Annotated in this window: 416 protein-coding genes, 3 tRNA genes, 2 rRNA genes, 1 other RNA gene, 14 pseudogenes and 2 riboswitches (2 of these 438 only partly in view); of the genes and pseudogenes, 182 read left to right on the top strand and 254 right to left on the bottom strand. The window is 73.8% G+C overall.

Features of this window, described 5'->3' with window-relative positions:
• The 10 genes from H1D33_RS02790 to H1D33_RS02745 form a co-directional block, all read left to right on the top strand.
• Nucleotides 1–440 carry the 3' portion of a ferredoxin reductase family protein gene (locus H1D33_RS02790; RefSeq protein WP_181569547.1) on the top strand. 958 nt of this gene lie to the left of the window's left edge, so the window shows 440 of its 1,398 coding nt (coding positions 959–1,398); the start codon falls outside the window, past its left edge; the stop codon is at nt 438–440.
• A gap of 20 nt (nt 441–460) precedes the next feature.
• Nucleotides 461–1,009 (top strand): FMN-binding protein, encoded by a 549-nt coding sequence (locus H1D33_RS02785; RefSeq protein WP_181569548.1) that lies wholly within the window; start codon nt 461–463, stop codon nt 1,007–1,009.
• Entirely contained in the window at nt 1,006–1,818 is an 813-nt protein-coding gene (locus tag H1D33_RS02780) for an FAD:protein FMN transferase (RefSeq protein WP_181569549.1), read from the top strand. The genes H1D33_RS02785 and H1D33_RS02780 overlap by 4 nt, the downstream gene beginning before the upstream one ends.
• 39 nt (nt 1,819–1,857) lie before the next feature.
• Entirely contained in the window at nt 1,858–2,700 is an 843-nt protein-coding gene (locus tag H1D33_RS02775; RefSeq protein WP_307755339.1) for a TetR/AcrR family transcriptional regulator, read from the top strand.
• A gap of 114 nt (nt 2,701–2,814) precedes the next feature.
• A complete protein-coding gene (locus H1D33_RS02770) occupies nt 2,815–3,309 on the top strand; it encodes a YbaK/EbsC family protein (RefSeq protein WP_181569550.1) in 495 nt (164 codons plus the stop codon).
• A complete protein-coding gene (locus tag H1D33_RS02765; protein WP_181569551.1) occupies nt 3,306–4,037 on the top strand; it encodes a monooxygenase in 732 nt (243 codons plus the stop codon). Before H1D33_RS02770 ends, H1D33_RS02765 begins: the two co-directional genes overlap by 4 nt.
• Nucleotides 4,034–4,594, top strand: a complete 561-nt coding sequence (locus H1D33_RS02760) for a GNAT family N-acetyltransferase (RefSeq protein WP_181569552.1) — start codon at nt 4,034–4,036, stop codon at nt 4,592–4,594. Before H1D33_RS02765 ends, H1D33_RS02760 begins: the two co-directional genes overlap by 4 nt.
• Nucleotides 4,591–5,442 (top strand): carotenoid biosynthesis protein, encoded by an 852-nt coding sequence (locus H1D33_RS02755; RefSeq protein ID WP_181569553.1) that lies wholly within the window; start codon nt 4,591–4,593, stop codon nt 5,440–5,442. The genes H1D33_RS02760 and H1D33_RS02755 overlap by 4 nt, the downstream gene beginning before the upstream one ends.
• Complete coding sequence (locus H1D33_RS02750; protein WP_181569554.1) at nt 5,439–6,566, top strand: glycosyltransferase family 2 protein; 1,128 nt, start codon at nt 5,439–5,441, stop codon at nt 6,564–6,566. Before H1D33_RS02755 ends, H1D33_RS02750 begins: the two co-directional genes overlap by 4 nt.
• A gap of 12 nt (nt 6,567–6,578) precedes the next feature.
• Nucleotides 6,579–8,066 (top strand): phytoene desaturase family protein, encoded by a 1,488-nt coding sequence (locus H1D33_RS02745; RefSeq protein ID WP_181569555.1) that lies wholly within the window; start codon nt 6,579–6,581, stop codon nt 8,064–8,066.
• Between the two features lie 65 nt (nt 8,067–8,131).
• Here the strand turns inward: H1D33_RS02745 and H1D33_RS02740 are convergent, their stop codons facing one another.
• Together H1D33_RS02740 and metF are read right to left on the bottom strand one after the other, a co-directional pair.
• Nucleotides 8,132–8,821, bottom strand: coding sequence for a CDP-alcohol phosphatidyltransferase family protein (locus H1D33_RS02740; protein WP_181569556.1), 690 nt, complete (start codon nt 8,819–8,821; stop codon nt 8,132–8,134).
• Between the two features lie 45 nt (nt 8,822–8,866).
• Entirely contained in the window at nt 8,867–9,784 is a 918-nt protein-coding gene (gene metF, locus H1D33_RS02735) for a methylenetetrahydrofolate reductase [NAD(P)H] (protein ID WP_181569557.1), read from the bottom strand.
• 224 nt (nt 9,785–10,008) lie between these two features.
• On the opposite strand from metF, the gene H1D33_RS02730 reads away from it, so the two are divergent.
• Nucleotides 10,009–11,427, top strand: a complete 1,419-nt coding sequence (locus H1D33_RS02730) for a helix-turn-helix domain-containing protein (protein ID WP_181569558.1) — start codon at nt 10,009–10,011, stop codon at nt 11,425–11,427.
• Complete coding sequence (locus H1D33_RS02725; RefSeq protein WP_181569559.1) at nt 11,424–12,506, top strand: polyprenyl synthetase family protein; 1,083 nt, start codon at nt 11,424–11,426, stop codon at nt 12,504–12,506. The genes H1D33_RS02730 and H1D33_RS02725 overlap by 4 nt, the downstream gene beginning before the upstream one ends.
• A 134-nt stretch (nt 12,507–12,640) precedes the next feature.
• On the opposite strand, the gene H1D33_RS02720 is transcribed toward H1D33_RS02725, so the two are convergent.
• Nucleotides 12,641–13,021, bottom strand: a complete 381-nt coding sequence (locus H1D33_RS02720) for an Rv2175c family DNA-binding protein (RefSeq protein WP_181569560.1) — start codon at nt 13,019–13,021, stop codon at nt 12,641–12,643.
• A gap of 143 nt (nt 13,022–13,164) precedes the next feature.
• Between H1D33_RS02720 and pknB the strand changes: the two genes are divergently transcribed.
• Nucleotides 13,165–15,150: a Stk1 family PASTA domain-containing Ser/Thr kinase gene (gene pknB / locus H1D33_RS02715; RefSeq protein ID WP_181569561.1), complete on the top strand. Its 1,986-nt coding sequence runs from the start codon at nt 13,165–13,167 to the stop codon at nt 15,148–15,150.
• A 118-nt stretch (nt 15,151–15,268) separates the two neighbouring features.
• Entirely contained in the window at nt 15,269–16,132 is an 864-nt protein-coding gene (locus tag H1D33_RS02710; RefSeq protein WP_181572937.1) for a deoxyribonuclease IV, read from the top strand.
• A 17-nt stretch (nt 16,133–16,149) separates the two neighbouring features.
• Here H1D33_RS02710 and H1D33_RS02705 read toward each other — a convergent pair whose 3' ends face one another.
• The 3 genes from H1D33_RS02705 to H1D33_RS02695 all read right to left on the bottom strand — a co-directional run bounded on the left by H1D33_RS02705 (nt 16,150) and on the right by H1D33_RS02695 (nt 19,154).
• Entirely contained in the window at nt 16,150–17,169 is a 1,020-nt protein-coding gene (locus H1D33_RS02705; protein WP_181572938.1) for a threonine aldolase family protein, read from the bottom strand.
• Nucleotide 17,170: 1 nt separating this feature from the next.
• Nucleotides 17,171–18,577, bottom strand: a complete 1,407-nt coding sequence (locus H1D33_RS02700) for a class II 3-deoxy-7-phosphoheptulonate synthase (RefSeq protein ID WP_181569562.1) — start codon at nt 18,575–18,577, stop codon at nt 17,171–17,173.
• A gap of 91 nt (nt 18,578–18,668) precedes the next feature.
• Nucleotides 18,669–19,154 (bottom strand): hypothetical protein, encoded by a 486-nt coding sequence (locus tag H1D33_RS02695; protein WP_181569563.1) that lies wholly within the window; start codon nt 19,152–19,154, stop codon nt 18,669–18,671.
• Between the two features lie 217 nt (nt 19,155–19,371).
• Here H1D33_RS02695 and H1D33_RS02690 point away from each other — a divergent pair, with 217 nt between their 5' ends.
• Nucleotides 19,372–20,346 carry an AraC-like ligand-binding domain-containing protein gene (locus tag H1D33_RS02690; protein WP_181569564.1) on the top strand — a complete coding sequence of 325 codons (975 nt, stop codon included), beginning with the start codon at nt 19,372–19,374 and terminating at the stop codon, nt 20,344–20,346.
• Between the two features lie 96 nt (nt 20,347–20,442).
• Here the strand turns inward: H1D33_RS02690 and H1D33_RS02685 are convergent, their stop codons facing one another.
• Nucleotides 20,443–22,083: a glycosyl hydrolase family 18 protein gene (locus H1D33_RS02685; protein WP_181569565.1), complete on the bottom strand. Its 1,641-nt coding sequence runs from the start codon at nt 22,081–22,083 to the stop codon at nt 20,443–20,445.
• Nucleotides 22,084–22,226: 143 nt separating this feature from the next.
• Here H1D33_RS02685 and H1D33_RS02680 point away from each other — a divergent pair, with 143 nt between their 5' ends.
• On the top strand, nt 22,227–22,715 hold the full coding sequence (locus H1D33_RS02680) for a glutathione peroxidase (RefSeq protein ID WP_181569566.1): 489 nt from the start codon (nt 22,227–22,229) through the stop codon (nt 22,713–22,715).
• 60 nt (nt 22,716–22,775) lie between these two features.
• Here the strand turns inward: H1D33_RS02680 and H1D33_RS02675 are convergent, their stop codons facing one another.
• Nucleotides 22,776–23,579 carry an SGNH/GDSL hydrolase family protein gene (locus H1D33_RS02675; RefSeq protein ID WP_181569567.1) on the bottom strand — a complete coding sequence of 268 codons (804 nt, stop codon included), beginning with the start codon at nt 23,577–23,579 and terminating at the stop codon, nt 22,776–22,778.
• 215 nt (nt 23,580–23,794) lie between these two features.
• Between H1D33_RS02675 and H1D33_RS02670 the strand changes: the two genes are divergently transcribed.
• Nucleotides 23,795–24,478, top strand: coding sequence for an NADPH-dependent F420 reductase (locus tag H1D33_RS02670; protein WP_181569568.1), 684 nt, complete (start codon nt 23,795–23,797; stop codon nt 24,476–24,478).
• Between the two features lie 40 nt (nt 24,479–24,518).
• Here the strand turns inward: H1D33_RS02670 and H1D33_RS02665 are convergent, their stop codons facing one another.
• The 5 genes from H1D33_RS02665 to H1D33_RS02645 form a co-directional block, all read right to left on the bottom strand.
• Entirely contained in the window at nt 24,519–24,869 is a 351-nt protein-coding gene (locus H1D33_RS02665; protein ID WP_181569569.1) for a DUF2203 domain-containing protein, read from the bottom strand.
• A gap of 34 nt (nt 24,870–24,903) precedes the next feature.
• A complete protein-coding gene (proC, locus tag H1D33_RS02660; protein ID WP_181569570.1) occupies nt 24,904–25,713 on the bottom strand; it encodes a pyrroline-5-carboxylate reductase in 810 nt (269 codons plus the stop codon).
• Nucleotides 25,714–25,799: 86 nt separating this feature from the next.
• Entirely contained in the window at nt 25,800–26,828 is a 1,029-nt protein-coding gene (locus H1D33_RS02655; protein WP_181572939.1) for a 6-phosphofructokinase, read from the bottom strand.
• 179 nt (nt 26,829–27,007) lie between these two features.
• A complete protein-coding gene (locus tag H1D33_RS02650; protein WP_181569571.1) occupies nt 27,008–27,511 on the bottom strand; it encodes a pyridoxamine 5'-phosphate oxidase family protein in 504 nt (167 codons plus the stop codon).
• 67 nt (nt 27,512–27,578) lie between these two features.
• Nucleotides 27,579–28,076: a polyadenylate-specific 3'-exoribonuclease AS gene (locus H1D33_RS02645; RefSeq protein WP_181569572.1), complete on the bottom strand. Its 498-nt coding sequence runs from the start codon at nt 28,074–28,076 to the stop codon at nt 27,579–27,581.
• Nucleotides 28,077–28,322: 246 nt separating this feature from the next.
• Here H1D33_RS02645 and H1D33_RS02640 point away from each other — a divergent pair, with 246 nt between their 5' ends.
• Nucleotides 28,323–29,015 (top strand): Crp/Fnr family transcriptional regulator, encoded by a 693-nt coding sequence (locus H1D33_RS02640; RefSeq protein ID WP_091059444.1) that lies wholly within the window; start codon nt 28,323–28,325, stop codon nt 29,013–29,015.
• 65 nt (nt 29,016–29,080) lie between these two features.
• Here the strand turns inward: H1D33_RS02640 and H1D33_RS02635 are convergent, their stop codons facing one another.
• Nucleotides 29,081–29,281, bottom strand: a complete 201-nt coding sequence (locus tag H1D33_RS02635) for a hypothetical protein (protein WP_246411728.1) — start codon at nt 29,279–29,281, stop codon at nt 29,081–29,083.
• Between the two features lie 184 nt (nt 29,282–29,465).
• On the opposite strand from H1D33_RS02635, the gene H1D33_RS02630 reads away from it, so the two are divergent.
• Nucleotides 29,466–32,930: an ATP-binding protein gene (locus tag H1D33_RS02630; protein WP_181572940.1), complete on the top strand. Its 3,465-nt coding sequence runs from the start codon at nt 29,466–29,468 to the stop codon at nt 32,928–32,930.
• A gap of 2 nt (nt 32,931–32,932) precedes the next feature.
• On the opposite strand, the gene H1D33_RS02625 is transcribed toward H1D33_RS02630, so the two are convergent.
• The gene (locus tag H1D33_RS02625; protein WP_181569574.1) at nt 32,933–33,628 is read right to left on the bottom strand and encodes a lysophospholipid acyltransferase family protein; all 696 of its coding nucleotides are present in this window, start codon (nt 33,626–33,628) and stop codon (nt 32,933–32,935) included.
• 151 nt (nt 33,629–33,779) lie between these two features.
• Here H1D33_RS02625 and H1D33_RS02620 point away from each other — a divergent pair, with 151 nt between their 5' ends.
• Nucleotides 33,780–34,616: a DUF308 domain-containing protein gene (locus H1D33_RS02620; RefSeq protein WP_181569575.1), complete on the top strand. Its 837-nt coding sequence runs from the start codon at nt 33,780–33,782 to the stop codon at nt 34,614–34,616.
• Nucleotides 34,617–34,786: 170 nt separating this feature from the next.
• Nucleotides 34,787–36,205: an alpha,alpha-trehalose-phosphate synthase (UDP-forming) gene (locus H1D33_RS02615; protein WP_181569576.1), complete on the top strand. Its 1,419-nt coding sequence runs from the start codon at nt 34,787–34,789 to the stop codon at nt 36,203–36,205.
• Nucleotides 36,206–36,220: 15 nt separating this feature from the next.
• On the opposite strand, the gene H1D33_RS02610 is transcribed toward H1D33_RS02615, so the two are convergent.
• The 6 genes from H1D33_RS02610 to H1D33_RS02585 form a co-directional block, all read right to left on the bottom strand.
• Nucleotides 36,221–37,048, bottom strand: coding sequence for an alpha/beta hydrolase (locus tag H1D33_RS02610; protein ID WP_181569577.1), 828 nt, complete (start codon nt 37,046–37,048; stop codon nt 36,221–36,223).
• Nucleotides 37,045–38,451: a flavin-containing monooxygenase gene (locus H1D33_RS02605; protein ID WP_181569578.1), complete on the bottom strand. Its 1,407-nt coding sequence runs from the start codon at nt 38,449–38,451 to the stop codon at nt 37,045–37,047. Before H1D33_RS02605 ends, H1D33_RS02610 begins: the two co-directional genes overlap by 4 nt.
• 573 nt (nt 38,452–39,024) lie before the next feature.
• Nucleotides 39,025–39,726: an endonuclease/exonuclease/phosphatase family protein gene (locus tag H1D33_RS02600; RefSeq protein ID WP_181569579.1), complete on the bottom strand. Its 702-nt coding sequence runs from the start codon at nt 39,724–39,726 to the stop codon at nt 39,025–39,027.
• Nucleotide 39,727: 1 nt separating this feature from the next.
• Nucleotides 39,728–40,675, bottom strand: coding sequence for an ROK family glucokinase (locus tag H1D33_RS02595; protein ID WP_181569580.1), 948 nt, complete (start codon nt 40,673–40,675; stop codon nt 39,728–39,730).
• Nucleotides 40,676–40,748: 73 nt separating this feature from the next.
• Nucleotides 40,749–41,396 carry a hypothetical protein gene (locus H1D33_RS02590; protein ID WP_181569581.1) on the bottom strand — a complete coding sequence of 216 codons (648 nt, stop codon included), beginning with the start codon at nt 41,394–41,396 and terminating at the stop codon, nt 40,749–40,751.
• A gap of 42 nt (nt 41,397–41,438) precedes the next feature.
• Nucleotides 41,439–41,894 carry an SRPBCC family protein gene (locus H1D33_RS02585; protein ID WP_181569582.1) on the bottom strand — a complete coding sequence of 152 codons (456 nt, stop codon included), beginning with the start codon at nt 41,892–41,894 and terminating at the stop codon, nt 41,439–41,441.
• A gap of 97 nt (nt 41,895–41,991) precedes the next feature.
• On the opposite strand from H1D33_RS02585, the gene H1D33_RS02580 reads away from it, so the two are divergent.
• The 5 genes from H1D33_RS02580 (at nt 41,992) to H1D33_RS02560 (ending at nt 48,956) form a co-directional block, all read left to right on the top strand.
• The gene (locus H1D33_RS02580) at nt 41,992–43,800 is read left to right on the top strand and encodes an AMP-dependent synthetase/ligase (RefSeq protein ID WP_181569583.1); all 1,809 of its coding nucleotides are present in this window, start codon (nt 41,992–41,994) and stop codon (nt 43,798–43,800) included.
• 14 nt (nt 43,801–43,814) lie between these two features.
• Nucleotides 43,815–45,509, top strand: coding sequence for a sensor histidine kinase (locus H1D33_RS02575; RefSeq protein ID WP_181569584.1), 1,695 nt, complete (start codon nt 43,815–43,817; stop codon nt 45,507–45,509).
• Between the two features lie 7 nt (nt 45,510–45,516).
• The gene (locus H1D33_RS02570) at nt 45,517–46,185 is read left to right on the top strand and encodes a response regulator transcription factor (RefSeq protein ID WP_007072219.1); all 669 of its coding nucleotides are present in this window, start codon (nt 45,517–45,519) and stop codon (nt 46,183–46,185) included.
• Between the two features lie 199 nt (nt 46,186–46,384).
• Entirely contained in the window at nt 46,385–47,197 is an 813-nt protein-coding gene (locus H1D33_RS02565; RefSeq protein ID WP_181569585.1) for an SAM-dependent methyltransferase, read from the top strand.
• Nucleotides 47,198–47,282: 85 nt separating this feature from the next.
• On the top strand, nt 47,283–48,956 hold the full coding sequence (locus tag H1D33_RS02560; RefSeq protein ID WP_246412281.1) for a putative bifunctional diguanylate cyclase/phosphodiesterase: 1,674 nt from the start codon (nt 47,283–47,285) through the stop codon (nt 48,954–48,956).
• A gap of 102 nt (nt 48,957–49,058) precedes the next feature.
• On the opposite strand, the gene H1D33_RS02555 is transcribed toward H1D33_RS02560, so the two are convergent.
• The 6 genes from H1D33_RS02555 to H1D33_RS02530 all read right to left on the bottom strand — a co-directional run bounded on the left by H1D33_RS02555 (nt 49,059) and on the right by H1D33_RS02530 (nt 55,368).
• Nucleotides 49,059–49,727 (bottom strand): response regulator, encoded by a 669-nt coding sequence (locus tag H1D33_RS02555; RefSeq protein WP_181569587.1) that lies wholly within the window; start codon nt 49,725–49,727, stop codon nt 49,059–49,061.
• Nucleotides 49,679–50,971 (bottom strand): sensor histidine kinase, encoded by a 1,293-nt coding sequence (locus tag H1D33_RS02550; protein WP_281370392.1) that lies wholly within the window; start codon nt 50,969–50,971, stop codon nt 49,679–49,681. The genes H1D33_RS02555 and H1D33_RS02550 overlap by 49 nt, the downstream gene beginning before the upstream one ends.
• A gap of 79 nt (nt 50,972–51,050) precedes the next feature.
• Nucleotides 51,051–52,175 carry a glycosyltransferase family 4 protein gene (locus H1D33_RS02545; protein WP_181569589.1) on the bottom strand — a complete coding sequence of 375 codons (1,125 nt, stop codon included), beginning with the start codon at nt 52,173–52,175 and terminating at the stop codon, nt 51,051–51,053.
• Complete coding sequence (locus H1D33_RS02540) at nt 52,172–53,431, bottom strand: M48 family metallopeptidase (RefSeq protein ID WP_181569590.1); 1,260 nt, start codon at nt 53,429–53,431, stop codon at nt 52,172–52,174. The genes H1D33_RS02545 and H1D33_RS02540 overlap by 4 nt, the downstream gene beginning before the upstream one ends.
• 166 nt (nt 53,432–53,597) lie before the next feature.
• Nucleotides 53,598–53,828 (bottom strand): hypothetical protein, encoded by a 231-nt coding sequence (locus H1D33_RS02535; RefSeq protein WP_181569591.1) that lies wholly within the window; start codon nt 53,826–53,828, stop codon nt 53,598–53,600.
• A 142-nt stretch (nt 53,829–53,970) separates the two neighbouring features.
• Entirely contained in the window at nt 53,971–55,368 is a 1,398-nt protein-coding gene (locus H1D33_RS02530) for an NYN domain-containing protein (protein WP_181569592.1), read from the bottom strand.
• A gap of 126 nt (nt 55,369–55,494) precedes the next feature.
• Between H1D33_RS02530 and H1D33_RS02525 the strand changes: the two genes are divergently transcribed.
• From H1D33_RS02525 to H1D33_RS02505, 5 genes are all read left to right on the top strand, one after another.
• Entirely contained in the window at nt 55,495–57,252 is a 1,758-nt protein-coding gene (locus H1D33_RS02525) for a DEDD exonuclease domain-containing protein (protein ID WP_181569593.1), read from the top strand.
• Nucleotides 57,253–57,380: 128 nt separating this feature from the next.
• Entirely contained in the window at nt 57,381–59,168 is a 1,788-nt protein-coding gene (locus tag H1D33_RS02520; protein WP_181569594.1) for a RelA/SpoT family protein, read from the top strand.
• Nucleotides 59,169–59,217: 49 nt separating this feature from the next.
• The gene (locus tag H1D33_RS02515; protein ID WP_181569595.1) at nt 59,218–59,754 is read left to right on the top strand and encodes an NUDIX hydrolase; all 537 of its coding nucleotides are present in this window, start codon (nt 59,218–59,220) and stop codon (nt 59,752–59,754) included.
• The gene (locus H1D33_RS02510; protein ID WP_246411730.1) at nt 59,751–60,641 is read left to right on the top strand and encodes a nucleotidyltransferase family protein; all 891 of its coding nucleotides are present in this window, start codon (nt 59,751–59,753) and stop codon (nt 60,639–60,641) included. Before H1D33_RS02515 ends, H1D33_RS02510 begins: the two co-directional genes overlap by 4 nt.
• A 52-nt stretch (nt 60,642–60,693) precedes the next feature.
• The gene (locus H1D33_RS02505; protein ID WP_088999172.1) at nt 60,694–60,981 is read left to right on the top strand and encodes an Lrp/AsnC family transcriptional regulator; all 288 of its coding nucleotides are present in this window, start codon (nt 60,694–60,696) and stop codon (nt 60,979–60,981) included.
• A gap of 63 nt (nt 60,982–61,044) precedes the next feature.
• Here H1D33_RS02505 and H1D33_RS02500 read toward each other — a convergent pair whose 3' ends face one another.
• The 5 genes from H1D33_RS02500 to ctaE form a co-directional block, all read right to left on the bottom strand.
• Nucleotides 61,045–61,719, bottom strand: coding sequence for a DUF4142 domain-containing protein (locus H1D33_RS02500; RefSeq protein ID WP_181569596.1), 675 nt, complete (start codon nt 61,717–61,719; stop codon nt 61,045–61,047).
• Nucleotides 61,720–61,887: 168 nt separating this feature from the next.
• Entirely contained in the window at nt 61,888–63,519 is a 1,632-nt protein-coding gene (gene qcrB / locus H1D33_RS02495; RefSeq protein WP_181569597.1) for a cytochrome bc1 complex cytochrome b subunit, read from the bottom strand.
• A complete protein-coding gene (qcrA, locus tag H1D33_RS02490; protein ID WP_181569598.1) occupies nt 63,516–64,604 on the bottom strand; it encodes a cytochrome bc1 complex Rieske iron-sulfur subunit in 1,089 nt (362 codons plus the stop codon). Before qcrA ends, qcrB begins: the two co-directional genes overlap by 4 nt.
• Nucleotides 64,605–64,671: 67 nt before the next feature.
• Nucleotides 64,672–65,505 (bottom strand): cytochrome bc1 complex diheme cytochrome c subunit, encoded by an 834-nt coding sequence (gene qcrC / locus H1D33_RS02485; protein WP_181569599.1) that lies wholly within the window; start codon nt 65,503–65,505, stop codon nt 64,672–64,674.
• A gap of 72 nt (nt 65,506–65,577) precedes the next feature.
• A complete protein-coding gene (gene ctaE, locus H1D33_RS02480) occupies nt 65,578–66,177 on the bottom strand; it encodes an aa3-type cytochrome oxidase subunit III (protein ID WP_091059316.1) in 600 nt (199 codons plus the stop codon).
• A 108-nt stretch (nt 66,178–66,285) separates the two neighbouring features.
• On the opposite strand from ctaE, the gene H1D33_RS02475 reads away from it, so the two are divergent.
• The 4 genes from H1D33_RS02475 to H1D33_RS02460 all read left to right on the top strand — a co-directional run bounded on the left by H1D33_RS02475 (nt 66,286) and on the right by H1D33_RS02460 (nt 69,172).
• Nucleotides 66,286–67,272: a cytochrome c oxidase assembly protein gene (locus tag H1D33_RS02475; protein ID WP_181569600.1), complete on the top strand. Its 987-nt coding sequence runs from the start codon at nt 66,286–66,288 to the stop codon at nt 67,270–67,272.
• Between the two features lie 47 nt (nt 67,273–67,319).
• Nucleotides 67,320–67,718 carry a hypothetical protein gene (locus tag H1D33_RS02470; RefSeq protein ID WP_181569601.1) on the top strand — a complete coding sequence of 133 codons (399 nt, stop codon included), beginning with the start codon at nt 67,320–67,322 and terminating at the stop codon, nt 67,716–67,718.
• Between the two features lie 77 nt (nt 67,719–67,795).
• Nucleotides 67,796–68,842: an anthranilate phosphoribosyltransferase gene (gene trpD / locus H1D33_RS02465; protein ID WP_181569602.1), complete on the top strand. Its 1,047-nt coding sequence runs from the start codon at nt 67,796–67,798 to the stop codon at nt 68,840–68,842.
• Between the two features lie 123 nt (nt 68,843–68,965).
• The gene (locus H1D33_RS02460; protein WP_181569603.1) at nt 68,966–69,172 is read left to right on the top strand and encodes a hypothetical protein; all 207 of its coding nucleotides are present in this window, start codon (nt 68,966–68,968) and stop codon (nt 69,170–69,172) included.
• Nucleotides 69,173–69,771: 599 nt separating this feature from the next.
• On the opposite strand, the gene H1D33_RS02455 is transcribed toward H1D33_RS02460, so the two are convergent.
• Entirely contained in the window at nt 69,772–70,200 is a 429-nt protein-coding gene (locus H1D33_RS02455) for a cytochrome c oxidase subunit 4 (protein ID WP_181569604.1), read from the bottom strand.
• Between the two features lie 11 nt (nt 70,201–70,211).
• The gene (gene ctaC / locus H1D33_RS02450; RefSeq protein ID WP_181569605.1) at nt 70,212–71,171 is read right to left on the bottom strand and encodes an aa3-type cytochrome oxidase subunit II; all 960 of its coding nucleotides are present in this window, start codon (nt 71,169–71,171) and stop codon (nt 70,212–70,214) included.
• Nucleotides 71,172–71,341: 170 nt separating this feature from the next.
• On the opposite strand from ctaC, the gene H1D33_RS02445 reads away from it, so the two are divergent.
• Nucleotides 71,342–72,493 (top strand): cysteine desulfurase family protein, encoded by a 1,152-nt coding sequence (locus tag H1D33_RS02445; RefSeq protein ID WP_181569606.1) that lies wholly within the window; start codon nt 71,342–71,344, stop codon nt 72,491–72,493.
• On the top strand, nt 72,490–72,714 hold the full coding sequence (locus tag H1D33_RS02440; RefSeq protein WP_181569607.1) for a sulfurtransferase TusA family protein: 225 nt from the start codon (nt 72,490–72,492) through the stop codon (nt 72,712–72,714). The genes H1D33_RS02445 and H1D33_RS02440 overlap by 4 nt, the downstream gene beginning before the upstream one ends.
• Nucleotides 72,715–72,775: 61 nt before the next feature.
• Here H1D33_RS02440 and H1D33_RS02435 read toward each other — a convergent pair whose 3' ends face one another.
• From H1D33_RS02435 to H1D33_RS02420, 4 genes are all read right to left on the bottom strand, one after another.
• On the bottom strand, nt 72,776–73,309 hold the full coding sequence (locus tag H1D33_RS02435) for a P-loop nucleotide/nucleoside kinase family protein (protein ID WP_181569608.1): 534 nt from the start codon (nt 73,307–73,309) through the stop codon (nt 72,776–72,778).
• Nucleotides 73,306–74,280 carry a carbohydrate kinase family protein gene (locus H1D33_RS02430; protein ID WP_181569609.1) on the bottom strand — a complete coding sequence of 325 codons (975 nt, stop codon included), beginning with the start codon at nt 74,278–74,280 and terminating at the stop codon, nt 73,306–73,308. Before H1D33_RS02430 ends, H1D33_RS02435 begins: the two co-directional genes overlap by 4 nt.
• Nucleotides 74,281–74,465: 185 nt before the next feature.
• Nucleotides 74,466–74,837 carry an iron-sulfur cluster insertion protein ErpA gene (gene erpA / locus H1D33_RS02425; protein ID WP_181569610.1) on the bottom strand — a complete coding sequence of 124 codons (372 nt, stop codon included), beginning with the start codon at nt 74,835–74,837 and terminating at the stop codon, nt 74,466–74,468.
• 137 nt (nt 74,838–74,974) lie between these two features.
• Nucleotides 74,975–76,135 (bottom strand): glycerate kinase family protein, encoded by a 1,161-nt coding sequence (locus H1D33_RS02420; protein ID WP_181569611.1) that lies wholly within the window; start codon nt 76,133–76,135, stop codon nt 74,975–74,977.
• A 43-nt stretch (nt 76,136–76,178) separates the two neighbouring features.
• Here H1D33_RS02420 and nadA point away from each other — a divergent pair, with 43 nt between their 5' ends.
• The 3 genes from nadA (at nt 76,179) to H1D33_RS02405 (ending at nt 79,602) form a co-directional block, all read left to right on the top strand.
• Nucleotides 76,179–77,354, top strand: coding sequence for a quinolinate synthase NadA (gene nadA / locus H1D33_RS02415; RefSeq protein ID WP_181569612.1), 1,176 nt, complete (start codon nt 76,179–76,181; stop codon nt 77,352–77,354).
• 213 nt (nt 77,355–77,567) lie between these two features.
• Entirely contained in the window at nt 77,568–78,923 is a 1,356-nt protein-coding gene (gene murA, locus H1D33_RS02410; RefSeq protein ID WP_181569613.1) for a UDP-N-acetylglucosamine 1-carboxyvinyltransferase, read from the top strand.
• Between the two features lie 70 nt (nt 78,924–78,993).
• Nucleotides 78,994–79,602 carry a DUF3043 domain-containing protein gene (locus H1D33_RS02405; RefSeq protein WP_246411732.1) on the top strand — a complete coding sequence of 203 codons (609 nt, stop codon included), beginning with the start codon at nt 78,994–78,996 and terminating at the stop codon, nt 79,600–79,602.
• Between the two features lie 20 nt (nt 79,603–79,622).
• Here the strand turns inward: H1D33_RS02405 and H1D33_RS02400 are convergent, their stop codons facing one another.
• The 4 genes from H1D33_RS02400 to H1D33_RS02385 form a co-directional block, all read right to left on the bottom strand.
• The gene (locus H1D33_RS02400; protein WP_181569615.1) at nt 79,623–80,609 is read right to left on the bottom strand and encodes an ABC transporter ATP-binding protein; all 987 of its coding nucleotides are present in this window, start codon (nt 80,607–80,609) and stop codon (nt 79,623–79,625) included.
• Nucleotides 80,606–81,418 carry an ABC transporter permease gene (locus H1D33_RS02395; RefSeq protein WP_246411734.1) on the bottom strand — a complete coding sequence of 271 codons (813 nt, stop codon included), beginning with the start codon at nt 81,416–81,418 and terminating at the stop codon, nt 80,606–80,608. Before H1D33_RS02395 ends, H1D33_RS02400 begins: the two co-directional genes overlap by 4 nt.
• The gene (locus tag H1D33_RS02390; RefSeq protein WP_181569616.1) at nt 81,411–82,262 is read right to left on the bottom strand and encodes an ABC transporter permease; all 852 of its coding nucleotides are present in this window, start codon (nt 82,260–82,262) and stop codon (nt 81,411–81,413) included. The genes H1D33_RS02395 and H1D33_RS02390 overlap by 8 nt, the downstream gene beginning before the upstream one ends.
• A 359-nt stretch (nt 82,263–82,621) precedes the next feature.
• Nucleotides 82,622–82,753: a hypothetical protein gene (locus H1D33_RS02385; RefSeq protein WP_281370393.1), complete on the bottom strand. Its 132-nt coding sequence runs from the start codon at nt 82,751–82,753 to the stop codon at nt 82,622–82,624.
• Nucleotides 82,754–85,796: 3,043 nt separating this feature from the next.
• Here H1D33_RS02385 and H1D33_RS02380 point away from each other — a divergent pair.
• Together H1D33_RS02380 and H1D33_RS02375 are read left to right on the top strand one after the other, a co-directional pair.
• On the top strand, nt 85,797–87,776 hold the full coding sequence (locus H1D33_RS02380; protein ID WP_479686834.1) for a WG repeat-containing protein: 1,980 nt from the start codon (nt 85,797–85,799) through the stop codon (nt 87,774–87,776).
• Between the two features lie 52 nt (nt 87,777–87,828).
• The gene (locus tag H1D33_RS02375; RefSeq protein ID WP_181569617.1) at nt 87,829–88,827 is read left to right on the top strand and encodes an aldo/keto reductase family protein; all 999 of its coding nucleotides are present in this window, start codon (nt 87,829–87,831) and stop codon (nt 88,825–88,827) included.
• Nucleotides 88,828–88,876: 49 nt separating this feature from the next.
• Here the strand turns inward: H1D33_RS02375 and H1D33_RS02370 are convergent, their stop codons facing one another.
• Together H1D33_RS02370 and H1D33_RS02365 are read right to left on the bottom strand one after the other, a co-directional pair.
• The gene (locus tag H1D33_RS02370; protein WP_181569618.1) at nt 88,877–89,674 is read right to left on the bottom strand and encodes a site-2 protease family protein; all 798 of its coding nucleotides are present in this window, start codon (nt 89,672–89,674) and stop codon (nt 88,877–88,879) included.
• Nucleotides 89,671–89,871: a hypothetical protein gene (locus H1D33_RS02365; protein WP_181569619.1), complete on the bottom strand. Its 201-nt coding sequence runs from the start codon at nt 89,869–89,871 to the stop codon at nt 89,671–89,673. The genes H1D33_RS02370 and H1D33_RS02365 overlap by 4 nt, the downstream gene beginning before the upstream one ends.
• Nucleotides 89,872–89,994: 123 nt before the next feature.
• On the opposite strand from H1D33_RS02365, the gene H1D33_RS02360 reads away from it, so the two are divergent.
• The 4 genes from H1D33_RS02360 (at nt 89,995) to H1D33_RS02345 (ending at nt 96,090) form a co-directional block, all read left to right on the top strand.
• Nucleotides 89,995–91,785, top strand: coding sequence for a serine/threonine-protein kinase (locus tag H1D33_RS02360; protein WP_181569620.1), 1,791 nt, complete (start codon nt 89,995–89,997; stop codon nt 91,783–91,785).
• A 163-nt stretch (nt 91,786–91,948) separates the two neighbouring features.
• Nucleotides 91,949–93,973, top strand: a complete 2,025-nt coding sequence (locus H1D33_RS02355) for a bifunctional adenosylcobinamide kinase/adenosylcobinamide-phosphate guanylyltransferase (protein ID WP_181569621.1) — start codon at nt 91,949–91,951, stop codon at nt 93,971–93,973.
• Nucleotides 93,963–94,736: an adenosylcobinamide-GDP ribazoletransferase gene (locus tag H1D33_RS02350; protein WP_181569622.1), complete on the top strand. Its 774-nt coding sequence runs from the start codon at nt 93,963–93,965 to the stop codon at nt 94,734–94,736. Before H1D33_RS02355 ends, H1D33_RS02350 begins: the two co-directional genes overlap by 11 nt.
• Before the next feature lie 61 nt (nt 94,737–94,797).
• A complete protein-coding gene (locus tag H1D33_RS02345) occupies nt 94,798–96,090 on the top strand; it encodes a DUF2314 domain-containing protein (protein ID WP_181569623.1) in 1,293 nt (430 codons plus the stop codon).
• 32 nt (nt 96,091–96,122) lie between these two features.
• Here the strand turns inward: H1D33_RS02345 and gcvT are convergent, their stop codons facing one another.
• Nucleotides 96,123–97,247, bottom strand: a complete 1,125-nt coding sequence (gene gcvT / locus H1D33_RS02340; RefSeq protein WP_181569624.1) for a glycine cleavage system aminomethyltransferase GcvT — start codon at nt 97,245–97,247, stop codon at nt 96,123–96,125.
• A 165-nt stretch (nt 97,248–97,412) separates the two neighbouring features.
• Between gcvT and H1D33_RS02335 the strand changes: the two genes are divergently transcribed.
• Nucleotides 97,413–98,981: a leucyl aminopeptidase gene (locus H1D33_RS02335; RefSeq protein ID WP_181569625.1), complete on the top strand. Its 1,569-nt coding sequence runs from the start codon at nt 97,413–97,415 to the stop codon at nt 98,979–98,981.
• A gap of 66 nt (nt 98,982–99,047) precedes the next feature.
• On the opposite strand, the gene H1D33_RS02330 is transcribed toward H1D33_RS02335, so the two are convergent.
• Nucleotides 99,048–99,377: a hypothetical protein gene (locus H1D33_RS02330; RefSeq protein ID WP_181569626.1), complete on the bottom strand. Its 330-nt coding sequence runs from the start codon at nt 99,375–99,377 to the stop codon at nt 99,048–99,050.
• A 177-nt stretch (nt 99,378–99,554) separates the two neighbouring features.
• Between H1D33_RS02330 and lpdA the strand changes: the two genes are divergently transcribed.
• The gene (gene lpdA / locus H1D33_RS02325) at nt 99,555–100,946 is read left to right on the top strand and encodes a dihydrolipoyl dehydrogenase (RefSeq protein ID WP_181569627.1); all 1,392 of its coding nucleotides are present in this window, start codon (nt 99,555–99,557) and stop codon (nt 100,944–100,946) included.
• A gap of 64 nt (nt 100,947–101,010) precedes the next feature.
• Nucleotides 101,011–102,861, top strand: coding sequence for a 2-oxoglutarate dehydrogenase, E2 component, dihydrolipoamide succinyltransferase (gene sucB, locus H1D33_RS02320; protein ID WP_181569628.1), 1,851 nt, complete (start codon nt 101,011–101,013; stop codon nt 102,859–102,861).
• 60 nt (nt 102,862–102,921) lie between these two features.
• Here sucB and H1D33_RS02315 read toward each other — a convergent pair whose 3' ends face one another.
• The gene (locus H1D33_RS02315; RefSeq protein WP_181569629.1) at nt 102,922–103,866 is read right to left on the bottom strand and encodes an SDR family NAD(P)-dependent oxidoreductase; all 945 of its coding nucleotides are present in this window, start codon (nt 103,864–103,866) and stop codon (nt 102,922–102,924) included.
• Between the two features lie 148 nt (nt 103,867–104,014).
• Here H1D33_RS02315 and H1D33_RS02310 point away from each other — a divergent pair, with 148 nt between their 5' ends.
• The 6 genes from H1D33_RS02310 to H1D33_RS02285 all read left to right on the top strand — a co-directional run bounded on the left by H1D33_RS02310 (nt 104,015) and on the right by H1D33_RS02285 (nt 110,032).
• Nucleotides 104,015–104,581 (top strand): TetR/AcrR family transcriptional regulator, encoded by a 567-nt coding sequence (locus tag H1D33_RS02310; protein WP_181569630.1) that lies wholly within the window; start codon nt 104,015–104,017, stop codon nt 104,579–104,581.
• A gap of 62 nt (nt 104,582–104,643) precedes the next feature.
• Nucleotides 104,644–105,978 (top strand): low temperature requirement protein A, encoded by a 1,335-nt coding sequence (locus tag H1D33_RS02305; RefSeq protein WP_181569631.1) that lies wholly within the window; start codon nt 104,644–104,646, stop codon nt 105,976–105,978.
• Nucleotides 105,979–106,065: 87 nt separating this feature from the next.
• Nucleotides 106,066–106,944: an oxidoreductase gene (locus H1D33_RS02300; protein WP_181569632.1), complete on the top strand. Its 879-nt coding sequence runs from the start codon at nt 106,066–106,068 to the stop codon at nt 106,942–106,944.
• Between the two features lie 116 nt (nt 106,945–107,060).
• Nucleotides 107,061–108,014, top strand: coding sequence for an LLM class flavin-dependent oxidoreductase (locus tag H1D33_RS02295; RefSeq protein ID WP_181569633.1), 954 nt, complete (start codon nt 107,061–107,063; stop codon nt 108,012–108,014).
• 4 nt (nt 108,015–108,018) lie between these two features.
• Complete coding sequence (locus tag H1D33_RS02290) at nt 108,019–109,029, top strand: aldo/keto reductase (RefSeq protein ID WP_181569634.1); 1,011 nt, start codon at nt 108,019–108,021, stop codon at nt 109,027–109,029.
• 103 nt (nt 109,030–109,132) lie between these two features.
• On the top strand, nt 109,133–110,032 hold the full coding sequence (locus tag H1D33_RS02285; protein WP_181569635.1) for a TIGR01777 family oxidoreductase: 900 nt from the start codon (nt 109,133–109,135) through the stop codon (nt 110,030–110,032).
• A 74-nt stretch (nt 110,033–110,106) separates the two neighbouring features.
• Here H1D33_RS02285 and H1D33_RS02280 read toward each other — a convergent pair whose 3' ends face one another.
• A complete protein-coding gene (locus tag H1D33_RS02280) occupies nt 110,107–111,336 on the bottom strand; it encodes an extracellular catalytic domain type 1 short-chain-length polyhydroxyalkanoate depolymerase (protein ID WP_181569636.1) in 1,230 nt (409 codons plus the stop codon).
• An 80-nt stretch (nt 111,337–111,416) separates the two neighbouring features.
• Here H1D33_RS02280 and H1D33_RS02275 point away from each other — a divergent pair, with 80 nt between their 5' ends.
• Genes H1D33_RS02275 through H1D33_RS02265 form a run of 3 tightly spaced genes read left to right on the top strand, consistent with a single transcriptional unit; the run spans nt 111,417 to nt 114,367 of the window.
• A complete protein-coding gene (locus H1D33_RS02275; RefSeq protein WP_246411737.1) occupies nt 111,417–113,276 on the top strand; it encodes a DUF2079 domain-containing protein in 1,860 nt (619 codons plus the stop codon).
• A gap of 52 nt (nt 113,277–113,328) precedes the next feature.
• Nucleotides 113,329–113,970 (top strand): lipoyl(octanoyl) transferase LipB, encoded by a 642-nt coding sequence (gene lipB / locus H1D33_RS02270; RefSeq protein ID WP_181569638.1) that lies wholly within the window; start codon nt 113,329–113,331, stop codon nt 113,968–113,970.
• Nucleotides 113,971–113,974: 4 nt separating this feature from the next.
• On the top strand, nt 113,975–114,367 hold the full coding sequence (locus H1D33_RS02265) for a VOC family protein (protein WP_181569639.1): 393 nt from the start codon (nt 113,975–113,977) through the stop codon (nt 114,365–114,367).
• Between the two features lie 418 nt (nt 114,368–114,785).
• On the opposite strand, the gene aspS is transcribed toward H1D33_RS02265, so the two are convergent.
• The gene (aspS, locus tag H1D33_RS02260; RefSeq protein WP_181569640.1) at nt 114,786–116,072 is read right to left on the bottom strand and encodes an aspartate--tRNA(Asn) ligase; all 1,287 of its coding nucleotides are present in this window, start codon (nt 116,070–116,072) and stop codon (nt 114,786–114,788) included.
• Nucleotides 116,073–116,427: 355 nt separating this feature from the next.
• Between aspS and lipA the strand changes: the two genes are divergently transcribed.
• Nucleotides 116,428–117,474 (top strand): lipoyl synthase, encoded by a 1,047-nt coding sequence (gene lipA, locus H1D33_RS02255; RefSeq protein WP_181569641.1) that lies wholly within the window; start codon nt 116,428–116,430, stop codon nt 117,472–117,474.
• Between the two features lie 60 nt (nt 117,475–117,534).
• A complete protein-coding gene (locus tag H1D33_RS02250) occupies nt 117,535–119,166 on the top strand; it encodes a DUF423 domain-containing protein (protein WP_181569642.1) in 1,632 nt (543 codons plus the stop codon).
• Here the strand turns inward: H1D33_RS02250 and H1D33_RS02245 are convergent.
• Both H1D33_RS02245 and H1D33_RS02240 read right to left on the bottom strand, forming a co-directional pair.
• Nucleotides 119,148–122,108, bottom strand: a complete 2,961-nt coding sequence (locus H1D33_RS02245; RefSeq protein ID WP_246411738.1) for a helix-turn-helix transcriptional regulator — start codon at nt 122,106–122,108, stop codon at nt 119,148–119,150. The genes H1D33_RS02250 and H1D33_RS02245 overlap by 19 nt on opposite strands.
• A 158-nt stretch (nt 122,109–122,266) precedes the next feature.
• Nucleotides 122,267–122,437, bottom strand: a complete 171-nt coding sequence (locus tag H1D33_RS02240; protein WP_181569644.1) for a hypothetical protein — start codon at nt 122,435–122,437, stop codon at nt 122,267–122,269.
• A gap of 217 nt (nt 122,438–122,654) precedes the next feature.
• Here H1D33_RS02240 and H1D33_RS02235 point away from each other — a divergent pair, with 217 nt between their 5' ends.
• On the top strand, nt 122,655–123,344 hold the full coding sequence (locus H1D33_RS02235; RefSeq protein WP_181569645.1) for a DUF4191 domain-containing protein: 690 nt from the start codon (nt 122,655–122,657) through the stop codon (nt 123,342–123,344).
• A gap of 67 nt (nt 123,345–123,411) precedes the next feature.
• Here the strand turns inward: H1D33_RS02235 and H1D33_RS02230 are convergent, their stop codons facing one another.
• The gene (locus tag H1D33_RS02230; protein WP_414685478.1) at nt 123,412–123,876 is read right to left on the bottom strand and encodes an RDD family protein; all 465 of its coding nucleotides are present in this window, start codon (nt 123,874–123,876) and stop codon (nt 123,412–123,414) included.
• A 130-nt stretch (nt 123,877–124,006) separates the two neighbouring features.
• Here H1D33_RS02230 and glnA (H1D33_RS02225) point away from each other — a divergent pair, with 130 nt between their 5' ends.
• The gene (gene glnA, locus H1D33_RS02225; protein WP_181569646.1) at nt 124,007–125,431 is read left to right on the top strand and encodes a type I glutamate--ammonia ligase; all 1,425 of its coding nucleotides are present in this window, start codon (nt 124,007–124,009) and stop codon (nt 125,429–125,431) included.
• 9 nt (nt 125,432–125,440) lie between these two features.
• On the opposite strand, the gene mptB (H1D33_RS02220) is transcribed toward glnA (H1D33_RS02225), so the two are convergent.
• Nucleotides 125,441–126,946, bottom strand: coding sequence for a polyprenol phosphomannose-dependent alpha 1,6 mannosyltransferase MptB (mptB, locus tag H1D33_RS02220; RefSeq protein ID WP_181569647.1), 1,506 nt, complete (start codon nt 126,944–126,946; stop codon nt 125,441–125,443).
• 12 nt (nt 126,947–126,958) lie between these two features.
• On the bottom strand, nt 126,959–128,362 hold the full coding sequence (mptB, locus tag H1D33_RS02215) for a polyprenol phosphomannose-dependent alpha 1,6 mannosyltransferase MptB (protein ID WP_181572944.1): 1,404 nt from the start codon (nt 128,360–128,362) through the stop codon (nt 126,959–126,961).
• Nucleotides 128,363–128,407: 45 nt separating this feature from the next.
• On the opposite strand from mptB (H1D33_RS02215), the gene H1D33_RS02210 reads away from it, so the two are divergent.
• Nucleotides 128,408–130,168 carry a hypothetical protein gene (locus tag H1D33_RS02210; RefSeq protein WP_181569648.1) on the top strand — a complete coding sequence of 587 codons (1,761 nt, stop codon included), beginning with the start codon at nt 128,408–128,410 and terminating at the stop codon, nt 130,166–130,168.
• Between the two features lie 64 nt (nt 130,169–130,232).
• On the opposite strand, the gene H1D33_RS02205 is transcribed toward H1D33_RS02210, so the two are convergent.
• Together H1D33_RS02205 and H1D33_RS02200 are read right to left on the bottom strand one after the other, a co-directional pair.
• Nucleotides 130,233–133,256, bottom strand: coding sequence for a bifunctional [glutamine synthetase] adenylyltransferase/[glutamine synthetase]-adenylyl-L-tyrosine phosphorylase (locus tag H1D33_RS02205; RefSeq protein WP_181569649.1), 3,024 nt, complete (start codon nt 133,254–133,256; stop codon nt 130,233–130,235).
• 1 nt (nt 133,257) lies between these two features.
• On the bottom strand, nt 133,258–134,028 hold the full coding sequence (locus H1D33_RS02200) for a type 1 glutamine amidotransferase (RefSeq protein ID WP_181569650.1): 771 nt from the start codon (nt 134,026–134,028) through the stop codon (nt 133,258–133,260).
• Nucleotides 134,029–134,094: 66 nt separating this feature from the next.
• On the opposite strand from H1D33_RS02200, the pseudogene H1D33_RS02195 reads away from it, so the two are divergent.
• Nucleotides 134,095–135,012 (top strand): annotated as a pseudogene (locus tag H1D33_RS02195) (S66 peptidase family protein); the annotation flags it as partial.
• Between the two features lie 121 nt (nt 135,013–135,133).
• On the opposite strand, the gene H1D33_RS02190 reads toward H1D33_RS02195, so the two are convergent.
• Nucleotides 135,134–136,021: a Vgb family protein gene (locus tag H1D33_RS02190; protein WP_181569652.1), complete on the bottom strand. Its 888-nt coding sequence runs from the start codon at nt 136,019–136,021 to the stop codon at nt 135,134–135,136.
• 183 nt (nt 136,022–136,204) lie between these two features.
• Between H1D33_RS02190 and H1D33_RS02185 the strand changes: the two genes are divergently transcribed.
• Nucleotides 136,205–136,654: a hypothetical protein gene (locus H1D33_RS02185; protein WP_181569653.1), complete on the top strand. Its 450-nt coding sequence runs from the start codon at nt 136,205–136,207 to the stop codon at nt 136,652–136,654.
• Nucleotides 136,655–136,772: 118 nt separating this feature from the next.
• On the opposite strand, the gene H1D33_RS02180 is transcribed toward H1D33_RS02185, so the two are convergent.
• From H1D33_RS02180 to glnA (H1D33_RS02155), 6 genes are all read right to left on the bottom strand, one after another.
• Nucleotides 136,773–137,831, bottom strand: a complete 1,059-nt coding sequence (locus tag H1D33_RS02180) for an IS110 family RNA-guided transposase (RefSeq protein ID WP_307755338.1) — start codon at nt 137,829–137,831, stop codon at nt 136,773–136,775.
• Nucleotides 137,832–138,063: 232 nt separating this feature from the next.
• Nucleotides 138,064–141,093, bottom strand: coding sequence for a carbohydrate binding domain-containing protein (locus H1D33_RS02175; protein WP_181569655.1), 3,030 nt, complete (start codon nt 141,091–141,093; stop codon nt 138,064–138,066).
• A 203-nt stretch (nt 141,094–141,296) separates the two neighbouring features.
• Nucleotides 141,297–141,668, bottom strand: a complete 372-nt coding sequence (locus H1D33_RS02170; protein ID WP_181569656.1) for a VOC family protein — start codon at nt 141,666–141,668, stop codon at nt 141,297–141,299.
• 95 nt (nt 141,669–141,763) lie between these two features.
• The gene (locus H1D33_RS02165; RefSeq protein ID WP_181569657.1) at nt 141,764–142,456 is read right to left on the bottom strand and encodes a helix-turn-helix transcriptional regulator; all 693 of its coding nucleotides are present in this window, start codon (nt 142,454–142,456) and stop codon (nt 141,764–141,766) included.
• Between the two features lie 31 nt (nt 142,457–142,487).
• A complete protein-coding gene (locus H1D33_RS02160) occupies nt 142,488–142,913 on the bottom strand; it encodes a DUF350 domain-containing protein (RefSeq protein ID WP_181569658.1) in 426 nt (141 codons plus the stop codon).
• An 83-nt stretch (nt 142,914–142,996) separates the two neighbouring features.
• Entirely contained in the window at nt 142,997–144,346 is a 1,350-nt protein-coding gene (glnA, locus tag H1D33_RS02155) for a type I glutamate--ammonia ligase (RefSeq protein ID WP_181569659.1), read from the bottom strand.
• A 197-nt stretch (nt 144,347–144,543) separates the two neighbouring features.
• Here glnA (H1D33_RS02155) and H1D33_RS02150 point away from each other — a divergent pair, with 197 nt between their 5' ends.
• Both H1D33_RS02150 and panB read left to right on the top strand, forming a co-directional pair.
• Nucleotides 144,544–146,304, top strand: coding sequence for an NAD+ synthase (locus H1D33_RS02150; protein ID WP_181569660.1), 1,761 nt, complete (start codon nt 144,544–144,546; stop codon nt 146,302–146,304).
• A 118-nt stretch (nt 146,305–146,422) separates the two neighbouring features.
• Nucleotides 146,423–147,268, top strand: a complete 846-nt coding sequence (gene panB / locus H1D33_RS02145; RefSeq protein ID WP_181569661.1) for a 3-methyl-2-oxobutanoate hydroxymethyltransferase — start codon at nt 146,423–146,425, stop codon at nt 147,266–147,268.
• A gap of 105 nt (nt 147,269–147,373) precedes the next feature.
• Here panB and npdG read toward each other — a convergent pair whose 3' ends face one another.
• The 4 genes from npdG to H1D33_RS02125 all read right to left on the bottom strand — a co-directional run bounded on the left by npdG (nt 147,374) and on the right by H1D33_RS02125 (nt 150,709).
• Nucleotides 147,374–148,072 carry an NADPH-dependent F420 reductase gene (gene npdG, locus H1D33_RS02140; protein ID WP_181569662.1) on the bottom strand — a complete coding sequence of 233 codons (699 nt, stop codon included), beginning with the start codon at nt 148,070–148,072 and terminating at the stop codon, nt 147,374–147,376.
• 67 nt (nt 148,073–148,139) lie between these two features.
• Nucleotides 148,140–149,576 (bottom strand): RNB domain-containing ribonuclease, encoded by a 1,437-nt coding sequence (locus tag H1D33_RS02135; protein ID WP_181569663.1) that lies wholly within the window; start codon nt 149,574–149,576, stop codon nt 148,140–148,142.
• Nucleotides 149,577–149,691: 115 nt separating this feature from the next.
• The gene (locus H1D33_RS02130; RefSeq protein WP_246411740.1) at nt 149,692–150,429 is read right to left on the bottom strand and encodes a histone; all 738 of its coding nucleotides are present in this window, start codon (nt 150,427–150,429) and stop codon (nt 149,692–149,694) included.
• Between the two features lie 76 nt (nt 150,430–150,505).
• Nucleotides 150,506–150,709, bottom strand: coding sequence for a hypothetical protein (locus H1D33_RS02125; RefSeq protein WP_181569665.1), 204 nt, complete (start codon nt 150,707–150,709; stop codon nt 150,506–150,508).
• Between the two features lie 172 nt (nt 150,710–150,881).
• On the opposite strand from H1D33_RS02125, the gene H1D33_RS02120 reads away from it, so the two are divergent.
• Nucleotides 150,882–152,156, top strand: coding sequence for a M48 family metalloprotease (locus H1D33_RS02120; protein WP_246411741.1), 1,275 nt, complete (start codon nt 150,882–150,884; stop codon nt 152,154–152,156).
• Nucleotides 152,157–152,163: 7 nt separating this feature from the next.
• Here the strand turns inward: H1D33_RS02120 and H1D33_RS02115 are convergent, their stop codons facing one another.
• Together H1D33_RS02115 and H1D33_RS02110 are read right to left on the bottom strand one after the other, a co-directional pair.
• The gene (locus H1D33_RS02115) at nt 152,164–153,126 is read right to left on the bottom strand and encodes a hypothetical protein (protein ID WP_181569667.1); all 963 of its coding nucleotides are present in this window, start codon (nt 153,124–153,126) and stop codon (nt 152,164–152,166) included.
• Nucleotides 153,120–153,452, bottom strand: a complete 333-nt coding sequence (locus tag H1D33_RS02110) for a PadR family transcriptional regulator (RefSeq protein WP_181569668.1) — start codon at nt 153,450–153,452, stop codon at nt 153,120–153,122. The genes H1D33_RS02115 and H1D33_RS02110 overlap by 7 nt, the downstream gene beginning before the upstream one ends.
• A gap of 263 nt (nt 153,453–153,715) precedes the next feature.
• Between H1D33_RS02110 and H1D33_RS02105 the strand changes: the two genes are divergently transcribed.
• Complete coding sequence (locus H1D33_RS02105; protein ID WP_091059111.1) at nt 153,716–154,087, top strand: hypothetical protein; 372 nt, start codon at nt 153,716–153,718, stop codon at nt 154,085–154,087.
• 5 nt (nt 154,088–154,092) lie between these two features.
• Complete coding sequence (locus H1D33_RS02100) at nt 154,093–154,569, top strand: roadblock/LC7 domain-containing protein (protein WP_307755337.1); 477 nt, start codon at nt 154,093–154,095, stop codon at nt 154,567–154,569.
• Between the two features lie 52 nt (nt 154,570–154,621).
• On the opposite strand, the gene H1D33_RS02095 is transcribed toward H1D33_RS02100, so the two are convergent.
• The 5 genes from H1D33_RS02095 to H1D33_RS02075 form a co-directional block, all read right to left on the bottom strand.
• Nucleotides 154,622–155,248 (bottom strand): hypothetical protein, encoded by a 627-nt coding sequence (locus H1D33_RS02095; protein WP_220138722.1) that lies wholly within the window; start codon nt 155,246–155,248, stop codon nt 154,622–154,624.
• 89 nt (nt 155,249–155,337) lie between these two features.
• Nucleotides 155,338–155,898, bottom strand: a complete 561-nt coding sequence (locus H1D33_RS02090; RefSeq protein ID WP_181569670.1) for a GNAT family N-acetyltransferase — start codon at nt 155,896–155,898, stop codon at nt 155,338–155,340.
• A gap of 90 nt (nt 155,899–155,988) precedes the next feature.
• On the bottom strand, nt 155,989–156,345 hold the full coding sequence (locus tag H1D33_RS02085) for a nuclear transport factor 2 family protein (protein WP_181569671.1): 357 nt from the start codon (nt 156,343–156,345) through the stop codon (nt 155,989–155,991).
• Nucleotides 156,346–156,438: 93 nt separating this feature from the next.
• Nucleotides 156,439–156,847, bottom strand: an RNA gene (rnpB, locus tag H1D33_RS02080) — RNase P RNA component class A.
• A gap of 57 nt (nt 156,848–156,904) precedes the next feature.
• Nucleotides 156,905–157,879 (bottom strand): serine hydrolase domain-containing protein, encoded by a 975-nt coding sequence (locus tag H1D33_RS02075; RefSeq protein ID WP_181569672.1) that lies wholly within the window; start codon nt 157,877–157,879, stop codon nt 156,905–156,907.
• 94 nt (nt 157,880–157,973) lie between these two features.
• Between H1D33_RS02075 and H1D33_RS02070 the strand changes: the two genes are divergently transcribed.
• Entirely contained in the window at nt 157,974–158,735 is a 762-nt protein-coding gene (locus tag H1D33_RS02070; protein WP_181569673.1) for a sulfite exporter TauE/SafE family protein, read from the top strand.
• Nucleotides 158,736–158,739: 4 nt separating this feature from the next.
• Here the strand turns inward: H1D33_RS02070 and H1D33_RS02065 are convergent, their stop codons facing one another.
• Nucleotides 158,740–159,912, bottom strand: a complete 1,173-nt coding sequence (locus tag H1D33_RS02065; RefSeq protein ID WP_246411742.1) for an MFS transporter — start codon at nt 159,910–159,912, stop codon at nt 158,740–158,742.
• Nucleotides 159,913–160,020: 108 nt separating this feature from the next.
• On the opposite strand from H1D33_RS02065, the gene H1D33_RS02060 reads away from it, so the two are divergent.
• The gene (locus tag H1D33_RS02060; protein ID WP_181569675.1) at nt 160,021–160,488 is read left to right on the top strand and encodes a MarR family winged helix-turn-helix transcriptional regulator; all 468 of its coding nucleotides are present in this window, start codon (nt 160,021–160,023) and stop codon (nt 160,486–160,488) included.
• Nucleotides 160,489–160,547: 59 nt separating this feature from the next.
• On the opposite strand, the gene mctP is transcribed toward H1D33_RS02060, so the two are convergent.
• The 7 genes from mctP to H1D33_RS02025 all read right to left on the bottom strand — a co-directional run bounded on the left by mctP (nt 160,548) and on the right by H1D33_RS02025 (nt 167,313).
• Nucleotides 160,548–162,200 carry a monocarboxylate uptake permease MctP gene (gene mctP / locus H1D33_RS02055; RefSeq protein WP_181569676.1) on the bottom strand — a complete coding sequence of 551 codons (1,653 nt, stop codon included), beginning with the start codon at nt 162,198–162,200 and terminating at the stop codon, nt 160,548–160,550.
• The gene (locus H1D33_RS02050; protein WP_181569677.1) at nt 162,200–162,442 is read right to left on the bottom strand and encodes a DUF3311 domain-containing protein; all 243 of its coding nucleotides are present in this window, start codon (nt 162,440–162,442) and stop codon (nt 162,200–162,202) included. Before H1D33_RS02050 ends, mctP begins: the two co-directional genes overlap by 1 nt.
• 140 nt (nt 162,443–162,582) lie before the next feature.
• Complete coding sequence (locus tag H1D33_RS02045) at nt 162,583–163,785, bottom strand: bifunctional RNase H/acid phosphatase (protein WP_181569678.1); 1,203 nt, start codon at nt 163,783–163,785, stop codon at nt 162,583–162,585.
• A gap of 5 nt (nt 163,786–163,790) precedes the next feature.
• Nucleotides 163,791–164,528, bottom strand: coding sequence for a zinc ribbon domain-containing protein (locus H1D33_RS02040; RefSeq protein WP_181569679.1), 738 nt, complete (start codon nt 164,526–164,528; stop codon nt 163,791–163,793).
• Nucleotides 164,525–165,355: a Nif3-like dinuclear metal center hexameric protein gene (locus tag H1D33_RS02035; protein WP_181572946.1), complete on the bottom strand. Its 831-nt coding sequence runs from the start codon at nt 165,353–165,355 to the stop codon at nt 164,525–164,527. Before H1D33_RS02035 ends, H1D33_RS02040 begins: the two co-directional genes overlap by 4 nt.
• Before the next feature lie 121 nt (nt 165,356–165,476).
• The gene (locus tag H1D33_RS02030; RefSeq protein WP_181569680.1) at nt 165,477–166,067 is read right to left on the bottom strand and encodes a flavoprotein; all 591 of its coding nucleotides are present in this window, start codon (nt 166,065–166,067) and stop codon (nt 165,477–165,479) included.
• A 16-nt stretch (nt 166,068–166,083) separates the two neighbouring features.
• On the bottom strand, nt 166,084–167,313 hold the full coding sequence (locus H1D33_RS02025) for a helix-turn-helix domain-containing protein (RefSeq protein WP_181569681.1): 1,230 nt from the start codon (nt 167,311–167,313) through the stop codon (nt 166,084–166,086).
• Nucleotides 167,314–167,527: 214 nt separating this feature from the next.
• Between H1D33_RS02025 and H1D33_RS02020 the strand changes: the two genes are divergently transcribed.
• Nucleotides 167,528–168,199, top strand: a complete 672-nt coding sequence (locus H1D33_RS02020; RefSeq protein WP_181569682.1) for a bifunctional DNA primase/polymerase — start codon at nt 167,528–167,530, stop codon at nt 168,197–168,199.
• Nucleotides 168,200–168,553: 354 nt separating this feature from the next.
• Here H1D33_RS02020 and H1D33_RS02015 read toward each other — a convergent pair.
• From H1D33_RS02015 to H1D33_RS01995, 5 genes and pseudogenes are all read right to left on the bottom strand, one after another.
• A pseudogene (locus H1D33_RS02015) lies at nt 168,554–169,276 on the bottom strand (FAD:protein FMN transferase); the annotation flags it as partial.
• A gap of 47 nt (nt 169,277–169,323) precedes the next feature.
• Nucleotides 169,324–169,923 carry an FMN-binding protein gene (locus tag H1D33_RS02010; RefSeq protein ID WP_181569683.1) on the bottom strand — a complete coding sequence of 200 codons (600 nt, stop codon included), beginning with the start codon at nt 169,921–169,923 and terminating at the stop codon, nt 169,324–169,326.
• Between the two features lie 13 nt (nt 169,924–169,936).
• Nucleotides 169,937–171,352, bottom strand: coding sequence for a ferredoxin reductase family protein (locus H1D33_RS02005; protein WP_181569684.1), 1,416 nt, complete (start codon nt 171,350–171,352; stop codon nt 169,937–169,939).
• Nucleotides 171,349–172,722 (bottom strand): DUF1501 domain-containing protein, encoded by a 1,374-nt coding sequence (locus tag H1D33_RS02000; RefSeq protein ID WP_246412287.1) that lies wholly within the window; start codon nt 172,720–172,722, stop codon nt 171,349–171,351. Before H1D33_RS02000 ends, H1D33_RS02005 begins: the two co-directional genes overlap by 4 nt.
• A 14-nt stretch (nt 172,723–172,736) precedes the next feature.
• Entirely contained in the window at nt 172,737–174,839 is a 2,103-nt protein-coding gene (locus H1D33_RS01995) for a DUF1800 domain-containing protein (RefSeq protein WP_181569686.1), read from the bottom strand.
• Between the two features lie 453 nt (nt 174,840–175,292).
• On the opposite strand from H1D33_RS01995, the gene H1D33_RS01990 reads away from it, so the two are divergent.
• A complete protein-coding gene (locus H1D33_RS01990; RefSeq protein WP_181569687.1) occupies nt 175,293–175,550 on the top strand; it encodes a DUF3040 domain-containing protein in 258 nt (85 codons plus the stop codon).
• Between the two features lie 51 nt (nt 175,551–175,601).
• On the opposite strand, the pseudogene H1D33_RS30395 reads toward H1D33_RS01990, so the two are convergent.
• The 3 genes and pseudogenes from H1D33_RS30395 to H1D33_RS01980 all read right to left on the bottom strand — a co-directional run.
• Nucleotides 175,602–175,910 (bottom strand): annotated as a pseudogene (locus tag H1D33_RS30395) (SWIM zinc finger family protein); the annotation flags it as partial.
• A 231-nt stretch (nt 175,911–176,141) separates the two neighbouring features.
• Nucleotides 176,142–176,753: pseudogene (locus H1D33_RS30390) on the bottom strand (SWIM zinc finger family protein); the annotation flags it as partial.
• Nucleotides 176,750–179,902, bottom strand: a complete 3,153-nt coding sequence (locus H1D33_RS01980; RefSeq protein WP_181569689.1) for a DEAD/DEAH box helicase — start codon at nt 179,900–179,902, stop codon at nt 176,750–176,752. The pseudogene H1D33_RS30390 and the gene H1D33_RS01980, both read right to left, overlap by 4 nt.
• A 64-nt stretch (nt 179,903–179,966) precedes the next feature.
• Here H1D33_RS01980 and H1D33_RS01975 point away from each other — a divergent pair, with 64 nt between their 5' ends.
• A complete protein-coding gene (locus H1D33_RS01975; RefSeq protein WP_181569690.1) occupies nt 179,967–180,827 on the top strand; it encodes a carbohydrate kinase family protein in 861 nt (286 codons plus the stop codon).
• A gap of 3 nt (nt 180,828–180,830) precedes the next feature.
• Here H1D33_RS01975 and H1D33_RS01970 read toward each other — a convergent pair whose 3' ends face one another.
• Nucleotides 180,831–181,352, bottom strand: coding sequence for a DinB family protein (locus H1D33_RS01970; RefSeq protein WP_181569691.1), 522 nt, complete (start codon nt 181,350–181,352; stop codon nt 180,831–180,833).
• Nucleotides 181,353–181,435: 83 nt separating this feature from the next.
• On the opposite strand from H1D33_RS01970, the gene H1D33_RS01965 reads away from it, so the two are divergent.
• Nucleotides 181,436–181,642 carry a hypothetical protein gene (locus tag H1D33_RS01965; RefSeq protein WP_181569692.1) on the top strand — a complete coding sequence of 69 codons (207 nt, stop codon included), beginning with the start codon at nt 181,436–181,438 and terminating at the stop codon, nt 181,640–181,642.
• Nucleotides 181,643–181,652: 10 nt separating this feature from the next.
• On the opposite strand, the gene H1D33_RS01960 is transcribed toward H1D33_RS01965, so the two are convergent.
• Complete coding sequence (locus H1D33_RS01960; protein WP_181569693.1) at nt 181,653–182,798, bottom strand: polysaccharide pyruvyl transferase family protein; 1,146 nt, start codon at nt 182,796–182,798, stop codon at nt 181,653–181,655.
• 141 nt (nt 182,799–182,939) lie between these two features.
• Here H1D33_RS01960 and H1D33_RS01955 point away from each other — a divergent pair, with 141 nt between their 5' ends.
• Nucleotides 182,940–184,223 carry a hypothetical protein gene (locus H1D33_RS01955; protein ID WP_181569694.1) on the top strand — a complete coding sequence of 428 codons (1,284 nt, stop codon included), beginning with the start codon at nt 182,940–182,942 and terminating at the stop codon, nt 184,221–184,223.
• Here H1D33_RS01955 and H1D33_RS01950 read toward each other — a convergent pair.
• Nucleotides 184,220–184,804: a TetR/AcrR family transcriptional regulator gene (locus H1D33_RS01950; RefSeq protein WP_181569695.1), complete on the bottom strand. Its 585-nt coding sequence runs from the start codon at nt 184,802–184,804 to the stop codon at nt 184,220–184,222. The genes H1D33_RS01955 and H1D33_RS01950 overlap by 4 nt on opposite strands.
• A gap of 89 nt (nt 184,805–184,893) precedes the next feature.
• Between H1D33_RS01950 and H1D33_RS01945 the strand changes: the two genes are divergently transcribed.
• Nucleotides 184,894–185,463, top strand: a complete 570-nt coding sequence (locus tag H1D33_RS01945; RefSeq protein ID WP_414685476.1) for a dihydrofolate reductase family protein — start codon at nt 184,894–184,896, stop codon at nt 185,461–185,463.
• Between the two features lie 107 nt (nt 185,464–185,570).
• Nucleotides 185,571–186,494 carry a phosphotransferase gene (locus tag H1D33_RS01940; protein WP_181569697.1) on the top strand — a complete coding sequence of 308 codons (924 nt, stop codon included), beginning with the start codon at nt 185,571–185,573 and terminating at the stop codon, nt 186,492–186,494.
• 218 nt (nt 186,495–186,712) lie between these two features.
• Here H1D33_RS01940 and H1D33_RS01935 read toward each other — a convergent pair.
• Nucleotides 186,713–187,903 (bottom strand): annotated as a pseudogene (locus tag H1D33_RS01935) (ROK family protein); the annotation flags it as partial.
• A gap of 91 nt (nt 187,904–187,994) precedes the next feature.
• On the opposite strand from H1D33_RS01935, the gene H1D33_RS01930 reads away from it, so the two are divergent.
• Together H1D33_RS01930 and H1D33_RS01925 are read left to right on the top strand one after the other, a co-directional pair.
• The gene (locus H1D33_RS01930; protein WP_181569698.1) at nt 187,995–188,498 is read left to right on the top strand and encodes a SigE family RNA polymerase sigma factor; all 504 of its coding nucleotides are present in this window, start codon (nt 187,995–187,997) and stop codon (nt 188,496–188,498) included.
• On the top strand, nt 188,495–189,853 hold the full coding sequence (locus H1D33_RS01925; protein ID WP_181569699.1) for a hypothetical protein: 1,359 nt from the start codon (nt 188,495–188,497) through the stop codon (nt 189,851–189,853). The genes H1D33_RS01930 and H1D33_RS01925 overlap by 4 nt, the downstream gene beginning before the upstream one ends.
• A gap of 49 nt (nt 189,854–189,902) precedes the next feature.
• Here the strand turns inward: H1D33_RS01925 and H1D33_RS01920 are convergent, their stop codons facing one another.
• Nucleotides 189,903–191,231, bottom strand: a complete 1,329-nt coding sequence (locus H1D33_RS01920) for a hypothetical protein (protein ID WP_181569700.1) — start codon at nt 191,229–191,231, stop codon at nt 189,903–189,905.
• A 92-nt stretch (nt 191,232–191,323) separates the two neighbouring features.
• Nucleotides 191,324–192,115 (bottom strand): alpha/beta fold hydrolase, encoded by a 792-nt coding sequence (locus tag H1D33_RS01915; RefSeq protein WP_181569701.1) that lies wholly within the window; start codon nt 192,113–192,115, stop codon nt 191,324–191,326.
• Nucleotides 192,116–192,268: 153 nt separating this feature from the next.
• Between H1D33_RS01915 and H1D33_RS01910 the strand changes: the two genes are divergently transcribed.
• Together H1D33_RS01910 and H1D33_RS01905 are read left to right on the top strand one after the other, a co-directional pair.
• Nucleotides 192,269–193,804, top strand: coding sequence for a helix-turn-helix domain-containing protein (locus H1D33_RS01910; protein WP_181569702.1), 1,536 nt, complete (start codon nt 192,269–192,271; stop codon nt 193,802–193,804).
• Nucleotides 193,794–194,162 (top strand): hypothetical protein, encoded by a 369-nt coding sequence (locus tag H1D33_RS01905; protein ID WP_181569703.1) that lies wholly within the window; start codon nt 193,794–193,796, stop codon nt 194,160–194,162. Before H1D33_RS01910 ends, H1D33_RS01905 begins: the two co-directional genes overlap by 11 nt.
• 14 nt (nt 194,163–194,176) lie before the next feature.
• On the opposite strand, the gene H1D33_RS01900 is transcribed toward H1D33_RS01905, so the two are convergent.
• Nucleotides 194,177–195,667, bottom strand: a complete 1,491-nt coding sequence (locus H1D33_RS01900) for an NCS2 family permease (protein ID WP_181569704.1) — start codon at nt 195,665–195,667, stop codon at nt 194,177–194,179.
• A 242-nt stretch (nt 195,668–195,909) separates the two neighbouring features.
• On the bottom strand, nt 195,910–196,491 hold the full coding sequence (locus H1D33_RS01895) for a helix-turn-helix domain-containing protein (RefSeq protein WP_181569705.1): 582 nt from the start codon (nt 196,489–196,491) through the stop codon (nt 195,910–195,912).
• Between the two features lie 79 nt (nt 196,492–196,570).
• Here H1D33_RS01895 and H1D33_RS01890 point away from each other — a divergent pair, with 79 nt between their 5' ends.
• From H1D33_RS01890 to H1D33_RS01880, 3 genes are read left to right on the top strand one after another with little or no spacing between them, the layout of a single operon-like run.
• The gene (locus H1D33_RS01890; protein ID WP_181569706.1) at nt 196,571–197,548 is read left to right on the top strand and encodes an NAD(P)/FAD-dependent oxidoreductase; all 978 of its coding nucleotides are present in this window, start codon (nt 196,571–196,573) and stop codon (nt 197,546–197,548) included.
• A 58-nt stretch (nt 197,549–197,606) separates the two neighbouring features.
• Nucleotides 197,607–199,454 carry a glycoside hydrolase family 15 protein gene (locus H1D33_RS01885; RefSeq protein WP_181569707.1) on the top strand — a complete coding sequence of 616 codons (1,848 nt, stop codon included), beginning with the start codon at nt 197,607–197,609 and terminating at the stop codon, nt 199,452–199,454.
• A 52-nt stretch (nt 199,455–199,506) separates the two neighbouring features.
• On the top strand, nt 199,507–200,457 hold the full coding sequence (locus H1D33_RS01880; RefSeq protein WP_181569708.1) for a phosphotransferase enzyme family protein: 951 nt from the start codon (nt 199,507–199,509) through the stop codon (nt 200,455–200,457).
• A gap of 12 nt (nt 200,458–200,469) precedes the next feature.
• On the opposite strand, the gene H1D33_RS01875 is transcribed toward H1D33_RS01880, so the two are convergent.
• Nucleotides 200,470–200,805 carry a glyoxalase superfamily protein gene (locus tag H1D33_RS01875; RefSeq protein WP_181569709.1) on the bottom strand — a complete coding sequence of 112 codons (336 nt, stop codon included), beginning with the start codon at nt 200,803–200,805 and terminating at the stop codon, nt 200,470–200,472.
• A 57-nt stretch (nt 200,806–200,862) separates the two neighbouring features.
• Between H1D33_RS01875 and H1D33_RS01870 the strand changes: the two genes are divergently transcribed.
• From H1D33_RS01870 to H1D33_RS01860, 3 genes are all read left to right on the top strand, one after another.
• Nucleotides 200,863–201,348 (top strand): hypothetical protein, encoded by a 486-nt coding sequence (locus H1D33_RS01870; RefSeq protein ID WP_181569710.1) that lies wholly within the window; start codon nt 200,863–200,865, stop codon nt 201,346–201,348.
• A 93-nt stretch (nt 201,349–201,441) separates the two neighbouring features.
• The gene (locus H1D33_RS01865; RefSeq protein WP_181569711.1) at nt 201,442–202,995 is read left to right on the top strand and encodes a hypothetical protein; all 1,554 of its coding nucleotides are present in this window, start codon (nt 201,442–201,444) and stop codon (nt 202,993–202,995) included.
• Between the two features lie 44 nt (nt 202,996–203,039).
• Nucleotides 203,040–203,528, top strand: a complete 489-nt coding sequence (locus H1D33_RS01860; protein WP_181569712.1) for an Imm10 family immunity protein — start codon at nt 203,040–203,042, stop codon at nt 203,526–203,528.
• Between the two features lies 1 nt (nt 203,529).
• Here H1D33_RS01860 and H1D33_RS01855 read toward each other — a convergent pair whose 3' ends face one another.
• Nucleotides 203,530–204,087 carry a dihydrofolate reductase family protein gene (locus tag H1D33_RS01855; protein WP_181569713.1) on the bottom strand — a complete coding sequence of 186 codons (558 nt, stop codon included), beginning with the start codon at nt 204,085–204,087 and terminating at the stop codon, nt 203,530–203,532.
• Nucleotides 204,088–204,218: 131 nt separating this feature from the next.
• Between H1D33_RS01855 and H1D33_RS01850 the strand changes: the two genes are divergently transcribed.
• Nucleotides 204,219–205,211 carry a phosphotransferase family protein gene (locus H1D33_RS01850; RefSeq protein WP_181569714.1) on the top strand — a complete coding sequence of 331 codons (993 nt, stop codon included), beginning with the start codon at nt 204,219–204,221 and terminating at the stop codon, nt 205,209–205,211.
• An 89-nt stretch (nt 205,212–205,300) separates the two neighbouring features.
• Complete coding sequence (locus tag H1D33_RS01845) at nt 205,301–206,584, top strand: MATE family efflux transporter (protein ID WP_220138723.1); 1,284 nt, start codon at nt 205,301–205,303, stop codon at nt 206,582–206,584.
• Nucleotides 206,585–206,623: 39 nt separating this feature from the next.
• On the opposite strand, the gene H1D33_RS01840 is transcribed toward H1D33_RS01845, so the two are convergent.
• The 8 genes and pseudogenes from H1D33_RS01840 to H1D33_RS01810 form a co-directional block, all read right to left on the bottom strand.
• Nucleotides 206,624–206,698: transfer RNA gene (locus H1D33_RS01840), tRNA-Val, on the bottom strand.
• Nucleotides 206,699–206,777: 79 nt separating this feature from the next.
• Nucleotides 206,778–207,245: a peroxiredoxin gene (locus tag H1D33_RS01835; RefSeq protein WP_181569715.1), complete on the bottom strand. Its 468-nt coding sequence runs from the start codon at nt 207,243–207,245 to the stop codon at nt 206,778–206,780.
• Between the two features lie 10 nt (nt 207,246–207,255).
• Nucleotides 207,256–207,693 carry a DUF3052 domain-containing protein gene (locus H1D33_RS01830; protein WP_091572628.1) on the bottom strand — a complete coding sequence of 146 codons (438 nt, stop codon included), beginning with the start codon at nt 207,691–207,693 and terminating at the stop codon, nt 207,256–207,258.
• A gap of 110 nt (nt 207,694–207,803) precedes the next feature.
• Nucleotides 207,804–209,747 (bottom strand): annotated as a pseudogene (locus H1D33_RS01825) (transketolase C-terminal domain-containing protein); the annotation flags it as partial.
• Nucleotides 209,748–210,262: 515 nt separating this feature from the next.
• Nucleotides 210,263–210,611: pseudogene (locus tag H1D33_RS30240) on the bottom strand (transketolase); the annotation flags it as partial.
• Between the two features lie 51 nt (nt 210,612–210,662).
• Nucleotides 210,663–211,130 carry a MarR family winged helix-turn-helix transcriptional regulator gene (locus H1D33_RS01820; protein WP_246411744.1) on the bottom strand — a complete coding sequence of 156 codons (468 nt, stop codon included), beginning with the start codon at nt 211,128–211,130 and terminating at the stop codon, nt 210,663–210,665.
• 65 nt (nt 211,131–211,195) lie between these two features.
• A complete protein-coding gene (locus H1D33_RS01815) occupies nt 211,196–211,600 on the bottom strand; it encodes a secondary thiamine-phosphate synthase enzyme YjbQ (RefSeq protein ID WP_181569717.1) in 405 nt (134 codons plus the stop codon).
• 23 nt (nt 211,601–211,623) lie between these two features.
• The gene (locus tag H1D33_RS01810; protein ID WP_181569718.1) at nt 211,624–211,968 is read right to left on the bottom strand and encodes a hypothetical protein; all 345 of its coding nucleotides are present in this window, start codon (nt 211,966–211,968) and stop codon (nt 211,624–211,626) included.
• A gap of 181 nt (nt 211,969–212,149) precedes the next feature.
• Here H1D33_RS01810 and aceE point away from each other — a divergent pair, with 181 nt between their 5' ends.
• The gene (aceE, locus tag H1D33_RS01805; RefSeq protein ID WP_181569719.1) at nt 212,150–214,894 is read left to right on the top strand and encodes a pyruvate dehydrogenase (acetyl-transferring), homodimeric type; all 2,745 of its coding nucleotides are present in this window, start codon (nt 212,150–212,152) and stop codon (nt 214,892–214,894) included.
• A gap of 144 nt (nt 214,895–215,038) precedes the next feature.
• On the opposite strand, the gene H1D33_RS01800 is transcribed toward aceE, so the two are convergent.
• Nucleotides 215,039–215,485: an SRPBCC family protein gene (locus tag H1D33_RS01800; RefSeq protein WP_181569720.1), complete on the bottom strand. Its 447-nt coding sequence runs from the start codon at nt 215,483–215,485 to the stop codon at nt 215,039–215,041.
• A 168-nt stretch (nt 215,486–215,653) separates the two neighbouring features.
• Here H1D33_RS01800 and H1D33_RS01795 point away from each other — a divergent pair, with 168 nt between their 5' ends.
• From H1D33_RS01795 to gltX, 3 genes are read left to right on the top strand one after another with little or no spacing between them, the layout of a single operon-like run.
• The gene (locus H1D33_RS01795; RefSeq protein WP_181569721.1) at nt 215,654–217,000 is read left to right on the top strand and encodes a GH1 family beta-glucosidase; all 1,347 of its coding nucleotides are present in this window, start codon (nt 215,654–215,656) and stop codon (nt 216,998–217,000) included.
• Nucleotides 216,997–218,274, top strand: coding sequence for an MFS transporter (locus tag H1D33_RS01790; RefSeq protein ID WP_181569722.1), 1,278 nt, complete (start codon nt 216,997–216,999; stop codon nt 218,272–218,274). Before H1D33_RS01795 ends, H1D33_RS01790 begins: the two co-directional genes overlap by 4 nt.
• 48 nt (nt 218,275–218,322) lie before the next feature.
• The gene (gene gltX, locus H1D33_RS01785) at nt 218,323–219,732 is read left to right on the top strand and encodes a glutamate--tRNA ligase (RefSeq protein WP_181569723.1); all 1,410 of its coding nucleotides are present in this window, start codon (nt 218,323–218,325) and stop codon (nt 219,730–219,732) included.
• 462 nt (nt 219,733–220,194) lie between these two features.
• On the opposite strand, the gene H1D33_RS01780 is transcribed toward gltX, so the two are convergent.
• The gene (locus H1D33_RS01780) at nt 220,195–220,803 is read right to left on the bottom strand and encodes a copper resistance CopC family protein (protein ID WP_181569724.1); all 609 of its coding nucleotides are present in this window, start codon (nt 220,801–220,803) and stop codon (nt 220,195–220,197) included.
• A gap of 191 nt (nt 220,804–220,994) precedes the next feature.
• Between H1D33_RS01780 and H1D33_RS01775 the strand changes: the two genes are divergently transcribed.
• The gene (locus H1D33_RS01775) at nt 220,995–221,651 is read left to right on the top strand and encodes a hypothetical protein (RefSeq protein ID WP_181569725.1); all 657 of its coding nucleotides are present in this window, start codon (nt 220,995–220,997) and stop codon (nt 221,649–221,651) included.
• 9 nt (nt 221,652–221,660) lie between these two features.
• Here the strand turns inward: H1D33_RS01775 and H1D33_RS01770 are convergent, their stop codons facing one another.
• Nucleotides 221,661–222,578 (bottom strand): NADP-dependent oxidoreductase, encoded by a 918-nt coding sequence (locus tag H1D33_RS01770; RefSeq protein ID WP_220138810.1) that lies wholly within the window; start codon nt 222,576–222,578, stop codon nt 221,661–221,663.
• A 45-nt stretch (nt 222,579–222,623) separates the two neighbouring features.
• Nucleotides 222,624–222,929: a hypothetical protein gene (locus tag H1D33_RS01765; RefSeq protein ID WP_181569727.1), complete on the bottom strand. Its 306-nt coding sequence runs from the start codon at nt 222,927–222,929 to the stop codon at nt 222,624–222,626.
• Between the two features lie 93 nt (nt 222,930–223,022).
• Here H1D33_RS01765 and H1D33_RS01760 point away from each other — a divergent pair, with 93 nt between their 5' ends.
• The 5 genes from H1D33_RS01760 to fabF all read left to right on the top strand — a co-directional run bounded on the left by H1D33_RS01760 (nt 223,023) and on the right by fabF (nt 228,118).
• Nucleotides 223,023–224,369, top strand: coding sequence for a PucR family transcriptional regulator (locus H1D33_RS01760; protein ID WP_414685474.1), 1,347 nt, complete (start codon nt 223,023–223,025; stop codon nt 224,367–224,369).
• A gap of 78 nt (nt 224,370–224,447) precedes the next feature.
• Nucleotides 224,448–225,617: an acyltransferase domain-containing protein gene (locus H1D33_RS01755; RefSeq protein ID WP_181569729.1), complete on the top strand. Its 1,170-nt coding sequence runs from the start codon at nt 224,448–224,450 to the stop codon at nt 225,615–225,617.
• A complete protein-coding gene (locus tag H1D33_RS01750) occupies nt 225,618–226,562 on the top strand; it encodes a beta-ketoacyl-ACP synthase III (RefSeq protein WP_181569730.1) in 945 nt (314 codons plus the stop codon).
• 87 nt (nt 226,563–226,649) lie between these two features.
• Nucleotides 226,650–226,889 (top strand): acyl carrier protein, encoded by a 240-nt coding sequence (locus tag H1D33_RS01745; RefSeq protein WP_007072348.1) that lies wholly within the window; start codon nt 226,650–226,652, stop codon nt 226,887–226,889.
• Between the two features lie 2 nt (nt 226,890–226,891).
• Nucleotides 226,892–228,118: a beta-ketoacyl-ACP synthase II gene (fabF, locus tag H1D33_RS01740; protein ID WP_181569731.1), complete on the top strand. Its 1,227-nt coding sequence runs from the start codon at nt 226,892–226,894 to the stop codon at nt 228,116–228,118.
• Nucleotides 228,119–228,173: 55 nt separating this feature from the next.
• Here fabF and H1D33_RS01735 read toward each other — a convergent pair whose 3' ends face one another.
• The 3 genes from H1D33_RS01735 to H1D33_RS01725 all read right to left on the bottom strand — a co-directional run bounded on the left by H1D33_RS01735 (nt 228,174) and on the right by H1D33_RS01725 (nt 230,749).
• Nucleotides 228,174–228,395 carry a hypothetical protein gene (locus tag H1D33_RS01735; protein WP_181569732.1) on the bottom strand — a complete coding sequence of 74 codons (222 nt, stop codon included), beginning with the start codon at nt 228,393–228,395 and terminating at the stop codon, nt 228,174–228,176.
• Nucleotides 228,396–228,504: 109 nt separating this feature from the next.
• Nucleotides 228,505–230,232, bottom strand: a complete 1,728-nt coding sequence (locus H1D33_RS01730; RefSeq protein WP_181569733.1) for a glycoside hydrolase family 3 protein — start codon at nt 230,230–230,232, stop codon at nt 228,505–228,507.
• A gap of 25 nt (nt 230,233–230,257) precedes the next feature.
• Nucleotides 230,258–230,749 (bottom strand): DUF3145 domain-containing protein, encoded by a 492-nt coding sequence (locus H1D33_RS01725; RefSeq protein WP_091058888.1) that lies wholly within the window; start codon nt 230,747–230,749, stop codon nt 230,258–230,260.
• Nucleotides 230,750–231,077: 328 nt separating this feature from the next.
• Between H1D33_RS01725 and H1D33_RS01720 the strand changes: the two genes are divergently transcribed.
• Nucleotides 231,078–231,407 carry a hypothetical protein gene (locus H1D33_RS01720; protein WP_181569734.1) on the top strand — a complete coding sequence of 110 codons (330 nt, stop codon included), beginning with the start codon at nt 231,078–231,080 and terminating at the stop codon, nt 231,405–231,407.
• Nucleotides 231,408–231,445: 38 nt separating this feature from the next.
• On the opposite strand, the gene H1D33_RS01715 is transcribed toward H1D33_RS01720, so the two are convergent.
• On the bottom strand, nt 231,446–232,081 hold the full coding sequence (locus H1D33_RS01715) for a carbonic anhydrase (protein WP_181569735.1): 636 nt from the start codon (nt 232,079–232,081) through the stop codon (nt 231,446–231,448).
• Between the two features lie 146 nt (nt 232,082–232,227).
• Between H1D33_RS01715 and H1D33_RS01710 the strand changes: the two genes are divergently transcribed.
• From H1D33_RS01710 to H1D33_RS01690, 5 genes are all read left to right on the top strand, one after another.
• Nucleotides 232,228–233,151 (top strand): alpha/beta fold hydrolase, encoded by a 924-nt coding sequence (locus H1D33_RS01710; protein WP_181569736.1) that lies wholly within the window; start codon nt 232,228–232,230, stop codon nt 233,149–233,151.
• Nucleotides 233,152–233,265: 114 nt separating this feature from the next.
• On the top strand, nt 233,266–235,383 hold the full coding sequence (locus H1D33_RS01705) for a HelD family protein (protein ID WP_181569737.1): 2,118 nt from the start codon (nt 233,266–233,268) through the stop codon (nt 235,381–235,383).
• Nucleotides 235,384–235,459: 76 nt separating this feature from the next.
• Nucleotides 235,460–236,374 carry a cation diffusion facilitator family transporter gene (locus H1D33_RS01700; protein ID WP_181569738.1) on the top strand — a complete coding sequence of 305 codons (915 nt, stop codon included), beginning with the start codon at nt 235,460–235,462 and terminating at the stop codon, nt 236,372–236,374.
• Between the two features lie 144 nt (nt 236,375–236,518).
• Nucleotides 236,519–236,648: riboswitch (cyclic di-AMP (ydaO/yuaA leader) on the top strand.
• A gap of 5 nt (nt 236,649–236,653) precedes the next feature.
• Entirely contained in the window at nt 236,654–237,742 is a 1,089-nt protein-coding gene (locus H1D33_RS01695) for a coiled-coil domain-containing protein (RefSeq protein ID WP_181569739.1), read from the top strand.
• 82 nt (nt 237,743–237,824) lie between these two features.
• Nucleotides 237,825–238,400 carry a hypothetical protein gene (locus H1D33_RS01690; RefSeq protein ID WP_181569740.1) on the top strand — a complete coding sequence of 192 codons (576 nt, stop codon included), beginning with the start codon at nt 237,825–237,827 and terminating at the stop codon, nt 238,398–238,400.
• Here H1D33_RS01690 and H1D33_RS01685 read toward each other — a convergent pair.
• Both H1D33_RS01685 and H1D33_RS01680 read right to left on the bottom strand, forming a co-directional pair.
• Nucleotides 238,294–238,806 (bottom strand): SRPBCC family protein, encoded by a 513-nt coding sequence (locus tag H1D33_RS01685; protein ID WP_246411748.1) that lies wholly within the window; start codon nt 238,804–238,806, stop codon nt 238,294–238,296. The genes H1D33_RS01690 and H1D33_RS01685 overlap by 107 nt on opposite strands.
• 43 nt (nt 238,807–238,849) lie before the next feature.
• Nucleotides 238,850–239,209: an STAS domain-containing protein gene (locus H1D33_RS01680; RefSeq protein ID WP_181569741.1), complete on the bottom strand. Its 360-nt coding sequence runs from the start codon at nt 239,207–239,209 to the stop codon at nt 238,850–238,852.
• 430 nt (nt 239,210–239,639) lie between these two features.
• On the opposite strand from H1D33_RS01680, the gene H1D33_RS01675 reads away from it, so the two are divergent.
• Complete coding sequence (locus H1D33_RS01675) at nt 239,640–240,044, top strand: hypothetical protein (protein ID WP_181569742.1); 405 nt, start codon at nt 239,640–239,642, stop codon at nt 240,042–240,044.
• A 78-nt stretch (nt 240,045–240,122) separates the two neighbouring features.
• On the opposite strand, the gene H1D33_RS01670 is transcribed toward H1D33_RS01675, so the two are convergent.
• On the bottom strand, nt 240,123–242,882 hold the full coding sequence (locus H1D33_RS01670) for a cellulose binding domain-containing protein (protein ID WP_307755336.1): 2,760 nt from the start codon (nt 242,880–242,882) through the stop codon (nt 240,123–240,125).
• Between the two features lie 250 nt (nt 242,883–243,132).
• Here H1D33_RS01670 and H1D33_RS01665 point away from each other — a divergent pair.
• The 3 genes and pseudogenes from H1D33_RS01665 to H1D33_RS01655 form a co-directional block, all read left to right on the top strand.
• Nucleotides 243,133–243,576, top strand: a pseudogene (locus H1D33_RS01665) (BON domain-containing protein); the annotation flags it as partial.
• 71 nt (nt 243,577–243,647) lie between these two features.
• Nucleotides 243,648–244,145, top strand: coding sequence for a redoxin domain-containing protein (locus H1D33_RS01660; protein WP_181569744.1), 498 nt, complete (start codon nt 243,648–243,650; stop codon nt 244,143–244,145).
• On the top strand, nt 244,142–244,693 hold the full coding sequence (locus H1D33_RS01655) for a DsbA family protein (protein WP_181569745.1): 552 nt from the start codon (nt 244,142–244,144) through the stop codon (nt 244,691–244,693). Before H1D33_RS01660 ends, H1D33_RS01655 begins: the two co-directional genes overlap by 4 nt.
• Nucleotides 244,694–244,703: 10 nt before the next feature.
• Here H1D33_RS01655 and H1D33_RS01650 read toward each other — a convergent pair whose 3' ends face one another.
• Complete coding sequence (locus tag H1D33_RS01650; protein ID WP_181569746.1) at nt 244,704–247,538, bottom strand: helix-turn-helix transcriptional regulator; 2,835 nt, start codon at nt 247,536–247,538, stop codon at nt 244,704–244,706.
• Nucleotides 247,539–247,703: 165 nt separating this feature from the next.
• On the opposite strand from H1D33_RS01650, the gene H1D33_RS01645 reads away from it, so the two are divergent.
• From H1D33_RS01645 to serS, 5 genes are all read left to right on the top strand, one after another.
• Nucleotides 247,704–248,117, top strand: a complete 414-nt coding sequence (locus H1D33_RS01645) for a hypothetical protein (protein WP_181569747.1) — start codon at nt 247,704–247,706, stop codon at nt 248,115–248,117.
• Nucleotides 248,114–249,250 (top strand): alcohol dehydrogenase catalytic domain-containing protein, encoded by a 1,137-nt coding sequence (locus H1D33_RS01640; protein WP_181569748.1) that lies wholly within the window; start codon nt 248,114–248,116, stop codon nt 249,248–249,250. Before H1D33_RS01645 ends, H1D33_RS01640 begins: the two co-directional genes overlap by 4 nt.
• An 88-nt stretch (nt 249,251–249,338) precedes the next feature.
• Nucleotides 249,339–250,514, top strand: a complete 1,176-nt coding sequence (locus H1D33_RS01635; protein WP_181569749.1) for a saccharopine dehydrogenase family protein — start codon at nt 249,339–249,341, stop codon at nt 250,512–250,514.
• 90 nt (nt 250,515–250,604) lie between these two features.
• Nucleotides 250,605–251,735 carry a DNA polymerase III subunit beta family protein gene (locus tag H1D33_RS01630; RefSeq protein ID WP_181569750.1) on the top strand — a complete coding sequence of 377 codons (1,131 nt, stop codon included), beginning with the start codon at nt 250,605–250,607 and terminating at the stop codon, nt 251,733–251,735.
• A 47-nt stretch (nt 251,736–251,782) separates the two neighbouring features.
• A complete protein-coding gene (serS, locus tag H1D33_RS01625) occupies nt 251,783–253,069 on the top strand; it encodes a serine--tRNA ligase (protein ID WP_181569751.1) in 1,287 nt (428 codons plus the stop codon).
• Here serS and H1D33_RS01620 read toward each other — a convergent pair.
• From H1D33_RS01620 to H1D33_RS01605, 4 genes are read right to left on the bottom strand one after another with little or no spacing between them, the layout of a single operon-like run.
• Nucleotides 253,053–253,976: a cytochrome c biogenesis CcdA family protein gene (locus tag H1D33_RS01620; protein ID WP_181569752.1), complete on the bottom strand. Its 924-nt coding sequence runs from the start codon at nt 253,974–253,976 to the stop codon at nt 253,053–253,055. The genes serS and H1D33_RS01620 overlap by 17 nt on opposite strands.
• Complete coding sequence (locus H1D33_RS01615; RefSeq protein ID WP_181569753.1) at nt 253,973–254,572, bottom strand: TlpA family protein disulfide reductase; 600 nt, start codon at nt 254,570–254,572, stop codon at nt 253,973–253,975. The genes H1D33_RS01620 and H1D33_RS01615 overlap by 4 nt, the downstream gene beginning before the upstream one ends.
• A gap of 26 nt (nt 254,573–254,598) precedes the next feature.
• Entirely contained in the window at nt 254,599–256,065 is a 1,467-nt protein-coding gene (locus H1D33_RS01610) for an NADH-quinone oxidoreductase subunit NuoF family protein (RefSeq protein ID WP_181569754.1), read from the bottom strand.
• On the bottom strand, nt 256,062–257,768 hold the full coding sequence (locus H1D33_RS01605; protein WP_181569755.1) for a ferric reductase-like transmembrane domain-containing protein: 1,707 nt from the start codon (nt 257,766–257,768) through the stop codon (nt 256,062–256,064). The genes H1D33_RS01610 and H1D33_RS01605 overlap by 4 nt, the downstream gene beginning before the upstream one ends.
• Nucleotides 257,769–258,065: 297 nt before the next feature.
• On the opposite strand from H1D33_RS01605, the gene H1D33_RS01600 reads away from it, so the two are divergent.
• Together H1D33_RS01600 and H1D33_RS01595 are read left to right on the top strand one after the other, a co-directional pair.
• Nucleotides 258,066–259,511, top strand: a complete 1,446-nt coding sequence (locus tag H1D33_RS01600; protein ID WP_181569756.1) for an alpha-amylase — start codon at nt 258,066–258,068, stop codon at nt 259,509–259,511.
• Between the two features lie 66 nt (nt 259,512–259,577).
• Nucleotides 259,578–260,465 (top strand): L,D-transpeptidase, encoded by an 888-nt coding sequence (locus tag H1D33_RS01595; RefSeq protein ID WP_307755335.1) that lies wholly within the window; start codon nt 259,578–259,580, stop codon nt 260,463–260,465.
• A 150-nt stretch (nt 260,466–260,615) separates the two neighbouring features.
• On the opposite strand, the gene H1D33_RS01590 is transcribed toward H1D33_RS01595, so the two are convergent.
• Genes H1D33_RS01590 through H1D33_RS01575 form a run of 4 tightly spaced genes read right to left on the bottom strand, consistent with a single transcriptional unit; the run spans nt 260,616 to nt 264,123 of the window.
• Nucleotides 260,616–261,236 carry a response regulator transcription factor gene (locus tag H1D33_RS01590; RefSeq protein ID WP_181569757.1) on the bottom strand — a complete coding sequence of 207 codons (621 nt, stop codon included), beginning with the start codon at nt 261,234–261,236 and terminating at the stop codon, nt 260,616–260,618.
• Nucleotides 261,233–262,381, bottom strand: a complete 1,149-nt coding sequence (locus tag H1D33_RS01585; protein WP_181569758.1) for a sensor histidine kinase — start codon at nt 262,379–262,381, stop codon at nt 261,233–261,235. The genes H1D33_RS01590 and H1D33_RS01585 overlap by 4 nt, the downstream gene beginning before the upstream one ends.
• A 29-nt stretch (nt 262,382–262,410) precedes the next feature.
• Nucleotides 262,411–263,217 (bottom strand): ABC transporter permease, encoded by an 807-nt coding sequence (locus H1D33_RS01580; protein ID WP_181569759.1) that lies wholly within the window; start codon nt 263,215–263,217, stop codon nt 262,411–262,413.
• An 18-nt stretch (nt 263,218–263,235) separates the two neighbouring features.
• Nucleotides 263,236–264,123, bottom strand: coding sequence for an ABC transporter ATP-binding protein (locus H1D33_RS01575; RefSeq protein WP_181569760.1), 888 nt, complete (start codon nt 264,121–264,123; stop codon nt 263,236–263,238).
• A gap of 172 nt (nt 264,124–264,295) precedes the next feature.
• Between H1D33_RS01575 and H1D33_RS01570 the strand changes: the two genes are divergently transcribed.
• Nucleotides 264,296–265,144 carry an alpha/beta hydrolase gene (locus H1D33_RS01570; RefSeq protein ID WP_181569761.1) on the top strand — a complete coding sequence of 283 codons (849 nt, stop codon included), beginning with the start codon at nt 264,296–264,298 and terminating at the stop codon, nt 265,142–265,144.
• Between the two features lie 7 nt (nt 265,145–265,151).
• On the opposite strand, the gene H1D33_RS01565 is transcribed toward H1D33_RS01570, so the two are convergent.
• Both H1D33_RS01565 and H1D33_RS01560 read right to left on the bottom strand, forming a co-directional pair.
• Nucleotides 265,152–265,562: a PIN domain-containing protein gene (locus tag H1D33_RS01565; RefSeq protein WP_181569762.1), complete on the bottom strand. Its 411-nt coding sequence runs from the start codon at nt 265,560–265,562 to the stop codon at nt 265,152–265,154.
• Entirely contained in the window at nt 265,559–265,843 is a 285-nt protein-coding gene (locus H1D33_RS01560; RefSeq protein WP_181569763.1) for a hypothetical protein, read from the bottom strand. Before H1D33_RS01560 ends, H1D33_RS01565 begins: the two co-directional genes overlap by 4 nt.
• 61 nt (nt 265,844–265,904) lie before the next feature.
• On the opposite strand from H1D33_RS01560, the gene H1D33_RS01555 reads away from it, so the two are divergent.
• Nucleotides 265,905–267,053, top strand: coding sequence for a site-2 protease family protein (locus tag H1D33_RS01555; RefSeq protein ID WP_181569764.1), 1,149 nt, complete (start codon nt 265,905–265,907; stop codon nt 267,051–267,053).
• Here H1D33_RS01555 and H1D33_RS01550 read toward each other — a convergent pair.
• Nucleotides 267,035–268,261 carry an FAD-binding protein gene (locus tag H1D33_RS01550; protein ID WP_281370397.1) on the bottom strand — a complete coding sequence of 409 codons (1,227 nt, stop codon included), beginning with the start codon at nt 268,259–268,261 and terminating at the stop codon, nt 267,035–267,037. The two genes, H1D33_RS01555 and H1D33_RS01550, sit on opposite strands and share 19 nt — an antisense overlap.
• A gap of 67 nt (nt 268,262–268,328) precedes the next feature.
• Between H1D33_RS01550 and H1D33_RS01545 the strand changes: the two genes are divergently transcribed.
• Complete coding sequence (locus tag H1D33_RS01545; protein ID WP_181569766.1) at nt 268,329–268,664, top strand: hypothetical protein; 336 nt, start codon at nt 268,329–268,331, stop codon at nt 268,662–268,664.
• Nucleotides 268,665–268,670: 6 nt separating this feature from the next.
• On the opposite strand, the gene H1D33_RS01540 is transcribed toward H1D33_RS01545, so the two are convergent.
• Nucleotides 268,671–269,600 (bottom strand): LLM class F420-dependent oxidoreductase, encoded by a 930-nt coding sequence (locus H1D33_RS01540; protein WP_181569767.1) that lies wholly within the window; start codon nt 269,598–269,600, stop codon nt 268,671–268,673.
• 65 nt (nt 269,601–269,665) lie between these two features.
• Between H1D33_RS01540 and H1D33_RS01535 the strand changes: the two genes are divergently transcribed.
• On the top strand, nt 269,666–269,974 hold the full coding sequence (locus H1D33_RS01535; RefSeq protein ID WP_181569768.1) for an ArsR/SmtB family transcription factor: 309 nt from the start codon (nt 269,666–269,668) through the stop codon (nt 269,972–269,974).
• A gap of 2 nt (nt 269,975–269,976) precedes the next feature.
• Nucleotides 269,977–270,507: an SRPBCC family protein gene (locus tag H1D33_RS01530; RefSeq protein WP_181569769.1), complete on the top strand. Its 531-nt coding sequence runs from the start codon at nt 269,977–269,979 to the stop codon at nt 270,505–270,507.
• 3 nt (nt 270,508–270,510) lie between these two features.
• On the opposite strand, the gene H1D33_RS01525 is transcribed toward H1D33_RS01530, so the two are convergent.
• Nucleotides 270,511–271,698 carry an FAD-dependent monooxygenase gene (locus tag H1D33_RS01525; RefSeq protein WP_181569770.1) on the bottom strand — a complete coding sequence of 396 codons (1,188 nt, stop codon included), beginning with the start codon at nt 271,696–271,698 and terminating at the stop codon, nt 270,511–270,513.
• A gap of 71 nt (nt 271,699–271,769) precedes the next feature.
• Between H1D33_RS01525 and H1D33_RS01520 the strand changes: the two genes are divergently transcribed.
• Nucleotides 271,770–272,360 (top strand): TetR/AcrR family transcriptional regulator, encoded by a 591-nt coding sequence (locus tag H1D33_RS01520; RefSeq protein ID WP_181569771.1) that lies wholly within the window; start codon nt 271,770–271,772, stop codon nt 272,358–272,360.
• 4 nt (nt 272,361–272,364) lie between these two features.
• On the opposite strand, the gene H1D33_RS01515 is transcribed toward H1D33_RS01520, so the two are convergent.
• Nucleotides 272,365–272,967, bottom strand: coding sequence for a biliverdin-producing heme oxygenase (locus H1D33_RS01515; RefSeq protein WP_181569772.1), 603 nt, complete (start codon nt 272,965–272,967; stop codon nt 272,365–272,367).
• Nucleotides 272,968–273,406: 439 nt separating this feature from the next.
• Here H1D33_RS01515 and H1D33_RS01510 point away from each other — a divergent pair, with 439 nt between their 5' ends.
• The 3 genes from H1D33_RS01510 to H1D33_RS01500 all read left to right on the top strand — a co-directional run bounded on the left by H1D33_RS01510 (nt 273,407) and on the right by H1D33_RS01500 (nt 276,516).
• Nucleotides 273,407–274,663: a quaternary amine ABC transporter ATP-binding protein gene (locus H1D33_RS01510; RefSeq protein WP_246411755.1), complete on the top strand. Its 1,257-nt coding sequence runs from the start codon at nt 273,407–273,409 to the stop codon at nt 274,661–274,663.
• Nucleotides 274,660–275,553, top strand: coding sequence for an ABC transporter permease (locus H1D33_RS01505; RefSeq protein WP_181569774.1), 894 nt, complete (start codon nt 274,660–274,662; stop codon nt 275,551–275,553). The genes H1D33_RS01510 and H1D33_RS01505 overlap by 4 nt, the downstream gene beginning before the upstream one ends.
• An 87-nt stretch (nt 275,554–275,640) precedes the next feature.
• Entirely contained in the window at nt 275,641–276,516 is an 876-nt protein-coding gene (locus H1D33_RS01500) for a glycine betaine ABC transporter substrate-binding protein (protein WP_181569775.1), read from the top strand.
• A 55-nt stretch (nt 276,517–276,571) separates the two neighbouring features.
• On the opposite strand, the gene H1D33_RS01495 is transcribed toward H1D33_RS01500, so the two are convergent.
• Nucleotides 276,572–277,129: a Uma2 family endonuclease gene (locus H1D33_RS01495; RefSeq protein ID WP_181569776.1), complete on the bottom strand. Its 558-nt coding sequence runs from the start codon at nt 277,127–277,129 to the stop codon at nt 276,572–276,574.
• Between the two features lie 40 nt (nt 277,130–277,169).
• On the opposite strand from H1D33_RS01495, the gene H1D33_RS01490 reads away from it, so the two are divergent.
• On the top strand, nt 277,170–277,550 hold the full coding sequence (locus H1D33_RS01490; RefSeq protein ID WP_181572966.1) for a hypothetical protein: 381 nt from the start codon (nt 277,170–277,172) through the stop codon (nt 277,548–277,550).
• Here the strand turns inward: H1D33_RS01490 and H1D33_RS01485 are convergent.
• Genes H1D33_RS01485 through H1D33_RS01475 form a run of 3 tightly spaced genes read right to left on the bottom strand, consistent with a single transcriptional unit; the run spans nt 277,534 to nt 278,794 of the window.
• On the bottom strand, nt 277,534–277,977 hold the full coding sequence (locus H1D33_RS01485; RefSeq protein WP_181569777.1) for an SRPBCC family protein: 444 nt from the start codon (nt 277,975–277,977) through the stop codon (nt 277,534–277,536). The genes H1D33_RS01490 and H1D33_RS01485 overlap by 17 nt on opposite strands.
• 23 nt (nt 277,978–278,000) lie before the next feature.
• Complete coding sequence (locus H1D33_RS01480) at nt 278,001–278,351, bottom strand: ArsR/SmtB family transcription factor (RefSeq protein ID WP_181569778.1); 351 nt, start codon at nt 278,349–278,351, stop codon at nt 278,001–278,003.
• The gene (locus tag H1D33_RS01475; protein WP_181569779.1) at nt 278,348–278,794 is read right to left on the bottom strand and encodes an SRPBCC family protein; all 447 of its coding nucleotides are present in this window, start codon (nt 278,792–278,794) and stop codon (nt 278,348–278,350) included. The genes H1D33_RS01480 and H1D33_RS01475 overlap by 4 nt, the downstream gene beginning before the upstream one ends.
• Nucleotides 278,795–278,929: 135 nt before the next feature.
• On the opposite strand from H1D33_RS01475, the gene H1D33_RS01470 reads away from it, so the two are divergent.
• Together H1D33_RS01470 and H1D33_RS01465 are read left to right on the top strand one after the other, a co-directional pair.
• Nucleotides 278,930–279,886 (top strand): ATP-binding cassette domain-containing protein, encoded by a 957-nt coding sequence (locus H1D33_RS01470; RefSeq protein WP_181569780.1) that lies wholly within the window; start codon nt 278,930–278,932, stop codon nt 279,884–279,886.
• A complete protein-coding gene (locus H1D33_RS01465) occupies nt 279,883–280,707 on the top strand; it encodes an ABC transporter permease (RefSeq protein ID WP_181569781.1) in 825 nt (274 codons plus the stop codon). Before H1D33_RS01470 ends, H1D33_RS01465 begins: the two co-directional genes overlap by 4 nt.
• A gap of 6 nt (nt 280,708–280,713) precedes the next feature.
• Here H1D33_RS01465 and H1D33_RS01460 read toward each other — a convergent pair whose 3' ends face one another.
• The 5 genes from H1D33_RS01460 to H1D33_RS01440 all read right to left on the bottom strand — a co-directional run bounded on the left by H1D33_RS01460 (nt 280,714) and on the right by H1D33_RS01440 (nt 286,219).
• A complete protein-coding gene (locus H1D33_RS01460) occupies nt 280,714–283,866 on the bottom strand; it encodes an AfsR/SARP family transcriptional regulator (RefSeq protein ID WP_181569782.1) in 3,153 nt (1,050 codons plus the stop codon).
• Between the two features lie 71 nt (nt 283,867–283,937).
• Entirely contained in the window at nt 283,938–284,468 is a 531-nt protein-coding gene (locus H1D33_RS01455) for a DUF6036 family nucleotidyltransferase (protein WP_181569783.1), read from the bottom strand.
• Nucleotides 284,465–284,857: a hypothetical protein gene (locus H1D33_RS01450; RefSeq protein WP_181569784.1), complete on the bottom strand. Its 393-nt coding sequence runs from the start codon at nt 284,855–284,857 to the stop codon at nt 284,465–284,467. The genes H1D33_RS01455 and H1D33_RS01450 overlap by 4 nt, the downstream gene beginning before the upstream one ends.
• A gap of 80 nt (nt 284,858–284,937) precedes the next feature.
• Nucleotides 284,938–285,534 (bottom strand): hypothetical protein, encoded by a 597-nt coding sequence (locus H1D33_RS01445; RefSeq protein ID WP_181569785.1) that lies wholly within the window; start codon nt 285,532–285,534, stop codon nt 284,938–284,940.
• A gap of 97 nt (nt 285,535–285,631) precedes the next feature.
• Nucleotides 285,632–286,219 carry a GNAT family N-acetyltransferase gene (locus H1D33_RS01440; protein WP_181569786.1) on the bottom strand — a complete coding sequence of 196 codons (588 nt, stop codon included), beginning with the start codon at nt 286,217–286,219 and terminating at the stop codon, nt 285,632–285,634.
• Nucleotides 286,220–286,258: 39 nt separating this feature from the next.
• On the opposite strand from H1D33_RS01440, the gene H1D33_RS01435 reads away from it, so the two are divergent.
• A complete protein-coding gene (locus H1D33_RS01435; protein ID WP_181569787.1) occupies nt 286,259–286,726 on the top strand; it encodes an SRPBCC family protein in 468 nt (155 codons plus the stop codon).
• Nucleotides 286,727–286,736: 10 nt separating this feature from the next.
• Here the strand turns inward: H1D33_RS01435 and H1D33_RS01430 are convergent, their stop codons facing one another.
• From H1D33_RS01430 to H1D33_RS01415, 4 genes are all read right to left on the bottom strand, one after another.
• On the bottom strand, nt 286,737–287,381 hold the full coding sequence (locus tag H1D33_RS01430; RefSeq protein WP_181569788.1) for a tetratricopeptide repeat protein: 645 nt from the start codon (nt 287,379–287,381) through the stop codon (nt 286,737–286,739).
• A gap of 95 nt (nt 287,382–287,476) precedes the next feature.
• The gene (locus H1D33_RS01425; protein WP_181569789.1) at nt 287,477–287,647 is read right to left on the bottom strand and encodes a hypothetical protein; all 171 of its coding nucleotides are present in this window, start codon (nt 287,645–287,647) and stop codon (nt 287,477–287,479) included.
• Nucleotides 287,644–288,312, bottom strand: a complete 669-nt coding sequence (locus tag H1D33_RS01420) for a nucleoside/nucleotide kinase family protein (RefSeq protein ID WP_181569790.1) — start codon at nt 288,310–288,312, stop codon at nt 287,644–287,646. The genes H1D33_RS01425 and H1D33_RS01420 overlap by 4 nt, the downstream gene beginning before the upstream one ends.
• Before the next feature lie 8 nt (nt 288,313–288,320).
• Entirely contained in the window at nt 288,321–288,902 is a 582-nt protein-coding gene (locus H1D33_RS01415; RefSeq protein ID WP_181569791.1) for a DinB family protein, read from the bottom strand.
• A gap of 70 nt (nt 288,903–288,972) precedes the next feature.
• Here H1D33_RS01415 and H1D33_RS01410 point away from each other — a divergent pair, with 70 nt between their 5' ends.
• Together H1D33_RS01410 and H1D33_RS01405 are read left to right on the top strand one after the other, a co-directional pair.
• On the top strand, nt 288,973–289,818 hold the full coding sequence (locus H1D33_RS01410; RefSeq protein WP_181569792.1) for an aminopeptidase: 846 nt from the start codon (nt 288,973–288,975) through the stop codon (nt 289,816–289,818).
• A gap of 95 nt (nt 289,819–289,913) precedes the next feature.
• Entirely contained in the window at nt 289,914–290,645 is a 732-nt protein-coding gene (locus H1D33_RS01405) for an LPXTG cell wall anchor domain-containing protein (protein WP_181569793.1), read from the top strand.
• A gap of 88 nt (nt 290,646–290,733) precedes the next feature.
• On the opposite strand, the gene H1D33_RS01400 is transcribed toward H1D33_RS01405, so the two are convergent.
• A complete protein-coding gene (locus H1D33_RS01400) occupies nt 290,734–291,171 on the bottom strand; it encodes a hypothetical protein (protein WP_246411757.1) in 438 nt (145 codons plus the stop codon).
• A 167-nt stretch (nt 291,172–291,338) separates the two neighbouring features.
• On the opposite strand from H1D33_RS01400, the gene H1D33_RS01395 reads away from it, so the two are divergent.
• The 3 genes from H1D33_RS01395 (at nt 291,339) to H1D33_RS01385 (ending at nt 293,100) form a co-directional block, all read left to right on the top strand.
• A complete protein-coding gene (locus tag H1D33_RS01395) occupies nt 291,339–291,740 on the top strand; it encodes a hypothetical protein (RefSeq protein ID WP_181569795.1) in 402 nt (133 codons plus the stop codon).
• Nucleotides 291,741–291,772: 32 nt separating this feature from the next.
• Nucleotides 291,773–292,444 carry a VOC family protein gene (locus H1D33_RS01390; RefSeq protein ID WP_181569796.1) on the top strand — a complete coding sequence of 224 codons (672 nt, stop codon included), beginning with the start codon at nt 291,773–291,775 and terminating at the stop codon, nt 292,442–292,444.
• Between the two features lie 62 nt (nt 292,445–292,506).
• A complete protein-coding gene (locus tag H1D33_RS01385; protein ID WP_181569797.1) occupies nt 292,507–293,100 on the top strand; it encodes a hypothetical protein in 594 nt (197 codons plus the stop codon).
• 25 nt (nt 293,101–293,125) lie between these two features.
• On the opposite strand, the gene H1D33_RS30235 is transcribed toward H1D33_RS01385, so the two are convergent.
• The gene (locus H1D33_RS30235) at nt 293,126–293,296 is read right to left on the bottom strand and encodes an HAD hydrolase-like protein (RefSeq protein ID WP_414685528.1); all 171 of its coding nucleotides are present in this window, start codon (nt 293,294–293,296) and stop codon (nt 293,126–293,128) included.
• A 266-nt stretch (nt 293,297–293,562) separates the two neighbouring features.
• Between H1D33_RS30235 and H1D33_RS01380 the strand changes: the two genes are divergently transcribed.
• Nucleotides 293,563–294,315, top strand: coding sequence for a tyrosine-type recombinase/integrase (locus H1D33_RS01380; RefSeq protein WP_181569798.1), 753 nt, complete (start codon nt 293,563–293,565; stop codon nt 294,313–294,315).
• Nucleotides 294,316–294,329: 14 nt separating this feature from the next.
• Here the strand turns inward: H1D33_RS01380 and H1D33_RS01375 are convergent.
• The 4 genes from H1D33_RS01375 to H1D33_RS01360 all read right to left on the bottom strand — a co-directional run bounded on the left by H1D33_RS01375 (nt 294,330) and on the right by H1D33_RS01360 (nt 298,141).
• A tRNA-Ile gene (locus H1D33_RS01375) sits at nt 294,330–294,406 on the bottom strand.
• 133 nt (nt 294,407–294,539) lie between these two features.
• Nucleotides 294,540–295,772, bottom strand: coding sequence for an FAD-dependent oxidoreductase (locus H1D33_RS01370; protein WP_181569799.1), 1,233 nt, complete (start codon nt 295,770–295,772; stop codon nt 294,540–294,542).
• On the bottom strand, nt 295,765–297,900 hold the full coding sequence (locus H1D33_RS01365) for an MMPL family transporter (protein WP_181569800.1): 2,136 nt from the start codon (nt 297,898–297,900) through the stop codon (nt 295,765–295,767). Before H1D33_RS01365 ends, H1D33_RS01370 begins: the two co-directional genes overlap by 8 nt.
• A 168-nt stretch (nt 297,901–298,068) precedes the next feature.
• Nucleotides 298,069–298,141: transfer RNA gene (locus H1D33_RS01360), tRNA-Asn, on the bottom strand.
• Nucleotides 298,142–298,335: 194 nt separating this feature from the next.
• Here H1D33_RS01360 and H1D33_RS01355 point away from each other — a divergent pair.
• Together H1D33_RS01355 and H1D33_RS01350 are read left to right on the top strand one after the other, a co-directional pair.
• Nucleotides 298,336–298,719: a hypothetical protein gene (locus H1D33_RS01355; RefSeq protein WP_181569801.1), complete on the top strand. Its 384-nt coding sequence runs from the start codon at nt 298,336–298,338 to the stop codon at nt 298,717–298,719.
• Nucleotides 298,720–298,840: 121 nt separating this feature from the next.
• Nucleotides 298,841–300,025, top strand: a complete 1,185-nt coding sequence (locus tag H1D33_RS01350) for an ROK family transcriptional regulator (RefSeq protein ID WP_181569802.1) — start codon at nt 298,841–298,843, stop codon at nt 300,023–300,025.
• 115 nt (nt 300,026–300,140) lie between these two features.
• Here H1D33_RS01350 and H1D33_RS01345 read toward each other — a convergent pair whose 3' ends face one another.
• From H1D33_RS01345 to H1D33_RS01250, 20 genes are all read right to left on the bottom strand, one after another.
• Entirely contained in the window at nt 300,141–301,148 is a 1,008-nt protein-coding gene (locus tag H1D33_RS01345; protein ID WP_181569803.1) for a sugar phosphate isomerase/epimerase family protein, read from the bottom strand.
• Between the two features lie 173 nt (nt 301,149–301,321).
• Complete coding sequence (locus H1D33_RS01340) at nt 301,322–303,421, bottom strand: ThuA domain-containing protein (protein WP_181569804.1); 2,100 nt, start codon at nt 303,419–303,421, stop codon at nt 301,322–301,324.
• Nucleotides 303,422–303,441: 20 nt separating this feature from the next.
• Nucleotides 303,442–306,279: a PQQ-dependent sugar dehydrogenase gene (locus H1D33_RS01335; RefSeq protein ID WP_181569805.1), complete on the bottom strand. Its 2,838-nt coding sequence runs from the start codon at nt 306,277–306,279 to the stop codon at nt 303,442–303,444.
• 136 nt (nt 306,280–306,415) lie between these two features.
• Nucleotides 306,416–307,819 carry an alkaline phosphatase family protein gene (locus tag H1D33_RS01330; protein ID WP_181569806.1) on the bottom strand — a complete coding sequence of 468 codons (1,404 nt, stop codon included), beginning with the start codon at nt 307,817–307,819 and terminating at the stop codon, nt 306,416–306,418.
• Entirely contained in the window at nt 307,816–309,003 is a 1,188-nt protein-coding gene (gene eboE / locus H1D33_RS01325) for a metabolite traffic protein EboE (protein ID WP_181569807.1), read from the bottom strand. Before eboE ends, H1D33_RS01330 begins: the two co-directional genes overlap by 4 nt.
• Nucleotides 309,003–309,854 (bottom strand): TatD family hydrolase, encoded by an 852-nt coding sequence (locus H1D33_RS01320; RefSeq protein ID WP_181569808.1) that lies wholly within the window; start codon nt 309,852–309,854, stop codon nt 309,003–309,005. The genes eboE and H1D33_RS01320 overlap by 1 nt, the downstream gene beginning before the upstream one ends.
• Nucleotide 309,855: 1 nt before the next feature.
• Nucleotides 309,856–310,461, bottom strand: a complete 606-nt coding sequence (locus tag H1D33_RS01315; RefSeq protein ID WP_181569809.1) for an EboA domain-containing protein — start codon at nt 310,459–310,461, stop codon at nt 309,856–309,858.
• A gap of 35 nt (nt 310,462–310,496) precedes the next feature.
• Nucleotides 310,497–311,387, bottom strand: a complete 891-nt coding sequence (locus H1D33_RS01310) for a sugar phosphate isomerase/epimerase family protein (protein ID WP_181569810.1) — start codon at nt 311,385–311,387, stop codon at nt 310,497–310,499.
• A complete protein-coding gene (locus tag H1D33_RS01305) occupies nt 311,384–312,283 on the bottom strand; it encodes an SCO3242 family prenyltransferase (RefSeq protein WP_181569811.1) in 900 nt (299 codons plus the stop codon). The genes H1D33_RS01310 and H1D33_RS01305 overlap by 4 nt, the downstream gene beginning before the upstream one ends.
• Nucleotides 312,280–313,428: an inositol-3-phosphate synthase gene (locus H1D33_RS01300; RefSeq protein WP_181569812.1), complete on the bottom strand. Its 1,149-nt coding sequence runs from the start codon at nt 313,426–313,428 to the stop codon at nt 312,280–312,282. Before H1D33_RS01300 ends, H1D33_RS01305 begins: the two co-directional genes overlap by 4 nt.
• Before the next feature lie 224 nt (nt 313,429–313,652).
• Nucleotides 313,653–314,849 carry a Gfo/Idh/MocA family protein gene (locus H1D33_RS01295; protein ID WP_414685527.1) on the bottom strand — a complete coding sequence of 399 codons (1,197 nt, stop codon included), beginning with the start codon at nt 314,847–314,849 and terminating at the stop codon, nt 313,653–313,655.
• A gap of 53 nt (nt 314,850–314,902) precedes the next feature.
• On the bottom strand, nt 314,903–315,946 hold the full coding sequence (locus H1D33_RS01290) for a substrate-binding domain-containing protein (protein WP_181569814.1): 1,044 nt from the start codon (nt 315,944–315,946) through the stop codon (nt 314,903–314,905).
• A 90-nt stretch (nt 315,947–316,036) separates the two neighbouring features.
• Nucleotides 316,037–317,125, bottom strand: coding sequence for an ABC transporter permease (locus H1D33_RS01285; protein ID WP_181569815.1), 1,089 nt, complete (start codon nt 317,123–317,125; stop codon nt 316,037–316,039).
• The gene (locus tag H1D33_RS01280) at nt 317,122–318,690 is read right to left on the bottom strand and encodes a sugar ABC transporter ATP-binding protein (RefSeq protein ID WP_181572952.1); all 1,569 of its coding nucleotides are present in this window, start codon (nt 318,688–318,690) and stop codon (nt 317,122–317,124) included. Before H1D33_RS01280 ends, H1D33_RS01285 begins: the two co-directional genes overlap by 4 nt.
• Before the next feature lie 110 nt (nt 318,691–318,800).
• Nucleotides 318,801–319,979, bottom strand: a complete 1,179-nt coding sequence (locus H1D33_RS01275; RefSeq protein WP_181569816.1) for an ROK family protein — start codon at nt 319,977–319,979, stop codon at nt 318,801–318,803.
• Between the two features lie 201 nt (nt 319,980–320,180).
• The gene (locus H1D33_RS01270; RefSeq protein WP_181569817.1) at nt 320,181–321,197 is read right to left on the bottom strand and encodes a YihY/virulence factor BrkB family protein; all 1,017 of its coding nucleotides are present in this window, start codon (nt 321,195–321,197) and stop codon (nt 320,181–320,183) included.
• A gap of 64 nt (nt 321,198–321,261) precedes the next feature.
• Nucleotides 321,262–322,068: an ABC transporter permease gene (locus tag H1D33_RS01265; RefSeq protein WP_181569818.1), complete on the bottom strand. Its 807-nt coding sequence runs from the start codon at nt 322,066–322,068 to the stop codon at nt 321,262–321,264.
• A 12-nt stretch (nt 322,069–322,080) separates the two neighbouring features.
• Nucleotides 322,081–322,878: an ABC transporter permease gene (locus tag H1D33_RS01260; protein WP_414685473.1), complete on the bottom strand. Its 798-nt coding sequence runs from the start codon at nt 322,876–322,878 to the stop codon at nt 322,081–322,083.
• A 115-nt stretch (nt 322,879–322,993) separates the two neighbouring features.
• The gene (locus tag H1D33_RS01255; RefSeq protein WP_181569819.1) at nt 322,994–323,182 is read right to left on the bottom strand and encodes a DUF397 domain-containing protein; all 189 of its coding nucleotides are present in this window, start codon (nt 323,180–323,182) and stop codon (nt 322,994–322,996) included.
• Complete coding sequence (locus H1D33_RS01250) at nt 323,173–323,976, bottom strand: helix-turn-helix domain-containing protein (protein WP_246411759.1); 804 nt, start codon at nt 323,974–323,976, stop codon at nt 323,173–323,175. The genes H1D33_RS01255 and H1D33_RS01250 overlap by 10 nt, the downstream gene beginning before the upstream one ends.
• Before the next feature lie 262 nt (nt 323,977–324,238).
• Here H1D33_RS01250 and H1D33_RS01245 point away from each other — a divergent pair, with 262 nt between their 5' ends.
• On the top strand, nt 324,239–324,484 hold the full coding sequence (locus tag H1D33_RS01245; protein WP_181569820.1) for a flavin reductase: 246 nt from the start codon (nt 324,239–324,241) through the stop codon (nt 324,482–324,484).
• Between the two features lie 16 nt (nt 324,485–324,500).
• Here H1D33_RS01245 and H1D33_RS01240 read toward each other — a convergent pair whose 3' ends face one another.
• Nucleotides 324,501–325,433: an ABC transporter ATP-binding protein gene (locus H1D33_RS01240; RefSeq protein ID WP_181569821.1), complete on the bottom strand. Its 933-nt coding sequence runs from the start codon at nt 325,431–325,433 to the stop codon at nt 324,501–324,503.
• A gap of 352 nt (nt 325,434–325,785) precedes the next feature.
• Between H1D33_RS01240 and H1D33_RS01235 the strand changes: the two genes are divergently transcribed.
• The 5 genes from H1D33_RS01235 to H1D33_RS01215 all read left to right on the top strand — a co-directional run bounded on the left by H1D33_RS01235 (nt 325,786) and on the right by H1D33_RS01215 (nt 332,745).
• On the top strand, nt 325,786–327,915 hold the full coding sequence (locus H1D33_RS01235; protein ID WP_181569822.1) for a TRAP transporter permease: 2,130 nt from the start codon (nt 325,786–325,788) through the stop codon (nt 327,913–327,915).
• Nucleotides 327,912–328,931 carry a TAXI family TRAP transporter solute-binding subunit gene (locus H1D33_RS01230; protein ID WP_307755334.1) on the top strand — a complete coding sequence of 340 codons (1,020 nt, stop codon included), beginning with the start codon at nt 327,912–327,914 and terminating at the stop codon, nt 328,929–328,931. The genes H1D33_RS01235 and H1D33_RS01230 overlap by 4 nt, the downstream gene beginning before the upstream one ends.
• Nucleotides 328,932–328,994: 63 nt before the next feature.
• Complete coding sequence (locus H1D33_RS01225; protein ID WP_307755333.1) at nt 328,995–331,373, top strand: sensor histidine kinase; 2,379 nt, start codon at nt 328,995–328,997, stop codon at nt 331,371–331,373.
• Nucleotides 331,370–331,762: a roadblock/LC7 domain-containing protein gene (locus H1D33_RS01220; protein WP_181569823.1), complete on the top strand. Its 393-nt coding sequence runs from the start codon at nt 331,370–331,372 to the stop codon at nt 331,760–331,762. Before H1D33_RS01225 ends, H1D33_RS01220 begins: the two co-directional genes overlap by 4 nt.
• Nucleotides 331,759–332,745, top strand: coding sequence for a TAXI family TRAP transporter solute-binding subunit (locus H1D33_RS01215; RefSeq protein WP_181569824.1), 987 nt, complete (start codon nt 331,759–331,761; stop codon nt 332,743–332,745). The genes H1D33_RS01220 and H1D33_RS01215 overlap by 4 nt, the downstream gene beginning before the upstream one ends.
• Nucleotides 332,746–332,906: 161 nt before the next feature.
• Here the strand turns inward: H1D33_RS01215 and rox are convergent.
• Nucleotides 332,907–334,331 (bottom strand): annotated as a pseudogene (gene rox, locus H1D33_RS01210) (rifampin monooxygenase); the annotation flags it as partial.
• 429 nt (nt 334,332–334,760) lie between these two features.
• On the opposite strand from rox, the gene H1D33_RS01205 reads away from it, so the two are divergent.
• Genes H1D33_RS01205 through H1D33_RS01195 form a run of 3 tightly spaced genes read left to right on the top strand, consistent with a single transcriptional unit; the run spans nt 334,761 to nt 338,498 of the window.
• A complete protein-coding gene (locus H1D33_RS01205) occupies nt 334,761–335,990 on the top strand; it encodes a helix-turn-helix domain-containing protein (protein WP_181569826.1) in 1,230 nt (409 codons plus the stop codon).
• Nucleotides 335,991–336,025: 35 nt separating this feature from the next.
• A complete protein-coding gene (locus H1D33_RS01200; RefSeq protein WP_181569827.1) occupies nt 336,026–337,096 on the top strand; it encodes a toll/interleukin-1 receptor domain-containing protein in 1,071 nt (356 codons plus the stop codon).
• 34 nt (nt 337,097–337,130) lie between these two features.
• Complete coding sequence (locus H1D33_RS01195; protein ID WP_181569828.1) at nt 337,131–338,498, top strand: hypothetical protein; 1,368 nt, start codon at nt 337,131–337,133, stop codon at nt 338,496–338,498.
• Between the two features lie 45 nt (nt 338,499–338,543).
• On the opposite strand, the gene H1D33_RS01190 is transcribed toward H1D33_RS01195, so the two are convergent.
• From H1D33_RS01190 to ppdK, 10 genes are all read right to left on the bottom strand, one after another.
• Nucleotides 338,544–339,080 (bottom strand): hypothetical protein, encoded by a 537-nt coding sequence (locus H1D33_RS01190; protein ID WP_181569829.1) that lies wholly within the window; start codon nt 339,078–339,080, stop codon nt 338,544–338,546.
• Nucleotides 339,080–340,972, bottom strand: coding sequence for a DNA primase (gene dnaG / locus H1D33_RS01185; RefSeq protein WP_181569830.1), 1,893 nt, complete (start codon nt 340,970–340,972; stop codon nt 339,080–339,082). The genes H1D33_RS01190 and dnaG overlap by 1 nt, the downstream gene beginning before the upstream one ends.
• 72 nt (nt 340,973–341,044) lie before the next feature.
• On the bottom strand, nt 341,045–341,296 hold the full coding sequence (locus H1D33_RS01180) for a helix-turn-helix transcriptional regulator (RefSeq protein ID WP_181569831.1): 252 nt from the start codon (nt 341,294–341,296) through the stop codon (nt 341,045–341,047).
• A gap of 10 nt (nt 341,297–341,306) precedes the next feature.
• The gene (locus tag H1D33_RS01175; protein ID WP_181569832.1) at nt 341,307–342,158 is read right to left on the bottom strand and encodes an ABC transporter permease; all 852 of its coding nucleotides are present in this window, start codon (nt 342,156–342,158) and stop codon (nt 341,307–341,309) included.
• Complete coding sequence (locus H1D33_RS01170; RefSeq protein WP_181572956.1) at nt 342,155–343,045, bottom strand: ABC transporter ATP-binding protein; 891 nt, start codon at nt 343,043–343,045, stop codon at nt 342,155–342,157. Before H1D33_RS01170 ends, H1D33_RS01175 begins: the two co-directional genes overlap by 4 nt.
• Nucleotides 343,046–343,173: 128 nt before the next feature.
• The gene (locus tag H1D33_RS01165; protein ID WP_181569833.1) at nt 343,174–344,808 is read right to left on the bottom strand and encodes a BCCT family transporter; all 1,635 of its coding nucleotides are present in this window, start codon (nt 344,806–344,808) and stop codon (nt 343,174–343,176) included.
• 146 nt (nt 344,809–344,954) lie between these two features.
• Nucleotides 344,955–345,791 (bottom strand): siderophore-interacting protein, encoded by an 837-nt coding sequence (locus H1D33_RS01160; RefSeq protein ID WP_181569834.1) that lies wholly within the window; start codon nt 345,789–345,791, stop codon nt 344,955–344,957.
• 44 nt (nt 345,792–345,835) lie between these two features.
• Nucleotides 345,836–347,068 (bottom strand): deoxyguanosinetriphosphate triphosphohydrolase, encoded by a 1,233-nt coding sequence (locus H1D33_RS01155; RefSeq protein ID WP_181569835.1) that lies wholly within the window; start codon nt 347,066–347,068, stop codon nt 345,836–345,838.
• Nucleotides 347,058–347,405 carry a VOC family protein gene (locus tag H1D33_RS01150; protein WP_181569836.1) on the bottom strand — a complete coding sequence of 116 codons (348 nt, stop codon included), beginning with the start codon at nt 347,403–347,405 and terminating at the stop codon, nt 347,058–347,060. Before H1D33_RS01150 ends, H1D33_RS01155 begins: the two co-directional genes overlap by 11 nt.
• Nucleotides 347,406–347,518: 113 nt before the next feature.
• Nucleotides 347,519–350,230: a pyruvate, phosphate dikinase gene (ppdK, locus tag H1D33_RS01145; RefSeq protein WP_181569837.1), complete on the bottom strand. Its 2,712-nt coding sequence runs from the start codon at nt 350,228–350,230 to the stop codon at nt 347,519–347,521.
• Nucleotides 350,231–350,650: 420 nt separating this feature from the next.
• Between ppdK and H1D33_RS01140 the strand changes: the two genes are divergently transcribed.
• On the top strand, nt 350,651–352,375 hold the full coding sequence (locus H1D33_RS01140) for a beta-N-acetylhexosaminidase (RefSeq protein ID WP_414685526.1): 1,725 nt from the start codon (nt 350,651–350,653) through the stop codon (nt 352,373–352,375).
• Between the two features lie 4 nt (nt 352,376–352,379).
• On the opposite strand, the gene H1D33_RS01135 is transcribed toward H1D33_RS01140, so the two are convergent.
• Nucleotides 352,380–353,141 carry a helix-turn-helix domain-containing protein gene (locus H1D33_RS01135; protein WP_307755419.1) on the bottom strand — a complete coding sequence of 254 codons (762 nt, stop codon included), beginning with the start codon at nt 353,139–353,141 and terminating at the stop codon, nt 352,380–352,382.
• Nucleotides 353,142–353,374: 233 nt separating this feature from the next.
• On the opposite strand from H1D33_RS01135, the gene H1D33_RS01130 reads away from it, so the two are divergent.
• On the top strand, nt 353,375–353,746 hold the full coding sequence (locus H1D33_RS01130; protein ID WP_181569840.1) for a nuclear transport factor 2 family protein: 372 nt from the start codon (nt 353,375–353,377) through the stop codon (nt 353,744–353,746).
• A 260-nt stretch (nt 353,747–354,006) separates the two neighbouring features.
• A complete protein-coding gene (locus H1D33_RS01125; protein ID WP_307755332.1) occupies nt 354,007–354,654 on the top strand; it encodes a C39 family peptidase in 648 nt (215 codons plus the stop codon).
• A gap of 54 nt (nt 354,655–354,708) precedes the next feature.
• Here H1D33_RS01125 and dusB read toward each other — a convergent pair whose 3' ends face one another.
• Nucleotides 354,709–355,857, bottom strand: coding sequence for a tRNA dihydrouridine synthase DusB (gene dusB, locus H1D33_RS01120; protein ID WP_307755331.1), 1,149 nt, complete (start codon nt 355,855–355,857; stop codon nt 354,709–354,711).
• A gap of 177 nt (nt 355,858–356,034) precedes the next feature.
• Here dusB and H1D33_RS01115 point away from each other — a divergent pair, with 177 nt between their 5' ends.
• Nucleotides 356,035–356,997 (top strand): type IV toxin-antitoxin system AbiEi family antitoxin domain-containing protein, encoded by a 963-nt coding sequence (locus H1D33_RS01115; protein WP_307755330.1) that lies wholly within the window; start codon nt 356,035–356,037, stop codon nt 356,995–356,997.
• A gap of 53 nt (nt 356,998–357,050) precedes the next feature.
• Here the strand turns inward: H1D33_RS01115 and H1D33_RS01110 are convergent, their stop codons facing one another.
• From H1D33_RS01110 to H1D33_RS01100, 3 genes are all read right to left on the bottom strand, one after another.
• The gene (locus H1D33_RS01110) at nt 357,051–358,430 is read right to left on the bottom strand and encodes a glycine--tRNA ligase (RefSeq protein ID WP_281593588.1); all 1,380 of its coding nucleotides are present in this window, start codon (nt 358,428–358,430) and stop codon (nt 357,051–357,053) included.
• A gap of 112 nt (nt 358,431–358,542) precedes the next feature.
• On the bottom strand, nt 358,543–359,088 hold the full coding sequence (locus H1D33_RS01105) for an Rv0361 family membrane protein (RefSeq protein ID WP_307755329.1): 546 nt from the start codon (nt 359,086–359,088) through the stop codon (nt 358,543–358,545).
• 25 nt (nt 359,089–359,113) lie between these two features.
• Entirely contained in the window at nt 359,114–359,455 is a 342-nt protein-coding gene (locus H1D33_RS01100; RefSeq protein ID WP_307755328.1) for an antibiotic biosynthesis monooxygenase family protein, read from the bottom strand.
• 27 nt (nt 359,456–359,482) lie between these two features.
• On the opposite strand from H1D33_RS01100, the gene H1D33_RS01095 reads away from it, so the two are divergent.
• From H1D33_RS01095 to H1D33_RS01060, 8 genes are all read left to right on the top strand, one after another.
• Entirely contained in the window at nt 359,483–359,746 is a 264-nt protein-coding gene (locus tag H1D33_RS01095) for a DUF6703 family protein (RefSeq protein WP_091572141.1), read from the top strand.
• Between the two features lie 94 nt (nt 359,747–359,840).
• Nucleotides 359,841–360,782, top strand: coding sequence for a metal ABC transporter substrate-binding protein (locus H1D33_RS01090; protein ID WP_307755327.1), 942 nt, complete (start codon nt 359,841–359,843; stop codon nt 360,780–360,782).
• Nucleotides 360,779–361,543 (top strand): metal ABC transporter ATP-binding protein, encoded by a 765-nt coding sequence (locus H1D33_RS01085; protein WP_307755326.1) that lies wholly within the window; start codon nt 360,779–360,781, stop codon nt 361,541–361,543. Before H1D33_RS01090 ends, H1D33_RS01085 begins: the two co-directional genes overlap by 4 nt.
• Before the next feature lies 1 nt (nt 361,544).
• Nucleotides 361,545–362,414 carry a metal ABC transporter permease gene (locus tag H1D33_RS01080; RefSeq protein ID WP_307755325.1) on the top strand — a complete coding sequence of 290 codons (870 nt, stop codon included), beginning with the start codon at nt 361,545–361,547 and terminating at the stop codon, nt 362,412–362,414.
• A gap of 34 nt (nt 362,415–362,448) precedes the next feature.
• Complete coding sequence (locus H1D33_RS01075) at nt 362,449–362,751, top strand: ArsR/SmtB family transcription factor (RefSeq protein ID WP_307755324.1); 303 nt, start codon at nt 362,449–362,451, stop codon at nt 362,749–362,751.
• Nucleotides 362,748–363,143: a Fur family transcriptional regulator gene (locus tag H1D33_RS01070; RefSeq protein ID WP_307755323.1), complete on the top strand. Its 396-nt coding sequence runs from the start codon at nt 362,748–362,750 to the stop codon at nt 363,141–363,143. The genes H1D33_RS01075 and H1D33_RS01070 overlap by 4 nt, the downstream gene beginning before the upstream one ends.
• 45 nt (nt 363,144–363,188) lie before the next feature.
• Nucleotides 363,189–363,794: a hypothetical protein gene (locus tag H1D33_RS01065; protein WP_307755322.1), complete on the top strand. Its 606-nt coding sequence runs from the start codon at nt 363,189–363,191 to the stop codon at nt 363,792–363,794.
• A gap of 9 nt (nt 363,795–363,803) precedes the next feature.
• Nucleotides 363,804–363,974: a hypothetical protein gene (locus tag H1D33_RS01060; RefSeq protein ID WP_307755321.1), complete on the top strand. Its 171-nt coding sequence runs from the start codon at nt 363,804–363,806 to the stop codon at nt 363,972–363,974.
• A gap of 58 nt (nt 363,975–364,032) precedes the next feature.
• On the opposite strand, the gene H1D33_RS01055 is transcribed toward H1D33_RS01060, so the two are convergent.
• The 4 genes from H1D33_RS01055 to H1D33_RS01040 form a co-directional block, all read right to left on the bottom strand.
• Complete coding sequence (locus H1D33_RS01055) at nt 364,033–365,982, bottom strand: acyl-CoA dehydrogenase family protein (RefSeq protein WP_307755320.1); 1,950 nt, start codon at nt 365,980–365,982, stop codon at nt 364,033–364,035.
• A gap of 100 nt (nt 365,983–366,082) precedes the next feature.
• The gene (locus H1D33_RS01050) at nt 366,083–366,586 is read right to left on the bottom strand and encodes a DUF6328 family protein (protein ID WP_307755319.1); all 504 of its coding nucleotides are present in this window, start codon (nt 366,584–366,586) and stop codon (nt 366,083–366,085) included.
• Nucleotides 366,587–366,677: 91 nt separating this feature from the next.
• Entirely contained in the window at nt 366,678–367,427 is a 750-nt protein-coding gene (locus H1D33_RS01045; protein WP_307755318.1) for a sugar isomerase domain-containing protein, read from the bottom strand.
• Entirely contained in the window at nt 367,424–368,260 is an 837-nt protein-coding gene (locus H1D33_RS01040) for an alpha/beta fold hydrolase (RefSeq protein ID WP_307755317.1), read from the bottom strand. The genes H1D33_RS01045 and H1D33_RS01040 overlap by 4 nt, the downstream gene beginning before the upstream one ends.
• Nucleotides 368,261–368,337: 77 nt before the next feature.
• A riboswitch (TPP riboswitch) is annotated at nt 368,338–368,444 on the top strand.
• A gap of 75 nt (nt 368,445–368,519) precedes the next feature.
• Between H1D33_RS01040 and H1D33_RS01035 the strand changes: the two genes are divergently transcribed.
• The 3 genes from H1D33_RS01035 to H1D33_RS01025 all read left to right on the top strand — a co-directional run bounded on the left by H1D33_RS01035 (nt 368,520) and on the right by H1D33_RS01025 (nt 371,491).
• Nucleotides 368,520–369,110 (top strand): ECF transporter S component, encoded by a 591-nt coding sequence (locus H1D33_RS01035; protein WP_307755316.1) that lies wholly within the window; start codon nt 368,520–368,522, stop codon nt 369,108–369,110.
• A 153-nt stretch (nt 369,111–369,263) separates the two neighbouring features.
• A complete protein-coding gene (locus tag H1D33_RS01030; protein ID WP_414685471.1) occupies nt 369,264–370,694 on the top strand; it encodes an ABC transporter ATP-binding protein in 1,431 nt (476 codons plus the stop codon).
• Nucleotides 370,691–371,491, top strand: a complete 801-nt coding sequence (locus H1D33_RS01025; RefSeq protein WP_307755315.1) for an energy-coupling factor transporter transmembrane component T family protein — start codon at nt 370,691–370,693, stop codon at nt 371,489–371,491. Before H1D33_RS01030 ends, H1D33_RS01025 begins: the two co-directional genes overlap by 4 nt.
• 422 nt (nt 371,492–371,913) lie before the next feature.
• On the opposite strand, the gene H1D33_RS01020 is transcribed toward H1D33_RS01025, so the two are convergent.
• Nucleotides 371,914–372,309 carry a hypothetical protein gene (locus H1D33_RS01020; RefSeq protein ID WP_307755314.1) on the bottom strand — a complete coding sequence of 132 codons (396 nt, stop codon included), beginning with the start codon at nt 372,307–372,309 and terminating at the stop codon, nt 371,914–371,916.
• 247 nt (nt 372,310–372,556) lie between these two features.
• Between H1D33_RS01020 and H1D33_RS01015 the strand changes: the two genes are divergently transcribed.
• Together H1D33_RS01015 and gndA are read left to right on the top strand one after the other, a co-directional pair.
• Entirely contained in the window at nt 372,557–372,853 is a 297-nt protein-coding gene (locus H1D33_RS01015) for an MTH1187 family thiamine-binding protein (RefSeq protein WP_307755313.1), read from the top strand.
• Between the two features lie 128 nt (nt 372,854–372,981).
• Nucleotides 372,982–374,424, top strand: coding sequence for an NADP-dependent phosphogluconate dehydrogenase (gene gndA / locus H1D33_RS01010; protein WP_307755312.1), 1,443 nt, complete (start codon nt 372,982–372,984; stop codon nt 374,422–374,424).
• Between the two features lie 3 nt (nt 374,425–374,427).
• Here gndA and H1D33_RS01005 read toward each other — a convergent pair whose 3' ends face one another.
• From H1D33_RS01005 to recO, 4 genes are all read right to left on the bottom strand, one after another.
• Nucleotides 374,428–374,649, bottom strand: coding sequence for a thioredoxin reductase (locus tag H1D33_RS01005; protein ID WP_307755311.1), 222 nt, complete (start codon nt 374,647–374,649; stop codon nt 374,428–374,430).
• A gap of 113 nt (nt 374,650–374,762) precedes the next feature.
• A complete protein-coding gene (locus H1D33_RS01000) occupies nt 374,763–374,948 on the bottom strand; it encodes a hypothetical protein (RefSeq protein ID WP_278104130.1) in 186 nt (61 codons plus the stop codon).
• 67 nt (nt 374,949–375,015) lie between these two features.
• On the bottom strand, nt 375,016–375,828 hold the full coding sequence (locus tag H1D33_RS00995) for an isoprenyl transferase (RefSeq protein ID WP_307755310.1): 813 nt from the start codon (nt 375,826–375,828) through the stop codon (nt 375,016–375,018).
• Nucleotides 375,825–376,700, bottom strand: a complete 876-nt coding sequence (gene recO, locus H1D33_RS00990; RefSeq protein ID WP_307755309.1) for a DNA repair protein RecO — start codon at nt 376,698–376,700, stop codon at nt 375,825–375,827. Before recO ends, H1D33_RS00995 begins: the two co-directional genes overlap by 4 nt.
• A gap of 102 nt (nt 376,701–376,802) precedes the next feature.
• On the opposite strand from recO, the gene H1D33_RS00985 reads away from it, so the two are divergent.
• Entirely contained in the window at nt 376,803–377,618 is an 816-nt protein-coding gene (locus H1D33_RS00985; RefSeq protein WP_307755308.1) for a DUF4097 family beta strand repeat-containing protein, read from the top strand.
• On the opposite strand, the gene H1D33_RS00980 is transcribed toward H1D33_RS00985, so the two are convergent.
• From H1D33_RS00980 to H1D33_RS00935, 10 genes and pseudogenes are all read right to left on the bottom strand, one after another.
• Nucleotides 377,599–378,750 carry an acyltransferase family protein gene (locus H1D33_RS00980; protein WP_307755307.1) on the bottom strand — a complete coding sequence of 384 codons (1,152 nt, stop codon included), beginning with the start codon at nt 378,748–378,750 and terminating at the stop codon, nt 377,599–377,601. The two genes, H1D33_RS00985 and H1D33_RS00980, sit on opposite strands and share 20 nt — an antisense overlap.
• 120 nt (nt 378,751–378,870) lie before the next feature.
• A complete protein-coding gene (gene era / locus H1D33_RS00975) occupies nt 378,871–379,767 on the bottom strand; it encodes a GTPase Era (protein WP_307755306.1) in 897 nt (298 codons plus the stop codon).
• Nucleotides 379,764–380,150, bottom strand: coding sequence for a cytidine deaminase (locus H1D33_RS00970; RefSeq protein WP_307755305.1), 387 nt, complete (start codon nt 380,148–380,150; stop codon nt 379,764–379,766). Before H1D33_RS00970 ends, era begins: the two co-directional genes overlap by 4 nt.
• The gene (locus H1D33_RS00965; RefSeq protein ID WP_307755418.1) at nt 380,143–381,543 is read right to left on the bottom strand and encodes a hemolysin family protein; all 1,401 of its coding nucleotides are present in this window, start codon (nt 381,541–381,543) and stop codon (nt 380,143–380,145) included. The genes H1D33_RS00970 and H1D33_RS00965 overlap by 8 nt, the downstream gene beginning before the upstream one ends.
• Nucleotides 381,519–381,992: an rRNA maturation RNase YbeY gene (gene ybeY / locus H1D33_RS00960; protein ID WP_307755304.1), complete on the bottom strand. Its 474-nt coding sequence runs from the start codon at nt 381,990–381,992 to the stop codon at nt 381,519–381,521. Before ybeY ends, H1D33_RS00965 begins: the two co-directional genes overlap by 25 nt.
• 21 nt (nt 381,993–382,013) lie before the next feature.
• Nucleotides 382,014–382,376, bottom strand: a pseudogene (locus H1D33_RS00955) (PhoH family protein); the annotation flags it as partial.
• A 264-nt stretch (nt 382,377–382,640) separates the two neighbouring features.
• Nucleotides 382,641–383,123 (bottom strand): annotated as a pseudogene (locus H1D33_RS00950) (LAGLIDADG family homing endonuclease); the annotation flags it as partial.
• Between the two features lie 324 nt (nt 383,124–383,447).
• Nucleotides 383,448–384,143 (bottom strand): annotated as a pseudogene (locus H1D33_RS00945) (PhoH family protein); the annotation flags it as partial.
• Nucleotides 384,144–384,275: 132 nt separating this feature from the next.
• Nucleotides 384,276–385,652, bottom strand: coding sequence for a serine hydrolase domain-containing protein (locus H1D33_RS00940; protein WP_307755303.1), 1,377 nt, complete (start codon nt 385,650–385,652; stop codon nt 384,276–384,278).
• A 3-nt stretch (nt 385,653–385,655) separates the two neighbouring features.
• On the bottom strand, nt 385,656–386,006 hold the full coding sequence (locus H1D33_RS00935; RefSeq protein WP_307755302.1) for a histidine triad nucleotide-binding protein: 351 nt from the start codon (nt 386,004–386,006) through the stop codon (nt 385,656–385,658).
• Nucleotides 386,007–386,043: 37 nt separating this feature from the next.
• On the opposite strand from H1D33_RS00935, the gene H1D33_RS00930 reads away from it, so the two are divergent.
• Complete coding sequence (locus tag H1D33_RS00930; RefSeq protein WP_307755301.1) at nt 386,044–386,805, top strand: SDR family NAD(P)-dependent oxidoreductase; 762 nt, start codon at nt 386,044–386,046, stop codon at nt 386,803–386,805.
• A 37-nt stretch (nt 386,806–386,842) separates the two neighbouring features.
• Complete coding sequence (ppk2, locus tag H1D33_RS00925; protein ID WP_307755300.1) at nt 386,843–387,754, top strand: polyphosphate kinase 2; 912 nt, start codon at nt 386,843–386,845, stop codon at nt 387,752–387,754.
• 1 nt (nt 387,755) lies between these two features.
• On the opposite strand, the gene H1D33_RS00920 is transcribed toward ppk2, so the two are convergent.
• The 3 genes from H1D33_RS00920 to hrcA form a co-directional block, all read right to left on the bottom strand.
• Nucleotides 387,756–388,490 (bottom strand): 16S rRNA (uracil(1498)-N(3))-methyltransferase, encoded by a 735-nt coding sequence (locus H1D33_RS00920; RefSeq protein WP_307755299.1) that lies wholly within the window; start codon nt 388,488–388,490, stop codon nt 387,756–387,758.
• A 1-nt stretch (nt 388,491) separates the two neighbouring features.
• Nucleotides 388,492–389,634: a molecular chaperone DnaJ gene (dnaJ, locus tag H1D33_RS00915; protein WP_307755298.1), complete on the bottom strand. Its 1,143-nt coding sequence runs from the start codon at nt 389,632–389,634 to the stop codon at nt 388,492–388,494.
• A 74-nt stretch (nt 389,635–389,708) separates the two neighbouring features.
• On the bottom strand, nt 389,709–390,731 hold the full coding sequence (hrcA, locus tag H1D33_RS00910) for a heat-inducible transcriptional repressor HrcA (RefSeq protein WP_307755297.1): 1,023 nt from the start codon (nt 390,729–390,731) through the stop codon (nt 389,709–389,711).
• A gap of 209 nt (nt 390,732–390,940) precedes the next feature.
• On the opposite strand from hrcA, the gene H1D33_RS00905 reads away from it, so the two are divergent.
• Nucleotides 390,941–391,579 (top strand): DUF4870 domain-containing protein, encoded by a 639-nt coding sequence (locus H1D33_RS00905; protein WP_307755296.1) that lies wholly within the window; start codon nt 390,941–390,943, stop codon nt 391,577–391,579.
• Between the two features lie 42 nt (nt 391,580–391,621).
• On the opposite strand, the gene hemW is transcribed toward H1D33_RS00905, so the two are convergent.
• Complete coding sequence (gene hemW, locus H1D33_RS00900; protein WP_307755295.1) at nt 391,622–392,845, bottom strand: radical SAM family heme chaperone HemW; 1,224 nt, start codon at nt 392,843–392,845, stop codon at nt 391,622–391,624.
• Between the two features lie 19 nt (nt 392,846–392,864).
• Between hemW and H1D33_RS00895 the strand changes: the two genes are divergently transcribed.
• Together H1D33_RS00895 and H1D33_RS00890 are read left to right on the top strand one after the other, a co-directional pair.
• A complete protein-coding gene (locus tag H1D33_RS00895) occupies nt 392,865–393,650 on the top strand; it encodes an enoyl-CoA hydratase-related protein (protein WP_307755294.1) in 786 nt (261 codons plus the stop codon).
• Between the two features lie 154 nt (nt 393,651–393,804).
• Nucleotides 393,805–394,665, top strand: a complete 861-nt coding sequence (locus H1D33_RS00890) for a hypothetical protein (protein WP_307755293.1) — start codon at nt 393,805–393,807, stop codon at nt 394,663–394,665.
• Between the two features lie 10 nt (nt 394,666–394,675).
• On the opposite strand, the gene H1D33_RS00885 is transcribed toward H1D33_RS00890, so the two are convergent.
• The 7 genes from H1D33_RS00885 to H1D33_RS00855 all read right to left on the bottom strand — a co-directional run bounded on the left by H1D33_RS00885 (nt 394,676) and on the right by H1D33_RS00855 (nt 401,562).
• Nucleotides 394,676–395,506, bottom strand: a complete 831-nt coding sequence (locus H1D33_RS00885) for a carbohydrate ABC transporter permease (RefSeq protein ID WP_307755292.1) — start codon at nt 395,504–395,506, stop codon at nt 394,676–394,678.
• The gene (locus H1D33_RS00880) at nt 395,503–396,492 is read right to left on the bottom strand and encodes a carbohydrate ABC transporter permease (RefSeq protein ID WP_307755291.1); all 990 of its coding nucleotides are present in this window, start codon (nt 396,490–396,492) and stop codon (nt 395,503–395,505) included. Before H1D33_RS00880 ends, H1D33_RS00885 begins: the two co-directional genes overlap by 4 nt.
• Entirely contained in the window at nt 396,489–397,781 is a 1,293-nt protein-coding gene (locus H1D33_RS00875) for a sugar ABC transporter substrate-binding protein (protein WP_307755290.1), read from the bottom strand. Before H1D33_RS00875 ends, H1D33_RS00880 begins: the two co-directional genes overlap by 4 nt.
• Before the next feature lie 220 nt (nt 397,782–398,001).
• Nucleotides 398,002–398,286, bottom strand: coding sequence for a GlsB/YeaQ/YmgE family stress response membrane protein (locus H1D33_RS00870; RefSeq protein ID WP_098746948.1), 285 nt, complete (start codon nt 398,284–398,286; stop codon nt 398,002–398,004).
• A gap of 248 nt (nt 398,287–398,534) precedes the next feature.
• Nucleotides 398,535–398,819, bottom strand: coding sequence for a GlsB/YeaQ/YmgE family stress response membrane protein (locus H1D33_RS00865; RefSeq protein WP_307755289.1), 285 nt, complete (start codon nt 398,817–398,819; stop codon nt 398,535–398,537).
• 233 nt (nt 398,820–399,052) lie between these two features.
• Nucleotides 399,053–400,930, bottom strand: a complete 1,878-nt coding sequence (gene lepA / locus H1D33_RS00860) for a translation elongation factor 4 (protein ID WP_307755288.1) — start codon at nt 400,928–400,930, stop codon at nt 399,053–399,055.
• Nucleotides 400,931–401,025: 95 nt separating this feature from the next.
• The gene (locus H1D33_RS00855) at nt 401,026–401,562 is read right to left on the bottom strand and encodes a DUF4240 domain-containing protein (RefSeq protein ID WP_307755287.1); all 537 of its coding nucleotides are present in this window, start codon (nt 401,560–401,562) and stop codon (nt 401,026–401,028) included.
• Here H1D33_RS00855 and H1D33_RS00850 point away from each other — a divergent pair.
• Both H1D33_RS00850 and rpsT read left to right on the top strand, forming a co-directional pair.
• Nucleotides 401,561–402,616: a phosphotransferase family protein gene (locus H1D33_RS00850; RefSeq protein ID WP_307755286.1), complete on the top strand. Its 1,056-nt coding sequence runs from the start codon at nt 401,561–401,563 to the stop codon at nt 402,614–402,616. The two genes, H1D33_RS00855 and H1D33_RS00850, sit on opposite strands and share 2 nt — an antisense overlap.
• Nucleotides 402,617–402,875: 259 nt before the next feature.
• Nucleotides 402,876–403,142, top strand: a complete 267-nt coding sequence (rpsT, locus tag H1D33_RS00845) for a 30S ribosomal protein S20 (protein WP_091071372.1) — start codon at nt 402,876–402,878, stop codon at nt 403,140–403,142.
• A gap of 101 nt (nt 403,143–403,243) precedes the next feature.
• Here the strand turns inward: rpsT and H1D33_RS00840 are convergent, their stop codons facing one another.
• The 11 genes and pseudogenes from H1D33_RS00840 to pepN all read right to left on the bottom strand — a co-directional run bounded on the left by H1D33_RS00840 (nt 403,244) and on the right by pepN (nt 415,797).
• Entirely contained in the window at nt 403,244–404,494 is a 1,251-nt protein-coding gene (locus H1D33_RS00840) for a cellulose-binding domain-containing protein (RefSeq protein WP_307755285.1), read from the bottom strand.
• A 224-nt stretch (nt 404,495–404,718) separates the two neighbouring features.
• A complete protein-coding gene (locus H1D33_RS00835; protein WP_181569841.1) occupies nt 404,719–405,072 on the bottom strand; it encodes a hypothetical protein in 354 nt (117 codons plus the stop codon).
• Nucleotides 405,069–406,049 carry a DNA polymerase III subunit delta gene (holA, locus tag H1D33_RS00830; protein ID WP_181569842.1) on the bottom strand — a complete coding sequence of 327 codons (981 nt, stop codon included), beginning with the start codon at nt 406,047–406,049 and terminating at the stop codon, nt 405,069–405,071. Before holA ends, H1D33_RS00835 begins: the two co-directional genes overlap by 4 nt.
• 135 nt (nt 406,050–406,184) lie before the next feature.
• Nucleotides 406,185–408,550, bottom strand: a pseudogene (locus tag H1D33_RS00825) (ComEC/Rec2 family competence protein).
• Entirely contained in the window at nt 408,547–409,506 is a 960-nt protein-coding gene (locus H1D33_RS00820; RefSeq protein ID WP_181569844.1) for a ComEA family DNA-binding protein, read from the bottom strand. Before H1D33_RS00820 ends, H1D33_RS00825 begins: the two are co-directional and overlap by 4 nt.
• 268 nt (nt 409,507–409,774) lie before the next feature.
• Nucleotides 409,775–410,551, bottom strand: a complete 777-nt coding sequence (locus tag H1D33_RS00815) for an SDR family NAD(P)-dependent oxidoreductase (protein WP_181569845.1) — start codon at nt 410,549–410,551, stop codon at nt 409,775–409,777.
• Complete coding sequence (locus tag H1D33_RS00810) at nt 410,548–411,399, bottom strand: DegV family protein (RefSeq protein WP_181569846.1); 852 nt, start codon at nt 411,397–411,399, stop codon at nt 410,548–410,550. The genes H1D33_RS00815 and H1D33_RS00810 overlap by 4 nt, the downstream gene beginning before the upstream one ends.
• Before the next feature lie 48 nt (nt 411,400–411,447).
• Nucleotides 411,448–412,077 (bottom strand): histidine phosphatase family protein, encoded by a 630-nt coding sequence (locus tag H1D33_RS00805; protein WP_181569847.1) that lies wholly within the window; start codon nt 412,075–412,077, stop codon nt 411,448–411,450.
• The gene (rsfS, locus tag H1D33_RS00800; protein ID WP_181572514.1) at nt 412,074–412,445 is read right to left on the bottom strand and encodes a ribosome silencing factor; all 372 of its coding nucleotides are present in this window, start codon (nt 412,443–412,445) and stop codon (nt 412,074–412,076) included. Before rsfS ends, H1D33_RS00805 begins: the two co-directional genes overlap by 4 nt.
• A gap of 146 nt (nt 412,446–412,591) precedes the next feature.
• Nucleotides 412,592–413,188 (bottom strand): nicotinate-nucleotide adenylyltransferase, encoded by a 597-nt coding sequence (gene nadD / locus H1D33_RS00795; RefSeq protein WP_181569848.1) that lies wholly within the window; start codon nt 413,186–413,188, stop codon nt 412,592–412,594.
• Between the two features lie 92 nt (nt 413,189–413,280).
• Nucleotides 413,281–415,797, bottom strand: a complete 2,517-nt coding sequence (gene pepN / locus H1D33_RS00790) for an aminopeptidase N (RefSeq protein ID WP_181569849.1) — start codon at nt 415,795–415,797, stop codon at nt 413,281–413,283.
• Nucleotides 415,798–415,863: 66 nt separating this feature from the next.
• On the opposite strand from pepN, the gene H1D33_RS00785 reads away from it, so the two are divergent.
• Complete coding sequence (locus H1D33_RS00785; RefSeq protein WP_013287999.1) at nt 415,864–416,082, top strand: DUF397 domain-containing protein; 219 nt, start codon at nt 415,864–415,866, stop codon at nt 416,080–416,082.
• Nucleotides 416,083–416,092: 10 nt separating this feature from the next.
• Here H1D33_RS00785 and H1D33_RS00780 read toward each other — a convergent pair whose 3' ends face one another.
• On the bottom strand, nt 416,093–416,482 hold the full coding sequence (locus tag H1D33_RS00780) for a hypothetical protein (RefSeq protein WP_181569850.1): 390 nt from the start codon (nt 416,480–416,482) through the stop codon (nt 416,093–416,095).
• A gap of 250 nt (nt 416,483–416,732) precedes the next feature.
• Here H1D33_RS00780 and H1D33_RS00775 point away from each other — a divergent pair, with 250 nt between their 5' ends.
• Nucleotides 416,733–417,980, top strand: a complete 1,248-nt coding sequence (locus H1D33_RS00775; RefSeq protein WP_181569851.1) for a cytochrome P450 — start codon at nt 416,733–416,735, stop codon at nt 417,978–417,980.
• Between the two features lie 82 nt (nt 417,981–418,062).
• Nucleotides 418,063–419,139 (top strand): glycosyltransferase family 2 protein, encoded by a 1,077-nt coding sequence (locus H1D33_RS00770; RefSeq protein ID WP_181569852.1) that lies wholly within the window; start codon nt 418,063–418,065, stop codon nt 419,137–419,139.
• A gap of 46 nt (nt 419,140–419,185) precedes the next feature.
• On the opposite strand, the gene H1D33_RS00765 is transcribed toward H1D33_RS00770, so the two are convergent.
• From H1D33_RS00765 to H1D33_RS00755, 3 genes are read right to left on the bottom strand one after another with little or no spacing between them, the layout of a single operon-like run.
• Nucleotides 419,186–419,824 (bottom strand): DUF3618 domain-containing protein, encoded by a 639-nt coding sequence (locus tag H1D33_RS00765; protein WP_181569853.1) that lies wholly within the window; start codon nt 419,822–419,824, stop codon nt 419,186–419,188.
• Nucleotides 419,821–420,273 carry a phage holin family protein gene (locus tag H1D33_RS00760; protein ID WP_181569854.1) on the bottom strand — a complete coding sequence of 151 codons (453 nt, stop codon included), beginning with the start codon at nt 420,271–420,273 and terminating at the stop codon, nt 419,821–419,823. Before H1D33_RS00760 ends, H1D33_RS00765 begins: the two co-directional genes overlap by 4 nt.
• A 31-nt stretch (nt 420,274–420,304) precedes the next feature.
• Nucleotides 420,305–421,084: a hypothetical protein gene (locus tag H1D33_RS00755; protein WP_181569855.1), complete on the bottom strand. Its 780-nt coding sequence runs from the start codon at nt 421,082–421,084 to the stop codon at nt 420,305–420,307.
• A 197-nt stretch (nt 421,085–421,281) separates the two neighbouring features.
• On the opposite strand from H1D33_RS00755, the gene H1D33_RS00750 reads away from it, so the two are divergent.
• A complete protein-coding gene (locus H1D33_RS00750) occupies nt 421,282–421,752 on the top strand; it encodes a DUF4383 domain-containing protein (RefSeq protein ID WP_181569856.1) in 471 nt (156 codons plus the stop codon).
• Nucleotides 421,753–421,814: 62 nt separating this feature from the next.
• On the opposite strand, the gene H1D33_RS00745 is transcribed toward H1D33_RS00750, so the two are convergent.
• The 11 genes from H1D33_RS00745 to H1D33_RS00695 all read right to left on the bottom strand — a co-directional run bounded on the left by H1D33_RS00745 (nt 421,815) and on the right by H1D33_RS00695 (nt 434,912).
• Complete coding sequence (locus tag H1D33_RS00745) at nt 421,815–422,282, bottom strand: GNAT family N-acetyltransferase (RefSeq protein ID WP_181569857.1); 468 nt, start codon at nt 422,280–422,282, stop codon at nt 421,815–421,817.
• 70 nt (nt 422,283–422,352) lie between these two features.
• On the bottom strand, nt 422,353–423,822 hold the full coding sequence (obgE, locus tag H1D33_RS00740; protein WP_181569858.1) for a GTPase ObgE: 1,470 nt from the start codon (nt 423,820–423,822) through the stop codon (nt 422,353–422,355).
• A gap of 90 nt (nt 423,823–423,912) precedes the next feature.
• A complete protein-coding gene (rpmA, locus tag H1D33_RS00735; RefSeq protein ID WP_088960747.1) occupies nt 423,913–424,167 on the bottom strand; it encodes a 50S ribosomal protein L27 in 255 nt (84 codons plus the stop codon).
• An 11-nt stretch (nt 424,168–424,178) separates the two neighbouring features.
• Entirely contained in the window at nt 424,179–424,496 is a 318-nt protein-coding gene (gene rplU / locus H1D33_RS00730; protein WP_091072401.1) for a 50S ribosomal protein L21, read from the bottom strand.
• A 188-nt stretch (nt 424,497–424,684) separates the two neighbouring features.
• Nucleotides 424,685–425,155, bottom strand: a complete 471-nt coding sequence (locus H1D33_RS00725) for a hypothetical protein (protein WP_181569859.1) — start codon at nt 425,153–425,155, stop codon at nt 424,685–424,687.
• Between the two features lie 118 nt (nt 425,156–425,273).
• Nucleotides 425,274–428,444 carry an Rne/Rng family ribonuclease gene (locus H1D33_RS00720; RefSeq protein ID WP_181569860.1) on the bottom strand — a complete coding sequence of 1,057 codons (3,171 nt, stop codon included), beginning with the start codon at nt 428,442–428,444 and terminating at the stop codon, nt 425,274–425,276.
• A gap of 131 nt (nt 428,445–428,575) precedes the next feature.
• Nucleotides 428,576–429,295 carry a TIGR03936 family radical SAM-associated protein gene (locus tag H1D33_RS00715; protein ID WP_181572515.1) on the bottom strand — a complete coding sequence of 240 codons (720 nt, stop codon included), beginning with the start codon at nt 429,293–429,295 and terminating at the stop codon, nt 428,576–428,578.
• 225 nt (nt 429,296–429,520) lie between these two features.
• On the bottom strand, nt 429,521–430,819 hold the full coding sequence (gene mycP, locus H1D33_RS00710) for a type VII secretion-associated serine protease mycosin (RefSeq protein ID WP_246411763.1): 1,299 nt from the start codon (nt 430,817–430,819) through the stop codon (nt 429,521–429,523).
• A gap of 10 nt (nt 430,820–430,829) precedes the next feature.
• Nucleotides 430,830–432,311, bottom strand: a complete 1,482-nt coding sequence (locus H1D33_RS00705; RefSeq protein ID WP_181569861.1) for a hypothetical protein — start codon at nt 432,309–432,311, stop codon at nt 430,830–430,832.
• A gap of 13 nt (nt 432,312–432,324) precedes the next feature.
• The gene (locus H1D33_RS00700; protein ID WP_181569862.1) at nt 432,325–432,762 is read right to left on the bottom strand and encodes a hypothetical protein; all 438 of its coding nucleotides are present in this window, start codon (nt 432,760–432,762) and stop codon (nt 432,325–432,327) included.
• Between the two features lie 164 nt (nt 432,763–432,926).
• A complete protein-coding gene (locus H1D33_RS00695; RefSeq protein WP_181569863.1) occupies nt 432,927–434,912 on the bottom strand; it encodes a TIGR03960 family B12-binding radical SAM protein in 1,986 nt (661 codons plus the stop codon).
• 210 nt (nt 434,913–435,122) lie between these two features.
• Between H1D33_RS00695 and H1D33_RS00690 the strand changes: the two genes are divergently transcribed.
• Nucleotides 435,123–437,051, top strand: a complete 1,929-nt coding sequence (locus tag H1D33_RS00690; protein ID WP_246411765.1) for a hypothetical protein — start codon at nt 435,123–435,125, stop codon at nt 437,049–437,051.
• A gap of 9 nt (nt 437,052–437,060) precedes the next feature.
• Here H1D33_RS00690 and H1D33_RS00685 read toward each other — a convergent pair whose 3' ends face one another.
• Nucleotides 437,061–437,741 (bottom strand): lysophospholipid acyltransferase family protein, encoded by a 681-nt coding sequence (locus tag H1D33_RS00685; protein WP_181569864.1) that lies wholly within the window; start codon nt 437,739–437,741, stop codon nt 437,061–437,063.
• Between the two features lie 153 nt (nt 437,742–437,894).
• The gene (gene ileS / locus H1D33_RS00680; RefSeq protein ID WP_181569865.1) at nt 437,895–441,041 is read right to left on the bottom strand and encodes an isoleucine--tRNA ligase; all 3,147 of its coding nucleotides are present in this window, start codon (nt 441,039–441,041) and stop codon (nt 437,895–437,897) included.
• A gap of 420 nt (nt 441,042–441,461) precedes the next feature.
• Here ileS and H1D33_RS00675 point away from each other — a divergent pair, with 420 nt between their 5' ends.
• Nucleotides 441,462–441,905, top strand: a complete 444-nt coding sequence (locus tag H1D33_RS00675) for a carboxymuconolactone decarboxylase family protein (RefSeq protein WP_181569866.1) — start codon at nt 441,462–441,464, stop codon at nt 441,903–441,905.
• On the top strand, nt 441,902–442,786 hold the full coding sequence (locus tag H1D33_RS00670) for an RNA polymerase sigma-70 factor (protein ID WP_246411767.1): 885 nt from the start codon (nt 441,902–441,904) through the stop codon (nt 442,784–442,786). The genes H1D33_RS00675 and H1D33_RS00670 overlap by 4 nt, the downstream gene beginning before the upstream one ends.
• Before the next feature lie 52 nt (nt 442,787–442,838).
• On the opposite strand, the gene ndk is transcribed toward H1D33_RS00670, so the two are convergent.
• Nucleotides 442,839–443,264, bottom strand: coding sequence for a nucleoside-diphosphate kinase (ndk, locus tag H1D33_RS00665; protein ID WP_181569867.1), 426 nt, complete (start codon nt 443,262–443,264; stop codon nt 442,839–442,841).
• 144 nt (nt 443,265–443,408) lie between these two features.
• Between ndk and H1D33_RS00660 the strand changes: the two are divergent.
• Nucleotides 443,409–444,664: pseudogene (locus H1D33_RS00660) on the top strand (VOC family protein).
• A 69-nt stretch (nt 444,665–444,733) separates the two neighbouring features.
• Here H1D33_RS00660 and H1D33_RS00655 read toward each other — a convergent pair.
• Genes H1D33_RS00655 through H1D33_RS00645 form a run of 3 tightly spaced genes read right to left on the bottom strand, consistent with a single transcriptional unit; the run spans nt 444,734 to nt 449,123 of the window.
• On the bottom strand, nt 444,734–445,171 hold the full coding sequence (locus tag H1D33_RS00655) for a DUF4233 domain-containing protein (RefSeq protein ID WP_181569869.1): 438 nt from the start codon (nt 445,169–445,171) through the stop codon (nt 444,734–444,736).
• Complete coding sequence (locus tag H1D33_RS00650; RefSeq protein WP_181569870.1) at nt 445,168–446,508, bottom strand: bifunctional folylpolyglutamate synthase/dihydrofolate synthase; 1,341 nt, start codon at nt 446,506–446,508, stop codon at nt 445,168–445,170. Before H1D33_RS00650 ends, H1D33_RS00655 begins: the two co-directional genes overlap by 4 nt.
• Entirely contained in the window at nt 446,505–449,123 is a 2,619-nt protein-coding gene (locus tag H1D33_RS00645) for a valine--tRNA ligase (RefSeq protein WP_181569871.1), read from the bottom strand. Before H1D33_RS00645 ends, H1D33_RS00650 begins: the two co-directional genes overlap by 4 nt.
• Nucleotides 449,124–449,193: 70 nt before the next feature.
• On the opposite strand from H1D33_RS00645, the gene H1D33_RS00640 reads away from it, so the two are divergent.
• Nucleotides 449,194–449,871 carry a hypothetical protein gene (locus H1D33_RS00640; RefSeq protein ID WP_181569872.1) on the top strand — a complete coding sequence of 226 codons (678 nt, stop codon included), beginning with the start codon at nt 449,194–449,196 and terminating at the stop codon, nt 449,869–449,871.
• 70 nt (nt 449,872–449,941) lie between these two features.
• Here H1D33_RS00640 and rrf read toward each other — a convergent pair.
• Both rrf and H1D33_RS00630 read right to left on the bottom strand, forming a co-directional pair.
• Nucleotides 449,942–450,058: ribosomal RNA gene (gene rrf / locus H1D33_RS00635) — 5S ribosomal RNA — on the bottom strand.
• 74 nt (nt 450,059–450,132) lie between these two features.
• A 23S ribosomal RNA gene (locus H1D33_RS00630) occupies nt 450,133–452,408 on the bottom strand (it continues 834 nt past the right edge of the window).

The following is a 452,408-nucleotide window of genomic DNA, read 5'->3' as shown; positions in this document are numbered from 1 at the left end:
TGATCGAGGGGCCGTACGGGCGGCTCACCGGGCAGCACTGGCGCGGCGGCGGGATCACCATGCTGGCCTGCGGCGTCGGTATCACCCCGCTGCTCGCGCTGCTCTGGGAGCTGCCGTACGCGCCCGGCCGGACGGTGCTCGCCTACCGCGCGCGTACCCCGGAGGACCTGGCCTTCGCCGACGAGCTGGACCGGCTCGCCGCCGAACGCGGGTTGATCGTGCACCACCTGGTCGGCCCCCGGGCGGCGCAGCCGTCCTGGCTGCCCGCGTACGCCGAGGGGCTCGCCGACGCCGAGGCGCTGCGCCGGCTCTCCCCCGGGGTGGCCGGGCACGACGTCTTCCTCTGCGGGCCGGACGGCTGGGTCGACGCCGTCCGCGCCGCGACCCGCGCGGCCGGGGTGCCCGACGCGCACGTCCATCACGAACTGTTCGCCTGGTGACGGGCGCGAAGGGAGGATCCGTGCGACGGATCACCATCTGGCTGCTGTCCACCGTGACCGTGCTGGTGCTGCTGTTCAGCTACCGGACCAGCACCATGGGCGCGGAGACCGGCGCGGTCGCCTCCGGGAGCGACCCGGGCGGCGGCTCGTGGAACGGCACGGGCGGCGGCTCGGGACCGTCGGGCGGCGCCACCGGCGACGGCTCCTCGACCGGCGGCTCCTCGACCGGCGGCGGCAGCGACGGCGGTTCCTCGACCGGCAGCGGCAGCGACGGCGGCTCGTCGACCGGCAGCGGCACGGCCACCGGGTCGGTGGCGCAGACCCGGTGGGGGCCGGTGCAGGTGCGGATCACCGTCGCCGCCGGGAAGATCACCGACGTGACCGCTGTGCAGGTGCCCGACGGCAACCGGCGGGACCAGGAGATCAACGACTACGCGGTGCCGATCCTGCGGCAGGAGGCCCTCGCGGCGCAGAGCGCGCGGATCGACAGCGTCTCCGGGGCCACCGTCACCAGCGACGGCTACCGCGAGTCGCTCCAGTCCGCCATCGACGCGGCGCACCTGCGGTGAACGGGCCGGACCGCCGCGCCTGGGTGGAGCAGGTGATGGGGCTGCCGGTCAGCGTGCACCTGCGCGGCCCGGGGGTGCGTACCCCGGCGGTCGAGGAGCGGGTGGCGCGCGTCTTCGCCGACCTGCGCGCCGCCGACGACGTGTTCAGCACCTGGCGGCCGGAGAGCGTGCTCGGCCGGCTCCGGGGCGCGCCACCCGGCCCGGCGGCCACCGCCGACCCGCTGGTGCGCGAGGTGGCCGCGCTCTGCGAGACGGCCCGCGCGCGTACCGGCGGCTGGTTCGACGCCCGCCGCCTGCCGCTGCCGCTGCCGCTGGGCGGCACCGGCTACGACCCGTCCGGCCTGGTCAAGGGCTGGGCGGTGGAGCGGGCCGCCCGGCACCTGACCGACCTGGCCGCGCACGACCTGTGCCTCAACGCGGGCGGCGACGTGCTGCTGCGGACCGCGCCGGGCCGGCCGTCCTGGCGGATCGGCGTCGAGGACCCGGACCGGCCCGAGCGGATGCTCGACGTCGTCGCGCGGGCCGGCGGCGCGGTCGCCACCTCCGGCACCGCGCGGCGCGGCACGCACATCACCGACCCGCGCGCCGGGCGGCCGGCCGCGGCCCTCCGGTCGGTCACCGTGGTCGGCCCGGACCTGCTCTGGGCCGACGTGTACGCGACCGCGGCGGTCGCCGGCGGCGCGGACGCGCCGGACTGGCTGGCCTCCCTGGACGGGTACGCGGCCCTGCTGGTGGACGCCGCGGGCCGGGTCCGGGCCACCCCGGGCTGGCCCGGGGAGCGGGGCCGGGTGACCGTATCGTCTGCCTGACGGCGGACCCGGGCCGTCGCCGAGGCGGGAGGGTGATCCGTGCGCGCCGGTGAGGTCGACAAGAAGCGGCTGTTCGAGCTGCTCTGGGGCGCGCCCGCCGGGCCCCGGCGCGGGCCCCGTCCCACACTCTCCCCGGCCGCCGTGGCCCGCGCCGGCATCGCGGTCGCCGACGCGGACGGGCTCGACGGGCTCGACGGGCTGACCATGCAGCGGGTCGCCGAGTCGCTGGGCGTCACCAAGATGGCGCTCTACCGCTATGTGCCGGGCCGGGCCGAACTGGTCGCCCTGATGCTGGACGAGGCACTGGGCGACCCGCCCCCGCCGCCGGCCGGTCCCGCCACGGCCGACGTGCCGGCCACGGCCGACCCGGACGCCGGTCCCGGCGCAGCCGACATCCCGGCGCCGGCCGGCGGGGGCTGGCGGGCGCAGCTCGACGACTGGACCCGGCGGCTGGTCGAGCGGTTCCGCCGCCACCCCTGGGCGCAGGCGGCGGCCGTGGGCGCCCGGCTGCCCGGACCGAACGAGCTGTCCTGGGTGGAGCGCGTGGTGGCCGCGCTCGCCGGCACCGGGCTCACCGCGACCGAGCGGCTCGACGTGGCCACGCTGCTGGTCGGGCACGCCCGCAACCTGGCCGCCCTGCCACCGGACTCCGGCCGGGACGCGGCGTTCGCCGCCCTGGTGCGCGGCCGCGAGACCCGCTTCCCCGCCCTGGCCACCGCCCTGGCCACCCCCGCCGTCCCGTCCCCCATCCCACCCGGTCGCCCGACCCCACCCTGGACTTCGGCCTCACCCGCATCCTCGACGGCATCCAGACCCTGCTCCACTCCCGCACCCCCGCCTCCCCGCCTCCCCGCCGCCCCCGCCGCCCCCGGTCGATCATGAGGTTGGCGGTCCGACACGCCGGGAGTCGACACCGCCAACTTCATGATCGACGCACCCGGTGGGGGCGGTGCGCCCGGTGCGGGGTGGTCGGGGTGGTGGGGGAGAATGCGGGGCATGCAGTCTGAGTCACATCCGAACGTGCGGGCGGTGCAGCGGGCGCTCGACGCGGCGGGGGCGCGGGACTTCTCCGGGCACGCCAGCGCCGTCCGCCTGCTGCCGGCGGCGGTGCACACCGCCGCCGCGGCGGCCGAGGCGCTCGGCGTCGACGTCGGCGCCATCGCCAACTCGCTGGTCTTCGACGCCGACGACGCGCCGCTGCTGGTGCTCACCTCCGGCGCGCACCGGGTGGACACCGCCGGGCTGGCCGCCACGCTGGGCGTGACCCACCTGCGCCGGGCCACCCCGGACTTCGTCCGGCGGCACACCGGCCAGGTGATCGGCGGGGTCGCGCCACTCGGCCACCCCGGGCCGCTGCGCACCCTGGTCGACACCGCGCTCGAGGGGTACGACGAGGTGTGGGCGGCCGGCGGCGTCCCGCAGGCGGTGTTCCCCACCACGTACGCGGAACTGCTGCGGATCACCGGCGGCGACCCGACCGAGGTGGCGTGAACCCCGACCTCGTCACGCTGCACGTGTGGCGTGTCCCCCGGCGGGCGGTGCCCGGCGCGCTGGCCCGGATGGCGACCCACCCGGCACGGCTGCGCCGGCTGCCGGGCGTGCGCTTCGCCAAACTGCTCGGCACCGGGACCGGCACCGGCTTCGGTCCCGGCGACGCCGACCTGACCCGGTGGGCGGCGCTGGTGGTGTGGGACTCCCCCGCCGCCGCGGCCGGCTTCGACGCCTCCCCGGTCGCCCGCTCCTGGGCCCGCGTCGCCGACGCCGCCGTCCGGGTGGACCTGCGCCCGCTGACCAGCCGGGGCATGTGGTCCGGCCGGGAGCCGTTCGGCGCCCCGTCCGGCGGGCGGGTCACCGGCCCGGTGCTGGCGCTGACCCGGGCCCGGTTGCGGGCCCGCCGGGCGGCCACGTTCTGGCGGGCCATCCCGCCGGTCGCCGCCGAGCTGCACGCCGCGCCGGGGCTGCTCGCCCGCTTCGGCGTCGGCGAGGCGCCGCTGGGCTGGCAGGGCACGGTGAGCGTGTGGCGTGACCCGACGGACCTGGTCGCGTTCGCGTACCGTTCCCCCGAGCACCGCGCCGCGATCACCCGCACCCCCACCGAGGGCTGGTACGCGGAGGAGCTGTTCGCGCGGTTCGCGGTGGGCGACGTGGTCGGCGACCGTACGGTGCTCGGCTGGGTCGCCGCGGACGGCGACCCCCACTCGGCGAGAGGGAACGCATGAGGCTGGTCCGCTGGACGCCGGACGACCTGGTCCGCCGGCTGGACGACGTGGTCGCCGTCTACGGCGAGGCGATGGGCTACCGCGCCGACCTGCTGGAGGCCCGGCGCGGCTACATCGCCACCCACGTCCGGCGGCCCGGGTTCCGCGCCGTCGCCAGCCTGACCTCCGAGGGGCACCTGGCCGGTTTCGGGTACGGCTACCTCGGCGCCACCGGCCAGTGGTGGCACGACCAGGTGCACCGGGCGCTGGACGCGAAGGCCCGGCAGCGCTGGCTGGCCCGCCCGTTCGAGGTGGTGGAGCTGCACGTGCGCCCGCCCGCGCAGGGGCACGGCGTCGGCGCCCGTCAGCTCCGCGCGCTGCTCACCGTGGCCGAGGGGGACACCACGCTGCTGTCCACCCCGGAGGCGGACGAACGGACGTCGCGGGCCTGGCGGCTCTACCGCCGGTTCGGCTTCGTCGACGTGCTGCGCCACTTCCACTTCCCCGGCGACGAGCGGCCGTTCGGCGTGCTCGGCCGAGACCTGCCCCTGCCCGCCGCGGGGCCGGAGCAGGCATGAGCCGAGTCCGGCTGCCCTGGGCGCTGCTGGCGGTGCTGGTGCTGGCCCAGATCTGCTACCCGCTGACCGGCGGCGCGACCCGGGCCGGGCTGACCGTGGCGACCGTGGTGCTCGGCTGGCTGCTCTCCGTCGCCCACGCGCTGCTCACCCGGGGCGCCCGGGTCGCGGCCGCGCTGGTCGCGGTGGTGACCGGCGGCGGGTTCGCCGTCGAGGCGATCGGCGTGGCCACCGGGTTCCCGTTCGGCAGCTACGACTACTCCGGCGAGCTGGGCCCGAAGCTGGCCGGCGTACCGCTGATCATCCCGCTGGCCTGGACCTGGATGGCCTGGCCGGCGTGGCTCACCGCGGTCCGGCTCACCCGGGCGTTAAAAGGGGGCCCCTCCTCTACCGGAGGCGTTAACCGGGGGCCCCGCCTTACCCGGATCGCGCTGGCGGGGGTGGGGTTGGCCGCGTGGGATCTGTTCCTTGATCCGCAGATGGTGGCCGAAGGCTACTGGGGCTGGCGGGACGCCAGCCCGGCGCTGCCCGGGCTGCCAGGCATCCCGGTCAGCAACTACCTGGGCTGGCTGGGCTTCGCCGTGCTGCTGGCCGTCGTGCTGCGCCCGCTCGCCGGGCCGGCCGTCGACCGGGTCGACCGCCGCGACGCCCCGATGTTCGCGCTCTACCTCTGGACGTACGCCTCCAGCGTGCTGGCGCACGCGGTCTTCCTCCGGCTGCCCGCGTCCGCGGTGTGGGGCGCGGTCGGCATGGCGGTGGCCGCGGTGCCGCTGGCGGTGGTGCTGTGGCGGGGTCGCCGGGACCGGACCGTCGCGCCGGATCCCGCGCCCCGGGTCGACGCGCCGGCATGACCGCCGCGCTCGCGCTGGTGGTGGCGGTCGCCGCGCTCACCGGGCACACGCTCGTCAACGCCGTGGCCTGGCTGCGCCGCCCCACCGCCGGGCCGGTCGAGGCCGCCGAGGCGGTGGCGGTGCTGCTGCCGCTGCGCGACGAGGCCGACCGGGTCACCCCGTGCCTGCGCGCGCTGCTCGCCCAGCGCGGCGTGCCGGACCTGCGGATCGTGGTGCTCGACGACGGGTCCACCGACGGCACCGCCGACGTGGTCCGCGCGGTGGCCGGCGCCGACCCCCGGGTCACGCTGCTCGACGGCGTCGCCCCGCCGCCCGGCTGGCTGGGCAAGCCGCACGCCTGCTGGCAGCTCGCCACCCGCGTCGACCCGGCGCCGAGCGTGCTGGCGTTCGTCGACGCCGACGTGGTGCTCACCCCGTACGCGGTGGCGGCGGCGGTGGCCGAGCTGCGCGCGGCGGACGCGACGCTGCTGTCGCCGTACCCCCGGATCGTGGTGCGGACGGCGGCCGACCGGCTGGTGCAGCCGCTGTTGCAGTGGTTGTGGCTGACGTTCCTGCCGCTGCGCGCGATGGAACGCTCGCGGCGGCCCTCGCTGGCCGCGGCCGGCGGGCAGTTCCTGGTCGTGGACCGGGCCGGCTACCTGCGGGCCGGCGGGCACGCGGCGGTGGCCGACAAGGTGCTGGAGGACATCGAGCTGGCCCGGGCGGTGAAGCGGGCCGGCGGCCGGATCGCGCTGGCCGACGGCTCCCGGCTGGCGTCCTGCCGGATGTACGACGACTGGCCGCAACTGCGCGACGGCTACGCCAAGTCGCTGTGGGCCTCGTTCGGGCACCCGGCCGGCGCGGCGGCCGTGCTGGCGCTGCTGTTCGCGCTCTACGTGGCGCCGCCGCTGCTGGCGGTCGCCGCGCTGGCGGCCGGCACGCCGGCGGTGGCCGGGGTCGCCGCGTTGGCCTACCTGGCCGGCGTCGCGGGCCGCGTGGTGAGCGCCCGGGCCACCGGCGGGCGGGCCTGGCCCGACGCGCTGGCACACCCCGTGTCGGTCGTGGTCCTCGGTTGGCTGACCGTCCGGTCGTACCATCTGCGGAAGCGACGCCGGCTCACCTGGCGGGGTCGCCCGGTCACCTAGGAGGGGCACCCCATGGCGCGCATCGTGGTCATCGGCGCCGGCGTGGGCGGCCTTGCCGTCGCCGCCCGGCTGGCGGTCACCGGGCACGAGGTCACCGTCCTGGAACGGGCCGGCACGGTCGGCGGCAAGCTGGGCCGGTGGGCGCACCACACCCCGGAGGGGACGTGGCGCTTCGACACCGGGCCGAGCCTGGTCACCCTGCCGCAGGTCTTCGCCGACCTGTTCGAGGCCACCGGAGCGAAGCTCGACGAATACCTCGACCTGGTCCCGCTGGACCCGATCGTGCGGCACGTCTTCCCCGGCGGCGGCCCCGCGCTGGACTCCTGCGCCGACCCGGACGAGTTCGCCGCCCGGATCGGCGCCGCGTTCGGCGACCGGTCCGCCGCAGACTGGCGGAAGCTGTGGCGGCGCGCCGAGCGGGTGTGGACGGCATCGCACCGGGACATCCTGCGCCGCACCGTGGACTCGCCGCGCGACCTGGCCGCGCTGGCCTGGCGGCTGGGCGACCTGGCCGCCATCGGCCCCGGCCGCACGCTGCGCGGGCTGGGCCGCACGCACCTGTCCGACGACCGGCTGCGGATGCTGCTCGACCGGTACGCCACCTACACCGGCGCCGACCCGCGCCGCGCGCCGGCCGCGCTGGTCGCCGTGCCCTACGCCGAGCTGGCGTACGGCGGCTGGTACCTGCGCGGCGGGCTGGGCACGCTCGCCGACGCGCTGCTGTCGCGCTGCCTGGACCTCGGCGTGGTGGTCCGCACCGACGCGGCGGTCACCCGGATCGACGCCGCGGGTGGCCGGGTGCACGGGGTCCGCGTCGCCGGGTCGGCCGTCCCCGTCCCGGCCGACGTGGTGGTGGCCAACACCGACGCGCTCACCGTCTACCGGGACCTGCTGCCGCACCCGCGCCGGCTGGCCGCGCTGACCGACCGCAGCCTGGCCGGATTCGTGATGCTGCTCGGCGTGCGCGGCGACACCGGGGTGGCCCACCACACCGTGTTCTTCCCCCGCGACTACGACGCCGAGTTCGACGCCGTCTTCGGCGACCCCGGTCGCGGCGTGCGGGCCCGCCCGGCCCCCGACCCGACCGTGTTCGTCACCGCCGCCGACGATCCGGCGGTCCGCCCGGACGGCCACGAGGCGTGGTTCGTGCTGGTCAACGCGCCCCGCCACGGCACCGCCGCGGACGCGGTGGACTGGCGGCGGCCGGGGCTGGCGGAGACGTACGCGGGCCGGATCCTGGACGTGCTGGCCGAGCGGGGGGTGGACGTGCGGGACCGGCTGGTCTTCTCCGAGATCCGCACGCCGGCCGACCTGGACGCGGCCACCGGCGCGCCGGGCGGGGCGATCTACGGCACCGCGGGCGGGCTGCTGCGCCCGGCCAACCGGGGCCCGGTCGCCGGGCTGTGGCTGGTCGGCGGCTCCACGCATCCGGGCGGCGGGCTGCCGATGGTGACCCTCTCCGCGGAGATAGTCGCCCACGCCATCGGCCCCGCCTGGTGAAAGGAGGGGCCCCCGCTTAACGTTTTCGGTAGAGGCGGGGCCCCCGCCTAACACCCGCTGGGCGGTCAGCCGGCGTCGACGAGCGCGCGGCGCACCGCGGAGAGCAACTGACCGAGGCCGAAGCCGGCGAGCAGCACCCACACCGTGGTGGCCATGGTGATGGTGCCGGCGGTCAGGTCGGCGTCGATCAGCCCGGTGAGCCCGGCCACCACCAGCCCGACCAGCGCCACGCAGACCCGGGTCGGCCGCTCCCCCACGGTCACCGCGCCGATCTCCCGCATCCCGGCCGAGACCGACCGGGCCCGCACGTACTCGTGCAGCCAGGACAGGCCGCCGGCCGCGGCGACCAGCGCGCCGGGCGCGCCGAGCAGCCAGAACGCGAGCAGCCAGGCCACCTCCCCGAGCCGGTCGGCGACCGAGTCGTAGACGTAGCCCAGCCGGGTGGTGCGGCCGGTGGCCACCGCGACCGCGCCGTCGACGCTGTCCGCCACGGCGGCCAGCAGCACGAACAACGCGCCCAGGAACGGCCCGTCGCCGGCCCGGCCCGCCAGCAGGGGTACGCAGAAGCAGAGCAGCACCCCGAACACGGTCACCGCGGTCGGGCCGACCCGCAGCCGGCCCAGCACGAAGCCCACGTGGTAGGCGAAGCGTAGCCAGGCGCGCACCACCGGCGCGGCGCTGCGGGGATCGAACCCACCGTGCAGCCGCGCCCACGCGGTCGCGTACTGGTCCCAGTTCAGCTGTGTGCCCACCACGGGATCAACCGTAGAAGGGCGCTCCGGGTGTCGTGTGGCCGGTGGTCACACCCGCGCGTCGGCCCGCAGCCGCTGCCAGACCTCGCGGGTCGCGGTGGAGCGGTTGAGCGTGATGAAGTGGATCCCCGGCACGCCCTCGTCCAGCAGCTTGGCGCACATCTCACCGGCCTGCTCGATGCCGAGGCGGTGGACCGCCTCCGGGTCGTCGGCCACCCGGTCGAACCGTTCGGCCAGCGCGGGCGGGAATGGCGCGCCGGAGAGCTGCACCGAGCGCGTGATGGTGCCGATCTGGGTCACCGGCATCACCCCGGCCAGGATCGGGGTGTCGCAGCCGGCGGCGGCGACCCGGTCACGCAGCCGCAGGTAGTCGTCGGCGTCGAAGAACATCTGGGTGATGGCGAACGCGGCCCCGGCCCGGCACTTGCGGACGAAGTGCGCGGTGTCGCTGGCCACGTCGGGCGAGCGCGGATGCTTGTACGGGAAGGCGGCCACCCCGACGCTGAAGTCACCGCTGTCGCGGACCAGCCGGACCAGGTCCTCGGCGTAGCTGACGCCCTGCGGGTGGGTGACCCACTCGCCGCCCGGGTCGCCCGGCGGGTCGCCGCGCACGGCCAGCACGTTACGGACCCCGACCGAGGCCAGCCGACCGATCACGTGCCGCAGCTCGGCGACCGAGTGGTTGACCGCGGTGAGGTGCGCCATCGGCAGCAGGGTGGTCTCGGTGGCGATCCGCTCGGTCACCGCGACCGTGGTGTCGCGGGTCGAGCCGCCCGCGCCGTAGGTGATCGAGACGAACGACGGGAGCAGCGGCTCCAGCTCGCGGATCGCCTGCCAGAGCAGTTTCTCGCCGGCGGGGGTCTTCGGCGGGAAGAACTCGAACGAGAAGGTGGGGCCGCCGTCACGGACCAGCTCCCCGATCGCCGGCTGCGGATTGGGAAGGACCGAGGGAAGACCGAGCGCCACCCGACGACTGTAACCGGATCGGCCCGCTGTGCCGAGGAGCTTCCCAGCCCGCGAGCGGGCCGGCCGCGACGTCGTACCCCGGGGGTAGAAACGACGCCAGCGCGGTGGGCGGCCGACGGCCGGCCCGGGGGCCCGCGCGGGGGTCGCCACGACGGCGACGCGCCGGTGCGGCACGCACCGGGTGTCCGCGTCGCCACCCCGCGCCGTCGCCCCGGAGGTCCCCGATGATCCCGTCCTCGCCGTCCGGTCCCCGCCTGCTGGGGCCGCTCCTGGCCGAGCTGCGGGCCGCCCGCGGCTGGAGCCAGCAGCGGCTCGCGGCCGAGCTCTGCGCCGCGTCCGGCGTGCCCACGCTCACCCGGCACGAGGTCTCCCGCTGGGAGCGCCAGCTCCGGCTCCCCGGCGACTTCTGGTCCGCCTGGCTCGCCACCGTGCTCGGGGTGCCGGGTGAGCTGCTCGCCGAGGCCGGCGCGCGCAGCCGCCGCCTCGGCGCGACGCCCGCGCGGGTCGACGCCGCCGGATCCCGCGCCCGCCTGGCCCTGCTGACCCTCGCGCACCGCTGGGCGGCCGACCCGACCGGGGGCGCGCTGGCCGGGCCGCTGGCCGACGGCCTGCCACCGCCGGCTGCGCGGTCCGGCCGCGCCGGCCAGCCCGCTCCCGCCGGGCCGGCCGACCCGCCCGGCGAGGGCGGGCTGGCCGTGCTGCGGCGGTGGGACGACCTGCTCGGCGGGGGCGATCTCACCGGGTACGGCGCGCGGCGGCTGCGGCGCGTGGTCCGCGGTCACCGTCTCGCCGGGCCCGCCGGCCGCCGCCGGCTGCTGCCGGAGCTGGCCGAGTCGGCCCAGTTGGCCGGGTGGTTGGCCGCCGACGCGGGCGATCTCACCGGCGGCCTGGTCGCCTACCGGCTGGCGCTGCGGGCCGCGCTGGCCGCCGGGGACCGGCCGTTGGCCGGGCACGTGCTCGGGTCGGCGAGCCACCTGCTGGCCGGCGCCGGCGACCCGGCCGGCGCGCTCACGCTGGCCCGGATCGGGTACGCCGCCGGCCGTGCCGGCGCCTCCGCCGGGCTGCGGGCGCTGCTGCTGCACCGGGTCGCGCTCGCCGCGGCGCTGGCCGGGCGGCGCCGCGCCGCCGGGCAGGCGCTCGCCGGAGCGGACCGGGCCGGCACGCCTGATCCGGGCCGGGAGCCGCCCTGGCTCTACTGGCTCGACGAGGCCGAACTGGCGGCGATGACCGGGCGCACGCTGGTCGCGGTGGGCCGCCCGGCGGCCGCGGTCGCGCTGCTGGCGCCGGTGGTGGCCGGCAGCCGGGGCCGGCCCCGCCGGGCGGCCGTCTACGGGGCCTGGCTCGCCCGCGCGCACCTGCGGCTCGACGCGGTGCCCGAGGCGTGCACGGTGGCCGGCGCGGCGCTGCTCGACGCGGTCCGGTCCGGTTCGCCGCGGGCGGTCGGCCAGCTCACCGGGTTCCGCCGCGGGCTGGCCGACCGGCCGGACGGCAGGCGCTTTCCGGAGCTGCTCGCGGCCGCCCGCCCCTACCTGCCGGTCCCCGCCCGGGACGGGCCCGACCCGACGGGGCGCGGCGCGTCCGGGCGGCGCGCCGGGGCGGCGACGGGGCGTGTCCGGCGGGGACCGACTAGCGTCGGGGCGTGACCCACGCTGCTCCCGTCTCCCCCGTCGACCGCGCCGGCCTGCGCCAGCGGATCGACAAGGCGCTCACCGAGTTCCTCGCCGGCCAGCGCGCCTGGTTGGCCGCCGTCGACGACGGCCTGCTGCCGGTCGCCGAGGCGATCGAGGCGTTCGTGCTGGGCGGCGGGAAGCGGTTGCGCCCGGCCTTCGGCTACTGGGGTTACCGAGGCGCCGGCGGGATCGACTCCGACCAGGTCGTCGCCACCCTGGCCGCGTTGGAGTTCGTGCAGGCCAGCGCCCTGATCCACGACGACCTGATGGACCGTTCGGACACCCGGCGGGGTGAGCCGGCGGTGCACCGGCGGTTCGCCGCCCGGCACCGCGCGGCCGGCTGGGGCGGTGACGCCGACGCGTTCGGTGACGCGTCGGCGATCCTGCTGGGCGACCTGTGCCTGGTCTGGTCCGACGAGCTGCTGCACTCCGCCGGGTTGGCGCCGGCGACGGTGGCGCGGGCCCGGCCGGTCTTCGACGAGATGCGCACCGAGGTGACCGTCGGGCAGTACCTGGACGTGCTGACCCAGGCCACCGGCGACACCTCGCTGGACCGGGCCGGCAAGGTGGCCCGTTACAAGTCGGCGAAGTACACCGTCGAGCGTCCGTTGCTGCTGGGCGCCGCGCTGGCCGGTGCGCCGGCCGAGGTGCACGCGGCCTACTCGGCGTACGGGCTGCCGCTGGGCGAGGCGTTCCAACTGCGGGACGACGTGCTCGGGGTGTTCGGCGATCCGGAGCGCACCGGCAAGCCGGCCGGCGACGACCTGCGCGAGGGCAAGCGGACCTATCTGGTGGCGGCGGCCCTGGAGACGCTCGACCCGGCCGGCCGGGAGCTGCTGCTGGGCGGGCTCGGCGCACCGGACCTGGACGCCGCCGGGGTGACCCGGCTGCGCGAGCTGATCACCACCAGCGGCGCGCTGGCGCGCACCGAGCGCCGGATCACCGCGCTCACCGAGGGCGCGCTGGCCGCGCTGACCGCCGTCGACCTGGACACCGAGGCGCGGCAGGCCCTGGTCGACCTGGCCATCGCCGCCACCCGCCGCGCCGACTGACCCCTCCCCACCCCACCCCACCCCGCCCCCACCCCAGGCTCCGACCCGGTCGATCATGAAGTTGACGGCCGGATCGGAGATCGAATCCACCGCCAACCTCATGATCGACCGCGTGGGTGCCCGGGGCGCCGGGGTCAGAAGGCTACGGCCTGGGCTCGGCGCTTGACCTCGCGGGCCAGGTCACCGGAGAGCGCGGCGGCCGGGGTGCCGGGGAGGCTCGGGTCCTCCCGGTAGAGCCAGCGCAGCGCCTCCTCGTCGTCGTAGCCGGCGTCGGCGAGCAGGTTGAGCACGCCGGGTAGGTGCTTGAGCACGGTGTGGTTGGCCACCAGCTCGGCCGGGATCCGGCGGACGCCGTCGCGGCGCACCGCGAGCAGCTCCCGGTCCCGGATCATCTGGTGCACCTTGCTGATCGACAGCTCGAGGCGCTCGGCCACGTCCGGCAGGGTCAGCCAACCGGCCGGGTCGGTCGGTCCGGGCAGGTCGGCACCGGTCTCGGCGGGTACGGAATCGGTCACCCGACCACCCTGCCACGTGGCCCCGGATCGGGGTGCACGGCACCCCTGGAACCGTTCGGCGCGCGTGCCGGTCCCCCCTCGTCGGACCTCGGCGGTAGCATCCTGTTCATCCTTCACCGTCCCGACACATAGACTGCCTGCCGATGGACACACAGGTCGCCGACACGTTGCTGGGCTCGCTGCTCGACGGGCGCTACCGCATTCGCGGTCGCGTGGCCCGTGGCGGCATGGCGACCGTGTACACCGCCACCGACGAGCGCCTGGAGCGCACCGTGGCGGTCAAGATCATTCACCCGACCCAGGCGCCGCAGGCTCGGGCCCGGATGGCCGGCTTCGTCGAGCGCTTCACCGACGAGGCGAAGACCATCGCCCGGCTCACCCACCCGAACGTGGTCGCGGTCTACGACCAGGGCATCCACGCCGGCCTGCCCTACCTCGTGATGGAGTACGTGCGCGGCCGCACGCTGCGCGACGTGCTCGCCGAGCGGCGCCGGCTCGACCCGGACGAGGCGCTGGCGATCACCGAGCAGATGCTCGCCGCGATCGCCGCCGCGCACCGGGCCGGGCTCGTGCACCGCGACGTCAAGCCGGAGAACGTGCTGGTCGCCGAGGCGCCCGCCGGCGGCAGCGGCAACCTGGTCGACAGCGTGGTCAAGGTGGCCGACTTCGGCCTGGCCCGGGCCGTCGAGGCCAGCGCCGAGGAGGAGAACGGCAACCAGCTCATGGCGACCGTGGCCTACGTCGCGCCGGAGCTGGTCACCCAGGGGCACGCGGACCCGCGCACCGACGTCTACTCCGCCGGCATCGTGCTGTTCGAGATGCTCACCGGCCGGGTGCCCTACGACGGCGACCGCCCGGTCGAGGTCGCCTGGCAGCACGTCGACCGCGACGTGCCGGCGCCGTCGACCCTGGTCCCGGCGTTGCCGCCGGTCCTCGACGCGCTCGTCGCGCGCGCCACCCGCCGCGATCCGGCCGCCCGACCGGCCGACGCCGGCGCGATGCTGACCCAGGTCCAGGCGGTCCGCGATGAGTTGGGCGACCCGCACGCGCACACCGCCGTGCTGCGCCAGATCAGCGACGACACGGCGGTGCTGAGCCAGCCGACCCAGGTGGTGGCCGCGGTCCGTCCGGCCGAGCGGCCGGCGTGGGCCCGGCTGCCCGAGGGCGGCGGCGGGCAGCGCCCGCACCGGCGCCGGGCCGAGGAGCCGGAGGGGCTGGGCGCCCGGCTGGCCGCCCTGCGTACCCGGGTGATGGGCTCGCCGCGCGGCCGGCTGGCCGTCGCCGCGGCGGTCGTGGTGCTCGGCCTGGTCGCGGCGATCGGCGGCTGGTGGTTCGGGGTGGGCCGCTACACGGTCGCGCCGCAACTGGTCAGCATGACCAAGGCCGAGGCGGAGGCGCAGGCCCAGCGCGGCGGCTTCACGCTGCGCTACGCCGACCCCCGCTACGACGAGAAGGTCCCGAAGGACACGGTCCTCGGGCAGGCGCCCGGGTCGGCCGCCCGGATCGTCAAGGGCGGCACCATCACCCTGACGCTGTCGCTCGGGCCGGAGCGGCTGCCGGTGCCCGACGTGGTCGGCAAGGACTACGACCTCGCGCAGACCGAGTTGAGCGGCGCCAAGCTGGTGCCCGCCAAGGGCGCCTCGCGCTACGACGACGCGCTGCCGGCCGGCGTGGTGCTGGCCACCGACCCGAAGGTGGGCACGGTGGTCAAGCCCGGGTCGAAGGTGACCCTGATCCTCAGCAAGGGCCGGGCCCCGGTCACCGTGCCCAACCTGGTCGGCAAGAACATCAACGAGGCGCGCGGCATCCTCGCGAAGCTCGGGCTGACGCCGGAGGAGACCCCGAAGGACTCCGACAAGCCGAAGGACGAGATCCTCGGCCAGAGCCCGGCCGACGGCACCGGCGTGGAGAAGGGCGCCAAGGTCAAGCTGGAGATCAGCAAGGGCCCGCCCCAGGTGGCCGTCCCCCGGGTGATCGACATGCCCTGTCAGCAGGCCAAGCAGACGCTGGAGAGCCAGGGTTTCCCGGTCAACGTCCAGCTCAACCCGAACGGCATCGCCCGGCTGCAGAACCCGGCCGAGAACACCCCGGTCCCGCCGGGCACCACGGTCACGGTGACCTGCCTGTGAGCGCGAGGAGTGAGCCGGTCCTGCGAGCCCCGCAGTCGCGAACGAAGACGGCCCTGTGAGCGAGCCGGCGGCGAGCCCGGCACTCGCGAACAGCGGTGACCCCGTGAGGCGGGCGCCGGTGGCCGGCGACCGCCGGCGGGTCGGCTCGCACACCCCCACCTCCGGTGGGCTGGCCCGGGCGGCGCTGCCGTACGCCGAGGCGGCCGCGTCCGAGGTGGTGCAGGTCTACGTCTCCAACTCCCGCGGCTGGGCGCTGCCGGCCGGTGACCCGGCGCAGGACGCGCTGTTCCGCGACGGCTGCGCCGAGCGGGGCCTGCCCGTCTTCGTCCACGCCTCGCTGCTGGTCAACCTCGGCTCCCCCACCCCGGCCACGGTCACCCGGTCGGCGGAGACGATCGCCCACGCGCTGCGCCGGGGTCGGGCCATCGGCGCCGAGGGCGTGGTGTTCCACGCCGGCAGCTCGGTCGACGCCGGACACGCGGAGGCGGCGCTGCGGCAGGTACGGGAGTCCCTGCTGCCGCTGCTGGACGAGACGGCGGCGGCCGGCGGGCCGATGCTGCTGGTCGAGCCGAGCGCCGGGGGTGGCCGGTCGCTGGCCTCCCGCGTCGAGCACCTCGGCCCCTACCTGGACGCGGTCGACCGGCACCCGATGCTGGGCGTCTGCTTCGACACCTGCCACGCCTGGGCCGCCGGGCACGACCTGGCCGTCGAGGGTGGCATGACCGCCACGCTGGACACGCTGGTCGCCACCGTGGGCGTCGACCGGCTGCGGCTGGTGCACGCCAACGACTCGAAGGACCTGTGCGGCTCCACCCGGGACCGGCACGAGAACATCGGCAAGGGCAGCATCGGTGAGCCGGCGTTCGCCGAGCTGATGCGCCACCCGGCGACCGCCGGGGTGCCGGTGCTGGTGGAGACGCCGAGCGAGAAGCACGTCGGCCACGCCGCCGACATCGCCACCCTCAGGCGCCTCCACCCCTGACCCGCCGCCGGGGCGGGTCAGGCGCGCAGCGCGGTGCCCAGGATCTCCGCGGCACGGTCCACCTGGGCGTCGGTGACGTCCAGGTGGGTGACCAGCCGGGCGGTACGCGGGCCGAGCACCGAGATCAGCAGGCCCTCCGCCCGGGCGGCGGCGGCGACCGCGTGCGCGTCGCGCGGGTGCTTGGTCAGGTCCAGCGGCACGATGTTGGTCCGCACCTCGCTCGCGAGCACCCCGTGCGGGGCGACCGCCTCGGCCAACCGGGCCGCCTTGGCGTGGTCGTCGGCGAGCCGCTCGACGTGGTGCGCCAGCGCGTACCGGCCGGCGGCGGCGAGGATGCCGACCTGCCGCATGCCGCCGCCCATCCGCTTACGCAGGAACCGGGCCCGGGCGATCTTCTCGGCGCTGCCCACCACCAGCGAGCCGACCGGCGCGCCGAGCCCCTTGGAGAGGCAGACGGAGAGCGTGTCGAACAGCGCGCCGTACTCCGCCAGCGGCACCCCGTCGGCGACGTGCGCGTGCCAGATCCGGGCGCCGTCGCAGTGCAGCGCGAGCCCGTGCTCGTCGGCGACCGCACGCAGCCGGCGCAGCGTCGACAGCGGGACCACCCCACCACCGCCCCGGTTGTGGGTCTGCTCCACGGCGATGGCCCGGGTGGGCACCGCGAAGTAGCCGTCCGGCCGGATCATCCCGACGACCACGTCGGGGTCGAGCGCCGCGCCCACCGCCGGCCAGGTCCGCGACGAGATCCCGGAGTACGCGGCCGCGGCGCCCACCTCGTAGGTGACCACGTGCGCGTCGGCGTCGCAGAGCAGTTCGTCGCCGGGCGGGACGAGCAGTTGCAGGGCGAGCTGGTTGGCCATCGAGCCACTCGGGGCGAACAGCGCCGCCTCGTGCCCGAACCGGGCCGCCACCTCGGCCTCGAGCGCCGCCACGGTCGGGTCCTCGCCGTAGACGTCGTCGCCCACCTCGGCGGCGGCCATGGCCTCCCGCATCGCCGGCGTCGGCCGGGTCACGGTGTCGGTCCGAAGGTCGATCACACTATCCACGCAGCATCTCCGCAACCAGAAAGGCCAGCTCCAGCGACTGCTGGGTGTTCAGTCGCGGGTCGCAGGCGGTCTCGTACCGGTCGGGCAGGTCGAGGTCCTCGATGCCCTGGGCGCCGCCGAGGCACTCGGTGACGTCCTCGCCGGTCAGCTCGACGTGCAGGCCGCCCGGATGGGTCTCCAGGCCACGGTGCACCTCGAAGTAGCCGAGCACCTCGTCGACGATCCGGTCGAAGTGCCGGGTCTTGTAGCCGTTGGAGGACTCGTGGGTGTTGCCGTGCATCGGGTCGCACTGCCAGACCACCTTGGCGCCGGCGGCGGTGACCTTGGCGACGATCGGCGGGAGCGCGTCCCGCACCCGGTGGTTGCCCATCCGGCTGATCAGCGTGAGCCGGCCGGGGACGTTCTCCGGGTTGAGCTTCTCGCACAGCTCGATCGCCTCGTCCGGCGTGGTGGTGGGGCCGAGCTTGACACCGATCGGGTTGGCGATCCGGGAGATGAAGTCGATGTGCGCGCCGTCGATCTGCCGGGTCCGCTCGCCGATCCAGAGGAAGTGGCCGGACAGCCCGTAGGCCCGGCTGTCCGAGATGCGGGTGAGCGCCCGGTCGTACTCCAGCGCCAGCGCCTCGTGCGAGCAGTAGAGGGTGACCGTGCGCAGCGCCTCCTCCTCGGTCATCCCGCAGGCCCGGATGAAGGCGATGGCCCGGTCGATCTCCCGGGCGATCGCCTCGTAGCGCTCCCCGGCCGGGGACTGCCGGACGAAGTCCTTGTTCCAGTCGTGCACCGCGTGCAGGTCGGCCAGCCCGCCGGCCAGGTAGGCCCGGAGCATGTTCATCGCGGCGGCCGAGTTGGCGTACGCCCGGATCATGCGCTGCGGGTCGGCGACCCGCGCCTCCGGCGTGGCCTCCAACGAGTTGATCATGTCGCCGCGGTAGGCCGGCAGGCCGCGGGCGTCGGTGGGCAGGGACCGGGGCTTGGTGTACTGGCCGGCGACCCGGGCCACCTTGACCACCGGCAGCGACGCGCCGTAGGTGAGCACGATCGCCATCTGGAGCAGGGTGCGGGCGTTGGCCAGCAGGTGGCTCTCGGTGTTGTCGACGAAGGTCTCCGCGCAGTCACCGCCCTGGAGCAGGAACGCCTTGCCCTCGCAGACCAGGGCCAGCCGCCGCCGCAACTGGTCGACCTCGTAGGGTGCGACCACCGACGGGACCGTGTCCAGCACCCGGCAGACCTCGGTGACCTGCGTCGGATCGTTCCAGGGCGGGGTCTGCGCACGTGGCAGCTCCCGCCAGTGGTCGAGGCCGAGGGCCGCGTCCTCGGCGGAGTCGGCGGTCGGGCGACTGGTCTGCAGACCCGGGCTGCCCACGGCGGGGTAACTCAGCTGATGCCACTCATGGCGCATGCAGGAAAGCGTACGGCGACCGCCCGGTCCGCTCGACCCCGAGGGGCAGGGTTCCGGTGCGTGGGAGACCGGCGCCACAGCCGGGCCGGGGTCAGGGCGTGACGGCCGGCTGGGCGGAGTTGCCGGCCGGCGCCTCACCGGCGATGCACCAGTCCGCGCCGGTGCGGGTGACCGTGAACAGCAGCGACCGGGTGGCCTTGCGGGACCCGGCGGCCACCGTGATCGAGGCGCTGACCTCCTGGCCGCGCGGTCCGGTGCGGACGTCGGTGATGGTGGCCTGCGGCACCGTGAAGTGGTCGGCGAAGTCGCCGTTCGGGCCGGTGGCGGCGGCGTCGAAGGTCGCCTGCATGGGCGCGCAGAGCTGGCTGCGGCCGGCGGCGGCGTCGCGGGCGGCCAGCGCGTCCAGGTACGCCTGCACCCGCTCCCGGCTCTTGGCGGCGGCCTCCTCGGCGGGTGCCCGACCGGTGGGCGCGGCGGCGCTCCCCCCGTCGCCGCCCGAGCCGCAGCCGGCCAGGCCGGCCGGCAGGAGCGCGAGCAGGACGGCGGCGGTGGCCACCCTCCGGTGCTGCTGACCCATCGGTCCCTCCCATCGGCTCGGGGCGTCGTGACGTGCTCGACCGGCGAGTCTGTCACACCGCACCGCGCGCCGGTCGCCGGCCTCCATCCTCGCCCCGATCGCCGCGCCCGGCCAGGCGGCACGCCCGCCGACCCCGACCGGGCTCGACGATCACTAGTCTCGGACGGCGCGGCGGCACCGGACCGCGCCCGCACCGGAGGTGACGACCATCCTCACCGTGACGTCCGTCGACACCGCCGGGTTGCCACCGGCCGAGCGGTTCGACTTCTGGCAGGACCTCGTCGCGCGGCAGTCGTCGACCGCCACGATCCGCAGCGCGTACGCGGGCGACTTCACCGCCTCGGCCCGCGTGGTCGATCTCGGCACGCTCCGCCTCGGCGTCTGGCGCTACCCGTCCCTGGAGTTCACCCGACCGGCCCACCTGATCGACAGTGCCGACCCGGAGTTGTACCAGCTCGCCCTGCCGCTGTCCGGGCGCGGGGTGATGACCCAGCAGCGCCGGGAGGGACCGCTGGACCCGTCCGCGTTCGCCCTCGTCGACACCGTCCGACCGCACGGCTCCCGGCTGCGGCCGGACGACGCGACGCCGGGCGTGGTGGAGACGTTGACCGTCCTGCTGCCGCACCGGGCGTTGCCGCTGGCCCCGCACCGGCTGGCGGAGCTGTGCGCCACCGACATCCCGGCCCGCACCGGGATGGGCGCGCTGCTCGCCGCGTTCCTGCGGCGGGTCGCGGCGCACCCGGAGCAGTACGCGGCGGCCGACGCCCCGCACCTCGACCGGATCGCCGTGGACCTGATCGCCGGCACCCTGGCCGGGCGGCTGGACGTCGCGCGGGACCTGCCGGTCGACACCCGGATCACCGTGCTCCGGGCCCGGGTGACCGCGTTCGTCCGGCAGCACCTGACCGACCCGGCGCTCTCCCCGGCCGCCGTCGCGGTGGCGCACCACCTGTCGTTGCGGTCGCTGCACCGGCTCTTCGAGGGCACCGGTACGACGGTCGGCGGCCTGATCCGCGCCGGCCGGCTGGAGCGGGCGGCCCGGGACCTGGCCGACCCGCGGCTGCGCCGGCTGGGCGTGGCGCAGATCGGCCGGCGGTGCGGGTTCGCGCACCCGGCGCACTTCAGCCGCGCGTTCCGGGCCGCCTACGGGCTGTCCCCGGGCGAGCACCGGGACCGGGCCGCCCGGGGATGAGCACGCGGGCGGGGAGGGGCCGGTGCGGCCCCTCCCCGCCGGGTGGGTGGTGCGTCGGCCCTCAGCCAGGCCGAGGGGTGGTGCGTCGGTCTCGGCTCAGCCGAGACCGCCCTTGATGGCGCCGATCAGCTCACCGTTGCTGGTGTCTCCGGAGAGCTCCCAGAAGAACGCGCCACCGAGGCCCTGGGTGTTGGCGTAGCTCATCTTCCCGCCGATGGTGGCCGGGGTGTCGTAGCTCCACCAGTTGCTGCCGCACTTGGCGTACGCCGTGCCGCCGACCGTGGCCGTGGCCGGGCAGGTGTTCTTGAGGACCTTGTAGTCCTCGATGCCGGCCTCGTAGGTGCCGGGCGCCGCGCCGGTGGCGGTGCCGCCGGGAGCGGTCTGGGTGACGCCGGTCCAGCCTCGGCCGTAGAAGCCGACGCCGAGCAGCAGCTTGTTGGCCGGCACGCCCTTGGACTTCAGTTTCTGGATCGCCGCGTCGGACCAGAAGCCCTGCTGCGGGATGCCGGTGTAGGAGTAGAGCGGCGAGTGCGGGGCGGTCGGCCCCTGTGCGTTGAACGCGCCGAAGTAGTCGTAGGTCATCGGCATCAGCCAGTTGAGGTTCGTCGCCGCGCCGGCGTAGTCGGTCGCGTCGATCTTGCCGCCGTTGCTGCCGTCGGCGGTGATCGCCGCGGTGACCAGGAAGCTGGAGCCGAACTTGGTCCGCAGCGCGCCGACCACGTTCTTGAACGCGTTCGGGCCGCTGGCGTCGCACTGGAGACCACAGGCGTTCGGGTACTCCCAGTCGATGTCGATGCCGTCGAAGACGTCCGCCCACCGCGGGTCCTTGACCAGCGAGTAGCAGGAGTCGGCGAACGCGGCCGGGTTCTGCGCGGCCTGGGTGAAGCCGGCCGACCAGGTCCAGCCGCCGAAGGACCAGAGCACCTTGAGGTTCGGGTACATCTTCTTCAGCTTGCGGAGCTGGTTGAAGCTGCCGCGCAGCGGCTGGTCCCAGGTGTCGGCGACGCCGTCGACGCTGTCCGCTGCGGTGTACGCCTTGTCGTAGTCGGCGTAGCTGTCACCGATGCTGCACCGCCCGCCGGTGGTGTTGCCGAAGGCGTACAGGATGTGGGTCAGCTTCGCGGCCGAGCCGCTGGTGTGGATGTTCTTGACGTGGTAGTTCCGGCCGTAGACGCCCCACTCGGCGAAGTAGCCGACCACCTTCTTGCCGCCGGTCGGCGGCGTGGTGGTGGGAGGCGGCGTGGTCGGCGGCGCCGTGGTGGGCGGCGCCGTCGTCGGCGGGGTGGTGGTCGGCGGCGTCGTGGTCGGCGGCGCGGTGGTCGGCGGGGTGCCGCCGCCGGCGCAGGAGCCACCGTTGACGGTGCAGTTCAGCGGGCCCCGGTAGGCCCCGGTGCCGTTGTAGCCCCAGTTGAAGCTGGCCCCCGGGGCGAGCGACCCGGCCCAGCTCTTGTTGACCGCCACGTAGTGGTCGCCGCTGCGGGTCACGTCGGCGTCCCAGGAGCTGCTGATCGAGGTGCCGGAGGGCAGGTCGAACTCGATGCGCCAGCCGTTCACGCTCGCGCCGGTGCCGTTGGTGACGGTGACCCGTCCCTCGTGACCGGTCCCCCAGTCCTGCACCTTGGTGAACGTGGCGGTGACGTTGCCGGCGGCCGACGCGGTGGTCATGGGCACCGCGGCGACCGCGAGCGCGACCACGGCGCCGGTGGCCCAGAGGGCCCGGCGGAGCGATCTCTTCATACGGCGTCTCCCCAATAGTTAGGAAACTTTCCAAATTGATTGCTGAGACGCTACTCACGCCGTCATCAGTTCGTCAAGATGTAGATGCGTCGATTTCACGGGTGGCGCGGGGCGAGCCACTGGGCGGCCCGTAGCCTCGTCGCATGACCGTTTTCGACGTACCCATCGACGCCCTCACCGGCGGCCCGGCCGACCTCGACCGCTACCGCGGCCGTGCCCTGCTGGTGGTCAACGTGGCCTCCCGCTGCGGCCTCACCCCGCAGTACGCGGGCCTGCAGGCGCTCGCCGACAGCTACGCCGAGCGCGGGCTGACCGTGCTCGGGGTGCCGTGCAACCAGTTCGCCGGCCAGGAGCCGGGCGAGGCCGCGGAGATCGAGGAGTTCTGCCAGGTCAACTACGGCGTCACCTTCCCGCTCACCGAGAAGGTCGACGTCAACGGCCCGGACCGGCACCCGCTCTACGCCGAGTTGGTGTCCACGCCGGACGCCGAGGGGCACACCGGCGACGTGCGCTGGAACTTCGAGAAGTTCCTGGTCGCGCCGGACGGCTCGGTGGCCGCCCGGTTCGCCCCGCAGGTGACGCCGGACGATCCCGCGCTGCGCGCCGCGGTCGAGAAGGTCCTGCCAGCCTGAGCGCACGGCGGAGCGGCATGCCTCGAACGAGGCATGCCGCTCGCGGGTCGAGCGCGCCGGTCAGCCGGCGGCCGACCGGAAGACCGGGTAGTAGCCGCCGGACTGCCCCGCGGCGGTCGGGTGGTAGGAGATGGTCAGGTTCAGCACGTTCAACGCGTGCAGCCACTTGGTGCCGTAGCTGCAGAGCTGGTGACCGACGAAGATGGACCGGACGTCGGCGAACGTGAAGCCGGCGGAGGTGGCGGCCGTCCGGGTGATGTCGTCGAGCAGGTTGATGCCTTCGTTGATCTTCGCCCGCGAGGTCGCGGTGAGCCCGACGCAGACGGTGCCGAGCTGGTAGAAGACCGGGTAGCCGACCACCACGACGCGAGCCGAGGGGGCGCGGCTGCGGATGCCGTTGTAGACGTTGGCGAGCCGACTCGGCATCTGGGTACGGGCCACGTTCATGGCCGAGTTCACCGCCGCCACGCACTGCGTCTCACCCTGGAGCACGCAGGTGCTCATGATGTTGGCGAAGCCGACGTCGTTGCCGCCGATCGTGACGCTGACCAGCGTGGTGGTCGAGGAGAGCGCGGAGAGCTGGCCGTTGATGACGTCCGCCGTGGTGGCGCCGGAGCAGGCGACCGAGCGGTACGAGGCCGGCCGGATGTTGGCGTTGTAGAGCGCCGGGTAGGCGTTCGTGCTGCGCAGGCAGTTGCCACTCTCGGAGGTGTAGCTGTCGGCGCCGACGCCGGAGGCGTACGAGTCGCCGAGCGCGACGTAACGGTCGGACGGGGACGCCTGGGCGGGGGCGGCCAGGGACAGCGTGAACCCGACCGAGGCGGCCAGGGTCAGGGCGAGGGTGGCAAGACGGGATCTCCGCACGTCGCACTCCTGGGGGTGGGAAGTGGTGGTGAGAGATTGATATCAATAAGATCGCCAAACACGGAAGATCACCGATTCGCGGTCCACGTCCATTGAGACTTGTCCATACAAATCGATGCCACGATCCGGCGTCCGGATGAAGGTTTTCGCCAAGGCGGCCAACCTACCGCCGCGGTCGGGAATGCCGCGACACGCCACCGTGGTTGGCACCGGACATGACGACTGTGGGACTGATCGGCAGCGGCAACATCGGCGGCACGGTGGCCCGGCTCGCGGTGGACGCCGGCCACGACGTGGTGCTCAGCAACTCACGCGGCCCGGAGACGCTCCAGGACCTGGTGACCGAGCTGGGCCCCCACGCCCGGGCGGCCACCCCGGCGGAGGCGGCGACCGCCGGCGACCTGGTGGTCGTCACGATCCCGCTGCGGGCCTACCGCGAGGTGCCGGCCGCGCCGCTCGCCGGGAAGATCGTGATCGACACCGACAACTACTACCCGGACCGGGACGGGCGCTTCGCCGAGCTGGACGACGAGTCGACCACCACCAGCGAACTGCTCCAGCGGCACCTGCCGGAGTCACGCGTGGTCAAGGCCCTCAACAACATCTACTTCGCGCACCTGCGGGTGCTGGGCCGCCCGGCCGGCGCGGCCGACCGGACCGCCCTGCCGATCGCCGGCGACGACGAGTCGGCCAAGGCCACCGTCACCGCGTTCCTCGACTCGCTGGGATACGACACGCTCGACGTCGGGCCGCTCGCCGAGGGCTGGCGGTTCCAGCGCGACACCACCGCGTACGCCGGTCTCTACGCCGCCGACGGCGACTGGGAGCGGCCCGCGCCGGTCGACGCGCAGCGGTTGCGTGCCGCCCTCGCCGCCGCCCGCCGCTACGCCGACGGCTGACCCACGCCCGCCCGGCGGCCGGCCCGACCGGCCGCCGGGCTCACACCGGGCGGCGGCCGGCGAAGCCGCACTCCACCCGGTGGTACCAGCGGACGTCGGTGTCGCCCTCCAGCCAGCACCAGAGCACCGCCCGGCCGTCGCGCTCGCCCGGGAAGTCGAGCAGCACCGGGGCGATGCCCTTGACCTCGATGTCGTGCTGGTGGAACTCCTCCACCACGGCGTGCAGCCGGGCCTCCAGCGCCTTCACCTCGGCGAGCCCGCCGAGCGCGCTGACGCCGTGGTCGGCCAGGTCGACCCGCAGCTCGGCGAGGTCGGCCCGCAGTTTGATCAGCTCGTCGACGCGGGGCCGCAGGGTGGCCACCAGGTGTCGCGCCTGGGCGAGAGTGAACACCGGGCCAGTATGGGGCACGCGTGAGGGCGCGGCCTCACACCTGGGCGGCGAGTTCGCGGGCGCGGTCGCGCGCCGCCTCCAGCGCCGCCAGCATGGCCGCGCGTACGCCGTGGTTCTCCAGCTCGCGGATCGCGGAGATGGTGGTGCCGGCCGGCGAGGTGACCGCCTCGCGCAGCTTCACCGGGTGCTCGCCGGAGTCGCGCAGCATCACCGCCGAGCCGATCGCGGTCTGCACGATCAGCTCGTGCGCCACCTGGCGCGGCAGGCCGAGCAGGATGCCGGCGTCGATCATGGCCTCGACCAGCAGGTAGAAGTAGGCCGGGCCGGAGCCGGAGAGCGCGGTGACCGCGTCCTGCTGCGACTCGGGCACCCGGACGGTCGAGCCGAGCGGGGAGAACATCTCCTCGGCCAGCGCCAGGTGCGCGCCGGTGGCGTGCGCGCCCGGCGAGATGGCGGTCATCGCCTCGTCGACCAGGGCCGGGGTGTTGGTCATCACCCGCACCACCGGCGTGCCCTCGGGCAGCCGGCGGTTGAAGAAGGCGGTCGGCAGGCCGGCGCAGAGCGAGATGACCAGCTTGCCGGCGGGGATCTTCGGGCCGATCTCGTCGAGCAGCGCGGCGGCGTCCTGCGGCTTGACCGAGACGGCCAGCACGTCGGCCTCGGTGACCGCGGTGGGGTTGTCCACCACCCGGACGCCGTAGCGCTCGGTCAGCTCCTGTGCGCGGGCCGGCCGGCGCGCGGTGGCGAGCAGTCGCTCCACCGGCCAGCCGGAGCGCAGCAGCCCGGAGAGCATCAGCTCGCCGATCTTGCCCGCGCCGATCACCGCGACCGTGTGCCCGCCCACCGCGCCTCCTCGTCCCCACTCCGACGACTGTTAAGCGGGGGCCCCTGCTATGCACGAAGCGTTAAGCGGGGGCCCCTCCTTACACCTCAGCTGCCGAAGAAGACCTCGGCCTCGGCGTACCGCTCCAGCGGCACGGTCTTCAGCTCGGCGGTGGCGTCGGCCAGCGGGACGCGGACGATGTCCGTGCTCTGCATCGCGACCATCTTGCCCCAGTCGCCCTCGTGCACCGCGTCGATGGCCTGCAGGCCGAGGCGGGTGGCGAGGACCCGGTCGAACGCGGTCGGGGTGCCGCCGCGCTGGATGTGCCCGAGCACCACGGTGCGGGCCTCCTTGCCGGTCTTCGCCTCCAACTGCTCGGCGAGCCACTGGCCGATGCCGCCGAGTCGGACGTGACCGAACGAGTCCAGCTCCTGGTTGTGCAGCACCATCTGGCCGTCCAGCGGCTGGGCGCCCTCGGCGACCACGACGATCGGGGCGTACTGGTGCTGGAAGCGCTTCTCGACGTAGCCGGCGACCTGGTCGACGTCGAACTGCCGCTCGGGCAGCAGGATCACGTTGGCGCCGCCGGCGAGACCGGCGTGCAGGGCGATCCAGCCGGCGTGCCGGCCCATCACCTCGACCACCAGCGTGCGGTGGTGGCTCTCGGCGGTGGTGTGCAGCCGGTCGATCGCCTCCATCGCGATGTTGACCGCGGTGTCGAAGCCGAACGTGTAGTCGGTGGCGCCCAGGTCGTTGTCGATCGTCTTCGGCACGCCGACCACGTTGACGCCCAGCTCGTGGAGCTTGGTGGCGACGCCGAGGGTGTCCTCGCCGCCGATCGCGACCAGGGCGTCCACGCCCTGCGCGGCCAGGTTCTCCTTGATCCGCTGCACGCCGTTCTCGATCTTGAACGGGTTGGTCCGGGACGAGCCGAGGATGGTGCCGCCGCGCGGCAGGATGCCCCGCACCTCCGCGATGCCCAGCGGCTTGGTCAGGCCCTCGAGCGGGCCCTTCCAGCCGTCCCGGAAGCCCACGAACTCGTGACCGTAGGTGGCGACGCCCTTGCGGACCACCGCCCGAATCACCGCGTTGAGACCAGGGCAGTCGCCGCCGCCGGTGAGCACGCCGATACGCATGATCTGCTCATCCTCCTGAAGCATCAGGTGAAGCCCGGATTAAGCCCCAGGATATGTGTCGGATCAGACCATCGGCGCCGTTGCCGGCCCGGGGCGGGCCGTCACTGCGCACTGTAGTCGGCGCGGGAGTGCGCCGGCATCGCGCCCCGGGCCGTCCCGTCCCCCGGGCCGGCTACCGGTCAGTAGCCGACCTCCTGGTTCTCCCCCGCCTTGGGCGGCTTCCCGGTCACCGCCGCCTTGGCGAAGCCGAGCAGGTTGACCACCGTGCTGCCCGGCGAGTCCCAGTACTCGGCCGAGCCGGCGTGCACCTTGATCAGGGTGATCCCCGGCGTGTCGAGGCCGTCCGGGAACCACGCCTTGAGCAGTGGGTTCCACAGCTCCTTCGCGCGCTCGGCGTCCCACTCCTCGGTGGCGGTGCCGGCCACCGACACCCAGGCGTTGTGCTTCTGGTCGGAGAAACCGACGTTGACCTGTGGGTTGACCCGGATCTGCCGGATCTTGGCGGAGTCGGCGTACGCGAAGAACCACATGTCGCCGTCGAAGTCCGCCTCCTGCAGGCCCATCGGCCGGCTGACCAGACGCCCGTCGACGGCGGTGGTGGTGAGCAGGCAGATCCGGGCGTCCCGGATCAGCTCGGTGACCTTGCGGCGGGCGTCGGCTGCGCTGGTCGGCTCGTTGCTCATGGGCCCTCCTCGGATCGGCGTGATGCCGCTCCGGTGCCCCGGGCAGAACGGGTCAAACCTGCCGCGCTCAGCGCGTGGTCATGGTCCGCCAGCGGGCCAGGTTGTGCCGGGCGTCGACGAGCGCGTCGTGCCGGCCGGACTCGGCCTCCGGCAGCCGGGGCCGGCCCCGGTCGTCCCAGAGCTGGCGCAGCTCCTTGGTGAACCGGGGGATCTCCCGGGGCAGCGCCGGCATGGCGCCCCAGAGCTGGGCCAGCACCACGTGGTCGTAGGCCGCGTACCAGGCCCAGAGTTCGAGCTGCTCCCCCGGCCGGTCGCGCACCGGGGCGAGCAGGAACTCGTGCAGGTCGTCGCGGATCCGCTCCCGCGACCGCCAGGCCCGGTCGGCCGGCGAGGGGAGCTTGTCCAGCACGTTGCGCCGCACCCAGGGCACCGCCCGGGAGTCGTCGAACTCGGTGGAGACCGCGTAGAACTCGCGGCCGTACTCGTCGACGACGCCGATCGACACCAGGTCGACGGTGCGGCCGTCCTCGATGAATTCGCAGTCGTAGAAATAGCGGTAGACCATCGCCCCCATCCTCGCCCATCGGCCCCGCGGGGCCGCCGCCGGGGCGTCGGCCGAGGTCGGCACGGCGCCGGCCGCCGGTCGGCCATGGTCACGGAAGTGTCTCCGGGGGTGTACAGCACGCTACCGGGACGTCATGATCTGATGTGTACCGCCGTCGGGCGCCGAACCGGTTGAGCTGCCTCTTGCCGGGACTGACAGCTTCACCCGGTGTGCGAGTGGTGACTTCTGACCGGGGAGGGGTTGGCCGTGGAGTCTCGCCTGCCGGAGCCAGGTGACGCGCTCACCGGCGTGGAGATGTTCGCCGGGCTGGAGCCGGAGGTGCGACAGCGGGTCATCGCCGCGGCCGTGCCCCGCACCTACCGCAAGGGGCAGCTCCTCTTCGTCGAGAACGACCCCGGCGAGTCCCTGATCGTGCTGCGCCGCGGCGCCGTTGCGGTGTTCCGCACCGCCCCCACCGGCGAGCGGGCCGTGCTGTCGGTGATCCGACCTCCGGACGTGCTGGGCGAGGTCTCCCTGCTGGACGCCTCGACCCGGTCGGCCTCCGCCGAGGCGATCGAGGACTGCGCCGCGCTGGCGCTGTCCCGGCCCGCCTTCATGGAGCTGGTGCACTCCAACCCGCGCATCCTGGACGCGGTGATGCGCTCGCTCGGCCAGTTGATCCGCCGGCTCACCGAGCAGAACGCCGACCACGTCTTCCTCGACCTGCCCGGCCGGGTGGCCAAGACGCTGGTCCGGCTGGCCGGCGAGAGCCAGGCCCCGATGATCACCATCGAGCTCAACCAGAGCCAGCTCGCCGAGATGGCCGGCGGCTCGCGGCAGAGCGTCAACCAGGCCATCGGCTCGTTCGCCAGCCGCGGCTGGCTGCGTACCGAAGGTCGCCGGATCGTGGTCACCGACGTGGCCGCGCTGCGCCGCCGCGCCGGGATGAGCGACCGCTGACGCGACGACGGCGGGGCCCGGCGATCGTTCCGCCGGGCCCCGCCGTCGCGTACGACGTCGTCGGGTCAGTTGTCCTTGGTGTCGGCCGGCGGCGCGCTCGGTCCGGGGCCGATCTTCGACGGGTCGGTCTTCTTCGGCGGCGTGGTCGTCGTGGTGGTCGTGGTCTCCGACGACCCGCTGCTCGTGGGCTGCTCCACCATGCCTTGTTCCTCCAGTTCGGCGAGTGTGACGGCGTCCACGTCGACCGTGTCGCCCGAGGCCCACACCGTCCCTCGTGGATCGGTCCATGGGGCGGAAAGCCGGACGTGCACGGCACTCTCCCTGTCGACGGGACTTCCTGCTAGGGGAGACTAGACCCGGCCGAACAGCCGCGACGTCCCACCGACCCGTCGGTTACCCGACTGCCCGGGCGCGCGGGACACTGGGCACCTCACGCGTACGGAGCCGGACATCGACCTCACCTGTGGACACTGCTCCCGGACCGCCGGACCGGACGACCGCTTCTGCGGCGGGTGCGGCCGGCCGCTCGCGGCGGCCTGCCCGGGTTGCGGTCACGCCAACGACGCCGAGGCCAACTTCTGCACCAACTGCGGGCAGCCGTTGCGCGACCACGCGGTCGCGGTGCAGGAGGACCGACGCCAGGTCAGCGTGCTCTTCATCGACATCGTCGACTTCACCACGTACGCCGAGCGGGCCGACCCGGAGCAGGCCCGCAGCCTGCAACAGGTCTACTTCGCCACGGTCCGCCGGCTGGTGCACCAGTACGGCGGCGTGGTGGAGAAGTACATCGGCGACGCGGTGATGGCGTTGTTCGGCGCGCCGGTGGCCACGGACAACGACGCGCTGCGGTGCGTACGCGCCGGTTTGGAGCTGCAGCGGAGCCTGGCCCGGCAGCCGGCCGGGCCGCACCCGCCGCTCGGTTTCCGGGTCGGCGTCGCCACCGGCGAGGCGCTGGTCGACCTGGCCGCGGCGCGCGACGGCGGCCAGGCCTTCGTCACCGGCGACGTGGTCAACACCGCGAGCCGGTTGCAGGGGCTGGCCCCGGTCGGCGGCGTGGTCGTCGACGAGAGCACCTGGGCGGCCACCCGGCGCGAGATGGAGTACGCCGACCAGCCGCCGGTGACGTTGCGCGGCCGGTCGGCGGTGAGCCGGATCTGGCTGGCCGTGCGGGCCCGGCCGCGGCGCGACGAGCAGGGCGCCGAGCTGACCCCGATGGTCGACCGGGACCACGAGCGGGGTCTGCTGGTCAGCGCGCTGCACCGCACCGTCAACGAGCGCACCTCCCAGTTGCTGACCGTCTTCGGCCCGGCCGGGGTGGGCAAGAGCCGGCTGCTGCGCGAGCTGGCCCGGCACGCGGCGAGCCTGCCCGGCCCACGGGTCACCTGGCTGACCGGTCAGTGCCCGCCGTTCGGCGAGAACGTCACCTACGCCGCGCTGGCCGACATCGTCCGGGGGTGGGCCGGCCTGACCGCCGCCGACGACCCGGCCGTCACCCGTGAGCGCCTGCGCGAGCGGCTGGGCCGCCTGGCCGATCCGCACGCGGTCCGGCTGGCCGAGTCGCTGGGCCCGCTGGTCGGCGTCTCCGGCGAACGTCTCACCTCGGCCGAGACCGAGGCGGCGTGGCGGCGGTTCCTGCTCGCGCTGGCCGCGACCGGCCCGACCGTGCTCGTCTTCGAGGACATGCACTGGGCGGACGAGGCGATGCTCTCCTTCGTCGAGCAGCTCGGCGCGGCGGCCCGCAACGTGCCGCTGCTGGTGGTCGCCACCGCCCGGCCGGAGCTGCGCGAGCGGCACCCGGCCTGGACCGGCACGATCAGCGGCGCGATGTCGATCTCGGTGCCGCCGATGCACGACGGCGACATCGACACGCTCTACTCGCTGCTGCTCGGCCAGTCCACGCTGCCCACCGACGCCCGCGCGCCGCTGATCGAGTTCGCCGACGGCAACCCGCTCTACGCCCAGGAGTACGCGCGGATGCTGCTCGACGGCGGCCTGGTCGAGCGTTCCGCCGGCCCGGTGCGCCTCGACCCGGCCGGCGGCGCCGGGATGCCGCGCACCGTGCAGGCGGTCATCGCGAACCGGCTGGACCTGCTGGACCCGGCCGACCGGGCGGTGCTCCAGGCCGCCTCGGTGGTCGGCGTGCAGTTCTGGGCGGCGCCGGTGGCGCTGGCCCTGGGCCGCCCGGCGGAGTGGGTGGAGCGGGCGCTGCACCGGCTCCAGCGACGCGACATGGTCTTCGAGCTGCCCACCTCGACCATGCCCGGCCAGCCGGAATACCGGTTCCGGCACGTGCTGGTCCGGGACGTCTGCTACCAGCGGCTGCCCCGCGCCGAGCGGGTCGCCCGGCACCAGCGCGCCGCCGACTGGCTGGCGCAGCTCACCGACGGCCGGCAGCACGACCTGGCCGAGGTGGTGGCCAACCACCGGTGGGCGGCGCACGAGATCGCCCGCACGGTGGGGCTGGACCAGGCCCCGCACGCCGCCGCCACCCGGGCCGCGCTGCACCTGGCCGCCCGCCGGGCGTACGAGCTGCACGCGCTGGACACCGCGACGACCCTCGTCGAGCGCGCGCTCAGCGTGGAGTGCGGTCCCGATCCGGCGCTGGAGCTGTTCCAGGCCGAGCTGGCGTTCTACCGCGACCAGGACGGGTTCCTGGTCGGCGACGGCGCGGCCCTGCTCACCGGCCTCGCCGGGCGGCTGGCCGACGCCGGCGACCTGCCCGGCGCGGCGAAGGCGTGGCGGTTGCTGGCCACCGCGGCCTGGGCCCGGGCCGACCGGTCGGAGACGCTGCGCTGCCTGGACCGGGCGATCCGGCTGCACGCCGCGCTGCCGGACAGCGAGGACAAGGTCGGCGCGCTGCTGGAGCTGGCCCGGGCGCACATGCTCGACGCGGAGACCGAGCCGGCCTGCGCCGCCGCCGGCACCGCCGCCGAGCTGGCCGAGCGGCTGGAGCTGCGCGAGGCGCGCGCCAACGCCCGGATCACCCTGGCGGTGGCCCGCTACCAGGCGGGCGTGGAGGAGGCGTACGCCGAGCTGGCCGAGGTCACCGAGGAGTGCCGGGTGGAGCGGCTCACCAGCCGTCGCCGGGCGGTGCACAACCTGGCCTGGGCGTTGCAGGAGGAGGGCGACCTGGCCGGCTCGGCCCGGCTGGTCGACGAGCAGCGGTCCCTGGACCTGGCCGGCGAGCACGGCCTCACGGTGAGCTTCAGCGACCAGTGGACCCGGTCCTACTACAGCGGGGACTGGACGGCGGCGCTGCGGCTGGCCGAGGGGACGACCCGACGCCCGACCGACGAGTGGGACCAGCACATCGTCGCGATCTCCGGCTGGATCCGCGCCCTGGGCGACGACCCGGCCGGCGGCGGCGACCCCGACCTGGTGGACCAGGCGCTCGTCGCGGCCCGGCGCAGCGGCTTCCACCGGGTGTTGCGGTCCACCGTGGCGCACGCCGCGCTCTGCCGCGCGGTGCAGGGCCGCCGGGAGGAGGCGCTCGCGCTGCTCACCGAGCTGGACGAGGACTGGCGGCGGACCCGCATGATCCCGTTCGCCGAGTGGGTGCCGGCGGTCGGTCACGTCGCCGGCCTGCTCGGCGGCGACGCCGCGGTGCTGGTGCGCGACCTGCTGGGTCGCGCCCCGCGGGTGACCCGCTGGGCGCGGTCGGCCGGCCGGTCCGCGGACGCGGCGCTGGCCCGGAGCGACGGGGACGTGGCCCGGGCCGGCCGGCTGTTCACGGCCGCCGCCGAGGGCTACGCCGGGATGACCGACGTCACCGACCAGATCATCGCCTCCGCCCTGGCGGTGGGTCCGCTGGTCGAGGCGGACCCGCCGGCCGCGGCGGTGACGCTGGCCCGGGTGCGCGCGTTCGCGGACCGGCACGCCGCGACCGGCCTGCTCCGGATCGCCGGGGCCGGCTGACCTCAGGCGGGGACGGGCTGGCGCGGCGGCGGGTTCTTGGCCTTCTGGGCGTACGTGTCGACGTACTCCCGGCCGGAGAGGTCCATCAGCTCGTACATGATCTCGTCGGTCACGGCCCGCTCGACGAACCGGTCGCCGGCCAGGCCGGCGTAGCGGGAGAAGTCGAGCGGGGGGCCGAAGCGGATCCGGACCCGGCCCAGGTTGGGGATGATCTGCCCGGTGGGTTGGATGGCGTCGGAGTTGAGCATGGCCATCGGGACCACCGGGGCGCCGCTCTCCAGGGCGAGCCGGGCCACCCCGGTCTTACCCCGGTAGAGCCGGCCGTCCGGTGAGCGGGTGCCCTCCGGGTAGATGCCGGCGATCCCGCCGGCGCGCAGCACCTGAAGCTGGGTGTCGAGCGCGGCCCGGGCGGCGCGCCCGCCGGAGCGGTCGACGGGGATGGTGCCGGAGCCGACGAAGAACAGCTTGGTCAGCCATCCCTTCAGGCCCCGACCGGTGAAGTATTCGGCTTTCGCGATGAAGGTGACTTTTCGCTTGACGATCAGCGGGGTGAAGATCGAGTCCGAGAAGGAGAGGTGATTGCTGGCCAGGATCACCGGGCCGGTGGCCGGCACGTGCGCCAACCCCTCGACCTGCGGGCGGAAGACCAGCCGCAGCAACGGGCCGAGGATGATGTACTTCAGCAGCCAGTACAGCACCGGGGTCCTTCCGGATCGGGTGGTGACGCGGGGGATCGTCCGGGATGAGGGTACGAACCACGTACGCCGCGCCACAACGCACTCCCGGAACCGGGCCTCGACGTGTCAGGATTCAGGGCACGACGTCAGGCCGCGGTGAAGGGGGTGTCCGGTGTCAGGGGGCGGGCCCCGCCGAGGGCGGCGGGACAACGGGCTCGACGCGGCCGAGTACGCGGTCGCGGGCGACGTCGATCCGCGCGTCGGCGAGCACCTGCTCGACGTGCTGGCCGCCGGCGGCATCGCCGCCTACCTCCAGCCCTCCGCCGACCTGAATCCGGTGACCCGCACCACCACGGTGCCGGCCCGCCCGGTCGACCGGCTCTACGTCGACCGGTTCCACCTGACCACCGCCCGCGACTACCTCACCCAGCTCGCCGACGAGGGCGGCGAGCCGCCGCGCGCCGACGAGCCGGACATCGAGGCCGAGTGGGCCAAGATCGTGGCGGGGTTCCACACCGCGCCGACCGCCGGCAGCCGCCCCTGGCCCGCCGCCGAGGACGTCGACGACCCGGCCGGGCCGGGCGGCAGCGCCACCGGTCGCGCCGAGGAGCCGGCCGGACCGACCGCCACCGACGTCCGCCGGCTGCCCTACGCCGCGGACATCTCCGGCATCTCGGTCAGCCGCGACCGGCACGACGAGCCGTCCCTGCTGGACGGCCTGGACACGTTCGGCGCCGGCCTGCCGGACGACGCGGCGGAGGAGGAGCACTACACCCCTCCCCCACCGCCCCCGCTGCCGCGCTTCTCGAAGTACGCCGTGCTCGGCGTGCTCAGCATCGTGCTCGGCTTCCTGCTGTTCCTCTCCCCCACGGTGATGTCGCTGGTCGACCCGTCGGTGGTGACGCTGCTCGGCTTCACCGGCATCCTGGCCGGGTTCGTGATGCTCATCTGGCGGCTGCGGCCGGGCGATCGGGACGACCACGACCCGGACGACGGCGCGGTCGTCTGAGCGGCGACCGGGCCCTGCCCGGATCGCGGGACGACGCCCGCCCCGGGTCGAAGGTGTAACAGGGGTGTAACTTACGGTCAGTAGGAATACCGCTGAACGTCACGTCCCGCACCGGCTGTCCGGTTTGCGCTTGATCCGGGCGCCGGTACCCCTGCTGAGCGGATTGCCCGATGCGACAGAGCCCCCTCGTGGTGGTGGCCAACCGCCTCCCCATCGACGACAGTGTGGCGCCGGACGGCGCCTTCGAGTGGCGCCGCAGCCCCGGCGGCCTGGTGAGCGCCCTGCACCCTCTGCTCCGGCACACCCCGGCGACCTGGGTGGGCTGGGCCGGCGGCACCGGCCCGGCGCCCGAGCTGCCCGACGTGGACGGGGTCCGGATGCGCACCGTCGCGCTGAACGCCGAGGACTTCCGCGACCACTACGAGGGCTTCGCCAACGCCACCCTCTGGCCGCTCTACCACGACGCCGTGGAGCAGCCGGAATACCACCGCCGCTGGTGGGAGGCGTACCAGCGGGTCAACCAGCGGTTCGCCGAGGCCGCCGCCGAGGTGGCCGAGCCGGGCGGCCTGGTCTGGGTGCAGGACTACCACCTGCAACTGGTGCCCGGCCTGCTCCGCGCGCTCCGCCCGGACCTGCGGATCGGCTTCTTCCTGCACGTGCCGTTCCCGCCGCCGGAGCTGTTCATGCAGCTCCCCCGCCGCTCCGAGCTGCTGCGCGGGATGCTCGGCGCCGACCTGATCGGCTTCCAGCGGGCCCAGGCGGCGCACAACTTCGCCCAGCTCGCCGCGAAGGTGCTCGGCCTGTCCGCGACCGACCGGCGGATCGGGGTGGACGACCGGGTGGTCCGCATCGGCGCCTTCCCGGTCGCCATCGACACCGCCGAGATGGCCGCGCTCGCCGCCCGGCCCGAGGTGGCCGACCGGGCCCGCCGGCTCCGGCAGGACCTCGGCCAGCCGGAGAAGGTGATTCTCAGCGTCGACCGGATGGACTACACCAAGGGCATCGAGCAGCGGCTCAAGGCCTACCGCGAGCTGCTGGCCAGCGGCGACGTCAAGGTCCGGGACACCGTGCTGGTGCAGGTGGCGGTGCCCAGCCGGGACCGGGTCGGGCAGTACCAGATCCTGCGCGACCGGGTGGAGCACCAGGTGGGCCGGATCAACGGCGAGTTCGGCCGGGTCGGCGAGCCGGCCATCCACTACCTCAGCCAGCCGTTCGACCGGGCCGAGCTGGTCGCGCTCTACCGGGTCGCCGACGTGATGGCGGTGACCCCGCTGCGCGACGGGATGAACCTGGTCGCCAAGGAGTACGTGGCGGCCCGGGTCGACGGCACCGGCGCGCTGCTGCTCAGCGAGTTCGCCGGCGCGGCCGCCGAGCTGGAGCAGGCGTACCTGGTCAACCCGCACGACCTGGACGGCCTGAAGCAGGGGCTGCTCGCCGCGCTGCGGGCCGGCCCGGAGGACGTGGCGGCCCGGATGCGCGCGATGCGGGAGCACCTGGCGCACAACGACATCCACGCCTGGGCGGCGTCCTACCTGAGCGCGTTGGAGGAGAGCGGATCGCTGGTCGGCCGCCGGCCCGCCCCCCGCTGAGCCGGCGCCCGGCGCTCACCCCGCGGTGGGCGCCGGGTCCTTGTCCAGCCAGTCCAGCATCGCGTCGATCGGCTCCCGCCACCGGGCGTCGAGCATCAGGTCGTGACCCATGCCGGGGAAGAGCAGCGGGGCCGAGGCGTACCGGCGGGCCGCCCGGGTCAGCGCGGTCGCCGGCAGGACCCGGTCGTCCGGGCTGCCCAGCACCAGCACCGGCGGCCGGCCCACCGCCGGCTCCGGCTGCCGGCCGGTGAGCAACTGCCACTGCGCGCGGCGGCCGGCCCGGCCCAACCGGGCCACGTGCCGGCGGGCGTCCGCGTCCGGCAGCTCCCGGCTGAACAGCTGCCGCCGGTTCAGTCGCAGGCCGGCGCCGAAGACCGCCGGCAGCGTGCCGGCCGGGTTGCGGCGCAACGCCGTGCCGAACGTCGCCCAGCCGCCGAGCACCGGCGCCACCAGCACCGCGGCCCGCGCCGGGTAGCGGGCCATCGCGTGCGCCACGACCCGGGCACCGGCGCCGTGCCCCACCAGCACCGCCTGCCGCGGCAGGCTCGCCGCCACCTGCACCACGTCATGGGTGTACGCGCGCAGCGTCGCCTCCGGCGCCGGTTCGCTGCCGCCGTGCCCGCGCAGGCTCACCGCGTACGCCGGGAAGCCGCGACCGGCGGCGTGGCCCAGCCAGTGCTCGGCGAACGCCCATGCGCCGTGGCCGAAGCCGGGCACGAACAGCAGCGGCGGCTTGGCCTCCTCCTGCTCCGGCACGGCGGCCAGCACCTCGCGGCGCACCGGCCGCTCCGGCCGGGCCCACTCCCAGGCCCGGACCACCCGCACCCGCCCGGTGGTGGTCATTTGGATCCCTCCAGCTCGTGCATCGCCTTCTGCAGCGCGCGCAGGTAGTCGGCGTGGCCGACCTCGAACCAGTGCCGGGTGCTGTCCTTGACCTTCGCCGAGTACCGCTCGCCGAGGCCGGCGCGGACCCGGCGGTCGAACGCGGCGACCCGCTCCGGCCGGGTGCCGCGCAGGGTGAGCAGTCGGGCGAAGAGCACGCTCTGCCAGTGCGAGATGGTGAAGATGCCGGAGTCCGGCTGCACCAGGCCCACCACGGCCAGCGTGGGGTGCCCGGCGCTGAACGCGTTCAGCCACAGCCGGGGCTTGCCGGAGCCGTCCTCGTCGCCGAGCACCCGGCCCTGCATGAACTCGAAGCGCGGCAGGTATCCGGTGGCGAAGACGACCAGCTCCGGGTCGATCCGGCGGCCGTCGGTCAGCTCGACCGAGCGGTCGTGGAACCGGGCCACGTCCGGCACCGGGGTGATCTCGCCGTGGCCGACGTAGTAGACGAGCTGGCTGTTGGCGATCGGGTGCGTCTCGTAGACCCGGTGGTCGGGCTTGGGCAGGCCGAACCGGGTCAGGTCGCCGACGGTCAGCCGCAGCGTCCAGTGGTAGAGCCACTGCCGCACCCGCAGCGGCACCCGCAGCGCCAGCAACGTGTCGTTGACCTGGTCGGCCGGGCGGCCGAGCACGTACTTCGGGGCGTACCAGTAGCCGCGCCGGGTGGAGTGCCAGCAGTGCGACGCCTGCTGGGCCGCCTCCACCGCGATGTCGCAGCCGGTGTTGCCGGCGCCGACCACCAGCACCCGCTTGCCCCGCAACTGTGCCGGGTCCTTGTAGGACGAGGCGTGCATGACCTCACCCCGGAACTGCTCCAGCCCTTCGTACCGGGGCAGCTTGGGCGACCAGTTGTGGCCGTTGGCCAGCACGACGGCGGCGTACCGGGAGGTGCGCTCCGGGCCGTAGCCGCCGGTGCTGCGGGTGGTCACGTCCCACCGGTCTCCCTCGACCGGCTCGACCCGGACCACCTCGGTGCCGAACCAGACGTGCTGGCGCAGGTCGAAGTGGTCGGCGTAACGCTCGAAGTAGGACAGCAACTGGCCGTGGTGCGGGTAGTCCGGCCAGTCGTCCGGCATCGGGAAGTCCGGGAACTGGGTGAACGGGCGGGACGAGATGAGGTGGGTGCTGGCGTACACCGGGCTGCGGTCGTGCCGCCAGTTCCACGCCCCGCCGACGCCGGTCTCCCGCTCGTAGCAGTCCACGCCGAAGCCGGCCTCGCGGAGGTTCTTCACGGCGGCCAGCCCGCTGGCGCCGGCGCCGATGACGCAGACCGTGTCGCCCCGGTCGGAGACCGGCCGGTCGTCCCGGCGGGGGACGGCCGTGGGGTCCGGATCGGGGCGGTCGAGGTCGGTGGAGGAGGGCACCGGAACATCTCCTTTTGTGCGGCACGCACGCCGGTCGGTGCGAAATCCTGCCGAGAATGCCCGCCGTTGTCCAGCCGCCCCGGGCACCGCGCGGGTACCGGTACGGCCCGGCCCGGCAATCGGTCTGACGCACGGTCACCACGCAGGTCTCACCCAGCGTGAGGGTGAGGCAGCGGGCCGGTCGTTTCCCCTCCGCGCCTTTGCTCTGCAACCACGGACGCAGCACCGCCCTGAGCTGGGCCAGCCCGCGCGGCCCGACGGAGTGCGGGTCGCCGCCACGATCACGGAGGGTGACTGCTGCGGATATGGCTGCAGAGCAAAGGCTCCGGCGGGCGACGCCTCCCGCCCGCCGATACGTCACGCTCCGTCGCGGCCCTCGGCGTTGCCTCCGACTTCGCACGCGCACCACCCGCGACGCACCACCCGCATCGCACCGCCCGCGCCGCACGTCCGCAGGGCCCCGCCCGTGTCGCGCCCTCGCGTCGCACGCCCGCAAGGCACCGCCCGCGTCGCGCCGTCGCCGGCGGCCGGCACCGCCGCCCGCCCGGCCCCTGCGGGCCGTGGCGGGTGCGGTCAGCCGGCGGTCGGCAGCAGCAGGTCGACCAGGACCGGGAAGTGGTCGCTGGCGCGGCGGGTCCGCGGCGTGTCGACCACGTCGTAGTCGACCACGGTGATCCGCGGGTCGACGAAGAGCGCGTCGATGCGCCGCCGCGGGTCGGCGCAGGAGAACGTGTGGCGGTCGGCCCGGTCGGCGGCGACCGCGGTGTCGGTCAACCCGTCGGCCACGGTCCGCCAGGCCGGCCCGTCCGGCCCCTCGTTGAGGTCCGCGCCGGCCACCACCGGCAGCGGGGACGCGGCCAGGTCCCGCTTGAACGCCGCCGCCTGGGCGGGCCGCTCCGCCGGGTCGGTGGACAGGTGCGAGCCGGCCAGCAGGAAGTCCACGCCGCCCACCCGGCACCGCGCGTACGCGGCGCCGCGCAGGTGCCGACCCGGGGTCAGCGGGTAGCGCGCGCACCGGGTCTCGGTGACCCGCACCCGCAGGCTGGTCAGCAGCAGGTTGCCCAGCGAGGGCAGGCCGCCGGCGGCGACCACCAGCCCGAACGAGTCGGCCAGCGTGGCGCACTTCTGCCGCCACCGGAACCGGCGCGGCCCCTCCTGGACGATCACCACGTCCGGCGCGGCCTCCCGCACCACCTCGGCCAGCGCGGCCGTGTCGTCGCGCTGCGAGTGGACGTTGTAGGACAGCACCCGCAGCGGCACACCCGGGCCCACCACGTCAGATCCGCCGGGCCAGGTCGGCGGCGCCGATCACGCCGGCGGTGTTGCCCAGCTCGGCCGGGCGCACCTCGGCCACCGGCAGGCGGCTGCGCTGGGCGAGCGCGTCGGCGAACGACCGCCGGGTCGGGCCGAGCAGCAGGTCGCCGGCGTCGATCACGCCGCCGCCGACCACCAGCACCTGCGGGTCGAGGATCTGCGCCATGTCGGCGAGGCTGGTGCCGAGCCAGCGGCCGACCTGGGCGAACGCCTCGGTGGAGACCGGGTCGCCGCCCTTGGCCGCGGCGGTCACCATCGGGCCGGTGATCGCCTCGGCCTCGCCGTCGGCCAGCTCCAGCAACGCGGTCGCGCGGTGCGGCTCCTGCCGGGCCGCGGCCCGGGCGAAGCGGACCAGCGCGCTGCCGCTGGCGTACTGCTCGATGCAGCCGAGCCGGCCGCAGCCGCACTGGTGGCCGTCCGGCACGGTGAGCATGTGCCCCAGCTCGGCCGCGATGCCGTGGGCGCCGCGCACGAGTTCGCCGCCGAGCACGATGCCGCCGCCCACGCCGGTGCCGATGGTGAACATGACCATCGAGTCGTCGGCCTCACGGGCCGCGCCGTAGCGGAACTCCGCCCAGGCGGCCACGTTCCCGTCGTTCTCCACGATCACCGGCAGGCCGGTCGCGTTGCCGACGTACTCGCGCAGCGGTTCGTCCCGCCAGGCCAGGTTGGGGGCGAACAGCACGGTCGAGCGGGAGGCGTCGATCCAGCCGGCCGCGCCGATGCCGACCGCCTCGACGGTACGGCCGGCGGCCAGCTCGGTGACCACCTCGATGATGACGTCGCGGGTCTTGGCCACGTCGTCGGCGGGGGTGTCCCGTCGCGTCTGCACGAGTACCGCGCCGGTGTCGTCCACGACACCGCCGGCCACCTTCGTGCCACCGACGTCGACTCCGATGGTCAGCGTCACCGCTGCCACTCCCCTCTGCTGTGCTGCCCCGGGACCGGCCGAGAAGGCCGTGCGCTCCCGGGATGTCCGGTGGTCAGGCCCCGTCGCCTGGTGCGTCCGCGCCCGCCTCGCCGGGCGCCCGCGAGGCGGGCACCACCCGAGGACCGGCCGGCGGCCGGCTCGCCGCCGGCTCGTCCGGCCCGGCGGCTTCGGCGGGCGGCTGCGACGAGGCACCCGGATCGGATTCGTCCGCCCCCCGGGTGGCGGCGGACCAGACGTCCTGCTCGGGTGCCGGCTGAGAATCATGCCCGGTACGGGTCGCCTCGCGCCACACGTGGTCGGCGGACCCGGCGGGCGCGGCACCACCCGGGCCGGGCGACGCCGACGGGCCGGTCGGCTCGGCCGGCTCGCCCGGGGCCGGGGGCGCGAACGCCCGCAACATGCTGGCCACGCCGGCCGCGAGGTCACCGGCGCCGGTGGCGAGCCGCTCGGCGAATTCCGGACTCGGGTCGCGCAACGCGGCGATCCCCCGGCAGAGCGGACAGACGCAGCATTCCGGCGACCCGGTGGCGAAACCGGTACCGGCGTCGCCGGGGCTGTGACCGAGGACACCCGAGAGCATCCCACCGAGCGGGCCCCGGCCCGATCCGGCCGAGGCGGCGGCGAGCCGCGCGGTGGCCAGCAACGAGACGACGAGGCGCTCGGCCTCTTCCCGGGCCGAACCCGGATCGGTGGTGCCCATGGTTCGGCTCCTCAAGCGTGACGACCGGGACGGCGATCGGGATCAGTCTGCCGCACCGGGTGTTTCTACCCGGCGCTTGAGCTGCTTCAACGCCGCATCCATGATCATTTTCTCGGCCTTGCGGCGGAACATGCCGAGCATCGCCACCGACAGCTCCACCTCGAGCGTGTAGGTCACCATGGTCGTCCCGTCCGGGTTGCCGACCAGGTCGTACGACCCGCGCTGGGACCGCTGCATCCGCGACGGCGCGACCAGGTGCCACTCGATCCGGGAGATGTCCTCGGCGTACTCGTAGGCCAGCACGTAGTCGTCGGCCATCACGCCCGCGTCGAGCGTGAACCGGACCTGGCTGGCGTAGCCGTCCTCGTATTCCTCGACCACCTCGGCCGCGCGCACCGCCTCGGTCCACTCCGGGTAGCGGGGGAAGTCGCAGATGACCGCCGCCACCCGGTCCGGTGACGCGCCGATGATGATCGACTGGGTGGAGGAGTCCGCCATGGGGGGAGGCTACCCGGCCGCCCGGCCAGGCGGGCGGGTAGGTTTCGACTCAGCCGACCAGGCCGGCCCCCGCCGGTGCGAGCACGAGGGAGTTCAGGTGCGCGAGTTCTCCGTTCCGCCGATCGTCACCGTCGGCGACGCGGCCAACCTGACCGACCCGGTCTGGGAAAACGCCGAGGTCGCCCCGGACACGGTGCAGTTCGTCCGGGCCACCGGCGCCGCCGGGGCGACGTCCCGGGTCGAGGTGACCTGCCGGCAGTTCCGCGACGAGGTGGTCGCGGTGGCCCGGGGCCTGGTCGCGGCCGGGGTCTCCCCCGGTGACCGGGTGGCCCTGATGAGCCGCACCCGCTACGAGTGGACCCTCTTCGACTACGCGATCTGGGCGGCCGGCGCGGTCACCGTGCCGATCTACGAGACCTCCAGCGCCGAGCAGGCCGCCTGGATCCTGGGCGACTCCGGCGCGGTGGCCGTGGTGGTGGAGAGCACCGCCCACGCGACCCTGGTCGCCGGCGTCCGGGACCGGCTGCCCGAGCTGCGCGAGGTGTGGCAGATCGAACTGGACGCGGTGGCCGACCTGGTCGCCGCCGGCGCGTCGGTGGACCCGGCCGAGGTCGAGGTCCGCCGCTCCACGCTCAAGGCCGACGACGTCGCCACGATCATCTACACCAGCGGCACCACCGGCCGGCCCAAGGGCTGCGTGCTGACCCACCGCAACATCTACGCCGACATCGCCAACGCGGTGCCGGTGCTGCCGAACCTGTTCCGCGAGGGCGCCTCCACCCTGCTCTTCCTCCCGCTGGCGCACGCGTTCGCCCGGCTCATCCAGGTCGGCGTGGTGCAGGCCCGGGCCACCATGGCGCACTGCGCGGACACCAGCAACCTGGTCGGCGAGCTGCAGGACGTCAAGCCGACGTTCGTGCTCTCCGTACCCCGGGTCTTCGAGAAGGTCTACAACGGCGCCCGGCAGAAGGCCGAGGCCGACGGCAAGGGCAAGATCTTCGACCGGGCGGAGAAGGTCGCCATCGCCTGGAGCGAGGCCCAGGAGACCCCGGGCGGCCCGGGCCTGGCGCTGCGCGCCCAGCACGCCCTCTTCGACAAGCTGGTCTACGGCAAGCTGCGCGCGGCGATGGGCGGCCGGTGCCGCGACGCCATCTCCGGCGGCGCGCCGCTCGGCGCCCGGCTCGGGCACTTCTTCCGCGGTGTCGGGGTGACCATCTGCGAGGGGTACGGCCTCACCGAGACCGCGCCGGCCGCCGCCGCCAACCTGCCCACCGGCACCCGGATCGGCACGGTCGGCCGCCCGCTGCCCGGCGTGACCGTCCGGATCGACGACGACGGCGAGATCCTGATCTCCGGGCAGATCGTCTTCCAGGGCTACTGGCACAACGAGGCGGCCACCGCCGAGGCGCTCACCAGCGACGGCTGGTTCCGCACCGGCGACCTGGGCCAGCTCGACGAGGACGGCTACCTCAGCATCACCGGCCGGAAGAAGGAGATCATCGTGACCGCCGGCGGCAAGAACGTCGCCCCGGCGGTGCTGGAGGACCAGGTCCGGGCGCACCCGCTGGTCAGCCAGTGCGTCGTCGTCGGTGACCGGCAGCCGTTCATCGCGGCGCTGGTCACCCTGGACGAGGAGGCGCTCCCGAAGTGGCTGGCCGGGCAGGGCCGCCCGGAGACCACGAGCGTGGCCGAGCTGCGCGACGACGAGGCGCTGCGGGCCGAGGTGCAGGCCGCGGTCGACCAGGCCAACCAGTCCGTGTCCAAGGCCGAGGCGATCAAGGTGTTCCGGATCCTGCCGCAGGACTTCACCGAGGCGACCGGCGAGCTGACCCCGTCGCTGAAGGTCAAGCGACAGGTCGTGCACAAGTCGTACGCCACGGAGATCGCGGAGATCTACCGGCGCTGACTACCATCCGTCAGGTGCCCGCCTCCACATCCGGACCGCCGCCGACGCAGCTCCTCGCGGTCGGCGCCCGCGCGGTCGTCCTCGCGCTGGTCGCCGCCCTGACCCTGTTCGCCACCCGCGATCCCGCCCAGCTCTGGTGGATCCTGCTGCTCGGCCTCGCCGGGCTGCCCGCCGTGCTCGCCCCGCAGCACCGGCTGCTCGCCCCGATCAGCCGGTTCGCCGAGGTGGTGGTGCTCGGGCTGGCGGCCAGTCAGGTCGCCGCCGACACCCAGCTCACCGGCGTCACCGACGGGCTGGGCGCCTCCGCGGTGCTGCCGTACCTCGCCGTGCCGGTCACCGTGACCGCGCTGCGCCGCCGGTTCCGCGAGGGCGCCGCGCTGCTCGCGGTGGCGGCGGCGACGCTGGTGGCCAGCGCCGCGTTCACCGAGGTCGGCGGCGAGCCGCAGCTCGGCCAGGTCGGCTACCTGGCGGTCTGCGCCCAGTGGCTGATCCTGGCCGGCCTCGGCCTCTACACCGCCGGCACGCTCCAGCGGGTGATGCGGGTCCGCGGCGAGGGCAAACCCCAGCCGTACGCCGAGGCCACCCGGCTGCTGACCCAGCTCCGGACGGTCGCCCGCCAGCTTCCCGGCGCCACCCTGGACCCGGGCGGCATCTCCGAGCACCTGCTGGAGGAGCTGCGGGTGGTCGCGAAGACCGACCGGGGCGCGGTGCTCTCCGCCAGCGGCGGGGGCCGGCTGGTGGTGCTCGCCCAGATCGGCGCGGACCGGGTCGACTGGGAGACCACGCTCGACGCCGACTCGGCCATCGCCGACGCCTGGGCCAGCCAGCAGCCGACCGTCTCGGCCCGCTCGCAGGCCCGGTCCCGGCACTCCGGCGACGTGTCCGCGCTGATCGTGCCGCTGGTCGCCGGCGTACGCACGGTCGGCCTGGTGGTGATCGAGGCGGACACCGGCGCCGCGTACCCGCCGCCGGTGGTGTCCCGGGTGACCGCGCTGACCGGCCCGGCGGCGCTGCGGCTGGAGGCGGCGCTGCTCTTCGACGAGGTGCGCTCGCTGGCCACCAACGAGGAGCGGCAGCGGCTGGCCCGGGAGATCCACGACGGGGTGGCCCAGGAGCTGGTCATGGTCGGCTACGGCATCGACAACGCGCTGGCGTACGTCGACGAGGACCCGAAGGAGACCGCCGAGGCGCTGCGTACGCTGCGCCAGGAGGTCACCCGGGTGATCACCGAGCTGCGGCTCAGCCTGTTCGAGCTGCGCAGCGAGGTGGACCGGCACGGCGGCCTGGCCGCCGCCATCGCCGAGTACGCCCGCACCGTCGGCGCCTCCGGCGGGCTGCGGGTGAACCTGTCGCTTGACGAGTCCACCGCCCGGCTGCCGGCCGCCACCGAGGCCGAGTTGCTGCGCATCGCCCAGGAGGCGGTGACCAACGCGCGCAAGCACGCCGGCGCGTCGAACCTCTGGGTCACGTGCGAGGTGGATCCCCCGTACGCCCGGATCGAAGTGTCGGATGACGGTCACGGCATCGGTGACCAGCGCCCCGAGGGGCACTATGGTCTTGCGATCATGGCGGAGAGGGCGGAACGTATCCGAGGCCGGTTGGAGATCAGGCCGCGGCAACCCAGCGGCACAACCGTGGCGGTGGTACTCGGCTCGTCGCCCCGGCGCGATAAGGTGCGCGGCAGCGCCGCAGCAGCAGAAGGGGAGTAACCCGAGGATGACCACCAGCCCGACACCGGCCACCCGGACCAAGGTTCTCCTTGTGGACGACCACGACCTGATCCGCAAGGGTCTGCGACACGCCTTCGAGCGGGACCGCCAGTTCGAGGTGGTGGGCGAGGCCGCCACCGCCGCGGAGGGTGTGCGCCAGGCCGGTGCGCTCCAGCCCGACGTGGTGATCATGGACCTGCGACTGCCCGACGGCAGCGGCCTCGAGGCCACCCGCGCGCTGCGCAAGTCCAGCGCCTCGATGGGCATCGTCGTGCTGACCATGTACGCCGGCGACGACCAGCTCTTCGGCGCGCTGGAGGCGGGCGCGAGCGCGTTCGTGCCGAAGACCGCCCCGGCCGACGAGGTGGTGGCCGCCGCCCGGCACGCCGCCTCCTCCCCCAGCGCGTTCACCGCGGCCGACCTGGCCGAGGCGATGAAGCGCCGGCTGGCGCCGTCCGGCCCGCAGCTCAGCCCCCGTGAGGGTCAGGTGCTGCGGCTGCTCGCCGACGGGATGAGCGTGGCCGGCATCGCCAAGCAGCTCTTCGTCAGCGAGTCCACCGCCAAGACCCACATCTCCAAGCTCTACGAGAAGCTGGGCGCGGCCAACCGGGCCCAGGCGCTGATGACCGCGCTGCGGCTGGGGCTGCTGGAGGCCCCCGACGCGCCGAAGTTCTGACGTCCACCGCCGGAGAGGCCCGAGTCCGTACGCCGGACACGGGCCTCTCCGGCATTTCGGGCCGACGGTGACCGCGCACGGTGAGCGACCGGACGCGCAGCGACGGCGGTCTTTGCACCGCGACGACGGGCGGGCAGAATACCCGGGTGATCCGCGCGGCGGTGAGGCCGCGAGTCGCCGACACCCAAGGGGCAGGGACATGCAGCGGCCGGACTGGGCACCCGAGACGATCGACATCGAGCGCCCGAGCGTCGCCCGCATGTACGACTACTACCTGGGCGGGTCGCACAACTTCGCGGCCGACCGGGCCGCCGCCCGGGCGATGGTGGAGGCGGTGCCGGAGGCCCCGCTGATGGCGCAGGCCAACCGCGCCTTCCTCCGCCGGGCGGTGCACTACCTGGCCGAGGCCGGGGTGCGTCAGTTCCTGGACATCGGCTCCGGCATCCCCACCGTGGGCAACGTGCACGAGATCGCCCAGCGGATCGACCCGGAGTCGCGGGTGGTCTACGTCGACGTGGACCCGGTGGCCGTGGCGCACAGCCAGGAGATCCTGGCCGGCAACGAGCGGGCCGTGGTGCTCCAGGAGGACCTGCGCCACCCGGAGGCGATCCTCGGCCATCCGGACGTCACCCGGCTGCTCGACTTCTCCCAGCCGGTCGCGGTGATGATCGTGGCGGTGCTGCACTTCGTCCCGGACTCCGACCACCCGGAGGAGATCCTGCGGCGGCTGCGCGCCGCGCTGGCCCCCGGCAGCCACCTGGTGCTCTCCCAGGCCAGCGACGACGGCCGGGACGGCACCGGCGAGCGGGCCGAGGCGGAACGGGTCTACCGGCGCACCGACAGCCAACTGTTCATCCGCGGCCGGGCCGAGCTGACCGCGCTCTTCGCCGGCTTCGAGCTGGTCGACCCGGGCGTGGTGTGGGTGCCGCAGTGGCGACCGGACGCACCGGACCAGGCGGAGCACGCCGAACGGGCGGTGTTCATGGGCGGGGTCGGGCGGCTCGGTGCCTGACGACGTGGCCGCGCCGGCAGGCCGCCGTCCCGGTGTCTTCGCCCGGGCGTGGGCCAAGGCGGTGTCCGGGACCAGCTACCTGCCGATGACCCAGACGCAGCTCGAGGAGATGCTGCAACGGCTCACCGACCGGCTGGCGCAGGCGATGCGGGCCGACCCGTTCGACCTGCGGATCGGGCAGCAGGTGGGCGCGGAGCTGGTGCAGTCGCACATCGCCTCGGCCGAGGGGCTGGGCCGTACCGTCGAGGTGATCCAGCTCCGGCTGGTCCGCGACCTCGACCTGGTCGTCGACGACATCGACGACCGGATGGCCCGGCTGCTGGCCACCGTCGCCACCGGCTACGCGCGGGCGCTGCGCGACCGCACGCTGGACGAGCAGGAGTCCATCCGCCGGGCCGCCATGATGGCCCGGGCGCAGGCGGAACGGGCGCTGCGCGACAGCGAGGCCCGGTTCCGGCACCAGGCCACCCACGACCCGCTGACCGACCTGCCGAACCGCACCCTGTTCACCGAGCGGCTGACCGCCGCGATCGCCACGCCCGGCCGGGGCGCCGACCGGGTCGGGGTCTGCTTCCTCGACCTGGACCGGTTCAAGGTGGTCAACGACTCCCTCGGCCACCAGGTCGGCGACTCGCTGCTGGTGACGGTGGCGCAGCGGCTGCGCGGGGCGCTCGGCGAGCACCTGGTGGCCCGCCTCGGCGGCGACGAGTTCGTGATCCTGGTCGAGCGCACCGGCGGCACCGACGACGCGGTCAAGGTCGCCGAGGCGGCGCTGGACGCGGTGCGCGAGCCGGCGCTGGTGGACGGGCACGAGCTGACCGTCTCGGCGAGCATCGGCATCGTGGAGCGGCCGGTGTCGGGCACCTCGCCGATGGAGCTGATGCGCGCGGCGGACAGCACGCTGCACTGGGCCAAGGCCGCCGGCGGGGCCCGCTGGTCGCTGTTCGACGCCGACCGCAACCGCCGGGAGCTGACCCGGTACGCGCTCTCCGCGGCGATCCCGGCGGCGCTGGACCGGGGCGAGTTCTACCTCGACTACCAGCCGCTGACGTCGTTGCGCGACGGCCGGGTGCTCGGCATGGAGGCGCTGGTGCGCTGGCGGCACCCGGAGCTGGGGGTGCTCCGGCCGGACAGCTTCATCCCGCTGGCGGAGGAGACCGGCCTGATCGTCCGGCTCGGCAGTTGGGTGCTGGCCGAGGCGTGCCGCGAGGCGGGCACCTGGTCGGCTGCGGGCGAGGCGCCCCCGTTCGTCAGCGTCAACCTGGCCGTGCGCCAACTGCACCGCGCTGACCTGGTGACCGAGGTGCGCGGCGTGCTCGGGCGCACCGGCCTGCCCCCGGAGCGGCTGCAACTGGAGATCACCGAAAGCACCATGATGAGCACCGTGGTGGAGCCGGTCCGCGCCCTGCGGGTGCTGGGCGACCTCGGCGTGCGGGTGGCCATCGACGACTTCGGCACCGGCTACTGCAACCTGGCCTACCTGCGGGACCTGCCGGTCAACGAGATGAAGGTGGCCGGCGAGTTCGTGACCGGGCTGCGCGCGCCGGCCGGGGACCCGGGCGGTCGCACCGACGAGCGGATCCTCGCCTCGCTGGTGTCGCTGGCGCACGCGCTCGACCTGACGGTCACCGCCGAGGGGGTGGAGACGGCCCACCAGGCGGAGCGGCTGCGCGCCATCGGGTGCGACGCCGGGCAGGGCTGGCACTTCGGCCGTCCCGGCCCGGCCCGGCAGCACCTCACCCACGCGCCTGCGGCGTAAGGCGGGGCCCCTTCTTAACGCCTTCGGTAGAGGCGGGGCCCCTTCTTAACGCCTGCGGGCGCGCGCGAGGGCACGGCGCCGCCGCACCGGGCGCGGGTGGGGTCAGCTCGGGAAGCGGCGGGTGTCCGCCCCGTCCAGGTAGGCCAGCACGGCCAGCACCCGCCGGTTGTCGTCGCCGGACGGCGGCATCCGCAGCTTGCTGAAGATGTTGTTGATGTGCTTGTCGACGGCCTTCTCGGTGACGAACAGCCGGGCCGCCACCGCCGCGTTCGACCGGCCCTCGGCCATCAGGCCGAGCACCTCGCGCTCCCGCGCGGTCAGCTCGGCCAGCGGCCCGGCCCCGTCGCGGCGGGCCAGCAACTGGGCCACCACCTCCGGGTCCATCACGGTGCCGCCGGCGGCGACCCGGCGGACCGCGTCGACGAACTGGTCCACGTGGGACACCCGGTCCTTGAGCAGGTAGCCGACGCCGCCGCGCCGGTCGGCGAGCAACTCCCGGGCGTAGAGCTGCTCGACGTGCTGGGAGAGCACGAGCACCGGCAACCCGGGCAGCTCGGCGCGGGCCCGCACGGCCGCCTGCAACCCCTCGTCGGTGAACGTGGGCGGCAGCCGTACGTCGATCACCGCGACGTCCGGCCGGTGCGCGGTCAGCGCGGGCAGCACGGACGGTCCGTTGTCGACGGCCGCCACCACCTGGCAGCCGAACGCCTCGAGGATCCGGGTCAGCCCGTCCCGGAGGAGGGCGAGATCCTCGGCGATGACAACGCGCACGGCAGCTCCATGCTGATCACGGTGGGCCCACCGGTCGGACTGGTCACCGTCATCGTCCCATCGAACGCGGCCAGCCGACGTCCCGTCCCGGCCAGCCCGCCGCCGGCCGGCGACGACGCCCCGCCCCGGCCGTCGTCGCCGACCACGGCGGTGAGCCGCCCGGCGGCGTGCCCCAGCTCCACCCACGCCCGGGTGGCCCCGCTGTGCTTGCCGACGTTGGCCAGCGCCTCGGCGACCGCGAAGTAGACGGCCGACTCGACCGGGGCCGCCGGCCGGCCCGGCAGGTCGACGGTGACGTCCACCGGCAGCGGCACGGCCAGCGCCAGCGCCCGTACCGCGCCGGGCAGGCCGCGCTCGGCGAGCACCGGCGGGTGGATGCCGCGGACCAGCCCGCGCAGCTCGGCCAGGGCCTGACCGCTGGTCTCCCGGGCCTCGGCGAGCAGCCGGCGGACCGCCTCCGGGTCGTCGCGGACCAGTTGCTCGGCCAGCCCGATGCTCATGCTCAACGCGACCAGCCGGGCCTGCGCGCCGTCGTGCAGGTCCCGCTCGATCCGGCGCAGCTCGGCGGCCTGCGCGTCCACCGCCTCGGCCCGGGTGACGGTGAGCTGACGGACCCGCAGCGCCAGCTCGGTCCCGCGGGTCGGGCGCAGGAAGAACCCGGCGAACCTCACGTGCAGCCGGACCGGCCAGCGCCCGGCCGCCACCCCGACGGCCAGCAGCAGCGCGCCGAGCGGGAAACAGAGCACGGCCTGGAACGTGTCGTGGATCGGCCAGAACGGACCGTAGCCGTAGTCGACGCCGGCGGTGTGCAGCACCAGCGGCAGCCCGATCAGCCCCTCCAGCCCGTACATCGGGAGGGCGAGCGGGGCCAGGCACACCGCGCCGGTGACCGCGCCGGGCAGCAGCCAGGCCAGGTCCCGCCAGGTCGCCGGGTCGCCCACCACCCAGCGGAACCGCCGCCAGGTGCCGAACGGGGCACCGGCCGGCGCGGGCAGGTACGGCGTGGCCATCTCCACGCCGCTCCACCGGGCCAGCCGGCGGTGCAGCCCGGCGCACCCCCGCACCGCGGCGGTGACCACCGGGAAGAGGGCGATCCCGATGCCGAACGCCGGGATCAGCAGCAACGCGACCACCGACAGCACGACCAGCGCCACGTGGGTGGTCAGCGACAGCAACGCGGTCAGCAGCCCCTGGGCGGCGGTCACCGCGGCGGGCCGCAGCCAGGTCCGAAGCAGTACGCGCACCGATGCGTCCACGTACCTCATTCTCCGGCACGGCCGCCCACGCCTCGATGGTGCTGGCACCACCCGCGGCGGCGGCCGGTCAGCCGGCGAGCAGCGCGGCCATCCGCTCGGCCTGGGTCTCCCAGCGCCACTCCCGCTCGACCCAGGCGCGGCCGGCGGCGCCGAGCCGGCGGGCCAGGTCCCGGTCGGCGAGCAGGGTGGCCACCCGGTCGGCGAGCTGGGCGACGTCCCGGCCGCGGACCACGTATCCGGTCTCGCCCTCGCGGACCGCGTCCGGTGCGCCGCCGGAGTCGCCGGCCACCACCGGCAGGCCGGTCGCGCTCGCCTCCAGGTAGACGATGCCGAGCCCCTCCACGTCCAGGCCACGGTTGCGGGTGCGGCAGGGCATCGCGTAGACGTCGCCGGCCGCGTAGTGCGCGGGCAGCTCGGCCGAGGGCACCGAGCCGGTGAAGACCACGTCCCGCTCCACCCCGACCTGCCGGGCCAGCTTCTCCAGCGTGGCCCGGTAGGGCCCGCCGCCGACCACCAGCAGCGCCGCGTCCGGCACCCGGCGGCGGATCTCCGGCAGCGCCCGGATCAACGTGTCCTGCCCCTTGCGGGGCACCAGCCGCGACACGCACACCACCACCGGCCGGTCGGCGAGCCCGAGCCGCAGCCGGACCCGCTCGCCGTCGACGTCGGGGTGGTAGGTGTCCACGTCCACGCCGGGGGCGAGCCGGCGCAGCTCGGTCAGCCCGTCCAGCGCCCGGGCCAGCCGGACCCGGGTGTATTCGCCGAGGTAGGTGGTGACGTCCACGCCCCGGCCGATCCGGCGCAGCGCGGCGCGGGCGCCGGGCAGCGCCGCCCAGCCGACCTCGTGCCCGTGGGTCAGCGCCACCGCGCGGCGGATCCCGGTCCGCCGGCGCAGCCCGGACGCGAGCAGCCCGAGCGGGGCCGCCGCGCCGAACCACACCGTGTCGCAGTCGTACGCGCGGGCCAGCCGGACCGCCCGGCGGGCCACCAGCGGGGTGGGCAGCAGCACCCGGGTGCGTTCCCGGACCACCTCGAACGGCTGGTCGGCGTCGAACTTCTCCGCTCCCCGCCAGCTCGACGCGTAGACCACCACCGAGCCGGGTGGCTGGCGGACCGCGAGGTTGTGCACGAAGGACTGGATGCCACCGGGGCGGGGCGGGAAGTCGTTGGTGATCAGCAAGGTGCGGCTCATCGGCCGGACTCCCTGGCGTAGGCGCGGGCGGCGGCCATCCGCTCCACGGTGGACGGGTGGGACGCCGACCACAGGTATTCCCAGCGCGGCGGGTCGGGATCGGCCAGGTTCACCCCGGCCAGCCGGCGCTGCATCGCCTCGAAGGTCGCCGGGTCTCCGGTGAGCGCCAGCGCGTGCGCGTCGGCCCGGGCCTCCACCCGGCGGGAGACCAGCGCCTGCACCGGGGTGGCGACCAGGCCGGCGACCGTGACTAGCGCGATCAGCAGCGGGAACGCCCGCGGTTGGGCGATCGAGTCGACGCCGGCCAGCCGCAGCAGCGGCGCCCAGGAGCCGACCAGGTAGAGGGCCACCACCGCGAGGGCGGCGCCGAGCGCGCCGATCAGCGTGCCGGTCCACACGTCGCGGTCCTTGGCGTGGCCCAGCTCGTGCGCGACCACGCTGGTCACCTCGGCCGGCTCGGCCTCGCGCAGCAGGGTGTCGTAGACCACCACCCGCCGGGTCGGCCCGAGCCCGGAGACGTAGGCGTTCACCGCCCGGGTCCGCCGGGACGCGTCGGCGACCAGCACGTCGCGGACCGGGACGCCGTCGCGGGCGGCCATGGTGGTCAGCTCGGTGCGCAGCGGGCCGGGCTCCATCGGGGTGAACCTGTTGAACACCGGCTCGACCAGCACCGGCAGCACGAACGACAGCACCACCACGAGCACCGCGGCGCCGGCCGCGCCGAACGCCCACCACCAGCGGGGGGCGAGCCGGACCACCGCGTAGAAGCCGAGCAGGACCAGCGCGCCGATGACCGCGCTCACCGCGTACGACTTGAGCAGGTCGACCACCCAGCCGCCCCAGCTCTGGGTGCTCAGTCCGTAGCGCACGAGCACGGTGCGCCGCCAGGCCGAGAAGGGCAGCGTGAGCAGGTCGGCGAGGAACATGACACCCAGCCCGCCGAGCACGGCCTGGGCGATCCAGTGCCCGCCGAACGGCCGGCCGGCCAGCTCGACCAGGCGCCCGCCCAGCGGGGTGAGCCCGAGCAGCAGCGCCACCACCAGCCCGAGCGCGAGCGCCGACCAGCCGGCCGGGCGCAACGCGTCGTGGAAGGCCCGGCCGCGGGCCACCTGATCGACCGGGAGCGCCCGCAGCGCGGCGAGCTGGTCGGCGCGGGGCGCCGGCGGGCGGCCCCACGGCACCAGCAACGCCACGGCCACGACCAGCGCCACCGCCAGCGCGGCCAGGGTCAGCAGCGCCCAGGCGCGCGGGCTCACCGCCGCACCCCGCCGTCGCGACCCGTCCGCGTCATGCCACTCTCCTCCGCCGTGACCGCCCATCCTATGGCCCGGCGCGGGCGGACGGCCCCGCTGCCCGGACGGAGTCACCGGCCGCCGGTCCGGCCCCGGCGGCGGTCGGGGTGGGCCGGCCGTCCGGCTCGGGTCAGGCGACCCGGCGGCGGCCGCCGGCGCGGCGGGGTGCCGGCGCGGACGCGGGCGCGGACGCCGGTGGCAGCACCTCCACGTCGAAGCCGGCCCGGGCGAACACCTCGATCGCCCGGTGCTCGGCCGGGCCCAGGTCGGCCGCCGGCGAGTCGGGGTCGAGCAGCGCGGTCACCAGGCACCCGGAGCAGCCGGCGCCGCGGATGCCGCAGCCGTCGCAGTCGATGAGCATGAACGCCTCCTGACGCGGTCGCCGGTGGCGGTCGGGGAAGGGACCACCACCGTCGGTCACCACGAGGTTATGCGTCGGGTACGACAGAACCGGACAACGAGGCAGCACCCACCCCGAAAACGATCATCACGCCACAGGCGGGTCAGGAACGGGCGAGGCGGCGCAGCAGCGAGTCGGCCCCGAGCGGGTACGCGCCGTGCCGGCGCACCCCGTCCGCGACCTCGCGGTCCGAGGAGACCACCACCACCGGCCGACCGGCCGGCTCGGCGCGGACCAGCCGCCGGATCAGCTCGTCGGCGGTCTCGCCCTTGCGGGAGAAGAGGACCCGCACGCCGCGCGGCGCGGGCGGCAGCCCGTGGATCCGCTCGGCGCCGTCGAAGACCACGGTGACCTCGTCGCCGGTCTGCGCGGCGATCCCGCCCAACCCGGTGATCAACCGCTTGCGCTGCTGCTCCAGCGACATCTCGCCGAAGCCGCGCTTGGTGACGTTGTAGCCGTCCACCACCAGGTGCGCCCGGGGCAGGGCGAGGAGCTGGTCGAGCCGGGCCGGGTCGTCGGTGTCGCGGGCGCGCGTCGCCGCGCCGGCCGGGGCCGCGCCCGGCTGGTCGGCGAACGCGTCGGCGACGAAGTCCGCCGGCAGCGCGTCCACCGGGTCGAGGGCCAGCTCCCGGCGCAGCCCGACGGCCGCCTGGCCGATCGTCTCCAGCAGCAGCCACAGCCGGGCGTCGTCGACCGAGCGGGCCTCCTTGGCGCTGGCCCGGGCCACCCCGGCGGCGGCCTCCGCCTCGGCCAGCCGGGCCCGGGCGCGGCGCAGCTCGGCGTCCGCGTCGGCCGCCGCGCGGGCCGCCCGGCCCCGTTCGGTGGCCAGCAGTTCGGTGGCCTTGCGCTCGCGGGCCTGGGTCTCCCGCAGGGTACGGGCCAACTGGCGGGCCTCCTCGCGAAGCTGCCCCAGCTCCTCCCGGACCCGGGCCAGCTCGTCGCGGAGCTTCTCGGCCTCGACCCGGGCCACCGCCCGGTCGTGCTCGGCGCGGGTGGCCCGCTGCTCGGCCTCGCGGACCAGCTCGGCGACGACCGCACTGTCCGCCTCGGCGCGCACCGCCTCGCCGCTGGCCTCGATCAGCTCCCGCCAGCCCCGGGGCCGGGCCAGGTAGGCCAGGGCGGCCACCTCGACCGGGTCGGCGGCGGCCGGCGCGGTGCCCTCCACCACCGCCGCGCCGAGGTCGCCGGCGTCGGCCAGCACCCGGGCGGTGACCCGCTGCCGGAACAGCGGGTCGGCGGTGAGCTGGGCGGCGATCACCGGAGCGCCGAGCCGGGCCCGGCGGTTGGGGGCGAACTTGGCGACCCGGCGCAGCGGCACCGGCACCTCGTCGCCGGGCAGTCCGGGCAGCACCGCGGCGGTCAGCGCGACGATCCGCTGCCGGACCGGCTCGGGCAGCGTGGGCTCGGGCTCGACGGTCGAGGCGTCCTCGCCGGACTCCGGCGCGCCGACCACCGGCTCCTCCGCGGAGGAGTGGTCGTCGTGCGGCTCGGCGAGGGGCATGTGGCCAGTCTCCCACCCCGAACGGGCCCACCACCCGGTGAGTGAGCCGATCTCTCATCGTACCCCCGTGGTAACGGCGGGACCGGAGTGACGGGAGTGGCGGACCGTGCCGTTACCGTCCCGCGGGTGACGGGAACGGAGTACGTCCAGGAGGCCCTGGCCGGTCTGGACCGGCCGGCGGGCGGCGGCGTCGACCCCGCGCTGCCGCTCTACGCGACCACGTTCGTGGTGGTCGACCTGGAGACCACCGGCGGCGCGCCGGACGGCGGCGGGATCACCGAGATCGGCGCGGTCAAGGTCCGGGGCGGCGAGGAGCTGGGCGTGCTCGCCACGCTGGTCAACCCGGGCGTGCCGATCCCGCCGTTCATCACCGTGCTGACCGGCATCACCCAGGCCATGCTGCTGCCCGCCCCGCCGATCGAGCAGGTGCTGCCGAGCTTCCTGGAGTTCCTCACCGACGCCGTGCTGGTCGCCCACAACGCCCCCTACGACGTGGGCTTCCTCAAGGCCGCCTGCGCCCGGCACGGCTACCCCTGGCCCAACCCCCGGGTGCTGGACACCGCCGCGCTGGCCCGGCGGGTGCTCACCCGCGACGAGGTGCCCAACCGGAAGCTGGGCACGCTGGCGGCCTACTTCCGCACCGCCACCCAACCCAACCACCGGGCGCTGGACGACGCCAAGGCCACGGTTGACGTGCTGCACGGGCTGATCGGCCGCCTCGGCGGGCACCGGGTCGACACCGTGGGCGAGGCGATCGAGTTCGCCCGCGCGGTCACCCCGACCCAGCGCCGCAAGCGGCACCTCGCCGACGGGCTGCCGAAGGTCCCGGGCGTCTACATCTTCCGGGCCGCCGACGACCGGCCGCTCTACGTCGGCACCTCCGGCGACATCGCCACCCGGGTGCGCAGCTACTTCACCGCGGCGGAGAAGCGGGCCCGGATCTCCGAGATGCTGGCCGCCGCCGAGCGGGTGGAGGCGGTCGAGTGCGCCCACTCGCTGGAGGCCGAGGTCCGCGAGCTGCGGCTGATCGCGGCGCACGCCCCGCCGTACAACCGGCGGTCGAAATACCCGGAGCGCCAGGTCTGGCTCAAGCTCACCGACGAGGCGTACCCCCGGTTGTCGGTCGTGCGCGGCCTCGGGCCCGCCGACACCGCCTACCTCGGCCCGTTCCGGTCCAAGCAGGCCGCCGAGCTGGCCGCCGCCGGCTTCCACGACGCGGTGCCGCTGCGGCAGTGCACCCACCGGCTCTCCCGGCGCACCACCACGCCGGCCTGCGCGCTGGCCGAGCTGGGTCGCTGCCCGGCGCCCTGCGAGCACCTGATCACCCCGGAGGAGTACGAACGTCGCGCCGCCACGCCGTTCCGCACCGCCACCCGCGACGATCCGGCGGTGGTGGTCGACGCCCTGCTCGCCCGGATCGAGGTGCTCTCCGCGGCCCACCGCTACGAGGAGGCGGCGGTGGTCCGGGGGCGGCTGGCGGCGGTGCTGCGCGCGGCGGTCCGGATGCAGCGGCTGACCGCGCTCACCGGCATCGCCGAGCTGGCGGCCGCCCGGCCGGCCGCCCGGGGCGGCTGGGAGTTGGCCCTGGTCCGGCACGGCCGGCTGGCCGGGGCCGGGGTGTCCCCGCCGGGCGTCCACCCTCGACCGACCATCGCGGCGATCCGGGCCACCGCCGAGACGGTGCTGCCCGGGCACGGTCCGGTGCCGGCCGCCACCGCCGAGGAGACCGAGCGGATCCTGTCCTGGTTGGAGCGCGACGAGACCCGGTTGGTCGAGACGACCGCCGGTTGGGCGTCCCCGGTGGGCGGCGCGGGGCGCTTCCGTGACCTGCTGGCCAAGGCCGAGAACGGCGGATCCCACCATTTCTCGACCGAACGCTCATGACCAAGTGTCCGATCGGACTACGTCGACTCCCTTAGGCTGTTGAAGGAGTGCAGTCCTGCCCGATTCGCGGGCCTGCTCCCGGTCGCCGGTCCCCGGCGGCCGAGGGCCGGGGTGAGGAGGTGTCCCAGGTGGACGTCGACGCCGGACACGGCGCCGCCCTGGGCGGCTCCCTTCCGACCCAGGGGGAGCTGCCGCTCACCCGCCGGCTGCGCTCGCTGCTCGCCTGGCCCACCGCCGACGGCGACCCGGTCACCGCGCTGGTCCGCGCGCACCGTGGCATCCATCCCAGCGCCGACGCGTCGGTGCTGCGCCGGGCCTACACGATCGCCGAGAACATGCACCGGGGTCAGTTCCGCAAGAGCGGCGAGCCCTACATCACCCACCCGTTCGCGGTCGCGCAGATCTGCGCCGACCTCGGCATGGACACCATCACGCTGGTGGCCGCGCTGCTGCACGACACGGTGGAGGACACCCGCTACACGCTCCAGGCGCTCCAGGAGGACTTCGGCCGCGAGGTGGCCCACCTGGTCGACGGGGTGACCAAGTTCGACAAGGCGTTCTACGGCAAGGCCGCCGAGGCGGAGACCGTCCGGAAGATGATCGTGGCCGCCGGCAAGGACGTCCGGGTGCTGGTCATCAAGCTGGCCGACCGGCTGCACAACATGCGCACGCTCGGCGTCCGCTCCGCCGCCTCGCGGGAACGGATCGCCCGCAAGACGCTTGAGGTGCTGGTCCCGCTCTGCGACCGGCTCGGCATCCAGACCCTCAAACGCGAGCTGGACGACGTGGTGCTGCTGCACCTGCAACCCGACGAGCACGCGCGCATCGCCCGGTTCGTCCACGACCGGCCGGGGTGGGACGCCTACCTGACCGACGTCGTCGCCCGCACCCGCGCGGCGCTGCGCCGCAGCCGGGTGGACGCCGAGGTCTCCCCCCGCCCGCGGCACCTCTACTCGATCTGGAAGGACACGGTCGCCGGCGACCACGCCGCCCCGCTCGACCTGCCCCGCATCGCCATCGTGGTGGACGGCCCGCCGACCGACTGCTATGCCGCGCTGGGCGCCGTGCACGGGCTGTGGCGGCCGATGCCGGGCCGCTTCAAGGACTTCATCGCCTCACCGAAGAACAACCTCTACCGGTCGCTGCACACCAGCGTCTGCGGCCCGCAGGACCGCACCGTGGAGGTGCTGATCCGCACCACCGAGATGCACCGCGCCGCGGAATACGGCGTGGCCGCCCACTACCGCTTCCCCCGCGCCGCCGGCCGGGCCGCCGACCGCGCGGAGGAGCTGGCCTGGCTGCGCCGGGTGCTCGACTGGGAGCAGGAGACGGTCGACCCGGGCCAGTTCATGGCGTCGCTGCGCTGCGACCTGGCCGAGGCGCAGATCCAGGTGGTCGCCGACGGCCGGCAGGTGGTGCTGCCGGCCGGCGCCACCCCGGTCGACCTCGCCTACGAGCTGGGCAGCGAGCGCGGCGACCACTGCCTCGCCACCCGGATCAACGGCCGGCTGGCCCCGCTCTCCTCCGAGCTGGAGGAGGGCGACGTGGTGGAGATCTTCACCGAGAGCGACGCGGAGAGCGGCTTCGAGGTCGACGTGGCCCCGCGCGGCCCGCGCCGGGAGTGGCTGGGGTTCGTCAAGTCCCCGCACGCCCAGATGCAGATCAACAGGTGGTTCGCCGAGCACACCGAACCGGGCATCTCGATCGCCGACAAGGTCCGCCTCGGCCGGGCGTCGATCGGCCTGGCGCTGCGCAAGCACGACCGGGGCCTCGCGAGCGACCTGCCGCTGCTGCGGCTCTCCGAGGAGCTGGGCTACCCCGACCTGGAGACGATGCTGGTGGCGGTCTTCGACCGCTCGGTCGAGCCCGACACGGTGGTCCGGCAACTGATCGACCTGGTCGACCACCGGCAGTAGCCGAAGGGCGTTCGCCCGCGGCCCCCGGCCGGCCACTAGCCTGGACGGCATGATCCCCCGCGCGCGTGCCACCGGACGGGCCCTCGGCTACCGGCTGTTCTACCGGCTCCCGGTCCCGCTGCGACGGCGGCTGGTCCGGCTCGCCGTGCCGAAGTACATCGTGGGCGCGGTGACGCTGGTCCGGGACTCGGAGGCCGACGGCGCGGGCCGCATCCTGCTGCTGCGCCAGCCCCCCGGCCACAGTTGGAGCCTCCCGGCCGGCCTGCTGGAACGCGGCGAGGCGCCGGTGGTCGGCGCGGCCCGGGAGCTGCACGAGGAATCCGGCGTCCGGCTCTCCCCCGACCGGCTCCGCCCGGCCGTGCCGAACGCGGTCGTGCACGCCAAGGGCTGGGTGGACGTGGTCTTCGAGGCGGACGTGCCGGCGTCGCGCACCGCGCTGAAGGTGGACGGGGCCGAGGTGCTGGAGGCCGCCTGGCACCCGCTGGACGACCTGCCCCGGCTCAGCCGCGCTACGGCCAACCTGCTGGGCTACTACGGCATCGGCCCGCGCGCCGGCGAGGTCCCGCCGACGCCACCCGCCCCGTGAGCACCTACGGTCCGGGTACCCCGGCGCCGCACGGCCCGGCGGCGGGCGTCGACGTGTGCGCGGTGGTGCTGGCGGCGGGCGAGGGCACCCGGCTGCGCCCGTTGACCGGGCGGGTGCCGAAGGCGCTCTGCCCGGTCGGCAACGTGCCGCTGCTCGACCGGGCGCTGGCGCGGCTGGCCGGGCTCGGGCTGACCGGGCCGGACCGGGTCGCGGTGAACGCCTGCTACCTGGGCGACCAGGTGGTCGCGCGGGTGGGCGACCGGGCGCACCTGTCGGTCGAGCCGGGCGACCCGCTGGGCACCGCCGGCGGCGTCGGACGGCTGCGGGACTGGATCGGCGGGCGCGGCGTGCTGGTCGGCAACGCCGACGCGTACCTCGCCGACCCGGCCGCCCCGCCCGGCCCGGACGTGGCCGCGCTGCTCGACGGCTGGGACGGGCGGAGCGTACGCCTGCTCGGCCAGCCGGCGGACGACCCGGCCGCCCCCGGCACCTTCGCCGGCCACCGCTTCGTCGGGTTCTCGCTGCTGCCCTGGCGGCTGGTCCGCGAGCTGCCGGCCACGTTCGGCGACCTGGTCCGGGCGGTGTGGCGGCCGGCGGAGGCGGCCGGCGCGCTGACCGTGGTCCCCTACCCGGGCACCTTCTACGACACCGGCACGCCCGCCGACTACCTGGCCGCGAACCTGCACGCCGCCGGCCCGGACGGCCTGGTCGACCCGGCCGCCGAGGTGGACGGGCCGGTCACCCGGTCGGTGGTCGGCGCGGGCGCGCGGGTGCACGGCGCGGTCGACCGGTCGGTGATCTGGCCGGGCGCGACGGTCGCCGCCGGGGAACGCCTCGTCGGGGTGATCCGGGCCGGCGCCGACCTGACCGTCCCGGCCGCGCGGTGACCGGGCCGGGCAATAGCATGGGCCTCGTCGCCGACGAACGGAGAAACGTCCCGTGATCACCGCGATCGTGCTGATCGACTGCGCCACCGACTCCATCCCCGAGGTGGCCGAGAACCTGGCCAACCTGCCCGGCGTCAGCGAGGTCTACTCGGTGGCCGGGCACGTCGACCTGATCGCCATGGTCCGGGTCCGCGAGTTCGAGCAGATCGCCCAGGTCATCGCCGGCAGCATCTCCAAGGTGCCGGGCGTGCTCAACACCGAGTCGCACATCGCGTTCCGCGCCTACTCCCAGCACGACCTGGAGGAGGCGTTCGCGATCGGGCTGGCCAACGCCGACTGAGATGCGGGTGGCCGGCCCGCCCCGGTGCGGGACGGGCCGGCCACCGTCGGCCGTACGGGTGCGTCAGCTCTGCGCCGGCGCCGGGGTCTCCGTGGTGCCCGGAGCGGGCTCCTCGGTCCCGCCGCCGCCCGGAGCCGGCGACTCGGTGCCACCCGTCCCCGGCGACGTGGTGCCGCCCGGGCTGGGCGTGCCGCTGGCGCTGGTCTGCGGCACCGGGACGCCCAGGGTCTGCGCCAGGGCCACCAGCGCGTCGTAGTGCGCCTGGAGGACCGGCAGGGCGTCCTGGGCGAGCTGGACCACCGACTGCTCGGAGCCCTGCGAGATCTCCGTCTGGGTGGCCTGGATGGCCTGCACGTGGCCGGCGAGCTGCGCGGTCACCCACGCCTTGTCGAACTGGGCCCCGTTGAGGCCGTTCAACTTGTCGAGGACCTTCTGCTGGTCGGCGGTCGGGTCCGCCGGCAGCTGCACGTTGAGCTGCTGGGCGGTCGACTTCACCGTCTGGTCCAGCTGGGTGTGGTCCGTGACGAACATCTTGCCCAGGTCCTTGACCTGCTGGTTCTGGCCCTTCTGCTGGGCCAGGTTACCGGCGGTGATCTCGAACAGGTTGACCTGGTGCACCGCCTGCAGATACTGGGTGTCCTGCGTCGACGGCTGCGCCGCGGCCTGCGCCGCGGCGGCGGGCGCCAGCCCCACGACCACCAGCGCGGCCAGCAGGCCCAGGCGTTTGATTCCCCACATACGTTCCTCCCCCATGAGACGTCGGACCGCACGGATACCCGGCTGACCGGGGTTATTCCTGCGATTCCACTCGTCCGGGGCGCGTTCGAGGGGAGTAACGGGCCAAAACGGCCGTGGCGCCCGCCGGAGGATTCCGGCGGGCGCCACGGTCAGTCGTACCCGGAAGGGTCAGCGCCGGCTGCCGCCGCTGCTGATCTCCTCCCGCTCGTCCCGGGGTTCGACCGGCGGGTGGCCCGGCGAGACCGGCGCCTCGGCCGGCTTCTCGATCGGGTAGAAGAAGCCCCGGATCGCGGGCCCGAGGGCACCGAGCCGGTTCATCTTCTTGGGCACCACCCAGCCGACGTAGTCCAGCGCCGGCGCGTGGCCGTCGTGCCCGTCGGCCGACGTCAGCGGCTGGTGGACCTCGACGAACCGGCCGTCGGGCAGCCGCTTGATGATGCCGGTCTCCACGCCGTGGGCCAGCACCTCCCGGTCGTGCTGCTGGAGACCCAGGCAGAGCCGGTAGGTGACGTAGTAGGCCAGCGGCGGGATCACCAGCAGGCCGACCCGGCCGGCCCAGGTCATCGCGTTCAAACTGATGTGGAACTTGTCGGCGATCACGTCGTTGCCGCCGGAGAGCGTCAGCACGACGTAGAAGGCGACCGCCATCGCGCCCACCGCGGTCCGGGCCGGCACGTCCCGGGGCCGCTGGAGCAGGTTGTGGTGCTTGTAGTCCTTGAGGCGACGCGCCTCCAGGAACGGGTACATCGTCGACAGGCCCACCAGGATGCCGGGGAGCACGACCGTCGGCCAGAACAGCGGCGGGATGACGTATCCGTTGCCGATCGGGATGTGGATCTCCCAGCCCGGCATGAGTCGGGTCGAGCCGTCGAGGAACATGACGTACCAGTCGGGCTGGCTGGCCGCGGAGACCACCCACGCCTCGTACGGGCCGAAGTACCAGATCGGGTTGATCTGGAAGAGGCCGCCCATCAGCGCGATCACGCCGAAGACGACCATGAAGAAGCCGCCCTGCTTGAGCGCGTAGCGCGGGAACATCCGCTCGCCGACCACGTTGGAGTTGGTCCGGCCGGGGCCGGGCCACTGGGTGTGCTTCTGCTTGAACACCAGGCCCAGGTGCACGCTGATCAGCGCCACCAGCAGGCCCGGGATGAGCAGCACGTGGGCGATGAAGAAGCGGCTGATGATGATGGTGCCGGGGAACTCCCCGCCGAAGATCGACGAGCTGACCCAGGAACCGACCACCGGGATCGACAGGATGATGCCGGAGGCGATCCGCAGACCGGTGCCGGACAGGCCGTCGTCCGGCAGCGAGTAGCCGGTGAAGCCGGCCAGGAAGCCCACCCAGAACAGCAGCGAGCCGATGATCCAGTTGGTCTCACGCGGCTTGCGGAACGCGCCGGTGAAGAAGACCCGGAGCATGTGCACCACGATCGCGGCCATGAACAGCAGGGCCGCCCAGTGGTGCATCTGCCGCATGATCAGACCGCCGCGGACGTCGAACGAGATGTCCAGGCTGGAGGCGTACGCGGCGGACATCGGGGTGCCCCGCAGCGGCGCGTAGCTGCCGTCGTAGGTCACCTCCGTCATCGCCGGCTCGTAGAAGAAGGTCAGGAACACGCCGGTCAGCAGCAGGACCACGAACGAGAACAGCGCGATCTCGCCGAGGAGGAAGGACCAGTGGTCGGGGAAGACCTTGTTCAGCAGCTTGCGCAGCGGCGTGGCGACCTGGAAGCGGTCGTCCACCGCCCCGGCGGTCTTGGCCGGCAGCGCGGCCGCATCAAACTTTCGGCGCTTCATGGCCGCTCCCAGAAGTCGGGACCGATGGTCTCGGTGTAGTCGGACCTCGCCACGAAGAAGCCCTCCTCGTCCACCTCGATCGGCAGCTGGGGCAGCGGCCGGTTCGCCGGGCCGAAGATCGGCTTGGCGTTGTCGGTGATGAGGAACTGGGACTGGTGGCAGGGGCAGAGCAGCCGGTTGGTCTGCTGCTCGTAGAGGCTGGCCGGGCAACCGGCGTGCGTGCAGATCTTGGAGAACGCGACGTAGTTGCCCCACATGTAGTCGCCGTGGCCCTTGCGCTCGTTGGCGGCGCGCGACTTCTGCGCGTCGTCCTCACGCAGGTGGATCAGCAGGGTCGGCGAGTCGGCGTGCTTGTTGCTGACCCCGCCCTCGATCCCCGGGAACACGGTGAGCTGGCCACCGACGCTGACGTCCGCCGGGCGGATCGGCCGGCCGTCCTCGCGGATCAGCCGGATCTTCTCGCCGCCCTCGGCCGGCGCGAAGCCGGTGGTGAACATCTGGTTGTTCTTGTGCGGCTGCTCGATCAGGCCACCGATCAGCGGCGCCGCGGCGACCGCGCCGACCGGCGCCAAGCCGGCGAGCAGCGAGATGCCGAGCAGCGGGCGACGCTTCACACCCAGCTCGTCGGCCAGGTAGAGCATGGTCTCACCGGTGATCTTGCGATCCTCCGGGTTGTCGACCTGGTCGTGCCGGTCCTGGATCGAGACCTCCTTGGGCAGCAGCTTCTTGCCCCAGGTCAGGATGCCGAAGCCGATGCCGAGGAGGGCCAGGCCGAGGGTCAGCCCGAGCAGCGGGGTGTAGAGCTTGTCGCCACCGCGACCGGCCTCCCACTGCCACGGCCACCAGATGTAGATCGCCAGGAACGCGGTGGCGAAGAGGCCGGTCAGCAGGAACATCATGGCGACCGTACGGGTCAGCCGGCGCTCGGCCTTGCTGCCCCGGACCACCTGCTCCTCGTAGTGGACGATCTCGATGTCGTCCCGCCGGGCGCCCTCCTGCACGATGTCGAACCGGGAGAGCCGGGGGTCGTTCACGTCGACCGGCTCCCGACCCTGCGGGGCCTGGTGCTCGGTGTGGGTGCTCATGCCGTCACCTCGCTACGCGTGGCGCCGGTGGCCGGCACCAGGGCAATGATACAGACGTTCGGCCGGGTCACGACTTGCCCGCGATCCACAGGCTCGCGAAGACCAGCGCGACGATGCCGACCAGGAAGATCGCCAGACCCTCGGTCGACGGGCCGTACCGGCCCAGGTTGAAACCGCCCTGGTCCTGGTCGCTCTTCAGGGTCTCCTGGATGTAGGCGATGATGTCCGCCTTCTCCTGGGGAGTGATCTGGTTGTCGCCGAACACCGGCATGTTCTGCGGGCCGCTCAGCATCGCGGCGTAGATCTGCCGGTCGCTGGCCGGCTTGAGGCTCGGCGCGTACTTGCCGGAGGAGAGGGCCCCGCCGCCGCCGCCGAACGCGTGGCACTGCGAGCAGTTGATCCGGAACAGCTCGCCACCGGTGGACATGTTGGCGCCCTCGCGCAGGTTGCCCGACGGCACCTGCGGGCCGCCACCGAGCTCCTGGACGTACTGCCCGAGCTGGCGCACCTGCTCGTCGGTGAAGACCGGCGGCTTGCGCATGGCCTGGGCCTCCTGCCGGGCCATCGGCATGCGACCGCTGCTGACCTGGAACTCGACCGAGGCCGACCCGACGCCGATCAGGCTCGGGCCCCGACCCTCGACGCCCTGGGCGTTGCGACCGTGACAGGTCACACAGCTCACGTCGAACAGCGCCTTGCCCTCGTTGGCGGCGGCGGTCAGCGGCGGGTTGTCCTGCGCCTGCACGCCCGGGGCGAAGACGGTGTAGGCGCCACCGGCCAGCATCAGCGCGGCGGCCAGCCGGACCGCGGCACCCAGCCGGCGGCGGCCCCTGCTGCGCGCTACGGGCCGCCCGCGCAGCCGCGCGAGCAGACCGCGTCGGCGGTCGTTGTCAGAAGTCATGACCTGTGTCCTTAACCGGTTGGACCTTGTCTCAGGGGACGGAGCAGCGGCGCGGTTCGTGACGCGCCAAGATCACTGAAGCCAGTAGATCATGGCGTACAGCCCGATCCACACGACGTCGACGAAGTGCCAGTAGTAGGACACGACGATCGCCGAGGTCGCCTGGGCCGGGGTGAACCGGCCCATGGTGGTACGGACCATGAAGATGATGAAGGCGATCAGCCCGCCGGTCACGTGCAGACCGTGGAAGCCGGTGGTCAGGTAGAACATCGACCCGTAACCGTCTTCATTGATCTTGACGCCCTCGTGCACCAGGGTCCGGTACTCGTTCGCCTGGCCGAGCACGAAGATCAGACCCATCACGAAGGTGATCGTGAACCACCGGCGCAGGGCGTGGACGTCGCCCTTCTCGGCCGCGAAGACACCGAGCTGGCAGGTCACCGAGGAGAGCACGAGGATCACCGTGAAGGTGGTCGCGTACGGGATGTTCAGGACCTCGGTGTGCTTCTCCCACTGCTCCGGCGCCGCCGCGCGGATCGAGAAGTACATCGCGAACAGCGCCGCGAAGAACATGAGTTCGCTGGAGAGCCACACGATCGTCCCGACGCTCACCATGTTGGGACGCGTCAGGGAGTGGATCCGGCTCTTGTCAATGGCTGGGGCCGCAGTCACGCGGTCATTATTGCCCTTGACCGGGACCGACGATCAGCGGGGTGGCAAACCCGGGCCCGCAGTGGCCCGATCGTGGTCGTCCGCTTCGCCTGACCTACCCTGAAAAGCGTGCTGCACGTCGATCAGATCCTCGCCGCCACCTCGGTCGTCGGCCCGACGACGCTGGCGGCGGGCGGCGAGGCCGCTCCGCCGCCGTTCACCGTGGCCCGGGTGCTCACCGAGACCCGGCTGGAGAGCTGGCTCACGCTCGGCCTGGTGCTCGCCGCCGGGCTCTACCTCTACGGGGTGCACCGGCTGCGGCTGCGCGGCGACCGGTGGCCGGTGCTGCGCACCGTGGCGTTCCTCGGCCCCGGCCTCGGCGGCATCGCGCTGGTCACGGTCAGCGGGCTCGGCGCGTACGACACCGCGCTGGTGTCGGTGCACATGGTGCAGCACATGGTGCTGTCGATGGTCGCGCCGATCTTCCTGGCGCTCGGCGCGCCGGTGACGCTGGCCCTGCGCACGCTGCCGGTGCGGCCCCGCAAGCGGCTGCTCGCGGTGGTGCACAGCCGGGTGGCCCGGGTCTACAGCTTCCCGCTGGTGGCGTTCGCCATCTTCGTGGCGAACCCGTTCGTGCTCTACTTCACCAACCTCTACGAGTTCACGCTGCGCCACGAGTGGGCGCACGAGCTGGTGCACGCGCACTTCATCATGACCGGCTGCGTCTTCTTCTGGCCGCTGCTCGGCCTGGACCCGCTGCCCGGCCGCTGGCCGTACCCGGCCCGCGCGCTGCTCATGCTGCTGTCGGTGCCGTTCCACACGGTGCTCGGGCTGACCATCATGCAGAGCACCACGCTGCTCGGCGGCGACTGGTACCCGTCGCTGCACCTGGCCTGGTCCGACCCCCGCAACGACCAGGTGGTCGCCGGCGGCATCCTCTGGGCCGGCGGCGAGTTCGTCAGCGTCACCATGCTGGCCGTGCTGGTGGTGCAGTGGATCAAGCAGTCCGAGCGGGAGGCCCGCCGGCTGGACCGCGAGCTCGACCGCCAGGAGGCCCGCGAACGCGCCGCCCAGGCGGGCGCCGGGGCCGGGGCCGGTCCCACCGGCGGAATGTGACGCCCGCTACGATCAGCGGGCAGCTACGAGGTGGGAGCCACGTCACGATGAGCGATCGTCTTTGCACCGTCCTGCTCTACAGCGACGACCCGAAGGTCCGGGACCGGATGCGGCTCGCCGTCGGCACCCGTCCGGCGCCCGGCATCGAGATCGAGTTCGTCGAGGCCGACGACTACGCCGGCTGCGTCCGGCTGGTCGACGACTACGAGATCGACCTGCTCGTGCTCGACGGCGAGGCGAGCCCCGGCGGCGGCATCGGCATCGCCCGGCAGATCAAGGACGACCGGGACGACGCGCCGCCGACCTGCGTGGTGCTGGCCCGCGCCGCCGACCGCTGGCTGGCCGCGTACGCCGAGGTCGACGCCACCCTCACCCACCCGCTGGACCCGGTGACCGCCGGCAGCACCGTCGCCGAACTGCTGCGCCGCACGCACGCCGCGGCCTGATCCACCCCGCGGCGCCACGGCGACGCGGCCGTGGCGCGCCCCAACCGCTTCACTTCACGCCGCTCGGGAGGCCCGCCATGGGCGAACGGACCTGGCCGCTTCTGCTCAACGCGCTGCTGCGCGGCGAGGAGCTCTCCACCGCCGACACCGCCTGGGCGATGGGCGAGATCATGGCCGGCTCGGCCACCCCGGCGCAGATCGCCGGCTTCGCCGTGGCGCTGCGCACCAAGGGCGAGACGCCGGCCGAGCTGGGCGGCCTCGTCGAGGCGATGCTCACCCGCGCCGTCCCGGTGGAGCTGCCCGAGGACGTACGCGCCACCGCGCTCGACGTGGTCGGCACCGGCGGCGACCTCGCCCACACCGTCAACATCTCCACCATGGCGGCGCTGGTGGTCGCCGGGGCGGGCGTCCGGGTGGTCAAGCACGGCAACCGGGCCGCGTCCTCGTCCTGCGGCACGGCGGACGTGCTGGAGCAGCTCGGCGTGCCGCTCGACCTGGCGCCGGAGCAGGTGGCCCGCTGCGTCACCGAGGCCGGCATCGGCTTCTGCTTCGCCGCCCGGTTCCACCCCGGCATGCGGCACACCGGCCCGGTCCGGCGCGAGATCGGCGTACCCACGGCGTTCAACTTCCTCGGCCCGCTGACCAACCCGGCCCGCCCCCGCGCGGGCGCGGTCGGCTGCTTCGACCAGCGGATGGCGCCGGTGATGGCGGCCGTGTTCGCCGCCCGCGGCGACTCGGCGATCGTGGTCCGGGGCGAGGACGGGCTGGACGAGTTCAGCACCGGCGCGCCGACCCGGGTCTGGGTGGCCCAGCAGGGCACCGTCAGGGAGGCGCTGCTGGACGCGACGGAGCTCGGGGTGCCCCGGGCCACCCTCGCCGACCTGCGGGGCGGAGACGCGGTCTACAACGCCGACGTGGTCCGGCGGCTGCTGGCCGGCGAGACCGGCCCGGTACGCGACGCCGTGCTGGTGAACGCCGCGGTGGCGCTGGCCACCCAGGGCCCGCTCGACGGCGACCTGCACGAGGCGCTGCGCGCCAACCTCGGCCGGGCCGCCGAGTCGGTCGACTCGGGCTCGGCGGCGGCCACGTTGGACCGCTGGCTGGCGGTCGCCCGCGCCGCCTGACCGGGTGCGTGTCGTACCCGCGTGCCAAACTACAGGGGAGTAATTTTCCGCTTTAGGGCGATGGTTCGGTGGGGCCGACGGCTCCCCGCCACCGCCGGGCACCCGGAGCGAGAGGAGACGCCCGTGTCGGATCGCGAGCTCCACTGCGACACCTGCGAGGGCGTCGTGCTGTTCGAGACGCCGCCCTGCGGCGACGGGCACGGCGCCGACTGCCCCGAGCTGGCCTGCACCGGCTGCGGCGCGGCCGTGCTGATCGCCACCGTCACGTTCCGCCCGTCGGCGCGGTCCCGCCGGCGCACCCCGCGCCCCACCCACCGCCACGCCGCCTGACCCACCCGCACCACCGACGGCCAACCCCTGGGCCCGCGGCCCGCGTCTCCGTCGACGCCGCCCAGGCACCCGCTCCGGCCCACCGGACGCCCGCCGAGCGGGCAGGCTGAGCAGCCCGGCAACGGACCCGGCGCGCCGGACCAGGCACCACAGCAGCGCCGGCACCGCTCGTGCAGCCTCCACCCAGAGCCCACGGTCCACCCACCGAGAACTGACTCCCACTTCCCGAGCACTCCACAGACCTTGGTATCAACCCGCCCCCGGAGGGGCCGCTTCCTACCAAGATCGCCGGCAGCACCCGCCCCCGCACCAGGCAAACCCCACGCCCACCGTGGACGCCCCCAACCCCCAACGATGTCGACCAAGGAGTTCGCGTCGACACGGAGAGCCCCGTGGACACAATCTCCTTGATCACCAAAGGGTTGAACGCGCCCGACGAGACCCGCCCCGTCGATCATGAAGTTGGCGGGGACAATTCGGACGGTCGATGCCGTCAACTTCATGATCGACTGAGGGAGGAGGGAGGGAGGGAGGCGGGCGGGGAAAAGCGGCAGGCCCGCGGCCCCGGAGGGGGCGCGGGCCTGCGGCGGAGGTACGGGTCAGTGCTCGGCGGTGCGGCGGGTGCCCGAGTAGTACTCGAAGAGCAGGCCGCAGGCGGCGAAGATCACTGCCAGCAGGCCCAGGCCCAGCAGCCAGAACTGCCAGAACACGAGCCCCAGGCCGGCGATCGCGGCGGCCAGGGCCAGGCCGAACGGCCAGTAGCTGCCCGGGCTGAAGAAGCCGATCTCGCCGGCGCCGTCGGCGATCTCACCGTCCGCCCGGTCCTCCGGGCGCAGGTCGATCCGGCGGGAGACGAACCAGAAGAAGCCGCCGCACATCGTGCAGAGCAGGAACGACAGCAGCAGCGCCACGGTGCCGATCCACTCGACGTGGCCGCCGCTGTCGGCGTACGTCCAGGCGCCGTAGAGGATCGTCGCGCCGAGCAGGAACGCGGCGATGGTCAGGAAGATCTTCCATTCGGTCTTCATGCCGGACCCCCTCAGCTGCCCGCGTCGGACGGGTTGAAGTTGGCGGTGTTACGCCGCGTGTCGAACGGCTTGGTGGTGGTGGCGTACTCGGCCACGCCGATCGCCTTGAGCGCGTCCTGGGTCGAGCTGCCGCCCTTCTTGGCGGCCAGGAACTGCTCGTACTTCTCCGGCGAGACCACCCGCAGCTCGAAGTTCATGAAGGCGTGGTAGCTGCCGCACAGCTCGGCGCAGCGGCCGACGAACGCGCCCTCCGTGTCGATGCTGGAGACCTCGAAGGTGTTACGGATGCTGCCCGGCATGACGTCGCGCTTGAACAGCAGCTCCGGCACCCAGAACGAGTGGATGACGTCGCGGCTCTGCTCCTCGAACCGGATCGACCGGCCGCTCGGCAGTACCAGCACCGGGATGACCTCGCTGGTGCCCAGCACCGAGGCGACGGTGTTGGCGTCGCGGCCCTGCCCGTCGCGGTAGTTGAACTGCCAGTTCCACTTGAACGCGACGACCTCGACGGTGACGTCCGGGTTCTTCGACTCCTTGTTCACGTCGGTCTGCACGACCGCGGTGTAGTAGAAGAGCACGGAGACGACGAGGATCGGCGCGATGGTGTAGAGGAACTCCATCGGCAGGTTGTAGCGGGTCTGCACCGGCAGCTCGTTGCCGCGCTTGCGGTAGCGGATCACGCACCAGAAGATCAGGCCCCAGACGAACACGCCGACCGCGAGCGCCGCGATGCAGGACGCGATCCACAGGTCGTACATCCGGTGCGACTCGGGCGTGATGCCACCCTGCGGCCAGCCGAACCCGCCGAACGTCTTGCCGACGTCACAGCCGGTGAGCACAACCAGCAGCGCCGCTCCGCCGAGACCGAGCCCGGCGAGTCGACCAGCACCACGCCGCCGGCGTCCACCGGCCCCCGGGGAAGCGCTGTGCCGTACGGCCGACGGCCGTACCTCCGAACTCCTTGCGACCACCTGGTCCTGCCTCCCTAGCGCGCCGCGGCGGTTGTTTCCCTGACACCGACGGCAAAGGCGTCACCGACGGTCGCAGATTACTCGACCATGGCGGGCCTGACCGTCTTGGGGTCACTGTCCGCCCCCATCGGGGGGATCTTGGGCATACCGGAGCGATAGCGTGGAACCTCATGAGCGCCTCCCCGGTCTACCTGGACGCGGCCAGCGCCGCGCCGCTGCATCCGGTCGCGCGGCAGGCGTTGCTGGCCGCCCTGGACGACGGCTGGGCCGACCCGGCCCGGCTCTACGCGCCGGCCCGCCGGGCCCGCCAGCTCCTGGACGCCGCCCGGGAGGCCGCCGCGCACACGCTCGGCGTCCGCGCCGACGAGCTGTCCTTCACCCCCAGCGGTACGACCGCGGCGCACGCCGCCGTGCTGGGTGGCCTGGTCGGGCGGCGGCGGGCCGGCGCGACGCTCGTGCACTCGGCGATCGAGCACTCGGCGGTGCTGCACGCCGCGCAGCGGCACGCCGCGGCCGGGGGCGACGCGGTCTCCGTACCCGTGGACCGGCTCGGCCGGCTGGACCTGGACGCCTGGGCGGCGGCGGTGGCCGCCCCCGGCGTGGCGCTGGCCGCGCTGATCGGGGCCAGTCACGAGGTGGGCACGGTGCAGCCGGTGCCGGCCGCGGCCGAGCGGTGCGCCGAGGCGGGGGTCCCGCTGTACGTGGACGCGGCGCAGCTCGTCGGCCGGGCGCCGCTGCCGGCGGGCTGGTCGGTGCTCACCGCCAGCGCGCACAAGTGGGGCGGGCCGCCCGGCGTCGGCCTGCTGGTGGTGCGCAAGGGCACCCGGTGGGAGTCGCCCTACCCGGCCGACGAGCGGGAGTCGGGGCGTACCCCGGGGGTGGTGAACCTGCCGGCGGTGGTGGCCGCGGCGGCGAGCCTGCGCGCGGCGGCGGCCGACGCGGCGGCGGAGGCGGCCCGGCTGGCGCCGCTGGTGGACCGGATCCGGGCCCGGGTGGCGGCGGAGGTGCCGGACGTCGAGGTGGTCGGCGACCCGGTGGACCGGCTCCCCCACCTGGTGACGTTCTCCTGCCTGTACGTCGACGGCGAGGCGCTGCTGCACGCGCTGGACCGGCGGGGCTTCGCGGTCTCCTCCGGCTCGTCGTGCACGTCGTCGACGCTGCGCCCGTCGCACGTGCTGGAGGCGATGGGGGTGCTGTCGCACGGCAACGTGCGGGTGTCGCTGCACCGGGAGACCACCGAGGCGGACGTGGAGCGGTTCCTCGCCGAGCTGCCCGGGATCGTGGCTGCCCTCCGCGAGGAGGCGGGGGTGACGGACCTGTGAGCGAGCCGGACGAGGTGCTCGACTGCCGGGGGCAGCGCTGCCCGCTGCCGGTGATCAATCTCGCCCGCCGGGTGCCCGGTCTGCCGGCCGGCGCGGTGGTGCGGGTGCTCGCCGACGACCCGGCGGCGGCGGTGGACATCCCGGCCTGGTGCCGGATGCGCGGCCACGAGTTCCTGGCGGCCCACCCCGACGCCGGCCCCGCCTACGACGTCCGGGTGTAAGGCGGGGCCCCCGCTTAACGTTTCCGGTAGAGGAAGGGGCCCTTCTTAACACCTGCGGCGCTCAGCCCAGGTAGGCGAGGATGCCGGGGAGCGGGTCGACCGCCACGGCGGTGTCCACCACCAGGCGTGGGCCGATCAGCGGCTCGTACTCGGCGCGGCGCACCAGCGTCTGCTCCCAGGTCACGTGCTCGTCGGCCGGTCGGGCCTCGACCCGGCGGCGGTGTTCCGCCTCGTCGCCGCAGTGCACCTCGACCACCCGCAGCGGGACGCCGGCCCGCTCGGCCAGGTCGTGCCAGAGGCCGCGGGCGCTGGCGACCGGGTTCACCGCGTCGACCACCACGCTCAGCCCCAGGCCGAGCTGCACCTCGGCCAGCCCGGCGACCGCGCCGTAGGCGGCCATGCCGGGCACGTCGCCGGTGAGGCCGTAGCGGCCCAGGGCCCGCTCGACCGGGTCGACCGGCAGGACCGGGGCGCGCAGCGCGGCGCCGACCCGGACGGCCAGCGTGCTCTTGCCGACCCCGGGCAGCCCGGCGAAGGCGACGAGCACCTGACCGCCCAGGGCGGGACGGTCCACCCCGCCGGCCGGGCCGGTCACAGCAGGTACGGCCGGACGTCCTCGGCGGCCGCGTCCCCGTACGACTCGGCGAGCCGCTTCACGAACAGGTCCCGGCGGACCTCGTACTCCTGGCCGCCGAAGTTCTCCAGCACCAGGGTGGCCAGCAGGCAGCCGACCTGCGCGGCGCGCTCGACGCCGACGCCCCAGTCGAGCGCGGCGAAGAAACCGGCCCGGAAGCCGTCGCCGACGCCGGTCGGGTCGACCGCCTGGATCTCGCGCGCGATCGGCACCCGGATCGTGCCGAGCTCCCGGCCGGCGATCTCCACGCCCTGCTTGCCCAGCGTGGTGACCCGCACCTTCACCCGGTCGAGGAGCTGCTCGTCGGTGAGGCCGGCCTTGCTCTGCAGCAGCGACCGCTCGTACTCGTTGGTCATCAGGTAGTCGGCGCCGTCGACCAGGCCGAGCACGTCGGCGCCGTCCATCCGGGCGAGCTGCTGCGACGGGTCGGCGACGAACGGGTAGCCCCGGTCCCGGCACTCGGCGGAGTGCCGGATCATCGCGGCCGGGTCGTTGGCGCTGACCAGCACCAGGTCGAGGCCGCCGAGGCGCTGCGCCACCGGCGACAGCTCGATGTTGCGGGCCTCGCTCATCGCGCCGGCGTAGAACGAGGCGATCTGGCACATGTCGGTGTCGGTGGTGCAGACGAAGCGTGCCGTGTGCGCGACGTCGCTGACGTGCACCGAGTCGCAGTCGACGCCGTGGCGCTCCAGCCAGGAGCGGTAGTCGGCGAAGTCGGCGCCCACCGCGCCGAGCAGCACCGGCCGCAGCCCGAGCTGGGCCATGCCGAACGCGATGTTGGCGGCCGTGCCGCCGCGCCGGAGCACCAGCTCGTCGACGAGGAAGGACAGCGACACCTTGTCGAGCTGGTCGGCGATGAGCTGGTCGGCGAAGCGGCCGGGGAAGCTCATCAGGTGGTCGGTCGCGATCGAGCCGGTCACGGCGATCTTCATGTCAACCCTCGTGGTCGGGAGCACGGCGCGGTCAGCCTACCGGTCGGGCCGGGGGCCCGGTCGACGGTCGGTCGCGAACCGGTCGTCCCGCGTCCATCCGGGCGTCACCGGGCAGACAGCACGAAACGGCGGGACCACCCCGAGGGGTGGTCCCGCCGTCGTTCGTCAGGCGTCGGTACGCCGACTCAGCTGAACGAGTCGCCGCAGGCGCAGGAGTTGCCGGCGTTCGGGTTGTCGATGGTGAAGCCCTGAGCGTCGATCCGGTCGGCGAAGTCGATCGTGGCGCCGGTCAGGTAGGGGGCGCTCATCCGGTCGACGACCACCTCGACGCCGTCGAAGTCGGTGACGACGTCACCGTCGAGCGACCGCTCGTCGAAGAAGAGCTGGTACCGCAGGCCGGAGCAGCCACCCGGCTGCACGGCGATCCGGAGCCGCAGGTCGTCGCGGCCCTCCTGCTCGATCAGGGCCTTGACCTTCTGCGCCGCGACGTCGGTGAGGACGACGGTGCTGGGGGCCTGCGTGGCCTCGGTCGACTCGGTCTGCGCTGGCGTGGTCACGTGGAAGTCTCCCTGCGCGGTATGAGGTCCGGACGTACTGGCCAACGCCGCACGTCCGCCAGTATTCCCGGTGGTCCGTCTCCGATCGTACGCCGCTGCCGGCGCGGCCACCCGGCGGCGTGACCAGCGGAACCCGGTCAGCGGCTCCACTGGCCGGCCAGGCGGGCGCCGAGCGCCCGCAACCCCTCGGCGGGACGCTCCATCGCCGCTTCCACTCCCCCGCGCTCCTCGCCGCCGAAGTGCTCCACCAGGCTGTACGCCTCGGTGACGCCCGCCGCGGCGGCCTCCCGCCGCCCGGTGCTCACCCGCCCGGCCAGCACCACGCAGGGCACGCCGCGGTCCCGGGCCGCCCCGGCCACCCCGGCGACCACCTTGCCGCGCAGCGACTGGTGGTCGAAGGAGCCCTCGCCGGTGACCACCAGGTCGGCGGCGTCCAGCGCGGCGTCCAGGCCGACGGCGCGGGTGACCAGGCCGATGCCCGACTCGCACCGCCCGCCCAGCGCCAGCACCGCCGCGCCGAGCCCGCCGGCCGCACCGCCGCCGGGCAGCGCGCCGAGCCCGGGCGGGCAGCCCCGCAGCCGCTCGGCCAGCACGTCCACCCAGCGTTCCAGCGCGGCGTCGAGCAGCAGCACGTCCGCCCGGTCGGCGCCCTTCTGCGGGCCGAACACGCTGCTCGCGCCGTGCAGCCCGAGCAGCGGGTTGTCCACGTCGGTGGCGGCGACGAGGGTCACCCCGCGCAGCCGGGGAACGCCGTCGAGCGCGGCCACGCCGGCCAGCGCCGCCCCGCCGTACGGCAGGGCCCGGTCGCCGGCGTCGAGCGGGGTGACGCCGAGCGGGACCAGCATGCCGGCGCCGCCGTCGTTGGTGGCCGAGCCGCCCAGCCCGATCACCACGGTCCGGGCGCCCGCCTCGACCGCGGCGGCGACCAGCAGCCCCAGCCCGTACGAGGTGGTGGCCTTCGGGTCGCGTTCGGCGGCGGACAGCAGGTGCAGGCCGCACGCCTGGGCGCTCTCCAGGTAGGCCACGCCGTCGTCGGTGAGCAGGATCTCACCGGCGGCCGGGCGGCCGAGCGGGTCGACGGTGGGCACCGGCAGCCGCCGCCCGCCGAGCGCCTCGGCGAGCACCGCGACGAAGCCCGGCCCGCCGTCGGCGAGCGGCTTCAGCAGCAGGTCGTCGCCGGGGGCGACGGTCCGCCAGCCGTCGGCGACCGCGGCGGCCACCTCGGGGGCCGGCAGCGTGCCGGCGAACTTGTCCGGGCAGAGCAGCACGCGCATGCCGAGCAGTGTGGCAGGCCACATCGTGGGCGGCTGCGCGGCGGCCGGGCTGTGGGACCATGGGGGCGTGACTTCGACCTGGGTTGAGCCCTCCAACACCGCCACCGCGCTGCTGCTCCTCGGCCGTGGCAGCGACCCCGCCACCGAGCGTGGCGTGGAGTGTCCGGGTGACCTCCCCGCGCCCAGCGACCCCGACCTGGTGGCCCGCGCGGCGGCGGCGAAGGCCGCGCTCGGCACGAAGGTCTTCGTGCTGGGCCACCACTACCAGCGCGACGAGGTGATCCAGTTCGCCGACGTGACCGGCGACTCGTTCAAGCTGGCCCGGGAGGCGGCGGCCCGCCCGGACGCGGAGTACATCGTCTTCTGCGGCGTGCACTTCATGGCCGAGAGCGCGGACATCCTCACCACGGACGCGCAGAAGGTGATCCTGCCGGACCTGGCGGCCGGCTGCTCGATGGCCGACATGGCGGTGCTGTCGCAGGTCGAGGCCGCCTGGGACGCGTTGACCGACTCGGGGGTGGCGGCGGACACGGTCCCGGTGACCTACATGAACTCGTCCGCCGACATCAAGGGGTTCGTCGGCCGGCACGGCGGCGTGGTCTGCACCTCGTCCAACGCCAAGCGCGCCCTGGACTGGGCGTACGAGCAGGGCCGCAAGGTGCTGTTCCTGCCGGACCAGCACCTGGGTCGCAACACCGCGGTGCTGGAGATGGGCTTCTCGCTGGACGACTGCGTGCTCTGGGATCCGCACAAGCCGAACGGCGGGCTCACCGCCGAGCAGCTCCGCGACGCGAAGATGATCCTGTGGCGCGGGCACTGCTCGGTGCACGGCCGTTTCACGCTCGAGAGCGTGAACGACGTGCGCGCCCGGGTGCCCGGCGTCAACGTGCTGGTGCACCCGGAGTGCCGCCACGAGGTGGTCACCGCCGCCGACCTGGTGGGCTCCACCGAGTTCATCATCAAGACCATCGAGGCGGCGCCGGCCGGCTCGGCGTGGGCGGTGGGCACCGAGCTGAATCTGGTACGCCGGCTCGCGCTGGCCCACCCGGACAAGCAGATCATGTTCCTCGACCGGGCGGTCTGCTACTGCTCGACGATGAACCGGATCGACCTGCCGCACCTGGTCTGGGCGCTGGAGGAGCTGGTCGCCGGCCGGGTGGTCAACCAGATCACGGTGGATCCGGACACCGCCGGACACGCCCGGGCGGCGCTGGACCAGATGCTCGCCCTGCCCGGGGCTTGATCACGGTCGGTCACCTGCCTGGCACGGAAACGCACCGAATCCCCGGTTCGTGCCCTGGCTGGCGATGTGACCGATTCCATTCTCGTCACGGAGGGCTATGCTGCCGGGGCGACGACACACGCGGGCCGGTTTTCCCATGGCCGCGATCCGGGTAGCGATGACGAATCGCGAACCCACACCTACACGGCAACACCCAACGCGCTGGAGGTTGCGTTGACCGACGACGTCCTGGTCGTACACGGAGGCACTCCGCTCGAAGGGCGGATCCGCGTGCGCGGCGCGAAGAACCTCGTGTCCAAGGCGATGGTCGCCGCCCTGCTCGGCGACACACCCAGCCGGCTGTTCGACGTGCCGCGCATCCGTGACGTCGAGGTGGTCCGCGGGCTGCTCGGCCTGCACGGGGTGAAGGTGACCGACGGCGGGGAGGACGGCGAGCTGGTCTTCGACCCATCCAACGTCGAGAGCGCCAGCACCGACCAGATCAACGTGCACGCCGGGTCCAGCCGGATCCCGATCCTGTTCTGCGGTCCGCTGCTGCACCGGCTCGGCCACGCGTTCATCCCCGACCTGGGCGGCTGCCACATCGGGCCCCGCCCGATCGACTTCCACCTGCAGGCGCTGCGCGAGTTCGGCGCGACGGTCGACAAGACCCCCGAGGGCCTGCACCTGTCGGCCCCGAACGGGCTGCACGGCACCAAGTTCGCGCTGCCCTACCCGAGCGTCGGCGCCACCGAGCAGGTGCTGCTCACCGCCGTGATGGCCGAGGGCGTCACCGAGCTGCGCAACGCGGCCGTCGAGCCGGAGATCATCGACCTGATCTGCATCCTGCAGAAGATGGGCGCGATCATCAAGGTCCACACCGACCGGGTGATCGAGATCCAGGGCGTCAAGAAGCTGCACGGCTACACCCACCGGCCGATCCCGGACCGGATCGAGGCGGCGAGCTGGGCGGCGGCCGCGCTGGCCACCCGCGGCCACGTCGAGGTGCTCGGCGCGCAGCAGGCCGACATGATGACCTTCCTGAACATCTTCCGGTCCGTCGGCGGCGAGTACGAGGTCACCGACGCCCGTCCGCCGAAGCTCGGCGACCCGGGCCAGGAGGGTGGCATCCGGTTCTGGCACCCGGGCGGCGAGCTGAACGCGGTGGCGCTGGAGACCGACGTACACCCCGGTTTCATGACCGACTGGCAGCAGCCGCTGGTGGTCGCGCTCACCCAGGCCCGGGGCCTGTCGATCGTCCACGAGACGGTCTACGAGCAGCGGCTCGGCTACACCGAGGCGCTGAACACGATGGGCGCCAACATCCAGGTCTACCGGGACTGCCTCGGCGGCACCCCGTGCCGCTTCGGCCGGCGTAACTTCAAGCACTCGGCGGTGATCGCCGGCCCGAGCAAGCTGCACGCGGCCGACCTGGTCATCCCGGACCTGCGGGCCGGGTTCAGCCACCTCATCGCGGCGCTCGCCGCCGAGGGCACCTCCCGGGTGTACGGCGTGGACCTGATCAACCGCGGCTACGAGGACTTCGAGGCCAAGCTGGCGGACCTCGGCGCGCACGTCGAGCGCCCCTGATCCCGGCGTACTCCGAGCCCGGCGCACCGCGATGTGCGCCGGGCTCGACCGTTTGGCTACCCTTGCCGACGTGCCGTCGCTGTTTCGCCGCAAGCCCGCCGACCTCGTCGAGGATTCCGTCACCACGGTGACGACCGACGAGGAGTCCGCCGCCGCCCGCCCCCGGGGCTACACGCCGAGCAAGAAGGAGCTCGGGGTGACCACCCCGAAGCGTCCGGCCGCCGGTCGCCGGCCGGCCGCGCCGGCCCGCCCGCTGACCAAGGAGGAGGCCCGGGAGCAGCGCCGCACGGCGCGCGCCGAGGCCAGTGCCGAGTTCCGCCGCGAGGGCGGCCCGCGGGACCGGGGCCCGGAGCGGCTGCTGGCCCGCAACGTGGTCGACTCCCGCCGGACGATCGGCACCTGGTTCTTCGGCGGCGCGCTGATCGTGCTGGTCGGCTCCAACCAGGCCATGCCGGCGATCGTGCGGCTGCTGTCGAACGTGCTCTGGGGCGCGCTGGCCCTCGGTGTGCTGGTCGACTCGGTGCTGATCAGCCGGAAGATCAAGAAGCTGGTCCGGGAGCGCTTCCCGAAGAGCACCGAGAAGCTCGGCTCGCTCTACTTCTACGCGATCATGCGGTCGATCACGTTCCGCAAGATGCGCGCCCCCGCTCCCCGGGTCGCCATCGGCGAAAAGTTCTGAGTGTTAAGCGGGGCCCCTTCCTATACGCCAGGCGTTAGGAGGGGGCCCTTCCTTTCGCTCTGGTAGAGGCGGGCGACGACCTCCTCGATGTCCGGCTCCACGATCGAGACGTCCCGCAACGTGGCCAGCCCGGCCAACCCGGCCACCACCTCGGCGACGCTCGCCGACTCCAGCGCGAACACCAGCCGCCGCCCGTCCGCCTCCACCCGGTGCAGCGGCGCGCCGGGCAGCACCGGCGGCTCGGCCAGCGCGGCGTCCAGCTCGGCGACCACCATCCGGCGCGACCCGTACCGCTGGTGCAGCTCGGCGATCGAACCGTCGTGCACCACCCGCCCGTGGTCGATGACCACCAGCCGGTGGCAGAGCCGTTCGATGTCGGCCAGGTCGTGCGTGGTGAGCACCAGCGTGGTGTCGCCGGCCCGGCCCAGCTCGGCCAGGAAGCCGCGGACCGCCTGCTTGCTGACCACGTCCAGCCCGATGGTCGGCTCGTCCAGGAACAGCACCTCCGGCCCGTGCAGCAGCGCGGCGGTCAGCTCGCCCCGCATCCGCTGCCCGAGGGAGAGCTGCCGGACCGGGGTGTCCAGGAACTCGTCCAGGTCGAGCAGGCCCCGGCAGCGGCCCAACCGGGCGGCGTGCTCGCCGGCCGGCACCCGGTAGATGTGCCGCAGCAGGTCGAACGAGTCGCGCAGCGGCAGGTCCCACCAGAGCTGGGACCGCTGCCCGAAGACCACCCCGACGCGCAGCGCCAGCCGGGTCCGGTCGGCCACCGGCCGCAGCCCGCACACCTGCGCCCGCCCGGCGGTCGGGGTCAGCACACCGGTGAGCATCTTCAGCGTGGTCGACTTCCCGGCGCCGTTCGGGCCGATGTAGCCGAGCATCTCGCCGCGTTCCACCCGCAGGTCGACGCCGTCGACCGCGGTCACCGTGCGCTTCTCCCGGCGCAGCCGCCCGGCCCGGACCCGGACCGTGAACTCCTTGCGCAGGCCGTCCATCTCGATGACGCTCATGACCCCGTACTCCGGTAGTGACGGATCCCGACCCGCCAGGCCAGGGCGGCGACCGCCGCCGCGACCGCCGCGACGCCCGGCGCGGCCCAGCCCACCCAGGCCGGCAGGCCGAGCGGGTCGGCGCGGCCCAGCAGCGCCAGCGCCGGGTGGTAACTGACAAAGGCGAAGCCCATCCCGTACGCGAACAGCGCGCGGAACCAGCCGCCGTAGACGGTGATCGGGTACGCGGTGAAGTCGCGCCCGCCGTAGGTCACCGAGTTGGCGAGTTCGCCGGAGTCGACCCAGTAGAACGACACCGTGGCGGTGGTGACGAAGACCGAGGCGAAGAAGACCACCGCGGCCGGCGGGGCGACGACTGCCAGCGCGACCCGCCCCGGGGTCCAGTCGATCCCGGCCGAGGCGAGCGCGAAGACCAGCACGGCCAGCCCGAACACCGCCCGGGACACCTTGCGCAGCGGCAGGTCCATCAGCAGCAGTTGGGGCAGCGCCGCGAGCGGGCGGACCAGCACGGCGTCGAAGAGGCCGGTGCGGACGTACCGGGGCAGCCGCTCGATGTTGCCGACCAGCAGGTCGGCGGCGGCGAACCCGCAGGTCGACAGCCCGACCACGACGAGCGTCTCGCGCAACGTGAAGCCGCCCAGCTCACGGGTCACCCCGAAGATCACCAGCACGGTGACCACGTCGAACACGGTCGCGCCCAGGTTGCCGACCAGGTCGACCACGAACGACGTGCGGTAGGCGGTCTGGGACCGCGCCTGCGCCCCGAGCAACGACCGGTACGCCCGCAGCGTTCCCCCCTGCTCAACCACCCTGCACCACCAGCCGGCGCTCGGCCCGTCGCTGGACCAGCCGGCAGAGCGCCAGCAGCAGCACCGCCCAGCCGAGCTGCAACCCGACCAGACCCACGCCGGTCGCCGTCGACTCCCGCTCCACCAACACGTCCAGCGGGACCTGCAGCAGGCTGGGGAACGGGGTGGCGTAGCGCAGGGTCGCCTCCACCGGAGCGGGCAGGAACCCGAGCGGGAAGTAGAGCCCGGCCAGCACGCCCGAGCCCAACGTCCAGAGGATCATCGGACCCCGGACGTCCTGCAACCAGTAGGTGGTCGCGTTGACCAGGTAGCGGCAGCCGAAGCAGACCACCACCGCGAGCACGACGGAGAGCAGGAACAGCCCGACGGTGGCCCAGTGCCGAGGCACGTGCACCGGGAAGAAGAGCGGGCCGACCACCAGCGGCGGCACCAGCCGGGCGAGCGCGGCGAACCCGGCCCGGCCCAGGTCGACGGCGAGATAGCTGGTCACCGGGTGCACCGGCCGCAGCAGGTCGGCGGCCACCTCGCCGGAGCGGATCCGGTCGGCCAGGTCGGTCCAGCCCCAGATCGCGATGACCGCCAGCAGCCCCTGCCCGGCCCAGACGAACGTGCCGAGCTGCGCCCGGTCGTAGCCGGCCACGGTGCCGGCCGCGCCGGTGGCGGCGAGGAAGATGTAGCAGCGCAGGAAGCCGAACACGGTGTTGGTCACGACGCCGGCGACGGCCGCCTGGCGGTAGGTCGCCTGCCGGCGAAAGCCCGCCGCCACTATCGCGCCGAATGTCCGAAACCATGGGGTAACGTGTGCGTCCGTGGGTGATGCCACAGTGGCGGTGACCGAGCCCACGCCGTTACCCTCCTTCCGCAGGCAAGACGTGCTGGACCGGGCGACTCTACCGGCACGTCCGGCGCTCCGGCGCGACAATTTCCAGCGAGGTGACACCGCCGTGAGCGAGCGACGCGAGCCGGTTCCCGGGCCGCGCCGCGTGACCGGCGGGAAGGGCTGTCGATGAGTGGCTGGGGCAGCTGGCGCGAGCCGGCCGAACCGGCCTGGGCCCTGGCACCCACCCACGAGTGGGAGCCGCAGTTCCCCGGCCAGCGCTACCCGGGCGACATCGGCCTGGAACACCTGACTCCCCCACCACGCCGCCGGTCCGTGGTCGGACGCGCCGAGGTGCGCCCGGTCAGCCCCGCGCCGGACGACGCCTACCCGGTCAGCCCGGCGCCGGAGACGTACCCGATCAGCCCGGCGAGCCCGCGCGGCGCGTACCCGGTGAGTCCCGCCGCGCCGCGCGGGGCCCGTCCGGTCAGTCCCGCCGGACCGGAGACGTACCCCATCAGCCCGGCCGGCCCGGACGGGCCGCGCGGGCCGCGCGGCTCCTACCCGGTCAGCCCGGCCGGACCGGAGACGTACCCGATCAGCCCGGCCGGCCCGGACGGGCCGCGCGGGCCGCGTCCGGTGGGCGAGCGACGCCGGCACCCGGACGGACCCGGCACGGACGGCCGGCATCCCCGCGACCAGGAGGCCCCGCCGGAGCGGTTCGACCAGCGCTGGACGCGCCCCCGGGCGGCGTCCCACCGGCCGGCCCCGATCGAGCCGGGCTGGGCGCCGGAGCCGAACGAGACCCCGCGCCCCGCCCCGGGCTGGTCCGAGCGCCATCGGCCGGCGGACGACCGCCCCGCCGCGTCGAACGGGCGCGGGGGCGCCTCCCGCGTCCAGTGGAGCCCGCCGCCCGACGATCGGCGTGCGCCCCGACGCGAGCCCACCCCGCCCGACGACCGTCACCGGCTCGTCCCGGACGAGATGCACGGGCCGTACGTCGACAGTTGGCAGGACCCGGAGCCCGACAGCCACCCGGAGCGACGGGACCCCGGCCGGCCGGCCGACCGGCGCGACCACGACGGGACCCCGGCGGAACGCGGTTGGGCCGGCCACGGCGAGCCGCGCCGCGACGGCTGGCGCGACCCGGGCCCGCGTCCGCACACCGACCGGCGCGAGCCGTCCGCCGGCCGATGGGACGACGGCGCGCCGCGCCGGGAGGCCGCCGCGCCCGCCGACGTCCAGCGTCCGACCCCCGGGCACGGCCGCGCCCCGCAGCGCGCCGAAGCCGACCGGTACGGCCCCCCACGCCCCGCCGACCAGCGGTGGGACGGTCCGCGCGACCGCACGTACCCGCCACAGGGCGAGTGGCCGGTGATCGAGCGGCGGCCCCGCACCGAGCCGGCCGCGTACCGGCCCGACGAGCGCCGCCGTCCGGTCGCGGACGGCCACCCGGCTCAGCCGACCGACGCCGTGCGCCCCGACGGTCACCGCCCCGACCGGGACGGCATCGGCCGGGCCCGCCCGGAGTCGCGGGACGCCCGACCGCCCGTCACCCGCCCCGAGCACGCCGCCCCACGCCCCGAGAGCACCGGCGCACGCCCCGAGTCGACGGACGTCCGGCCGCCCTCGACCGGCGTTCGTCCCGAGGCCGGCCGGCGGCAGCCCGAGCCGGACCCGCGCCGGGCGGACTCCGCGGCGCCCCCCGAGTACCGGCCCCGTCCGGAGCAGTGGTCGGCCCGACCCGACGAGCACCAGCGCGGCCGGCGCGACGACGTGCCGACCCCGTCCGTGCCGCCGACCCGACCGGACGAACCGCGACGGCCGACCGCCCCGGGGTCGGACCGGTACGACGAGGCCCGCCGTCCGGCACCGCCCGCCTACCCCGGCCCCGCCCCGGTCCGGGCACCCGAACGAGGCCCGGTGCCGCCCGCCCGCACCGGCCCTCCCGAGGCCCGGCCGCCGCACGGCACACCGCCCCCGCCGGCCACCGCCACGCCGTCGGCCCCGCCGGTCCCGTCCGCTCCGCCGGCCACCCCGGCTCCACCGGTCACGCCGGCTCAGGCCGCCCAGTCGGCACCGCCCGCTGCTCCGGCTCCGCCCGCTGCTCCGGCTCCGCGGGCCACCCCGGCTCCACCGGTCACGCCGGCTCAGGCCGCCCAGTCGGCACCGCCCGCTGCTCCGGCCCCGCGGGCCACCCCGGCTCCACCGGTCACGCCGGTTCAGGACGCCCGCCCGGCCACTCCGCCCACGCCCGTCGGTCCGGCTCAGTCGGCCCACTCGGCCCCGCCGGTCGCTCCGGCTCAGTCCGGCCGGCCGGTTCCACCGGTCACGCCGGCCCCACCTGCGCAGTCGGGTACGCCGGCTCAGCCGGGCACGCCTACTCCGCCGGCTCAGCCGGGCACGCCGGCACAGTCGAGCACGCCGGCTCAGCCGGGCACGCCTACTCCGCCGGCTCGGCCGGGCACACCGCCGGTCGGGACCGACGCACGGCAGGTGGAGGAGCCGCGCCCGGTACCTCAGGCGGCGGACTCCGGCATGGAGGCATGGTTCCGGCCGAGCCGACCGGCGACACCCGGCGCCCACGACACCGTCGCGACGGCGCGGGCCGACGACGCGTCCGACGTCAAATCCCGGCCGGCGCCCGCCGAGGGTCCGGACCGCCACCACGCCACCGTGCCGGGCGACCAGCGGAACGAGACCCGCCGACCGGGCGACCGGCCCGAGCCGGCACGGCCGGACGACGACGGCCCGTCGGTCGCGTCGACCCGTGCGGTCACCTCGGCCGATCGCCCCACGGCGGTCGACCCGGGCGCGGTCGACTTGGGCGCCTCCGGCGAGCCGGAGCAGTCCGTCGATCGTCGCGACGAACGTGATGACGTGGATGACTCGGCCGGCACCGCCGTCGACCACGCCACCGCGACGGATCCCGCCGACCGCGTGGCACCCGCGGCCCGCCTCGCACCCACGGCCCGCCCGGCAGCCACGGACCGCCCCGCAACCACGGACCGCCCCGCACCCGCGGACCCGTCCGGACCCGCCGGACGGCCGGACACCGCAGCCGCGTCGGGCGTCGACGGCCAGGGCTCCACGACGACCGCCACCGCGACCACGGGGCAGCCCGGGGACAGCGCGGAGACTCCGGTAACCGGCGGTGACGTCAGCCCGCCGGCACCCGTCATCGCAGCGGCAGCGGCAGCGGCAGCGGCAGCGGCAGCGGCAGCGGCCGAGCTGACGGTGCCGAGCGTCCGCCCGCCGGTCGAGTCCCGCGCATCCGCGCCGTCCACCCCCTCGGACGGCACATCGCCGCAACCGCCGTCCACCCTTGACGCACGCCGGGACGCGGCAACACACCCGGATCCGGAGACGTCCTCCACCACGCGTGCGGACGCGGCCCCGCACGCCGACGCGACGCCTACCAACCAGGCGGCAGCAGCACCCGCCGCCCGCCCCGACCTCGACGGGTCGGAGCCGGCGCCCACGACCGACGGTCCGGCACGGGTGGTTCGCCCGGAACCGGGCCACGACGAGTTCCGGGCCGAGGCGGGTTCGGTCGGCCCGATGCCGACCGCGACGAGGTCGGGCAGTTCGGCGCTCGACGAGAACGCCGCCGGTGCGGCGGACCCGACCGGTACGTCGCGGGTCGGAACCGATGCGACGGCCGCCACGTCGACCGAGCCGGATCCGCGCGACCCGCAACGCGCCACCACCGGTCCGACCGACACACCGCGCGGCGGTACGGACCTGGGCGGCACGACTCCCACCCCGACCGACACGATGGCCACCGCGCCGTCCGCCGAACCGGACCGAGCCGGCCCGGCGCGGACGGAAGCCGACCCGACAGCGACGGACACCAGCCCAGCACGGACGGAAGCCGACCCGACAGCGACGGACGCCAGCCCGGCACGGACGGAAGCCGGGCCGGACGACGTCGCCCTCGCCGACGCGAGCAGGGCCGAAGAGACGACGGCCCACACCAGCCCCGTCGAAGATGATTCGGCCGATCGCGGGCCGACCGAATCCCCTTCGGACCGCCCGATCACCTCGGCGGCGGGTGCGGTCCCGGGCGAGCAGACCGGCACCGAGAGCGGGGCATCGGCCGCGCCGACGGGCGCGGGTCCGACCGGTGGCGCCGGGGCGGACGGGCCGGCGGGGCCGCGTACCCCGGAGCCGGGCGCGGAGGACGACGACCGGGCGGACGTGGCGGACGACGAGCCGGCGCCGGCGCCTCCGGTGGACCCGGAACAGGCGCTGGCCGCGATCGAGTGGCGGCTGGATCCGGGGACGCTACGCGAGGAGGCGCCCGACCCGACGCTGCTGCGCCCGATCCGCGACGGCCTCACCGGCAAGTTGGGCAGCGCGCTGGACAACCGCAGCCGGGCCCGGCTGCTCAGCCTCCGCTCGGTGGCGTCCCGGATCCTCGGCGACCTGGACGACGCGGTCGCCGACGGTCGGCTGGCCGTCACGTACGCGGAGGCCACCGGCGAGTTGCGGCGGACCTCGCTGGCCCGCGCGCGCCTCGCCGAGGTGCTGCGCTGGCGGGGTGAGCACGCGGAGGCCGACCGGCTCTTCGCCGAGGCCAACTCGCCGGAGCTGCCCGACCGGCTGCGCGCGTTGCTGCACGAGCACGCCGGGCGCTCCTGCTACGACCAGGGCCGGCTGACCGAGGCGTGTGCGCACTTCGAGCGGGCGCTGGACCTGCGTCAGGGCGGGGACGCGGCGTTGACCGCGCGGACCGAGGTGGCGCTGGACGCGGTCGCCGGCCGGGCGGCCGAGGCCGGCTTCGGTCCGGCGCCCCGGGGACGGGAGGAGGTGCTCGGCACGCCGCGCCACCCGGCGGCGACGTTCGACGACGAGCACCAGCTCTGGGGGTACGCGGACGCCGACGGCGAGATGGTCGTCGCGCACCGGTACGCCGAGGCCCAGCCCTTCCACGAGGGACTGGCCTGGGTCCGCATGCCCGAGGCGTCCCGCTGGGCGCTGATCGACACCACCGGCGCGGCGCTGATCGAGGCGAACAACGGCTACCGCGCGGTGGGCGCCTTCGCCGAGGGCCTGTCCTGGGTGTCCATGGACGGCAAGGGCCGGTGGATGGCCGTCGACAAGATGAACATCGTGAAGATCCCGCCCGGGTACGAGGAGGTCCGGCCGTTCCGCAACGGCCTGGCCGCGGTGCGGCAGAACGGCGGCTGGGGTGCGGTGGACCGCACCGGCGAGGTGGTGGTGCCGACCCGCTACCACCGGCTCGGCGCGCCGCTGGCCGACGGCCGGCACCTGGACGGTTTCACCGCCGACGGGCTGGCCGTGGTGGAGCTGGCCGGCCGCCGCGGCGTGGTCAACCGGAGCGGACGGGTGGTGGTCACCCCGGCGTACCCGACGCTGGTGATCCACCCGGTGGCGTTCCTGGTCACCACCGAGACGGGCCGCTGGGGTGCCCTCGACCGTCGCGGCGAGCCGCTGATCGACCCGGTGCACCCCCACCGCGCCGCGGTGGCCGCGGAAATCGACCGGCTGCTCGCCGACACCAACCCGGTGCTCTGAGGCCGGGGAGTCACGACGGGTGCCCCGCGGCGTGCGGGGCTAGGGTCGAGGGATGGAATTCCGACACCTGGGCCGCTCCGGCCTGATGGTCAGCGAGATCTCGTACGGCAACTGGATCACCCACGGCTCGCAGGTCGAGGAGGAGGCCGCGGTCGCCTGCGTCCGGGCCGCCCTCGACAGCGGCATCACCACCTTCGACACCGCCGACGTCTACGCCGGCACCCGGGCCGAGTCGGTGCTCGGCCGGGCGCTGAAGGGCGAGCGCCGCGAAGGGCTGGAGATCTTCACCAAGGTGTACTGGCCGACCGGCCCGGGCCGCAACGACCGCGGCCTGTCCCGCAAGCACATCATGGAGTCGATCGACGGCTCGCTGCGCCGCCTGCAGACCGACCACGTCGACCTCTACCAGGCGCACCGCTACGACGTCAGCACGCCGCTGGAGGAGACGATGGAGGCGTTCGCCGACGTCGTCCACTCCGGCAAGGCGCACTACATCGGCGTGTCCGAGTGGACCGCCTCGCAGTTGCGCGAGGCGCACGCGCTCGCCCGTGAGCTGCGCATCCCGCTGATCTCCAACCAGCCACAATATTCGATGCTGTGGCGGGTCATCGAGACCGAGGTGATCCCGGCCAGCGAGGAGCTGGGCGTCGGCCAGATCGTCTGGTCGCCGATGGCGCAGGGCGTGCTCTCCGGGAAGTACCTGCCGGGCCAGCCGCCGCCGGCCGGCTCCCGCGCCACCGACGAGAAGTCCGGCGCGGACTTCATCGCCCGCTGGCTCACCGACGACGTGCTCACCCGGGTGCAGCAGCTCAAGCCGATCGCCGAGCAGGCCGGGCTGACCATGCCGCAGCTCGCCGTCGCCTGGGTGCTGCAGAACCCGAACGTCGCCTCGGCGATCGTCGGCGCCTCCCGGCCCGAGCAGGTGCACGACAACGTGAAGGCGGCGGGTGTGAAGCTCGACGCCGGCCTGCTCAAGGCGATCGACGAGATCGTCGAGCCGGTCACCGAGCGGGACCCGGCGAAGACCGAGAGCCCGGCGCAGCGTCCGTGACGCCAGTCGTCCCCGGGCCGGCGTTCCGCGCCGGCCCGGGGACGGCCGGTCAGCCCTGCCAGAAGCGGATCAGGGAGAACCCGATCTGGTACAGCGCCCGCGGCAGGCCGAGCGCGTCGCCGACCGCGAAGACGCCGCCGAAGAACACCCGGTTGATCTGGGGACTCCACAGCAGTGCGAAGAGCAGGATGAATCCGTACGGGGCGAACAGGTCGTACATCCGCCGGTAGGCGGGGCTGAGCCAGGGCTGGATCATGTTGCCGCCGTCCAGCCCGGGCACCGGCATCAGGTTGAGCACGCTCGCCATGAGCTGGAGGAACGCGAGCAGGCCGACGCCGGCCCAGAACTCCAGCGGCCCGCCCAGCTCCGGCCCCCAGGTCACGGCCGCCACCAGCACCAGCGTGAACAGCACGTTGGTGGCCGGCCCGGCGAGGCTGACCAGGGTGTGCCGCAGCCGGCCCGGGATGGCGTGCCGGTCGACCCAGACCGCGCCGCCGGGCAGGCCGATGCCGCCGAGCAGCACCACGACCACCGGCAGCACGATCGACAGCAGCGGGCTGGTGTACTTCAGCGGGTTGAGCGTCAGGTAGCCGCGGTGGGCGATGTCGCGGTCGCCGGCCCGGTAGGCGACCACCGCGTGCGCGTACTCGTGCAGGCACAGCGAGACGAGCCAGCCGGAGACGACGAACAGGAACACGTCGAACCGCACGTTGCCGAACCCGTTCCAGGTCATCACGCCGCCGGCCACGAAGAGCGCGACCAGCGCCAGGAAGATCGGGCTCGGCCGGAACGCCGCCCGGGGCACGCCGAGGACCAGCGGGTCACCCGGGCGGTCGTAGCCGGTCATTCGGCCGGGGGCAGCAGGCTCATCCGGTATTCCACCCGGTCGTCCTCGACCAGCGCGACGGAGGTGACGCCGGACGTCGCGAGCTCCCGCCAGGTCTGGCCGATCCACGACTCGGCGTCCGCCTGACTCGTGAACGACTCGCCCGGCCCGTCGACCGTGTCGCCGTTCGTGCCCTCGTACCGCCAGCTCCACGCCATGCCGCGTCTCCCCTCGCCGCCGTCGCCCGATAGGGCCGGAAACCCTCGCAAGCCTAGTCGGCCCGCCGGACGACGGCCCGCCGCCACATGGATCATGCCGATCACGGCCGGTACGGTGGCGCGGTGCTGACTTCGAACGTGGTGCTCAGCGACCGCTACCGGCTGACCGAACGCATCGCGACCGGCGGCATGGGCGCGGTGTGGAAGTGCACGGACATGCTGCTCGGCCGCGACGTCGCGGTGAAGGTGCTGCTGCCGTCGCTGGTCGCCGACCCGGAGTTCACCACCCGCTTCCAGGCCGAGGCCCGGATGCTGGCCGCGCTGCGGCACCCCGGCATCGTGCAGGTGCACGACGTCGGCGCCGCGACGCTCGCCGACGGCAGCCGGGTCAGCTACCTGGTCATGGAGTACGTCGACGGCCGGCCACTGACCGGCTGGGTCCGGCACGCCGGCCGGCTCGACCCGGCGTCCACCATGTCGGTGGTGGGGCAGGCCGCGCAGGCGTTGCACGCCGCCCACCTCGCCGGCATCGTGCACCGCGACGTGAAACCGGCGAACCTGCTGGTCAAGCGGGACGGCACGGTCGTGCTGGTGGACTTCGGCATCGCCCGGGCCACCACCATGGCCGGCATCACCGCCGCCCACATGGTGCTCGGCACCGCCTCGTACATGTCCCCGGAGCAGGCGGCCGGACAACCGGTCTCGCCGGTCACCGACGTCTACGCGCTCGGCGCGGTCGCGTACTTCTGCCTGGCCGGCCGGCCGCCCTTCGACGGCGACAGCCCGCTGCAGGTGGCGATGCGGCACGTGCAGGACGAGCCGCCGCCGCTGCCGCCGGACACGCCCCCGGCGGTGGTCGAGGTGGTCCGGCGCGCGCTGGCGAAGAGCCCGCGCGACCGCTTCCCCACCGCGGCGGCCCTGGCCGACGGCGCGCAGGACGCCCGGGACGCCACGCTGGCCAGCGTGCCGGTCCCGCCGCGCCCGCCGTGGGCGGTGGGCGGCCCGGCCGTCCCCGGCCCGCCCACGCCCGCCCCGGCCATGTCCGGGCCGGCCATGCCCGCGCCGGTCGACCTCCCGGCCGGGGGTACGGATCCGGTGGCGCCCGGTGCGCGGCAGACGTCCGGCCCGGATGTCGGACCGGTGGCCGGGGTGCCGCCCTGGGCGGCCGACTCGACGTTCGGCGCGCCCGACCGGCCCGCCTCGGGGGTGGACGGCACGCCGCCGACGCGGGAGGAACCGACCCGACGCGGGCGGCGAACCGGAGTGCTCGCCGGGGCGGCCGGCGTGGTGCTGGTGGCGGTGCTGACCGCGGTGGCGGTGGCGGCGCTCCGCTCCCCCGACGAGCCGGGACCGGCGCCGACGGCGGTGGCCGGTGAGTCCGCGGTGGCCGGTCCGGTGGCGACGGTGAGGCCGAGCGGCGCCGGCCCGGCGACGCCGGGCGCGAGCCGCAGCGCGCGGCCGAGCCGGTCGTCGGCCACCCCGAGCCGTCCCGCGCCGCAGCCGACCGGGTCGGCCGGAGGCGGGCCGGGCACCGGCACGCCCGCGCCGACCGGGACGCCGACGACCGCGCCGAAGCCGCAGCCGTACACCGCCGCCCAGGTGTGCGGCGGTGGTTACCAGGTGATCGACTCGGCCACGCTGACCGCGGGCGGCGTCCGCCAGGGACGGGTCTACCTGCTCTACAGCACCGCGGCCGGGGCAAACTGCGTGGTCACGCTCAAGGACGCCGACGTCGGCCGGGTCACCACGGTCACCACCTACCTGGAGGTGAAGGGCAGGGCCCGGCAGACGCAGAGCGGCGGCTACCGGTACTACGCCGGCCCGGTACGCGCCACCGCCGCCGCCGTCTGCGTGAGGTGGGGCGGCGCGACCGGCGGCGCCACCTACACCAGCCCCTTCGAACACTGCGACTGACCTGCGCCGGCCCCTGCGCCGATCTTGGAGTTGTGGCACCTGACAAATCGGCTGTCTCCGACATCCTGGGCGCCACAACTCCAAGGTCGACGACGAAAGGTCGGGCGGGGCGGGGGCGGGTGGGTGGGAGGGCGGGGTGGGAGGGGCGAACTAAGGTACGGGCATGTCCGTTGACGGGTGGCACACCCTCCTGGTGCTCGGCGGTATCCGCTCCGGCAAGTCCGGGTTCGCCGAGTCGCTGGTCGCCGACGCGCCCATGGTCCGCTACGTGGCCACCGCCCCCGCCGGTGATCCGGACGACACCGAGTGGGCAGCCCGCCTCGCCACGCACCGGGCCCGGCGGCCGGGAAGCTGGACCACCGAGGAGACGGCGACGGACCCGGGCCGGCTGGCCGAGGTGATCGCCGCCGCCGGCCCGCACGACACGCTGCTCGTGGACGACCTGGGCGGCTGGGTGACGGTGCTGCTCGACCCGGTCCACCAGCCGGCCGACGACACCGCCACCATCGCCGAGCTGGCCGCGGCAGTGCGGGCCAGCGAGGCGCGCCTGGTGCTGGTCAGCCCCGAGGTCGGGCTGTCGCTGGTGCCCACCACGCCGCTGGGCCGGGCGTTCACCGACGCGCTGGGCGCCACCAACCGCGCGGTGGCCGACGCCTGCGACGCGGTCGCGCTCGTGGTCGCCGGGCAGACCGCCTGGCTCAAGCCCACCGCAGCGCCGGCACCGCCGGTCCACGCCGCGCCGCCGGTCCACGCCGCAACGCCCGCCCATGCCGCGCCGCCCGCCCACACCGCGTCGCCCGCCCACGCCGCGTCGCAGCCGGACCACGGCATGCCGGCCGACCTCGACCGGGCCGGCACGCCGGCGTGGGCCGGGGCGGACCGGTCGACCACGTCCACCGGGCGTCGACCGGAGAGCGTCGCGCCGGACGCGCCGCTGCCCGAGGTGCTCACCCCCGCCGCGACGCCGCCGCCGGCCACGCCGGCCGCCGGCACGGGCGGCGCCGGGGACTGGGCGGCGCCCACCATGGCCCTGCCCATGATCGCCACCGGCCTGGTCATCCAGCCCGGCATGGAACTGCCGATGCCGGACGACTACACCGGCCCGCAGGCGGTCGACCGGCTCGCCACGCTCGACCTCCCGGGCGCCGGCCTCGGCGTGCTGGAGCAGGTGATCGGCTTCGCCGCGGCCACCCAGGGCACCGCGACGCCCCGCCCGTGGGAGTCGGTCCGGGTGCTGCTGCTGCACGGCGACCACGACGGTGGGGCGTCCGCCGGCGCGGTGCCCGGCGAGTCGGCCCGCCGCGCCCGGCAGGCCCGCGCCGGCCGGGGCGCGCTGGCCCGGCTGGCCGCCGAGAATGGCGCGAGCCTCCAGGTCGTCGAGGCGCCCGCCTCGGCCCCGTTCGAGGACGGCCCGGCGCTGGACGCCGACCAGGTCGAGTCGGCGCTGCGCTACGGCTGGCGGCTGGCCGAGCAGGCCGCCGAGGCGGGCGTACAGCTTCTGGTGCTGGCGTCCTGCGGGGCGGGCGCCGAGGCGGCCGCCGCGGCGGTGCTGGCGGCCACCGCCGGCGCGGAGCCCCCGACGGTGCTCGGCCGGGTGGTGACCGAGCAGGGCGAGATCGACGACAACGCCTGGATGGTCCGCTGCGCGGCCGTGCGGGACGCGCTGCACCGCACCCGGCGGTCCCCCCGCGAGGCCAAGGACATCCTGGCCGAGCTGGGCGGCGGTGACATCGCGATGGCCACCGGCGTGCTGCTCGGCGCCACCGCCCGGCGGGTCCCGGTGCTGCTGGACGGCCCGGTCGGCACCGCCGCCGGCATGGTCAGCCGGGACCTGGCCGGGCAGGCCCGGCACTGGTGCCTGCTGCCCGACCACGGCGGCCGTCCCGGGGTGCGGCTCGCCGCCGACGTGCTCGGCCTGACGCCGCTGCTCGACCTCCGCCTCGACCTGGGCGAGGGGGCGACCGCGCTGGCCGCCCTCCCGCTGCTGCGCTCGGCGCTCACGCTCGCCGCCACGCTGCCGACGCACCCGTCGCTGGGCGGCGCCGACGACGAGCGCGTCGCCGAGCCGGAGCCGGCCGACGAGCCGGACTTCACCGAGCCGGACTTCACCGAGCCGGAGCCGGCCGGGCCGGGCCCGACCACCACCGGGTCCGACGAGCCGGTGTCGCCCGGCCGCCGTGCCGACTGAGCCCCGGCTCGCCGACGGCGTCCGGCTGGCGCTGACCACGTTCACCACCGCGCCGGTACGCGCCGGCCGGGTCGACCGGGACACCGCCGGCGTCGCGATGGCGCTGGCCCCGGCGGTCGGCGCGCTGCTGGGCGCGGTGCTCGCCGGGGCACTGCTGCTGGCCGGCGCGCTCGCCCCGCCGCTGGTCGCCGCCGGGGCGACGGTCGCGCTGGGCGCGCTGCTCACCCGGGGCCTGCACCTGGACGGGCTGGCCGACACCGTGGACGCGCTCGGCTCGTACCGGCGCGGGCCGGCCGCGCTGGAGATCATGAAGCAGCCGGACGTCGGCCCGTTCGGGGTGGTCGCGCTGGTGGTCGTACTCCTGCTCCAGACCGCCGTGCTGGCGGAGCTGGCCGGGCGGGACGCGCCGGCGGCGCTCGCCGCGGTGGTCGCGGCCACCGCGGCCGGGCGGCTGGCCGCCGGCCTGGCCTGCCGCCGCGGCGTGCCGGCGGCCCGGCCGGACGGGCTGGGCGCGCTGGTCGCCGGCACGGTGGGGTGGGCCGTCCTGGCGCTCGGCGCGCTCGCCGTGGCGCTGCTGGCCGTGCCGGCGGTGCCGGGCCGCCCGTGGCAGGGGCCGCTCGCCGTGCTCGCCTCGCTCGCCGTCGCGGCCGGGCTGCTGCGGCACCTGGTACGCCGCTTCGGCGGCATCACCGGCGACGTCCTCGGCGCCCTGGTGGAGGTCGTCACCACGCTGTCCTACCTGGGACTGGTGCTGACCGGCTGATCGCCACCCGGTCGGGCGGGTAGCGTTCGGGTGAGTGCGCCGGCGCGGTCGAGGGGGACGGATGCTGATCACGGACGACTTCCTGCCCGTACCGGTGCCGGAGTCGCTCGACGCGACCTATCTGGTGCCGATCGAAGGGCTGCCCAGGGTCAGCCCGAAGACGGCGGTGGCGGGGCTGGCCGGCCGGCTGGCCGCGCCCGTGCACGGCCTGGCCACGCAGATGCTGGACAGCCCGCTGATGAGCGTGGACACCCGCACCGTGGACGAGTTCCCCGAGCTGCCACCGGACCTGCTCGCCGCGTTCGGGGCGACCGAGGAGCAACTGGCCCGGCTGGCCGCCGCCACCCACCTGGTGGTGGTGCAGGCCGAATACCGGCCGGGCTGGCCGCCGGCGCACGAGTGGGCGGCCCGGGCGGTCGCCGCGGCGGTCGCCGAGACGGTCGGCGGGGACGTGGTCGACGTGTTCGGGCTCCAGTTCCTCGACCCGGCCGCCGCGCTGCGCTCGCTGCCGGACGAGCACGGCCGGATCCGGCTGGTCGACTGGGTGCTGGTGCCCTACTCCTCGGACGCCGACGGGCTCTGGTTCACCACGAAGGGGCTGCGCCGGTTCGGGCTGCTGGAGTTGCAGGCCCAGGGCGTGCCGGACCACCTCACCCGGGCCTGGGGCGCGGTGATGACCGGGGCGGCCCGGCGGCTGCTGCGGGACTGGACCGACGGGCTGGCCGGCGAGGAGGTGCCGGCGTTCGTGCAGCTCCCGGTGCTGGCCACGGTGACCGGGCACGACATCGCGGTCGCGTACGGCAATCCGGAGCAGCACGGCGCGACGGCGCCGGTGCTGCTGCGCCTGGAGCTGGACCCGGCCACCGACCCGGACGCCGACTCGTTCCTCAGCCTGAACCCGCCGCCGGGGCATCCCGGCCCGCCCGGCCGCTACTTCGCCGCCGCCTGCGCGACGCTGTTCAACGGCATCCAGCCCGACGTCCGCTACACCCGCACGGGTGACGCGATGAGCCGGGCGGTGGCGACCGCCCGGGAGTCGCTCGGCGACATCCGGGCCCGGTTCCTGGCCGGCGGGCTGCCGGACGAGAGCCAGCTCGTGGTCAAGTACGGCCTGCCCGGCGACGAGGGCCCGGAGTACGTCTGGGCCGGGGTGACCTCGTGGGACGCCCCGGAGCGGATCGTCGGGGCGAGCGCCACCGACGCCACCAGCGACCCGAGTGTGCGGATCGGCTCGCCGGTCGTGGTGGAGGCGTCCGACGTGGTCGACTGGGCGATCCTGGACGGCACCGGCGTGCTGGAGGGCGGCTGGACCCAGGCCGTCCTCGACGCCGGCGAACGCCTGCGCGAGGACTGACCCGAGCGCCTGCGCGAGGACTGACCTGCGGCTCAGCGCACGGAGGGCTGGACGAAGGGTGGCCTGGTCAGGCGCATCCGGGCGCGACGACCCCGGATGTCGACCTCCAGCTCCTCCCCGTCGGGCAGCTTCGGATCGGTGTCGACCAGGGCGAGGGCGACGCCGTGCTTGAGCGTCGGGCTGAACGTGCCGCTGGTGACCACGCCGACCTGCCGGTCGCCGGCGTACACGGTCATGCCGGGGCGCGGGATGGCCCGGTCGACCGCGGCGAGACCGCGCAGCGTACGGGCCGGACCGGCGGCCTTCTCGGCGCGCAGCGCGTCGCGGCCCCAGAAGGCCGGCTTGTCCCAGCCCACCGCCCAGCCGGAGCGGCCCTGCACCGGGGTGATGTCGAGGGAGAGGTCCTGCCCGTGCAGCGGGTAGCCCATCTCGGTGCGCAGCGTGTCCCGGGCGGCCAGGCCGCAGGCGCGCACCTCCGGGCCGGCGGCGAAGATCGCGTCCCAGACGGCGACCGCGTGCGCGGCCGGCACCACCAGCTCGTAGCCCAGCTCGCCGGTGTAGCCGGTGCGGCAGACGGTCAGCTCGACGCCGGCGAGTGCGGCGGTGGAGAAGCTCATGTAGTCGTGCCCGGTGGGCAGCCCGAGCGCGGTGAGCAGCTCCGCCGAGCCCGGTCCCTGCACGGCGAGCACCGCGTACGCCTCGTGCTCGTCGGCGACGGTCACGCCGGCCGGCGCGGCGGCGCGCAACCGGCGGGCCACCTCGGCGGTGTTCGCCGCGTTGGGCACCAGGAACACGTGGTCGTCGGCGTGCAGGTAGGCGATGATGTCGTCCACCACGCCGCCGGTGGCGTCGTCGCAGCAGAGCGTGTACTGCGCCTGGCCGGGCGCGATCCGGCCGAGGTCGTTGGTGAGACAGGCGTTGACGAAGTCCGCCGCGCCGGCGCCGGTGACCCGGATCTTGCCCAGGTGCGAGACGTCGAAGACGCCCACCCCGGTCCGCACGGCGGTGTGCTCCTTGAGCACGCCGCCGCCGGCGTACTCGAGCGGCATCTGCCAGCCGCCGAAGGGGGCGAACTTCGCGCCGAGCGCGGTGTGTCGCTCGTGCAGCGGGGAGCGGCGCAGCCGGGTCTCGGCGGCGTCGGGGGTCACCTCGGTCATGGGTGGCAACTTACCGGCCGGCGCCTCGGTGGTTAGCATCGGCGGGATCCCGTCGACACGCGACGGCGGGACAGCCACGCTTCCGGCGGGTAGGTTGCCGCCGGAGAGACCTTCATCGCCGGTACGCGACGACGCGGCCGGCCCGGCCCGCCCGGAGTAGCTTTCGTGACATCGCCCCGCACCACCCTCAGCCTGGTCGACACCGACCCCGCCGAACTCGCCGTCGACGCGATCGTGATCGGCGTGCACAGCCAGACCACCGAGCCGGGCAGCGGCGCACCCGCCGATGCCCTGCTGCTGGCCAGCGGCGCGGAGAGCATCGCCGCCGCGTTCGACGGAAAGCTGACCGAGACGCTCGCCCTGCTCGGCGCGACCGGCGGCCCCGGCGAGGTGATCAAGTTGGCCACGCTGGGCACGGTGACCGCCCCGGTGGTCGTCGCCGTCGGGCTCGGCGCGGAGCCCTCGGGCGCCGCTCCCGCCCCCGAGTCGCTGCGCCGGGCCGCCGGCGCGGCGGTGCGGGCGCTGGCCGGCGCGCCGCGGGTCGCCCTGGCCCTGCCGCTGCCGGACGACGCCGACGCCCCGGCCGCGCTGCGCGCGGTCGCGGAGGGCGCGCTGCTCGGCGGCTACCGGTTCGCCGGCTACAAGACCAAGCCGCAGCCGGCCCGGCGCGAGCCGGTTGCCGAGGTGCTGGTCGCGGTGCCGGATGCGGCGGACGCGACCGCCCAGGCCGAGGTCACCCGGGCGCAGGCGGTGGCCGGCGCGGTGCGGACCAGCCGGGACTGGGTCAACACCGCCCCGAACGAGCTGCGCCCGCCGGCGTTCGCCGACGCGGTGGCGTCCGCCGCCCGGGAGGCCGGGCTGGAGGTCGAGGTGCTCGACGAGGCGGCGCTGGCCGCCGGCGGCTACGGCGGCATCCTCGCCGTCGGCCAGGGCTCGGAGGCCCCGCCGCGGCTGGTGAAGCTCACCTGGACGCCGGCCGATGGCGGCAACGGCAAGCGGGTGGCGCTGGTCGGCAAGGGCATCACGTTCGACACCGGCGGCATCTCGATCAAGCCGGCGCAGGGCATGTGGGAGATGAAGTCGGACATGGCCGGCGCGGCGGCGGTCGGCGCGGCCATGCTGGCGGTGGCGGCGCTCAAGCCGTCGGTGACGGTCACCGGCTACCTGCCGATGGCGGAGAACATGCCGTCGGGCACCAGCTACCGGCCGGGCGACGTGATCAGCATGTTCAACGGCAAGAAGGTGGAGGTGCTCAACACCGACGCCGAGGGCCGGATGATCCTGGCCGACGCGATGGCGCGGGCCTGCTCCGACGGCGCCGACTACCTGTTCGAGACCTCGACGCTGACCGGCGGCCAGGTGATCGCGCTGGGCAAGCGGATCGCCGGCGTGATGGGCACCCCGGAGCTGTGCGAGCGGGTGCGGGTGGCCGGCGACGCGACCGGCGAGCCGGCCTGGCCGATGCCGCTGCCCGACGACGTGCGCAAGGGCATGGAGTCGGACGTCGCGGACATCTCCCAGGTCAACGCCGGCATGGACCGGGCCGGGCACATGCTTCAGGGCGGGGTCTTCCTGCGCGAGTTCGTCACCGACGAGGTGGCGTGGGCGCACATCGACATCGCCGGCCCGGGCTACCACTCGGGCGAGGCCACCGGCTACTGGACCAAGGGCGGCACCGGCGTGCCGGTCCGCACGCTGCTGGCGCTCGTCGACGACGTCGCCGCCAACGGCTGAGATGTAAGGAGGGGCCCCCGCTTAACGCATTCTGCATAGGCGGGGGCCCCTTTTAACACCTGAGGCTTAGAACAGCTCGGGGCGGCGCTTGCGGCGCTCGTTGTAGTCGCGCATCCGCTGCGGGTAGCCCATCAGGCGCACGTCGTAGATCGGGATGGCGGTCTTGTGGGCCCAGCGCCGGGCGTCCTCCGGGCTGCCGACCCGCCGCCGGGTCCACTCGCCGTCGCCGGCGATCAGCATGACGGTGGTCTCGGTGACCGTGGTCCGCGGTTCCAGGTACGCCTCGACGCCCTGCCGGGTGCGGACGAAGTTCTCAAGATGGTCCAGATCGGCGCGATCCGCGGCTCGGTCGCGGCTCACCGCGGCCACCCGCTTGCGTCGTCGGAACAGCGCCACCGGATCCACTCCTCCCCCGGACGTCATCGAAGACGATGCCAAGGGTACGTGTCGCCGACGTGTCGTTGGGCACCTCGGTACGCGCCCGGCCGCCGGTGGTGACAAGATGACCGAGGTGGGGTGTACCTGTTACCCCGCCGTAACCCCCGATGCAGTGACGCGACCTGGGAGTTGGATGTGAGCGAGCCGAACGACACGACCTTCGACATCGTCATCCTCGGAGGTGGTAGCGGCGGCTACGCGGCGGCGCTGCGTGCCGCCCAGCTCGACCTCTCCGTCGCGCTCATCGAGAAGGGCAAGCTCGGCGGGACCTGCCTGCACAACGGCTGCATCCCGACCAAGGCGCTGCTGCACGCCGCCGAGATCGCCGACCAGACCCGCGAGTCCGAGCAGTTCGGCGTGAAGGCCGAGCTGGTGGGCATCGACATGGCGGCGGTCAACTCGTACAAGGACGGCGTGATCTCCCGCCTCTACAAGGGCCTCCAGGGCCTGGTGGGCAGCGCCAAGAAGATCACCTTCGTGGCCGGCGCCGGCAAGCTGGTCGGCAAGAACGTGGTCGAGGTCGACGGCAAGCGCTACACCGGCCGCAACGTCGTGCTGGCCTCCGGCTCGTACGCGAAGAGCCTGCCCGGCCTGGAGGTCGACGGCGAGCGGATCATCACCAGCGACCACGCGCTGACCATGGACCGGATCCCGGCGTCGGCGATCGTGCTCGGCGGCGGCGTCATCGGCGTCGAGTTCGCCAGCGTCTGGAAGTCCTTCGGCGTGGACGTGACCATCGTCGAGGCACTGCCCCGCCTGGTCGCCGCCGAGGACGAGGAGTCGTCGAAGGCGCTGGAGCGGGCGTTCCGCAAGCGGAAGATCAACTTCAAGGTCGGCAAGCCGTTCGAGAAGGTCGAGAAGACCGACAAGGGCGTCAAGCTGACCATCTCCGGCGGCGACACGGTCGAGGCCGAGCTGCTGCTGGTCGCCGTCGGCCGCGGCCCGAACACCGCCAACCTCGGCTACGAGGAGCAGGGCGTCAAGATGGACCGCGGCTACGTGCTGACCGACGAGCGGCTGCGCACCAGCGTGCCGAACGTCTACGCGGTCGGCGACATCGTGCCCGGCCTCCAGCTCGCGCACCGCGGCTTCCAGCAGGGCATCTTCGTCGCCGAGGAGATCGCCGGGAAGACCCCGGCCGTGATCGACGAGGTCGGCATCCCGCGCGTCACCTACTGCGACCCCGAGCTGGCGTCGGTCGGCCTGACCGAGGCGAAGGCCAAGGAGCAGTACGGCGCCGACAAGGTCAAGACCTACAACTACCCGCTGGGCGGCAACGGCAAGAGCCAGATCCTCAAGACCACCGGCCACGTGAAGCTGGTCCGGGTGGACGACGGCCCGGTGGTCGGCGTGCACATGGTCGGCGCCCGGGTGGGTGAGCTGATCGGCGAGGCCCAGCTCATCTACAACTGGGAGGCCTACCCGGCCGAGGTGGCGCAGCTCGTGCACGCCCACCCGACCCAGAACGAGGCCCTGGGCGAGGCGCACCTGGCCCTGGCCGGCAAGCCGCTGCACGCGCACAACTGACCACAACCGCGGCGTCCGGCGACGGGCGATGATCCCACCAGGGGAACAAAGGAGTCTGGAGAACATGCCGGTATCGGTCACCATGCCCCGGCTCGGCGAGAGCGTCACCGAGGGCACCGTCACGCGCTGGCTCAAGCAGGAGGGTGACACCGTCGAGGTCGACGAGCCCCTGCTGGAGGTGTCGACCGACAAGGTCGACACCGAGATCCCGTCGCCCGCGGCGGGCGTGCTGAGCCGGATCGTGGTCGGCGAGGACGAGACCGCCGAGGTCGGCAGCGAGCTGGCGGTCATCGCCGGCGAGGGCGAGGACGCGGGCGCGGCTCCCACGGAGCAGGCCGAGCCGGCCACCGAGCCGACCGCCGCCGCCGAGGGCACCGGCCCCGAGCCGGAGCAGGCCGAGGAGGCCGCCGCCGAGCCCGACGCCGAGGCCGAGCAGCCGGCCGTCGAGGAGCCGGCCCAGCCCGCCGCGTCGTCGGGCGAGGGCACCCCGGTGACCATGCCGGCGCTGGGCGAGAGCGTCACCGAGGGTACGGTCACCCGCTGGCTCAAGCAGGTCGGCGAGACCGTCGAGGTGGACGAGCCGCTGCTGGAGGTCTCCACCGACAAGGTGGACACCGAGATCCCGTCGCCGGTCGCCGGCACGGTGCTGGAGATCAAGGTCGCCGAGGACGAGACCGCCGAGGTCGGTGGCGTGCTGGCGATCGTCGGCGCGGCCGGCGGCACGCCGGCGAAGGCGGAGGCGAAGCCCGAGCCCAAGGCGGAGGCGAAGCCCGAGCCGAAGCCCGAGCCCAAGGCGGAGCCGAAGCCGGAGCCCAAGGTCGAGGAGCCGACCCCGGGCATGTCCTACAACGAGCCGGCCGCCGAGGCGGAGCAGGCCGCGCAGCCGGCCCAGGCCGAGCAGAAGGCCCAGCCGTCCGCGCCGGCCGCCGCGCCGCAGCGTCCGACCGCCCCCGCCCAGGGTGGCGGCGAGGAGGCCGCCGGTTACGTGACGCCGCTGGTCCGCAAGCTCGCCGCCGAGCACGGCGTCGAGCTGGGCTCGGTCAACGGCACCGGCGTGGGTGGCCGGATCCGCAAGCAGGACGTGCTGGAGGCGGCCGAGAAGGCGAAGGCCGCCAAGGCTCAGCCGGCCGCCGCCGAGCCCGCCGCCGCGAAGGCGCCGGCGCAGCCGGCCGCCAAGCCGGAGCCGAGCGCCAAGCGGGGCACCACGGAGAAGCTGCCGCGGATCCGGGCGACCATCGCCAAGCGGATGCAGCAGTCGCTGCACGAGACGGCGCAGCTGACCACGGTCGTCGAGGTCGACGTCACCAAGGTCGCCAAGCTGCGGGTCCGGGCCAAGGACTCGTTCCAGGCCAAGCACGGCGTGAAGCTGTCCTTCCTGCCGTTCTTCGCACTGGCCGCGATCGAGGCGCTGCAGACCCACCCGATCATCCAGGCCAGCATGGACCTGGACGGTGGGACGATCACCTACCCGGCCGCCGAGCACCTGGGCATCGCGGTGGACACCGAGCGCGGGCTGCTCGTGCCGGTCATCCACAACGCCGGCGACCTCAACATGGGCGGCATCGCCAAGCGGATCGCCGACCTGGCCGAGCGCACCCGGGCCAACAAGATCACGCCGGACGAGATGGCCGGCGCGACCTTCACGCTGACCAACACCGGCAGCCGGGGCGCGCTGTTCGACACCCCGATCGTGCCGTCGCCGCAGTCGGCGATGCTCGGCACGGGCGCCGTGGTGAAGCGCCCGGTCGTGGTCAACGACCCGGAGCTGGGCGAGGTCATCGCGGTCCGGTCGATGGTCTACCTGGCCATGTCGTACGACCACCGGCTGATCGACGGCGCCGACGCCGCCCGCTTCCTGACCTCGGTCAAGGAGCGGCTGGAGGCCGGCAACTTCGAGGCCGAGCTGGGTCTCTGACGTCCGACACCACGGAGGGGCGCACGGCGACTGCCGTGCGCCCCTCCGGCGGTTCGCGGGTCAGCCGCGCAGGTGCTCCTCGGAGACCGTCCACAGCCGCCGCGCGGCCTCCGGGTCCCGGGCGTACGGGGCGTAGCCGGTGCGGGTGCCCGGCTGGTTCACGCCGGCCTCCTGGCAGTCCTCGAAGTACCGGCCGCCGGCGCCGGCCACCAGTGGCGAGGCCGCGACCAGCACCGAGGTGGCCGCGCCCTGCTCGGGGGTCTTCCAGTAGGCCGCGCCGCCGCCGCTCTGCGCCCGCATCCGGTCCAGTTCCTCGTCGCTGATGTAGCGCTGGAGGTTGGTGCGGATCGCGCCGGGCATCAGCGCGTCGACGGTGATCCCGTCGTCGGCCCAGCGCCGGGTGGCCTCGACCGCGAAGAGCACGTTCGCGGTCTTGGACTGCCCGTACGCCTCCCACGGGTCGTACGGCCGCTGCCGGAAGTGGATGTCGTCGAAGACCACCGGCGAGCGCAGGTGCGCCGCCGAGCTGACCGAGACGACACGTGCGTCCCCGGCCGCGGCGAGGGCCGGGCGCAACGCGGTGGCCAGGGCGAAGTGGCCGAGGTGGTTGGTCGCGAACTGCATCTCCCAGCCCTGCTCGGTGCGCATTTCCGGGGACGCCATGATGCCGGCGTTGTCGACCAGCATGTGCAGCGGCCCGTCCCAGGTGCGGGCGAAGGCCGCCACCGAGTCGAGGTCGGCCAGGTCGAGCGGTGCGACCAGGATGCGGTCGTTGCCGGTGGTGCCGGTGATGTCCGCGGCGGCGCGCTGCCCGGCGTCGAGGTTGCGGACCGCGAGGGTCACGTCCGCCCCGGCGGCCGCGAGCGCGCGGGCGGTCTCCACGCCGATCCCGGAGGCGGCGCCGGTGACGACGGCCCGGCGGCCGGTCAGGTCGAGGTCGCGAACCACCTCCAGGGCGGTGGTGTCGCGGGAGAACGGGGTGGTGACGGGAGTGCTGGTGGTCATGATCCATCCTTGTCGGCGGCGGGGCGGACCGGTGCCCGCCCGCTACGATGAGAAGCGGAGGATCCTCCGTTAACCCCGAGACTAACCGGAGGATCCTCCGGTTGCCAGTCCGGCCGGGTCACGTTCCCGGCCGAACCGAGGAGGAGCCGTGCCCGACCGCCCCCTGCGCGCCGACGCGCAGCGCAACCGGCAACGCCTGCTGGACGCCGCGGTCCAGGCGTTTTCCCAGGCCGGCGCGGAGGTAACGCTGGACCGGGTGGCCAAGGAGGCCGGGGTCGGAATCGGCACCCTCTACCGCCACTTCCCCACCCGCGAGGCGCTGGTCGAGGCCGCCTACCGCAACGAGCTGGCCAAGCTCTGCGACGCCGTGCCGGACCTGCTCGCCACCCGGCCCGCCGAGACGGCGGTACGGGACTGGATGGACCGGTTCGTCGACTACCTCGCCACCAAACGGGGCATGGCCGACGCGCTGCGCCTGGCCATCGCCTCCGGCGCCAACCCGTACGCGCACAGCCGGGACCGGCTGCTCGCCGCGCTGGGCGAGCTGCTCGCCGCCGGCGTCGCCGCGGGCACCGTACGGTCCGACGTGGCCGCCGCCGACGTGCTCGCCGGCCTGAGCGGCGTGACCCTGGTGGCCGGCGAGCCGGACCAGCGGGACCAGGCCGGCCGCCTGCTCGACCTGCTGATGGACGGGCTGCGTCACCGGCAGGGCTGACCCGGGACGCCGGAGGGGCCCGTTTCGGCCCGCCGCCGCCGGCGCGCTGACAGACTCGGCCGGTGGGCGGGTACGGGTGGCGGGGGCGCCTCGGTCCGGCGGTGCCGGTGGCCCCGGGCGCCCGGGTGGACCGGTTCGAGATCTTCTTCGACCTGGTCTTCGTCTTCTCGTTCTTCATCATCACCCGAGCCACCGCGCTCCAGGTGACCGGCGGCGCCCTGCTGCACGCCCTGCTGGTCCTCGCCGTGCTCTGGTGGTCGTGGGTGGTGCACAGCGTGGTGGCGACCCGGGTCCGGCTCGGCGAGGGCTTCGTCCCGGTGCTGATGACCGTCGGCATGGCCGCGCTGTTCACGTTCGCGCTGTCGCTGCCGAACGCGTTCCGCGACCCGCGCGGCAACGCGGCCGGGCCGATCGTCGCGGCGATCAGCTACACCGTGCTGCGGCTGGTGCACCTGCTGCTCTACCGGCACGTGGTGCGGGACAGCCCGAACGAGCGCCGGCAGTTGATCCGCTTCACCCCGGAGGTGATCGGCAGCACCGCGCTGCTGACGGTCGCCGCGCTGGTGCCGCCGAAGATCGACGGCCTGTTCACCGCGTCGGTGGTCCGCGACGGGCTGTGGGCCCTCGTCGTCCTGCTCCAGTACGGCACCGGCATCATCGCCGGCACCTGGGGCTGGGGCGTCGCGTCGGCCGAGCACTGGACCGAGCGGTACGACCTCATCCTGATCATCGCGCTCGGCGAGTCGGTGATCTCGGTCGGCGTCGGCAGCAACCTGCTCGGGCAGCCGCCTACCTGGCCCGCGGTGGCCGCCGCGGTGCTCGGCATCTTCTTCACCGCCGCGCTCTGGTGGGCGCACTACGACCTGGTCGGCCCGGCCGCCCGGATCGCCCTGCACGCCGCCCGGGACGGTCCCCGGGTGGCGATGGCCCGGGACGCGTACGCGTACCTGTTCCTGCCGATGATCGCGGGCATCATCCTGTTCGCGCTCGGCGCCGAGATGATCGTGCACGACATCGCCGACCCGAACGTGTCCCCGGCCACGCCCGCGCACGGGCCGGCCGTACCGCTGCTCTTCGGCGGCGTGGCCTGCTATCTCTGCGGCAACATGCTGTTCCAGGCGCGGACGCTGCGCACGCTGAGCTGGACCCGGGTCGCCGCGGTGCTGCTGCTCGGCGCCGCGATCCCGCTCGCCGAGCGGGTGCCGGGGCTGGTCGCGATGACCATGCTGACCGTCGTCACGGTCGGTATGGTGGCCGCCGAGGTGATCGTCTTCGACGAGGGCCGGCGGGCGCTCCGCAAGCTGGTCTTCGAGGAACGGGTCAGTCACGAGGCGCACGAGGCGGCCTGGCGGGCCCGGTGGCACGAGCGGCCCGACGACCGCGACGAGGGCGAGTGAACGCGGTGCGGTGAACCGTCCGGCGACCACCTCCGTGGAACTACTTCGGCCCCACGGTGGGGCCGTCGTAGAGGGACGGGGACCCGCATGACCACCGACACCGTTTCCGCCGGCGCGGCCGGCACCTGGCAGCTCGGCGACCGGACCGTCAACCGGATCGGCCTCGGCGCGATGCGGTTGACCGCGAACGCCGACGGCGGACCGAGCGACCGGGACCGGGCCGTCGCCGTGCTGCGCCGCGCGGTCGAGCTGGGCGTCAACCACATCGACACGGCGGCGTTCTACTTCTCGCCGTTGCGCTCGGCCAACGAGCTGATCAACCGGGCGCTGTCGCCGTACCCGGAGGATCTGGTGATCGTCACCAAGGTCGGGCCCGGCAAGGACCCGTCCGGCGGGTGGCTGCCGATGGCCCGGCCGGAGCAGTTGCGCGGCCAGGTCGAGGAGAACCTGCGCCAGCTCGGCCGCGACCACCTCGACGTGGTCAACCTCCGGGTGTACGGGCCGGAGCCGCTGGGCGAGCACTTCGGCGCGCTCGCCGAGCTGGTCGACGCCGGGCTGATCCGGCACCTCGGCGTCTCCGCGGTCCGCCCGCACCAGGTCGCCGAGGCGCGGGCGATCGCCCCGGTGGTCTGCGTGCAGAACTCGTACGGCCTCGGCTACCGCCGGAGCAACGACGAGCTGATCCGGGACTGCGCCGCGCACGGCACCGCGTTCGTGCCGTTCTTCTCGATCGTGACCAGCGGGCGGGAGGCCGGCGCCATCGGCGAGGAGCACCCGGAGGTGCTCGCGGTGGCGCGCGAGCACGGGGTCACCCCGGCGCAGGTCCGGCTGGCCTGGACGCTGAGCCGGGGTCCGAACGTGCTCGCCATCCCCGGCACCGGCGACCCGGCGCACCTGGAGCAGAACGTCGCCGCCGGCGCGCTGCGCCTCTCCCCCGCCGCCCTGGCGCGCCTCGACGCGGTCTGAGTTGTTAGGCGGGGCCCCCGCCTCTACCGAATGCGTTAAGCGGGGGCCCCGCCTTACCCTTCGGCCCACGGCAGAAGGGGTGGGTGGAAAGCGGAGCGCGGCCAGACACTGGGCCGATGGCGATCTTCTCCGTACAGGCCCGGCCGACCGACGCGGTGGGCTGGGCCGAGCTGGCCCGCACCGTCGAGGCCGCCGGCTTCGACGCGCTCCTCGCCGCCGACCATCCGGGTTTCGGGCCGTCCCCGTTCGTGTCGCTGGCCGCCGCCGCGGCGGTGACCGACACGCTGGGCCTCGGTTCCTACGTGTCGAACGCCGGCGTCCGGGAGCCGCTCCTGCTCGCCGCCGACGTGGCCACGCTGGACGTGGTCTCCGGCGGGCGGGCACGGCTCGGGCTGGGCGCCGGCCACACGCCGGGCGAGTGGCGGGCCGTCGGGCGCGAGCGCCCGAACGTCGCCGGCCGGGTCCGCCGCTGCGTCGCGGTCGCCGAGGCGGTACGCGCGCTGCTGGCCGGCGACGAGGTCACCGTGGACACCCCGGACCTGGCCGCGTACGCCGCCCGCCTCGACGGGCCGCGACCGGTCCAGGAGCGGATCCCGCTCACCGTGGGCACCGCCAACTCGACGCTGCTGCGCTGGGCCGGCGCGCACGCCGACGTGGTCGGCCTGACCGGCTTCGGGCGCACCCTGGCCGACGGCCACCAGCACGAGGCGCGGTGGCGGGCCGACCAGATCGAGGCGCAGCTCGCCCACGTGGCCGCCGGCGCGGCCGGCCGCGACGAGCCGCCCGCCCTGGAGGCGCTGGTCCAGCGCGTCGCGGTGACCGACGACGCCGAGGCGGTCGCCGCCGAGACGGCCGCGGAGACCGGCCTCACCCCGGCCGAGGTGCTGGCCACCCCGTTCGTGCTGATCGGCACCGCGGACGAGATCGTCGCGGCGGTGGCCGCGCACGAGCGCCGCTGGGGCGTCACCCGCTTCGTGGTACGCGCCGACGCCGTCGACGGGATCGCACCGCTCCTGTCCCGACTGGTCGGAAACGGCTCGACTTCGAGTGCACTCGAGACCGGACACTGAGGACATGACGACGACACGACGACTGGGCCGCAGCGGCATCGAGGTCAGCGCGATCGGTGTGGGCTGCTGGGCGATCGGCGGCCCGCTCTGGGACGGCGCGCAGCCGCTCGGCTGGGGCGAGGTGGACGACGACGAGTCGGTCCGCACCGTGCACCGGGCGTTGGAGCTGGGCGCGACCCTCTTCGACACCTCCAGCAACTACGGCGCGGGGCACAGCGAGCGGGTGCTGGGCCGCGCGCTCGCCGGCCGCCGGGACCGGGCGGTGCTCGCCACCAAGTTCGGCTATCCCACCGACGAGGCGACCCGGCAGGCGGCCGGCGAGGACGCCAGCCCGGCGTACGCGCGGCGCAGCCTGGAGGACTCGCTGCGCCGGCTCGGCACCGACCACGTCGACCTCTACCAACTGCACCTGGGCGGGCTGCCGGTGCCGCGGGCGCTGGACCTGGTCGAGACGCTGGAGGACCTGGTGAAGTCCGGCAAGATCCGGGCGTACGGCTGGAGCACCGACGACCCGGCCTCGGCGCGCGCGTTCGCCGAGGCGGGTCCGCACTGCGCGGCGATCCAGCACGACCAGTCGGTGCTGCGGGACAACGCGGCGATGCTGGCGGTGTGCGACGAGTTCGACCTGGCCAGCCTCAACCGGGGCCCGTTGGCGATGGGCCTGCTCACCGCGAAGTACCAGGACGCGCCGGCCGCCCGGGGCGGCGACGACGTCCGCGGCTCGGCGCCGGAGTGGCTGGACTGGTTCCACGACGGCGTTCCGCGCGCCGAGTGGGCCGACCGGGTGGCCCGGGTCCGCGAGGCGCTCACCGCCGACGGTCGCACGCTCGCCCAGGGCGCGCTGGGCTGGCTGCTCGCCCGCAGCCCGCACACGCTGCCGATCCCCGGCTGCCGGACGGTCGGCCAGGCCGAGGAGAACGTGGGCGCGTTGGCGTACGGGCCGCTGCCGGAGGCCGCGTTCGCGGAGGTGGAGCGCCTCCTCGCCGACCTGCGCGCCACCCCGGCGAGCGCCTGAGCCCCGCCGGGCCCGGACTTTGGGCGTCCGAACCGGCGGGCGTGACGAGTGAGTGATTTCGCTCCACGCATCCGAATCCGGCCCCGTACTCGAAGATGGGAGCATGCGGATCCTCATGGCCGGCGTGTCCGGCTTCCTCGGCACCCGACTGGTCGACCGGCTCACCGCCGATGGGCACCAGGTCACCCGCCTGGTCCGCCGCCCACCGCGTACCCCGGACGAGCGGCAGTGGAATCCGGCCGCCGCGCAGCTCGACCCGCAGGTGGTCGCGGACGCCGACGCGGTGGTGAACCTGGCCGGCGCCGGGGTGGGTGACAAGCGCTGGGACGACGACTACCGGAAGCTGATCCGGACCAGCCGGGTGGACAGCACGACCACGCTCGCCATCACGATCGCGGGCCTGCCCGCCGCGGACCGGCCGGCGGTGCTGTTGAACTCGTCCGCGGTCGGCTGGTACGGCAACACCGGGGACCGGACCGTGGAGGAGGACGCGCCGGCCGGTGAGGGGTTCCTCGCCGACGTCTGCCGGGTCTGGGAGGCGGCGACCCGGCCGGCCGAGGACGCCGGCGTCCGGGTGGCGCGGCTGCGCACCGGGTTGCCGCTGCACCGCGACGGCGGCCTGCTCAAGCCGCAGTTGCTGCCGTTCCGGCTGGGGGTCGGCGGCAAGTTGGGCAACGGCCGGCAGTGGCTGCCCTGGATCTCGATGCGGGACTGGCTGGACGCGGTGGTGTTCCTACTGGCCCGCGAGGACGTGGCCGGCCCGGTCAACGTGGTCGGTCCGGCGCCGGTCACGAACGCCGAGTTCACCCGGGAGCTGGCCCGCCAACTGCACCGGCCGGCGATCATGCCGATCCCGGCGCTGGCGTTGAAGGTGGCGCTCGGCGGGTTCGCGCAGGAGGCGCTGACCAGCACCCGGGTGCTGCCCGGGGTGCTCGGCCGGGCCGGCTTCACCTGGACCCACCCGGACCTGCCCGGCGCGCTGCACGCCGCCCTCACCGGCTGAGGCTGCTGGTGGGTGTTAGGCGGGGCCCCCGCCTCTACCGGAGGCGTTAAGCGGGGGCCCCGCCTTACCTCGGGTCAGCAGCCGATGACCCAGTAGCCGGGGCCGGTCTGCTTGAGCGACGTCGTGTAGAACGTGTTGTAGAGGCCCATCCGCTGGCCGCTGCCGAGCGCGTAGGCGTACCCGCCGGACTGGTAGGCCCGGCCGGCCGCGACGTGCGCGTAGTTGCTGGCGGTGACGCAGACCGGCGCGACGGTCGGCGACGCGGTCGGGGTGGGCGAGGCGGTCGGCGACGCGGTCGCCGTCGGGGTCGGGCTGGGCGTGGCGCCGCCGCCTCCGAGGCCGAAGAAGAGCGCGTCACGGTACGTCGAGCAGATGGTGTCCAGGAAGTACGCCCCGGCGGTGCCGCACTGGTCGGCGGCCGAACCCGGGTCGACGGGCGTGCCGTGGCCCATCCCGGAGACCCGGTAGACGCGCACCTGGTCGTTGCCGTAGACCTCCAGGCTGGTGCCGCCCGGCAGCGACGAGGTGCTGGTCGGGGTCTGCGAGACGCCGAGCACGTTGGTCCACTGGTCCCGCGACTCGGCCGCGTTCGCCACGTTGACCGTGTAGTCGCTGGTGCCGTGCCACACGGCCACCCGGGGGCGCGGGCCGGACCAGCCGGCGTACGCGTTGCGGACCAGGTCGCCCCACTGTGCCGGGGTCTTGTCCACGCCCGGGTTCATGCAGCTGAACGCCGTGGTGGTGCTGGTGGCGCAGCGGTACGGGATGCCGGCGATCACCGAGCCGGCGGCGAACACGTCGGGGTAGGTGGCGAGCATGACGGAACTCATCGCGCCGCCGGCGGAGAGACCGCTGACGTAGACCCGGCCGGCGGCGGTGCCGTAGTTCGTCTTCGCGTAGTCGACCATCTGCTTGATCGACAGCGCCTCGCCCTGGCCGCGTGCGGTGTCGCCGGTCTCGAACCAGTTGAAGCAGGAGTTGGCGTTGTTGCCGGACGGCTGCTGCGGCACGATCAGCGCGAACTTCCACTGGTCGGCGTACTTCTGCCAGCCGGAGTTGGTGAAGTAGGTGGAGGCGTTCTGGGTGCAGCCGTGCAGCAGCACCACGGCGGGCGCGTTGCCGGGCAGGCCGTCCGGGCGGTAGGCGTACATGGTCAGGTTGCCGGGGTTGGAGCCGAAGCCGGTGACCTGGGTCAGCGAGGCGGCCTGCGCGGGCAGGGCGGCGACCAGGACGCCGGCCGCGGCCAGTACGACCCCGGCCGCCGCCCCGGCGAGGCGGGTGATGAGGGATGAGGAGCGGGACACGGGGACCTCCCGATCATGGAATGTGAACTGGGTCACTCTCCGAGTTGCCGGAACGTTACGTCCGTGTTTCATCGACAGGAATGGCTGTCAGTCACACATTCACCGTCCGGGCGGTGTGCCCAGGTCCGGTTGGTAACGTCCGCTGCGTGCCGTCCTCCCCGTCCCCGGTCACCCGCGACCGGCGCGCCGACCTGCTGGTGACACTCGCGGCGGTGGCGCTGGCGCTCTGGGTCACCAGCGGGATGTGGCGGGACCCGAACACCCGCGCGATCACCGTCAACTCCAGCGACCAGGCGCTCTTCGAGTGGCTGCTGGCCTTCGGCGGGCACGCGCTCACCCACGGCGAGAACCCGCTCTTCACCCACCTGATCAACGTCCCGGACGGGGTCAACCTCGCGGTCAACACCTCGATCACCGTGTACGCGGCGGTCTTCGCGCCGCTGACGTACCTGATCGGGCCACCCGCGACGTTCCTGGTGATCCTGACGCTCAACCTGGCCGCCACCGCGGTGGCCTGGTACTGGCTGCTCAGCCGGCACCTGGTCGCCAGCCGGCTGGCCGCCGGGGTGGGCGCGCTGTTCATCGCCTTCTGCCCGGCCATGGTGTCGCACGCCAACGCGCACCTGAACTGGACCGCGGGCTGGCTGGTGCCGCTGCTGATCTGGGGCGTGTTCCGGCTGCGCCGCCCCGGCCGCGCGGTCACCGGCGGGATCGTGCTCGGCCTGCTGGTGGCGGTCGCGTTCTCGATCGCCGCCGAGGGCCTCTTCTTCACCGCGCTGGCGCTCGCGGCGTTCCTGCTGGTCTGGGCGCTGCACCCGGCCCGGCGGGCGGAGGTGCGCGAGGTGCTGCCGCGCGTGCTGGCCGGGCTCGCGGTGACCGCGCTGGTCGCGGGCGTGCTGCTGGCGTACCCGCTCTGGCTGCACTTCGCCGGGCCGCAACGGTTCCACGGCACCGGCTTCGACCCGCTGATCCACTCCGAGGACATCGCCGCGTTCGGGTCGTATCCGCGCCGGTCGCTCGCCGGCTGGGCCGGGTTCGGCACGTCGCTGGCGCCCAACCCGACCGAGGAGAACTCGTTCTTCGGCATCCCGCTGCTGCTGCTCGCGGTCGCCTGCTTCGCCCTGCTGTGGCGACGCGCCGACCGGGCGTTCCGGGCCACACTGCTCGCGCTCGGCGTGACCGCGGTGGTCTTCGCGGTGCTCTCCTGGGGGCCGACCGCCAAGTGGAACGGGCGGCGCACCGACCAGTTGCTGCCGTTCGGCGTGCTGGACAACCTGCCGGTGGTCAACGCGGCCCTGCCGTCGCGGCTGGCGCTCGTCGTCGCGCCGGTGATCGGCCTGCTGCTGGCGTACGCGATCGACGCGCTGCGCGCCCGGCCGCCCCGGCGGCGGGTGGCCGGGGCGGCCTGGCTGGTCGGCTTCGCCGCCGCGCTGCTGCCGCTGCTGCCCACCCCGCTGCTCACCAGCGTCCGCGAGCCGATCCCGGCGTTCGTCACCGGCGGGGCCTGGAAGCGCTACGTCCCGCCCGACGGGGTGCTCACCCCGCTGCCGCTGACCGTCGACGTCTACCCGGACGGGCAGCGCTGGCAGGCGTACGCGCTGGCCCACCGGCAGGGTGAGTTCCGCATCCCGGCCGGCTTCTTCCTCGGTCCGGGCGGGCCGGACGGCCGGGGCCGGATCGGCCCGGTGCCGCGCACCTTTGACAGCCTGATGGACCAGGCCGGCAGCACCGGGCTGGTGCCGATCGTCACCGAGGGCAGCATCCGGGAGTCCCGGGCCGACCTGCGCTACTGGGGGGTGCGGGTGGTGGTGCTGGCCGACCGGGTGCACGGCGCCAAGTACGACGTCGACGAGGAGGCGTTGCGCCGGACCGCCACCGCCCTGCTCGGCCCGCCCGAGCGGGTCGAGGACGTCTGGCTGTGGCGGGTGCCCCCGGCGTGACGCGACGAGCGTCACCGGTCGCTGGCCCGGCCGGCGGGACTACGCTGGGCGGGTGAGCGTGACGACTTCCGGACCGACCGCCGTCCGCGCCGGCCGGCTCGACTACCAGGCCGCCTGGGACGAGCAGCGCCGGCTGCACGAGGCCGTGGTGGCCGGCGAGCAGGCCGACACGGTGCTGCTCCTGGAGCACCCCAGCGTCTACACCGCCGGCAAGCGGACCGAGCCGTGGGACCGGCCGGTGGACGGCACGCCGGTGGTGGACGTGGACCGCGGCGGCAAGATCACCTGGCACGGTCCGGGGCAGTTGGTCGGCTACCCGATCCTCCGCCTGCCCGACCCGGTCGACGTGGTGGCGTACGTCCGGCGCACCGAGCAGTTGCTGATCGACGTCTGCGCCGAGTTCGGGCTGGCCGCCGGCCGGGTCGAGGGCCGCAGCGGCGTCTGGGTGCCGGCGGACGACCGGGGCCCGGCGCGGAAGGTGGCCGCCATCGGCATCCGGGTGGCCCAGGGTGTCACGCTGCACGGCTTCTCCGTCAACTGCGACTGCGACCTGGGCTTCTTCGACCGGATCGTGCCGTGCGGCATCCGCGACGCCGGGGTCACCTCGCTCACCGCCGAGCTGGGCCGGCCGGTCACGGTCGCCGACGTGCTGCCGGTGGTCGAGCGGCACCTGCCCACCCTGACCCGGGTCTGACGGGGTGCGGCTCGACCTCGTCACCGTCGTCGTCACCGAGTACGACCCGGCCGTCGCGTTCTTCACCGAGGTGCTCGGCTTCGAGTTGACCGAGGACTCGCCGTCGCTGACGAACGACGGCCGGCCGAAGCGCTGGGTGGTGGTGCGCCCGCCGGGCGGGGGCACCGGACTGCTGCTGGCCCGGGCGGACGGGGAGCACCAGGCCGGGGCGGTCGGTGACCAGACGCGCGGCCGGGTCGGCTTCTTCCTCCGGGTCGACGACTTCGAGGCCACGCACCGCCGGATGGTCGCCGCGGGTGTGGAGTTCGTCCGCCCGGCCCGCACCGAGCCGTACGGGCGGGTCGCGGTCTTCCGGGACATCGCCGGCAACCTGTGGGACCTGCTCGGTCCGGCCTGACCGCCCGCTCCCCGGCACCCCGACGCGCGCCCCCGCCGTCCGGCAGAGGCCACCCCCGTGCTCACGGAGGGTGAGGCTCCCGTCGCCCGCCCCACGTACCCCGCCGCCGCCTTTGCTCTGCAGCCTCATACGCAGCGCTCACCCGGAGTCGACCGGTGCGCCCGTGGCTGCAGAGCAAAGGCGGCCGGCACCTCTTACCCGCCGAGACGAGCCTCCCGCGAACCGGCTGGTCAGCGCGTCGCGCCGGAGGCGGCACGCTCCGGACGACCACCGAGACCGCTACCCACCGTCACGACCGGCGAACAAGCGCCTCCCGTCACCCTCGGTAAGGATTCCGGTCACCCGGGCCCGCCCGGCGGAGCGCCGTGCTCGCACGGCGGCGGCGGCGCCCGCCGGGCAGCCGGGCGGGCGGCCGGGTTCACGGCGTGAGGCGGTGCAGGTCGCGCGGGAAGGCGGTCACCTCCCGGACGTTCGCCGCACCGGTCAACCGGGCCACGAACCGCTCCAGGCCGATCGCGAAACCGCCGTGCGGCGGCATGCCGTGCCGGAACGCGTCCACATACCCGGCGTACGGCTCCACCGGCTCGCCGCGCGCCGCCAGCGCGGCCAGGTAGTCGGCGTGCCGGTGCAGCCGCTGCCCGCCGGTGACCAGCTCCATCCCCCGGAACAGCAGGTCGAAGCCGTTCGAGTGGGTCGGGCGGGCCGGGTCCGGGTGGGTGTAGAAGGGTCGCTTCGCCATCGGGTACCCGGTGACGAACAGGAAGTCGCTGCCGTGCTCGGCCCGGGCCCACTCCCCCAGCGCCCGCTCGTGCGCCGGCGCCAGGTCCGGTTCGTCGGCCGGCGCCCCGGCGATCTTCAGCGCCTCGGTGAAGTGCACCGCCGGGATCTCGGCGGGCACCGCGGGCAGCGTCACGCCCAGCGTGTCGAGCGCGCCACCGGCCCGCTCGGCCACGCCGGCGAACATCCCGGCCAGGGTCTCCCGGAGCACCGCCATCACGTCCCGGTGGTCGGTCACGAATCCCAGCTCCACGTCGAGCGAGGTGTACTGGGCCAGGTGCCGGACGGTGTCGTGCGGCTCGGCGCGGAACACCGGCCCCACCTCGTACACCCGCTCGAAGACGCCGACCATGAGCTGCTTGTAGAACTGCGGCGACTGCGCCAGGTAGGCGGGCCGGCCGAACCAGTCCAGCGCGAACACGTTCGCCCCGCTCTCGGTCGACGAGCCGACCACCTTCGGGGTGTGCACCTCGACGAACCGCTGCCGGTCGAGCGTGGCCCGGAAGCCGGCCACCGCCGCCGCCGAGATCCGCAGCGCGGCGGAACGGGTCGGGTGGCGCAGCGCGGTCGACGCGTGGTCGAGCTGGGTGGGCAGGCTCGCGGTGAGCGCCGGCCGGTACAGGTCGAACGGGGGCGGCACGGCGGGCGGGCCGAGCGGTCGTACCGTCGGCTCGACGACCTCGACCCCGGCGGGCGCGGTGGGGTTCGCGACCACGGTGCCGACGACCTCGACGACGGTCTCCTCGGTGAGCGCCTCGACCTGCGCGCGCACGTCGGGCGCGGCGACCACCACCTGGGCGAGCCCGGCGGCGTCCCGAAGGACCAGGAAGGCCACCGACTTGAGCAGCCGGCGGCGGTGGACCCAGCCGGCGAGCCGGACGGTCGCGCCGACATGGGCGGTGAGCTGGGAGGACAGGATGCGTTGCACGGCGGTTACCTCCTCGATCAATCGCAACGCGATCCCCGGGAGGTGTGGGCGAGCGGGATCCTCGCGGTGCCACCACACCTTCGCCCCCGCCGAAGCGGAGGCCTCGTTCGTCGCCTTTTCACCGGGGCCAGCCGGGCGGGTTCTACTGGGCGCGCACGCCGTTCTTCCCGCAGCTCGGGAGGGTCTTCGCGGGCCCGGCGCCAGACCGCCTCGCAGCACTTCGGCGGCTCTCTGGGCTGGCGGGTCGGTCCGCTACTCGGCTCCGTCGCAGCTCTGCCGGCACGCTAGCACCCCGACCGGGAGATTGTGACGAGGATTTTTGGCGGCTCGTGTCCGGTGTCACAAGGTTTCCGGGGTGACGGCCGTCGCCCGACGTTCATCGACCGCCGCCGACCGGCGTAGGCTCGATTTCGTGACGATCGAGCAAACCGCGCCGACGACTGAGCAGCCCGCGCGCACCGCGACGGTCGCCCCGGAGGGGCGGCGCATGCTGCGGATCGAAGCGCGCAACGCCGAGACACCGATCGAGCGCAAGCCACCGTGGATCAAGGTCAAGGCCAAGATGGGCCCGGAGTACACCGAGCTGCGCGGGCTCGTCTCGCGCGAAGGTCTGCACACGGTGTGCCAGGAGGCCGGCTGCCCCAACATCTACGAGTGCTGGGAGGACCGCGAGGCCACCTTCCTCATCGGCGGCGACCAGTGCACCCGGCGCTGCGACTTCTGCCAGATCGACACCGGCAAGCCGGCCGAGTTCGACGCCGACGAGCCGCGCCGGGTCGCCGAGTCGGTCGCCGCGATGGGCCTGCGCTACGCCACCATCACCGGGGTGGCCCGCGACGACCTGCCCGACGGCGGCGCCTGGCTCTACGCCGAGACGGTCCGGCAGATCCACGCCCTGCAGTCCGGCTGCGGCGTCGAGCTGCTGATCCCCGACTTCAACGCGGTGCCCGAGCAGCTCGCCGAGGTCTTCGGGTCGCGTCCCGAGGTGCTGGCGCACAACGTGGAGACCGTGCCGCGCATCTTCAAGCGGATCCGCCCGGCCTTCCGCTACGAGCGGTCGCTCGACGTGATCCGCCAGGCCCGCGCCGACGGCCTGGTCACCAAGAGCAACCTCATCCTCGGCATGGGCGAGGAGCGCGCCGAGGTCTCCCAGGCGCTGCGCGACCTGCACGAGGCCGGCTGCGAGCTGATCACCATCACGCAGTACCTGCGCCCCACCCCCCGGCACCACCCGGTCACCCGCTGGGTCAAGCCCGAGGAGTTCGTCGAGCTGCGCGAGGAGGCCGAGGAGATCGGCTTCGCCGGCGTGATGAGCGGTCCGCTGGTCCGCTCGTCCTACCGCGCCGGCCGCCTCTACCAGCAGGCGCTCGCCGCCCGCGAGCAGGTCGCCGTCACCGGCTGAGGCCGGCGTCCGACCGCGCCGCCCACCGCCGGCCCCCGGCCGGATGCCATGATCCCAGGCATGACCGCCGGGGTACGCCAGGAGCCGCGCGAGGCCGACCGCCCGCGCACCACCCGGCGTCCCCGGCTGCCCACGCTGCTCGCCCTGCTGGTCGGTTTCGCCGGGGTCGGCTACCGGTTGGCGCTGTTGCTCGCCGACGCGCCGCCCAGCAACAGCGACGAGGCGACCATGGGGCTGGCCGCCCTGCACATCGCCCGGGGCGACGACTTCCCGGTCTGGTTCTACGGCCAGGCCTACATGGGGACGCTGGAGGCGTACCTGGCCGCGCCGCTGGTCGCGCTCTCCGGCCCGTCCGTGCTCGTGCTGCGGCTGCCGACCCTGCTCCTGTACGCGCTGTTCCTGCTGCTGTCCTGGCGGCTCACCCGCCGGCTCGGCGGTGACCGCTGGTACGCCCTGCTGGTCGTCGCCGTGCTCGCGCTCGGCTCGGACCGGGTGGTGAAGAACCAGCTCATCGCCGGCGGCGGCTATCCCGAGCTGAACCCGGCCGGGGCGGCGCTGGCACTGCTCACGGTCGCGCTGTGCGGCAGCGGGCCGGGCGCGCGGCTGCCCCGCTGGGCGGCCTGGGGGCTGGTCGCCGGGGTGCTGCTCTGGGTCGACCCGCTGATCCTGCCGTACGTGCTGACGCTCGGCGCGCTGCTGGTGGCGTGGCGACGCCGGGAACTCGCCGGCCGGGCCGGGGCGGTGCTCGGCGGCGCGCTGCTGCTCGGCGTGGCCCCGATGGTGCTGGACACCTTGCGGCACGGGCGCGACCCGCTCAGCGCGGTGCTGGCCGCCGGCGGCTCCGGCACGGGGGCGGGCTGGGTCGAGCGGTGGCACGGCGGGCTGGTCGTGGGCCCGCCGCTGGCGATGGGCTTCTGCTCGCCGGGCCGCTGCGCCCCCTGGCAGCTCTGGTGGGCGCCGGTCCTCCTCGTCCTGCTGGTGCTCGCCGCGCTCACCGCGTGGCGTGCCCTGCGCCGCCCCGTCCCGCCGTCGTCGGCCGGGCGGCGGGTGTCGGCGGGGGTGCGGTTGGCGCTGCTCGGCGGCGCGGCGGCGGTGCTGGCGGCGTACGCGTCGAGCAGCGCGGCCGGCCGCACCCCGCTGGAGAGCGGCCGTTACCTGTCCTGCCTGGCGGTGGCCGTCCCGGCCCTGCTCTGGCCGCTGTGGCGGGCCGCCCGCCCGCTGCTCGCCCGGCTCGGTGGGCGGGGCGTGCCCGGCCCGTCCCGGAGCGTGGTGGCCGGGGTCGGGGCGGTCGCGGTGCTCGCCGGGATGCTCGGCACCCAGGCGAGCGCCACGGTGGAGGTGATCCGGGCGGCGCCGGCCGCGCACGCCGAGGCCGACCGGCACCGGATGCTCGTCGACACGCTCGGCGACCTCGGTGTCTGGCACGCCCGGGGCGGTTACTGGACGTGCAACCGGATCGCGTTCGCCAGCGCCGAGGAGACCGTGTGCGCGGTGGTCGACGACGACCTGCGCCCCGGCTTCGACCGGCTGCCGGCGTATCGGCGGGCGGTGGCCGCGGACCCGGACGCGGCCTGGGTGGCCCCGGACGGCTCACCGCTCGCCGCGCGGCTGGACCGGCAGCTCGGCCCCGGCCCGGGTGCCCTGCGCGTCATCATGATCCCCGGCTGGCGGATCTACCTGACCCGCCGCTGAGCCGGTGCGGGCGGCGCGTCGAGCAGGCCCAGGCGGTGGGCCAGCGCGGCGGCCTCCACCCGGTTGGTCACGTCCAGCTTGGCGATGATCCGGGAGACGTGCACGCTCGCCGTCTTCGGGGAGATGAAGAGCCGTTCGGCGATCCGGCTGTTGCTGTGCCCCTCGGCGACCAGTCGCAGCACCTCCCGTTCCCGACCGGTCAGCAGGTCCGGCCCGGGTCGCCCGGTGCCGCGCAGGCCGACCCGCCGGGCGAGGGTGGCGGCCTGCTCGCCCAGCGGGGCGGCGCCCAGCCGGGCGGCCAGCTCGACCGTCTCCCGGACCGCGGCGGCCACCTCGTCCCGCTCGCCGGCGGCGGCGGCCACCTCGGCCAGCCCGAGCAGCGCCCGCCCCAGCGGGTGCGGCGGCCCGGCCGCGCGCCACGCCGCCACCGCGGCCCGCCACGCGTCCACCGCCCCGCCCGGCGCCGGCCGCCCCTCGACCGCCGGACCGCGGCCGAGGGCCGGGTCGGCGGGACCGAGGTCGTGCAGGAGCGCGGCGACCTGGGCGGCGTGCGCCCGCTCGGCCGGGTGGCGGGTCGGCAGCACGGCGGCCACCGTGGACACCTCGGCGGCCAGCGCCGGGTCGTCGGCCAGCACCGCGGCCCGGGCCGCCGCGCCGAGCACCGGCCAGCCCTCGCGGGGCAGATCGGCCAGGTGCGGGTCGGCCAGGGCGGCGCGGGCCGCGCGTACCGCCTCCAGCTTGTCGTCGGCGGCCAGCGCGGCCTCGACGCGCAGCTCGTGCAGCGGAAGCCGGTGGTTCGGCCAGAGGTAGGGCCGGGCCAGGAACGCCAGCGCCCGCCCGACGAGTTCGTCGGCGTGGGGATGCCCGCGGGCCAGCCGCAGCCCGGCGCGTAGCTGGAGCCAGTGCAGCCCGGAGACGCCCGGCGGGTCGATCCGGGCCGCCTCGGCGCAGGTCGCGTCGGCCTCGTCCCACCGGCCCAGCGCGATCAGCGCCTCGGCCCGGTTGGACAGCAGGTAGGCGCCGATCGAGCGGCTGATCCCGGCCTGGCGCGCCTCGCTCACCCCGGCCGCGGCGGCCTCCTCCGACTCGGCGTAGCGGCCCAGCTCGTAGAGCACGTCGGAGAGGAAGACCAGCGCGCTGACCAGGGCCCACGAGTCGCCGGCGGCCCGGGCCCGCGCCTGCACCCGGCGCAGCTCGGCCAGCCCGAGGTCGGGGGTGTCGTCGATGCGGTGCAGCAGGGCGATCCGGGTGGGCAGCAGCACCAGGTCGGTGCCGATCTCGGACGCGCCGGCCATCGCCTGGGCGGCCACCGAGGCGGCCTCGGCGGGGTCGACCTTCATCAGGTGCGCCGCGATGTCGGCCAGCACGCCGAACCGTTGCGCGCCTGCGGGCGCGCCGGCCGCCAGCCGGTGCGCCTCGCGCAGCTCGACCGCGCCGTCGCTCTTGCCGAGCAGGGCGAGCAGCCGGCCCCGGTGGTCGAGCAGAGCGGCGGCGCGCAGCGGTTCGGCGGCCGGGTCGACCTCGGCCAGCGCGGCCCGGGTGAGGGTGAGCGCCCGGCCCAGGTCGCCGGCGGTGACCGCCGCGGTGAGCGTCTCCTCCAGCACCCGCAGGTGGTCCATGCCGAGGCGGTCGGCGGCGTCGGGCACCAGCTCCCACAGTTCGAGGACGCGCTCCAGCAGCCGGCTCTGCTCGGCGTACGCGCAGCCGTCCGCCGCCGCGGCGGCCGCCGACCGGGCGGCGGTGAGGGCGCGGGGGTGGTCGTGCGCCGCGTACCAGTGGTGGGCGATCTCGGCCGGGGCGCGGCCGGCGGCGACCAGGTGCGGCTGCGCCTCGATCGCCGCGGCGTAGCGGGCGTGCAGCCGGGCGTGCTCGCCGGGGAGCAGGTCGTCGTGCACCGCCTCGCGGACCAGCGCGTGCCGGAACTCGTAGTCGCCGTCGGGGTCGGCGACGACGAGTTGCCCGGCGACGGCGGCGCGCAGCGCGTCCTCCAGCTCGACCTCGGGGAGCCCGGCCACCTCGGCGACGAGCTGGTGGGAGAAGCGGGTGCCGCCGGCGGCGGCGATCCGCAGCACCCGCTGGGCCGGCTCGGGCAGCCGGTCCACCCGGGCGAGCAGCAGGTCGCGCAGCGTCTCCGGGAGCACCGCGCAGCCGACCGGGTCGCCGGCGGCGGCCAGCTCCTCGATGAAGAACGGGTTGCCCTGGGTGCGCTCGTGCACGTCGTCGACGGCCCGGGCGGGCGGCTCGGCGCCGAGCAGGTCGGCGAGGACGGCGGCCGTGCCGTCGCGGTCGAGCCGGGACAGCTCGACCCGGTCGACGCCGCGCACCCGGTCCAGCTCGGCGAGGAAGGGCCGCAGCGGATGGCCGCGGTGCAGCTCGTCGGTGCGGTAGGTGCAGACGACCAGCAGGCGGGTGGCGCGGGCGGCCCGCACCAGGAAGCCGATCAGGTCCCGGGTGGAACGGTCGGCCCAGTGCAGGTCCTCGATCACCAGCACCAGCGGGCGTTCCTCGGCGATCCGCCGGAACAGCTCGGCGACCAGGTCGAACAGGTAGCCGCGCGGGGTGTCGGCGAGGGCCGGGCCGGTCGGCGCGGCGACGGCGGGCATCCGGGCCAGCTCGGGCAGCAGCCGGGCGAACTCGGCCTCATAGCCGGCGAAGGCGGCCGGGCCGTCGTGCCGCAGCACGTCGCGCAGCGCGGCCGCGAACGGGGCGAACGGCAGGCCGGCCTCGCCCAGTTCGAGGCACTGGCCGACCAGCACCCGCGCCCCGGCCGCGGCGACGTGCCCGCCGAACTCCTCCAGCAGGCGGGTCTTGCCGACGCCGGCCTCACCGCCGACCAGCACCGTGGTGGGGTCGCCGCCCCGGGCCCGGGTCAGCGCCTCGCCCAGCGCGGCCAGCTCGGGCTGCCGCCCGACGAGGACGGTGCTGGCGGCGCGTGCGGTCACGCCGTCGAGCATGCCACGACGCCCTGACGGCCCGACCGGTCCGGCCGCCCCCGTGACGGCCGGACCGGTACCGATCGCCGCGACCGGCTCCGGGTCGGCGACTGCCGTGCCGGCACCGACCGGTCCGGCGAGCGCCGGGCCGGTGACCGGTGGGGCGGTCACCGGCGGGCGTCGGTGGTGCGGGCGGTGTGCTTGCGGCGGCCCAGCCAGCCGTGCGCGTGCCGGCGGGACAGCGACCGGGCGAGCCGGTCGTGGGCCGCGTCGGCCTGCAGCTCGGAGGCGTGGCTGCGGTGGATGCTGAGCAGGAACTCTGCGTCGTTGCCGAACATCTCGGATCTCCCTGTCGTGCGGTGTGGTGTTCGCTGTCGAGGTCGACTCTCCGCGCGAAGGGGGGCCCGGCGCATGGGTACGCCGCCTGATCTTCACCCCGCGCCACCTCCTTACCCGGCGGTCGGGCGGGCCGGCGCGGCCGTAAGGTACTCAGCCCTCGGCGGAACGGGTGGCCACGGATCAACGGGGCGAGCGCCGACCACTAGACTCTGCGACATGGCAAAGCCCCAGGAGAAGGTCTCGTTCGGCCAGCGGCTGAAGCAGATCGGGATGGTGTTCAAGTTCACCGCCAAGCAGGACAAGTGGTTCGCGCCGCTGGCCGCGGCGGCGGTGCTGATCCCGCTCGCGCTCACCGTGGTCGCGGTGCTCGCCTGGGGCTGGATCTGGCTGCCGATCGGCATCCTGCTCGCGCTGCTGGCCCTGCTGATCGTGCTCAACCTGCGGTCCAACAAGGCGATGATGAACGCCGCCGAGGGGCAGCCCGGCGCGGCGGCGCAGATCATGGAGAGCATGCGCGGCGACTGGCGGGTCACCCCGGCGGTCAGCTCGACCACCCAGATGGACATGATCCACCTGGTGCTGGGCCGCCCCGGCGTGATCCTGCTGGCGGAGGGGAACCCGCAGCGCGTGCGGGGCCTGCTCGGCCAGGAGAAGCGCCGGCTGGCCAAGGTGATCGGCTCGGCCCCGCTGCACGACTACGTGATCGGTTCCGGCGAGGGCGAGCTGCCGGTCCGCAAGCTGCGGATGACCGTGATGCGGCTGCCGCGCACCCTGTCCCCGAAGGACGTCAACGCCCTCGACAAGCGGCTCAAGGCGCTCACCGCCCGGCCGCAGATGCCCAAGGGCGCGGTGCCGAAGAACATGCGGCCGGCGCGGGGCGCGTTCCGCCAGACCCGGGGTCGCTGAGTCCCGACGTACGCGGAGAGAGGAGCCGGTCCCCCACGGGGGCCGGCTCCTTCGTCGTCGGGGTGGTTCAGCGACGGGGGGCGTCGGTGACGACCGCGCCGGTGAGCCGGTCGTGCAGGCCGCGCCGGTGCTCGTCCATGATCAGGGCCGGGACGACGAGCGCCAGCAGGAGCCCGCGCAGCAGCCCCCGGGCCAGCCCGATCCGGCCGCCGTCGGCCCAGGCCACGCAGCGCAGCCTGGTCAGGTACATGCCGGGGGTCTGGGCGAAGAGGCCGAGGAAGAAGCCGTATTCGAGGATCAGCACCAGGACCGGGGGCCAGCCGTCGCGGACCGGGTCGGCGAAGGACCGGGCGACCATCAGGCAGAGCACCCAGTCGATGACCAGCGCGCCGAAGCGGCGGCCGAGGCCGGGGGGTGTGAAGGCGGGGTCGGCGGCGGGTGGCACCGGTGCGGCGGCGGTATCGGTCACAGCGGCCAGGGTAGCGCCGCCTCGGCACCCACCGGAAAATCCGACAATGACGGCGATCGCCATCAGAAGGTACGGGCGATGACGCTCCGCTAGCGACGTAACACGGCGGAAACAGAGGAGACACGGCCGGGCAACCGCCCGGCCATAGCGTCGCCACCAGCCAGCGACCGGAGTGGACCTGCCAGGAGGACGTGTGTTCGCCAATCCCGAGGAACTCCTGCGTTACCTCAAGAACGAGGACGTGAAGTTCGTCGACGTACGTTTCTGTGACCTGCCCGGCGTGATGCAGCACTTCAACCTGCCGGTCGAGTCCTTCGACGACAGCGTCTTCACCGACGGCCTCGCGTTCGACGGCTCGTCGATCCGCGGTTTCCAGGCCATCCACGAGTCGGACATGCTGCTGCTGCCGGACGTGGCCACCGCCTTCGTCGACCCGTTCCGCAAGCAGAAGACCGTCGCCATCAACTTCTTCATCCACGACCCGTTCACCCGCGAGGCCTACTCCCGGGACCCGCGCAACGTGGCCAAGAAGGCGGAGGCCTACCTCGCCGCCAGCGGCATCGCCGACACCGCCTACTTCGGCGCCGAGGCGGAGTTCTACATCTTCGACTCGATCCGCCACGAGACGTCGGCGCACCAGTCGTTCTACTACATCGACTCGATCGAGGGCGCCTGGAACACCGGCCGCGAGGAGGAGGGCGGCAACCGGGGCTACAAGACCGCCTACAAGGGCGGCTACTTCCCGGTGCCCCCGGTCGACCACTACGCCGACCTGCGCGACTCGATCGTGCGGCGGCTGGTCGACACCGGCTTCACCGTGGAGCGCTCGCACCACGAGGTGGGCACCGCCGGCCAGTCGGAGATCAACTACAAGTTCTCCACCCTGCTGCACGCCGGTGACCAGCTCCAGCTCTTCAAGTACATCGTGAAGAACGAGGCGTGGGCCAACGGCAAGACCGCCACGTTCATGCCCAAGCCGCTGTTCGGCGACAACGGCTCCGGCATGCACACCCACCAGAGCCTGTGGCTGAACGGCGAGCCGCTGTTCTACGACGAGACCGGCTACGCCGGCCTGTCCGACACCGCCCGCTGGTACATCGGCGGCCTGCTGCACCACGCGCCGTCGCTGCTCGCCTTCACCAACCCCACCGTCAACTCGTACCGGCGGCTCGTGCCGGGCTTCGAGGCGCCGGTCAACCTGGTCTACTCCCAGCGCAACCGCTCCGCGTGCACCCGCATCCCGGTCACCGGCAGCAACCCCAAGGCCAAGCGCGTCGAGTTCCGGGTCCCGGACCCGTCGGCAAACGTCTACCTCGCCTTCTCGGCGATGATGATGGCCGGCCTGGACGGCATCAAGAGCAAGATCGAGCCGCCGGCGCCGATCGACAAGGACCTCTACGACCTCCCGCCGGAGGAGTGGGGCGACGTCAAGCAGGTCCCCGGCTCGCTGCCGGCCGTGCTCGACTCGCTCGAGGCCGACCACGACTACCTGCTCGACGGCGGCGTGTTCACGCCGGATCTCATCTCCACCTGGGTCGACTGGAAGCGGTCCAACGAGGTCGACCCGGTGCGCCTGCGCCCGACCCCGCACGAGTTCGCGATGTACTTCGACTGCTGAGCACGCTCGTCAGCACCGGCCGGGCCGGCTCCGCCACCGCGGGGCCGGCCCGGCCCGTACCGCGCGCACCACGACCACGACCACCAGCACGGTCATCAGCACCGCGCCGGGTGCCTTGGTGAACCGGGCCAGGTTCGTGCCGTCCGGCACCGTCAGCACCGACGCGACCGCGCAGGGCGCCACGAACCAGACCGCCCGGGCCGGCGACACCACCGCCACCGCGAGCAGGGCCAGCGGCCAGATCGCGTACCAGGGGTGGAAGACCGGGGCGAGCAGCACGGTCGCGGCCAGCGCCAGCCCGGCGCCGAGCAGCGCCACCCGGGGGCGGGCCACGGTCAGCCGGGCCACCCGCTGCCGGGCGTCGTTCAACGAGCGCAGCGTCGACCACGCCCACCACCAGAGCGCCACCAGCAGCCCGGCCAGCAGCACCAGCCCGACCACCCGGGTCACCGGCACCGCGTGCGGGTGCCGGCCGACCAGCTCGCCGCCGTAGTCGACGACGAAACCGACAGCGGTCGGCGGCGAGGTCCACTGCTGCGAGTCGCCGCTGCGGCCGAGCCCGTCCACCCAACCCAGCCCGAGGCCGGTGGCGAGCGAGAGGACCAGCAGCGTGCCGAGCACCACGCCGGCCAGCCGGCCCCCGTCGCGCAGCAGCGCCCGCCAGGTGTAGCGGCCGAGCACGGCGGCGAGCGCCGCGAACGGCAGCACCACCACGGCGATCGCCTTCACCGCGACCGCCAGTCCCAGCAGCATGCCGGCCACCACCAGCGCGCGCGGTTTGCCCGGCCGGCGGACCAGCACCAGCAGCCCGAACAGGACCAGCCCGAGCGCGAGCGCGTCGTTGTGCGCGCCGGCCACCAGGTGCACCCCGACCAGCGGGCACGCCAGCACCAGCCAGGCCGCCCGGCGGGTGGGCACCCCGGCGGCCCGGGCCAGGCCGGGCAGGCAGAGCGCGGCCAGCAGCACCCCGGCCACCGCGACCAGCCGGAGCAGCACGACCGCCCCGACCAGGCCACCGCCGGCGAGCACCGCCAGCCCGGCCAGCAGGACGAAGAACGGCCCGTACGGCGCCGGGGTGTCCCGCCAGATCGGCGACACCGACCCGGCCCACGGGCAGCCGGCCGCCGCGACCCCCACCCGGTACGGGCTGACCCCCTGCGTCCAGGTCCAGCCCTGGCAGACGTACGAGTAGACGTCCCGGCTGCCCAGCGGCGGCGCGGCCAGCAGCGGCAGCGACCAGAGCCCGGCGGTCAGACAGGCCCACCGGCCGGACGGGGCGCCCCAGCGCAGCGACCACCAGGCGCCGACCAGCAGCACGGTCCCGACCAGCCAGCAGCCGAGCGTCACCGGCCCGTGCGGGGCCTGCCACAGCGCGGTGAGCGTGGCGCGCGGCGGGGCATCGGGCAGTGCCCCGCCCAGCCAGCCGGCAGCGGTGAGCAGGAGCGCCCCGGCGAGACCGGCGTACCGGGCGGGCGCGGCGGCGACCGGCTGGACCGGCGCGTCGGACTCGCTCACCGACGCCCTCCCTCACTCCACCGGAACCGGCTGCCGCTCCTTCCGAGCCGACCGTACCAACCACACCACCAGCACGATCACGAACAGCGTCATCAACGGCGCGCCGGGCATCTTGGTGAAGCGCGGCAGGCCGGTCCCGTCCGCCAGCACCAGGAACGCCGACACCAGGGTGACCACCGAGAACCAGCCGGTCCGGCGCGCGACGGCGGCCAGCACGGCCAGCGGCCACAGCCAGTACCAGGGGTGGAACAGCGGCGAGAGCCCGACGGTGGCGACCAGCGCCAGCGCCGCGTGCCAGAACGGCTCGCCCCGCCGCCACGCCCGGAACCAGAGCCAGACCAGCAGCGCGACCAGCACCACCATGCCGATCGCCCGGGTCGCCGGCAACGCGTCGACGTGCACCCCGAACGGCGCCAGCAGGTAGCCCACGGTCTGCCCGACCGCGGTCGGCGGCGAGGTCCAGGCCACCACCAGGCCGCCCTGCTCCAGCCCGCTGATGAAGCCGAGGCCGAGGCCGGCGACGAGCGTCACGCCGGTCAGCGCCGCCAGCGCGCCGCCGATCACCCACCCGCCGTCGCGGACCAGCGTCCGGATCCGGTACGGCCCGACGACCGCGGCCAGCGCCGCGAACGGCACCACCACCAGCGCGGTGACCTTGACGCCGGCGGCCAGGCCGAGCAGCAGCCCGCCGGCGAGCAGCGGACCACGCCGGCCAGGTCGGGCCGCCACCACCGCCAGCCCGGCGACGAGCAGGCCGACCATCATCGCGTCGTTGTGCGCGCCGGAGGCCAGGTGCACCGGGACCAGCGGGCTGGCCAGCGCCAGCCAGAGCGCCCGTCGCGGCGGGACGCCGCAGCGGCGGGCCAGCACCGGCAGCGCCCACGCGGTCAGCGCCACCCCGGCCAGGGCGAGCACCCGGAACAGCGCGACCGCGCCCCACAGCGACCCGGTGGCCTTCACCACCGCGCCGGCGAGCAGCACGAACAGCGGCCCGTACGGCGCCGGGGTGTCCCGCCAGATGTACGAGATGGTGTCCAGCCACGGGCACGGCAGCGCCGACACGCCCTGCTCGTACGGGTTGATCCCGGCCGAGAAGCTGGCACCCTGGCACGCGTACGCGTACACGTCCCGGCTGCCCAGCGGCGGGGCGACGAGCATCGGCAGCAGCCAGAGCCCGATCGTGACGAGCGCCCAGCGGGTCGACGGCACCCGGTCGCGGAGCGACCACCACGCCCAGGCCAGCAGCCCGGTGCCGGCCAGCCACAGGGCGATGGTCAGCGGCCCGTTCCGGCCCTGCCAGATACTGACCGGGGTGGGGCGCAGGTCACCGTCGGGCAGCGCGCCACCGAGGTACGCGGCCACGGCGAGCAGCGCCGAGCCGGCCAGGCCGACCCAGCGCGAGAGGTGGTGAGACACGTTCACCATGCTGCCAGTACGGTGGTTCGCGATCAGGAGGTGGGCATGCGCGGTCCTCGGGTGGTCGCGGTGTCCGCCGTGTCCGCGCTCGTCCTCGCCACGCTCTACCTGATCCTGCCGGCCACCGGCTCGGACCTCTCCGCCCAGGTCGCCCGCGCCGGGTTCTTCGCCGCGCACGGTTCCGCCCCGGTCGACCTGCGCTGGTACGGCGGGGTGCACCCGTGGGGCTACAGCCTGGTCTCCCCGCCGCTGATGGCGCTGCTCGGGGTCCGCCCCACCGGCGCGCTCGCGCTGCTCGCCTCGGCCACCGCGTTCGCGGCCCTGCTGGTGCGGACGCGGGTGCCGCGCCCACTGCTGGGCAGCCTGGTCGGGGTGGCCACGATCGCCGGCAACCTGGTCTCCGGCCGGGTCACCTACGCCCTCGGCGTCGCGTTCGGCCTGGCCGCGCTGCTCGCCCTCACCCTGCCCACCGCCTCGACGCGGTCCCGGACCGCCCATCCGACCGGTCCGTCGCCCGGCTCGCGCCCCGCCGAAGCGGCCGACTCGACCGGTCCGTCGCCCGGCTCGCGGCCCGCCGAAGCGGCCGACTCGACCGGTCCGACACCCGCCGAAGCGGCCCGCTGGGCCGGTCCGGCACCCGCCGAAGCGGCCCGCTGGCTTGGCCTGCTGCGCGCCGGGGCCGTCGGCGTGGCCGCGCTGTTCGCCTCGGCGACCAGTCCGGTGGCCGGGCTGTTCGTCGGGCTCGCCGGCGTCGCGCTGCTGCTCACCCGCCGGTGGTCCGACGGCCTGCTGCTCGCCGTGCCGGCCGCCGCGCCGCTCGCGGTGACCGGGCTGCTGTTCGGCGAGGGCGGCTGGATGAACATCAGCCGGGCCGACACGGTGCACGCCGTGGTGACCAGCCTGCTGGTGGCGGCGCTGGTGACGTACCGGCCGGTGCGGGTGGGCGCGCTGCTCTCCGCGGCCGGGGTGCTGGCGGCGGCGCTGCTGCCCACCCCGGTCGGGTTGAACGCCACCCGCCTGGTGGTGATGTTCGCGCTGCCGGTGCTGGCCGCCGCCGCGACGCTCCCCCGCGCGCTCGCCGGCCGTACACCTCTCGGGCGCGGCCTGCCACGCGGCGCCGGGGCGGTCGGGTTGGCCGCGCTGCTGGCGGTGGTCTGCTGGTGGCAGCCGCCGGTGGTCGGCGCCGACCTGCGCAGCGCCGGGGATCCGACGGCCGACCCGGCGTACTTCGCGCCGCTGCGCGCGGAGCTGGCCCGGCGCGGGCTCACCGGGCGGGTGGAGGTGCCGCCGACCCGCAACTACTGGGAGGCCGCCCGCCTCGGCGAGGTGCCGCTGGCCCGGGGCTGGCTGCGGCAGGCCGACATCGACCGCAATCCGCTGTTCTTCACCACCGTGCCGGGCGCCTCCGGCACCGGCGTCCCGCTGACCGCCGACAGCTACCGGGCCTGGCTGGCCGACAACGCGGTGCAGTACGTCGCCGTACCGGACGTCGAGCTGTCCTGGGTCGGGCGGCCGGAGGCGGAGCTGGTGACCGCCGGCCAGCCGTACCTGACCGAGGTCTGGTCGGACCGGCACTGGCGGCTGTACGCGGTCACCGACCCCACCCCGCTGGTCGGCGCGCCCGCCGAGCTGGTCCGGCAGGACGGCGCCTCGGTCACGTTCCGCGCCCCCGCCGCCGGTCCGGTCCCGGTCCGGGTCCGCCACGACCGCTGGCTCACCGTCACCGGCGGGGCGACGCTCGCTCCCGACGGCGACTGGCTCACCGTGACGGTCCCCCGCCCCGGCACCTACACCCTCACCAGTTGACCGCCGGCGGCGGTGTTAAGCGGGGGCCCCTGCTATACCGGATGCGTTAACCGGGGGCCCCGCCTTACAGGGGGGCTTCGAGGATGTGCTGGACCACGGTGCGGGAGTGACGGCCGGTGCGCAGGTACTCGTCGAGGAACTCGCCCGGGTCCTCGCGGCCGAGCAGGCGCACCACCCCGGCCAGCTCCACCCCGTGCCGGGGCAACTGGTCGCCGGCCCGGCCCCGCACCAGCATCAACGCGTCGCGGACCTGGGCGGCGAGCGTCCAGCCGGCGGCCAGCTCGGCCGCCTCCGCGCCGTCGAGCAGGCCGGCGTCGCGGGCCGCCGCCAGCGCGTCGAGGGTACGGGTGCCGCGCAGCGCGGGCAGCTCGCCGGCGTGCCGGAGCTGGAGCAACTGCACCGCCCACTCGACGTCGGCCAGGCCGCCCCGGCCCAGCTTGGTGTGGGTGGCCGGGTCGGCGCCCCGGGGCAGCCGCTCGGTCTCCACCCGCGCCTTGATCCGCCGGATCTCCACCACCTGCTCGCGGGTCAGCCCGCCGGCCGGGTAGCGCACCGGCTCGATCATCGCCTCGAACTCGGCGCCCAGCTCGGCGTCACCGCAGACGAACCGGGCGCGCAGCAGCGCCTGCGCCTCCCACACCCGCGACCAGCGCGCGTAGTACTGCGCGTACGCGGCGAGGCTGCGCACCAGCGGGCCCTGCCGGCCCTCCGGGCGCAGGTCGGCGTCGACGCCGAGCGGCGGGTCGGGGGCGGGCGCGGAGAGCAGCCGGCGCAGTTCCTCGGCGATCGCGTGCGCGGCGGCGCTGGCCGTGCTCTCCTCCACCCCGGCCGGCGGGTCGTAGACGAACAGCACGTCGGCGTCGGAGAGGTAGTTGGACTCGTACCCGCCGAGGCGGCCCATGCCGATCACCGCGAAGCGCAGCCCCGGCGGGCCGGGCTGGGCGGCCCGGGCGGCGCGCAGCGCGGCGGCCAGGGTGGCGTCGGTGACGTGGGACAGCGCGGCGCCGACCGCGGTCACGTCCACCACGGTGGGCCGGCGTTCCCCGCCGCCGACCGGGCGCGCGGTGAGCGGGGCGAGCGACCCGGCCCGGCTGAGCACGTCGGCGGCGGCGATCCGGACCAGCTCGCGGCGGCGCAGCGCGCGGACCGCCCGGGTCGCCTCGACCGGGTCGTCGTGCCGGGCCGCGGCGGCGGCGAAGCCCTCGACGAGCGTCTCCCGGGGGCGGGGGGTCAGTTCGCTGTCCTCGGCCAGCAGCCGCAGCGCCTCCGGCTCGCGGGCGAGCAGGTCGGCGGCGTACCGGGAGGAGGAGAGCACCCGGGCCAGCCGGCGGGCCACCGGGCCGGAGTCGCGCAGCAGGCGCAGGTACCACGGGGTGCTGCCGAGCTTGTCGGAGACCTGCCGGTAGTTGAGCAGCCCCCGGTCCGGCTCGGGCGCGTCGGCGAACTCGTCCAGCAGCACCGGCAGCAACGTGCGCTGGATCGCGGCGGTGCGGCTGACGCCGCCGGTGAGCGCCTGCAGGTGCCGCAGCGCCCCGGCCGGGTCGGCGAAGCCGAGCACCTCCAGCCGGTGCCGGGCCGCCTCGGGCGTGAGCCGCAGCCCTTCGGCCGGCACCCGGGCGACCGACTCCAGCAGCGGCCGGTAGAGCAGTTTGGCGTGCAGCCGGCGTACCTCGGCGGCGTGGATGACCCACTCGGCGCGGAACTCCTCGACGGCGCTGCGGCCGGGGGTGGCCGCGTAGCCGAGCGCGGCGGCGAGCCAGCGCAGCGCGGCCGGCTCGGTCGGCACGGTGTGGGTGCGGCGCAGGCCCTGGAGCTGGAGCCGGTGCTCGACGGCGCGCAGGAAGCGGTAGCCGCGCAGCAGCGCCTCGCCGTCGGCGCGCCCGACGTAGCCGCCGGCGACCAGGGCGCGCAGGGCCGGGATGGTGCCGGGTACGCGCAGCGACTCGTCGCCGCGGCCGTGCACGAGCTGGAGGAGTTGGACGGCGAACTCGATGTCGCGCAGCCCGCCCGGGCCGCGCTTGATCTCGCGTTCCAGCTCCTTCGGCGGCACATTGTCGAGGATCTTGCGGCGCATGGACCGGACGTCGGAGACCGCCTCCGGCCGCTCGGCGGCGGTCCACACCAGCGGGGCGAGCGCCTCGACCCACTCCCGGGCCAGCTCCAGGTCGCCGGCCGCCGGCCGGGCCTTGAGCAGCGCCTGGAACTCCCAGGTGCGGGCCCAGCGCTTGTAGTAGGCCAGGTGGCTGGCGAGCGTGCGGACCAGCGGACCCCGGTTGCCCTCCGGGCGCAGCGCGGCGTCGACCGGCCAGGCGACCAGCCCGCAGATCCCGATCAGCCGGGCGGCGACCTGGGTGGCGGCGGTCAGGTCGTCGTCGCCGGCGGCGACGAAGATGACGTCGACGTCGGAGACGTAGTTGAGTTCGCCGCCCCCGCACTTGCCCATCGCCACCACCGCCAGCCGGGGCGCGGCGGTGCCCTCGGGCAGCTCGTCGACGGCGATGTCGTAGGCGGCGGCCAGCGTCGCGTCGGCCAGCCCGGAGAGCGCGGCCATGGTCTGCTCCAGGCCGCGCCCGCCGGTCAGGTCGGCCGCCGCGATCCGCAGCAGCGCCAAGCGGTACGCCTGCCGCAGCAGCGGGACCGCGCCGGTGACGGCGGTCAGCTTGGCGGCGGCGGCCAGGTCAAGCCGGCCGTCGGCGGTCGGGGCGAGCCCGTCCGGCTCGGTGGCCAGCACCGCCCACTGCCCGGCGTTGGCGACCAGGTGGTCGCCGAGCGCCGAGGAGGCGCCGAGCACCGCGACCAGCCGGCGACGCAGCCCCGGATCGGTGGCCAGCGCGTCGCGGATCGCCACCTCGTCCCCGGTGCGGCGCTCCGACTCGACCAGCCGGTGCAGTTGGCGCAGCGCCAGGTCCGGGTCGGCGGCCCGGGACAGCGCGGTGAGCAGCTCCGCGGCCCGGTCGTCGGCCGGTTCCTGCGTCTCCGGGCGCCACAGGCCGAGCCCGTCCGGGCCGAGCAGGTCGGCGGCGCGGGTGGCGCCGTCGCCCTCGGCGAAGCCGTAGCGGGCGAGGCGCCCGCGAGCCGGCCGGGTCACCTCACGCCCCGAGCAGCGGCAGGGTGCGGCGCGGGCTGTCGTCGTCGCCGAGTTCGCCGAGCGCGAGCGCGGCGAACCGGATCGCGAACGGTTGCCACGCCTCCTCGACGTCCGCCATCGCCCGGTCGCAGGCGGCCACCACCAGCTCCGGGTCGTAGCCCAGGTCGGCCAGCGTGGCCGAGTCGCGGGACCACTCGGCGATCATCGCGGTGTCGCACTCGATGTGGAACTGCAGCCCCCAGGCCCGGTCGCCGAGGCGGAACGCCTGGTGCGGGTAGCGGGTGGACGCGGCGAGCAGCGTCGCGCCGTGCGGCAGTTCGGTGATCTCGTCGGCGTGCCACTGGAGCACGTCGGGCATCAGCGGCACATAGCGGAACAGCGGGTCGGTCTCGGCGGCGTCGCGCCGGCCCACCACGGTGGGCCCGACCTCCGGCCCGGACGGGCTGCGCTCGACCCGACCGGCGTGCGCGGTGGCGAGCAGTTGCGCGCCCAGGCAGATCGCCAGCGTGGGCACCCGGTGCCGGACCGCCTTGCGCAGCAGCCCCTCCAGCGCCGGGAACCAGGGCGCGCCGGGGCTGTCGTCGGCCAGCGGGTAGGCCTGCTGGTCGCCGCCGAGCACCACCAGTGCGGCGTACCCGGTCAGGTCGGCGGGGAGCGCGTCGCCCGCGTGCGGGCGCAGGACGCGCAGTTCCAGGCCCCCTTCGGTGAGCCACTCCCCCAGGCGGCGGAGGTCGTCGGTCGGGTCGTTCTCGATCACCAGCGCGGTCGCCACGACGTCGAGGCTAGCCGGTACGCCCGCGCGGGGGCGGTCCGGCTCGGCCGCACTAGGCTCGCGGTCGTGCCCACCGACGACTGCCTGCGCCCACCGGCCCTGCGTCCCGACGACGCGGTCATGCTGGTGTCGCCGTCCGGCCCGACCCGTCCCGAGCGGGTGGCCCGCGGCATCGAGCTGCTCACCGGCTGGGGCCTGCGGCCGGTGCCCGCGCCGAACGCGTACGCCCGGCGGGGTTACCTGGCCGGCGACGACGCGCTGCGGGCCGCGGACCTGAACGCGGCGTTCGCCGACCCGGAGATCCGGGGCGTGATCTGCACCCGGGGTGGCTACGGCGCGCAGCGGGTGGTCGACCTGATCGACATGGCGGCGGTACGCCGCGACCCGAAGGTGGTGGCCGGCTTCTCCGACATCACCGCGTTGCAGTTCGCGCTCTGGCGGGGCACCCGGCTGGCCGGGGTGCACGGCCCCGGCGCCGCCTGGCGGGACGAGCGCACCCCGATCCGCTCGGCGGAGTCGCTGCACGCCGCGCTGATGACCACCGAACCGGTGACGGTGGCGGCGGTCGAGACGGAGGAGACGTACCCGGTGCGGGTGCCCGGGCGGGCCGAGGGCCGGTTGATCGGCGGCAACCTGTGCCTGATCACCGCGTCGGTCGGCACCCCGGACATGCCTGATCTCACCGGCGCGATCCTGCTGGTGGAGGAGGTGCAGGAGCCGCCGTACAAGGTCGACCGGATGCTGACCCACCTGCGCCGGTGCGGCGCGCTGGCCGGGCTCGCCGGGGTGGCGGTGGGCCAGTTCACCGAGTGCGCCGACGGCTGGGACACCACGATCGTCGACGTGCTCACCGACCGCCTGGGCGACCTGGGTGTCCCGGTCCTCGGCGGCCTGCCCATCGGCCACGGCCCCCACCAGCTCACCGTCCCGGTGAACACCCAAGCGGTCCTGAACACCACCACCGCCACCCTCACGGTCTCCCCGCCGTCCGCTGACCCCGCCCCGCGCCCCGCGCCCCGCCCCCGCGCCCCGCGCCCCGCGCGGTCGATCATGAAGTTGGCGGCAGTTCAGAGATCGACAACTGCCGCCAACCTCATGATCGACCTCAGCGCGGGGTGAGGTGGGCGACCGTGCCGGTTTCCAGGGCGGCCCAGACCGCTCCGTCGGGGGTGACGGTGAGGCCGTGCGGTTCGGAGGATGGGGTCGGCAGGGTGTGGTGGGTGAAATGGCCGTCGGGGGTGACGTGGCCTAGGCGGTTCGCGCCCCACTCGGTGAACCAGCAGCCGCCGGCCGGGTCGGCGACGATCGCGTGCGGCCGGGCCGCCCGGTCCGGCAGCGGGAACTCGTCGATCCGCCCGTCCGGGGTGATCCGGCCGAGCTGACCGGCGACGATCTCCACGAACCACAGCGCACCGTCGCCGCCCCGGGTGATGCCGACCGGCCCGGCCCCCTCGGTCGGCAGCGGGTGCACCGTCACCGAACCGTCCAGGTCGACCCGGGCGATCGCGTTCGCCTGGTTGAGCGTGAGCCAGAGCGCGTCGTCCGGCCCGGCGGCCAGCATCGACGGGAAGCCCTTGGCGACCGGCAGGCCGAACGTGCTGACCTGCCCGTCGACGGTGACCCGACCGATTGTGTCGTCGCCCATGCCGGCGTACCAGAGCGCACCGTCCGGGCCCACCGCCAGGCCGCACGGGGCGCAGCCGGGCGGCAGCGCGACCGAGCTGCTCTCGCCGTCGACGGTGATCCGGCCGAGGCGGTGGTCGCCGGAGCGGGTGTACCAGAGCGCGCCGTCCGGGCCGGCGGTGATGATCAGCGGCCGGCTCTCCGGCGGGTCGGTGCGGTGGACCCGCACGTCGCCGTCGAGGCCCAGCCGGGCGACGCCGCCGGAGCCGGCCAGCGTCAGCCAGAGCGCGTCGTCGGGCCCGAGCGTGATCGCGTACGGGCCGGCGTCCGGCCCGGTGAGCGCGAGCTCACGAATGACGGGCTGTGTCATGAGGGATGGCCTTTCGTCGGGATTCCGCCCCAGCGTCGCGGCCCGCCGACGGAGAGGCAACCGCATTTGTCCCGATCCGTGGCGCGGATTGCCAGCTCGCTGACAGGTTCGCCACGGGTTGCCCCCAGCTCCGTTAGTCACTGTCAGTGACGTCATCGCACCACCACCGAACAGGAGAACCGCATGATCCGCATGACGAGGAAGCGCCTGCTGGTCGGCCTGGCCGCCGCCGGGGTGCTCGGCGTCGGGATCGCCGCCCCGACGGTGGCGCTCGCCGACGACAACAGCCCGAGCGCCGGCGCGAGCACCGAGCAGGGCGGCGACCGCCACCAGCAGCAGCACGCCGACCGGCAGGCCGAGTTCGCCGACGCGCTCGCCAAGGAGCTGGGCGTACCGGCCGACAAGGTGACCGCGGCCCTGGAGAAGCTGCGCGAGCAGCGGCAGGCCGACCGCCCGGAGCGGCCCACCCCGCCGTCCGCGCAGGACCGGCAGGCCGCGCTGAAGGACCGGCTGGACCAGGCCGTCAAGGACGGCAAGCTGACCCAGGACCAGGCCGACGCCGTGCTCAAGGCCGCCGAGTCCGGCGTCTTCCCCGGCCCCGGCGGTATGGGCGCCCGCGGCTGGCACAAGTGAAAGGCGGGGCCCCCTCTTAACGCATTCGGTAGAGGAGGGGGCCCCGCTTAACACCTGTCGGGGACAGCGGCGTCGGGCGGGAGCCGCCCGACGCCGCCGGCGGATGCTCCTATGGAAGTCAAGCTGTGTTGAGTGCGGCGAAGTCGGCCATTAGTGCGGCGTGGACTTCGCGGACGATGTAGCGCTTGAGGCAGCGCATGATTTCGATCTTGGCGAGACCTTGTTTGGTGCGTCGTTGCACGTAGTCACGGGTGCGCGGGTCGTAACGCATGCGGGTTAACGCGATCGTGTAGAGAGCGTTGTTGGCTGCTCGGTCGCCGCCGCGGTTGAGGCGGTGGCGGTCGGTGCGTCCCGAGCTGGCGGGAATCGGCGCGGCGCCGCACAGGTGAGCGAGGGCGGCTTCGGAGCGCAGCCGGTCGGGGTTGTCGCCGGCGGTGGCTAGGAGTTGCCCTGCGACCTCAGGTCCGACGCCGTAGAGCGCGCTCAGGCGTGGGGCAGTCTTTGCCACTGCCGGGCGCAGCCGCCGGTCGGCCAGGGCAATCTCGGTGTAGAGGGCCTGCACTCGGGTGGCGACCGCGCGTAGCGCGGCTCTGGTCGCGTGGACAGGGTCGGTCAGGGCGGTGTCGTCGATCGTCAGGCTCGCGCAGGTGGTGATCAGCGCGGGTCTGGGCAGCCCTGCCAGGCTGCTGCGCACGGCATCGGGCGCTGACGTGATCAGGCCGTGGAGCTGGTTGAGGGCAGCGGTGCGGGCCTTGACCGCGCCCCGGCGGGCCACGCGCAGCGCTCGGATGGCCTCGACCGGTCCAGTGCGGGTCTTGGGTGTGCCGGCGGCCTGCCCGGACAGGGCCGCGCGGGCGGCGGCGACCGCGTCGATCGGGTCGGACTTACCTTTGCTGCGGCGGGTCTTGCGATCGGGCCGGTCGACCTCGACCAGGCAAACACCTTCGCCGGCCAGATATCGGGCCAGTCCTGCGCCGTAGGTGCCGGTGCCTTCCACTCCCACCTTGATCAGCCGGCCGAACGACCGCAGCCAGGCCAGCAGCGCCCGATAGCCGGCCGGCGTCGCGGTGAACTGCTGATCTCCCAGTACGCGGCCGGCCTGATCGACGACAGCGGCGTGATGAGTCTTGCCGTGGGTGTCTATCCCACCCGTGACCGGGCGCTTCTTGGCTGCCATGCTGAACTCGTCGTCCCTCTCGCTCGCACCGAACAGGGTCGGCACGCACCCGCCGGGCAGGCGGACAAGACAGTGACGGGGCCTCTCGCACAGGCTCCTATGAAGTCACGAACGCCCAGCCAGTGACGTGCAGGAGCGGTCACCCGGACAGTCGACAGATCCAGCGAAGGACAGCAACCGTCGGTCAGCGCAAGGGTCAGACAGCCGGGTGACCGCTCCTACATCCTCACTGTCAGCGCAGGTACGGGCCGTCGACGCCGATCCGGCCCGGGGCCGGGTTGCCGGGCAGGTCGAGCACGTAGACCCGCAGGTTGCCCTTGCCGCTGACCGACGCGGTGAGCGTGCCGTCGGTGACCGTCCGCACGTCCCCGGTGACCACGTCGGTGTACCGGCCGTTGGGCACGCCCCGGAACGTGGCCGAGCCCGAGACGGTGACCAGCGCGAAGCTGTCCACCGCGCCCTCGGTGAAGCGCCGCTTGTACGCCATCGCGCCGCTCACGCCCTCGGTCGAGTACTGCCCCTTCTGCAACGCCGGCACGGCCCGCCGGATCAGGTTGAGCCGCTGCACGTGCTTGACCAGCGGCTGGGCGAGCGTGGTCGCCACCGTGCCGCTGGCGGAGCCGACCACCCCGAAGTCGGCGGCGGTGACGCTGCCGGCCAGGTGGTCGCCGTAGTAGGCGCGGCCGGTGGTGGCGAGCGGGCAGGTCGGTCCGCAGTCGATCCGCGCCCCCTTCTGGAACTCGATCTCGGAGCCGTAGTAGAGCGTCGGGATGCCGCGGAACGTCCACATCAGGCTCATGTTCTCGGCCCACGCGTCGGTGCCGCCGGTGTAGCGGGTCGAGGACTTGTTCGGCCCGTAGTCGTGGCTGTCGACGTAGACGGCGTTGTAGGTGGCGTCGTTGTAGCTGTCGTCGGAGTCCTTGCCGTTGCCGAACGCGTTGCCGGCGTCGGAGAAGTTCATGTGCATCCGCATGTCGATCACGTTCATGCCGGAGAACTTCGAGTGGTCCGGCGCGTGGTACGCGTTGCCGCGCAGGAACGCGTTGTCCGTGGTGGGCTGCCCGGCCGGGCCGAGGAGTTGCTCGTAGTCGTACTGCTCGATGGCGGCGCGCACGTCGTCCGGGCTGTACTCCTTACGCTCCTTCCAGGTGAAGAACTGGGCGGAGTGGTTGACCGAGCCACGGTTCCACTTGTCGTTGACGAACGCGGCGACCTCGCCGAAGACGTAGAAGTCCTTGCCCTTCGCGCCGAACCGGGACACGGCGTGCTGCTGGATGGCGGGCAGGAAGCGCCGGTTCCAGGTGACCCGGGGGATGTGCACGGCGGTGTCGATCCGGAAGCCGTCCACGCCCATGTCGATGAACCGGTTGTACGCGTTGATCAGGTATTCCTGCACGGCCGCGTTCTCGGTGTTGAAGTCGGCCAGGTCCTCGTGCAGCCAGCAACTGCGCGCGTCCTCGCCCTCCCAGTTGCCGATCCAGCACTGGTGGTACCTGTCGGCGGGGAACAGCTTGCTGGTCGGGGTGGGCCACTGGCACTGGTAGAGCGTGTAGCCCTCGGCGCTGCGCCCGCCGGTCGGCGTACCCCAGTTCAGGCACTGGTTGCCGGTGGGCGCGGCGGACGACCAGACGTCGCCGTTGTACGGCCGCCCCTTGGCCTTGGCGTTCTGCGCCGGGGTGAGCGCCGGGTCGTTGCCGGTGGCCTCGACCATCGGGTCGTACTCCCGGCCGGCCTGCGGCTGGTCGTAGTACCACTTCCACTGGTCGTCACGGGTGCCGTAGACGGTGGGTGTGAAGAGGCCCTTGGCGCCCCAGCGGGAGCTGTGGTTGTAGACCACGTCCTGGAAGATCTTGATGCCCTTGGCGTGTGCCGCGTCGATCAGGTCCTGGTAGGACGCTCCGGCGCTCTCCAGCCGCGGATCCACGCGGTAGAAGTCCCAGCCGTGGTAGCCGTGGTAGTCGTAGTCGGAGCGGTTGAGCACCACCGGCGTGATCCAGATCGCGGAGAACCCGAGCGCCTTGATGTAGTCGAGCTTGTCGACCAGCCCCTTGAAGTCGCCCCGGAACATCGGGTCGTTGTTCGCCGCGTTGCCGGAGGCCACGTGCTGGCTGCCGCCCCGGTCGTTGGCCGGGTCGCCGTCGGCGAACCGGGCGGTCATCACGAAGTAGATGCTGTCCTCGCGCGGGTCGCCGCCGAGCGGGGCGCCGCCGGCCGGCGCGCTTCCGGTGGTCGCGGACGCCGGCGCGCTCGCCGCCGACCGGTTGCCGGCCGCGTCGAGCGCCCGCACACTCCAGGTGTACGCCGTGGCGGGCCGCAGGTCGTACGCGACGTACCGGGTGGTGGTGCTGGTGACCGTGGTGCTCCCGGCGCCGCCGGTGCGGGTCAGCTCGTACTCGGTCACACCCCGGTCGTCGGTGGCGGCGGTCCAGCTCAGGGTGACCGCCAGCCCGTCGGCGACGGCGGTGAGGCCGCCCGGCGTGGACGGCGGCGTGGTGTCCGGGACGGTCGGCGCGCACGGGTCGGTGGCGGAGGGGGTGACCCGGCCGTTGTCCACGACGCTGCGCCCGACGCCCAGGGTGTAGTCGGCGCCGCCGTTGTTGTCCCAGGCGCCGGCGGTGTCGTTGAACGCCGCGGTGAGCCCGGTGGCCGTGCCGAGGTCGACGACCCGGCGGGCCCAGCCGGCGCAGCGCGTCTCCATGGCGACGCCCGGCGCGGTGGTCCAGGCGCCACCGGCGGGCCGGTAGTGCAGGTTGGCGGCGGCCCAGCCGCGCGGGGTGAGGTGGTACCAGACCTCGGCGGTGTTCCCGGCGGTGCCGGACGGCGACGGCGAGGGGCTGGTGGTGGCGGACGGGGTCGGCGACGGGGTGGCGGTCGCGCACGGGTCGCCGGTGCCGATCCGGCCGGCGGCGACGGTCACCGTGCCGGTGCCGAGGCGGTAGTTGGCGCCGTTGTTGTTGTCCCAGACGCCGCTGCCGTTGGTGAAGACGACCTGGAGACCGGTGGCGGCGCCGAGGTCGACGGTCCTGCGCCGCCAGCCGGTGCAGGCGGCGTCCATCGGCACGCCGGGCACCGGCGTCCATGCCTGCCCGTCCACGCCATAGTGGATGTTCACCGAGGCGCCCCAGGCGGCCGGCGGCTGGTAGTAGACGGTGACGGTGTTGGCCGCCGCGGCGGCGGTGAACGGCAGCAGCGCGGCGAGCACACCGGTGGCGAGCGCGAGCGCGCCCCACCGGCGACGGGTGGTGATGGTCCTGCCCCTCATGGCGGCTCTCCTGACACCCACGCCCGCTCCGGCGGACGCAAGGGGATGAAGGCGTTGCAAGAACTTGCGACGCGTGGTGCCAGGAAGTTACCAGCTTCGATTCCCGGAAACCAGGGGTTCACAATCAACGATATGCGCAACCCCTTGCATCCCCCGCAACTCCTTGCTCCCGACTCCGCCACCGAGCCGGGAGCAAGGAGCGCTCAGCCCCCGGCCGGCGGGGTGAAGAGGCCGAGCAGGTTGCCGGACGGGTCACGCAGGCGCGCGTGCACCAGGCCGCTCGGCGCGGTCACCGGCTTCGCCAACACCGTGCCGCCGGCCGCCTCAGCCCGCCGGCAGGCCTCCGCCACGTCCGGCACCTGGGCGTAGAAGATCGCGTAGTTGTCGGCGGCGGAGTCGGTGCCCCGGATCGCGCCGCCGATCCCCGACTCGCCACCGGCCGCCGTCTGCCGGTAGGAGTTGGCCGGGCCGCCCTGCTCCTCGAAGCTCCAGCCGAACAGCTCGGCGTAGAAGCGCTGCGCCTCGTCCGGGCGGTCGGCGCCGATCTCGAACCAGGTCACGGGCGTGCTGGACATGCTGCCTCCTCACCGCGCCGGCCGGTCGGCCGGCGTCGTCAGCATCCAGCGTCGACCCGACCCGCGACAGCGTCCTGTCGGTGTTTCCACCCGGATCAGACCAGGCTGAGCGGGCGCACCCGGTCGACCGGGAGGTCGAGGTCGCCGGGGCGCAGCTCCCGGGTCACCGGCTCGGCCAGCGGGTGCACCGAGCGGATCCGGTCGGTGCGGAAGCAGCGCAGCCCGTCCCGCAGCCGGCACCAGGCGACCAGGTACCAGTGCGTCGCGTTGCCCAGGTAGCCCAGCGGCTCCACGTCACGGGCCGAATCCGCGCCGCCCCGGTCGGCGTACCGCAGGCGCAGCACCCGCCCGGCGGCGACCGCGTCGGCGACGGCGGCCGGGACGGGCGTGCCCGGCCCGTCGCCGACCAGGTGCACCCGGCCGGCGAGCCGGTGCGCCTCGGCCACCGCGGCCGGCGGCATCACCGCGACCAGCTTGCGCAGCGCGGCGCCGGCCGCCGGGGCGAACGGCGAGCCACCGAGGCGGTGCAGCGCCACCGCCATCGCCACCGCCTCGGCCGGGGTCAGGTTGACCGGCGGCAGGGTGCGGGCCCGGTCGACCACGTAGCCGCCGGTGCGGCCCGGCTTGGCCCAGATCGGCACGCCGGCGCCCTGCAGCGCGGTGATGTCGCGCTCGACGGTGCGGGTGCTGACCTCGAAGCGCCCGGCCAGCCAGCGTGCGCTGCGCGGGCGCGGCGACACCGCGCGCAGCTCCTCGACCAGGGCGTAGAGCCGATCCGTCCGGTTCACCCCACGAACCCTAGGCCGGGGGTACGACGCCTCAGGCGATGCAGGCGCAGACGATCAGCGCGGCGCCGAAGTGGGTGGCGGCGCTGACCCGGGCCGCCGGGTGCGGCTCGTCGGCGGCGATGACGTCGCCCAGCCGACCCGGGGTGAGCAGGTCCAGCACGAAGAAGGCCAGCGCCATCACCAGCAGGCCGACCAGCCCGAAGATCACCGTGGAGACCAGCCCCTTAGTGAACGAGCTGTAGCTGGTCAGCACCGCGGTGAAGACGATGCCGGCGATGCCGAGCTGGTTGGCGGCGAGCAGCAGCGCGGCGTTGCCGTTGCGGCGCACCCAGATCAACTCCCGCAGCTTGCCCGGGGTGAGCAGGTCGACCAGCACGAAGCCGGCGGCCATCAGCGCCACCCCGACCACGCCGAACACGATGCTCTGCCACGCCCCGTTGAGCAGATCTCCCAGCACCCGAACGCCTCCCCGGCTCCGCCCGCCCGGGCGCGGGTGCGCGGGCGGTGCCGCAGACGATAGCGGCACCGCGCCAACTCGATCTAGAGCGAGAGGTAGTGCTGCCGCTCGTAGGGGGTGACCTCGCGGCGGTACTGCTCCCACTCGGCCCGCTTGTTGCGCAGGAAGAAGTCGAAGACGTGCTCGCCGAGCACGTCGGCGACCAGCTCCGAGCCGGCCATCACGTCGATCGCCTCGGACAGGTTCTCCGGCAGCGCCTCGTAGCCCATCGCGCGGCGCTCGGCGCTGCTCAGCGACCAGACGTCGTCCTCGGCGCCCGGGGGCAGCTCGTAGCCCTCCTCGATGCCCTTCAGGCCGGCGCCGAGCATCACCGCGAACGCCAGGTAGGGGTTGGTCGCCGAGTCCAACGACCGGACCTCGACCCGGGCCGAGTTCGGCTTGCCGTAGGCCGGCACGCGGACCAGCGCGGACCGGTTCAGGTGACCCCAGCAGACGTACGCCGGGCTCTCGGTGATCCGGTCCGGCAGCGCCAGCGGGAAGAGCCGCTTGTAGGAGTTGACCCACTGGTTGGTGACCGCGGTGTATTCCCGGGCGTGGGTGAGCAGCCCGGCGATGAACGACTTGGCGACCTTGGACAGCTTCATCGGGTCACCGGCGTCGTGGAACGCGTTGCGCTCCCCCTCGAACAGCGACAGGTGGGTGTGCATGCCGCTGCCCGGCTGGTCGGTGAACGGCTTCGGCATGAAGCTGGCCTGCACCCCGGTGGAGAGCGCCACCTCCTTGACCACGTGCCGGAACGTCATGATGTTGTCGGCGGTGGTGAGCGCGTCGGCGTAGCGCAGGTCGATCTCCTGCTGGCCGGGGGCGACCTCGTGGTGGCTGAACTCCACCGAGATGCCGATCCGCTCCAGCGCCAGCACCGCCTGGCGGCGGAAGTCGCGCGCCACCGCGTGCGTGGTGTGCTCGAAGTAGCCCCCGGTGTCCACCGGGACCGGCACCGAGCCGTCCTGCGGGCCGTTCTCCAGCAGGAAGAACTCGATCTCCGGGTGGGTGTAGAAGGTGAAGCCCTTGTCGGCCGCGCGGGACAGCATCCGGCGCAGCACGTGCCGCGGGTCGGCCCAGGAGGGGCTGCCGTCGGGCAGCAGGATGTCGCAGAACATCCGGGCGCTCTCGCCGCTCACCCCGCCCTCGAACGGGAACACCTGGAACGTGGTCGGGTCGGGCATGGCCACCATGTCCGACTCGAAGACCCGGGCGAAGCCCTCGATCGCGGAGCCGTCGAAGCCGATGCCCTCCTCGAAGGCCGCCTCCAGCTCCGCCGGGGCCACCGAGACGCTCTTGAGCGTGCCGAGCACGTCGGTGAACCACAGCCGGACGAAACGGATGTCCCGCTCCTCCAGCGTACGGAGGACGAACTCCTGCTGACGGTCCACATCCACCCCTCGTGACACGTACGTCCTGCACCGGCCGGGCCGGCCCGGCTGACCGCTCAGTCTCCACCGGCCTCGTTACGCCGACGTTACGCCCTTCCCCGGCGGGTCGTCCTGTCGTGTCCCGCCCTCGGAGACGGTGGCCCTCCTCTCCCCCCTCCGGCCTGATTCGGCCGGGACGGCTGGGGAAAGATGGGGGCATGCCCACCCTGCGTCTCGCCCTGTGCCAGGTCAACCCGACGGTCGGCGACCTCACCGGCAACGCCGACCGGGTCCGCGCGTGGACCCGCAAGGCCGCCGACTCCGGCGCCCAGCTCGCCCTCTTCCCCGAGCTGATGGTGACCGGCTACCCGGTCGAGGACCTGGTCTTCCGCCGGTCGTTCGTCGCCGCGTCCCGGGCCGCGCTGCACCGCCTCGCCGCCGACCTGGCCGGCGACGGCCTCGGCGACCTGCCGGTGCTGGTCGGCTACCTGGACGCGGACGGGCCGCCGCAGGTCAGCGCCGACGCCGAGCCGGGCCGGGGGGCCCGCAACGCGGCCGCGCTGCTGCACCGCGGCGAGGTGGTGGCCACCTACTTCAAGCACCACCTGCCCAACTACGGGGTGTTCGACGAGGACCGCTACTTCGTCCCCGGCGACACGTTGACCGTGGTGCGGCTCGGCGGGGTCGACGTGGCGCTGACCATCTGCGAGGACCTGTGGCAGGCCGGCGGCCCGTTCGCGGTCGCCCGGCAGGCCGGCGTGGGGCTGGTGCTCAGCATCAACGGCTCGCCGTACGAGCTGAACAAGGACGACGCGCGGCTGCCGCTGGTCCGCCGGCGGGCCGCCGAGGCGGGCGCCGCCATCGCGTACGTGAACATGGTCGGCGGCCAGGACGAGCTGGTCTACGACGGCGACTCGCTGATCGTCGACGCGGACGGCACGCTGCTGGCCCGGGCGCCGCAGTTCGTCGAGCACCTGCTGGTGCACGACGTGGAGCTGCCGGCGGCGCCGGAGACGACCGGCGGCGCCACCGACCTGGCCGACGGGATGCGGCTGGTCCGCCACGAGGTGCCGGCGATCCCGCCGGCGTCCGGCGGGCCCGCGGCGACCGGCGGGATCATCGAGCCGGTCGCCGACGAGGCCGAGGTGTGGCAGGCGCTGGTGCTGGGCCTGCGCGACTACGCCGACAAGAACCGGTTCCCGTCGGTGGTGCTCGGCCTCTCCGGCGGCATCGACTCGGCGGTGGCGGCGGCGCTCGCGGTGGACGCGCTCGGCCCGCAGCGGGTGGTCGGCGTCTCGATGCCCAGCCAGCACTCCTCCGAGCACTCCCGCACCGACGCCGAGGACCTGGCCAAGCGCACCGGCCTGGACTACCGGATCGAGCCGATCCAGCCGATGGTCGACACGTTCCTGGCCAACATGTCGCTGTCCGGCGTGGCGGTGGAGAACCTCCAGGCCCGGGTCCGCGGCGTGATCCTCATGGCGCTGTCGAACCAGGAGGGCCACCTGGTGCTCACCACCGGCAACAAGAGCGAGCTGGCGGTGGGCTACTCGACTCTCTACGGCGACTCGGTGGGCGGCTACAACCCGGTCAAGGACGTCTGGAAGACGCTGGTGTGGCGGCTGGCGAAGTGGCGCAACGCGGACGCGGCCCGGCGCGGCGAGACGCCGCCGATCCCGGAGAACTCGATCGGCAAGCCGCCGTCGGCCGAGCTGAGCCCCGGCCAACTCGACAGCGATACGCTGCCCGACTACGACGTGCTCGACCCGATCCTGATCGGCTACGTCGACGGCGACCTGGGCCGCGACGGCCTGGTCGAGTCCGGCCACGACCCGGCGGTGGTCGACAAGGTGCTGCGGATGGTGGATACCGCCGAGTACAAGCGGCGGCAGTCCGCGCCCGGCACCAAGATCTCCATGAAGGCGTTCGGCCGGGACCGGCGGCTGCCGATCACCAACCGCTGGCGCGAGGACGGCTGAGCGAGCTTCGGCCGGGAGTGAATTCCTCCACTCCGACCTGCCGGCGGCCGGCCACCCGGTGCGACGATCGCGGGGAACCCGGGGACCGCGTGCGCGGCCTCGAGGAAGGGAGATTGTCATGGTGGAGTCCACCCCGACCGAGGTGACCGCCCTGTACGGCGGGCCGGCCACCCGGCGGATCCGCACCCGCGACCTGCTCGTCGCCAAGGAGCGTGGCGAGCGGTGGGCGATGCTCACCTCGTACGACCAGTACACCGCCTCGATCTTCGACCAGGCGGGCATCCCGGTGCTGCTGGTCGGCGACTCGGCCGCGAACAACGTCTTCGGCTACGAGACCACGTTGCCGGTGACCGCCGAGGAGCTGCTGCCGCTGGTCCGTGCCGTGGTGCGGGCCACGAAGCACGCGCTGGTCGTCGGCGACCTGCCGTTCGGCTCGTACGAGGAGGGGCCGGCGCAGGCGCTGCGCACCGCGGTGCGGTTCATGAAGGAGGGCGGCTGCCACGCCGTCAAGCTGGAGGGCGGCCGGCGCTGCGCCGCCCAGATCGAGGCGATCGTCGGCGCCGGCATCCCGGTGATGGCGCACATCGGCTTCACCCCGCAGAGCGAGCACACGCTCGGCGGCTACCGCGTGCAGGGCCGGGGCGACACCGCCGAGGAGGTGCTCGCCGACGCCCGGGCGGTGGCCGAGGCGGGCGCGTTCGCGGTGGTGCTGGAGATGGTGCCGGGCGAGGTGGCCAAGCGGGTCACCGGCGAGCTGTCCATCCCCACGGTCGGCATCGGGGCCGGCCCGGACACGGACGGGCAGGTGCTGGTCTGGCAGGACATGGCCGGGCTTCGCGCCGGCCGGGCGCCGCGTTTCGTGAAGCGCTACGCCGACCTGGCCGGCGCGTTGACCGACGCCACCCGGCAGTTCGCCGACGAGGTGCGCGGCGGCGAGTTCCCCGCCCCCGAGCACACCTTCTGAGGATGTAAGGCGGGGGCCCCGCTTAACGCATTCGGTAGAGGCGGGGGCCCCGCTTAACAGCCGACTGTTAAGCGGGGCCCCCGCCTAACCGCGAGGCCGCGCCGCTCAGAGATCCGTCACCCGGATGCCGGCGTGCGCCTTGTAGCGCTTGTTGATCGCGATCAGGTTCGCGGTGAACGCCTCGATCTGGTGGGCGTTGCGCAGCCGGCCGGCGTAGATGCCGCGCATGCCCGGAATCCGGGCGGCCAGCGCGGCGACCACGCCGACGAGGTCCCGGTCCTCGGTGCAGATCAGCACGTCGAGGTCGATCCGGTCGACCTCCGGGTCGGCCAGCAGCGGCGCGCTGACGTGGTTGAACGCGGCGCAGACCCGGGAGTCGGGCAGCAGCGCGGCGGCCTGCTGCACGGCGCTGCCCTCGGCCACGGTCAGCGCGTACGGGCCCTGCTTGTCGAAACCGAGCGGGTTGACGCAGTCCACCACGATCTTGCCGGCCAGCGGCCCGGCGAGCGCGGCGACGGTGGCCTCGTGCCCGTCCCACGGCACCGCGACGACCACCACGTCGCTGCGACGGGCGACCTCCTCGTTGGCCGCGCCGGAGACGGCGGCGCCGGCCGGCACACCCGGCAGGGCGGCGATCTCGGCGGCGGCCTCGGCGGCCCGGTCGGCGGCGCGGGAGCCGATGAGCACGGTCTGCCCGGCCCGGGCGAACCGGTAGGCGAGACCCCGCCCCTGGTCGCCGGTGCCGCCGATGATGCCGACGGTGAGCCCGGAGACGTCGGGCAGGGTGGTCGCGTCGTAAGCCATGCGGTCATCCTCGCAAAGCCCGCGACCGCTCGGCGCGTCGAGGCGCTGTGACAATCCCCGCGCCGGGTCAGGCGCGCTCGAAGGCGACCTTGCGTTCCACCGGGTCGGCGGCCGTCAGCCGGACCTGGACGCGCTCGCCGAGCGGCAGCTCGCCGGTGCAGCGGGCCCGCACCGGCGGCTCGTCCAGCGCGACCGTGCCGCCGGGCGGCCGGCCGGCCCGGCCGTTGCCCGCCGGACGGGGTTCGTCCACGTCCAGCACCGCCGCCTCGAACGTCTCGCCCACCCGGTGCGCCAGCAGCACCGCCTCGGCCAGTTCGATCGCGCCGCGGGCGGCCGCGCCGGCGGTCCGGTCGGTCGTCGCCATCACCTCGGGCAGCTTCGGCAGCGCCTCCCGGACGTGCGCGGGCACCTCGCGCCCCTCGTGCAGGGCCAGGCAGGCCTCGGTGGCGTAGCGGTCGGCCAGGCGGCGCAGCGGCGCCGTGACGTGGGCGTACGCGGCGGCCACCCCGCCGTGCTCCGGCTGCTCGGGCACCGCGCCGTCGAAGGCGGTGTACGCGGCCCCACGCATCAGCTCGGCGGCCTGGTCGACGAAGGCGGCCGCGCGGGGCTGCGACGCGTCCAGCCCGGCGAGCACCTGGCCGACCGAGACGCCGTCCGGCCAGGGCACGCCGAGCGGGCCGGCGGCCAGCCGCAGCTTCTCGACCGCCTCCGGGCGGGGGCGGGGCATGGTCCGGAGCAGGCCGATCCGGCCGGCGAGCATGATGTCGGCCGCGGCCATGCCGGTGAGCAGCGAGATCTGCGCGTTGTGCTCCTCCATCGGGCCGGGGCCGCGCAGCACCAGCCGCCACCCGTCGCCGTCGGGCTCGACGTCCTGCTCGGGCAGCGGCAGGTTGATCGCGCCCCGGCGCAGCCCGCGCGCGGTGAGCAGCGCGCCGATCTCGGGCAGCAGGGCGATCGGCTCGGGCAGGCGGCCGGCGTCGGCGTCGCGCTGCACCCCGCCGTAGTCGAGCTTGGCCCGGCTGCGCACCCGGGCGCGTTCCAGGCCGACCGCGACCGTGCCGCCGTCGGCGTCCAGGTCGATGGTCCAGAGCACGGCGGCCCGGTCGGCGTCGGGCAGCAGGCTGGCGGCGCCCTCGCTGAGCGTGTGCGGGTGCAGGGGCACGTTGCCGTCGGGCAGGTAGACCGTCTGACCCCGCCGCCACGTCTCGGCCTCCAGCTCACCCCCCGGGTGTACGTGGGTGAGCACGTCCGCGATCGCGTACCGCACGCGGTAGCCGCCACCGGGCCGGCGGGCGAGGTGCATCGCCTGGTCGAGGTCGCGCGAGGTCGCCGGGTCGACGGTGACGAACGGGATGTCGGTCCGGTCGGCGACGGCCGGCAGCGGCGCGGCGGCCGCGGTGTCGGCCTCGCGCTGCGCCGCGGCCGGGAAGCTCTCGGGCAGGCCCAGCTCGCGGCGCAGCGCGCCGAAGTCGATGCGGGGCGCCAGTACGCGTCGGATCACCACGCGGTCAATCCTGACAGTGCTCCGCACGTTCCGCTCACCGGCGCGGCGCCGCCGCGCAGGTTAGGAAGGGGCCCCGGTTAACGCATTCGGTATTGGAAGGGCCCCTTCCTAACCCTCAGGCTCGGCGGGCCGGCGCCTTGCGGGCGGTGGTCTTGCGCGCGGTGGTGGTCTTGCGGGCCGGCGCCTTCTTGGCCGCGGTGGTCTTCTTCGCGGCGGTGGTCGTCTTGCGCGCGGTGGTGGTCTTGCGCGCGGGCGCCTTCTTGGCCGCCGTCTTGCGGGCGGCGGGCCGCGTCGACGCGGTCGTCTTCTTCGCCGGCGCCTTCTTCGCGGCCGTGGTCTTCCGGGCGGTGGTCTTCTTCGCCGCCGAGGTGACCTTCCGGGCGCCGGTGGCCTTCTTCGCCGGCGCCTTCTTGGCCGCGGTGGTCTTCTTCGCCGCCGTCGTCTTCTTCGCCGCCGTGGTCTTCTTGGCCGCGGCGGTCGTCCGGGCGGTCGTGGTCTTCCGCGCGGCGGTGGTCTTCCTGGCCGCCGTCGTCTTCTTGGCCGCCGTGGTCTTCTTGGCCGCCGTCGTCTTCTTCGCGGTGGTGGCCTTCTTCGCCGCCGTCTTCTTCGCGGTGGCCTTCTTGGCGGGCGCGCTCTTGGCGGTGCTCCTGGACGCCGGTGCCTTACGCGCCGCCGACACGACCTTCTTGGCGGCTGCCTTCTTCGCGGCCGCCTTCCGGGCCGGCGTCCGTCCGGCGCCGGCGCCCGAGGCGTTCGGCGACGCCTTGGTGACCGTCGTCGTCCTGCCCGCGCTGGTCTTCTTCGCGGTCGTCCGTTTCGCGGCCGGGCGGGTGGCCTGCTGTGCTACGGCCATCTCGGTTCCCTTTCCTGGGGACGTGCTGCCGCCCTCGCGGAGCACGGATCACCTCGACGCGGTCCTCCCGCGCCGTCTATCGGCCCTCCCCGGCCCAACGGGCGTCCTCGGCATCCCACGCTTCGTTACGCTCCTGCACCTTCTGCAGGGCGTTCTCCGCGTCGGCGGCTGAGGCGTACGGTCCGAGAACGTGCTTCGCGGGACACACGTCGGCATCGGTCTCGACCCGGTGGTGTCGCGTGCACCAGTAGTAGTGCCCACCACTTCCGTCGTCGCTCATGCGATCACTGTGCACCGGGAATCGCCCGGCCGCCACCGGAACGCCACAAATAGTCGCCGCCTTCTCCACATTAGACCTGATCGGGGCGGCTTCGGCGGGGAATGGGAGAAGAACCGCCGTCGGCCGAACGGCCGGTACCGGGGACGGCCGGCACCGGTCAGGATCACCGCTCGTGATCACCACGACGACGGGCACGGGGACCTGCCCGCGATGCGGCGCGACGCCGGTGTCGCTGGACGGGGCGTTGCCCTGGTGCGCCGGATGCGACTGGAACCTCGACGCCTACGACGCCGACCGCCGACCGCCCGAGTTCGGCTGGTCGTGGGTCGACCGGCGGACCCACCGCCTGGCCGCGCGACTCACCCGCCAGCAGTACGCCGACCTCGTCGGCCGGCCGCTGGAGTCGCCGGGGCGCTCGCTCGCCGGGGCGTTGACCGTCGGCGTCTCCGTGCTGCTCCTGCTGGGCGTGGCGGGACTTGCCGTGGCCGGGGTGTGGCTGCTGTTCGCGTACCCGTTCCCGAACGCCGCGGTGCTGCTCGGGGTGGCGCTGATCGCGCTGGCGGTGGCGCTGCGGCCCCGGTTCGGCCGGCTGGACGCGGACCTGGAGGTGCTCACCCCGGCCGAGGCGCCGGAGTTGCACGCCCTGATCGGGGAGGTGGCGGCCGCCGTCGGCGCGCCGGCGCCGCACGTGGTCGGCGTCGACGGGCACATCAACGCGTACGCGACGTCGGTGGGCCCGCGCCGGCGGCGGGTGCTCGCCCTCGGGCTGCCGTTGTGGGGCGCGCTGGACGGGCCGGCGCGGGTCGCGTTGCTCGGGCACGAGCTGGGTCACTTCGTCAACGGCGACCTGCGGCGCGGCCCGGTGACCCAACCGGCGCTGACCATGCTCGGCAACGCCGCCGACCTGTTCCGGCCGCGCGGCGACACCCGGGCCGACGGGTTGCTGGTGATGGTCGGCGAGTGGCTGGGCCGGCTGGTGTCCTGGACGCTGTCGCGCCTGCTGTTCGCCGGTCACGTGGTGCTGGTCGCGACCGCGTTGCGGGAGAGCCAGCGGGCCGAGTACCTGGCCGACGAGCTGGCCGCCCGGGCCGGCGGCACGGCCGGCGCAACCCGCCTGCTCGACGTCCTGCTGCGGGCCGAGTCGGTGGCGACCGTGGTCCGCAACGCGGTGCGCGGCGGGCACGGGCCGGCTGCCTGGCGGGCGGGGACGACCCGCTCGCTAGCCGGCGCGGCCGACCGGCTGCCGCTGGAGCGCCAGCTCACCATCCGGGAGGACACGTCGCTGTTCGCCTCGCACCCGCCGGCCGGGCTGCGGCACCGGATGCTGGTGGCGCGCGTCCCGAGGGAGCCGGCGGTGGAGCTGACCGAGGAGCGTGCCGCGCGGATCGACGCGGAGCTGGCCCGGCACTACGAGCGGGCCGGTCGGGCGTTGAGCTGGTCGGCCTGAGCGTGCCCTAGGCGGACACCGGCGCGGGCTGCCCCGCCGACGCGGTGGCCCGCGCCGGACGGGCCACCGCGATGGCGTACGCCACCGCGTAGGGCGTGGCGGCCAGGTAGAACATCGGCTCGACGAGCACCTGGTCGGTGATCAGGAACCGTTCCCACTCGGTCGGGCGGGGCAGCCCGAACGACCAGTCGGTCCAGCAGGTGAAGAGCCACAGCGGCGCGGAGATCCGGTCCACCGAGTCCGGCGGCAGCTCGGTGAAGGTCGCGGTCGCCGGGATCGTGGAGACCACCGTGAGCACCACCGCCGCGTCGGCCGCGACCAGCGCGCCCAGCAGCCCGACCAGCCAGGCCGTCCGGGTCCGCTCGCGGCGCGCCAGCGCCCCGGCGGCCCAGAGCGCCGGCACCAGCAGCGCCAGCCAGAGCAGCAGGCCGGGCGCCATCTCCGCCACACCGCTCTCCGCTCGACTGGCGAACCAGCCGAGCACCACGGCGAGCGTCGCGGCGATCGGCAACGCCACACCGAGCGCGGTGGGCAACGCCCCGACGCGTACGGTCCGGCGGGCGGCCCGGGTGACGACGAGCGCGAGCAGCACCCCGAGCCCGGCCGCGACCATGGACCAGATGGGCAGTTGCGCCGCCGTGGCCCACAGCACGCCGTAGGACAGCCACCCGTAGGCCAGGTTCATCACCACCGCGGCGACCACGATGACCGCGATGCAGGCCGGCGGCGCGAGCAGCAACACCCCGGCGGTACGCCACAGCCGCCCGGACACCGCGCTCCGGTCGACGAGTGGCGTGGCGGCACGGCTGGTCGCCAGGCTGGCGGCGAAGCGGAGCATCGTCCACCGCCGCCCGGTCCGGGCCAGCTCGTGCAGTTCGGCGGCCCACTCCCGGGCCAGCTCGGCCCGCAGCTCCGCCGGCCAGCGGCGCACCGCGGCGCGCACCAGGAGGTCGACGAGCCGGGTCACCATGCGGGTGCTCCCGCCGGGCCGGCGCCGCCCTCGCGCGGCCGTTCCGCGGGCGCGAGGGCGCGCAGCTCGGCCAGGGCCAGGCGGGCGGCGCGGATCCCCTCGCCGGTGAGGCGGTAGTAGCGGCGGGCCGGCCGGCCGGCGGCGACCGGGTCGATCTCCTCCCAGTCGGCGGCGAGCCAGCCCGCCGCCTGGAGGCGGTGCAGCACCGGGTAGAGCGTCCCACTGGGCAGGCCGGTGAGGCGCATGAGGTCGAGGCCGTAACGCGGCGCGTCGGGCTCGGCGAGCAGTGCCGAGAGCACCTTCACCACGGGGATGGTCAGTCGCACCGCCGCACTATATCGCTTCTCTACATAGGGGTCACGCGCTTAGCAGGCGACTCCACGATCGACCATCGGCTGCGGAGTCCCATTTACGGGACCGGTGGACGGCGGGGAGGGACCGCACAGGTGGATCACCGGCCGCTCGGGTGCGGGCCGGACATCGATGTGCAAGCCTCGACGGAGCATATTCGCGGGAGGCGCCGGCTGTCAGCCCGCACGACACCCCGAGCGGCGACCGGCCCCCCGGCCGACTCCTGGGGAGAAACATCGTGGGCAACCTCGACGTCGCGTTGAAGAGCGCGATGAGCATCGACGGCGCGATCGGCGCCGCGCTCGTCGACTACACCAGTGGCATGACGCTCGGTGTGGCCGGCGGCACCGGCGAGATCGACCTGACCGTCGCCGCCGCCGGCAACACCGACGTGGTCCGGGCCAAGCTGCGCACCATCGAGATGCTGAAGCTCGACGACGAGATCGAGGACATCCTCATCACGCTCGGCAGCCAGTACCACCTGATCCGGCCGCTGAGCAACCGCACCGGCAAGGGCCTGTTCCTCTACCTGATGGTGAGCAAGAGCCGGGCCAACCTGGCGATGGCCCGGCACCAACTGCGCGCGATCGAGGAGAGCCTGGAGCTGTGAGCCGGGTGGACAATCTCCCCCGCCGTACGCCGGGCGGGGCCGGCACGCTGCCCCCACCGCGCGCCCTGCCGCCCTCGCTGGCCGGCAATCCGGCACTGCCGTACCCGGCGATCGGGCAGGAGCTGTCCGCGCTGCGGCTGCAGATCCCCGGCGTGCACGGCTGCGTGCTCGGCGGCGTCGACGGCCTGCTCATCACGCACAACCTGCAGAACGACGCCAGCCCGGACGACCTCGCGGCGCTGGCGGCGACCATGTTCGGGCTGGGCCGGCAGGTCGGGTTCCGGCTGGGCCAGGGTGACTTCCAGCAGTCCACGGTCCGCAACGAGAACGGCTACCTCAGCGTCTACGCGGTCAGCCCACAGGCGCTGCTCGCCGTGGTCGGCACCGACAGCATCAACGTGGCCCGGCTGCACCTGCACGCCCCGACCACCGCGGCCCGCCTCGCCGACCTGCTCGACGGCGTCACCCCGACCACGCCCTGAACCGAGCCGGTCGCGGCGGCCCGTCGCACAGGACGCCGCGACCGGTCGCGGTTCAGGACCCGACCTGGCTCAGCGGGCCGGCCAGGGCGGGGAAGTTGCGGGTGCTCATCGCCTGGACGCCCGCGGTGTGCTCGCCGTTGAACGGGGTGGTGGCCCCCGGGCAGCCGGCCGCCACCGCCTCCTGCGGCGAGTTGAACCAGAAGCCCAGGTGGTATGTGTGGACCGGCGCGAACGCCGGGTTCACCGTCGCGTCGAGGCCGGGGTGGGTGTTCGGCGCCGGCTGGCTGCCGGGCGCGACGGCGAAGGTCTCGATGGTGAAGCGGCCGACGACCGTCGCCCGGGCGAGGCCGTGCTGGTTGGACCGCATGTCGCTCTGGTACCACGACACTCCGAACGGCGCGTCCGGCAGTTGCAGCACGAACAGGTCGAAGTTGGTACGCGGTGGCAGGCCGACGGCGCGGATGGTCAGGATCTCGTTGGGCCCCTGTGGATGGACCCGCACGACGGCACGGGCGTTCGACAGGCAACCGGCCGCCTCGGCGCCCTGCGAGCGGACCATCGTGAACGAGAAGCTGTGCCCGTCCGCGCTGGCGGGATTCCTCACCGCGCCCGACGCGACGAGCGTGCTCACCGCGGCCACGGCGAGGAACGCGCCGACCGTCCTGATCCGGAATCTCATGATGCCCTCCATTCGCCGGGTCGATCAGCCCGGCCAGGGACACGTTATGACCGCCGATAGCCATCGGCGTCCATAAAGACCGAGATCCGTCAATATGACTGATTCTCGACATCCGCCTCCCGCAGGCCGACACAGTCGTGCCGCCAGAACGTGTCCGAGTAGACGAACGTCCCGGCCATCCACGGCTCGTACGCCGACAGCGTCACCACCTGGAACGCGGCGTCGGGGATGCGCAGGGACGGCTTGCGGAAACCCTGCCCCGCCGCGGGAACGAAGCCGAGCCGGGAGTAGTACCGGGGATCACCTTCGAGGAAGACCAGCGGCACACCGCGTACGTCGAGTTCCTGGAGGGCGCGCCGGACGAGCGCCGCGCCGATGCCGCGGCGCTGCCGGGCCGGGGCGACGGCGAGCGGGCTCAGCGACCCGACGTCGACGAGCCGCCGGGGCGCGTCCACCCGACATCGGCTGACCATGACGTGCCCGACCACCTGACCCGACTCCTCGGCCACCAGCGACAGGGCGGCGGGGTCGTCGCGGCGCAGATCGTCGACCAGGCGCGCCACGACGTCGCCGTGCTCGTCACCGAACGCCTCGCGGTGCAGCGCGCCGACGCTGTTCCGGTCGTGGGCCTGTTCCTCCCGGAGAATCATGGGCGGACGGTAGGAGGCACGCCGCCAGGCCGACAAACGAATTACGCGCTCGCGCCCTTGGCTCGCCGGGTCACAAGCCGGTGGAACCGCTCACTGGACCGGGACGAGGGTGGCGGCCAACACCCGCCAGTTGCCGTCCTCGCGCACCCACAGCCGGGTGTAGCGCAGCCGTGCGGACACCACCGCACCACCCTGAACGGCATCCACCGCCGCGACCGTGCGGGTCACCCCGGTCTCACCGTCGTCCTGGACGTCCAGCGACTCCTCCACGAGCTTGGTGATTCGCAGCGCGCCCGAGCGGTGGCTCTCCAGGTCGTCGTCCTTCGTGAAGACCGTGCCATCCGGTCCGGCGGCCACGAGTCGGGGGTGCAGAAGCGCGTCGAGGGCCGCGACGTCGGCGGCGCGCTGAGCGGCCTGGAGCTGCCGTTCCGCAGTGTGGAGATCCATCCACCGATCCTCTCCAGCACCCCGTGACAGGACAAGCGGGTTAGCTCGCGGCAGAACGTGAGCCCGGCGGGAAAGCTCTGAGCTGGTGGGCGACGGACGAGTCGACCTGTACGCCGGATTTTGTGCCCGGCACGCCCGAAGGCGCGCCGGCGGCGGCCATCCATCTCGGCCTGCCGTCGCCGGCAGGCTCCAGCGGCCTACCCGCAGACATCGGGCGGGCAGCCCTCGAGCGTCTGCGCGGGTCGTCATCTTGCGGTGACGGCCCTTTCTTGGCCTTGCTCCGGGTGGGGTTTACCGAGCCACCCCGGTCACCCGGGGTGCTGGTGGGCTCTTACCCCACCGTTTCACCCTTACCGTCCCGTGTCGGGCCGGCGGTCTGTTTTCTGTGGCACTGTCCCGCGGGTCACCCCGGGTTGCCGTTAGCAACCACCCTGCCCTGTGGAGTCCGGACGTTCCTCGGCGGCGGGCCGGAGCCCGCCGACGCGACCGCCCGGTCGACTCGTCCGTCGCGCCCCCATCCTAACGACGCGCCCGCCGCCGCCATTTCCGCCCCGACGCCTCATCCCACCTCGGGGAGGATCACCTGCTCCAGCAGCGCGAGCGGGGTCCGCCACTGCTCGGGGTGGTCGTAGTTGCCGGCGGTGACGGCCACGGTGAGGTCCAGGTCGGGCAGGACGTAGAGGCGCTGGCCGCCGTTGCCCATCCCGGCCGCGAGGTCGTGGCCGGCGACGGATTCGAGGTACCAGTGGTAGCCGTACCGCGCGCCCCACTCGGTCCGCAGGCGCGGTTCGAGCATCGTGCGGAGCCAGTCGGCGGGGACGAGCTGCCCGCCGTCCCATGCCCCGCCGCGCCGCACCAGCTCACCGATCCGGAGCAGATCACGGGGTACGAGTCGCAGTCCGGACGCGGCCGACGCCACGCCGTCGTCGCCGGCCATCCACTCGTGCGGGGTGATGCCCAGCGGGTCGAGGAGGGTGGCCCGCGCGTAGTCCGGCAGCGACCGGCCGGTGCCGACGGCGATCAGGTGGCCGAGCAGGGCGGTGGCGCCGCCGCAGTAGGACCAGCGGGCGCCGGGCTCCTCGACGACCGGCCGCTCCAGGATGTAGCGGTAGCGGTCCGGGGCCAGCTCCATCGCGATCTCGGCGTTGGCCGGGCTGTCGTACGGCAGGTCCTCGCGCCACTCCAACCCCAGCGACATGGTCAGCGCGTGTTCGACGGTGAGCCGGGCGCGCCGCGGGTCGGCCGCCAGGTCGGGGTGGTGCGGGAAGTGTGGTAGCAGCGGTTCCGCCGGGGCGGGGACCAGCCCGTCGCCGAGGGCGATGCCGTACAGCAGCGCGGTCACGCTCTTGGTGACTGAGCGGATGTCGTGGAGTGTCTCGGGACCGAATTCCACGACACCGAGCGGGGTGCCCCAGGCGTGGTCCTCGCCGGCGCCGTAGTGCTCCAGCAGGAGCTGGCCGTCGCGGGCCACCACGACGCCGTGCAGGCCGTCGAGCCGGCCGGCCCGCAGCGCCTCGTCCAGCCGATCACGCATCTGCGCCCTCCCCCGCGTACGCCAGCCTGTTATACCGAATCCGCGGCCCCGGCGGGCGGCGGCGTTCCGGCCGGGGGTACTAGCCTCGGGGATCGTGGATCTCTCCGACGTCGCGTTGCTGGTGGTCGCCGGCCTGGCCGCGGGCACGGTGAACGCGGTCGCCGGCGGCGGCTCGCTGATCACGTTCCCGGCGCTGATCGCGACCGGGCTGCCGCCGGTGGCAGCGAACGTGTCGAACTCGGTGGCGGTCTTTCCCGGGTACGCGGCGAGCGTGGCGGGCAGCCGGGCGGACCTGCCGCGCGGTCGGGCCCTGTGGTCGCTGCTGCCCACCGCGGCGGTGGGCACGGTGCTCGGGTGTGTGCTGCTGCTGGCCACGCCGGCCCGCGCGTTCGAGCTGGTCGTGCCGTTCCTGGTGCTGGGCGCGACGGCCGTGCTCGCGTTCCAGGACCCGCTGCGCCGGCTGGTCGGCCATCCGGCGCGGATGAGCCCGCGCCGCCGTACCGTCACCGTGCAGGCCATGGTCGGGCTCGGCACGGTGTACGGCGGCTATTTCGGCGCGGCGCTCGGGGTGATGCTGGTGGCCGGGCTGGCCCTGGTGCTGGACGCGACGCTGGCCCGGGTCACGGCGGTGAAGAACCTGCTGTCGGCCGTGGTGGGGCTGACCACACTTGTGGTGTTCGCGCTGTTCGGGCCGGTGCAGTGGGTGGCCGTCGCGGTGGTCGCGCCGGCCACCCTCGTCGGGGGGTACGCGGGCGCCAGGCTGGCCCGCCGGCTCCCGGCGGTGGTGTTGAAGACGGTCATCGTGTTGTTCGGTACGACGATCGGCCTCTACCTGCTGTGGCGCGCGCTGACCTGACCGGTCAGTACGCCTCCCCCACCGGCTCCTCCGGGGCGTGCTCGACGGTGCGGGCGGCCCGGTTCCAGACCACCCGCTCGCCGTAGCCGGCGGCCATCAGGTGACCGAAGGCGAGGTAGACCAGCACGCCGACGGCGAGCACCCCGAAGCCGACCCAGAACGGCAGCGCCAGGCCGTGTTCGGCGAGCTTGCCGGAGATGATCGGCGCGGGCGCGGCGGCACCCCAGCGGACCAGGTTGAACGCGCCGGTGGCGACGCGCCGGTCGGCGGAGCCGAGGCCGAGCGCGAGGTCGGTCAGGTTGGCGTTGGCCAGGCCCATGAACAGGCCGGCGACGACCAGCACGACGAGCGACATGGCGGTGCCGGTGGAGGTGGCGAACAGGACCATGCAGACGAGCAGGCCGACGACGGCCACGCCGACGGTCTGCACGGCGCCGATCCGGTGGGCGAGGCGGTGCCCGATCAGCAGGATGCCGGCGGCCAGGCCGAGGCCCCAGCCGGTGAACGCCAGGCCCAGCGGGATGACGTCGAGGCGCAGGAACAGCGGCGTGTAGCCGAGCACCACGAAGAAGACGAAGTTGTAGGCGGCGGTGACCACGCAGAGCGTGATGAACGCGGGCTTGCGGTAGGTGGCGAAGATCTGGCCGACGCGTACCGGTGCCTGCCTGGTCGTGGGTTCGCGGAGCTTGCGGGCGGCGACGCCGAGCGCGAGCACCATGAAGATGCCGCAGACGAAGAACGGCAGCCGCCAGCTCACCTCGCCGAGCAGGCCGCCGATCAGCGGGCCGACGGCGAAGCCGAGGCCGAGCGCGGTCTCGAAGAGGCCGACCACCCACTCCCGGTCGTTGGCCAGGTTGACCAGCACCACCATGGCGGTGGCGAAGAACATCGCGTTGCCCAGGCCCCAGACGCCGCGCAGCACGGAGAGCTGGACGATGTCGTTGCTGAACGAGGCGAGAATGGCGGCCAGGCCGACCACCGAGACGCCGGTGACGAGCACCGGTTTGAAGCCGAACCGCCCGCTGGCCAGGGTGGCCGGGATCATGCCGACGGCCATCACCGCGATGTACGCGGTGAAGAGCAGTTCGACCTGCCAGGCGGTGACGCCGATGGCCTCGCCGATGGCGGGCAGGATGGGGTCCACCACCGCGATGCCGGCGATGGCGAGGAACGCCACGAGCGTGGTGGCGTAGATGGCACTGCGGTTGGGCTCGGATCGCCGATCCGCTCCGCAACCTCCCGAGATAGCTGTATCGTACAGGTAGTTTCCTTGTATCATACAGCTATGAGCGACGACGACCAGGCGAAGGAAGTCACACTCGGCCGCATCGAGACCGAGGTCGCCCTGCTGATGCGGCTGGGCGAGGCCACCCGACGCGGCACCGGCACCATGGAGCACCGGCTGCTCGACCGCGCCGCGTACGTGATCCTGCGGCACCTCGACGTGGCCGGCCCGCAGAACGTCTCGGCGCTCGCCGCCCGGCTCAACCTGGACGGCTCCACGGTCACCCGGCAAGTCTCCGCGCTCCAGCGCGACGGGCTGATCGCGCGCACCCCCGACCCGGCCGACGGGCGCGGCACGGTGATCTCCGCGACGCCGGCCGGGCTCCAGCGGATGGCGGCCGTGCGGGCCGCCCGCACCCGGCTCTACGGCGAGATGCTGTCCGCCTGGTCCGACGACGACCGCGACACGCTCGCCGAGCTGCTGCACCGCCTCAACGAGGCGCTCGACGCACGCAACCGTCGCCGCTGACGCCCTTGTTAAAAGGGGCCCCCGCCTATGCAGAATGCGTTAAGCGGGGGCCCCTCCTTCTACGCCACCGGTTCGGGCGCGGACGGCGCGCGGTCGGCGGGGGCGGCGGCCCGCGGCGTCCCCTCGTCGGCGAAGTAGTCGTCAGGCGTGGTGCCGTCCGGCCCGTCGGCCACCTTCGCCGCCCGCAGCACCAGCGTGACCAGCGCGGCCACCACCAGGTTCACCAGCACCGCCACGATCCCCACGTAGATCGTCTTCTTGGTGTCGAAGCCGAACTCGGAGAGCGGGAACGCCGAACCGGCGAAGTGCTTCTTCCCGGTCGCCGGGTTGCCGATCTGGTAGAGCATCCACATGCCCAGGCCCATGCCGGCCACCCAGCCGGCGATCAGCGCGTCCCGGTGGAACCAGCGGGTGTAGAGGCCCAGCGCGACCGCCGGCAGCGTCTGCAGGATGATCACGCCGCCGATGAGCTGGAGGTCGATGGAGAACTGCGGGTCGAGGAAGACGATGCAGGCCACCGCGCCGACCTTCACCACCAGCGAGGTGATCTTCGAGACGTTCGCCTCCTGCGCCGGGGTGGCGTCCCGCTTCAGGTACTCCTTGTAGATGTTGCGGGTGAACAGGTTCGCCGCCGCGATCGACATGATCGCCGCCGGCACCAGCGCCCCGATGCCGATCGCCGCGTACGCCACGCCCGCGAACCAGTCCGGGAACTGCTGGTCGAACAGCAACGGCACCACCGTGTTGCCGTCGACGCTGCCAGCCTTGGCACCGGGCAGCGGCTTCACGTTCGCCGCGATCGCCATGTAGCCGAGCAGCGCGATCAACCCGAGCAGCAGGCTGTACGCCGGCAGCGCGGACATGTTCCGCTTGATCACGTCACGGTTCCGGCTGGCCAGCACGCCGGTGATGCTGTGCGGGTAGAGGAACAGCGCCAGCGCCGAGCCGAACGCCAGCGTCACGTACTGGAGCTGGTTGTTGGCGTTGAGCAGGATGCCGTCGCCGGGTGCCGGGCTCGCCTGGAACTTCGCGTCGGCGGCGTCGAAGATGCTGCCCCAGCCACCGAGCTTGTAGGGCAAGTAGATCACCGCCACCAGGATCACGATGTAGATCAGCGAGTCCTTGACGAACGCGATCAGCGCCGGCGCGCGCAGCCCCGACTGGTAGGTGTAGGCCGCCAGGATCGCGAACGCGATGATGATCGGCAGGTGCCGGGCCAGCGCGCTGTCCCCGGTCACGCCCATCGTCTTCAGCACCGCCTCGATGCCGACGAGCTGCAACGCGATGTACGGCATGGTGGCGACGATGCCGGTGATCGCCACCAGCAGCGCCAGGACCGGCGAGCCGAACCGGTTGCGGACGAAGTCGGCCGGGGTGACGAAGCCGTGCCGGTGCGACACAGACCAGAGCCGGCACAGCACCAGGAACACCAGCGGGTAGATGACGATCGTGTAGGGCACGGCGAAGAAGCCCGCCGCGCCGGCCCCGAAGATCAGCGCCGGCACCGCGACGAACGTGTACGCGGTGTAGAGGTCACCGCCGACCAGGAACCAGGTGATCCAGCCGCCGAAGCTGCGCCCGCCCAGCCCCCACTCGTCGAGGTGGGCCATGTCCTGCGGCCGGCGCCACCGGGCCGCCACGAAGCCCATGGCGCTGACCAGGAGGAACAGCACGGAGAAGACGATGATCTCGGTGAGGTGGTCGCGCCACATCAGTGCTCACCCCGCTTCTTCGTCATCTGGTAGACGAGCGTGGTGGTGCCGACCCCCAGCAGGATCCAGGCCAGTTGCAGCCAGTAGAAGCGCGGGAACCCGAACAGCCGGGGTGAGTCGGCGTTGAAGAACGCCGGGATCAGCGGCACCACGATCGGGATGAGGAGCAGCCAGTTCCAGGGACTCTTGTCCTTCGCCCGGGATCGCGCCGAGTCCGGCGCCTCCGGTTCCGGTGCGTCCATGTGACACCCTCCGGGAAGTCGTAGCGGCCATGTGACGGCCGGAGGCTACGACCCGGTGAGCGCGGTCACGTTCGACAGGCGGACGTCGATGCGCCGAACGGCCGCCCGGCTGCGCCGAACGGCCGGCTGTCAGCCGGTCGTCACAGGTCGGAGAGGTGGGCGGTGTCGTTGACCGAGCGGACCGCGACGCCGCCGTCCGGGTACAGGTCGAGCACCGAGACGCCCGCGGTGTCCAGGTAGAGCCGGTGCAGGAACGCGTCGCCGGCGGCGAGCGCGTCGCGCAGCACCAGCTTGATCGGCGAGACGTGCGAGACGACCACCACGGTCTCCCCCGGGTACGCCGACCGCAGCCGGTCCACCGCCCGGCCGGTGCGCGCCGCGACCGCCGTGAACGACTCCCCCTGCGGCGGGGCGACCGAGGTGGAGGCGAGCCAGGCGTCCAACTCGCCCGCCCAGCCGTCGCGCACCTCGGCGAACGTGCGCCCCTCCCAGATGCCGAAGTCGCACTCGATCAGGTCGTCGTCGGGGCGTACCGGCGGGTTGCCGACCCGGGCGGCGATGGCCTCGGCGGTCGCCGTACACCTGGACAGCGGCGAGCTGACCACGGCCGCGACGGACGGCGCCAGCGCGGCCACCCGGGCGGCGGTGGCCCGGGCCTGGGCCCGGCCCCGCGCGGTCAGCGGCACGTCGCCGCGACCCGAGTAGCGCTTCTGCACGGTGCGCTCGGTCTCCCCGTGCCGCACCAGGATCAGCCGGGTGCCCTCCTCGGTCGGGCGGGGCTCCCAGGAGGCGGGGGTGGTGGCCGGGTCGGTGCCGGTGGCCTTCGCGGTGGCGGCGCGGGCGGCCTCGCGGGCCGCGGCCCGGGCCGGCGAGTCGGGGCCGGCGACCTCGCGCGGCGGTTCCGCGACCCGCGCCGCCGTCGGCGGCCGGCCGGCGGCGGCGTCCATCGCGGCGTTGGCGAGGGCGTCGGCGTGCTTGTTGCGCTCCCGGGGGATCCAGGTGAACCGGACGGCGGTGAACCGGCCGACCAGCCCGGCGGCCTGCGCGGCGAGCGGGCGCAGCCCCGGGTGCTTGATCTGCCAACGGCCGCACATCTGCTCGACCACCAGCTTGGAGTCCATCCGCGCCTCGACCTCGGCCGCGCCGAGTTCGGCGGCGGCCTCCAGCCCGGCGATCAGGCCCCGGTACTCCGCCACGTTGTTGGTCGCCGTGCCGATACCCGCCGAGCGCTCGGCCAGCACCTCACCGGTCTCCGGGTCCCGGACCACCGCGCCGTAACCGGCGGGGCCCGGGTTGCCCCGGGAGCCGCCGTCGGCCTCGATCACGACCGCGCGCACCGCCACGGCGGCTACAGCCCCGACTCGTTGGTCCGGACCATGATCCGGCGGCACTCCTCGCAGCGGACCACGTCGTCCGGGTCCGACTTGCGGATCCGGGCCAGGTCGGCGCCGGACAGCTCCAGCCGGCAGCCGCCGCAGCGACCGCCGGTGAGCAGCGCCGCGCCCAGGCCGGTGTCCTCCCGGATCTTGTCGTACAGGGTGACCAGGTCAGCCGGCAGGTCGTCGGCGAGCGGCCGGCGGGAGGTGCGCTTGAACTCCTCCTCCTTGGTGATCTCGGCGAGCGCGTCGTCGCGGCGCTGCTCGGCCGCGCCCCGGCGCTCCCGGGCCTCGGCGATCCGGCCCTCGATGCCGTCCAGCACGCCCTGCGCGGTCTCCCGCTGCTCCATCAGCTCCAGCTCGGCGTCCTCCAGGTCGCTCTGCCGGCGGTTGAGCGAGACCAGCTCGTGCTGGAGCGCCTCCAGCTCCCGCGCCGGGCCGCTGCCCGAGGCCAGCCGGGCCTCGTCCTTGCTCTTGCGCGCCCGCACCTGGTCGACGTCCTTCTCCAGCCGGGCGATGTCCCGGTCCAGGTCGTCCACGGCCACCTGGGCGCGGACCCGCTCGTCCTCCAGCGCCGACAGCTCGCGCGCGAGCGCCTCCAGCTCGGCCCGTTCCGGCAGGCTCCGGCGGCGGTGCGCGAGCTGGGCCAGCGTGGTGTCGATCGCCTGCAGGTCGAGCAGGCGACGCTGCACCTTCGGGTCAGCCTTCACGGTCGGGGCTCCTTGTCGTCCGGTCGGGGCGCGGCGGCGTGCACGGTCCAGGGGTCGGTGTCCAGGTCGGACACCACGGTCTCGACGCCCAGCTCGGCGGCCAGGTGGGCGGCCAGGTCGTCCAGCCACGGTCGTTCGGTCGCCCAGTGGGCGGCGTCCAGCAGGGCCGGGCCGCCGGCGGCGAGGTGCTCCCCGGCCGGGTGGTGGCGCAGGTCCGCGGTGAGGAACGCGTCCACCCCGGCCGCGGTCGCCTCGGCGAGGAACCCGTCCCCCGAGCCGCCGCTGACGGCGAGGGTACGAACCATACGCCCGGGATCCCCGGCGGCGCGAACGCCCCAGGCGGTGACGGGGAGCACGCCGGCGGCCAGCCGGGTCAGCTCGGCCAGCGTCATCGGGGTGGGCAGCTCGCCGACCCGGCCGATGCCCCGGCCCGGCCCGTCCGCCGGTGAGCCGGGGCGCGGCGGGTGCAGCGGGCGCAACCCGGTCAGGCCGAACCGGGCGGCCAGCGCGTCGGAGACGCCCGGGGCGGCCACGTCGGCGTTGGTGTGCGCCACGTACAGCGCCACGTCGGCCTTGATCAGCCGGTGCACGATCCGGCCCTTGTACGTGGTGGCGGCCACCGAGGAGACGCCGCGCAGCAGCAGCGGGTGGTGCGCGACGATCATGTCGGCGCCGGCGGCGAGCGCCTCCTCAACCGTCTCCGGGACCACGTCGACCACGCAGGCGACCCGGCGCACCGGATGGTCGGGCTCGCCCAGCACCAGGCCGACCCGGTCCCACTCCTCGGCCCAGGCGGGCGGGTAACGGCGGTCCAGGGCGGCCACCACGTCGGCCACCGAGGGCGGCGATCCGGTTGTGCTCACGGCCGGCCAGCTTACCGGCGTCCGGCGGTCGGCACGTCCACGGCGGGCCGGCGGGGCCCCCGGACGCCGCCGGGAGCCCTCGCGCTCACCCCGCCCGGGTGACCGGCACGACCGGACGTGCCGCGCCGCGCAGGGCGGCCAGGCCGGCGTCCCAGGGGAAGGCGTCCAGGTGCCGCTCGCCGGTGCCGGGCGCGTGCAGGCGGACCACGTGGTCGCCGAAGACGACCCGGACACCCCACTCGGCGAGCCGGGCCAGGCTGGACCGGAACGCCGGGTGCCCGGCCATCGCCACGTTGGTGTACGGGACGGCGGCGATCGGCACCCCGAGCCCCTGCGCCTCGACCAGCAGGCCGAGCGCGAGCGTGTCGGTGATGCCGACCGCCCACTTGTTGACCGTGTTGACCGTGGCCGGGCAGACCAGCATGGCGTCCGCCGCGGGCAGCACGTCCGGGTCCCCCGGGTTCTTGTAGTGCGTCCGGACCGGGTGGCCGGTCTGCCGGGCCAACGCCGTCCGGTCGACGAACTTCGCGCCGTCCGGCGTGGTGACCACGCAGACCGCCCAGCCGTCGGACTGGGCGAGGTCGACCAGCCGGCCGACGTGACGGGCCAGCGGTGAACCGCAGGCGATGACGTAGAGCACCCCGCGGTGCCCGGTGCTGGTGTGCGGACCGCTCATCCGGTCGGGCCCGCGCTCATACTCCGACTCCCATGTGCTCAGCCAACTCCGCAATCGGCGAAGGCGGCGCACCCCGTGTGCGACGGAGGATCTCGGACATGAGTTCGTGCGCGATCGGCCGGCACCGGATCTCCGACGGCGCGAGCCGGTCGCCCTGCAGGAGCATCTCGCCGGCGTTGCCGACGTCGCCGATCTGAGAGTAGGCCCGGGACAGGTCGAGCAGGTGGTGCGCGCGCCGCTCGGGCAGCAGCGCGTTGAACGCGTGCCCGTTCAGGCGTTGGTGCGTCTCCACGGCCCGGCCGCCGTCGCCCAGCTCGACCGCCGCGGCGGCGCGGTGCAGCTCCAGGTTCGTCGGGCCGAACGACGTCCAGTAGTGGTTGTGGTCGCCGCCGATCAGGGCGGCCGCCTCGGCGGCGCCGCTGATCAGGTCGTTCACGGTCGCCGAGTCGCCGATCCGGGCGGCTGCCATCGCGCCCTGGAGCAGCAGCATGCCGTAGACGGAGAGGCGGCCGGGCTCGGCGGCCTGGTCGCCGCCGGGGGCGAGCCGGTCGGCGATCCGCACGTTGAGTTCGAGCGCGGGGCGGGGGCGGCCCATCGCGACCAGGGCGTTGCAGACCCGGGTGGTGGCGATGCCGGCGAGCAGCGGGTCGTCGGCCCGCTGGGCCACCGCCATCGAGCGGTCGGCGGCCAGCCAGGCCAGATTGCACTCGCCCAGCTTGCGCAGCACCGACGAGGCGATCTGGTAGACCTGCCCGAGCAGGTGCGCGGCCTCACGACCCTGGTCGTCCCCGCCGTACGTGGCGTCCGCCGCCTGGGCGTCGCGCAGCAGCTTGGGCAGCGCGCGGGTGAGCATGCCGTAGCGGCCGTACTGGTAGGTGAGCCAGGCGTGGTTGACCGCCTTGCGCATGTCGTCCAGCGCCGGCGGGTACGGCGCGGCGTCGAAGTAGGCGCTCATCGAGTCGTAGCGCTCCAGGGCGGTGCGGATCTCCTCCACCTCGACCTGGTCGATGCAGTTGAGCGCGTCGGTGCGCCGCTCCGGGTCCTTGCCGTGCAACAGCTGCACGTCGATCTGGAGGATGTCGGCGATCTCGTAGAGCACGGAGAACTTGTCCAGCCGGCGGACGCCGCGCTCCACCTTGTCCACCCAGCTCTTCGACTTGCCGAGCCGGTCGGCGAAGACCTGCTGGGACATCTTGCGGCGACTCCGCCAATAGGCCACCCGCCGGCCTATGGGTAGTTCGTCCACCCCTGCCCCCCCCCGGTCAGCGTCGGCCACCACCCCGCGTCCACCAGGTTTGCCCTGGTCGCACAGGTTGTACGTCAGCCGTCCAGCCAGTTCTCGTAGTTTTCGTGCAAGTTGCACCGGCCGTTCGTCAACTCAACGATCGCGGGTTACGGCAGTGACGGTTCTCGACGTGTGGCGATGGACGGATTCGGTGGGGCGAGAGGGGATGGCACACATGTGGGGGAACGTCCGACCGCGCGTCGCTCACCTGTCACCGCTGGAGCGGGTACGGCTGCGCCGGGTCGCCGTCCGCTACGCGCTGCACGGCTGGCCGGTCACGCCGGGCGCCTGCCTGGCCAACCATCGCTTCGTCTGCGGCCGGGCCGGCTGCCCCACGGTGGGCTGCCACCCGGCGCTGGAGAACTGGGAGCACGCGGCCAGCGCCGACCCGGCCCGGGTGGCCACCTGGTGGCGCAGCCGCCCGCACGGGGTGCTGCTGCCCACCGGGCACGCGTTCGACGTGCTGGAGGTCGCCGCGCACCTCGGCCGGCGGGTGCTGGACGCGGTCGCCACCCACCCGGCCGGCCTCGGCGTACGCGGGCCGGTGCTGGTCACCCCGACCGGCCGCTGGATGTTCCTGGTCCGCCCCGGCGACCCGCTGCGACCCGAACTGGAGCACTGCTTCCACGTGGTGCGGCACGGCCCCGGCTCGTGGATCCCCGCCCCGCCGACCCGGCTCCCCGAGGGGACGGTGCGCTGGGCGGTCGCCCCGGAGCAGGCCCGGTGGCAGGTGCCCGACTCCTACCTGGTGCAGAACGCGCTGATCGCGGCGTTACGCGCGGCCGGGGTCACGCTCACCCCGGACCTGTTCCCCGGCCACCTGCCGCTGCCCCGGCGCGGGCGCTGAGCGACGCCTGCCCGACAGCGACCTCCCCGCCTCCGCGCTCGTTGTGCCTGGCGAGGGCGCATCCGCGCCAGAGCGGGGGTTTGAGGATGTCCCAGGACGACGCGGCCCGCCACACCGGCGGCACCGAACCACCGCGGCACCGCCGCCGCCCGCACCCGTGGGCCTTCACCCGCCCCCGTGGCGCCCGCCCCGGCCCCTACGCCCCCGGGCTCCCGCCCCGCCATCCTCCACCGCCCCTCCGCTGACTGTGACGCCCCCGCCACTCCGTCGATCATGAAGTTGGCGGCACGACACGCCGCACGACGCGCCCGCCAACTTCATGATCGACGGGGTCAGGGGTCGGGGGTCGGGGGTCGGGGGTAGGGGGAGGGGTCGGGAGTGCAGGAGGCGGGCGTTGTCGGTCACCACGGCGTGCTGCCAGGGGGCCGGTAGGCGGTCCAGCCAGGCGATGCCGGGCTCGCCCATGGCGACGGCGGCCGTCGCGTACGCGTCCGCCTCGCCCAGGTCGGGGCCGACCACGGTGACCGAGCGCAGGCCCACCGCCGGGGCGCCCCGGCGCGGGTCGACGACGTGGTGCCCACGCTCGTAGACGCCCGAGGTGGCGACCGCCAGATCCGTGCCGGCCAGCACCAGGCAGGTGGCGGTCGCGTCCCACGGGTGCCGCACCCCGATCCGCCACGGCTCACCGGCCGCGGTACGACCGCGGACCCGCACGTCACCGCCGGCGTTCACGCAGTGGTTCGGGACGCCGGCCGCCACCAACCGGTCCGAGGCGACCTGCGCCGCCCAGCCCTTCACGTAGCCCGACGGGTCCAGCCGGCCGGTCGCGTACGCGTCGAAGAACCCGTCCGTGGCCGTCCACAGGTCGGCGCAGCGCTCCAGCACCGCCCGCAGGTCGCCGGACGCCTCGGCCAGCGGCAACTCGCCCCGGTCCAGCCGGCACACCTCGCTGTCGTCGCGGTAGGTGCTGAACCGCGCGTCCACCTCGCGCATCCACGCGAAGGTGCGCTCGGCGGCCTCGTGCAGCGTGGCGGCGGGCAGGTCGTCGGCCAGGTCGAGGCTGATCGCCGTACCCATGATCTGCTCGACCCGGCGCAGGCCCGGCCGGGCGGCGGCGGCCGAACTCACGCCTTGTCGATCGCGGCCTGCAGCGACTGCTTGTACGCGGTGCTGGTGTAGGTGGCGCCGGAGACGGTGCTCAGGTTGGCGCTCTGCTTGGCCACCACCTCGCCCGAGCTGCCGCTGTAGCGGGCCTGCACGTCGTCGCTGCGCTGCCCGGACTGGCCGCCCAGCGGCATGCCGGTCGCGGTGGCGTCGACGATCCGGGTGCCGCTGAGCGTGATCCGCACCTGGAGCGAGCCGTACTCGTAGCTGACCGACGGGCCGGTGACCGTGCGGGTGGTGGGCTTCGGCGGCGCCTTCGTCGTGGTCCTCGGCGCGGCCGGCGCGGTGGTGCTGGTCCGGGTGCTCCCCCGGCTGGCCGGCTTCCGGTCGGCCGACGGCTTGGCGCTGGGCCTGGCCGACGCGCCGGGCGTCGCCGAGACGCTGGGCGCGGGCGCCGATCCGGTGACGCCCGGCGCCGGCGAGCCCCCGGGGGCGACCGGGGCCTGCGCGGCCGGCACGTCACCGGCGGTGGCCTGACCGGCGCCCGGGCCGCCCTTGAGCACCACCAGGGCGGTGGTGCCGGCGGCCAGTCCGGTGATCGCCAGGAGCGCGCGACGCATGATGGGTGCCTTCCTACAACTCGAACGCGGTGAGGTGGATCTGGCGGCGGGGCACGCCCGCCGCCCGCAACACCTTGACGGACTCGTCGACCAGGCCACCCGGCCCGCACAGGTAGACGTCGCGGCGGGTCAGGTCCGGCACCAGCCGGCGCAGCCCCTCCGGGTTCATCACCTGGCGCGGCCCGGGGTCGTCGCGGCGGCCGATGACGTACCAGACGGAGGTCTGCCGGGCCTGGGCGAGCCAGTCCAGCTCCCGGTGCAGCAGCACGTCGGCGGGCTGCCGCGCGCGGTAGATCAGCGCCGCGCCCGGCGGCAGCTCCTCCAGCATCGCCCGCAGCGGCGCGATGCCGCTGCCCCCGGCGATCAGCAGGGCACGCTCGCGGGTGCGGTGCGCCGCGGTGAACGTGCCGAACGGGCCCTCCGCCCAGGCCCGGGTGCCCGGGGTGAGGTCCCGTAGCTCGGCGGTGTGCTTGCCGACCACCTTCACGGTGAGCCGCAGCCAGCGGCCGTTGGCCGCCGCGGAGACCGAGAACGGGTGCGACTCCCACCAGCAGCCGGGGTTGAGGAAACGCCAGCGGAAGTACTGACCGCCGAGCATGTCGATCTGGTTGAGCCGGTGCCCGGTCAGGTAGATCGAGATGGTGTCCGGGCTCTCCGCCACCACGTCGGCCACCCGCAGCCGGTGCCGCAGGTTGAACGCCAGCGGCGAGATCACCCGGCCCCACAGCAGCGCGGCCACCACCAGCAGGTACGCGGCGATCCAGCCGGTGCGCACCGGCCCGGGCTCGTAGAGCTGGGCGCCGTTGCTGAACTGGTGCGCGTAGCCGAGCAGCAGGGCCAGGTAGCTGGTCAGGTGCAGGACGTACCAGAGTTCGTAGGGCAACCGGCGGCGCACGCCGCGCACCGCGGTGAACCCGACCAGCACCATGACGCCGGCCGCCGCGAACGCGGACACCATGTCCTCGTAGTCGGACAGCAGCGCGCCGACCTCGCCGAACACCGAGTTGCGTTCCTGCCGGGCGTAGCCCACCACCAGCAGCGACATGTGGGTCAGCACCGCCACCAGCAGCGTCGCGCCGAGGTCGCGGTGCAGCCGGGAGATCCGCTCGCCGCCCAGCGAGCGTTCCAGCACGCCGAGCCGGCTCATCGCCAGCACCTGCACCAGCAGCAGGTAGCCGGCGATCAGGCCGGTGATCCGCCCACCGGCGGTGAGCAGGTCGGCGGTGTCGGCCAGCGAGCCCGCCGGGGTGTCCAGCCACCACGGCAGGACGGCGGCGACCAGGCCGAGCCAGAAGGCCGCCGTCAGGGCCCGCCGACCGCCGGGCCCGCGGCGCGGCCGGCCCGGTGGTACGGGAGCAGCCGGACGGCCGCCGTACGGGGCGGAGTGCCCGGTACGACGGCCGGCGGCGTGGGTGTCCTGATACGTCACGCGTACATCTTGATCGGGGTGAACTTCTGCCTCGGGAAGACCTTGTCCACCTGGGCGGCCGTCAGACCGAAGCGGCCCTGGGCCACCGACCCGTAGACGTTGAACATGTTGTTGTACTCCGGCACGTCGCCGCTGTCCAGCTTGCCCAGCCCGTTCCAGGTGCCGAGCAGCGAGCCGGCGAGCTTGCGCCCGGACAGCACGGTGACCACGCCGCCGTGCCCGTGGTCGGTGCCGCCGCTGTTCGAGGCGACCCGCCGCCCGAACTCGCTGGACACCATCACGGTCACGTCCGCGGCCTTGTCGCCCAGGTCGGTGAAGAACGCCGCCAGCGCGTTGGCCAGCTCGTTGAGCCGCCGCCAGAGCTGGCCGCCCTCGCTGGTGCCCTGGTTCTCGTGGGTGTCGTAGCCACCCATGCCGACGGTCGCCACCCGCACGTTCGCCCCGCCCTTGATGAGCTGGGCGAGCTGCTGGAACGAGTATCCGACGCCCTCGTACTTGACGCCGGCCGCGGCCGCGTACGGCTTGGCGGCGAGCTTCTGCGCGGTGGCCAGCGCACCCATGCCCTCGATGACCGCGTCCTCCACCGGGTGGTTGATCCCGGTGAACAGGCCGCGGATCGCCTTCTCGGTGGCCGCGCGGTACTTGTCGTCGCCGTTGAGCCGCAGCTCGCCGACGCTGTTGAGCGCGAGCGCGCCGTTCACGCCGACCAGCGAGCGGGGCAGCGTGCTGCCGATGCCCACGCTGCGGAACGCGGTGCCCTTGCCCAGCGTGTCGACCAGGCTGTCCAGCCAGCCCCGACCTCCGGTCTCACCGGGCAGGCCGCCCAGGTTGCAGGCGTCGGCGGCCTGGAAGTGGCTGCGGGACAGCCGCGGGTCGGACACCGCCGGCACGAAGCCGAGCTGCCCGGCCTTGAGGAACTTCTCCAGCGGCGCGAACGCGCTGGTCAGCCTGAAGCCGCGATCCAGGGCCAGCGAGTCGTTGCCGAGCAGCAGGTCCGGGCGCGCCTTGCTGAGCACCGCGTCGTTGGCCGGCGCGACCAGGCTCAGCCCGTCCAGCCCGCCGTAGAGGAAGACGTGGATCAGGGTGCCGGTCTTGGTCGCGGCGAACGACGCCGACGTGGTGACGAACTGCGCGGTGGCCAGCGCCGTCGCGGTGGCCGCGGCGCCGGCGACGAAGGTACGCCGGGTGACGCCCCGGCCGTCCTGCTGGGCCTCCTCGACCTCCTCCAGCCGGCGGTACCGGTCCGCCTCGGCCGCGTTCTCGGCCGCGACGATGTCCGCCTCCGCGCGCAGCAGCGCCTCGGCCGGGTTGTCGGCCAGCCGCCGCACGTCGGGGCATTCGGGGTGCAGGGGGTACGGGTTCACGGTCATCTCCATCGAATGCCTCACCGGAGGTGGTGCTGGGGGGACGCGAGGATCGTCCGCGCGACCGCGGCGATGGCCCCGTTGAAGGTGGCGTCGACCTTGGCGCCCTCGGACACCCCGGCCACGGCGAGCACGAGCTTCTTCTCCTTGGCGCTGAGCTTCTGGTGCACCAGCTTCACCGCCAGCGCGTCCACGTACGCCCCGGCGGTCGTCGGCGGCTTCGCCACCAGCTTCTCCGGCTTGACGTAGGTGAACTGCTTGCGCCAGCCGCCGAGCAGCTCGCCGGCCTCGTTCCAGCCGTCGACCATGGTGCCGGCCGAGGTCCACGCCAGGTAGACGTCGGCGTAGCCGTCCGGGGTGGGCTTGCCCATCGGGTACTGGCCCAGCTCGCGCATCTTGTCCTGGACCTGCCGCAGGCCCTGGGCGAACGGCGTGCGCCGCTTGTCGCCGTCGAACCCGGCGGTCGCGTCCGGCCCGACACCGAGCGACCGGTACGTGGCCACCAGGTACTCCATCGGGCGGCGCACCTTCTGACCGACCGAGGCCCAGAACTCCGAGGAGCTGAACAGCGTCGCCAGCACCGGGCGGATGTTGCCCTTGTTGGTGGTGTACGCCTTCGCCAGCCGGTCCACGATCGACTTCGGCGGGGTGTCGGAGACGAACCGGGTGGCCAGGTTCTGCGCCACGTACTTCGCGGTGGACGGGTGCAGCGCGATGTAGCGGATGTAGGAGTCGATCACCTTGTCGGCGACCTTGGGGTCGTTCGAGTTGTTGGCGTGGGTGAACCCGAGGATCTTCACCTTGCCGACGTAGTGCCGGTCGCCGAAGAACATGTACTTGCCGTCCGCGACGCCCCGGCCGGTCTGCAGCATGGCGGCCTGCCGCACGTCCTTCTCGGTGTAGCCGCCGTCGACGCCGACCGAGTAGAGCTCCAGGTTCTCCCGGGCCAGGTTCTCGTTGATCGCGTCCTTGCGCGAGTCGACCTGGTTCAGGTAGAGCAGCAGCGCCGGGTGCTTGTTCGCGGCGACCAGCATGTCCGGGTAGCTGCCCAGCGCGTGCTTGCGGACGACGTCCCGGTCGAACGCGTTGCGGTAGGTCTCGCCGCCGTCGAAGTCGGCCGCCACGTGCAGGAAGTCGTTCCAGAAGTCGACCATCACCTCGAAGAGCTGGCGGTCGGACCAGATCTGCCGGGCGATGGTGGCGTCCACCGTCTCCCGGGCCGGGTCGACGCCGCGCTCGTTGAGCTGGTCCCGCTGGTCGCGGAGCTGGGTCGGGCTGAGCTTGAGCGACGGCAGGTCGGCCAGCTTCAGCTCGCCCTTGGTCGGCGCGATCTTCTCCGGCTCGAGCTGCTGGCGCAGCCAGTCGTCGATGCCGAGCCGCTTGATGTCGGCGAGCAGCTTCGGCGTCGGGCCGAACGTGGCGCGGCGGGCCAGGTGGGTGATCGGGTCCTTGGACAGCACCGTCTTCACGGTCACCTCGGTCGCCGCCGCCGCGGCCGCCGGGCTGCCGAAGAGCCGGCCGCCGGCCGGGGCGTTGCGCTTGAGCGCCGCGCCGGCCCGCGAGCCCATGTAGCTCTCGTTCTGCTCGGTGTAGGTCCGCACCGTGCTGGGCTGCTGGCCACTCGGCCGGGCCTGGGTGCCGTCGGTGGTCACCGTGCCGGTGGCGTCACCGGCCTCCGGGCCGTCGGAGAACAGGCCACGAAGCTGCGGGGACAGGGCGAACGCCGCGCCGCCGGCGACCACCGCCGCGCCGCCGAGCGTGGCGAGCGCGCGGCGCCGGCCACGGTTCGGGGCGTCGTCGGAGTCGTCGTCCAGGGTGGGCAGTCCCGGCCCGGCCGGCGGCGGGTACCCGCCAGCGGGCTGGCCGTAGCCGCCCTGCGCGCCGTAACCGCCGCCCGGCTGGGCGTACCCGCCCTGGGCCGCAGGGCCGGCGGGGGCGAAACCGTTCGGGCCGACCCACTGCGGTCCCGGGGCGGGCTGGGACGTCGGCGCGGGGTACCCGCCGGCGTACGGTGCTGCGGCGGCGGAGTCCAGGTCGCGGTACCCGTCCGGGTGGGGGTGCTGGTATCCGTCCCAGCCGCGGTCGTCCCGGGGTCGACGCGGTGGCACGTTCAGGTCGGCCATGTACCTATCCCGTTTTCTTCGAGCGCCGGCACGCCTGCCACCCGGGGGTTGGGTTGCAGGGGCGGCGACGGTTGCCGGAGAGTTGCTACGGGAAAGTAGCCAGCCCTTCCCGGCAGCTCAAGGCGGGCCGGAAGCGCCACCACGGGCACTTAAGACGGTGCTCATGCCCAGCGCCGGGCACCGGTCGCCACGTGCCCGGCCCACCCCCGTCCGGAGCAGGGCCGACCCGGGCGTGGACGGCCCGTACGCGAGGTTTCGGCCCGCCGGGGCGCCCGCGGACCCGTTCACGACAACAGGGAAACTTAAGGTACGGATAAGCCTGAGCTGAGGTGCCCGACCGGTGCGTGCCGGCCTGCCCGACCCCGGCGAAACAAGCAGCAGCAGCGGCGCGTGACCCCCCTGAGATCCGGGTATGCCGCCGAACCGCTGAAGCCGTGAGGGGAAGGCATCGCCATGCTCAGCCAAGAGGATCAGCGCAGGTTCGAACAGATCACCCGCCAGCTACGGGAGAGCGACCCGCGGTTCGTGGCCCGGCTGAACAGCCGGATCAAGGGCCGCCGGGGCCGGTACATGATGCTGATGACCATCGTGCTCTGGGCCTCGCTGCCGGCGATGACCGTGCTGGCCGGGCGGTTGGCCGGGGCGATCTGCGCCATGGTGCTGGTCGCCAACGCCGCCGTGATGTGGCGCTTCCGCCGCCGCCTCCTGTGACCGTAAGGAGGGGCCCCTTCTTAACGCCTCCGGTAGAGGCGGGGCCCCCGCTTAACCGTCCGGTGCGTCGCCGCGGCCAAACGCGCGGTACGCGCGGCGCAGGCGTTCGGCCAGGCCGGGGCCACCGATCTCGGCCCCGGGCGGACCGAGCTGCCGCAGCAGCAGCTCCGGGCCGGTGTCCAGGGTGGGCGGTCGGTCGGGCAGCGCCACCGGCGGGAGCCAGAACCGGTCCAGCTCCTCCTCCGGCGCGGGCGCCGGCAACCCGGTCAGCACGCGCCCGGCACCGACCACCGGCCCGAGCGGCGCGGCGTCCCCATCAGCCTCGGCCGCCGGTAGCGCCCCGCCGCTCGGCACGGCCCGGCTCGCCGCACCACCCGGTCCCAGATCGCCAGGCCCAACACCGCCCGATCCAGCACTGCCCGATCCGGCGCCGCCCGGCCCAGCACCGCCCGATCCAGCACCACCCGATCCGGTACCGCCCGGCCCAGCACCGCCCGATCCAGCACCGCCCGATCCAGCACCGCCCGATCCAGCGCCACCCGGCCCGGCAACGCCCGGCCCAGCGCTGCCCGGTCTGACGGCGGCAGGACCCGCCGCGGTGCCGTCGGAGCGGGCGCCGCGCAGCGTGCGCAACCGGTCGAGCAGGTCGGCCCGGGACCGGCCGCGCCAGTGCAGCAACCGGAACGGGTCGGCGTCGAACGCCTCGGCGAGCAGGTAGAACGTGGCCGCCAGGTGCTTGCAGGGCACCGCGAAGTCGGGACAGCCGCACCGCTGCGCCAACTCGCCGACCTCGGCGGGGAACAGCGGCGCGCCCGCCGCGGCGAACAGCTCCTCCAACTCCGCCGGCAGGTCGCCGGCGAGCAGCCGGGCGCTGAAGAACGCCTGCCCGGCCAGCTCCGCCTCGATCCGCCGCCATACCTCCTCCGGGTACGCGGCCAGCCCGATCCGCACCGGGTACGGATCCGGCCGGGAGCCCTGCACCTCGGCGGTGACCACGCCGGGTGAGACGTCCAGCCGGAGCACCTGGCCCCGGCGCGCGTACGCCCGGCCCCGGGTGAGCCGGGAGCCGAGCGCGAACGACTCCAGCACCTCCAGGAAGCGCCGGGACCACCAGGACCGCCCGATCGCGCCCCTGGTGCTGCGGGCCCGCAACCCACCCTCGACCCGGCGCGGCGGCCCGTAGTCGTCGAAGCTCGGGCTCACTCGACCACCGCCCCGGCCTCCAGCGTGAACAGCTCCCGCAGCGTGTCGGTGGACAGCTCGGTCACCCACTGTTCCCCGCTGCCCACCACCGACCGGGCCAGGCTCCGCTTGTCGGCGATCATCGCGGCCACCTTCTCCTCCACGGTGCCGGCGCAGACGAACTTGCGTACCTGCACCCGCCGGCGCTGGCCGATGCGGAACGCCCGGTCGGTGGCCTGGTCCTCGACGGCCGGGTTCCACCACCGGTCCACGTGCACGACATGGTTGGCCGCGGTCAGGGTGAGTCCGGTGCCGCCGGCCTTGAGCGACAGCACGAACAGCGGCGGGCCGTCGGGGGTCTGGAACCGGGCCACCATGGCGTCCCGGTCGGCCTTGCCGACGCCGCCGTGCAACAGCAGCACCTCCCGACCGGTACGCGCCGACAGGTGCCCGCGCAGCATCCCGCCGAACTCGGCGTACTGGGTGAAGAGCAGCGCCTTCTCCCCCGCCGCGAGCACCTCGTCGACGATCTCGTCGAGGCGTTCCAGCTTGCCCGAGCGGCCGGCCAGGGCGGAGCCGTCGTGCAGCAGTTGGGCGGGGTGGTTGCAGACCTGCTTGAGCCGGGTCATGGTGGCCAGCACCAGCCCTCGGCGTTCGATCCCGTCGCTGGACTCGATCTTCGACATCATGTCGTCGACCACCGCCCGGTAGAGGGCGGCCTGCTCGGCGGTGAGGTTGCAGAGCACCTCCATCTCCAGCTTCTCCGGCAGGTCGGTGATGATCGTCGGGTCGGTCTTGAGCCGGCGCAGCACGAACGGGCCGGTGATCCGGCGCAGCCGCTCGGCCACCTCGGCGTCGCCGTGGCGCTCGATCGGCTCGGCGAACCGCTTGCGGAACACCGCGGCCGGGCCGAGCAGCCCCGGGTTGGCGAACTGCATGATCGACCAGAGGTCGGCGAGGCGGTTCTCCACCGGCGTACCGGTGACCGCGACCCGGTGTCGCGCGGGCAGCGACCGGATCGCCTCGGCCTGCCTGGTCGCGGCGTTCTTGATCGCCTGCGCCTCGTCCACCACCACCCGGTGCCAGTCGACGCCGGCCAGCTCGAACGCGTCGCGGGCGGCCACCGAGTAGGTGGTCACCACCAGGTCCGCCGCCCGCACGGCCGCGGCGAACTCATCCCCCCGGGCGCGCTCGGCGCCGTGATGCACGTGTACGCGCAGGTCCGGCGCGAACGTGCCGGCCTCCCGCTGCCAGTTGCCGACCAGCGACATCGGACAGACCAGCAGCGTGGGGCCGGCGTCCGGCGGGTCACCGGCGAGCAGCGCGAGCAGTTGCACGGTCTTGCCCAGCCCCATGTCGTCGGCGAGGATCCCGCCCAGCCCGAGCGACTGGAGGAACGCCAGCCAGGCCAGCCCCCGCCGCTGGTAGGGCCGCAGCGTCCCGACGAAACCCGGCGGCGGGTCGGCGGGGGTGAGCCGCCGCTCCGCCTCGCCGGTCAGCAGCGCGCCGAGCGCCCCGTCGGCGACCACGTCCAGCACCGGCAGCTCGCCGCCGCGTTCCTCGCCGGAGAGCCCCATCCGCAGCAGGTCGGCCACGGTCAGCTCGCCCGAGGAGCGCAGCAGCCGCAACCCGGCCTCCAGCCGCTGCGGGTCCAGCTCGACCCACCGGCCGCGCAGCCGCACCAGCGGCGACTTCAGGTCGGCCAGCGCGGCCAACTCCTCGGCGGTCAGCGGCTGGTCGCCGAGCGCCACCTCCCAGCGGTAGTCGACGAGCGCGTCCAGCCCCAGCCCACCGGCCGTGGTGGCGACCGCCCCCGGCGCGGTGCGGCTGCGGGCGCGCAGCCTCGCCCCCAGCCGGGACGAGGACCGCCGCCACCAGGACGGCAGCAGCACGCCGAAGCCGGCCGCGTGCAGCACCGGCGCGCCCTCGCGCAGGAACCGGTGCGCGCCGTCGGCGTCCAGCTCCATCCCCTCCGGGGCGGCGGTACGCAGGGCCGCGTCCACCTCCGGCCAGAGCCGGCTGGCCCGGCCCAGCTCCGCCAGCAGCGTCTCCTGCGGGTCCACGCCCCGGGCGGCGAGCGCGGGGGCGGGCCGCTGCCAGATGTGCCCGGCGTCGACCACCAGCCCCGGCTCGTCGGCCGGGTGCAGACCGAACTCCACCCGCCAGGCGCCCCCCTCGACCAGCTCGGCGACCGGGTCGACGGGCGGTTCGACCAGGCGGAACGTGGCCCGTACCGCGCCGCCGGCCGCGTCGCGCTGCCAGGCGTCCAGTTCGGTGCGCAGCGTCGCCAGCGCGGTCGGCTCGGCGGGGAAGGTCCGGTCCGGGCCGGTGAGCGCGGCCAGCCAGCGCGGCACCGGACCGCCGGGACGCATCCCCCGGTGCAGCCGGGTGTCGGCGAGGGCCACCCGGGCGGCGGCGTCGACCAGCGCGTCAAGCGCGTCCGCCACGAGGTCCCCCGGCCCGACGTCCGTCCGGGCGACCACAGGTGCACCCGTGGGAGCCGGCGCCCACTCCCGCGCGGCGCGGGCCGCCGGGGGCAGGGCCGACGCCAGGTCCCGGGCCCAGGCCGCGTCGGTGCCGGTGAGCAACGGTTGCCAGAGCGCCCGCCCGGTCGCCACGTCCGACCCGTCCACCGCCCGCAGCCCTCGCCCGGCGGGAGCGGGGTGATAAGAAGGGGCCCCTCCTATACCGGAGGCGTTAAGCGGGGGCCCCTCCTTAACGCGCAGCGTGGGGAGGAGGCGCCCGCGCGCGACCAGGTCGGCGGCGAAGTCGGCCAGCTCGGCGAGGTGCCGCAGGCTCGCCCCGACCGGGTCCGGCGGGGCGGCACGCAGCAGCGCGTACGCGTCGTCCGGCGGGTACGCCAGGGCCGGGACCCGCCAGCCGGCGCGGGTGACCGGACCGCGGACCGGCTCCTCGACGGTGGCCCGGACCAGCTCCGGCGAGTCCAGCGGCGAACCGGCCCGGGTGGGCAGCCCGAGCAGCACGGAGACCGGCTGGCCCGGGGTCGGGCCGAGCGCGGCGGCCAGCGCGGCGTGGTCGGCGGCGAACGGGTGCGGCCGTTCCCGGGGGGCGCGGCCGGGCCGGCGCGGCGCGCGGGCGGGCAGCGTGCCGTTCTCGGCCCACAGGGCGAGCCCGGCGCCGGGCAGCCACAGCCCGTGGATGACCAGCACGCGCTTCCCCCTCGACGACGTCCGGGGCCAGAATAGGCGGCCGGGTGCGGCTATCGTCGGCGCCATGGTCGACCTGCTCGTGATCGGGGGGTTGGGCGTGGACGTGCGCGCCCGGGTGCCCGCGCTGCCGCTGCCCGCCGCCGACTCGCTGACCGTGCCGCCGGTGGAGCTGCGGATCGGCAACACCGGCGCCGGGGTGGCGCTGGCCGCGCACGCGCTGGGCCTGCGGGTGACGCTCGTCGACGTGCTGGGCGCGGACCCGGCCGGCGACGTGGTGCGCGCGGCGCTGGCGCGGACGTCGGTGCGGACCGTGCTGGTGGACGCGCCCGCCGGCACCCGGCGCTCGGTGAACCTGGTCGACCCGGCCGGCCGCCGGATGTCGCTCTACGACCCCCGACCCTGGTCCGGCCCGCCGCCGTTCGCCGAGGCGGAGCTGGCCGCGCTGGTCGCCGGGGCGGCCCACGTGCACGTGTCGATCATGGATTGGGCCCGGGACGCGCTGCCGGTGCTGCGCGGCGCGGCGTCGCTCTCCACCGACCTGCACGACTGGGACGGCGACAACGACTACCACCGCCCGTTCGCCGAGGCCGCCGACCTGGTCTTCGTCAGCGACGTGAAGCTGGGCGAGCGGGCCGGCACGGAGGCCGCCGCGCTCGCGCCGCGCACGGTGCTGGTCACCGGCGGGGCGGCCGGCGCGACGCTGCACACGCCGGATGCGCCACCCGCGCACGTGCCCGCCGCGACGCCGCCGGCGCCGGTGGTCGACACCAACGGCGCCGGGGACGCGTTCGCCGCCGGCCTGATCGCCGCCCGGCTGCGCGGGGCCGCCCCGCGGGACGCGGCCCGGTACGCCGCCCGGGTGGCCGCCGCCGCGTGCACCCACGACGGGATGGAGTATCCGGACGGGCTGCTGCCCCGGGCCTGAGGCTCAGATCGCGCCGGTCTCACCGTCGGTCAGCTCGCGCAGGATGTCGGCGTGCCCGGCGTGCCGGGCGGTCTCCTCGATCAGGTGCACCAGCACCCAGCGCAGCGACACCTCGCCGAGCTGCGGGTGCGGCACCACGTGACCGAGGTCGACGCGGGCGGCGATCGCCCGGGAGCGGGCGCAGGCCGCCTCGTAGGCCGCGGCGAGCCCCGCGACCGTGTCGTCGGGGCCGACCGTGTGGCTGGCGTCGGCGTCGGCCTGGGAGGTGAGGTAGACATCGCCCGGCTGCGGGTCGAACAGTCGGGCGAACCAGTTGGTCTCGACCACGGTCAGGTGCTTGAGCAGCCCGGCCAGGGTGGTCAGCGAGGGCACCAGCCGCCGGGCGGCGTCGGCGTCGGCGAGGCCGCCCACCTTGCGCAGCACGGTGGCGCGGTGGAAGTCGAGGAACGCGTCAAGGATCGCCCGTTCGTCGCCCGTGCGGGCGAGGACCGGACCGAGTGTCGGATCGATCGTCGGGGTCGCCATTGCCGAACCCTAGTCGCCCGGACGGGCGGCCCGCTGCCCCGCTATCCGCTGCGCGCGCCTGCCGGCCGGGGCAGGATGGGCGCATGGCTTCCACGGTGCAGATCCCCCTGGTGGGCGGCGCGGCCGACGGCGACACCGTCACGGTCGAGCTGGACAGCAACGGCCGCCCGCCGCTGACCCACCACCACCTCGGGCCGGGCGGGCTGGCGGAGGCCCAGATCTACGAGCTGGAGTCGGACGACCGGCCGGACCACGAGTGGATCTACACCTGGCGCGGTCCGGCGGTCTGACCGCGCCGGCTCAGGCCGCCGGGGCCATCGCGCGGGCCCGGATGCTGTCCAGCACGCTGCGGGTCACCTGCGAGGTGCCGCGCGCCTGGTCGCACACCTCGGCCACCCGGCGGGCCGTCTCGTCGGCCCGGGCCGCCCGCTCGTCCCACAGCCGGTCCACCTCGGCCAGCAGCGGGCCCTCCACCTCCCGCTCCATGCCCCGCAGCGCCGGCACGCCGAGCCGCTGGGCCAGGTCGAAGACCTTGCCGGCGTACGGCAGCGGCAGGAACGGCGTGTTCATCATGGCCGCGAAGATCAGGAAGTGCAGTCGCATCCCGACCGCCAGGTCGAAGTGGCGCATCAGGCCGAGGATCTGCGCCGGGCGGTAGTCACCGTGCAGGATCCGGCCCCGGTCCGCGGCGATCATGTGGGACAGCACCCCGTGCGAGTGTCGGATGTCGTCGCGTTCCATCGGCACGAACAGCACGTGCGCGTCGATCCGGTGCACCAGGAAGTCGCCGATCTGGGCGAGCAGCCGGTGGTAGCCGTCGACGTCGAGGCGTTCCGCGGCCCGGCCCGGCTCGCGCACGCTCAGCCCGACCAGCCGGGACCCGGCCGGCACGCCCTCCTCGCGCAGCCACTGCGCGGGGAACTCCTCCGGCTGCAACAGGAACGCCGGGTCGCCGGTCACGGTGATCGGATTGACCAGGCCTGCCTCCTCCAGCACCATCCGGGACTCCTGGTCGCGGACGGTCACCTCGACGGCCTGCGCCAGCGTCTCGCGCACCATGCCGGTGTCCACCCCGTCGGTGAGCGGGCCCACCCCGACCGCGTAGGTCAGCAGCGGCAGGCCCCGCTCCTGGGCGACCCGGACCACCCGCAGGTAGCGCCGGGCCTCCCGGTCGTAGAGGATCCCGCCGCCGCCCAGGATGAGCAGGTCGAGCTGGTTGAGCACCTGGGACGAGTCGACCCGGCTGACGCCCTCCCATGGCACCGCCTCGACCTCGGGGTGGGCCAGCGCGGTGTGCGCGGGGTTGCGGGAGAACACGATGATCCGTGCGTTCGGCTCGTGCTGGCGCAGGTCGGCCAGGAGACCGGTGAGGATCGCCTCGTCGCCGAGGTTGCGACCTCCGTACGACCCGAGCACACCGATGGTCAGTCCGGTGCCTTCCCTCATCCGATGCTCCTTCCCAGGGGCGTCCGGACGTGCTTTCCCGCAGCCCCGGGACACATGCCTGCGGGCGAGGTGACCGAACCGGACAGCCGGTCGAGAAGTTCTCGGCTAGCGTGTGCGGCCGGCGAGCTTGAGGGCGGTGGCATGGCAGGGGCCGGCGGGATACGGCACGGGCGGATCTGGTTGCTGCTGGTGGGCTTCCGGGGCTGGTGGCAGCTCCGCCTGGCGCTCGCCCGGCACCGCTGGACCTGGTACGCCGCCGTCGCCGGCCTTCTGCTGGGTGTGCTGGGCCTGGTCTCGACACCGCTCGGGTCGCTCCCGGCGCTGCTGTCCGGCCTGGCCGGAGTCCTGCTCTCGGTGCTCCTGCTGGCGCCCGAGTGGTGGGCGTTGCGTCGGGGCCGGGTACGGCTGGTGCAGCGGCGGGATGTGCCGACACCCGCCGTGGACGAGCAGGAACATCTGGTACGCCTCCCCACGGATCACCGCGAGGTGGCGTGGTGCCGACCCGACGTCGACGAGGCGCTGCCGCGGGCCGGGGCGACCTACGGCTGGTCGGACGAGCGACACGGGCTGCCCCGGCGGCTGGCCGCCCACGCCGGACCGATCCTCGCCGCTCGCGTACGCCGGCGACGGACGTTCAACGGAGCCCTGGTGCGCCAGGACGTCGACCTGACGCCGAGCGTGCTCCGGCAGGGCGAGATCGGACTCAGCCGCACCGACTACTACACGCTTCTGTGCAGCAACTACCTGTTCGGCTGGCGGGTGCTGGACCGGGCGACCGGCGCGACACACCTGGACGGCAGCAGCCTGCCCTACGGGGAGGACGGGCGGCTGCTGCCGCTGTCGCAGAGCCGGCTCGCGAACGTGATCGGGGTGTCCACGCTGGCGCTGACCACCGATCGGCGGCTCGTCCTGGGGTGGCAGCAGCCGGAGGCCGAGGCGGCGGTCGGTGGGCTGGCCGCGCCGGCCGGCTCGGGATCGGTGGACCTGACCGACGTGCACGACCGGCCGCCGGGTGCCCGGTTCACCGATTTTCTCAGCTCGGCGATGCGCCGGGAGCTGATGGAGGAGAGCCATCTCGCCCCGCACCAGTTGGGCGACACGCTGGTGTCGGGCTACTTCCGGTGGCTCAACCGTGGCGGCAAGCCGGAGTACGTCGGCCTGACCGAACTCACCGTCTCCTCCGACGATCTGGTCGGTGTCGACGTGCGGCTGGTGGAGACGCCGTACGTGCAGGCCCTGACCTACGACTGCCCGCTCGACCTCGACCTGCTCCGACGCGACCCGGATTCGCTCGACTGCCTGCCGGCGGACGTGGCGGCTGCGGCATCCATGCCGCTCTACATGGGTCTGCGAGCCCTGGGCAGGCTGCTCCGCCGGGACGACGACCTCTTCCGCCGGCTGTCCCGGCCCGCCACCGCCGGCTAGTCGCCGGGGGCGGCCGCGCCGACCAGGCGGGCGACGAGGGTGGCGACCACCCGGTCGGGGTCGAACCCGGCGTCGATCGAGGTGGTGAGCAGGTCGAGCAGGAGCCCGTCGACGGCGTAGTGCAGCAGCGCCACCTCGTACGCCCCGCCGGGCAGGGCGGCGGCGACGTGGAAGGCGACGTCGTCGGCGTACCCCCGGCGGAGCACGTCGCCGAGCGCGGCGCGCAGCTCGGGCCGGCGGGCGGCCTCGAGCCGCAGCTCCAGCAGCGCCCGGGTGAGGTCCGGCTCTCGCGTGGTGCGGGCGACGACGTCGCGCAGGTAGTCGGTGACCAGCGCGAGCGACGGTTCCCGGCGGCCGAGGTCGGCCAGCACGGCCGGGTCGGGCGCCATCCGGTCGAAGATCTGCTCGGCGAGGCCGGCGAGCAGCGCGGCGCGCGACGGGAAGTAGTTGGAGGCGGTGCCGGTGGGCACGCCGGCCTCGGCGTCGACGGCACGGTGGGTCAGCCCGCGCGCGCCGGCGGCGGCGAGGACCCGCAGGCCGGCGTCGGCGAGCAGGGTACGGCGTTCGGTGTTCCGGGCCACGCCGCCGAGCCTAGCACCAACCACGACAGGTGTTGTACATTCGTCGAACCACGACAGCCGTCGTGATTACCTCAGACATCGGAGCCGGTTTGCGTAAGCTCGTGTACTTCGTCGCCACCACCCTCGACGGCTTCATCGCCGCCCCCGACGGATCGTTCGACTTCCTTCCGCTGGCGCCGGACGTGGCGCCCTACCTGGCGACCGAGTGGCCGCAGACGCTGCCCACGTTCGCCCACGCCCAGCTCGGCGTCGCCTCCCCGCCCACCGGCCGCTTCGACACCGTGCTGATGGGCCGCGGCACCTACCAGCCGGGCCTGGCGATCGGCGTCACCAGCCCCTACGCCCACCTGCGGCAGTACGTCTTCAGCCGCACCCTGGCCCCGGCCGACCACCCGGACGTGGAGGTGGTGGCCGGCGACCCGGTGGCGTTCGTCCGCGACCTGAAGACGCGACCCGGCGGCGACATCTGGCTCTGCGGCGGCGGCCACCTCGCCGGCCAGCTTTTCGACGAGGTCGACGAGTTGGTGGTCAAGCTCAACCCGGTCGTGGCGGGCAGCGGCATCCCACTCGTCGCGCGGGGCTTCGCACCCCACCGGTTCACGCTCACCGCCACGCGCCCGTTCGACAGCGACGTCGTGGTGCTGCGCTACGCGCGGTAAGGCGGGGCCCCCTGTTAACGCATTCGGTAGAGGAGGGGCCCCCTTTTAACAAGGGGCCCGCGGTAACCCGGTTGCCCAGGCAAGCAACGGCACGGCACCGTGGGGCGGTGAGCCGACTGCACTGGCACGAGCTGCCGCCCCACGTCCGCGCCGCCGTCGAGACGATCCTCGGCGACCGGGTGGTGGCGGCCGATTCACAGCCGGGCGGCTTCTCCCCCGGTACCGCCGACCGGGTCCGCACCGCGCGCGGCGGCCGGGCCTTCGTCAAGTCGGTCAGCCCGACGCAGAACGACCGCAGCCCGGCGATGCACCGGGCCGAGGCCCGGATCGCCGCCGCCCTGCCGGCGGGTACGCCAGCGCCCCGCCTGCTCGGCAGCCACGACGACGGCCACTGGATCACGCTGGTCTACGCCGACGTGGCGGGCCGGCATCCGGTCACCCCGTGGGACGCCGCCGAGCTGGCCGCCGCGCTGTCCACCCTGGAGACCGTGGCCGCGACGCTGACGCCGGCCCCCGCCGTCGCGACCACCACCGCGGCCGACGCGCTCGCCGACGACTTCGGCGGCTGGCGGCGGATCGCCGACGACCCGCCGGCCGATCTGGACCCGTGGGCCCGGGCCCACCTGGACGAGCTGTGCGCCGCCGCCGACCAGGGCCTCGCCGCCCTGGCCGGCGACACGCTCTGCCACCTCGACGTCCGCGCCGACAACCTGCTGCTCGGCCCGGACGGCACGGTCACCGTGGTCGACTGGCCCTGGGCCTGCCGCGGGCCGGCCTGGCTGGACACCCTGCTCACCGTCGTCAACGTGCAGGTGTACGGCGGCCACGACCCGGACCTGCTACTCGCCACCTCGCCGCTCACCGCGCACGTCGACCCGGCCGACCTGACCGGGGCGCTCGCCGGCTACACCGGTTTCTTCCTCGACGGCGCCCGGCAACCGCCGCCGCCCGGCATCCCCACCGTGCGCGCGTTCCAGCGCCTCCAGGCCGACGCGTTGCTGCCCTGGCTGTCCCGCCGCCTGAGCGGCTGACCCGCCCGCCCTGCCGCCCCACCCCACCCCACCCCGCCCTGCCCCGCCCTGCCCCGCCCCGCCCTGCCCCTGCCCCGCCCTGCCACCCCCGTCGATCTTGGAGTTGTGGCGCCTCGAAGGTCGGAATTGACCCTTCTGTCAACGACCACAACTCCAAGATCGACGGGGCAGACGGGGGCGGGGGCGGGCGAGGGCGGGCGGGGCGGGGTCAGGGGAGAGGGGTTGGTGAGGAGGGGGGTGAAGGCCAGGTCGGCGGCGCCGATCAGGGTGGCGTCGTAGCCCAGGGCCGAGACGGCCAGGCGGGCCTTGTCCCGGGAGACGGGCAGCACGTTGGCGGCGATCCGGTTCTCGACGTGCACCGCCGCGGCCGGGAACACCTCACGGAGCGTCCCGCCGAAGATCACCACGCCGGGGTTGAACAGGTTGATCAGGTTCGCCACCCCGATCCCCAGCCAGTCCCCGATCCGCCCGAGCGCCTCGAGGTCCGCCGCGTCACCGTCGCCGGCGGCGGCGACCACGGCGCGTACCGCCTCGCGTCCCCGGTGGTCGGCCGGGCGGCCGGCCTCGTCGAGCAGCGCCCGCTCGCCGACCTCGGCCTCCAGGCAGCCCCGGGAGCCGCAACCGCACGGCCGCCCCCGAACGGGGTTGACCAACATGTGCCCGACCTCGGAGCCGTAGCCGCCGTCCCCGTCGAGCAGGTCCCCGCCGACGATGATCCCGCCACCGACGCCGACGTCGCCGTGCAGGTAGATCAGATTCTGTACGCCGATGCCGGCGCCGCGCTGGTGTTCCGCCATCGCGCCCAGGTGGGCCTCGTTGCCGACCAGGACCGGGAGGCCCAGGTCCAGCCGGCGGGCCAGCTCGGCACCGAACGCCTGGTCCACCCAGCCCATGTCGGGTCCGAACCGGACCATCCCGTCCCCGGGCCGGATCATCCCGCAGTAGGACGCCCCGACCCCCACGCACACCGATCCGGGCGGCGCGCCCCGGTTCAGCTCCCGCCCGAAGCCGGCGAGCACCGAGACCACCGCGTCGAGGTCGGCGCCCGCCCGCGGTCGGTCGGCCGCCAGCCGGGCCGCCACCGCCCCGCCCAGGCCGACGCGGGCGGCCACCAGCCGGTCCACCGCGATGTCGAAGGCGAGCACGTGGACGGCCTCGGACTCCGGCCGCACCACGAAGGACGGCCGCCCGGCACGGCCACCCGACGTGGCGGGCACCTCGCGGACCAGGCCGGCCGCGGCCAGCTCGGCCGTGAGCCCCATGACCGTGCTGCGGTTGACGCCCAGCCAGTCGGCGAGCCCGACGCGGGAGACCGGGCCGCCCAGGTGCACCCGCCGGAGCAGCGCGCCGAGGTTGCGCCGCCGGCTGTCTCCCGGCGCGTGCCGGTCCATGGACAGACCCTTCGGCATCGACCACCCCGTCAGCACGTGGCTTGTCGTTCGAGGATAGACCTCAACCCTCCGGTGGCCGACCGGCGTTCATAGCAGCGAGGGGGTGGGCATGTCGGAGTCGTTCCACGAGTTCGTGGTGCAGCGGTCACCCGCGCTGTCGCGGACCGCGTACCTGTTGACCGGGGACCATCACCTCGCCGAGGACCTGTTGCAGAGCGCGCTGGCCCGGACCTACCGGCACTGGCGGCGGATCCGCGACGGCGACCCGGAGGCGTACGTGCGCCGGGCGATGTACCACCAGCAGGTCTCGTGGTGGCGTCGACGGCGGGTGGCCGAGCGGCTGGACGCCTCGCCGGCCGAGCGGGGCGGCGGCGACCACACCGAGGACACCGCGCTGCGGCTGAGCGTGGTGGCGGCGTTGCGGCTGCTCACCGCCCGGCAGCGGGCGGTGGTGGTGCTGCGCTACTACGAGGATCTGACCGAGGCGCAGGTGGCCGACGTGCTGGGCTGCTCGGTGGGCACCGTGAAGCGGCACGGGCACGACGCCGTGCGCCGGCTCCGGGACCTCGTCCCCGGCCTGTGGGAGCGGACGCCGGAGAGGAGCGAGCGGTGAGCGGACGGCTGCGGGAGGCGTTGCGGGAGGCGGCGGCGGACGTGCCCGCGTACCCGGTGCACGATCGTGCGGTGGCCACCGCGCGGCGCACGCGGGTGCGGACCGCCGCGGTGGTCGCGGTGGTGCTGGCGCTGGTGGCGGCCGCACCGCTGACGGTACGCGGGGGCGGGCGGACCGCGCCGGCGCCGGCGGACCCGGGTGGGGCGGCACTGCCGGACCGGCTCGGGTTGCCGCCGGTCGGCGCGTTGCGGGCCACCGACCGGCCCCCTCTCGGCCCGGCGTCGGTGGTGTTCAGCGGGCAGGCGCGCGGGCTGACCGGGCTGACCGACGAGGACGGCACGGTCGGCATCGTCGCGGCCGACGCGGACCGCTACCGGAACTGGACGGTGGGGGTCGAGGTGCCGGCCGGCGAGGGGGTGCTGCTCTCCCCCGACGGGCGGCGGCTCGCCGTGCCGGACCGGTCCGGCCGGCACCCGGGAGTCAACGTGATCGACCTGGTCACCGGCGCGACCCGGCACCTGCCCAGTCCGCGGTCGGGCAGCTCGATGACCGACCCGGCCGGCTGGGCGCCGGACGGGTCGGCGCTTGTGGTCCGCGACACCACGTCTGTGAACCCGGAGGGCAGCGCCGCGGTGAACACGCTCAGCCTGGTCCGGCTCGACACCGGCCGGGCGGTCCGCCTGCTGGAGACCACGCAGGTGCCGGTCTTCGGCAGCCCGGTGGCGTTCACCGCCGACGGGTCCCGCCTGGCCTACCAGGTCGGCGATAAGGTGCTGGTGTCGAGCGCGGACGGGCGGCAACTGTCCTCGTTCGCGCTGCCGGCCCAGCGCGCGCTGGCCGGCAAGGGCGCCTGGCTGCCGGACGGCTCGCTGGCCCTGGTGGTACGCGATCCGGTGACCGACCGGTGGCGGCTGGGCCGGGTGGACGTCGAGGGGCGGGAGCTGCCCGCCCCGGCGCTGCCGACCGTCTCCGGCGTGACCGCGATCCGGCTGCTCGGCTGGCAGGCGGACGGCAGCGCGTGGGTGGTCGCGTACCGGCCGGAGCCGAACGCGCCGGCGTTCTCCACCGGCGGGCCGCTGGAGATGGGTGAGCGGACCTGGTACCAGGTCGTGCGGTCGATCCGCGTGCTGGGTCTGACGCCGGGCGCCTCCGCGCCGGCCACGCTGCTCACCGCGCCGGACCAGGTGCTCGCCGTCGACGTGGCGGACGCGGTGGTGCGGTCCGGCCGGGTCCGGGAGGCGGATCCGCCGTCCGGGCTGGGTGGCCGGGTGTGGTGGAGCGTGGGACTCGTGGTGCTGGTGCTCGGCGGGGTGGTCGTCTACCGCTTCGTCCGACGTCGCCGTTCCCGCGGGTGACGAGCAGGCAGGGTTCCGTGCCGGGTGATCCGGCCCAGGGCGGCGGCGGTCAGAACGTCCGCAGCCACTGCCGGAGGTGGTCGACGAGGTTGCGCGGCTCGAGTGGAGGAAGCGCCCGGCGCAGTTCCTCGTCGGTGGCCGGGCGGGCGTCCAGAGCGGCCTGCCGCAGCAGCGCCCGGTCGACCCGCAGTCCGCCCATGACCCGCACGTTCATGTCGTCGTGCCGGGCCACGTATCCGTGCGTGTCCGCACCGCGGACGAACGTGAGGCCGGCGTCCGGCCGGCACTCGGTGGCGCCGAGGCAGACGTCGTCGCCGGACGCGTACGTGACGTAGAGCGTGACGGACACGCTCTGTCCTCCGCTGCCGAGGTGGTCGGCCGGTGCGTAGATCATGCTCGGGGGGATCCCGCCCACCTGCCCGACGTAGCCGGGGACCGTCGCCACGTAGTAGTCGCCGGTCTGCTCCTGGTGCCCACCCAACTCCTTCATGGTGGCCAGGTGCAGCGTCCGCGCCGCAGCCCGCAGCACGTCGTGGCCGACCGCCGGGGTGCCGACGACTGTGACGTACCGGCGGCCGACCGGAACCTGGTAGCCGTGTTCGATCTCGTTGTGCCGGTAGACCAGACCACCCGCCTCGACCGTGCAGGAGCCCCAGGTCAGGCGGGAGTCCTGGGCGTTCGGCTGCCCGCACATCCGTTCCCCGGGCAGCACCCGGTCGTACGCCGTGATCGTGACGTACCGGTCGGGTGGGACCGCGGCCGGGTCGGTCGGGGTGAAGCCTCCCCCACCCCGGCCGTCGCCGTAGCCACGACCATCGGTGGGCCGGTAGCCGGGAACGGCGACCGAGTAGGCCGTCTCACGGCGCATGTCGGCGGCGGCCAGTCGCGCGTCGAGTTCGTCCGGCGACTCGTGGCGCAGCACCGCCACCCCGACGCCGGCGAGCACCACGCTCAGCCCGAGCGCGGTCGCGCGGAACCATCGGTGGGTCAGGAGCAGCCCGGCCACCAGCGCGTAGGGAACGCCGCCGAGCAGGGCCGTCACGGCCGGGGTACGGCTCACCGCGATCCCGGCCGCCTCGACGGCGGCCCAGCTCAGAGCGCCACCGACGCTGCCTCCGCAGAGGACGGTGAGCGCCCACAGCAGTCGGCGTCCACCGGTCGCGCCGAGGATCGTGACCTCACGGGTGATCGCGACCACGAAGGTCAGGTACGCCAGGAGCGCCGCCAGGCCCACGACCGCGACCGCGACGGCCGGGCCGAAGCCGCCGAAGAACATCATCACGAGCAGGGACTCCCCGATCGCCGGCAGAACGAGCGCTCCCAGAGCCCAGGCCGCCACGAGTTGGCACGCGACGGCGGCCGGCTTCGACGTGATCACCCGTCCAGCCTGCCCGCCCGGGCGCCGCCGGTCAGCCCGCCGGATACCCGGTCCCGTCTGAGTACCGGTACTCACTCCTCCCGCGGAGGCGCTCAACCGGGGGCGCGCGCGACGTGCGTGAGGAACGGCAGCACCGCCGCCGGCAGGGCCGGGGACGCGACCACGTCGGCGTGGGTCAGGCCGGGCAGCACGGCCAACCGGGACGCCGGACGGTCGGCGCCGTCGGCGTCCCCGCGTCCGCCCCCGAGCAACCCGAAGAAGTCGGCCATGTGGCGCACCGGGATCGCGTCCGCGTCGGCGTAGACCAGCAGCACCGGCATCGGCAGCGCGGCCACCTCGCCCGACCAGTCGTAGTCGCGGCGCAGCAACTCACCACTGCGGGCCCAGAGCAGCGGCCAGTCCTGCGGCCGGGGCGCCACCCGCGCGTACCGCTCGTGGGCCGGGGTGCCGCGCATCCGCTCGGCGGCCCGTTCGTCGTGGGCGGACATCGCGGCCAGCGCGTCGGGGTGCCATCCCCCACGCCGGCACGGGGTGGAGACCAGGACCAGGCGGCGGACCAGCGTCGGATGCTGGATCGCGGTACGCAGGGCCACGCCGCCGCCGAGCGAGTAGCCGAGCAGGTCGACCTCCGGCAGGTCGAGGTGGCGCAGCAACGCGGCCACGTCGTCGGCCATCGACTCGAAGCGCAGCGGCCGGTCGGCGTCGGCGGTGCGGCCGTGGCCGGGCAGGTCGACGGCGATCAGCCGCCGACGGGCGACGAACGCCCGCCGGGTCGGAGCGAACGCCTCCGTCGAGCCGTAGGAGCCGTGCAGCAGGACCAGCGGCCTGCCGGCTCCGCTCTGCTCGTACCAGATCCGTAGTCCGTTGACGTCCGCGTGACTCATCCGCTGATCGTCCCGCCCGTGCCCACGCTTCAGGTCCGTTTGTCCAGGAAGTCGACGGCGACGATCCTCGTATGCGCGCCACGTATACCAATCCCTCACGGAGCGGATTGGATGGATAGGCTCGACGAAGCGCTACGGACGGAGCGACCGCGGATGACGAGGTTGCCGGGGAGACCCACTAACTGCCCACGCTGTGGTGGGCGGCTGGCCCGCGACAACGACACCGGCCGCTGCGCCGCCTGCCAGACGGCGCAGCGGGACCGGCTCATCACACCGCCGACCTTGCCGGCAAGCTTCTGGGAACACGAACCGATCCGGCAGGCCCTGACCGAGCGACACCTCGGCCGGGTCTTCCGCGCCTACCGCTGTCATCCGTACCACGGCCGCGAACCGCTGCCGCAGCGTACGGTGGCCGGCTGGCTCGGCATGACCCAGGCGCAACTCAGCCGCATCGAGAATGGTCCACCGATCGTGCACCTCGACCGCCTGGCGCACTGGTCGAAGATCCTCGGCATCCCGGCCCGCGTGCTGTGGTTCAAGCCTCCGGCCTCGATGGTTGGCACCGAAGGGGCGGCTGCCGGAGTCAGCATTGCCACGGACTGGCCGGAGTCGACAAAGATCGCGGACACTGGGGACGTGACGCGACGGGAACTACTGCGCATCCTCACGATGGCCAGTGCTCTGATGGGCGGACCCGCCGCACACAGCGTCGATTGGGAACGCGCTGGTTCCTCAACGGCCGGATCGCCGTCGCCGGGCGCCGGCACCCTGCGACAGTACGAGATGGTGAACGCCTCCCTGTGGAAGGCATACGGCGCAGCGATGCCGAAGCACGCCGCCGCCCCGATGGTCCGTCAGCAACTCGGGATCGTGACTGACGCGCTGCGGCTGTCCAACGCTCCCGACGTCCATCGGCGGCTGTGCGCCGTCGTGGCCGACCTGCTTCAGCTCACCGGCGAACTGGCCTTCGATGCCGGCAACCATGAGGAGGCCGGCCGCTGCTACTCCCTCGCCGCGACCGCCTGCCGCGAGGCCCAGGCGTACGACCTCTGGGCCTGCGCCATGACCCGGTACGCCTACCTGAGCCTCTATCAGCAGGCGTACTCCGACGCGAAGGCGATGCTCGACGCAGCGGCGCGACTGGCCGCGAACGGCGACAGCCAACTGTCCACCAGGCAATGGGTCCAGTCGGTCCGAGCCCAGGCGCTGGCGCGTCTCGGGCAGGTTGACGAATGCCGCCGAGCGCTCGACTCAGCGGAATCCGTCAGCTCGTTGACCGGCGAGGTGCACAACGGCGGATGGCTGCGCTTCGACGGGTCACGAACAACCGAGGAACGTGGCAACTGCTACGTAGCGCTGGGACGGCCAACCCTCGCTGAGCCTGTCCTCATGGAGGCCGTCAGCCAGGGTCTGTCGGTGCGCCGACGCGGGATCGTCATGATCGATCTCGCGCTGGTCGGCGTCCAGCGCGGCGACGTCTACCAGGCCGTACACTTCGGCGCCGCCGCCTTGGACGCCGAGCGACAGGGCCAGTCCGGCGTACTCAAACAGCGGCTCTTGGACCTGCGGACGGAGCTGAAGCCGTTCGGCGGCGACCACCACGTGCGCCACTTGACCCAGCAGATCACCGCCGCCGTCACGACCCCGGTCGCCGGCTGGAAACCTGAGGAGCAGGCAGATGACCGTTGAAGCAGGCCAGGTCTTCCGGGATGCGTGGATCGCCGGGGTCCGAGCCCACCATCCCGGCGAGCCCAAGCCCGGTTACGTCACGCCCTGGGAGGCGATGCCTGATTGGGAGCGAGCCAGCGCCACCGCCGTGTACGAGCAGGTCGTCGCCTTTCTGGCGGCCACGGACGGCGCTGCCCGGAGGCTGAGCCGGGAGCAGAAGGGGCGCTTCGTCGCGCTGTGCTGGATCGGTCAGATCCACAAGCACTTCCCGAATCCCAAACCGTCGTACGTCGCTGACTGGGCCGACCTGCCAAGCTGGCAGCAGGAGACCGACGCCGACATCTTCGAGAGCATCGCGGAACGAAGCGCACCCATCTAGCCCGGAGGATGGATTCAGCTCACGCCGGTGATCGCCTTGACCAGGTTGATGCCGAAGTAGAACACGAACGCCACCGCGACCGCCCAGAGCAGCGGGTGGATCTGGCGGGCCCGGCCCTGCGCCACCCGGATCGCCACCCAGCTCACGAAGCCGGCGCCGATGCCGTTGGTGATCGAGTAGGTGAACGGCATCAGCGTCATGGTCAGGAACGCCGGCACGGCCACCCCGAGGTCGGTGAAGTCGATGTCCTTGACCTGGCGGATCATCAGCGCGCCGACCACCACGAGCGCCGGGCCGGCGGCCTCGCTGGGCACCAGCGACACCAGCGGGGTGAGCAGCAGCGCGCCGAGGAAGAGCACGCCGGTGACCACGCTGGTCAGGCCGGTCCGGCCGCCGTCGGCGATGCCCGAGGACGACTCGACGTACGTGGTGGCGGACGAGGCGCTGCCCGCGCCGCCGGCGACCGCGGCGACGCCGTCGACGAAGAGCACCTTGCCCAGGCGGGGCATGTCGGTGCCGTCGGAGGTCGCCAGGTTCGCCTGCTTGGCCAGGCCGACCGTGGTGCCCATGACGTCGAAGAAGTCGGCCAGCACCAGCGTGAACACCAGCAGCAGCGCGGTCATCACGCCGACGTGGGCGAACGCGCCGAACGACACGTTGCCGACCAGGTGCAGGTCGGGCTTCTGGATCAGCGGGTCCGGCAGCGTCGGCACGTTGAGCCGCCACCCCTGCGGGTTGGGCTTGCCGTCGACGAACGCCGGACCGGGCTTGGCAAGCACGTTCACGATCACCGCGACCACCGTGGTGACGACGATGCCGATCAGCACGCCGGCCTTGACCTTGCGGGCCACCAGGATGCCGGTGACCAGCAGGCCGACCAGGAACACGACGGTGGTCCAGCCGCGCAGCGTGCCGTCGCCGCCGAGCTGCACCGGGACCGTGGTGCCGGCCGCGTCCGGCACCCGCCGGACCAGGCCGCCGTCCACGAACCCGATCATGGCGATGAACAGGCCGATGCCGGCGGCGATGGCGGCCTTCAGCTCGGCCGGGATGGCCCGGAAGACGGCCTTGCGGAAGCCGGTCAGCACCAGCACGGTGATGATCAGGCCCTCGACGACCACCAGGCCCATGGCCTCGGCCCAGGTCATCTGCGAGGCCACCGCGTACGCGACGAACGCGTTCAGCCCGAGGCCGGTGGCGACCGCGAACGGCACCCGGCCGACGACCCCCATCATGATCGTCATGACGGCGGCGACCAGGGCGGTGACGCCGGCGACCGGCCCGATGCCGAGCAGGTTGCCGTCGGCGTCCGGCGCGGTGCCGATGATCAGGGGGTTCAGGACCACGATGTAGGCCATCGTGGCGAACGTGGCGACTCCGGCGAGCACCTCGCGCCGCACGGTCGAGCCGCGACGGGTGATCTCGAAGTAGCGGTCGAGGCGGCCGCGCGGGGCGGGTTCCGCCGGCTCCACCGGGGCAGCAGGATCCTGCGTGGACACGCGCATGGCGTGGCGTACTCCGTTCCGGGTTGGCCCGCCGGTCGTCGCCGGACGGGCGGTGGGGGTGCAGCCGTCCCGTTGCGGTTGGCCCGGAGAACGTCGGGACGGCTGGGCTCCACGGACACCGTGAAGCACTACGAAGCCGCATCCCGGTGGCCGGGAGACGACTTCGCGACGCCCACCCTAACCGTCGGGTAACCCGGCCTGAGCTGCCGCTGAGCGCGGCGAGGCCTGCGGCGTGGGCAAGATCACTCGCGGTCGCGGGGCCGGGCGCGCAGGTGGGCCCGCTCGCCCTGGCTGCCGAACAGGCTGAGGAACTCCACCCCGTCGTCGTCGGCGCGCCCGAACCAGTGCGGCACCCGGGTGTCGAACTCGGCCGCCTCGCCCGGGGCGAGCACCAGGTCGTGCTCGCCCAGCACCAGCCGCAGCCGCCCGTTGAGCACGTAGACCCACTCGTACCCCTCGTGGGTCTTCGGTTCGGGCTCGGCCCGGCCGCCGGCCGGGATGATCAGCTTGTAGGCCTGGATGCCGCCGGGGCGGCGGGTGAGCGGCAGCATGGTCATCCCGAACGCGGCGACCGGCCGCAGGTGGATGCGGGGGTCGCCGGTGGGTGGCGCGCCGACCAGTTCGTCCAGCGTGACGCCGTGCGCCTTGGCCAGCGGGAGCAGCAGTTCGAGGGTGGGTCGCCGGCCGCCCGACTCCAGCCGGGACAGCGTGCTGACCGAGATGCCGGTGGCGGCGGAGAGGTCGGCGAGCGTGGTTTCCCGCTCGCGGCGCAGCGCCCGCAGGCGCGGGCCGACCGCGTCGAGGGCCCGGTCGAGGTCGTCCATGCCACCAGTTTGCCACAACGGCAACAATGTTTGCGGTTCTGCCCGGGGCCGTCGCAGGCTGGTCGCGGAGGTGGTCACGATGACCGAGCTACGGACGGACGACTACGAGGTGGTGGTGATCGGCGGCGGCGCGGCCGGCCTGAGCGGGGCGCTCATGCTGGCCCGGTCGCGCCGGTCGGTGCTGGTGATCGACGGCGGCGCGCCGCGCAACGCGCCGGCCGAGGGGGTGCACGCGCTGCTCGCCCTCGACGGCGTGCCGCCGGCCGAGCTGCTGGCCCGCGGACGCGACGAGGTCCGTCGCTACGGCGGTGACCTGCTCGCCGCCCAGGTCGAGGCGGTCACCCGCGACGGGACGGGGTTCGAGCTGGCGCTGGCCGACGGCCGCCGGGTCCGCGCCGGCCGGGTACTGGTGGCGACCGGCCTGGTGGACGAGCTGCCGGACGTCGCCGGGCTGCGGGAACGCTGGGGCCGGGACGTGGTGCACTGCCCGTACTGCCACGGGTGGGAGGTGCGGGACCGGGCGATCGGGGTCGTCGGCAGCGGCCCGCTGTCGGTGCACCAGGCGCTGCTGTTCCGCCAGTGGAGCGACGACGTGGTCTATTTCCGCCACACCGCGCCGCCGCTCACCGACGAGCAGGCCGAGCAGCTCGCCGCGCGCGGCGTGCCGGTGGTCGAGGGCGAGGTCGCGGCCGTCGAGGTCGTCGGCGACCGGTTGACCGGGGTACGCCTGCGCGACGGCCGGACGGTCGCCCGCGAGGTGCTGACCGTCGCGCCCCGGATGGTGGCGCGGACCGGGTTCCTGGCGGCGCTGGGCCTGCGCGCGGTGCCGCACGAGAGCGGGTCCGGCGAGTACGTGCCGGCCGACCCGACGGGGCGTACCGATGTCCCCGGGGTGTGGGTGGCGGGCAACGTGACCGACCTGTCGGCGCAGGTCGGCGCCGCCGCGGCGGCCGGCGCCCGGGCCGCCGCGATGATCAACGCGGACCTGGTGGCCGAGGAGACCCGCCGGGCGGTCGAGGCACACCGCGCGGCGGCCGAGCACGCGAAACAGCCCTAACCTGACAATTCTTCCCCTAGGTTGGAATGCGCAGGAGTAGTCGAGCGCGGGGGGCGACGTGGAGAGCTATCCGGCGATCGAGGATCACGGGCTCATCGGCGACCTGCAGACTGCCGCGCTGGTGACCTGCGACGGCACGATCGACTGGTTCTGCGCGCCGCGCTTCGACTCGCCGAGCGTCTTCGCCGCCCTGCTGGACAAGGAGAAGGGCGGCTACTTCCGCATCGCCCCGCACGACGTCCGGTACGTGACCAAGCAGCTCTACCTGCCCGGCACACCGATCCTGATCACCCGGTTCATCAGCGCCGACGGCGTCGCCGAGGTGATGGACTTCATGCCGGTCACCGGCGAGCGGGCCACCGACGCGCACCGCCTGGTCCGCATGGTCAACATGGTCCGGGGCAGCATGCGCTTCCGGGTGGAGTGCCGGCCCCGGTTCGACTACGCCCGGCAGCAGCACCAGCTCGAACGCCACCGGAACGGGTACGTCTTCCGCAGCCCGTCGGCGACGCTCACGTTCAACCCGGTCGACCCGGTGCGCCAACTGATCTCGCAGAGCGGCGACATCCACCTGGACGGCGGCGACCTGGTCGCGTACGGCACGTTGAACGAGGGCGACACCGGCGGCGTGGTGCTGGAGACGGCCGGCACGGAACCCCGGATCATCCCGCCGGAAGAGGTCCAGGGAATGTTCGAGTGGACCCGGGACTACTGGCGGCGCTGGGTCGAACGCTCCCGCTACACCGGCCGCTGGCGGGAGATGGTCGAGCGCTCGGCCATCACGCTGAAGCTGATGACGTACGCGCCGACCGGCGCGATGATCGCCGCGCCCACCGCCGCGCTGCCCGAACTGGTCGGCGGCACCCGCAACTGGGACTACCGCTACACCTGGGTCCGCGACACGTCGTTCTCCGTGCACGCGCTGCTCGGCCTCGGCTTCACCGAGGAGGTCAGCCGCTACATGGACTGGCTGGACGAGCGGATCCGCGAGGCCGGCGACCACCAGGACCCACTGAAGATCATGTATCGGGTGGACGGCTCGTCCGACCTGCACGAGGAGGTGCTCGACCACCTGGAGGGCTACCGGGGCTCACGCCCGGTGCGGATCGGCAACGGCGCCGCCGACCAACTCCAGCTCGACATCCACGGCGAGGCGCTCTACGCCATGCACCTCGCCGACGAGCAGGGCATCCGGGTGTCGCACCAGGTGTGGAAGAGCACCGTCCGGATGATCGACTGGCTCTGCCACAACTGGGACCAGCGCGACGCCGGCATCTGGGAGAGCCGCCACCACCCCCGCAACTACACGTTCGGCCGGGTGATGTCCTGGGTGGCGCTGGACCGGGCGATCCGGCTGGCCACCCGCACCGGCCGCCCCGGGGACATGTCCTGCTGGGTCGAGCAACGCAACCGGATCTACAACCAGGTCATGGCCCGCGGCTACCACCGGGAACGCGGCAGCTTCGTGCAGGCGTACGACGAGAACGTGCTGGACGCCGCGCTGCTGGCGATGCCGTCGGTGGGGTTCGTGACCCCCAGCGACCCGCTGTGGACGTCCACGCTGGCCTCGATCGAGCGGGACCTGGTCTCGGACAGCCTGGTGCACCGCTACGACCCGGTGCACTCCCCCGACGGCCTCCCCGGCCACGAGGGCACGTTCAACATGTGCACCTTCTGGTACGTCGAGGCGCTGGCCCGCACCGGCCGCCTGGACGACGCCCGGCTCACCTTCGAGAAGATGTTCACCTTCAGCAACCACCTCGGCCTGTACGCCGAGGAGATCGCCGCGACCGGCGAGCAGATCGGCAACTACCCGCAGGCGTTCAGCCACCTGTCGCTGATCAATTCGGCGCTGGCGCTCAACGACCTGCTGGACGCCGAGGCCGACGCCCGCCGCCGCCAGTAGGGCACCGGCAAACTCCCTTGTGCGTGGGACCGCCGCCTGCGACGCTCCGACGGTGATCGACAAGCCGGACGTGGACGAGCGATCCCTGGCCGCCGAGGTCGCCGCCGCCTGGGCGCTCGACGTCGCCGGCCTGACGTTCCTGCCGGTCGGGCTGGACGGGCAGGCCTGGGCCTACCGGGTCGACACGTCCGACGGCCGGCGCTGGTTCCTCAAGCTGCGCCATGGCGCGTTCACCCCGGCCGCCGTCCGGCTGCCCGGCTTCCTCCGCGCGCACGGCGTCCGGCAGGTCGTCGCGCCGGTCGGTGGGACGCACCGGTTCGGTGACCACCACCTGCTGCTCTACCCGTACGTCGAGGGCGGCAGCCTCTGGAGTCGCGGCCTCACCGACCGCCAGTGGACCGCGTACGGCGACTTCCTCGGCCACCTGCACGCGGTGACGCCGAGTCCCGAGATCGCCGCCGTGCTGCCGACCGAGACCTACCGGTCGGACGCCGGGCAGCGGGTGCGCACGCTGGGCGGGCAGGCCGCGGCGAGCGCGTCCCTCGGCGCCTTCTGGCACCGGTACGGCGACGCGCTGCACCGGCTGGCGGAGACGGTCGACGCGCTGGCCGCCCGCGTGCCGCGCACGCCGCACGTCGTCTGCCACGCCGACGTCCACCCCGGCAACCTGATCGCCGACGGCGACGGCCCGCTGCACGTGGTGGACTGGGACGCGCCGATTCTCGCGCCGCGCGAGCGGGACCTGATGTTCGTGCTGAGCCGGGACTTCGGCGACCACCCGGCCGACGCGCGCCGCGCCGCGCTCTTCCGCCGGGGCTACGGGCCGGTGGAACCGGAGCCGACGGTGCTGAGCTACTACCGGGCCGAACGGCACCTCGACGACGTCGCCGCGTTCCTGGCCGGCGTCCTCGACCCCGGCGCCAGCGCCGAGTCCCGGGCCAACGACCTCCACTGGCTCACCCGCATCGCCGAGACCGTCGCCGACCCCGGCTACACGCCCTGAGACGGGTCGGGCTCAGCCGGGCACCGTGCCGACCCGGATCCGGTTGCCGTCCGGGTCGGTGACCTCGAAGTCCCGCCCCCAGTCCTGGCTCCGGACCTCGACCCCGCCGCACGCCGCCGCCAGCGCGTCGACGTCGTCCACGTAGAGGTAGAGCAACGTGCCGGGGGTGGCGTCGCCGGCGTGCTCGGACAGGTGGATCTCCATGCCGGGGCGGGCGATGCCGGTGTAGCGCGGCAGGTCGGGCGCGAACCGGTGCTCGAACTGCCGGGTGAAGCCCAGGCGGGCGTACCAGGCCACGGCGACGTCCGCGTCGCGGACCCGCAGGATCGGGGCCAGTCGTTCGGTCATGCCGGGATTGTGCCGCACCGGTGTGTCATCCGGCGGCGATGTGGGCACCAACCGTCGATGGTGGAGGAACGGGGGTCCGGCGCGGAGCCGGTGGTGCTGTTCGCGTCCCGATGGTGGCCGGCGGTGCTCGTCCCGCTCGGGCTGCTCGCCCTGGCCGCCGCGCTCGCGTTCACCCTGCCCAGAAGCATCGGCTCGCTCATCACGCCCCTCGGGATGACGGCCGCCAGCGTCGTCACCGCGTGGCGCCACCGCGACGGCGCGCTGCTCGCCGACGACACCGGCCTGCTGGTCCGGAACCGGGGCACGGTCACCCGCAGCTACCGGTGGTCCGAGATCCGCGAGGCCACGCTGACCCGCCCGGGCTTCGGGCGACTCGCGCTCGCCGTGTTCCCGGACGGAGGGCCGTGGGACGTCCCCGGCCCCAACAACGCGACAATGGTCGGACGGGTCTGGCAGTGGCGGCGGCCGGACCCGGAAACCCGGGAGAGGGTGGAAGCGGTGCTGCGGACCCACGGTGTTCGGGTCGCCGATCCACTCACGTGACCGTGCCGGCGCACGGTCAGCCGAGAGTAGGAACAAAAGCGACATATTTACTGTTTACCCATCAAAGCGGCGGAATGGCACTAGCTTCTGACCATGCCGCTGCTCACGTTCCGCCCGTACCTCCAGACCTTCAGCCTGGCGCTGCTGCTCGCCGGATCACTCGCCGGCGCGCCCGCTGCCGGCGGCGACCCGGCGACGGCCGGAACCGCCGCGGACCGGCCCGCCCCAACACCGAGCAGCGCCCCGGAACCGGGCGCCGGAGCGGGCCCGACGGTGGACCGCGTGCCCCTGCGGCAACCCCGACTGCTGCCCCGGCCCGGTACTCCCGCCCCGACGACGCCGCCCCCGCTGACCGCGCCGCACCGGGGTGACCTCGACCCGACGTTCGGCACCCGAGGCGTGACGCTCACCGGCTTTCCCGACCGGGCGGTCGGCGCCAGTTCGGTCGTCACCCTGCCGGACGGCTCGCTCGTGGCCGGCGGCGGCGACATCGACGCCGGATCGGCCGACTTCCTGCTCACCCGCTACCACTGCGACGGCACGCTCGACCGCCGGTTCGGCACCGCCGGCCGCGTCACCACCCCGATGCCCGGTCAGGGCGGCGGCGTCCAGGGCCTCTCGGCGGACCGGCAGCGCCGGATCGTGGCCGCCGGCACCGCCAGCCTCGGCACCGGCGACCAGATCGGCTTCGCGCTGGTCCGCTACCTGCCCGACGGACGGCCCGATCCCCGCTTCGGCACCGCCGGCCGGGTGATCCAGCAGATCGGCCCGGTCGGCAACGCCGGCGCCAGCGCCGTACTCGTCCAGCCCGACAAAAAGATCGTGGTGGCCGGCGGCGCCACCGACGCCGACGGCAACGCCGTCTTCGCGGCAGCCCGGTTCCGGACCGACGGACGGCTCGACCCCACGTTCGGCGACGGCGGTGCCACGCTGGTGCTGATCCCCGGCGGCGACGCCTCGGCGTTCGCGGTCACCCGGCAGCGCGACGGGAAGATCGTGCTGGCCGGCGCGGCGATCGGCCCCGGCGTGGTCGGCCAGCAGTTCGCGCTGGTCCGCCTCACCACCGTCGGGCGTCCCGACCCGACCTTCGGCGGCGACGGCATCGTCACCGCGCAGAACGTGCCCAGCCAGGGCCAGGGCGGCGCCACCGACGTGGCGGTCGACGCCGACGGCACCATCCTCGCCGGCGGGCTCGGGCAGACCGCCACGGGGCGGGGCGAGTTCGGGCTGATGCGGTTCCGCCCGGACGGCACGCTCGACCCGACGTTCGGCGACGGCACCGGCAAGGTGCTCACCGAGTTCGAGGGCGGCTCGGTCATCCGGCGGGTGCTGCTGCGGCCGCGGGGCCGGATCGTGGCCGTCGGCGCCGCCGGCCAGCCGTCCACCGTCGCGCTCGCCGGCTACCTGCGCAACGGCGACCTCGACCCGAGCTTCGGCGACGACGGGCGGACCACCACGGCGGTCGGCGCGCTGTCGGCCGGGCTGGGCGGGACCGTGCAGTTCGACCGGATCGTGGTGGCCGGCGCCTCCGGCAACGACAGCCTCACCGAGGGCCGCTTCCTGCTGGCCCGCTACCTCGACGGCCGCGCCGCACACTGCCCGCGTCGGGCGTGCGAGCGCACCCCGAGCACGTACGGCCTGGGCTGACGGGGTCCGGCCGTACGTGCCCGGAACGAGTGCGGCGTGCTCCCATGTCGGAGGCCGCGTACGGTGACGGGCAAGATCCACGGCAGGATCGCCGGCTGGAGGACGACGCGATGGACACGCCGCATGCGTACGCACCCTCGACCCTGCGTGACGTGGGCGAGGACGACGACGGTGTCTATGTCATCGCGGTCGGTGAGACCGGTGATCCGGAGTCCTGGCAGTTGGCTCTGATGGAGTGCGACGAGGAGGCCGCGGAAGACCCGCAGGAGATCGCCCTGGGCTGCGACACCTACTGCCTGGTGGTCGATCCGGGGCAGGCGACGCACTACGGCGGGGTCCTCGAATGCGAGGTGGCCGGAACACGACTGAGGCTCAGCCTCACGAGCGAGGCAGCGGCGGCGCTCGCGCTGCCTGCCGATGTCTCCTTCGGCCTGAGCCTGACCGCCGATCAGGTTGCGCTACTCAAGCGTGGCCTGGCCCGTGTTCTCTCGTCCGGCCGCACGAATGCCCGACCCGTGCTCCTGCAGATCTAGGTCAGCGGGCGCGGCGGTAGTGCACGGAGAGCACGCCGTTGCTCATCGGCTCGGCCGACAGCAGTTCGAGCCGGCGGGTGGTGGGCAGCCCGCCCTGGTACAGGGTCGGTCCGTGCCCGGCAATCATGGGTTGGACCAGCAGCTTGTACTCGTCGATCAGGTCCAGCCGGTCGAGTTCGGTCGCGAGCTTGCCGCTCCCGACCAGGACCCCGTCCGGGGTGGCGTCCTTGAGCTTCTGCACGCCCTCGCGGAGATCGCCGGTGAGGTGGTGGCTGTTGGCCCACGGGAAGTCCGTGCGGGTCGCCGACACCACGTACTTGGGTTGAGCATCCAGCGTGGTCGCCCACCGACGCAGGGCCGGCGGGGCCTCCACGTCACCGCGGGCGACGGCCGGCCAGTAGCTCTCCATCATCTCGTAGGTGACGCGGCCCCACAGCATCGCTCCGCTCTCGTCCAGGAGACGGGTGAAGAAGGCGTGCGTCTCGTCGTCGGCGATCCCCTCCTGGTGATCGACGCAACCATCCACAGTGACGTTGATGCTGAAGGTGAGCAGGCCCATGGCCGGAGAGCCTATCGGTATCGGGCTCGGATGGTTCCGCATGACATCCGGCTCTCACTAGATTTGGAAGCGCTCTCACATCCAGTGTGTGAGCCAGCCCGACCTCGGACGAGTCGAATGCGTGAGGCCCCATGGAGAGCATCACCAAGAACCGGCAGACACCCGCCACGCTGCGCGCGATGATCGCTCGCGCCTACGGTGCCCACCAGGTACCGCACGAACAGAGCCAGGACTGGGTCCGCGAGCTCGGACACGGCTGGTTCAACGTCGCGTACCGCATCCGGCTGCGGGACGGGCGACAGGTCGTCCTCAAGATCGCGCCTCCGCCGCATGTCGAGGTCATGACTTACGAGCACGGCGCCATGGCCGTCGAACTCGCCGCGCTGGAACTCATCCGCAGCAACACCGGCGTGCCCGTGCCCGTCGTCGACTACGCCGACCGCAGCCACGAACTGTGCGATGCCGACTACTTCTTCATGCCCTACGTCGACGCGGACAACCTCGGCATCGTCAAGGACACCCTCCCACCCGGCACGCTCGACGCGTACAACGAGGCACTGGGGGCGGTCACCCGCGACCTGAACAGCATCCGCGGTCAGGCGTTCGGCCCTCTCGCCGGGCCCGGCGACCCCAGTTGGCGCGCCTGCTTCAATCGGATGATCAGTGACGTCCTTCGCGACGGGGAACGGCGCGCCGTCGACCTGGGCTACGACTACCGCCTCGTCCGCGACCTCATCACCGCCCACGCGGACTACCTCGACGAGGTCACCGAACCCCGCTTCGTCGAGTGGGACCTGTGGGACAGCAACGTCATGGTCCGGGACGGCCGCATCGTGTGCATCATCGACCATGAACGCGCCTTCTACGGCGACCCGCTCATCGAAGCCGGCTTCACCGCTGTCGACCTGCCCGCCTTCGGCGACCCCTCGGCATTCGTCCGCGGCTACGGCCATCCCGAATTCAGTGACAACCAGCGACGACGTCGCATGCTCTACACCCTCTATCTGATCCTCATCATGATCATCGAAACGAGGTATCGCGGCCATGCGGACACCCGTCAGTACGACTGGGCCCGCGACCGCCTGCACGAGGTCATGGCGCTGTTCGGCAGGGACGCCCGCTGAGAACGGCCGCCCGTCCGGTTGACGGTGCCGGCGCGCTCGGCAGCCGCCCGATCGGGCGGCTGCTGTGGCACACCTGCTCCCAGACCACCTTGTCGGTCGGCGTCTACGGAATCTATGCCCTGACCAACGCCTGGTTCGTCGCCCGTGGCGTCGGCACCGACGCCATGGCCGCGGTCAACCTCGCCGCCCCCGTTCTGCTGATCCTCGGAGCGGTGTCGACCACCGTCGGGGCCGGCGGTGCGTCACTTGTGTCGCGGCGCCTCGGCGCCGGTGACACCGCGGGTGCCGCGCGCGCCGCCGGGAACGCCTTCGCCGTCTTCTGGACGGCCGCCGCCACCGTCACCGTCGCCGGCCTGCTCGCCCTTGAGCCGCTGCTCACCGTCCTCGGCGCGCAGGACGCCACCCGTGGCGCGACCCGCGACTACACCGTCGTGCTGCTCTGCGGGGCGCTTGTCTCCACCGGCTTCTCCAGCCTCGTCCGCGCCGAAGGCCGCCTGCGGTACGCCACCATGCTCTGGCTGATCCCCGTCCTGGTCCAGATAACCCTCGACCCGCTGCTCATCTTCGGCCTGGACATGGGCGTGCGTGGCGCGGCGCTCGGCACCGTCGGCGGGCAGGCGGTCTCCGCCGCCATGAGCCTGTGGTTCTTCTTCGCCCAACGCGAGCGCTCCTACCGCATCACCACCGGTGACTTACGCCCACACGGCCCGACCCTTCGAGCACTGATCGGCATCGGAGCCCCGTCGTTCCTCGCCGGCTTCGGCGCGACCCTGCTCGCGGTGCTGGTGAACAACGTCCTCGCCGCCACCGCGGCCGGCGCGACCGCCCTGGCCGCCTACGCCGTCTGTGCCCGCGTCCAGACCTTCGTGACCATGCCGCAGCTCGGCATCAGCCAGGGACTGCAACCCGTTGTCGGCTACAACGCGGGCCGAGGGCTCACCGACCGCGTCGACCGGGCCCGCACACTCGCCCTGCGCGCCACCATCGCCTACGGCGCGCTCGCCGCTTCGGCCGTCACCCTGCTCGCCGGGCCACTCGTCGCCGTCTTCACCGACGACATCGCCGTCACCCCGATCGCGGAGAACGCGCTGCGCATCATCGCCCTCGGCACCGTCGCCGCCGGAGTCACCCCGCTCACCTCGGCCTACTTCCAGTCCCTCGGCCGGGCCACCCCGTCATACCTGCTCTCCGCCGGCAGCCTCGTCCTCATCAAGGCCCCCCTCGTGCTGGCCGCAAGCGGCACCACCGTCACCGGGACATGGATCAGCATTGCCGTCGGGGAAGGCGCGTCCGCACTCGCGGCGCTCGCCCTCGTGCGCCACACCCGACAGCGCAGCCGGGCCTCGCTGCCGCCGTGTCCGCCACGCCCCTGAAAAGGGATCCCCCCTACGGCGGTTCTCGCGGGTGGTGTGTGGTGGGCGCGGCAGGTTTCGAACCTGCGACCCCTCGCTTGTAAGGCGAGTGCTCTCCCACTGAGCTACGCGCCCGGAACGCCCGTACGGCGGGCCGGAGCGGCAAGCTTACCTGCCGCCTCCGGCCCGGTCGAACGACCTGTCCAGGGGTGGATCAGCCGGCGACGGCCTCGGCCAGCGCCTTGCGCCAGCCCTGCTGGTCGCGTGCCTCACCGGGCATGTTCATCTCGGCGAAGCGGACCACGCCGGCCTTGTCGATGACGAAGGTGCCCCGGTTGGCGATGCCGGCGACGTCGTTGAAGACGCCGTACGCCTGGGCCACCGCGCCGTGCGGCCAGAAGTCGGCCAGCAGCGGGAACTGGTAGCCCTCCCGGTCGGCCCAGATCTTGTGGGCGTAGACCGAGTCGACGCTGACGGTCAGCACCTGGACGTCGTCGTTGACGTAGTCGTTGAGGTTGTCCCGCACCTCGCACAGCTCACCCTGGCAGATGCCGGTGAAGGCGAGCGGGTAGAAGACCAGCAGCACGGTCTTGCGACCGCGCAGGTCCGAGAGCCGGACCTCCTGGTTGTTCTGGTCCTTGAGCAGGAAGTCGGGCGCCTCGGCGCCAACCTCGATCGGCATGCCTGCGCTCCTACTTCTTGCTCTTGGAGCCGCGTCGCAGCACCAGGCGGGCGCCGCTCCAGTCGCGGCCGGCGTTGATGGTGGAGGTCTGCTGGAGCCCGGCGGTCTGGGCGCTCTCGGCGACCTCGCTCGGCTCGACGTGGCCGTCCCGGCCGGCCTTCGGCGTCAGGAGCCAGACCACGCCGTTGTCCGCCAGCGGCCCGAGGGCGTCGACGAGGAGCTCGAAGAGGTCACCGTCGCCGTCGCGGTGCCAGACCAGAACCGCGTCGACCACCTCGTCGGTGTCCTCGTCGACCAGTTCTCCACAGCGGTCGGTCAGGGCGTCCCGGAGATCGGTGTCGACGTCGTCGTCGTAGCCCATCTCCATGACGACCATGCCCGGCTCGATCCCGAACCGGTCCGCCAGGCTGCGTACCCCGTCGGCGGCCTGACCAGCGGTCGCGCTCACTGTCGCGTGCCTCCTCGTCTCATCCCTGCTCCGGCGTCGTGTGACGCCGTGGTGCCCAGTCCACACAGTTGCGGCTCGCTGCGCAAGTGGCGCACCGGGTGGAACGGAATTTACCGTGCCAGCAGCGTACGGGCACCCTGGGTAATGGCTTCCTCGGACACCAGAACCTGATGGGCAGCCGGACCTAATGGTACAAAAGAGTCAAGTGCCGCCACCCGGCGCGCCGCACCGACGTAACCGGTGTCGACGAGCGCGGACAGCACCCCCTCCCCCACCCCGCCGGACCGCCTGGTCTCGTCCACCACCAGCACCCGACCGGTCGCCGAGGCCTCCCGGATGATGTCCGCCACCGGCAGCGGGGCGAGCCAGCGCAGGTCCACCACCCGACTGCCGACGCCCTCCTCGGCCAGCGTGGCCGCCGCCCGCAGCGACATCCGCACCCCGTTACCGAAGGTGATGATGGTGAGGTCCTCGGCGGAGCCGATCCCGTACACCCGGGCCCGGCCGACCGGCACGTGCCGGTCCGCCCAGGCGCCCGGCTCGGCGTACTCGGCCAGCCACTCGCCGTCGCCGTCGGCGTAGAGGTCGCGGGAGTGGTAGAGCGCGATCGGCTCCAGGAAGACGCAGACCGCGCCGTCCACCCGGGCCGCCGCCAGGCAGGTCCGCAGCATCGGCGCCGCGTCGTCCGGCCGGGCCGGCACCGCGATCACCAGCCCCGGCACGTCCCGCAGCACCGCCACCGAGTTGTCGTTGTGGAAGTGCCCGCCGAAGCCCTCCTGGTAGGCCAGGCCGGCCACCCGCACCACCATCGGGTTGCGGAACGCGCCCCGGGAGAAGAAGCGCATGGTGGCCGCCTCGCCCCGGAGCTGGTCCTCGGCGTTGTGCAGGTAGGCCAGGTACTGGATCTCCGGCACCGGCAGCATGCCGGCCAGCCCGGCGCCGAGCCCGAGACCGAGGATCGAGGTCTCGTCGAGCAGCGTGTCGAACACCCGCGCCGCGCCGAAGCGGTCCCGCAGGCCCTTGGTCACCCCGTACACCCCGCCCTTGGCGGCCACGTCCTCACCGAACACGGCCATCCGCGGGTGGTCGAGCATGCCGTCGGCGAGCGCCGCGTTGATGCTCTGCGCCAGCGTCAGCGGCCCGGTCAGCTCCGGCGGCTTGCCGCCGAACGCCTCCGCCCGCGCCGCGGCCCCCGGACCGGTCGCGTGCGCCGCCGACTCGGCGACCGCCCGGGACACCCGCACCGGCCGGCGGGGCGCCAGCTCCGACACCACCTCGACCGGGGACGCCAGCTTCGGCTCGTCAAGCACCTCCTCGGCGATGCGCCGGAGCTGCCAGCCCCGCTCGTCGTACCGGGCGAGCAGTTCCTCCCCGCCGGCGTAACCGGCTGCCACCAGCCGGCGGGCGGTGACCAGCAGCGGGTCCCGCGCCTCGTCCGCGGCGATCTCCGCCGGACTCCGGTACGCGGTCTCCACGTCCGCCCCGGCGTGCCCCATCAGCCGGACCGTGCTCAGGTGCAGCACCGCGGGCCGGCGGTGCCGGCGCACCCAGGCCGCCGCCTCCGCCGCCACCCGGTGCGCCTGCACCGCGTCGGTGCCGTCCGCGGCGAAGTAGCGGATGCCGGGCCGGGACCGCAGCATCGTGGCCACCCACCCCTCGGGCGAGCGCACGCTGATGCCGAGCCCGTTGTCCTCGCAGACGAACAGGACCGGGATCCGCAGGCCGGTGTGGTCGTACCAGCCGGCGGTGTTGAGTGCGGCGGTGGCGGTGGCGTGGTTGATCGAGGCGTCGCCGAACGAGCAGACCACCACCGCGTCCGGCGGCCAGGACGCCACCTCCGGGTCACCGTCGGCGCGCGGGCCGCCCCGGCGCAGCCGCTCCAGGGCCAGCCCCAGCCCGACCGCCCGGGGCAGGTGCGAGGCGACGGTGGAGGTGGTCGGCACGACCGCGAGGTCGGCCCGGCCGAAGACCTTGTGCCGGCCGCCGGCGATCGGTTCCGCGGCGGAGGCGACCATGCCCCGCAGCACGTCGCGCGCCGCCGCCGCGTAGGCGTCGTCGAGCGACGGCGACGGCAGATCGGGTACGCCTGCCGTCGCGCCGCCGTCCGCGTCCCCGGCCACGCCGACCCGATCGGGTACGCCGGGAGTCGCGCCGCCGTCCGCGTCCACGGTCACGCCGGCCCCGGTCGGCAGCCGCACCGCCTCGACGCCCGCCTCATCCGGCAGGTCGCCTCCTGCGACTCCGGCACCCGACCGTTGCCCACCGTCGTCCACATCTCCCGTAACGGCGTCAGTCACCGCCGGATCGAGATCTTGGTAGGAAACGGCCCCCATAGGGGCACTTTCGTACCAAGATCTCGACGGATCCCGGTCTTCGGAACGATCATCTCGGTAAGCGGGAGAAGCAGGGTCGATGGCGTCCGGGTCGGTGAGGTCCGACAGGTCCGGCGCGCCATCCTGGCGGGGGGCCGACGCAGGCGAACCATCCGCGCCGAGGGCCGACGAAACAGGCGAGCCGTCCGGACGGGAGGCCGACGCCCCGGGCGGGGACGGCGGGCTGAACGGGAAATCGCCGGCCGCCTGGGCGGCGCGCAGGCAGTAGAACGCCCCGGACCGGTAGTGCAGCAGCGCCGGGTCGGTCGGACGCAGCGCGGCGGCCACCGCGGCGTTCCCCTCGTGGCCGGCCGAGCCGATCGTGTAGTAGCCCTCGCCGAACCCGCGCAGCCAGCGCCCGGCCAGGTCGAGCAGCCGGCTGGTGAGCTGCGCGTCGAACAGGGCCAGCGCCTGCGCCCCGGTCAGCGAACCGTCGCCGGGCAGCGGTTCGCCGAGGTCGCGCCGCCGCTCAGGCGTGCCGAGCGCAGCCAGGTCGGCGCGGAGCCGGTCGTCGAGATCGTGCGGGGTGGTCACGTCGGACAGCATTACCGACTCGGACCCGCCTCGCCCAGTCGGACACGTTCCGCCCGGCGTGGCTCAGATCTCCCCGCACGCCTCGGGACAGCCGCCGTCGGACACCTTCCAGACCAGCTCGTGCAGCGTGGCCAACTCGGCCGCGCTCAGGCCGTCGAGCAGTCGGGAGTCCGACATCACCTGCCGGAGCCGGTCGCGCACCTGCCGGCCGCGCGCGGTGACCACGAGCGTCTTCTGCCGCCGGTCGGTCGGGTCGGTGCGCCGCTCCACCAGGCCGGCCTGCTCCAGCTTGTCGGCCAGGCCGGTCACGTTGGACCGGTCGCAGCCGAGTTGCTCGGCGAGGTCGCGGGCCGGCAGCGGGTGGTCGGGGTCCAGCTCGTGCAGCGCCCGGCCGGCCGCCGGGGTGAGCCCCAGCGCGGCGATCGCCTCGTCCTGGTGGTGCCGCAGCGCGGCGGCCACGTGCAGGATCCGACGCACGGCCTCCCCGGCCAGGACGGCCCGGTCGCCCGGTGCGGCGGTGGAAGGCACCATGCCCGCCATCATACGTGACCAAGCAACAATTGACCCGGTCCACTACATGACGGGCGGTGTCCGGCTCAGCCGGCCAGGAACGAGAAGCGGACCTGGCGGTCCGGGTTGTCGCCGTTCGGGTCGACCAGGCAGATCGACTGCCAGGTGCCGAGCTGGAGCCGCCCGTCGAGCACCGGCAGCGTGGCGTACGGGGGCACGAGAGCCGGCAGCACGTGGTCGCGCCCGTGCCCGGGTGAGCCGTGCCGGTGCCGCCACCTGTCGTCGGTGGGGAGCAGGTCGTCGAGCGCCCGGAGCAGGTCGTCGTCCGAGCCGGCGCCGGTCTCGATGATCGCCAGCCCGGCGGTGGCGTGCGGGACGAAGACGTGCAGCAACCCGTCGCCGGCCCCGGCGACGAAGCGCTCGGCCTCGGCCGTGATGTCCCGGACGGTGGGCCGGGAACCGGTCCGGACGCTGATCACCTCACTGCGCATACGGCGCATTCTGCCGCAGCGGCTCAGTTCCCGCCGCCGCCACCGCAGTCCCCGCCGCTGCCTCCGCCGCCGTCCCCCGAGCCGTAGTCGGGCATCTGGCCGCCGCCGGTCTCCGGGCCGGGCGTGTGCGGGAGGACGGCGGCGCCGCCGGCCGCCTCCCGGTAGCCGGCGCCGAACCGGCGGCGGTGGCGGATCTCGTCGACGCCGGCGAGGGCCAGCATCACGCCGACGCCGATGCCGATCGCCCAGCCGGACCCCCATTCCGGGGTACGCGCGATCTCCCGGGCCAGCGCGACCGCCGAGCCCACGATGAGCAGCGCTCCCACCGCCACCAGCACATGACCCGCCCGAACCGGCCGTCCCCGCATGCCGGCAGGGTAGCCGGGGTGGCCAACCACGGGCCGGACGGCGCGGCCGGTGATCGCACAAAGTTACCGACGGGTACCTGTGTTCAGCATCGCGTCTGGGGGAGGCAGACGTGACGACGAGCGCCACCAGGGGGCAGGATGGCGCTAGAGACCTATCCCACACAGAACCGAGGGAACGCCTGTGGCTACGGAACGCAAGCGCCCGGTGATCACCGCTGGTCTGCCGAGCCAGCTTCCGGACATCGACCCTGAAGAGACCAGCGAATGGGTCGAGTCGCTCGACGGTGTCATCGACGAGCGCGGAACCAAGCGCGCCCGGTACGTCATGCTTCGCCTGCTGGAGCGGGCCCGCGAGCGCCAGGTCGGGGTGCCGTCCCTGACCACCACCGACTACATCAACACCATTCCGCCGGAGCGGGAGCCGTGGTTCCCCGGTGACGAGCACATCGAGCGGCGGCTGCGGGCCTACATCCGGTGGAACGCCGCCATGCTGGTGCACCGGGCGCAGCGCCCGGAGATAGGCGTGGGCGGCCACATCTCCACGTTCGCCAGCTCGGCGTCGCTCTACGAGGTGGGCTTCAACCACTTCTTCCGCGGCAAGGAGCACCCGGGCGGCGGGGACCAGATCTACTACCAGGGTCACGCCTCCCCCGGCATGTACGCGCGGGCGTTCCTGGAGGGCCGGCTGAGCGCCGACCAGCTCGACGGCTTCCGGCAGGAGCTGTCGCACCGCGCCGGCTCGCTGCCCTCGTACCCGCACCCGCGGTTGATGCCGGACTTCTGGGAGTTCCCCACCGTCTCCATGGGCCTCGGCCCGCTGAACGCCATCTACCAGGCGCGGTTCAACCGCTACCTGCAGCACCGGGGCATCAAGGACACCTCCCAGCAGCACGTCTGGGCGTTCCTGGGCGACGGCGAGATGGACGAGGTCGAGTCGCTCGGCGCGATCGGCGTGGCCGCGCGCGAGGAGCTGGACAACCTCACCTTCGTGATCAACTGCAACCTCCAGCGGCTGGACGGTCCGGTCCGCGGCAACGGCAAGGTCATGCAGGAGCTGGAGGCGTTCTTCCGGGGCGCCGGCTGGAACGTGATCAAGGTGGTCTGGGGCCGGGAGTGGGACCCGCTGCTCGCGGCGGACACCGACGGCGCGCTGGTCAACCTGATGAACACCACGCCCGACGGTGACTACCAGACCTACAAGGCGGAGTCCGGGGCGTACGTCCGGGAGCACTTCTTCGGCCGCGACGCGCGGACCCGCAAGATGGTCGAGCACCTGAGCGACGACGAGATCTGGAACCTCAAGCGGGGCGGGCACGACTACCGCAAGCTCTACGCGGCCTACAAGGCGGCGATGGAGCACACCGGCCAGCCGACCGTCATCCTCGCCAAGACCATCAAGGGCTGGACGCTGGGCTCGCACTTCGAGGGCCGCAACGCCACGCACCAGATGAAGAAGCTGACGCTGGACGACCTGAAGCTGTTCCGCGACCGGCTCTACCTCGACATCCCGGACAAGCAGTTGGAGGAGAACCCCTACCTCCCGCCGTACTACACGCCGGACGAGAAGTCGGACGAGATGGAGTACCTGCGGGAGCGGCGGCGCCAGCTCGGCGGCTTCCTCCCGTCGCGTACCACCGAGCGCAGGACGCTGGCGATCCCGGGCAGCGAGCGGTTCGCCGACGTCAAGCGCGGGTCGGGCAAGCAGAAGGTGGCCACCACGATGGCCTTCGTCCGCCTGCTCAAGGACGTGATGAAGGACAAGGAGTTCGGCAAGCGCTGGGTGCCGATCATCCCGGACGAGGCCCGTACCTTCGGCATGGACTCGCTCTTCCCGACGCAGAAGATCTACTCGCCGCACGGCCAGCGCTACACCTCGGTCGACCGGGAGCTGTTCCTGTCCTACAAGGAGTCGACCACCGGGCAGATCCTGCACGAGGGCATCAACGAGGCCGGCTCGGTCGCCTCGTTCACCGCCGCCGGCACGTCGTACGCGACGCACGGCGAGCCGATGATCCCGATGTACATCTTCTACTCGATGTTCGGCTTCCAGCGCACCGGCGACGGGTTCTGGGCGGCGGCCGACCAGATGGCCCGGGGCTTCGTGCTCGGCGCGACCGCCGGCCGGACCACGCTCAACGGTGAGGGCCTCCAGCACGAGGACGGGCACTCGCTCCTGCTCGCCGCCACCAACCCGGCGGTGGTCGCGTACGACGCGGCGTTCGCGTTCGAGCTGGCGCACATCCTGGAGAACGGCCTGCACCGGATGTACGGCGAGGCGCAGGAGAACGTCTTCTACTACCTCACCGTCTACAACGAGCCGATCTTCCAGCCGGCCGAGCCGGAGGGTGTGGACACCGAGGGCATCGTCAAGGGCATCTACCGCTACTCGCCGGCGCCGCAGGTGGGCGCGGACGCGCCGAAGGCGAACGTGCTGGCCTCCGGCACCGGCATGCAGTGGGCGCTCAAGGCCCAGCAGTTGCTCGCCGAGGACTGGGGCGTGGCCGCCGACGTGTGGTCGGTGACGTCCTGGACCGAGCTGCGCCGCGACGCGGTGGAGTGCGAGGAGCACAACCTGCTCAACCCGGGCGAGGAGCAGCGGGTGCCGTACATCCAGCGGAAGCTGGCCGACGCCGAGGGCCCGAAGGTCGCGGTCAGCGACTGGATGCGCGCGGTGCCGGACCTGATCGCCCGCTGGGTGCCGGGTGACTACACCTCGCTCGGCACGGACGGTTTCGGCATGTCGGACACCCGGCACGCGCTGCGCCGCCACTTCCACGTGGACGCCGAGTCGGTGGCGGTCGCCACGCTGCGGCAGCTCGCCCTGCGCGGCGCGGTCCCGGCGCACGTGCCGGCCGACGCCGCCCGCAAGTACGCCCTGGACGACGTCAACGCCGCCCCGGTCGGCGAGACCGGCGGCGACAGCTAGCAGGTGAAAGGCGGGGCCCCTGCTTAACGCCTCCGGTAGAGGAGGGGCCCCCGCTTAACGCCGACGGACACGACGATGGTCCGGCGTCCCTGGTTGGGATGCCGGACCATCGTCGTTGCGGGCGACGCCGGGACTGGGACCCGGTCAGCCGACGGCGGCCAGGTCGGTCAGCCGGGCCAGCGAGTCCTCCAGGTCGGCGCCGACCCGGCGCAGGCCGAGCCGCAGCATGGCGGCCTTGACCGGCCCGGCGGGCCACCGCACCACGATCAGCCGGACGACCGTGCCGCCGGCCTCCTCGTCCGCGGTGAGCTGGACGTAGATCTCGGTGCGCGCCTCGGCCCGGGCGCCGGCGCCCTTGGCCCGTTCGCGCCAGCCGATCAGGGTCGGTTCCTGATAGGCGATCACCTCGGCCTCGTGGGCGGCGCCGCGCCCGGCCTGGACCAGTTGCCGCCGACCGAACCCCTCCCCGGAGAGGACCTCGGCCGCGCGGACCCCCGCCAGCCAGGCCGGCAACTGCTCGGCCCGCTGCACGACGTCCCAGACCACTTCTACCGGCGCCGCCACGTGCGCGCTACGTTCCACGAGGATCATGAGCGTCTTTCCCCCACTTAAATCACATCCGCGATATTTGGCACTCTATGTGTAAATCGGACTTAAGCGGACGGGATCGGAGAAGACACGCCGAACGCCCTTGTGTTGCCCGGCTTCCCGGCCTATAGCGCGGCGGCCGGCCGCCCCCTAGAGTCGCGAACACGCTTCATGTCTTGGGAGGGCGAATTGACGACCGTGCCGCTGCCCGACTTCCCCGCCGGCTTCCGCTGGGGGGTGTCCACCTCCGCGTACCAGATCGAGGGAGCGACCGGCGTCGACGGCCGGGGGCCGTCCATCTGGGACACGTTCGCCCGCGAGCCGGGCCGGATCGTCGACGGCAGCACCGGTGACGAGGCCTGCGACCACCGCCACCGGTACGCCGAGGACATCGCGCTGACGGCCGGGCTGGGCGTGTCCGCGTACCGGTTCTCGATCGCCTGGCCCCGGGTGCAGCCCGGCGGCGCCGGCCCGGCCAACGCCGCCGGGCTGGACTTCTACGACCGGCTGGTGGACGGCCTGCTCGCCGCCGGCGTCGACCCGGTCGCCACGCTCTTCCACTGGGACCTGCCCCAGCCGCTGGAGGACGCCGGCGGCTGGCTGAACCGCGACACCGCCGCCCGCTTCGCCGAGTACGCCGACCTGACCGCGGCCCGCCTCGGCGACCGGGTGAAGCTCTGGATCACGCTCAACGAGCCGTTCATCCACATGACCCTCGGCTACGGCATCGGCACCCACGCGCCCGGCCGGATGCTGCTCTTCGACTCCTTCCCGGTGGCGCACCACCAGCTCCTCGGGCACGGCCTCGCGGTCGCCGCGCTGCGCGCGCGCAGCACCAGCGAGGTGGCGATCGCCAACAACTACTCACCGGTGCGGCAGGTCGGCGACACCGACGCGGACCGGGTCGCCGCGCGGGCGTACGACGCGCTGCACAACCGGCTCTTCACCGACCCGCTGCTCGGTCGCGGTTACCCCGACGCGCCCGGCTTCGACCCGGCCGTGGTCCGGGACGGGGACCTCGACGTCATCGCCGCGCCGATCGACGTGCTCGGGGTGAACTACTACAACCCGACCGGCATCCGGGCGCCGGAGGAGGGCTCGCCGCTGCCGTTCGAGATGGTGCCGCTGGACGGCTACCCGCGCACCGCGTTCGACTGGCCGGTGGCCCCGGACGGACTGCGCGAGCTGCTCGGCCAGCTCCACGACCGCTACCGCGACGCGCTGCCGCCGATCCAGGTCACCGAGAGCGGATGCGCCTACGACGACGTGCCGGACGCCGACGGCCGGGTGCACGACCCGGAGCGGATCGCCTACCTGGACGGGCACGTGCGCGCGGTGCACGAGGCGATCGGCGCGGGCGTGCCGGTCACCGGGTACTTCGTCTGGTCGCTGCTGGACAACTGGGAGTGGGCGGAGGGGTTCACCAAGCGCTTCGGCCTGGTGCACGTCGACTACCCGACCCAGCGGCGGACCCCGAAGTCCTCGTACACCTGGTTCCGGGATCTGATCCGGCGATGACCACGGTGAACCCGACGCCGGCCTCGCTGCCGGCGGCGCTCGCCGAGCCGACCGTGCCGGTGCGGCGGAGCTGGATCGCGCTGATCTTCGCGGCCAACCTGGGCGTCTGGATGGCGTTCTTCACCCCGATCCAGGTGCTGCTGCCGCAGCAGATCGAACGCATCTCGCCCGGCGACAAGGAGGCCATGCTGGCGGTGGTGACCGGCCTCGGCGCGCTCGCCGCGGTGCTGGCCAACCCGCTCGCGGGCGCGCTGTCGGACCGTACCTCGCTGCGGCTGGCCAACCGGCACTTCGGCCGCCGGCACGTCTGGACCGCGACCGGCGCGGTGGTCGGCGCGCTCGCCCTGGTGCTGCTGGCCCGGCAGGACACCGTCGCCGGGGTGGCGGTGGCCTGGGTGGCCGCGCAGGTCTGCTTCAACGCGATGCTGGCCAGCCTCACCGCCGCGATCCCGGACCGGGTCCCGGTGGCCCAGCGCGGCGGCGTCTCCGGCTGGGTGGGCATCCCGCAGGCGCTCGGCCTGGTGCTCGGCGCGGTGCTGGTCACCGCCGTGGTCACCGGCAACGCCGCCGGGTACGCGGCGATCGCGCTCGCCGTGCTGCTGCTGTCGCTGCCGTTCGCGCTGCTCACCCAGGACGATCCGCTGCCCCGGGAGCACCGGTCGCCGCTGCGGGCGCGCGCCCTGCTCGCCTCGATGTGGATCAGCCCGCGCCGCCACCCCGACTTCGCCTGGGCCTGGTTCACCCGGTTCCTGGTGCAGTTGGGCAACGCGCTCGGCACGCTCTACCTGCTCTACTTCCTCACCGACGGGGTGCGGGTGGCCGACCCCGAGGGCTCGCTGTTGGTGCTGATCCTGCTCTACACGCTGGGCATGATGCTGACCGCGGTGGTCGCCGGGCGGATCTCCGACCGCTCCGGCCGGCGCAAGGTGTTCGTGATCGTCTCCGGGTTGATCATGGCGGTGGCGGCGACGCTGCTCGCGGTCGCGCCGGTCTGGCCGATGGCGATCGTGGCCGCGCTGCTGCTCGGCGCCGGCTACGGGGTCTACCTGGCGGTGGACGCCGCGTTGATCACCCAGGTGCTGCCCGCCGCCACCGACCGGGCCAAGGACCTGGGCGTGATCAACATCGCCAACTCCGCGCCGCAGGTGCTCGGGCCGGCGCTCTCCGCCCCGATCGTGGTCCACCTGGGCGGATACCCCACGCTCTACGCGGCCACCGCGGTGGTCACCCTGGTCGGCAGCGCCCTGGTCGTGAAGATCAAGGCGGTGCCCTGACCGGACCCCTGCCGGAAAGCGGTCGCGGCCCGCCGTAGGCTGGGGGACGTGACGGTACGTGTACGCTTCGCCCCCTCCCCGACCGGAATGTTCCACGTCGGCGGCGCCCGCTCGGCCCTGCAGAACTGGATCTTCGCCAAGCAGCAGGGCGGAGTGTTCGTGCTCCGCGTCGAGGACACCGACGCGGCCCGCAACCGGCCCGAGTGGACCGAGGGCATCCTCTCCGCGCTCGACTGGATCGGCATCGCGCGCGGCAGCTACGAGGGCCCCTACTTCCAGTCCTCCTACGCGGGCGAGCACCGGGCCGCCGCACAGCGCCTCTACGAGGCCGGCCGGGCCTACTACTGCGACTGCACCCGCGAGGACGTGCAGGCGCGTACCGGCTCGCAGCACCGCGGCTACGACGGGTTCTGCCGCGACCGGGGGCTGCCGGCGGGCGAGGGCCGGGCGCTGCGCTTCCGCACCCCGGACGAGGGCGAGACCGTGGTGGTCGACCTGATCCGCGGCGAGCCGACGTTCGAGAACAAGCTGATCGAGGACTTCGTCATCGCCCGGGGCGACGGCTCGCCGGTCTTCCTGCTGGCCAACGTGGTCGACGACATGACCATGGGGATCACCCACGTGATCCGGGCCGAGGAGCACCTGCCCAACACTCCGAAGCAGCAGTTGCTCTGGGACGCGCTCGGGGTCAAGCCGCCGATCTGGGCGCACGTGCCCGTGGTGGTCAACGAGAAGCGGCAGAAGCTGTCCAAGCGACGCGACAAGGTCGCCCTGGAGGCGTACCGGGACGAGGGCTACCTCGCCGACGCGATGCGCAACTACCTGATGCTGCTCGGCTGGGCGCCGTCGGGCGACCGGGAGATCGTACCCTGGTCGGTGATCGAGGACGAGTTCCGGCTCGACGAGGTCAACCCCTCCCCCGCCTTCTTCGACGAGAAGAAGCTGCGCGCGTTCAACGGCGAGTACATCCGGGCGCTGCCGGTCGAGGACTTCGTCGCGGCGTGCCAGCCGTGGCTCACCGGCACCGACACCATCGCCCCGCCGCCGTGGCAGCCGGCCGACCTCGACCCGGCCGCGTTCGCGGCGGTGGCCCCGCTGGCGCAGACCCGGATCGCGGTGCTCAGCGAGATCGTGCCGAACGTCGACTTCCTGTTCCTGGCCGACCCGCTGATCGACGAGGCGGCCTGGGCCAAGGCGATGAAGGAGGGCGCGGCCGACCTGCTGGACGCCGCGATCGCCGCGTTCGAGTCGCTGGAGTCCTGGGACGCCGAGTCGCTGAAGTCCACCCTGGAGGCGGTCGGCGCGGAGCGCGGGCTGAAGCTGGGCAAGGCACAGGCGCCGGTCCGCGTCGCCGTCACCGGACGCACCGTCGGCCTGCCGCTGTTCGAGTCCCTCGAGGTGCTCGGCCGCGAGCGCACGCTGACCCGGCTGCGCGCCGCCCGGGTGCGCCTGGTCTGAGCCTCACCCCGCGAGCCGCCGCGCCGCTGCCTGCGATGTGGCGGCCGGCAGGGGTCGGCGAGCCGGCGTGGCCGCGACGAACGTGAGGGCCGGCGGGATGCTCGGCGTGCCGCGACCGACGTGGCGGTGACCGCCAAGGTCCTCGGCGTGCCGCAGCGGCAGCCGGACGGGTGCCGGCGCATGGCTTGGACGGCCTGAGACGACCATCGTGCCCCAGTAGGTGCCCTCGCTGGCCTGAGGCACCCATGGCGCTCCAGTCACGCCCCGGCGGGCCGGTGAGTGGAACGCCATGGGTGCCTGGGTGGAGCTGAGACACCCATGGCGCTCCAGTGACGCTCCGACGCGTTGGTGGGTGGAACGCGATGGGTGTCTGGTGGGCCGGGGCCTCACCCGGCACGGCCCGCCCCGGTCGCAGCGCGGCACGGCGCGGCACGGCGCGGCGGGCTCCGGGTTGGCATCAGGTCAGCGTCGACGGGCGCGGCGGCGCAGCATCAGGCCGCCGGCCAGCGCGGCCAGCACCAGGACCGCGACGGGTGCCCACCACCAACCCGTACCCCCGTCGTCGTCCGCGGCGGCGACCGGGGTCGCACTCGCCGACGTCGGCGCGGCGCCGGTCGGCGCCGCGGTCGGGGTGGGCACGGCGGTGGTGGGCGTCGCGCTCGCCGACGGGGATTCGGCCGGGGTGCCGGTGGTCAGGGTGAAACGGATCTCGCCCTTCACCGGGTGCCCGTCGTCGGACGCGAGCTGGTAGGTCACGATGTAGAGCCCGGCCGCGCCCGGCGTGAACGGCACGCTCACCCGCTTGCCGGCGAACGTCGGCGCGCCGCCCGCGGCGGCCACGTTGTCCGGCCCGGTGACCGTCACCTTCGTGGTGGCCTCCTTCGGGGTGGCGAGGAAGCGCAGCTCGATCCGCTTCGGCGCGGTGGCCACCCGGGCGCCGTTCTCCGGATCGCTGCCGGTCAACGAGTTGTGCGCGGCGGCCGGCGTGGCCGGCGCCATCAGTGACACCCCCGCCGCCACCCCGAGCACCACCAACCAGGCACGTGCCGTGCCGGCAACCCTGCCCCCCATGAACCCCTCCGTCCGGGTAAGATCCGGCCGCTGATCTTCGGCCGTTCCATTGGTCGGTCTCAGCTCGCAGATAGTTCCAATTACTCTTCCACCTACTGCAACCACGCGACGTTCTGCGGAGTCTTTCAGGTGGGCGGGTCCGGTGCGACCCGCAGCGGAAGCCAGCCATCGAACGGGGCGAGGAGGCGGCGATGATCCGGAAGGTGAGACGGCTGTTGACCGTCGTGGCCGGGGCGGCGGTGGCACTCGCGTGCTCGCTCGCGCTCACCGGCACGACGGCCGCGACGGCCGCGCCGAAGCTCGCCCCACCCGGGGTGGACATCACCGGCGACCGGCTCGACCAGCCGCTCCAGCTCCGGGGTGACACCCGGCCGGCCGAGGTCAACATGATCATCGACCAGGTCAAGTGGCTGGGGGCGACCGGGCAGCTACGCGGTCCCGCCGCCAAGGACCTCGGTCCGAAGTACACCGTGGTGGTCCTCGTCGCCGGCACGCCGAAGAACACGTTCGACCTGTTCCCGCTGGCCAAGGGCGGCCCCCGGGTCTACCGGCCGGCCAAGCAGCCCGACCTGAGCCACCCCCGGGCCGGCTGGTTCCTGGGCCGCCTCAACATGTCCGAGACGCTGCGCGCCGTCGGGGTGCCGCTGGCGCCCCAGTTCGACACGCTCTCCGGCGGCATCGGGGGCGGCGAGCGGGCCCTGCCGGAGGAGGCGCTCGACCCGGTGGGCAACCTCGACACCGCGCTCGCCGAACTCCAGCGGCTGCTGCTGCTCAACATCGGCGTGGTGCTGGTGATCACCGTCGGGCTGGCCGGCATCGCGCTCCTGGTGCGCCGCCGCACCCGCTGAGCCCCACGCTCAGATCGTCAGCACGACCTTGCCCCGGACGTGCCCCGCCTCCACCAACCGCTGCGCCTCGGCCGCCTCCGCCAGCGGGAACGTCCGGGCCACGTGCACGGTGAGCCGGCCGGCGTCGACCAGGCCGGCCAGCACGCTCAGGTCGGCCGTCGACGGCTTGACGAAGACGTAGCTGCCGCCGAGCCGGGTCACGTGCTCGGGATCGGCCGTGGAGAGCAGCCGCGCCGGCCGGCCGATCAGCTCGGCGGAGACGTCCAGCGCGTCACCGCCGAACAGGTCCAGCACCACGTCCACCCCGTCGGGCGCGACCGCGCGGACCCGGTCCGCCAGACCGTCGCCGTAGGCGACCGGCTCCGCGCCCAGCGACCGGACGAAGTCGTGGTTCGCCTCGCTCGCCGTGCCGATCACCCGGTCCGCGCCGAGCGCCCGGGCCACCTGCACCGCCAGGTGCCCCACCCCGCCAGACGCGCCGTGCACCAACACGGTGTCGCCGGCGCCGGTGCGGGCCAACTGCAACGCCTGGTAGGCGGTCAGGCCGGCCAGCGGCAGCCCGGCCGCCTCCGGCCAGGACGCCTGCGCCGGCTTGTCGGCCAGGCACCGCTCCGGGGCCGGGACCAGTTCCGCGTACGTGCCGTGCTGCACGTCGTCGCGGCGGACGTAGCCGATCACCTCGTCGCCCACCGCGAACCCGGCCACCGCCGGGCCGACCGCCTCCACCACCCCGGCCGCGTCCCATCCCGGGACCAGCGGGAAGTGGCTCGGGAACGCGCCGTCCAGGTGGCCGGCGCGGACCTTCCAGTCGACCGGGTTGACCCCGGCGGCGCGCACCCGCACCAGGACCGTGTCCGGCCCGACGGGCGGGGTGGGCAACTCGTGCGGGGTGAGCCCGTCGGCCGGGCCGTACGCGTCGATCGCCATCGCCTTCACCCCACCCACGCTAACCGCCGGACGGGGCTCGCGTGGTCAGCACCAGCGGCGCGGCGGCCGTTCCCGGCGGATCGTGCGGTTGCCCGGGCGCACCGCGCCGTGCCGGTGGCCGCCCGCCCAGCCGGCCTGGTCGCTGCGGCAGGTCCGGGCCGGCGCCGGCTCGACCCCCGGGCACGCCGGCTCGACCACCCGCTGTCGCGGCACCGTGGGCTCGTCGTCGCGCTCGGGCGACCACCCGGCGGGCTCGCCCGGATGGGTCAGACCCGTCCGGCGCGGCTGGTCGTGGCCCGGCCGGCAGGGCTCGTCCTGGGCGCAGCCGTGCTCGGCCTCCCCGTGCGCCATTCCGGTCTCCTCACCCTCGCCGTCGCCCGTCGGGCGGAACGCCCCGACGCGCCCTGACACCGTACTGGCCCGGCCCGACGAGATCGTCAGCGCGTGCCGGTGGAGGTCGCCCGTCCGGGCCCGGGCCGCGCGCACCGGGTGGATCCGCTGGTCAACGCGTGTCAGGCTGGGGCGGTGAGCGAACCGGGCGGGACGGAGACGTCGGCGACGCTGCGCCGCATCGAGCGGGCCGCGGGCAGCCTGGCCACCGCCAGCGTGGCCCGGATGGACGAGAGCCTGCTGTGGTTCCGGGAGCTGCCCGCCGACCAGCGCTCGTGGGTGATGCTGGTCGCCCAGGCCGGCGTGCGGTCGCTGGTGCAGTGGCTGCGGCAGGGCGGCGGCGCGACCGACCGCACCCAGGAGGTGTCGGACGAGGTCTTCGCCACCGCGCCGCAGGCGCTCGCCCGCTCGATCAGCCTCCAGCAGACCGTGGCACTGATCAAGGTGACCATCGAGGTCGTCGAGGAGCAGGTGTCGGAGCTGGCCGTGCCGGGCGAGGAGCAGTCGCTGCGGGAGGCGGTGCTGCGCTTCTCCCGGGAGATCGCGTTCGCCGCCGCGCGGGTCTACGCCCGGGCCGCCGAGACCCGCGGCTCCTGGGACGCCCGGTTGCAGGCGCTGCTCGTCGACGCGCTGCTGCGCGGCGACTCGCCGGACGTGCTGGCCAGCCGGGCCGCCGCGCTGGGCTGGTCGGACGCGCCGCCGGTGGCGGTGGCGGTGGGCCGCTCCCCCGGCGGCGAGGTGGCCGCCGTGCTGCACACGGTCTACCGGCAGGCCCGCCGGATCGGCGTCGAGGTGATCGGCGGGGTGCACGGCGACCGGCTGGTCATCGTGCTCGGCGGGGCGGCCGACCCGCTGGCGGCGACCGAGAAGCTGCGTACCGCGTTCGGCGACGGGCCGGTGGTGGTCGGCCCGGCCGTGCCCAGCCTCGACGAGGCGACCGAGTCCGCGCGGGCGGCGCTGGCCGGCTTCCGGGCCGCGCCGGCCTGGCCGACCGCGCCGTGCCCGGTCGCCGCCGGGGAGCTGCTGCCCGAGCGGGCCCTGGCCGGCGACGCCGAGGCCCGCCGCCGGTTGCGCCACGACGTGTACGCGGCGCTGGCCCGCGCCGGAGGCGAGCTGCTGGAGACGCTCGACGCGTTCTTCGCCGCCGGCGGCACGCTGGAGAGCGCCGCGCGGGCGCTGTTCGTGCACCCGAACACGGTGCGTTACCGGCTCAAGCGGATCTCCGAGGTGACCGGCTTCTCGCCGCTGTCGCCGCGGGACGCGTTCGCGCTCCAGATCGCGCTGACCGTGGGCCGGCTCGACCCGGTGGCACCGGCCGTCGCACCGGTCCCGAACCAGACAGCGGGCGCAGCGGGTCGGAAAGCCGCCCAGAGCGGCGACGACCGCCGCCGATCTTTGTAGGAATCCTCTAAAGCTTCTAGTGCGGTTTCGTGCCGTGCGTTACAGCGCGACCCGCGAGTATCCGTCAGAGTCGTACACGTGCTCGCCGTACTCTCGCCCGGACAGGGTTCACAGAAGCCCGGTTTCCTGAACCCCTGGCTCGACGTCGCCGGTGTCGAGGCGCGCCTGCGTTGGTGGTCCGCGCTGGCCGGGGTCGACCTGATCCACCTCGGCACCCGGGCCGACGCGGACGAGATCAAGGACACCGCCCGCACCCAGCCGCTGCTGGTCGCCGCCGCGCTGCTGGCCGCCGAGCACCTGCCGATGCACGACGTGGCGCTGGTCGCCGGGCACAGCGTGGGCGAACTGGGCGCCGCCGCGCTGGCCGGGGTGCTGCCCGCCGAGGCGGCCGTGACGCTCGCCGGCGTACGCGGCCGGGAGATGGCCGCCGCCTGCGCGCTGGAGCCGACCGGGATGGCCGCCGTGCTCGGCGGCGACCCGGACGAGGTGCTCGCCGCGCTCGAGGCGCACGGGCTGTACGCGGCCAACCGCAACGGCGCCGGCCAGATCGTCGCCGCCGGCTCGCTCGCCGGGCTGGACAAGCTCGCCGCCGAGCCGCCGGCCCGGGCCCGGATCATCCGGCTCCAGGTGGCCGGCGCGTTCCACACCCCCTACATGGCCCCGGCCGAGGCCGCGCTGGCCGGCGTGGCCGCCGGTGTCACCGTCGCCGACCCGGCCCGGATCCTGCTGTCCAACCTCGACGGCGAGCCGGTCGGGCACGGCCGGGAGACCGTCCAGCGCCTGGTCCGGCAGGTGACCGCCCCGGTCCGCTGGGACCTGTGCATGCGCGCGCTCGCCGACCTCGGCGTCACCGGCGTGATCGAGCTGCCGCCCGCCGGCACGCTGGCCGGGCTGGTCAAGCGGGAGCTCAAGGGCGAGGGCGCGCCGGAGATCGTCACCCTGAACACCCCGGACGACCTGCCCGCCGCCCGGCGGCTCGCCGCCCGGCACGGCGGCCCCGCCGCTCACCCCCCGGTGGCCCGCTTCCGGGTGGTGGTCGCCCCCGCCGCCGGCGTCTTCACGCCGGTGGCCGAGCTGACCGAGGGCGCCGCGCTGCACGCCGGCCAGGTCCTCGGCCACGTCGACGGCCGGCAGGGGCCGGTCGAGGTGACCGCGCACCACACCGGGCCGCTCACCGAGTGGCTCGCGCACCACGCCGACCCGGTCGCCCCGGGCCAGCCCCTCGTCCGCATCGGAGGATCGCACTAAATGGTCGGCAGCCGGATCGCCGCGATGGGGCACTACCAGCCCTCCCGCGTGGTCACCAACGACGAACTCGCGCAGATGGTCGACACCAACGACGAGTGGATCCGCGACCGGGTCGGCATCGTCACCCGGCGGATCGCCGGCGACGAGACGGTGGCCGACATGGCCATCGCCGCCGCCGGCAAGGCACTCGCCAACTCGGGGCTGACCGCCGCCGACATCGACCTCGTCGTGGTGGCGACCTGCACGTCCGTGGACCGCAGCCCGAACGTGGCCTGCCGGGTCGCGGCCAAGCTGGGCATCAACGCGCCCGGGGCGTACGACATCAACACCGCCTGCTCCGGCTTCGCGTACGCGCTGGGCACGGTGGACCACGCGGTCCGGGCCGGCGCGGCGCGCAACGCGATCGTCATCGGCGCGGAGAAGCTCTCCGACTTCACCGACTGGACCGACCGGTCGACCTGCATCATCTTCGGCGACGGCGCCGGCGCGGCGGTGGTCACCGCGACCGCCGACGACGAGCCGGCCGGGATCGGGCCGGTGGTGTGGGGGTCCGCGCCGGAGAAGAGCGACGCGGTGCGGATCGAGGGCTGGCAGCCCTACATCGCGCAGGAGGGGCAGTCGGTGTTCCGCTGGGCCACCACCTCGCTGGCCCCGCTCGCGTTGCAGGCCTGCGAGCGGGCCGGGGTGCAGCCGTCGGAGCTGGCCGCGTTCGTGCCGCACCAGGCCAACGGCCGGATCATCGACGGCATCGCCAAGCGGCTGAACATCCCGGACGCGATCATCGCCAAGGACATCGTCGAGTCCGGCAACACGTCGGCGGCGAGCATCCCGCTGGCCCTGTCCAAGCTGGTCGAGCGGCGCGAGGTGCCCTCGGGCGCCCCGGTGCTGCTGTTCGGCTTCGGCGGCGGCCTGACCTACGCCGGTCAGGTCGTCCGCTGCCCCTGATGACCCCCTCGGGCGCGTACGCGCTCCAGGTGCGGTGGCCGGCGTCGCCGGGCACCGAGAAACCCCCGATGAGAGGAACCAACCGCAATGACCCGTGACGAGATCACCGCCGGCCTCGCCGAGATCCTCGAAGAGGTTGCCGGGGTGAACCCGGACGACGTGGCCGAGGGGAAGTCCTTCACCGACGACCTCGACGTCGACTCGCTCTCCATGGTGGAGGTCGTGGTGGCGGCCGAGGAGAAGTTCGGCGTCAAGATCCCGGACAACGAGGTGCAGAACCTGAAGACCGTCGGGGACGCGGTCAGCTACATCGAGGCGCAGTCCTGATCATGAGTCGCCCCGACGTCGTCGTCACCGGGCTCGGCGCGACGACCCCGCTCGGCGGGGACGTCGCGTCGACCTGGGACGCCATGCTCGCCGGCCGCTCCGGGGTGAGTGCGCTCACCCAGGAGTGGGCCGCGCAACTGCCCGTCCGGATCGCCGCCCAGCTGGCGGTGGACCCGGCCGAGGTGCTGGACCGGGTGAAGCTGCGCCGGCTGGACCGCTCGCAGGCGATCGCCCTGATCGCCGCGCGGGAGGCGTGGGCGGACGCCGGCCTGGCCGAACCCGGGGTCGACCCGGAACGGCTGGCGGTCAGCGTCGGCTCGGGCATCGGCGGCGCCACCACCCTGCTCGCCCAGGACGACATCCTGGAGGCGTCCGGCCCGCGGCGGGTCTCCCCGCACACGGTGCCGATGCTGATGCCGAACGGCCCGGCCGCCTGGGTCGGGCTGGAACTGGGCGCGAAGGCCGGCGTGCACTCGGTGGCCAGCGCCTGCGCGACCGGCGCGGAGGCGATCGCGCTGGGCCTGGACATCATCCGCTCCGGCCGGGCCGACGTGGTGGTGGCCGGCGGCACCGAGGCGGTCATCCACCCGCTGCCGATCGCCGGCTTCGCCTCGATGCGGGCCATGTCGACCCGCAACGACGAGCCGGAGAAGGCCTCCCGGCCGTGGGACAAGGCCCGCGACGGCTTCGTGCTCGGCGAGGGCGCGGGCCTGCTGGTGCTGGAGCGCGCCGACCACGCCGCCGCCCGCGGCGCGCGGGTCTACGCGCGCCTGGCCGGCGCCGGGATCACCTCCGACGCGTACGACATGGTGCAGCCGCACGCCGAGGGTGAGGGCGCCATCCGGGCCATCGCCAAGGCGGTCGCCGACTCGGACGTGGCCCGCACCGACATCGTGCACGTCAACGCGCACGCCACCTCCACGCCGGTGGGCGACATGCTGGAGATCGGCGCGCTGCACCAGGCGATCGGTGACCACCCGCTGCTCACCGCCACCAAGTCGATGACCGGGCACCTGCTCGGCGCGGCCGGTGCGCTGGAGTCGATCGCCACCATCCTGGCGATCCGCGACGGCGTGGTGCCGCCGACGATCAACCTGGACGACCCGGACGACGGGCTCAACCTGGACGTGGCCGCGCACAAGGCCCGGCACCTGGAGATCCCGGCCGCGTTGAACAACGCGTTCGGCTTCGGCGGCCACAACGTGGCGCTGGTCTTCACCCGCCCCTGAGGCGTGTAAGGCGGGGCCCCTTTTTAACAGACGTCTGTTAAAAAGGGGCCCCGCCTCACATCCGGTTGCGGGGGTGCTGCCGGGCGGTCCGCTCGTTGCCGCGCCGGTAGTTGCCGGTCCAGCGGGCCATGACCAGTTGCGGGTCGTCGTCGACCTCGGCCAGGAACTGCGCGGCCCGGCCACCGCGCAGCGTGCCCGCCGCCCGCCCGTGGTGCGTGATCACCACGGTGCCGTCGGCGCGTACGTCGTAGCGGAACCCCTGTGCTGCCTCTCCCATGGGCGCTGACCCTGCCACCCGGGCGTCCGGTGCCGCACCCGGGTTTCGCCGGACGGGGTGTTAAGCGGGGCCCCCTCCTCTACCGGAGGCGTTAACCGGGGGCCCCTCCTTACACCTTGCAGGTGGTGGCGGGGAGGCCGGGGACCGGGACCGGGGCGCGGCCCGTGGGGCGGGCCTTGCCGGCCAGCACCGCGGCCAGCGCGGTCATCGAGGCCCGGGTGGACGAGTAGGTCGCCAGCACCGTCGGCGACTTCGCCCCGGACAGCAGGTACGGGGTGTCCATGGCCACCGTCACGGCCGCGTCGGCGCGCAGGTCCTTCGCACCGTCGCCGTACCCGACGAGGTGCACCACGGTGCCGCCGGAGGACACCACCTTGACCCCGGCCGCGGTCAGCGCCTCGGTCAGCAACGCCCGGGTGCGGTCCCGGCCGCCGGAGGAGGTGACCCGGACCGGGCCGGTCACCGCGCCTCCGCACGAGCCGCGCAGCACGGTCACCGCGGCGGCGGCCAGGTCGGCGGCGGCCTTGCGGTGCTCGGCCGTGTCCAGCGTCGACAGCGCCGGCTGCGGGTGCCCGGCCAGCCGGAACTTCATGGTGAGCACCCGGGTGACCGCCTCGACCAGGCGGGTCCGCGGCAGCGAGCCGTCCTTGAGCGCGGCGCGCAGCCCGTCGTACGCCTGGTTCACGTTCGGGGTCATCAGGATGAGGTCGTTGCCGGCGTTGAGCGCGCGGACCGCCGCCTCACCGGGCGACCACTTCTTGGCCGGCGGCATGTTCATCCCGTCGGTGATCACCACGCCCTGGAAGCCGAGCTGGCCGCGGAGCACGTCGGTGAGCAGCTTGCGGGAGAACGTGGCCGGGGTGCCCGGGTCGATCGCCTTGACGTCGAGGTGCGCGGACATCACCGCCATCGCGCCGGCGTCGATCCCGGCCCGGAAGGGCGGGAACGCGGTGCGGTCCAGCGTGGCCCGGGACTGCCCGACCACCGGCAGCACGCTGTGCGAGTCGTCGGCGCTCAGGCCGTGCCCGGGGAAGTGCTTCACCGCGGCGCCCACGCCCTCGGCCTGCAGGCCGCGTACCGCGCCGGCGACCTGGGGGGACGCGGTGGCCGGGGTGGCCCCGAAGGACCGCGAGCCGATCACCGTGCTGCGGGTGGCCAGCACGTCGGCGACCGGCGCGAAGTCCAGGTTGACGCCCATCGCGGCCAGCTCCGCCCCGGCGGCCCGCCAGGCGGCCTCGGTCAGGGCCGGGTTGCCGGCCGCGCCGGCGGCGAGCGGGCTGGGCAACTGGGTCACCCCGTCGGTGATCCGGGTGACCACGCCGTACTCCTGGTCGGTGCCGACCAGGAACGGCGCGGCGCCGGCGGGCAGCTTGCCGGCGGCGGCGCGCAGCCCGTCGGTCAGCTCCCGGACCTGCTTGGGGCTGTCGACGTTCGTGGTCTCCTGGTTGCCCGAGGTCGGGTCGTCGGCGCTGAAGCCGACCAGGATGACGCCGCCGAGGCGGTACTTCGCCACCATCTCGGCGGGGGTGTCGACGCCGGCCAGGGCCCGGTTGCCGGCGGCCGAGCCGGCGGAGACCTCGGTGGCCGAGCTGCCGTAGGCGTACGGCATCAGCACCTGCCCGACCAGGTCCTCGTCGGAGAGCGTGGCGACCAGCGCCGCGGCCTGGGCGGCCGGGTCGGCGGTGGTGGGCGCCGGCGACGAGGGCGCGGAGGGCGCCGGCTTCGACGGGGCCGGGCGGGGCCGGTCCGGCCCGTCCGAGCAGCCGGAGACGAGCAGCGCGGTCAGTGCGGCGAGCGCGACGGCGGAGCGCCGCGGGGAAATCGACACGGGCCCCACCGTATCGGGGCAACTCGCCCCGCCGTCACCCCACCCGGGTGAGCAGCGTCACCGGGGCGCCGTCGCCGGCGTACCGGTAGGGCTCCAACTCGGCGTCCCAGGCGGTGCCGAGCGCCTTGTCCAGCGCGTGCGCCAGCGCCTCCGGGGCGCGCGCGGCGGCCATCAGGCTGCGCAGCCGGTCCTCGCCGAGCTGGATGTCGCCGGCCGCGCCGACGGTGGCCCGGAACAGCCCTCGTCCCGGGACGTACATGAAGCGCTCGCCGTCGACGCCGGGACTGGGTTCCTCGGTCACCTCGAAACGGATCATGGGCCACTGCCGGAGGGCAGCAGCCAGCTCGGCGCCCGTCCCCGGGCTGCCGGTCCAGCCGCACTCGGCGCGGCGGGCGCCGTGGTCGACGGGCTGCGCCGTCCAGTGCAGGTTGACCGGCGCGGCGAGGACGCGCGCGATCGCCCACTCGACGTGCGAGCACACGGCGAGCGGGGTCGAGTGGACGTATACGACGCCACGCGTTGGCACGGTGACCTCCCGGTGAGCCGAGGTGCGTCTTCCCCTACGACCTCGTCACCCGAGTGGCCTCTGGCACACATGATGACGGCTGTGACAGGTGGTGCGCCAGCGAATCGGAAAATTCGCCGGGGTCGGGCGGCCGGAAATACCCGGGTGGCCGACCCGGTTGTGTCCCGATGACGGCGCGACGACCAGCCAGGCGTCGTGGTCGTGTACAGTTCTCTGGGCGGTTCTGTGCCGCCGCACATCTTCGCGGGCCGGCGCCCATCCCGGGCGTCACCCGCATCAGCCCCCGGACGTTTCCCGTCCCCACCGTACGTCTGCAAGGAGTACCTCCGTGGCGAGCAACACCTCTAAGACCGCGCGCGCGTCAGTCCGGGCCGGCCAGGCTGGCCAGGGTGGCGCCCTCAGCGTGCTGGGCGAGTTCAAGTACCTGATCCCGCTCAACGGCGGCAAGCACGCCTACGTGCGCAACCTGACCAACGGCAAGACCGCGCACCTGCGCACCGACTCCGACGCCTTCGTCGAGGAGATCCGCGTGCTGGCCGCCGCCGGCCACGCCGCCAAGATCCGCGCCGAGATCAACGGCCTGGCCCAGTCCCACCCGGACCACGGCTGGGACGCCACCGAGAAGCGTCTGGTCGAGGCCGGCGTCTTCGAGGGCTGAGCGCCCTCACCCGCACCACCAGGACCGCCCGTCGGGGATCACCCCGGCGGGCGGTCCTGCGTCTCCTCCTCCGCCAGCACCGTGACCTCGCCGGTGGCCAGGTCGTAGAGCGCGCCCACCACGGCCAGCCCACCGGCCGCCACCGGGCCGGCGAGCAGGTCGTCGGCGCGCAGCGCGGCCACGGTCCGCCGCACGTGCCGGCGGATCGCCAGCGGATGCGCGGCCGGGTCGTCCAGCCCGACCTCGAGCACCGCCGGCGCGATCCGGTCCACCACGTAGGCCAGCGCCCCGCCGGGCCGCCGCCCGGTGCGCAGCGCGTCGACGGTCGAGGCGACCGCGCCGCAGCGCTCGTGGCCCAGCACCATCACCAGCCGTACGCCGAGCTGCCCCACCACGTACTCGATCGAGCCGCATACCGCGCGGTCCAGCACGTGCGCGCCGGTACGGATCACGCAGATCGACCCGAACGTCTGGTCGAAGATCGCCTCCAGCGGCACCCGGGAGTCGATGCAGCCCAGCACCACCGCGTACGGCTGCTGGTCGCCGGAGGCCACCGCCGCGGCGGCGCCGACGTCGTGCCCGTGCAGCGGCTGGCCGCTGACGAAGCGACGGTTGCCGGTGAGCAGCTCGGCCAGGGCGGCCCGGGGGCTCCGGGCGGCGGGCGTGGTCGGCATGCCCCCAGCCTGGTCACCGATCCGACCCGGCGCGGGCGGACGCGAATCTTCTCACCGTCCCGGTTGCCGTGGTGTCATGGCGGGTAACGCCGGTGTCACCGCCGGGTCACTCCGGTGACGCACCGGACGGCCCCGGGAGGTGGACCATGGAACTGCGGCTTCCCGACGACGTGCGCCTGCACGTCACGGTGACCGGTCCGGTCGACGCCGAGGTCACCGTGCTCCTGCTGCACGGGTGGACGCTGGACGGCCGCAGTTGGCACCGGCAGCTCGCCGACCTGCGGGAGCGTTTCGGCGACCGGGTGCGGGTGGTCGCCTACGACGCGCGCGGGCACGGCCGGTCGAGCTGCCTGGCCCTGCCCGATGCCACGCTGGCCCAGCTCGGCGACGACCTGGCCGCGGTGGTCGACGAGTTCGCCCCGTCCGGCCCGGTCGTGCTGGTCGGGCACTCGATGGGCGGGATGACCGTGATGGAGTACGCGCACCGCCACCCGGACCGGTTCGCCGCCCGCACCGCCGGCCTGGTCTTCGTCTCGACCACCGCGGAGGGGCACACGCACACCGCCTACGGGCTCTCGCCGCGGATCACCCGGTTGATCCGGCTGGCCGAGACCACCGGGGCCGGGGTGCTGGCCCGCTGCGGGGGCTGGCGGCCGCCGCACGCGCTGCTGCGCGCGTTGCGTCCCAGCATCCGGTGGATGCTCTTCGGCGACCGCTGCGACCCGGCGGACATCCGGCTGGTCACCTCCGCGGTGGCGCGCGCCACACTCCGCTCGATCGGCGGGTTCCGCGCCTCGATCGGCGCCCAGCACCGGCTGGAGACGCTGGCCGCGCTCGGTGGGCTGCCGGCCGCCGCGCTGGTCGGCGACCGGGACCGGCTGACGCCGCCGCCGTGCGCCGAGTCGATCGCGGCGGCGCTGCCGACGGCCGAGCTGACGGTCTGCCCCGGTGCCGGGCACATGCTGATGATGGAACGCCCGGACGTGGTGAACGCCGCCGTCGCGGGCGTGGTGAGCCGGGTGCTGACCGGCGGACGGACGGCCGGGAAACGGGTGGGAACAGCCGGATAACGGGCAACCGGCACCGGCGTGGGCCGGTCGCGCGGCATGGCCCCGACGTCCGGCTTGCCGGCGGCCCGTACCCTCATTCAGCCCGTCGCGCCGTTCGACCACAGGAGCACCGCGTTGACCGACCAGACCACGCTGGACCGGGAGATCGCCGCCGAGCAGCGGCACCTCGACCGGGTGTACGCCCGGCTGGCCGAGCTGCGCCGGTCCGCGGCCGACGCCGAGCGGGAGGGCTACCAGCTCGCCCGGGTCGGCACGTTCGGCGCGCTGGTCGAGCGGGACGCGATGGTCTTCCACGCCGCCCAGCGCCGGCACGTGCTGGACGCCGAGCACGAGGGGTTGGTCTTCGGCCGGCTGGACCTGCGGACCGGGCAGGTGCTGCACGTGGGCCGCCTCGGCGTGCGCGCCGACGACGCGGAGACGCTGGTGGTGGACTGGCGGGCGCCGGCCGCCGCCGCGTTCTACCAGGCCACGCCGGCCGAGCCGCGGGGCGTGGTGCGCCGGCGCACGATCCAGTCCGCCGCCGAGAAGGTCACCCGGATCGAGGACGACCTGCTGGACCCGGAGGCCGCCCCGCCGGACATGGCGGTGGTCGGCGACGGCGCGCTGCTGGCCACGCTGTCCCGGGCCACCGGTCGGGGCATGCGCGACATCGTGGCCACCATCCAGCGGGAGCAGGACGAGGCGATCCGCTCCCCCGGCAGCGGCGTCACGATCGTCTCCGGGGGTCCGGGCACCGGCAAGACGGCGGTGGCGCTGCACCGGGCCGCGTACCTGCTCTACTCCGACCGGGCCCGGTACGCCGGCGGCGGCATCCTGGTGGTCGGGCCGTCCGGCGTGTTCGTCGAGTACATCGCGTCGGTGCTGCCGTCGCTCGGCGAGGAGACCGCCACCCTGCACTCGCTCGGTTCGCTCTTCCCGGGCCTGTCCGCGACCCGGACGGACCCGCCGGAGGTGGCGGCGGTGAAGGGTTCGCTGCGGATGCGTCGGGTGCTGGAGCGCGCGGTCCGGGACGCGGTGCCGGACTCCCCGCCGGAGCTGCGCCTGCTCTACCGCGGTGAGCTGCTGCGGCTGGAGCGGCCGGCGCTGGACGCGGTCCGGGACCGGACGCTGGCCCGGGGCGCGCGCCGCAACGAGGTGCGCCGGGCGGCGTTCGACGCGGTGCTCGCCGCGCTCTACGCGCAGGCCCGCACGCTGCGGGTGGGGCGGCTGCCGGAGCAGCCGGCGTTCGAGGACGAGATCATCGAGCGGCCGGAGTTCCGCGAGTTCCTCAAGGCGTGGTGGCCCCGGCTGCACCCGCGCCACGTGCTGGGTTGGCTGGCCCGGCCGGAGCGGCTGCGCCGGTACGCCGGCGGGGTGCTCTCCTCGGCGGAGATCCGGTTGCTCGCCGACGCGTACCGGACGCTTGACGCCGAGGGGCTGACGGTGGCCGACATCGCGCTGCTGGACGAGCTGGACGCGCTGCTCGGCACGCCGGTGCGCCGGGCGAAGCCGAAGCGGGACCCGTACCAGTTGGCCGGCGGCGTGCGCGAGCTGAGCACGTACGCCGATCGGCAGCGCGCCGCGCGGGCGGCGGCCCGGGAGCGTCCGGCGGACTACCGCGACTACGCGCACGTGGTGGTGGACGAGTCGCAGGACGTCTCGCCGATGCAGTGGCGGATGGTGGGGCGGCGCGGGCGGCTGGCGTCCTGGACGGTGGTCGGCGACCCGGCGCAGACCGCCTGGACGGGCGACCCGCAGGAGCTGGACCGGGCCCGGGACCAGGCGTTGGGCCGGCGTCGCCGGCACCGCTACGAGCTGACCACCAACTACCGCAACTCGGCGGAGATCTTCGCGGTGGCAGCGGCGGAGATCCGCCGGCTGTACCCGGACCTGGCGTTGCCGGACGCGGTGCGCTCCACCGGCGTGCCGCCGGTCCAGCGCACGGTGGCCGCCGCCGAGCTGCCGTCGGCCACGGTCGAGGCGGCCCGGACGCTGCTGGCCGAGGTGGAGGGCACGGTCGGGGTGATCACACCGGTGCCGCGCCGGGACGAGGTGGCCGGCTGGCTGGGCGAGCTGGGCGGCGGCCGGCTCCAGGTGGTGACCAGCCTGCAGGCCAAGGGCATGGAGTACGACGGTGTGGTGCTGGTCGCGCCGGGCGAGATCCGGGCCGACCCGGGCTCCGGGGTGCGGACGCTCTACGTGGCGCTGTCCCGGGCCACCCAGCGCCTGACCACGCTCGATCCGGTGGGGTGACCCCACCCTCACTTGCACACATAGCGATGTGAGCATAGATTGGTCCCGGCCGAGACACGGGGCGGAGGGTGTGTGCGTGGGCGCAGGTCATGACCACAGCGGCGCGGTGGCCAACGCGGCGCACCGCCACCGAGGGCGACTCTGGGCCGCCTTCGCGCTGCTCACCGCGCTGATGCTGATCGAGGCGGTGGCCGCCTTCACGACCGGCTCGCTGGCGCTGCTCTCCGACGCCGGGCACATGTTCACCGACGTGCTCGGCATCGGCATGGCGCTCGCCGCGATCAGCGCCACCCGGCGCGCCCGCACCGACCCGCAGCGCACGTTCGGGCTCTATCGGCTGGAGGTGCTCGCGGCGCTGGCCAACGCGGTGCTGCTCGGCGCCGTCGCGGTCTACGTGCTAATCGAGGCGGTACGCCGGTTCGGCGAGCCGCCGGAGGTGCTCGCCGGCCCGATGCTCGTGGTCGCCGTGCTCGGCCTGCTCGCCAACGTCGCCGCGTTCGCGCTGCTGCGCTCCGGCGCGCAGGAGAGCATCAACCTGCGCGGGGCCTACCTGGAGGTGCTCGGCGACCTGCTCGGCTCGCTCGGCGTGATCGGCGCCGCGCTGGTCATCGCGGTCACCGACTGGTGGTGGGCCGACCCGGTGGTCGCCGTGGCGATCGGCCTGTTCATCCTGCCGCGCACCTGGCGGCTCGGCCGCGCCGCGGTCCGCATCCTGGTGCAGGCCGCGCCGGAGCACCTCCAGGTGACCGCGGTGCACGACCGGCTGACCGCCGTGCCCGGCGTGGCGGAGGTGCACGACCTGCACGTCTGGACGCTCACCTCGGGCATGGACGTCGCCTCGGCGCACCTGACGATCGACCCGGGCGCCGAGGTCGCCACCGTGCTGGCCGCGGCCCGGGACGCCCTGCACGAGGACTTCTCGATCGACCACGCCACGTTGCAGATCGAGCCCGGAGCGTCAGCCGGCGCCTGCGGTCCGACCGAGTGGTAATTAGGACAGACTTAAATCAGTGTAGTTATTGTAGGCTTATGCCGGTTTTGCCCGGTAACCGGCCCCGGTCCACGGCGCCGGCTCCGGGCAGCGCCGGTAGGCTCGGTCCCGGCCGCACCACGGGTGCCACTCCGGCACCTCTCGGCGCGGCCGGCGCCTAATCGCCCGCAGGGCGAGCCGGGGAACCACGTACGTGGGGTGCATCCGCGTCAGCGGTAGGGATCTTCCGTCCCGAACCCGTCAGCTAACCCGGTCGGCGGTTGACGGAAGGACACGTGAATGCCCACAGTGGCACCTGTACGACGGACGGCCGCCCGGTTGGCGGCCCTGCTCGTCGCGATGCTGGCCCTCGGTGTCGCGACCGTGCCGGTCTCCCCCGCCTCGGCGGCGCGGGCGGCCTCCCCGACCGGCCTGCTCGCCGCCGCACCCGGCGACGACGAGGGCGGCACCCCCGCGCTGCGCGAACAACTCGACGCGGCCAGCAAGGGCTGGCTCGACGCCAAGGCCGCGCTGAACCGCTCGGTGACCCGGCAGAAGCAGCTCAACGACCGGCTCAAGACCATCGACGTGGAGCTGACCGAGCGCGACGCCAAGGTCGGCGAGATCGCCGGGGTGGCCTACCGCACCGGCCGGATGGGCACCGCCGCGGCGCTGCTCGCCAGCCGCACCCCGGAGGGCTTCATGGACCGGGCCGCGGCTTTGGAGACGGTCGCCGCGCACGAGGACCGGACGCTGCGCGACCTGATCACCACCCGGGACGAGGCGATCCGCACCCGCACCGCGCTCGACGGCGAGATCCTGGAGCAGCGCAAGCAGGTCACGCTCATGGGCAAGCGCAAGGAGCAGGCCGAGCGGGCGCTGGAGGTGGCGAACAAGCGCAGCGCCACCACCCGCGACAGCGACGACGGTGGCAGCACCCGGGGCACGTCCACGGCGAACGCGACGCCGGCCAAGCGCAACTCCGACGGGTCGTGGCCGGCGGAGTCGTGCAGCGTCAACGACCCGACGCCGGCCAGCGGCTGCATCACCCCGCGCACGTTGCACGCGTTGCAGCAGGCCAAGGCCGCCGGCTTCACCCGGTACGTCTCCTGCCACCGACCCAGCGGCTCGGGTGAGCACCCGAAGGGACGGGCCTGCGACTTCGCCGCGCAGAAGGACGGCTTCGGCGGCGTCGCCAGCGGCGGCGACCGGACGTACGGCAACAACCTGTCCGCGTACTTCATCCGCAACGCCGACCCGCTCGCCGTGCTCTACGTGATCTGGTTCAAGCGGATCTGGCTGCCCAGCAGCGGCTGGAAGTCGTACAGCGGCGGCAACGGCGACCCGTCCAGCGACCACACCAACCACGTGCACCTGTCGGTCTACTAACGCGCACTACGCTCCACGACGTACCCCGGATGTCGTCGCGCGGCCCACGACGTGGGCCGCGCGACCCGGTGGGATCGGGGGCATGAGACGACTCTCCCCCGCCGGCCGCAAGGCGCTGCTCACCGCGCACCTGGTCACCTCGCTGGGCTGGCTCGGCGCCGACCTGACGCTGCTCGCGCTCGGCGTGGCCGGGCTGCGCGGCGCCGACCCCGACGTCGTCTACCCGGCGGCGGGGCTGCTGGTCACCTGGCTGTTCGCGCCGCTGAGCGTGGCGGTCTGGCTGGTCGGGACGGTCAGTGCGCTGCTCACCCCGTGGGGTCTGCTGCGCTGGCGCTGGGTGCTGGTGAAGTTCGTGCTCACCACCGTCATGCTCGGCCTGGTGCTGCTCCTGCTGACGCCCCGGATCCGGCACCTCGGCGCGCTCGCCGGGGCCGCCGACGCGCACCTGCGGGTCGACCTGGTGGTGGCGCCGGCCGTCTCCACCACCCTGCTGCTGATCGCCACCGTGCTGTCCACCCACAAGCCGTGGGGGCGGATCCGGCGGGCCCCGGTCAGGCCGGGTGGCCCTCCAGCGTCGCGCCGAGGCGGGCGGCCAGCCCCAGGTGGGCGGCCCGGGCCTGGCGGAACGCGTAGCCGAGCAGCGGCGCCGGCGCGGTGAGGGTGATCTCCACGTCGATCCGCACCACGCCGTCGGGCTCGTCGCGCAGGCGGGTGTGGTTGCGCACCGTCGTCGCCGGTTGCTGCCGGGCGACGGTGACCACCTCGTCCTCGTTGGCGATCAGCACGTCCGCCTGGTAGGTGATCGGGAAGTGCAGCGGACCGAGCTCCAGCCGGTCGGTGATCGCGTAGCTGGCCAGCGCGCCCGGCCGGGGCGGCAACTGCCGGACCCGAACGATCAACGGATGCAGTTCACCCTGCCGGCTCAGGTCACCGAGCAGGGCCACCGCGTCCGCCCGGCGGCACCGGGCCTGCACGGTGTAGCTGAAGCTGTCGCTGCTCTGCAACCGGTCCCCCTCGCCGTCGTGGGTCCGGACGATCGTCCCGTACCGGGGGCGGGCTGGCAACGGGTCGAAGGTCCCCGACCGGTGAGGGTGCCGGGGGAGGCGGTCAGGCGCCGGGGAGCACCTCGGGGACATCGTCGGCGAACCAGGGCTCGGGCGCGCCGAAGAGACCGAGCAGACCGGTCACCCAGAGCTGGCGGTGCACGAACCGGCTCGGCTCGGTGACCACCAGCTTGACGCCGCTGACCTCGCAGGTCTGGAAGCCGGCCACCATGGCGCTGATGCCGACGGAGTCGATGAACGTCACGAGCCGCATGTTGAGCTCGATCCGGGCGGGGCGCCCCTTGGCGAGCACCTCGGCGATCGCCTCCCGGACCTCGTATGCGGTGTCGACGTCGATCTCCCCTCGGGGCGCGATCTGGACGACACCACCCGGACGCATCGACTTCACGATCGACAGGCTCACGCGAGCACCTCCACTCGCCCCAACGGGCGCCTCATCAGTACGCGGGCCGCGACCGAGAGTATTCCTCCAACGGCCCCGGTCGCCACCCCCCGGGATGAGCAATTCGCGGACTGGGCACACCTGGGCGAGCCCAATCCGGACCTCCGGGTTCCGAATTCCCCTGCGACGCGGACCACGACCGGCCGAACGACCGAGCCGGGTCGACCGATCCGCCGACCCAGGGTAGCGGGCCCTCGCATGTCACGGGGAACACCCACCCTTCGGCGCGTTCGGGTGATTCGTCCCTTTATCCCGGTACCTCGGAGGGCCTCGCGAGGGTTTGGCGCGGGGCCGGGTGGGGCACTGCCCACCGGGAGTGAACCGTGACGCGCCGGATGAACACCGGAGTCCGAAGTGGCCGCCGGGCTTCGGCACCCGAGGAGGTAGAACGATGTTCGGATCGAGCCTGATGGACCGCCGTAGCAAGCCCGAGCGGGTCGCGGACCAGGCGTGGCAGCACCTGCTCTCCGCGGCCGGCTCCGCCGGCGACAGTGTGCGCGACGTCACCCGCACGGCCCGCCGCAACTCCTCGGGCCTGGCCGACGACGCCACCGACCTGGTCGGCTCCGCCGCCGAGGAGGCGCGCCGGCGGGCCAGCCTGGCCTTCGACGCGCTCGCCGGTCGACGGCCCGCGCTGCCCTGGACGCTGCTGATCGCGGCGGCCCTGGCCGGCGCCGCCATCGGCTGGGCCGCCGGCACCGCCGCCCGCGCCGCCGGCAGCCGGGAGCGCAGCGCCGACGAGATCGAATTCGTGGACGTGGACCGGCCGAACTCCCCGGCCGGCCTGGACGGCTGACCGCTCCCCACGCACGAAGAACGGTGGCCGCCCCCGGCGTTCGGGGGCGGCCACCGCGTCGTGAGGCGAGCCGGCGGATCAGCGGGCGGCGCAGGTCACCGTCGGCGCCCGGTTGCCGCCGGTCGCCGTCGCGGTGAAGCCGACCGTGGTCGACCCGCCGACGCCGAGGTTGCCGTTCCAGCCGGCGTCGGTCACCGTCACGGCCGCGCCGGTCTGGGTGTACGAGCCGCTCCACAACTGGGATATCCGCTGGCCGTCCGGGAACGTCCAGGTCAGCGTCCACCCGGTGATCGGCGCGGTGCCGGAGTTGCGCACCGCCACCTCACCCTGGAAGCCGCCCGGCCAGGTGTTCGTCACCGCGTAGGTGGCCGCGCAGCCGCGCCCGGTCGACGACGGGGTCGGCGTGGGACTCGGCGGGGTCGGCGTGGGCGTCGGGCTCGGCGAGGCCGAGGTCGGGGACGGGGTCGGGGACGGGGTCGGGGACGCCGTCGGGGACGCGGTCGGGCTCGCCGAGGTGGGCGTCGGCGTGGGCGTGCCGCCGAGCCGGTCGGCCACCAGGATGCCCCGGCCGTTGGTGCCCAGGTAGACCCGGCCGTAGACGCGCGGGTCACCGGTGAGCGCCTCGCCCGCGTTGCCGTACTGGTGCTTGTCGTCGTTGATCCGCACCCAGGTCGCGCCGGCGTCGTCGGAGCGGTGGACGCCGGCCGTGCCGCCGACCGTGCCGACGGTGAACAACGCCGGGTACGTCCGCCCGGGCGCCGCCTTGCCGAAGCCGACGTTCACCGTCGAGGTCACCCCGGTCACCTTGGTGAAGCTCGCGCCCGAGTTGGTGGAGTGCCAGAGCCCGCCCTCGCCGGCCAGCCAGAGGTCACCCTCGACGCCGGGCAGCGCCTTGACCTTGACCCCGGTGGTGGGCAGGCCGCTCGCCGCGGTGGCGGTGAAGGACGCGCCGCCGTTGGTGCTGACGTAGAACTTCCCGGCGCTGACGCCGTAGAACTTGTTCGGGTTGACCCGGTCGGACTCGACCGTGGCGTTGGCCGGGATGCCGGTGGCGGCGGTCCACGAGTTGCCGAAGCCGACCGAGCGGACCACCTGCTGCCCGGCGTCACCGGGCGACCAGACGAACTGGCTGCCGTCGGCGGACGCGGCCACCGTGCCGCCGTTGTTGATCCCGCCGGGCTCGGTGCCCTGGAACCAGTTCGCGCCGCCGTCGGTGGAGAAGGCCACGTGGCTGTCGTTCGGCCGGTCGGAGTCGGTGAAGTTGCCGGCCCGGACCATCACCGCCGGCTTGGTCTCCGCGTAGTCGAGGCTGGTGGTGCTGGTGAACACCGGCTGGGTGAACATCATCGGCGGCACCGCGTTCAGGTCGGTGTGGCGGAAGCCGCCGATGTCGCCGAGCCCGCTGACCAGCGGCGCGCCCGACGGCGGGCTGATCAGGTCGAGCACGGCGGTCTCCTCCAGCCCCTTCACCATCGGCGTGATGGTGAACGTGCCGCCGGTGTCCCACTTCGTCAGGCCGGTGGTGCCGTAGATCGTGGCGCCGGTGCCGTACATCATCCGGTCGCTGTCGAACGGGTCGATCTCCAGCGACTCGTTCATCCAGCCCAGTTTCGGGCTCTCCTCCGGCGGGGCCGGGTTGGCGCCGAACGTCAGCCACGGCACCGAGCTGACGTCCATGGTGTACTTCTTGCTCCGGTTCGGATAGCTGGTGAAGTCCCAGATCCGGGTCCAGGTCGCGCCCCCGTCGGTGCTGCGCCAGAAGATCGCGTCCGGCCACCAGGAGATCTGGGTCGCGACCATCAGCGTGTTCGGGTGCTGCCGGTCGATGGTCAGCCCGGAGTAGCCGAAGTAGGCGTCCCCGCTGGACGACGGGACCGGGCTGATCCGTGTCCACGCGCCGGTGGCCCGGTTGAACTTCCACACGTCGCCCTTGGCGCCGTCGTACGGGCCGCCGGTGTCGCTGGTGGCGATGTAGAGGAAGCCGCCGACCGGGTCCACCACGCCCTTGTGCGCCAGGTAGCCGGTCGGCTGGCCGGGGATCCGCTCCCAGGTCACGCCGGCGTCGGTGCTGCGGTAGACCGGGTTCTGCTTGTCCGCCACACCCACGTAGATCGTCTTCGTGGCGGTGCCGGCCGTACCCGTGCTCTTGTCGAAGCTCACCCAGGTCAGGCCCTGGTTCTGGCTCTGGTAGCCGCTGCTGTCGTTCGGGTCGGCCCGGTAGTTGCCCACGTTCGGGAAGGCGGTGACCTGGGCCCAGGTCGCCCCGTAGTCGGTGCTGCGCCACAGGCCGTTGCCGCCCTCGGCGCCGTAGTAGAGGACGCTGTCGCGGTTCGGGTCGACCGCCAGCCGCTCCCCCATGCCCCGACCGGGCATGTTGCCGCCGTTCTTGAACGGCAGCTCGGTGGCCTGCCAGGTGGCGCCCTTGTCGGTCGAGCGCAGGATCGCCCCGCGGTTCGGGTCCCAGTCGTTGGTGTACATGCCGACCGCCGCGTACACCCGGTTGGTCTGCACCGGGTCGGTGGCGATGCTGACCACCCCGTTCCAGCCCCACCGGTCCGCGCCGACCCAGTCCAGCAGCGGCGTCCACGAGCCGGTGGCCTGCTCCCAGCGGTACGCCCCGCCGATGTCGGTCCGCGCGTAGATCAGGTTCTTCTCGGTGGGGTTGAAGACGATGCCGGGCACGAACCCGCCGCCGTCGATCCGGACGTTCTTCCAGGTGTACGGCTCGGCGGCCGCGGCGGCGGCCGGGGTTACGCCGGCGGTGGTGAGCGGCACGACGACGGCTGCCGCCGTGGCGGCCAGCGCGACGGCGGCCAGCCCGGCGAGACTTCTGCGCATGGGGGCGGTTCCTCTCGGTTGCCCGGTGGTGGGGGAACGGGAGCAGGGGGCGGTGCGTCGTCGGGGAGCTGCCCGGGCTCCCCGTCGGCATGCTGGCTCCCGCAGCCGAGGGACTCTCAGCGTACGCCGGTCGGCCGGTTCATGGAAGCGCTCCCACGTCATCCGGTCCGGGTGAGGCCGGCTCACCCCGCCGGCCCGCAGGATCGAATTGCGCCACCGAGCCGCCGAGGACGAGCGGAGGGAGAGCCGGATGGCCACCCGGACGACCACGCGTACCGATCGGGAGATCAGGTCCGCCGTACGCGACGAACTGGCCCGGACCGGCCTCGACGAGATCGGGGTCGACGTCACCGACGGCGTGGTGACGCTCACCGGCCGGGTGGACGGCTACGCCGGGAAGTGGGCCGCCGAGCAGGCCGCGCACCGGGTCGACCGGGTCCGCGCGGTCGCCGACGACCTCGCCGTCCGGATCGCCGCCGCACCCGGGCGGGACGACCCGGAGATCGCCGTCGCGGCCGTCCGCGCCCTGGAGTGGGACGCGTTCGTGCCGGCCGGGACGTTGCACGTGACGGTCGCCGACGGGTGGGTCACCCTGCACGGCGAGGTCGAGTGGGAATACCAGCGGCGGGCCGCCGAACGCTCCGTCGCCCGGCTCGACGGCGTGTGCGGGCTGCGCAACGGGATCGCGGTCCGGGCCGGGTGAGTCCCGGAACCACCCGGCCCGGGTGAACCGGGCTCACCCGGGCGCGAGCCAGGGTGGGACACATGAGTGATCCGAACGGGCTGATCACAGCCGGGCAGGCCGCGCCCGGATTCACCCTGCCGGCGTCGCCGGACGGGCGGGAGGTGGGCCCCGGGCAGTTCCGGAGCCACCCGGTCGTGCTGGCCTTCTACCCCGCCGACTGGACCCCGGTCTGCGGCGACCAGATGGCCCTCTACCAGGCCGCCCTGCCCGAGCTGGAGCGGTACGGCGCGACGCTGCTGGGCATCTCGGTGGACAGCGTCGACTCGCACCGGGCGTTCGCCGAGAGCCGGGGCATCCGGTTCCCGCTGCTCGCCGACTTCGAGCCGAAGGGCGAGGTGTCCCGCCGCTACGGCGCGTACGCGCCGCGCGGGCAGTCGGACCGGGCGCTGGTGGTGATCGACCCGGACGGCCGGGTGGCCTGGAGCCACCTGTCCCCGCCCGAGGTGAACCCGGGCGTGGACGGCATCCTCGACGCCCTGGAACAACTGGGCACGGATCGGCGGGTGGACGCCCGATGACGACGCCGTTGCAGGTCACCACCGCCCGGCTGCGGATACCGGTCTCCGACCGGGACCACGTCCGCGGGCCGGTCGACGCCCCGGTCACCATCGTCGAGTACGGCGACTTCCAGTGCCGCTTCTGCGGCGCCGCCTACCCGAACCTGGCCGAGGTGCTGCGCCAGCGGGCCGACGTGGTGCGGCTGGCGTACCGCCACTTCCCGATCACCAACGTCCACCCGTACGCGGAGAGCGCGGCGGAGACCGCGGAGGCCGCCGGCGTGCGGGGCCGGTTCTGGGAGATGCACGACTGGCTCTACGAGCACCAGGACCAGCTCGACCCGGTGCACCTGTCGCTCGGCGTGGAACAGATCGGGCTGCCGCCCGACGAGGTCGACGCCGAGGTGGGCCGGCAGGCCCACGCCGACCGGGTCCGGCAGGACTTCGTGGGCGGGATCCGCAGCGGGGTCAACGGCACCCCGACGCTGTTCGTCAACGACACCCGCCACGACGGCGGCTACGACCTGGCCGAACTGCTGGCCGTGGTGGACGCCGCCGCCGGAGGCTGACCACGCGCGGTCAGATCAGCCGCAGCTCGCGCGCCCGCCGGACCGCCTCCCGCCGGCGGGTGGCGTCGAGCTTGCGGTAGATGTTGCGCACGTGCGTCTTGACGGTGTTGACCGACAGGGACAGCTCGGCGGCGATCTCCACGTTGGACAGGATGCTCTGGAGATAGCGCAGGATGGTCAGCTCCCGCTCGGTGAGCGGCTCGTCCAGGGCCCGCGCCGCCCCGTCCGGCGCGGCACCGGCCGTCGACTCGTCGACGCCGCGGAGCAGGTCGTCGACCGTGGCCCAGTAGGCCGTGCCGGAGTCCAGGTGCGCCGCCAGCAGGTCGCGCAGCCCCGGCTCGGCCCGGGTGAAGACGCGCCGGCAGCCCTCCGGCTCGGCCAGCGCCAGCGCCTCCTCCAGCAGCCGCCCGGCCCGCCGGCCGTCCCCGGCCGCGCCGGCCAGCGCCGCGTCCAGAAGGCCGGCGCCCAGCCGTACCGGCAGCGGCCACCGCGGCGCGTCCGGCCCGGTCCAGTCGGGCAGCGCCCGTTCCGCCGCCCGGGTGTCGCCGGCGGCCCGCCACAGCCGGGCCGACGCCAGCGCCACCGCCGGGTCGGGCGGGTCGCCGCCCACCGCGTCCAGCAGGGCCCGGCCACCGGCCGCGTCACCGACCGCGGCGCGGAGCTGCGCCTCGCCGGCGGTGAGCCACGCGCCCAGCTCCGGGCCGGGTGCCACGGCCCGCGCCGCGGCGAGCGTGCGCAGCGCCGCCGCCGGGTCGCCGCCGTCGGCCAGCAGCCCGGCCCGACAGAGCGCGACCAGCGCGGCACCGCCCGGCTCCCCGCCGGCCGGCCCGGCCAGCGCCAGGTGGGCGGCGGCCTCCGCCGGCCGGTCCCGCTGCCAGTGCGCCAACGCCAACGCCAGGTACGCGTAGCCGCAGTCCAGCCGGGACGACCAGCCTCGGCAGGGCGGCATGGCCAGCGCCTCCCGGGCGTGCTCCTCGGCCGCCCGCAGCGCGCCCCGGGCCGCCGCCAGCGCCGCCGACCGGCTGGCGCAGAGCAGCTCGGTGCGCGGCCGGCCGGCCCGGCGCGCCGCCGCGAGCGCGTCGGCGAACCGCTCCCCCGCCGTCGACAGCTCCCCCTCGGCGAGCGCGACCAGCCCCAGCGCGGCCCCGGCCACCGCCCGCACGTCGTCCTCGTCCCCGCCGCCCGCCGGCACCGTCCCGCCGCGCCGCCCGTGCTCCGGGGCGGTGGCGAGCAGCCGGTCGGCCGCCCGGCGTACCTCATCGTGGTCCCCGCCCAGGCGGGCCAGGCTCAACTCGACCGCGGTGGCCAGCCGGCGGAACCGGTCGCGACGCGACGCGGGCAGGTCCGCCGCGTGCGCGACCGCCCGCCGCAGCGGTCCGTCCGCCGCGGCCGGGTCCCCGGCGTACGCCCGCTCGGCGGCCTCGGCCAGCGCCAGCTCGGGGTCCCGGCGCACCGCCTCGGCGGGCGGCTCGGGTGGCGCGGGCGCGGCGGTCCGGGCCGGCTCGTCCGGGGCCAGCTCCGGCCAGCGGGTGACCAGCAGCGCGGTGGCGTCGTCCCACTCGCCGGCGGTCAGGGCGTGCCGCAGCGCCTCGGCCGGCCGGTCGTGCCCGGCGAACCAGGCGGCCGCCCGCCGGTGCAGCTCGCGCAGTTCGCCGGCGGGCAGCCGGCCCAGCTCGGCGCGGAGCACATCGGCCAGCAGCGGGTGCGGCCGGTACCAGGGCGGGCTGCCCCCGTCCTGCTGGACGAACCCGCCCTCCCGGGCCGCCTCGGCCAGCAGGCGCCCGGCGTCGGCGCGGCCGGTCAGCGCGGCGGCCAGGTCGGCGCAGACCGCGACCGCCACCGCGCCGCGACGCAGCACGTCGCGGGCCGCCGGGTCCAGCGGCGCGAGCACCTCGTCCCGCAGGTACGCGGCGACGTCCGGCTGGTCGCCGGCGACCTGGTCCACGGCGCGCGCCGGGTCGGTGCCGGCGGCCAGCGCCAGCGCCGCGAAGCGCAGCCCGGCCGGCCATCCGGCGGTCCGCTCGACCAGCCGGGGCACCGCGTCGGCCGGCACCGGCACGCCGTGCGCGACCAGCAGGTCGGCCACCTCGTCGGCGGTGAACGCCAGCTCGTCCGGGCCGAGCACGGTCAGCTCGCCGGCCAGCCGCCACCGGTGCAGGGCCAGCGGCGGTTCCCGCCGCGCGCCGGCCACCAGCCGCAGCCGCCCGTCGCCGTGGCGGAGCAGGAACTCCAGCCCGGCCAGCGCCGCCGGGTCGGTGACCCGGTGCAGGTCGTCCAGGACCAGCAGCACCGGACGCTCGCGCGTGGCGAGCGCGGCGGCGAGCGCCTCCAACTGCTCGGGCCGGGGCGGGCCGCCCGGCACCGGCGGTGGCGGGCCCTCGTCCGGGTTCCCGGCGACGGCGGTGCGCAGCGCCTCGGCCAGGTAGGCCCAGAGCCGGCCGGTGGTGTCACCCTCCGCCACGGTCACCCAGACCGGCGCCGGGCCGGGCCGCGCCGCGCGGGCCCAACCGGACAGGACCGTCGTCTTGCCCCAGCCGGCCGGGGCGAGCAGCAGGGTGACCGGCCCGGCCACGCCGCGCTCCAGCCGGTCGAGCAGCCGGGGCCGGAGCACCGTCGGCTCCGGCGGTGCGGGCGGCGTCAGCCGGGACGCGAGCAGCGGCGGGCCGTCGGCCGGTACGCCCGACGCGGCGGCCGGCGCGCCCACGGTGTCCGGGGCCGGCGTCCCGTCGTCCCGCACGGCGGCGTCCGGGGACCTCCCCGCGTCCGCCGGCACGGCGGCCCCGGTGGGCACGGCGGCCCCGGTCGGCACGGTGGCCAGCCGGACCGGGTCGGCCTCCTCCGGCATGCGTCCCTCCCCCCGTCGGTGCTGCCGGCGGTTACCCGGACCGCGCCGGTTCACCCCTTCGGGGCGAGCCGGCGTCACCCGGGCCACCGCCACGCTGGGACCACGCGGGCGGCCGGCCGCGCACCGCCGGCCGCCCGGTGACCCCGCGATCCGCAGGAGGGCGCTGTGGCTCGGACAGGACGGCTGGTCGGCGCGCTCACCCGGACGGCCCGCGGCGTGCGGGCCCTGACCCGCCGACGGGCCGGGACCGACCCGCGACCGGCGCGCTGGCAGGTGGTGACCGTGACCGGACGGCCCGAGCAGGTGCTCCCGGCCGGGCGGTGGCCCGAGCCGCTGCGCCGGCTCGACGGCGCGGTGGAGGTCTGGGCCCGCCCCGCCCCCGGCGGGCGCGGCACCGAGCTGGCGGTACGCCCGCTGGGCGGGGCGTCGACGCTGCCCGGGTTCGCCGCGCACCTGGTCGGCGACGACCCCGGCCGGTTCCTGCGGCAGGTGCTCCGGGAGACCCGCCAGCTCCTGGAGACCGGCGAGGTGCTGCGGGCCGACCGCGCGCCGCTGGACCGCCCGGGGACGGCGGGATGAGGGCGCTGTGCTGGGAGGGCGCCGGCGCGCTGGCGGTGCGCCAGGTCCCCGACCCGGAACTGCGCAACGACCACGACATGATCGTGCGGGTGCGGCGCAGCGCGACCAGCGGTGGTGACCTGCCGCTGCTGGCCGGGCGGGTGCCCGAGGCGGCCGTCGGCGAGGTGCTCGGGCACGAGTTCCTCGGCGAGGTGGTCGAGGTCGGGCCGGAGGTGCGCCGGCACCGGGTCGCCGACCGGGTGGTGGTCGGCGCGGCGGTCGCCTGCGGGGCGTGCTGGTTCTGCCGGCAGGGGCTGCTGGCCTGCTGCGACAACGGGACCAGCGGGCCGGCGGCGGAACCGGCGTGGGGGCAGCCCACCGCCGGGTGCTACGGCCGTCCGGCCCGCCTCGGCGGCTTCGCCGGCGGACACGCCGAGTTCGTCCGCGTCCCGTACGCCGACGTGGGCGCGTTCACCGTGCCGGCGGAGGTGGACGACGACCGGGCGGTCTTCGCCGCCGACGCCGCGCCGGCCGGGTGGCACGGGGTGGAGGTGGGCGGGGTCGCCCCGGGCGACGTGGTGGCGGTCTGGGGCGCGGGCGCGGTCGGCCAGCTCACCGCCGCGGCGGCGGTGGCCCGCGGGGCGGCCCGGGTGCTCGTGGTGGACGAGCACGACGACCGGCTGCGGATGGCGGCCCGGCACACCGGCGCCGAACCGCTCGACCAGCGGTCCGTGGACGTCCTCGCCGAGCTGCGCGAGCGCAGCGGCGGCCGGGGACCGGACGTGTGCCTGGACGCGTCCGGGCCGCCACCCGGTCCGGCGCGCCGGCCGAGCGGCGGCCCGGACGCCGGGACGGCGCTGCGCGAGGCGGTGCACGCCTGCCGCAAGGGCGGCACGGTGGTGGTGCTCGGCGGCGGGGCGGAGTTCGTGGACCGGTTCCCGCTCGGCGCGGTGACCGACAAGGGCCTGGCCGTCCGCGGCGGCAGCCGGGCCGGACCGGGTGCCATCCCCGCGCTGCTGGACCGGATGGCCCGGGGTGAGCTGGTCACCGAGCACCTCGCCACCCACCGGCTGCCGCTGGACCGGGGCGCCGACGGGTACGCGCTGTTCCGCGACCGGGCGGACGGCTGCGTCCGGGCGGTGTTCACCCCGTGAGCCCGGCCAGGACGCATGGGCGAACGCACCGAGCGAAGCGAGGGCCGTGAACGCACTGCCCGGACAGCACGGGTGGCACACTCGGCGGATGCCCACTGAGCGCGCGTACGACCTCGTCCTGTTCGGCGCCACCGGCTTCACCGGCGGCCTCACCGCCGAGTACCTGGCCCGGCACGCGCCGGACCGGCTGCGCTGGGCGCTCGCCGGCCGCAACCCGGCCAAGCTCGCCGCGGTACGCGACCGGCTGGCCGCGATCGACCCCGGCCTGGCCGAGCTGCCCCTGCTCACCGCCGACGTGACCGACCCGGCGTCGCTGCGGGCGGTGGCGGAGAGCGCCCGGGTGGTCGCCACCACCGTCGGCCCGTACGTGCACCACGGCGAGCCGCTGGTGGCCGCGTGCGCCGCCGCCGGCACCGACTACGTCGACATCACCGGGGAGTCGGAGTTCGTCGACCTGATGTACGTGCGGCACCACGCCGAGGCGGTGCGCACCGGGGCCCGGCTGGTGCACGCCTGCGGGTTCGACTCGATCCCGCACGACCTGGGCGCCTGGTACACGGTCAAGCAGCTCCCGGCGGACGGGCCGGTCACCGTGGACGGCTACGTGCGGGCCGGCGGCCGGTTCTCCGCCGGCACCTACCACTCGGCGCTGACCGCGTTCGCCCGTACCGGCGAGATGAGCCGGGCGGCGCGGGCCCGCCGGGCGGTCGAGCCGCGACCGGAGGGGCGGCGGGTGCGTGCGGTGCCCGGCCGGGTCGGGCGGGTCCGCGAGTTCGGCCAGTGGGCGGCGCCGCTGCCCACCATCGACCCGCAGATCGTCCGCCGGTCGGCGGCGGCCCGCCCCGAGTACGGCCCGGACTTCCGCTACCGGCACTTCGCCGCGATGAAGCGGCTGCCCACCGTGCTGGTCTCCGGCGTCGGCCTGGCCGCCGTGGTGGGGCTGGTGAAGGTGCCGCCGACCCGGCGCTGGCTGCTCGGACGGCTCTCCTCCGGGCAGGGGCCGAGCGCCGAGCAGCGGGCGAAGTCCTGGTTCCGGGTGCGGTTCGTGGGCGCCGGTGGTGGCCGGCGGGTGGTGACCGAGGTGGCCGGCGGCGACCCCGGCTACGACGAGACCGCCAAGATGCTCGCCGAGTCGGCGCTCTGCCTGGCCTTCGACGACCTGCCGGCGACGGCCGGCCAGCTCACCCCGGTGGCCGCGATGGGCGACGCGCTGCTGGACCGCCTGGTCCACGCCGGCATCACCTTCCGCACCCTGACAGCGTAAGGAGGGGCCCCTTCTTAACGCATTCGGTAGAGGCGGGGCCCCCGCTTAACAACTCGGGGCGTTGACCCTCGACCTGGTGGAGGGCACAGGATGACGGCCGTGGAGAGCGAGCTTCGCAGCATCGGTGAGCTGGCCCGGGCCAGCGGGTTGACGATCAGCGCCCTGCGGTTCTACGACCGCTCCGGGGTGCTGACGCCGGCCCGGGTCGACCCGGTGACCGGCTACCGCTGGTACACCGGCGACCAGGTCGCCCCGGCCCGCCTGGTCGCCGGGCTGCGCCGGGTCGGCATGCCGCTGGCCGGCATCGCCGAGGCGCTGCGGCGCCGGCACCGGCCGGACGAGGTGCACCACCTGCTGGACGCGCACCTGCGCCGGCTGGAGGACGGCCTCGCCGACGCGCGTCGTGAACTCTCCCGGATCCGTCGCCTGATCGACCCGGAGGAGCCCACCGTGACCATCCGCCTCGTGCTGTCCCGCACCGACCTGGCCGCCGCCGTGGCCGCCGTACGCTTCGCCGCCGGCGCCGACCCGGAGCTGCCGGCGCTGTCCGGCGTGCTGCTGGCCGTGGAGCCGGACGGCGTACGGCTGGTCGCCACCGACCGGCACCGGATGGCGGTGGCCCGGGTCGACGCCACGGTCGACGGGCCGCCGGTGAGCGCGCTGCTGCCGGTGGACGCGGTGGACGAGCTGCGCGCGCTGCTCGACACCGACGCGCCCACCATCGACGCCGTCGTCGCGGCGGGCCGGGTGACGTTCTCCGTCGCCGGTCGCACCCTGGACGTGACCGGGTTGCCGTACGACTTCCCGGACTACCGCCGGCTGCTGCGGGCGCGGGTCGGCGACGCGCCCGCGTACCGCATCCCGGTGGACGGCGCGGCGCTGCGCGCGGCGCTCACCGCGGACGGGGTCCGGGTGGGGCACCTGGCGCACGACGGCGTCGCGCACGAGGTGGTCGCGCTCGGCCTGGACGGCCGGGGTGAGCTGCGGCTGGTCGACCCGGCCGCGGCCGACGGCCCGGACGGCGCGTTGCGGGTCGGGGTGAACCGGGAGTACCTGCTCGACGCGCTGGACGCCGGCGGCAGCCAGCTCGTGCTGGAGCTGGACGGGCCGATCACGCCGCTGGCGGTACGCCGGGCCGACGACGCGCACGCGTTCTCCATCCTCATGCCGGTGCGCCTGGAGAACGTGGGCCGGCCCGGGCCGGCGGGGCCGCGACGGTAGCATCTGGGGGTCTTACCTGACTGCCTGGACGGAGGCGTACGAGCAGCATGCTCGACATGGAGTTGATCCGGAAGGATCGCGAGGCGGTGGCGACCGCGCTGGCGAAGCGTCTGGATCCCGCCGAGGTCACCCGGGCGCTGGACGACATCCAGCGGCTCGACCAGGAGCGACGCGCCCTGATCACGGAGATCGACGCCGAGCGGCAGCGCCGCAAGGCCGAGGCGCGCGCGTACGCGGAGGCGAAGCGCTCCGGCGTCACGCCGCAGCAGACCGCGCCGGAGGCCGAGCGCAAGCAGCTCGCGGAGCTGGAGTCCCAGCTCGACGAGGTGCAGTCCCGGCTCCGCTCGGCGATGAGCGAGCTGCCCAACCTGCCCGCCGACGACGTGGTCGCCGGGGGCAAGGAGGCCAACCGGGTGGTGCGGACGTTCGGCGAGGCGCCGGCCATCGAGAAGGTCCGCGACCACGTGGAGCTGAGCCGCGCGCTCGGCCTGGTCGACCACGAGCGGGGCGTGAAGCTCGGTGGCTCCGGCTTCTGGATGTACACCGGGATGGGCGCCCGGCTGGAGTGGGCGCTGGTCAACTGGCTGATCGAGCAGAACGTGCAGGCCGGCTACGAGTTCCTGCTCCCGCCGCACCTGCTGCTGGACACCGCCGGCTTCGCCGCCGGCCAGTTCCCGAAGTTCTACGACGACGTCTACCACCTCGACAAGCAGTCCGCCCCGCGCGGCCAGTTCCTGCTGCCCACGTCGGAGACGGCGATCCTGGGCGCCTACCAGGACGAGATCCTGGAGACACCGAAGCTGCCGCTGAAGGCGTTCGCCTACACCCCGTGCTACCGCCGGGAGGCGGCCGGTTCGCACTCCGACGAGCGCGGGACGGTGCGCGGCCACCAGTTCAACAAGGTGGAGATCTTCCAGTTCACGCTGCCGGAGCAGGCCGACGCCGCGCTGGCGGCGATGGTGGGTCATGTCGAGGGCCTGGTCGACCAGTTGGGCCTGCACTTCCAGACCAGCCTGCTCGCCGCCGGCGACGCCAGCGCCTCGATGAAGAAGACGTTGGACATCGAGGTGTGGATGCCGAGCACCGGCAAGTACAAGGAGGTGTCGTCGGTCTCCTGGGCCGGCGACTACCAGGCCCGCCGGGCGGCCATCCGCTATCGCGAGCCGGGCGGTAAGCAGACCCGGTTCGTGCACACCCTCAACGGTTCGGCGCTGGCCACCAGCCGGCTGTTCCCGGCCATCCTGGAGCAGTGCCAGCAGCCCGACGGCTCGGTCGTGGTCCCGGAGGTGCTGCGCGACAAGCTCGGCACCGACCGCCTCACTGCCGGTCGCTGACCACCGCAGGCGTGGGGACCACGCTGCTCACGGGGGCCTCGCTGTTAAGCGGGGCCCCCGCCTCTACCGGATGCGTTAAGCGGGGGCCCCTCCTTACACACACCGCGAGCAGCGCGAGCGCGAGCGCGAGCGCGGCGAGCAGCGCCGGGCCGGCCGCGTCCAGCGCGCGCACCAACGCCTGCTGGACGGCGGCGGCGGCCACCACCACCGGGTCACCGAACGCGTCGTGGCGACCCAGGGCCAGCCGCACCTCGTACCAGCCGTACCAGGCGACGTAGCCGCCGGCGACCAGCAGCACCAGGCCGCTCAGGCGGGGCACCCACGCGCCGGCGCCGCGCAGCCGCGCCACCACCCGGCCGCGCAGCAGCGCCACGGCGAGCGCGGCCACGCCCACCACCAGCGCCATCCCCAGGGCGTACGCGCCGAACAGCGCCAGCCCGCGCAGCGGCGAACCGGCCCGCAGGCTGGTCACCACGATCGCCAGGAACGGCGCGATCGCGCAGGTCAGCGACGTGAGCGCGTACGCCGCGCCGAACAGCGCCATGGACGGCCAGGTGCGGGTGAGCCGGGGCGCGGTGGCGAACGGGCGCGGCGTGGGCAGCCGCCGGCCGGCGAGCAGCCAGACGCCGGCCAGCGCCAGCAGCACGCCGAGGGTCACGGTCAGCCACGGCAGCCGGGGGCGCAGCCAGTCGGCGGCCGGCGCGACGGCCAGCCCGAACGCGCCGAAGACCAGCACGTACCCGAGGGTCAGCCCGGCCGTCGCGGTGAGCGCCCGGCGGACCGCGCCGCGCCCGTCGCCGGGGCCGGCCACCAGCAACGACAGGTACGCGGGCAGCATCGCGAACCCGCACGGGTTGACCGCGCCGAGCATGCCGGCGGTCAGCGCGAGCAGCAGCGCGCCGGTCATCCCCGGGCCAGCGTCTCGACCTGCCGGGTGAGCGACTCGCCGTCCAGGAAGCCCTGGTGGACGACCTTTCCGTCCCGGTCGAGGACGACGAACGTGCTCTGCTCGGCCACCTTGAACCGGCGCCACACCGCACCGGCCCGGTCGTCGAGCTGCGGCGTGCCGGCCAGGTCGAACTCGGTGACGAACTCCTTCATCGCCTTCTGCTCGCCCAGCCCGGCGACGCCCACGATCGGCACGGTGTCCCGGTACTTCGGGGCGATCTCGGCGACGGTCCACGCCTGGCTGGCGCAGGTGGCGCACCAGGGCGCCCAGAACCAGAGCACGACCGGCCGCCCGGCCAGGGCGGCGGCGGAGAACGCCGTACCGTCGAGGGTCTTCCCGGCGAACGACAGCGTCTTCGGCACCGTGGCCGGCGCCGGCGGCGCGGCCGACGTGCTCGGCGTGGCCGGCGACGCGGTGGCGGTCGCGGTGGGCGCCGCGGCCACCGCGCCGGCGGGCGCGGCCCGTTCCGGGCCGACCGCGCAGGCGCCCGTGGCGGCGATGGCGGCGGCCAGCACGACGGCGGCGCCGGCGTGCCGGACGTTACGGGGTGGCATCGGCGCCTCCTGGGGTGGTCGGTCGGCTACTCGGACTTGACCAGCCGCAACGCGAGTTCGGGACAGACCTTGACCGCCTTGAGCGCGCCCTCGCGCAGCCAGGTCGGCACCGGGGTGGGCGGGAAGGCGGGGTAGCCGTTGCCGTCGAGCCGGATGAAGTCCGGCACCACGTGCGCGCAGAGCCCGTGGCCGTCGCAGCGGGACCAGTCCAGGGTGAGTTTCTGCGGGTTGCCGTCGGGCGCGCCGGGCAGCCCCATCACGCCCTTGACCCGCTTGCCGCAGCCCTCCCCGGTGGCGTGCAGCCGCAGGTCCTCGGCGAACACCTCCATGGCGGACAGCGCGAACCGGGCGGTGCCGTCGGGGTGGCTGCACGCGCCGCGCCCCTTGACGTCGCCGGCCGCCGCCCGGACCAGCTCGATCGGCGCGCTGCCGGAGACCGCGAGGTCGACGGAGCGGGCCAGGTCGGGCAGGCCCATCTTGCACGGGCCGCACTGCCCGGCGGACTCGCCGGCCAGGTAGCGGACCACCTGGGCGGTCTCGCCGAGCGGGCAGGTGTCGGCGCCGAGCGGCACGATGATGCCGGCGCCGAGGGTGCCGCCCACCGCGGTGAGCCCCCGACGGGACACCTCCGCCCGCGCCGCCGCCTCGGCGGTGATCCACTTGCCGTGGTAGCCGCCCATCAGGATGCCCGGTCCGGGCGGCACCTCGCACAGGTCGAGGATCTCGCGCAGCGGGGTGCCGGCGGCGCACTCCACCACGGCCGGCCGCTTCGCCGACCCGGTGACGGTGAGCAGCACGGTGCCCGGCTCGTCGTCGGTGCCGAGCGCCGCGTACTCGTACGGGCCGATCCGGGCGGCGACGGCGAGCTGCGCGTACGTCTCGGCGTTGGAGAGCAGGGTGGGCAGCCCGCTGACGCCGGAGTCGCTGGAGCGCTTCTTGGTGCCGGGCGGGATGTGCGGCAGGCCGTTGATGCCGTTGACCAGCGCGCCGCCCTCACCGGAGATGAACCGGTGCGGCACGGTGACGATGGTCGTCGGCACCGGCATCCGCCGTTCCTGCAACGCCTCGGTCAGCGAGGGCCGGCCCACGTCGTCGTCGGCCACCCCGATCACGATCTCCTCGGCATCCAACGCGAACGCGGCCAGCGCGGCGCCGTCCAGGATGAGGTGCGGGGCCCGGGTGAGCAGCACCTTGTCCTTCCAGCTCGCCGGCTCCCCCTCGGTGGCGTTGACCACCACCACGGCGGCGAGGTCCTGCCGCTCGCAGGACTCCAGCACCGCGCGCAGCTTGCGGGCGAACGGGAAGCCCGCGCCGCCCTTGCCCTTGAGGTCGATCGCCTCGGCGAGCCGCAGCAGCGCGGCCGGCTCCATCGGGCCGATCGGGCCGTGCACCTCCTCGTGGGCGAGCAGGTCGAGCCGGCCGAACTCGGCGAACCCGGCGGTCAGGCGGGGCTCGCCGACGCAGGCCACCGGCGGGACGGTCGTCCGCGTCACCGTGCCTCACCCCGCAGCCCGGCCCAGTAGGCCCCGTCGACCGCGTCCGCGTCGGCCTTCTTGCGCCGGCCGGAGCGGGTCTCCTTGGTGGCGCGCATGGCCCGGCGGGAGGCGAGGTCGACGAGCGTCGGGGTGTCGTCGACGAACGCGTCGTCGTCGGCGGCGTAGCGGGCCGGCGGGCGCCAGTAGTCCGGCTCCTCCGGCACGTCCTCCTCGTCGCGGTAGCGCCGGCCGGTCCCGCTGCGCGGCTCGGCCGAGACCGGTCCGGCGGAGATCGGATCCGCCGAGACCGGCTCGCCGGCCCAGCGACGCGGGCTGTCCCACGGCTCCTCCGCCTCGTCGGTCGGGCGCGGCGGGGCCGAGTAGCGGGCCACCTCGGCCGGGGTGGCGTACCGGCCGTTGTCCGGCGGGGCGGAGTGGCGGCCACCGGTGTCCGGCGGGGCGGAGTGCCGGCCACCGCTCTCCGGCGGCGCGGAGTACTGCGCGGCGACCTCCTCCTCGACCCGGGACCGGCGGCTCACCCGCTCCTCGGTGCCCCGGCGGCGACGGGACCGTTCGCCGACCGTCTCCATCTCCTCGGTGTTCCGCCGGACCGCGGGCACCCGCTCGGCGTCCCGGCTCCGGCGCGGCTCGCGCTCGTCGTCGCGGACCCGGGCGGCGGTGTCCCGGCGGCGGGTGGGCCGCTCGGCGGGAACCTCGGTCGTCCGGGCGCGGCGGGTCGGCTCGGCGGGCTCCTCGGCGCGCCGCCGGGCGGCGGCCGCGCGGACCGGCTCGCGCAGCGACCCGGGCTCCGGCACCACCGGTACGGCGAACCGCTCGGGGTCGCGCCGCCGGGCGGTGCCGGCCGGCGCGGTCCAGGTCGCGGTGGCCTCGGCCCAGCGGCCCGTGCCGGCGCCGCTCTCCTCCTTGCCGGCGGCCTTCTTGCTCTTCAGCGCCGCGAACACGCCGGTGCGCTCCTCACCCTTGCCGGCCATCGCCTTGTTCAGCGCGGCGGCCTGGTGCTGCTCACGGCTGCGCTTGCCGAGGTGGACGGAGAGGCGCACCAGCAGGGCCACCAGCACGAGCAGCACGCAGGCGAGGTAGCTGAGCACCACCCAGCCCTTCGCCGCCCGGCCGGCGTTCAGGCCGTGGAACAGCGCGAACGGCCAGGACACGTACGCCATCGAGTGCAGCGCGCGCCAGAACCACTTCGGGCCGACGCCGGCGAACCGGACCCGGATCAGGCCGGTCCAGAGCACGCCGACCATCAGCAGCGCGGCGACGGTGCCCAGCCCGACGTAGAGGCCGTTGCCGCCGACGAACGGCACCACCGCGTCGGTCGGGCCGGCCCGGCCGATCGCGATCTTGGTGATGACGTGGAAGACCAGCCCGGCCACGCCGAGCACGCCGGTGGCGCGGTGTGCCGACTGGAGCAGCACCCGGTGCCGGATGAGCAGCACCAGCCGGTCGGTGGCGAGCAGCCCCAGCATCACGGTGAGGCTGAGCGAGACCAGGGTGACCACCCCGGCGAAGAACTCGGTGAAGAAGAAACCGTACGAGTACATGGCGCCGCCGGCGCCGGCCAGCTCCACGCCCGCCCACGCGAGGCCGAGCACGGAGGCGACGAGTGCCACCATCGCGGACTTCGACATGGTCCGGACACCACGACTGGTGGTGGTGGTCCGGACGGCCGTCGCCTTCTCGTTCTGCTGTGCCCGGGCCATCTGCTCCTCGATCGTCTCGCGGCGGCGCCCCCACCGGCCGACCCTGCTCCCACCTCAGGTACGGAGCGGCGGCCCGGACGGATCACCTCCGGTGGCGAATTTCTCGACCGGATCCTCGAACCGTCCCGACCGGACGCGCGTGTAGCACGGCACGCAACGACGGATGCCCATGCGTTGACATTTCTTGCAACATGCTCGTAACCTTGCGGAAAATTTCAAGGCCGGCTGCAAGAAGCCGGCACCAACGCCCTCCCCAGGCTCCACTCCCCCGTACCCCCGTACCCCCGAGGAGTCCTGATGCATCGACGCCGAAGCCGCGTCGCGGCGCTCGCCCTGGGCGTGGCCGCGAGCCTGCTCGTCCCGACCACAGTGGCGGCTCCCCCGGCCGCCGCCGCCCCCGCCGGCGGCAAGAAGGTCATCGTCCAGCTCTTCGAATGGAACTGGACCTCGGTGGCAAGCGAGTGCACCAGCACGCTCGGCCCCAAGGGCTACGGCTACGTCCAGGTGTCCCCACCGCAGGAGCACGTCAACAGCAGCCCGTGGTGGGTGTCCTACCAGCCGGTCAGCTACCGGATCGAGTCCCGCAAGGGCACCCGCGCCCAGTTCCAGTCCATGGTGAACACCTGCCACAACGCCGGCGTCAAGGTGATCGTCGACGCCGTGGTCAACCACATGTCCGGCCAGGAGAACGGCGGAACCGGCTGGGCCGGCACGTCGTACGGGCACTACAACTACCCGGGCACCTACTCCTCGGCGGACTTCCACTACTGCGGCCGCAACGGCAACAACGACATCGCCAACTACAACGACCGGTACGAGGTGCAGAACTGCGAGCTGGTCAACCTCGCCGACCTGAAGACCGAGTCGGACTACGTCCGCACCCGGCTCGCCACGTACCTCAACGACCTGCTCTCGCTCGGCGTGGACGGGTTCCGGCTGGACGGCAGCAAGCACATGCCGGCCGCCGACATCGCGGCGATCAAGGCCAAGCTGTCCCGCCCGGCCTACCTGGTGCAGGAGGTCATCTACGGCGCGGGTGAGCCGGTCCAGCCGACCGAGTACACCGGCAACGGCGACGTGCACGAGTTCCGGTACGGCAAGGACCTGGCCCGGATGTTCAACAACGAGCGGCTCGCGTACCTGAAGAACTTCGGCGAGTCCTGGGGCTACCTGCCGAGCGGATCGGCGGTGGTCTTCACCGACAACCACGACACCCAGCGCGACGGCGGCGTGCTCACCTACCGCGACCGCGGCGAGTACGCCCTGGCCAACGCGTTCATGCTGGCCTGGCCCTACGGCACCCCGGCGGTGATGTCGAGCTTCACGTTCAGCGGCAAGGACCAGGGCCCGCCGTCGGACGGCAGCAACCGGATCACCAACACCACCTGCTACTCCGGCTGGGAGTGCGAGCACCGCTGGCCAGTGATCGCCAACATGGTCGGCTTCCGCAACGCCACCGAGGGCGCGGCGGTCGCCAACTGGTACGACAACGGCTACCAGCACATCGCGTTCAGCCGGGCCGGCAAGGGCTACCTGACGCTCAACGACGAGGACTTCGCGGTGAGCGGCCGGTCCTACTACACCGGCCTGCCGGCCGGTCGCTACTGCGACGTCATCCACGGTACGTTCAGCAACGGCTCGTGCAGCGGCCCGGTGGTCACCGTGGACTCGTCGGGCTGGTTCGCCGGGACCGTCAACGCGCACGACGGGATCGCCATCCACGTCGGAGCGAAGGTGAGCTGACCTCACCCGCCCCCCGTGCCGGCTGTTTTCGGCACGGGGGCGTCATCTCCGGTTAGAGTCGATTTCGTGCCTTTCGACCAGATCACCGGGCGGCGGATACCCGGCTGGCTGTTCGCCGCGCTCGGCGTACCGCTGCTGCTGGCCACCGCGCTGCTGGTCGGCCACGCGCTGACCGGCGCCCCGGCGGCCAACCCGGTCGCCGTCGCGCCGGCCACCACCGGGCCGCCGTCGCCGACCCCGTCGACGGCCGAGTCCGTCCCGCCCGCCGCGCCCGCCCCCGCCGACCTGCCGGTCATCACGTACGACCCGGCGCCGCGCGGCTTCCCCGCCGACCCGGCCCCGGCCGACACCCGGCCACTGAGCGAGGGCGCGCGGCCCAACGGCAAGGTCGCCGCGTACGACGCGCCCGGCGGCCGGCCGCTGGCGTTCCTCGCCCCGACCATCAGCGACGTCCGGCTGACCGTGCCGATCGTCGAGCGCCGCGCCGGCTGGACCTCGGTGCTGCTCCCCTCGGCCAACCGCACCGTCGCCTGGCTGCCCGCCGGCGGCTGGACCACGGTCGTGCTGCGCGACCAGATCGTGGTGGAACGGCGCACCCACCGGCTCACCTGGCTGCGCGACGGTCGGGCGGTGCACACCTGGCCGGTCAGCCTCGGCATGTCCGGCCAGCTCACCCCGCTCGGCCGCACGTTCGTCCTCGGCCGCACCCCGCCCCCGCAGGACGTCTACGGCGGGGTGGACATCTTCGCGCTCGGCGCGATCCCCGACGACCCGGACGCGGTGCCGACCGGCCTGCGCGGCGCCCACATCGGACTGCACACCTGGCACAACGACGACACGCTGGGCGAGAACGTCACCAACGGCTGCATCCGGTTGACCCGCAGCGCCCAGCGCCAGCTCCTCGCCGCCCTGGCCCCCGGCACCGGCCTCGTCGTCGTCGACCGTCTCCCCTGACTCCCCCGCCCACCCCGCCCCCGCCCGCCCCGCCCCCGCCCGCCCCGCCCCGCCCCGCCCCGCCCACGTTAGGCGGGGCCCCCGCTTAACAGGCGCCGGTTAAGCGGGGCCCCCGCCTCTACCGAATGCGTTAACCGGGGCCCCCGCCTTTCACCCCAGCAGCCAACCGTTGGTCTCGGCCAGGCGGACGGCGTCGGCGCGGTTGCGGGCGCCGGTCTTGCCGATCGCCGACGACAGGTGGTTGCGGACCGTGCCCTCGGACAGGTGCAGCGTCGCCGCCAGTTCGGCCACCGTGCCGCCGCCCCGCGCCGTACGCAGCACCTCGGTCTCCCGCTCGGTGAGCGGGCTCGCCCCGGTGGCCAGCGTCTCCGCGGCCAGCGTCGGGTCGACCACCCGCAGGCCGGCGTGCGCCCGGCGGACCGCGTCGGCGAGCTGGCGGGCCGGGGTGTCCTTGACCACGAAGCCGTTCGCGCCCGCCTCCATCGCCCGACGCAGGTAGCCGGGCCGGCCGAACGTGGTCACCACCAGCACCCGGCAGTCGGGCAGCGCGGCGCGCAGCGCCGCCGCCGCCGCCACCCCGTCCATCCCCGGCATCTCCACGTCGAGCAGCGCCACGTCGGGGTGGGCGCGCAGCGCCGCCGGCACCACCTCGTCGCCCCGGCTCACCTCCGCCACCACGGTGAGGTCCGGCTCCAGCGACAGCAGCGCGGCCAGCGCGCCCCGGACCAGCGCCTGGTCGTCGGCGAGCAGCAGTCGGATCGGATCGGTCACCCGCGGGCCCTCCCGTTCGTGTCGGGCATCGTGACCCGGAGCAGGAAACCGCGCCCGCCGGGCGCCCGGCCCACCGTCACGGTGGCATCCAACCGGTCGGCCCGCTCGCGCAGCCCGACCAGCCCGTGCCCGGCACCCGCCGGCTCACCGGCCGGCCCCCGGCCGTCGTCGCGGACCTCCACCGCCGCCGCGTCCACCCGGATCACGCAGCGCCGCGCGCCGCTGTGCCGCACCACGTTGGTGACCCCCTCGCGGACCGCCCAGCCGAACAGCTCGTCCCGGTCCGTCGGCAGCTCCGGCACCGTCTCCGGCAGTTCCGCGGCGACGCCCGCGGCGGCCAGCGCCGACCGGGCGCCGGCCAGTTCGGAGGCCAGGTCCACCCCGCGGTACGCCCCGACGGTGCCCCGCACGTCGGCCAGCGCCTCCCGGGCCAGCCGTTCCACGTCGGCGATCTCGACGGCGGCCCGGGCCGGGTCCAGCTCCAGCAACCGGCCGGCCAGTTCGGCCTTGACCGCCACCACGGTGAGCGAGTGCCCGAGGATGTCGTGGAGGTCCCGGGCGGTGCGGGCGCGTTCCTCGGCCACCGCGAGCCGGTGGATCTCCTGCTGGGCGGCCTGCAGTTCGCCGTTGCGCTGGGCCAGCCGGCTCACCCCGAACATGGCGAACGAGGCGAGCAGCACGGCGAAGACCACCGTGCTCTCCGACTCCCAGCCGGGCACGAGGTGCGAGGTCACCGGCGGGGTCGCCGCGGCCAGCACCACCACGACCAGGGATTCCACCGACGGCAGCAGGAACACCGCGGCGGCGGCCACGAAGACCAGCGTGGTCAGCCAGTCGCCGCCGGTGCCCGGGATGCCGGCCAGGCCGAGCACGAGCAGCAGCGCGATCAGCGCCCGGGCCCGGCCGACCGGGATCGGGACGTGCCGTTGCCGGCGGGAGCGGCCCCACTCGAAGATCAGCACGTACGCCACGGCGAACGTGAGCACCGAGCCGAGCCCGAGCAGCCGCCGCCACAGCTCCGGCTGGTGCAGCGCGGTGACGAACGGGATGTTGAGGAAGAAGAGCCAGACCGCCGCCAGCAGCCAGCCGGTGAACCGCCAGTGGCGGCGGTTCACCGGCCGGGCCGGGGCGGTCGGCGACGTCACGCCCACCACGCTAGTGCCCGCCGCCCCGGTCAGACCCGGGTGGTGTCGCGGCGGAACAGGCGGGTCGCGCCGAGACCGAAGAACGCGGTCCAGGCGGCCACGTTGCCGACCGCCGCCCAGTCCACCCCGGTGCCGGTCAGCGGCGCGCGAGCGAGCTGACCGACCCCGTACACCGGGGTGAACTTGGCGATCTGCTGCATCACGTCGGGCAGCAGATCGAGCGGAACGAACAGGCCGCCCAGCATGGCCAGGATGGCCAGCGCCGGGCCCATGAACTGCATGACGTTCTCGGCCGGGGCGAGGTAGCCGACGAAGAGGCCGAACGCGGCGAAGACCAGCGAGCCAAGCCAGGCGGTCAGGCCGGACTCCAGCCAGACGTGGGCCGGCAGCCGCACCCCGGAGGCGGCGCCGACGGCGAACTCGACGAGCACGCCGAGCAGGCCGAGCACCATCGCGGTGGCCACCTTCGTCGCCACGTACGCGGCGGGCCGCAGCGGGGTGAGCCGTAACTGCCGGCTCCAGCCCAGCGCGCGTTCGGTGGCGACGGCGGCGCCGGCGCTGGTGGTGGCGACCATGGCCGCGTACACGGCCAGGCTGATCATGATCCAGCCGGTGACCGGCAGGCCGTTGTCCAGCTTGTCGCCGCGCGAGGGCAGCCCGAACAGGAGGAAGAACACCGCCGGCATGACCAGGATGAACATCAGCGTGCGGCGGTTGCGCAGCACCCGGCGGATCTCGATGGCGAGTACGGCGGCGGAGAAGCCACCCAGGGCGGGCGGCCGGCGGTCGGCCAGGCGGGCCGCGATGCTGGAATCGGACGAGGTGGTGGCGGTCATGGCGAGGCTCCCGGCGGGTCAGGCGGCGGTCAGGGCGAGGAACGCGTCCTCGAGGTTGCGCGAGGTGATCTCCAGGTCCCGGGCGTCGGTCCGGGTCAGCAGGTGCCGGGCGACGACGTCGGAGTCCTCGCTGTGCACGAGGATCGCGTCGCCGCGTACCTCGACCGAGCGGACGCCCGGCAGCGCGGCGAGCGCGGCCTGGTCGGCGCCCCGCAGGGTGGCCCGCACCACCCGGCCGGCGGCCAGGTTCTTGATCTCGGCGGTGGTCCCGTCGGCGACCACCCGACCCTGCCGCACCAGCACGATCCGGTCCGCGTACGCGTCGGCCTCGTCCAGGTAGTGGGTGGCGAACAGGACGGTCCGGCCGGAGCGGGCGTCGGCCCGGATCGCCTGCCAGAAGTCGCGCCGGCCCTCGACGTCCATGCCGGTGGTCGGCTCGTCCAGCACCATCAGGTCCGGGTCGGGCAGCAGCGCGAGGGCGAAGCGCAGGCGCTGCTGCTGGCCGCCGGAGCACTTGCCCACCGCCCGGTCGGCGATCTCGGCGATGCCGGCGCGCTCCAGCACCTCGGCCACCGGTCGGGTGTGGCCGTAGAAGTGCGCGGTCATCCGTACCGTCTCGGCGACGGTGAGGTCCTTGAGCAGCCCGCCGGTCTGCATCACGGCGGCGACCCGGCCGTGCCGGACGGCGTCGCCGGGGGTGCCGCCGAAGAGCCGGACCGTGCCGGCGTCCGGCCGGGCCAGCCCGAGCAGCATGTCCACCGTGGTGGTCTTGCCGGCGCCGTTGGGGCCGAGGAAGGCGACCACCTCACCGGGGGTGATCCGCAGGCTGAGCCCGTCGACGGCGGTCACCGGGCCGTAGGTCTTGGTGAGTCCGGCCAGTTCGACGGCCGGTGCGGTGTCGGTCATGCCCATGATGCTCCGGCCCGCGCCGCCCCGCTCCCCGGAGCACCCGTCACCTCCCGCCCATTACATTTGTCAGGCGTAAGGAGGGGCCCCGGTTAACGCCTGCGGTAGAGAAGAGGCCCTTCTCAACGAGCCGCGCGTGGAGTGAGGGCCGCCGGGCCGGGTAAGCCGCAGCATGGGCGTACCGACCGGACGCGTCGACACGATCGTGCTCATCCACGGGCTGTGGATGACGTCGCGGAGCTGGGAGCACTGGGCCGAGCGCTACGCGGCGCGCGGGTTCCGGGTGCTCACCCCGGCCTGGCCCGGCATGGACCGCGAGGTCGAGGAGCTGCGGGCCGATCCGACGCCGATCGCCGGCCAGCGGATCGCCGACATCGTCGCGCACTACGCGGCGATCATCCGGGAGCTGCCCCGGCCGCCGATCGTCATGGGGCACTCGTTCGGCGGCCTGGTCGCCCAACTGCTGCGGGACCGCCGGTTCGGCGCCGCCGTCGTCGGCGTGCACCCGGCACCGGTCAAGGGCGTGCTGAAGCTGCCGCTGAGCACGCTGCGCTCCGGGTTCTCCATCCTGCACAACCCGGCCAACCGGCACCGCGCCGTCCCGTTCACCGCCGAGGACTTCCGGTACGCCTTCGGCAACACGCTCACCCGCGCGGAGTCCGACGCCGCCTGGGAGCGGTACGCCGTCCCCGGCGCCGGTCACGTGCTGTTCGAGGGCTCGTTCGCCAACCTGGACCCGAACTCGGCCACCGAGGTCGACAGGAAGCGCGACGACTGCGCCCCGCTGCTGATCACCGCCGGCGGCGAGGACCACGTGATCCCGCCGTCGCTCGCCACCAGCCTGGCCAACCTCTACCGCGGCTCGACGGCGGTCACCGGCTATCGGGAGTTCCCCGGCCGGTCGCACTTCGTCGGCGGCGAGCCGGGTTGGGAGGAGGAGGCCGACTTCGCGCTGGAGTGGGCGGTCGAGGCGGCGAACGAGTTCTCCCCGACGGTGGTCAGCGAGGCGCCCCGCCGCTGACCACGGCTCACTCCCAGGACTCGGCGATGTCGAGGATCTCCAGATCGGGTGGGGCCACCGCGGCCACCGTCGGGGCGTCCCGGGTCACCAGGTAACACCGGTAGAGGACGGCGGTGGCGACGGCGTGGGCCACGTCGAGGGGCACCTTGCCGCTCGCGGCGATCCGGGCCACTCGCCGGCTGGTCGGGCCGTCGTACACCGCGACCCGGATGTCCCGGTCGGCGTCGAGGAGGAGGTCGAGCAGGTCGGTGGCCGGCGTCCCGGCGAGTTGGAGCTGCGCCTGGCCCAGGCAGAGCGCCGGGATCCACACCTCCTGCTCCGGGTCCTCCTGGGCGAGGGTCAGCAACGCGCCGGGCTCGACGCTGTCTCCGGAGGCGTACGCGAGAAGCGCGGAGGTGTCCAGGACGAGCCCGTTCACGCCGCCGCCGAGCCCTCGTCGTCACCGAACTGGCGGAGCCACCGCATGTTCCGGTCGTGCTGCTCGTCGGTGATCGGCGGTTGCTCCGCCAGCCGGCGGCGCGCGCGTTCGACGTCCTCGTCGGTCACCACGTAGCCGTGCTCGGCCCAGCGTGCCCGCAGGCCGTCGGCCCGCATCTTCCGCCGCAGGACGTCCGCGATGAAGCCGGAGGTCGTGCCGTGCGAGCGCTCGACGTACTCGGCAACGTCGTCGGGCAGGCTGATGGTGATGCGCCTCGTCATACTCTCAGCATAGTCGGCGCATACTCCGTTACCGGGGCGACGTGCGGGGTATGACGGAGCGATGAGGGCGAGTTTCCGGCTCGGCCGGGTCGCGGGCGTACCCGTCGGCGTCAACTGGAGTGTCCTGGTCATCTTCGTGCTGATCGCCTGGACGCTGTCGGCCAGCCTGTTCCCCCGCTCGTACCCCGGTCATGCCACGCTCGCCTACGTCGCCGCCGGGCTGGCCGCCGCGGTGGTCTTCTTCGTCGGCCTGCTCGCCCACGAGGTGTCGCACGCGGTGGTGGCCAAGCGCAACGGCATCGAGGTCGAGGGGATCACGCTCTGGCTCTTCGGCGGCGTGGCCGAGTTGAAGGGCGAGGCGAAGGACCCCGGGGCCGAGCTGCGGATCGCCGGGGTGGGGCCGCTGGTCAGCCTGGTCATCGGCGTGGTGTTCGGCGCGATCGCGGTGGCCGTCGCGGTGGCCGGCGGGCACGGGCTGCTGCTCGGCGCGCTGTCCTGGCTGGCCGGGATCAACGTGCTGCTGGCCCTGTTCAACGTGCTGCCGGCCGCGCCGCTGGACGGTGGGCGGCTGCTGCGGGCCGCGGTGTGGAAGGCCACCGGCGACCGGACCCGGGCGTCGGTGGTCGCCGCCGGCGCCGGGCGGGTGCTGGGCATCGTGCTGATCGGCCTCGGGTTGTGGCGGTTCCTCAGCGGGGCCGGGTTCGGCGGGCTCTGGCTGGCGCTGATCGGCTGGTTCCTGATCGGCGCGGCCGGGCAGGAGGAACGCCAGGCCCGGATGGGCGACGCGCTGCGCGGGGTGCGGGTCGGCGACGTGATGACGCCGCAGCCGCAGACCGCGTCCGGGGACCTGACCGTGGCCGACTTCGTCGACCACTACCTCTTCGCGTACCGGCACTCGGCGCTTCCGCTGACCGAGGGCGACCGGCCGGTCGGCCTGGTCACGCTCGACCGGGTACGCGGCGTCGCGGCGGACCGCCGCCCGTCCACCACCCTGGCCGAGGTGTCCTGCCGGGCCGACGAGCTGGTGCTCGCCCGCCCGGACGAGCAGCTCACCGAGCTGCTCCCCCGGCTCAACGAGTGCACCGACGGCCGCGCGCTGGTGGTGGTCGACGGTCGGCTGGTCGGGATCGTCTCGCCCAGCGACATCAGCCGCGCGGTGCAGCGCGGCAGCCTGCGCGGCCCGCTGACCGGTCAGTCGCGCGGGAAGTAGCGGTCCAGCTCCGCGGTGCGGAACTTCCCGGCCGGGTCGAGGTCGCGCAGCAGCGCGGCGAAGTCGGCGTGCCGGGGGTACGCGGCGGCCGGGTCGCGCTCGAACAGCTTGCCCCAGTGCGGGCGGGGCGCGAACGGGGCGAGCCGCTGCTCCACCTCGGCCAGGACCGGCGCCACCGCCACCGGGTCGCCGATCCAGGTGAAGTGCACCGCCAGCGTGTCCCGGCGGTGGTTCGGGCTGAGCCACAGCTCGTCGGCGGCCACCGTACGCAGCTCGCAGATCTGGAGCACGGCGGCGATCCGCTCGGCGACCGGGTCGAGCGCGGCGAGCGCCGCCGCCGCGTCGGCGCGGGCCACGTGCCACTCCGACTGCAGCTCGTCGCCGCTGCTGGGGGTGAAGCCGAGCCGGAAGTGCGGCAGTCGCTCGTGCCACGGCCCGGGCTCGCCGAACTGGGCGGTGCAGTGCACCGGCGACATGCCGGGCACCGGGTGCTGCGGCGTCTCGGCGGCCGTCGTGTCCAGCCAGTCGGCGGGCGGCGGCGGCTGGTCCGCGTCCTGCTTGATCCACACCTGGTCGAACCGCTCGGACCGCCAGCCGGTGAAGACGCTGACGCTGTACGCGGCGCCCAACGCCTCGTCCAGCGCGGCGCGGGGCAGGCCGAGCCGGACGTACTGCCGCAGGTCGAACGTTCCGACCACGTCGAGCGTGAGCCGGGTGACCACACCCAGCGCGCCGAGGTTGACCACCAGGCCGGGGAACCGGCTGTCGTTCCGGTCGACGGTGAGCAGGTCCCCGTCGGCGGTGACGATCTCCAGGGCGGCCACCGCGGCGGCCAGGTTGCGGTTGGCGACGCCGGAGCCGTGGGTGGCGGTGGCGACCGAGCCGGCGACCGAGATGTGCGGCAGCGAGGCGAGGTTCGCCAGCGCGTACCCCCGGGCCTGGAGCGCGGTGGCCAGGTCGCCGTAGCGCAGGCCGGCGGCGACCGTGACGGTGCCCCGGTCGGGGTCGAGCGCGACGGTGGGCGGCAGCCCGTCGAGCGCGATCTGGGCGCCGGTGGTGTCGCCGAGCCGGTTGAACGAGTGACCGGTGCCGACGGCCCGGACCCGGTCCGCGCCGGCGACCAGGCGGCGCAGCTCGTCCAGGGAGGTCGGCCGGTGCCGGGTCCGGGCCGACCAGCGGACGTTGCCGGCCCAGTTGGTGTCGGTCATGCGCTGCATCATCCGCCATCGGGGGCGGGCAGGGTTGTTCCGGGGTGGAAGCGGGAATCCTGGCGGGATGAGCAGCTACCGCGACCCGAGCCTCCACGGCGACGTGTACCCGTCGGAGGAGGAGATCGACCCGACAGGTGTCGGGCCGGACCTGACCGCCCCCGTGCCGGCGCCGACGCCGGAGCCGGAGCCGGCACCGCACCCGGGGCCGGCGCCGCGCGACGGGCAGGCGCACTCGATCGTGACCCGCCACCTGGACGGCTCGGTCGAGGTGGTGACCGACCTGGACGGCGACGGCGTCGCCGATGTGGTGCAGGTCGACATCGACGGCGACGGGGTGCCGGACGTGACGTACCTGGACAGCGACCGCGACGGCCGGCTGGACACGGTGCGGCGGGCGTAGGCCCGCTCAGAGCCGCGGCATCACCTCGGCGGCGACCAACTCCAGGTGGTCCAGGTCGGCCAGGTCGAGCACCTGGAGGTAGACCCGGCCGGCGCCGGCCTCGGCGTACCGGCCGAGCGTCTCCACCACCTCGGCGGGCGTGCCGGCGGCGCCGTTCGCGCGCAGCTCGGCGGGTTCCCGGCCGATCGCCTCGGCGCGGCGGGCCACCTCGGCGTCGTCGCGCCCGCAGCAGAGCACCAGCGCGTTGGACCAGACCATCGTGGACGGGTCCCGGCCGATCTCGGCGCAGGCGTCCCGCACGCGCCGGAACTGCGCCGTGGTGTCGTCGAGCGAGGCGAACGGCAGGTTGAACTCGTCGGCGTACCGGGCGGCGAGGCGCGGGGTGCGCTTCGGGCCCATGCCGCCGAGCAGGATCGGCGGGCGGGGCCGCTGCACCGGCTTGGGCAGCGCCGGGGAGTCGCTGACCGGGTAGTAGGTGCCGGGGAAGTCGAAGGTGGTGCCGGCCGGCGTGGACCAGAGCCCGGTGATGATCGCGAGCTGCTCCTCCAGCCGGTCGAACCGCTCGCCCAGCGGCGGGAACGGGATGCCGTACGCGGCGTGCTCCTCGGCGTACCAGCCGGTGCCGATGCCCAGCTCGACCCGCCCGCCGCTCATCTGGTCGACCTGCGCGACGGTGATGGCGAGCGGCCCGGGGAGGCGGAACGTGGCGGCGCTCATCAGCGTGCCGAGCCGGATCCGGGTGGTGTCGCGGGCCAGGCCGGCGAGCGTGGTCCAGGCGTCGGTGGGACCGGGGTCGCCGCTCACCGACCCCATCTTCAGGTAGTGGTCGGAGCGGAAGAACGCGGCGAAGCCGGTTTCCTCCGCCCGGCGCGCCACGGCGAGCAACTGGTCGTAGCCGGCGCCCTGCTGAGGTTCGGTGAAGATCCGCAGTTCCATCCCCCGAGCATAGGTATCAAGCATATGCCTTGACTGGCATATAACCGTGATGGCATATTGGCGGCGTGACCGTGGACGCCTTCGCCGTGCTGGCCGAGCCGGCCCGACGCGACATCCTCGACCGGCTGCGCCGCGCCGACAGCAGCGTCGGCGAGCTGGTGGACGCGCTGGGCATGAGCCAACCCGCCGTCTCCAAGCACCTGCGGGTGCTCCGCGAGGCCGGTCTGGTCACCTGCCGCACGGCGGCCCAGCGGCGGATCTACCGGGTGGACACCCGGCCGCTGCGGGCGGTGGACGACTGGCTCGGGCCCTACCGGCTGATGTGGACCGAGCACCTCGACGCCCTGGAGCGCCATCTCGACCGTCAGGAGTGACGATGCAGCGTGACGACTTCCGCCCCGGCCCGCTCGCCGACGTCGACCGGGTCCCGGTCGGCGACCGGTGGGACCTGATCCTCGTCCGGGAGCTGCGGCACCCGCCCGAGCGGGTGTGGGCCGCGCTGACCGACCCCGGGCAACTCGCCGAGTGGGCGCCCTTCCTCGCCGACCGCGACCTGGGCCGCACCGGCGACGCCACGCTCCGCACCGTCGACGGCGACCGGGCCGACCCGGCGCCGGCCACGGTCCGGCGCGCCGACCGCCCGCGCCTGCTGGAGTACACCTGGGGCGACGGCCTGCTCCGCTGGGAGCTGGCACCCACCGGCGCCGGCACCACGCTGACCTTGCGGCACCGGATCGACCGCGCCGACCTGGCGCCGATGGTGGCCGCCGGCTGGCACCTCTGCCTGGATGTCGCCGGCCACCTGCTCGACGGTGACCCGGTCGGCCCGATCCGCGGCGCGGAGGCGAAGGACTTCGGCTGGGCGGAGCTGCGCGACGCGTACGCCGAGCGCCTGGACCGCCCGTGAGGATCAGGCGGCGTCCGGCAGCGTGATCGCGGTGGCCGCCCGGCGGATCGGCTCGGCCACCCGGCCGACCATCCGCTCCCGGCCGGGCAGGTGCGGCAGCAGGCGCAGCATCGCCGTCTGGAACCGGATCTGCCCGGTCGAGCCGAGCACCATGCCCTTCAGGTTGCGCTGCGCCAGCGCCTGGTTCGCGTCGACGAACGGTCGCATCCGGCGCTCGTACGCGGCGAACCCGTCCGCCGGCCGACCGGCCGCCTCGGCCAGCGCGGCGGCCAGCACGTACGCGCCGACCAGGCCCAGGCTGGTGCCCTGCCCGGAGGCCGGGGAGGCGGCGTACGCGGCGTCGCCGACCAGACCCACCCGGCCGCTCGACCAGCTCGGCATCACCACCTGGCTCATCGCGTCGAGGTAGAGGTCCGGCGCGTCCGCCGCCGCGGCGAGCAGTTCGGGCACCCGCCAGCCGGCCCCGGCGAAGGCCCCGGTCAGCACGTCCCGCCGGCCGGCGAGGTCACCGGCGTCGGTGTCGCCGGCCGGCGAGCGGAAGAGGAAGAGCGCGCGGGCGTCGGGCGCGCCCGCGGTCCGGTAGACGCCCACGGTCCGCCCGGGCTCCGGGTGCAGCAGCTCGACCCGGTCCTCGGCGAGCCCGGCCGGCACGGTGCAGACGGCGATGTGGTGCCCGAGCGGGCGCAGGTGCACCGACCCGGGACCGAACGCGAGCCGTCGTACCGTCGAGTGCAGACCGTCGGCGCCGACGACCAGGTCGTAGCGACGGCGGTCGCCGCGCGCGAACGTCACGTCCACCCCGCCGGCGTCCGCGTCGAGCGCGGTGATCGAGTCGCCGAAGCGGTGCTCCACGTCGTCGGCCCGCAGGAGCCGGGTCAGGTCGCCGCGCATGACCTCGACGTCGCCGGTGGACCGGCCGCCGAACAACGCGGCGTCCATGGTGGCGAGCTGCCGGCCGCGATCGTCGAGGAAACGGGCCAGCCGCATGCCGGTGTCGTGGGCACGCACCCGCCCGGCCAGGCCCATCCGCTCCAGCACGGTCAGGGCCGCGCCCCGCACGTCGACCTTGTAGCCACCGTCGCGCGGGCTCGGGGCCCGCTCCACGACGGTCGGGCGGAAGCCGTGGTGCCGCAGCCACCAGGCGAGCGCGGAGCCGGCGACACCGGCGCCGGAGATCAGGACATCGGTCATGGCGATGACGGTACGGGCGTGTGAGACGTTTGTGCAAGACAAATGTTCAAGAGGGTGGGTACGCTGCCGGCATGGGAAATCGGGAGGACCTGCTCGCCGGCGCGAAGCGCTGCCTGATGGAGAAGGGCTACGCCGCCACCACCGCCCGCGACGTCGCCGCCTCGGCCGGCACCAGCCTGGCCGCCATCGGCTACCACTTCCGCACCACCCGGGCGCTGCTCGACGAGGCGCTCGTCGAGGCGATGGCGGAGTGGGGCGAGGAGTTGGAGCGCGCACTGGCACACGACGCCGGCCCGGACGTCACGCCCGAGCGGCGGTTCGAGCTGGCCTGGGAACGGATCATCGAGTCGTACGCACGGCTGCGTCCGCTCTGGGCGGTCCAGTTCGAGCTGATCGCCCGGATGGACCGGCATCCCGAGCTGCGCGAGGCGTTCGCCGCCGCGAACCGGCAGGCGCGGCTCGGCCTGGCCGAGGTGTTCCACCGGCTCGACCCCGCCGCGGACGAGGCCACCGCGCTCACGCTCGGCACGTTCCACCAGGCGCTGCTCGGCGGCGTGGCCGCGCAGTGGCTGGTCGACCCGGCCGCCGCGCCCTCGGCCGGGGAGCTGATCCGCGCGCTGCGGATCGTCGCCCGGGAGCTGGGCCCCGGCCGTCCGGGGTGACCGCTCAGCCGGTCGGCCGGCCCGTCGGAATGCGGCCGATCAGGTCGAACGTCGACCGCGCGGCGTCGACGGCGTCCGCCGTCTCCCCGGCCGACCACTCCCGACCGGCCACCGCGAGGCGGAAGGCCCGCCAGTCCCGTCCCGGCGCGCCCCCGACCCGGCGGAAGAAGCCCGTCGCCTCCCCCGCGCGCAGGCCCAGCCGACGCTCCACCTCGGGCGCGATCACCCGGCCGCCGAGGGCGCTGCCGAGCAGGACGTACCGGCCGCCGGCGGCCCGCGCCACGGAGGCGAGGTCCAGACCCGAGGACGAGACCGGCCGGGCGGGGTCGCCCCCGAGCGTGGCGAGGTCGGCCCGCAGCAGCGCGGCGGCCTCGCCGAGCCGGGGGTCGAGCGGCAGCCCGGACCAGTCCGCGGCGGCGAGGTCCCGCTCCAGCGGCGCCCAGGCGTCCAGCAACGCGGTCAGCACGGCGACGAGGTCGGCCCGGGTGCGGATCCGGTCGGGCAGGCCCAGCCGCCGCTCCACGGCGGCGTGCTGGTCGCGGGTGCCGTCGCGCAACGCGGCCAACATCGGCGACACCGCCGCCGGGCTCCGGGGCTGATCGGGCATCCGGCGAGTATGCCTCGACGCGCCCAGCGGCGCACATTCCCCGAAGTCGTTACGACGGGAATCGACGTCCCACCCGGCGCGTCCCATTTCGGAATAGGACGGCGACGCCGACCGGAAACGCGCGACGCGGCCGGGCGGATATGACGAACGCATGACAGTTCGCGATCAGCGCCTTCATATTCGCCACCGAGAAGTCGAGCCGCAGGCAAACGGCTCCTACCAGCGAAAATGCCGGTCGCGCGCGTACCGGACCGGCCCGGACGACCGAATTCGGCTCCGTTTTTTTGTGTGCAGGTCCACAGCCCCCGTAGTCCCGGCTGGATTGTCGGCGATGACGTCGGTAGGTTTCTCGGCCGGCCCCTGCGGCCCGATCGACGTGACCGATGTTGACATGACGGACGAGACCGAAGGCGACCTCACGGGCGTCGGAGAGGGGATCGTGTCCGCGCTCGCAGTGCAGTCGCTCTACAAAATATTCGGGAACCGAGCTGACGAAGCGGTAAGACGCCTGGCGGACGGCGCGCCACGCGCCGAGGCGCTGGCCGGACTCCCGGCCACCGCCGCCGTCATCGACGCGACCTTCGAGGTACGCCCCGGCGAGATCTTCGTCGTGATGGGCCTCTCCGGCTCCGGCAAGTCGACCCTGATCCGGACGCTGAACGGCCTGCTCCGCCCCACCTCGGGCAGCGTGCGGGTGGACGGGGTCGAGCTGACCTCGCTCAAGCCCGCCGCGCTGCGCAAGCTGCGCCGGGACAAGATCAGCATGGTCTTCCAGCACTTCGCGCTCATGCCGCACCGCACGGTGGCGGAGAACGCCGGGTACGCGCTGGAGGTGGCCGGCCGGCCCAAGGCGGAGCGACGCGAGCGCGCCATGGAGGCACTGCGCATGGTCGGCCTGACCGAGTGGGCGGACCACCTCCCGCACGACCTGTCCGGTGGCATGCGGCAACGCGTCGGCCTGGCCCGCGCGCTGGCCGCCGGCACCGACATCCTGCTCATGGACGAGGCGTTCTCCGCGCTCGACCCGCTCATCCGGCGGGAGATCCAGGACCAGCTCCTGGAACTGCAGGCCGAGCTGGGCAAGACGATCATCTTCATCACCCACGACCTCAACGAGGCGATGCGCCTCGGTGACCGGATCGCGGTGATGCGGGACGGCCGGATCGTCCAGATCGGCACCGCCGAGGAGATCCTCACCGACCCGGCCAACGGCTACGTGGCGCAGTTCGTGGCCGATGTGGACCGCACCCGCATCCTCACCGCCGCCTCCGTGATGGAGAAGCCGCACCAGGTGCTCGACGTGAGCGCCGGGCCGCGGGTCGCCGCGAAGGCGCTGCGGGAGACCCAGACCTCGGTGGTCTACGTGACCGGCCCGGGCAAGCGGTTCCTCGGCACGGTGACCGAGGACGAGGTGCTGCGCGCGCTGCGCGAGAACCGGACCACCCTCGACGGGTACGTCTCGACCGAGGTCCGCACCGTCACCGAGGACACCTCGGTGGCCGACCTGTTCGCCGACTGCGCGGAAAGCCGGCACCCGGTCGCCGTGCTGGACGACCGGGGCCGGCTGGCCGGGGTGATCCCCCGGATCACGCTGCTCAGCGCGCTGGCCAGCGCCACCCCCGACGAACCGGCCGAGCCGGCGTCGGCGGAGCCCGCCGATGTCGCACTGGTCGCCGGAAAGGAGACGCCGGCATGAGCCTGCGCGAGTTCCCGCTCGACGCCGCGCTGCCCCGGGTGCCGCTGGGCGCGTGGGTCGAGTCCGCGGTGGACTGGGCCACCCGTACCCTCGGGCCGGTCTTCGACGCGATCACGACCGGGGTCGAGGCGCTGGTCGGCCCGCTCGAACAACTGCTCAACGGCGTGCCCGCGGTGGCCGTCGTGGCGGTGCTGGCCGGGCTCGGCTGGTGGCTGCGCGGCTGGAGGTTCGCCCTCGGCGCGGCCGTCGGTCTCCTGCTGGTGGCCGGCATGCCCTACTGGGAGGAGACCATGAGCACGCTCGCGCAGGTGCTCGTGGCCAGTCTGCTCGCCCTGCTGCTGGCGATCCCGCTGGGCGTCTTCGTGGCCGAGAACAAGCGGGCGTCCGCGCTGGCCCGGCCGGTGCTGGACTTCATGCAGACGATGCCCGCGTTCGTCTACCTGATCCCGGCGCTCTTCTTCTTCGGCATCGGCACCGTGCCGGGCGTGCTGGCCACGGTGGTGTTCAGCATGCCGCCCGGCGTCCGCCTGACCGAGCTGGGCCTGCGCCAGGTCGACAAGGAGATCGTGCAGGCCGCCGAGTCCTTCGGCGCGCCGCCGTGGATGGTGCTGCTGCGCACCAAGGTGCCGCTGGCGCTGCCGACCATCATGACCGGCGTCAACCAGGTGATCATGCTGTCCCTGTCCATGGTGGTCATCGCCGGCATGGTCGGCGCCGGCGGCCTCGGCGACGTGATCATCTTCGCGCTCTCCCAGGTCGAGGTGGGCAGCGGGTTCGAGGGCGGGATCGCCGTCGTGGTCCTCGCCGTCGTGCTCGACCGGCTCACCGATTCGCTGGGCGACCGGTTTCCCTCCGCGCGGGCGCAACGCCTCGCGCGTGAGGCCGCCTGACCGTCGCCCGCCCGGCCGGCACCCCTGCTTCCGTGTACGCGGAACCGCCGGCAACCCCGTAAGGAAGGAAATTCTGTGATCACGACGATGAAGCGCGTCCTCGCGCTGGCGGTGACCGCCGCCCTGGCCCTCGGCGGCGCGACCGCCTGCGGCGAGAAGTCCGACGGCGCGTCCGGCGGCGACAAGAAGATCACCATCGGCTACATGGCCTGGGACGAGGCGATCGCCGCCTCCCACCTGTGGCAGAACATCCTCGAGGACAAGGGCTACCGGGTCCAGTTGAAGAACCTGGAGGCCGGGCTGGTCTACGGCGGTCTCGCCAACGGCGACATCGACCTGTTCCTGGACGGCTGGCTCCCGCTGACCCACGCCTCCTACCTCGAGAAGTACGGCGACAAGCTGGAGAAGCTGGGCGTCTGGCACGACGACGCCAGCCTGAGCATCGCGGTGCCGAAGTACGTCGAGGGCATCGACTCGCTGGAGGACCTGGCCGCCAAGGCCGGCACGTTCGGCGGCGAGATGGTCGGCATCGAGCCGGGCGCCGGCCTCACCAAGGCCACCCAGGAGCAGGTGCTGCCGAAGTACGGGCTGGACGGCGCGATGAAGCTCAAGACGTCGTCCACCCCGGCCATGCTGGCCGCGCTCGACGGCGCCGTCGCCAACAAGAAGCCGATCGTGGTCACGCTCTGGCACCCGCACTGGGCCTACGCCAAGTACGAGCTGAAGGACCTGGCCGACCCGAAGGGCACCCTGGGGCAGGCCGAGCAGATCAACACGTTCGGCCGCAAGGGCTTCGGCAAGGACTTCCCCGAGGTCGCCGAGATGCTGAAGAAGTTCAAGATGGACGGTGACCAGCTCGCCTCGCTGGAGGAGCTGATGTTCACCACGCACAAGGGCGACGAGAAGAAGGCCGTCGAGGAATGGCTGAAGGCCAACCCCGACTACCTGAAGACGCTCGCCTGAGCGAACGGAGTGACGACGAGGGGCCCTGCCGGTTCGGCGGGGCCCCTCGGCCGTGCTATCGGTCGAGGTGTTCGGCGGGTGCGTTCTGCAACAGCCAGGCCAGCGGCATCCGCGCGTGTTCGGCGTACCGACCGTCGCCGGTCAGCTCGTGGAGCGTGACGGTCTGCGGACCGTCCCGTTCGACCACCCAGTAGCGCGGGATGCCGGCCGAGGAGTATTCCCGGACCTTGGTCACCGAGTCCATCGCCTCCGAGCCGGGTGAGACGATCTCGACCACGAGAACCAGGTCGGTCACCGCCGACCAGACGCCCCGCGCCGGCGGCTTCCGCCAGACGGTGAGGTCGGGGATCCGGCCGCCGTCGCCGTTGGGGCCGGGAACGCGTACGCCGACCGCCTGGAGCACCTGCTCGGCGGGCCAGCCGGCCATGATCAACCAGGCGAAGAGGCGGCTCGCGATGATTGCGTGGTCCGAATCGGGCGGCGGCATGACCGACAGGACCCCCTCGGGGCTGGTCTCGTAGCGGTGACCGTTCGGGTCGGTGGCGTTCATCGTCGCCACGTCGTCGAGCGTCACGACGGCAGGCATGTGCATGCCGACGGCCTCAGCGCTCATGCCGCCATCCTAGGCGAGGGACCTGCTCCTGCCCGCCCAGGTGAGCATCCATGTTCGCCTCCGCCGGCAGGCCAGGTGGATCGTCGACCAGGTCCGGGGCCTGGGCATCGACAGTCTCGCGCTCGTCGTCTCCGCGTACCACCTGGTCCGGGTCTATCTCACCGTGCTTCGGGCCTGCGACGACGGCGGCCTCCGGGTCCCGATGGTGCCGCTCCCGGTCGCGGTCGCCCCGGACGCCCCGGTCCCGGAGACCGGGGCGTCCGGCTACGACCTGGTGGCCGGCGAGGTCGGGCGGCTGCTCCGCTATCCCGACGAGGGCTGGATCGCCACGCCGGAACGGCTGCGCAGCTACCTGCGATGGCTCTGGACCGAACACCTCGCCCTACTCACCGGCACCGGGCCGGTCAGTGCCAGTCGCTGATTTGCACGTCGCGCGGTGACGGCGCGCCCTCGCCGGTCTCCGCCAGCGCCTTGAGGCTCAGCAGGTAGGACCCCCACTTGGTGCTGCAGTGGTGCATGAACTCGACCGGCTCGCGCCAGCCCCGGTGGGCGAAGAGCACGATGGTCCAGTCGCCGTCCTGGCGCAGGTTCCACTCCACCGTGGTGTCGATCCACTCCGGCGGGCCGTCGACCACCCGCCACACCACGCGTTCGGAGGGCCGCAGCTCGACGACCTCCATGTCGAACCCGCCGGGCGGGAAGCGGAACGCGAGGACACCGCCGACATCGGCGCTGCCCTTCGTGTCGTCGGTCCACCAACCGGCCAGCCCGTCGACGGTCGTCAGCGCGTCGTACACCGTCGTGGGTTCCGGGGTCCGCACCCCGATCCGGTGCAGGATGTCCACCATCTCGATCTCCTCTTCTGTCGTCGTCATTCCGGTCGGGCGCGCTGGATCTCCTCGGCGATCCGCTTGATCCGGCGCAGTCGGGCGTCCCAGGCCGAGCCGACGGACGCGAGTTGGGCCGCCGCGCGGGCGAGCTGGGCGTCGTCGACGCGGTAGCGCCGCTCCCGGCCGGCCGGGTCGCCCCGAACCAGGCCGACCCGGTCGAGCACGCCGAGGTGCTTGGCGACCGCCTGGCGACTGACCGGCATCTGCCGGCTCAGCGAGGTGGCCGTGCCGCCGTCGGCGGCGAGCAGCAAATCGAGCATCCGGCGGCGGGTCGGGTCGCCGATCGCGGACCAGAGGTCGTCGTCGACCGGTTCGACCCGGGTGGCGCTCACGGCCGTACGGCCAGCGTGGCGGCGTGGGGCGCGAGCCGCGGCAGGAAGTGGTCCCAGCCGCTGACGTGGTCCCGGTACTGCTGCTCCAGGACAGCGACCTCCCAGCCCATCTCGCGGAAGCCGGTCTCGGTCATCCGCAGCGTCGTGCCCGCGCCGGACGGGGTCAGCTCGAACGTGACCAGCAGCGAGTTGCCCTCGGCCGCGGCCTCGCCAGACGGGTGCGTCCACCGGAACGAGAACGTGCGGGGCGGTCGCGCGTCGACGACCGTGAACGGGACCACCGTGTCACCGAAGGCGATCTCCCCCACCGACCCCGGGGTGGGCTCGTAGCGGGCTTCGTCCGGCCACCACTTCCGGAGGTGCTCGGGGCTGCTCACCACCTCGAAGACGATCTCGGGCGACGCCTCGACGTAGATCTCGCGCTCGATGGTTCCGTACTCCACGACAACCTCCTGCAACCGTTGGTTGCGCATCACGCTAGTCGCAGCCGACCCGAAGCGCAACCATTTGTTGCGTGTGCGTGGTGGTGTCAGCGCGGTGTGCGCCCGCTGCCAGCGGCGCCCACCATCGTCGGTGCCATGAGTTACGCATTCGAGGCGGAGGGCCTGGTCAAGCGGTTCGGTACGACGACCGCGCTGGCCGGGATCGACCTCGCCGCACGACGGGGGACCGTGCTGGGGGTGCTGGGGCCGAACGGCGCCGGCAAGACCACCGCGGTGCGGATCCTCGCCACCCTGCTGCGCCCGGACTCCGGGCGCGCCACCGTCGGTGGCCACGACGTGGTCCGCGAGGCCGGCCAGGTGCGCCGGCTGATCGGGCTGACCGGGCAGTACGCCTCGGTCGACGAGGACCTGACCGGCACCCAGAACCTGGTGCTGATCGGCCGGCTGCTCGACCTGAGCCGGCGCGACGCGCGGGCCCGGGCGGCGGAGCTGCTCGCCTGGTTCGACCTGACCGAGGCGGCCGGCCGCCCGGCCAAGACGTACTCCGGTGGCATGCGCCGCCGGCTCGACCTGGCCGCGAGCCTGGTCGGCCGGCCGGACGTGATCTACCTGGACGAGCCGACGACCGGCCTGGACCCGGCGAAACGTGAGGAGATGTGGGGGGTGGTCCGCTCGCTGGTCGACGACGGCTCGACCGTGCTGCTCACCACGCAGTACCTGGACGAGGCGGACGCGCTGGCCGACGAGATCTCGGTGATCGACCACGGCCGGGTGATCGCCCACGGCACGCCGGGCGAGCTGAAGCGGATCGCCGGCAGCCAGACCATCGTGGTCCGGCCGACCGAGCCCGAGCGGCTCGGCGACGTCGCCGACATCCTGCGCGCCGGCACCGGCGCCGAACCCGAGCTGCCCCGACCCGGGCTGCTCACCGTGCCGGTGGAGAACGACGCGACGTTCACCGCGGTGGTCCGCCGGCTCGACGAGGCAGGCATCGGGGTGGTCGAGCTGGCGTTGCGGCTGCCCAGCCTGGACGAGGTGTTCTTCACGTTGACCGGCCACGGCGCCGAGGAGCCCACGGAGGTGGCGGCATGACCACGACCATTCGCGCGGCGGCGACGCCGCCCCGGACCCGCGCGCCCCGGGTGGGCGCCCGCCCGTTCGGGCTGGCCCGGCACAGCCTCGCGCTCGCCGGCCGCAGCCTGGTCAAGACGATGCGCACCCCGGAGCAACTGCTGGACGTGACACTCCAGCCGATCATCTTCGTGCTCATCTTCGTCTACCTGCTGGGCGGCGCGATCTCCGGCTCGCAGCACGCCTACCTGGAGTTCCTGCTCCCGGCGATCATGGTGCAGACCGTGCTCTTCGCGTCCATCGCGACCGGCGTCAGTCTGAACACCGACGTGGAGAAGGGCGTCTTCGACCGGTTCCGCAGCCTGCCGATCGCCCGATCCGCGCCGCTGGTCGGCTCCGTGGTCGGCGACCTGGTCCGGTTCGTGGTCTCCATCGTGGTGCTGTTCGCGTTCGGCTACGCCATCGGCTTCCGGATCGGCACCGACCCGCTGTCCACGCTGGCGGCCTGCCTGCTGACCATCGCGTTCGCGTTCGCGGTGAGCTGGATCGGCGTGCTGCTCGGGGTGCTGATGCGCAGCCCGGGCGCCGTGCAGGGCACCGCCTTCCTGCTGCTGTTCCCGCTGACCTTCGGCACCAACATGATGGTGCCGACCGACACGCTGCCCGGCTGGTTGCAGTGGTGGGTCGGGGTGAACCCGGTGGCCGACGTGATGGAGGCGGCCCGGGGACTGATCATCGGCGGACCGGTCGCCGGGCCGGTCACCCGGTCGCTGCTCTGGACCGTGGCGATCATCGCGGTCTTCGCGCCGCTCGCCGTCCGGGCCTACCGGCGCCGGGCCTGACCGGCCTCACCGAGCCGGGTCGACGCCCACGGATGCGAGGGCGTCGGCCCGGCTCAGGCCGTGCCCCCGGGCGTACGCGGCGGCGTAGCCCTCGTCGCCCAGCACGGCGCGCAGCCGCTCGGCGAGCCGCTGCGCGTCCGGGTCCGAGCGGTCCGGCCAGCCGCGCAGCAAGTCGGACGTGCCGAGCAGCTCGGCGGCCCGCTCGTACCGGCCCTCCGCCTCGGCGACCGCGACCCAGCCGACCGCGATGATCGCGACCACCGGCATGTCCCGGGCGGCGAGGCCCCGGACGACGGCCTCGGACATGCAGGCCCGCGCCCCCGCCACGTCACCGCGGGCCAGCGCCAGGTGCCCCGACTCGGTCAGCAGCAGCCCGCGGAACTGCGGCGCGAGCATCGGCGCGTCCTCCTGGCGACGCTTCGCCTCGGTGAGGCACTCCTGCGCCTCGTCGAGCGAACCCTCCTGCCGCGCGATGGCACCGAGCATCATCAGCCCGAACGCGGCGTCCCGGCCGTCCCGGTCGGCCGTCCGGGCGGCGACGAACCGGCGCAGCTCCGCCTTGGCTCCGGCGACGTCGCCGGAGCGGGCCTGGATGCCGGCCAGCCAGATCAGTTGGAAACCCGGCTCGGCGGTCGGGTCGAGCTCGCGGGCCAGCCGCGCCGACTCCTCCAACGCGGCCGTCGCCGCCGCGAAGTCGCCACGTTTGGTCAGCGCGTCGGCGTGCTGGCTCAGGACCATCGACAGGCTCCACCGCTCGCCGACCGCGCGGAGTTCCTCGATGGCCCGGGTCGAGTCGCGCAGCATGCCCTCGGCGTCGCCGTCGTTCTCCTTGATCTGGCCGCGCATCGCCAGCAACGTCCCGTCGGTCCACGGGTCGGGGTGGCCACGGGCGCGGTCGACGGCGGCGAGCCCGGCGGCCGTGTCGTCGGTGAACATCGCCAGCACCGGTTCGAGCAGCGCCACGATCGGGTGCTTCGTCCCCTCCGCCGCGCGCACCGCGTCGGTCAGCTCCGCGATCCGCTCCTCCGTCGGCTCGCGGGCGCCGTGGAACATCTCCCGGATCGCGCGGATGGCGAGCACCACGGCCCGCTCCGCCGCCGGCGCCGGACCGGGCAGCTCCAGCGCGCGGGCCAGCACGTCGCCGCCGATCCCGCCGTCGTCGCCCCAGATGGTCAGCGGCAGCGCCAGGCCCGCGCCGATCCGCAGCGCGGTGTCCGCGTCCCCGGCGTCGCAGGCGAAGTGCAGCGCGCCGACGATGTTCTCCCGCTCCGCCGCCAGCAGCCGCAGCCAGGGCAGTTGACCGGCGGTACGCAGGTGCGGCTCCGCGGTCGCCACCAGCTCCCGGAAGTACGCGGCGTGCGCGGCCCGCGCCTCGGCGGCGGAACCGGCGGCGACCAGCCGCTCCAACCCGTACTCCCGGATGGTCTCCAGCATCCGGAAGCGCCCGTCGCCGACCACCTGGAGCAGCGACTTGTCGACAAGCGCGTCGAGCAGCGCGGCGGCGGCCGGCCCGCCGACGCCGGCCGCCGACTCGGCGGTGACCGAGGCGGGGAACACGGCCAGGCGCTCGGCCAGCCGGCGCTCGTCGTCGGTGAGCAGCCCCCAGCTCCAGTCCACCACCGCCCGCAGCGTCCGGTGCCGGGGCAGCGCGGTGCGGCTGCCGCCGGTCAGCAGCCGGAACCGGTCGTCCAGAGCGGCCGCGACCTGCCTCGGCGACAGCGTCCGCAGCCGCGCCGCGGCCAGCTCGATGGCCAGCGGCAGGCCGTCCAGCCGACGACAGATCTCCACCACGTCGGCGACGTTGTCACCGGTCACCGCGAACCCGGCCCGCACGGCCACCGCCCGGTCGCGCAGCAACTGCACCGACGGGTACGCGAGCGCGTCGGCCGGCGTCGCGTCCGCCGGCGGCAGGCGCAACGGCGGTACGGGCTCCAGCGCCTCGCCGACGATGCCCAGCGGCTCACGGGACGTGGCCAGCACGATCAGCCCCGGGCAGCGGCCGAGCAGCTCCTCGGCGAGCCGGGCGGCGGCCTCCACCACGTGCTCGCAGTTGTCCAGCACGATCAGCGTCCGGTCCCCGGCGATCGCGTCGACCAGCCGCCCGAGCGTGTCCCGCGCCGTCGGCCGGGTCGGCTCCAACGCCCGGTCCCGCCGGCCGAGCGTGTCGAGCACCGCCCGCGGCACGTCCGCCGGGTCGGTGATCGGGGCCAGCTCGACCAGCCACGCCCCACCGGGTACGCCACCGGCGAGCCGCCCCGCCGCGACGCTCGCCAGTCGGGTCTTCCCGGCCCCGCCCGGCCCGATCAACGTGACCAGCCGGTTGCCGGCGAGCAGCCCGGTGAGCCGGCGCAGGTCGTCGTCGCGCCCGACGAACGTGGTGAGCGCGGCGCGCAGGTTCCCGCGCGGCGCGGCGGCCACCGGGGGCGGCGCCGCGTCGCCCCGCAGCAGCGCCAGGTGCGCCGCGCGCAGCTCGGTCGAGGGGTCCACGCCCAGCTCGTCCGCGAGCCGCGCCCGCACCCGCTCGTACCCGGCCAGCGCCTCGGCCGGTCGCCCGGCGGCGGCGAGCGTGCGCAGGTGCAGCGCGGCCAGCCGTTCCCGCAACGGGTGCGCGGCGGTCAGCTCGTCCAGCTCGGCGACCAGCAGCTCCGCGCGGCCGGTCCGCAGCTCCGCCTCGATCCGGTCCTCCTGCGCGGTCAGCCGCAGCTCCGTCAGGCGGGCCACCGCCGCGCCCGCGTAGGGCGCGTCGCCGACCTCGGCCAGCGCCGGGCCGCGCCACAGCGCCAGCGCGTCCCGCAGCGTTCCGAGCGCCCGCTCCGCGTCCCCGGCGCGCAGCGCCTCCCGGCCGTCCCGGGCCAGCCGCGCGAACCGTTCGGCGTCCACGTCGTCCGGGTCCAGGTCGAGCCGGTAACCGGCCGGGCCGCTGCGGACGCCCAGCCCGGGCACCGCCCGGCGCAGCCGGGACACCAGTGTCTGCACGGCGTTCGCGGTGTCGGCGGGCGGCGCGTCCGCCCAGAGCGCCTCGGCCAGCGCCGGGACGCTGACCGGCCGGCCCGGGTCGAGGGCGAGACGGATCAGCAGCGCCCGCAGCCGCGCCCCGGCGACGTCGACGAGCTGCGCGCCGTCGCTGACCTCCAGCGGCCCGAGGATCCCCACCCGCACGCTGTCACTCTCTCATCCGCGCGACCGACGCCACCGCCGTGGTCAGGGCCCGTGCAGCAGTCTAGATACCGTCATTCCACCCCGAACACGTCGTCGAGCACCAATCTCGCGCGTCCCGGGACCTCCTCGTCCGGGAAGATCTCGGCACATAGCCCGAGAACCTGTTCCGCGCTCGTCAGCCCAAGATGATCGACGAGAAATCGGATGTCCTCCGCATCCCGTCGGCGAGCGGCAAGCACCTTCATGGCCAGCAGGTGCTCCGGAGACGCTGCCGAGACGCGCAGACCAGGGTGGTCGAAGACGCGTGGCGCAGCCGCATCGCCGCCAGGTGCGACGTAGGCGCTCGCCTGCTCGTTCAGCCACCAGTGCGGCATGCCGAGTTCGTCGGCGACGGCCCGGGCTTCGTCGAGCACGATGCCATGCGGCTGGAAAACGGCGTCGATGTCACGCGTGGCTCGTCGGGCGTCGTAAGCCAGTGCCATCGCCGCCCCGCCGAAGATGTAGAGGTCCGCGACGACGCCTCGCCTCGCCAGCCGGTCACCGAGCCGGCGGAAGGCGCCCTCGATCGCCGTGCGGTCCAGAAGTGGATCATCGATGCTCACGCCACCTCCAACTCTTGGGCCGAGACGTAGACGCCACGGCGACGGAATGCGGCCGGCGCGTGGACCACCGCATCCACCCGGGCGGCGCTCGTGTTGAACGGGAACCAGAACGTGCGGAGCGACCGCGCCTCGACCCACGGTGGCGCGCCACGCCCGTCTTTGGCGCTCAGATGCTCTGCCAGCGCCGCGAGGAACACGTCCCAGTGCTCGTTGCCGGTGGAGGCCGGCTCACCGTCCAGCAGCAGCCGGCGAGTCTCCACCGGCTCCCAGCGGTACTCCTCCAGGAATTCCGCCACCAAGCGCCACCGCCGGCTGTCGTCAGCGCCGGCGAGCAGCGCACCCAGACGCACCGCCGTCAGCGGCTCGTAGCTCGCAGCATGCTTTCCCACCGTTCCGACGCTAGTACACGGCAAGGCACCTGAGCTGGCCGGTGCCACCTCCGCTCGGGTGCTTGCAGAACATCGAGCGGTCAGTCCGCCGTGCCCGGCCAGACCGTCACCCGGATCTTCCAGCCCGCTTCGACCGGTGCGACGAACTCGACGAACGCGACGTGGACCTCCTCCCGCGTGTGCACGCAGTATCGACTGCCCTTGCGGTAGGTGGAGTCGATCGTCGCGAAGCCGTTGAGCAGGGCGAGGCAGTCCTCCCGGGTGGGTGTGCCGGCGCGACTCCATCTGGCCAGGCCGGCCCAGACGGGATAGCTCTGGATCGAGCCGCCGCCGTCGTAGATGTCGATGCCGGTGTCCGGCCGGGTGGCCACCCTGGGCGGGTCGGCGTCGAGATCGACGCCGTTGTTGTTGAAGAGCAAGTCGAACGGGCCGGCGGCGGCGCCCTCCGGGGCGGTGACCGGCGGCGGGGACGTCTCCTGGCCGGCCGCCCGGGGCGGGGCGGAGGAGGCCGACGACCGCGTTGCCGGAGGTGCGGCGGAGCCGCCACCGGTGACCTGGTGGAGGAATGCCGCGACACCGACGAGCGCGGTGATCAGGGCGGCGACGGCGGTGAGCATCCCGGCCATCGACTGCCAGAACGACGTCCGTGGCGCGGCGCCGCGCGGTGGCTCGGTCATGTGCCCTCCCGCCGACGGCCCTCGGCATCGATCATCACACACGGACGCTCTCCGGGACCGCCCCGCGCCCACGCCCCGGACGGACCGACCGACCGTGTCAGTCGTCGCCGCGGACGCGGGCGTGCACGTGCATGTCGTGTCGTCCGTCCGCGTGCACGGCGGCGCTGCGTCGGGTGCCCTCCGGACGGAAGCCGGCCTTGACGGCGACCCGGCAGGACGCGTGGTTGCGGGTCGAGTGGTCGAGTTCGAGGCGGTGGAAGCCCACCGCGCCGAACGCCCAGTCGCTCACCGCCCGCAGCGACCGGGAGGCCACGCCCGCGCCGCGCGCGGCCGGCGCCACCCAGTACGCGCACACCGCCACCCCGTCACCGAGGTCCATCGCGCCCACGACGATGCGGCCCAGCGCGTCACCACCGCCGTACGTCATCGCCCAGCTCGCCGCCGTCTCCTGCCGCCACGCCCGGCGGTAGAACGCGAACCACTCGCGGACCTGCTCCTCGGAGGCGGGCCGGCGGGTGTGCCAGCGCCGGATCTCCGGATCCCGGTACGCGGCCAGGAACGCCGCCGCGTCGGTGTCCCGCCAGGGCCGCAGGACGAGGTCGCGGCCGGCGGCGAGCGTGGGTTGCGGACCGGCCGCGAGCGTGCCGGCGGGGACGGCCGGCCGTGTCGAGAGTGGAAACCTCACCCGCCCATCCTGCACCCGTCCGCGTCCTAGAATCGGACGATGAGCAGGATCGATCGGGCGAGCCGGGCGATCGCCGCGCCGCCGGCGACGGTCTACGACGCGCTCCTGGACCGGGCGGCGCTCGAGGCGTGGCTGCCGCCCGAGGGCATGCGGGGGCGGATCGACCGGTGGGATCCCCGCCCCGGCGGCGGGTTCCGGATGGTGCTCACCTACCTCGACCCCACCGACAGCCCGGGCAAGACGTCGGACGCGACCGACGTCGTGGACGTCGGGTTCGCCGAGCTGGCGCGGCCGGCGCGGGTGGTGCAGACCGCGGTGTTCCAGGCCGACGACCCGGCGTACGCGGGAACCATGACGATGACCTGGCACCTGGCCGCGGCCGGCGACGGCACCGAGGTGACGGTCACCGCGACCGGCGTGCCACCCGGCATCGACCAGGCCGTCCACGAGGAGGGCATCGCGTCCTCCCTGGCGAATCTCGCGTCCCACGTCGAGCGCGGGGCCTGACCCTCGTCCGTCACCGCATCGCGGCGCGTGCCTGCTCGACCTGCCCGACGATCCGGTCGGCGCCGGCCGAGCCGGCCAGCGCCTCGGCCTCGTCCAGCAGCGCTTCGGCCTCCTCGGGGCGGCTCTGCTCCCGGGCGAGGTAGGCGAGGCCGACCAGGTTCGCGGCGACACCCGCCGGGAATCCGCATGCCCGGCGCAGGCGGGTGGACTCCTCCAGGTGCCCGCGCGCGTCGTCCAGGTCGCCGACCATGTGGGCGGCGATCCCCAGGTGGCGAAGGGCGTAGGAACTGGTCAGGTCGTCCGCGACCTGCGCGGCGAGGGTGCGGGAGCGTTCGAACTGGGGAACGGCGGCGGCGTTGTCGGCGCGTACCACCTGGTGGTAGACGCCGATCTGGAAGCGGGCCCGAGCCTGACCGCCCACGTCGCCCAGGGCTTCGTAGGTCGCGCACGCCCGCTCGAAGAGCGCCAGCTCGTGCGGGTCCTCGACCCGATCGTCGAGGAATCGGGCGTGCAGGACGCGGCCCCTGGTGAGCGCGAGTTCCGCCTCCACGGCGTCGAGCGCGCGGTCGGCCTCCGGCAGCAGGGTGCGGTCACCTCCGAACACCACCCGGTCGCAGAGGTCCCCGGCCCGCCGCAGATGATCGTCGAGGTTCATCGGTCCAGTGTGGAAGACACCCGACCCTCCTGTCCGCCCCGACAGCGTCTAGCCGGGACCGATATCTGGGGGGATCCGCTCCCCCGCGCCCGCGCCTACCTGGCCCGGCACACGCCGCCCTGGGCGTAGCCGCCCGGCCGCTCACCCGCCTCGGCGCTCCCCTGATGGACGAGCCGGGCCACCCGAACGAGTACCGCTCCTTCTTCCTGGGTCACGCTGCCGGTGCCCGCGACCGAGGCTTCGGCCGCGCGGAACAGGTCCGTCACCGATCGGCCTGCCGAGCCGTACGGTCGGTCAGGCGGAACCGGGCGGCGAGGTCGTCGGCGAGGTCGCGGACGTCGCGCGAGCCGTCGACGGTCACCACCGGCAGGCGCGAGACGGCCGCCCGACGGCGGATCTCGGCGTCCCACAGCTCGTCGCGCCCCAGCCGCAGGGCGAGCGCCTCGCGGTGGTCGCCGTCTCCCCAGTTCGCCCGGGCCCGCGCGGGGTCGGCGAACCGGGCACGCAACGCCCGGTCCCGGAACGTCGGCGTCGGCAGGAGGAACACCGCCTGCTCCGGCCAGGTCAGCAGCGGAGCCACCTCGCCGGGCAGGGTGCGGAAGTCGTCGACCAGGATCGGACGGTCCGCGGGCAACGCCAGCAGGTCGTCCACCACGAACCCGAACGTCTCACCGTGCAGGCTCGGCATCGACTCGAAGATCTCCTGCGCGCTGCGGCCGTTCCACCGCCGCGCCGCCGGGGCGTGCAGCAACGCCCAGAGGTACGGCTGGTCCCCCGCGGTGCACCGACCGACGTAGTCGCGTTCCGCGCGGTCACCGTCGTAGATCAGCACGTCGTGCCGCTCGGCCAGGACGCGGGCGAGGGTGCTCTTGCCCGTCCCGGTGCCCCCGGCGAGCCACCGCACGTGGGCGAGACGGCGAACGAGATCCACGGTACGCCTCATCGGCCGGCCGCCTCCCGCGCGTTCCGCTCCACCAGCTCCCGGTGCGTGGCCCAGTGCGCCGCGTCCGACGTCGGCACGTTCGTCGTCGTCCGCAGCAGGCCGACCGTACCGTCGATCAGCTCCCGAACGATGTCGGCGTGGCCGGCGTGACGCTGCGTCTCGGCGGTGACGTGAACCATGATCTGGTGCAGCGTCACCTCGCCGCCGTCACCCCACCACGGCACCCGGCCGACGGCGTCCAGCGGCAGTGCCTCGATCGTCGCGTCGGCGTGCGCCCAGGCCTGCCGGTAGAGGTCGACGACGGACTCGCGCGACTCGGTCGGCAGCGCCCAGGCGTCCCACGACGCCTCCCCCTCGGGCCATCGCGCAACGGCGTCGGCGGGCCGCCCGAAGGTCTCCCCGAAGTAGCCGAACTCGCCGCGCGCCAGGTGCTTGACCAGCCCCAGCAGGTTCGTCCCGGTGGGCGTCAGCGGGCGGCGGACGTCGTACTCGTCCAGCCCGTCGAGCTTCCACACCACCGCCTCCCGAGCGCCGCGCAGATAGTCGAGCAGGTCCGCCTTGGGGTCGTGATTCGCCATGCCGGCCAGCATGCGGCATCGGCCTCCGGCGCGGGCCCCGATCCGGCTCGGGCGTGCCATGATCCTGACCATGCGTCTCCCGCTCGGCCTGCTCGTCGGATCCGTCGCGGCCGGTGTGCTCTCGGTCGCGGCGGCGCTGCTCGCCATGCGGGCCGCATCGCTGCAGTTCGGCGTGGTCATGCTGCTTTCCCTGCTCGGTCACGTGTTGGCGAGCCGGGGTGCGCGCCGGGTCCGGTGGGCGGTGGCCACCGGGGTCGGGCTGCTGGCCGTGGTGACGGCGACGAGGCTGCTCTGGTACCGGGAGCAGGCCGACGAGGCTGGCTGGCCGACCTCCGGCGCCGGGTTGGCGAAGGTGGCCCTGGCGGCGCACGGGCGGGAGCTGATCGACCGGGAGAGGCTTGCTTCGGCTGGTGTGGCGCTCGGCGTACTCTGCCTCGCGGTCGGTGTGACGGCGTTGCCGGCGCGCGGCCGGCGGCGCGGAACGGTGACCGCCGTGCTCGCGCTGCCGCTGCTCGCCTGGCTCGGGCTGACATCGGCGCGGAATCTGGACGGTCGTCCGCTGCCGGACCTGCTCGGGGCGGTGTGGCCGGCGCTGCTCGCCGCCCTCGTGGCCATCGGGGCGCTCGCGCTGTCCGGACCGCGGGCCGACCGGCGCTGGCTGCTCCCGGCGGGATTGGTCCTGCTGTCGTTCGCGGCGGTCCGCGGGTACGCGGATCTCGCCTCGTCGTGGGCGGGCTGGTGGCTGTTCGCCCATCCCGCCGAGGCCACCTTCCTGGAGGTGGGGTTGACGGTGAGCACGTCGACGACGGGCGTGACGCGGGCCTCGGAGGCCGTGGAGACGGCGATCGCGCTCGCCGGCACGGCGCTGGTGGCCGTGGGGGCGCTGCGCGGTTCCCGCGACGCCGACGGTTCCTAGATGGACGTGGACGATCTCGATCTCGCGGGGCAGCGTGGTTCGCTCACCGCCGGTAACATCCCCATGTTTTGTCGGCAACGGGGAGGACCATCCACATGCGATGGAAGTTATCGGCCGGCGTCCTGGTGGCGCTGGCCTTCATGATTCCGGCGGCGCCGACCGTGGCCCAGGCCCAGGTGCCCGGGCAGGACGCGGCCTGCCAGACGGTCGAGCGGCAGGTCTACAAGGACCTCCGTGAACTCGTCACCATCGACCTGGACACCGCCACCGACACCGAGGTCCGCGTGTTGGCCAACCAGCTCATGGCCGAGGCGAAGCGCGAGCAGTTGCCGGTGGTGCCCGACGCCATCCAGAAGCGGCTCGACGGCACCGCGGACGACCTGCGGGCATTTCTCAAGACGGACCTGGTCAGCGCCTGGTTGCCGGCTCTGCGGATCGAGGCGTACCGCACGTTGACCGACGCCGGCACCAACGTGCAGGACGCGGCGAAGAAGGCGCTCGACGACGGGACCGTCGACGTTCTCCTCGCCTACCTGAACACCGGCCTGTACGACGCGCGGGCGCTCGACTGCGCGGCTCAGCCCACGCCGACGGCGACGCCGACGTCCCAGCCCACCCCGACGCCCAGCGCCACCACGACCGTGGTGCCGACTCCCGTCTCCTCCGTCACGCCCGGTGCTCCCGGCGGCGAGGGCGGCGAGGGTGGTGGGCTGCCCGTGACCGGCACCGACACCGCGACCGTGGCCGGCATCGGCGGTGCGCTCCTACTCCTCGGCGGCGTGGGCTTCCTGATCGGCCGCCGGCGCCGTTCCCGTTTCGTGGCGTAACCGGCACGACGCGCCCGGCCCGCTGTCTTGTCGGGTCGGGCGCGACCGGCGCGCCGGCGTCGCGGTCGACGGCTGCCGAATGCCTCGTTCAGTCGGGCTTGGGGGCGAAGGGATTGCGACGGGGCTGCCGAAGCTCCCGGTCCGCCGGGCACAGGTAGGTCCACGCGCCCCCGGTCACCGACCGGAGATCCGGCAGGGCGGTGCCCCACGTCGGCGGGCGGTCGCCCACCTGTTCGAGGTAACGCTCGTAGACCGCCAGATCGCCGTACCGCGCATCGTGCCGCCAGAGGGCGTACGGCTGCCCGCGCAGCCAGTCGCAGGCCGCGTCTCCCTCGGCGACCAGGTCCGCGGTGGGTGGCAGCACCCGCAGGGGCTGGTCGGTCTGCCGGTCGCCGTACTGCTTGAGGTGGGCCAGGTATCCGGCCTCGTCACGAGGATGGGTGACATGGACGCCGAGCACGGCGACCGGTAGGGCGAGCACGCCGGCCAGGGCCAGCCCGCACACGATCCGCAGGCGTTTCCGCACCGGGACATGATAGATCGAGGTACGGCCCACCGTGCTCGCGTCTTTCGGCCTACTGTGTCGGCGTGCCCGCCCCCGACGACGTCGCTGACGAACGCGTACCCGTGCGGTCGCGACGCCGACATGTCCGGTGGCTGTCGATCGTCGGGGTCGTCGCCTGCTGTTTCGGCGTGCTCAGGCTGATCGGTCCCGCGCAGACCCCGGCGCAACGCCACCTGTCCGACATCGACGTGCGTGGCTACGAGCGGGTGGACGACTACATCGATCCCGGCACCGCGCCGGACGAGGCTCGCGCCGCCGTCGCGATCTTCGTCGGGCCTCCGGACGACGACGTCCTCGCCCGCGTGTCCGGGCCCGGGCTCGTCCTCAGCATTCCGCCGAACGATCAGGTGTTCCCCGGCCTCGACATGGTCGGACGCGGGCGATGGCACGGCTGTTTCGTGCACGTCAACCGCTGGCAGGCGAGTGATCCGCCCTCGGCGTCCGACAAGCTGACCGCCGAGCAGGCCGCGGCGTTCCGGGCGGGACGGCTGTCGGTGCTGGACGTCGCGGTCGGGTGCGGCGACGGGTAGTCGCCGGCGCCGCCGCTGTTAGCCTCGCCGGCATGACTGCGCAGATCACCGCCGGGCAGTTCCACGCGGCCGACGGTGTCGAGGACTGGCGATGCCTCTACCACGCGGTCTCGGCCCGCTTCCGGACCGGTTCACTGGCCGAGGGCGTCGCGCTCGCCGACGGGATCGGTCAGCTCGCCGGCGAGACCGAGCAGCGGTACGTCAGCGTCGACCTGCGCCACGACGGCGTCACCGTGTCCCTGTCCCGGCGCGACGTCGAGCTGGCCCGGCGGATCTCGGCCGTCGCCCGGGCGCTGGGCATTCCCGCCGACCCGACCGCCGTGCAGCTCGTCAACGTCACCCTCGACGTACTCGTCGGCGCAAGGGTGCTGCCGTTCTGGCGGGCGCTGCTCGGCTACCGCGCGGTCGGCGACGACTACCTGGGCGACCCGGCGCGGCGCGGCCCGGGCCTCGGGTTGCAGCAGATGGACGCGGCGCGTCCACACCGCAACCGCATGCACCTCGATGTCGCCGTCCCGCACGACCAGGCCGAGGCCCGCATCGCCGCCGCCCTGGCCGCGGGCGGCCACCTCGTCTCCGACGCGCACGCGCCGATGTGGTGGGTCCTGGCCGACGCCGAGGGCAACGAGGCGTGCGTCGCCACCTGGGTCGGCCGCGACCAGCGCCGTTCCGACACCGCCGGTCCGGTCATCACCGATCCATGAGATCAAGACGGGCTACCGGCACGGGCAGCGCCATGCGCATGCGCCTTGTAGCGTGCGCTGCCATGACCTTGAAACCGGTGCATGTCCCCCCTGTGACGCGCCGTAGGCGGCTCGTGGTCGCTGCGGTGCTCGCTGTCGCGCTGTGCGCCGGTTATCTGTCGGTCGCCATCGGCCATCGCCTCGATCACGGCAGCTCATGGTGGCACGGGGCTGACGCGGAGTCCCGCACGGAAGAGCAGCGGACGGAGGTGCGATTCGCCTTCAATCCCGGAGGGCAGATCACCTTCGGCGCGTCCATCCGCAATCCGGGTCCGATGCCAGTGACGATCACCGGCATCACGGCCAATGACGGTCCTGCGGATCGGCAGGTGTTCAAGACGGCACGTCTGGCGGTGAACCAGGCCGACGAGGCCACTGTCGTGATGTTCGACCCTGCTGCGGCGACACCGTTCCGACCGATCAAGGTGGGGGCGGGCATGGAGCTGCCGGTCTTCGTCACGATCACGATCCCGGACGTGGAGATGGCTCCTGGATCAGGGCTCTTTTTCGATGACCTCGCGGTCGACTACGCCGTGCTCGGCCTGCCTCGTCACCAACAGGTGCCGATGGGCTTCCGCCTGTTGGTCCACTCTCCGAACGGCTATGTTCCACGCTGACCGGGCTGTATTGATGGCTGCACCGCTACCGGCCGGGGTCCTCGCCTCGCAGTACGTGGACAGCGGCCACCACATCCCTGACGGTGCGGTCAGGCGGGGTGAGTTTCGCCGGCCAGTCCATCCCTCGGCTGACCCAAAGGGTGGCAAGCCCTGCCGCACGGCCACCCTCGACGTCAAGTACAGGGCTGTCACCGATCGCCCAGCCCCCGCCCAGCAGATCGCGACCTGGCCGAGTGGGCTCCTACCAGCGAAAACACCTCTCGACATCTCTCACCACTCCCCCACCGCCCGTCGACCTCTTGCGGACTGGATGCGGACCGCTCGGACCAGTGGGCGGTCTTGGGAGTAGAACAAGATCAGTCGTTGCGGCTACCAGTACGTCAGGCGTAACACGTCTCGGGCAACCAGGCCGCCCGGCGGCCGCAACGGGTCGTAGCCGTCACCGAAATACCCTGCTCGCTGATGAGCGCGGAGAACGAGGCGATGGCCGGCGAACACCAGGATGAAGCCAACGGCAGCCATCGTCGCCGCCCCCTGGGGGGACACCAGCCGCACACCCGCTGCCCGGAACGGCCACGGAAAGACAGCCAAGAGGATCGCCAAACGGTAGACCCAGATTCCCGCACGGTAGGTGAAAAGCCGCCGGCATGCCTCGAAATCGCTGGTGTTGATCGACACCGCGTCAGGTTAGTCCGTGCTCGGCTCTCATCGCTGACCCTGCCGTCGCCGCTGTCTTTGCGCTTTCACGGCCTGCCGGTCAACCGCTCCTCTCCCCGAAGCCCATCTCCGCCGCCGCTCCCCCGGTTCCTGGTCGAGCCGATCGCCGCGCGGATTGCCGGCCGTTCCGGTGACGAGCTGGTGTTCACGTCCCCCGCGGGCGGGGTGTTGCGTAACAACAACTTCCGTCGTCGGGTCTTCGATCGGGCTGCGGTGTCGGTCGGGCTCGCGGGCCTGACTCCGCACGAGCTGCGGCATACGGCGGCCAGTCTCGCGGTGGCTGAGGGCGCCAACGTCAAGGCTGTGCAGCGGATGCTCGGGCACGCTTCGGCGGCCATGACGCTGGATGTGTACGCGGACCTGTTCGAGGACGACCTGGACCAGATGGCGGATCGCCTCGACCGGGCGGCGGGTCGTGCTGCTGCGGACTCAGCGCGGACTGCGGGCGTCGGTCCGGACCTCGATGCGACGGGTTCGGGTCGTCGGCAGCATGGCTGAGCTGGGAGAACGGCTGGTGGGGCGGGCGGGGTTCGAACCCGCGACCGAGGGATTATGAGTCCCCTGCTCTAACCGGCTGAGCTACCGCCCCGTCACCGCGCCGGATCGTAACCTGCCGATCGATCTCCGGCCACCACCGGCCCGGCGGCGACGTCGGCCGCGGCAGCACGGTGGGCAACGCGAGGATAACAGCGAGCAGCCGGCCGGCACGCGCCGGAAAGGCCTCAGCCCCGCAGCTCGTCCAGCACCGCCCCGGCGGTCCGCCAGCCGCTGGCCAACGCGCCCTGGATGGACGGGCTGTCCCGGTGGTCGCCGGCCACGAAGAGGCCGTCGCCGAGTGCCACCGGCTTGCGCAGCCGGCCCTGCGGCGGCGGGGCGGCCGGGAGCGCGTCCGGCACCGAGACGGTGGTGAGGTGGGTCCAGTCGGCGGTGGGGCGGCCGTAGAGGCGGTCCAGCTCGCGGCGGATCACCGGTTCGGGCGGGGCCTGCGGGCCGACCACCGAGGTGGCCACCAGGTGCTGCCCGGCCGGCGCGTACGTGGGCGCGGCCTTGCTGATCACCACCGTGTTGGCGACCAGTTCCCGCCGGTCGCCGTCGAGCAGCAGGATCGGCTCGGCCAGCGGCGCGTCCTCGGTGCGGTGGTAGTAGGTGGTGTAGGCGTGCATGCGTACCCGGTCGACGGCGGGCAGCAGCGTGGCCGCCGCCGGCGGGTCGGCGGCGACCACGACGGCGCGGCAGGTGATCTCGCCGGCCTCGGTGCGGACCCGGCCGGGCGCGACGGCGGTGACCGGGGTGCGCAGCGCGATCAGTTCGGCGGGCAGCGGCGCGGCGACGGCCTGCGGCAGCGCGCCCATTCCGCGCGCGGGCAGGCCGATCCGGCCCCGGGCGAAGGAGCGCAGGATGACCGCGAAGACGTGGCTGGAGGTGGCCAGCTCGCGGTCGAGCAGTACGCCGCTCAGGAACGGCCGGAGCAGTTCCTCGATGATCGCGGCGGAGAGCCCGGCCCGGCGTAGCGCCGTCTCGGTGCTGGTCTCCGGCGCGGCGAGCAGCCGCCCGACGGGCAGGGTGGCGCAGCCGGTGGCGAGCGCGGCCAGGCGCAGCCGGTCGCGTAGCGAGCCGACGCCGGCGGTCAGCGCGCCGGGCGCACCGGTGGGTTCGCGCAGCGGGTTGACCAGCCGTTCCAGCCGGTCGCCGCGGCGCACCAGCACGCCCGAGGTGAACCAGCCCAGGTCGAGGGTGCCGAGGTCGAGCAGCGCGCCGAGCCGGGGATAGGCGGTGTTGAGCACCTGGAAGCCGCGGTCCAGCAGGAACCCGTCGACCTCGTCGGTGGCGACCCGCCCGCCGAGCCGGTCGCCGGCCTCCAGCAGCCGCCAGGGCACGCCGGCGCGGTGCAGCCGGCGGGCGGCGGCGAGGCCGGCCAGGCCGCCGCCGACGATGACCACGTCGGTGTCAGGCACGGTCGACCCCCGCTCCGGCGCGGTCGCCGTCGCGGTGCGACTTCGACAGCCGGCCCGGCCACCACACCTTGGGCCCGATGTCGTACGCGAGCGCGGGCACCAGCAGCGAGCGGACCACGATGGTGTCGAGCAGCACCCCGGCGGCGACCGCCACGCCCAACTCCACCAGCACCACCAGCGGCAGGACGGCGAGCGCGGAGAACGTGGCGGCGAGCACGATGCCGGCGCTGGTGATGACGCCGCCGGTGACCGCCAGGCCGGCGAGCACCCCGGCCCGGGTGCCCCGGCGCACCGACTCCTCGCGGACGCGACTCATCAGGAAGATGTTGTAGTCGATGCCGAGCGCGACCAGGAACACGAACGCGAACAGCGGGAACGACTGGTCGACGCCGGGGAAGCCGAAGACGTACTTGAAGAGCAGCGCGCAGAGGCCGAGCGTGGCCAGGAACGACAGCACCACGGTGGCGATCAGCAGCACCGGGGCGACCAGGGCGCGCAGCAGCAGCGCCAGGATGACCGCGATGACCAGCAGCACCACCGGGATGATGACGTTGCGGTCGCGCACGGACGCGTCGGCGGTGTCGACGTTGATAGCGGTGAAGCCACCGACCACGGCGTCCGCGCCGGGCACCGCGTGCACGGCCTCGCGCAGGTCGCGGATGGCCTGTTCGGCGCCGTTGCTGTCGGGCGGGTCGGCGAGCGTGACGTTGAGCTGGACCCGGCCGTCGACCACCTTGGGCGGCGCGTTGGGGTCCGGTGGCGCGTTCTCGCCCCGCTGGTCGAGCGGCGCGACCGAGGCGACACCCTTGACGCCCTGCGCCACCTGGGCGACCCGCTGCGCGGCGGCCTGCTGGGTGAAGATGGTGGCCGGGCTGCCGGTGCCGGCCGGGAAGTGCCGGTCGATGACCTCCTGCCCGGCCACCGAGTCGGTGCGCTGGGTGAAGAGCTGGGTCTGGCCGAGGGTGGTGGCGCCGAGCTGGGTCACCCCGATCGCCAGCGCGGCCAGGACGACGGCGGTGACGATCCAGACGGTACGCGCGCGGCGCGCCACGAAGCCGGCGATGCGCCCCCAGATGCCGTGCTCGGTGCGCGGGTCGGCGTCGTCGTGCCGGGGTCGCCGGGGCCAGAACGCCCACCGGCCGCCGAGCACCAGCAGCGCGGGCAGGAACGTCAGCATCACCAGCAGCGTCGCGGCGATGCCGACGGCGCTGACCGGGCCGAGCGCCCGGTTGGAGTTGAGGCTGGACAGCAGCAGGCAGAGCAGGCTGACGATGACGGTGGCCCCGGAGGCGATGATGGCCGGGGCGGCACCCTTCCAGGCGGCCTTCATCGCGTCCCAGGGGCGTTCGTGCCGGTGCAGTTCCTCGCGGTAGCGGGCGATGAGCAGCAGCGCGTAGTCGGTGCCGGCGCCGAAGACGAGCACGGTGAGGATGCCCTGTGCCTGCCCGTTGAGCTTGACCACGTCGTTCTTGGCCAGCAGGTAGACGAAGACGGCGGCCAGTGAGTAGGACATGCCGGCGGCCAGCAGCGGAAAGATCCAGAGCACCGGGCTGCGGTAGACGATCAGCAGGATGACCAGCACCACCACCAGGGTGACCAGCAGCAGCGGCCCGTCGATGGCGGAGAACACCTCGATCAGGTCGCCGAGCAGGCCGGCCGGGCCGGCCACGTCGACGGTGAGCCCGTCGCGGTCCGGGCCGGCGATGCTCCGCAGTTGGTCGACGACGCTACGGATCTGTTCGCCCTCGGCGCTGTCGATCGGCACGATCACCTGGGCGGCCTGCTTGTCCTGGCTGACGATCGGCGGGGGCAGCGGGCCGATCACGCCGGGCACCTGGGCGAAGCGGGCGGCGTCGGCCTGGATCCGCTGCTGGTCGGCGGGCGTGATGCCGCCGGTGCGCTCGTAGACCACGAGCGCCGGGGTGGACTCCCGGTCGACGAATCCGGCGGACAGGTCCTGGGCGCGGGTGGCCTCGGCGTCGGCCGGGAGGAAGGAGGCGTTGTCGTTGGTGGCGACGTCACCGAGCTTGCCGGCGTACGGGCCGGCGACGCCGCCGACGATCAGCCAGCCGAGCACCACCGCCACCGCGATCAGCGTCGCGGTCCAGCGGCTGCGTCCTGCGGCCATCTCCACCACCCTCGGATCGACGCAAAAATCGACGCAGCGGGAGTCTAAGTCGACGTCGACCATCCTGCCGTCCGAAGCGGCGTTCGCGGGCGGAAATCGGGCGGGCGTACGGGCCCGGCAACGAGAAACGCCCGTCGGCGGGGCCGACGGGCGTGCGCTGGAGCGAAGCTCCCCCGATTGGACTCGAACCAATAACCTGCCGGTTAACAGCCGGCTGCTCTGCCAATTGAGCTACAGGGGATCGTGCACCGCTCGGCTCGGATCTCCCCGCGCCGTGCGACGGGAAAAGAATACAGGACATCGGGGGGTGGCGCGCCAGTGGGTTGCCGGCGCCCCAGAATCGGGACAAATCGTCATCTCGGCACAGGGAGGTATGAGCCGAGAGCAGGATGGGTAGTTAGGCACCAACAGAGTTCAGGTACGAAAGGAGCCGCCATGCGCGGAAAGATCATGTTTCTTGGCGGGCTGGCAGCGGGCTTCGTCCTGGGCGCCCGTGCCGGCCGGGAGAAGTACGAGGAGCTGGTGGTCCGCGGGCGTAAGGTGCTCGACCACCCGACCGTCCAGGAGGCGGCCGGCGTCGCGCAGGCCCAGGCGACCCGGCTCTACTCCGAGGGCAAGGACAAGCTCGGGCAGAGCAAGCTCGGCGAGAAGATCTCCACGGGCAACGGCAGCAAGTCAGGGCTGACCGACGCCGACAAGCCGTTCGCCGGCACGCCGGCCGCGGTGGGCAGCAAGGTCGGCACCAGTGGCACGAGCGCGACCGGCTCGACCACGACCGGCACCAGCACCAAGCCGAACGGCACCAGCAGCACCCTCTGACGTCAGCGGAAGCGGGTCGGCACCTCCGGGTGACCGGCCCGCTTCCGTGTGTCCGTCCGCACGTGTCACGCCGCCGTGACGGCGGTGTGGCACATTCTCCGGTGGGGAGGTGGACGATCACATGGCGATGGTCGGACCGGAGACCGAGGACCAGGCGCGGCTGCTGAGACTGCTGCGCGACGACGGTCCCCGCTCGCGGGTGGAGCTGGTCGACGTCCTCGGGCTCCCCCGGGCCCGGTTCGCCGCCGAGGCGGACCGGTTGATCGAGCAGGGCCTGGTCGAGACCGCGGGACCGGCCGCGTCCCGGGGCGGGCGTCGCTCGTCGCTGCTGCGGATCGGTGCGCAGGTGCGCTTCGGCGCGGTCGTGCTCGGCGGCGGCCGGTTGCGGGTCGCGCTGACCGACGGCGAGCTGAACCCGCTCGCCCGCCACGACGAGCCGGTCGACGTGCGGCTCGGCCCGGAGCCGGTGGTCGGCCGCGCGGTGGAGCTGCTCGGCAAGCTGCGGGCCGAGGCGGGACTGGCCCGGCTGACCGGCGTCGGGGTGGCGCTGCCCGCGCCGGTCGCGGTCCGCGACGGCTCGCCGGTCTCTCCGCCCGCGCTGCCCGGCTGGCACCGGTTCCCGGTACGCGACACGCTCGCCGCCGAGCTGGGCTGCCCGGTGCAGGTGGACAACGACGCGAACGCGATGGCGCTCGGCGAGTGGCACGCCGGCACCGGCCGCCCGTTCGACGACTTCCTCTACGTCAAGCTCGGTGACGCGGTGAGCTGCGGCCTGGTGCTCGGCGGCTCGCTCTACCGGGGCGCGGCCAGCGGGGCCGGCGACATCGGGCACCTCCAGCTCACCGAGGACGGGCCGCTCTGCGGCTGCGGCAACACCGGCTGCGTCGAGGCGTACTGCGGGGATGCGGCGCTGGTGCGGGAGGCAGTGACGGCCGCGCGGGCCGGGCGCTCGACGGCGCTGGCGGACCGGCTCGCGGCGGCCGGCGCGCTGACCGTGGCCGACGTGGCCGGCGCGGCGACCCAGGGCGACCCGGCGGCGCAGACGCTGGTCCGGGACGCCGCCCGCCGGCTCGGTCAGGTGCTGGTCGACCTGGTCAGCTTCGTCAACCCGGCCATCGTGATCATCGGTGGCGCGGCGCCGGGCATCGGCCCGGTCCTGCTCGCCGAGATCCGTGGCGTGGTCTATCGCCGGTCCACGCCGCTGGCCACCGGCAGCATGCCCATCGTCCTGTCCGACCTGGACGACCGCGCCGCCCTGATCGGCGCCGCCCGCCAGACCAGCGACCAGGCCTTCACCACCCGCTGACCCCACCCCACCCCCACCCCCACCCCGTCGATCTTGCAGTTTCGGCCCCTCGAATGTGGCAGTTGACCCGTTATGGAAGGGCCGAAACTGCAAGATCGCGCGAGACGGGGCGGGGTTAGGGGCGGGTGCTGAAGGCGGCGTCGAAGGCGGCGGTGGGGGCGTCGAAGGCGAGGCGGCGGACGAACTGGAGTGCCTCGGGGGCGCCGACCAGGCGGTCCATGCCGGCGTCCTCCCACTCGATCGAGATCGGGCCGTCGTAGCCGATCGCGTTCAACGCCCGGAAGCAGTCCTCCCAGGGCACGTCGCCGTGGCCGGTGGAGACGAAGTCCCAGCCGCGCCGCAGGTCGGCCCAGGGCAGGTGGGAGGAGAGCCGGCCACGCCGGCCGTCGCCGGTGCGCACCTTCGCGTCCTTGCAGTCCACGTGGTAGATCCGGTCGGCGAAGTCGAAGATGAAGTTGACCGGGTCCAGCTCCTGCCAGACGAAGTGCGACGGGTCCCAGTTGAGCCCGAACGCCTCCCGGTGGCCGATCGCCTCCAGGGTCCGCTTCGTGGTCCAGTAGTCGTAGGCGATCTCGCTGGGGTGCACCTCGTGCGCGAAGCGCACGCCCTCGGCGTCGAAGACGTCCAGGATCGGGTTCCACCGGTCGGCGAAGTCCTGGTAGCCGCGCTCGATCATGGCCGGCGGCACCGGCGGGAACATCGCCAACGTGTGCCAGATGGACGAGCCGGTGAACCCGACGACGGTGCGTACGCCGAGCTTCGCCGCCGCCCGCGCGGTGTCCTTTATCTCCTCGGCCGCGCGGCGGCGCACCCCCTCCGGCTCGCCGTCGCCCCAGATCCTGGCCGGCAGGATGTCCTGGTGCCGCTCGTCGATCGGGTGGTCGCAGACCGCCTGCCCGACCAGGTGGTTGGAGATGGTGAAGACCTGGAGGTTGTGCTTGGCCAGGGTCTCCCGCTTGCGGTCGACGTAGGAGTCGTCGGCGAGCGCCTTGTCGACCTCGAAGTGGTCGCCCCAGCAGGCGATCTCCAGCCCGTCGTACCCCCACTCGGCGGCGAGCCGGCAGACCTCGTCGAACGGAAGATCGGCCCACTGGCCGGTGAAGAGCGTGATGGGTCGCGCCATTGTCCTTCTCCCCTGTCGTGGTGGGGGATTCCGTCGCGGACCGGGGCGAGGGTGACCGGGGGACGGCGACGGCTGGGCACCGGTGGACGCCGGAGCGTCTGCACCCGACGGGTTGCGCCTCCCGACGGGTCACCGGCCACCTCGCGGTCGCCGTCCCCACTCTATGGCCTACCTCACGGCAGGGTCCAGCGCTGGTTGGCGGCGCCGGTGCAGGTCCACAGGTGCACCGCCGTGCCGTCGGCCGAGTTGTTGCCGGACACGTCCAGGCACTTGCCGGACTGCGGGTTGCGCACCGTGCCGTCGGCCTGCGCCGACCAGTTCTGCGCGCCGGTGCCGTTGCACGTCCAGAGCTGGATCTTCGTGCCGTCCGCGCTCGCCCCGCCGGAGACGTCCAGGCACTTGCCCAGCGCCTTCACCGGCCCGTTCGGCGTGACCGTCCAGGTCTGCGCCGTCGACGAGTTGCAGGTGTAGAGCTGGATCTGGGTGCCGTCGGCGGTCGCCGCGTTGCGCACGTCGAGGCACTTGCCGGCCAGCCCCTTCACCGGGCCGGTCCCGCCGGTGCCGCCACCGCCGCGGACCAGCGTGAAGTCGTCCACGTCGAAGAGGCCGGACCCGCTTCCGGTGAACGTCAGGTACACCGTCTGCGTGCCCGACGGCACCCCGCTCAGCGTGGTCGTGACGTCGGCGAACGTGGTCCAGCTCCCGGTGTTGGGCACCGCCACCTGGCCGAGCAGCGGGCCGGTCGGCGAGCCGGTCCGCACCTGGATCGTGCCGCCCGGCCCGCCGGAGACCACCCGGGCCCGCAGCGACGTCACGCCGGTCAGGTCGAGGCCCTGGTACGCGGCCCAGTCGCCCGGGTCGACGTACCCCAGGGTCTGCCCGCCGTTGGCGCCGGCCTTGGTGAACGCGCTGACGCCGCTGGCCGCGCTGAACGACTCGGCCGGCACGGTGGTGTTCCCGGTCGGCGGCGGGGTGCCGCCCAGTTCCTTGATCCGGATGTTGCGGAACGACGCGTCGTCGCCGGTGCCGTGGTTCTGGATGCCGACGTGCCCGGCGAGCGAGCGGACCGGGTCGGTGTTGGTGAAGTCGTTGATCCGGACGCCGTTGAGGAAGACCTGGAGGCGTTCGCCCTCGACCAGGATCTCGTAGGTGTTCCACTCCCCCGCCGGGTTCAGCGCCGCGTCCCGGGCCGCCAGGTCGGCGGACTTGAACCCGTAGATCGCGCCGGTGGTCCTGTCCGCCGCGTCGGTGGGGTCGATCTGCACCTCGTAGCCGTTGCTCACCGCCGAGTTCGGGTCGCTCGACGGCGGGAAGCCGACGAACACCCCGGAGTTGTCGTCGCCGGCGAGCCGCCAGTCCAGCTTGAGCGAGTAGTTGGTGAACTGCTTCGCGCTGTACCAGTAGAGGCCCATGCCGCCGACCGAGGTGAGCGTGGCGTCGGAGTTGGTGAAGCTGCCCGGCCCGGCCTGCGACCAGCCGGTGGTGCCGCCGTTGTAGAGCGCGGTGTAGCCGGTCTCCGGCCGGCAGTCGGCCTTGGTGCGCCCGGCGGCGTAGCGGATGCCGCCGAGCAGGTGCGCGCGGAACGCGGGCTCGGCGTACGACGCCTGGGTGTGGCCGCCGCCGGTGTAGAAGGACCGGCCGCCGCTGTAGGGCTTGCACCAGGCGTGCGGGTGGTCGCCACCCATCGAGCCACCGCTGTACGTGGACTCGTCGAGGCTGGCCAGCACGTGCGCGGTGGAGCGGGCGTTGGTGCGGTAGTCGTACCACTCGTCGGTGCGGCTCCAGCGTTGCGGGAGGTGCGCGGTGGCCGCGTGCGCCCGGTCCTCCACCTTGACGCTGGCCGGCTGGATCGCCGGGTGGGACGCGAACCAGGCGCCGACCAGGTTGCCGTAGAACGGCCAGTCGTACTCGGTGTCGGCGGCGGAGTGCACGCCGACGTACCCGCCGCCACCGCCGATGTACGACTCGAAGGCGGCCTGCTGGGTCGCGTTGAGCACGTCACCGGTGGTGTTGAGGAAGATCACCGCCTCGAAGCGGGCCAGGTTGGCGGTGGTGAACTGGGTGGCGTCCTCGGTCGCGGTGACCGTGAAGTTGTTCGCCGCGCCCAGGTCGCGCACGGCCTGCGTGCCGACCGCGATGGAGTCGTGCCGGAAACCGGCGGTCTTGGAGAAGACCAGCACGTCGTACGGGGCGTCGGCGGCGCTCGCCGGGGCGGCGGCGCTGGTGGCGGCCACGGCGGTCACCGCCACCAACGCGATGCGGAGGAGTCTCATCGGGGTTCTCCCTTCCCACCTCACGGCAGCGTCCACTTCTGGTTGGCGGCGGCCGTGCAGGTCCACAGGTGCACCGGCGTGCTGTCGGCCGAGTTGTTGCCGGACACGTCCAGGCACTTGCCGGACTGCGGGTTGCGCACCGTGCCGTCGGCCTGCGCCGACCAGTTCTGCGCGCCGGTGCCGTTGCACGTGTAGAGCTGGATCTTCGTGCCGTCCGCGCTCGCCCCGCCGGAGACGTCGAGGCACTTGCCGTACGCCTTGACCGTCGAGTTGGGGGTGACCGTCCACGTCTGCGCGGCGGTGCCGTTGCAGGTGTAGAGCTGGATCTGGGTGCCGTCGGCGGTCGCCGCGTTGCGCACGTCGAGGCACTTGCCGGCCAGTCCCTTCACCGGCCCGGTCCGTACGGCCGAGGTGGTGAACGTGAACGCGTCCAGGTCGTAGAGCGCCCCGGTGCCGCCGGCGAACGTCAGGTAGAGCGTGGTGGTGCCGGCCGGCGGGTTGGTGATGGTGCCGGTGACCGTGGTGAACGAGTCCCAGGCGCCGGTGACCGGGACGGTGGCCGAGCCGAGCACGGTGCCGGTGGCCGAGCCGGCCCGCACCTGGAGCGTGCCGCCCGCGCCGGCCGAGGAGACCCGGGCGCTGAACCCGGTGGCGTCGGCGAGCAGGTACGGCTGGAACGCGATCCAGTCCCCGTTGTTGATGTCGCCGACGGTCTTGCCGCCCTCGGCGGTGCCCTTGTCGAACGTGTTGATCCCGGACGAGGTCTTGAAGTGCTCGGCCTGCCGGTGCCGGGGCTGGAGCGTGTGCTGGGTGTGGGTGGTGAGGCCGCCGGAGTCGGTGTACTCGGCGTCGAAGATGGCGAAGATGTTCGCCGCGTCGTCGTGCTCGCCGTCCACCGGGATGGCGATCGTGCCGGTGCAGCCGGTCGCCGAGGTGATCTGGTGGCCGTGCTGGTCGTGGCCGAGCACGTAGGTCATCTTGACCTTGGTGCAGTCGATGGTGGCGTCCTCCGGGTCGGTGACGGTGATCCGGAACGGGACCGTGTCGCCGAAGGAGAAGAGCTTGCCGTTGCCGGGCGTCTCGATGACCACGGTCGGCGCGGTGTTGCCCACGGTGATCGTCACGCTTGCGGTGCCGGTGGCGCCCTGCGGGTCGCGGACGGTCAGCGTGGCGGTGTAGCGGCCGTTGGCGGTGTAGGTGTGCGACGGGTTGGCGGCGGTGGAGGTGCCGCCGTCACCGAACGTCCAGGCGTAGGTGAGCGCGCCGCCCTCCGGGTCGGACGAGCCGGCCGAGGAGAACGCCACGGCCAGCGGCGCGGTGCCGGAGGTCTTGTCGGCGGCGGCGCGGGCCACCGGGGCGCGGTTGCCGCCGCCCAGGTAGTCGAAGCGATAGAGCGCCGAGTTGGCGTCGCCGTTGAAGTAGCCGGTGCCGTAGTCGAGCACGTAGTAGGCGCCGTCCGGGCCGAACGCGGAGTCCATCACCTGCTTGCCGGTCCACGGGAACGCGTCGATGGTGCCGGGTGAGCCGTCGGTGTTGACGTGGATCGGCTTGATCCAGCCGCGCCCGAACTCGGTGGCGAAGAACTGGCCGTCGAAGGTCTGCGGGAACTTGGTGGTGGACGGGTTGGCCGCGTCGTAGCGGTAGACCGGGCCGCCCATCGGCGACTCGGAGCCGCCGCCGAACTCGCTCGGGGTGCCGGCGTCGCCGCCGTAGCGGATCCAGGCCGGTTTGGCGCCGGGCAGCGTCGCCAGGCCGGTGTTGCGGAACGAGTTGTTGGTCGGGCCGCCGGTGCAGTTGAACTTCGCGCCGGCCGTGCCGGCGGCGAAGTCCCACTCGGCGTACGTCTCGGTGGCGGTGTTGGTGCCGGTGCAGTACGGCCAGCCGTAGTTGCCCGGCCCGGTGACCCGGTCGAACTCGACCTGCCCGGAGGGGCCGCGCGCCGAGGTGGTGCCGGCGTCCGGCCCGTAGTCGCCGACGTAGACGATGCCGGTGGCCTTGTCGACGCTCATCCGGAACGGGTTGCGGAAGCCCATCGCGTAGATCTCGGGGCGGGTCTTCGCGGTGCCGGGCGCGAAGAGGTTGCCGCTGGGGATCGAGTACGTGCCGTTGGCGTTCACCTTGATCCGCAGGATCTTGCCGCGCAGGTCGTTGGTGTTGCCGGCGCTGCGCTGCGCGTCGTACCCGGGGTTGCGGTTGGTGCGTTCGTCGATCGGCGCGTAGCCGGCGGAGTCGAACGGGTTGGTGTCGTCGCCGGTGGAGAGGTAGAGGTTGCCGGCGGCGTCGAAGTCGATGTCGCCGCCGACGTGGCAGCAGAGTCCCCGGTCGGCCGGCACGTCGAGCACGTCGACCTTGCTGGCCTGGTTGAGCGTGAAGTCGGCGTTGAGCGTGAACCGGGAGAGCCGGTTGACGCCCTGCCAGGCGGAGAAGTCGGTGCCGGTGGCGGGTGCGTCCCCGGCCGGGGTGGAGAGCGGCGGCGCGTAGTAGAGGTAGATGTTCCGGTTGGTGGCGAAGCCGGGGTCGACGCCGACGCCCTGCAACCCCTCCTCGTCGTGGGTGTAGACGGCGAGGGTGCCGACGACCGTGGTGGTGCCGGCCGCGTCGGTGCGGCGCAGCGTGCCGTTGCGGGCGGTGTGCAGGACCGAGCGGTCGGGCAGCACCGCGAGCGACATCGGCTCGCCGGTCTCGGCGACGCCGCGGGCCAGCTCGACCTGCTGGAAGTCGCTTGCCGTGATGGGGTGGGCGGACGCCGGGACGGGCGTCGTGGCCAGGGTGACCGTGCCGGCGGTGGCGGCGAGCAGCAGCGCCGCGCCGGCGGCCAGTCGTCGTCGTGCGGGTGGGTGGTGGGGGTGGCTGGACATGCCGTGCAGTCCTTCCTGACGCGCGCAGCCAGGATCGGGCGCGCGTCGCGCCGGATGCCGAAAGGGGGGAGCTGGTGCTGGGCACGACATTAAGACCTTTCGATCAGCATGTCCATAGCTTCTGATCGATCGAGAACTACTTTTGACGCGGATCGACAAAAGTTAGCCCGGCGAGGTGGAGCAGCAACGCCTTCACGTCGGTCGCCGCGACCCGGTCCCGGGCCACCGTCGGGTCGGAACAGAGCAACACCGGCCCGTCCGCCGGGTCCGCCGGCAGCCGCCCGTGCGAGCCGCGTACCGCCCGCGCGCCCGCGTCCAGCCCCACCACGCTCATCAGATAGCGCATCCCGAGCTTCTTGCGGGCCAGCGCCACCGCCGCCCGGCGCTTCGCCGCCGCCGGCGCGGCCGGGTCGAAGAACAGCTCGGCCGGGTCGTAGCCGGGCTTGCGGTGGATCTCGACCAGGCGGGCGAAGTCGGGCGCCCGCGCGTCGTCCAACCAGTAGTAGTAGGTGAACCAGGCGTCCGGCTCGGCCACCAGCACCAGCTCGCCGGAGCGGGGATGGTCCAGCCCGTACCCGGCCTGCCCGGTCGCGTCCAGCACCTCGGCCACGCCCGGCAGCGCGGCGCAGAGCTTCGCCACCGCCGGCACGTCCGCCGGGTCCCGCACGTAGACGTGCGCGACCTGGTGGTCGGCCACCGCGAAGGCCCGCGACGTCCACGGCTCCAGGTATTCCATCCCGGCCTGGGTGTGCACCCGCAGCAGCCCTTCGGCCCGCAGCATCCGGTTGACGTCCACCGGGCGGGACACGTCGGTGATGCCGTACTCCGAGAGCGCCACCACCGTGGCGTCGCGTTCCCGCGCCGCGTCCAGCAGCGGCCCGAGCACCGCGTCCAGCTCCGCCGCCGCGGCGGCGGCCTGCGGCGCGGACGGCCCGAAGCGTTGCAGGTCGTAGTCGAGGTGCGGCAGGTAGACCAGGGTCAGGTCCGGGGCGTGGTCGGCGAGGATCCGTTGCGCGGCCCGGCTGATCCACGCCGAGGACGGCAGCCCCGCGGCCGGCCCCCAGTAGCTGAAAAGCGGAAACACCCCGAGCGCGTCGGTCAGCGTGTCGTGCAGCTCCGGCGGGTCGGTCCAGCAGTCCGGCTCCTTGCGCCCGTCGGCGTGATAGACCGGGCGCGGCGTGACCGTCCAGTCGACGTCCGCGCCCATCGCGTACCACCAGCAGACGTTCGCCACCCGGTAGCCCGGCTCCACCCGGCGCGCCGCCTGCCACACCTTCTCGCCACCGACCAGCGCGTGGTGCTGCCGCCAGAGCAGCACCTCGCCGAGGTCCCGGAAGTACCAGCCGTTGCCCACCACGCCGTGCCCGGCGGGCGGCTCGCCGGTGAGGAACGTGGCCTGCGCCGAGCAGGTCACCGCCGGCAGCACGGTGCCCAGCTCGGCGGCGAAACCGGCCTCGGCCACCGCGCGCAGCCGTGGCATGTGCGCCAGCAGGCGCGGCGTCAGCCCCACCACGTCGAGCACCACCAGCCGCCGGCTCATGAGGACACCCCCACACCACCGGCCACGCCCAGCGCGGCCAGCTCGGCGCGGGCGAAGGCCAGTTCGGCGGCGATTCCGGCGGCCAGCTCCGCGTCGCCGCGCGGCCGCCGCGCCTCCGGCAGCACCCCCCAGGTGTACGTCTCCACGTCGAGGTGGTCGCAGCCGGCGGCCGGCCCGGCGAACAGCGCGGCGAGAGCGGCCCGCAGCACCGGCACGGTGGAGCGCAACGGTTCCTCCGGCGGCGCGTGCAACGGCACGTGGTAGTGCACCCGCCACGCCCCGGGCAGCCGCGCGTCCAGCGCGGCGTCCAGGTCGTCGGCCGCCCACGCCGGATCGGCCGGGTCGCCGGCGCCGGCGCAGCCCGCCGCCCGGGTCTGGTGCAGGAACCTCGGCTCGACGAAGCGGCGCAGCGCGCCGGTCGCGCCGGCCGGGTCGGGCGCCTCGACGGCGGCGGAGACCTGCACCTTGACCACCGGCAGCGCGGCGTCGCGCAGCCGGGCCAGCGCGTCGGCCGGCTCCTCCCAGGCGCACGCCAGGTGCGCCAGGTCCAGGCAGATCCCGAGCCACTCCGGGTCCACGCCGGACAGCGTGGTGGCGGCCTGCCCGGTCGACTCGACCAGGCAGCCGGGCTCCGGCTCGAACCCGACCCGGACCGTCCGGCCGGTGTCGCGGCGCACGGCGGCCAGCCCGGCGGTGAGCACGTCCAGCCCACGCCGGGCGGCATCGGCCCGGTCCGGGTCCCACGGCGTGCGCCAGGCCAGCGGCAGCGTCGAGATCGAACCCCGGGCCGCGTCGTCGGGCAGCAGGTCAGCCAGCACCCGGGCCAGGTCCAGGGTGTACGCGAGGCGCTCCGGCGTGCTCCAGTCCGGGTGGTAGACCGCGCCCTTGACCACCGGCGCCTGGAACGCCGCGTACGGGAAGCCGTTGAGCGTGACCACCTCCAGCCCGCGTACGGTCAGCTCGTGGCGCAGCCGGCGACGGGCCGCCGGATCGGCGGCGAGCGCGGCGGCCACCGGCGCGGCCAGCCACAGTCCCAGCCCGAGCAGGTCGGCGTCGAGGCTCCGGCGCACCTCGACCGCGTACGTGTCGAGCTGGGCGAGGATGCCCGGCAGCTCCTCCGCCGGGTGGACGTTGGTGCAGTAGCCGAGGTGGACGGTGGTGCCGTCGGCGTGACGCAGGCGCATCACGCGCCCCCGCGCAGGATCGAGTTGCCGGCGAACGTGGCGGCCGAGTCCTCCAGGTCGGTGAGGTCCAGCTTGCCGGACTGGCCGTAGAACTCCACCGGATTGCGCCACAGCACCCGGTCCACGTCGTCGTCGTCGAACCCGGCGGCCAGCATCGCCTCCCCGGTGGCCCGGGTCAGCAGCGGGTCGGAGCGCCCCCAGTCGGCGGCGGAGTTGACCAGCATCCGCTCGGTCCCGTACGTCCTCAGCAGCTCGACCATCCGCGGCGGCGACATCTTGGTCTCCGGATAGATCGAGAAGCCCAGCCAGCAGCCGGTGTCCCGGACCAGGTCCACGGTCACCTCGTTGAGGTGGTCGACGAGCACCCGCCCGGGTGCGATGCCCGACTCGGCGACCACCGCGAGGGTGCGGTCGACGCCGCGCGCCTTGTCCCGGTGCGGGGTGTGCACCAGGGCGGGCAGGTCGTGCGCGACGGCCAGGGCGAGCTGCCCGGCCAGCGCGGCGTCCTCGGCCGGCGTCATCGCGTCGTAGCCGATCTCGCCGACCGCCACCACGGCGTCCTTGTCCAGATAGCGGGGCAGCACGTCGAGCACGGGGCGGCAGCGCGGGTCGTTGGCCTCCTTCGGGTTCAGCGCCACGGTGGCGTGGTGCCGGACGCCGAACTGGCCGGCCCGGAACGGCTCCCAGCCGACCAGCGAGTCGAAGTAGTCGACGAAGCTCTCCACGCTGGTGCGCGGCTGGCCCAGCCAGAACGCCGGTTCGACCACCGCCCGCACCCCGGCGGCGGCCATCCGCTCGTAGTCGTCGGTGGTCCGGGACGTCATGTGGATGTGCGGGTCGAAGATGCGCATGTCACGCCTCCGTGGTGGTGATGGTGAGCCGGTCGAGCAGGTCGGTGGCGTCGGCCGGCATGGTCCGTCCGGCGGCGTGCCGCTCGGCGGCGTACGCGGCGAGCATCTGCGCCAGCTCGCCGTCGGCCCGCTCGGTCAGGTCGACCACCACGGCCAGCGGCACGCCCGCGAAGACGCACTTGAGCACCGCCTGCCGCCACGCCGGCTGTTCCAGGTGCCGGGCGTAGGGCCCGAGCGCGGCGGCGACCAGCCGGGTGTCGTTGGTGCGGATCGCGTCGTGCAGCAGCGGCACGCACTCCGCCCCGATCGGCAGCAGCGGCAGCGCCCGCAGCACGGCCCGCTTCTCCGCGGCGTCACCCTCCCGGTAGAGCGTCTCGGCCGCGGTGGCGTGCCCGCCGGGCAGCGCGGTGAGCAGCAGCGCCCGGGCGGCCTCGTCGACGGTCCAGCCGGGCGGGTCGGGCACCGGACCGCGCCCGCACCGCCGGGCGGCGGCGGCGAAGTAGCGCGGGATCGCCGCGGGTTCGGTCGCGACGCGGCGCAGCGCCGCGTCCAGCCACTGCGGATCGGGTACGCCCCGCAGCGCGGCGCGCAGTCGGTCGGGTGTCATGCCGTCTCCCTCTGCCGGTGGTGGAAGGTGGTCGGTCACCGCCTCTCGCCGCGGCGGGCGGCGGCGCGCAGGAAGTCCAGCGAGCGGGCGGCGACGGTCGGGGCGGCGTGCGAGTGGCGGGGCAGCTCCACCGCCACCAGGCCGGGGTAGCCGGCGTCGGCCAGGGCGGCCAGCACCGGCGGGAAGTCGATCTCGCCGGCGCCGAACTCCAGGTGCTCGTGCACGCCCCGGCGCATGTCGTCGATCTGCACGTTGACCAGGTGGTCGGCGACCGCCGCCACGCAGTCGGGCACCGGCAGCGGCTCCAGGCAGCGACAGTGTCCGATGTCGAGGGTGATGCCGAAGCCGGGCGGCTCACCCAGCGCGGCGCGCAGCCGCCGCCAGCCGGCGATGTCCTCGACCAGCATGCCCGGCTCCGGCTCGAAGCCCAGCGGCACGCCGCCCGCCTCGGCGCAGACCGCGGCGCACCCGTCGACCAGGCGCTCCCACGCGACCCGGGGCGGCACCTCGGGCGGGCGGACACCGGCCCAGAAGGAGACCGCCTCCGCGCCCAGATCCGCCCCGATCCGTACGGCCCGGCGGAGGAACTCGATCCGGCGGGACGGGTCGTCGTGCAGCAGCGTCGGGGCGTGCTTGTGCCACGGGTCGAGCAGGTAGCGGGCCCCGGTCTCGACCACCACGGCCAGCCCCGACGCGCTCAGCCGGCGACGCACGGCGTCCACCCGGCGGGCCAGCCCGGGGGCGAACGGGTCCAGGTGGTCGTGGTCCAGGGTGAGCGCCACGCCCGCGTACCCGAGGTCGGCGAGCACCGCGAGCGCGTCGTCGAGGCGGTGGTTGGCGAAGCCGTTGGTGCCGTACCCGAATCGCAGCCGGCCCGGCGCGGGCGCGGGCCGGCGGGGCGCGGCGGCCGGCGTCACGGTGGTCATGTCGGCGAGACCAGCCGGGCCAGGCGGCGGCCGAGCGGCGCGGCGGCGGCCACCGCGAGGCCGAGCAGCCCGGCGCCGGCGCGGGCGGTCAGCGCGCCCTGCAACGCGGGCAGCCCGGTGATGCCGGCACCGACCGCGGCCCGGACCCGGGCCGGCGACGGGTCGGCGAGCACCCGAACCTGCGCCCGCCCGTACCGCACGGCGTAGCCCCCCGCGAGCACCACCGCCACCCGAAGGAGGGGCCCCCGCTTAACGCATTCGGTAGAGGAGGGGGCCCCGCTTAACACGGTCGGCCGGCCCGGGGCGGCGAGCGCGATCAGCGCGGTGCCGGCCAGGGTGAGGCCCGGCAACCGCCGGTCCGCCACCCCGGTCACCTCGCGGCGGGACAGCGCGGTGACGGTCCAGGTGTGCGCGGCGACGGTCAGCGCCGCCGGCAGCGCCCGGGCCGTCCGGCCGCCCGTCGCGCCGAGCAGGACGTCCAGCCCTCGGCACGCGGCCATCACGGCGGGACCGGCCGTGGTGTCCTTCGCGCTCAGGTCGTACCCCCAGATGGTGGCGGCCAGACCGACCGCGACGGTCGCCGCGGGCCGGCCCCCGGCGGCGGTCGCGACCGCCAGCCCGGCGGCGGTCAGGCCGCCGGCCAGGCCGAGCGCGAGCGCGGGGTGGACCCGGCCGGACGGGATCGGCCGCTCCGGGCGCTCGGTCGCGTCGAGCCGCCGGTCCGCCCAGTCGTTGGCGGCCATCCCGGCCCAGTAGAGCAGCACCGACGCGGCGGCCAGGGCGGGTGTACGCCGGCCGAGCGCGCCGGCCGCCGCGGCCCCGGCCAGCACGTCACCGGGCACCGACAGCGCGGCGGGCGCGCGGACCAGCTCGGCCAGGTCGGCGAGGCGGGTCACCGGGGCGCCCCGCCGTGCAGGCCGGCAACGAAGTCGCGCAGCACCGCCCACTGGTCGCCGAGCGCGTGACCGGTGGCGCCGAGCGGATCCTTGAAGAAGAACGCCAGCTCGGTGAGGGGTCCCCGGCGGCCGGCGGCGTGCGCGGCGGCGGTGAGCCGGGCCAGGTCCAGCACCAGCGGGGCGGCCAGCGCCGAGTCGCAGCCGTGCCAGGTGAACTCCATCCGCATCCCGGTGCCGAGGAAACCGGCGAAGGTGACCAGGTCCCAGGCGGTCTTGAAGTCGCCCAACTCCTCGACGTAGTCGATCCGGGTGCTGCCCTGCGGCAGGTAGCCGAGCGTCTCGGCGAGCACCCGCTGCTTGCTGCCCACCTTGGCGGCGTTGGCGGCCGGCTCGGCGAGCGTGGCGCCGTCGCCGCCGCCGAGCAGGTTCGTGCCGGACCAGGAGCGCACCGCCAGGTGCCGCATCGCGAACATCGGCGCGAGCACCGACTTGAGCAGCGTCTCGCCGGTCTTGCCGTCGTGCCCGGCGTACGGCAGCCCGTGCTCGTCGGCCAGCGCGGCCAGCGCCGGCAGGCGGGCGCCGGTGGACGGGGTGAAGTCGACGTACGGGCAGCCGGCGGTGAACGCCGCGTACGCGTACCGGGAGCTGGGCGGCAGCACGTCGACCGGGCCGGCCAGCGCGTCCCGTAGCGCGGGCAGGTCGTGGTGGGCCGGGTGCGGGGCGGGCGCCGGTTCGGTGGCGGCGACGTTGACCACCACCACCCGGTCCAGCCCGTGCCGGCGGCGGAACGTGGTCAGGTCGTCGACCACGGCGGCGATCCGGTCCGCCGGAGTGCCCTCGGTCGGCGCGGGTCGGAGCGCCGCCTCGACGTCGGCCAGCTCCGGCGCGACGGCGTCGGCCAGCCGGCCGGGCAGCACCCCGGCGGCGGCGAGCGCCTCGGCGCGTTTGGTCAGCGGGGTGGCGACCACGTCGTGACCGCCGAAGACGAGGTCGGCGAGGCCCGGTAGCGCGGGACCGCGCAGTTCGGGCAGCTCGGTGACGCACCCGGTCGGCGCGGTCAGCCCGGCCCGCAGGGCGAGCGCCCCGATCACGCTGGTGGTGGCGACCGAGCCGCGTGCTCCCACCAGCCAGACACCCGTACGCATCGCGTTACCTCCCCAGGTAGGTGCCGGTCCCGCCGGTGCGGCCGGGGAATCCCGGTCCGGCCGCACCGGAGGGCCGTGCTGGTCGTGCCGGCCGGAGGTTCCGGTGGCACGCTCCCCGACGCCGGCCTCGTCCCCGCCGCGGGGCGCAACCGCGGCGGGCCCTCGCCGGCCGGCGCCGGAAGGGTGTCGGCGGCGCTCGCACGCCGCACGGGGTGGGCGGGTTGTTAAGCGGGGCCCCCTCCTCTACCGGAGGCGTTAACGGGGGCCCCCTCCTTCTCCACCTCCACCCAGGCGGACCGCGCGGCGGATTGCGCCACCGCATCCAGCACCAACTGCACCTGCAACGCGTCGGCGAACGACGGCCTCGGGTCGGTGCCGGTGGCGACCGCCTCGACGAAGTCGCGCATCTGGTGGGTGAAGGAGTGCTCGTAGCCGATGATGTGGCCCGGCGGCCACCACGCGTCCAGGTACGGATGCTCCGGCTCGGTCACCAGGATCCGGCTGAAGCCCTGCTCGGCGGCGGGCCGGGTGGCGTCCAGGAACTCCAGTTCGTTGAGGCGTTCCAGGTCGAACACGACGCTGCCGCGCGAGCCGTTGATCTCGACCCGTAGGGCGTTCTTGCGGCCGGTCGCGAACCGGGTCGCCTCGTAGGTGGCGAGCCCGCCGCCGTCGAGCCGGGCCACGAAGACCGCCGCGTCGTCCACGGTGACCTCACCGGTGCCCCGGCCGTTGCCGCCGGCCTGCGCGGCCAGGCCGCTCGACCCGGCCGGCAACGGCCGCTGCCGGACGAACGTCTCGGTGAGCGCGCTCACCCCGCTGATCGACTGCCCGGTGACGTACTGGGTGAGGTCGATGATGTGCGCGCCGATGTCACCCAGCGCGCCCGAACCCGCCCGGTCCTTCTGCAACCGCCAGACCAGCGGGAACTGCGGGTCGACGATCCAGTCCTGGAGGTAGGCCGCCCGGACGTGCCGGATCTCGCCGAGCCGCCCCTCGGCGACGAGCTGCCGCATCAGCGCGACCGCCGGCACCCGCCGGTAGTTGAAGCCGCACATCGTGCGGACCCCGGACTCGCGGGCCCGCGCGGCGGCGGCGGTCATCTCCCGCGCCTCGGCGACGGTGTTGGCCAACGGTTTCTCGCACAGCACGTGCTTGCCCGCGGCCAACGCGGCGAGGGCGATCTCGCCGTGGCTGTCCCCCGGCGTGCAGATGTCGACCACGTCGATCTCGTCGGACTCGACGAGCCGCCGCCAGTCGGTGGTGTACCCGTCCCAGCCGAGCCGGTCGGCGGCCTCGGCCACCTTCGGCTCGTCCCGGCCGCAGACGAGCGACATCCGCACCTTCGCCGGCAGGTCGAACACCCGGTTCACGGTGCGCCACGCCTGTGAGTGCGCGGCGCCCATGAACGCGTAGCCGACCATGCCGACCCGCAGGATGCTGTCGTGACTGGACAAGCTGGGTCTCCCCCCGTGTGTCAGAACCCGAGCTTCAGGTAGTCGCCCGAGTTCTGCTTGGTGATCGTCTCGGAGGAGAGCACGATCTCCTTCGGCACCTGGAGTTCCACCAGGTCGGACATGCCCTTGCCCTGCCCGATCAGCCGGGCCAGGGAGATGGCCGAGGAGGCCATCGACGGGCTGTAGGTGACGGTGGCCTTGAGCACCGTGTTGTCGGCCGCGATGTCCTCCATGGCCTTCTTCGAGCCGGCGCCGCCGACCATGAAGAACTCCTTGCGGTTCGCCTGGTTGACCGCGGCCAGCACGCCGATGCCCTGGTCGTCGTCGTGGTTCCAGACCGCGTCGATCTTCGGCAGGGCCTGGAACAGCCCGGTGGCGGCCTGCTGGCCGGAGTCCACGGTGAACTCGGCCGGGCGGCGGTTGGCCACCTTCAGCCCGTACGAGGCGAGCGTGTCGGCGAAGCCCTTGGAGCGTTCCTGGGTCAGCTCCAGCGACTCGATGCCGGGGATCTCGCCGATCACCGGGTTGCTCACGCCCTTGGCCTTGAGCTGCTCGGCGATGTAGGTGGCGGCGGCCACCCCCATGCCGTAGTTGTCGCCCTTGATCTGCAGCCGGTAGGCCTTGGGGTCGGGGAAGGCCCGGTCCAGGTTGACCACCGGGATGCCGGCCTTCATCGCCTCCAGGCCGAACGCGTTGAGTTCCTTGCCGTCGTGCGGCAGCAGCACGATCACGTCCGGCTTCTGCGAGATCAGCGTGGACAGCGCCGCCCGCTGGGCCGCCGCGTCCGCGCCGGCCTCGACCGACTTCAGCTCCACGTCGCCGTACGCGCCGGCCTGCGCCTTGGCGTTGTTGGTGATGGCGGCGATCCAGCCGTGGTCGGCGGCCGGGGCGGAGAAGCCGATGGTCACCTTCTTGCCCGGCTCGGTGTTGGCGTTGTTCGCGGCGGCCTTGGTCTGCGCCTCGGTCGGGGACTGCTCGTTGCTCGTGCAGCCGGCGAGCAACACCCCGGCCGAGACCGCGGCTCCGCCGAAGAGCAGCCGGCGGCGTGACAGGTCACTTGTCATGACGGCCTCCTGATGAGGTGGTGGGGGTGATTTCGGGTGCGGTGGGCCGGGCCGGCGTCTTCTCGACGGCGGCCTGGTGGCGCGGTGGGATCAGGTGGTGGTGGCCCGGTTGCGGGCGAGGAACTGGGTCAGGCTGCGGAACTGCACCTGCTGGACCAGGACGGCGGCGACGATGATGCCGCCCTTGACCATGTTCTGTGCCTCGGCGGAGAGGTTGTTGATGGCGAACAGGTTGGTGATCGTGGAGAAGATGATCACCCCGAGCAGGGAGCCGATGATGGTGCCCCGCCCGCCGCTGAGCAGCGTGCCGCCGATGATCGCGGCGGCGATCGCGTCCAGCTCGTAGAGGTTGGCCATCGCCGCCTGGGCGGAGGTGGCCTGCGCGGTCAGCATGACCGCGGCGATGCCGCAGCAGAGGCCGGAGAGCGCGTAGAGCAGCACGGTGTGCCGGCGGACGTTGATGCCGGCGAGCCGGGCCGCCTCCGGGTTGCCGCCGACCGCCACCGTGCGGCGGCCGAACGTGGTCCGGTTGAGCAGCACCCAGCCGGCCGCGACCACCGCGACGAGGATGTAGACCAGCAGCGGGATGCCGAGCACCTTCGTGGTGGCGATGCCGTTGATGAACGAGCTGGTGGAGACCTGGGTCTGCTTGTCGGAGATCTCGGCGGCCAGCCCCCGGGCGGCGACCAGCATGGCCAGCGTGGCGATGAACGGCACCAGCCGCCCGTACGAGATGAGCAGCCCGTTGACCACGCCGACGGCCAGCCCGACGGTGAGCGCGCTGAAGATCATGCCTCCGGCGCCGTAGCTCTGGGTGGCGAGCGTGGTGGACCAGACCCCGGCCAGCGCCACGATCGCGCCGACCGACAGGTCGATGCCGCCGCCGATGATCACGAAGGTCATGCCGACGGTGACCACGCCGACCACCGAGGCGAGCTTGAGGATGGTGAGCGTGTTGCCCCACACCCAGTTCGGGTCGCCGTAGAGGTCGGGTCGGGTCAGGATGCCGATGACCACCAGCACCACCAGCGTGGCCAGCAGGCCCAGGTTGCGCTTGGCGCCCTCCCCGCCGTCGCCGCGCCACCAGGAGAGCCGGGCCGCCGCGTCGGCCTTGGCGGTCTCCGCCCGGTCCACCGGCGGCGACTGCGCGGGAAGCTTGGTGTCGGTCACGTCGCTCATGCCGGTGCGCCTTCCATGAGGGACCCCGCCATGACGAGGTCGAGCACGGTGTTCTCGTCCAGTTCGCCAGCCGGGGCCTCCCGGACCACCCGGCCCTCCCGCATCACCAGCACCCGGTCGGCCAGGCCGAGCACCTCGGGCACCTCGCTGGAGACCAGCAGCACCCCGACGCCCCGGGCGGCCAGGTCGCGGATCACCTGGTACAGCTCGGCGCGGGCGCCGACGTCCACGCCCCGGGTCGGCTCGTCGAGCAGCAGCAGCCGGGTGTCCCCGAGCAGCCACCGGCCGACCACGACCTTCTGCTGGTTGCCGCCGGACAGCGTGCGCACCGGCCGTCGTACGTCGCGCGGCCGCAGTTCCAGCGACGCGGCGACCCGGTCCGCCTCGGCCCGCTCCCGGCCGGCGTCGGTGAACCCGAGGCGGGCGTACCGGCCGAAGGTGGCGAGCGTGACGTTGCGGTAGATCGGCTCGCCGAGCAGCAGCGCCTGGCTCTTGCGCTCCTCCGGCGCCATGCCCATGCCGGCCCGCACCGCCGCGCCCACGCTGCCGGGGCGCAGCGCCCGACCGTCGAGGCGGACCGTCCCGGCCTGCGGCCGGCGGGCCCCGAAGATCGTCTCCAGCAGCTCGGAGCGGCCGGAGCCGACCAGCCCGGCGATGCCGACGATCTCCCCCGCCCGCACGCCGAGCGACACGTCGGCGAACTCGCCGTGCCGGGTCAGCCCGTCCACCCGCAGCAGCTCCGCGCCGGCGCCGTCGTCGGCCGGGCGCTGCGGGAAGACGTACTCGATGGTCCGCCCGGTCATCCGGGCGACCAGGTCGCGGGTCGGGGTGTCGCGCGCCGGCAGGCTCGCCGCCGTGGTCCGGCCGTCCTTGAGTACGGTGACCCGGTCGCCGATCTCGCGGATCTCCTCCATCCGGTGCGAGATGTAGATGACCGCGATGCCCTGCGCGGTGAGTTCCCGGATGATCCGGAACAGGTTGCCCACCTCGTCGTGGGCCAGCACCGCGCTCGGCTCGTCCATGATGATCAGGCGGGCCTCGTGGGACAGCGCCCGGGCCATGCTGACGATCTGCTTGCCGGCCGCCGGCAGGTGCCGCACCAACCGCCCGGGCGGGATCTCCGCGTGGCCGAGCCGGGCCAGGATCTGCCGGGTACGCCGGGCCATCTGCCCGCGCCGGACGAAGCCGAGCCGGCGCGGCTCGTGGCCGAGGAACGCGTTCTCCGCCACCGACAGGTCGTCGACCAGGTCGAGTTCCTGGTAGATGGTGGCGATGCCGGCGCGCATGGCGGCCTGCGGGTTGGCGAACGCGGCCGGCTCGCCCCGCCACTCCACCTCGCCGGAGTCCGGCCGGTGCACGCCGGCGAGCACCTTGATCAGGGTGGACTTGCCGGCGCCGTTCTGCCCGAGCAGGCAGTGCACCTCGCCGGCCCGCACCTCCAGTTGCACGCCGTCCAGCGCGCGTACCCCGGGGAACGTCTTCACGACGTCGGTGAGGCGCAGCACCACCTCGCCCGCGACGGCGGGCGTTTCCTTCCCGGTCACCTCCACCCCCTCGGATGTCATGCTGGGCTTGTCGGGCATGCCCTCACGGCCCTCGCTGCGCTCGGTGCGGTCGGTCATGCGGGACTGGCCGGGCATGCCCTCCCGGCCCTCGCTGCGCTCGGTGCGGTCGGTCATGCGGCTTCCCCGAAGGCGACGTCGCTGGCCAGGACCGCCGCGCCGGCGACTCCGGCGCGTGGGCCCAGCTCGGAGAGGACGACCGGCAGGTTGCCGGTGGCCAGCGGCAGCGAGCGGCGGTAGACCACGCTGCGGATCTCGGCGAGCAGGATGTGGCCGAGCTGGGCCAGCCCGCCGCCGATCACGATCATCGACGGGTTGGTGAAGCTGACCAGCCCGGCCAGCACGCTGCCGACCCGCCGGCCGCCGTCGCGGATGAGCTGGATGCAGGTGACGTCCCCCTCGATCGCGCCCTGCGCCACGTCCAGCGCGGTGACCGCGCCGCGCGCGGCGAGCCGCTCGACCAGGGCCGGCGACACCTCGGCGCGCGCCGCGGCGCTCGCCTCCCGGGCCAGCGCCGCACCGCTGAACACCGCCTCCAGGCAGCCGACGTTGCCGCAGGAGCACATCGGGCCGTTCGGGTCGACCTGGATGTGGCCGATGTCGCCGGCGCAGCCGTCGGTGCCCCGGTAGACCTCGCCGTGCAGGTAGATGCCGCAGCCGATGCCGGTACCGATCTTGATGAAGAGGAAGTCGTCGACCGAGTGGGCGACGCCGCCGTGCCGCTCGCCGATGGCCATGATGTTGACGTCGTTGTCGACCACGGCCGGGCAGCCGTGCTCCCGGGTCAGCAGCTCGCGGACCGGGAAGCGGTCCCAGCCGGGCATGATCGGCGGGGAGACCGGCACCCCGTCGCGGAAGCTCACCGGCCCGGGGACGCCGATGCCGATCGCGTCCAGCCGCTCGTACGCGCCGTCGACCTTGGCCTTGTGCAGCAGGTCGTTGACCCGTTGCAGGGTCACCTTGGGGCCGGAGCGGATGTCGGCCGGCTCGGTGTAGGCGGTAACCGGCTCCAGGCGGCCGTCGACCACCTCGACGTCTATCGAGCTGGCGCCCAGGTCCACCGAGGCGAAGCGCAGGTGCGGGCTCAACTCGACCAGGGTGGAGCGGCGTCCGCCCCGGGAGGCGGCCAGCCCGGCCTCGGCCACGTAGCCGAGCGCGACCAGGCGCTCCAGCTCGGCGAGCAGCCGGGGACGGGGCATCTGGAGCCGGTCACCCAGCTCGGCGCGGGAGACCGCGCCCTCGTCCCGGAGCAGCCGCAGAAGCCGCACGTGCAGGGGGTCGACCGTCCGCACCGGCAGTCACCTCCGCATCGAAGTCGTTCACATCGACGCAACGGCGATGTGTCGTGTCCGACACAGTAGGAGCCTTCCGGGTCACGTGTCCATAGCTTCGGCACATCTGATGGAAACTTTTGTCCATACGAACAAAAGCAAGTTCCGGATCATGAAAACGCCCCGCCCGGACAGATCCGGGCGGGGCGCTACGGGTGCGATTCAGCGCGGAGTGGGGGCGTTGCGCTTCTTGCGCAGCTTGCGGTCGTCGCGCAGCTCGACGTACGGCTCCTTGTCCTCGGGGAGCCCGGCGGCGATCGCCCGACTGCGCTCCAGCTCGGCGTCGAACTCGGCGCCGAGCAGGATGGCCACGTTGCTCAGCCAGAGCCAGACCAGGAAGATGATCACGCCGGCCACCGCGCCGTACGTCTTGTTGTACGAGCCGAAGTTGCTCACGTAGAGCGCGAACAGACCGGACACCACCAGCCAGAGCACCACCGCGAGCACCCCACCCGGGCTGACCCAGCGGAAGCCGCCGTGCTTGGCGTTGGGCGAGGCCCAGTAGAGGATCGCGAACATCAGGCTGACGATCACCAGCAGCACCGGCCACTTGGCGATGTTCCACACCGTGACCGCCGTCGAGCCGAGCCCGATCGCGTTGCCGGCCTGCTCGGCCAGCCCGCCGGTGAACACCACGATCACGGCGCTGATCAGCAGCAGCACGCCGATCACCGCGGTCACGCCGAGCCGGATCGGCAGCGTCTTCCAGATCGGCCGCCCCTCCGGCACGTCGTAGATGCTGTTCGAGGCGCGCATGAACGCGGCGATGTAGCCCGACGCCGACCAGAACGCGGCGACCAGACCGATCACCGCCGCGATGCTCGCCAGCCCGCCGGACTGGCCGGCCTGGTCGATCGCACTCTCGATGATCTTCCGGATGTTCTCCTCCGGCACCGCCTGGTTGACCGTGTCCCGCACCCCGTTGGTGGCCCGGTCGCCGAGCAGCCCGAGCAGGGAGATCAGCACCAGCACGCCGGGGAAGATGGAGAGCACCCCGTAGTAGGTGAGCGCGGCGGCCCAGTCGGTCAGGCTGTCGTCCTGGAACTCCCGGACGGTCCGCTTCAGCGTGGCCACCCAGCCCGGACCCGGCAGGTCGGTCGGGCTGTCCGGCCCGTCGTCCGGCCCCACCGGCTCGGTGCGGTCGCGCTCCTCCCGGACGGGAGACTCGTCGCCGGCCATCGCACCTCCTCGTCGTCGTGTCGTCACTGCACGACTTGCCCCGAGGCCGGGCCGGGTAACCCCGCTACGGGTAGAGCAACCTGGCCATCCGCCGGGACGCCAGCGCCAACATCACGCCGGTGAGGACCACCAGGTAGGCCACGTCGAGCAGCCAGGACCAGCCGGACCCGCCCACGCAGACGCCCCGGATCAGGTGCACCGAGCGGTAGAGCGGGGTCAGCTCGACCAGCCAGCGCAGCACCGCCGGATAGGCCTCGGCAGGCACGAACGTGCCGGAGAAGAGGAAGAGCGTGAACTGGGCCGAGCCCATCAGGTCGAAATCCTGCCAACTGCGCAGCAGCGTGGCGACGGTCATGCCGAGCGCGCCGAACGCGAACCCGACGAGCACCGCCGCCGGGAACGCGACGAGCGCCCGGGCCGCGGTGGTCAGGCCCAGCGCCACCATGATCAGCAGAAACGCGGCCGAGTAGAGCGACCCGCGTGCCATCGCCCAGCCCAGCTCACCCAGGGCGATCTCGAACGGCCGTACCGGGGTGGCGATCACCCCGTCGTACAGCTTCATGTATTTCATCTTGCCGAAGAAGTTGAAGGTGGTCTCGGACAGCGCGCCGCTCATCGCCGACGAGGCGAGCATGGCCGGGGCGACGAACGCCGGGTAGGACACCACCCGACCGCCGGGCAGCGTCAGGTCGCCGACCAGCGCGCCCACGCCGATGCCGATCGACAGCAGGTAGAGCACCGGCTCCACGAAGCCGGAGACCAGCACCAGCCAGTAGGCGCTGCGCAGCGCGGTGAGGTTGCGCTCGGCCACCGCCGCCGAGCGGCGCGCCCCGGTGACGCCGGCCAGCCGGGGCAGGAGGAGAGCGACCACGACACCCCTTCCCTAGACGACGAGTTGACGACGGAACGCCCGCAGCGCCAGCCACCAGCCGACGCCGGCCCAGGCGGCGAGGTAGAGCACGTGACCGGTGACCGACCATCGCGGCTCGACGCCCAGGGTGGCGGCCCGGCACAGGTCGACGCCGTGCCAGAGCGGCGTCGCCCAGGCGACCGGCCGCAGCCCGGCCGGCATCGACTCGACCGGGAAGAACACCCCGGAGAAGAGCGTCATCGGGATCACCGCGAACCGGAACAGCAACGCGAGGTAGCTGTCGCTGGGCACCCGGGCGCTGAACGCGAAGACCGGCGCGGCGACCGCCAGCCCGAGCAGCAGCGCGATCGGCGCCACCGCCACCGCCCAGGGCGACCGCAGCGCCCCGAACAGCGCGGTCACCAGCAGGAACGCCACCGTGCTGGTGACCACCCGGAACAGCACGAAGGTCAGGTGACCGGCCACGATGTCGCCGGTGCGCAGCGGCGCGGCCACCTGGGCGTGGTAGGTGCGGATCCACTTGAAGTTGCTGTGCACCGGCCAGGTCGACTCGGCGACGGCGACCTGGAAGGCGGTCGAGGCGATCAGGCCGGGCACCAGCCACCAGAGGTAGCGCACGCCGTCGACGCCCTGGTCGACGTAGGCCCCGACGCCGAAGCCGAACCCGACCACGGTGAGCACCGGCAGCAGGAACGACGAGAAGACACCCGCCCGCCAGGTGCGCCGGTAGCCGACCAGGTAGTGCGCGAACACCGTCACCGCCGGCACCCGCGGCAGACCCGTCGCGGCCCGGCCCGTCACCGTCGTCACCCGCACCACCCCCGCCGACCTTCCTACTCCTCGGGTACGACAGGCGCGAGCGTGGTCCACACCGGCCCGACGAGGTGGCGGGATGGGGGCCGCCACCTCGCACCGGCGGCGTCGGTCAGCGCGGGGCGACCCCGGCGACGAACGCGCGCCAGGCGTCGGGGGCGAAGGCCAGCACCGGGCCGGCCGGGTCCTTGGAGTCGCGCACGGCGACCATGTCGGGCCGACCGTCCGCCACCTCCACGCAGGCTCCACCCTGGCCGTTGCTGCGGCTGCTCTTGCGCCACCGGACGCCGTTCAGGTCCATGTCTCCGCCACTTCCGTCACGAGTTCGAGGGACTGCTGGTGCGATAGTGCCTCACCGCGGATCGACTCCCACACCTCGACCATCTGCCGCACGTGGTCGGCGCGGTCGATCACCTGCGCGTGGAGCTGGCCCTCCTGGTAGACGACGTCCTCGCCGTGCGGCGGGGTGGCGATCACGAACGGGCCGTTCATGCCAGGGTAGGCGCCGGCGGTGAGCGGCACGACATGGATTCTCACCCGGGGCAGCCCCGAGCCGACCTTCACCAGGTGACGCACCTGCTCGCGCATCACCTCCGGCCCGCCGACGCTCCGGCGCAGCACGTGCTCGTCGACGACGAACGTGAGCAGCGGAGGCCGCTCGCGGGTCAGCACCGGTTGCCGGTCCAGCCGGGTCGCCACCTGGTGCTCCACCTCGTCCGGGGGGAACAGGCCACTGCCGCGGAGCAGCGCGCGGGCGTAGCCCTCGGTCTGGAGCAGGCCCGGCACGCAGATCGGTTCGAACCAGCGCAGCGCGGTGGCCTCCGCCTCGATGCCGGGCCAGTCGCGGAACCACGGCACCATGGCCTCCCGGCCGATCCGCCGCTGAATGCGCTCGAAGCGCCCGTCGGCGCCGAACACCGCGTCGCAGCGGCGGGCGAAGTCCAGGCTCGGGCGGCGCTCACAGGTCTCCACCTTGGCCACCAGCGCGCCCGAGTAGGCCAGCGCCTCGGCCAACGCGGTCTGTGACAGGCCGCCGGCCACGCGGGCCAGCCGCAACTCCTCCGCGAAGTGCTCCAGCATGGACGACAGTTCCACGGACAGCCTCCGTACGTCCTCGGTACACCGCGAGCCGGTCGCCGGACGCGCTGGTCGTCGTCGCGGCGGACCTCCCACCGTAGTCGCGCCGTCACCAGACTGTCACGCAGCGGAACCGCTCCCGGGATCGGACGGCGGGCGGAACCAGGCCGGGGGCGTCGGCGCACGACGAGGTCCGCCGACGCCCCCACTCCAGCCACCACGGAGGCTCACCCATGGCGACGCTCCCCCGGCGCACCCCGAGCGAGGAGGGCACGCGCTGATGCCCCGGTATCGCCCCCACGTCGCGGCGCGCCCGTCCTGGCGCTGCCGGGTCTGCGGCGCCGCGTGGCCGTGCTCGCCGGCCCGGCTGGCGCTGCTCGGTGAGTTTCGCGAGGACCGGACCGCGTTGTTGATCCATCTCGGGACGCTGCTGTGCGAGGCCACCGCCGACCTGGCCGCCGGACGACCGGACACCGCGCCGGGGCACCTGGCCGAACGCTTCGTCCTCTGGGCCCGGCGCCGCTGAACGGCCGGCGCGTGCCTCAGTCGACCAGGGTGCGGCCGGTGAGGTGCAGGAAGACGTCCTCCAGGCTGCCCCGCCGGACCAGCACGCCGGCCGGGTCCAGGCCGCGCGCGGCCACCTGCGCCACGGCGGCGTCGCCGTCGGACACGTAGAGCAGGATGCGGTCGGGCAGCACCTCGACCCGCTCGCCCAGCCCGTCGAGCTTGCCGGCGAACGCCTCCTGGGAGTCGCCGGCGAAGCGCAGCTCGACCACCTCGCGGGTGGCGTGCCGCTCGATCAGCGCCCGGGGCGAGCCCTCGGCGACGATCCGGCCGCCGTCCATCACCACCAGGCGGTCGCAGAGCTGCTCCGCCTCGTCCATGTAGTGCGTGGTCAGGACCAGCGTGACGCCCTGCTGCTTGAGCCGGAACAGCCGCTCCCAGACCAGGTGCCGGGCCTGCGGGTCGAGGCCGGTGGTGGGCTCGTCGAGCAGCACGATCTCCGGCTCGTTGACCAGCGCGCGGGCGATGGTGAGTCGCCGCTTCATGCCGCCGGACAGCGGGTCGACCTTGCTGTCGGCCCGCTCGGCGAGCTGGACGAAGTCGAGCAGCTCGGCGGCGCGTTCCCGGGCCACCCGGCGCGGGATGCCGAAGTAGCGCGCGTAGGTGGTCAGGTTCTCCCGGACGGTCAGCTCCGGGTCGAGGCTGTCGAGCTGCGGGCAGACCCCGAGCCGGGCCCGCACGGCCGGGCCGTCGCGCACCGGGTCGAGGCCGAGGATGCGCAGCTCACCCCCGGACGGTGGGGAGATGCAGCCGATCATGCGCATGGTGGAGGACTTGCCCGCGCCGTTGGGGCCGAGGAACCCGAACGCCTCCCCCCGGCGCACCTCCACGTCGATGCCGTCGACGGCGGTGAAGTCGCCGAACCGCTTCACCAGCCCGCGCGCCTGGATGAGTGGTTGCCCGATGGTCACCCGCCGACCCTAGCCGCAGCGTCCGACACCCCTCCGGGCCTGCACGGTGCGTGATCGTCACTACATTCCGTGACCGACTCATTCCATCGTTAGAAGCGGGCCTAACTCACCATAGTGGAGCGACGGGCGAAGAGCGGTTCGCTCTTATGACGGGGTAATTGCGAAATCGATTCGAGAAAGGTGTGCGGTGAGTGAGCGAAAGACCATTCCGTCACTCATTGCAATCACGATCGGCAATGTTCCCAACGTGTCCGCCATTCGCGTATCGTCCCCCCTCGTGCCACCCGTTCGCCCCTCCGACGCCACTCCCCCGTCACCCCGGCCACCCGCCGGCGAGCCCGATGGGTCCGAAGTGGACGCCGCCGCGGTGCCGCTCCCGCCGGACGAGGGCGACGCCACCGATCCGGCGTGGGCGGACGACGGGCCGGGCGAGACGCATCACCGGGACCGGGACCCGGCCCACCCGGACACCCGTGAACTCGCCGCCCGATTCGAGGAGGAGAAACCGGGCCGGACGCTCACCGGGCCGGTCGGGACGCTCTTCACCGGAATCACCGTCGCGGTCGCGCTGCTGGCGCTCCGACAGGTGTTCTTCCCGTTGTCGCAGGGCAGCAAGTACTACCTCGTCCTCTTCCTCGCCGGCGTGCTGCCGACGGTCTTCCTGGCGTACCCCTCGGGGGTCCGGCGACGGACGGCGGAGCGGGCCGGGCCGACGGTGCTCGACTGGGTGCTCGCCGTCGCCGCGCTCGTCGTCTGCCTCTACCCGGTGCTGCCGTTCACGCTCGGCGCGGGCGGCGGCGGTTACGACGCGTTCCTCGACCGGCAGGGCCTGCTCGACCCGCTGGACGTGGCGTTCGGCACCGGGCTGCTGCTCCTGCTGCTGGAGGCGTGCCGGCGCGCCACCGGCTGGATCCTGCCCGCGGTGTGCCTGCTGTTCCTCGGCTACGGCTACTACGGCGGGCTGCTCCCCCAGTCGTGGCCGGTCGCGCACGCCGGCCTGGACTTCGGGCAGCTCGTCGACGCGTTCTACAACTCCGACAGCGGCTTCTACGGCACCCCGCTCGACGTGGCCGCCACCTACATCGTGCTGTTCACCGTCTACGGCGCGGTGCTCGACCTCTCCGGCGCCGGCCGGTTCTTCGTGGAACTCTCCGCCGCCGCGTTCCGCCGCTCCCGCACCGCCGCCGGCCGCACCGCCGTCGCCTCCGGCTTCCTGCTCGGCACCGTCTCCGGCTCCGGGGCCGCCACCACGGTCAGCATCGGCGCGGTGACCTGGCCGATCCTGCGCCGCGCCGGCTACCCGGCCGAGCGGGCCGGCGGCATGCTCGCCGCCGCCGGGGTCGGCGCGATCCTCTCCCCGCCGACGCTCGGCGCCGCCGCCTTCATCATCGCCGAATACCTGGGCGTGTCCTACCTCCAGGTGCTCGGCTGGGCCACCGTGCCGACCGTCCTCTACTACCTGGGCATCCTGCTCTCCGTCGAGATCGACGCCCGCCGCTCCGGGGTACGGCCGGTGGTGGTCGACACCGGCTCGGCCTGGCGGCTGCTGGCCCGCTTCGGCTACCACTTCCTCTCCCTCGCCGTGATCATCGTGGTGCTGGCGCTGGGCGCCTCGGCCATGCGGGCGGTGGTGATCGCCACCGTGCTGGCCGCCGCGCTGTCCTTCCTGGACCGGCGGCACCGGCTTACCCCGGCCCGGCTGGTGGCCGCGCTGCGCGACGGCGTACGCGGGGTCCTGGCGGTCAGCGCGGTGTGCGCCGCGGCCGGCATCATCACCGCCACCACCACCAAGACCGGCCTCGGCCCGCAGGCCGCCGCGCTGCTGGTCAGCGGCGCGCAGGCGATCAGCTCGGAACCGGCCGTGGTGCTGGCGCTCACCGCCGTGCTCGCCGCGGTCGCGCTCAGCCTGCTCGGCCTCGCGGTGCCGGTCACCGCGTCGTTCGTGATCGGCTGGGTGATCATCGGGCCGGCGCTGCTGCACCTGGGCGTCGCCGCCCCCGCCGCCGCCATGTTCGTCTTCTACTTCGCGGTGCTGTCCGAGGTGTCCCCGCCGACCGCGCTGGCCGCGGTCGCCGCCGCGGCGGTCACCGGCGGCCGGCTGGTGCCGACCATGTGGCAGACCCTGCGGTACGCGCTGCCGGCGTACCTCATCCCGCTCGCCTTCGTGGTCACGCCGACCGGCCTCGGCCTGCTCGGCATCGGCGGGCCGGGGCGGATCGCGCTGGCCGGGCTGATCTCCGCGCTCGGCGTCGCCGTGCTGGCCGTCGCGGCCGGCGGCTGGCTACCCGGCGTCGGGCCGGCCGGCGTGCCGGAACGGCTGCTCGGCGCGGTCGCCGGTCTGGTGCTGCTCTGGCTGGAACCGCTGCCCGTGGCGATCGGCGTGGCGCTCGCCGCGCTGGCCGTCACGGGCGTGTACGTCCGACGCGGCGCCGGCCGCCCGTCGGTGGTGGAGTCCGTCAACCCTGGGGAGGACAGAGAGTGAGAAGGATCGACACGCGAATAGCCGCCGGCGTCGGGGCGCTGGCCCTGGTCGCCGCCGGCGCCGGCGGATGCGGGGGCCGGCAGGACGGCGCCGCGACCGACGACGCCGCCCGGGACATCACCTGCGAGGTCACCAAGGACACCCGGGTCGGCATCGCCACCGGCAACGCCACCGGGGTCTACTACGTGGTCGGCAACGCGCTCGCCGGTGAGCTGAGCAAGACCACCGACGGCAAGCTCACCGGGACGGCCGCCGAGACCGGCGCCTCGGTGCAGAACGTCGAGCAGCTCGTCGCCGGCCAGTACGACGTGGCGTTCTCGCTGTTCGACACCGCGGTCAACGCGGTGCAGGGCAAGGGCAGCTTCAGCTCACCGCAGCCGGTCAAGGCGCTGGCCCGGATCTACGACAACTACACCCAGGTGGTGGTGCGGGCCGACTCGGGGATCACCTCGGTCGCCGGCATGAAGGGCAAGAAGATCTCCACCGGCTCGCCCAAGTCCGGCACCGAGGTCATCGCCAACCGGCTGCTCACCGCCGCCGGGCTGGACCCGGCCAAGGACATCCAGGCGCAGCGGCTCGACCTGACCAAGACTGTCGACGGCATGAAGGACGGCAGCATCGACGGGTTCTTCTGGTCCGGCGGCATCCCCACCGGCGGGGTCACCGACCTGCTCACCACCGCCGGCGGCAAGGTGACGTTCCTCGACCTCAGCACGCTGCTGCCGAAGATGGCCGAGCTGAACCCGGCGTACCAGGCCGGCACCATCGGCAAGGACATCTACCGGACGCCGGCCGACGTGCCCACCATCGTGGTGCCCAACGTGCTGCTGGTACGCGACAACCTCGACGCGGACGTGGCCTGCGCGATCACCCGGACCGTCTTCGACCACAAGGACGTGCTGGCCCAGGCGAACCCGGCCGCCAAGGGCATCGAGCTGGGCAACGCCCGCAAGACCGATCCGGTGCCGCTGCACCGGGGCGCGGACCGGGCGCTCACCGACCTCGGCGCGAGCTGACCGACCGGCCGGGCCCGGACCGCGTCCGGGCCCGGCCCACCCACACCCGACCCGGAGACCCCCGTGCCGCTGCCCCACCCCACCCGCGTACGCCGGCACCACCGTTCCGCCGACCGGGCCGGGCGACTCCGGTCGGTCCGGGTGCAGTTGCTCGCGCCGATCCTGGTGGCCACCGCCGGCCTGGTGGTGCTCGGCGCGGCGCAGACCGGCGCCGCACTGGACGCGTCCACGGACGCCGACCGGGCCCGGGTGCTCGCCGGCACCGCCACCGCCACCGTCCGGCTGGTGCACGAACTGGAACGCGAGCTGGGCGAGACGGCGGCGCTGCGCCAGCGCGGTGGCAACGCCGGCCGGCCGCTGGTCGACGCCCAGCGACGCCGGGTGGACGCCGCCGTCGACCGCTACCGCTCGGCCGGCGGCGAGGCCCGCCGCACCGCGCCCGACCTGGCCCGGGTCCTCGACGACGCGAACGGCCACCTCGACCAGCTCACCCCGACCCGCGCGCTGGCGTTGACCGGGGACCGCGGCGACCCGGCGTACGGCTCCCTGGTCGAGTCGCTGCTCGCGGTCGCGGACGCGCTGCCCAGCCAGCTCCGCGACGCCGGGCTGGCCAACGAGGCCCGCGAGGTCGCCGCGGTCGCCGCCCAGGAGCACCTCTCCGCGCTGGAGCGCGACCTGCTGCGCGCGGTGTTCGTCCGGGGCGCGCTGGAACGGGGCGAGCTGGCTCGACTGGGCCGGCTCCGGGGCGCCCGGGAGCAACGGCAGGCGGAGTTCCTCCGGATCGCGTCCGGCCCGGCCAACGACGCCTGGTACCGGGTGGTCGACGGCACCGACGTCACGGCGGCCCGCCGGATGCGCGACGCGGTGCTCGACACCGACGGCGAGCCGGAGTCGCTGCGCACCGACGGCGACGCCTGGTACGTGGCGCAGAGCGGCACCATCCGCCGGTACAACCTGCTGGGCCGGGAACTCTCCGACGACCTGGACACCGACGCCGCCGAACTGGCCGGCGCGGCCCGGCTGCGCGCGCTGGCGACCGCCGGCGCGACGAGCACCGTCGCGCTCGGCTCGCTGGTGACCGCCGTGCTGCTGGCGGTCCGCACCAGCCGCCGGCTGCGCCGGTTGCGGGTGGCGGCACTCACCATGGCGAACCGGGAGCTTCCGGAACGGATCACCGCGATCGCGTCCGGCGAGGGCGCGCCGGTGGAGGGTCCGGCGACCCGGACGACCGACGGGATCCGGCGGGGCCAGGACGAGGTGGCGCAGGTCGCCGAGGCGTTCGACACGGTCAACCGGGCGGCGCTGCGGCTGGCCGGCCAGCAGGCCGAGCTGCGCCTGGACGTCACCCGGATGGCCGAGGCGCTGGCCCGCCGCATCCGTACGCTGATCACCCGGCAGCTCCGGCTGCTGGACGACTTCGAGCGCGAGGAGACCGACCCGGAGGCGCTGGCCCGGCTCTTCGCCCTGGACCACCTCGCCGCCCGGCTGCGCCGCAACGGCGAGAACCTGCTGGTCCTCGCCGGCGGCGAGCCCGGCCGGGGGCACGAGGGCGCGTTGCTGCTCGACGACGTGGCGCGGGCGGCGGCGTCGGAGATCGAGGACTACCCGCGGGTGGAGATCGACGTGCCGTCCGCCGCGGTGCACGGCGCCGCCGCCGGCAACCTGGTGCACCTGCTGGCCGAGCTGCTGGAGAACGCCACCGTCTACTCGCCGCCGGACTCCCGGGTGCTGGTGGACGGGCGGCGGACCGTGGACGGGCTCGTGCTGCGCGTGCACGACCAGGGCATCGGCATCAGCGACAGCCGGCTGACCGAGATCAACGAACGGCTCGCGGCACCGGCCACGCTGTCCAGCGCCGCCGCCGGCAGCATGGGCCTGCACGTGGTCGCCCACCTGGCCGCCCGGCACGGCATCCGGGTGCAGTTGCACCACGCCGCCGACGGGACGGTGGCGCAGGTGGAGGTGCCCGAGTCGGCGCTGACCCGGGTCGAGTCGGTGACCCGCCGGCCGGTCGCCGCACGCCGTCCGGCGCACGGCCCCGCCGCGCCGTGGTTCAAGCCCGTCGCCGCGCCGGGGACGTCGCGGCCGACCGGCCCGCACGGCCTGGTCACCGCCGCGCCGGTCGCCGGCCGGACGCCGGGCGCGCGCGGGGTCGCCGCGGTACGCCCACCCGGCAACGCCCTGCTGGCGCCGAGCACGGCGCGCATCCGCCCGACGAGCGCGCCACCCGCGCCGGTGGCGACCACCGGCGCCGGGCTGCCGCGCCGCACCCGGGGCGGGCACCTGCCCGCGCCGATGCCCGACACCACCACGCCGCCGCCGGCGGCGGACCTGCTCGACCCCGAGGTGGTACGCGCCCGCCTGTCCGCCCTCGCCGAGGGCGTGGCCAGCGCGACGCGTCGTGCCCCGAACCCCACCACACCCACCGGGAGAACGTCATGACCACACCCGTTGCCGCCGGACTCGACTGGCTGCTGGCGAACTTCGCCGAGCAGGTCCCGGACGTCTCGCACGCGCTCGCCGTCTCCGAGGACGGGCTGCGGCTGGCCTCCTCCCCCGACCTCTCCGCCGACCAGGTCGACCAGCTCGCCGCCGTGATCAGCGGGCTGGCCAGCCTGACCGTCGGCGCGGCCCGGCTGATGTCGGCCGGGCGGGTACGCCAGCAGATCGTGGACATGGACGGCGGGGTGATGCTGGTGATGGCGGTCGGCGAGCGGGCGCTGCTGGGCGTGCTCGCCGCGCCCGGCTGCGACCTGGGCCAGATCGGCTACGAGACGGCGACGCTGGTGCAGCGGGTGGCGGAGGCGCTGGAACCGGCGGTCCGGCAGTGACCGGCCGCCCGCGGCGACTGGTGGCCGCGCTGCTGTCGGCCGCGCTGCTGTCGGCCGCGCTGGTGGCCGGCTGCGGCACCGGCGACACCGACGCGCCGGCCTGGCACGGCGGGCGGATCTTCCTGGCCACCGGCAACACCACGGGCGTCTACTACCAGCTCGGCGGCGGGTACGCCGACCTGATCAGCCGGCACCTGCCCGGCTACGAGGCGCGGGCCGAGCCGACCGGCGCGTCGGTGGAGAACATCACCCGGGTGGCCAGCGGCGACATGGAGATCGCGTTCAGCCTGGCCGACACCGCCGCGGACGCGGTCAACGGGCGGGGCGTCTTCGACAAGCAGCCGCAGCCGGTGCGGGCGCTGGCCCGGGTGTACAGCAACTACACCCACGTGATCGTCCGGGCCGACGGCAAGATCGGCAGCTTCGCCGACCTGCGCGGCAAGCGGGTCTCCACCGGCTCGCCACGCTCCGGCACGGACATCATCGCCGGGCGGCTGCTCACCGCCGCCGGCATCGACCCGAACCGGGGCATCCAGCGGTTCAACCTGTCGCTGCCGGAGACCGTCAAGCGGATGCGGGCAAACACCCTGGACGCCATGTTCTTCTCCGGCGGCCTGCCCACCCCGGGCGTCAAGGACCTGCTCTCGGCCGCGCCCGGGAAGTTCCGGCTGCTGCCGCTCACCGAGCTGATCGAGCCGCTGGGCGCGCGCTACGGCTCGGTCTACACCACCGCGATGCTGCCGAAGGAGGCCTACGGCACGCCGGCGCCGACCCCGACCATCACGGTGGCGAACGTGATCCTGGTGGCCGCGGACATGCCGGACCAGCTCGCGTACGACCTGACCCGGGTGCTGTTCACCTGGCAGGGCGAGCTGGTGCAGGTGCATCCGGAGGCGGCGAACTTCTCCCGGGCCAGCGCCGCGCTGACCGACCCGATCCCGCTGCACCCGGGCGCGCAGCGGTTCTACCGCAGCGGCGGCTGACCACGCCGCTGGTCACGGCGAGTGACCACGGCGGACGAAGCATCACTTCTGAGTGACATACCCGAGAGGCATAATCATGACTCTCAGGCATATCGCTCCCGGGTCGGTTGCTTGTCAGCTCGAGCACGCCTGGTCACCGCTGCCGCTCCCGCACCGTCAATCGGGGACCCGAACCACCGGGACAGCCCGGCGGTCAGCTCCCGCTGGTCGTCGCCGACCCACGCCACGTGCCCGTCCGGCCGCAGCAGCAGGGCGGGCACGTCCAGTTCCACGCCGGCGTCGACGACGTGGTCGACCCGGTCCGCCCACCCCGTCGCCGAGAGCCCGCCCGTCCGGTCCAGCAGCAGGCCGCGCCCGGCGTGCATCAGCCCGTACAGGCTGCCGTGTGCCAACCGCACGTCGCGCAGCCGCCGGCCGAGCAGGTCGTGACCCGCGCCGAGGTCGTAGCGGACCGAGATCGCGGTGATCTTCTCGATCAGGTGGCGGTTGACCTCCTCGAAGTCCATCAGCTCCGCCAGCAGCCGCCGCACCGCCTGCGGCCCCGGTTCCAGGGACATCAGCTCGGTCTGCGCGCGGGTGTTGTCCAGCACGTCCGCCGCCACCGGCCGCCGCTCGGCCCGGTAGGTGTCCAGCAGGTCCGCCGGCGCCCACCCGACGACCTGGGCGGCCAGCTTCCAGCCCAGGTTGAACGCGTCCTGGAGCCCGAGGTTGAGCCCCTGCCCGCCCAGCGGCGGGTGGACGTGTGCCGCGTCGCCGGCCAGCAGCACCCGGCCGACCCGGTAGCGCTCGGCGAGGCGGGTGGCGTCACCGAACCGGGACAGCCAGCGCGGCGAGTGCACCCCGAAGTCGGTGCCGGCGGTGGCCCGCAACTGCTGCCGGAACTCCTCGATGGTCGGCGGGACCGCGCGGTCCTCGGCCACCCCCGCCGCCGGCACGACGACGCGGTACAGCCCGTCGCCGTCCCCGACCGGCCCGGCGCCGAAGCGCAGTTGGGTCTTGCGGACCTCCGTCATCACGGCGACCACCTCCTCCGGCGACGCGGTCAGCTCCATCACGCCGAGCAGCGTCTCGGCCCGGCTGGGCTCACCCGGAAAGCCGACGCCGAGCAGCTTGCGCACCGTGCTGCGACCGCCGTCGCAGCCGACCAGCCACCGCGACCGCAACCGGGTGCCGTCGGCCAGCTCGACGGTCACCTCGTCCCCGTCCTGGCTCAGCCCGACCAGCTCGTGCCCGCGCCGGATCTCGGCCCCGACCTCGACGGCGTGCTCGGCCAGCAGCCGCTCGGTGACCGGCTGCGGGATGCCGAGGATGTAGTCGTGCGCGCTGTCCATCCCGGTCGGCCACTCCTTGGCGATGCCGGCGAAGTAGCCACCGCGCCGGACCGTGTGCCCGGCCGCGAGGAAACGCTCCAGCAGGCCACGCTGGTCGAGCACCTCGATGCTGCGCACGTGCATGCCGAGCGAGCGGACCACCCGGGTCGGCTCCGCGTCCCGCTCCAGCACTACCACCCGGACGTCGTGCAGCCGCAGTTCGGCCGCGAGCATCAGGCCGGTCGGCCCAGCACCCACGACGATCACGTCGATCATGGAGTCCCCCGTTCGATATCGCCTGGTCACGGCGTCGGGGGGAGATTCTTCAGCAGCACCGGGGGCTTGCCGCAAGACCCGGGGTGCGATATACGTTGACAGTGGCAGGGAGCGTGCGACTTCTTGCCTTTCTTCTTGCCTTCAGCGGTCGCGGTTGTCCGCGTCTGAGGCGCGATCAGCCCGCTCGTGCGCACCCCTGCATGCCCTTGACGGCCTTACCTAGAATTCCAAGCACCCCCGAGCCTTCTGAAGCGGCCCGGCGTGCGGCTCAACAAGATCGGCCGGCTTACTGCTCCCCGCCTCGGACGGCGCCCGCCGATCAGCAGTATCCGCACCGCCCGCCCCTGCGCAGGCCCAGTGAGCGTGCAGGGCCAGCCCCATGCCGACCTTCCCAGCGAACCGACCTCCTCAGCGCACAGGGAGATCCAGGTGACCGAGTCGAACCCCATTGGTGAAAGACTGAAGGCGCTCCGCAAGCGAGCAGGGCTCGGCCAGCGGGAGATGGCAAAGCTCGCGCACTGCAGCACCGCGCAGATCTCGCGACTCGAGCACGGCAGTCGGCGGCTCAAGCTCGACGTGGCCAGGATCCTTGACGATGAACTGCGGACCGGCAACACACTCCAGGACCTCGTACTGAACGCGGCCGAGGCTGCCGCGCGACGATCCGGAAATTCGCGCCGGGGCGAGGCTAGGGTGCAGCGCCGACGCCTCCCATCCCACGACGCGCCCGACGTGGATGACCTGGAGTTCGGCTGCCGCACAATCTTCACTCAGCTACGCACCTTCGGTCAGCAGCTTGAGCCGCAGGCTGTGTTGCCCATGGCCGAGGGTCTGCTCGAGTCGATCCGGAGGGCTCCTTCCAGGGCGGCATCCGGAGAGAGACTCACTGCCATCGCCGCCCGCTGCGCGGATTTCTGCGGATGGATGGCGCAGGAGCAGGGCGAGGACAAGACGGCGCTGAGATGGACGAAGACAGCAGCGAGACTTGCGGCGAGGATCCAAGATCACGATCTGATGGCCTACAGCCATGTGCGTCACGCCGAGATCTCCCTCTACCGTGGAGATCCGGCCGCTACCATCTCGTCAGCCAAGCGAGGCCAGGCGAACCAACGGACGTCGCCGAGGGTTCGGGCGCTGGGTGCTCGGGTGGAGGCGCAGGGACACTCACTCATGGGGAATTCACGTGCAGCCGCGGCGTGCCTTGATCGGATGGCGTCAGGTCTGACTTCCACCAGGCAGCCCGGCTCTTACGGGCTTCTCGGCTCCAGCACAGTCGACGATCACTACGCACTCGCGGTCGGGTGGTGCGCCTACGATCAGGGCCGCTACGCCCTGGCCGTCGACAACCTGAGCCGGGTGTGGGAGGCCCTGCCGAGTTCCGCCGTACGAGCCCGTGGCCTCTATGGTTCCCGGCTCGCGGCCGCCGCCGCCGCGAACGGCGACCTCGATCTGGCAGTGTCCGTGGGGCGGCGCGCGGCGGTTGACGTTCATTCGACGCGGTCGGCCACCGGCCGGCACCAGTTGCGACTCCTGGCAGCCTCGACCGAGGTCTGGGACGGCCGGCTCCGCATACGTGAACTTCTCCATGAAGTGATTGATTCATCGGTTGGCAGCGAGTTTCCAATCGAGGCATACGGTTTCCAAACCCCGGATCGATGACGACGCCAGCGGTGGTCAGCTCCTAACATCGGGGCGTGACGCTTCAAGACACCCCGCTTGATCAATTCGAAGTCGCCCTGAGCTTCGCGAGTGAGCAGCGCAGCTATGTGCACCGGGTGGCGACCGCACTCAAACGGGCCGGTGTCGAGATCTTCTACGACCTCGACCAGACCGCCAACCTGCTCGGAGAGGATCTCTACCAGCACCTCGACATGGTCTACCGGAATGCGGACTGCGTCGTGATCTTCGTGTCCAAAGAGTACGCGGAGAAGCACTGGACCAAGCACGAGCTGCGATCGGCGCAAGCGCGTGCCTTCACCGAACACCATGCCTACATCCTGCCGGGGCGGTTCGACGACACCGAGCTTCCCGGCCTGCGCGGCACGGAGGGATACGTCGACCTGTCCAACTGCTCGCCAACAAAGTTCGCCGAGGTGATAGCCCAGAAGCTGAGGCACTTGCAGGCCAAGCGCTCGAACATCCGTCCGCGCCCGCCCGCGCCCCGCCCTTCTCCGAAACGCCGCACACCATGGCCGGGAATGCCCTGGCGTTCTGCGGCTCTCCTGGGCTTTCTGGCCGTCCTTTTCGGGGCGGGCGCCGTCTTCGAGTGGCAAGTTGGCGTACTCGGCGCCTCCGACGCGGCTTCCGCAACCTGGGCCGTCGCGCTCGTCGTCATAGGAGCGCTCAGCGTCGGCACCACCGCGGTGCTGTGGCAGCGGAACAATTCCATCGTTCCGCGACCCGGCCGAGCCCTCGCGGTGGCGGCTGCAGGCCTGCTCCTCGGCGCACTGTTCGGCCTGTTCGCCGAGGTGGTTGTCAAGCCGGCAACCTACGTCGAGACGGCCGGTAACCGGAACGGCAGCAAACTCTTCACCGACCCGTCGGGTAACCCTGTTCCCAGCGGGGCCGTGATTCCCTACCTGACCACGGTCCGGGTGGAGTGCAAGGCCCCGAATCGGACTGCCATCACCGGCAGCCCCTACTTCTATCGGATCTACAGCAAGCCTTGGCGTGGGGCCTACGCCTTGGCGGCGACCTTCGCCAACGGTGACCCGATCGGCAGTGCTGGGCCAACCGATGTGGACCCCAAGGTTCGTGACTGCTGAATCACAAGCCGACGTCAATCGCCCTGGAGCAAGAATGCGGAAGCTTCTCATCATCCCGGTCACGATGCTCGCCGCTGCCGGCGCGGCCGCTCTCCTGGTGTCACAGTCGCCTTCGCCGCCCGCCGTCGGCAAACACCTCAGCGCTGACAGTCGAATCGTCACCGACGGCACCGACGAAATGATCAACATCCGCAGGGAGCCGCACGAAGGCAATCTCGGGCCGACCCGGCAACCCACCGAACTCCTCAGGGTGCCCAGCGACACCGCCGCCCGGGTATGGTGCGAAGCGGACGATGCCGCTCCCGCGGTCACTGCCATGAAGTGGTACTTTCTGACACTCATTGACGGCGCATATCCTGGCGTTTCGGGATACGTCTACCGCAATTTGGTTCGCGACGCTGGAAACCCGCCCCCCTGCACGAACGACATTGTCAACGCACACCCTCGTACGCCGGGTGTGTTGAGCATGCAGCAGGGCAGGCCCAGGGGGGCGGGCTACTACTACGCGGTCACGATCCGCGGCTTTCATCCGAACTGGAAGTACTCCGTGGAATGCGTGGACGACAGTGTCGACCTTGGGGAGGGAAACGTCTACCTCGAAGAGGCTTTTCGCACCTTTGAAATGGTCACCGATGGCGAGGGCAACGGGTTCAAGGCGGACGGCTGTTATTCCGGTGAGGGGAGCCGCCATTGGGTCCGATCCGGACCCTACACCTCCGATATGATCACTTGGCAGGCCAGGACACCGCCGGAGTCCGCCGTTACGACGTCCGGAGCACCAGCCCCAGGCCCGGTGGCCGGATCGCCTCGCATCGCGCTGTCACAGGGCTCGGCCGCGCGCAGAGGTTCCTGGTACGTCATCACCCTGACCGGCTTCGCCGCCGGGAAATCGATCTCAGTGTCCTGCCGCGACTCTGTCGATCCGACCGGCTTCACGACGTTCACCGTGCGCACCGACCGCGACGGCGCTGCGACGTCATCCGACGGATGCTTCTCCGGAGACGGCCCCGACCACTGGGCCTGGGCCGAGGGCATGGAGTCCAACCATGTGACGTGGACCGGCTCAAGCCCTGCCGCCCCGGCACCGGAAGCCGAGCCGACCGCCTCGCCGCCGGCCGGACCAGCCGCCCCACCGGTGCCCCCGTCCCCCACCGTCAGCCTGGAACAGGGACCTGCCGCGCCGCACGGTTTCCGCTATGCCGTCTCACTCCAGCATTTCGCGCCGGGCACGGATGTCACCGTCACCTGCCACGACTCCGTGGATCCCGGCGGGTTCTACACGTTCCGCCTGAGGACGGATGGCGACGGGAACGCGTACACGCGGACCCAGTGCTACTCAGGCGACCATCCCGACCACTGGGCGATAGCGGGCGGTATCGAATCAAACCACGTTTCTTGGTGAGTTAACCCTTTCGGCGGCCCCGTCCCAGAACGCACGCAGGTGAACTCAGACGTCGGCGGGGCGGGTGGCGGCCCGGGCCTCGGCGACCAGGCGCCCGGTCTCGGCAACCACCGCGTCGTCGTCGGCCGGCGTGCCCGGGTCGTAGCGCACCGTCCAGGCCAGACCGTCGACCCCGGACACCCGCCGCGCCGCGACCCGGCCGGCCCCGCCGGGCACCGGGTGGTGCGCGGTGTACGCCACCGAGGCGGTGACCCGGGCGCGCACCTGGTGCGGCAGGTCGCCCGGGTCGAGCAGCAGGTAGGTCTCGGCCGGGGCGTCGGCGACCACGAGGTAGCCGTCGCGCTCGGCGACCGCCTCGGCCGGGGTGACGGTGAGCTCACGGCCGGACCAGACCGCCTTGAGGACGTCGTGCCAGCCGAGGCGCTCACCGCGGCCGGGCAGCCAGAGGCCGCGGTTGCTGGCGACCAGCACGCCGTCTCCCTCGCCGTTGCCGGCGGCGGCCCAGGCGAGCACCCGCTCGTCGGCGGCCAACGGCGGCCGGTCGGCCGGGGGCAGTTTCGGGCGGCGGCGGAAAAGCGCCATCACAGTCCTCCGGCGGCCTGCTCGCGCAGGGCCCGCGCGTGTTGTTCCAGCGAGAGCAGCTCCCCGAACAGGGCGAAGTATTCGTCCTTGTTGCTGACCGGGTTGATCCGCTGGATCTTCGACTTGAGGTCCCGGATCCGGCCGGTGACCGAGCTCCACTGGAGCCGGGCCATGGTGACCGAGACGTATCTCGGGTCGGGCTCGCCGTCGATGCGCAACGGCTCCACCGCCAGCTCGCCCACCAGGGCCTGCCCGGCCAGGTCGTCACAGGCGTCCCGGACCTGCTCGATCCAGACCGCGCCGCCGGTGGCGCCGGCCGCCCCACCTGCCGCGGCGACGGCGACACGCACCGAGGCGTGCACCGGGTGCTGGTAGTCGGCGGCCTCGACGGCGTCGAACATCGGCCCGGCGAGCACCGGCTCCTGCAACGCGAGCTTCAGCGCCTCGCGCTCCACCATGGACCGGGGACTGTCCACGGCCGGTGTGGCGGGGCCCGGACGCGACGGCGCGGGACGCTCGGCGGTCGCCTGCCCGTGCCCGGCGCTCAGCACCGCGCGCTGCACCGGCTCGATCTCCATGCCGAGGTCGCCGGCGAGCTTGCGGACGTACTCCGGGCGCTTCTCCCGGTCCTTGATCTGCGCGACCAGTGGCGCGGCCCGGCGCATCGCCTCCACCCGGCCGTCGACGGTGTCGAGGTCGAACCGGTTGATCACGTGCCGGAGCGCGAAGTCGACAAGCGGCTCGCGGCGGGCCACCAGGTCGCGCACGGCCAGGTCGCCCTTGGCCAGCCGCAGGTCGCACGGGTCCATGTTGTCCGGGCTGACCGCGATGAACGTGCGCCCGACGAAACGCTGGTCGTCCTCGAAGGCGCGCAGCGCCGCCTTCTGGCCGGCGGCGTCGCCGTCGAACGTGAAGATGATCTCCCCGGCGCGCTCGTCGCTGTCGAAGAGCACCCGGCGCAGCACCGAGATGTGGTCCGCGCCGAACGCGGTGCCGCAGGTCGCCACCGCGGTCGGGACGTCGGCCAGGTGGCAGGCCATCACGTCGGTGTAGCCCTCGACCACCACCACCTTGCCCTGCTTGGCGATCTCACGCTTGGCCTGGTCGATGCCGTAGAGGACGTGCGACTTCTTGTAGATCGGCGTCTCGGGGGTGTTGAGGTATTTCGGGCCGTCGTCGTCGTCGAAGAGCTTGCGGGCGCCGAAGCCGATCACGTCGCCGGTGATGTCCCGGATCGGCCACATCAGCCGGCGACGGAACCGGTCGATCAGCGAGCCGGAGCGGGCCGGGCGGGACAGGCCGGCGGTGACCAGCTCGTCGTGACTGAAGCCCTGCTGCCGCAGGTGCTTGGTGAGCAGGTCCCACGCGTCGGGGGCGAAGCCGCAGCCGTAGCGCTCGGCGGCGGCCCGGTCGAAGCCACGCCCGGCGAGGAACTCGCGGGCCGGCCGGGCGCCGGCGGTGGTGAGCTGGGCGCGGTAGAACTCGACGGCGGCGGCGTGCGCGGCGACCAGCCGCTGCCGCTGGCCCTGCTGCGGCCGGGCGCGCGGCGTCGACCGGTCGTCCTCGACGTAGCGTAGTTGGATGCCGGCGCGGGCGGCGAGGCTCTCCACGGACTCGACGAACCCGAGGTGCTCGGCGTCCATCAGGAACTTGATCGCGTCACCGCCGACCCCGCAGCCGAAGCAGTAGAACACGTTGCGGGCGGGCGAGACGTTGAACGAGGGGCTCTTCTCGTCGTGGAACGGGCAGAGCCCCTTGAGGTTGCCGCCACCGGCCGACTTGAGCGTCACCACCTCGGAGATCACGTCCGCGATGGCGGTGCGCTCGCGGACCAGCGCGATGTCCTCGTCCCGGATCCGCCCCGCCATGGCCGCCACCTCCTCGGCGTACATCCTGCCCTGCCGGACCGACGATCCGGTGGCCGGGGGGACGGGCGTGTGGCGGACGCCGCCCGTCCCCCGGGCTCACACCGAGCGACCCGCCCCGGCCGCGGCGTCGCCGATCCGGGGGAACGGCTCGATGGAGAAGACCACCTCGACCGGCACCTCGAAGTAGGCCGCGATGCGCAGCGCCAGGTGCAGGCTGGGCCGGAACTCGCCGCGTTCCAGGTAGCCGACGGTCTGGTAGTGCACCCCGAGCGCGTCGGCGAGCTGCCGGCGGGAGACACCCCGCTCGGCGCGCAGCACCGCGATCCGGTTGTGCACGGTCTCGCTCATCGACGCCCTCTCATCCGACCCGCTGCATGGCCCGCTCCCGCCGGGCCGCGACCCGCGAACCGGACTCCCGGCGGGCCATCCGGCGCAGCACCACCGGGGCCAGCACCAGCCCGAGCACCGCCCAGGCGCCGAGCACGCCGAGCGTCTCCAGGTGCCGCCAGGAGCCGCCCAGCTCGACCGCCGCCAGGTCGGCCGGGAGCAGCGCCGAGCGCATGCCCAAGCCTAGCCAGTAGAGCGGGAAGACCTGGGCGACGCCCTGCACCCAGCCGGGTAGGCCGTTGATCGGGTAGAAGATCCCGGAGAGCGCGATCAGGCCGAAGATCGGCAGGACCACCAGGCCCATGTTGCGCGGGTTCTCGATCACCGAGCCGATCACCGCGCCCAGCGGCAGCGTCGCCACCAGCCCGAGCGGCACCACCCAGGCCAGGGTGAGCCAGGCACCCGGGTCGCCGAGCCGCAGCCCGTCCAGGAAGAACAGGCCGGGGGTGAGCTGGATGGTCACGCCGATCAGCGAGATCGCCGAGACCAGCACGAGCTTGCCGACCAGATAGCCGAGCATGCCGTCCGGGATCGCCTTGGCACGCAGCAGCGTGCCGTCCTCCCGGTCGACGATGAGCTGCTGGGCCAGCCCGAGCAGCCCGCCGAAGAGCAGGCCCATGCCGAGCGCGCTGGGCAGCGTCCGGGCGCCGAGGGAGAAGTCGGTGCCGGGCACGGTCGAGCCGCGCATCCAGAACACGGCGACCAGCAGCACCACCGTCGGGAAGAAGTAGTTCCACAGGTCCTGGCCGTTGGTGAACGTGGCGCGCAGCTCGATCAGGCCGCGCCGCACGCCGACCCGCATCGCGTTGGTGGTGGGGTTCATCGCGTCGCCTCCCGCTGCCACACCCGCTCCGCCCGGCCGGTGCGGATCCCGGTCTCCTCCTCGTGCACCAGCGCCAGGTAGGCGTCCTCCAGGCTGGCCCGGCGCACCTCCAGCTCCCGTACCCGGTCGCCGTGCTCGCGCAGCAGGTCGCGCAGGAAGGCGGTGGCGTCGGCGGTGGCGTGCACGTAACGATCACCGTCGCGGGTCCAGCGGACCTCGGCGTCGCCGGCGACGCGGCGGGCCAACTGGTCCGGCGAGCCCTCGGCGACGATCCGGCCGCCGGCCAGGATCAGGATGCGGTCGGCCAGCTTCTCCGCCTCGTCCAGGTCGTGCGTGGTCAGCACGATGGTGGTCTCCTCGGTGTCGGTGAGGCGGTGCACCAGCTCGTGGAACTCACGCCGGGCCGCCGGGTCGAAGCCGACCGTCGGCTCGTCCAGGAAGAGCAGCTCGGGCCGGCCCACGATGCCGACCGCCACGTCGAGCCGACGGCGCTGCCCGCCGGAGAGCCGCGCCACCCGGGTGCCGGCGTGCGCGGTCAGCCCCACGGTGGCCAGCAGGTCGTCGACCGGCCAGGGGCGCCGGATCCGGTCGGTCGCGTACGGCGCGTAGAAGTCGCCGAGGTGGCTGAGCAGCTCGCCGACCCGCCACTTGCCGTGGTCGCGCCAGGACTGGAGCACGACGCCGAGCCGGGCGCGCCACCGCTCGTCGCCGCGCGCCGGGTCGACGCCGAGCACCCGGACCGTGCCGGCCGAGGGCAGCCGGAAGCCCTCCAGGATCTCGATGGTGGTGGTCTTGCCGGCGCCGTTCGGGCCGAGCAGCGCGACCACCTCGCCCCGCCGGGCGGTGAGGTCGACACCGTGCAGCACGTCGGCGCTGCCGTAGCGCATGCGCAGGTCACGGACGTCGAGGACCAGCTCCTCGTCGGGTGGCCCGGTCGGCGCGACGGCATCCAGGGAGTCGGTCGCAGTCATGCCCCGGAATGTAGCACTCATACTACAATCTGCGGTACACCCACTCAGCGACGTGGACGGTGCAGCCAGCGGGTGACCGGTGGCGGCTCCTCCTCCTCGTACGACCGGGCCGCCCGCACCGCCGCGGCCAGGCCGGACCGGCGCGGCCGGGTCCCCGCGCGCAGGACCGGGTCGGCGGCCATCTCCCGGACCATGGCCACCGCCAGTGCCAGCATCACCACCACGAACGGCAGCGCGACCAGGATCGTCGCCTGCTGCAACGCGGCCAGCCCGCCGGCGAGCAGCAACGCGGCGGCCACCGCGCCGATGAGTACGCCCCAGAGCACCACCACGCCCCGGTGCGGTCGCAGCGCGCCCCGCGAACTCAACGAGCCGAGCACCAGCGCGGCGGAGTCGGCGCCGGTGACGAAGAAGAGCGCCACCAGCACCGCCGCCAGCACGGTGGTGACCGTGGCCAGCGGCAGCGCGTGCAGCAGCCCGAAGAGCGCGTTCTCGGCACTCGCCCCGACGTCGGCGACCAGGTCACGGGCACCGGTGCGCTGCACCCGCAGGGCGGTGCCACCCATGATCGCGAACCAGACGACGCTGGCGCCGCTGGGCACGAGCAAGACACCGGTGACGAACTCGCGGACCGTGCGACCCCGGGAGATCCGGGCGATGAAGATGCCCACGAACGGCGCCCAGGAGATCCACCACGCCCAGTAGAAGATGGTCCACGAGCCCAGCCAGGCCGGGTCGGTGAACGCACCGGTGCGGGTGGACATCACCACCAGGTGACTCAGGTAGTCACCGACCGAGGCGGGCAGCACCTCCAGCGTGTAGATGGTCGGCCCGGCCACGAAGACGAAGACCATCAGGCCGACCGCCAGCACCACGTTGGTGGTGGACAACCACTTGATCCCCTTGTGCAGCCCGGTGAACGCGGAGACCACGAACGCGGCGGTGAGCGCGGCGATCACCACCAGCTCCACCCCGGTGCTGTCCGCCAGCCCGGTGGCGTTGTCCAGTCCGGCGGCGATCTGCAACGCGCCGAGCCCGAGGCTGGTCGCCGAGCCGAACACGGTCGCGAAGACGGCCAGCAGGTCGATGGCCTGCCCGGCGGCGCCGTACGCCCGGTCGCCGAGCAGCGGCACGAACGCGGCCGAGATGCGGTTGCCCCGCCCCTTGCGGAACGTCGAGTACGCCAGCGCCAGCGCGGCGATCGCGTAGATGCCCCACGGGTGCAGCGTCCAGTGGAACAGCGTGTACTGCATGGCGGTCGCCGCGGCGGCGCCGGTCTGCGGCTCGACCCCGGCGGCGGGCGGCGGGGACGCGTAGTGCTGGATCGGCTCGGCGACGGCGTAGAAGACCAGGCCGATGCCCATGCCGGTGCTGAACATCATCGACACCCAGGCGAGCGTGCTGAACTCCGGCTCGTCGTCGTCGGCGCCGAGCCGGATCCGGCCGAACCGGGACGCGGCGAGCACCACCGCCAGCACCAGGAACGCGTCGGCCGCGACCACGAAGAACCAGCCGAACGTGGTGGTCACCCAGTGCAGCCCGGCGGCGCCGAACGAGGCCAGCGACCCACCGGCCAGCACGCCCCACGCCACCACGGCCAGCACCCCGGCCACGCCGAGCCCGAGCACCACCCGGTCGGCCGGCTGCGTCGCGGGCCGATCCCGCACCTGTTCCGCCATGGCCCCATCCTGAGCGGGCCCTCGGCCGGCGCGGGACGAAACGCCTCACCCGGTCCCACCGATCTTGGAGTTGTGGCGCCCAGGATGCCGGTTTCACGCCGGTATCAGAGGTGCCACAAGTCCAAGATCGGCGAAAGGCGACCGGGTCAGGTCGCGACGCGGGCGGACTCCTCGGCCTCGACCTCGGCGTTCCAGGTCCGCTTGGTGGCGCGCCAGCCCTCGTCGTCCAGGCCGCGCCGCCAGTAGCCGGAGATGGACAGGTCGTCCCGGGGCACGCCCCGCTCGACCCGGAGCAGGCGGCGCAGCTCCTTCACCGCGCCGGCCTCACCGTGCACGAACGCGTGCACCCGGCCGGGCGGGAACTCCGCCGCCCGGACCGCCTCGACCAGCGCGGCGCCGGCCGGACGCCCGGCCCGGTGCAGCCACCGCAGCTCGACCGCGCCGGCACTGGCCAGCGGCAACTCGTCGGCGGGACCCGCCACCTCGACGTAGACCCGGGCCGGCGCGCCGGCCGGCAGCCGTTCCAGGGCGGCGGCGATCGCCGGCAGCGCGCTCTCGTCGCCGGCCAGCAGGTGCCAGTCGGCGGTCGGGTCCGGTGCGTACGCGCCACCGGGGCCGGTGAACAGCACCCGGTCACCGGGGCGCAGCGCCGCCGCCCACGGGCCGGCCAGCCCTTCCTCGCCGTGGTGCACCACGTCGACGGTCAGCTCGCCGGCCGCCGCGTCCCAGGCCCGCACCGTGTAGGCCCGCAGCCGGGGCCACTGCTCGGCGGGGAACTCCCGCTTGACGGTGGCCAGGTCGGTCGGGTGCGGATAGGTCACCCCGGCCGGCGGGAAGACGAACTTCACGTAGTGGTCGGTGTAGGCGCCCACCGGCAGGCCGGTCAGCTCGGCGCCGCCCAGCACGAGCCGGATCAGGTGCGGGGTGGGCCGGGTGGTCCGCACGACCGTGGCGGCGGTGAGCGTCTTCGGGCGATCCGTCATGCGGCTTAGGCTACCCTCACTTGCCGGCCGGGTCGGCCGGGCGGTCAGCGGGCCGACACCAGCCGGGCGTGCCAGGCCAGCGCGGCCGGGTCGGTGAGCGAGGCCACCTGGTCGACCACCACGCGCAGCCGGGCGGCGTCGTCCGGCGCGTCCCGCCAGAGCGGCGCGAAGACCTCGTCGAGCGCGTCCGGGGCGCGGTCGAGCAGCGCGCCGACCAGCTCGGCGAGGACCTCCCGCTGCCGGTCGTAGCGGCCACTCGCACCCGGGCGGCGCATCACGTACCGCAGGGCGATGCCCTTGAGCAGCGCGCACTGCGCCCGGATCCGGCGCGGCACCACCAGGTCGGCGGCGTACCGGCGGTGCGGGCCGGCGCCGTGACGCGCCTGGGTGGCGGCGACCACGGTCGAGACGAACCGGCCGGTGAGCACGCTCGTGGTGGCCTTCAGCGCGGCGAGCGCGCGGTGGCTGCCGTCGTACGCGGCGAGCGGGGCGAGCACCGGATCGGCGAGCAGCTCGTCCAGCACCTCCGCCAGGTCCTCCGGCGCCTCCCCGGAGTAGGCGGACGCCACGTCGGCGCAGAGCGCCCGCCGCTCGTCCCCGTCGGCGAGCAGCGGGCGCAGGTCGACGTGCCCGCCGTGGATGCCGTCCTCGACGTCGTGCACCGAGTACGCCACGTCGTCGGCCCAGTCCATCACCTGGGCCTCCAGGCAGCGCCGGTCGCCGGGTGGGGCGCCGGCGCGCAGCCAGTCGAAGACCGGGCGGTCGTCGGCGTACACGCCGAACTTGCGCTCGCCGGAGCGGCGCTCCCAGGGATATTTGCCGACCGCGTCGAGCGCGGCCCGGGTCAGGTTCAGCCCGGCGGACCGCCCGTCCGGGGTGAGCACCTTCGCCTCCAGCCGGGTGAGCACGCGCAGCGTCTGCGCGTTGCCCTCGAAGCCGCCGGCCGCGGCGGCCAGCTCGTCCAGGGCGTACTCACCGTTGTGCCCGAACGGCGGGTGACCCAGGTCGTGGGCGAGCCCGGCGGTGTCCACCACGTCCGGGTCGCAGCCGAGGCGCGCGCCCATCTCGCGGGCGATCTGCGCCACCTCCAGCGAGTGGGTCAGCCGGGTACGCAGGAAGTCGTCGGTGCCGGCGACGTGCACCTGGGTCTTCGCGGCGAGCCGGCGGAACGCCGCCGAGTGCAGCACCCGGGCGCGGTCGCGCTCGAACGGGGACCGCCCGTACCCGGTGTCCTTGGGCGCCTCGGCGACCAGCCGCGCCGCGTCGTCAGCGTGCATGCAGCACGCAGAACTCGTTGCCCTCCGGGTCGGCCAGCACGGTCCACTCCACGTCTCCCTGCCCGATGTCGACGTGCCGCGCGCCCATGTCGACGAGCCGTTCCACCTCGGCCTCCAGGTCGGTCGGGCGCAGGTCCACGTGCAGCCGGTTCTTGCCCTGCTTCGGCCCGGAGACCGGGACGAAGACCAGGCCGGGGAGCGTCTCGGGGGTGCGCCGGATCTCCACCTCGTCCGGCTTGTCGGTGATCACCTGATAGCCGAGCGCCTCGGCCCACCAGCGGGCGAGCCGGGACGGGTCCCGGGCGTCGATGGTCAGGTTCTCCCAGACGGCGGTCATGCGGCCACCCCTCCTGATCAACACGTGGCGGAAGCTCAGGTTACGCCCGGGAGGCCGGAAAGGCGCGCCGGGCGGGGCCGCCGGCGGTCACCGGCGGCCCCGCACCGACAGGCTCAGCGGGAGTCGGAGCCGGTCGTGCTGATCGCCGCGCGGCCGGCCTCCAGCCGGGCCACCGGCACCCGGAACGGCGAGCAGGAGACGTAGTCCAGGCCCACCTCGTGGAAGAAGTGCACCGAGTCCGGGTCGCCGCCGTGCTCACCGCAGACGCCGAGCTTCAGCCCGGGGCGGGCCGCCCGGCCCTCCTCGGCGGCGATCCGGACCAGCCGGCCGACGCCGTCGGCGTCGATCGACTCGAACGGCGAGATGCCGAAGATGCCCAGCTCCAGGTAGCGCCAGAAGAACGCGCCCTCCACGTCGTCGCGGGAGAAGCCCCAGCCCATCTGGGTCAGGTCGTTGGTGCCGAAGGAGAAGAACTCGGCCGCCTCGGCGATCTGCCCGGCGGTCAGGGCCGCCCGCGGCACCTCGATCATCGTGCCGATCAGCACGTCGACGCCGCTGTCCCCGACCACCTCGGCGATGATCTTCTCGGCCTCGGCGCGTACCGTCTCCAGCTCCTGCACGGCGCCGACCAGCGGCACCATGATCTCCGGGCAGGCCGTCCCGCCGTCGCGGGCGACCGCGACGGCGGCCTCGGCGATGGCGCGGACCTGCATGGCGAACAGGCCGGGGATGACCAGGCCGAGCCGGACCCCGCGCAGGCCCAGCATCGGGTTCTCCTCGTGCATCCGGCGGACCGCGGAGAGCAGCGCCTCCTCCTTGGCCACGTCCTCGCCGCGCTCCTGGGCGACCGCGACGTTGACCGCGAGCTGCTCCAGCGGGGGCAGGAACTCGTGCAGCGGCGGGTCGATCAGCCGCACGGTGACCGGCAGCCCGTCCATCTCCCGGAAGATCTCCACGAAGTCGGCCCGCTGCAACGGCAGCAGCGCGGCCAGCGCCTCGTCGCGCTCCCGCCCGCCGCCGGCGAGGATGAGCCGCTCGACCAGCTCCCGGCGGTCGCCGAGGAACATGTGCTCGGTGCGGCACAGGCCGATGCCCTCGGCGCCGAAGCGCCGGGCCCGCGCCGCGTCCGCGCCGGTGTCGGCGTTCGTCCGCACGCGCAGCCGCCGCGCCCCGTCGGCGTGCGTCATGATCCGGTGTACGGCCCGGACCAGCGGGTTGTCGATGTGCTCCGGGTCGAGGCTGCCTTCGAAGTACTGCACCACCTCGGACGGCATGACCGGCACCTCGCCGAGGTAGACCTTGCCGGTGGTGCCGTCGATCGACACCACGTCGCCCTCGCCGACCGTGTGCCCGCCGACGGTGAACTTCTTCGCCGGGACGTTCACCTCCAGCTCGTCGGCGCCGGACACACAGGTCTTGCCCATGCCCCGGGCCACCACGGCGGCGTGGCTGGTCTTGCCGCCGCGCGAGGTGAGGATGCCCTTGGCGGCGATCATGCCGTTGAGGTCGTCCGGGTTGGTCTCCCGGCGGACCAGGATCACCGACTCGCCCTCGGCGGCCAGCTCGACGGCGCGGGCCGAGGTGAAGACCACCTTGCCGGACGCCGCGCCGGGGGACGCGCCGATGCCCCTGGCCACCGGCGGGACGTCGTGGTCGAGCTGGAAGCGCGGGAACATCAACTGGGCGAGCTGCGCGCCGTTGACCCGGTGCAGCGCCTCGTCCAGGTCGATCAGGCCCTCGTCGACGAGCTGGCCGGCGATGACGAACGCGGCGGCGGCGGTGCGCTTGCCGACCCGGGTCTGGAGCATCCAGAGCTTGCCGCGCTCGATGGTGAACTCGATGTCGCAGAGGTCCTTGTAGTGCTCCTCCAGCCGGGCCATGATGCCGAGCAACTGGTCGTAGGAGGTCTTGTCGAGCTGCTCCAGCTCCTGCAACGGCACCGTGTTGCGGATGCCGGCCACCACGTCCTCGCCCTGGGCGTTGGCCAGGTAGTCGCCGTAGATGCCCTGCGCGCCGCTGCCCGGGTCGCGGGTGAACGCGACGCCGGTGCCGGAGTCCGGCCCGAGGTTGCCGAAGACCATGCTGACCACGTTGACCGCGGTGCCCAGGTCGGCCGGGATGCGCTCCTGCCGGCGGTAGAGGATGGCCCGCTCCGCGTTCCACGAGTCGAAGACCGCGCGGATGGCCAGGTCGAGCTGTTCGCGCGGCTCCTGCGGGAACTCACGCCCGGTGTGCTTGGCGAAGATCTTCTTGTACGCGTCGACGAGCGCGCGCAGGTCGTCGGCGTCCAGGTCGAGGTCGTTCCGCGTGCCCTTGGCGTGCTTGGCGTCGTCCAGCGCGTGCTCGAACTCCTCGCCGGGCACCTCGCAGACGGTCTTGCCGAACATCTGGATCAGGCGGCGGTAGGAGTCCCAGGCGAACCGATCGTTCCCACCCGCCTGGGTGCTCAGGCCGATGACGCTGCGGTCGTTGAGGCCGACGTTGAGGACGGTCTCCATCATGCCGGGCATGGAGAACTTGGCGCCGGAGCGCACCGAGACCAGCAGCGGGTCGGCCGGGTCGCCGAGCCGGCGGCCCATCTCGCGCTCCAGCGACTCCAGGTGCGCCTCGATCTGCGCGGCCAGCCCGTCCGGCTCGCGCCCGGTCGTCAGGTACGCCTGGCAGGCCTCGGTGGTGATGGTGAAACCGGGCGGGACGGGCAGACCGAGGTTGGTCATCTCGGCCAGGTTGGCGCCCTTGCCACCGAGCAGGTCCTTGAGGTCCTTGTTGCCCTCGGCGAAGTCGTAGACGTACTTACTCTCGACCGTTTCCTCTTGCGCTGCCACCAGAGCCTCCCACGCGCGCCATTGACACTTAACGAAGGTTCAGTTCGGACATACCCCGGGAGCGACCACCGGTAATCCCGGGCTCGTCATCGATCGGTGGGCGAAGGTTAAGCGAACTTCGCGAGGCCTGGGACCGTTCGGTGACAATCGGCACAACAGTCACCACTGCCCGCGTTCGTACGGGTCTTTGGGAACGCTTCCATGCGCAGGATCACGCAATTCCGCTTCCCCTCGTACTCTTGACGGCACCGGATATCGCCGAACCTGACCTTTGCCATATCCCGCACGAATACACCCCTCGGAGCCGTCGCCGTGTCGACCAACCCCGCAGCACCCGAGACCGGGCCGCAGCCGACCGAGACCCACCCCACCCTCCCGTCGCCCGCCGGCGACGCGCCCGACCCGTCGCCGGTCGCCGGGCTGCCCGCCACGCCGGCCGCCGCCGGCGAGCTGGCCCGCGTCGCCGCCGACCACGCCGCCGGCCAGCTCGCCCCGCCCGCGCCGGTCCACCTCGGCGACGTGGTGCCGGCACCCGAGCGGGTGCTCCCCGACCCGGCCGGTGACTTCACGCTGCCGCCGGACGCGGCGATCCGGGTCGACGCCGCCGGCCTCGACGTGGCCGAGCAGCTCGCCGGCTGGCTGCGCCCGGCCACCGGCCTCCCGCTCCCGGTGACCGACGCGGCCGGCCCGGGGCCGGACGGCCCACTGACGCTCACCGTCGCGGCGACCGACGCCACCGCGCCCGCGCTGTCGGGGAGCCCGCTCGCCCCGGGCGCACCGGCCCCGCGCCCGCCGGCCGACCGCGCGGCCTCCGCCGGCACGGCCCGGGCCGACGCGGACGGCGACGACGTGGCGCTCGGGGACGAGGGCTACCGGCTCGACGTCACCGCCACCGGCGTCCGGATCACCGCCGTCACCCCGGCCGGGCTGTTCCACGGCACGCAGACGCTGCGCCAGCTCCTGCCGGCGGCGATCGAGAGCGCCACCCCGGTCGCGGAGCGCTGGGTGCTGCCCGGTGGCACGATCGTCGACCGGCCGCGCTTCGCCTACCGGGGCGCGATGCTCGACGTCGCCCGGCACTTCTTCGGCGTGGACGACGTGCTGCGCGTGGTCGACCACCTGGCCCGCTACAAGCTCAACCACCTGCACCTGCACCTCACCGACGACCAGGGCTGGCGGATCGCCGTCGAATCGCGACCCCGGCTCACCGAGGTCGGCGGCGACACCGCGGTGGGCGGCGCGCCCGGCGGCTGGTACACCCGTGACGACTACCGGCGGATCGTCGCGTACGCCGCCCGCCGGCACGTCACCGTGGTGCCCGAGATCGACCTCCCCGGGCACACCAACGCGGCGCTCGTCGCCTACCCCGAGCTGGCACCCGGCAAGACCGCGCCGCCGCCGTACACCGGCACCGACGTCGGGTTCAGCTACCTCGACCCGGACGACGAGCGGACGTACGCCTTCGTCGCCGACGTGGTCGGCGAGGTGGCCGCGCTGACCCCCGGACCGTGGCTGCACCTCGGCGGCGACGAGGCGTTCAAGGTGCCGGCGGCGAGCTACCGCGCCTTCGTCGAGCGGGCCCAGGCGCTGGTCGCGGCCACCGGCAAGACGGTGGTCGGCTGGCACCAGATCGCCCCCGCCGGGCACGTCGACGGACGCGTCGTGCAGTGGTGGGGCACCAACGGCGACGACCCCGGGACGGCCGACGCGGTCCGCCGGGGCGCCCGGCTCGTCCTCTCCCCCGGCAACCACGCCTACCTGGACATGAAGTACGCCCCGGACACCCCGATCGGGCACGACTGGGCCGGGCTCGTCGACGTGCGCCGGGCGTACGAGTGGGACCCGGGCGCGCACGTCCACGGTGTGCCGGCGGAGGCCGTGCTGGGGGTGGAGGCGCCGCTGTGGACCGAGTCGGTCACCACCCGCGCCGAGATCGAATTCATGATGTTCCCGCGCCTGCCCGCCGTCGCCGAGCTGGGATGGTCGCCCCGCTCGACGCACGACTGGGCCGGGTTCGCCGAACGGCTCGCCGGCCACGGCCCGCGCTGGACCGCCGCCGGGATCACGTTCCACCCCGCCCCCGAGATCCCCTGGCCGGACGGGCCCTCGCGGGTCGCCCCCGAGCGGGTGGAGGCCGCGGTGTGACCGGTCAGTTCCGGGCGCGTTCCCGGAGTACGGCGGCCGTGCGCTCGTCGGCCGGATAGAACGACTCGATGGACAGCTCGGCCAGCGTGACGTCGAGCGGCGTACCGAAGGTCGCGACCGTGCTGAGGAAGCACAGCTCCCCGCCGTCGTGCCGCACCCGCAGCGGCACCACCAGCTCGTCCGGGCCGGGCTGGTCCACGGACCGGTCCGGCCCGCCACCCGGATAGCCGCGCAGCTCCTCCTCCAGCGCGGCCAGCTCCGCGTCCCCGGTCAGCTCCACCTGCCGGGCCAACCGGTTGAGCAGGTGCCCGCGCCACTCGCCGAGGTTGACGATGTGCGGGGCCAGCCCGTCCGGGTGCAGGCTGGCCCGCAGCACGTTCACCCGGCCGGCCAGCAGCTCGGGCGCCACCCGCTCGGTGAGCACCGCCAGGCTGTCGTTGGCGTCCACCAGGTGCCACCCCCGGTCCACCACCGCCGCCGGGTAGGGCTCGTGGCCGCCCAGCACCTGCCGGACCGCCGCGCGGACCGCGGCCATCCGGGGCGCGGCCAGCGCGGTCTCCGGGTACGCCGGGGCGTAGCCGGCGGCCAGCAGCAGCCGGTTGCGTTCCCGCAGCGGCAGGTCGAGCGGATCGGCCAGCCGCAGCACCATCTCCCGGCTGGGCCGGGAGCGCCCGGTCTCGACGAAGCTCAGGTGCCGGGTCGACACCTCCGCCCGGATGGACAGCTCGAGTTGGCTGAGCCGGCGCAGCTCCCGCCACCGGCGCAGCGACTCGCCGGCGGAGGGGCGCCGGCCGGGGCGGGCGGGCGCGGGGTGCGGTACGTGGACATCGGTCCCCCGTCTGCGGGAATGGGCGGTTCGGCACCACCCTGCCGGACGTCACGCGCCGCGTCGATTACCCCGGAGGTCATGCCGGCGGGCCCTACCCGCGAGGTAATCGACACGCCGGCCCGGCCGGCGGCAGAGTTCCCGGCGTCACCGACCGACGAAGGGACCATCCCATGAACGCGTACACCGAGCTGGTCGACCGCTACCTCGCGGTCTGGAACGAGACCGACGCCGACGCCCGCGCCGCCGGGGTCGCCGCCCTCTTCACCCCCGACGCCAGCTACGTCGACCCGCTGGCCGACGTGCACGGCCACGAGCAGATCGCGGCGGCCGTGGCCGGGGTCCAGCAGGCCTTCCCCGGCCACGTGCTGCGCCCGCACGGTCCGGTCGACGGCCACCACGACGTGGTCCGCTTCGGCTGGGAACTGGTCCCCGCCACCGGCGGCGAATCGGTCGCGGTCGGCTTCGACGTGGTCGTCCGCGCCCCCGACGGCCGGGTGCGCGCCGCGCACGGTTTCCTGGACAAGGTCCCCACCCCCGCCTGACCCATTGATCATGAAGTTGGCGGCGTTCGCCGTCCGATTTGTCGCCGCCAACTTCATGATCGACGGAGGTATGGGGTCGGGTGGGTGGGGTGTCCGGCAGGGGCCGGGGCCGGAGGGGCAGCCGGGGAATGGCGGGCCCCGGGCGGTGGTTGTACCCCCGAGCCGCCGAGCAGGTCACCACCGCTGACCGCCGGACGGCGCAGACCTTCCCCCCGCGGCACCGCGTGCCGCACACCCCCGAACCGCAGAGGAGTCGCATCATGCGTACCGATCTGATCCGCAAGACCGCGCTGACCGTCGCCGGGATCGCCGCCACCGCCGGTGGCATCGCCGGCCCCGCCATCGCCGCGCAGGCCACCCCCGCCGAGCGCGCCGCCCAGGTCGTCGTCGACCGCAAGGGCCACGGCGAGCGGGAGCTGGACGTGCGCTACGAGGCGCAGCCCAACTTCTACTTCTGCGGCCCGGCCGCGGCCCGCAACGCGCTGTCGGTGCAGGGCAAGAACATCGACGTGGACGCCATGGCCAAGGAGATGGGCACCACCGAGTCCGGCACCAACTCGATCAACGACGTCACCCCGGTGCTGAACAAGGAGACCGGCAAGAACGTCTACCGGTCCACCGAGATCCCGGCGGACAAGGCCCGCGACAAGGCCGACAAGCTGCGCGCCGACGTGGTGCGCGCGGTGGACGACGGCCGGGCCGTGGTGGCCAACATCGCCGGCACCGCCACCGACACCGACGGCACCACCCACTCCTTCGAGGGTGGCCACTACATCAGCGTGGTGGGCTACCGCGACGGCGGCAAGGTCGTGACGATCGCCGACTCGGCGAACCCGGACATGGCCTCCTACCGGATGGACGTGGACGCCCTGGCGCACTGGATCGCCAGCCGCGGCTACAGCTCCTGACCGAATGACGAAGGGCCCGACCCCACGGGGGTCGGGCCCTTTCGGCGTACCGGGTCAGCCGCCCGAGTCGTCCAGCTCGGCACCCTCCGGCGGGGTGTCGTCGTCGCGACTGGCCAGCCAGCCGTCGGGCAGGAAGACCTTGCCCGGGGAGTTGGTCCGGCCGCGCGGCTGGCCGAGCGTCTCGACCGGGAACGGCAGCTCCGGGTCGAGCTTGCCGAGCAGGTCGTCGAGCTGGGCCAGACTCTCGATCATGGCGAGCGAGCGGCGCAGTTCGCCGCCGATCGGGAAACCCTTCAGGTACCAGGCGACGTGCTTGCGGAAGTCGGTGCAGCCGTCCCGCTCGCCCCGCGCCGGATTGCGGGCCCCGGCCACGAACTGCTCCACCAGCAGCTCGGCGTGCCGGCGCATGGTCACCGCCACCTCGCCGAGGGTGGGCAGCCGCCGGTCGGTGCGGCCGTCGAACGCGGCCTCCAGGTCGGCGAAGAGCCACGGCCGGCCCAGGCAGCCGCGCCCCACCACCACGCCGTCCGCCCCGGTGTGGGCGACCATCCGCAGCGCGTCCTCGCCCTCCCAGATGTCGCCGTTACCGAGCACCGGCACGTCGAGCGCCTGCTTGAGCGTGGCGATGGCGTCCCAGTCGGCGGTGCCCGAGTAGCGCTGCGCCGCCGTACGCCCGTGCAGGGCGACCGCCGCGACGCCGGCGTCCTGGGCGGCCAGCCCGGCCTCGACGTACGTCAGGTGGTCGTCGTCGATGCCCTTGCGCATCTTGACCGTGACCGGCACCCCGGCGGGCGACGCGGCGTCCACCGCAGCCTTGACCAGCCGGGCGAAGAGCCGGCGCCGCCACGGCAGCGCGGAGCCGCCGCCCCGGCGGGTGACCTTGGGGACCGGGCAGCCGAAGTTCAGGTCGATGTGGTCGGCGAGGTCCCGCTCGACCACGATCCGCACGGCGGCGGCGGTGATCTCCGGGTCGGTGCCGTAGAGCTGGAGGCTGCGCGGGTGCTCCTCGGCGCCGAACGCGATCATGCGCAGCGTCTTCGGGTTCCGCTCGACCAGGGCGCGGGTGGTGATCATCTCGCAGACGTAGATGCCGCCGCCCTGCTCACGGCAGAGGCGGCGGAAGCCGACGTTGGTGATCCCGGCCATCGGCGCGAGCACCACCGGCGGCCACACCTCGTACGGCCCGATCTTCAACTCACTCACCGCCCAAGTGTAAGGAGGGGGCCCCGCTTAACGCCTTCTGCATAGGCGGGGGCCCCGCTTAACACGGCGCATATCACAGCGCCGGCGGGAGCTGCGGGGTTTCCACAAGCCGGCCGGTTGTCCACAGGACGGGGCGACGGGCAGGACGAACGCCCGCCCATCGCCCACGCTTGCCGCATGGTCGATCACCCGCCCCGGCTGGCGGAGGTCGCGCACCGCCAGCAGGATCTGGTCACGCGCGCCCAACTGCTGGAAGCCGGCTACGACGACATGTTCATCTACCGGCAGACCCGCAGGGGCCGCTGGCAACGCGTGCTGCCGGCGACGTACGCCCTGGTGACCGGCGTGCTGACCGACGAGCAGCGACGGATCTCCGCCGCCCTGTACGCCGGCCGCAGCGCCCAACTGACCGGGCTGTCCGCGCTCACCTGGTACGGCTTCCGATACAGTCCGCGGACCACCGACGTACACCTGCTCGTCCCGCACTCGACGAGCCGCAAGTCGACCGGTCACGTGCTGGTGTCCCGGGCCCTGTCGCTCGACTCGAAGGCGCGGACGACCGCCCACTACCCGGTCTGCTCGCCCGCGCGGGCCGTCGTGGACGCCGCCCGGGACCTGAGCGACCTGCGGACGGTACGGGCGATCGTGGCCGAGGCCGTCCAACGGAGTTTCACCGACCTGGCCGCCCTGGACGAGGAGATCATCCGCGCGAGGCGCAGCCGTACGGCGCTGATCCGGAAGGCGTTCCACGAGGTGACGGCCGGCACCCGCTCCGCGCCGGAGGCCGAGTTGCGGGATTGCCTCGCCGGGAGCCGGCTGCTCCCGGCGATCATCTGGAACCCCCGATTGACCACCGATGAGGGGCACACGCTGCCGACGCCCGACGGGTACCTTGCCGAGTCGGCGCTGGCGCTGGAGGTCGACTCGCGGGAATACCACTTCAGCCCGGATGGGTGGGCGCGCACGCTCGACCGCCACAACGAGCTGAGCCGGCTCGGGGTGATGATCCTGCACTTCACCCCGGCGCAGATCCGGCGCGAGCCTCAGCGCGTACGCCGAACAGTGGAGCAGGCGCACGCTTCCCGCCGGGGTCTCGGCGCCACCGTCGCGGTCCATGCCGCCCCGGTGGCGGGGTGTTAAGCGGGGGCCCCTCCTCTACCGAAAACGTTAAGAAGGGCCCCCGCCTTACACCCTCAGCAGCCGGGGAGGCGCTCGATCAGGTAGCGCTCGACCTGGTCCAGGGCGACGCGCTCCTGGGCCATGGTGTCCCGGTTCCGCACGGTCACCGCGTTGTCGTCGAGCGTGTCGAAGTCGACCGTGACGCAGAACGGCGTGCCGATCTCGTCCTGCCGGCGGTAGCGGCGACCGATGGCCTGCGAGTCGTCGAACTCGACCACCCAGCGCTTGCGCAGGTCGGTGGCGAGCTGCTTGGCCTTGGGCGAGAGCGCCTCGTTGCGGGACAGCGGCAGCACCGCCACCTTGACCGGGGCCAGCCGCGGGTCGAAGCGCATCACGGTGCGCTTGTCCACGCCGCCCTTGGTGTTCGGCGCCTCGTCCTCGTCGTACGCCTCCAGCAGGAACGCGAGCACCGCGCGGGTGAGGCCGGCGGCCGGCTCGATCACGTACGGCATCCAGCGCTCGCCCTTGCCCTGGTCGAAGTACGACAGGTCGACGCCGGAGTGCTTGCTGTGCGTGGACAGGTCGAAGTCGGTGCGGTTGGCGATGCCCTCCAGCTCGGCGAACTCGGTGCCGCCGAACCGGAACTTGTACTCGATGTCGACGGTGCGCTTCGAGTAGTGGGAGAGCTTCTCCTTGGGGTGCTCGTAGAAGCGCAGGTTCTCCTCGGACAGGCCCAGGTCGAGATACCAGTTCCAGCGCTCGGAGAGCCAGTATTCGTGCCACTGCTCGTCGGTGCCCGGCTCGACGAAGAACTCCATCTCCATCTGCTCGAACTCGCGGGTCCGGAAGATGAAGTTGCCCGGGGTGATCTCATTGCGGAACGACTTGCCGGTCTGCGCGATGCCGAACGGCGGCTTCTTGCGGGCGACCGTCTCCACGTTCTTGTAGTTGACGAAGATGCCCTGGGCGGTCTCCGGGCGCAGGTAGTGCAGGCCCTCGTCGCTCTCCACCGGGCCCAGGTAGGTCTTCATCAGGCCGTTGAACATCTTCGGCTCGGTGAAGGTGCCCTTGTTGCCGCAGTTGGGGCAGTTCAGCTCGGTCAGCGAGGTCAGCGGCTTGCCGTGCTTGGCCTCGTACGCCTCTTCCAGGTGGTCGGCGCGGAACCGCTTGTGGCAGGACTGGCACTCGGTCAGCGGGTCGACGAACTCGGCGATGTGGCCGCTGGCCTCCCAGACCTTGCGGGCCAGGATGACCGCGGAGTCGAGGCCGACGACGTCGTCACGCTGCTGGACCATGGTCCGCCACCACTGCCGGCGGACGTTCTCCTTCAGCTCGACGCCGAGCGGACCGTAGTCCCACGCCGACCGGGTGCCCCCGTAGATCTCGCTGGAGGGGAAGACGAAGCCCCGGCGCTTGGCGAGGCTGACGACGGCGTCGATACGGTCGGCTGGCATGTTTCCTCCTACGCCGGCTGGCGGTCGGCGCGGTTGAGATGGATGTTCCGGGCTGTTCGGGACAACGGTACGACCGCCTCGGCCCCGAGCCCAGCAGAATACCGGGGTCGGGTCAGCTCACCCCGCAGACCTCCATGCCGCCGGTCTGCCGGTCGGGGGCGAGCGTGACGGTCTGCGCCTCCCGCCGCCCGCCGGCCAGCGTGACGTCCACCGGCACGGTCAGCGTGGCGGTGTCGACCTGGCCCACCCGGTAGCCGGAGATCTGCGGCTCGGTGGCCACCCGCTGGGTGAACTCCGGGCGGGACTCGCGCCGCCGGGCGTCGTCGCAGAGCCGGTCGTAGGCCTTGGACCACTCCCGGGCGACGAGCGCCTGGTAGTAGTCGTCGGTGACCGCCCGGCCCTGCTCGCCGACCGCCTGCACGTTGCTCACGGCCAGGCCGACGATCGCCGCGCCGCCCCCGCCGCAGCAGAGCAGCACGGCCAGCGCGCCGACGCCGAGGGCGAGCCAGAGCCGGCGCCGGCCGCCCTCGGTGGGCGGGGCGGCGAACGGCGGCGCGACGCCGGGACCGGCCGGCGGCGCGGGGACGCCCGGGTCCGCCGGCGGCGCGCCGGGCGGCACGGGTGACGGGGGTGGCGCGGCCGGTCCGGGAGCGGTCATACGCGCCAGGGTAGTGCCCCGGGACTCAGCGGTACGGACCTGCGGCGCGATCGCTGGCGGCGACGACGATCTCGCCCTGCGGGGCGGCGTTGGCGAGCGTCTCGTACGCCGACGGCTCGTCCACCGATCGGGCGAGCAGCGGCACGGCGGTGACCTTGACGTCGAAGCCGCCCAGCGCCCGCCGGTAGGCCCCGACCGACTCCCACTCGGTGAGCAGGCACCAGTGGGCCGGGTCGTCGAGCGCCCGCAGCAGTTCGCCGCGCAGGTAGCCGGGGCGGGCGGCGAGCGCGGCCAGCGCCGCGTGCGCCTCCCGGGTGAACTCGTCAGCCGTTTCGGCGTCCACCACGAACCGGTTGGTGACCAGCACGGCGTTCCTCCTCGTAGAGTTTGTGGCATGCAGCGTACGCAGAGTCCCGTGCTGTCCCGGTTGGCCCGGCTCAACCCGACGACGGTGTTCCTCGCCGCGCTGGTGCTGGTGCTGGTCGGCCTCTTCGCGCCCGGCCCGGCCGGCGGCGTCCTGCTGCTGGTGCTGGCCGCCGGGCTGGTCTGGTTGATGACGGTGACCTGGCCGGTGCAGGCCCCGGCGACCCGGGTGCTCCGGCTGCTGATGCTCACCCTGCTGATCGCGGTGGCGCTGGCCAAGCTGATGGTCGGCTGAGCCGCGCCGGGCCACGCCGAGGCGAGCTGACCTGCGCTGACATGCAAGCATGCGTTTTTGACAATAATTTTCGTTGTCGCGGACAGTTGGTCCCATGACCGTTCGCGCCACTCCCCGCGCCCTGGCCGCCGCCACCGCCGCCCTGCTCACCCTGGGCGGCGCCGCCGCCTGCTCGGACGGCGGCGGCGGGGGCAGCGACCCGGACCGGGTCGACGTGGTGGCCGCGTTCTACCCGCTCCAGTTCCTCGCCGAGCGCATCGGCGGGGACCGGGTCGTGGTCGGCAACCTCACCAAGCCGGGCGCGGAGCCGCACGACCTGGAGCTGAACCCCCGCCAGGTCGGGCAGGTGGTCGACGCCGAGGTGATCGTCTACCTGACCGGCTTCCAGCCGGCCGTGGACGAGGCGGTCGAGCAGAACGGCGGCGACCGCGCGTTCGACGTGGCCGGCGTGGCCCCGCTGCTCGACGCCGCCGCCGGCGGCCACGAGCACGAGGGTGAGGCCGGTCACGAGGAGGAGGGCGGCGGCAAGGACCCGCACCTCTGGCTCGACCCGACCCGGCTGGCCACGGTGGGCGACCGGCTCGCCGAACGCCTCGGCCGGGTCGACCCGGACCACGCCGCCGACTACACCGCCCGCGCCGGCGCGTTGCGCGCCGAGCTGACGACGCTCGACACCGCGTACGCCGACGGCCTGCGCACCTGCCAGCGCCGGGAGATCGTGACCAGCCACACCGCCTTCGGCTACCTGGCCGAGCGCTACAAGCTGGAACAGATCGGCCTCACCGGGCTCACCCCGGAGTCCGAACCCGCCCCGCAGCGGCTCGCCGAGGTCGCGAAGGAGGCCCGCGAGCACCGGGCCGGCACGATCTTCTTCGAGACGCTGGTCAGCCCGAAGGTCGCCGAGACGATCGCCCGCGAGGTCGGGGCGAGGACCGCGGTCCTGGACCCGATCGAGGGCCCACCGGCCGAGGGCGACTACCTCACCGCGATGCGCGCCAACCTCCAGACCCTGCGAACCGCACTGGACTGCTCATGACCTCACCCGTGATCGAGATCGCGCACGCCACCGTCGGCTACGACGGCCGGCCGGTGCTGCGGGACATCTCGCTGACGCTCACCGCCGGCGAGGTGGTCGCCGTGCTCGGCGCCAACGGCTCCGGCAAGTCGACCCTGGTCCGCGCCGCGCTCGGTCTGGTGCCGCTCGGCGCCGGTTCGGTCGCCCTGTTCGGCACGCCGCAGCGCCGCTTCCGGCAGTGGCACCGCATCGGGTACGTCCCGCAGCGGCTCGGCGCCGGCGGCGGCGTGCCCGCCACGGTGGCCGAGGTGGTGGCGTCCGGGCGGCTGGCCCGCCGGGGCGTGCTGCGACCGGCCGGCCGGGCGGACCGGACGGCGGTGGCCGAGGCGCTGGGCGCGGTCGGGCTCGCCGACCGGGCCGGCGATCCGGTGGCCACCCTCTCCGGCGGCCAGCAGCAACGGGTCCTGATCGCCCGGGCGCTGGCCGGTGGGCCGGAGCTGCTGGTGCTCGACGAGCCGACCGCCGGGGTGGACGCGGCCAGCCAGGAGGCGTTCGCCGGGGCGCTGCGCGCGTTCCGCGACGGCGGCGGCACGGTGCTGCTGGTCGCCCACGAGTTGGGGCCGCTGCGCCCGCTGATCAGCCGGGCCGTGGTGGTGCACCAGGGCGGGATCGCCCACGACGGGGCGGTGCCCGAGCCGGCCGGCCACCACGCCGACCCGGACCACGAACACGTGCACCCGCACTGCGACGAGGAGCCCGCCGGGCTCTGGACGGGCATCTGAGATGGACCTCTTCCAGTACGACTTCATGCTCCGCGCGCTGGTCGGCGCGCTGGTCATCGGGCTGGCCGCGCCGGCGCTCGGCATCTACCTGGTGCAGCGCCGGCTGGCGCTGATCGGCGACGGGATCGGCCACGTGGCACTCACCGGCGTCGGCGCCGGGCTGCTGCTCAACCGTTCCCCGGTGCTGGTGGCGGTGCTCGCCGCCACGCTCGGCGCGGTCGTCATCGAGCTGGTCCGCGCGTACGGGCGCACCTCCGGGGACCTCGCTCTGGCGCTGCTCTTCTACGGCGGCATCGCCGGCGGCGTGATGCTGGTCGGGCTCTCCGACGCCAGCAGCGGGTCGCTCAACGCGTACCTCTTCGGGTCGCTGACCACGACGTCGCCGGGCGATCTGGTCACCATCGGCGTGCTCGGCGCGGTGCTGCTGGTGACCATGCTGGTGCTGCGTCCGGCGCTGTTCGCGGTCTGCCACGACGAGGAGTACGCACGGGTCTCCGGCCTGCCGGTGCGGGCGCTGAACCTGCTCATCGCGGTCGGCACCGCGGTGACCGTGACGATCGCCATGCGGGCGGTCGGGGTGCTGCTGATCAGCGCGCTGATGGTGGTGCCGGTGGCCACCGCCCAGCAGGTGACGCGCGGCTTCCGGTCGACCATGACCGCGGCGATGGCGCTGGGCCTGTTCGCGGCCGGCGCCGGGGTCTGGGTGGCGGCCACCGCCGACACCGCGCCCGGCGCCTCGGTGGTGCTGGTGGCGATCGGCTCGTTCCTGGCGGTGGCGTTGCTGGCGGCCGGCGTGCGGTCGCTGCGGCGACGCGGCCGGCCGGCGGCGCCCGCGACCGAGCCGGCCGAGCACGAGGTGGTGCTCGGATGAGGCCGGTCCAACCGGCAGTGGTTATCGTTACGAGGTGACCGGCACCAACGGGTACGACGCCTTCGACGGCGCGGGTGAGCTGCTGCGCGCCCTCTCGGCCCCGATCCGGCTCGCCATCGTCAGCGAGCTGGCCGAGGGCGAGCGCTGCGTGCACGAGCTGGTCGAGACGCTCGGCGCGCCGCAGCCGCTGGTCTCCCAGCACCTGCGGGTGCTGCGCGGGGCCGGCGTGGTGCGTGGCTCCCGGCGCGGTCGGGAGATCGCGTACGCCCTGGTCGACGAGCACGTCGCGCACATCGTCGCGGACGCGGTCAGCCACGCCGGGGAGGGACCGTCATGACCACCGGCGCGCCCCGCACCACCCGGCAGCGCAGCGCGGTCAGCGCCCTGCTCGACGAGGTCGAGGGCTTCCACAGCGCCCAGGACCTGCACGCCATGCTGCGCCGCCGGGGCGACCGGATCGGGCTGACCACCGTCTACCGGACGTTGCAGGCGCTGGCCGACGCCGACGAGATCGACGTGATGCGCCCGCCGGGCGGCGAGCACCTCTACCGGCGGTGCAGCGGCGGTCATCACCACCACCTGGTGTGCCGGGGCTGCGGCCGGACCGTCGAGGTGGCCGGCCCGGCGGTGGAGAAGTGGGCGGACCGGATCTCCGCCGAGCACGGCTTCACCGAGGTCAGCCACACCCTGGAGATCTTCGGGACCTGTCCGGCCTGCGCCGGCCGGTAAAACCGACCGGTGCCGGCGCGGCGGAGCCGTGGCAGGCTGTCCGGCGTGAAGATCTACGCCGACCGTTTTCCGACCGCCCTCCGCCAGCTCCTGACCGACCTCCTCGTGGTCGTCTGGGTGTACGCGGCGATCCGCTTCGCGCTCTGGCTGCACGACCTGGTGGAGAAGCTCGCCGTACCCGGGCAGAAGCTCGAGGGTGCGGGCGGCGGGCTGGCCGACAACCTGGCCGAAGCCGGCGGCAAGGTGGGCCGGGTGCCGCTGGTCGGCGACGAGCTGACCGCCCCCTTCACCCGCGCCGCCGACGCCGCGCGGGCGATGGCCGAGGCGGGCCGGGACCAGCAGGAGCTGGTCGGCCAGTTGGCCCTCGCGCTGGCCGTCGCGGTGCTGGTGTTCCCGCTCGGTCTGGTGCTGTTCGGCTGGCTGCCGCTGCGGGTGCGCTGGATGCGCCGGGCCGGCGCGGCGAAGGCGATGGCCACCGCGCCGGCCGGCCGGGACCTGCTGGCGCTGCGCGCGCTGGCCGGTCAGCCGCTGTCGAAGCTCAGCCGGATCGCGCCGGACGTGGCCGAGGCGTGGCGGCGCGGCGACGACGCCACCGTCGACGCGCTCGCCGCGCTGGAGCTGCGCAGACTGGGGTTGCGCGGCGGCCGGTAGGGTGTGCCGGTGCTGTACTTCCTGATCGTCGTCGCCGTGCTGCTGCTGGGTTACGCGGGCGTGCTGGTGAGTTTCGTCCGCAAGGGCCGCAAGATCCCGCCGTCGGCGTACCTGGTGCTGGCCGCGCTGAACGGCCTGATCCTCGCCGCGGTGATCGCATGGGCGGTCGCCCGCCGCTGAGCGGGTGTTAAGAGGGGCCCCCGCCTCTACCGAAGGCGTTAAGCAGGGGCCCCTCCTTTCACAGCCGGCGGCGGACGTCGTCGGCTGTGGAGGGGCCGGGCTGCCACGGGGCCACCCAGGGGAGGTCGGCGGGGGGCGTGAGGACGCCGGCCTCCACCGAGGCGTACCGGCCGGCGACGATCCGCTTCGCGGCGGCCACGTCGACCGAGTCGGTGTTCGACCACAGGCCGGTGAACAGCTCGTCGACGCGCAGCCGCGCCTGCCGGCAGAACAGGTCGGCCAGCTCGACGTTCTCCGGGTGCTCGGCCAGCTCGGCGTAGGCCCGGACGCAGACCGCGGACATCGCGAACAGCTCCGCGCCGATGTCCACCACCCGGCCCAGGAACGCCTGCTTGCGCTCCATCTTTCCCTGCCAGCGGGACATCGCGTAGAAGGTCGAGCGGGCCAGCTTGCGGGAGGTCCGTTCGACGTGCCGCAGGTGCCCGGCCAGCGGCCCGAACTCCTGGTACGCCCCGGGCGCCTGCCCCCGGCCGACCGCCAGGGTGGGCAGCCACTTCGCGTAGAACGCGCCGGCCCGGGCGCCCGCCTTCGCCTTGCGGCCCAGCCCGGCGTCCGGGTCGATGATGTCGCCGGCCACCGACAGGTGCGCGTCGACCGCCTCCCGGGCGATCAGCAGGTGCATGATCTCGGTGGAGCCCTCGAAGATGCGGTTGATCCGCAGGTCGCGCAGGAGCTGCTCGACCGCGGCCGGGCGCTCGCCCCGGGCCTCGAGCGAGTCGGCCGTCTCGTAGCCGCGCCCGCCCCGGATCTGGATCAGCTCGTCGGCGATCCGCCAGGCCATCTCGCTGGCGTACAGCTTGACCAGCGCCGCCTCGATCCGGATGTCGTTGCGGTCGTCGTCGGCGAGCAGGCAGGACAGGTCCAGCATGGACTCCATGCCGTACGTGGTGGCGGCGATGAACGCCAGCTTCTTCGCCACCGCCTCGTGCTCGCCGACCGGCCGGCCCCACTGGACCCGGTCGCCGGCCCACTCCCGGGCCACGTTGAGCGCCCACTTGCCGGCGCCCACGCACATCGCCGGCAGCGACAGCCGGCCGGTGTTCAGCGTGGTCAGCGCGATCTTCAGGCCCTTGCCCTCGCCGCCGATCACGTTCTCCCGGGGCACGAACACGTCGTGGAACCGGGTGAGGCTGTTCTCCAGGCCGCGCAGCCCGACGAAGGAGTTGCGCCGCTCCACGGTGATGCCCTCGCTGTCGCCCTCCACCACGAACGCGGTGATCCCGCCGCGCCGCCCCTCGCCGGCGGGCACCCGGGCCATCACCACCAGCAGGGTGGCGACCGTGCCGTTGGTGGCCCACAGCTTCACCCCGTTGAGCCGGTAGCCGGCGCCGTCGGCGGTCGGCTCGGCGGTGGTGGCGAGCCGGGCCGGGTCCGAGCCGACGTCCGGCTCGGTGAGCAGGAACGCGGACACCTCACCGGCGGCCAGCCGGGGCAGGAAACGGTCCTTCTGCTCGGGCGTGCCGAACATCTTCAACGGCTGCGGCACGCCGATCGACTGGTGCGCGGAGAGCAGCGCGCCGATCGCCGGGCTCACCGAACCGGCGAGCATCAGCGCCCGGCAGTAGTGCAGGTTGCTCAGCCCCAGGCCGCCGTACCTCCGGTCGATCTTCATGCCGAACGCGCCGAGCCGGGCCATCCCGTGGAACACCTCGTCCGGGATGCGCGCGTCGCGCTCGATCGCCGCGCCGTCCACCTCGCTGCCCAGGTACGCCCCGAACGCGCCGAGGAACTCGTCGGCGCGGGCCACGTCGGCCGGGTCGGACCGGGGCCAGGGGTCGATCAGGTCGAGCCGGAACCGGCCGAGGAACAGCTCCTTGCCGAAGCTGGGCCGGTCCCAGGCCGACTCGCGGGCCGCCTCGGCGACCTGGCGGGCCTCCTTCTCCGAGACCTGGCCCGCCTCGGTGGGTAGCGGCCCCACCCCGTCGGCATTGTTCTGGGTCGTGGTCACGGCTGCCTCCTGGATGGTCGGTCCGGATGCGACGAAAACGACGCTACCCCCGGGTGTTACCCAGGGGTAGCGTCGCGTGCACGCCCGATTTGGCGGACCGTCAGTCGCCGGTGAGCGTCGCCGGGTCGTCGTCATCGTCGTCGACGTCGTCCTCGCCCCAGTTGCGCCGGGCGAACGGCAGGATGGCCCAGAAGAGCAGGAACCAGACGCCGGTGACCGCGCTGAGCAGGAACGCGATCGGCCGGTCCAGCACGAAGTCGCTGACCAGCAGGACCGCGCTGACCATCGCGATCAGCATGAAGAACAGGCCGCCGGTGGCCATCCGGTGGGCGAAGCGGACCAGTTCCGGCTTGCGGCCCTGGCGGAACAGCGCCCGGTGGAACGCCACCGGCGAGATGATCATCGCGGCGGACGCGGCGGCCGCCAGCAGCGCCACGATGTAGACGTCACGCTGGAACTCCGTGGTCCGGGTGAACCCGTTGCTGAACGGCAGCGTCAGCAAGAACGCGAAGAGGATCTGCACGCCGGTCTGCGCGACGCGAAGCTCCTGGAGCAGGTCGGCGAAGTTGCGCTGCCACCGCTGCTTCTCGGATTCCTTGGACACTCGTGAACCTCCGGGGAAGACGGCACGGCCGGCGGGTGAACGCCCGCCGGCAGCAGCGCCTTTGCCCGATTCGGATGATCACGAAACCGACTCAGGATCCGCGCCGGATCCGCCCCGCGTACCGCGCCTCCAGCTCGGCGTTGTGCTCGTCGCCGCCAGTGATGTTGGCGGACAGGTAGACCGGTGGCCGCTCCCCCGCCGCGAGCAGCCGGGACACCACCTCGACGGTGATCTGCTGGGCCAGCAGCGCCGCGGTGATCGAGGAGACCGCGCCGACCGCGCCGCCCCCGGGCAGCGGCAGCGTGGCGTCGCCGTACGGGGCGCCGTTGTCCAGCACCACGTCGGCGAAGTCGGCGAGCTTGCGACCGGACGGGTGCCGCGACGTCATCCCCGCCGAGTGCCGCGACGAGGTGATCGCCACCAGGCCGTGACCGCGCTCCTTGACGACGGACGCGAACTCCACCATCGCCCCGTTCACCCCAGAGTTGGAGGCGAGCACGAACACGTCCGGCGGCCGGACCGGGGCCAGCTCGTAGAGGCGGTGCGCCACCGCCGGATCGCGTTCCAGCTTCGGGCCGAGCACGTCGGCCGGGTCGCCGCCGACCAGGACCAGGTCGCGCAGCGCGATCCGGTTGGTGGGCACCAGCCCGCCGGCCCGGCCGGCGATCTCCATGGCCAGCGCCTCGGAGTGCCCGGTGCCGAACGCGTGCACCACCGCGTCGGCGCGGACCGCCGCGGCGATCAGGTCGGCCGCCGCGGCCACGTTCTCCCGCTGCTCGGCGGCCACCCGCCGCATCGTCGACGTCACCGTCTCCAGGTACGCCTCGGCACTCACCGTCATCTCGTCTCCGTCCCTGCGGTCCGGGCGAGGATCGCCTCGGCCAGCGGGCCGGGCGCCTCGTCGGGAATCCAGTGGCTGACCCCGGGGAGCACCACGAAGCGGTAGTCACCGGTGACGCGCGCCGCGCACGCCTCGGCCGCGGTCCGGCCGATCGCCACGTCCCTGTCGCTCCAGACGTACGTGGTCGGCACCGCCACCGGCCCGACCGCCTTCATGTCCGACCCGCTCATCGCCCGATACCAGTTCAGCGCGGCGGTGAGCGCGCCCGGCTCCCGCATCGGGTCGGCGTAGCGGGCCACCGTGGCCTCGTCACCGACCCCGCGCAGCAGCCGGCGCAGCGCGGCCCCACGCATCGCCAGCAGCACCTTCTCGGCCTTGCCCGGCATCCGGAACAGCGCCATGTAGGCGGACTTCGCCTTCTGCCGCGCGTCGGTGGCGAGCGCGTGCCCCATCGCGGCCGGGTGCGGCACCGACACCGCGGTCAGCGTCCGCACCCGCTGCGGGTGCGCCGCCGCCAGCCCCCAGGCCACGATCGCGCCCCAGTCGTGGCCGACCAGGTGGGCGGTGGTCACCCCGAGCGCGTCCAGCACGGCCGCCGCGTCGGCCACCAGCTCCGGAATCCGGTACGCCTCGACGGCGTCCGGCCGCGCGCCGGGCGAGTAGCCGCGCTGGTCGAGCGCGTACGTGCGCAGCCCGGCGGCGTGCAGCGCGGGCGTCACCGCGTCCCACTCGCCGGCGTGCTGCGGGAAGCCGTGCAGCAGCAGGACGGGTTCGCCGTCCTCCGGGCCGCCGGTGCGTACGTCGAACGTCAGGCCCCGCGCCTCGATCCGCATGATCGCCACCGTAGCCGACAGACGCCCTGCTGGGCCCGGGGCCGGCGTCGGTGCTAGCGTCTGCGACGAGACAACTTCACATCCGACAGGGGAGCGCACAGCGCTGAGAGTGCGGGCCGGTGCCCGCAGACCCTCGAACCTGATCTGGGTAATGCCAGCGCAGGGAGTTCGGTCGACCTCCAGCCGCGCCGCCGTCCGGGCGTTTCCGGGCGCGGCGTGCGTCTTCTCCTGGTTCCTCACCACGAACTGGGAGTCCGCCATGAACCACACCGACAGCAACCGCTGGCGTACCGTCGACATCGTCGTCGCCTCGGTCATCGCCGTCACCTTCGGCGTCGTCTTCTGGGCCTGGGGCCTGCTCTGGAGCGCCACCGACGCGGCGTTCGCGTTCTTTCCGCCGGCGCAGGCGGTGCTCTACGGCGTCTGGCTGATCCCGGCGGTGCTCGCCGGCCTGATCATCCGCAAGCCCGGTGCCGCGCTCTACTGCGAGACGGTGGCCGCGATCGTCTCCGCGCTGCTGGGCAGCCAGTGGGCGGGCATCGTGATCCTCCAGGGCCTGATGCAGGGCATCGGCGCCGAACTGGCGTTCGCCGTGTTCCGCTACCGCTCGTTCAAGCTGCCGGTGGCGGTGCTGGCCGGCGCGCTCACCGGCCTCGGTGCGGCGATCTTCGACTTCGTCTACTGGAACAAGGCCTACGAGCTGACCAACTACCGCATCCCCTACGCGCTGATCACCATCGTCAGCGCCACCGTCGTCGCCGGCCTCGGCGCGTGGGTGCTCACCCGGGCCCTGGCCAACACCGGCGTCCTGGACCGCTTCCCCGCCGGCCGAGACCGAGCCCTGGTCTGACGGGGATCCCACTGTCGATCATGAAGTTGACGGTGGATTCGGCGCGTTGTGGTGCCGTCAACTTCATGATCGACGAGGCGGAGGGGGTGGCGCGGTGAGCGGGGTGGTTCTGCGGGGGTTCGGGTGGCGGCACGGGGGCGGAAACGCTGGGCGGTGCGTCAGGTCGACCTGCGCGTGGAGAGCGGGGAGCGGGTGCTGCTGCTCGGGGCGTCGGGGGCGGGCAAGAGCACGCTGCTGGCGGCGCTGGCCGGGCTGCTGCCCGAGGACTCCGGCGAGCAGGAGGGCACCGTCGAGATCGACGGGCTCGACCCGCGCAAGGCCCGCGAACGGGTCGGCGTCGTCTTCCAGGACCCGGAGACCCAACTCGTGATGGCCCGCTCCGGCGACGACGTCGCGTTCGGGCTGGAGAACCGGGGCGTACCGGCCGAGGAGATCTGGCCCCGGGTGGACGAGGCGCTGCGCCGGGTCGGCTTCCCCTACCACCGGGACCGCCCGACCGCCGCGCTCAGCGGCGGTGAGCAGCAGCGGCTGGCCCTCGCCGGGGCGCTGGCGCTGCGACCGGGACTGCTGCTGCTGGACGAACCCACCGCCAACCTCGACCCGGCCGGCGCCACGCTGGTCCGCCGCGCCGTCGCGGACGCGCTCGACGCGGACACCACACTGATCCTGGTCGAACACCGGGTCGCCGAGGCACTGCCGCTCGTCGACCGGGTGGTGGTGCTGGAACCCGGCGGCGGGGTGCGCGCCGACGGCCCGCCCGAGGCGGTCTTCGCCGCGCACGGCGACGCGCTGGCCGCCGCCCGGGTCTGGGTGCCCGGCCACACCGTGCCGCCCCGGCACGCCGGCACGCCGGCCGGCGACGAGCTGCTCACCGCCGACCGGCTCGGCCTGCCACCCCGGCTGGCCCCCACCGACCTGCGGGTACGCGCTGGCGAGGCGCTCGCCGTGCTCGGCCCGAACGGCGCCGGCAAGTCCACCCTGGCACTGCTCCTCGGCGGCCTGATGCGCCCCGGCGGCGGCACGGTCACCGCCTCCGCCGACCTGGCCGGGCGGGACGCGCGTACTCCCCCGCACCGCTGGCGGGCGCCGGCGCTGGCCGGTCGGATCGGTTCGGTCTTCCAGGACCCGGAGCACCAGTTCGTCACCGCCACGGTCCGCGACGAGCTGGCACTCGGCCCGCGCCGGACCGGCCGCTCCGAGGCGGAGGTCACCACCACCGTGGACGCGCTGCTGGAGCGGCTGCGGCTGGACCGGCTCGCCGGCGCCAACCCGTACACCCTCTCCGGTGGCGAGGCGCGGCGGCTGAGCGTGGCGACCGCCCTGGCCACCGCGCCCCGCCTGCTGATCTGCGACGAGCCCACGTTCGGCCAGGACCGGCGCACCTGGCGGGAGCTGGTCGACCTGCTGGCCGAGCTGCGCGACGCCGGGCACGGCGTGGTCGCGGTGACCCACGACGCGGACTTCGTGGCCGCGCTGGCCGACCGGACGCTCACCCTGACCCGCCCGGCCGGGTCCGCCGACCCGGACCGTCCCGGTGCGGGGCGGCCGCCGTCGCCGCCGGGCCGCGGGGCGGGTGCGACGTGATCGACCTCGAACCGGTGGCCACGCCGGGCGCGCCCTTGGCCCGGCGCAACCCGGTGGCGAAGCTGGCCGCCGCGATGGTGTTCACCATCGTGCTGGTGGCCACGCTGGACCCGGTCGCGCCGGCCATCGCCATCGCCGTCGAGCTGGCCGTGCTGCCGCTGTTCGGCGTCCGCTACCGGGTGCTGGCCCGGCGGGCGTGGCCGCTGCTGGCCGCGGCCGTCGGCATCCTGGTCACCCTGGTGCTCTTCGCCGCCGACCGGTCCGGCCGGGTGCTCGTCGAGGCCGGTCCGGTGCTGGTCACCGAGGGCGTGCTGGTCACCGCGCTCGGGCTGGTGCTGCGGATGCTCGCGGTGGCGCTGCCCGGCATCATCGTCTTCGCCACCACCGACCCGACCGAACTGGCCGACGCGCTGATCCAGAACGCGAAGGCGCCGGCCCGGTTCGCCATCGGCGCGCTGGCCGCGTTCCGGCTGGTGCCGCTCCTCGAACAGGAGTGGCGGATGATCAGCATGGCCCGGCGGGCCCGGGGCGTGGACGCCGGCCGCAACCCGGTGGCCAAGCTGCGGCTCTTCGCGTCCACCGCGTTCACCCTGCTGGTCGGCGCGATCCGCCGGGGCACCCGCCTGGCGGTGGCGATGGACGCGCGCGGCTTCGACGCGGGCACCCCCCGCACGGTCGCCCGCCAGCAGCGCTTCACCACGGCCGACACCCTGCTCGTGCTCACCGCCGCCCTGCTGGCCGCCGCCGCCCTGACGACAAGCATCCTCCTCGGCACCTTCCGCCCCCTGATCGGCTGACCCCCACCGGGCCCTGCCGCGTCGATCATGAAGTTAGCGGCGGATCTCGTCCGTTTTGTCACCGCCAACTTCATGATCGACGCGGCAGGGCGGGGATCCGGAAAGGGAGTTGTTCGAGGAGGTCGGTCGGTGGGAGCCTTGCCGGCGCGGGGTCAAAGGGGGGTCGCGCGCCGCGTTTCGTGGGTGTGTGCCTCGCACCTCGAGAGACCCATGCCGTTCCACTCGCCGGGCCCGATGAGCGGTGGGTGGAACGCGGTGGGTGTCTACGCGCGCCCGAGACACCCATGCCGTTCCACTCGCCGCCCAGGTGAGCGGTGGGTGGAACGGTGTGGGTGTCTCGGGCCCCGGGGGGCGTGGCGGGTGCACTTCCGGGAAGGTCGGCGCGCTGCCGATCCCGCCCGGGGCCGGCAGCTTCGCGACGGTCAGCTTCGCCGGAAGGCGTAGAAGCGGGTCTGGCCGGCGCGCTGGCTGCTCCCCTTCATCCGGGTGCCTCGGCCACCGGGCGGGCCGGCCTTCGGCGGCGCCGGACGGGTCGGATTCGCTTCGCCCGGGGTCACGCCGGACGGTCCGTCGCCCGGCACCGGAGCGCCGGGTTCCACCAGGCCAGACAGGCTCTCGACGGGTGTCAACGCCGCGGGCGCCGACACTCCCGGCACGACCGGAGCGTCCAAGGTGCCACCCGGCACCACCTCACCGAGCCGGAGCGAAGCGGGCAACGCCGCGTCGGACAACATCGGGCCGGCCGACGCGCCGTCGGACAGCGTCGGGGTGGGCGGCGACGATCTGCGGGACTTCTTCGGGCTGCGCTTCGCGGGCATCCGCGGGCCTCCTGTCTGTCGGGCGCGCCGACCACGGACGCGCCGAGCGGGTGCCCCGGTGCGATCCGACCACGACGGACACCGCACGAACAGCGGCGGGAGGAGGATGCGGACGCCCGGAGCGGGACGGGTCCACGGCGACTGCGGCGGTGGACCGGGCTCGGAGGAAGGGCGTCAGTTACGCATGCCGACACGCTAACCCGACGCGGACCGATGCCACAGCCGAATTACTGGCACCATCGTCGGCATGCTGATCGCGTTCTCGATCACCCCGCTCGGCGTGGGTGAGTCCGTGGGCGACCTGGTCGCCGACGCCGTACGGGTGGTCCGCGAGTCCGGCCTGCCGAACCGGACCGACGCCATGTTCACCACCGTCGAGGGCGAGTGGGACGAGGTGATGACGGTGGTGAAGCGGGCCGTCGACACCGTCGCGGCCCGGGCGCCCCGGGTCAGCCTGGTGCTCAAGGCCGATCTGCGTCCCGGGGTGACCGACGCGTTGACCGCGAAGGTGGCGCACGTCGAGGCGCGTCTCGCCGAAGGGTGAGACACGGCGCCACCGCCTCCTCACCCACCGTCGAGGTGTGGTCCGCTGACGCGGCGACCGCGATACGGTCGCTGGACGGCAACGAGGACGGTCGCAGTACGCGACGCGGACGAGAGGTGGCGGTACGCATGGCAGAACAGGCGACGGCGCAGATCGGGGTCACCGGTCTGGCGGTGATGGGTCGCAACCTGGCCCGGAACCTGGCCCGCAACGGCTTCTCCGTGGCGGTGCACAACCGGTCGCCGGAACGCACCCGCACCCTGGTCGCCGAGCACGGCGACGAGGGCACCTTCGTGCCGTCCGAGTCGCTGGCCGACTTCGTCGGCTCGCTGGAGCGCCCGCGCGCGGTCATCGTGATGGTGAAGGCCGGCGCGCCCACCGACGCCGTGATCGACGAGCTGATCCCGCTGCTGGAGGAGGGGGACATCGTCGTCGACTGCGGCAACGCGCACTTCGCCGACACCCGCCGCCGGGAGGAGGCGCTGCGCGCGCAGGGGCTGCACTTCGTCGGCACCGGGGTCTCCGGCGGCGAGGAGGGCGCGCTGCGCGGCCCGAGCATCATGCCGGGCGGCTCGGCGGAGTCCTACCAGAAGCTGGGCCCCATCTTCGAGAAGATCGCCGCGCAGGTCGAGGGCGAGTCCTGCTGCCGGCACGTCGGGCCGGACGGCGCCGGGCACTTCGTGAAGATGGTGCACAACGGCATCGAGTACGCCGACATGCAGCTCATCGCCGAGGCGTACGACCTGTTGCGGGCCGGCCTGTCGGCGAGCCCGGCGGAGATCGCGGAGATCTTCCGGGAGTGGAACGGCGGCGAGCTGGAGTCGTTCCTCATCGAGATCACCGCCGAGGTGCTCGGCCACACCGACGCGGCGACCGGCCGGGCGTTCGTGGACGTGGTGCTCGACCAGGCCGAGCAGAAGGGCACCGGCCGCTGGACCGTGCAGAGCGCGCTGGACCTGGGCATCCCGATCACCGGCATCGCCGAGGCCACGTTCGCCAGGTCGCTGTCCGGCCACGCCGACCAGCGCGAGGCGGCCCGCCGGGTGTTCGCCGACGCCGGCGAGAAGTGGCAGGTGGACGACCGGGACACGTTCGTCGAGGACGTGCGCCGCGCGCTGCTGGCCAGCAAGATCGTCGCGTACGCGCAGGGCTTCGACCACATCCGCGCCGGCAGCCGGGAGTACGACTGGAACATCGACCTGGGCGGCACGGCCACCATCTGGCGGGGCGGCTGCATCATCCGGGCCCGCTTCCTGGACCGGATCAAGGAGGCGTACGACGGCGAGCCGGACCTGTCGACGCTGCTGGTCGCGCCCTGGTTCGCCGAGCGGGTCAGCGCCGGCGTGCCGGCCTGGCGGCGGGTGGTGGCCGACGCGGCCCGGGCGGGCGTGCCGACCCCGGCCTTCGCGTCGTCGCTGGCCTACTTCGACGCGCTGCGCGCCGAGCGGTTGCCGGCCGCGCTGATCCAGGGCCTGCGGGACAACTTCGGCGCGCACACCTACCACCGGGTGGACCGGGACGGCTCGTTCCACACGCTCTGGGCGGGCGACCGCTCCGAAGTGGAGGGCTGAGGCTCACCACGCCCGCTCGGGCGGGTCGGGGGCCCAGCCGGTGACCGGTTCGCCGGTGGCCAGCTCGCCGATCTCGCCGGAGCGGACCGCCGGGGTGTGCCCGAGGTCGGCGCAGTGCCGCTCGGCCACCCCGGCGCACAGCTCGGCGACCGCCTCCCGACGGGTCGGCTCCACCAGGTCGGCGGCGGCCAGGGCGGCCGTCATCTCGTACCGGAGATCGCGCATCCTCCACCCCCGTGGCGGCGCGTCCCGGCGGCGCGCCCTGCGCCGATGGTAAAGCGGAACGCCCCGCGGATGCGGGGCGTTCCGTGGATGGCCGGTCGACGCCGGCCGGCAGGTCAGAAGAACCGACGTCGCTTGGCCTTCTGCGGCCGGATCAGGTCGGCGCCCTTGGTCAGCAGGCGGCTCACCCCGGTCGGCCCGCGACGGGCCTCCAGGGAGTGGCTGAGCCGACGCGCGCCGGCCGCCGCCAGCGGCACGGCGACCGCCATGACCGCCCACTGCGCGATCCGCTTCTGAATCATGTGGTTCACCTCCGCGTGTGCTGTTGTCCCTACCGGTACCCCGCGCGCCGCGTCGATAAGCGTGAGCTCAGACTCCCGGCGCCACCGGGTTGGGCAGCGCGCCGCCGAAGCGGCGGTCCCGCTGCGCGTACAGCTCGCAGGCGTACCACAGGTGGCGGCGGTCGAAGTCGGGCCAGAGCGTGTCCAGGTAGACCAGCTCCGCGTACGCGGTCTGCCAGAGCAGGAAGTTGGAGATGCGCTGCTCGCCGGAGGGGCGCAGGAACAGGTCCACCTCCGGCACCTCGGGGTGGTAGAGGTAGCGGGCCACCGTCTTCTCGGTGACCTTGTCCGGGTGCAGCCGGCCGGCGGCGACGTCCCGGGCGATCGCCGCGGCGGCGTCGGCGATCTCCGCCTGGCCGCCGTAGTTGACGCAGAACTGCAGCGTCAGCGTGGAGTTGCCGCGGGACATCTCCTCGGCGGTCTGCAGCTCGGAGATGACGCTCTTCCACAGCCGGCCGGCCCGCCCCGACCAGACCACCCGCACGCCGAGGTCGACGAGCTGGTCGCGGCGGCGGCGGATGACGTCGCGGTTGAAGCCCATCAGGAAGCGGACCTCGTCCGGTGAGCGCCGCCAGTTCTCGGTGGAGAACGCGTACGCCGACAGGTAGGGCACGCCCAGCTCGATGGCGCCCTCGATGGTGTCGAACAGGCTGTGTTCGCCCTGCTCGTGCCCCTTGGTGCGGGGCAGCCCGCGCTCCTTGGCCCAGCGGCCGTTGCCGTCCATCACGATGGCGATGTGCCGGGGCAGCGCGGCGGCCGGCAGCGCCGGCGGGCGGGCGCCGGACGGGTGCGGGGTCGGCGGCGACGGCTCGCGGCGGGTCGCCCTCGTCGAACGGATCACTCGGTCATCTCCCTGTTGACACCGGCGGCGGCCGGTCCGTCGCCGGCGCGCGGCGGGACCACACCCGGTCCCGCGCCACCGGGCGGCGGGACCGCGCCGGGCGCCGGGGCACCCCGGTCGACCAGCGGCAGCGAGCGTAGCGCGCGCTCCAGATGCCACTGGAGGTGCGCCGCGACCAGGCCGCTGCACTCGCGGCGGACGGCGGTCTCGGTGACGTCGGCGTACGCCCAGTCGCCGGTGGTCAGCGCGGACATCAGCGTGAGGGTGGCCGGCGCCGGGTGGGCCGCGCCGGGGGGCCGGCAGTCCGGGCAGACGGCGCCGCCGGCCGGCACCGAGAACGCACGGTGCGCGCCCGGCTCGCCGCAGACCGCGCAGGCGGTCAGCGCCGGCGCCCAGCCGGCGTAGGACATGCCGCGCAGCAGGTAGGCGTCGAGCACCAGCGTGGTGGCGTGGTCGCCGCGGGCCAGGGACTTCAACGCGCCCAGGGTGAGTTGGAACAGCCGCAGCGACGGCTCCCGCTCGACCGGGGTCAACCGCTCGGCGGTCTCGGCGATCGCGCTGGCCGCCGTGTAGCGGGGGTAGTCGCCGAGGAACCGCTTGCCGTACAGCTCGATCGCCTCGACCTGGCTGACGGTGTGCAGCGAGCTGCCCTGGTTGCCCTTGGGGTCACCGGCGAGCTGGAGGTCGACGTGCCCGAACGGCTCCAGCCGGGCGCCGAACCGGCTCATGGTGCGCCGGACGCCCCGGGCCACCGCGCGCAGCCGGCCGTGCCGGCGGGTGAACAGGGTGATGATCCGGTCGGACTCGCCCAGCTTCTGCACGCGCAGCACCACCGCGTCGTCGCGGTAGAGCTGTCGGCGGTATCCGGCCATCGGTCCATTCTCTCTCGGGGTGCGATCTCAGGGTCGGCTCGGGGTGGACCGGCGGCCGATCCCGGATGTGCCGGCCACCCCGCCCGCCCTAGGGTTCTGGCCATGGTTCCGCTCCGAACGGGTCACCGGCCCCGCGTCGCCGGCCGGGCACGCGGTGTGGTGGCCGCGACCGCCGCCGCCACGCTCATCGTGCTCGCCGGGTGTGACACCCTGTCGTTCCGCCGGCTCGACTACGACCAGACCGAGCGCGCGAAGGTCACCCGGATCACCGTCGACGGCGGCGGCTCGGGCGACGTGGTGGTGCGGGCCAACGGCCCCGCCGACCAGGTGAAGATCAAGCGCACGGTGCGCTACCAGGGCGGCGAGCCGGACAGCCGCTACACGCTCAAGGGCGACGAGTTGGTGCTGCCCACCGACTGCGGCCACCGGTGCAGCATCTCCTGGGAGGTCACCGCGCCGAAGGGCGTGGCGGTGCGCGGCGGCACCGACTCCGGCACCGTCGACCTCACCGACGTCGGCGCGGTGGAGTTCACGCTCAGCTCCGGCGACCTCACCGTCAACGGGGCGAGCGGCGAGGTGCGCGCCGCCACCACGTCCGGCAACATCCGGCTGGTCGAGGCGGCCGGCCCGGTCCGGCTGCGCGCCAACTCCGGCGACATCGAGGCCCGCCGGCTCGCCTCCGCGGTCGACGCGGAGACCACCTCCGGCAACCTCACCGTCGAGCTGGACCAGCCGGCCCCGGCCCGACTGCACGCCACCAGCGGGAACGTCGACCTGGCCGTACCGGCCGGCCGTTACCGGGTGCGGGCCGACGCCAGGTCCGGCGACACCGACGTGCAGGTGACCAACGACCCGGGCGCGTCGCTGCTGCTCGACGTCTCCGCGACCAGCGGAAACGTCACCGTAACCGGCCGCTGAGCGGGTCGGCGGACCCGTCGGGGCTGCGGCGCGGCGCCGGCGCCCGGGCCGCGGCGCCGACCAGCCCGCCCGCCGCGCCGGCCGGGGCCGGGCTCGCCGGGGCGTCGGCCGCCCGTTCCGCCGCCGACCGCCGGGGCTTGCCCGGCACCAGTTCCGGGGTACGTCGGGCGGCCACGTCCTCGACCCAGCCGACCAGCAACGTCACCACGCCGACCAGGGCGAGGACCAGCCCCACCCGCACCCACAGGCCGACCGGGTCGGTGGTCGACCAGCCCACCAGGCCGACCAGCGGGGTGAGCGCCACCACGAACGGCATGTGCCACAGGTAGACGGTCAGCGCCCGGCGGTTCACCACGGTCACCGCCCGGCCGAACGCCGGGAACCGGTCGACCCAGGCCGCACCGGTCGGCGCCCGGCCGATCGCCACCAGGATGAACGCCGTCGCCCAGAGCGCGTTGCCGAGCGGGATGTCGTTGATGTCGTAGCCGCGCGGGCCGGGGTGGGTGACGATCCAGGCCCCGCCGGCCGCGGCGAGGACACCGGCGAGCGGCAGCAGCACCCGGTTGCGCATCCGCCGCAGCAGACCGTCGTGGTGGGCGAAGCCGAGCAGCCAGGCGCCGAAGTAGAGACCGAACTCGCGCAGCACGGTCGGCGGGTTCAGCAGGACGCCGAACTCGATCGCGGCCAGCAGCGCGTACGGGGCGGCCACCGTGGGCAGCGGCGCGCGGCGGAACAGCCAGAGCGCCAGCGGGGACGCGAGCACGAACCACAGGTAGTCCCGCAGGTACCAGATCGGGCTGAGCGCCAGCCCGCCCCAGTAGTTGGCCGGCGGGTCACTGATCGGGAAGAGCCAGAGCAGCACCTTCGGGCTGAACGGCAGCCCGGTGAGCAGCATCGCCGGCACGAAGACCGCGGCGAGCACCCAGAGCGAGGGCAGCAGGCGCCGCAGCCGGCGCGCCACGGCGGGCACCCCGGTGCGGTCCAGCGACGCCGCCATCAACGACCCGGCCAGCGCGAACATCACCGCCATCGCCGGGAACACCAGCGTGAGCGTGGCGTAGCCGGTGACGTGGTAGGTGACGACTCGCAGGATGGCCAGGAAACGCAGCAGGTCGAGGTAGCGGTTTCGCATCAGCTCGCAGCAGGGTCCGGGGGCATGAACACAAGCCCCTACCCTGCTCCGGCGAGCTGTGAAACGTGTAAGGACGTCCGGTCGGGGTGAGATGCCCCATAGGCCTGGCTGAACCTGACCTCAGAACCCCAGCTTGCGGAGCTGCTTCGGGTCGCGCTGCCAGTCCTTCGCCACCCGCACGTGCAGATCCAGGTAGACCCGGGTGCCCAGCAACTCCTCGATCTGCCGGCGCGCGGTGCTGCCCACGTGCTTGAGCCGGCTGCCCCGGTGACCGATCACGATCGCCTTCTGGCTCGGCCGCTCCACGTAGAGATCCGCGTAGATCTTCGTGAGGTTGCCCTCCGGGATCATCTCCTCCACCACCACCGCGATGGAGTGCGGCAGCTCGTCGCGGACCCCCTCCAGCGCCGCCTCCCGCACCAGCTCGGCGACGAGCACCTGCTCCGGGTCGTCGGTGAGCATGTCGTCCGGGTAGAGCTGCGGCGACTCCGGCAGGTAGTCGGTCATCACGTCGACGAGCGTGTCGACCTGGTGCCCGGAGACCGCGCTCACCGGCACCACCGCCGCGAAGTCGGCCAGCTCACTCACCGCGAGCAACTGCTCGGCCAGCCGCTTCTTGTCCACCAGGTCGGTCTTGGTGACCACGGCCAGCACGGTGGCCTTCAGGCTGGACAGCTCGCCGGTGATGAACCGGTCACCCCGGCCGATCGGCTCGTTCGCCGGCACGCACAACCCGATCACGTCGACCTCGCTCCAGGTCTCCCGGACCAGGTCGTTCAGGCGCTCCCCGAGCAGCGTGCGGGGCCGGTGCAGGCCCGGCGTGTCGACCAGCACGAGCTGCGACTCCGGCCGGTGCAACACGGCCCGGATGATGTGCCGGGTGGTCTGCGGCTTGCTCGACGTGATCGCGATCTTGGTGCCGACGATCGCGTTGGTCAACGTCGACTTACCGGCGTTCGGCCGGCCGACGAAACAGGCGAAACCAGCGCGGTAGGGACGCGCCTCGGGCGTGGTCACTCGACCACCGTGCCGAGCACGGCGCCGTCCGGCGCGGCCACGTGGATCGGCGCGTCGACGGACAGGTCACGCACCGCCGCGTGCCCCGCCCCGTCGAGCGTCGACGCCTCGGTCACCACCACCGCGGCCTCCAACCGGCTCGCGCCGGCGGCCACCGCCGACGCGACCGCCAACTGGAGCGCGGTCAGGGCCAGCGACGGCAGCGCCACGCTGGCCGCCGCGTACGTCCGGCCGTCCTGGTCGCGGACCGCCGCGCCCTCCACGGCCCCCACCCGGCCCCGCGCGCCCCGGGCCAGCACGACGAGCTTGGCGTCCTCGGCGCTCAGCTCGGCCGGATCGGCGGGCGTGGGCAGTGCGGCCGGCACGGCGGCTGACTCAGGCATCGGCGGGTTGCCTCTCCTCGGAACGGTTGGGGTTGCCACCGGACTCGGCCGGCCCCGCGCCCTCCGGCGCGGAACCCGGCCCGGCCCGGCTCACCAGGACGGTGTCGATCCGGTTGCGCCGGCCGGTGGTGCCCTCGGCGATCAGGCGCAGACCGGCCACCTCGGCCCCGGAGCCCGGGATGGGCACCCGACCGAGCGCCTGGGCGAGCAGGCCACCGACCGTCTCCACCTCGTCGGTGGGCAGCTCGGTGTCGAACAGCTCGCCCAGATTCTCCACCGGCAGCCGCGCGGTCACCCGCACGGCCCCGTCCGGCAGGTGCTCCACCGGTGGGCGTTCGACATCGTACTCGTCGGTGATCTCACCGACGATCTCCTCCAGGATGTCCTCGATGGTGACCAGGCCGCCGGTGCCGCCGTACTCGTCCACCACGATGACCAGGTGGTTGCGGGCCGCCTGCATCTCGGAGAGCAGATCGTCCACCGGCTTGGACTCCGGCACGAACGTCGCCGGGCGCATCAGCTCGGCCACCGGCATCTGCCGCGCCCCCCGGTCGCCCTGGGTACGCCGGATCAGATCCTTCAGGTAGAGCACCCCGAGCACGTCGTCGACGTTCTCGCCGATCACCGGGATGCGGGAGAACCCGGAGCGCAGGAACAGCGCCAGCGCCTGGGCCAGCGTCTTGCGCTCCTCGATCCACACCATCTCGGTGCGCGGCACCATCACCTCCCGGGCGATGGTGTCACCGAGCGCGAAGACCGAGTGGATCATCTGGCGTTCACCGTGCTCCACCACGCCCCGCTGCTCGGCCAGGTCGACCAGCTCACGCAGCTCCACCTGGGTGGCGAACGGCCCCTCGCGGAACCCCTTGCCCGGCGTGACCGCGTTGCCGATCAGGATCAGCAGCGAGGCCAGCGGGTTGAGCGCCCGACCCAGCCAGCGCACCAGCGGCGCGACCGCCCGGCCGACCGCGTACGCGTGCTGGCGGCCCAGCGTGCGCGGCGCCACACCGACCACCACGAAGCTCACCACGGTCATCGCCCCGGCGGTCACCAGCGCCGCCCGCCAACCGGCGCCGAACGTGTCCACCGCCACCAGCGCCACCAGCGTGGTCGCGGTCAGCTCCGCCAGCAGGCGCAGCAGGAGCAGCAGGTTGAGGTGGCGGACCACGTCACCGGCGACCGCCTGGAGCGCACGCGCGCCGCGCGCCCCGTCCCGGGCCAGCTCGGCGGCACGGGCCGGGGACACCGCGGCCAACGCCGCCTCGGTCATCGCGATCAGGCCGGCGAGCACCACCAGCCCGGCCCCGAAGAACAGGAGCTGGAGATCGGGCAGACCGGCCGGGGAACCGGCCGCCGCTAGGGAAACCATCACTGCGACCGGGTCGACCGCCAGCTGGCCAGCAGCCGGGCCTGGAGACCGAACATCTCCCGCTCCTCCTCGGGCTCGGCGTGGTCGTAGCCGAGCAGGTGCAGCACGCCGTGCACGGTGAGCAGGTGCAGCTCGTCGGCGGCGGAGTGCCCGGCGGCCGCCGCCTGCTTGCCCGCCACCTCCGGGCACAGCACGATGTCGCCGAGCAGCGCCGGCTCGCCGCCCGCCGGGGCGCTCTCCCCCGGCCCGTGGTCGACGCTGCCCTCGTCCATGGGGAAGGCGAGCACGTCGGTCGGGCCGTCACCGCCCATCCAGCGGTGGTTCAGCTCCGACATGTATTCGATGTCGACCAGCAGCACGGACAGCTCGGCGAGGGGGTTGACCCCCATCTCGTCGAGGGCGTGCCGGGCGACGGCGAGCACGGCGTCGGTGTCGACGTCGACACCGGACTCGTTGGCGATCTCGATGGACAACTCTGTCTTCCTCTGAATGGGTTAGCGGCGCCGGCCGGCCCGGCCGCCCTGGGCGGTCCGCCCCGGCACGGCGTGCACGCTCTGCGCCTGCTGGTTCTCCCGCTCGGCGTCCCAGCGGGCGTACGCGTCGACGATCTCGCCCACCAGCTTGTGGCGAACCACGTCCGAGCTGGAGAGCTGGGCGAAGTGCACATCCTCGACGTTGTTCAGGATCTCCCGGACCACCCGCAGGCCGCTGCTCGTCCCGCCGGGAAGGTCCACCTGGGTGATGTCGCCGGTGACCACGATCTTCGAGTTGAAGCCGAGCCGGGTGAGGAACATCTTCATCTGCTCGGGCGTGGTGTTCTGCGCCTCGTCCAGGATGATGAACGCGTCGTTGAGCGTGTTGTGGGTGACCAGGAAGTCGTCGGTGACGTAGAGCGAGTCCTCCGCCGCGACCTGGATGCACATCGTCTCCTGCACCCCCGCCGGGAGGATCGAGTCGATGAACCGCATCGGCCGGCCGCCACCGTGCTCGTCGTAGAGCCGGCGCTTGCGCGACAGGCGGAACGGCGCGACGTCGGCCGGAAGACGGATCTCCACGACGTAGGCGTCGGAACGGTACGGAACCGGACGGCCCTTCGCCAGCCCGGGCTTGCGGCCCTCGGCCGGGCGGACCCGCGCCGTGGCCACCCCGCCGAGCGACTCGACCAGGTGGACCACGTCGTCGCACAACTGAGCGGACGTGGTCGTGTACTGCACCCGGCACGTGCGCCCGGCCTGGGTGACCGGCCCGCCATCGGTGTCGAGCAGGCCCTGCAGGACCGCGAGCCGGACGCCGACGCTGTTGTTCAGGTAGACCTCGGGGACGAACTTCGTGCCCGAGGTGGCCCCGGCCAGCCCCAGCTCGCGGACGGCCGCCGTCACCGGGTTGACCACGATCACGCCACCGCGGTGCCCGTTGACGTGCCGGAGGACATAGTCGTAGTCGTTCTTCCGAACCAGTTGAATGTCGACCAGCGCCTCCTCCAGCGCGGTCGCCAACTCCGGGTCGGCGGTGCAGAAGGCCGGCGTGGTGCGGCACGAGATCGTGCCGTCACCCAGCAGCAGCCCGAGCGCGTACGGGTCGAGCGGAACCGACCGCGGCTCCATCTGCACCGGCGCGACGAGCGGCAGCTCGTAGCGGCGGGTGTGCCCCCGCCACTCCTTGCCGATCATCTCCTGCGTCTCGATCGTGCGCCGCCTGCCGCGACGCTTGTCGTCAGGCGTGGCCACGGTCCACAGGTGCTCGCCGCAGCAGAGCGTGGACGCGCCGTCCTGGGTGGTGACCCGGTAGACCTGCTTCGGGCCCTGCGGATAGATGCCGATCACCGGCGTGGGCGTTCCGTTCGAGCCGATGACCAGGTCACCGACCTGGAGCGAGCCGAACGGCCGGAATCCCGCCGGGGTCAGCACCCGGGCGTCGTACGGCTGCGCCCGGCCCCTCATGTATGCCAGCGGCGCGACCTCGATGGTGCCGGCGGCCATCAGCTTCGGGATGGACTCCGGGTCGAGCATGTCGTGCAGCGCGTCGTAGAGCGGGCGCAGGTAGGGGTCGATCTTCTCGTTCAGGGTGCCGGGCAGGAAGCCGAGCCGCTCGCCCGCCTCGACCGCCGGCCGGGTCAGGATGATCCGGTTGACCTGCTTGGCCTGGAGCGCCTGGACGGCCTTCGCCATCGCCAGGTAGGTCTTGCCGGTGCCGGCCGGGCCGATGCCGAAGACGATGGTGTGCGAGTCGATCGCGTCGACGTAGCGCTTCTGCCCGAGCGTCTTGGGACGGATGGTGCGCCCGCGCCGGGAGAGGATGTTGAGCGTCAGGACCTCGGCGGGCCGCTCGGCGCTGCCCTGTTCGAGCATGCCGACGGTACGCCGGACGGCGTCTGTGGTCAGGGTCTCGCCTTTCTCGATCAACTCGAGGAGCTCACTGAAGAGACGCTCGGCGAGGGCGTTGTCGGCGGGCGCGCCGGTGATGGTGATCTCGTTGCCGCGCACGTGGACGTCGCTGGTGACCGAGCGTTCGACGAGTCGCAGGATCTCGTCGCCCGCGCCGAGCAGGTTCACCATGATCTTCGGGTCGGAGACCGTGATCCTGGTCTGCGCCCGGGACGGGCCGGGAGGTGGGGTGCCGGTCATAGGTCGGGCCGTGGGGCCCTGCGCCACCTGCTCTCCGATCTCGGTGCCGGGCCCTGCTGGCGCGGCGGACGACAGCTCCCATCGTATCGGGTCGACACCGCGGGCACCGCGCCCATTTCCGGTGCTCGGCGGTCAGCCACCGGCCCGGAAGTCGTAGCCGCCGAACGTCTCCTGGGCGCGGGTGAAACGGTAGGTCGCCCAGTGCATCCGAACCACCACGCCGTGTTCGTCCCGGGTGAGCCGCAGCAGCTCGCCCGACTCCCGCCCGGAGATGGTGCGGAACACGTCCGGCCGCTCCGCCAGCGGCGCGAACACCGCCGGCGGCTTCCCGGCCGGATCGTCCGCGCCCCGCGCCCGCAGCGCCCCGTCGTGCCAGGAGAAGACGTACTCGAAGCCCTCGCCCCACCAGCGGCCCAGCATGCCGCGCAGGTGCGCGGGCGCGGGCGGGCCGGGACGCCACGGCTCGATCTCGGCCGGGTCGTGCTCGGCGGCGGCGGCCAGCAGCGCGTGCGCCAGGTCCAAGACCTCCACCCCGGCGCCGGACGAACCGAGCACCGCGCACCCCATGGCGCCGGCGGTGCCCGCCCCGCCGCGCCGGCCGTAGACGGCGGCCAGGAAACCGGGCATCGCCCCGTCGTGCCCCACGTGGGTCACCCGGTCCGGCTGCGGCACCAGGATCAGCCCGAGGCCGAAACCGGCCGCCCAGAGCGACTCGTCGGTCGTGGTGAGCGGCCAGCGCATCTCCTCGACGGTGGCCGGGGCGAGCACCGCGCCGGCCGGGTCGAGCGCGGCCGGGTCGGCCAGGAAGGCCGCCCAGCGGGCCATGTCCGACGCGGTGCTCCAGAGCTGGGCGGCCGGCGCCACCGCGCCGAAGTCGGTGGGCGGCTCCGGGTGCGCCTCGTCGGAGTAGGCGTCGACCAGGTGCCCGGTGGCGGCCCGCTCCCCCGGCACGGTGGCGGTGGCGGCCAGCCCGAGCGGAGTGAGGACCCGGTCGGCGAGCACCTCGGCCCAGGTGCCGCCGCGCCGCCGGGCGACCAGCTCGCCGAGCAGCGCCACACCGAGGTTGGAGTAGTGGAAGCGGCGGCCGGTGGGCAGCACCCGCTCGGCCCGGGCCAGGTCGGCCAGCAGCTCCTCGACGGCCGGGGCGCGCAGGCTGTCCCACACGTCGCCGTGCGGCTCGCGTTGCAGGCCGGCGGTGTGCGACAGCAGCCGGCGCACGGTCAGCTCGCCGTGCGCGGGCAGGTCGAGGTGCCGCCCGACCGGGTCGTCCAGGTCGAGCAGGCCGTCGTCGCGGCACTGCATGACCAGCGCGGCGGTGAAGGTCTTGGTGACCGAGCCGATCCGGAAGACCGTCTCCTCGTCGAGCGGCGTGTCGTTGCCGGTGCCGCCCACCGCGCAGGTCCAGAGCGGGCGGTCCGCCCGGTGCAGGGCCGCCGACACGGCCGGGATGCGCCCCTTCGCCTGGGCCTGCCGCGTCATCCGGCCGAGCCGGTCGGAGATCGTGGTCACCGGTCAGCGGCAGAGCATCGGGCCCAGCGGCGCGCCGCCGAGCAGGTGGGCGTGCACGTGGAAGACCTCCTGGCCGCCGTACGGGCCGGTGTTGAACATGAGCCGGAACCCGTCCACCGTCAGGCCCTCCTCCTCGGCCACCAGCGCGGCGGTCTGGAGCAGCTCGCCGGCGAGCGTCGGGTCGCCCTGCGCCAGCGTGGCCACGTCCGCGTAGTGCTCCTTGGGGATCACCAGCACGTGGGTGGGCGCCTTCGGGTCGATGTCCCGGAAGGCGAGGGTGGTGGCGGTCTCGCGGACGATGGTGGCCGGGATCTCCCCGGCGACGATCCGGCAGAACAGGCAGTCGACTCCCATCGCAGCAGTGTAAGGAACATGCGGCAGGATGGCCGGCATGGCGGGACGGGCGGTGCTGGTGACGGGGGCCTCGCGGGGCATCGGGCGGGCGGTGGCGCGGGTGTTCGCGGCCGGCGGGGACCGGGTCGCGGTGCACCACCGGGACTCCGGCGAGCTGGCCGAGGCGCTGCGTGCCGAGCTGCCCGGCGACGGGCACGTGGTGGTCCGCGCCGACCTGGCCGACCCGGACGCGGTCCGGGCCATGGTGGACGCCGCGGCCGAACGGCTCGGCGGTCTCGACGTGCTGGTCAACAACGCCGGCGTGTTCGGGCCGGCCGATCCGCCGCACCCGGTCTTCGAGAGCACCTACGAGCAGTGGCGGACGCGCTGGCGGGAGGTGCTGGACGTCAACCTGTTCGGCGCCGCGAACGCGTCCTGGTGCGCGGCCCGGCACATGCGGGAGCGGGGCGGGCGGATCGTCAACGTCTCGTCGCGGGGCGCGTTCCGGGGCGAGCCGGCCAACCCGGCGTACGGGGCCAGCAAGGCGGGGATGAACGCGATGGCGCAGTCGCTCGCGGTGGCGCTGGCGCCGTACCGCATCGGGGTGGCGTGCGTGGCCCCCGGCTTCGTGGCGACCGACATGACCAACGAGCACCTCAAGAGCGAGCGGGGCGAGGCGGTGCGGGCGCAGTCGCCGTTCCACCGGGTGGCCCGGCCGGAGGAGATCGCGGCGGCGGTGCACTGGCTGGCCAGCCCGGAGGCCGAGTGGGCGTCCGGCACCATCGTCGACCTGAACGGCGCGTCCTACCTGCGGAGCTGACGCGTCGAAACCGGGTGACGGGGTAGGTACCCCGGGTATGGCCGACACCGAGCTGCTGGACATCGCCGCCGACTACCGCGTGATCGACGGGCACGACAACGATCCCGTGCTGCTGCGGTCGGACGGCAGCCCGGTCGAGACGTGGCGTGACGAGTACCCGTACGGGCAGCGTCTCGACCGCGAGGAGTACGACCGCCAGAAGCGTCTGCTCCAGATCGAGCTGCTCAAGCTCCAGGACTGGGTGAAGGACAGCGGCGAGCGGTTGGTGATCCTCTTCGAGGGGCGGGACGCGGCCGGCAAGGGCGGCACCATCAAGCGCTTCATGGAGCACCTGAACCCGCGCGGTGCGAGCGTCGTCGCGCTGGTCAAGCCGGACGAGCGGGAGGCCGGCCAGTGGTACTTCCAGCGCTGGCTGGCCCACCTGCCGAGCGCGGGCGAGATGGTGCTCTTCGACCGGTCCTGGTACAACCGGGCCGGCGTGGAGCGGGTGATGGGCTTCTGTTCCCGTACCGAATATCTGGAGTTCCTGCGGCAGGCCCCCGACCTGGAGCGGATGCTGGTGCGCTCCGGGATCCGGCTGGTGAAGTTCTGGTTCTCGGTGTCCCGCAACGAGCAGCGCACCCGGTTCGTGGTGCGCAAGGTGGATCCGGTGCGGCAGTGGAAGCTGTCCCCGATGGACCTGGCCTCACTCGACCGCTGGGACGAGTACACCGAGGCCAAGGAGGCGATGTTCTTCTGGACCGACACCGCGGACGCGCCGTGGACGGTGGTGAAGAGCAACGACAAGAAGCGGGCCCGGCTGGAGGCGATCCGGCACGTGCTGCACCGGTTCGACTACGACGGCAAGGACGTCGACGTGGTCGGCACGCCCGACCCGTTGATCATCGGGCCGGCGGGCCTGGACCTGGGTCCCGAGGAGCAGCCGGTGCCGATCTTCCCGCGCCCCTGAGTCACCAGCGGCCGAGGCGGGCGGCGAGCACGCTGAGCGCGGCCACCCCGGCGGTGGAGGTCCGCAGCACGGACGGCCCGAGCCGGACGGTACGGGCGCCGGCGTCGCGGAACGCGGCCAGCTCCGCCTCGGCGATGCCGCCCTCCGGCCCGACCACGAGGACGATCTCGCCGGTCGACGGCAGCTCGGCGGTGGTGAGCCGCTCGCCGGCCTCCTCGTGCAGCACGAAGGTCGCGGCGGCGCCGGCGATCCGCCGGGCCACCATGGCGGTGGACTCGTCCGGTGCGCCGGCCACCACCGGCAGCCACGGGCGGCGGGCCTGCTTGGCGGCCTCCCGGGCGGTGGCCGCCCACTTCTCCCGGGCCCGTACGCCCCGGTCGCCGCGCCACTGGGTCACCGAGCGGGACGCCGCCCAGGGCACGATCTCGTCCACCCCGACCTCGGTCATCGCCTGCACGGCCAGCTCACCCCGGTCGCCCTTGGCGATGCCCTGCACCACGACCAGGCGCGGGACGCACGCGTCGGCGTACCCCCGGCCGGTGATCCGCGCCTGAAGGGTGCCCCGGCCGACGGCGGTGACCGCCGCGGCGGCGGTGCCGCCCCGGCCGTCGGCGAGCAGCAGTTCCTGGCCGACGCGCAGCCGCTGCACGGTGGCCGCGTGGTGGCCCTCCGGGCCGTCCAGCGTCACCGTGTCGCCGGTGGGCAGCGCCTCGACCAGGAACAGCGGCGCCGACACCTCAGGCGTGCCCGTTGAACGCGTCGCGCATCCGGGAGAAGAAGCCGCCCTGCTTGGTCAGCTCGGCGACCTCCTCGCCCCGGGTCTTGGCGAAGTCGCGCAGCATCCGCTCCTGGTCGGCGTCGAGCTTGGTCGGGGTGCGGACGTCCAGGTGGACGTAGAGGTCGCCCCGGCCGGCGCCGCGCAGGTGCGGGACGCCGCGGGCGCGCAGCCGCAGCGTGCTGCCGGGCTGGGTGCCCGGCTTGACGTCGACGACCTCCTCGCTGTCGAGCGTCTTGATCGTCAGCCGGGTGCCGAGCGCCGCGGCGGTCATCGGCACGGTGACGCGGCAGTGCAGGTCGTCGCCCTTGCGCGAGTAGACGTCGTGGGTCCGCTCGTGGATCTCGACGTAGAGGTCGCCGGCGGTGCCGCCGCCCGGGCCGACCTCGCCCTGCTGGGCCAGCCGGATCCGCATGCCGTCCTCGACGCCGGCCGGGATCTTCACGGTCAGCGAGCGGCGGGTGCGCACCCGGCCGTCGCCGGCGCAGGTCGGGCAGGGATGCGGGATCGTGGTGCCGTAGCCCTGGCAGACGGTGCACGGCCGGGCGGAGACCACCTGGCCGAGGAACGTCCGCTGCACCGACTGCACCTCGCCCCGGCCGCCGCACGCCTCGCAGGTGGCCAGGTGGGTGCCGGCGGCGGTGCCGGCGCCGGAGCAGGTGGTGCAGAGCACGGCGGTGTCGACGGTGATCGGCGCCTCGACGCCGAACGCGGTCTCGTTGAGGTCCAGCTCCAGGCGCAGGATCGCGTCGGCGCCGGGCCGGGTGCGCGGCCGGGGACCCCGGCTGCCGCCCGCCGCGCCGCCGAAGAACGCGTCCATGATGTCCTGGAAGCCGACGAACGGGCCGGCCCCGCCCGGGCCGCCCGGGCCCGCGCCGCCGCCTCCCGGGGCGAGCGGGTCGCCGCCCAGGTCGACGATCTGCCGCTTCCGGTCGTCCGAGAGGACCTCGTACGCGGCGTTGATGTCCTTGAACTTCTCCTGTGCCTCCGGGTCCGGATTGACGTCCGGGTGGTACTGCCGCGCCAGCTTGCGGTAGGCACGCTTGATGTCGTCGTCGGAGGCGTCCCGGCTCACGCCGAGAATGCCGTAGTAGTCCCTGGCCACTGCGTCTGGTGTCCTCATGTTCGTCTCGCGTCCGCGCCGGTCGTCGGCCGCTGCCGGCCGTCGGCCCTGACTGGTCAGTTCTGGGCCAGCAGTTCGCCCACGTAGCGTGCCACGGCCCTCACCATGGCGATATTGCCGGGGTAGTCCATCCGGGTCGGCCCGAGCACGCCGAGCCCGCCCACGATGGTGGCGCCCGGGCCGTATCCGGTGCTGACCACCGAGGCGGCCCGCAGGTTGTCGATCTCGTTCTCGTCGCCGATGAGCACCCGGGTGGTGCTCGGCTCGGCCTCGCCGATCAGCTTGAGCAGCACGACCTCCTCCTCGAGCGCCTCCAGGATGGGTCGCAGCGAGCCCTGGAAGTCGAGCAGGCCGCCCCGGGTGAGGTTGGCGGTGCCGGCCAGCGCGATCCGCTCCTCGTGCCGCTCGACGAGCGTCTCCAGCAACACCGTGGAGAGCGTGGTCATGGCCGGCCGCAGGTGCGGCGCGGACTCTTCGACCAGCGCCTGCACCAGCGGCGGCGTCTCGGCGAGCTGGCTGCCGACGAGCTTCTCGTTGACCAGCCGGCGCAGGTCGGTCACGTGGTCGGCGGGGACCGGCGCGGGCAGCTCGACCAACCGCTGCTCGACCCGACCGGTGTCGGCGATCATGACGACCATCAGCCGGGTGGTGGAGATCGGCACCAGCTCCAGGTGACGCACCTTGGACCGGGCCAGGCTGGGATATTGCACCACCGCGACCTGGCGGGTGAGCTGGGCCAGCAGCCGGACCGTGCGGTGCACCACGTCGTCGAGGTCGACCGCGCCGACCAGGAAGCGCTCGATCGCCCGGCGCTCGGCCGGGCTGAGCGGCTTGACCCGGGACAGCCGGTCGACGAAGAGGCGGTAGCCCCGGTCGGTGGGGACCCGCCCGGCGCTGGTGTGCGGCTGCCGGATGTAGCCCTCCTCCTCCAGCACCGCCATGTCGTTGCGCACGGTCGCCGGGGAGACACCGAGCTGGTGCCGTTCGACCAGGGCCTTGCTGCCCACCGGCTCCTGCGTGGCCACGTAGTCCTCGACGATGGCGCGCAGCACGGCGAGCTTGCGGTCGTCGAGACCCATCTCCCCACCTCCTGACGCACCTCGGCCGGGCGACGCGCGGCATCCGCCGGGCGGCTGGCACTCGACTGTAGCGAGTGCCAGTCTACGTCGGCAGACCCACCGACGCGATGATCAGTGGCGGACCCCCGGTCCGACCCGCCGCGACGGCCCGGTCCGGCCGGGCCGAACAGCCCTGGTGCCACTTGCTCCGGGCACCTACCGTGACGTGCATGACTGAACCTCCTCGCCCGCCCGGAGCGGGGGACCCCAACCCCCAGCCCGACCCGTACCCGCCGTCGGCGCCCTACGGCTCGTCGCCGGCCGACGAGCCGCCCACCGCACCACTGTCCGGGGCACCCGGCGCAGGCGGCTATCCCCCGCCCGGTGGCTATCCGCCCCCGGGCGGCCAACCTCCGGCGGGCGGCTATCCCCCGCCCGGCGGCTACCCCCCGCCGGGTGGCGGCACCCCGGGCCCCGGCGCCGGCTATCCCGGTGGCGGCGCTTACGGCACGCCGGCCGGCTACGCCAACAACGACGACAAGACCTGGGCGCTCGTGGCGCACTTCGGCGGCGCGGCCGGGATGCTGATCGGCGGCGGCGTGCTGGGCTGGATCGCACCGCTGGTGGCGCTGCTGGCCCGGGGCAACCAGTCCCCGACCGTCCGGGCGCACGCGGTCGCCGCGCTCAACTTCCAGCTCATCTGGTCGGTCATCGCCCTGGTCGGCTGGATCCTCACCTGCATCCTGGTCGGCCTGGTGATCGGCTTCGGCGCCATGATCGTCGGGATCATCTTCGGCATCCTCGGCGGCGTGAAGGCCAACGAGGGCCAGCTCTACCGCTATCCGATGTCGGCCAGCCTGATCAAGTGACCCGCGCCGGCCGGTCCCGCACGGCGGGACCGGCCGGACCGGTCAGGGCAGCAGGTCACGCACCACCGCGTCGGCCAGCAGCCGGCCGCGCAGCGTGAGCACCGCCCGGCCCTCGGCGTACGCGCCAGGGTCGAGCAGGCCACCGGCCCGGGCCCGTTCGGCCCCGGCACGGCCGGCGTCGTCCAGCACCTCCAGCGGCAGCCCGGAGGCGAGCCGCAGCCGCAGCATCACGTCCTCCATATGCTGCTCGTCACCGGTGAGCCGCTCCCGGGCCAGCGCGGGCGACGCACCGGCGGCCAGCCGCTCCGCGTACGCCGACGGGTGCTTGACGTTCCACCAGCGCACCCCGCCGACGTGGCTGTGCGCCCCCGGGCCCAGGCCCCACCAGTCGGCGCCGGTCCAGTAGAGCAGGTTGTGCCGGCACGCCGCCGCTTCCGACCGGGCCCAGTTGGACACCTCGTACCAGGAGAAGCCGGCCGCCCCGAGCGCCGCCTCGGCGGCCAGGTAGCGGTCCGCCGCCACGTCGTCGGAGGGGTACGGCAGCTCGCCCCGGCGCATCCGCGCGGCCAGCCGGGTGCCGTCCTCCACGATCAGGGCGTACGCGCTGACGTGGTCCACCCCCGCGTCGACCACCTGGGCCAGCGAGGCGGCGAAGTCGTCCGCCGTCTCCCCCGGCGTGCCGTAGATCAGGTCCAGGTTCACGTGGTCGAACCCGGCGTCGCGCGCCTCCCGGGCGGCGGCGGTGGCCCGGCCCGGCCCGTGCCGGCGGTCGAGCACCGCGAGCACCCCCGGCGCGGCCGACTGCATGCCCAGCGAGATCCGGGTGTAGCCGGCCGCCCGCAGTGTCCTCAGCGACTCCGGGGTCACCGACTCGGGGTTCGCCTCGGTGGTCACCTCGGCGCCGGCGGCCAGCCCCCAGGTGCGGTCGATGCCGTCGAGGATCCGGGCCAGGTCGTCGGCGGGCAGCAGGGTCGGGGTGCCGCCGCCGACGAAGACGGTGTCCACCCGGGGCGGCGGGGAGTCGCCCAGCACCCGGGCGGCGAGCGCCAGCTCGGCGAGCACGGTGTCGGCGTACGTCTCCCGGCTCGCCCCGCCACCCAGTTCGGCGGCGGTGTACGTGTTGAAGTCGCAGTAGCCGCACCGGCTGGCGCAGAACGGGACGTGCACGTACACCCCGAAGCCGCGGGCGCCGACGGCGCTTCGGGCGGTGTCGGGCAGCGACCCGTCGCGCGGGACGGGTTCGCCTTCTGGAAGGACGCCGGGCATGGCCACTAGTGTGCCCGGCATGACCTCTCCGGACGCTCTCGTGCGGGTCGCCACGGCCCGCGGGGTGACCACCCTCACCCTGGACAGCCCGCACAACCGCAACGCGCTCTCCACCCCGCTGATGACCGAGCTGCTGGCCGGGCTGGCCGCGGCGGTCGCCGACGACGCGGTCCGGGCGGTCGTGCTCGACCACACCGGCCCGGTGTTCTGCTCCGGCGCCGACCTGAAGGAGACCGCCGCCGCGTACGCCAGCGGGACCGTGCCGGCCGGGATGCTCGGCGACGTGCTGGTCGCCGTGCGGGAGTGCCCGAAGCCGGTGCTGGCGAAGGTGGCCGGGCCGGCCCGGGCCGGCGGGCTGGGCCTGATCGCCGCCGCCGACCTGGCGGTCTGCGCCGAGGACGCCACGTTCGCGTTCACCGAGGTGCGGATCGGCGTGATCCCGGCGGTCATCTCGGCGACCGTGCTGCCCCGGCTGAGCCCGCGGGCCGCCGCCGAGCTGTACCTGACCGGCGAGGTGTTCGACGGGCGGCGGGCCGCCGAGGTCGGCCTGGTCACGGCCGCGGTGCCGGCGGACGGGCTGGACGCCGCCGTGGAGCGCTACTGCGCCTCGCTGGTGAAGGGGGCGCCGGCCGCGCTGGCCGGGACGAAGTCGCTGCTGCGCCGGCCGGCGGCGACCGATCTGCGGGCGGAGATCGGTGCGTTGGCGGCGCTCTCCACCGGGTACTTCCTCTCCGACGAGGGGCGGGAGGGGGTGCTCGCGTTCCGCGAGAAGCGCCCGGCGGCGTGGGTGCCCGCCGGAGAATGAAAGGCGGGGCCCCCGCTTAACGCATTCGGTATAGGCGGGGCCCCCGCTTAACAGCGACCCGTCACGGGGCGGTGACGCGGTGGCGAGCAGTCCGGTCGGCCGAGTCGGGAAGCGGCGCCGGCGACGTACGCTGGTCGGACTGTCGGGACTGGGGGTGCTGGTGCGGACGCGAGCGGCGATCGTGGCATCTGGTGTGGTGGTGTGCGTGCTGGCCCTGCTCGCGGTCTGGTTCGTGACCAAGCAGTTCGGTCACCACCTGCGGCTGCCGCTGGCCAGCCGGACCTGCACCGTGCAGGCCGACGGCGAGGTGGTGCTCGGCGCCGACCAGATGGCCAACGCGGCCACCATCGCCGCCATCGGCATCCAGCGCCAGATGCCCGAACGCGCCGTGGTGGTGGCGCTGGCCACCGCCTACCAGGAGTCGCACCTGCGCAACATCGCCCACGGCGACCGGGACTCGCTCGGCCTGTTCCAGCAGCGTCCCAGCCAGGGCTGGGGCACCCCGGAGGAGATCCGCGACCCGCGCTACGCGACGAGGAAGTTCTACGCCGCGCTGAAGAAGGTCAAGGGCTGGCAGGACCTGCGGGTCACCGAGGCCGCGCAGCGGGTGCAGCGGTCGGCCTACCCCGAGGCGTACGAGAAGTGGGCCGACGAGTCGGAGGTGCTCACCCGCGCGCTGCTCGGCCAGGCGACCGGCGCGGTGGCCTGCACGGTCGGCTCGACGCCCACCATGCGCGGGCCGGCCGCGGCCAGCGCGGTGCTGGAGGGCCTGACGCTGGACTGGGGGCTGCCCCGGTTGACCGCGGCGGCGAACCTGACCGGGCTGACGGTGCCGGCCAGCGACGACCGCAACGGCTGGCGGTACGCGCACTGGCTGGTCTCGCACGCCGACGACCACGGCGTGAAGCGGGTCCGCTTCGGCAACCTGGAGTGGACGGCCGAGCAGGGCACCTGGGCCCGGGTGAAGGGCGACCCGACGACGCAGGTGCTGGCCGAGGTCTTCGCCGACACCTGATCGACCAGGCTCAGCCCTTCACCGCGCCCGCCACCAGCCCGGAGACCATCCGGCGCTGGACCAGCAGGAAGAACACGATCACCGGCAGGGTGAACAGGGTGGACGCGGCCATCACCGAGCCCCAGGCGGTGTCGTCCCGGCCGAAGAAGAACGTCATCGCCACCGGCAGCGTGTACTTCTGCTGGTCGTTGACGAAGGTCAACGCGAAGATCAGCTCGTTCCAGGCGGTGATGAACGAGAAGATGCTGGTGGCCACCAGGCCGGGCGCGACCAGCGGGAAGAGCACCTTGCGGAAGGTCTGCGCCCGGCTGGCGCCGTCGATCGCGGCGGCCTCCTCCAACTCCTTCGGCACCGCGGCCACGAAGCCGCGCAGCATCCAGACCGCGAACGGCAGCGAGAAGCCCAGGTAGGTGAGGATCAGGCTGGGCAGCGTGTTGTAGAGGCCGAGCCGCTGGATCATCAGGAACAGCGGGATGACCAGCGCCTCCAGCGGGATCATCTGCACCACCAGGAGCAGGATCAGGAAGCTGGTGCGCAGCTTGAACCGGAACCGGGCCACCGCGGTCGCGGCGAGCAGCGCGACCAGCCCGCTCAGCAGCACGGTGGCGACCGCGACCAGCACGCTGTTGAGGAAGAAGTCGAGGAACGTCACGCCCGGGATCAGGTTGCCGGTGAGGATCTCCCGGTAGTGCTCCAGGGTGGGCTCCGCCGGCACCGGGCGCGGCGTGGCGGAGAAGATCTCCCGGTTGGGCTTGAGCGAGGTCGCGATCATCCAGTAGACGGGGAACGCGGCGAAGAGCGCGACCAGCAGGCCCGCCCCGTTGAGCGCGAGCTTCTTCACGACTCGTCCTCCTGCCGAAGCACCATGCGGACGTACAGGGCGGTCACCACGAGCAGGATGACGGTGAGGATGACGGCGATCGCCGAGCCGAGGCCGTACTTGGGCGGCGGCGAGAACGCCTCCGCGTACGAGTAGATCGACAGCATGAACGTCGACCGGTCCTGCGTGCCGCCGGCCAGCACGAACTGCTGGGTGAAGACCTTGAAGTCCCAGATCGTGGAGAGCACCACGAGGATGCCGAAGACCGGGCGCAGGATCGGGAACGTGACGGACCAGAAGACCCGCCACGGGCCGGCGCCGTCGACCCGGGCCGCCTCCTGCAGCTCGCCCGGCACGCTCTTGAGGCCGGCCAGCACGCTCACCGCGATGAACGGGAACGAGTGCCAGACCACCACCAGCGTGAGGATGGCGAAGAACATGAGCGGATCGTTGAACCAGCCGTAGCCGGTCCAGTCGCTTCGGCCGAACAGCGTGCTGGAGAGGCCGTCGGGCAGCTTGTTGAACAGCCAGGTGACCAGGCCGCTCGTGTCGTCGAAGATCCACTTCCAGACGATCGTGCCGGTCAGCGCCGGGGTGGCCCAGGCGAGCATCACGCAGCTCGCCACGAAGGTGGCCATCTTCTTGCCGAGCCGGTTGAGCAGCAGCCCGACCAGCGTGCCGAGCACCATGGTCAGCGCCACGTTGGCGACCGCGAAGAGCACGGTGTTGCGCAACACCGTACGGAAGAACGGGTCGCCGAGGATCTGCGCGTAGTTGGCCAGGCCGACCCACGGCCACTCGCGGTCCCCCCGGAGCTGTCGGACGCTGTCCAGCTTGTAGAAGGACATCATCACGACCTGGCCGAGCGGCCAGAGCAGGAGCACGGCGATGATCGCCAGGCAGGGCAGGAGCAGCAGGTACGGGAGGCGGTCCACCTTGCGGCGGCGCCGCCGCGCGGGGTTCTCCCGCGCGGCGGCCTCGCCGGTGGCCTTGGTCAGCGTGGTCACTTGGCGTTGAGAATGCTTTCCATCTCGGTGGCCGCGTCGGCGGTTGCCTTCTCGACCGTCTTCTGACCCTTGATGACCGAGCTGTTCATCGCCTGGGTCACCGTCTTGGTGCGGCTGACCTCGACCCACTTGGGGGTGAGCGGGGTCAGCTTGGTGTTCTGGATGGCGGTGGCGAACGCGGCCATCACCTTGTCGTCGGCGTAGTTGCCGCTGCTGACCAGGTCCTTGTAGACCGGGAAGAAGCCGAGGCTGGAGGCGAACTCCTGGTCCTTCTGCTTGCTCAGCAGCACGGTCGTGTAGTCCCAGGCCAGGGCCTGCCGCTCGCTGTCCTTCCAGACCGCGATGTCGGAACCGCCGGCGAACGCCGGGGCGGCCTTGCCGTCCGGGCCGGGGATCGGGAACGTGCCCCAGACCTTCTCGATGTCCGGGTTGTCCTTCTTCATCGCGCCGCCCTGCCAGCTACCGGCGAACGCCATGGCGGCCTTGCCGGTGGCGAACTGGGTGCGGGCGTCGACCTCGTTCCAGCCGGCCGAGGCGGGCGGGGCGACCTTGTGCACGGTCACCAGGTCGGTCCAGAACTTGACCGCCTTCTGCGCCTCGGGCGTGTTGTAGCCGGACTTCCAGGTGTCGCCGTCCTTGGTGGCGATCTCGCCGCCGGCACCCCAGAGGAAGGAGTAGAACGGCAGCTCGGAGTTGCCGGGCAGGGCGATGCCGTAGGTGCCGGGCTTCTTGGCCTGCACGGCCTTGGCGGCGGCGACCATCTCGTCCCAGTTCGTCGGCGGCTTGACGCCGGCCTCGGCGAACCAGTCGGTGCGGTAGTAGACGGCGCGCACGCCGGCGTACCACGGCACGCCGTACTGCTTGCCGTCGAGCTGGGCGTTCTTCACCAGGTCGGGCAGGATGTCCTTGCCCTCGGACCAGCCGTTGAACTTGTCCGTGACGTCGGCGAGGGCCTCCTGGGCCGCCCAGCCCTGGGTCTCGGTGTTGCCCAGCTCGGTGACGTCCGGGCCCTCACCGCCGGCCAGCGCGGCCTGGAACTTCTTCGGCGCCTCGAGCCAGGGAATGTACTGCACCACGACGTCGGTCTCGGGGTGCTTCTTCTTGAACTCCGCCTCGACCGTGTCGAGGAACTTGGTCTGGGCGTCGCCGCCCTCGCCCATCATCCAGACCGTCAGCTTGCTGTTGTCGGCGGCCTTGTCGTCGTCGCCGGAGCCACCGCAACCGGTCAGCACCAGCGCGGCCGACGCCACGATGGCGGTGACCGGAGCCAGCCGCTTCCACCTGTTCACGCCATATCTCCCTCAGGGCCGTTTGGCACTAACCTTCTCCGCCGCACCTTAGTAGGAAAATTTCCTTTACAACAGGGGGAGGTTCGCGGCGGGCGGCCGAGGCGACCGTATCGCAGCCGAAGGCCCGGCCGGCAGGGGTGCCGTCCGGGCAGGTCAGAGCGGGGGTACGCGGACGGGCGCCCGGCCGGTGGCCGGGCGCCCGTCGAAGCTGTGGTGCGGGTCAGTAGCGCGAGACGCTGCGCCGGCGGCCGACACCGGCCACCAGGGCCACCGCGATGGCGGCGAAGAGCACCTGCAGCATCAGCTCGCGCCAGTCGATGCCGGCGGTCTCGGCGAAGCCGGAGGCCCGGGCGACGATCGTGCCCAGCAGCGCGGCGCCGACGCCGATCAGCATGTGCAGCCACATCGGCATGTTCTGCCGGCCCGGCACGACCAGCCGGCCCAGCGCGCCGACGATCAGACCAACGACCAGCGCGGTGATGATGCCCCAAACGGTGAGCTCCATGGTCGCCCTCCTCCTTCGGATCGTGTCACACGAGTTCGTGTGGTTTCTGTCGTGACCGCTAAGTTCCCGACCCGCCAAAATCCCAAACCGACTCCGGTGACGAATTGTTCGTACCGGCCCTGAGCTGCCGCTCAGCCCGCAAAACCCCGCTCGGCACGCTATTGCCCGGACCGACGGTGTTCAATGCGGAAACGCCGACGGGCGCCCGGCCATGTGGCCGGGCGCCCGTCGAGGCGCGTGATACGCGATCAGTGGTGGGTGACGCCGCGACGACGACCCACACCGGCCACCAGGGCCACGCCGATGGCGGCGAAGAGGACCTGCAGCAGCAGCTCGCGCCAGTCGATGCCGGCGGTGTTGGCGAAGCCGGAAGCGCGGGCGACGATCGTGCCCAGCAGCGCGGCGCCGACGCCGATCAGCATGTGCAGCCAGATCGGCATGTTCTGCCGGCCCGGCACGACCAGCCGGCCCAGCGCGCCGACGATCAGGCCGACGATCAGCGCGGTGATGATGCCCCAGACGGTGAGCTCCACGATCGGTCCTCCAAATAAGCGGTTTCGCACGTTCTGTGCGGTTGCTGTCGTGACCGCTAAGTTCCCGACCGGCCGAAAATCGAAACCGGCCGGAATCCCGCCGATCCGGCCCGCGACCGCCCCGACGGCCGAAACCGCAGGTGGGAGCGCCGTCCCAAGCTGAAAATTTCCTGAGTACGCGAGCCGGCCGGCACCCCCGGAGGGGTGCCGGCCGGTCGTGCGGGCGCTGGCGGCTACTTCTTGCCGGCCGACTTGGCGTCGCCGGAGTCGGAGGAGAGCGCGGCGATGAAGGCCTCCTGCGGGACCTCCACCCGGCCCACCATCTTCATCCGCTTCTTGCCCTCCTTCTGCTTCTCCAGCAGCTTGCGCTTCCGGCTGATGTCACCGCCGTAGCACTTGGCGAGCACGTCCTTGCGGATCGCCCGGATCGTCTCCCGGGCGATCACCCGGCTGCCGATGGCCGCCTGGATCGGCACCTCGAACTGCTGGCGCGGGATCAACGAGCGCAGCTTCGCCGCGATCGTCGTGCCGTAGTTGTAGGCCTTGTCCTTGTGCACGATCGCGCTGAACGCGTCCACCGGCTCGCCGTGCAGCAGGATGTCCACCTTCACCAGGTCGGACGCCTGCTCGCCGGAGGGCTCGTAGTCCAGCGAGGCGTAACCCTTGGTGCGGCTCTTGAGCTGGTCGAAGAAGTCGAAGATGATCTCGGCCAGCGGCAGCGTGTAGCGCAGCTCCACCCGGTCGGCGGAGAGGTAGTCCATGCCGAGCAGGGTGCCCCGCCGCCCCTGGCACAGCTCCATCACCGCGCCCACGTAGTCGTTCGGGGTGAGCACCGTGGCCCGCACCGTCGGCTCGTACACCTCGGCGATCTTGCCGGTCGGGTACTCGCTCGGGTTGGTGACCACGATCTCCTCGCCGTCCTCGGTGATGGCCCGGTAGACCACGTTGGGGGCGGTGGAGATGAGATCGAGGTTGAACTCCCGCTCCAGCCGCTCCCGGATGATCTCCAGGTGCAGCAGGCCGAGGAAGCCGCAACGGAAGCCGAAGCCCAGCGCGCCGGAGGTCTCCGGCTCGTAGACCAGCGCCGCGTCGTTGAGCTTGAGCTTGTCGAGCGCCTCGCGCAGGTTCGGGTAGTCCGAGCCGTCGATCGGATAGAGACCCGAGTAGACCATCGGCTTCGGGTCCTTGTAGCCGCCGAGCGCCTCCTTGGCCGGGTTGCCGTTGATGGTGACCGTGTCACCGACCCGGGACTGCCGGACGTCCTTCACGCCGGTGATCAGGTAGCCCACCTCACCGACGCCGAGCGCGTCGGCCTTCACCATCTCCGGCGAGATGACGCCGATCTCCAGCAACTCGTGCACCGCGCCGGTGGACATCATCTTGATCCGGTCCCGAGCCGAGATCCGGCCGTCGATCACCCGGACGTAGGTGACCACACCGCGGTAGACGTCGTACACCGAGTCGAAGATCATCGCGCGGGCCGGGGACTCGGCCGCGCCCACCGGCGGCACGAACTGCCGGACGATCTCGTCGAGCAGGTAGGGCACGCCCTCGCCGGTCTTGCCGGAGACCCGGATGCAGTCCGCCGGGTCGCCGCCGATCAGGTGGGCCAGTTCCTCGGCGTACTTCTCCGGCTGGGCGGCCGGCAGGTCGATCTTGTTGAGCACCGGGATGATGCGCAGGTCGTTCTCGAGCGCCAGGTAGAGGTTGGCAAGCGTCTGCGCCTCGATGCCCTGCGCGGCGTCGACCAGCAGGATCGCGCCCTCGCAGGCGGCCAGCGAACGGGACACCTCGTAGGTGAAGTCGACGTGACCGGGCGTGTCGATCATGTTGAGCACGGCGGCCTCGCCGGCCCGGTCGCCCTCCCGGATCGTCCACGGCATCCGGACGGCCTGGCTCTTGATGGTGATGCCGCGCTCGCGCTCGATGTCCATCCGGTCCAGGTATTGCGCGCGCATCTGCCGGGGATCCACCACACCGGTGAGCTGCAGCATCCGGTCGGCCAGGGTCGACTTCCCGTGGTCGATGTGGGCGATGATGCAGAAGTTCCGGATGCGCGCCGGGTCGGTGGCACCGGGAGCGTTCGCGCCGGGATCGAGCGTCGGGGGCACAGCGGTCCGTTCTGGTCGGCTGACGTGAGCGGGCCGGCGCGGCGCCGGCCCCCTCTATGCTCCCACGTCGCCCGCGAAGCGCCCGGGCTCCCCCGTCACTCCGCCGGCGGCTCGACGAAGAGCGCAGCCAGCCTCGGCAGCCGGCGGCGGGCCTCCTCCTCGTCGTCGAAGTCCCAGAAGTCGTTCAGGTCCGGCACCGGCACCGGATCGCGCTCGGCGGGCAACTCGGCCGCGGTGGCCTTCCGGTAGGCCTCCCAGGGCACCGACAGCATCCGCTCGCACTCGAACTCCTCGCCGCTGAGCGCCGCCGCCCGCACCCCGGGCAGCTCGGCCAGCGAATCCGGCTCGCCCACCGCCCGCGCGAAGACGGCCCGGCCCTGCGTCATCAGCCAGCCCCGGAAGTATTCGAAGCCGTCATCCGAGGCGCCGCCGTTGATCAGGTAGGCCGCGCCCCACAGGTCGACCCGGTAGGAGGCGGCGAGCACCCGCCGCTGGTGGTGGGCGTACCCGACGATCTCCTCGGGGTCGCGCTCGGCCAGCAGCGCGACCGCCCGCGCGGCGACCGCGTCGGCCTCTCCCCCGGCCCCGGCCCGGGCCTGGTCGATCAACTGCCAGAAGTCCTCGGTCCTCATGGTCGGCAGTCTGGCAGAGCCCACCGACGCGCCGCCGCTGCCCGACCGCGCGCCGGTGCGGCAGCATGGTGCGGTGCGCGCGATCTCGCTACCGCCCGTTCCGTACGGGGCGACTGCCGTCCGGCCCGGCTGGGCCGACCTGCCGGCCGGGCTGCGTGACGCGCTGGCGGCCCGGCTCGGCGGCCCGCCGGCCGCGGTGGAGGTGGCCGGCGGCGGCTTCACCCGCGGCTTCGCCGCCGTGCTCACCGGCCCGACCGGCGAGCGGGTGTTCGTCAAGGCGGCGGCGCTGGACGGGCAGCGGCACCTGGTCGACTGGTACGCCCACGAGGCCGCGATCCTCGCCCGGCTCCCCGCCGGCCTGCCGGTGCCCCGACCACGCTGGGCGCTGACCGGGTCCGGCTGGTACGCCCTCGCGCTGGACGCGATCGACGGGCACACCCCCCGGCTGCCCTGGGAGCCGGCCGAGCTGGCGGCGGCCCTCACCACGTACGCCGAGGTCGCCGCCGCGCTGGCCGACCCACCCGCGGACCTCGTCTCGCTCGGCCTGCCCCGCCTCGCCGACCTGGCCCGCGACGACATCCTCTGGTGGGGCGAGGTCGCCGCCGGCCGGGAGCCGCTGCCCGAGCCGGCGGCCCGGGCGCCGCTGGCGGAGCTGGTCGCGCTGGAGTCCCGCCTCCCCGGGTACGCCGACGCCACCCCCGGGCTGGCCCACGGCGACCTGCGGGTGGACAACCTCCTGATCGACCCGCACGGTCGCGCCTGGCTCTGCGACTGGACCTGGCTCTGTCACGGGCCGGCCTGGTTCGACCTGGCCGGCCTGTTGATCACCGGGTACGCCACCGGCCTGGACGCGGACGCCGCCTTCGCCGGCCACCCGGCGACCGCGCAGGCGCCCGCCGACGCGCTGGACGTGAGCCTCGCCGCACTCGCCGGCTACTTCCTCACCGGCGCCGCCGCCGGAGCGTCGAGCGCCTCCCCGCACCTGCGGTCGCACCAGCGGTGGAGCGGTGAGCAGGCGCTGGCCTGGCTGGCCTCCCGCCGGCACTGGACCTGACCCACCCACCCACCCACCCGCCCACCCGCCCGGCCACCCGCCCGGCCGCCCGGCCACCTGGTTAGGCGGGGCCCCCGCTTAACACCGCTGGTTAAGCGGGGGCCCCGCCTCTACCGAAAGCGTTAAGCGGGGCCCCCGCCTTACCCTCGTTTTGGATGGTGGGGGTGCCGCCTGGTAGCCTGGCCATTCGCGCGGCGATGACGCATGCTCGTCGCGCGCGGAAGCTGACCAACCCGAGCTATCAAGACGAGGCTGTCGCGTGGCGAACATCAAGTCCCAGATCAAGCGCAACCGGCAGAACGAGAAGCGCCGGCTGCGGAACAAGTCGGTCAAGTCGTCGCTGAAGACCGCCATCCGCAAGTTCCACGAGGCGGCTGAGGCCGGCGACGCCGAGAAGGCCACCGTGCTGATGCAGGAGGCCACCCGCAAGCTGGACAAGGCTGCCAGCAAGGGTGTCATCCACGCCAACCAGGCGGCCAACCGGAAGTCGGCGATCGCCAAGCGCGTCGCCTCGTTCTCGGCCTGACGAGACCGCAGACCTGACCGGAAGCCCCGGGACGCACCGTCCCGGGGCTTCCGGCTGTCCGCGTTTCCGGACCCGTCCCGCCCCCGCCGGGGCGGTACGGGTCAGCAGCCGATCCGGCTGGACCCGATCGCGACGTCGTCGTACCAGAGGGTGTCGGCCCCGCCGCCGTAGCTCTCCCAGCCCAGCTTCAGGTCGGTGAGCTGCGGGCGCCAGGTGCGGTTGTACCACTGGCCGTCGATGTCGTGCGTCGGCACGCCGTCGGCGGTGAGCCCGGCGACCGCCGCGCCGTCCAGCCAGGTGCGGAGCTGACCGGCCGAGCCGTCGACCATGAACTCCAGGCAGGCCCACCGGTTGGTGGGCAGCGGCAGGCTCTGCGCCACCCCCGCCGGGCTCTGCTCGGGCAGCGTCGCGTCGTCGGAGGCCCGGTTCCACTGCATGGCACCGTTCTGGCCGCCCATCCGCAGGTCCTTGTTGCCGTCGGCGGCGTCGGCCATCGCGATCATCGTGGTGTGGTCGGTGGGCTGGGCGGTGGTGTGCCGCACCCAGATCCGCCCGTACCGGACACTGCCCACGCCGCTGAGGTTCTTCGTCGACCGGATGAACACGTGGTTGCAGTAGCCGGCCGCGCCGTTGATCCGGACCGCCCGGCTGCCGCTGTGCGTGGTGGCCGTGTCGACGGTGGCCGTGCCGGCGCCGGCACAGTCCGGGTTGACCACGGTCCAGTCGCCGGAGGGCGTCGAACCGGTCTGGTTCTCGAAGCCGTCGCAGAGCACCGCCCCGGCGCACCCGGCCGGTGGGTTCGTGGTCGGCGGGGCACTGGTCGGCGGCGCGGTCGTCGGCGGGAGCGTGGTGGGCGGCGCGCTGGTGGGCGGGGCCGTGGTCGGTGGCGCGGTGGTCGGCGTCGTCGTGGTGGGCACGCCGGTCGGTCCGGCGCCGTTGCACGGTACGCCGTTCAGCGTGAACCCGGTCGGCGCGCCGCCACCGGTGGCGAACGTGCCCTGCACGCCGAACTCGGTGGAGCCACCGGCCGGGATGCTGCCGTTGTACGACAGGTTGCGGGCGGTCACCGTCGTCCCGGACTGGCCGACCGTGGCGTTCCAGCCGTTCGTGACGCGCTGGTCCCCGGCGTACGTCCAGGTGACGGTCCAACTGGAGACGGCGGTGTCACCCGGCGAGACCTTGACCGAGGCGGTGAATCCGCCGGGCCACTGGTTGGGCGTGTAGTCGACCCGGCAGCCCTGCGCGGCGGCGGCCGGGCCGGCGAGCAGGGCCGTTCCGGTCGCGGCCACGGTGGCGGCCAGCGCGGCGACGACTGCCAGGACGGGGGCGGTACGGGCGCGGAGAATCGTCATGAAGGGTCCTTCGACTTCGAGCGGGGCGGAGGCGGCGCGGCGGCACGCGTCCTGGAACGGACGCGGCGCGGCGACACGCCCTGGGTGTGGCGCGGCGATGCGCCACGGCGACTGGTCGGCGCGTAAGGCCGACTGCCCGGCTCGGGGTGGACCTGTCCGCCGCCGACGGTCCGGTCACCCGGACCCCGGCGGTGCCCACCCTCAATCTATTGACAGATTCCTATTCAATCAAGCGTCCGGGTCGTGGTGGGCACCCGCGCCCGCCCGACGACCGGCTCCATCTGCCGGCGGAACCGGTCCCGCTCCTGCTCGGGCACCTGCGCGGCGGTGCGGACCACCATCTCGGCCACCACGTCGTTCAGCTTGACCATCACCGCCACGGCGGTCGGCAGCACCAGCACCGCCCACCAGCTCACCAGCTCGGCGAGCGCGAGCAGCACGGCCAGCGCCGCGGCGCCCTCGAAGAAGAGGAAGCAGAGCACCCCGCCCGGGTTGACGAAGCGCAGTCCGAGCACCCGGGCGTAGAGCGGGCGGTACCGCTCCTCGTCCGTCGGCACGGTCGACCACGCTCGGGTCACCGGGCGCCACCCTGCCGGGCCGCGGCCACCGAGAAGACGGCCCGCTCCAGCGCGTAGGCCCGGTCGTCGGCACCGCCCTTGACCGCCGCGTTGCACTCGGCCGCCGCGCGCATCGCCTGGACCAGGCCCTCCGGCGTCCAGCCCCGCCCCTGGCGCTGGGCCCGCTCGATCTTCCACGCGGGCATGCCCAGGCTGCTGGCGAGCTGGTAGGCGCTGCCCCGCCCGGCCGAGGCGACCCGGGCCACGGTCCGTACGCCGTCGGCGAGCGCGTCGGCGATGGGCACCGGGTCCACCCCGACGTGCAGCGCCCAGCGCAGCGCCTCCAGCGCGCCGGGCACGTCACCGACCATCGTCGCGTCGGCCACGGTGAAGCCGGTGACCTCGACCCGGCCGCGGTAGTAACGGGACACCGTCTCGGCGGCGATCCGCCCGTCGGTGTCGGCGACGAGCTGCGAGCAGGCGGCGGCCAGCTCGCGCAGGTCGTTGCCGACCGCCGCGATCAGGGCCTCGGCCGCGTCGTCGGTGCACTTTCCGCCGTGGCGGCGGATCTCGTCCCGGACGAAGGCGACCCGTTCGCGGTGCCCCTTCAGCTTCGCCGCCGGGACCACGGTGGCGCCGGCCGACCGCAACCCGTCCGCGAACGCCTTGCCCTTCCCGCCACCCAGGTGCAGCACCACGAGCTGCACGTCGGGGTCGGGATTCTTCGCGTACGCCAGCAGCGCGGCGGACAGGTCCTTGCGGGTGTCCTGCCCGGAGCGGAGGACCAGCACCCGACGGCCACCGAACAGCGAGGGGCTGAGCATCTCGTCGATCTCGCCGACCGCCACCGAGCCGGCCTGGTATTCCCGCACGTCGACCTCGGGGTCCACCGCCCGGGCCCGGGCCACGGCTTCGGAGACCGCGCGCGTGGCGAGCAGCTCCTCGTCGCCGAGGACGAGCAGAATGGGAGGCAGGCTGGCGGGGCTCACGTCGCCCATACTCGCACGCACTCCGACCGGTTCGTGCCTGCTCATCGGGGACTGTGACGGCACAGCCCGCACTCAACGCAAATCCAGACATTTGCCTTGATGCGACACCTATGCCAACAAGATCCCCGATCCGCTCCGGCGCACTCACCGCGACCGCCCCGGCCCGACGCCCCGTGCCACCACCGCCAGGCCGGCACCGGCGCGCACCACGGCCACGTCGCCGTCGGTGTCGGTCCGCATCACCCGCGCCCCGGCCCTGGTCAGCCGGCCCAGCAGGCCGGGGTTGGGGTGCCCGTAGTCGTTGTCCACGCCGACACAGACCAGCGCGACCGCCGGGCGGACCGCGGCGAGGAAGTCCGGATCCTGGTACGCCGACCCGTGGTGCGCCACCTTCAGCACGTCCACCCGGATCGCGGCGGCCGGCACCGTCTCCCGCAGCGCCCGCTGCTCCTCGGTCTCGGCGTCCCCGGCCAGCAGGACCCGCACCCCGGCCACGGTGGCGGTCAGCACCAGCGAGTTGTTGTTCGGGTCGGAGCGGCTGCCCCGCAGCGGGTACGGCGGCCCGAGCGCGACCAGCTCGACCGCGCCGGCCCGCCAGCGCCAGCCCACCGGAACCGGATCGAGACGAGCGCCCCCACCGCGGGCCGCCTCGCGCACCTGGGCCACCCCGTAGGGCGGCTCGGACCAGGGCGGGCCCGCCACCGCGTGCACCCGCCGCCCCGGAACACCCCGGCCACCCCGCCCACGTGGTCGGCGTGGAAGTGGCTGACCACCAGCAGCGACACCTCGCGTACCCGCAGCCGCCGCAGGCAGCCGTCCACGGCGGACGGCTCCGGTCCGGCGTCGACCACCACGGCCCGCCCGGCGGCGACCGGCAGCACCACCGCGTCGCCCTGCCCCACCGCGCACGCCACCACCACCCACCCACGCGGCGGCCACCCGGAGGCCAGCAACCGGATCGGCACCGCGCCCAGCACCACGGCCACCACGACGACCGCGACCACCCGCCGGGCCCGACGCCGCCGGGCGGCCAGCAGCAGCGCCACGCTCACGGCCGCCAGCAGCAGCGCGCCGGCCACCCCACCCACCCACGGCGCGTTCCCGGCCGGCAGCCCCGCCCCGTGTGACGCCACCGTCACCAGCCAGCGTGCCGGCCAGCTCGCCAGCCAGGCGAGGAACTCGGCACCACCCGGCCACACCGGCGACAGCACGGCGGCCAGCACGCCCAGCACCGTGGCCGGCGCGACGGCCGGCACCACCAGCAGGTTCGCCGGCACCGCCACCAGGCTGACGGTCGCCGACAGCCCGGCGATCACCGGGCCGCACGCGAGCTGCGCGGCGGCCGGCACCGCCAGCGCCTCCGCCAGCCCCGGCGGTACGCCCCGACGACGCAACGCGTCCCGCCACCCGGGCGCGAGCAGCAGCAACCCGCCGGTGGCGCAGACCGACAGCGCGAAACCCGGATCCCCGGCCAGGTCCGGGTCCAGCAGCACCAGGACGGCGACCGCGGCGGCCAGCGCGGGCAGTGCGGCCCGGGGCCGCCCGGTGGCCAGCGCGGCGAGCCCGATCGCGCCCATCGCCGCGGCCCGCACCACGCTCGGCGACGGCCGCACCAGGACGACGAAGCCGACCAGGGCCAGCCCGCAGAGCGCCACCGCGGTACGCGGGCCGGCGCGCGCCCAGCGGGCCAGCAGCAGCACCGCCCCCACGACGATCGCCACGTTGGAACCGGACACCGCGTTGAGGTGCGTCATCCCGGTGGCCCGGAAGTCCTCCTCCACCTCGGGCAGCAGCCGGCTGGTGTCGCCCACCACCAGGCCGGGCAGCAACCCGCCCGGGGCGTCGGGCAGCGGTTCGCAGGCCCGTTGCAGCCCGGCCCGCAGCGCGCCGGCCGCGCGTTGCGCCCACGACGGGACGCCGTGCCGGACGGGCGCCCCGGTGGCCGAGAGCACCGCTGCGGTGAGATCGCCGCCGCGCGGCTCGGCGAGCCGGCCCCGGGCGGTGACCCGCTGCCCCGGCAGCAGCCCCTGCCAGCCGGGGTCGGTGGCGAGCACCAGACCGCGTACCGGGCCGGTGACCCGGCCGTCGTCGGGGCCGGTGAGGCGGACCAGGTCGACCCGGATCAGCAGCGGCGCCGGGCGGCCGGGTGAGCCGCGCACCCGGCGGGGGTCGTCGCGGACCACCAGCTCGGCGGTGACCATCGCGTGCTCGGCGACGAGCGCGCGGACCGGAGCGGCGTCGCGGACCGCGAGCCGGGCCCCGGTCGCCGCCGCTCCGCAGAGCACGCCGAGCAGGACGGCCACGACGAGCCAGCCGTGGCGGCGGATCGGCGCGGGGCGCTCCCGGCGCAGGCGTAGCCCCGCGACCAGCGCGAGCACGGCGGCGACGGCGGCCAGCCAAGCGGTCGCCACGACGGAGAGGTGCAGCCCGGCCAGCGCGGCCAGCCAGACCGCCACCGCGAACCCGGCCAGCCGCAGGTCCGGTCGCGCGTCCGACCCGTCGACGCTCACACCGTCACCAGTTCCTTGAGCTGCTCGTAGCGGGCGTCGCCGATGCCCTCGACCTGCCGCAGGTCGGAGACGGACCGGAAGCCGCCGTGCTGCTCCCGATGGTCGAGGATGCGCTGGGCGAGCACCGGGCCGACGCCGGGCAGACCGTCGAGCTGGGCCAGCGTCGCGGTGTTCAGATTGACCGGCCCGGCCGGCGCCGCCCCGCCGCCCGCCGCCGGGCCGGGCGCACCACCGCCGGGCGCGGGCTGCCCCGGCGGGGCGGTGACGCCGACCAGGATCAGCTCGCCGTCGGTGACCTTGCGGGCGGGGTTGAGCAGCGCCACGTCCACCCCGGGCAACGCGCCGCCGGCGGCCGCCACGGCGTCGGCCAGCCGCGCGCCGGCGGGCAATCGCACCAGCCCCGGACGGCGGACCTTGCCGGCGACCGCGACGACCACCTGACCGGACGACCCGGCCGGCGCCGCCGCCCCGCCAGCCACCGGCGTCGCCTCCCCGGCCGACGCTTCTCCGGCCGACGCTTCCCCGGCCGGAGCGATCGGGCGGACGGGTTCGGCGGTCGGGCGGGAGCGCCACGCCCAGACGGCGGCCACCAGCACGACGAGCGCGGCCACGGCGGCGAGGGCGCGGACCCCGCGCCGACCCGGGTCGAACGCGCCCGGTCCGGGCAGCCGAGACGCCAGCCCTCTCCCGGGCTCCGGGTCCGGGCTCTCCGCGGGCCCGTCGGCATCGCTCACCAGGGATGCGCCGAACAGCGGCACCGGCGCCTGGTCGGGCTCCGGATGGTCACGCCGCGGTCCGGAGCGGCGCAGCTCGACGAACGGGTACGCCGGCTCCGGCGCCGCCGCTCGGACGGCATGTGGCGCGATGCCTACGGCGGCATCGGCAGCCTCGCCCGGTGCTGGCGCGAAAAGCCGGGTGAGCCGCCGCCGTACCGTCGTCTCCTCGTCGTCTGACACGGCTCGGGACGCTAGCGGCGACGGCGGGCCGACGGTGGTCCCACGGACCCTCGCCTGTGGACAAGTGGCGCTTGTGGACAGCCGCCTGATCAAGCCGCCGATGTGCTGGCCGGCGGCGTCGAAGGCGCGCCGGTCCGATCGGGACTGGCCAGGAAACGTGATGTCGAGGACGACTCAGGTCTGTCGGCAACGCTGGCGCCTCCAGACTCCCGGCCCCGACCTCCGCCGCCCGACGCGGGTGGTTCGAGCGGGATAGGCACGCCAGGGATCAGCGCGCCTCGGGGTCGAGGCCGAGCGCGGCCCGGCCCCCGTCGACCGGCAGCGTCACCCCGTTGACGAACGAGGCCGCCGGCGACAGCAGGAACGCGACCACCTCGGCCACCTCTCCGGTGCGCCCCATCCGGCCCACCGGGTGCAGGCGGGCCAGCTCCGACTCGACGTGCGCCACCCCGGCTGGGTCCAACCCGGCGAGGAAGGCGGTGTGCCGCTCGGTGTGGATCGAGCCGAGCGCGACCGTGTTGGTGCGGATCCCGCGCGGACCGTAGTCGACCGCCAGCGCCCGGGTCAGCCCCTCCACCGCGGCCTTCGCGGTCGCGTACGGCAGGGCGCCGGGCACCGCCCGGCGGGCCTGGTGGGAGGAGACGTTGACGATCGCGCCACCGGCATCGGCGGCCAGGAACCGGCGTACGGCGGTGCCGGCGCCGACCACGGCGGGGCGCAGGTTGGCCGCGATCAGGTCGAACACCTCGGTCGCGGACTCGCGGTGCAGGTCGGCGTCGCGGAAGACGGCGGCGTTGTTCACCCAGCCGGCCAGCGGGCCGTGCGCCTCGGCGCGGTCGGCGGCGTCGGCGGTGACCGTCTCGTCGGCGGCGTCCCCGGTGACGGCGTGCAGCCGGTCGGCGGCCGGGTGCCCGGCCAGCCAGTCCGTCGCGCCGGCGTCCCGCTCGACGACCACCACGGTCCCGCCGTCGGCGGCCAGCCGTTCCACGATCGCCCGCCCGACCCCACGCCCGCCGCCGGTGACGACGTACGACCGGGCGCTCATCGGCGGCGGTGGACGACCACGCAGGCCAGTCCGGGGCCGGCGTGCGCGGCGACCACCGCGCCGGCCTCGGTGACGTACGTCTCGTGCAGTCGGTCGCCCAGCCGCTCGGTGAGCGCGGCCAGCAGCGCCTCGGCGCGCTGCGGGGCGGAGAGGTGGTGCACCGCGAGGTCGACGTCGGCGTCGCCGGCCGCCTCGACGGCCAGGTCGACCAGGCGGGCCACGCCCCGGCTGGCGGTGCGGACCTTGTCCTTCACGACGATCGCACCGTCCGGCATGTGCATGATCGGCTTGACCGAGAGCGCGGTGCCGAGCAGCGCCTCGGCGGCGTTGATCCGGCCGCCCCGGCGCAGGAACTCCAGCGTGTCGACGTAGAAGTAGATGGTGGTCCGGTCGACCGCGTCCAGCGCCGCCGCGCGTACCCCGGTCAGGTCGGCTCCCCCGGCGGCGGCCGCGGCGGCGGCGAGCGCCGGGAAGCCGAGGCCCATGCCGCAGGAGCGGCTGTCCACGACGGTGACCCGGTCGTCGCCGATCTCGCCGGCGGCCAGCCGGGCCGCCTCGACGGTGCCGGACAACTCGGCGGAGAGGTGCACCGAGACCACGCCGTCGGCGCCCTCGGCGAGCAGCGCGCGGTAGACCTGGGCGAACTGCTCCGGCGCGGGGCGGGACGTGCTCACCGAGACGCGGCGGGCGCTCAGCGCGAGGGTGGCGTCCGCCGGGGAGGTCTCGACGCCTTCCAGGCCTTCGGCGCCGTTGAGCACCACGGTCAGTGGGACGACGGTGAGCCGGTGCGCGCGGGCCAGATCGGGGGGCAGGTAGGCGGTGGAGTCGGTGACGACCGCTACGGGCATGACCGGCACGCTAGCCGATGTCGCCGCCGCGCGCCGGGGCCGAAGGGCTCAGACCGCGTCGGTGAGCGCCGGCTGGGTGATCAGCCCGACATTGTGCGCGCGCAGGTGCCAGCCCCGGACGTCGTCGTGGCGCAGCTCGGTCCAGTGGCAGTTGGCCAGCGAGCCGACGCTGCGCAGCACGGCGTGGTCCCAGCCGAGCAGGTGGCCGACGCCCTGCCGGGCGCCACCGCCGTGGGTGGTCACCACCACGGTGCCGCCGGCGGCCAGGTCGGCCGCGTCGCGGAACGCGGCGCCGAGCCGTCTGCCGAGGTCGTCGAGGTTCTCGATGCCGGCGCCGGGGTCGGGGTCGCCGGCGCGCCAGCGGGCGTAGTCGTCGGGGAACCGCTCGGCGACCTCGGTCAGGGCCAGGCCCTGCCACCGGCCGAAGTGCCGCTCGCGCAGCCGGGCGTCGGAGCGGACCGGAAGCCCGGTCAGCGCGGCCAGCGCGGCGGCGGTGTCGGCGGCCCGGCGCAGGTCACTGGCGACGATGGCGTCGGGGCGCAGCGCGGCCAGCACCGGCGCGGCGGCGCGGGCCTGCTCCCGGCCGAGGTCGTTGAGCGGCACGTCGGTCTGGCCCTGGACCCGGCTCTCGGCGTTCCAGTCGGTGTTGCCGTGCCGCCAGACGATCAGGCGGGTCATTCGGCGGTGGCGGTGCCGGCGGCCGAGTCGGCCAGGTCGCGATCCACGAACGGGATCTGCGGGCAGTCCTTCCAGAGCCGGTCGAGCGCGTAGAACTCGCGCTCCTCGGTGTGCTGCACGTGCACCACGATGTCGACGTAGTCGAGCAGCACCCAGCGACCGCCCCGCTCGCCTTCGCGGCGGACCGGCTTGGCCTTCTCCGGCAGCTCCAGCAGGCGCTCCTCGATGGCGTCGACGATGGCGAGCACCTGACGCTCGTTCGGCGCCGAGGCGACCAGGAACGCGTCGGTGATGGCGAGCTGGTCACCGACGTCGATGACGACGATGTCCTGCGCCTTCTTGTCGGCCGCGGCCTGGGCGGCGGCCATCGCCAGCTCGTACGCGCGCTCGGGAATGGTGGTCACCGTTCTCCTTCGATCATCCGTGCGACCCTCCAAGCCTCTCACACCCGGCGGTGCGGCGACTTGCCAGTTCTGGTCGGTTTCCGGGATGAACAGGGACGTAACGGGCGGAATCAGCGCTGGTAGAGCCGCCGTTTGGCGATGTACTGCACCACACCGTCCGGCACCAGGTACCAGACCGGCTCCCCCCGGCCCACCCGGGCGCGGCAGTCGGTCGAGGAGATGGCCATCGCCGGCACCTGCACCAGGCTGACCGAGTCGGCCGGGAGGTGCTGGTCGGACAGCTCGAAGCCGGGCCGGGTCACGCCGATGAAGTGGGCCAGTTCGAGGACCTCGTCCAGGTCCTTCCAGGAGAGGATGCGCTCCAGCGCGTCCGCGCCGGTGATGAAGAACAGTTGCGCCTTCGGGCCGTACTCGGCGTGCAGGTCACGCAGCGTGTCGACGGTGTAGGTGGGGCCGCCGCGGTCGATGTCCACCCGACTCACCTGGAAGCGTGGGTTGGAGGCGGTGGCGATCACCGTCATGAGGTAACGGTCCTCGGCCGGGCTGACCGGTTCGTCCGCCTTCTGCCACGGTTGCCCGGTCGGCACGAAGACCACCTCGTCCAGGCCGAACCGGTCGGCCACCTCGCTCGCCGCCACCAGGTGACCGTGGTGGATCGGGTCGAACGTGCCGCCCATGATGCCGATCCGCCGGATGTCTTCCTCCACCCCGCGATCCTAGGCCGCGCGACGGTGGCCCTCGGGCGGGGTCGCCGGGGCTCGCGCCGGGCGGGTGCCTGACCCACCCGGCGCGTCGCCGGTCAGGCGCCCGCGGCGGCCACCGCCGTCCGGGCCACCAGCGCCCGGCGCAGGTCGTCGTCCAGGTCGACGACCCGCCGGCGCAGCCCCGGCGTGAGGTCGTCGCGCGCCAGCAGCGCCGCGGCCATCTCCCGGGTGGGCTGCGCCACGGCGTAGCGCGGGAAGGCCAACCCGGCGACCCGGTCCGCCACCCAGGCGGTACGGAGCCGCGCGGTCGCCGGCATGTCGGCGAAGAACCGCTCGACGTACTCGGCGGTCAGCTCCGCCTGCTCCGGCTGCCAGAACCCCTCAGCGGTGGCCTCCACCAGCCGGTTCGACAACTCGGTGTTGCTGGTGACGATCTCCCAGGCGACGCGCTTGGCGTCGGCGTCAGGCAGCGCCGCGCGGCAGCCGGCCGCCCGCTCGGTGCCGGTGGCGCTACGGTCGGCGGCCGACTCGGCGGCGATCTCCGGTTCGCCCGCGCCGCCCAGCACCACCAGCCGGTGCAGCAGCTCCCAGCGCAGGTCGGCGTCGACCGCCAGCCCCTCCGGCACCCGCTCGCCGGCCAACCAGGCGGTGAGCAGCCCGGTGTCCGTGGTGGCGCCGATCAGCCCACGGGCCGCGGCGAGTTGCAGCGACCCACCCGCCGGAGCGCCCGCCAGCAGCGTCTGGCACGCACCGGCGATCCGCAGCAGCGCCGCGTCCCGGGCCAGCGGGTCCAGGTAGCGGTCGACGAGGCTGCGGCTCAACGCGAGCACGTCCTCGGCGATGATCACCTCGGTCTCGGTCGGCAACGCGGCGGCGATCAGCGTGACCAGCTCGGCGACGGGTCGCTCGCCGTCGGTGGCGGCGTCCAGCGCCTCGCCCCAGAGCAGCGCGCGGGCCAGCGGGTCGGTGAGGCGGGGAAGCAGCGCCGGCACCGCGTCGGCGGAGGCCGGGTCGAGCCGGATCTTGGCGAAGGTGAGGTCGCCGGCGTTGGGCAGCAGCAGGCCGGTGGCGGGCTGACCGACCAGCTCGGGCAGTGAGGTGCGACCGCCCTCGGCGGCCGGGTCGAGATCGACCTCGAACCGGCGCACCGGGCCGTCGGCGGGATGGTGAGCCACCCCGATGCGGTGGGGACGCAGCACCGGGTGGCTGTCCGGCGCGGTCTGCACCACGCTCACCTCCGTCCAGCGCCCGTCGGCGTCCACCGCGGTCTGGACCCGCAGCGTGTTGACCTGTGCCCGGCGCAGCCACACGTCGGCCCAGCCGGCCAGGTCACGGCCGCCGGCCGAGGCCAGACTGTCGAGCAGGTCGGCGAGGGTGGCGTTGCCGAACCGATGCTTCGCGAAGTGCGCGTTCAGGCCGGCGAGGAACGCGTCGTCGCCGAGCCACGCGACGAGCTGGCGCAGCACGCCGGCGCCCTTGGCGTAGGAGATGCCGTCGAAGTTGAGCAGGCCGGCCGCGGCGTCGACGACCTCCTCCGGGGCCACCGGGTGGGTGGACGGACGCTGGTCGGCCGCGTAGCCCCAGGCCTTGCGACGCAGCGCGAACGTGGTCCACGCCTGGTCGAACCGGGTGGCCTCGGCGGTGACCCGGGTGCCCAGGTATTCCGCGAAGGACTCGTTGAGCCAGAGGTCGTCCCACCAGCGCATGGTGACCAGGTCGCCGAACCACTGGTGCGCCATCTCGTGGGCGATGACGGTGGCCCGGTATTCGCGCTGGGAGTCGGTGACCGCGGAGCGGAAGACGTAGTCGTCGCGCAACGTGACCAGGCCCGGGTTCTCCATCGCGCCCGCGTTGAACTCCGGCACGAACGCCTGGTCGTACTTGCCGAACGGATAGCGCTCGGCGAAGAGCTGGTGGAACCGGTCGAGGCACTGCCGGGTGACGGTGAAGATCTCGTCCGCGTCGGCGTCGAGGTGCGGGGCGAGCGAACGCCGGCAGTAGAGGCCGAGCGGGATGCCGTCGTGCTCGGAGCGCAGCACGTGCCAGGGGCCGGCGACCAGCGAGACGAAGTAGGTGGCCAGCGGCGCGGTGGGGGCGAACTCCCACCGCCCGGGCGCCGGCCGGTCGGCGAGCCGGCCGTTGGCCGCCACCGTCCACTCCGGCGGCGCGGTGACCGTCAGCGTCACCGGGGCCTTCAGGTCGGGCTGGTCGAACGCGGCGAAGATGCGCGGACCGTCGTCCAGGAAGGACATCGCGTAGAGGTAGGTCTCGCCGTCGGCCGGGTCGACGAAGCGGTGCAGGCCCTCGCCGGTGTTGGAGTAGGCCATCTCGGCCTCGACGGTGAGCGTGTGGGTCCCGGCCAGCCCGGTGAGCGGCAGCCGCCCGTCGGCGAGCGTCGCCGGATCGAGGTCACGGTCGTCGAGGCGGGCCCGCAGGAGTCGGCGGGGTTTGACGTCGACGAAGGTCCCGGTGCCGGGGGTGGCCCGGAACCGGATGGTGGCGGTGGAGCGGAACCGCTCGGCGTCGCCGGTCAGGTCGAGGTCCACCTGGTAGGACTCGACCGTGATCGACGCGCCACGCGCGGTTGCCTCTGCACGGGTCAGGCTCGGCATCCGCTTATCCTGCCCGATGAGGTCCGCACGGGCCTTCCCGTGACACGTGGCGATGGAGGAACAACGATGGGTCAGCACCCCAAGGGCGATTTCGACCTTTCTCGGGCGGTTTGGCAGCGAGCCGAGGGCGACACGTCCGAGGGGGCGGTCGAGGTGGCCTTCGTCGACGACCTGATCGGCATGCGCAACTCGGCCGAGCCGGACGGCCCCGTCCTGGTCTTCACCCAGGCCGAGTGGGACGCCTTCGTCGCGGGCGCGCAGGACGGCGAGTTCGACCTGGACTGACCCCGTCGGGTCAGTCACCGTCGCCCCAGCCGAGCCCGCCCGGGCCGGGCGCGTGGTGGAAGCCGGGATGGCCGGCCACGTCGGCGCAGCGCTCGCCGTCGGGCCCGAGCGCACCGCAGAACAGCCGCTCGGCGCGGTGCCAGGCGTCCGCCGGGGACAGCGCCGCCGCGCCGAGCGCCAGCTCCGGGCGGAGCAGGTCGAGCGCTTCGGCGTACGCGACGGCCAGCTCGCGCGCGACGGCGGGATCGGCGGCCGCGAAGCCCAGATGCACGGTGAAGAACCGCGGTGGGCGGGCCCCGGGGCGCCGGGGCCCGCCGATCAGCGGTTCCTCCCGGCCGCCGCCCCGCAGCCCGGCCACCGCGTCGCGGTGCCGCCGCCGTGCCGCCCGGTCGTCACGCATCCGTGCCCCTCCCCCGCCTCCGGTGACCCCGCCGGACCTCGCGCCGGCGGGGCCGGACCGGCTGTCGCCGATCCGTGAGTCGAGCCAACCAGCTTTTCCGCCCCCGGGGAGGGGCCAGCCCCGCTCCGATTGCCCGACGACTGCCCTCACCCGGGTTGAGCTGGGGAAACGGAGGATTCGGTCGGGTCGCCCCGGGTAGGTAGCGGACAACGTCGTGCACGGCGGCCGACCCGCGTCAGGAGCAGCCGAGATGAGCACCATGCCGAGCGACCGGAGCCCGGACAGCACGCTGGCGTTCCTCCGTGAGGGCTACCGCTTCGTGGGCGCGCGCTGCGACCGGTTCGGCAGCGACGTGGTGCAGACCCGGCTGCTCCTGGAACCGACGATCTGCCTGCGCGGCCGGGACGCCGCCGAGCTGTTCTACGACGAGGAGCGGTTCGTCCGGCGCGGGGCGACGCCGTTGCGCGGGCAGCGCACGCTGACCGGGGTCGGCGGCGTGCAGGGCCTCGACGGGGCGGCGCACCGGGCCCGCAAGGCGATGTTCATGTCGATCATGACGCCGGACGCGATCCGCCGGCTCGGGCAGCTCTTCGCCGACGAGTGGCGGGCCCGCATCCCGACCTGGGCGGCGAACGGCCCGGTGGTGCTCTACGACGAGGTGGGCCGGATGCTGACCCGGGCGGTCTGGGCCTGGGCCGGCGTACCGCTGGCCGAGTCCGACGTGCGCCGGCGGACCGCCGAGATGCACGCCATGATCGAGGGGCCGGCCGTGCTGGGCCCGAAGCACTGGCGCGGCCTGATCGGCCGCCGCCGGGCCGAACGGTGGGCCCGCGCGCTGGTCGAGCGGGTACGCGCCGGCGCGCTGCCCGCCCCCGAGGGCAGCGCGCTGCGGGTGATCGCCGAACACCGCGACGAGCAGGGCGTGCCGTTGCCGCCCCGGATCGCCGCGGTGGAGCTGCTCAACGTGCTGCGCCCCACGGTCGCGGTGGACCGGTACGTGGTCTTTCTCGCGCTGGCGCTGCACGACCATCCGCACTGGCGGGACCGGGTACGCGCCGACGACGCCACCGCCGAGCAGTTCGTGCAGGAGGTCCGCCGCTACTACCCGTTCTTCCCGCTCGCCGCGGCCCGGGTCCGCCGCTCGTTCGACTGGCGGGGGTACGCGTTCCCGCAGGGCCGCCGCGTGCTGCTCGACCTGTACGGGACGAACCACCACCCGGAGATCTGGCCGGAGCCGGAGCGGTTCCGCCCGGAACGCTTCGCCGGCTGGCGGGACGACCCGTTCGGCCTGATCCCGCAGGGCGGCGGCGACCACCGCACCGGGCACCGCTGCGCCGGGGAGTGGATCACGATCGAGCTGATGAAACAGGCGGTGGCCGCGCTGACCGGCGCGATGAGCTACCGGGTCCCGCCGCAGGACCTCGCGCTGGACCTGAGCCGGATGCCGACGCTGCCGCCCAGCGGACTGATCGTGGACGGGGTGCGGCCGGCCGGGTGACCGGGGGCCGACCGGATCCGCACGAGCCGGTTTCACGGGTCGTATTCCGGCAACTCGCGGAGCCCATCCGACGGGAGGCGACGTGACCCGCACCGCTCCGGCCCGCCCGCGCCCCGCCCGGGCCGCCGCCGGGCCCGCGCCGGCCCGGCTGCCGATGGCGTACGTCCTGCCGCTGCGCGCCACCGACGACCACGGGCTCGACGAGCTGACCGGATACCTGCGCGAGCTGTCCCGGTGGGTCGACGTGGTGGTGGTCGACGGCTCGCCGCCGGGCCGGTACGCCCGGCACGCCGCCGCCTGGCGGGGGCTGGTCCGGCACGTCCCGCCGGATCCCGCGCTGCGCGGGCGCAACGGCAAGGTGCTCAGCGTGCTCACCGGCGTCGCGCTGGCCCGCCACGAGCACGTGGTGATCGCCGACGACGACGTCCGGTACGACCTGCCGGCGCTGCGGGCCGTGCACGAGCTGCTCGACCGGGTGGACCTGGTCCGGCCGCAGAACCACTTCGACCCGCTGCCCTGGCACGCCTGGTGGGACACCGGCCGGACGCTGCTCGCCCGGGCGCTGGGCGGGGACTGGCCGGGCACGCTGGCGGTACGTCGGGGCACGTTCCTGGCCATGGGCGGCTACGACCCGGACGTGCTCTTCGAGAACCTGGAGCTGCACCGGACCGTGCGCGCGTACGGCGGCAGCACGGCCGGCCCGGCCTGGCTGTACGTTCGGCGGCGCCCACCGGTCGCCGCGCACTTCCTCGGCCAGCGGGTCCGCCAGGCGTACGACGAGACGGCCCGACCGGCGTGGCTGCTGGCCTCGCTGGCGGTGCTGCCGGCCACGGCCGCCGCGCTCGCCGCCCGCCGCCCGGGGCTGCTGCTGCGGGCCGGGCTGGTCGCGGTCGCGGTGGCGGAGCTGGGCCGGCGACGGGCCGGTGGGGCGCGGGTCTTCCCGGCGCACGCCACGCTCGCCGCGCCGCTGTGGCTGCTGGAACGCGGGGTGTGCGGGTGGCTCGCGGTGGGCCTGCGGCTGCGCGGCGGGGCGCCCTACGCGGGCAGCCGGCTGAGGGTGGCCGCGCACTCCTCCCGCACGTTGCGCAAGCGGCTGGCCCGCCGCCCGGACGAGTTGGCCGGCTGGGTCGAGACGTGCGAAGGCGGGGGCCCTTGTTAACGCCTGGGCGATAAGAAGGGCCCCCGCCTAACACGAGGGGCGGTGGTCAGGACCGGGCCTGGTGCGCGCTCTCCCGCACGTCCTGCGCGGCGCTGCGGCTGTCGTCCCTGACCGCGTGCGCGGCGTCCTGCGCGGTCGAGCGCACCGACTCGGCGGCGTGCTGGGCCGGCTCGCGCAGCTCGTCCTTCAGCTCGCCGGCGACCTCGCCCAGCTTCTCCTTGACCACGCCGCTGTGCTCGGTCGCCTTCTCCTTGACCTGCGCGGCGAGTTCCTGCTCACGACGGGTGGCCGGGATCAGCGAGGAGACCAGCATGCCGACGCCGAAGGCGATCACGCCGGCGGCGATCGGGTTGCCCTGGGACTTCTGCCGCACCACCTGCGGCGCCCGCTGGGCGGCCTCGCCCACCGTGGAGGCGGCGGAGTGCGCCTTGTCGCCCACCGTGGAGGCGGCCGAGGAGGCGTGATCCCCCACCGAGTGGGCGGCGTGGCCGGTGCTGTGGCCGAGGTCGGAAGCGGTTCCCATCACCTTGTCCTTCACGTTCGTCAGCGCGCTGCGCACGCGCTGCTTGCGGTCGTCGACGATGCGGCCCGGACTGACCTTGTACGCCAGGGCGTCCACGTCCGAGCTGAGGTTGTTGCGGGTGGCTTCGATCTCGCGGCGGATCTGGTCGGGATCGGTGCTCATCGGGTGACTCCCTCCGGGTGCGGCTTGAGCGCGTCGGGGATGCGCTGCACGCTGTCGTTGGTCTGCTTCAGGCCGCGGATCTGCTCGGCGTTCTTCTTCGCCTTCGAGTAGAGGACCGCGGCGATCACGGCCCACACCACGGCCACGATGAGCGCGGCCAGGCCGGAGTCCATGACGTTGTCGAGGAACTGCCACACCGCGATCGAGACGAAGAGCGCCACCATGTAGCCGCCGAAGCCGGCGCCGCCGTACAGGCCGGCCGCCTTGCCGGCCTTCTTGCCCTCCTGGCGGATCTCGGCCTTGGCCAGCTCGACCTCCTGCCGCATCAGCGTGGAGAGGTCGCCGGTGACCTGGCTCATGAGCTGCCCGATCGAGGTGGCCCGCACCTCGTCGGCCTGGTGCGGGGCACCCGGCGCCTGGTAGCCCGGGTCCTGCGTCGGCACGGTCATGCCGTCGCCTCCCTTCTGCCGGTCCGGCGGCTCACGGGCGCGGGGCGCCGGTGGACGGGACGCCCGGCAGCGGGTCGGTCCGGGTGGGCGGGGGCAGCGGCTGGCCGGTGCCGCCGACCGGGTCGGCATAGGTGTCCGGGGCGCCGCCCGGGTAGGTCGCGCCCGGCGCGGAGTAGCCCGGGTCCGGCTCGGCGTAGCTGCCCGGGGTCGGGTCCAGGTAGCCGCCCGGCGGCGTCTGGGCCGGCACGACCGGCGCGGTCGGGATGACGGCGGTCCGGTCCGGGTCGTACGACTGCCCGGCGCCGCCGTCGTTGCCCACCGCGGCGATGTTCCGGGTGAGCCGGCCGGCGACCACACCCAGCAGGGCGGCGCCGACCAGGAACGTGCCGGGGTTGCGGCGGGCGTAGCCCTTCACCTCGTTGAGCAGGTCGCCCGGCTCCCGCTGCTCCAGCCAGCCGGCCACGCCGTGCACCCGCTCGGCGGCCTGGTGGGCCAGCTCGGTGACCGGCCCGGAGCCGCCACCCTGCTGCGCCATCGACCGCATCTCGTCGGCCAGCGACCGCAGGCCGCTGGCGGCCCGCTGCTGCTGCTGACCGGCCTGCGAGGTGACCTGGCCGCGGGCCTCGCCGTAGAGGTCGCGGGCCTGCCGCCTGGCCTCGCCCACCACCTCCCGGCCCTGCTCCTTGGCGGTCTGCGCCACCGCGCCGCCCGCGTTCACGGCATCGTTGCCGACCTGGCGCGCCTGGTCGCGTACGCCGCCGCCGTTCGTCGACTCGTACGTGGCGGACGTGGGGGAAAGATCCTGAGTCATGGTGTCCCTTCCGCTCGTGATCCAGCGGTTTTCGAATATCGGGGGGCACGCGATTACTTTCCGCGTGACAACTGCCCTACCCCCGGTCGCCGGGTCCATGCCTGATTCGCCATTTCTCTGCGGCGGCGGCCCGCACCGGTCACAGAATGGGGTGCCGCCCGCCCGGGCGGTGAGCAGCTCCGACGGGGGTGACCGTGATGGCACGCGAACACGCATCGGCCCGGCCAGCCGTGCAGAAGGTCGCCCTCGCGGCGGCGGCCCTCTTCGTGCTGATCGGCGTGCTCGGCTTCGTTCCCGGCGTCACCACGCACTACGGCGAGATGACGTTTGCCGGGCACCACTCCGGCGCGAAGCTGCTCGGGCTGTTCCAGGTGTCGGTGCTGCACAACCTGGTGCACCTGCTCTTCGGGCTGGTCGGGCTGGTGGCGGCCCGCCGGCTGGCCGGCGCGCGGGCGTTCCTGGCCGGCGGCGGCGCGCTCTACCTGGTGCTGTGGCTCTACGGCTTCGCCATCGACAGCCGGGAGAGCGCGATCAACTTCGTGCCGGTGAACCACGCCGACAACTGGCTGCACCTGGCGCTCGGCTTCGGCTTGCTCGCCACCGGCCTGCTGCTGAGCAACGACCGAGGCACCGGTAGCCGGCTGGACACCCCGATCGACCGGCCCTGACCAGGCACGACGAGGCCCCGCCGAGCAGGGTGTGAGAAGGGGCCCCTTCTCGACGTCAGGCGTTAGGAAGGGGCCCCTCCTTGCACCGCCACCGGCAGGCGCTTGGCGAAGCACACGCTGTACGGGTTGTCGACGTACTCGCCGTACACGGGGACGGGCCGGTAGCCGGCGGACCGGTAGAGCGCGATCGCCGCCGGCAGGTAGGTGCCGGTCTCCAGGCACACCGCGCGGTGCCCCCGCCGGAACGCCAACTCCTCCAGCGCGGCCAGCACCTGGCGGGCGATTCCCCGACCTCGGAACGCCGGCCGGACGTACATCCGCTTCAGCTCGCCGGTGTCGGCGTCGAGCGCCTGGAGGCCGCCGCAGCCGACCGCCCGGCCGCCCACCACGGCCGCCAGGTAGTGGATGTCGGTGTGCACCACGGTCACCTGACCATCCAGGCCGCCGTCGGCGTCCCGCAGCTCACGCTGCTGAGCGGCGACGAGCGTGGCGATCTCCGGGTCGGTGGCGGGCCGGGATTCGATCAGCATCCGGCCACGCTAGGTCGACCGGATTTCGCGGAGGTTTCCGCGCGACGTCCCCGACACGGACGGAGCCGGACTAGTCGTCGTCCGGGTCGTCCAGGTCGTCCACCGCGGTCTCCGGCGCGCCCTCGATCTCGTCCTCCGGGCGACGGCGGCGGGCCTTGCGCGCCTCCAGCCGGTCGGCGGCCCGGGGACGCGTCGACTTGTCCTCCAGCCGCAGGTCGGTGCCCCGGTTGCCGGGGACGAAGTCGACACCGGCGTAGAGCGTGGGCTGCCAGTCGAACTCCCGCTCGCCGATCCGCACCAGGTCGCCGGCCTGCGCGCCGGCCTTCGCCAGCTTCTCCTCGACGCCCAGGCGGGCCAGCCGGTCGGCCAGATAGCCCACCGCCTCGTCGTTGTCGAAGTTGGTCTGCTTCACCCAGCGCTCCGGCCGGCTGCCCCGCACCGTGTACGAGCCGTCCTCCTCGGCCTCGATGGTGAAGCCGGCGTCGTCGACCGCCTTCGGGCGGATCACGATCCGGGTCGGCTCGGCCGGCGGGGCGGCCCGGCGGCCCTCGTCGACGAGCTGGGCCATCGCGAACGTCAGCTCGCGCAGCCCCTCCCGGGTGGCGCTGGAGACGTCGAAGACGCGGAAGCCGCGGGCCTCCAGGTCGGGGCGGACGATGTCGGCCAGGTCCTTGCCGTCCGGCACGTCGACCTTGTTCAACGCGACCAGCCGCGGCCGGTCGGCGAGCCCGCCGTACTGGGTCAGCTCCGACTCGATGGCGTCGATGTCGGCCAGCGGGTCCCGGCCCGGCTCCAGCGTCGCGGTGTCGACCACGTGCACCAGCACGGCGCAGCGCTCGACGTGGCGGAGGAACTCCAGGCCCAGCCCCTTGCCGGTGGCCGCCCCCGGGATCAGGCCGGGCACGTCGGCGACGGTGAACGTGTGGTTGTCCACCCGGACCACGCCCAGGTTCGGCACCAGCGTGGTGAACGGGTAGTCGGCGATCTTCGGCTTGGCGGCGGAGATCACCGAGATCAGCGAGGACTTGCCGGCGGACGGGAAGCCGACCAGGCCGACGTCGGCGACGCTCTTCAGCTCCAGCACCACGTCGAGCTTGTCGCCCGGCTCGCCCAGTTCGGCGAAGCCCGGCGCCTTGCGGCGGGCGTTGGCCAGCGAGGCGTTGCCCCGGCCGCCCCGACCGCCCCGGGCCGCCTCGAACGTGGTGCCCACGCCGACCAGGTCGGCCAGCACCGCACCGTCGAGGCTCTGCACCACAGTGCCGTTCGGGACCTTGATGACCAGATCGCGGCCGTTGCCGCCGTCGCGGTTCGAGCCGGCCCCGCCCTTGCCGTTCTCGGCCTTCAGGTGCGGCCGGAAGTGGAAGTCGAGCAGCGTGGTGACCTGGGGGTCGACCACCAGCGACACGCTGCCCCCGTGGCCGCCGTTGCCGCCGTCCGGGCCACCGAAGGGCTTGAACTTCTCCCGGTGGATGGAGACACAGCCGTGCCCCCCGTCGCCGGCCTGCATGTGCAGGACGACCCGGTCAACGAACGTCGTCACGACGCCAATCCTTCCAGCGGGGATCCGCCCCGCACGTGGAAAGGCGAAGCGGGCCGGGACCCGAGGTCCGCGGCCCGCTTCGCCTTCGAACTACTGCTGCGGCACGATGCTGACGGTCTTGCGACCGCGCTTGGTGCCGAACTGGACCGCACCGGCCGACAGCGCGAACAGCGTGTCGTCGCCGCCACGGCCGACCAGGTCACCGGGGTGGAACTTGGTGCCACGCTGACGGATGAGGATCTCACCCGCGCTGACGACCTGACCACCGAAGCGCTTCACGCCGAGCCGCTGGGCCGCGGAGTCACGACCGTTGCGCGAGCTGGACGCACCCTTTTTGTGAGCCATTGGAGGACGACCTACTTCCCGCTGTTGGAGATGCCGGTCACCTTGATCTGGGTCAGCGGCTGCCGGTGACCCTGACGCTTGTGGTAGCCGGTCTTGTTCTTGAACTTGTGGATCCGGATCTTCGGGCCCTTGGTGTGCGCGGCGATCTCGCCGGACACCGCGACCTTGGCGAGCTTCGCCGCGTCGGTCACCAGGTCGTCACCGTCGACGAGGAGCACCGCGGTGAGCTTCACCGCGTCACCGGGGGCACCGGTGAGCTTCTCGACCTCGATCACGTCGCCCTCGGCGACCTTGTACTGCTTGCCGCCGGTCTTGACGATCGCGTACATCGGAGGCGGACTCCCTGTCGTTGAGGCTGCTGACGTCTTCACCCACCGTTACCGGTCGGTCGTTCCCACGGCGTCTCGCCGGGAGCCGTGACACCGGCGGCGCGGGCACGCGGGAACTAGGCACACCAAAGTGCGCCGCAGGCAAGCGTACGCCATAGGAGGCCCGCCGCCCAAACCGGGCCCGCCGGTCAGGCCGGGCAGAGCTGGTCGAGGCGCTGCTGGAGCCGGTCGAACTCCGACTCGTCGATCGCCCGCACGTCGGTGCCGAGCTTGCCCACCTCGGTGGACAGGTCCGCCAGGAGGGTACGCAGCCCGGGGTCGGTGGCCTTCTGAGACTGCTCCCGCAGCACGTCCCGCCAGCCCGCCAGGGCGGTCTCCGCGTCCCGCCGGGCGGCCTTCTCCGTGCTGCGGTCCCCGGTGGCGCCGGCCCGCAGCATCTCCGCCAGCTTCGCCACGTACGTCTGCACGGCAGCCGAGCCGGACTGCTTCGCCCGGGCGCAGACACCCGCGTCGCCGGTGGCGGTCGGGGCCGGAGTGGGCGACGTGGCCGCCGGGGCCGGTGAGGCGAAGCCCACCGCGAACGGATCGTCGTTGCGGGCGCAACCCGCCCCGGCCAGCAGCAGCCCGGCCAACGCGGTGACCGCGAACACCCGACGCATGTCTCCTCCCTCCGGGACGCGCCGACCCGACCGGGGGTAGACGGGAAACGGCAGGGCCCCTGCTCGGCACTCTGTTGCCGGAGCGGGGGCCCTGTCAAACGCCACGCAGGTCAGCGCCTCACGGCCGGGTACGCCGCCGGGCGCCGCCACGCCGGGACCGCCGCCGTGGGGTGCCACCGTCGGCGCCCTCGTCGTCGGCCTCGCCGTCACCGAGCGCGTCCGGGTCGTCGGCGGCGGCCAGCCGGGCCGAGTCGCCCTCCTGGCTGTCCGCGACCGCCGGGGTGGCCGACGTGTCGGCGAACCGGGACAGGTCGTAACCCTGGGTGTCGTAGTAGTCGTCGTCGGGGGCCTCGACCACCTCGGCGACGGTCCGGGCCGGCTCGGCGGCGGCCGCCGGCTCCGGCGCGGCCTCCGGGGCGGGCTTCTCCGCGGCCTTGCGACCCCGGCGGCGGCCCTTCTCCTCGGCCGGCGCGACCGCCGAGGCGACCGCCTTGACCTTCTCCCCGGCGCCGCCGCCACGCGGCTTCTCCGGCACCGGCTCGGTGTGGACGACCACACCCCGGCCCTTGCAGCACTCGCAGGTCTCGCTGAACGCCTCCAGCAGGCCCGCGCCGATCCGCTTGCGGGTCATCTGCACCAGGCCCAGCGAGGTGATCTCGGTGACCTGGTGCTTGGTGCGGTCCCGGCCCAGGCACTCGGTGAGCCGGCGCAGCACCAGCTCCCGGTTCGACTCGAGCACCATGTCGATGAAGTCGATCACCACGATGCCACCGAGGTCACGCAGCCGGAGCTGGCGCACGATCTCCTCGGCCGCCTCCAGGTTGTTGCGGGTGACCGTCTCCTCCAGGTTGCCGCCGGAGCCGGTGTACTTGCCGGTGTTGACGTCGACGACGGTCATCGCCTCGGTGCGGTCGATCACCAGCGAGCCGCCGGAGGGCAGGAAGACCTTCCGGTCCAGCCCCTTGAGGATCTGCTCGTCGATCCGGTGCTCGGCGAACACGTCGGTCACCCCGGCGTGCCGGCGCAGCCGCGCGACCAGGTCCGGCGACACGTGCGACAGGTACGACTCGACCACGTCGTACGCCGACTCGCCCTCGATAACCAGCTCGCGGAAGTCCTCGTTGAAGAGGTCCCGGACCACCCGGATGACCAGGTCCGGCTCCTCGTAGAGCAGCACCGGGGCGCCGCCGCCGGCCGCCTTGGCCTGGATGTCCTCCCACTGCGCCTGGAGCCGCTTGACGTCCCGGGCCAGCTCGTCCTCGCTGGCGCCCTCGGCCGCGGTCCGGACGATCACGCCGGCGCCGTCCGGCACCAGCTTCTTGAGGATGTCGCGCAGCCGCTTGCGCTCGGTGTCCGGCAGCTTGCGGCTGATCCCGGAGGCGTTGCCGTTGGGCACGTAGACCAGGTGCCGGCCGGAGAGCGCGACGTGGCTGGTCAGCCGCGCGCCCTTGTGGCCGATCGGGTCCTTGGTGACCTGCACCAGCACCGGGTCGCCGGAGCGCAGCGCCTGCTCGATCGAGCGGGCCCGCCCCTCCAGGCCGGTGGTGTCCCAGTTGACCTCGCCGGCGTACAGCACGGCGTTGCGCCCGCGCCCGATGTCGACGAACGCCGCCTCCATGCTGGGCAGGACGTTCTGCACCTTGCCCAGGTAGACGTTGCCGGCCATGGTGGCGGACGAGTTGCGGGTCACGTAGTGCTCGACCAGCACGCCGTCCTCGAGCACCGCGATCTGGGTGCGGTCGCCGCGCTGGCGCACGACCATGGTCCGGTCGACCGCCTCGCGGCGGGCCAGGAACTCCGACTCGCTCAGGATCGGCGGCCGGGTACGCCGCTGCTCCCGGCCGTCCCGGCGGCGCTGCCGCTTGGCCTCCAGCCGGGTCGACCCGGAGACGCCCTGCACCTCGTCGACGGCCTTGCGCGGCTCACGGATCTTGACGACGGTGGGCACGCCGTCCTCGGCGGTGGTCTCCGCCTCCCCGGCGCCCCGGCGACGGCGACGACGGCGGCGACGGGTCATCCCCTCGCCCTCGGTGTCCTCGTCCTCGGCGGTCTCCTCGGCCTCGGCGTCGGCCGTCTCCGCCGTACCGGACTCCTCGTCCTCGACGTCGTCGGCGCCACCCTTGCCCCGGCCCCGGCCCCGGCGACCGCGACGACGCCGCCGCCGGCCCTCGGCCGTCTCGTCGTCCTCCTCGGCCTCGGCGGTCTCGTCGGCCTCGGCGGTCGGCTCCTCCTCGGCCTCGACCTCGGCCTCGATCGGCTCGGCCTCGCGACGGCCCCGGCGACGGCGACGGCCGGTCTCGGCCGGCTCCTCCGCGGTCTCCTCGGCCACCGGGTAGGTGACCTGGACGTCCGGGGCCTCATCCGGCTGCGGGGGCATGAACAGGACGGTCGGCGCGGAGAGCGCGGCCCGGCGCCGCCGGCCAGTGGTCGGCCGTTCCTCGGCCGCCGCGGCGGCGTCCGGCTCGTCCGCCGGACCCGGCACCGCGGCGCCCGTGGACACCGCGCCGGAGGCGTCGGCGAGCCCACCGGCCCGGGCCAGGTCGACATCGTCGGTACGACGCGACGCGGCCTCCCCGGTCGCGGCGGTACGGCGACGGGTGCGCCGCGCGGGCGCCTCGGCCGGGGTGGGTTCGTCCACGGCGTCCTCGCCCACCGCGTCGGCGTCCTCGTCCTCGCCCGCGTCGAGCGGCGCGCGGCCCTCGGCGATCCCGCCCGCGCCTCCGGGCACCGAGACCGGCCCGTCGACCACGGCATCGGCACGCGGCGCGGCGGGCGGCGCCACGACCGGCCCGGCGCTCAGGGCTTCGGCGGGCGGCTCCACGGCCGGCCCGGCGGCCTCGGCGGGCGCCTCGGTCGGCGACTCGGCAACCGGGGCCGGCTCGGCGGCGGCCGGCGTGGCCTTGCGACGGCGGGTCCGGGTGACCTTGACCGGCGGCACCACCTCGTCCGAGGTGGCTTCCACCCCGGCGACGGCCACCGGCTCCTCGACCGCCTTCGCCGGGGTCGCCTTGCGGCGCCGGCGGGTGGTCTTCGGCGCGGCCTCCAGCTCACCGGCGACCGGCGCGAACACCTCGGCCTGCGGCGACTCGCCGCTGCCGGTGGCCGCGGCGGACGCCTCGACCGGCGCGTCGGTCTGCTCCGGTTGGTTGAGCGGGGCGGCCTTGCGGCGGGTGGCCCGCTTACGGGCGGGCGGCTTCACCTCGGCGGCGCCGGTGGTGCTGTCGGCGGCGGTCGTGTCGGCCGGCTCCGCGCCGGTCCGTTCGCCGCCCTCGGGCTCGTTCTCGAGCATGGACGTTCTCCAGTTCTGGCTGCCCCGGGCGCGGTTGAGCGCTGCCACGCAGGGTTGCCGCAAAGGTGTTTCCGCCGGGCGCGCGGGAGCGCGACCGCCGAAGTCTGCCTGCCAGAGCGCTGACCGTCCGGTCAGTGCCCTCCGATGGCTGCCCCGTCGCGATCCGCGTCCAACGGATCGACGATCTCGCCCTGCGCGGTCAGCGTGCCCTGCGCCAGCCGGATCACCTTCGGAGTGACCGGCGGCACCAGGTCGGCCACCACGCGGAGGCCGGAAAGGACGTCATCGGGTCGCACGGACGGGGTGACCTGCCGCACGACCAGTTCGAGTATCGCACACGGTACGGCCGCCGCTCGGGAAGGCGTCTCAGCCGGCACCGCCGCATCGATGGCGATCACGGCGCTCCGGGTGTCGAACGTGCGCCGGCCCTGCTTGGTCATCCGCTCGACCTGGATCTCCTCGGCGGCCGTGAAGGACGCCACGGCCGCCCGCAGCACGTCCGGGTCGACCTCCGGCAGCTCGATGCGCCAGCGCGACGCCTCGATCCGGTCGGCCAGGCTGCCGCCGGTGGCCTCGACCGCGTCGAGCACGTCGAGCCCGGGTGAGAGCGCGGCGTCCAGGGCCGCCCGGAGCTGCTCCGGGTCGACCGGCTCACGCAGGCCGATCTCCAGGTACTCCGCCTCGCTGGCCACGCCGGTCGGCGCCGCCGAGGCGTACGAGATCTTGGGGTGCGGGGTGAAACCCTGGGAGAAGGCGATCGGCACGCCGGCCCGACGCAGCGCGCGCTCGAAGGCCCGGGCGAAGTCCCGGTGCGAGGTGAACCGCAGCGGCCCACGCTTGGCGTACCGGATGCGGACCCGCTGGACGACGGGCGCCTGGCCGCCCTCGGGTTGAGGCTTTCTGGCGATCGTGAGCTCCTCGGATGTGCCTGCGTGTCCGCCCCATCCTGGCGCAGCCACGGCCGCGGCCCGCGACCGGGGGCCGGCCGGACCGGCCGGCACACGCCGGTGACCACGAGGTCGGCGGCGGAGTCGATCTCCGAGCCGCCCGCCGGCCTCGCGATCGGCAGTCGGTCGTCAGGGGCGGTCCCGGCCCGGCGGGTTCCGGGGTCCGGGGGGTGGCGCGTAGGGGCTCGGGCCGGTCCGGACCGGCGGACCGTGGGCGCCGGCGTCCATCCGGTCGAGCACCTCGTCCGGGACGTCACCCGCCCGGGCCAGCTCGCGGCGGTGCCGGCGCCGGTTCCAGATCAGGAACCCCACCAACGCCAGCAGCACCACCAGCGCCACCGCGATCCCGATACCGACCACCATCACCTGCTGGTCGGTCGGGCCGCCCCGGTCGCCGTACTCGGTCACGTCGAAGTTGTCGTCCTCGCCGGCCGCCGCGGGCGAGGACGCGCCCGGCGCGGCGGTGGCGCCACCCAGCAGCGGGTTCGCCGACACCGACGGGACGTCGGCGGTGAGCGCCGCCACCGGGTCGATCCGGCCGAAGCCGTAACGCGGATCGCGGCCGGGCGGCCCGGCGTCCCGGGCGGTGCGGATGATCCGGTTGATCACGTCGGGCGCGGAGAGCTTCGGGTACTTCGACCGGATCAGCGCCGCGACGCCGGACACGATGGCACTGGAGTCGGAGGTGCCGTCGCCCCAGCCGTAGCCCCGGTCCCGGCCGATGTTGTAGACCTCGTCCCCCGGCGCGGCGATCACCGCCTCCGGCCCCTGCGCCGAGCCGCTCCAGAAGCCGCCGCCCCGGCTGGTGCCGGTCACCGCGATCACCCCGGGGAACTTGGCGGGGGCGGCGATGTCCGGACCGAGCTGCCGGACGTTGCCGGCGCCGGCCACCACGACCACGTCGCGCTCCAGCGCGTACCGGACCGCGGCCACCTCGCCCTCGTCGACGGCGCCCGTGCTGCCGTAGGACAGGTTGATCACCTTCGCGCCGCCGTCGACCGCCATCCGGATGCCGGTCGCGGAGTCCTCCACGGTGAACGACGTGCCGGGCGGCTTCCGGATGGGCAGGATCCGGGCGTCCGGCGCGATGCCGTCCACTCCGGCGCCGTTGGCCGCGATGATCCCGGCCATGTGGGTGCCGTGGCCTTCCGGGTCGCGCCGGCCGTCGCCGGAGTCGCGGGTGCTGGCCCCGCGGAGCACCCGGCCGCGCAGGTCCGGGTGGCCGGCGTCGACGCCGGTGTCCACCAGCCCGACCACGACACCCCGACCGGTGGAGATCTGGTGCGCCCGGTCGATCCGCAGCTCGTCCAGGTACCACTGCTCGGCCCGGCGCGGCGCGGCGCCCGCCGGCTGGGCGGCCCCCAGCACCATCAGGCCGGCCAGCAACCCGGCCGCCACCGGCCGGAGCGCGCCGACGTACACCCTCATCCGTCCGTCCTCATCGCAGGATGCCCGGAGACCCAGCGTCACCGGAACCCCACGGATCGTCGTCCTCAGTCAACCACGACGAGTGCTCGCCACCGCCCCCGCCGTGCCCGGCGCCGCCGCGACCGCCCATCATGCCGCCGCCGCCCATCATCCCGGCGCCGGCCATCCCGCCGCGGGCACCGCCGGCGCCCGCGCCGGTGGCGCCGCGCACCGCGTTGGCCGCGCTGGTCAGCGGCGGAACCTTGCCGTTGCCGCCACCCACCATGCCGGGCAGCGCGCCCACGCCCATCCCGCCGGCCGCGCCGAGACCGCCGCCACCGATGCCGCCGGCGGAGCCGAGACCGGCCCCACCGCCGCCGAAGCCGCCACCCGGGCCGGCCGTGCCCAGCCCGCCGCCACCGCCGCCGAAGCCGCTGCCCGGGCCGCCGGCCGTGATCGTGCCCGGCCCGCCGGCGCCGGCCAGGCCGGTGCCGTAGTCGTGGCCGCCGGAGCCCGGGTAGCCGCTGCCGGAGCCGGGGACACCGCCGGTGACCGGCGGCACGTGCGAGCCGGGACCGCCGGAGCCGCCACCGCCGAAGTCGCCGCCGTCGAGGGTCGGCGGGGGCGTGAACGAGCCGCCACCACCGCCACCGGCGCCACCGCCGATCCCGGTGCTGCCGAGCGAGGGCATCTTGCCGGCGCCACCGCCGCCGCCACCACCGCCGCCCGGCAGGCCGGTGTCCGGCAGGCCCGACGGCGGGGTACGGGTGTCCGGGCGGTAGCCGTCGTCGATGCTGCTGGCCGGCTGGGGCACGGCCAGCTTGGGGCGCTCGGTCTCCACCGCCGTGGGCAGCGGCGACATCGCCTTGTTGGCGGCCACCTGGTTGTCCCGGTACCAGTTGTCCAGATGCGACTTGGTGTCCCACCAGCCGCCACGCTTCTGGTCGCTGGCGTTGCCGTCGACCTTCATGGTCGCCTCGAGGTCGTCGGCCTTGTCGCGGAACGCGCCGTCGGCGTACAGCTCCGGGTGCTGCCCGTAGTCGCTGCGCAGGGAGGCGAGGAAGCCGGACTGGCTCTCCCCGTCGCGGGCGTCGTCCAGCTCGGTGCCGCCGGGCAGGCTCCACTCGTTCCAGCCGAAGTCGTCCATCAGCGGGATCGGGATGCTGGCGACCGCGGTGCGGATGTCACCCTCGATCCGCGACAGCGCCCCGCTGACCCCGCTGGCGTGCGTGATCAGCTCCTCGATGTCCTTGCCGATGCCGCCCAGGTGCTCGCGGTAGGCGTCCCCGCCGCTGCCCTTCCACCCGGCCAGCAGGCCGGGCAGGCCGCCGCTGTGCGGGCGCTCCTGGCCGGGCGCGATCGGGCCGACGAACGAGCGCCCGACCAGCGAGTCGCGCAGGTAGCCCAGCGCGGTGGAGAGGTTGCTCCAACCCGAGCCCACCGACCCCACGGTCTCCGGGTCCGCCGACAGCGTCACCTCGCGCACGGCGCGCTCCCAGGTGCCTCCAGCCATGACCGTCTCCCCCTCAGGCCGTGTACGGGTAGGTGGGCTGCTGCCCGGCCTCCGGCGGCGGCGCCGCGGACTCCAGCAGCCGCTCGATCTGCTTGCCGTTGGCGGCGTTGCGGGCCTCCGCGTCGCGGAACGCCTTCGCGATGTCCTCGGTGCCCTGCTTGAGGCCGGCCAGCTTCCTGGAGATGTCCTTCAGGTGGGCCTCCATGTTGGCCGTGGACGTGGTCAACGCCGCCCACTGCATCCGGGCGTCCTCGTACGCGCCGAACGGGGTGCCGTTCGGCACCGCCTGCGCGTTTGCGCTGTCGCCCTTCATCCGCTCCTTGATGCGTTCCATCTCGTAGCCGATGGTGTCGTCGACGTACTGCTTGAGGCGCTCGACGTATTCCGCGGCGGCGTCCAGGTCCTCGACGCTGACGTGCAGATCGCCGGTGTCCGGCGGCTTGATGCCCATGCTGTCCTCCCCGCTGCCGGCCCCGGGGCCGGTCCAATACGGACGCAGCGTATCGAGGAAGCACCAGTCGGGGCACCCCCGCCCCGGGCGGCCGGGCGGTCACCGGAGAACGGAACGGGGCGCGGGAACCCTCGGTTCCCGCGCCCCGTCGACAGGCGTGCCGCTCAGCCCTGGGCGGCGGCCGGCTGCCGCAACCCGCCGACCGGCGTCAGCGGCAGCAGCTTGCGGCCGGTGGGGCCGATCTGGATCTCGGTGTCCATGGACGGGCAGACGCCGCAGTCGAAGCAGGGCGTCCAGCGGCAGTCGTCCTGCTCGTACTCCGACATCGAGTCCTGCCAGTCCTGCCAGAGCCAGTCCTTGTCCAGGCCGGAGTCGAGGTGGTCCCAGGGCAGGACCTCCAGCTCCTCGCGCTCACGGGTGGTGTACCAGTCGAGGTCCACCCCGAACGCCGGCAGCGTCTCGGCGGCGGCGTCCACCCAGCGTCGGTAGGAGAAGTGCTCGCTCCAGCCGTCGAACCGGCCGCCGTTCTCCCAGACCCGGCGGATCACCGCGCCGACCCGGCGGTCGCCCCGGGACAGCAGGCCCTCGATCAGCGACGGCTCGCCGTCGTGGTAGCGGAAACCGATCGCCCGGCCCAGCGACCGGTCGCTGTTGATCGCCTGCTTGAGCAGCTTGAGCCGGTTGTCGATGACCTCGGGGGTGGCCATCGAGGCCCACTGGAACGGGGTGTGCGGCTTCGGCACGAACCCGCCGATGGAGACCGTGCAGCGGATGTCCTTGGACCCGGTGGCCGCCCGGCCGGCCCGGATCACCTCGTGCGCCATGTCGGCGATCTCGAGGACGTCGTCGTCGGTCTCGGTGGGCAGGCCGCACATGAAGTAGAGCTTCACCTGCCGCCAGCCGTTGGAGTAGGCGGTGACCACGGTGCGGATGAGGTCTTCCTTCGACACCATCTTGTTGATCACCTTGCGGATCCGCTCCGAGCCGCCCTCCGGGGCGAACGTCAGACCGGTCCGCCGCCCGTTGCGGGACAACTCCTGGGCGAGGTCGATGTTGAACGCGTCCACCCGGGTCGACGGCAGCGACAGCGACACGTTGGTGCCGGCGTACTGCTCGGCCAGGCCGGAGCACATGTCACCGATCTCGGAGTGGTCGGCCGACGACAGCGACAGCAGGCCCACCTCGTGGAAACCGGAGAACTCCAGACCCTGCTGCACCATCTGCCCGACCGTGGTGATCGAACGCTCCCGCACCGGACGGGTGATCATGCCGGCCTGGCAGAACCGGCAACCCCGGGTGCAGCCCCGGAAGATCTCCACCGCGTACCGCTCGTGGACCGTCTCGGCGAGCGGGACCAGCGGCTTCTTCGGGTACGGCCAGGCGTCCAGGTCCATGGTCGTGCGCTTGTGCACCCGGAACGGCACGTCGGGGCGGTTGGGCACGACCCGCTGGATCCGGCCGTCGGGCAGGTAGTCGACGTCGTAGAAGCGCGGCACGTAGACGCTCTCGGTGCGGGCGAGCCGCAGCAGCAGCTCGTCCCGGCCGCCCGGCGCGCCCTCGGCCTTCCACTCCCGGACGATGGCGGTGATCTCCAGCACCGCCTCCTCGCCATCGCCGAGCACCGCGGCGTCGACGAAGTCGGCGATCGGCTCCGGGTTGAACGCGGCGTGCCCGCCGGCCACGATCACCGGGTCGGCGTCGGTGCGGTCGGCGGCGAGCAGCGGGATGCCGGCCAGGTCGATCGCGGTGAGCAGGTTGGTGTAGCCCAACTCGGTGGAGAACGAGACGCCGAACACGTCGAAGTCGCGCACCGGGCGGTGCGCGTCGACGGTGAACTGCGGCACCCGGTGCTCGCGCATCAGGCGCTCCAGGTCCGGCCAGACCGCGTACGTGCGCTCGGCGAGCACGTCGGGCAGCTCGTTGAGCACCTCGTAGAGGATCTGCACGCCCTGGTTGGGCAGGCCCACCTCGTACGCGTCCGGATACATCAGCGCCCACCGGACGGTCGCCGCGTCCCAGTCCTTGACCACCGCGCCCAGCTCGCCACCCACGTACTGGATGGGCTTGGTCACCTGGGGCAGCAACGGCTCCAGCCGGGGCCACACCGAATTGGCGGCAGGAGGACGTGGGGTGGTGGACGGCGCACTCATGATGCCCAAGGGTACGCGGTGCCCCGGCCCTCCCTCCCCACCGGCACCTTTCCCGCGCCACCTCCCCGATGATCAAGGAGTTGACGCGCCGGTCCACGCTCCCCGCCGACGCGAACTCCTTGATCACCGACCGGGGTGGGGCGGGCGGGGATTCGGCGGGGGTGGCGGGGCGGTACTAACCTCGCAACGGGCGCGAGAGGAGATTCTGCGATGTCGCAGCCGCAGCCGGGGGCGGGCCGGCCGGCCGAGGGTGCCGAGGAGCGGGCCGTCGCCGAGCCGCCGTCGCCCGCGCCGAAGACTGTCGACGCCGAGGGCTCCGGCCGGTCGGCCGAGACCGCCCCGGAGGGGTCGGCGCAGGTCGACGACGCCCCGACCGCCGCCACCACACCGCCGGGTACGCCCAGCGCCGCCACCACAGCGCCGGGCACGCCCGACGATGCCGCCACCGCCGCGCCCGGGACGGACGCCGCCACCGCACCGCCGGAGACGGACGCCGTTCCCACCCCGCTGGCGGAGACGGACCACGCGGCCACCGCACCGCCGGAGACGGACGTCGTCGGCGCCGCGCGGCCTAGAGCGGACGACGACGCCGTTCCCGAGACGCCCGCCGCGCCGGATGCGCAGCCGCAGACCACGACGTCCAGCCCGGACGAGACCGGGACACCGCCACCGGACCAGGCCGGGACGCGGGCCGGGACGCATGTCCCGGAGGCCACCGACGGGCCGTCCGCCGCTGGTCGGCCGGCGGCGGACGCCGACAGTTCGACCCCGCCGGCCGAGACCGCCGCCCGGACCGGCCTCGATCCGACCCCGACCCCGGGGCGTGCCGGGGCCGATCCCGACGACACCCCGCCCGTGCCCGCCGGTCGTGCCCGGGGCTCCGCCTCCGTGCCCGGCCGCACGACACCGACACCGACCCGGATCGAGCGCACACCGGACCCCACCCGGGTCGAGGACGCGTCGAACCGGACGAAGGTCGAGCACGGACCGGACCGGACGACCGTCGAGAGCGAGCCGAACCGGACGGCTGTCGAGCGCGGGCCGAACCCGCCGCACCCCACCCGGGTCGACAACTCGCCGCGCTGGAGCGGATCCGCGGCGGTCCCGCCGCCGCCGTCACGCCGGCGTTCCTGGGGCGAGTCGGCCGAGCCCACGCCGGTGCCGCCGGTCGGCTCGCCCGAGCACGCCACCCCGGTCGACCCGTGGGCGGGCGTCGACACCACCGGCTGGGACCTGCACTCGGTCGAGCTGCCGGCGCTGCCGCCGACGATGACCTACACCGCCCCCTGGCCGACCGCACCGCCGGCCGCCCGGCCGGTGTCACCACCCGCGCAGACTCCGCCGTACCCGGGCCCGCCGGCCGCCCGCCCGGTGTCGCCACCCGCGCAGGCTCCGGCGTACCCGGGCCCGCCGGCCGCCCGCCCGGTGTCACCGCCGGCCCAGCCGCCGTACCCCGGTCCGCCGGCCGGCCGCCCGGTGTCCGCACCGCCGCCGAAGCAGGCCCGGCCGCCCAAGCAGCGCCGGGGCCGACCCGCGCCGCCGCCGGGATGGCAGGCCACCAAGGGGTACGTGCCGGTGCCGGTCCGCCGGCGCCGCCGCTGGCCCTGGGTGCTGCTGCTCAGCGTGGCGTGCTGCTGCGGCGTCCCGCTCTGGTGGATCCAGCCGCTCTCCAGCCAGTACCCGGCCAGCGCCACCCTCCCGGACCAGCTCGACTCGATGCGGCTGCGCCAGGACCGGGACAGCCAGTCGACGGCCGAGGACCTGAAGAGCCGGGTACGCCAGGCGGACTGGCTCGCCGAGGACACGTTCGCCGGCATCTACACCACGAACGATGGCAAGCGGGTGACGCTCTTCGGCAGCACCGGCTTCCGGTTCACGCCGGAGTCCGACGCCGAGGCCGAGTTGAAGCGGCTCACCGACGACTACGCGCTGCAGCCCTCGGTGACCGTGGACACCGGCGTACGCGGCCGGTACGAGCGCTGCGCGGTGGGCCGCGCGGACGGCGACACGGTGGTGGTGTGCACCTCGGTGGACCACGGCAGCCTCGCCACGGGCGTGTTCACCCGGCTGTCGGTGGACGACAGCGGCCGGCTGCTGAACGACCTGCGCCAGCAGGTGGTGGTTCCGAAGCAGTCCTGAGCGGGCCGGTCAGGCCGGGGGCTCCTCGCTGCGCTTCGGGGCGTAGCGGGGCACGTACTCCTGACCGGTGAGCTTCTGGATCTCGGCCATCAGCTCGTCGGTCATGACCCGCAGCGACGACCGGTCGTCGGGCCGGCCGGTGAAGTCCAGCGGCTTGCCGAACTTGATGGTGATCTTGGCGCGGCCGGGCCGGGGCACCCGGGTCCCGATCGGCTGGGCCTTGTCGGTGCCGGTCACGCCGACCGGGATGATCGGCACCCCGGCGGCGACCGCCAGCCGGGTCGCGCCGGTACGACCGCGGTAGAGCCGCCCGTCCGGGGAGCGCGTGCCCTCCGGGTAGACGGCGACCAGGTCGCCGGCCTTGAGCACCGGGATCGCGGCGTCGAACGCGGAGAGCGCCGCCCGCCCGCCGCCCCGCTCGACCGGGATGGCGCCCAGCCCGGTGAGCACGAACTTGGAGAAACCGCCCTTGACCCCGGTGCCGTTGAAGTATTCCGACTTGGCCCAGAACGCCAGGTGCCGCGGGACCACGGTGCCGAGCAACAACTCGTCGGCGACGGAGAGGTGATTACCCGCGAAGATCGCGCCGCCGGTCGCCGGGATGTGCTCCAACCCCTCCGCGTGCGGCCGGAAGGCCAACCGGAGCGCGGGCGCCACGGTGAGCTTGCCGATGGTGTAGAGCAGGGGCACGGGTCCTCCGGCGTTCGTACGCGAAACAGGCGCTGTCACGGTAGCCGACGCCGCCACCGGAGGCCGAGCGGGTGGCCCGCAGTCCACCCGCTCGGTACGCCCGGTTAGGCGGGGGCCCCTCCTCTACCGAATGCGTTAAGAAGGTCCCCCGCCTTACACGCGGCGGACGCCCACCACCACGCGCTCGCCGTCGCCGACCTCGCCGGCGAAGCCGTCGAGCCCGTCGACGAAGTCGACGCTGTCCGCCAGCACCTCCCGGGCCACGAAGTCGGTGTACGCGGCGACCGCCGCGCGCACCTCCTCGGAGGCCGAGACCGCCACCGCGATCCGGTCCGAGACGTCCAGGTCGGCGTCCCGCCGGGCCTGCTGCACCACCCGGACCACGTCCCGGGCCAGCCCCTCGGCGGCCAGTTCCGGGGTGACCTCGGTGTCCAGCACGACCACGCCCTCACCGCCGGGCAGCGGCGCGGAGTGCTCGGCGTCGGCGGCGACCAGGCGCAGCTCGTACTCGCCCTCGGCCAGGGTGACCCCGGCGGCGACCGGGGCGCCGTCGTGAAGCTCCCACTCCCCCGCCTTGACCGCCTTGATCACCTGCTGGACCGCCTTGCCGACGCGCGGGCCGAGCGCCCGCGGCACCACGGTCAGCACCTGCTGGCAGTAGGCCTCCACATCGCCGGCGAGCACGACCTCCTTCACGTTGACCTCGTCGGCGACCAGGTCGACGAACGGCCGGAGCTGGTCGGCCACCGGCGACGCCACGGTCAGCTTCGCCAGCGGCAGCCGGACCCGCAGGCCCTTCGCCTTGCGCAGCGACAGCGCGGCCGAGGCGACCGCCCGGACGTTGTCCATCGCGGAGACCAGCTCGTGGTCGGCCGGGAACTCCTCGGCGGACGGCCAGTCGGTCAGGTGCACCGACCGCTCGCCGGTCAGCCCGCGCCAGATCTCCTCGGCGGTCAGCGGCGCCAGCGGCGCCACCACCCGGCAGAGCGTCTCCAGCACGGTCGAGAGCGTGTCGAACGCGTCCGCGTCGCCGGCCCAGAACCGGTCCCGCGAGCGGCGCACGTACCAGTTGGTCAGCGCGTCCAGGTAGGACCGGACGGTCGCGCAGGCGCCGGAGATGTCGTACGCGTCCATCTGCGCGCCGACGGTCGCCACCAGCTCGTTCGTCTTCGCCAGCACGTACCGGTCGAGCACGTTCGTCGAGTCGGTACGACGGCGCGCGGTGTAGCCGTCCGCGTTGGCGTAGAGCGTGAAGAAGTACCAGACGTTCCAGAGCGGCAGCAGCACCTGGCGCACCGCGTCCCGGATCAGCGTCTCGGTGACCGCCATGTCCCCGCCGCGCAGCACCGGCGAGGACATCAGCATCCACCGCATCGCGTCCGACCCGTACGAGTCGAACACGTGGTAGACGTCCGGGTAGTTGCGCAGGCTCTTGGACATCTTGCGCCCGTCCGAGCCGAGCAGGATGCCGTGGCTCAGGCAGTTGCGGAACGCCGGCCGGTCGAACAGCGCGGTGGCCAGCACGTGCATGGTGTAGAACCAGCCGCGGGTCTGCCCGATGTACTCGACGATGAAGTCGCCCGGGTAGTGGTGCTCGAACCAGTCGCGGTTCTCGAACGGGTAGTGCACCTGGGCGAACGGCATCGAACCGGACTCGAACCAGCAGTCCAGCACCTCCGGCACCCGGCGCATCATCGCCTTGCCCGTCGGGTCGTCCGGGTTGGGCCGGACCAGGTCGTCCACCGCCGGCCGGTGCAGGTCGGTCAGGCGTACGCCGAAGTCCCGCTCGATCTCGTCCAGCGACCCGTACACGTCGATCCGCGGATGGTTCGGGTCGTCCGAGCGCCACACCGGGATCGGCGAGCCCCAGAACCGGTTCCGGCTGATCGACCAGTCCCGGGCGTTGGCCAGCCACTTGCCGAACGAGCCGTCCTTGATGTGCCCCGGCGTCCAGTTGATCTCCTGGTTCAGCTCGACCATCCGGTCCTTGAACGAGGTCACCGCGACGAACCACGACGACACCGCCTTGTAGACCAGCGGGGTGTCGCAGCGCCAGCAGTGCGGGTACGAGTGCGTGTAGACGTCCTGCCGCAGCACCACCCCCCGCTCCTTCAGCTCCCGGATCACCGGCTTGTTCACGTCGAAGACCTGCTCGCCCTGATAGGGCGGGACCAGCGCGGTGAACCGGGTGTGGTCGTCCACGGTGACCACGGTCGGGATGCCGGCCGCGTTGCAGGTGTTCTGGTCGTCCTCGCCGAACGCCGGGGCCAGGTGGACGATCCCGGTGCCGTCCTCGGTGGTGACGAACTCCGCGCCGAGCACCTGGTAGGCGTTCGGCCCGGCCGGCTCGACCAGGAAGTCGTAGAGCGGCGTGTAGCGGCGCCCGACCAGGTCCCGGCCGTGCACGGTGCCGACCTGCTGGTACCCCTCCAGCTCCTTGGCGTACGCGCCGAGGCGCGCGGCGCCGACCACGTACCGCTCGCCGTCGCGGTCCAGCACCGCGTACTCGATGTCCGGGCCGACGGCGAGCGCCAGGTTCGACGGCAGGGTCCACGGCGTGGTGGTCCAGACGCCCAGCTTGACCGGCCCGCGCAGCGGCTCCGGCGCGCTCTCGTCGGCGGTCAGCTCGAACCACACGGTCAGCGTCGGGTCGTGCCGGTCCCGGTAGACGTCGTCCATCCGGGTCTCGGTGTTGGACAGCGGGGTCTCGCACCGCCAGCAGTACGCCAGCACCCGGAAACCCTCGTAGACCAGGCCCTTGTCGTGCAGGGTCTTGAAGGCCCACATGACGCTTTCCATGTAGTCCAGGTCGAGCGTCTTGTAGTCGTTGGCGAAGTCGACCCAGCGGGCCTGCCGGGTGACGTAGCGCTCCCAGTCCTGGGTGAACTCCAGCACGCTGGCGCGGCAGGCGTCGTTGAACCGGGCCACGCCGAGGTCGAGGATCTCCGCCTTGGTGGTGATGCCGAGCTGCTTCTCGGCCACCACCTCGGCCGGCAGCCCGTGGCAGTCCCAGCCGAAGCGCCGCTCGACGTGCCGCCCGCGCATGGTCTGGTAGCGCGGCACCACGTCCTTGACGTAGCCGGTGAAGAGGTGGCCGTAGTGCGGCAGGCCGTTGGCGAACGGCGGGCCGTCGTAGAAGACGTACTCGTTCTTGCCGTCCACGCCGGCCGGGCGGGCCTCGATCGAGGCCTCGAAGGTCTTGTCGGCGGTCCAGTGCTCCAGCACCCCGCGCTCGACCGCGGGCAGGTCCGGGCTCGCCGGGACGCCGGCACCGGTCGGGTCGTGCAACGGATAGGCCATCGGGGGTCGCTCTCCTCGCGCAGCTCACTCGTCGGTGGGTCTGCGAGGACGAACCGGCCGGGCGTGCCTGACGGCGCTCCCGGATGGTCCGCGGTACCACCCCGCTTGACGGTCAGGATCGACCGCCCGCTCGTTGGTCGGCTGTGACGGGCCGTCCCGTCCGGTTCTACTGGGCCGGTTGCCCGGCTGTTCTTCCGGAGGCTCGCCGGTGATGGCCGGGTCGTCGCCTTACCGTGCCCACTTTACTCGACGCCCCCACCCCTCCGCCTCCGAGTAAGGAGGGGCCCCTTCTTAACGCATACGGATGAGGCGGGGCCCCCTCTTAACACCTCGCATGACCGGCGTCACACCGGTGGGCCGTCACGCCGGACCGGGTCGCATCCGTCGTGTGGGCGGACGGACGACACGAGGGAGGCAACAATGAGCCGGATCGACATGGCGACGGTGGCGCCGGAGGCGTACGCGGCGGTGCTCGGGCTGGAGAAGTACATCCGGGGCAACCTGGACCACACCGTGTTGGAGCTGGTGAAGACCCGGGCGTCGATGATCAACGGCTGCGCGTTCTGCGTGGACATGCACACCCGGGAGGCGCTGGCGGCCGGGGAGGACAGCCGGCGGCTCTTCGTCCTGGCGGCCTGGCGGGAGGCCCCGTCCTTCTTCGACGAGCGGGAGCGGGCCGCGCTGGCGTTGACCGACGCGGTCACCCGGCTCGGCGAGCACGGCGTGCCCGACGACGTGTGGGACGCCGCCGCCAAGGTCTGGTCGGAGAAGGAGCTGGCCGACCTCGTCGTCGCGATCGCGACAATCAACGTGTGGAACCGGATCGTGATCAGCAGCCGGACCCAGCCACCGCACGAGGTGTGACCTCCCCCCGCGCGGCGGAGGCGGCCGGTGCGCTCACCGCGCACCGGCCGATGCTGCTCGGCCTGGCGTACCGGCTGCTGGGCAGCCTGCACGACGCCGAGGACGTGCTCCAGGAGGCGTACCTGCGCTGGCTCGACGTCGACCGGCGGGCGGTGGCCGAACCGCGCCGCTACCTGTCCCGGGTGGTGACCCGGCTGGCGCTGGACCGGCTGCGGGCCCGGCGGGCCAGCCGGGAGACGTACGTCGGGCCGTGGCTGCCCGAGCCGGTGCCCACCGAAGAGTCGCCGTTCGGCCCGCTGGAGACCGCCGAGCTGCGGGAGACGATCTCCACCGCCCTGCTGCACCTGCTGGAGCGGCTCACCCCGCCGGAGCGGGCGGTCTACGTGCTGCACACCGCGTTCGCGATGCCGTACGCGGAGATCGGCGACATCCTGGACCGGTCGGCGGCGGACTGCCGCCAACTGCACCACCGCGCGGCGGCCCGGCTCGCCGAGGAACGGCGGCGCTTCACCGCCGGCCCGGCCGAGCAGCGACGGCTGCTCGACGCCTTCCTCGCCGCCGCCCGCGACGGCGACCTGGTCCGGCTGACCGACCTGGTCGCGACCGACGCCACCGCGTGGTCCGACGGCGGTGGACGGATCCGCGCGGCACGCAGACCGGTGTACGGCGCGGACCGGATCGCCCGCTTCTTCGCCGGTGTGTACGGCCGTCGCCGCCCCGGCGTGCGGGCCGCCCCGGTGGAACTCAACGGCGCGCCCGCGTTGCTGCTGACCTGGCCGTCCGGGGTCCGGTACACCCTCGGCGTCGCCGCCGCCGGCGGCCGGATCACCAACGTCTACCTGGTCGGCAACCCGGACAAGCTGACCTGGGTCGGCCGCTGAGCACGCGGCGGCCCCGGTCCCGCGCGAGGAACCGGGGCCGGCGGGAGAACGGTCAGCCCAGCTCGGGGAACCAGAGGGCGATCTCGCGCTTGGCGCTGTCGGTCGAGTCGGAGGCGTGCACCAGGTTCTCCCGGTTCGACAGGGACAGGTCGCCGCGGATGGTGCCGGCGGCGGCCTTGCGGCCGTCGGTGCTGCCGATCATGCCCCGGACCACCTCGATCACCTGGTCGCCGGAGAGCACCAGCGCCACCAGCGGACCGCCGGTCATGAACGTCTTCAGCGGCGGGTAGAACGGCTTGTCGACGTGCTCGGCGTAGTGCTGGTCGGCGAAGTCGCCGTCCATGGTGCGGCTCACCAGCGCGTCGATCCGCAGGCCCTTGCGCTCGAAACGGGACAGGATCTCGCCCACCAGACCACGGCGCACCGCGTCGGGCTTGATCAGTACGAGCGACCGCTCGTCCGGGCTGCTGCTGGACACGCTGGCTTCCTCCTGTGCACTCAAACCGGGTCGGCTGGGTACGGTCAGCGTAGCGACCCGGTCCCGGCGCCGGCGCGGCGGCTGCGTCTTCCCTGGCCCGCCGCGGCGGCCTAGCCTGACCATGGAACCCCTGGGAGGTCCACTGTGGCGAATGGCGGGAACCGCACCATCGCGCCGGTGCGCAAGCTGATCGGCGCGGTGCTGGGCACCGTGGCCGCGTTCGTGACCCTGTTCGGCCTCGGGATGACCAGTTGGGCGATCGTGGCGCTCGGCGTCGCGCTGCTGGTGCTGGCGATCGCCCTGGCCACGGTCCGGGGCGGCGGCCGCACCTGGGTGGTCGGCCTGGGCCACGTGCACAGCGCCTCCGAACCGCCCACCCAGTACGCTTTCGGGCGCTGCGAGCTGCAACTGGTGATCGACGCGCCGGGGCTGCCGCCCCGCTCCAAGAAGATCATCGAGCCCCGGGTGCCGGTCGCCAAGTGGCCCTCGTTGGGCCAGGCGCTGCCGGTCCGGGTGGCCCTGGACGACCAGCGCCACGTCCGGGTGCTCTGGGACGAGGTGCCCACCCACGCCGAGAACTCCGCCCCGGTCGCCCACCTGCCGCCGGAGTACGCCGACGCCGACCCGTTCGACGAGACCCTCATCGCGCAGGAGGCCCCGCCGTGGGCCGGCCGCGCCCCGGAGGACGACTTCCTCCGCGACGACTACCCGCCCGCGCCGGATCCGCTGCTGGACGACCTCTCGCCCCGGCCGGAGGACCGCGAGCCGGTGGTGATGCGCCAGCGGCCCGGCGGCCCGGTCGTGCTGGAGGGGCAACTGGTCGAGCCGTCGTCGGCGGGCCCGCTCCCCGGCGCGCGCCGGCGCCCCGCCCCCCGGCCGAGGAACGGGCCGACGACACGACGGTGGCGGTGGAGTCGATCGACGTCCCGCTGGACGCCCCGGAGCGCGATGCCCCGCCCACCCCGGAGGAGCTGGACGAGGCCATCTTCGGTCCGACCGGCGCGACCGAGCCGGACGAGCTGGCCAGCCCGATCAGCGGCGTCGGGATCACGCTGCTCGTCACCGACCTGGACCGGTCCCTCGCCTTCTACCGGGAGCTGGGCTTCGACGAGCTGGACCGGGGCGAGGGCAACGCGGTGCTCGGCTCCGGGCCGACCCGGCTGGTGCTGCGTCGGGTGACCGGCGCCGCGCCGATCAGCCGCCGGCTGGTGCACGTCAACCTGGAGGTGGACGACATCCAGGCGGCGTACGAGCGGCTGCGCGAGTCCGGCGTCCGGTTCACGTACGCCCCCCGGGTGGTCAACCGGGGCACCAAGCTGGAGGTGTGGGCCGCCGCCTTCCGCGACCCCGACGGTCACGGCGTGGCGCTGACCCAGTGGCGGTCGCTCGCCGACGCCTGAGGTGCAAGGCGGGGGCCCTTCTTAACGCCTGCGGTATAGGAAGGGGCCCCGCCTAACAGGAAACGGCGCTCAGCCGAGGATGACCCGCCGCACGTGCCACGCGTACGCCCACACCAGCGCGAAGATCACGCCGAGCACGAACAGCGACCAGTGCAGCAGCCCGGAGAGCAGCAGCAGGCCCTGCACCACCGTGCCGGCGTGCCAGGCCCAGCTTCGGCGCATCATGCCGGCCAGCACCACGCAGGCCACCGCCAGCGCGACGATCGCGCCGATCGCGACGCCGCTCAGGTCGCCGCCGACCACCCGGATCGGCTGGATGGCCAGCAGCAGCACCAGCGCCTCCAGTGAGAGCGTGCCGGCGCCCAGGCCGCGTACCGCCTTGTCGGGGTTGCGCAGCCCGGACCGGCGGACGCCGCCCGGGCCCGCCCCACCAGGCTGCTCCGCGCCCGGATCAGCCTCGCCGCCCGGCCCCGGCTCCGCGTCCGGACGCCGCTCCGGCCCGGTCATCGCTTGAGCAGCCGGCGGGCGTCGGCCACGGTCACCACCGAACCGGTGATCAGCACGCCCACACCGGCCAACTCGCCCGGCACGTCGGACTCGGCCTCGGCGACCGCCGCCTCGATGGCGTCCGGCATCTCCCGGGCCACCTGCACCCGCTCCGCCCCGAAGACCTCCCGGGCCAGCTCGGCCAGCTCGTCGACGGGCATCGCCCGGGGCGAGCTGTTCTCCGCGACCACGATCGTGTCGAGCACCGGTTCGAGCAGGTCGAGCAGGCCGGCCGCATCCTTGTCGCCAAGCACGGCCAGCACGCCGACGAGCTTGCTGAACGCGAACTCCTCCTGAAGCGCGGTCACCGTGGCGGCCATCCCGTGCGGGTTGTGCGCCCCGTCGAGCAGCACCGTCGGTGCGGTGCGCACCCGCTCCAGCCGGCCCGGCGAGCTGGTCGCGGCGAAGCCCTCCCGGACCGCCTCGATGTCGAGCTGCCGCCGCGCGCCCGCGCCGAGGAACGCCTCCACCGCGGCCAGCGCCACGGCCGCGTTCTGCGCCTGGTGCGCGCCGTGCAGCGGGATGAAGATCTCCTCGTACACCCCGCCCAGGCCCTGGATGGTGAGCACCTGGCCGCCGACGGCGACCGCCCGGCGCATCACCCCGAACTCGGCGCCCTCGCGGGCGACGGTGGCGTTGACCTCGGCGCAGCGTTCCAGGATGGGCCGGGCCGCGTCCTCCTCCTGCGCCGCCGCGATCACGGTGGCGCCGGGGTGGATGATGCCCGCCTTGTGCAGCGCGATGTCCTCGATGGTGTCGCCGAGCCACTCGGTGTGGTCCAGCCCGATCGGGGTGATCACCGCGACGCCGGCCTGGATCACGTTCGTGGCGTCCTCCGCGCCACCCAGGCCGACCTCCACCACCGCCACGTCGACCGGGGCGTCGGCGAACGTGGCGAACGCCAGCGCCGTGGTCAGGTCGAAGTAGGTCAACGGCTCGGCCGACCGCTGGTCGACCAGCTCGGCCAGCGGCGCGATCTCGCGGTACGTGGCCACGAACCGCTCCTCGCTCACCGGTTCGCCGTCCAGGCTGATCCGCTCCCGGACGGTCTCCAGATGCGGGCTGGTGTAGCGGCCGGTGTGCAGCCCGAACGCCCGCAGCAGCGAGTCGATCATCCGGGCCGTCGAGGTCTTGCCGTTGGTGCCGGTCAGGTGGATCGACGGGTAGGCCCGCTGCGGGCTGCCGAGCAGGTCGAGCAGGCTCTCGATCTTCTCCAGCTCGAAGCGGATCCGGGTGAAGCCGCGCGCGTTGAGCGCGGCCTCCACCTCGGCGAACGCCGGATCGGTGCGGTCACTCATGAGGGCAGCGCCTCCAGGGCGGCGTCGATCCGGACCAGATCCGCCTCGGCCACCGCCAGCCGCTCCCGGATCTTCGCCACCACCGGCTCGGGCGCCTTGCCGACGAACGCCGGATTGTCCAGCTTCGCCCGCGCCTGGGTGACCTCCTTCTCGGCTGCCGCCCGGTCCTTGGTGAGCCGGGCCCGCTCGGCCGCCACGTCGATCGTGCCGCGGGTGTCCAGCGCGACGCTGACCGCCCCGGGCATGGCCAGCGTGGCGCCGGCCTGGAAGTCGTCGCCGGGGGCGTCGAGCCGGGCCAGCGAGCGGACCAGCGGCTCGTGCGCGGCGATGCCGGCGCCGGCCAGGCCGTCGAGCCGGGCGGCGACCCGCTGGGTCGGCCGCAGGCCCTGGTCCGAACGGAACCGCCGGACCTCGGTCACCACCCGCTGCAACGTGCCGACCTCGCCCTCCGCGGCGTCGTCGACTCCGGTACGGTCGGCGACCGGCCAGGCCGCCGTCAGCACCGTCTCGCCGCCGCTCAGCGCGGCCCACAGCTCGTCGGTCACGAACGGGATCACCGGGTGCAGCAGCCGCAGGAGCTGGTCCAGCACGTGTCCCAGCACCCGCCGGGTGGCGTCGGCCGCCGGCCCGCCCTCGGCGAGCACCGGCTTGCTCAGCTCCACGTACCAGTCGCAGACATCGTCCCAGGCGAAGTGGTAGAGCAGGTCGCACACCTTGGCGAACTCGTACGCCTCGAACTGCTCGTCCACCTCGGCGGTGACGTGCGCCAGCCGGGACAGGATCCACCTGTCGACGGTCGACAGGCCGCCGGCGTCCGGCAGCGGACCGTCCGTGTGCGCGCCGTTGAGCAGCGCGAACCGGGTGGCGTTCCACAGCTTGTTGCAGAAGTTGCGGGAGCCCTGGCACCACTCCTCGCTGACCGGCACGTCCTGGCCGGGGTTGGCGCCGCGGGCCAGCGTGAACCGGGTGGCGTCGGCGCCGAACCGGTCGATCCAGTCCAGCGGGTCCACCACGTTGCCGAACGACTTCGACATCTTCTTGCCGTGCTCGTCGCGCACCATGCCGTGCAGCGCCACCACGTCGAACGGCTGGACGCCGTCCATCGCGTACAGGCCGAACATCATCATCCGGGCGACCCAGAAGAACAGGATGTCGTAGCCGGTGACCAGCACGCTGGTCGGATAGAACTTCGCCAGGTCCGGGGTCTGCTCCGGCCAGCCGAGGGTGGAGAACGGCCAGAGACCGCTGGAGAACCAGGTGTCCAGCACGTCCTCGTCCTGCCGCCAGCCCTCGCCGGCCGGCGGCGCCTCGTCCGGGCCGACGCAGACGATCTCGCCGGCCGGGCCGTACCAGACCGGGATGCGGTGACCCCACCAGAGCTGGCGGGAGATGCACCAGTCGTGCATGTTGTCGACCCAGGCGAAGTAGCGCTTGGCCAGCTCGGCCGGCTCGATCGTCACCCGGCCGTCACGCACCGCGTCACCGGCCGCCTTGGCCAGCGGACCGGTGTTGACGAACCACTGCAACGACAGCCGCGGCTCGACCGTCGTCTTGCACCGCGAGCAGTGCCCGACCGCGTGCAGGTAGGGCCGCTTCTCGGCGACGATGCGACCCTGCTCGCGCAGCGCCGCCACGATGGCCGGGCGGGCCTCGTACCGGTCCAGGCCCTGGAACGGCCCGGGCGCGGTGATCACGCCGCGCTCGTCCATGATCGTCAGTGACGGCAGGTCGTGCCGCTGCCCGATCTCGAAGTCGTTCGGGTCGTGCGCCGGGGTGACCTTGACCATGCCGGTGCCGAAGCTCGGGTCGACGTGCTCGTCGGCGACGATCGGGATCCGCCGGTCGGTGAGCGGCAGTGCCACCTCGGTGCCGATGAGGTGCCGGTAGCGCTCGTCGTCCGGGTGCACCGCGACCGCGGTGTCGCCGAGCATGGTCTCGGCCCGGGTGGTGGCCACCACGACCTCGTCGCCGTAGCGGATCGAGATCAGCTCACCCTCGTCGTCGGTGTGCTCGACCTCGATGTCGGAGAGCGCGGTGAGACAGCGCGGGCACCAGTTGATGATCCGGTTGGCCCGGTAGATCAGGCCGTCGTCGAAGAGCTTCTTGAACATGGTCTGCACGGCCCGGGACAGGCCCGCGTCCATGGTGAAGCGCTCGCGGTCCCAGTCGACGGCGTCGCCGAGCCGGCGCATCTGGCCGAGGATCGCGCCGCCGGACTCGGCCTTCCACTGCCACACCCGCTCGACGAACTTCTCCCGCCCCAGGTCGTGGCGGGACAGCCCCTCGCCGGCGAGCTGCCGCTCGACCAGGTTCTGGGTGGCGATGCCGGCGTGGTCCATGCCCGGCAGCCACAGGGCCTCGAAGCCCTGCATCTTCTTGCGCCGGATGAGCGCGTCCATCAGCGTGTGCTCGAACGCGTGGCCCATGTGCAGCGACCCGGTGACGTTCGGCGGCGGGATGACGATGGTGAAGGGCGGCTTGTCGCTGTCGGCCGACGCCCGGAAGTGCCCGCCGGCTACCCACTGCTCGTACCGTCGCTGCTCTACCTCGCCGGGCTGGTACTGGCCGGCAAGGGTCGGGGCGTCGGGGCGGCGGGCATCCAGTCTCTCGGTCACCTGGGAAAGTCTACGGAGCGCTTTCGGGGACCCGACGTGCGCCACCGGTGATTCGCGTACGGTGGCGGACATGTCCGACGCGCATCTCTTCGAGCGTCCGGTCGACGGGGGTCACGGTCCGGTCGAGTTGACCGACGAGCCGATCAGACTGAGCCGCCGCGATCCCGCGCTGGAGCCCGAACGGCGGCCCGTCTCGCGGCGCCGGAAGATCGTGCTGGCCGCCGCCCTGGCGGTCGGTCTCGCCGGCGCCGGCGCGCTCGGCATCGCCGGCTGGCGGGTCTTCCAGCAGAAGGACACGCAGCTCACCCAGCCGACCGGGGTGGCCGGGCTCACCCGCGACGACAGCGACCGGGCCCGCAGCACCGCCGAGTACCTGCGCGACGGGTTCGCCGCCGACATCGACCTGGACCGCAGCTTCGGCACGGTCTACACCGACCCGGCGGACGCGAAGCGGTCGGTGCTGCTGTTCGGCGGCACCACGCTGCTCTGGCAGCCGGAACGCGACCTGGACACGCTGTTCGACCTGATGGCCGACGAGACCGGCAAGGTCGCCGGCCTGCGCGAGGTCGACGCCGGCCGGCTGGGCGGCGTGATGAAGTGCGGCCGAACCAGCGGCGACGGCGGCGACTTCGCGGTCTGCGGGTGGGCCGACCACGGCAGTGTCGCGATGGGCATGTTCCCGGGCCGTCCGGTGGGCGACGCCGCGACCCTGTTCCGGCAGATCCGTGAGGGCGTCCAGCGTCGCTGATCCGCTCTCCCGGAAACGGGAGAAACGCAATGAGGGCCACCCCGTCGGGGGTGGCCCTCATTGAAAGATTGTCCGGCGGTGTCCTACTCTCCCACACCCTCCCGAGTGCAGTACCATCGGCGCTGGAGGGCTTAGCTTCCGGGTTCGGAATGTTACCGGGCGTTTCCCCTCCGCCATGACCGCCGTAACTCTATGAACATGTCAACCAACCCTCGGGTTGTTTGTTTGTTCTGAGTTGCACAGTGGACGCGTAGCAGCTTGGTAGTCAAGTCCTCGGCCTATTAGTACCGGTCAACTGAACCCGTTACCGGGCTTACATTTCCGGCCTATCAACCCAGTCGTCTAGCTGGGGGCCTTACCCCACAATGTGGGTGGGATACCTCATCTTGAAGCGAGCTTCCCGCTTAGATGCTTTCAGCGGTTATCCCTTCCGAACGTAGCTAACCAGCCGTGCCCCTGGCGGGACAACTGGCACACCAGAGGTTCGTCCGTCCCGGTCCTCTCGTACTAGGGACAGCCCTTCTCAAGTATCCTACGCGCACGGCGGATAGGGACCGAACTGTCTCACGACGTTCTAAACCCAGCTCGCGTACCGCTTTAATGGGCGAACAGCCCAACCCTTGGGACCTGCTACAGCCCCAGGATGCGACGAGCCGACATCGAGGTGCCAAACCATCCCGTCGATATGGACTCTTGGGGAAGATCAGCCTGTTATCCCCGGGGTACCTTTTATCCGTTGAGCGACACCGCTTCCACATGCCAGTGCCGGATCACTAGTCCCGACTTTCGTCCCTGCTCGACCTGTCAGTCTCACAGTCAAGCTCCCTTGTGCACTTGCACTCAACACCTGATTGCCAACCAGGCTGAGGGAACCTTTGGGCGCCTCCGTTACCCTTTAGGAGGCAACCGCCCCAGTTAAACTACCCACCAGACACTGTCCCTGAACCGGATAACGGTCCGAAGTTAGATACCCAAATCAACCAGAGTGGTATTTCAAGATTGCCTCCACCCATACTGGCGTATGGACTTCACCGGCTCCCACCTATCCTACACAAGCTAATTCAGATACCAATGTCAAGCTATAGTAAAGGTCCCGGGGTCTTTCCGTCCTGCCGCGCGTAACGAGCATCTTTACTCGTAATGCAATTTCGCCGGGCCTGTGGTTGAGACAGTGGGGAAGTCGTTACGCCATTCGTGCAGGTCGGAACTTACCCGACAAGGAATTTCGCTACCTTAGGATGGTTATAGTTACCACCGCCGTTTACTGGCGCTTAAGTTCTCCGCTTCGCCCCGAAGAGCTAACAGGTCCCCTTAACGTTCCAGCACCGGGCAGGCGTCAGTCCATATACATCGAATTACTTCTTCGCATGGACCTGTGTTTTTAGTAAACAGTCGCTTCCCCCTGCTCTCTGCGGCCATACAACGCTCCACCCGCGCGGGGCTTCACGTCTCCGGCCCCCCTTCTCCCTAAGTTACGGGGGCAATTTGCCGAGTTCCTTAACCACAGTTCGCCCGATCGCCTCGGTATTCTCTACCTGACCACCTGTGTCGGTTTGGGGTACGGGCCGCTAAGAACTCGCTAGAGGCTTTTCTCGGCAGCATAGGATCACTGACTTCACCTGAATCGGCTCGGCATCACGTCTCAGCCTACATGCACCGCGGATTTGCCTACGGCACGGCCTACACGCTTACCCCGGCACAACCACCGGCCGGGCTCAGCTACCTTCCTGCGTCACCCCATCGCTTGACTACTACCCGCCAGGTTCCCACGCTCCCCACCATCAACCCGAAGGTATCCGGCAGCTCGGGTGGTTAGCACAACGAGGTTCGTCAGGGTCGCTCTTTCGCGGGTACGGGAATATCAACCCGTTGTCCATCGACTACGCCTCTCGGCCTCGCCTTAGGTCCCGACTCACCCAGGGCGGATTAGCCTGGCCCTGGAACCCTTGGTCATCCGGCGGAAGGGTTTCTCACCCTTCTTTCGCTACTCATGCCTGCATTCTCACTCGTGCCGTGTCCACAACTAGGTCACCCCGTCGCTTCACCCCCGGCACGACGCTCCCCTACCCATCCACACACCTGCACCAGATATCAAGACCTGGCGAAGTTAAAATGTGAATGCCACAGCTTCGGCGGTGTGCTTGAGCCCCGCTACATTGTCGGCGCGGAACCACTTGACCAGTGAGCTATTACGCACTCTTTAAAGGGTGGCTGCTTCTAAGCCAACCTCCTGGTTGTCTATGCGACCCCACATCCTTTTCCACTTAGCACACGCTTAGGGGCCTTAGCTGGTGATCTGGGCTGTTTCCCTCTCGACTACGAAGCTTATCCCCCGCAGTCTCACTGCCGCGCTCTCACTTACCGGCATTCGGAGTTTGGCTGATTTCGGTAAGCTTGTGGGCCCCCTAGACCATCCAGTGCTCTACCTCCGGCAAGAAACACGCGACGCTGCACCTAAATGCATTTCGGGGAGAACCAGCTATCACGGAGTTTGATTGGCCTTTCACCCCTAACCACAGGTCATCCCCCAACTTTTC

The sequence above is a fragment of the Micromonospora ferruginea genome, assembly GCF_013694245.2.
Lineage (GTDB): Bacteria > Actinomycetota > Actinomycetes > Mycobacteriales > Micromonosporaceae > Micromonospora > Micromonospora robiginosa.
The sequence above is the reverse complement of the archived record's forward strand: the minus strand, read 5'-3'. Positions and strand labels throughout refer to the sequence as shown.

What these genes read in the sequence shown, in the direction of transcription:
- H1D33_RS02770 (WP_181569550.1), top strand. Translation starts at nt 2,815, where the DNA reads ATGCAGTCTGAGTCACATCCGAACGTGCGGGCGGTGCAGCGGGCGCTC.
- H1D33_RS02760 (WP_181569552.1), top strand. Translation starts at nt 4,034, where the DNA reads ATGAGGCTGGTCCGCTGGACGCCGGACGACCTGGTCCGCCGGCTGGAC.
- H1D33_RS02755 (WP_181569553.1), top strand. Translation starts at nt 4,591, where the DNA reads ATGAGCCGAGTCCGGCTGCCCTGGGCGCTGCTGGCGGTGCTGGTGCTG.
- H1D33_RS02750 (WP_181569554.1), top strand. Translation starts at nt 5,439, where the DNA reads ATGACCGCCGCGCTCGCGCTGGTGGTGGCGGTCGCCGCGCTCACCGGG.
- H1D33_RS02745 (WP_181569555.1), top strand. Translation starts at nt 6,579, where the DNA reads ATGGCGCGCATCGTGGTCATCGGCGCCGGCGTGGGCGGCCTTGCCGTC.
- H1D33_RS02730 (WP_181569558.1), top strand. Translation starts at nt 10,009, where the DNA reads ATGATCCCGTCCTCGCCGTCCGGTCCCCGCCTGCTGGGGCCGCTCCTG.
- pknB (WP_181569561.1), top strand. Translation starts at nt 13,165, where the DNA reads ATGGACACACAGGTCGCCGACACGTTGCTGGGCTCGCTGCTCGACGGG.
- H1D33_RS02700 (WP_181569562.1), bottom strand. Translation starts at nt 18,577, where the DNA reads ATGCGCCATGAGTGGCATCAGCTGAGTTACCCCGCCGTGGGCAGCCCG.
- H1D33_RS02695 (WP_181569563.1), bottom strand. Translation starts at nt 19,154, where the DNA reads ATGGGTCAGCAGCACCGGAGGGTGGCCACCGCCGCCGTCCTGCTCGCG.
- H1D33_RS02685 (WP_181569565.1), bottom strand. Translation starts at nt 22,083, where the DNA reads ATGAAGAGATCGCTCCGCCGGGCCCTCTGGGCCACCGGCGCCGTGGTC.
- H1D33_RS02680 (WP_181569566.1), top strand. Translation starts at nt 22,227, where the DNA reads ATGACCGTTTTCGACGTACCCATCGACGCCCTCACCGGCGGCCCGGCC.
- H1D33_RS02670 (WP_181569568.1), top strand. Translation starts at nt 23,795, where the DNA reads ATGACGACTGTGGGACTGATCGGCAGCGGCAACATCGGCGGCACGGTG.
- H1D33_RS02655 (WP_181572939.1), bottom strand. Translation starts at nt 26,828, where the DNA reads ATGCGTATCGGCGTGCTCACCGGCGGCGGCGACTGCCCTGGTCTCAAC.
- H1D33_RS02650 (WP_181569571.1), bottom strand. Translation starts at nt 27,511, where the DNA reads ATGAGCAACGAGCCGACCAGCGCAGCCGACGCCCGCCGCAAGGTCACC.
- H1D33_RS02645 (WP_181569572.1), bottom strand. Translation starts at nt 28,076, where the DNA reads ATGGTCTACCGCTATTTCTACGACTGCGAATTCATCGAGGACGGCCGC.
- H1D33_RS02615 (WP_181569576.1), top strand. Translation starts at nt 34,787, where the DNA reads ATGCGACAGAGCCCCCTCGTGGTGGTGGCCAACCGCCTCCCCATCGAC.
- H1D33_RS02610 (WP_181569577.1), bottom strand. Translation starts at nt 37,048, where the DNA reads ATGACCACCACCGGGCGGGTGCGGGTGGTCCGGGCCTGGGAGTGGGCC.
- H1D33_RS02590 (WP_181569581.1), bottom strand. Translation starts at nt 41,396, where the DNA reads ATGGGCACCACCGATCCGGGTTCGGCCCGGGAAGAGGCCGAGCGCCTC.
- H1D33_RS02585 (WP_181569582.1), bottom strand. Translation starts at nt 41,894, where the DNA reads ATGGCGGACTCCTCCACCCAGTCGATCATCATCGGCGCGTCACCGGAC.
- H1D33_RS02570 (WP_007072219.1), top strand. Translation starts at nt 45,517, where the DNA reads ATGACCACCAGCCCGACACCGGCCACCCGGACCAAGGTTCTCCTTGTG.
- H1D33_RS02565 (WP_181569585.1), top strand. Translation starts at nt 46,385, where the DNA reads ATGCAGCGGCCGGACTGGGCACCCGAGACGATCGACATCGAGCGCCCG.
- H1D33_RS02560 (WP_246412281.1), top strand. Translation starts at nt 47,283, where the DNA reads ATGACCCAGACGCAGCTCGAGGAGATGCTGCAACGGCTCACCGACCGG.
- H1D33_RS02545 (WP_181569589.1), bottom strand. Translation starts at nt 52,175, where the DNA reads ATGAGCCGCACCTTGCTGATCACCAACGACTTCCCGCCCCGCCCCGGT.
- H1D33_RS02535 (WP_181569591.1), bottom strand. Translation starts at nt 53,828, where the DNA reads ATGCTCATCGACTGCGACGGCTGCGGCATCCGCGGCGCCGGCTGCTCC.
- H1D33_RS02530 (WP_181569592.1), bottom strand. Translation starts at nt 55,368, where the DNA reads ATGCCCCTCGCCGAGCCGCACGACGACCACTCCTCCGCGGAGGAGCCG.
- H1D33_RS02515 (WP_181569595.1), top strand. Translation starts at nt 59,218, where the DNA reads ATGATCCCCCGCGCGCGTGCCACCGGACGGGCCCTCGGCTACCGGCTG.
- H1D33_RS02500 (WP_181569596.1), bottom strand. Translation starts at nt 61,719, where the DNA reads ATGTGGGGAATCAAACGCCTGGGCCTGCTGGCCGCGCTGGTGGTCGTG.
- qcrB (WP_181569597.1), bottom strand. Translation starts at nt 63,519, where the DNA reads ATGAAGCGCCGAAAGTTTGATGCGGCCGCGCTGCCGGCCAAGACCGCC.
- qcrA (WP_181569598.1), bottom strand. Translation starts at nt 64,604, where the DNA reads ATGAGCACCCACACCGAGCACCAGGCCCCGCAGGGTCGGGAGCCGGTC.
- qcrC (WP_181569599.1), bottom strand. Translation starts at nt 65,505, where the DNA reads ATGACTTCTGACAACGACCGCCGACGCGGTCTGCTCGCGCGGCTGCGC.
- H1D33_RS02470 (WP_181569601.1), top strand. Translation starts at nt 67,320, where the DNA reads ATGAGCGATCGTCTTTGCACCGTCCTGCTCTACAGCGACGACCCGAAG.
- trpD (WP_181569602.1), top strand. Translation starts at nt 67,796, where the DNA reads ATGGGCGAACGGACCTGGCCGCTTCTGCTCAACGCGCTGCTGCGCGGC.
- H1D33_RS02455 (WP_181569604.1), bottom strand. Translation starts at nt 70,200, where the DNA reads ATGAAGACCGAATGGAAGATCTTCCTGACCATCGCCGCGTTCCTGCTC.
- H1D33_RS02445 (WP_181569606.1), top strand. Translation starts at nt 71,342, where the DNA reads ATGAGCGCCTCCCCGGTCTACCTGGACGCGGCCAGCGCCGCGCCGCTG.
- H1D33_RS02430 (WP_181569609.1), bottom strand. Translation starts at nt 74,280, where the DNA reads ATGAAGATCGCCGTGACCGGCTCGATCGCGACCGACCACCTGATGAGC.
- H1D33_RS02420 (WP_181569611.1), bottom strand. Translation starts at nt 76,135, where the DNA reads ATGTGGCCTGCCACACTGCTCGGCATGCGCGTGCTGCTCTGCCCGGAC.
- H1D33_RS02400 (WP_181569615.1), bottom strand. Translation starts at nt 80,609, where the DNA reads ATGAGCGTCATCGAGATGGACGGCCTGCGCAAGGAGTTCACGGTCCGG.
- H1D33_RS02385 (WP_281370393.1), bottom strand. Translation starts at nt 82,753, where the DNA reads ATGGGGTACGTCTCCGGTCCGGCGGGACTGACCGGACGGGCCCCGCGC.
- H1D33_RS02380 (WP_479686834.1), top strand. Translation starts at nt 85,797, where the DNA reads ATGCCGACCGCGACGAGGTCGGGCAGTTCGGCGCTCGACGAGAACGCC.
- H1D33_RS02375 (WP_181569617.1), top strand. Translation starts at nt 87,829, where the DNA reads ATGGAATTCCGACACCTGGGCCGCTCCGGCCTGATGGTCAGCGAGATC.
- H1D33_RS02370 (WP_181569618.1), bottom strand. Translation starts at nt 89,674, where the DNA reads ATGACCGGCTACGACCGCCCGGGTGACCCGCTGGTCCTCGGCGTGCCC.
- H1D33_RS02365 (WP_181569619.1), bottom strand. Translation starts at nt 89,871, where the DNA reads ATGGCGTGGAGCTGGCGGTACGAGGGCACGAACGGCGACACGGTCGAC.
- H1D33_RS02355 (WP_181569621.1), top strand. Translation starts at nt 91,949, where the DNA reads ATGTCCGTTGACGGGTGGCACACCCTCCTGGTGCTCGGCGGTATCCGC.
- H1D33_RS02345 (WP_181569623.1), top strand. Translation starts at nt 94,798, where the DNA reads ATGCTGATCACGGACGACTTCCTGCCCGTACCGGTGCCGGAGTCGCTC.
- gcvT (WP_181569624.1), bottom strand. Translation starts at nt 97,247, where the DNA reads ATGACCGAGGTGACCCCCGACGCCGCCGAGACCCGGCTGCGCCGCTCC.
- sucB (WP_181569628.1), top strand. Translation starts at nt 101,011, where the DNA reads ATGCCGGTATCGGTCACCATGCCCCGGCTCGGCGAGAGCGTCACCGAG.
- H1D33_RS02315 (WP_181569629.1), bottom strand. Translation starts at nt 103,866, where the DNA reads ATGACCACCAGCACTCCCGTCACCACCCCGTTCTCCCGCGACACCACC.
- H1D33_RS02300 (WP_181569632.1), top strand. Translation starts at nt 106,066, where the DNA reads ATGACCACCGACACCGTTTCCGCCGGCGCGGCCGGCACCTGGCAGCTC.
- H1D33_RS02295 (WP_181569633.1), top strand. Translation starts at nt 107,061, where the DNA reads ATGGCGATCTTCTCCGTACAGGCCCGGCCGACCGACGCGGTGGGCTGG.
- H1D33_RS02290 (WP_181569634.1), top strand. Translation starts at nt 108,019, where the DNA reads ATGACGACGACACGACGACTGGGCCGCAGCGGCATCGAGGTCAGCGCG.
- H1D33_RS02285 (WP_181569635.1), top strand. Translation starts at nt 109,133, where the DNA reads ATGCGGATCCTCATGGCCGGCGTGTCCGGCTTCCTCGGCACCCGACTG.
- H1D33_RS02275 (WP_246411737.1), top strand. Translation starts at nt 111,417, where the DNA reads ATGGCTGTCAGTCACACATTCACCGTCCGGGCGGTGTGCCCAGGTCCG.
- H1D33_RS02250 (WP_181569642.1), top strand. Translation starts at nt 117,535, where the DNA reads ATGACCGCCGGGGTACGCCAGGAGCCGCGCGAGGCCGACCGCCCGCGC.
- H1D33_RS02240 (WP_181569644.1), bottom strand. Translation starts at nt 122,437, where the DNA reads ATGTTCGGCAACGACGCAGAGTTCCTGCTCAGCATCCACCGCAGCCAC.
- H1D33_RS02235 (WP_181569645.1), top strand. Translation starts at nt 122,655, where the DNA reads ATGGCAAAGCCCCAGGAGAAGGTCTCGTTCGGCCAGCGGCTGAAGCAG.
- H1D33_RS02230 (WP_414685478.1), bottom strand. Translation starts at nt 123,876, where the DNA reads ATGGCGATCGCCGTCATTGTCGGATTTTCCGGTGGGTGCCGAGGCGGC.
- H1D33_RS02210 (WP_181569648.1), top strand. Translation starts at nt 128,408, where the DNA reads ATGCGCGGTCCTCGGGTGGTCGCGGTGTCCGCCGTGTCCGCGCTCGTC.
- H1D33_RS02190 (WP_181569652.1), bottom strand. Translation starts at nt 136,021, where the DNA reads ATGACACAGCCCGTCATTCGTGAGCTCGCGCTCACCGGGCCGGACGCC.
- H1D33_RS02185 (WP_181569653.1), top strand. Translation starts at nt 136,205, where the DNA reads ATGATCCGCATGACGAGGAAGCGCCTGCTGGTCGGCCTGGCCGCCGCC.
- H1D33_RS02180 (WP_307755338.1), bottom strand. Translation starts at nt 137,831, where the DNA reads ATGGCAGCCAAGAAGCGCCCGGTCACGGGTGGGATAGACACCCACGGC.
- H1D33_RS02175 (WP_181569655.1), bottom strand. Translation starts at nt 141,093, where the DNA reads ATGAGGGGCAGGACCATCACCACCCGTCGCCGGTGGGGCGCGCTCGCG.
- H1D33_RS02170 (WP_181569656.1), bottom strand. Translation starts at nt 141,668, where the DNA reads ATGTCCAGCACGCCCGTGACCTGGTTCGAGATCGGCGCCGACCGCCCG.
- H1D33_RS02150 (WP_181569660.1), top strand. Translation starts at nt 144,544, where the DNA reads ATGCCCACCCTGCGTCTCGCCCTGTGCCAGGTCAACCCGACGGTCGGC.
- panB (WP_181569661.1), top strand. Translation starts at nt 146,423, where the DNA reads ATGGTGGAGTCCACCCCGACCGAGGTGACCGCCCTGTACGGCGGGCCG.
- npdG (WP_181569662.1), bottom strand. Translation starts at nt 148,072, where the DNA reads ATGGCTTACGACGCGACCACCCTGCCCGACGTCTCCGGGCTCACCGTC.
- H1D33_RS02130 (WP_246411740.1), bottom strand. Translation starts at nt 150,429, where the DNA reads ATGGCCGTAGCACAGCAGGCCACCCGCCCGGCCGCGAAACGGACGACC.
- H1D33_RS02125 (WP_181569665.1), bottom strand. Translation starts at nt 150,709, where the DNA reads ATGAGCGACGACGGAAGTGGTGGGCACTACTACTGGTGCACGCGACAC.
- H1D33_RS02115 (WP_181569667.1), bottom strand. Translation starts at nt 153,126, where the DNA reads ATGGTGACCCGGCTCGTCGACCTCCTGGTGCGCGCCGCGGTGCGCCGC.
- H1D33_RS02095 (WP_220138722.1), bottom strand. Translation starts at nt 155,248, where the DNA reads ATGAGATTCCGGATCAGGACGGTCGGCGCGTTCCTCGCCGTGGCCGCG.
- H1D33_RS02090 (WP_181569670.1), bottom strand. Translation starts at nt 155,898, where the DNA reads ATGATTCTCCGGGAGGAACAGGCCCACGACCGGAACAGCGTCGGCGCG.
- H1D33_RS02085 (WP_181569671.1), bottom strand. Translation starts at nt 156,345, where the DNA reads ATGGATCTCCACACTGCGGAACGGCAGCTCCAGGCCGCTCAGCGCGCC.
- H1D33_RS02075 (WP_181569672.1), bottom strand. Translation starts at nt 157,879, where the DNA reads ATGCGTGATCGGCTGGACGAGGCGCTGCGGGCCGGCCGGCTCGACGGC.
- H1D33_RS02060 (WP_181569675.1), top strand. Translation starts at nt 160,021, where the DNA reads ATGAGCGACGACGACCAGGCGAAGGAAGTCACACTCGGCCGCATCGAG.
- mctP (WP_181569676.1), bottom strand. Translation starts at nt 162,200, where the DNA reads ATGTGGCGCGACCACCTCACCGAGATCATCGTCTTCTCCGTGCTGTTC.
- H1D33_RS02050 (WP_181569677.1), bottom strand. Translation starts at nt 162,442, where the DNA reads ATGGACGCACCGGAACCGGAGGCGCCGGACTCGGCGCGATCCCGGGCG.
- H1D33_RS02030 (WP_181569680.1), bottom strand. Translation starts at nt 166,067, where the DNA reads ATGAGCGGTCCGCACACCAGCACCGGGCACCGCGGGGTGCTCTACGTC.
- H1D33_RS02020 (WP_181569682.1), top strand. Translation starts at nt 167,528, where the DNA reads ATGTGGGGGAACGTCCGACCGCGCGTCGCTCACCTGTCACCGCTGGAG.
- H1D33_RS02010 (WP_181569683.1), bottom strand. Translation starts at nt 169,923, where the DNA reads ATGCGTCGCGCGCTCCTGGCGATCACCGGACTGGCCGCCGGCACCACC.
- H1D33_RS02000 (WP_246412287.1), bottom strand. Translation starts at nt 172,722, where the DNA reads ATGACCGTGAACCCGTACCCCCTGCACCCCGAATGCCCCGACGTGCGG.
- H1D33_RS01995 (WP_181569686.1), bottom strand. Translation starts at nt 174,839, where the DNA reads ATGGCCGACCTGAACGTGCCACCGCGTCGACCCCGGGACGACCGCGGC.
- H1D33_RS01990 (WP_181569687.1), top strand. Translation starts at nt 175,293, where the DNA reads ATGCTCAGCCAAGAGGATCAGCGCAGGTTCGAACAGATCACCCGCCAG.
- H1D33_RS01975 (WP_181569690.1), top strand. Translation starts at nt 179,967, where the DNA reads ATGGTCGACCTGCTCGTGATCGGGGGGTTGGGCGTGGACGTGCGCGCC.
- H1D33_RS01970 (WP_181569691.1), bottom strand. Translation starts at nt 181,352, where the DNA reads ATGGCGACCCCGACGATCGATCCGACACTCGGTCCGGTCCTCGCCCGC.
- H1D33_RS01965 (WP_181569692.1), top strand. Translation starts at nt 181,436, where the DNA reads ATGGCTTCCACGGTGCAGATCCCCCTGGTGGGCGGCGCGGCCGACGGC.
- H1D33_RS01960 (WP_181569693.1), bottom strand. Translation starts at nt 182,798, where the DNA reads ATGAGGGAAGGCACCGGACTGACCATCGGTGTGCTCGGGTCGTACGGA.
- H1D33_RS01955 (WP_181569694.1), top strand. Translation starts at nt 182,940, where the DNA reads ATGGCAGGGGCCGGCGGGATACGGCACGGGCGGATCTGGTTGCTGCTG.
- H1D33_RS01930 (WP_181569698.1), top strand. Translation starts at nt 187,995, where the DNA reads ATGTCGGAGTCGTTCCACGAGTTCGTGGTGCAGCGGTCACCCGCGCTG.
- H1D33_RS01915 (WP_181569701.1), bottom strand. Translation starts at nt 192,115, where the DNA reads ATGAGTCACGCGGACGTCAACGGACTACGGATCTGGTACGAGCAGAGC.
- H1D33_RS01910 (WP_181569702.1), top strand. Translation starts at nt 192,269, where the DNA reads ATGACGAGGTTGCCGGGGAGACCCACTAACTGCCCACGCTGTGGTGGG.
- H1D33_RS01905 (WP_181569703.1), top strand. Translation starts at nt 193,794, where the DNA reads ATGACCGTTGAAGCAGGCCAGGTCTTCCGGGATGCGTGGATCGCCGGG.
- H1D33_RS01900 (WP_181569704.1), bottom strand. Translation starts at nt 195,667, where the DNA reads ATGCGCGTGTCCACGCAGGATCCTGCTGCCCCGGTGGAGCCGGCGGAA.
- H1D33_RS01895 (WP_181569705.1), bottom strand. Translation starts at nt 196,491, where the DNA reads ATGGACGACCTCGACCGGGCCCTCGACGCGGTCGGCCCGCGCCTGCGG.
- H1D33_RS01890 (WP_181569706.1), top strand. Translation starts at nt 196,571, where the DNA reads ATGACCGAGCTACGGACGGACGACTACGAGGTGGTGGTGATCGGCGGC.
- H1D33_RS01875 (WP_181569709.1), bottom strand. Translation starts at nt 200,805, where the DNA reads ATGACCGAACGACTGGCCCCGATCCTGCGGGTCCGCGACGCGGACGTC.
- H1D33_RS01870 (WP_181569710.1), top strand. Translation starts at nt 200,863, where the DNA reads ATGGTGGAGGAACGGGGGTCCGGCGCGGAGCCGGTGGTGCTGTTCGCG.
- H1D33_RS01865 (WP_181569711.1), top strand. Translation starts at nt 201,442, where the DNA reads ATGCCGCTGCTCACGTTCCGCCCGTACCTCCAGACCTTCAGCCTGGCG.
- H1D33_RS01860 (WP_181569712.1), top strand. Translation starts at nt 203,040, where the DNA reads ATGTCGGAGGCCGCGTACGGTGACGGGCAAGATCCACGGCAGGATCGC.
- H1D33_RS01855 (WP_181569713.1), bottom strand. Translation starts at nt 204,087, where the DNA reads ATGGGCCTGCTCACCTTCAGCATCAACGTCACTGTGGATGGTTGCGTC.
- H1D33_RS01850 (WP_181569714.1), top strand. Translation starts at nt 204,219, where the DNA reads ATGGAGAGCATCACCAAGAACCGGCAGACACCCGCCACGCTGCGCGCG.
- H1D33_RS01835 (WP_181569715.1), bottom strand. Translation starts at nt 207,245, where the DNA reads ATGCCGATCGAGGTTGGCGCCGAGGCGCCCGACTTCCTGCTCAAGGAC.
- H1D33_RS01820 (WP_246411744.1), bottom strand. Translation starts at nt 211,130, where the DNA reads ATGGTGCCTTCCACCGCCGCACCGGGCGACCGGGCCGTCCTGGCCGGG.
- H1D33_RS01815 (WP_181569717.1), bottom strand. Translation starts at nt 211,600, where the DNA reads ATGCGCAGTGAGGTGATCAGCGTCCGGACCGGTTCCCGGCCCACCGTC.
- H1D33_RS01810 (WP_181569718.1), bottom strand. Translation starts at nt 211,968, where the DNA reads ATGCGGGGACGGCCGGTTCGGGCGGGTCATGTGCTGGTGGCGGTGGGA.
- H1D33_RS01800 (WP_181569720.1), bottom strand. Translation starts at nt 215,485, where the DNA reads ATGATCCTCGTGGAACGTAGCGCGCACGTGGCGGCGCCGGTAGAAGTG.
- H1D33_RS01795 (WP_181569721.1), top strand. Translation starts at nt 215,654, where the DNA reads ATGTCTTGGGAGGGCGAATTGACGACCGTGCCGCTGCCCGACTTCCCC.
- H1D33_RS01790 (WP_181569722.1), top strand. Translation starts at nt 216,997, where the DNA reads ATGACCACGGTGAACCCGACGCCGGCCTCGCTGCCGGCGGCGCTCGCC.
- H1D33_RS01780 (WP_181569724.1), bottom strand. Translation starts at nt 220,803, where the DNA reads ATGGGGGGCAGGGTTGCCGGCACGGCACGTGCCTGGTTGGTGGTGCTC.
- H1D33_RS01775 (WP_181569725.1), top strand. Translation starts at nt 220,995, where the DNA reads ATGATCCGGAAGGTGAGACGGCTGTTGACCGTCGTGGCCGGGGCGGCG.
- H1D33_RS01770 (WP_220138810.1), bottom strand. Translation starts at nt 222,578, where the DNA reads ATGGCGATCGACGCGTACGGCCCGGCCGACGGGCTCACCCCGCACGAG.
- H1D33_RS01765 (WP_181569727.1), bottom strand. Translation starts at nt 222,929, where the DNA reads ATGGCGCACGGGGAGGCCGAGCACGGCTGCGCCCAGGACGAGCCCTGC.
- H1D33_RS01750 (WP_181569730.1), top strand. Translation starts at nt 225,618, where the DNA reads ATGGTCGGCAGCCGGATCGCCGCGATGGGGCACTACCAGCCCTCCCGC.
- H1D33_RS01745 (WP_007072348.1), top strand. Translation starts at nt 226,650, where the DNA reads ATGACCCGTGACGAGATCACCGCCGGCCTCGCCGAGATCCTCGAAGAG.
- fabF (WP_181569731.1), top strand. Translation starts at nt 226,892, where the DNA reads ATGAGTCGCCCCGACGTCGTCGTCACCGGGCTCGGCGCGACGACCCCG.
- H1D33_RS01735 (WP_181569732.1), bottom strand. Translation starts at nt 228,395, where the DNA reads ATGGGAGAGGCAGCACAGGGGTTCCGCTACGACGTACGCGCCGACGGC.
- H1D33_RS01715 (WP_181569735.1), bottom strand. Translation starts at nt 232,081, where the DNA reads ATGCCGACCACGCCCGCCGCCCGGAGCCCCCGGGCCGCCCTGGCCGAG.
- H1D33_RS01710 (WP_181569736.1), top strand. Translation starts at nt 232,228, where the DNA reads ATGGAACTGCGGCTTCCCGACGACGTGCGCCTGCACGTCACGGTGACC.
- H1D33_RS01695 (WP_181569739.1), top strand. Translation starts at nt 236,654, where the DNA reads ATGCCCACAGTGGCACCTGTACGACGGACGGCCGCCCGGTTGGCGGCC.
- H1D33_RS01690 (WP_181569740.1), top strand. Translation starts at nt 237,825, where the DNA reads ATGAGACGACTCTCCCCCGCCGGCCGCAAGGCGCTGCTCACCGCGCAC.
- H1D33_RS01675 (WP_181569742.1), top strand. Translation starts at nt 239,640, where the DNA reads ATGTTCGGATCGAGCCTGATGGACCGCCGTAGCAAGCCCGAGCGGGTC.
- H1D33_RS01670 (WP_307755336.1), bottom strand. Translation starts at nt 242,882, where the DNA reads ATGCGCAGAAGTCTCGCCGGGCTGGCCGCCGTCGCGCTGGCCGCCACG.
- H1D33_RS01660 (WP_181569744.1), top strand. Translation starts at nt 243,648, where the DNA reads ATGAGTGATCCGAACGGGCTGATCACAGCCGGGCAGGCCGCGCCCGGA.
- H1D33_RS01655 (WP_181569745.1), top strand. Translation starts at nt 244,142, where the DNA reads ATGACGACGCCGTTGCAGGTCACCACCGCCCGGCTGCGGATACCGGTC.
- H1D33_RS01650 (WP_181569746.1), bottom strand. Translation starts at nt 247,538, where the DNA reads ATGCCGGAGGAGGCCGACCCGGTCCGGCTGGCCACCGTGCCGACCGGG.
- H1D33_RS01640 (WP_181569748.1), top strand. Translation starts at nt 248,114, where the DNA reads ATGAGGGCGCTGTGCTGGGAGGGCGCCGGCGCGCTGGCGGTGCGCCAG.
- H1D33_RS01635 (WP_181569749.1), top strand. Translation starts at nt 249,339, where the DNA reads ATGCCCACTGAGCGCGCGTACGACCTCGTCCTGTTCGGCGCCACCGGC.
- H1D33_RS01630 (WP_181569750.1), top strand. Translation starts at nt 250,605, where the DNA reads ATGACGGCCGTGGAGAGCGAGCTTCGCAGCATCGGTGAGCTGGCCCGG.
- serS (WP_181569751.1), top strand. Translation starts at nt 251,783, where the DNA reads ATGCTCGACATGGAGTTGATCCGGAAGGATCGCGAGGCGGTGGCGACC.
- H1D33_RS01620 (WP_181569752.1), bottom strand. Translation starts at nt 253,976, where the DNA reads ATGACCGGCGCGCTGCTGCTCGCGCTGACCGCCGGCATGCTCGGCGCG.
- H1D33_RS01615 (WP_181569753.1), bottom strand. Translation starts at nt 254,572, where the DNA reads ATGCCACCCCGTAACGTCCGGCACGCCGGCGCCGCCGTCGTGCTGGCC.
- H1D33_RS01605 (WP_181569755.1), bottom strand. Translation starts at nt 257,768, where the DNA reads ATGGCCCGGGCACAGCAGAACGAGAAGGCGACGGCCGTCCGGACCACC.
- H1D33_RS01600 (WP_181569756.1), top strand. Translation starts at nt 258,066, where the DNA reads ATGCATCGACGCCGAAGCCGCGTCGCGGCGCTCGCCCTGGGCGTGGCC.
- H1D33_RS01580 (WP_181569759.1), bottom strand. Translation starts at nt 263,217, where the DNA reads ATGACCGCCACCACCTCGTCCGATTCCAGCATCGCGGCCCGCCTGGCC.
- H1D33_RS01575 (WP_181569760.1), bottom strand. Translation starts at nt 264,123, where the DNA reads ATGACCGACACCGCACCGGCCGTCGAACTGGCCGGACTCACCAAGACC.
- H1D33_RS01570 (WP_181569761.1), top strand. Translation starts at nt 264,296, where the DNA reads ATGGGCGTACCGACCGGACGCGTCGACACGATCGTGCTCATCCACGGG.
- H1D33_RS01560 (WP_181569763.1), bottom strand. Translation starts at nt 265,843, where the DNA reads ATGACGAGGCGCATCACCATCAGCCTGCCCGACGACGTTGCCGAGTAC.
- H1D33_RS01555 (WP_181569764.1), top strand. Translation starts at nt 265,905, where the DNA reads ATGAGGGCGAGTTTCCGGCTCGGCCGGGTCGCGGGCGTACCCGTCGGC.
- H1D33_RS01550 (WP_281370397.1), bottom strand. Translation starts at nt 268,261, where the DNA reads ATGACCGACACCAACTGGGCCGGCAACGTCCGCTGGTCGGCCCGGACC.
- H1D33_RS01545 (WP_181569766.1), top strand. Translation starts at nt 268,329, where the DNA reads ATGAGCAGCTACCGCGACCCGAGCCTCCACGGCGACGTGTACCCGTCG.
- H1D33_RS01540 (WP_181569767.1), bottom strand. Translation starts at nt 269,600, where the DNA reads ATGGAACTGCGGATCTTCACCGAACCTCAGCAGGGCGCCGGCTACGAC.
- H1D33_RS01530 (WP_181569769.1), top strand. Translation starts at nt 269,977, where the DNA reads ATGCAGCGTGACGACTTCCGCCCCGGCCCGCTCGCCGACGTCGACCGG.
- H1D33_RS01525 (WP_181569770.1), bottom strand. Translation starts at nt 271,698, where the DNA reads ATGACCGATGTCCTGATCTCCGGCGCCGGTGTCGCCGGCTCCGCGCTC.
- H1D33_RS01520 (WP_181569771.1), top strand. Translation starts at nt 271,770, where the DNA reads ATGGGAAATCGGGAGGACCTGCTCGCCGGCGCGAAGCGCTGCCTGATG.
- H1D33_RS01515 (WP_181569772.1), bottom strand. Translation starts at nt 272,967, where the DNA reads ATGCCCGATCAGCCCCGGAGCCCGGCGGCGGTGTCGCCGATGTTGGCC.
- H1D33_RS01505 (WP_181569774.1), top strand. Translation starts at nt 274,660, where the DNA reads ATGAGCCTGCGCGAGTTCCCGCTCGACGCCGCGCTGCCCCGGGTGCCG.
- H1D33_RS01500 (WP_181569775.1), top strand. Translation starts at nt 275,641, where the DNA reads ATGAAGCGCGTCCTCGCGCTGGCGGTGACCGCCGCCCTGGCCCTCGGC.
- H1D33_RS01495 (WP_181569776.1), bottom strand. Translation starts at nt 277,129, where the DNA reads ATGAGCGCTGAGGCCGTCGGCATGCACATGCCTGCCGTCGTGACGCTC.
- H1D33_RS01485 (WP_181569777.1), bottom strand. Translation starts at nt 277,977, where the DNA reads ATGGTGGACATCCTGCACCGGATCGGGGTGCGGACCCCGGAACCCACG.
- H1D33_RS01470 (WP_181569780.1), top strand. Translation starts at nt 278,930, where the DNA reads ATGAGTTACGCATTCGAGGCGGAGGGCCTGGTCAAGCGGTTCGGTACG.
- H1D33_RS01465 (WP_181569781.1), top strand. Translation starts at nt 279,883, where the DNA reads ATGACCACGACCATTCGCGCGGCGGCGACGCCGCCCCGGACCCGCGCG.
- H1D33_RS01445 (WP_181569785.1), bottom strand. Translation starts at nt 285,534, where the DNA reads ATGACCGAGCCACCGCGCGGCGCCGCGCCACGGACGTCGTTCTGGCAG.
- H1D33_RS01435 (WP_181569787.1), top strand. Translation starts at nt 286,259, where the DNA reads ATGAGCAGGATCGATCGGGCGAGCCGGGCGATCGCCGCGCCGCCGGCG.
- H1D33_RS01430 (WP_181569788.1), bottom strand. Translation starts at nt 287,381, where the DNA reads ATGAACCTCGACGATCATCTGCGGCGGGCCGGGGACCTCTGCGACCGG.
- H1D33_RS01415 (WP_181569791.1), bottom strand. Translation starts at nt 288,902, where the DNA reads ATGGCGAATCACGACCCCAAGGCGGACCTGCTCGACTATCTGCGCGGC.
- H1D33_RS01410 (WP_181569792.1), top strand. Translation starts at nt 288,973, where the DNA reads ATGCGTCTCCCGCTCGGCCTGCTCGTCGGATCCGTCGCGGCCGGTGTG.
- H1D33_RS01405 (WP_181569793.1), top strand. Translation starts at nt 289,914, where the DNA reads ATGCGATGGAAGTTATCGGCCGGCGTCCTGGTGGCGCTGGCCTTCATG.
- H1D33_RS01390 (WP_181569796.1), top strand. Translation starts at nt 291,773, where the DNA reads ATGACTGCGCAGATCACCGCCGGGCAGTTCCACGCGGCCGACGGTGTC.
- H1D33_RS01385 (WP_181569797.1), top strand. Translation starts at nt 292,507, where the DNA reads ATGACCTTGAAACCGGTGCATGTCCCCCCTGTGACGCGCCGTAGGCGG.
- H1D33_RS01380 (WP_181569798.1), top strand. Translation starts at nt 293,563, where the DNA reads ATGAGCGCGGAGAACGAGGCGATGGCCGGCGAACACCAGGATGAAGCC.
- H1D33_RS01365 (WP_181569800.1), bottom strand. Translation starts at nt 297,900, where the DNA reads ATGGCCGCAGGACGCAGCCGCTGGACCGCGACGCTGATCGCGGTGGCG.
- H1D33_RS01355 (WP_181569801.1), top strand. Translation starts at nt 298,336, where the DNA reads ATGCGCGGAAAGATCATGTTTCTTGGCGGGCTGGCAGCGGGCTTCGTC.
- H1D33_RS01350 (WP_181569802.1), top strand. Translation starts at nt 298,841, where the DNA reads ATGGCGATGGTCGGACCGGAGACCGAGGACCAGGCGCGGCTGCTGAGA.
- H1D33_RS01345 (WP_181569803.1), bottom strand. Translation starts at nt 301,148, where the DNA reads ATGGCGCGACCCATCACGCTCTTCACCGGCCAGTGGGCCGATCTTCCG.
- H1D33_RS01340 (WP_181569804.1), bottom strand. Translation starts at nt 303,421, where the DNA reads ATGAGACTCCTCCGCATCGCGTTGGTGGCGGTGACCGCCGTGGCCGCC.
- H1D33_RS01335 (WP_181569805.1), bottom strand. Translation starts at nt 306,279, where the DNA reads ATGTCCAGCCACCCCCACCACCCACCCGCACGACGACGACTGGCCGCC.
- H1D33_RS01330 (WP_181569806.1), bottom strand. Translation starts at nt 307,819, where the DNA reads ATGAGCCGGCGGCTGGTGGTGCTCGACGTGGTGGGGCTGACGCCGCGC.
- eboE (WP_181569807.1), bottom strand. Translation starts at nt 309,003, where the DNA reads ATGCGCCTGCGTCACGCCGACGGCACCACCGTCCACCTCGGCTACTGC.
- H1D33_RS01320 (WP_181569808.1), bottom strand. Translation starts at nt 309,854, where the DNA reads ATGCGCATCTTCGACCCGCACATCCACATGACGTCCCGGACCACCGAC.
- H1D33_RS01315 (WP_181569809.1), bottom strand. Translation starts at nt 310,461, where the DNA reads ATGACACCCGACCGACTGCGCGCCGCGCTGCGGGGCGTACCCGATCCG.
- H1D33_RS01310 (WP_181569810.1), bottom strand. Translation starts at nt 311,387, where the DNA reads ATGACCACCGTGACGCCGGCCGCCGCGCCCCGCCGGCCCGCGCCCGCG.
- H1D33_RS01300 (WP_181569812.1), bottom strand. Translation starts at nt 313,428, where the DNA reads ATGCGTACGGGTGTCTGGCTGGTGGGAGCACGCGGCTCGGTCGCCACC.
- H1D33_RS01295 (WP_414685527.1), bottom strand. Translation starts at nt 314,849, where the DNA reads ATGGTCGGCTACGCGTTCATGGGCGCCGCGCACTCACAGGCGTGGCGC.
- H1D33_RS01290 (WP_181569814.1), bottom strand. Translation starts at nt 315,946, where the DNA reads ATGACAAGTGACCTGTCACGCCGCCGGCTGCTCTTCGGCGGAGCCGCG.
- H1D33_RS01285 (WP_181569815.1), bottom strand. Translation starts at nt 317,125, where the DNA reads ATGAGCGACGTGACCGACACCAAGCTTCCCGCGCAGTCGCCGCCGGTG.
- H1D33_RS01280 (WP_181572952.1), bottom strand. Translation starts at nt 318,690, where the DNA reads ATGACATCCGAGGGGGTGGAGGTGACCGGGAAGGAAACGCCCGCCGTC.
- H1D33_RS01270 (WP_181569817.1), bottom strand. Translation starts at nt 321,197, where the DNA reads ATGGCCGGCGACGAGTCTCCCGTCCGGGAGGAGCGCGACCGCACCGAG.
- H1D33_RS01255 (WP_181569819.1), bottom strand. Translation starts at nt 323,182, where the DNA reads ATGGACCTGAACGGCGTCCGGTGGCGCAAGAGCAGCCGCAGCAACGGC.
- H1D33_RS01245 (WP_181569820.1), top strand. Translation starts at nt 324,239, where the DNA reads ATGCCCCGGTATCGCCCCCACGTCGCGGCGCGCCCGTCCTGGCGCTGC.
- H1D33_RS01220 (WP_181569823.1), top strand. Translation starts at nt 331,370, where the DNA reads ATGACCACACCCGTTGCCGCCGGACTCGACTGGCTGCTGGCGAACTTC.
- H1D33_RS01195 (WP_181569828.1), top strand. Translation starts at nt 337,131, where the DNA reads ATGCGGAAGCTTCTCATCATCCCGGTCACGATGCTCGCCGCTGCCGGC.
- H1D33_RS01190 (WP_181569829.1), bottom strand. Translation starts at nt 339,080, where the DNA reads ATGGCGCTTTTCCGCCGCCGCCCGAAACTGCCCCCGGCCGACCGGCCG.
- dnaG (WP_181569830.1), bottom strand. Translation starts at nt 340,972, where the DNA reads ATGTACGCCGAGGAGGTGGCGGCCATGGCGGGGCGGATCCGGGACGAG.
- H1D33_RS01180 (WP_181569831.1), bottom strand. Translation starts at nt 341,296, where the DNA reads ATGAGCGAGACCGTGCACAACCGGATCGCGGTGCTGCGCGCCGAGCGG.
- H1D33_RS01175 (WP_181569832.1), bottom strand. Translation starts at nt 342,158, where the DNA reads ATGAACCCCACCACCAACGCGATGCGGGTCGGCGTGCGGCGCGGCCTG.
- H1D33_RS01170 (WP_181572956.1), bottom strand. Translation starts at nt 343,045, where the DNA reads ATGCGCTACGGCAGCGCCGACGTGCTGCACGGTGTCGACCTCACCGCC.
- H1D33_RS01165 (WP_181569833.1), bottom strand. Translation starts at nt 344,808, where the DNA reads ATGGCGGAACAGGTGCGGGATCGGCCCGCGACGCAGCCGGCCGACCGG.
- H1D33_RS01160 (WP_181569834.1), bottom strand. Translation starts at nt 345,791, where the DNA reads ATGACGGATCGCCCGAAGACGCTCACCGCCGCCACGGTCGTGCGGACC.
- H1D33_RS01155 (WP_181569835.1), bottom strand. Translation starts at nt 347,068, where the DNA reads ATGCACGCTGACGACGCGGCGCGGCTGGTCGCCGAGGCGCCCAAGGAC.
- H1D33_RS01150 (WP_181569836.1), bottom strand. Translation starts at nt 347,405, where the DNA reads ATGACCGCCGTCTGGGAGAACCTGACCATCGACGCCCGGGACCCGTCC.
- H1D33_RS01130 (WP_181569840.1), top strand. Translation starts at nt 353,375, where the DNA reads ATGAACGCGTACACCGAGCTGGTCGACCGCTACCTCGCGGTCTGGAAC.
- H1D33_RS01125 (WP_307755332.1), top strand. Translation starts at nt 354,007, where the DNA reads ATGCGTACCGATCTGATCCGCAAGACCGCGCTGACCGTCGCCGGGATC.
- H1D33_RS01115 (WP_307755330.1), top strand. Translation starts at nt 356,035, where the DNA reads ATGGTCGATCACCCGCCCCGGCTGGCGGAGGTCGCGCACCGCCAGCAG.
- H1D33_RS01110 (WP_281593588.1), bottom strand. Translation starts at nt 358,430, where the DNA reads ATGCCAGCCGACCGTATCGACGCCGTCGTCAGCCTCGCCAAGCGCCGG.
- H1D33_RS01105 (WP_307755329.1), bottom strand. Translation starts at nt 359,088, where the DNA reads ATGACCGCTCCCGGACCGGCCGCGCCACCCCCGTCACCCGTGCCGCCC.
- H1D33_RS01095 (WP_091572141.1), top strand. Translation starts at nt 359,483, where the DNA reads ATGCAGCGTACGCAGAGTCCCGTGCTGTCCCGGTTGGCCCGGCTCAAC.
- H1D33_RS01090 (WP_307755327.1), top strand. Translation starts at nt 359,841, where the DNA reads ATGACCGTTCGCGCCACTCCCCGCGCCCTGGCCGCCGCCACCGCCGCC.
- H1D33_RS01085 (WP_307755326.1), top strand. Translation starts at nt 360,779, where the DNA reads ATGACCTCACCCGTGATCGAGATCGCGCACGCCACCGTCGGCTACGAC.
- H1D33_RS01080 (WP_307755325.1), top strand. Translation starts at nt 361,545, where the DNA reads ATGGACCTCTTCCAGTACGACTTCATGCTCCGCGCGCTGGTCGGCGCG.
- H1D33_RS01070 (WP_307755323.1), top strand. Translation starts at nt 362,748, where the DNA reads ATGACCACCGGCGCGCCCCGCACCACCCGGCAGCGCAGCGCGGTCAGC.
- H1D33_RS01045 (WP_307755318.1), bottom strand. Translation starts at nt 367,427, where the DNA reads ATGACGGTGAGTGCCGAGGCGTACCTGGAGACGGTGACGTCGACGATG.
- H1D33_RS01040 (WP_307755317.1), bottom strand. Translation starts at nt 368,260, where the DNA reads ATGCGGATCGAGGCGCGGGGCCTGACGTTCGACGTACGCACCGGCGGC.
- H1D33_RS01035 (WP_307755316.1), top strand. Translation starts at nt 368,520, where the DNA reads ATGAACCACACCGACAGCAACCGCTGGCGTACCGTCGACATCGTCGTC.
- H1D33_RS01020 (WP_307755314.1), bottom strand. Translation starts at nt 372,309, where the DNA reads ATGCCCGCGAAGCGCAGCCCGAAGAAGTCCCGCAGATCGTCGCCGCCC.
- H1D33_RS01015 (WP_307755313.1), top strand. Translation starts at nt 372,557, where the DNA reads ATGCTGATCGCGTTCTCGATCACCCCGCTCGGCGTGGGTGAGTCCGTG.
- gndA (WP_307755312.1), top strand. Translation starts at nt 372,982, where the DNA reads ATGGCAGAACAGGCGACGGCGCAGATCGGGGTCACCGGTCTGGCGGTG.
- H1D33_RS01005 (WP_307755311.1), bottom strand. Translation starts at nt 374,649, where the DNA reads ATGCGCGATCTCCGGTACGAGATGACGGCCGCCCTGGCCGCCGCCGAC.
- H1D33_RS01000 (WP_278104130.1), bottom strand. Translation starts at nt 374,948, where the DNA reads ATGATTCAGAAGCGGATCGCGCAGTGGGCGGTCATGGCGGTCGCCGTG.
- recO (WP_307755309.1), bottom strand. Translation starts at nt 376,700, where the DNA reads ATGGCCGGATACCGCCGACAGCTCTACCGCGACGACGCGGTGGTGCTG.
- H1D33_RS00985 (WP_307755308.1), top strand. Translation starts at nt 376,803, where the DNA reads ATGGTTCCGCTCCGAACGGGTCACCGGCCCCGCGTCGCCGGCCGGGCA.
- H1D33_RS00980 (WP_307755307.1), bottom strand. Translation starts at nt 378,750, where the DNA reads ATGCGAAACCGCTACCTCGACCTGCTGCGTTTCCTGGCCATCCTGCGA.
- H1D33_RS00970 (WP_307755305.1), bottom strand. Translation starts at nt 380,150, where the DNA reads ATGCCTGAGTCAGCCGCCGTGCCGGCCGCACTGCCCACGCCCGCCGAT.
- H1D33_RS00935 (WP_307755302.1), bottom strand. Translation starts at nt 386,006, where the DNA reads ATGGGAGTCGACTGCCTGTTCTGCCGGATCGTCGCCGGGGAGATCCCG.
- H1D33_RS00930 (WP_307755301.1), top strand. Translation starts at nt 386,044, where the DNA reads ATGGCGGGACGGGCGGTGCTGGTGACGGGGGCCTCGCGGGGCATCGGG.
- ppk2 (WP_307755300.1), top strand. Translation starts at nt 386,843, where the DNA reads ATGGCCGACACCGAGCTGCTGGACATCGCCGCCGACTACCGCGTGATC.
- hrcA (WP_307755297.1), bottom strand. Translation starts at nt 390,731, where the DNA reads ATGGGTCTCGACGACCGCAAGCTCGCCGTGCTGCGCGCCATCGTCGAG.
- H1D33_RS00905 (WP_307755296.1), top strand. Translation starts at nt 390,941, where the DNA reads ATGACTGAACCTCCTCGCCCGCCCGGAGCGGGGGACCCCAACCCCCAG.
- hemW (WP_307755295.1), bottom strand. Translation starts at nt 392,845, where the DNA reads ATGCCCGGCGTCCTTCCAGAAGGCGAACCCGTCCCGCGCGACGGGTCG.
- H1D33_RS00895 (WP_307755294.1), top strand. Translation starts at nt 392,865, where the DNA reads ATGACCTCTCCGGACGCTCTCGTGCGGGTCGCCACGGCCCGCGGGGTG.
- H1D33_RS00870 (WP_098746948.1), bottom strand. Translation starts at nt 398,286, where the DNA reads ATGGAGCTCACCGTTTGGGGCATCATCACCGCGCTGGTCGTTGGTCTG.
- H1D33_RS00850 (WP_307755286.1), top strand. Translation starts at nt 401,561, where the DNA reads ATGGTCGGCAGTCTGGCAGAGCCCACCGACGCGCCGCCGCTGCCCGAC.
- H1D33_RS00855 (WP_307755287.1), bottom strand. Translation starts at nt 401,562, where the DNA reads ATGAGGACCGAGGACTTCTGGCAGTTGATCGACCAGGCCCGGGCCGGG.
- H1D33_RS00840 (WP_307755285.1), bottom strand. Translation starts at nt 404,494, where the DNA reads ATGACGATTCTCCGCGCCCGTACCGCCCCCGTCCTGGCAGTCGTCGCC.
- holA (WP_181569842.1), bottom strand. Translation starts at nt 406,049, where the DNA reads ATGGGCGACGTGAGCCCCGCCAGCCTGCCTCCCATTCTGCTCGTCCTC.
- H1D33_RS00815 (WP_181569845.1), bottom strand. Translation starts at nt 410,551, where the DNA reads ATGAGCGCCCGGTCGTACGTCGTCACCGGCGGCGGGCGTGGGGTCGGG.
- H1D33_RS00810 (WP_181569846.1), bottom strand. Translation starts at nt 411,399, where the DNA reads ATGCCCGTAGCGGTCGTCACCGACTCCACCGCCTACCTGCCCCCCGAT.
- H1D33_RS00805 (WP_181569847.1), bottom strand. Translation starts at nt 412,077, where the DNA reads ATGACCCGCCTGATCGTCTGGCGGCACGGCAACACCGACTGGAACGCC.
- rsfS (WP_181572514.1), bottom strand. Translation starts at nt 412,445, where the DNA reads ATGGCCGCCGCCCAGGCCGCGGCCGACAAGAAGGCGCAGGACATCGTC.
- pepN (WP_181569849.1), bottom strand. Translation starts at nt 415,797, where the DNA reads ATGCCGAGCCTGACCCGTGCAGAGGCAACCGCGCGTGGCGCGTCGATC.
- H1D33_RS00785 (WP_013287999.1), top strand. Translation starts at nt 415,864, where the DNA reads ATGGGTCAGCACCCCAAGGGCGATTTCGACCTTTCTCGGGCGGTTTGG.
- H1D33_RS00780 (WP_181569850.1), bottom strand. Translation starts at nt 416,482, where the DNA reads ATGCGTGACGACCGGGCGGCACGGCGGCGGCACCGCGACGCGGTGGCC.
- H1D33_RS00775 (WP_181569851.1), top strand. Translation starts at nt 416,733, where the DNA reads ATGAGCACCATGCCGAGCGACCGGAGCCCGGACAGCACGCTGGCGTTC.
- H1D33_RS00765 (WP_181569853.1), bottom strand. Translation starts at nt 419,824, where the DNA reads ATGAGCACCGATCCCGACCAGATCCGCCGCGAGATCGAAGCCACCCGC.
- H1D33_RS00760 (WP_181569854.1), bottom strand. Translation starts at nt 420,273, where the DNA reads ATGACCGTGCCGACGCAGGACCCGGGCTACCAGGCGCCGGGTGCCCCG.
- H1D33_RS00755 (WP_181569855.1), bottom strand. Translation starts at nt 421,084, where the DNA reads ATGACTCAGGATCTTTCCCCCACGTCCGCCACGTACGAGTCGACGAAC.
- H1D33_RS00750 (WP_181569856.1), top strand. Translation starts at nt 421,282, where the DNA reads ATGGCACGCGAACACGCATCGGCCCGGCCAGCCGTGCAGAAGGTCGCC.
- H1D33_RS00745 (WP_181569857.1), bottom strand. Translation starts at nt 422,282, where the DNA reads ATGCTGATCGAATCCCGGCCCGCCACCGACCCGGAGATCGCCACGCTC.
- rpmA (WP_088960747.1), bottom strand. Translation starts at nt 424,167, where the DNA reads ATGGCTCACAAAAAGGGTGCGTCCAGCTCGCGCAACGGTCGTGACTCC.
- rplU (WP_091072401.1), bottom strand. Translation starts at nt 424,496, where the DNA reads ATGTACGCGATCGTCAAGACCGGCGGCAAGCAGTACAAGGTCGCCGAG.
- H1D33_RS00725 (WP_181569859.1), bottom strand. Translation starts at nt 425,155, where the DNA reads ATGCGTCGGGTGTTCGCGGTCACCGCGTTGGCCGGGCTGCTGCTGGCC.
- H1D33_RS00720 (WP_181569860.1), bottom strand. Translation starts at nt 428,444, where the DNA reads ATGCTCGAGAACGAGCCCGAGGGCGGCGAACGGACCGGCGCGGAGCCG.
- mycP (WP_246411763.1), bottom strand. Translation starts at nt 430,819, where the DNA reads ATGAGGGTGTACGTCGGCGCGCTCCGGCCGGTGGCGGCCGGGTTGCTG.
- H1D33_RS00705 (WP_181569861.1), bottom strand. Translation starts at nt 432,311, where the DNA reads ATGGCTGGAGGCACCTGGGAGCGCGCCGTGCGCGAGGTGACGCTGTCG.
- H1D33_RS00700 (WP_181569862.1), bottom strand. Translation starts at nt 432,762, where the DNA reads ATGGGCATCAAGCCGCCGGACACCGGCGATCTGCACGTCAGCGTCGAG.
- H1D33_RS00695 (WP_181569863.1), bottom strand. Translation starts at nt 434,912, where the DNA reads ATGAGTGCGCCGTCCACCACCCCACGTCCTCCTGCCGCCAATTCGGTG.
- H1D33_RS00690 (WP_246411765.1), top strand. Translation starts at nt 435,123, where the DNA reads ATGTCGCAGCCGCAGCCGGGGGCGGGCCGGCCGGCCGAGGGTGCCGAG.
- ileS (WP_181569865.1), bottom strand. Translation starts at nt 441,041, where the DNA reads ATGGCCTATCCGTTGCACGACCCGACCGGTGCCGGCGTCCCGGCGAGC.
- H1D33_RS00675 (WP_181569866.1), top strand. Translation starts at nt 441,462, where the DNA reads ATGAGCCGGATCGACATGGCGACGGTGGCGCCGGAGGCGTACGCGGCG.
- H1D33_RS00655 (WP_181569869.1), bottom strand. Translation starts at nt 445,171, where the DNA reads ATGACCGGGCCGGAGCGGCGTCCGGACGCGGAGCCGGGGCCGGGCGGC.
- H1D33_RS00650 (WP_181569870.1), bottom strand. Translation starts at nt 446,508, where the DNA reads ATGAGTGACCGCACCGATCCGGCGTTCGCCGAGGTGGAGGCCGCGCTC.
- H1D33_RS00640 (WP_181569872.1), top strand. Translation starts at nt 449,194, where the DNA reads ATGTCCGACGCGCATCTCTTCGAGCGTCCGGTCGACGGGGGTCACGGT.